The 460,443-nt window shown below is 67.7% G+C and carries 421 protein-coding genes, 5 tRNA genes, 4 pseudogenes and 1 riboswitch (2 of these 431 only partly in view); of the genes and pseudogenes, 254 read left to right on the forward strand and 176 right to left on the reverse strand.

What is annotated here, in order from left to right:
* The 3 genes from htpX to ACXYX3_RS03655 form a co-directional block, all read left to right on the forward strand.
* A protein-coding gene (gene htpX / locus ACXYX3_RS03645) for a zinc metalloprotease HtpX (protein WP_458610183.1) crosses the window boundary here: on the forward strand, positions 1–406 show its 3' end. It extends 473 nt beyond the left edge of the window; 406 of the gene's 879 nt are visible here — the last part of the coding sequence; the start codon falls outside the window, past its left edge; it ends in the stop codon at positions 404–406.
* Between the two features lie 63 nt (positions 407–469).
* Positions 470–928, forward strand: a complete 459-nt coding sequence (locus ACXYX3_RS03650; RefSeq protein WP_241205246.1) for a hypothetical protein — start codon at positions 470–472, stop codon at positions 926–928.
* A gap of 44 nt (positions 929–972) precedes the next feature.
* Positions 973–1,503: a hypothetical protein gene (locus ACXYX3_RS03655; RefSeq protein ID WP_458610184.1), complete on the forward strand. Its 531-nt coding sequence runs from the start codon at positions 973–975 to the stop codon at positions 1,501–1,503.
* Here ACXYX3_RS03655 and ACXYX3_RS03660 read toward each other — a convergent pair.
* Positions 1,500–2,525 (reverse strand): NAD(P)H-dependent glycerol-3-phosphate dehydrogenase, encoded by a 1,026-nt coding sequence (locus ACXYX3_RS03660; protein WP_241205248.1) that lies wholly within the window; start codon positions 2,523–2,525, stop codon positions 1,500–1,502. The genes ACXYX3_RS03655 and ACXYX3_RS03660 overlap by 4 nt on opposite strands.
* A gap of 114 nt (positions 2,526–2,639) precedes the next feature.
* Here ACXYX3_RS03660 and ACXYX3_RS03665 point away from each other — a divergent pair, with 114 nt between their 5' ends.
* On the forward strand, positions 2,640–3,119 hold the full coding sequence (locus tag ACXYX3_RS03665) for a WXG100 family type VII secretion target (RefSeq protein WP_458610185.1): 480 nt from the start codon (positions 2,640–2,642) through the stop codon (positions 3,117–3,119).
* 66 nt (positions 3,120–3,185) lie between these two features.
* Here the strand turns inward: ACXYX3_RS03665 and ACXYX3_RS03670 are convergent, their stop codons facing one another.
* Positions 3,186–3,677, reverse strand: a complete 492-nt coding sequence (locus tag ACXYX3_RS03670; protein WP_458610186.1) for a YajQ family cyclic di-GMP-binding protein — start codon at positions 3,675–3,677, stop codon at positions 3,186–3,188.
* Between the two features lie 136 nt (positions 3,678–3,813).
* On the opposite strand from ACXYX3_RS03670, the gene ACXYX3_RS03675 reads away from it, so the two are divergent.
* A tRNA-Tyr gene (locus tag ACXYX3_RS03675) sits at positions 3,814–3,896 on the forward strand.
* A gap of 84 nt (positions 3,897–3,980) precedes the next feature.
* Here ACXYX3_RS03675 and ACXYX3_RS03680 read toward each other — a convergent pair.
* Positions 3,981–4,274, reverse strand: a complete 294-nt coding sequence (locus ACXYX3_RS03680) for a hypothetical protein (protein WP_458610187.1) — start codon at positions 4,272–4,274, stop codon at positions 3,981–3,983.
* Positions 4,275–4,729: 455 nt separating this feature from the next.
* Between ACXYX3_RS03680 and ACXYX3_RS03685 the strand changes: the two genes are divergently transcribed.
* From ACXYX3_RS03685 to ACXYX3_RS03725, 9 genes are all read left to right on the forward strand, one after another.
* The gene (locus tag ACXYX3_RS03685; RefSeq protein ID WP_458610188.1) at positions 4,730–6,169 is read left to right on the forward strand and encodes a hypothetical protein; all 1,440 of its coding nucleotides are present in this window, start codon (positions 4,730–4,732) and stop codon (positions 6,167–6,169) included.
* 26 nt (positions 6,170–6,195) lie between these two features.
* Positions 6,196–6,387 (forward strand): hypothetical protein, encoded by a 192-nt coding sequence (locus tag ACXYX3_RS03690; protein ID WP_458610189.1) that lies wholly within the window; start codon positions 6,196–6,198, stop codon positions 6,385–6,387.
* A 19-nt stretch (positions 6,388–6,406) separates the two neighbouring features.
* Positions 6,407–7,222 carry a helix-turn-helix transcriptional regulator gene (locus ACXYX3_RS03695; RefSeq protein ID WP_241205253.1) on the forward strand — a complete coding sequence of 272 codons (816 nt, stop codon included), beginning with the start codon at positions 6,407–6,409 and terminating at the stop codon, positions 7,220–7,222.
* A 24-nt stretch (positions 7,223–7,246) separates the two neighbouring features.
* Entirely contained in the window at positions 7,247–7,555 is a 309-nt protein-coding gene (locus ACXYX3_RS03700; RefSeq protein ID WP_458610190.1) for an EthD family reductase, read from the forward strand.
* 85 nt (positions 7,556–7,640) lie between these two features.
* Entirely contained in the window at positions 7,641–8,612 is a 972-nt protein-coding gene (locus tag ACXYX3_RS03705) for an aldo/keto reductase (RefSeq protein WP_458611969.1), read from the forward strand.
* The gene (locus ACXYX3_RS03710) at positions 8,612–9,361 is read left to right on the forward strand and encodes an SDR family NAD(P)-dependent oxidoreductase (RefSeq protein WP_458610191.1); all 750 of its coding nucleotides are present in this window, start codon (positions 8,612–8,614) and stop codon (positions 9,359–9,361) included. Before ACXYX3_RS03705 ends, ACXYX3_RS03710 begins: the two co-directional genes overlap by 1 nt.
* On the forward strand, positions 9,358–9,774 hold the full coding sequence (locus ACXYX3_RS03715) for a nuclear transport factor 2 family protein (RefSeq protein WP_458610192.1): 417 nt from the start codon (positions 9,358–9,360) through the stop codon (positions 9,772–9,774). The genes ACXYX3_RS03710 and ACXYX3_RS03715 overlap by 4 nt, the downstream gene beginning before the upstream one ends.
* An 18-nt stretch (positions 9,775–9,792) precedes the next feature.
* A complete protein-coding gene (locus ACXYX3_RS03720) occupies positions 9,793–10,551 on the forward strand; it encodes an SDR family oxidoreductase (protein ID WP_458610193.1) in 759 nt (252 codons plus the stop codon).
* A 64-nt stretch (positions 10,552–10,615) separates the two neighbouring features.
* On the forward strand, positions 10,616–11,566 hold the full coding sequence (locus ACXYX3_RS03725) for a tripartite tricarboxylate transporter substrate binding protein (RefSeq protein ID WP_458610194.1): 951 nt from the start codon (positions 10,616–10,618) through the stop codon (positions 11,564–11,566).
* Here ACXYX3_RS03725 and ACXYX3_RS03730 read toward each other — a convergent pair.
* Positions 11,551–12,396 (reverse strand): hypothetical protein, encoded by an 846-nt coding sequence (locus ACXYX3_RS03730; RefSeq protein ID WP_458610195.1) that lies wholly within the window; start codon positions 12,394–12,396, stop codon positions 11,551–11,553. The two genes, ACXYX3_RS03725 and ACXYX3_RS03730, sit on opposite strands and share 16 nt — an antisense overlap.
* Positions 12,397–12,538: 142 nt before the next feature.
* Here ACXYX3_RS03730 and ACXYX3_RS03735 point away from each other — a divergent pair, with 142 nt between their 5' ends.
* Together ACXYX3_RS03735 and ACXYX3_RS03740 are read left to right on the forward strand one after the other, a co-directional pair.
* Positions 12,539–14,314 (forward strand): ABC transporter ATP-binding protein, encoded by a 1,776-nt coding sequence (locus tag ACXYX3_RS03735; protein WP_241205261.1) that lies wholly within the window; start codon positions 12,539–12,541, stop codon positions 14,312–14,314.
* On the forward strand, positions 14,311–15,306 hold the full coding sequence (locus ACXYX3_RS03740) for a phospholipase D-like domain-containing protein (protein ID WP_241205262.1): 996 nt from the start codon (positions 14,311–14,313) through the stop codon (positions 15,304–15,306). Before ACXYX3_RS03735 ends, ACXYX3_RS03740 begins: the two co-directional genes overlap by 4 nt.
* A gap of 27 nt (positions 15,307–15,333) precedes the next feature.
* Here the strand turns inward: ACXYX3_RS03740 and ACXYX3_RS03745 are convergent, their stop codons facing one another.
* A complete protein-coding gene (locus tag ACXYX3_RS03745; protein WP_241205263.1) occupies positions 15,334–17,343 on the reverse strand; it encodes an MFS transporter in 2,010 nt (669 codons plus the stop codon).
* 122 nt (positions 17,344–17,465) lie between these two features.
* Positions 17,466–18,980 carry a PQQ-dependent sugar dehydrogenase gene (locus ACXYX3_RS03750; RefSeq protein ID WP_458610196.1) on the reverse strand — a complete coding sequence of 505 codons (1,515 nt, stop codon included), beginning with the start codon at positions 18,978–18,980 and terminating at the stop codon, positions 17,466–17,468.
* Positions 18,981–19,368: 388 nt separating this feature from the next.
* Here ACXYX3_RS03750 and usfY point away from each other — a divergent pair, with 388 nt between their 5' ends.
* Both usfY and ACXYX3_RS03760 read left to right on the forward strand, forming a co-directional pair.
* Positions 19,369–19,677, forward strand: a complete 309-nt coding sequence (usfY, locus tag ACXYX3_RS03755) for a protein UsfY (RefSeq protein ID WP_241205265.1) — start codon at positions 19,369–19,371, stop codon at positions 19,675–19,677.
* 162 nt (positions 19,678–19,839) lie between these two features.
* Positions 19,840–21,177 carry a PE-PPE domain-containing protein gene (locus tag ACXYX3_RS03760; protein ID WP_241205266.1) on the forward strand — a complete coding sequence of 446 codons (1,338 nt, stop codon included), beginning with the start codon at positions 19,840–19,842 and terminating at the stop codon, positions 21,175–21,177.
* Between the two features lie 6 nt (positions 21,178–21,183).
* On the opposite strand, the gene ACXYX3_RS03765 is transcribed toward ACXYX3_RS03760, so the two are convergent.
* A complete protein-coding gene (locus ACXYX3_RS03765; protein ID WP_241205267.1) occupies positions 21,184–21,474 on the reverse strand; it encodes a hypothetical protein in 291 nt (96 codons plus the stop codon).
* Positions 21,475–21,665: 191 nt separating this feature from the next.
* Between ACXYX3_RS03765 and ACXYX3_RS03770 the strand changes: the two genes are divergently transcribed.
* Both ACXYX3_RS03770 and ACXYX3_RS03775 read left to right on the forward strand, forming a co-directional pair.
* Positions 21,666–21,830, forward strand: coding sequence for a hypothetical protein (locus ACXYX3_RS03770; protein WP_241205268.1), 165 nt, complete (start codon positions 21,666–21,668; stop codon positions 21,828–21,830).
* A gap of 73 nt (positions 21,831–21,903) precedes the next feature.
* A complete protein-coding gene (locus ACXYX3_RS03775; RefSeq protein WP_241205269.1) occupies positions 21,904–23,073 on the forward strand; it encodes a DUF7159 family protein in 1,170 nt (389 codons plus the stop codon).
* Here the strand turns inward: ACXYX3_RS03775 and ACXYX3_RS03780 are convergent.
* The 9 genes from ACXYX3_RS03780 to ACXYX3_RS03820 are packed head-to-tail and all read right to left on the reverse strand — an operon-like array spanning position 23,070 to position 32,469.
* Positions 23,070–24,044 carry a 2-hydroxyacid dehydrogenase gene (locus ACXYX3_RS03780; protein WP_458610197.1) on the reverse strand — a complete coding sequence of 325 codons (975 nt, stop codon included), beginning with the start codon at positions 24,042–24,044 and terminating at the stop codon, positions 23,070–23,072. The genes ACXYX3_RS03775 and ACXYX3_RS03780 overlap by 4 nt on opposite strands.
* Before the next feature lies 1 nt (position 24,045).
* Positions 24,046–25,383, reverse strand: a complete 1,338-nt coding sequence (locus tag ACXYX3_RS03785) for an enolase C-terminal domain-like protein (RefSeq protein ID WP_458610198.1) — start codon at positions 25,381–25,383, stop codon at positions 24,046–24,048.
* Positions 25,384–25,400: 17 nt separating this feature from the next.
* Positions 25,401–26,198, reverse strand: a complete 798-nt coding sequence (locus ACXYX3_RS03790) for an IclR family transcriptional regulator (protein ID WP_458610199.1) — start codon at positions 26,196–26,198, stop codon at positions 25,401–25,403.
* Positions 26,199–26,208: 10 nt separating this feature from the next.
* Positions 26,209–26,931 (reverse strand): sulfite exporter TauE/SafE family protein, encoded by a 723-nt coding sequence (locus tag ACXYX3_RS03795; RefSeq protein ID WP_458610200.1) that lies wholly within the window; start codon positions 26,929–26,931, stop codon positions 26,209–26,211.
* Positions 26,928–27,953 (reverse strand): ABC transporter ATP-binding protein, encoded by a 1,026-nt coding sequence (locus ACXYX3_RS03800; protein WP_458610201.1) that lies wholly within the window; start codon positions 27,951–27,953, stop codon positions 26,928–26,930. Before ACXYX3_RS03800 ends, ACXYX3_RS03795 begins: the two co-directional genes overlap by 4 nt.
* Positions 27,946–28,965 (reverse strand): ABC transporter ATP-binding protein, encoded by a 1,020-nt coding sequence (locus tag ACXYX3_RS03805; protein WP_241205275.1) that lies wholly within the window; start codon positions 28,963–28,965, stop codon positions 27,946–27,948. The genes ACXYX3_RS03800 and ACXYX3_RS03805 overlap by 8 nt, the downstream gene beginning before the upstream one ends.
* Positions 28,962–29,951, reverse strand: coding sequence for an ABC transporter permease (locus ACXYX3_RS03810; RefSeq protein WP_458610202.1), 990 nt, complete (start codon positions 29,949–29,951; stop codon positions 28,962–28,964). The genes ACXYX3_RS03805 and ACXYX3_RS03810 overlap by 4 nt, the downstream gene beginning before the upstream one ends.
* Positions 29,952–29,971: 20 nt before the next feature.
* Positions 29,972–30,901: an ABC transporter permease gene (locus ACXYX3_RS03815; protein ID WP_458610203.1), complete on the reverse strand. Its 930-nt coding sequence runs from the start codon at positions 30,899–30,901 to the stop codon at positions 29,972–29,974.
* Positions 30,902–30,921: 20 nt separating this feature from the next.
* The gene (locus tag ACXYX3_RS03820; RefSeq protein ID WP_458610204.1) at positions 30,922–32,469 is read right to left on the reverse strand and encodes an ABC transporter substrate-binding protein; all 1,548 of its coding nucleotides are present in this window, start codon (positions 32,467–32,469) and stop codon (positions 30,922–30,924) included.
* A gap of 304 nt (positions 32,470–32,773) precedes the next feature.
* On the opposite strand from ACXYX3_RS03820, the gene ACXYX3_RS03825 reads away from it, so the two are divergent.
* Positions 32,774–33,721: a 2-hydroxyacid dehydrogenase gene (locus tag ACXYX3_RS03825; RefSeq protein WP_458610205.1), complete on the forward strand. Its 948-nt coding sequence runs from the start codon at positions 32,774–32,776 to the stop codon at positions 33,719–33,721.
* A gap of 9 nt (positions 33,722–33,730) precedes the next feature.
* On the opposite strand, the gene ACXYX3_RS03830 is transcribed toward ACXYX3_RS03825, so the two are convergent.
* Entirely contained in the window at positions 33,731–34,654 is a 924-nt protein-coding gene (locus ACXYX3_RS03830; protein ID WP_241205279.1) for a LysR family transcriptional regulator, read from the reverse strand.
* Between the two features lie 200 nt (positions 34,655–34,854).
* On the opposite strand from ACXYX3_RS03830, the gene ACXYX3_RS03835 reads away from it, so the two are divergent.
* Positions 34,855–36,111 carry an integrase catalytic domain-containing protein gene (locus tag ACXYX3_RS03835; protein WP_176215952.1) on the forward strand — a complete coding sequence of 419 codons (1,257 nt, stop codon included), beginning with the start codon at positions 34,855–34,857 and terminating at the stop codon, positions 36,109–36,111.
* An 80-nt stretch (positions 36,112–36,191) separates the two neighbouring features.
* Here ACXYX3_RS03835 and ACXYX3_RS03840 read toward each other — a convergent pair whose 3' ends face one another.
* From ACXYX3_RS03840 to ACXYX3_RS03850, 3 genes are read right to left on the reverse strand one after another with little or no spacing between them, the layout of a single operon-like run.
* Positions 36,192–37,451, reverse strand: a complete 1,260-nt coding sequence (locus ACXYX3_RS03840; RefSeq protein ID WP_458610206.1) for a glucarate dehydratase family protein — start codon at positions 37,449–37,451, stop codon at positions 36,192–36,194.
* On the reverse strand, positions 37,451–38,392 hold the full coding sequence (locus ACXYX3_RS03845; protein WP_241205281.1) for a 5-dehydro-4-deoxyglucarate dehydratase: 942 nt from the start codon (positions 38,390–38,392) through the stop codon (positions 37,451–37,453). The genes ACXYX3_RS03840 and ACXYX3_RS03845 overlap by 1 nt, the downstream gene beginning before the upstream one ends.
* A gap of 33 nt (positions 38,393–38,425) precedes the next feature.
* Positions 38,426–40,024, reverse strand: a complete 1,599-nt coding sequence (locus ACXYX3_RS03850; protein ID WP_458610207.1) for an aldehyde dehydrogenase (NADP(+)) — start codon at positions 40,022–40,024, stop codon at positions 38,426–38,428.
* 284 nt (positions 40,025–40,308) lie between these two features.
* Here ACXYX3_RS03850 and stpK7 point away from each other — a divergent pair, with 284 nt between their 5' ends.
* The 5 genes from stpK7 (at position 40,309) to ACXYX3_RS03875 (ending at position 44,965) form a co-directional block, all read left to right on the forward strand.
* On the forward strand, positions 40,309–42,069 hold the full coding sequence (gene stpK7 / locus ACXYX3_RS03855) for a serine/threonine protein kinase StpK7 (RefSeq protein ID WP_458610208.1): 1,761 nt from the start codon (positions 40,309–40,311) through the stop codon (positions 42,067–42,069).
* 70 nt (positions 42,070–42,139) lie between these two features.
* On the forward strand, positions 42,140–42,685 hold the full coding sequence (locus ACXYX3_RS03860) for a CsbD family protein (RefSeq protein ID WP_241205284.1): 546 nt from the start codon (positions 42,140–42,142) through the stop codon (positions 42,683–42,685).
* Positions 42,686–42,781: 96 nt separating this feature from the next.
* The gene (locus tag ACXYX3_RS03865) at positions 42,782–43,360 is read left to right on the forward strand and encodes an IF2 family translation initiation factor (protein ID WP_458610209.1); all 579 of its coding nucleotides are present in this window, start codon (positions 42,782–42,784) and stop codon (positions 43,358–43,360) included.
* Positions 43,357–43,590 (forward strand): DUF6480 family protein, encoded by a 234-nt coding sequence (locus ACXYX3_RS03870; protein WP_458610210.1) that lies wholly within the window; start codon positions 43,357–43,359, stop codon positions 43,588–43,590. Before ACXYX3_RS03865 ends, ACXYX3_RS03870 begins: the two co-directional genes overlap by 4 nt.
* A gap of 283 nt (positions 43,591–43,873) precedes the next feature.
* On the forward strand, positions 43,874–44,965 hold the full coding sequence (locus ACXYX3_RS03875) for a PE-PPE domain-containing protein (protein WP_458610211.1): 1,092 nt from the start codon (positions 43,874–43,876) through the stop codon (positions 44,963–44,965).
* A 46-nt stretch (positions 44,966–45,011) separates the two neighbouring features.
* Here the strand turns inward: ACXYX3_RS03875 and ACXYX3_RS03880 are convergent, their stop codons facing one another.
* The gene (locus tag ACXYX3_RS03880) at positions 45,012–47,204 is read right to left on the reverse strand and encodes an MMPL family transporter (RefSeq protein WP_458610212.1); all 2,193 of its coding nucleotides are present in this window, start codon (positions 47,202–47,204) and stop codon (positions 45,012–45,014) included.
* 347 nt (positions 47,205–47,551) lie between these two features.
* Between ACXYX3_RS03880 and ACXYX3_RS03885 the strand changes: the two genes are divergently transcribed.
* Both ACXYX3_RS03885 and ACXYX3_RS03890 read left to right on the forward strand, forming a co-directional pair.
* On the forward strand, positions 47,552–48,037 hold the full coding sequence (locus tag ACXYX3_RS03885; RefSeq protein ID WP_458610213.1) for a DUF5994 family protein: 486 nt from the start codon (positions 47,552–47,554) through the stop codon (positions 48,035–48,037).
* 82 nt (positions 48,038–48,119) lie between these two features.
* Positions 48,120–48,323, forward strand: a complete 204-nt coding sequence (locus ACXYX3_RS03890; protein ID WP_046366004.1) for a cold-shock protein — start codon at positions 48,120–48,122, stop codon at positions 48,321–48,323.
* A 97-nt stretch (positions 48,324–48,420) separates the two neighbouring features.
* Here the strand turns inward: ACXYX3_RS03890 and ACXYX3_RS03895 are convergent, their stop codons facing one another.
* Complete coding sequence (locus tag ACXYX3_RS03895) at positions 48,421–50,055, reverse strand: fatty acyl-AMP ligase (protein WP_458610214.1); 1,635 nt, start codon at positions 50,053–50,055, stop codon at positions 48,421–48,423.
* 264 nt (positions 50,056–50,319) lie between these two features.
* On the opposite strand from ACXYX3_RS03895, the gene ACXYX3_RS03900 reads away from it, so the two are divergent.
* The 4 genes from ACXYX3_RS03900 to ACXYX3_RS03915 all read left to right on the forward strand — a co-directional run bounded on the left by ACXYX3_RS03900 (position 50,320) and on the right by ACXYX3_RS03915 (position 55,674).
* The gene (locus ACXYX3_RS03900; protein ID WP_458610215.1) at positions 50,320–52,719 is read left to right on the forward strand and encodes a CocE/NonD family hydrolase; all 2,400 of its coding nucleotides are present in this window, start codon (positions 50,320–50,322) and stop codon (positions 52,717–52,719) included.
* A gap of 61 nt (positions 52,720–52,780) precedes the next feature.
* Positions 52,781–53,560 carry a maleylpyruvate isomerase family mycothiol-dependent enzyme gene (locus ACXYX3_RS03905; RefSeq protein ID WP_458610216.1) on the forward strand — a complete coding sequence of 260 codons (780 nt, stop codon included), beginning with the start codon at positions 52,781–52,783 and terminating at the stop codon, positions 53,558–53,560.
* 38 nt (positions 53,561–53,598) lie between these two features.
* Positions 53,599–54,258, forward strand: a complete 660-nt coding sequence (locus ACXYX3_RS03910; protein WP_458611970.1) for a mycothiol-dependent nitroreductase Rv2466c family protein — start codon at positions 53,599–53,601, stop codon at positions 54,256–54,258.
* A 30-nt stretch (positions 54,259–54,288) separates the two neighbouring features.
* Positions 54,289–55,674 (forward strand): WS/DGAT/MGAT family O-acyltransferase, encoded by a 1,386-nt coding sequence (locus ACXYX3_RS03915; protein ID WP_458610217.1) that lies wholly within the window; start codon positions 54,289–54,291, stop codon positions 55,672–55,674.
* 5 nt (positions 55,675–55,679) lie between these two features.
* Here the strand turns inward: ACXYX3_RS03915 and ACXYX3_RS03920 are convergent, their stop codons facing one another.
* Together ACXYX3_RS03920 and ACXYX3_RS03925 are read right to left on the reverse strand one after the other, a co-directional pair.
* The gene (locus ACXYX3_RS03920; RefSeq protein WP_458610218.1) at positions 55,680–56,591 is read right to left on the reverse strand and encodes an MBL fold metallo-hydrolase; all 912 of its coding nucleotides are present in this window, start codon (positions 56,589–56,591) and stop codon (positions 55,680–55,682) included.
* Positions 56,592–56,685: 94 nt separating this feature from the next.
* Positions 56,686–57,399, reverse strand: a complete 714-nt coding sequence (locus tag ACXYX3_RS03925; RefSeq protein ID WP_458610219.1) for an SDR family NAD(P)-dependent oxidoreductase — start codon at positions 57,397–57,399, stop codon at positions 56,686–56,688.
* A 145-nt stretch (positions 57,400–57,544) separates the two neighbouring features.
* Here ACXYX3_RS03925 and ACXYX3_RS03930 point away from each other — a divergent pair, with 145 nt between their 5' ends.
* The 7 genes from ACXYX3_RS03930 (at position 57,545) to ACXYX3_RS03960 (ending at position 65,998) form a co-directional block, all read left to right on the forward strand.
* Positions 57,545–58,228 carry a nitroreductase gene (locus tag ACXYX3_RS03930; protein WP_241205297.1) on the forward strand — a complete coding sequence of 228 codons (684 nt, stop codon included), beginning with the start codon at positions 57,545–57,547 and terminating at the stop codon, positions 58,226–58,228.
* A gap of 64 nt (positions 58,229–58,292) precedes the next feature.
* Positions 58,293–59,048, forward strand: a complete 756-nt coding sequence (locus ACXYX3_RS03935) for an SDR family oxidoreductase (RefSeq protein ID WP_458610220.1) — start codon at positions 58,293–58,295, stop codon at positions 59,046–59,048.
* A gap of 58 nt (positions 59,049–59,106) precedes the next feature.
* Positions 59,107–61,896 carry a helix-turn-helix transcriptional regulator gene (locus tag ACXYX3_RS03940; protein WP_458610221.1) on the forward strand — a complete coding sequence of 930 codons (2,790 nt, stop codon included), beginning with the start codon at positions 59,107–59,109 and terminating at the stop codon, positions 61,894–61,896.
* Between the two features lie 123 nt (positions 61,897–62,019).
* Positions 62,020–62,628, forward strand: a complete 609-nt coding sequence (locus ACXYX3_RS03945) for a sigma-70 family RNA polymerase sigma factor (protein ID WP_458610222.1) — start codon at positions 62,020–62,022, stop codon at positions 62,626–62,628.
* 7 nt (positions 62,629–62,635) lie between these two features.
* Positions 62,636–63,046: a cupin domain-containing protein gene (locus ACXYX3_RS03950; protein ID WP_458611971.1), complete on the forward strand. Its 411-nt coding sequence runs from the start codon at positions 62,636–62,638 to the stop codon at positions 63,044–63,046.
* 80 nt (positions 63,047–63,126) lie between these two features.
* Entirely contained in the window at positions 63,127–64,614 is a 1,488-nt protein-coding gene (locus ACXYX3_RS03955) for a serine/threonine-protein kinase (RefSeq protein ID WP_458610223.1), read from the forward strand.
* Between the two features lie 46 nt (positions 64,615–64,660).
* Positions 64,661–65,998, forward strand: a complete 1,338-nt coding sequence (locus ACXYX3_RS03960) for an MFS transporter (protein ID WP_458610224.1) — start codon at positions 64,661–64,663, stop codon at positions 65,996–65,998.
* Positions 65,999–66,002: 4 nt separating this feature from the next.
* Here ACXYX3_RS03960 and ACXYX3_RS03965 read toward each other — a convergent pair whose 3' ends face one another.
* From ACXYX3_RS03965 to ACXYX3_RS03980, 4 genes are all read right to left on the reverse strand, one after another.
* A complete protein-coding gene (locus tag ACXYX3_RS03965; RefSeq protein ID WP_458610225.1) occupies positions 66,003–66,563 on the reverse strand; it encodes a thiaminase II/PqqC family protein in 561 nt (186 codons plus the stop codon).
* A gap of 60 nt (positions 66,564–66,623) precedes the next feature.
* The gene (locus tag ACXYX3_RS03970) at positions 66,624–67,115 is read right to left on the reverse strand and encodes a hypothetical protein (protein WP_458610226.1); all 492 of its coding nucleotides are present in this window, start codon (positions 67,113–67,115) and stop codon (positions 66,624–66,626) included.
* A complete protein-coding gene (locus tag ACXYX3_RS03975) occupies positions 67,112–67,684 on the reverse strand; it encodes a hypothetical protein (protein WP_458610227.1) in 573 nt (190 codons plus the stop codon). Before ACXYX3_RS03975 ends, ACXYX3_RS03970 begins: the two co-directional genes overlap by 4 nt.
* Positions 67,685–67,774: 90 nt before the next feature.
* Entirely contained in the window at positions 67,775–67,930 is a 156-nt protein-coding gene (locus tag ACXYX3_RS03980) for a DUF6131 family protein (protein WP_458610228.1), read from the reverse strand.
* 101 nt (positions 67,931–68,031) lie between these two features.
* Here ACXYX3_RS03980 and ACXYX3_RS03985 point away from each other — a divergent pair, with 101 nt between their 5' ends.
* Entirely contained in the window at positions 68,032–68,688 is a 657-nt protein-coding gene (locus tag ACXYX3_RS03985; protein WP_458610229.1) for a response regulator transcription factor, read from the forward strand.
* Positions 68,689–68,691: 3 nt separating this feature from the next.
* On the opposite strand, the gene ACXYX3_RS03990 is transcribed toward ACXYX3_RS03985, so the two are convergent.
* Positions 68,692–69,861 carry a N(5)-(carboxyethyl)ornithine synthase gene (locus ACXYX3_RS03990; RefSeq protein ID WP_458610230.1) on the reverse strand — a complete coding sequence of 390 codons (1,170 nt, stop codon included), beginning with the start codon at positions 69,859–69,861 and terminating at the stop codon, positions 68,692–68,694.
* Between the two features lie 169 nt (positions 69,862–70,030).
* Here ACXYX3_RS03990 and ACXYX3_RS03995 point away from each other — a divergent pair, with 169 nt between their 5' ends.
* The 4 genes from ACXYX3_RS03995 (at position 70,031) to ACXYX3_RS04010 (ending at position 73,580) form a co-directional block, all read left to right on the forward strand.
* Positions 70,031–71,185, forward strand: a complete 1,155-nt coding sequence (locus tag ACXYX3_RS03995; protein WP_458610231.1) for a serine hydrolase domain-containing protein — start codon at positions 70,031–70,033, stop codon at positions 71,183–71,185.
* Between the two features lie 8 nt (positions 71,186–71,193).
* Positions 71,194–72,054, forward strand: a complete 861-nt coding sequence (locus tag ACXYX3_RS04000) for an oxygenase MpaB family protein (RefSeq protein ID WP_458610232.1) — start codon at positions 71,194–71,196, stop codon at positions 72,052–72,054.
* 66 nt (positions 72,055–72,120) lie between these two features.
* Positions 72,121–72,822: a hypothetical protein gene (locus ACXYX3_RS04005; RefSeq protein ID WP_458610233.1), complete on the forward strand. Its 702-nt coding sequence runs from the start codon at positions 72,121–72,123 to the stop codon at positions 72,820–72,822.
* A gap of 122 nt (positions 72,823–72,944) precedes the next feature.
* Entirely contained in the window at positions 72,945–73,580 is a 636-nt protein-coding gene (locus ACXYX3_RS04010; RefSeq protein WP_458610234.1) for a hypothetical protein, read from the forward strand.
* A gap of 7 nt (positions 73,581–73,587) precedes the next feature.
* Here ACXYX3_RS04010 and ACXYX3_RS04015 read toward each other — a convergent pair whose 3' ends face one another.
* The 9 genes from ACXYX3_RS04015 to ACXYX3_RS04055 are packed head-to-tail and all read right to left on the reverse strand — an operon-like array spanning position 73,588 to position 84,085.
* Positions 73,588–74,598 (reverse strand): zinc-dependent alcohol dehydrogenase, encoded by a 1,011-nt coding sequence (locus ACXYX3_RS04015; RefSeq protein WP_458610235.1) that lies wholly within the window; start codon positions 74,596–74,598, stop codon positions 73,588–73,590.
* A 12-nt stretch (positions 74,599–74,610) separates the two neighbouring features.
* Positions 74,611–76,122, reverse strand: coding sequence for an L-arabinose isomerase (gene araA, locus ACXYX3_RS04020; protein WP_458610236.1), 1,512 nt, complete (start codon positions 76,120–76,122; stop codon positions 74,611–74,613).
* Entirely contained in the window at positions 76,119–76,832 is a 714-nt protein-coding gene (locus tag ACXYX3_RS04025) for an L-ribulose-5-phosphate 4-epimerase (RefSeq protein WP_458610237.1), read from the reverse strand. Before ACXYX3_RS04025 ends, araA begins: the two co-directional genes overlap by 4 nt.
* Positions 76,829–78,496, reverse strand: coding sequence for a ribulokinase (araB, locus tag ACXYX3_RS04030; protein ID WP_458610238.1), 1,668 nt, complete (start codon positions 78,494–78,496; stop codon positions 76,829–76,831). The genes ACXYX3_RS04025 and araB overlap by 4 nt, the downstream gene beginning before the upstream one ends.
* Positions 78,493–79,521, reverse strand: coding sequence for a LacI family DNA-binding transcriptional regulator (locus ACXYX3_RS04035; protein WP_458610239.1), 1,029 nt, complete (start codon positions 79,519–79,521; stop codon positions 78,493–78,495). Before ACXYX3_RS04035 ends, araB begins: the two co-directional genes overlap by 4 nt.
* Positions 79,518–80,513 carry an ABC transporter permease subunit gene (locus ACXYX3_RS04040; protein ID WP_458610240.1) on the reverse strand — a complete coding sequence of 332 codons (996 nt, stop codon included), beginning with the start codon at positions 80,511–80,513 and terminating at the stop codon, positions 79,518–79,520. Before ACXYX3_RS04040 ends, ACXYX3_RS04035 begins: the two co-directional genes overlap by 4 nt.
* The gene (locus ACXYX3_RS04045; protein ID WP_458610241.1) at positions 80,510–81,565 is read right to left on the reverse strand and encodes an ABC transporter permease; all 1,056 of its coding nucleotides are present in this window, start codon (positions 81,563–81,565) and stop codon (positions 80,510–80,512) included. The genes ACXYX3_RS04040 and ACXYX3_RS04045 overlap by 4 nt, the downstream gene beginning before the upstream one ends.
* Complete coding sequence (locus tag ACXYX3_RS04050) at positions 81,562–83,076, reverse strand: sugar ABC transporter ATP-binding protein (protein WP_458610242.1); 1,515 nt, start codon at positions 83,074–83,076, stop codon at positions 81,562–81,564. Before ACXYX3_RS04050 ends, ACXYX3_RS04045 begins: the two co-directional genes overlap by 4 nt.
* A 19-nt stretch (positions 83,077–83,095) precedes the next feature.
* Positions 83,096–84,085 (reverse strand): ABC transporter substrate-binding protein, encoded by a 990-nt coding sequence (locus ACXYX3_RS04055; RefSeq protein ID WP_458610243.1) that lies wholly within the window; start codon positions 84,083–84,085, stop codon positions 83,096–83,098.
* Between the two features lie 274 nt (positions 84,086–84,359).
* Here ACXYX3_RS04055 and chvE point away from each other — a divergent pair, with 274 nt between their 5' ends.
* The 5 genes from chvE (at position 84,360) to ACXYX3_RS04080 (ending at position 90,562) form a co-directional block, all read left to right on the forward strand.
* Complete coding sequence (gene chvE / locus ACXYX3_RS04060; RefSeq protein ID WP_458610244.1) at positions 84,360–85,466, forward strand: multiple monosaccharide ABC transporter substrate-binding protein; 1,107 nt, start codon at positions 84,360–84,362, stop codon at positions 85,464–85,466.
* Positions 85,466–87,004 (forward strand): multiple monosaccharide ABC transporter ATP-binding protein, encoded by a 1,539-nt coding sequence (mmsA, locus tag ACXYX3_RS04065; protein ID WP_458610245.1) that lies wholly within the window; start codon positions 85,466–85,468, stop codon positions 87,002–87,004. The genes chvE and mmsA overlap by 1 nt, the downstream gene beginning before the upstream one ends.
* Complete coding sequence (gene mmsB, locus ACXYX3_RS04070) at positions 87,005–88,237, forward strand: multiple monosaccharide ABC transporter permease (protein ID WP_458610246.1); 1,233 nt, start codon at positions 87,005–87,007, stop codon at positions 88,235–88,237.
* Between the two features lie 190 nt (positions 88,238–88,427).
* Positions 88,428–89,507, forward strand: coding sequence for a galactose-1-phosphate uridylyltransferase (gene galT / locus ACXYX3_RS04075; RefSeq protein WP_458610247.1), 1,080 nt, complete (start codon positions 88,428–88,430; stop codon positions 89,505–89,507).
* Positions 89,504–90,562, forward strand: coding sequence for a galactokinase (locus ACXYX3_RS04080; protein WP_458610248.1), 1,059 nt, complete (start codon positions 89,504–89,506; stop codon positions 90,560–90,562). Before galT ends, ACXYX3_RS04080 begins: the two co-directional genes overlap by 4 nt.
* Here the strand turns inward: ACXYX3_RS04080 and ACXYX3_RS04085 are convergent.
* Positions 90,559–92,076 carry an MFS transporter gene (locus ACXYX3_RS04085; protein ID WP_458610249.1) on the reverse strand — a complete coding sequence of 506 codons (1,518 nt, stop codon included), beginning with the start codon at positions 92,074–92,076 and terminating at the stop codon, positions 90,559–90,561. The two genes, ACXYX3_RS04080 and ACXYX3_RS04085, sit on opposite strands and share 4 nt — an antisense overlap.
* 143 nt (positions 92,077–92,219) lie before the next feature.
* On the opposite strand from ACXYX3_RS04085, the gene ACXYX3_RS04090 reads away from it, so the two are divergent.
* The 4 genes from ACXYX3_RS04090 to ACXYX3_RS04105 all read left to right on the forward strand — a co-directional run bounded on the left by ACXYX3_RS04090 (position 92,220) and on the right by ACXYX3_RS04105 (position 95,324).
* A complete protein-coding gene (locus tag ACXYX3_RS04090; protein WP_458610250.1) occupies positions 92,220–93,038 on the forward strand; it encodes an EspA/EspE family type VII secretion system effector in 819 nt (272 codons plus the stop codon).
* A gap of 52 nt (positions 93,039–93,090) precedes the next feature.
* Complete coding sequence (locus ACXYX3_RS04095; RefSeq protein ID WP_458610251.1) at positions 93,091–93,384, forward strand: type VII secretion target; 294 nt, start codon at positions 93,091–93,093, stop codon at positions 93,382–93,384.
* 30 nt (positions 93,385–93,414) lie between these two features.
* Complete coding sequence (locus ACXYX3_RS04100) at positions 93,415–93,924, forward strand: hypothetical protein (protein ID WP_458610252.1); 510 nt, start codon at positions 93,415–93,417, stop codon at positions 93,922–93,924.
* 65 nt (positions 93,925–93,989) lie between these two features.
* Positions 93,990–95,324: a hypothetical protein gene (locus ACXYX3_RS04105; protein ID WP_458610253.1), complete on the forward strand. Its 1,335-nt coding sequence runs from the start codon at positions 93,990–93,992 to the stop codon at positions 95,322–95,324.
* Between the two features lie 230 nt (positions 95,325–95,554).
* Here ACXYX3_RS04105 and ACXYX3_RS04110 read toward each other — a convergent pair whose 3' ends face one another.
* Positions 95,555–97,840: a DUF262 domain-containing protein gene (locus ACXYX3_RS04110; RefSeq protein WP_458610254.1), complete on the reverse strand. Its 2,286-nt coding sequence runs from the start codon at positions 97,838–97,840 to the stop codon at positions 95,555–95,557.
* Positions 97,841–98,428: 588 nt separating this feature from the next.
* Here ACXYX3_RS04110 and ACXYX3_RS04115 point away from each other — a divergent pair.
* From ACXYX3_RS04115 to ACXYX3_RS04130, 4 genes are read left to right on the forward strand one after another with little or no spacing between them, the layout of a single operon-like run.
* A complete protein-coding gene (locus ACXYX3_RS04115) occupies positions 98,429–101,320 on the forward strand; it encodes a helicase-related protein (protein ID WP_458610255.1) in 2,892 nt (963 codons plus the stop codon).
* 10 nt (positions 101,321–101,330) lie between these two features.
* The gene (locus ACXYX3_RS04120; protein ID WP_458610256.1) at positions 101,331–106,004 is read left to right on the forward strand and encodes a DNA methyltransferase; all 4,674 of its coding nucleotides are present in this window, start codon (positions 101,331–101,333) and stop codon (positions 106,002–106,004) included.
* A gap of 2 nt (positions 106,005–106,006) precedes the next feature.
* Positions 106,007–112,339, forward strand: coding sequence for a DEAD/DEAH box helicase (locus tag ACXYX3_RS04125; RefSeq protein WP_458610257.1), 6,333 nt, complete (start codon positions 106,007–106,009; stop codon positions 112,337–112,339).
* Positions 112,339–114,546 carry a 3'-5' exonuclease gene (locus ACXYX3_RS04130; protein WP_458610258.1) on the forward strand — a complete coding sequence of 736 codons (2,208 nt, stop codon included), beginning with the start codon at positions 112,339–112,341 and terminating at the stop codon, positions 114,544–114,546. Before ACXYX3_RS04125 ends, ACXYX3_RS04130 begins: the two co-directional genes overlap by 1 nt.
* A gap of 108 nt (positions 114,547–114,654) precedes the next feature.
* Here ACXYX3_RS04130 and ACXYX3_RS04135 read toward each other — a convergent pair whose 3' ends face one another.
* The 3 genes from ACXYX3_RS04135 to ACXYX3_RS04145 all read right to left on the reverse strand — a co-directional run bounded on the left by ACXYX3_RS04135 (position 114,655) and on the right by ACXYX3_RS04145 (position 120,617).
* Positions 114,655–116,391: an ATP-binding protein gene (locus tag ACXYX3_RS04135; RefSeq protein ID WP_458610259.1), complete on the reverse strand. Its 1,737-nt coding sequence runs from the start codon at positions 116,389–116,391 to the stop codon at positions 114,655–114,657.
* Entirely contained in the window at positions 116,388–117,437 is a 1,050-nt protein-coding gene (locus ACXYX3_RS04140) for an SIR2 family protein (protein WP_458610260.1), read from the reverse strand. Before ACXYX3_RS04140 ends, ACXYX3_RS04135 begins: the two co-directional genes overlap by 4 nt.
* A 270-nt stretch (positions 117,438–117,707) precedes the next feature.
* The gene (locus ACXYX3_RS04145; protein WP_458610261.1) at positions 117,708–120,617 is read right to left on the reverse strand and encodes a DEAD/DEAH box helicase; all 2,910 of its coding nucleotides are present in this window, start codon (positions 120,615–120,617) and stop codon (positions 117,708–117,710) included.
* 27 nt (positions 120,618–120,644) lie between these two features.
* Between ACXYX3_RS04145 and ACXYX3_RS04150 the strand changes: the two genes are divergently transcribed.
* A complete protein-coding gene (locus ACXYX3_RS04150) occupies positions 120,645–121,667 on the forward strand; it encodes a hypothetical protein (RefSeq protein ID WP_458610262.1) in 1,023 nt (340 codons plus the stop codon).
* 3 nt (positions 121,668–121,670) lie between these two features.
* Entirely contained in the window at positions 121,671–124,427 is a 2,757-nt protein-coding gene (locus tag ACXYX3_RS04155; protein ID WP_458610263.1) for an AAA family ATPase, read from the forward strand.
* A 57-nt stretch (positions 124,428–124,484) separates the two neighbouring features.
* Here ACXYX3_RS04155 and ACXYX3_RS04160 read toward each other — a convergent pair whose 3' ends face one another.
* The gene (locus ACXYX3_RS04160; protein ID WP_458610264.1) at positions 124,485–125,816 is read right to left on the reverse strand and encodes a hypothetical protein; all 1,332 of its coding nucleotides are present in this window, start codon (positions 125,814–125,816) and stop codon (positions 124,485–124,487) included.
* Positions 125,817–126,275: 459 nt separating this feature from the next.
* On the opposite strand from ACXYX3_RS04160, the gene ACXYX3_RS04165 reads away from it, so the two are divergent.
* The 3 genes from ACXYX3_RS04165 to ACXYX3_RS04175 all read left to right on the forward strand — a co-directional run bounded on the left by ACXYX3_RS04165 (position 126,276) and on the right by ACXYX3_RS04175 (position 134,680).
* A complete protein-coding gene (locus ACXYX3_RS04165) occupies positions 126,276–132,605 on the forward strand; it encodes a DUF3320 domain-containing protein (protein ID WP_458610265.1) in 6,330 nt (2,109 codons plus the stop codon).
* A gap of 116 nt (positions 132,606–132,721) precedes the next feature.
* The gene (locus ACXYX3_RS04170; protein WP_458610266.1) at positions 132,722–134,197 is read left to right on the forward strand and encodes an SIMPL domain-containing protein; all 1,476 of its coding nucleotides are present in this window, start codon (positions 132,722–132,724) and stop codon (positions 134,195–134,197) included.
* Positions 134,198–134,212: 15 nt separating this feature from the next.
* Positions 134,213–134,680 (forward strand): hypothetical protein, encoded by a 468-nt coding sequence (locus tag ACXYX3_RS04175; RefSeq protein ID WP_458610267.1) that lies wholly within the window; start codon positions 134,213–134,215, stop codon positions 134,678–134,680.
* A gap of 385 nt (positions 134,681–135,065) precedes the next feature.
* Here the strand turns inward: ACXYX3_RS04175 and ACXYX3_RS04180 are convergent, their stop codons facing one another.
* Together ACXYX3_RS04180 and ACXYX3_RS04185 are read right to left on the reverse strand one after the other, a co-directional pair.
* Entirely contained in the window at positions 135,066–136,070 is a 1,005-nt protein-coding gene (locus tag ACXYX3_RS04180) for a metallophosphoesterase (protein ID WP_458610268.1), read from the reverse strand.
* Positions 136,071–136,095: 25 nt separating this feature from the next.
* Positions 136,096–137,538, reverse strand: a complete 1,443-nt coding sequence (locus ACXYX3_RS04185) for an ADP-ribosylglycohydrolase family protein (protein ID WP_458610269.1) — start codon at positions 137,536–137,538, stop codon at positions 136,096–136,098.
* A gap of 71 nt (positions 137,539–137,609) precedes the next feature.
* Between ACXYX3_RS04185 and ACXYX3_RS04190 the strand changes: the two genes are divergently transcribed.
* A complete protein-coding gene (locus ACXYX3_RS04190) occupies positions 137,610–138,254 on the forward strand; it encodes an NUDIX hydrolase (RefSeq protein WP_458610270.1) in 645 nt (214 codons plus the stop codon).
* Positions 138,255–138,286: 32 nt separating this feature from the next.
* Here ACXYX3_RS04190 and ACXYX3_RS04195 read toward each other — a convergent pair whose 3' ends face one another.
* Together ACXYX3_RS04195 and ACXYX3_RS04200 are read right to left on the reverse strand one after the other, a co-directional pair.
* Positions 138,287–138,694, reverse strand: coding sequence for a hypothetical protein (locus ACXYX3_RS04195; RefSeq protein WP_458610271.1), 408 nt, complete (start codon positions 138,692–138,694; stop codon positions 138,287–138,289).
* Between the two features lie 141 nt (positions 138,695–138,835).
* Positions 138,836–139,417: a hypothetical protein gene (locus ACXYX3_RS04200; protein WP_458610272.1), complete on the reverse strand. Its 582-nt coding sequence runs from the start codon at positions 139,415–139,417 to the stop codon at positions 138,836–138,838.
* Positions 139,418–139,449: 32 nt separating this feature from the next.
* Positions 139,450–139,561, reverse strand: a riboswitch (SAM riboswitch).
* 99 nt (positions 139,562–139,660) lie between these two features.
* Here ACXYX3_RS04200 and ACXYX3_RS04205 point away from each other — a divergent pair.
* From ACXYX3_RS04205 to ACXYX3_RS04220, 4 genes are all read left to right on the forward strand, one after another.
* Positions 139,661–141,316, forward strand: a complete 1,656-nt coding sequence (locus tag ACXYX3_RS04205; RefSeq protein ID WP_458610273.1) for an NERD domain-containing protein — start codon at positions 139,661–139,663, stop codon at positions 141,314–141,316.
* Positions 141,317–141,413: 97 nt separating this feature from the next.
* Positions 141,414–142,274, forward strand: coding sequence for a hypothetical protein (locus ACXYX3_RS04210; RefSeq protein ID WP_458610274.1), 861 nt, complete (start codon positions 141,414–141,416; stop codon positions 142,272–142,274).
* Between the two features lie 413 nt (positions 142,275–142,687).
* Positions 142,688–143,755, forward strand: a complete 1,068-nt coding sequence (locus ACXYX3_RS04215) for an IS110 family RNA-guided transposase (RefSeq protein ID WP_458610275.1) — start codon at positions 142,688–142,690, stop codon at positions 143,753–143,755.
* 98 nt (positions 143,756–143,853) lie between these two features.
* On the forward strand, positions 143,854–144,126 hold the full coding sequence (locus ACXYX3_RS04220; protein ID WP_458610276.1) for a hypothetical protein: 273 nt from the start codon (positions 143,854–143,856) through the stop codon (positions 144,124–144,126).
* Between the two features lie 339 nt (positions 144,127–144,465).
* Here ACXYX3_RS04220 and ACXYX3_RS04225 read toward each other — a convergent pair whose 3' ends face one another.
* From ACXYX3_RS04225 to ACXYX3_RS04260, 8 genes are all read right to left on the reverse strand, one after another.
* The gene (locus tag ACXYX3_RS04225; protein WP_458610277.1) at positions 144,466–144,879 is read right to left on the reverse strand and encodes a hypothetical protein; all 414 of its coding nucleotides are present in this window, start codon (positions 144,877–144,879) and stop codon (positions 144,466–144,468) included.
* A 93-nt stretch (positions 144,880–144,972) separates the two neighbouring features.
* Positions 144,973–146,208, reverse strand: coding sequence for an IS256 family transposase (locus ACXYX3_RS04230; RefSeq protein WP_241207993.1), 1,236 nt, complete (start codon positions 146,206–146,208; stop codon positions 144,973–144,975).
* A 76-nt stretch (positions 146,209–146,284) separates the two neighbouring features.
* Complete coding sequence (locus ACXYX3_RS04235; protein WP_458610278.1) at positions 146,285–146,686, reverse strand: hypothetical protein; 402 nt, start codon at positions 146,684–146,686, stop codon at positions 146,285–146,287.
* 27 nt (positions 146,687–146,713) lie between these two features.
* Positions 146,714–146,989 (reverse strand): hypothetical protein, encoded by a 276-nt coding sequence (locus ACXYX3_RS04240; RefSeq protein WP_458610279.1) that lies wholly within the window; start codon positions 146,987–146,989, stop codon positions 146,714–146,716.
* Positions 146,990–146,996: 7 nt separating this feature from the next.
* Positions 146,997–147,860: a DUF6188 family protein gene (locus ACXYX3_RS04245; RefSeq protein WP_458610280.1), complete on the reverse strand. Its 864-nt coding sequence runs from the start codon at positions 147,858–147,860 to the stop codon at positions 146,997–146,999.
* Complete coding sequence (locus ACXYX3_RS04250) at positions 147,857–148,129, reverse strand: hypothetical protein (protein ID WP_458610281.1); 273 nt, start codon at positions 148,127–148,129, stop codon at positions 147,857–147,859. The genes ACXYX3_RS04245 and ACXYX3_RS04250 overlap by 4 nt, the downstream gene beginning before the upstream one ends.
* A 42-nt stretch (positions 148,130–148,171) precedes the next feature.
* Entirely contained in the window at positions 148,172–148,588 is a 417-nt protein-coding gene (locus ACXYX3_RS04255) for a hypothetical protein (protein ID WP_458610282.1), read from the reverse strand.
* A 35-nt stretch (positions 148,589–148,623) separates the two neighbouring features.
* Positions 148,624–148,884, reverse strand: a complete 261-nt coding sequence (locus ACXYX3_RS04260) for a hypothetical protein (protein WP_458610283.1) — start codon at positions 148,882–148,884, stop codon at positions 148,624–148,626.
* 267 nt (positions 148,885–149,151) lie between these two features.
* On the opposite strand from ACXYX3_RS04260, the gene ACXYX3_RS04265 reads away from it, so the two are divergent.
* Complete coding sequence (locus tag ACXYX3_RS04265; protein ID WP_458610284.1) at positions 149,152–150,945, forward strand: IS481 family transposase; 1,794 nt, start codon at positions 149,152–149,154, stop codon at positions 150,943–150,945.
* A 21-nt stretch (positions 150,946–150,966) separates the two neighbouring features.
* On the opposite strand, the gene ACXYX3_RS04270 is transcribed toward ACXYX3_RS04265, so the two are convergent.
* The 7 genes from ACXYX3_RS04270 to ACXYX3_RS04300 all read right to left on the reverse strand — a co-directional run bounded on the left by ACXYX3_RS04270 (position 150,967) and on the right by ACXYX3_RS04300 (position 156,989).
* Complete coding sequence (locus tag ACXYX3_RS04270) at positions 150,967–151,176, reverse strand: hypothetical protein (RefSeq protein ID WP_458610285.1); 210 nt, start codon at positions 151,174–151,176, stop codon at positions 150,967–150,969.
* 664 nt (positions 151,177–151,840) lie between these two features.
* Positions 151,841–152,326, reverse strand: a complete 486-nt coding sequence (locus ACXYX3_RS04275; RefSeq protein ID WP_458610286.1) for a hypothetical protein — start codon at positions 152,324–152,326, stop codon at positions 151,841–151,843.
* A 10-nt stretch (positions 152,327–152,336) separates the two neighbouring features.
* A complete protein-coding gene (locus ACXYX3_RS04280) occupies positions 152,337–152,987 on the reverse strand; it encodes an Imm61 family immunity protein (protein WP_458610287.1) in 651 nt (216 codons plus the stop codon).
* Positions 152,988–153,451: 464 nt separating this feature from the next.
* Positions 153,452–153,832: a hypothetical protein gene (locus ACXYX3_RS04285; protein ID WP_458610288.1), complete on the reverse strand. Its 381-nt coding sequence runs from the start codon at positions 153,830–153,832 to the stop codon at positions 153,452–153,454.
* 179 nt (positions 153,833–154,011) lie between these two features.
* Positions 154,012–156,396 (reverse strand): ADP-ribosyltransferase, encoded by a 2,385-nt coding sequence (locus ACXYX3_RS04290; RefSeq protein WP_458610289.1) that lies wholly within the window; start codon positions 156,394–156,396, stop codon positions 154,012–154,014.
* Between the two features lie 3 nt (positions 156,397–156,399).
* Positions 156,400–156,687 (reverse strand): WXG100 family type VII secretion target, encoded by a 288-nt coding sequence (locus ACXYX3_RS04295; RefSeq protein WP_458610290.1) that lies wholly within the window; start codon positions 156,685–156,687, stop codon positions 156,400–156,402.
* Positions 156,687–156,989 (reverse strand): WXG100 family type VII secretion target, encoded by a 303-nt coding sequence (locus ACXYX3_RS04300; protein ID WP_458610291.1) that lies wholly within the window; start codon positions 156,987–156,989, stop codon positions 156,687–156,689. The genes ACXYX3_RS04295 and ACXYX3_RS04300 overlap by 1 nt, the downstream gene beginning before the upstream one ends.
* A gap of 223 nt (positions 156,990–157,212) precedes the next feature.
* Between ACXYX3_RS04300 and ACXYX3_RS04305 the strand changes: the two genes are divergently transcribed.
* Positions 157,213–158,361 (forward strand): PE-PPE domain-containing protein, encoded by a 1,149-nt coding sequence (locus ACXYX3_RS04305; protein WP_458610292.1) that lies wholly within the window; start codon positions 157,213–157,215, stop codon positions 158,359–158,361.
* A 9-nt stretch (positions 158,362–158,370) separates the two neighbouring features.
* Here the strand turns inward: ACXYX3_RS04305 and ACXYX3_RS04310 are convergent, their stop codons facing one another.
* Complete coding sequence (locus tag ACXYX3_RS04310; RefSeq protein WP_458610293.1) at positions 158,371–159,306, reverse strand: hypothetical protein; 936 nt, start codon at positions 159,304–159,306, stop codon at positions 158,371–158,373.
* A gap of 175 nt (positions 159,307–159,481) precedes the next feature.
* Here ACXYX3_RS04310 and ACXYX3_RS04315 point away from each other — a divergent pair, with 175 nt between their 5' ends.
* Positions 159,482–160,420, forward strand: coding sequence for a mechanosensitive ion channel family protein (locus tag ACXYX3_RS04315; protein WP_458610294.1), 939 nt, complete (start codon positions 159,482–159,484; stop codon positions 160,418–160,420).
* Positions 160,421–160,423: 3 nt separating this feature from the next.
* Here the strand turns inward: ACXYX3_RS04315 and ACXYX3_RS04320 are convergent, their stop codons facing one another.
* The 4 genes from ACXYX3_RS04320 to ACXYX3_RS04335 are packed head-to-tail and all read right to left on the reverse strand — an operon-like array spanning position 160,424 to position 164,201.
* On the reverse strand, positions 160,424–161,434 hold the full coding sequence (locus ACXYX3_RS04320; protein ID WP_458610295.1) for a TIGR03617 family F420-dependent LLM class oxidoreductase: 1,011 nt from the start codon (positions 161,432–161,434) through the stop codon (positions 160,424–160,426).
* A 27-nt stretch (positions 161,435–161,461) separates the two neighbouring features.
* The gene (locus tag ACXYX3_RS04325; RefSeq protein WP_458611972.1) at positions 161,462–163,048 is read right to left on the reverse strand and encodes an MFS transporter; all 1,587 of its coding nucleotides are present in this window, start codon (positions 163,046–163,048) and stop codon (positions 161,462–161,464) included.
* Positions 163,036–163,611 (reverse strand): TetR family transcriptional regulator, encoded by a 576-nt coding sequence (locus tag ACXYX3_RS04330; protein WP_458610296.1) that lies wholly within the window; start codon positions 163,609–163,611, stop codon positions 163,036–163,038. The genes ACXYX3_RS04325 and ACXYX3_RS04330 overlap by 13 nt, the downstream gene beginning before the upstream one ends.
* Positions 163,608–164,201: a TetR/AcrR family transcriptional regulator gene (locus tag ACXYX3_RS04335; RefSeq protein WP_458610297.1), complete on the reverse strand. Its 594-nt coding sequence runs from the start codon at positions 164,199–164,201 to the stop codon at positions 163,608–163,610. The genes ACXYX3_RS04330 and ACXYX3_RS04335 overlap by 4 nt, the downstream gene beginning before the upstream one ends.
* A gap of 286 nt (positions 164,202–164,487) precedes the next feature.
* Here ACXYX3_RS04335 and ACXYX3_RS04340 point away from each other — a divergent pair, with 286 nt between their 5' ends.
* Positions 164,488–165,216 (forward strand): aspartate/glutamate racemase family protein, encoded by a 729-nt coding sequence (locus ACXYX3_RS04340; protein ID WP_458610298.1) that lies wholly within the window; start codon positions 164,488–164,490, stop codon positions 165,214–165,216.
* On the opposite strand, the gene ACXYX3_RS04345 is transcribed toward ACXYX3_RS04340, so the two are convergent.
* From ACXYX3_RS04345 to ACXYX3_RS04365, 5 genes are all read right to left on the reverse strand, one after another.
* The gene (locus ACXYX3_RS04345; RefSeq protein WP_458610299.1) at positions 165,164–168,523 is read right to left on the reverse strand and encodes an ATP-binding protein; all 3,360 of its coding nucleotides are present in this window, start codon (positions 168,521–168,523) and stop codon (positions 165,164–165,166) included. The two genes, ACXYX3_RS04340 and ACXYX3_RS04345, sit on opposite strands and share 53 nt — an antisense overlap.
* On the reverse strand, positions 168,516–169,199 hold the full coding sequence (locus tag ACXYX3_RS04350; protein ID WP_458610300.1) for a DUF4194 domain-containing protein: 684 nt from the start codon (positions 169,197–169,199) through the stop codon (positions 168,516–168,518). Before ACXYX3_RS04350 ends, ACXYX3_RS04345 begins: the two co-directional genes overlap by 8 nt.
* On the reverse strand, positions 169,196–170,617 hold the full coding sequence (locus ACXYX3_RS04355) for a DUF3375 domain-containing protein (RefSeq protein WP_458610301.1): 1,422 nt from the start codon (positions 170,615–170,617) through the stop codon (positions 169,196–169,198). The genes ACXYX3_RS04350 and ACXYX3_RS04355 overlap by 4 nt, the downstream gene beginning before the upstream one ends.
* Positions 170,618–170,831: 214 nt before the next feature.
* Positions 170,832–171,749 carry an NAD-dependent epimerase/dehydratase family protein gene (locus tag ACXYX3_RS04360; protein WP_458610302.1) on the reverse strand — a complete coding sequence of 306 codons (918 nt, stop codon included), beginning with the start codon at positions 171,747–171,749 and terminating at the stop codon, positions 170,832–170,834.
* Positions 171,746–172,489, reverse strand: coding sequence for an SDR family oxidoreductase (locus ACXYX3_RS04365; RefSeq protein ID WP_458610303.1), 744 nt, complete (start codon positions 172,487–172,489; stop codon positions 171,746–171,748). Before ACXYX3_RS04365 ends, ACXYX3_RS04360 begins: the two co-directional genes overlap by 4 nt.
* Positions 172,490–172,552: 63 nt before the next feature.
* Here ACXYX3_RS04365 and ACXYX3_RS04370 point away from each other — a divergent pair, with 63 nt between their 5' ends.
* The gene (locus ACXYX3_RS04370) at positions 172,553–173,299 is read left to right on the forward strand and encodes an alpha/beta fold hydrolase (RefSeq protein WP_458610304.1); all 747 of its coding nucleotides are present in this window, start codon (positions 172,553–172,555) and stop codon (positions 173,297–173,299) included.
* Here the strand turns inward: ACXYX3_RS04370 and ACXYX3_RS04375 are convergent, their stop codons facing one another.
* The 3 genes from ACXYX3_RS04375 to ACXYX3_RS04385 all read right to left on the reverse strand — a co-directional run bounded on the left by ACXYX3_RS04375 (position 173,300) and on the right by ACXYX3_RS04385 (position 176,666).
* Positions 173,300–174,190, reverse strand: a complete 891-nt coding sequence (locus tag ACXYX3_RS04375) for an NAD(P)H-dependent flavin oxidoreductase (RefSeq protein WP_458610305.1) — start codon at positions 174,188–174,190, stop codon at positions 173,300–173,302.
* Between the two features lie 104 nt (positions 174,191–174,294).
* A complete protein-coding gene (locus tag ACXYX3_RS04380; protein WP_458610306.1) occupies positions 174,295–175,752 on the reverse strand; it encodes an aldehyde dehydrogenase family protein in 1,458 nt (485 codons plus the stop codon).
* Positions 175,752–176,666: a quinone oxidoreductase family protein gene (locus ACXYX3_RS04385; RefSeq protein WP_458610307.1), complete on the reverse strand. Its 915-nt coding sequence runs from the start codon at positions 176,664–176,666 to the stop codon at positions 175,752–175,754. The genes ACXYX3_RS04380 and ACXYX3_RS04385 overlap by 1 nt, the downstream gene beginning before the upstream one ends.
* Positions 176,667–176,780: 114 nt before the next feature.
* Between ACXYX3_RS04385 and ACXYX3_RS04390 the strand changes: the two genes are divergently transcribed.
* From ACXYX3_RS04390 to ACXYX3_RS04400, 3 genes are all read left to right on the forward strand, one after another.
* Positions 176,781–177,158 carry a nuclear transport factor 2 family protein gene (locus ACXYX3_RS04390; RefSeq protein ID WP_458610308.1) on the forward strand — a complete coding sequence of 126 codons (378 nt, stop codon included), beginning with the start codon at positions 176,781–176,783 and terminating at the stop codon, positions 177,156–177,158.
* Positions 177,159–177,220: 62 nt separating this feature from the next.
* The gene (locus ACXYX3_RS04395) at positions 177,221–177,373 is read left to right on the forward strand and encodes an NAD(P)-binding domain-containing protein (RefSeq protein ID WP_458610309.1); all 153 of its coding nucleotides are present in this window, start codon (positions 177,221–177,223) and stop codon (positions 177,371–177,373) included.
* A complete protein-coding gene (locus ACXYX3_RS04400) occupies positions 177,318–177,854 on the forward strand; it encodes an NADPH-dependent F420 reductase (RefSeq protein ID WP_458610310.1) in 537 nt (178 codons plus the stop codon). Before ACXYX3_RS04395 ends, ACXYX3_RS04400 begins: the two co-directional genes overlap by 56 nt.
* A gap of 94 nt (positions 177,855–177,948) precedes the next feature.
* On the opposite strand, the gene selD is transcribed toward ACXYX3_RS04400, so the two are convergent.
* Positions 177,949–178,938, reverse strand: coding sequence for a selenide, water dikinase SelD (gene selD, locus ACXYX3_RS04405; protein ID WP_458610311.1), 990 nt, complete (start codon positions 178,936–178,938; stop codon positions 177,949–177,951).
* Between the two features lie 40 nt (positions 178,939–178,978).
* Here selD and ACXYX3_RS04410 point away from each other — a divergent pair.
* From ACXYX3_RS04410 to ACXYX3_RS04420, 3 genes are all read left to right on the forward strand, one after another.
* Positions 178,979–179,073, forward strand: a tRNA-Sec gene (locus ACXYX3_RS04410).
* A gap of 8 nt (positions 179,074–179,081) precedes the next feature.
* Positions 179,082–180,362: an L-seryl-tRNA(Sec) selenium transferase gene (gene selA / locus ACXYX3_RS04415; RefSeq protein WP_458610312.1), complete on the forward strand. Its 1,281-nt coding sequence runs from the start codon at positions 179,082–179,084 to the stop codon at positions 180,360–180,362.
* Positions 180,350–182,032: a SelB domain-containing protein gene (locus tag ACXYX3_RS04420; RefSeq protein ID WP_458610313.1), complete on the forward strand. Its 1,683-nt coding sequence runs from the start codon at positions 180,350–180,352 to the stop codon at positions 182,030–182,032. The genes selA and ACXYX3_RS04420 overlap by 13 nt, the downstream gene beginning before the upstream one ends.
* On the opposite strand, the gene ACXYX3_RS04425 is transcribed toward ACXYX3_RS04420, so the two are convergent.
* Positions 181,989–183,026, reverse strand: coding sequence for a TerC family protein (locus tag ACXYX3_RS04425; protein ID WP_458610314.1), 1,038 nt, complete (start codon positions 183,024–183,026; stop codon positions 181,989–181,991). The two genes, ACXYX3_RS04420 and ACXYX3_RS04425, sit on opposite strands and share 44 nt — an antisense overlap.
* 102 nt (positions 183,027–183,128) lie before the next feature.
* Between ACXYX3_RS04425 and fdh the strand changes: the two genes are divergently transcribed.
* The 7 genes from fdh (at position 183,129) to ACXYX3_RS04460 (ending at position 191,932) form a co-directional block, all read left to right on the forward strand.
* The gene (gene fdh / locus ACXYX3_RS04430) at positions 183,129–186,392 is read left to right on the forward strand and encodes a formate dehydrogenase (protein ID WP_458610315.1); all 3,264 of its coding nucleotides are present in this window, start codon (positions 183,129–183,131) and stop codon (positions 186,390–186,392) included.
* On the forward strand, positions 186,392–187,282 hold the full coding sequence (locus ACXYX3_RS04435) for a 4Fe-4S dicluster domain-containing protein (RefSeq protein ID WP_241205033.1): 891 nt from the start codon (positions 186,392–186,394) through the stop codon (positions 187,280–187,282). Before fdh ends, ACXYX3_RS04435 begins: the two co-directional genes overlap by 1 nt.
* The gene (gene nrfD, locus ACXYX3_RS04440) at positions 187,282–188,286 is read left to right on the forward strand and encodes an NrfD/PsrC family molybdoenzyme membrane anchor subunit (RefSeq protein ID WP_458610316.1); all 1,005 of its coding nucleotides are present in this window, start codon (positions 187,282–187,284) and stop codon (positions 188,284–188,286) included. The genes ACXYX3_RS04435 and nrfD overlap by 1 nt, the downstream gene beginning before the upstream one ends.
* 105 nt (positions 188,287–188,391) lie before the next feature.
* Positions 188,392–189,324, forward strand: coding sequence for an NAD(P)/FAD-dependent oxidoreductase (locus tag ACXYX3_RS04445; RefSeq protein ID WP_458610317.1), 933 nt, complete (start codon positions 188,392–188,394; stop codon positions 189,322–189,324).
* Between the two features lie 18 nt (positions 189,325–189,342).
* Positions 189,343–189,882: a YceI family protein gene (locus tag ACXYX3_RS04450; protein ID WP_458610318.1), complete on the forward strand. Its 540-nt coding sequence runs from the start codon at positions 189,343–189,345 to the stop codon at positions 189,880–189,882.
* 158 nt (positions 189,883–190,040) lie between these two features.
* A complete protein-coding gene (locus ACXYX3_RS04455) occupies positions 190,041–191,546 on the forward strand; it encodes a SulP family inorganic anion transporter (protein WP_458610319.1) in 1,506 nt (501 codons plus the stop codon).
* On the forward strand, positions 191,546–191,932 hold the full coding sequence (locus ACXYX3_RS04460; protein ID WP_458610320.1) for a MerR family transcriptional regulator: 387 nt from the start codon (positions 191,546–191,548) through the stop codon (positions 191,930–191,932). Before ACXYX3_RS04455 ends, ACXYX3_RS04460 begins: the two co-directional genes overlap by 1 nt.
* A gap of 69 nt (positions 191,933–192,001) precedes the next feature.
* On the opposite strand, the gene ACXYX3_RS04465 is transcribed toward ACXYX3_RS04460, so the two are convergent.
* The 6 genes from ACXYX3_RS04465 to ACXYX3_RS04490 all read right to left on the reverse strand — a co-directional run bounded on the left by ACXYX3_RS04465 (position 192,002) and on the right by ACXYX3_RS04490 (position 200,967).
* Entirely contained in the window at positions 192,002–193,153 is a 1,152-nt protein-coding gene (locus ACXYX3_RS04465) for an NAD(P)/FAD-dependent oxidoreductase (RefSeq protein ID WP_458610321.1), read from the reverse strand.
* Positions 193,154–193,204: 51 nt separating this feature from the next.
* A complete protein-coding gene (locus ACXYX3_RS04470) occupies positions 193,205–194,599 on the reverse strand; it encodes a hypothetical protein (RefSeq protein WP_458610322.1) in 1,395 nt (464 codons plus the stop codon).
* A gap of 11 nt (positions 194,600–194,610) precedes the next feature.
* Entirely contained in the window at positions 194,611–196,770 is a 2,160-nt protein-coding gene (locus ACXYX3_RS04475) for a CHAT domain-containing protein (RefSeq protein WP_458610323.1), read from the reverse strand.
* A gap of 140 nt (positions 196,771–196,910) precedes the next feature.
* The gene (locus ACXYX3_RS04480) at positions 196,911–198,212 is read right to left on the reverse strand and encodes a DEAD/DEAH box helicase (RefSeq protein ID WP_458610324.1); all 1,302 of its coding nucleotides are present in this window, start codon (positions 198,210–198,212) and stop codon (positions 196,911–196,913) included.
* 286 nt (positions 198,213–198,498) lie between these two features.
* A complete protein-coding gene (speB, locus tag ACXYX3_RS04485; RefSeq protein WP_458610325.1) occupies positions 198,499–199,440 on the reverse strand; it encodes an agmatinase in 942 nt (313 codons plus the stop codon).
* A gap of 3 nt (positions 199,441–199,443) precedes the next feature.
* Complete coding sequence (locus ACXYX3_RS04490; RefSeq protein ID WP_458610326.1) at positions 199,444–200,967, reverse strand: purine-cytosine permease family protein; 1,524 nt, start codon at positions 200,965–200,967, stop codon at positions 199,444–199,446.
* A gap of 184 nt (positions 200,968–201,151) precedes the next feature.
* Here ACXYX3_RS04490 and ACXYX3_RS04495 point away from each other — a divergent pair, with 184 nt between their 5' ends.
* The gene (locus ACXYX3_RS04495) at positions 201,152–202,039 is read left to right on the forward strand and encodes an Lrp/AsnC family transcriptional regulator (RefSeq protein WP_458610327.1); all 888 of its coding nucleotides are present in this window, start codon (positions 201,152–201,154) and stop codon (positions 202,037–202,039) included.
* Between the two features lie 102 nt (positions 202,040–202,141).
* Here the strand turns inward: ACXYX3_RS04495 and ACXYX3_RS04500 are convergent, their stop codons facing one another.
* The 3 genes from ACXYX3_RS04500 to ACXYX3_RS04510 are packed head-to-tail and all read right to left on the reverse strand — an operon-like array spanning position 202,142 to position 206,195.
* Positions 202,142–203,164 (reverse strand): threonine aldolase family protein, encoded by a 1,023-nt coding sequence (locus ACXYX3_RS04500; protein WP_458610328.1) that lies wholly within the window; start codon positions 203,162–203,164, stop codon positions 202,142–202,144.
* A gap of 11 nt (positions 203,165–203,175) precedes the next feature.
* Positions 203,176–205,512: an AAA family ATPase gene (locus ACXYX3_RS04505; protein ID WP_458611973.1), complete on the reverse strand. Its 2,337-nt coding sequence runs from the start codon at positions 205,510–205,512 to the stop codon at positions 203,176–203,178.
* Complete coding sequence (locus ACXYX3_RS04510; protein ID WP_458610329.1) at positions 205,512–206,195, reverse strand: TVP38/TMEM64 family protein; 684 nt, start codon at positions 206,193–206,195, stop codon at positions 205,512–205,514. Before ACXYX3_RS04510 ends, ACXYX3_RS04505 begins: the two co-directional genes overlap by 1 nt.
* Positions 206,196–206,234: 39 nt before the next feature.
* Here ACXYX3_RS04510 and ACXYX3_RS04515 point away from each other — a divergent pair, with 39 nt between their 5' ends.
* From ACXYX3_RS04515 to ACXYX3_RS04525, 3 genes are read left to right on the forward strand one after another with little or no spacing between them, the layout of a single operon-like run.
* Positions 206,235–206,861: a hypothetical protein gene (locus ACXYX3_RS04515; protein WP_458610330.1), complete on the forward strand. Its 627-nt coding sequence runs from the start codon at positions 206,235–206,237 to the stop codon at positions 206,859–206,861.
* The gene (locus ACXYX3_RS04520) at positions 206,861–209,989 is read left to right on the forward strand and encodes a helicase HerA domain-containing protein (protein WP_458610331.1); all 3,129 of its coding nucleotides are present in this window, start codon (positions 206,861–206,863) and stop codon (positions 209,987–209,989) included. The genes ACXYX3_RS04515 and ACXYX3_RS04520 overlap by 1 nt, the downstream gene beginning before the upstream one ends.
* Positions 209,986–210,798, forward strand: a complete 813-nt coding sequence (locus ACXYX3_RS04525) for a sulfurtransferase (RefSeq protein ID WP_458610332.1) — start codon at positions 209,986–209,988, stop codon at positions 210,796–210,798. The genes ACXYX3_RS04520 and ACXYX3_RS04525 overlap by 4 nt, the downstream gene beginning before the upstream one ends.
* Here ACXYX3_RS04525 and ACXYX3_RS04530 read toward each other — a convergent pair.
* Both ACXYX3_RS04530 and ACXYX3_RS04535 read right to left on the reverse strand, forming a co-directional pair.
* Positions 210,769–212,151, reverse strand: a complete 1,383-nt coding sequence (locus ACXYX3_RS04530; protein ID WP_458610333.1) for an APC family permease — start codon at positions 212,149–212,151, stop codon at positions 210,769–210,771. The genes ACXYX3_RS04525 and ACXYX3_RS04530 overlap by 30 nt on opposite strands.
* Position 212,152: 1 nt before the next feature.
* A complete protein-coding gene (locus tag ACXYX3_RS04535) occupies positions 212,153–213,787 on the reverse strand; it encodes an amidohydrolase (RefSeq protein ID WP_458610334.1) in 1,635 nt (544 codons plus the stop codon).
* Between the two features lie 93 nt (positions 213,788–213,880).
* Between ACXYX3_RS04535 and ACXYX3_RS04540 the strand changes: the two genes are divergently transcribed.
* Positions 213,881–214,477 carry a TetR/AcrR family transcriptional regulator gene (locus tag ACXYX3_RS04540; protein WP_458610335.1) on the forward strand — a complete coding sequence of 199 codons (597 nt, stop codon included), beginning with the start codon at positions 213,881–213,883 and terminating at the stop codon, positions 214,475–214,477.
* A 7-nt stretch (positions 214,478–214,484) separates the two neighbouring features.
* On the opposite strand, the gene ACXYX3_RS04545 is transcribed toward ACXYX3_RS04540, so the two are convergent.
* Positions 214,485–215,237, reverse strand: a complete 753-nt coding sequence (locus ACXYX3_RS04545) for an SDR family NAD(P)-dependent oxidoreductase (RefSeq protein ID WP_458610336.1) — start codon at positions 215,235–215,237, stop codon at positions 214,485–214,487.
* A 10-nt stretch (positions 215,238–215,247) separates the two neighbouring features.
* Entirely contained in the window at positions 215,248–216,261 is a 1,014-nt protein-coding gene (locus ACXYX3_RS04550) for an acetamidase/formamidase family protein (RefSeq protein ID WP_458610337.1), read from the reverse strand.
* Positions 216,262–216,309: 48 nt separating this feature from the next.
* Between ACXYX3_RS04550 and ACXYX3_RS04555 the strand changes: the two genes are divergently transcribed.
* On the forward strand, positions 216,310–216,741 hold the full coding sequence (locus ACXYX3_RS04555; RefSeq protein ID WP_458610338.1) for a nitroreductase family deazaflavin-dependent oxidoreductase: 432 nt from the start codon (positions 216,310–216,312) through the stop codon (positions 216,739–216,741).
* Positions 216,742–216,795: 54 nt separating this feature from the next.
* Positions 216,796–217,659, forward strand: coding sequence for a DUF4344 domain-containing metallopeptidase (locus tag ACXYX3_RS04560; protein ID WP_458610339.1), 864 nt, complete (start codon positions 216,796–216,798; stop codon positions 217,657–217,659).
* Here the strand turns inward: ACXYX3_RS04560 and ACXYX3_RS04565 are convergent, their stop codons facing one another.
* From ACXYX3_RS04565 to ACXYX3_RS04575, 3 genes are all read right to left on the reverse strand, one after another.
* Entirely contained in the window at positions 217,660–218,673 is a 1,014-nt protein-coding gene (locus ACXYX3_RS04565; protein ID WP_458610340.1) for an esterase family protein, read from the reverse strand. It lies immediately after the preceding gene.
* A gap of 64 nt (positions 218,674–218,737) precedes the next feature.
* Positions 218,738–219,421 carry a phytanoyl-CoA dioxygenase family protein gene (locus tag ACXYX3_RS04570; protein ID WP_458610341.1) on the reverse strand — a complete coding sequence of 228 codons (684 nt, stop codon included), beginning with the start codon at positions 219,419–219,421 and terminating at the stop codon, positions 218,738–218,740.
* 50 nt (positions 219,422–219,471) lie between these two features.
* The gene (locus ACXYX3_RS04575) at positions 219,472–220,683 is read right to left on the reverse strand and encodes a multidrug effflux MFS transporter (RefSeq protein ID WP_458610342.1); all 1,212 of its coding nucleotides are present in this window, start codon (positions 220,681–220,683) and stop codon (positions 219,472–219,474) included.
* A 65-nt stretch (positions 220,684–220,748) separates the two neighbouring features.
* Between ACXYX3_RS04575 and ACXYX3_RS04580 the strand changes: the two genes are divergently transcribed.
* Positions 220,749–221,192, forward strand: coding sequence for a MarR family winged helix-turn-helix transcriptional regulator (locus ACXYX3_RS04580; RefSeq protein ID WP_458610343.1), 444 nt, complete (start codon positions 220,749–220,751; stop codon positions 221,190–221,192).
* Here the strand turns inward: ACXYX3_RS04580 and ACXYX3_RS04585 are convergent.
* Positions 221,189–223,702, reverse strand: coding sequence for a glycogen/starch/alpha-glucan phosphorylase (locus ACXYX3_RS04585; RefSeq protein ID WP_458610344.1), 2,514 nt, complete (start codon positions 223,700–223,702; stop codon positions 221,189–221,191). The two genes, ACXYX3_RS04580 and ACXYX3_RS04585, sit on opposite strands and share 4 nt — an antisense overlap.
* A gap of 115 nt (positions 223,703–223,817) precedes the next feature.
* Here ACXYX3_RS04585 and ACXYX3_RS04590 point away from each other — a divergent pair, with 115 nt between their 5' ends.
* Positions 223,818–225,656: a sensor domain-containing diguanylate cyclase gene (locus ACXYX3_RS04590; protein ID WP_458610345.1), complete on the forward strand. Its 1,839-nt coding sequence runs from the start codon at positions 223,818–223,820 to the stop codon at positions 225,654–225,656.
* Here the strand turns inward: ACXYX3_RS04590 and ACXYX3_RS04595 are convergent.
* From ACXYX3_RS04595 to ACXYX3_RS04615, 5 genes are all read right to left on the reverse strand, one after another.
* Positions 225,642–226,667, reverse strand: coding sequence for an NAD(P)/FAD-dependent oxidoreductase (locus ACXYX3_RS04595; RefSeq protein WP_458610346.1), 1,026 nt, complete (start codon positions 226,665–226,667; stop codon positions 225,642–225,644). The two genes, ACXYX3_RS04590 and ACXYX3_RS04595, sit on opposite strands and share 15 nt — an antisense overlap.
* Positions 226,664–227,167, reverse strand: coding sequence for an isoprenylcysteine carboxyl methyltransferase family protein (locus ACXYX3_RS04600; protein WP_458610347.1), 504 nt, complete (start codon positions 227,165–227,167; stop codon positions 226,664–226,666). Before ACXYX3_RS04600 ends, ACXYX3_RS04595 begins: the two co-directional genes overlap by 4 nt.
* Before the next feature lie 3 nt (positions 227,168–227,170).
* Entirely contained in the window at positions 227,171–228,241 is a 1,071-nt protein-coding gene (locus tag ACXYX3_RS04605) for a type III polyketide synthase (protein WP_458610348.1), read from the reverse strand.
* Positions 228,238–230,484, reverse strand: coding sequence for an MMPL family transporter (locus ACXYX3_RS04610; protein WP_458611974.1), 2,247 nt, complete (start codon positions 230,482–230,484; stop codon positions 228,238–228,240). The genes ACXYX3_RS04605 and ACXYX3_RS04610 overlap by 4 nt, the downstream gene beginning before the upstream one ends.
* 87 nt (positions 230,485–230,571) lie before the next feature.
* Entirely contained in the window at positions 230,572–231,249 is a 678-nt protein-coding gene (locus tag ACXYX3_RS04615; protein WP_458611975.1) for a M15 family metallopeptidase, read from the reverse strand.
* Between the two features lie 171 nt (positions 231,250–231,420).
* On the opposite strand from ACXYX3_RS04615, the gene ACXYX3_RS04620 reads away from it, so the two are divergent.
* The 5 genes from ACXYX3_RS04620 to ACXYX3_RS04640 all read left to right on the forward strand — a co-directional run bounded on the left by ACXYX3_RS04620 (position 231,421) and on the right by ACXYX3_RS04640 (position 235,798).
* The gene (locus ACXYX3_RS04620; RefSeq protein WP_458610349.1) at positions 231,421–231,633 is read left to right on the forward strand and encodes a hypothetical protein; all 213 of its coding nucleotides are present in this window, start codon (positions 231,421–231,423) and stop codon (positions 231,631–231,633) included.
* Between the two features lie 88 nt (positions 231,634–231,721).
* On the forward strand, positions 231,722–233,074 hold the full coding sequence (locus tag ACXYX3_RS04625) for an extracellular solute-binding protein (RefSeq protein WP_458610350.1): 1,353 nt from the start codon (positions 231,722–231,724) through the stop codon (positions 233,072–233,074).
* Positions 233,071–233,940: a carbohydrate ABC transporter permease gene (locus tag ACXYX3_RS04630; RefSeq protein ID WP_458610351.1), complete on the forward strand. Its 870-nt coding sequence runs from the start codon at positions 233,071–233,073 to the stop codon at positions 233,938–233,940. The genes ACXYX3_RS04625 and ACXYX3_RS04630 overlap by 4 nt, the downstream gene beginning before the upstream one ends.
* A complete protein-coding gene (locus tag ACXYX3_RS04635) occupies positions 233,937–234,728 on the forward strand; it encodes a carbohydrate ABC transporter permease (protein ID WP_458610352.1) in 792 nt (263 codons plus the stop codon). Before ACXYX3_RS04630 ends, ACXYX3_RS04635 begins: the two co-directional genes overlap by 4 nt.
* The gene (locus ACXYX3_RS04640) at positions 234,725–235,798 is read left to right on the forward strand and encodes an ABC transporter ATP-binding protein (RefSeq protein ID WP_458610353.1); all 1,074 of its coding nucleotides are present in this window, start codon (positions 234,725–234,727) and stop codon (positions 235,796–235,798) included. The genes ACXYX3_RS04635 and ACXYX3_RS04640 overlap by 4 nt, the downstream gene beginning before the upstream one ends.
* A gap of 158 nt (positions 235,799–235,956) precedes the next feature.
* On the opposite strand, the pseudogene ACXYX3_RS04645 reads toward ACXYX3_RS04640, so the two are convergent.
* The 13 genes and pseudogenes from ACXYX3_RS04645 to ACXYX3_RS04705 all read right to left on the reverse strand — a co-directional run.
* Positions 235,957–237,150: pseudogene (locus tag ACXYX3_RS04645) on the reverse strand (acyl-CoA dehydrogenase family protein); the annotation flags it as partial.
* Positions 237,105–237,530: a PPOX class F420-dependent oxidoreductase gene (locus ACXYX3_RS04650; RefSeq protein WP_458610354.1), complete on the reverse strand. Its 426-nt coding sequence runs from the start codon at positions 237,528–237,530 to the stop codon at positions 237,105–237,107. The pseudogene ACXYX3_RS04645 and the gene ACXYX3_RS04650, both read right to left, overlap by 46 nt.
* 88 nt (positions 237,531–237,618) lie before the next feature.
* A complete protein-coding gene (locus ACXYX3_RS04655) occupies positions 237,619–238,815 on the reverse strand; it encodes an SfnB family sulfur acquisition oxidoreductase (protein WP_458610355.1) in 1,197 nt (398 codons plus the stop codon).
* Positions 238,812–239,981: an LLM class flavin-dependent oxidoreductase gene (locus tag ACXYX3_RS04660; RefSeq protein WP_458610356.1), complete on the reverse strand. Its 1,170-nt coding sequence runs from the start codon at positions 239,979–239,981 to the stop codon at positions 238,812–238,814. Before ACXYX3_RS04660 ends, ACXYX3_RS04655 begins: the two co-directional genes overlap by 4 nt.
* Before the next feature lie 12 nt (positions 239,982–239,993).
* Positions 239,994–241,445, reverse strand: a complete 1,452-nt coding sequence (locus ACXYX3_RS04665) for an LLM class flavin-dependent oxidoreductase (RefSeq protein WP_458610357.1) — start codon at positions 241,443–241,445, stop codon at positions 239,994–239,996.
* 78 nt (positions 241,446–241,523) lie between these two features.
* Entirely contained in the window at positions 241,524–243,920 is a 2,397-nt protein-coding gene (locus tag ACXYX3_RS04670) for a flippase-like domain-containing protein (RefSeq protein ID WP_458610358.1), read from the reverse strand.
* Between the two features lie 27 nt (positions 243,921–243,947).
* Positions 243,948–244,247 carry a hypothetical protein gene (locus ACXYX3_RS04675; protein ID WP_241205072.1) on the reverse strand — a complete coding sequence of 100 codons (300 nt, stop codon included), beginning with the start codon at positions 244,245–244,247 and terminating at the stop codon, positions 243,948–243,950.
* Between the two features lie 96 nt (positions 244,248–244,343).
* Positions 244,344–244,643, reverse strand: coding sequence for a hypothetical protein (locus ACXYX3_RS04680; protein ID WP_241205073.1), 300 nt, complete (start codon positions 244,641–244,643; stop codon positions 244,344–244,346).
* Between the two features lie 191 nt (positions 244,644–244,834).
* Entirely contained in the window at positions 244,835–246,514 is a 1,680-nt protein-coding gene (gene recD, locus ACXYX3_RS04685; RefSeq protein ID WP_458610359.1) for an exodeoxyribonuclease V subunit alpha, read from the reverse strand.
* The gene (locus tag ACXYX3_RS04690) at positions 246,511–247,410 is read right to left on the reverse strand and encodes an NYN domain-containing protein (protein ID WP_458610360.1); all 900 of its coding nucleotides are present in this window, start codon (positions 247,408–247,410) and stop codon (positions 246,511–246,513) included. The genes recD and ACXYX3_RS04690 overlap by 4 nt, the downstream gene beginning before the upstream one ends.
* Positions 247,407–250,712 (reverse strand): exodeoxyribonuclease V subunit beta, encoded by a 3,306-nt coding sequence (gene recB / locus ACXYX3_RS04695; RefSeq protein ID WP_458610361.1) that lies wholly within the window; start codon positions 250,710–250,712, stop codon positions 247,407–247,409. Before recB ends, ACXYX3_RS04690 begins: the two co-directional genes overlap by 4 nt.
* Entirely contained in the window at positions 250,713–253,976 is a 3,264-nt protein-coding gene (recC, locus tag ACXYX3_RS04700; RefSeq protein ID WP_458610362.1) for an exodeoxyribonuclease V subunit gamma, read from the reverse strand.
* Positions 253,977–254,078: 102 nt separating this feature from the next.
* The gene (locus ACXYX3_RS04705; RefSeq protein ID WP_458610363.1) at positions 254,079–254,732 is read right to left on the reverse strand and encodes a DUF3060 domain-containing protein; all 654 of its coding nucleotides are present in this window, start codon (positions 254,730–254,732) and stop codon (positions 254,079–254,081) included.
* 106 nt (positions 254,733–254,838) lie between these two features.
* On the opposite strand from ACXYX3_RS04705, the gene ACXYX3_RS04710 reads away from it, so the two are divergent.
* Positions 254,839–255,942 (forward strand): NAD(P)/FAD-dependent oxidoreductase, encoded by a 1,104-nt coding sequence (locus ACXYX3_RS04710; protein ID WP_458610364.1) that lies wholly within the window; start codon positions 254,839–254,841, stop codon positions 255,940–255,942.
* Here the strand turns inward: ACXYX3_RS04710 and ACXYX3_RS04715 are convergent.
* The 4 genes from ACXYX3_RS04715 to ACXYX3_RS04730 form a co-directional block, all read right to left on the reverse strand.
* The gene (locus ACXYX3_RS04715) at positions 255,920–256,915 is read right to left on the reverse strand and encodes a magnesium transporter CorA family protein (protein WP_458610365.1); all 996 of its coding nucleotides are present in this window, start codon (positions 256,913–256,915) and stop codon (positions 255,920–255,922) included. The genes ACXYX3_RS04710 and ACXYX3_RS04715 overlap by 23 nt on opposite strands.
* 17 nt (positions 256,916–256,932) lie before the next feature.
* Positions 256,933–257,646 (reverse strand): crotonase/enoyl-CoA hydratase family protein, encoded by a 714-nt coding sequence (locus ACXYX3_RS04720; RefSeq protein WP_458610366.1) that lies wholly within the window; start codon positions 257,644–257,646, stop codon positions 256,933–256,935.
* Between the two features lie 358 nt (positions 257,647–258,004).
* On the reverse strand, positions 258,005–259,003 hold the full coding sequence (locus ACXYX3_RS04725; protein ID WP_458610367.1) for a phospholipase effector Tle1 domain-containing protein: 999 nt from the start codon (positions 259,001–259,003) through the stop codon (positions 258,005–258,007).
* 92 nt (positions 259,004–259,095) lie between these two features.
* A complete protein-coding gene (locus ACXYX3_RS04730; protein WP_458610368.1) occupies positions 259,096–259,812 on the reverse strand; it encodes an MBL fold metallo-hydrolase in 717 nt (238 codons plus the stop codon).
* Between the two features lie 123 nt (positions 259,813–259,935).
* On the opposite strand from ACXYX3_RS04730, the gene ACXYX3_RS04735 reads away from it, so the two are divergent.
* The 11 genes from ACXYX3_RS04735 to rplA all read left to right on the forward strand — a co-directional run bounded on the left by ACXYX3_RS04735 (position 259,936) and on the right by rplA (position 264,695).
* Positions 259,936–260,008 (forward strand) — tRNA-Thr (locus ACXYX3_RS04735).
* Positions 260,009–260,036: 28 nt separating this feature from the next.
* Positions 260,037–260,110: transfer RNA gene (locus ACXYX3_RS04740), tRNA-Met, on the forward strand.
* 39 nt (positions 260,111–260,149) lie between these two features.
* On the forward strand, positions 260,150–260,317 hold the full coding sequence (rpmG, locus tag ACXYX3_RS04745) for a 50S ribosomal protein L33 (RefSeq protein ID WP_003929651.1): 168 nt from the start codon (positions 260,150–260,152) through the stop codon (positions 260,315–260,317).
* Positions 260,318–260,331: 14 nt separating this feature from the next.
* The gene (hadA, locus tag ACXYX3_RS04750; RefSeq protein WP_241205084.1) at positions 260,332–260,811 is read left to right on the forward strand and encodes a (3R)-hydroxyacyl-ACP dehydratase subunit HadA; all 480 of its coding nucleotides are present in this window, start codon (positions 260,332–260,334) and stop codon (positions 260,809–260,811) included.
* Complete coding sequence (gene hadB / locus ACXYX3_RS04755) at positions 260,798–261,226, forward strand: (3R)-hydroxyacyl-ACP dehydratase subunit HadB (protein WP_241205085.1); 429 nt, start codon at positions 260,798–260,800, stop codon at positions 261,224–261,226. The genes hadA and hadB overlap by 14 nt, the downstream gene beginning before the upstream one ends.
* Before the next feature lie 11 nt (positions 261,227–261,237).
* The gene (gene hadC / locus ACXYX3_RS04760; RefSeq protein ID WP_458610369.1) at positions 261,238–261,780 is read left to right on the forward strand and encodes a (3R)-hydroxyacyl-ACP dehydratase subunit HadC; all 543 of its coding nucleotides are present in this window, start codon (positions 261,238–261,240) and stop codon (positions 261,778–261,780) included.
* Positions 261,781–261,906: 126 nt separating this feature from the next.
* Positions 261,907–261,979, forward strand: a tRNA-Trp gene (locus ACXYX3_RS04765).
* 101 nt (positions 261,980–262,080) lie between these two features.
* Positions 262,081–262,539, forward strand: coding sequence for a preprotein translocase subunit SecE (gene secE / locus ACXYX3_RS04770; RefSeq protein WP_241205087.1), 459 nt, complete (start codon positions 262,081–262,083; stop codon positions 262,537–262,539).
* Positions 262,540–262,587: 48 nt separating this feature from the next.
* Positions 262,588–263,439, forward strand: coding sequence for a transcription termination/antitermination protein NusG (nusG, locus tag ACXYX3_RS04775; RefSeq protein WP_374238365.1), 852 nt, complete (start codon positions 262,588–262,590; stop codon positions 263,437–263,439).
* Positions 263,440–263,495: 56 nt separating this feature from the next.
* On the forward strand, positions 263,496–263,924 hold the full coding sequence (gene rplK, locus ACXYX3_RS04780) for a 50S ribosomal protein L11 (RefSeq protein WP_046361080.1): 429 nt from the start codon (positions 263,496–263,498) through the stop codon (positions 263,922–263,924).
* 63 nt (positions 263,925–263,987) lie between these two features.
* Entirely contained in the window at positions 263,988–264,695 is a 708-nt protein-coding gene (gene rplA / locus ACXYX3_RS04785; RefSeq protein WP_241205088.1) for a 50S ribosomal protein L1, read from the forward strand.
* 257 nt (positions 264,696–264,952) lie between these two features.
* Here the strand turns inward: rplA and ACXYX3_RS04790 are convergent, their stop codons facing one another.
* The 5 genes from ACXYX3_RS04790 to ACXYX3_RS04810 all read right to left on the reverse strand — a co-directional run bounded on the left by ACXYX3_RS04790 (position 264,953) and on the right by ACXYX3_RS04810 (position 270,282).
* Positions 264,953–265,852 (reverse strand): cyclopropane mycolic acid synthase family methyltransferase, encoded by a 900-nt coding sequence (locus ACXYX3_RS04790; RefSeq protein ID WP_241205089.1) that lies wholly within the window; start codon positions 265,850–265,852, stop codon positions 264,953–264,955.
* A 163-nt stretch (positions 265,853–266,015) separates the two neighbouring features.
* Complete coding sequence (locus ACXYX3_RS04795) at positions 266,016–266,909, reverse strand: cyclopropane mycolic acid synthase family methyltransferase (RefSeq protein WP_241205090.1); 894 nt, start codon at positions 266,907–266,909, stop codon at positions 266,016–266,018.
* A 138-nt stretch (positions 266,910–267,047) separates the two neighbouring features.
* Entirely contained in the window at positions 267,048–267,950 is a 903-nt protein-coding gene (locus ACXYX3_RS04800; protein WP_458610370.1) for an alpha/beta fold hydrolase, read from the reverse strand.
* Entirely contained in the window at positions 267,950–269,305 is a 1,356-nt protein-coding gene (locus ACXYX3_RS04805; protein WP_458610371.1) for an ABC1 kinase family protein, read from the reverse strand. The genes ACXYX3_RS04800 and ACXYX3_RS04805 overlap by 1 nt, the downstream gene beginning before the upstream one ends.
* Positions 269,302–270,282, reverse strand: a complete 981-nt coding sequence (locus ACXYX3_RS04810; protein WP_458610372.1) for an oxygenase MpaB family protein — start codon at positions 270,280–270,282, stop codon at positions 269,302–269,304. The genes ACXYX3_RS04805 and ACXYX3_RS04810 overlap by 4 nt, the downstream gene beginning before the upstream one ends.
* 82 nt (positions 270,283–270,364) lie before the next feature.
* Here ACXYX3_RS04810 and ACXYX3_RS04815 point away from each other — a divergent pair, with 82 nt between their 5' ends.
* Positions 270,365–270,961, forward strand: coding sequence for a TetR/AcrR family transcriptional regulator (locus ACXYX3_RS04815; RefSeq protein WP_458610373.1), 597 nt, complete (start codon positions 270,365–270,367; stop codon positions 270,959–270,961).
* A gap of 3 nt (positions 270,962–270,964) precedes the next feature.
* On the opposite strand, the gene ACXYX3_RS04820 is transcribed toward ACXYX3_RS04815, so the two are convergent.
* Complete coding sequence (locus tag ACXYX3_RS04820; protein ID WP_458610374.1) at positions 270,965–271,561, reverse strand: DinB family protein; 597 nt, start codon at positions 271,559–271,561, stop codon at positions 270,965–270,967.
* A 1-nt stretch (position 271,562) separates the two neighbouring features.
* Complete coding sequence (locus ACXYX3_RS04825) at positions 271,563–272,096, reverse strand: DinB family protein (RefSeq protein WP_241205096.1); 534 nt, start codon at positions 272,094–272,096, stop codon at positions 271,563–271,565.
* A 61-nt stretch (positions 272,097–272,157) separates the two neighbouring features.
* On the opposite strand from ACXYX3_RS04825, the gene ACXYX3_RS04830 reads away from it, so the two are divergent.
* The 8 genes from ACXYX3_RS04830 to ACXYX3_RS04865 all read left to right on the forward strand — a co-directional run bounded on the left by ACXYX3_RS04830 (position 272,158) and on the right by ACXYX3_RS04865 (position 286,226).
* Entirely contained in the window at positions 272,158–273,114 is a 957-nt protein-coding gene (locus ACXYX3_RS04830) for a helix-turn-helix transcriptional regulator (protein WP_458610375.1), read from the forward strand.
* A 4-nt stretch (positions 273,115–273,118) separates the two neighbouring features.
* Positions 273,119–274,021, forward strand: coding sequence for an ROK family protein (locus ACXYX3_RS04835; protein WP_458610376.1), 903 nt, complete (start codon positions 273,119–273,121; stop codon positions 274,019–274,021).
* Positions 274,022–274,257: 236 nt separating this feature from the next.
* Positions 274,258–274,785 carry a 50S ribosomal protein L10 gene (rplJ, locus tag ACXYX3_RS04840; RefSeq protein WP_458610377.1) on the forward strand — a complete coding sequence of 176 codons (528 nt, stop codon included), beginning with the start codon at positions 274,258–274,260 and terminating at the stop codon, positions 274,783–274,785.
* A gap of 54 nt (positions 274,786–274,839) precedes the next feature.
* Positions 274,840–275,229, forward strand: a complete 390-nt coding sequence (rplL, locus tag ACXYX3_RS04845) for a 50S ribosomal protein L7/L12 (protein WP_221358155.1) — start codon at positions 274,840–274,842, stop codon at positions 275,227–275,229.
* A gap of 187 nt (positions 275,230–275,416) precedes the next feature.
* Positions 275,417–276,496: an ABC transporter ATP-binding protein gene (locus ACXYX3_RS04850; protein ID WP_241205098.1), complete on the forward strand. Its 1,080-nt coding sequence runs from the start codon at positions 275,417–275,419 to the stop codon at positions 276,494–276,496.
* A gap of 293 nt (positions 276,497–276,789) precedes the next feature.
* Positions 276,790–278,379 carry an alpha/beta hydrolase gene (locus ACXYX3_RS04855; RefSeq protein WP_458610378.1) on the forward strand — a complete coding sequence of 530 codons (1,590 nt, stop codon included), beginning with the start codon at positions 276,790–276,792 and terminating at the stop codon, positions 278,377–278,379.
* 349 nt (positions 278,380–278,728) lie between these two features.
* On the forward strand, positions 278,729–282,223 hold the full coding sequence (rpoB, locus tag ACXYX3_RS04860) for a DNA-directed RNA polymerase subunit beta (RefSeq protein ID WP_458610379.1): 3,495 nt from the start codon (positions 278,729–278,731) through the stop codon (positions 282,221–282,223).
* Positions 282,224–282,272: 49 nt separating this feature from the next.
* Complete coding sequence (locus ACXYX3_RS04865) at positions 282,273–286,226, forward strand: DNA-directed RNA polymerase subunit beta' (protein WP_241205101.1); 3,954 nt, start codon at positions 282,273–282,275, stop codon at positions 286,224–286,226.
* A gap of 46 nt (positions 286,227–286,272) precedes the next feature.
* Here ACXYX3_RS04865 and sthA read toward each other — a convergent pair whose 3' ends face one another.
* Positions 286,273–287,688, reverse strand: a complete 1,416-nt coding sequence (gene sthA, locus ACXYX3_RS04870; protein ID WP_241205102.1) for a Si-specific NAD(P)(+) transhydrogenase — start codon at positions 287,686–287,688, stop codon at positions 286,273–286,275.
* A 73-nt stretch (positions 287,689–287,761) separates the two neighbouring features.
* On the opposite strand from sthA, the gene ACXYX3_RS04875 reads away from it, so the two are divergent.
* The 6 genes from ACXYX3_RS04875 to ACXYX3_RS04900 all read left to right on the forward strand — a co-directional run bounded on the left by ACXYX3_RS04875 (position 287,762) and on the right by ACXYX3_RS04900 (position 293,793).
* Positions 287,762–288,514, forward strand: a complete 753-nt coding sequence (locus ACXYX3_RS04875; RefSeq protein WP_458610380.1) for a deoxyribonuclease IV — start codon at positions 287,762–287,764, stop codon at positions 288,512–288,514.
* A 103-nt stretch (positions 288,515–288,617) separates the two neighbouring features.
* Positions 288,618–289,688 carry a phosphatase PAP2 family protein gene (locus ACXYX3_RS04880; protein WP_241205104.1) on the forward strand — a complete coding sequence of 357 codons (1,071 nt, stop codon included), beginning with the start codon at positions 288,618–288,620 and terminating at the stop codon, positions 289,686–289,688.
* A gap of 27 nt (positions 289,689–289,715) precedes the next feature.
* Positions 289,716–291,347 carry an acyl-CoA dehydrogenase family protein gene (locus ACXYX3_RS04885; RefSeq protein WP_241205105.1) on the forward strand — a complete coding sequence of 544 codons (1,632 nt, stop codon included), beginning with the start codon at positions 289,716–289,718 and terminating at the stop codon, positions 291,345–291,347.
* Positions 291,344–292,282, forward strand: coding sequence for a crotonase/enoyl-CoA hydratase family protein (locus ACXYX3_RS04890; protein WP_458610381.1), 939 nt, complete (start codon positions 291,344–291,346; stop codon positions 292,280–292,282). The genes ACXYX3_RS04885 and ACXYX3_RS04890 overlap by 4 nt, the downstream gene beginning before the upstream one ends.
* Before the next feature lie 12 nt (positions 292,283–292,294).
* Positions 292,295–293,011 carry a PaaX family transcriptional regulator C-terminal domain-containing protein gene (locus ACXYX3_RS04895; RefSeq protein ID WP_458611976.1) on the forward strand — a complete coding sequence of 239 codons (717 nt, stop codon included), beginning with the start codon at positions 292,295–292,297 and terminating at the stop codon, positions 293,009–293,011.
* Positions 293,011–293,793 carry a crotonase/enoyl-CoA hydratase family protein gene (locus ACXYX3_RS04900; protein WP_241205165.1) on the forward strand — a complete coding sequence of 261 codons (783 nt, stop codon included), beginning with the start codon at positions 293,011–293,013 and terminating at the stop codon, positions 293,791–293,793. Before ACXYX3_RS04895 ends, ACXYX3_RS04900 begins: the two co-directional genes overlap by 1 nt.
* A gap of 8 nt (positions 293,794–293,801) precedes the next feature.
* On the opposite strand, the gene ACXYX3_RS04905 is transcribed toward ACXYX3_RS04900, so the two are convergent.
* Together ACXYX3_RS04905 and ACXYX3_RS04910 are read right to left on the reverse strand one after the other, a co-directional pair.
* Complete coding sequence (locus tag ACXYX3_RS04905; RefSeq protein WP_241205108.1) at positions 293,802–294,203, reverse strand: DUF3060 domain-containing protein; 402 nt, start codon at positions 294,201–294,203, stop codon at positions 293,802–293,804.
* 2 nt (positions 294,204–294,205) lie between these two features.
* On the reverse strand, positions 294,206–294,517 hold the full coding sequence (locus ACXYX3_RS04910) for a DUF3060 domain-containing protein (protein WP_241205166.1): 312 nt from the start codon (positions 294,515–294,517) through the stop codon (positions 294,206–294,208).
* A gap of 132 nt (positions 294,518–294,649) precedes the next feature.
* Here ACXYX3_RS04910 and ACXYX3_RS04915 point away from each other — a divergent pair, with 132 nt between their 5' ends.
* From ACXYX3_RS04915 to ACXYX3_RS04960, 10 genes are all read left to right on the forward strand, one after another.
* Complete coding sequence (locus tag ACXYX3_RS04915) at positions 294,650–295,195, forward strand: DUF3558 domain-containing protein (RefSeq protein WP_458610382.1); 546 nt, start codon at positions 294,650–294,652, stop codon at positions 295,193–295,195.
* Between the two features lies 1 nt (position 295,196).
* Positions 295,197–295,730, forward strand: a complete 534-nt coding sequence (locus ACXYX3_RS04920) for a DUF3558 family protein (protein ID WP_458610383.1) — start codon at positions 295,197–295,199, stop codon at positions 295,728–295,730.
* Between the two features lie 48 nt (positions 295,731–295,778).
* Positions 295,779–296,354 carry a TetR/AcrR family transcriptional regulator gene (locus ACXYX3_RS04925; protein WP_241205111.1) on the forward strand — a complete coding sequence of 192 codons (576 nt, stop codon included), beginning with the start codon at positions 295,779–295,781 and terminating at the stop codon, positions 296,352–296,354.
* Positions 296,355–296,607: 253 nt separating this feature from the next.
* Positions 296,608–296,982, forward strand: a complete 375-nt coding sequence (gene rpsL / locus ACXYX3_RS04930) for a 30S ribosomal protein S12 (RefSeq protein ID WP_046361107.1) — start codon at positions 296,608–296,610, stop codon at positions 296,980–296,982.
* Positions 296,982–297,452 (forward strand): 30S ribosomal protein S7, encoded by a 471-nt coding sequence (gene rpsG, locus ACXYX3_RS04935; RefSeq protein WP_221358132.1) that lies wholly within the window; start codon positions 296,982–296,984, stop codon positions 297,450–297,452. Before rpsL ends, rpsG begins: the two co-directional genes overlap by 1 nt.
* Positions 297,453–297,581: 129 nt before the next feature.
* On the forward strand, positions 297,582–299,633 hold the full coding sequence (fusA, locus tag ACXYX3_RS04940) for an elongation factor G (protein ID WP_241205167.1): 2,052 nt from the start codon (positions 297,582–297,584) through the stop codon (positions 299,631–299,633).
* A 164-nt stretch (positions 299,634–299,797) separates the two neighbouring features.
* Positions 299,798–300,988: an elongation factor Tu gene (gene tuf / locus ACXYX3_RS04945; RefSeq protein WP_221358128.1), complete on the forward strand. Its 1,191-nt coding sequence runs from the start codon at positions 299,798–299,800 to the stop codon at positions 300,986–300,988.
* Positions 300,989–301,202: 214 nt separating this feature from the next.
* The gene (locus ACXYX3_RS04950) at positions 301,203–301,991 is read left to right on the forward strand and encodes a cutinase family protein (RefSeq protein ID WP_458611977.1); all 789 of its coding nucleotides are present in this window, start codon (positions 301,203–301,205) and stop codon (positions 301,989–301,991) included.
* A 23-nt stretch (positions 301,992–302,014) separates the two neighbouring features.
* On the forward strand, positions 302,015–302,842 hold the full coding sequence (locus ACXYX3_RS04955; protein ID WP_458610384.1) for an SHOCT domain-containing protein: 828 nt from the start codon (positions 302,015–302,017) through the stop codon (positions 302,840–302,842).
* Positions 302,843–302,891: 49 nt separating this feature from the next.
* On the forward strand, positions 302,892–303,725 hold the full coding sequence (locus ACXYX3_RS04960; RefSeq protein WP_458611978.1) for a mycofactocin-coupled SDR family oxidoreductase: 834 nt from the start codon (positions 302,892–302,894) through the stop codon (positions 303,723–303,725).
* Here the strand turns inward: ACXYX3_RS04960 and rocD are convergent.
* Positions 303,722–304,939, reverse strand: a complete 1,218-nt coding sequence (rocD, locus tag ACXYX3_RS04965; protein ID WP_458610385.1) for an ornithine--oxo-acid transaminase — start codon at positions 304,937–304,939, stop codon at positions 303,722–303,724. The two genes, ACXYX3_RS04960 and rocD, sit on opposite strands and share 4 nt — an antisense overlap.
* The gene (ddaH, locus tag ACXYX3_RS04970) at positions 304,936–305,790 is read right to left on the reverse strand and encodes a dimethylargininase (protein WP_458610386.1); all 855 of its coding nucleotides are present in this window, start codon (positions 305,788–305,790) and stop codon (positions 304,936–304,938) included. The genes rocD and ddaH overlap by 4 nt, the downstream gene beginning before the upstream one ends.
* A 118-nt stretch (positions 305,791–305,908) precedes the next feature.
* Here ddaH and ACXYX3_RS04975 point away from each other — a divergent pair, with 118 nt between their 5' ends.
* The 3 genes from ACXYX3_RS04975 (at position 305,909) to ACXYX3_RS04985 (ending at position 309,230) form a co-directional block, all read left to right on the forward strand.
* Positions 305,909–306,358, forward strand: coding sequence for an Lrp/AsnC family transcriptional regulator (locus tag ACXYX3_RS04975; RefSeq protein WP_241205115.1), 450 nt, complete (start codon positions 305,909–305,911; stop codon positions 306,356–306,358).
* A gap of 55 nt (positions 306,359–306,413) precedes the next feature.
* Positions 306,414–307,586, forward strand: a complete 1,173-nt coding sequence (locus tag ACXYX3_RS04980; protein WP_458610387.1) for an NAD(P)/FAD-dependent oxidoreductase — start codon at positions 306,414–306,416, stop codon at positions 307,584–307,586.
* Positions 307,587–307,691: 105 nt separating this feature from the next.
* A complete protein-coding gene (locus ACXYX3_RS04985) occupies positions 307,692–309,230 on the forward strand; it encodes an HNH endonuclease signature motif containing protein (RefSeq protein WP_458610388.1) in 1,539 nt (512 codons plus the stop codon).
* On the opposite strand, the gene mftR is transcribed toward ACXYX3_RS04985, so the two are convergent.
* A complete protein-coding gene (gene mftR / locus ACXYX3_RS04990; RefSeq protein ID WP_458611979.1) occupies positions 309,215–309,820 on the reverse strand; it encodes a mycofactocin system transcriptional regulator in 606 nt (201 codons plus the stop codon). The two genes, ACXYX3_RS04985 and mftR, sit on opposite strands and share 16 nt — an antisense overlap.
* A gap of 90 nt (positions 309,821–309,910) precedes the next feature.
* Here mftR and mftA point away from each other — a divergent pair, with 90 nt between their 5' ends.
* The 7 genes from mftA to mftG all read left to right on the forward strand — a co-directional run bounded on the left by mftA (position 309,911) and on the right by mftG (position 316,308).
* Positions 309,911–310,003: a mycofactocin precursor MftA gene (mftA, locus tag ACXYX3_RS04995; RefSeq protein ID WP_073682527.1), complete on the forward strand. Its 93-nt coding sequence runs from the start codon at positions 309,911–309,913 to the stop codon at positions 310,001–310,003.
* A gap of 2 nt (positions 310,004–310,005) precedes the next feature.
* Positions 310,006–310,290, forward strand: a complete 285-nt coding sequence (mftB, locus tag ACXYX3_RS05000) for a mycofactocin biosynthesis chaperone MftB (protein WP_143818615.1) — start codon at positions 310,006–310,008, stop codon at positions 310,288–310,290.
* Complete coding sequence (gene mftC, locus ACXYX3_RS05005; RefSeq protein ID WP_458610389.1) at positions 310,287–311,474, forward strand: mycofactocin radical SAM maturase; 1,188 nt, start codon at positions 310,287–310,289, stop codon at positions 311,472–311,474. Before mftB ends, mftC begins: the two co-directional genes overlap by 4 nt.
* 6 nt (positions 311,475–311,480) lie before the next feature.
* A complete protein-coding gene (gene mftD, locus ACXYX3_RS05010; protein WP_241205119.1) occupies positions 311,481–312,656 on the forward strand; it encodes a pre-mycofactocin synthase MftD in 1,176 nt (391 codons plus the stop codon).
* 79 nt (positions 312,657–312,735) lie between these two features.
* Positions 312,736–313,467, forward strand: coding sequence for a mycofactocin biosynthesis peptidyl-dipeptidase MftE (gene mftE, locus ACXYX3_RS05015; RefSeq protein WP_458610390.1), 732 nt, complete (start codon positions 312,736–312,738; stop codon positions 313,465–313,467).
* On the forward strand, positions 313,464–314,879 hold the full coding sequence (mftF, locus tag ACXYX3_RS05020) for a mycofactocin biosynthesis glycosyltransferase MftF (protein ID WP_458610391.1): 1,416 nt from the start codon (positions 313,464–313,466) through the stop codon (positions 314,877–314,879). The genes mftE and mftF overlap by 4 nt, the downstream gene beginning before the upstream one ends.
* Before the next feature lie 7 nt (positions 314,880–314,886).
* Positions 314,887–316,308, forward strand: a complete 1,422-nt coding sequence (gene mftG, locus ACXYX3_RS05025) for a mycofactocin dehydrogenase MftG (protein ID WP_458610392.1) — start codon at positions 314,887–314,889, stop codon at positions 316,306–316,308.
* Here the strand turns inward: mftG and ACXYX3_RS05030 are convergent.
* The gene (locus ACXYX3_RS05030; RefSeq protein ID WP_458610393.1) at positions 316,298–317,854 is read right to left on the reverse strand and encodes an MFS transporter; all 1,557 of its coding nucleotides are present in this window, start codon (positions 317,852–317,854) and stop codon (positions 316,298–316,300) included. The two genes, mftG and ACXYX3_RS05030, sit on opposite strands and share 11 nt — an antisense overlap.
* An 86-nt stretch (positions 317,855–317,940) precedes the next feature.
* On the opposite strand from ACXYX3_RS05030, the gene ACXYX3_RS05035 reads away from it, so the two are divergent.
* Complete coding sequence (locus ACXYX3_RS05035; RefSeq protein ID WP_458610394.1) at positions 317,941–318,558, forward strand: TetR/AcrR family transcriptional regulator; 618 nt, start codon at positions 317,941–317,943, stop codon at positions 318,556–318,558.
* Here the strand turns inward: ACXYX3_RS05035 and ACXYX3_RS05040 are convergent.
* Positions 318,524–319,777, reverse strand: coding sequence for a cytochrome P450 (locus ACXYX3_RS05040; RefSeq protein WP_458610395.1), 1,254 nt, complete (start codon positions 319,775–319,777; stop codon positions 318,524–318,526). The two genes, ACXYX3_RS05035 and ACXYX3_RS05040, sit on opposite strands and share 35 nt — an antisense overlap.
* Positions 319,778–319,851: 74 nt before the next feature.
* Positions 319,852–321,213: an FAD-dependent oxidoreductase gene (locus ACXYX3_RS05045; RefSeq protein WP_458610396.1), complete on the reverse strand. Its 1,362-nt coding sequence runs from the start codon at positions 321,211–321,213 to the stop codon at positions 319,852–319,854.
* A 101-nt stretch (positions 321,214–321,314) separates the two neighbouring features.
* Here ACXYX3_RS05045 and ACXYX3_RS05050 point away from each other — a divergent pair, with 101 nt between their 5' ends.
* Positions 321,315–322,856: a carboxylesterase/lipase family protein gene (locus ACXYX3_RS05050; protein WP_458611980.1), complete on the forward strand. Its 1,542-nt coding sequence runs from the start codon at positions 321,315–321,317 to the stop codon at positions 322,854–322,856.
* Here ACXYX3_RS05050 and ACXYX3_RS05055 read toward each other — a convergent pair.
* Positions 322,853–323,263 (reverse strand): hotdog fold domain-containing protein, encoded by a 411-nt coding sequence (locus ACXYX3_RS05055; protein ID WP_458610397.1) that lies wholly within the window; start codon positions 323,261–323,263, stop codon positions 322,853–322,855. The genes ACXYX3_RS05050 and ACXYX3_RS05055 overlap by 4 nt on opposite strands.
* Positions 323,264–323,524: 261 nt before the next feature.
* Here ACXYX3_RS05055 and rpsJ point away from each other — a divergent pair, with 261 nt between their 5' ends.
* The 26 genes and pseudogenes from rpsJ to sppA all read left to right on the forward strand — a co-directional run bounded on the left by rpsJ (position 323,525) and on the right by sppA (position 339,505).
* Positions 323,525–323,830: a 30S ribosomal protein S10 gene (gene rpsJ, locus ACXYX3_RS05060; RefSeq protein ID WP_003883485.1), complete on the forward strand. Its 306-nt coding sequence runs from the start codon at positions 323,525–323,527 to the stop codon at positions 323,828–323,830.
* A gap of 15 nt (positions 323,831–323,845) precedes the next feature.
* The gene (gene rplC / locus ACXYX3_RS05065; protein ID WP_241205127.1) at positions 323,846–324,502 is read left to right on the forward strand and encodes a 50S ribosomal protein L3; all 657 of its coding nucleotides are present in this window, start codon (positions 323,846–323,848) and stop codon (positions 324,500–324,502) included.
* Positions 324,499–325,149, forward strand: coding sequence for a 50S ribosomal protein L4 (rplD, locus tag ACXYX3_RS05070; RefSeq protein ID WP_241205128.1), 651 nt, complete (start codon positions 324,499–324,501; stop codon positions 325,147–325,149). The genes rplC and rplD overlap by 4 nt, the downstream gene beginning before the upstream one ends.
* Positions 325,149–325,451, forward strand: a complete 303-nt coding sequence (gene rplW / locus ACXYX3_RS05075; protein WP_143818599.1) for a 50S ribosomal protein L23 — start codon at positions 325,149–325,151, stop codon at positions 325,449–325,451. The genes rplD and rplW overlap by 1 nt, the downstream gene beginning before the upstream one ends.
* A gap of 23 nt (positions 325,452–325,474) precedes the next feature.
* Positions 325,475–326,311 (forward strand): 50S ribosomal protein L2, encoded by an 837-nt coding sequence (gene rplB, locus ACXYX3_RS05080; protein ID WP_221358066.1) that lies wholly within the window; start codon positions 325,475–325,477, stop codon positions 326,309–326,311.
* 11 nt (positions 326,312–326,322) lie between these two features.
* Positions 326,323–326,604, forward strand: a complete 282-nt coding sequence (gene rpsS / locus ACXYX3_RS05085; protein ID WP_011739061.1) for a 30S ribosomal protein S19 — start codon at positions 326,323–326,325, stop codon at positions 326,602–326,604.
* 2 nt (positions 326,605–326,606) lie between these two features.
* Positions 326,607–327,059, forward strand: a complete 453-nt coding sequence (gene rplV / locus ACXYX3_RS05090; RefSeq protein WP_241205129.1) for a 50S ribosomal protein L22 — start codon at positions 326,607–326,609, stop codon at positions 327,057–327,059.
* Positions 327,059–327,895, forward strand: coding sequence for a 30S ribosomal protein S3 (gene rpsC, locus ACXYX3_RS05095; protein WP_221358063.1), 837 nt, complete (start codon positions 327,059–327,061; stop codon positions 327,893–327,895). The genes rplV and rpsC overlap by 1 nt, the downstream gene beginning before the upstream one ends.
* Positions 327,896–327,897: 2 nt before the next feature.
* Complete coding sequence (gene rplP / locus ACXYX3_RS05100; protein WP_221358061.1) at positions 327,898–328,314, forward strand: 50S ribosomal protein L16; 417 nt, start codon at positions 327,898–327,900, stop codon at positions 328,312–328,314.
* Positions 328,314–328,547: a 50S ribosomal protein L29 gene (gene rpmC, locus ACXYX3_RS05105; RefSeq protein WP_046362683.1), complete on the forward strand. Its 234-nt coding sequence runs from the start codon at positions 328,314–328,316 to the stop codon at positions 328,545–328,547. The genes rplP and rpmC overlap by 1 nt, the downstream gene beginning before the upstream one ends.
* Positions 328,547–328,846: a 30S ribosomal protein S17 gene (rpsQ, locus tag ACXYX3_RS05110; RefSeq protein WP_241205130.1), complete on the forward strand. Its 300-nt coding sequence runs from the start codon at positions 328,547–328,549 to the stop codon at positions 328,844–328,846. Before rpmC ends, rpsQ begins: the two co-directional genes overlap by 1 nt.
* Positions 328,847–328,940: 94 nt before the next feature.
* Positions 328,941–331,291, forward strand: a pseudogene (locus ACXYX3_RS05115) (arylsulfatase).
* A 1-nt stretch (position 331,292) separates the two neighbouring features.
* A complete protein-coding gene (locus ACXYX3_RS05120; protein WP_458610398.1) occupies positions 331,293–331,922 on the forward strand; it encodes a hypothetical protein in 630 nt (209 codons plus the stop codon).
* A 5-nt stretch (positions 331,923–331,927) separates the two neighbouring features.
* Complete coding sequence (locus ACXYX3_RS05125) at positions 331,928–332,806, forward strand: formylglycine-generating enzyme family protein (RefSeq protein WP_458610399.1); 879 nt, start codon at positions 331,928–331,930, stop codon at positions 332,804–332,806.
* A gap of 216 nt (positions 332,807–333,022) precedes the next feature.
* Entirely contained in the window at positions 333,023–333,391 is a 369-nt protein-coding gene (gene rplN, locus ACXYX3_RS05130) for a 50S ribosomal protein L14 (RefSeq protein WP_003883432.1), read from the forward strand.
* The gene (gene rplX, locus ACXYX3_RS05135; protein ID WP_241205134.1) at positions 333,392–333,709 is read left to right on the forward strand and encodes a 50S ribosomal protein L24; all 318 of its coding nucleotides are present in this window, start codon (positions 333,392–333,394) and stop codon (positions 333,707–333,709) included. It begins immediately after the preceding gene.
* Position 333,710: 1 nt separating this feature from the next.
* The gene (rplE, locus tag ACXYX3_RS05140; RefSeq protein ID WP_241205135.1) at positions 333,711–334,277 is read left to right on the forward strand and encodes a 50S ribosomal protein L5; all 567 of its coding nucleotides are present in this window, start codon (positions 333,711–333,713) and stop codon (positions 334,275–334,277) included.
* Positions 334,278–334,280: 3 nt separating this feature from the next.
* Positions 334,281–334,466: a type Z 30S ribosomal protein S14 gene (locus ACXYX3_RS05145; RefSeq protein WP_241205136.1), complete on the forward strand. Its 186-nt coding sequence runs from the start codon at positions 334,281–334,283 to the stop codon at positions 334,464–334,466.
* A 77-nt stretch (positions 334,467–334,543) separates the two neighbouring features.
* Entirely contained in the window at positions 334,544–334,942 is a 399-nt protein-coding gene (rpsH, locus tag ACXYX3_RS05150) for a 30S ribosomal protein S8 (RefSeq protein ID WP_011895861.1), read from the forward strand.
* A gap of 22 nt (positions 334,943–334,964) precedes the next feature.
* Positions 334,965–335,504 carry a 50S ribosomal protein L6 gene (gene rplF / locus ACXYX3_RS05155; RefSeq protein WP_241205137.1) on the forward strand — a complete coding sequence of 180 codons (540 nt, stop codon included), beginning with the start codon at positions 334,965–334,967 and terminating at the stop codon, positions 335,502–335,504.
* Between the two features lie 3 nt (positions 335,505–335,507).
* Positions 335,508–335,921: a 50S ribosomal protein L18 gene (gene rplR / locus ACXYX3_RS05160; protein ID WP_241205138.1), complete on the forward strand. Its 414-nt coding sequence runs from the start codon at positions 335,508–335,510 to the stop codon at positions 335,919–335,921.
* Between the two features lie 25 nt (positions 335,922–335,946).
* Positions 335,947–336,612, forward strand: a complete 666-nt coding sequence (rpsE, locus tag ACXYX3_RS05165) for a 30S ribosomal protein S5 (RefSeq protein ID WP_241205139.1) — start codon at positions 335,947–335,949, stop codon at positions 336,610–336,612.
* A 4-nt stretch (positions 336,613–336,616) separates the two neighbouring features.
* Complete coding sequence (gene rpmD, locus ACXYX3_RS05170; protein WP_043405808.1) at positions 336,617–336,796, forward strand: 50S ribosomal protein L30; 180 nt, start codon at positions 336,617–336,619, stop codon at positions 336,794–336,796.
* A 3-nt stretch (positions 336,797–336,799) separates the two neighbouring features.
* Positions 336,800–337,243, forward strand: coding sequence for a 50S ribosomal protein L15 (rplO, locus tag ACXYX3_RS05175; protein ID WP_241205140.1), 444 nt, complete (start codon positions 336,800–336,802; stop codon positions 337,241–337,243).
* A gap of 118 nt (positions 337,244–337,361) precedes the next feature.
* Positions 337,362–337,703 carry a DUF732 domain-containing protein gene (locus ACXYX3_RS05180; RefSeq protein ID WP_458610400.1) on the forward strand — a complete coding sequence of 114 codons (342 nt, stop codon included), beginning with the start codon at positions 337,362–337,364 and terminating at the stop codon, positions 337,701–337,703.
* 32 nt (positions 337,704–337,735) lie between these two features.
* Complete coding sequence (gene sppA / locus ACXYX3_RS05185; RefSeq protein WP_458610401.1) at positions 337,736–339,505, forward strand: signal peptide peptidase SppA; 1,770 nt, start codon at positions 337,736–337,738, stop codon at positions 339,503–339,505.
* Here the strand turns inward: sppA and ACXYX3_RS05190 are convergent.
* Genes ACXYX3_RS05190 through ACXYX3_RS05205 form a run of 4 tightly spaced genes read right to left on the reverse strand, consistent with a single transcriptional unit; the run spans position 339,471 to position 343,170 of the window.
* Positions 339,471–340,424: a class I SAM-dependent methyltransferase gene (locus tag ACXYX3_RS05190; RefSeq protein ID WP_458610402.1), complete on the reverse strand. Its 954-nt coding sequence runs from the start codon at positions 340,422–340,424 to the stop codon at positions 339,471–339,473. The two genes, sppA and ACXYX3_RS05190, sit on opposite strands and share 35 nt — an antisense overlap.
* Before the next feature lie 2 nt (positions 340,425–340,426).
* A complete protein-coding gene (locus ACXYX3_RS05195) occupies positions 340,427–341,329 on the reverse strand; it encodes an SAM-dependent methyltransferase (protein WP_458610403.1) in 903 nt (300 codons plus the stop codon).
* Positions 341,326–342,237, reverse strand: a complete 912-nt coding sequence (locus tag ACXYX3_RS05200) for a class I SAM-dependent methyltransferase (protein WP_458610404.1) — start codon at positions 342,235–342,237, stop codon at positions 341,326–341,328. Before ACXYX3_RS05200 ends, ACXYX3_RS05195 begins: the two co-directional genes overlap by 4 nt.
* A gap of 6 nt (positions 342,238–342,243) precedes the next feature.
* Positions 342,244–343,170, reverse strand: coding sequence for an SAM-dependent methyltransferase (locus ACXYX3_RS05205; protein ID WP_458610405.1), 927 nt, complete (start codon positions 343,168–343,170; stop codon positions 342,244–342,246).
* Between the two features lie 278 nt (positions 343,171–343,448).
* On the opposite strand from ACXYX3_RS05205, the gene secY reads away from it, so the two are divergent.
* The 6 genes from secY to ACXYX3_RS05235 are packed head-to-tail and all read left to right on the forward strand — an operon-like array spanning position 343,449 to position 347,912.
* Entirely contained in the window at positions 343,449–344,786 is a 1,338-nt protein-coding gene (gene secY / locus ACXYX3_RS05210) for a preprotein translocase subunit SecY (RefSeq protein ID WP_221358021.1), read from the forward strand.
* Positions 344,783–345,328: an adenylate kinase gene (locus tag ACXYX3_RS05215; RefSeq protein WP_458610406.1), complete on the forward strand. Its 546-nt coding sequence runs from the start codon at positions 344,783–344,785 to the stop codon at positions 345,326–345,328. Before secY ends, ACXYX3_RS05215 begins: the two co-directional genes overlap by 4 nt.
* A gap of 2 nt (positions 345,329–345,330) precedes the next feature.
* Positions 345,331–346,128: a type I methionyl aminopeptidase gene (gene map, locus ACXYX3_RS05220; RefSeq protein WP_458610407.1), complete on the forward strand. Its 798-nt coding sequence runs from the start codon at positions 345,331–345,333 to the stop codon at positions 346,126–346,128.
* A 59-nt stretch (positions 346,129–346,187) separates the two neighbouring features.
* The gene (locus ACXYX3_RS05225; protein ID WP_241205149.1) at positions 346,188–346,703 is read left to right on the forward strand and encodes a sigma-70 family RNA polymerase sigma factor; all 516 of its coding nucleotides are present in this window, start codon (positions 346,188–346,190) and stop codon (positions 346,701–346,703) included.
* Positions 346,700–347,407, forward strand: coding sequence for a zf-HC2 domain-containing protein (locus tag ACXYX3_RS05230; RefSeq protein WP_458610409.1), 708 nt, complete (start codon positions 346,700–346,702; stop codon positions 347,405–347,407). Before ACXYX3_RS05225 ends, ACXYX3_RS05230 begins: the two co-directional genes overlap by 4 nt.
* Positions 347,408–347,423: 16 nt before the next feature.
* Positions 347,424–347,912, forward strand: coding sequence for a MarR family transcriptional regulator (locus ACXYX3_RS05235; RefSeq protein ID WP_458610411.1), 489 nt, complete (start codon positions 347,424–347,426; stop codon positions 347,910–347,912).
* Here ACXYX3_RS05235 and ACXYX3_RS05240 read toward each other — a convergent pair.
* Both ACXYX3_RS05240 and ACXYX3_RS05245 read right to left on the reverse strand, forming a co-directional pair.
* Positions 347,909–349,105, reverse strand: a complete 1,197-nt coding sequence (locus tag ACXYX3_RS05240; protein ID WP_458610413.1) for a GAF domain-containing sensor histidine kinase — start codon at positions 349,103–349,105, stop codon at positions 347,909–347,911. The genes ACXYX3_RS05235 and ACXYX3_RS05240 overlap by 4 nt on opposite strands.
* Positions 349,102–349,776 carry a response regulator gene (locus ACXYX3_RS05245; RefSeq protein ID WP_458610416.1) on the reverse strand — a complete coding sequence of 225 codons (675 nt, stop codon included), beginning with the start codon at positions 349,774–349,776 and terminating at the stop codon, positions 349,102–349,104. The genes ACXYX3_RS05240 and ACXYX3_RS05245 overlap by 4 nt, the downstream gene beginning before the upstream one ends.
* A 92-nt stretch (positions 349,777–349,868) precedes the next feature.
* Here ACXYX3_RS05245 and ACXYX3_RS05250 point away from each other — a divergent pair, with 92 nt between their 5' ends.
* Complete coding sequence (locus ACXYX3_RS05250; protein WP_458610418.1) at positions 349,869–350,633, forward strand: HAD family hydrolase; 765 nt, start codon at positions 349,869–349,871, stop codon at positions 350,631–350,633.
* Between the two features lie 36 nt (positions 350,634–350,669).
* Positions 350,670–351,227 (forward strand): TetR/AcrR family transcriptional regulator, encoded by a 558-nt coding sequence (locus ACXYX3_RS05255; RefSeq protein WP_458610420.1) that lies wholly within the window; start codon positions 350,670–350,672, stop codon positions 351,225–351,227.
* On the opposite strand, the gene mmsB (ACXYX3_RS05260) is transcribed toward ACXYX3_RS05255, so the two are convergent.
* Genes mmsB (ACXYX3_RS05260) through ACXYX3_RS05270 form a run of 3 tightly spaced genes read right to left on the reverse strand, consistent with a single transcriptional unit; the run spans position 351,224 to position 354,792 of the window.
* Positions 351,224–352,096 (reverse strand): 3-hydroxyisobutyrate dehydrogenase, encoded by an 873-nt coding sequence (mmsB, locus tag ACXYX3_RS05260; protein ID WP_458610422.1) that lies wholly within the window; start codon positions 352,094–352,096, stop codon positions 351,224–351,226. The genes ACXYX3_RS05255 and mmsB (ACXYX3_RS05260) overlap by 4 nt on opposite strands.
* Positions 352,097–352,109: 13 nt before the next feature.
* A complete protein-coding gene (locus tag ACXYX3_RS05265; protein ID WP_458610424.1) occupies positions 352,110–353,267 on the reverse strand; it encodes an acyl-CoA dehydrogenase family protein in 1,158 nt (385 codons plus the stop codon).
* Between the two features lie 4 nt (positions 353,268–353,271).
* Complete coding sequence (locus ACXYX3_RS05270; protein WP_458610426.1) at positions 353,272–354,792, reverse strand: CoA-acylating methylmalonate-semialdehyde dehydrogenase; 1,521 nt, start codon at positions 354,790–354,792, stop codon at positions 353,272–353,274.
* 112 nt (positions 354,793–354,904) lie between these two features.
* On the opposite strand from ACXYX3_RS05270, the pseudogene ACXYX3_RS05275 reads away from it, so the two are divergent.
* Positions 354,905–356,260 (forward strand): annotated as a pseudogene (locus tag ACXYX3_RS05275) (HNH endonuclease signature motif containing protein); the annotation flags it as partial.
* On the opposite strand, the gene ACXYX3_RS05280 reads toward ACXYX3_RS05275, so the two are convergent.
* The 6 genes from ACXYX3_RS05280 to ACXYX3_RS05305 all read right to left on the reverse strand — a co-directional run bounded on the left by ACXYX3_RS05280 (position 356,260) and on the right by ACXYX3_RS05305 (position 362,755).
* Positions 356,260–356,868: a dTDP-4-dehydrorhamnose 3,5-epimerase family protein gene (locus ACXYX3_RS05280; RefSeq protein ID WP_458610428.1), complete on the reverse strand. Its 609-nt coding sequence runs from the start codon at positions 356,866–356,868 to the stop codon at positions 356,260–356,262. The pseudogene ACXYX3_RS05275 and the gene ACXYX3_RS05280 sit on opposite strands and share 1 nt — an antisense overlap.
* Complete coding sequence (gene rfbB, locus ACXYX3_RS05285) at positions 356,865–357,860, reverse strand: dTDP-glucose 4,6-dehydratase (RefSeq protein WP_458610430.1); 996 nt, start codon at positions 357,858–357,860, stop codon at positions 356,865–356,867. The genes ACXYX3_RS05280 and rfbB overlap by 4 nt, the downstream gene beginning before the upstream one ends.
* A 25-nt stretch (positions 357,861–357,885) precedes the next feature.
* Positions 357,886–358,746 carry an LLM class F420-dependent oxidoreductase gene (locus ACXYX3_RS05290; RefSeq protein ID WP_458610432.1) on the reverse strand — a complete coding sequence of 287 codons (861 nt, stop codon included), beginning with the start codon at positions 358,744–358,746 and terminating at the stop codon, positions 357,886–357,888.
* Positions 358,747–358,791: 45 nt separating this feature from the next.
* On the reverse strand, positions 358,792–360,279 hold the full coding sequence (locus ACXYX3_RS05295) for an ATP-binding protein (protein WP_241203171.1): 1,488 nt from the start codon (positions 360,277–360,279) through the stop codon (positions 358,792–358,794).
* A gap of 76 nt (positions 360,280–360,355) precedes the next feature.
* On the reverse strand, positions 360,356–362,020 hold the full coding sequence (locus ACXYX3_RS05300; RefSeq protein ID WP_241203170.1) for an NAD(P)/FAD-dependent oxidoreductase: 1,665 nt from the start codon (positions 362,018–362,020) through the stop codon (positions 360,356–360,358).
* A 57-nt stretch (positions 362,021–362,077) separates the two neighbouring features.
* Positions 362,078–362,755, reverse strand: a complete 678-nt coding sequence (locus ACXYX3_RS05305; RefSeq protein ID WP_458611981.1) for a hypothetical protein — start codon at positions 362,753–362,755, stop codon at positions 362,078–362,080.
* Positions 362,756–362,962: 207 nt separating this feature from the next.
* Here ACXYX3_RS05305 and ACXYX3_RS05310 point away from each other — a divergent pair, with 207 nt between their 5' ends.
* From ACXYX3_RS05310 to ACXYX3_RS05340, 7 genes are all read left to right on the forward strand, one after another.
* Positions 362,963–363,640 carry an SRPBCC family protein gene (locus ACXYX3_RS05310; protein WP_458610435.1) on the forward strand — a complete coding sequence of 226 codons (678 nt, stop codon included), beginning with the start codon at positions 362,963–362,965 and terminating at the stop codon, positions 363,638–363,640.
* 47 nt (positions 363,641–363,687) lie between these two features.
* Positions 363,688–364,530: a universal stress protein gene (locus ACXYX3_RS05315; RefSeq protein ID WP_458610437.1), complete on the forward strand. Its 843-nt coding sequence runs from the start codon at positions 363,688–363,690 to the stop codon at positions 364,528–364,530.
* A 39-nt stretch (positions 364,531–364,569) separates the two neighbouring features.
* Positions 364,570–364,830, forward strand: a complete 261-nt coding sequence (locus tag ACXYX3_RS05320) for a hypothetical protein (protein WP_458610439.1) — start codon at positions 364,570–364,572, stop codon at positions 364,828–364,830.
* 79 nt (positions 364,831–364,909) lie between these two features.
* The gene (locus tag ACXYX3_RS05325) at positions 364,910–365,920 is read left to right on the forward strand and encodes a zinc-binding alcohol dehydrogenase family protein (RefSeq protein ID WP_458610441.1); all 1,011 of its coding nucleotides are present in this window, start codon (positions 364,910–364,912) and stop codon (positions 365,918–365,920) included.
* A 92-nt stretch (positions 365,921–366,012) separates the two neighbouring features.
* Positions 366,013–366,774 (forward strand): sulfite exporter TauE/SafE family protein, encoded by a 762-nt coding sequence (locus tag ACXYX3_RS05330; protein ID WP_458611982.1) that lies wholly within the window; start codon positions 366,013–366,015, stop codon positions 366,772–366,774.
* A gap of 34 nt (positions 366,775–366,808) precedes the next feature.
* Entirely contained in the window at positions 366,809–368,155 is a 1,347-nt protein-coding gene (locus tag ACXYX3_RS05335) for an MBL fold metallo-hydrolase (RefSeq protein WP_458610443.1), read from the forward strand.
* Positions 368,156–368,219: 64 nt separating this feature from the next.
* The gene (locus ACXYX3_RS05340; RefSeq protein WP_458610445.1) at positions 368,220–369,635 is read left to right on the forward strand and encodes a CHASE3 domain-containing protein; all 1,416 of its coding nucleotides are present in this window, start codon (positions 368,220–368,222) and stop codon (positions 369,633–369,635) included.
* Between the two features lie 6 nt (positions 369,636–369,641).
* Here the strand turns inward: ACXYX3_RS05340 and ACXYX3_RS05345 are convergent, their stop codons facing one another.
* Complete coding sequence (locus ACXYX3_RS05345; protein ID WP_458610447.1) at positions 369,642–371,276, reverse strand: cation:proton antiporter; 1,635 nt, start codon at positions 371,274–371,276, stop codon at positions 369,642–369,644.
* A 9-nt stretch (positions 371,277–371,285) separates the two neighbouring features.
* Positions 371,286–372,089, reverse strand: coding sequence for a universal stress protein (locus ACXYX3_RS05350; protein ID WP_458610449.1), 804 nt, complete (start codon positions 372,087–372,089; stop codon positions 371,286–371,288).
* 219 nt (positions 372,090–372,308) lie between these two features.
* Here ACXYX3_RS05350 and dosR point away from each other — a divergent pair, with 219 nt between their 5' ends.
* The 9 genes from dosR (at position 372,309) to truA (ending at position 377,775) form a co-directional block, all read left to right on the forward strand.
* On the forward strand, positions 372,309–372,959 hold the full coding sequence (gene dosR / locus ACXYX3_RS05355) for a hypoxia response regulator transcription factor DosR/DevR (protein WP_458610451.1): 651 nt from the start codon (positions 372,309–372,311) through the stop codon (positions 372,957–372,959).
* Positions 372,960–373,169: 210 nt separating this feature from the next.
* Positions 373,170–373,391 (forward strand): translation initiation factor IF-1, encoded by a 222-nt coding sequence (gene infA, locus ACXYX3_RS05360; protein WP_003418601.1) that lies wholly within the window; start codon positions 373,170–373,172, stop codon positions 373,389–373,391.
* Positions 373,392–373,425: 34 nt separating this feature from the next.
* Positions 373,426–373,539, forward strand: a complete 114-nt coding sequence (gene rpmJ / locus ACXYX3_RS05365) for a 50S ribosomal protein L36 (protein ID WP_003879483.1) — start codon at positions 373,426–373,428, stop codon at positions 373,537–373,539.
* A 155-nt stretch (positions 373,540–373,694) separates the two neighbouring features.
* Positions 373,695–374,069 (forward strand): 30S ribosomal protein S13, encoded by a 375-nt coding sequence (gene rpsM / locus ACXYX3_RS05370; protein WP_046362731.1) that lies wholly within the window; start codon positions 373,695–373,697, stop codon positions 374,067–374,069.
* Positions 374,070–374,075: 6 nt separating this feature from the next.
* A complete protein-coding gene (gene rpsK / locus ACXYX3_RS05375; RefSeq protein WP_043405918.1) occupies positions 374,076–374,489 on the forward strand; it encodes a 30S ribosomal protein S11 in 414 nt (137 codons plus the stop codon).
* A 22-nt stretch (positions 374,490–374,511) separates the two neighbouring features.
* Complete coding sequence (gene rpsD / locus ACXYX3_RS05380) at positions 374,512–375,117, forward strand: 30S ribosomal protein S4 (protein WP_046362732.1); 606 nt, start codon at positions 374,512–374,514, stop codon at positions 375,115–375,117.
* A 77-nt stretch (positions 375,118–375,194) separates the two neighbouring features.
* Positions 375,195–376,259 (forward strand): DNA-directed RNA polymerase subunit alpha, encoded by a 1,065-nt coding sequence (locus tag ACXYX3_RS05385; protein WP_046362733.1) that lies wholly within the window; start codon positions 375,195–375,197, stop codon positions 376,257–376,259.
* Positions 376,260–376,319: 60 nt separating this feature from the next.
* A complete protein-coding gene (gene rplQ, locus ACXYX3_RS05390) occupies positions 376,320–376,889 on the forward strand; it encodes a 50S ribosomal protein L17 (protein WP_458610481.1) in 570 nt (189 codons plus the stop codon).
* Complete coding sequence (gene truA, locus ACXYX3_RS05395) at positions 376,867–377,775, forward strand: tRNA pseudouridine(38-40) synthase TruA (protein ID WP_458610483.1); 909 nt, start codon at positions 376,867–376,869, stop codon at positions 377,773–377,775. Before rplQ ends, truA begins: the two co-directional genes overlap by 23 nt.
* Here the strand turns inward: truA and ACXYX3_RS05400 are convergent.
* Genes ACXYX3_RS05400 through ACXYX3_RS05415 form a run of 4 tightly spaced genes read right to left on the reverse strand, consistent with a single transcriptional unit; the run spans position 377,772 to position 380,817 of the window.
* Entirely contained in the window at positions 377,772–378,401 is a 630-nt protein-coding gene (locus tag ACXYX3_RS05400) for a cutinase family protein (RefSeq protein ID WP_458611983.1), read from the reverse strand. The genes truA and ACXYX3_RS05400 overlap by 4 nt on opposite strands.
* A 41-nt stretch (positions 378,402–378,442) precedes the next feature.
* Positions 378,443–379,108 (reverse strand): cutinase family protein, encoded by a 666-nt coding sequence (locus tag ACXYX3_RS05405; protein WP_241203155.1) that lies wholly within the window; start codon positions 379,106–379,108, stop codon positions 378,443–378,445.
* 24 nt (positions 379,109–379,132) lie between these two features.
* The gene (locus ACXYX3_RS05410; protein WP_458610485.1) at positions 379,133–379,789 is read right to left on the reverse strand and encodes a cutinase family protein; all 657 of its coding nucleotides are present in this window, start codon (positions 379,787–379,789) and stop codon (positions 379,133–379,135) included.
* Entirely contained in the window at positions 379,789–380,817 is a 1,029-nt protein-coding gene (locus ACXYX3_RS05415; protein ID WP_458610487.1) for an EamA family transporter, read from the reverse strand. The genes ACXYX3_RS05410 and ACXYX3_RS05415 overlap by 1 nt, the downstream gene beginning before the upstream one ends.
* Before the next feature lie 88 nt (positions 380,818–380,905).
* Between ACXYX3_RS05415 and ACXYX3_RS05420 the strand changes: the two genes are divergently transcribed.
* Positions 380,906–381,457 carry a CGNR zinc finger domain-containing protein gene (locus ACXYX3_RS05420; protein ID WP_458610489.1) on the forward strand — a complete coding sequence of 184 codons (552 nt, stop codon included), beginning with the start codon at positions 380,906–380,908 and terminating at the stop codon, positions 381,455–381,457.
* Positions 381,458–381,502: 45 nt separating this feature from the next.
* Entirely contained in the window at positions 381,503–382,870 is a 1,368-nt protein-coding gene (gene eccB / locus ACXYX3_RS05425) for a type VII secretion protein EccB (RefSeq protein ID WP_458610491.1), read from the forward strand.
* Here the strand turns inward: eccB and mycP are convergent.
* Positions 382,835–384,139 carry a type VII secretion-associated serine protease mycosin gene (gene mycP / locus ACXYX3_RS05430; protein WP_458610493.1) on the reverse strand — a complete coding sequence of 435 codons (1,305 nt, stop codon included), beginning with the start codon at positions 384,137–384,139 and terminating at the stop codon, positions 382,835–382,837. The two genes, eccB and mycP, sit on opposite strands and share 36 nt — an antisense overlap.
* On the reverse strand, positions 384,139–385,449 hold the full coding sequence (gene eccD / locus ACXYX3_RS05435; protein ID WP_458610495.1) for a type VII secretion integral membrane protein EccD: 1,311 nt from the start codon (positions 385,447–385,449) through the stop codon (positions 384,139–384,141). Before eccD ends, mycP begins: the two co-directional genes overlap by 1 nt.
* 95 nt (positions 385,450–385,544) lie before the next feature.
* On the opposite strand from eccD, the gene eccCa reads away from it, so the two are divergent.
* The 15 genes from eccCa to ACXYX3_RS05510 all read left to right on the forward strand — a co-directional run bounded on the left by eccCa (position 385,545) and on the right by ACXYX3_RS05510 (position 403,011).
* The gene (eccCa, locus tag ACXYX3_RS05440; protein ID WP_458610497.1) at positions 385,545–389,048 is read left to right on the forward strand and encodes a type VII secretion protein EccCa; all 3,504 of its coding nucleotides are present in this window, start codon (positions 385,545–385,547) and stop codon (positions 389,046–389,048) included.
* The gene (locus ACXYX3_RS05445; RefSeq protein WP_458610498.1) at positions 389,045–390,088 is read left to right on the forward strand and encodes a type VII secretion-associated protein; all 1,044 of its coding nucleotides are present in this window, start codon (positions 389,045–389,047) and stop codon (positions 390,086–390,088) included. The genes eccCa and ACXYX3_RS05445 overlap by 4 nt, the downstream gene beginning before the upstream one ends.
* A 77-nt stretch (positions 390,089–390,165) precedes the next feature.
* Positions 390,166–390,498 (forward strand): WXG100 family type VII secretion target, encoded by a 333-nt coding sequence (locus ACXYX3_RS05450; RefSeq protein ID WP_241203146.1) that lies wholly within the window; start codon positions 390,166–390,168, stop codon positions 390,496–390,498.
* Between the two features lie 11 nt (positions 390,499–390,509).
* Entirely contained in the window at positions 390,510–390,806 is a 297-nt protein-coding gene (locus tag ACXYX3_RS05455) for a WXG100 family type VII secretion target (protein ID WP_241203145.1), read from the forward strand.
* Positions 390,807–390,946: 140 nt separating this feature from the next.
* Complete coding sequence (locus ACXYX3_RS05460; protein WP_458611984.1) at positions 390,947–392,245, forward strand: helix-turn-helix domain-containing protein; 1,299 nt, start codon at positions 390,947–390,949, stop codon at positions 392,243–392,245.
* Between the two features lie 104 nt (positions 392,246–392,349).
* The gene (adh, locus tag ACXYX3_RS05465; protein ID WP_241203143.1) at positions 392,350–393,873 is read left to right on the forward strand and encodes an aldehyde dehydrogenase; all 1,524 of its coding nucleotides are present in this window, start codon (positions 392,350–392,352) and stop codon (positions 393,871–393,873) included.
* Between the two features lie 173 nt (positions 393,874–394,046).
* On the forward strand, positions 394,047–395,462 hold the full coding sequence (locus tag ACXYX3_RS05470) for an ethanolamine ammonia-lyase subunit EutB (protein ID WP_458610501.1): 1,416 nt from the start codon (positions 394,047–394,049) through the stop codon (positions 395,460–395,462).
* On the forward strand, positions 395,459–396,223 hold the full coding sequence (gene eutC, locus ACXYX3_RS05475; protein WP_458610503.1) for an ethanolamine ammonia-lyase subunit EutC: 765 nt from the start codon (positions 395,459–395,461) through the stop codon (positions 396,221–396,223). Before ACXYX3_RS05470 ends, eutC begins: the two co-directional genes overlap by 4 nt.
* Before the next feature lie 49 nt (positions 396,224–396,272).
* On the forward strand, positions 396,273–397,301 hold the full coding sequence (adhP, locus tag ACXYX3_RS05480) for an alcohol dehydrogenase AdhP (protein ID WP_458610505.1): 1,029 nt from the start codon (positions 396,273–396,275) through the stop codon (positions 397,299–397,301).
* Between the two features lie 80 nt (positions 397,302–397,381).
* Complete coding sequence (gene eat / locus ACXYX3_RS05485) at positions 397,382–398,776, forward strand: ethanolamine permease (protein ID WP_458610507.1); 1,395 nt, start codon at positions 397,382–397,384, stop codon at positions 398,774–398,776.
* Positions 398,777–398,938: 162 nt separating this feature from the next.
* Positions 398,939–399,382 (forward strand): 50S ribosomal protein L13, encoded by a 444-nt coding sequence (gene rplM, locus ACXYX3_RS05490; RefSeq protein WP_458610509.1) that lies wholly within the window; start codon positions 398,939–398,941, stop codon positions 399,380–399,382.
* 41 nt (positions 399,383–399,423) lie between these two features.
* Positions 399,424–399,852: a 30S ribosomal protein S9 gene (gene rpsI / locus ACXYX3_RS05495; RefSeq protein ID WP_458611985.1), complete on the forward strand. Its 429-nt coding sequence runs from the start codon at positions 399,424–399,426 to the stop codon at positions 399,850–399,852.
* Between the two features lie 115 nt (positions 399,853–399,967).
* Entirely contained in the window at positions 399,968–401,305 is a 1,338-nt protein-coding gene (gene glmM / locus ACXYX3_RS05500) for a phosphoglucosamine mutase (protein ID WP_458610510.1), read from the forward strand.
* 42 nt (positions 401,306–401,347) lie between these two features.
* Positions 401,348–401,644 carry a type VII secretion target gene (locus tag ACXYX3_RS05505; protein WP_458610512.1) on the forward strand — a complete coding sequence of 99 codons (297 nt, stop codon included), beginning with the start codon at positions 401,348–401,350 and terminating at the stop codon, positions 401,642–401,644.
* On the forward strand, positions 401,644–403,011 hold the full coding sequence (locus ACXYX3_RS05510) for a hypothetical protein (RefSeq protein ID WP_458610514.1): 1,368 nt from the start codon (positions 401,644–401,646) through the stop codon (positions 403,009–403,011). Before ACXYX3_RS05505 ends, ACXYX3_RS05510 begins: the two co-directional genes overlap by 1 nt.
* On the opposite strand, the gene ACXYX3_RS05515 is transcribed toward ACXYX3_RS05510, so the two are convergent.
* Positions 402,989–404,128 (reverse strand): acyl-CoA dehydrogenase family protein, encoded by a 1,140-nt coding sequence (locus ACXYX3_RS05515; RefSeq protein WP_458610516.1) that lies wholly within the window; start codon positions 404,126–404,128, stop codon positions 402,989–402,991. The two genes, ACXYX3_RS05510 and ACXYX3_RS05515, sit on opposite strands and share 23 nt — an antisense overlap.
* A 44-nt stretch (positions 404,129–404,172) precedes the next feature.
* Here ACXYX3_RS05515 and ACXYX3_RS05520 point away from each other — a divergent pair, with 44 nt between their 5' ends.
* Positions 404,173–404,748: a TetR/AcrR family transcriptional regulator gene (locus ACXYX3_RS05520; RefSeq protein ID WP_458610518.1), complete on the forward strand. Its 576-nt coding sequence runs from the start codon at positions 404,173–404,175 to the stop codon at positions 404,746–404,748.
* On the opposite strand, the gene ACXYX3_RS05525 is transcribed toward ACXYX3_RS05520, so the two are convergent.
* From ACXYX3_RS05525 to ACXYX3_RS05535, 3 genes are read right to left on the reverse strand one after another with little or no spacing between them, the layout of a single operon-like run.
* Positions 404,749–405,171 (reverse strand): PPOX class F420-dependent oxidoreductase, encoded by a 423-nt coding sequence (locus ACXYX3_RS05525; protein ID WP_241203133.1) that lies wholly within the window; start codon positions 405,169–405,171, stop codon positions 404,749–404,751.
* Positions 405,168–406,205, reverse strand: coding sequence for an LLM class F420-dependent oxidoreductase (locus ACXYX3_RS05530; RefSeq protein WP_241203132.1), 1,038 nt, complete (start codon positions 406,203–406,205; stop codon positions 405,168–405,170). The genes ACXYX3_RS05525 and ACXYX3_RS05530 overlap by 4 nt, the downstream gene beginning before the upstream one ends.
* Before the next feature lie 19 nt (positions 406,206–406,224).
* Positions 406,225–407,079, reverse strand: a complete 855-nt coding sequence (locus ACXYX3_RS05535) for a dienelactone hydrolase family protein (protein WP_458610521.1) — start codon at positions 407,077–407,079, stop codon at positions 406,225–406,227.
* A 67-nt stretch (positions 407,080–407,146) separates the two neighbouring features.
* Here ACXYX3_RS05535 and glmS point away from each other — a divergent pair, with 67 nt between their 5' ends.
* The 11 genes from glmS (at position 407,147) to ACXYX3_RS05590 (ending at position 417,717) form a co-directional block, all read left to right on the forward strand.
* Positions 407,147–409,021 (forward strand): glutamine--fructose-6-phosphate transaminase (isomerizing), encoded by a 1,875-nt coding sequence (gene glmS / locus ACXYX3_RS05540; protein ID WP_458610522.1) that lies wholly within the window; start codon positions 407,147–407,149, stop codon positions 409,019–409,021.
* 247 nt (positions 409,022–409,268) lie between these two features.
* Positions 409,269–409,640, forward strand: coding sequence for an STAS domain-containing protein (locus ACXYX3_RS05545; RefSeq protein ID WP_241203129.1), 372 nt, complete (start codon positions 409,269–409,271; stop codon positions 409,638–409,640).
* A gap of 22 nt (positions 409,641–409,662) precedes the next feature.
* Positions 409,663–411,066: an NAD(P)H-hydrate dehydratase gene (locus ACXYX3_RS05550; protein WP_458610524.1), complete on the forward strand. Its 1,404-nt coding sequence runs from the start codon at positions 409,663–409,665 to the stop codon at positions 411,064–411,066.
* A gap of 10 nt (positions 411,067–411,076) precedes the next feature.
* Positions 411,077–412,462 carry a glutamate decarboxylase gene (locus ACXYX3_RS05555; protein ID WP_458610526.1) on the forward strand — a complete coding sequence of 462 codons (1,386 nt, stop codon included), beginning with the start codon at positions 411,077–411,079 and terminating at the stop codon, positions 412,460–412,462.
* A 36-nt stretch (positions 412,463–412,498) separates the two neighbouring features.
* Positions 412,499–413,650, forward strand: coding sequence for an alanine racemase (gene alr, locus ACXYX3_RS05560; RefSeq protein WP_458610528.1), 1,152 nt, complete (start codon positions 412,499–412,501; stop codon positions 413,648–413,650).
* Entirely contained in the window at positions 413,647–414,735 is a 1,089-nt protein-coding gene (locus ACXYX3_RS05565) for an alpha/beta fold hydrolase (RefSeq protein WP_241203125.1), read from the forward strand. The genes alr and ACXYX3_RS05565 overlap by 4 nt, the downstream gene beginning before the upstream one ends.
* Positions 414,728–415,189 carry a tRNA (adenosine(37)-N6)-threonylcarbamoyltransferase complex ATPase subunit type 1 TsaE gene (tsaE, locus tag ACXYX3_RS05570; protein WP_458610530.1) on the forward strand — a complete coding sequence of 154 codons (462 nt, stop codon included), beginning with the start codon at positions 414,728–414,730 and terminating at the stop codon, positions 415,187–415,189. Before ACXYX3_RS05565 ends, tsaE begins: the two co-directional genes overlap by 8 nt.
* Entirely contained in the window at positions 415,186–415,812 is a 627-nt protein-coding gene (tsaB, locus tag ACXYX3_RS05575; RefSeq protein ID WP_458610532.1) for a tRNA (adenosine(37)-N6)-threonylcarbamoyltransferase complex dimerization subunit type 1 TsaB, read from the forward strand. Before tsaE ends, tsaB begins: the two co-directional genes overlap by 4 nt.
* The gene (gene rimI / locus ACXYX3_RS05580; protein ID WP_458610534.1) at positions 415,809–416,261 is read left to right on the forward strand and encodes a ribosomal protein S18-alanine N-acetyltransferase; all 453 of its coding nucleotides are present in this window, start codon (positions 415,809–415,811) and stop codon (positions 416,259–416,261) included. The genes tsaB and rimI overlap by 4 nt, the downstream gene beginning before the upstream one ends.
* The gene (gene tsaD / locus ACXYX3_RS05585; RefSeq protein ID WP_458610536.1) at positions 416,258–417,280 is read left to right on the forward strand and encodes a tRNA (adenosine(37)-N6)-threonylcarbamoyltransferase complex transferase subunit TsaD; all 1,023 of its coding nucleotides are present in this window, start codon (positions 416,258–416,260) and stop codon (positions 417,278–417,280) included. Before rimI ends, tsaD begins: the two co-directional genes overlap by 4 nt.
* Entirely contained in the window at positions 417,277–417,717 is a 441-nt protein-coding gene (locus tag ACXYX3_RS05590) for a nuclear transport factor 2 family protein (RefSeq protein ID WP_458610538.1), read from the forward strand. The genes tsaD and ACXYX3_RS05590 overlap by 4 nt, the downstream gene beginning before the upstream one ends.
* On the opposite strand, the gene ACXYX3_RS05595 is transcribed toward ACXYX3_RS05590, so the two are convergent.
* Complete coding sequence (locus tag ACXYX3_RS05595; RefSeq protein WP_458610539.1) at positions 417,714–419,291, reverse strand: HNH endonuclease signature motif containing protein; 1,578 nt, start codon at positions 419,289–419,291, stop codon at positions 417,714–417,716. The two genes, ACXYX3_RS05590 and ACXYX3_RS05595, sit on opposite strands and share 4 nt — an antisense overlap.
* Before the next feature lie 264 nt (positions 419,292–419,555).
* On the opposite strand from ACXYX3_RS05595, the gene groES reads away from it, so the two are divergent.
* The 3 genes from groES to ACXYX3_RS05610 all read left to right on the forward strand — a co-directional run bounded on the left by groES (position 419,556) and on the right by ACXYX3_RS05610 (position 423,168).
* Entirely contained in the window at positions 419,556–419,858 is a 303-nt protein-coding gene (gene groES, locus ACXYX3_RS05600; RefSeq protein WP_032668542.1) for a co-chaperone GroES, read from the forward strand.
* Positions 419,859–419,947: 89 nt separating this feature from the next.
* Positions 419,948–421,579, forward strand: coding sequence for a chaperonin GroEL (groL, locus tag ACXYX3_RS05605; protein WP_241203118.1), 1,632 nt, complete (start codon positions 419,948–419,950; stop codon positions 421,577–421,579).
* Between the two features lie 83 nt (positions 421,580–421,662).
* The gene (locus ACXYX3_RS05610) at positions 421,663–423,168 is read left to right on the forward strand and encodes an adenylate/guanylate cyclase domain-containing protein (protein ID WP_458610541.1); all 1,506 of its coding nucleotides are present in this window, start codon (positions 421,663–421,665) and stop codon (positions 423,166–423,168) included.
* 5 nt (positions 423,169–423,173) lie between these two features.
* Here ACXYX3_RS05610 and ACXYX3_RS05615 read toward each other — a convergent pair whose 3' ends face one another.
* Positions 423,174–424,457: a carboxylesterase family protein gene (locus ACXYX3_RS05615; RefSeq protein ID WP_458610543.1), complete on the reverse strand. Its 1,284-nt coding sequence runs from the start codon at positions 424,455–424,457 to the stop codon at positions 423,174–423,176.
* Between the two features lie 133 nt (positions 424,458–424,590).
* Here ACXYX3_RS05615 and ACXYX3_RS05620 point away from each other — a divergent pair, with 133 nt between their 5' ends.
* Positions 424,591–426,018, forward strand: a complete 1,428-nt coding sequence (locus ACXYX3_RS05620; RefSeq protein WP_241203115.1) for a threonine/serine exporter family protein — start codon at positions 424,591–424,593, stop codon at positions 426,016–426,018.
* Here ACXYX3_RS05620 and ACXYX3_RS05625 read toward each other — a convergent pair.
* From ACXYX3_RS05625 to ACXYX3_RS05640, 4 genes are all read right to left on the reverse strand, one after another.
* Positions 426,015–426,329: a thiocyanate hydrolase gene (locus ACXYX3_RS05625; protein ID WP_458611986.1), complete on the reverse strand. Its 315-nt coding sequence runs from the start codon at positions 426,327–426,329 to the stop codon at positions 426,015–426,017. The two genes, ACXYX3_RS05620 and ACXYX3_RS05625, sit on opposite strands and share 4 nt — an antisense overlap.
* 26 nt (positions 426,330–426,355) lie before the next feature.
* Entirely contained in the window at positions 426,356–427,018 is a 663-nt protein-coding gene (gene scnC / locus ACXYX3_RS05630) for a thiocyanate hydrolase subunit gamma (protein WP_241203209.1), read from the reverse strand.
* Positions 427,019–427,097: 79 nt separating this feature from the next.
* Complete coding sequence (locus ACXYX3_RS05635; protein ID WP_458610546.1) at positions 427,098–427,934, reverse strand: SH3-like domain-containing protein; 837 nt, start codon at positions 427,932–427,934, stop codon at positions 427,098–427,100.
* Between the two features lie 84 nt (positions 427,935–428,018).
* Positions 428,019–428,309, reverse strand: coding sequence for a WhiB family transcriptional regulator (locus ACXYX3_RS05640; protein ID WP_046365189.1), 291 nt, complete (start codon positions 428,307–428,309; stop codon positions 428,019–428,021).
* A gap of 392 nt (positions 428,310–428,701) precedes the next feature.
* Here ACXYX3_RS05640 and ACXYX3_RS05645 point away from each other — a divergent pair, with 392 nt between their 5' ends.
* From ACXYX3_RS05645 to ACXYX3_RS05655, 3 genes are all read left to right on the forward strand, one after another.
* Entirely contained in the window at positions 428,702–429,505 is an 804-nt protein-coding gene (locus ACXYX3_RS05645; RefSeq protein WP_458610548.1) for a hypothetical protein, read from the forward strand.
* Positions 429,506–429,603: 98 nt separating this feature from the next.
* Positions 429,604–430,182 carry a sigma-70 family RNA polymerase sigma factor gene (locus ACXYX3_RS05650; protein ID WP_241203112.1) on the forward strand — a complete coding sequence of 193 codons (579 nt, stop codon included), beginning with the start codon at positions 429,604–429,606 and terminating at the stop codon, positions 430,180–430,182.
* Positions 430,175–431,368, forward strand: a complete 1,194-nt coding sequence (locus ACXYX3_RS05655; protein WP_458610550.1) for an anti-sigma-D factor RsdA — start codon at positions 430,175–430,177, stop codon at positions 431,366–431,368. The genes ACXYX3_RS05650 and ACXYX3_RS05655 overlap by 8 nt, the downstream gene beginning before the upstream one ends.
* Positions 431,369–431,387: 19 nt before the next feature.
* Here ACXYX3_RS05655 and ACXYX3_RS05660 read toward each other — a convergent pair whose 3' ends face one another.
* Positions 431,388–431,792 (reverse strand): DUF5319 domain-containing protein, encoded by a 405-nt coding sequence (locus ACXYX3_RS05660; RefSeq protein ID WP_043406106.1) that lies wholly within the window; start codon positions 431,790–431,792, stop codon positions 431,388–431,390.
* A 160-nt stretch (positions 431,793–431,952) separates the two neighbouring features.
* On the opposite strand from ACXYX3_RS05660, the gene guaB reads away from it, so the two are divergent.
* The 4 genes from guaB to guaA all read left to right on the forward strand — a co-directional run bounded on the left by guaB (position 431,953) and on the right by guaA (position 438,108).
* Positions 431,953–433,506: an IMP dehydrogenase gene (gene guaB / locus ACXYX3_RS05665; protein WP_241203110.1), complete on the forward strand. Its 1,554-nt coding sequence runs from the start codon at positions 431,953–431,955 to the stop codon at positions 433,504–433,506.
* Positions 433,507–433,548: 42 nt separating this feature from the next.
* Complete coding sequence (locus ACXYX3_RS05670) at positions 433,549–434,676, forward strand: GuaB3 family IMP dehydrogenase-related protein (protein WP_241203109.1); 1,128 nt, start codon at positions 433,549–433,551, stop codon at positions 434,674–434,676.
* Positions 434,677–434,743: 67 nt separating this feature from the next.
* Positions 434,744–436,510: a GMC family oxidoreductase N-terminal domain-containing protein gene (locus ACXYX3_RS05675; protein ID WP_458610553.1), complete on the forward strand. Its 1,767-nt coding sequence runs from the start codon at positions 434,744–434,746 to the stop codon at positions 436,508–436,510.
* A 29-nt stretch (positions 436,511–436,539) separates the two neighbouring features.
* A complete protein-coding gene (gene guaA / locus ACXYX3_RS05680) occupies positions 436,540–438,108 on the forward strand; it encodes a glutamine-hydrolyzing GMP synthase (RefSeq protein ID WP_458610555.1) in 1,569 nt (522 codons plus the stop codon).
* A gap of 26 nt (positions 438,109–438,134) precedes the next feature.
* Here guaA and ACXYX3_RS05685 read toward each other — a convergent pair whose 3' ends face one another.
* Genes ACXYX3_RS05685 through ACXYX3_RS05705 form a run of 5 tightly spaced genes read right to left on the reverse strand, consistent with a single transcriptional unit; the run spans position 438,135 to position 443,284 of the window.
* A complete protein-coding gene (locus ACXYX3_RS05685) occupies positions 438,135–439,007 on the reverse strand; it encodes a MerR family transcriptional regulator (RefSeq protein WP_241203106.1) in 873 nt (290 codons plus the stop codon).
* An 11-nt stretch (positions 439,008–439,018) separates the two neighbouring features.
* A complete protein-coding gene (locus tag ACXYX3_RS05690) occupies positions 439,019–440,518 on the reverse strand; it encodes a flavin-containing monooxygenase (protein ID WP_458610557.1) in 1,500 nt (499 codons plus the stop codon).
* Between the two features lie 3 nt (positions 440,519–440,521).
* Positions 440,522–441,451, reverse strand: a complete 930-nt coding sequence (locus tag ACXYX3_RS05695) for a ferritin-like domain-containing protein (RefSeq protein ID WP_241203104.1) — start codon at positions 441,449–441,451, stop codon at positions 440,522–440,524.
* 12 nt (positions 441,452–441,463) lie between these two features.
* On the reverse strand, positions 441,464–442,291 hold the full coding sequence (locus ACXYX3_RS05700; RefSeq protein ID WP_458610559.1) for an SDR family NAD(P)-dependent oxidoreductase: 828 nt from the start codon (positions 442,289–442,291) through the stop codon (positions 441,464–441,466).
* The gene (locus tag ACXYX3_RS05705; protein WP_458610561.1) at positions 442,292–443,284 is read right to left on the reverse strand and encodes an alpha/beta hydrolase; all 993 of its coding nucleotides are present in this window, start codon (positions 443,282–443,284) and stop codon (positions 442,292–442,294) included.
* A gap of 139 nt (positions 443,285–443,423) precedes the next feature.
* Between ACXYX3_RS05705 and ACXYX3_RS05710 the strand changes: the two genes are divergently transcribed.
* The 3 genes from ACXYX3_RS05710 (at position 443,424) to ACXYX3_RS05720 (ending at position 446,209) form a co-directional block, all read left to right on the forward strand.
* Complete coding sequence (locus ACXYX3_RS05710) at positions 443,424–444,122, forward strand: hypothetical protein (RefSeq protein ID WP_255729754.1); 699 nt, start codon at positions 443,424–443,426, stop codon at positions 444,120–444,122.
* On the forward strand, positions 444,123–445,709 hold the full coding sequence (locus ACXYX3_RS05715; RefSeq protein ID WP_458610563.1) for a DNA polymerase Y family protein: 1,587 nt from the start codon (positions 444,123–444,125) through the stop codon (positions 445,707–445,709). It abuts the gene before it with no gap.
* A 77-nt stretch (positions 445,710–445,786) separates the two neighbouring features.
* On the forward strand, positions 445,787–446,209 hold the full coding sequence (locus ACXYX3_RS05720) for an organic hydroperoxide resistance protein (protein WP_241203099.1): 423 nt from the start codon (positions 445,787–445,789) through the stop codon (positions 446,207–446,209).
* Here ACXYX3_RS05720 and ACXYX3_RS05725 read toward each other — a convergent pair.
* Entirely contained in the window at positions 446,196–447,173 is a 978-nt protein-coding gene (locus tag ACXYX3_RS05725) for a nucleoside hydrolase (RefSeq protein WP_458611987.1), read from the reverse strand. The genes ACXYX3_RS05720 and ACXYX3_RS05725 overlap by 14 nt on opposite strands.
* Before the next feature lie 53 nt (positions 447,174–447,226).
* Positions 447,227–449,215: an SDR family oxidoreductase gene (locus ACXYX3_RS05730; RefSeq protein WP_458610566.1), complete on the reverse strand. Its 1,989-nt coding sequence runs from the start codon at positions 449,213–449,215 to the stop codon at positions 447,227–447,229.
* A 288-nt stretch (positions 449,216–449,503) separates the two neighbouring features.
* On the opposite strand from ACXYX3_RS05730, the pseudogene ACXYX3_RS05735 reads away from it, so the two are divergent.
* The 11 genes and pseudogenes from ACXYX3_RS05735 to ACXYX3_RS05785 form a co-directional block, all read left to right on the forward strand.
* Positions 449,504–449,643, forward strand: a pseudogene (locus tag ACXYX3_RS05735) (hypothetical protein); the annotation flags it as partial.
* 259 nt (positions 449,644–449,902) lie between these two features.
* Positions 449,903–452,731: an FtsK/SpoIIIE domain-containing protein gene (locus ACXYX3_RS05740; RefSeq protein WP_458610568.1), complete on the forward strand. Its 2,829-nt coding sequence runs from the start codon at positions 449,903–449,905 to the stop codon at positions 452,729–452,731.
* Positions 452,728–453,255 (forward strand): hypothetical protein, encoded by a 528-nt coding sequence (locus ACXYX3_RS05745; RefSeq protein WP_458610570.1) that lies wholly within the window; start codon positions 452,728–452,730, stop codon positions 453,253–453,255. Before ACXYX3_RS05740 ends, ACXYX3_RS05745 begins: the two co-directional genes overlap by 4 nt.
* Before the next feature lie 7 nt (positions 453,256–453,262).
* A complete protein-coding gene (locus ACXYX3_RS05750) occupies positions 453,263–453,733 on the forward strand; it encodes a hypothetical protein (RefSeq protein WP_458610572.1) in 471 nt (156 codons plus the stop codon).
* 31 nt (positions 453,734–453,764) lie between these two features.
* Complete coding sequence (locus ACXYX3_RS05755) at positions 453,765–455,534, forward strand: hypothetical protein (protein WP_458610574.1); 1,770 nt, start codon at positions 453,765–453,767, stop codon at positions 455,532–455,534.
* On the forward strand, positions 455,531–455,899 hold the full coding sequence (locus ACXYX3_RS05760) for a hypothetical protein (protein ID WP_458610576.1): 369 nt from the start codon (positions 455,531–455,533) through the stop codon (positions 455,897–455,899). Before ACXYX3_RS05755 ends, ACXYX3_RS05760 begins: the two co-directional genes overlap by 4 nt.
* A 2-nt stretch (positions 455,900–455,901) precedes the next feature.
* A complete protein-coding gene (locus ACXYX3_RS05765; protein WP_458610578.1) occupies positions 455,902–456,522 on the forward strand; it encodes a hypothetical protein in 621 nt (206 codons plus the stop codon).
* Between the two features lie 43 nt (positions 456,523–456,565).
* Complete coding sequence (locus ACXYX3_RS05770; protein ID WP_458610580.1) at positions 456,566–458,140, forward strand: AAA family ATPase; 1,575 nt, start codon at positions 456,566–456,568, stop codon at positions 458,138–458,140.
* 13 nt (positions 458,141–458,153) lie between these two features.
* Entirely contained in the window at positions 458,154–458,414 is a 261-nt protein-coding gene (locus tag ACXYX3_RS05775; protein WP_458610582.1) for a hypothetical protein, read from the forward strand.
* Between the two features lie 25 nt (positions 458,415–458,439).
* Positions 458,440–458,778: a hypothetical protein gene (locus ACXYX3_RS05780; protein WP_458610584.1), complete on the forward strand. Its 339-nt coding sequence runs from the start codon at positions 458,440–458,442 to the stop codon at positions 458,776–458,778.
* 6 nt (positions 458,779–458,784) lie between these two features.
* Positions 458,785–459,312 carry a hypothetical protein gene (locus ACXYX3_RS05785; protein ID WP_458610586.1) on the forward strand — a complete coding sequence of 176 codons (528 nt, stop codon included), beginning with the start codon at positions 458,785–458,787 and terminating at the stop codon, positions 459,310–459,312.
* Position 459,313: 1 nt separating this feature from the next.
* Here ACXYX3_RS05785 and ACXYX3_RS05790 read toward each other — a convergent pair whose 3' ends face one another.
* Positions 459,314–460,443: the 3' portion of a hypothetical protein gene (locus ACXYX3_RS05790; RefSeq protein WP_458610587.1), read on the reverse strand. Its footprint extends 733 nt past the window's final position; the window shows 1,130 of its 1,863 coding nt (coding positions 734–1,863); its start codon lies off the right edge, out of view; it ends in the stop codon at positions 459,314–459,316.

The following is a 460,443-nucleotide window of genomic DNA, read 5'->3' on the forward strand; positions in this document are numbered from 1 at the left end:
CACCGCGTTGGCCAACCTCGCCTTCTTCGCGAGCATGTTCGGCGGTAACCGGGAGGGCGGCACCAATCCCTTTGCCATTCTTTTGGTTTCGCTGCTGGGCCCGATCGCTGCGACGGTGATCCGGTTGGCGGTGTCGCGTTCGCGTGAGTACCAGGCCGACCAGTCGGGTGCCGAGCTGACGGGCGATCCGCTGGCCCTGGCGAGCGCGCTGCGCAAGATCAGCGCCGGTGTGGAACGCGCCCCGCTGCCGCCCGAGCCGCAGCTGGCCGATCAGGCGCACCTGATGATCGCCAACCCGTTCCGGTCGGGCGAGAAGATCGGCAAGCTGTTCGCCACCCACCCGCCGATCGCGGACCGCATCGCGCGGCTGGAGGCGATGGCCGGCCGGGGGCCGGGTCACTACTGACGGCCCCGTCAGACTTTACCTCTGACGATGCGCCGCCCACGGCCGGGCACTTAAGGTGTGCGCGTGCTCACCCGAATCCTCGTCGGTGTCACGGCCGCGGCGGCGTTGGCCGCACCGGCCGTCGCCTCGGCTGACCCGTCCCCGCTGAACGTCAACGCGCTGCCGCCGGTCAATCCGCAGCCCTTCGCGTCCCCGGACGGCGCGTGGTACTCGTTCGCCGCGCCGATGGGTGTGACGTGTGTGATGGACCGCCAGACGGGCAGTTACGGGTGCAACGGCGCCCTGCCGGGAGCCCCCGGCGGAGCCAACGTGGTGACGGGCTGGGCGGGCGGCCCGCCGGGGTTCGCGAATGCGGCCGGCCCGATGTACGGCGCGACCGCAGACCCGCTGCCGCTGCCGCCGAACACCCGGATGAGCTTTCGCACCGTCAGCTGTGGCACCGACGGCGTCATCACCTCGTGCGTGAACACCGTCGACCAGTCGGGCTTCGTCATCAGCCCCACCGGCACCTACGCGTACTGAGCGCTAACACTGCCTGCGCCTGCGGCGACATCTAGGCTGTGACGGTGTCGAGCACAGTTTTCCTTGCGGCGGCGTGCCTGGCCGCGGCCGGTGTCCTCAACGCATCAGGTGTGGCTGCGGCGCAGCCGCCCACTCCGCCGCCGCCTCCACCGGCGCCCAACGTGAACGCGTGGGCGCCCGCGAACCCGCAGAACTACGCCGTCTTCGACGGTGCGGCGTACGCGTTCAGCTCCAACGGTCTGACCTGCATGCTCCAGCGCTCGGGCGGTTACGGGTGCAACGGCGTGCTGCCCGGCGCCCCCGAGGGCGCCAACCTGATCAGCGGTGCGGCGGGCGGGGTGCCCGGGTTCTCGGTGGCGCCCGCGCCGATCTACGGCGGGCCCGTCAAGGCGCTGCCGGCCAACTCGCGGCTGAGCTTCGGTGATGTCAGCTGCGGCAGCGACGGCACCCTCACCTCATGCGTGGACAGCCGCAATCAGGCGGGCTTCGTGGTCAGCCCGACAGCGTCGTGGGTCGTCAACGAGGTCAACCCGTTGCTGGCCCGGCCCGAAGGCACCAACCCCTACTTCAACTAGAAGCCCGAGCCGTGCACCTCGTGGCCCGGCTTCTCCAACATCAACCCGCGGTAGGCGTCCTCGACGGTCGCGCCGTGGTTGACCACCCCGTCCACTTCGCGGGCGATCGGCATCGAGATGTCCAACTCCTCGGCGAACGACATGATCACGCTCGACGCCTTCACCCCTTCGGCGACCTGGTTCATCGACGCGATGATCTCGTCGATCGGCTTGCCCGCACCCAGCTGCTCGCCGACGTGGCGGTTGCGGCTGCGCTGGCTGGTGCACGTCACGATCAGATCGCCCATGCCGGCGAGCCCGGCGAAGGTGTCGCGGTGCCCGCCGATCGCCTCGCCCATCTTCGACATCTCACGCACCGCGCGCGCCATCACCATCGCGCGCGTGTTCTCGCCGATTCCCAGCGAGTACCCCATGCCGACGGCGATCGCGTAGACGTTCTTGAGCGCACCCGCCATCTCGACGCCCACCACGTCGTCGGTGGTGTACGTGCGAAAACGCTTGGTGCGGAACAGGTTCGCCAGCTGAGCGGCCAGGTGTTGATCGGGCATCGCGAGTACCGCGGCGGCGGCATAACCTTCGGCGACCTCACGAGCGATGTTGGGGCCGGCCAGGATTCCCGCCGGATGTCCCGGTAGCACCTCGTCGACGACCTGGCTCATCCGGTAGTTGGTGCCCTGTTCGAGGCCCTTGACCAGTGACACCACGGGCACCCACGGGCGGAGTGAGGCGGCCAATTCGGTGAGAACGCCGCGGAATCCATGCGAGGGCACACCCATGACGATGACGTCGGCGCACTCGGCGGCTTCGACGAAGTCGGTGGTCGCCTTCAGGTCGTGCGCCAACTCGACTTCGTTACCGAGGTACTTGGTGTTGCGGTGGTGGTTGTTGATGTCGTCGGCGGTCTCCTGCGAGCGCACCCACTGCAGCGTCGGGCCGCGCCGCGCGCAGATCGAGGCCACGGTGGTGCCCCAGGATCCGCCCCCGAGGACGACGACTTTGGGTTCGCGCTGTGCAGGTGCCATGGGAGATCACCCTAGGGGCGGGGGCTGACCGGCGAGGCGGATTTGGTGGCGATCGGTGCGCGGAGGGTGCCGGCCGCGTGGGCATAATGGATGCGACGTTGCTGAGGGGGTCTTGTGTCGGTCACGGTGTCGACAGTCGAAGCGTCTGACCCGCAGGGCGTGACCGCGGCAGCGGGTCGCCTCGGCCGTGACATCGTCGAGCTGGACGCGGTCGCCTCCGAACAGAGGCAGGCGCTGGCGCGCGTCGAGGCGGCCTGGCAGGCGGCCGGTGGTGACGCCGCTGTGGCGTCGGCCGAGCAGAACCTGGCGGTGCAGCTGGAGCTGCGGGGCCGGCTGGAATCCGTTCGAGCCGCGTTGACGGCGGGCGGCGCGCACCTCGACGCGATCCGGGTCGGGCTGCTGGAGCTCGTGTCGGCGCTGCGCGGCATGGGGTGGACGGTCACCGACGACGGGGTCGCCGTCGCACCGTTGTTCCCGCCGGTGTTGGAGCGCTTCGAGCCCGGCTTCACCGCGGTGATCCAGCGGCTGCTGGGCTTGTTCGATCAGATCGACACCGGCACTGCCGAGGCTGTCAGCAGGGCCGTCGAGTCCTGACCCGCCGAGCGTGCAGGTTGTGTACGCGAAACAGGCGTCAGGCGTGCACAACCTCCACGTTCGTGGTCAGCGGTAGTTGACGAACTGCAGCGCAACCTCGAGGTCGGCGCCACGGAGCAGGGCCTGGACGGCCTGCAGGTCGTCACGTTTCTTGGAGCTGACGCGGATCTCGTCGCCCTGGATCTGGGCCTTGACGCCCTTGGGGCCCTCGTCGCGGATCAGCTTGGTGATCTTCTTGGCGTTCTCGCTGTCGATGCCCTGCTTGATGCTGCCGATGACCTTGTAGGTCTTGCCGGAGGGCTGCGGGTCGCCCGCGTCGAACGCCTTCATCGAGATGTCGCGCCGGATGAGCTTCTCCTTGAAGACGTCGACGGCGGCCTTGACGCGCTCCTCGGTGGAAGAGACGAGGATGATGCCGTCCTCGCCCTGCCACTCGATGCTGGTGTCGGTACCGCGGAAGTCGAAGCGGGTGGAGAGCTCCTTGGCCGCCTGGTTGAGCGCGTTGTCGACCTCCTGGCGGTCGGCCTTGCTGACGATGTCGAACGATGAATCCGCCACTGGACCCGTCCCTCCCTCGTGATCGGTACTTGGTTCCATCTTGGCCGTAGGCCGGGGCGGCGGCCAAGCCACCCTGGCGATTTGTCGTCAGGGTATGCCGTCGTTGTATCCTGCTGTGCGCGCTACACGCGAACCCGGCAGGTTGCCCGAGCGGCCAATGGGAGCGGACTGTAAATCCGTCGGCTTACGCCTACAGTGGTTCGAATCCACTACCTGCCACACCAGATCAGGCCCCCTTTCGAGGGGGCCTGACGGCTTTCGAAGGTCCGTTTGCGCCGTGAGCCGGCGAAGGATTAGGTGAGCTCAGTCCGGCCAGACGCCCTCGAGCATCTCCCATTGGTCGCCCTCGACAGCATTGTCGACGCAGACGCTGCGGCCGGTCAGTCTCCAGACCCATCGCCCGTTGGGCGCTTGCAGGGTCACCACGCGGCCATCGAATGTCAGTCCGATGTCAGGATTGCGGCCCAGATTCGCGAGCACGTGGCTGGCGAACCACATCACCGGGGTCGCACGCTCGACATGTAGCTCGTCCCCCTCGCGGCGGAACCGAATTTCGCCCGTCACACACGGTGCGTTCGTTCTCGCCATCGTCGCCATGTGAAGTATTCGGCGCCGGCCTCGCCACGGATGGGAATTCGCGTCGCAAAAGCAAATCTGACAGCGGCCTGTGAATTCCCTTGATCGAATTTGCTATTGATGACCAAATCATGACGATCTGCACGGCGGCTGTCCTCATGCGGAGATCTCGTTGCCATAAGAGTGATCCAGTCCTCGGAATGGAGGGCCACGGAAAATTACCGTCCGCGTTACTAATTAGAGCTCGGTCCGGCAGATGACTATGTGCGATCCTCGCCGGCCCGTGGCGTCACTGATCCTGCTGCGCGACCTCGCATACGGCTGTCCCGTCGCCGTAATTTATTACGTCTACCTTTGCTTCAAGATCATATCGGCGATGCCAACAAAAGCGATCAGCAAATGCGTAGCGTCGGCGCTGCCCTCCTTGATGCACCAGGGTTCGCGCCGAATATCACTTCTCCCCAAGGGGTTCATCCATGTCCAAACACCGCAACCGTGCGCCGCGGACGCCTGTCAGGCATTATCTCGCCGCCGGAGTCTCCGGCGCCGCTCTCGTAGGAGCGGGTGTCCTTCTGGTCTGGCCGTCGGATGTCGCGGCGACGGCCGCAGCCGATATTCAGCTGGCCTCGACCGACGGCCCGCTGCCAGAAGACTCATCGACTCTGCCCTGGTGGCTGGGTCACTCGGGTGGCGACCGGACGGCGTCGGTAGTCGCTGCGGCCACACCCTCGGCGACGATGCGGCCGGTCGTCGGGCCCGGAGGCTGGCTCTACGGCGACGGACTCGATGCCCTGGCGATCAACCCCGACTGCACCGCCGATTGTCGCGGCGGCAACGGCGGTTTGTTGGGTGGCAGTGGCGGTAACGGTGCCTACGGCGGTGCCGGCGGCAACGGCGGCTTGTTCTTCGGCAACGGCGGCGATGGCGCCAACGGAGTCGATGCGTTCACGACCGCGGCAGGTGTCCGGGTCGCGGCCACTGCGGGCGGCGCCGGCGGTAACTCAGGCCTGTTCGGCGACGCCGGCGACGGCGGTAACGGCGGCAACGACTACAACTCGCTCAGTTCCACCGTCGCTGGAGCCAACGACGCTGTCGGGGCGGCTGGCGGTTCCGGCGGGCGTGGCGGCCGGATCAGCGGCAACGGTGGCAACGGTGGCCGCGGAGGATTGGCCGACTCGGTCAACGGCAACGCGAGCGGAGGGCGGGGCGGCGCCGGCGGCGCAGCCACCACCGGTACCGGAGGTGACGGGGGTGACGGTGGGTCCGCGTCAACGGATGCCGACGGAACCCACGTCGCGATCGGTGGCGACGGGGGCAACGGCGGAGCCGGCGCCCCCGGAGGCTCCGGTGGTGACGGCGGGACGGTCAACAACGCCTTCGGCCAGGTTGCCGACGGGGTCGGCGGCAACGGCGGTTCCGGTGGCGCGGCAACGAGCGGAATGGGCGGAGCCGGCGGCAGCGGCGGCTTCGTGGCCACCGACGAGGGTGATGCCACCGGCGGCGTGGGCGGCAGCGGCGGTAAGGGCGCCGCATCTGCGGCAGGCGGCGCCGGCGGTTCCGGCGGCAGCGCGAGTTCGGCCGGGAGCAACCGCTTCGGGACTGACGGCGACGGCGGCACCGCCACCGCTGGCGCAGGTGGGCGCGGCGGTAGCGGCGGGAACATCCGAGGACGGGGTGGTGACGGCGGCGCCGGTGGCGACGCCGACACCGACGGCGGACCCGCCGCCGACGGCGGTGACGGCGGCATGGGCGGTAACGGCGGCACCGTAGCCGGGACCGGTGGTGACGGCGGCCGCGGTGGCAGCACTATCGGCGGCGACACCCGGACCCCCGGCGCCGGCGGCGCGGGCGGCCGAGCTGGTGTGGGCGGAAAGTCCGGTGCCAGCGGTCCTGACGGAACCAGTAGCGACTCGTAGGGACGCCGCACCCAGAAGCCTCGGGCGTGACCATCGCGCCCGAGGCGCGGCGTGCATTCGTCGGTGTGATCGAGGTCCGTGCCGACCTGTTCCGCCGCGTTCACACGGTGCACCCCGTCGCGGTCGTGCACCAATACTCCTTGTGGACAGGGGATGTCGAGCAGGTCGCGTCGATGGCGGCCGGAGGGGGTGCACCACAACCAGGAACGCGACACTGAGGCCTCCTAGAATGCGGTCATGGCCAGCAACGGTCTCGGCGACTACCTCCGTGCACGTCGCGGCCGGGTCACGCCCACAGACATCGGCCTGCCTAGCGACGGGTTGCGCCGGGTCAGTGGACTCCGCCGGGAAGAGGTGGCGCTGCTGGCCGGCATGAGCGTCGACTACTACACCCGACTCGAGCAGGGCCGGGAGCGCAGCCCCTCCCCGCAGGTGATCGACGCCCTGTCAGCGGTCTTGCAACTTCCCGACGACGCCCGTGAGCATCTGTTCCGGCTGGCGGGGCTGAGCCCTCAGGAGCGCGGTAGCGTCAGCACCCGCGTCGATCCGGCGCTGCTCGAACTCCTGGAGATGTGGCCGGTCAACCCCGCGTTCGTCTACAACCGTGCATTCGACGTCCTGGCCAGCAATCCGATCGCCGACGCGATGTTCATGCAGTGGACGCACTCGACGAACCTGATGCAGATCATCTTCACCGAACCCGATGCCAAGACCTTCTACTGCAACTGGTCGGTGGTCGCCGAGGATGCGGTGGCGAGTTTTCGCCACGGGTTCGGTATCGCACCCAACGACGTGCGTCTGTGCACTGTGCGCGACGAACTGTTGGAAGCCAGTCCGGAATTCGCCGACATGTGGACACGCCACGATGCTCGACGTAAATCGCTGCAGAACAAGACATTCCGACATCCGATAGTGGGTGTCATGACGCTGACGATGCAGACCTTCGATGTGCGCTCCAGCCCGGGCCAGGAACTCGTCGTCTACCACGCCGAGCCCGGTTCCCCGAGCGCAGAGGCGCTGTCGGTGCTGTGCTCCTGGGCCGTCACCAGCTGACCGATGACGACGAAAGGATAAACGATGTCCACCTTTATGGTCACCTACGTCGGTGACGGCACCAGCTCCTTCGATCGCAATTACTATGAAAGCAAACATATTCCGTTCGTGTCCAAGACGTGGGAGCCGTTCGGTCTGGAGCGTACCGACGTGTACTACCCCGAGGATTCTGTCGACGGACAGCACGTCGTGGCGGTTGCGCTGTGCCACTTCGCCGACCGGGCGGGCCTGGATCGTGCCCTCGCTGCCGCCGAATCCGGCCTTGTCTCCGACGACATCGCGAACTTCACGGACCTCTCACCGATCATGACAGTGGTCTCCCCGGCGTCGTGACGTCCCTGGGTGCACTGCACCCATTGTGCCGGGGTGGCCGCTGACTAGCGTCGATGGAGCAGTGATCACCTCTGGCGAAAGGACGATCGTGAAGCGCACGACTCTCGGAGGGCTCGACGTGTCAGCTCAAGGTCTGGGCTGCATGGGCATGAGCGAGTACTACGGCGAATCCGATTGGGACACCAGCATTGCCACCATTCGGCACGCCATCGATACCGGGGTGACCCTCCTCGACACCGCGGATCAGTACGGCGCGGGCCACAACGAGGTGCTGGTCGGCCGCGGGATCGCCGGCCGTAGAGACGACGTCCAGATCGCGACGAAGTTCGGTATCGATCGCAGTAGCGGCGACGACAACCGGGTGCACCGTGGTGATCCGCCGTACGTGAAGCGGTCATGCGACGCGTCGTTGCTACGACTCGGTGTCGACCACATCGACCTCTACTACCTGCATCGTCCCCCGGACAACGCCGAGATCGAAGACACCGTCGGCGCGATGGCCGAACTGGTGCAGGAAGGCAAGGTCCGGTACCTGGGTCTGAGTGAGGTCAGCGCCGACCTGCTACGACGTGCCCACGCGGTGCACCCGATCGCTGCGGTCCAGAGCGAATATTCGCTCTGGACAAGGGATGTCGAGGATATCACGCCGGTGATGGCGGAGCTCGGCGTCGGGCTCGTGCCGTACGCGCCCCTGGGGCGCGGTTTTCTCACCGGCTCCGTGCAGACCGAGAATCTGGCGTCGAACGACTTCCGCGCCAAGAACCCGCGCTTCACCGGCGATGCCGGTCAGCAGAATCAGGCCATCGCCGACACGGTGCGCTCGGTCGCCGACCGGCTGGGCGTCCTACCCGCGCAGGTCGCCTTGGCGTGGGTGTACGCCCAAGCCGATCGGCTCGGTGTCTCGGTGGTGCCGATACCCGGGACCCGTCATGCCGAGCGCCTCGACCAGAACGTCGCGTCGCTGGATGTCGTTCTCGACGATGACGCACTGGCGCAGCTCCAGCCGCTCAGCGACAAGGTGCAGGGTGGCCGCTACGCCGATCGCGGTGTGCGCTGATGAGCGGGAGACTCGACGGCAAGGTCGCGGTCGTCACCGGCGCGTCGAAGGGACTCGGCGCCGAGATCGCGCGGCTGTTCGCGACTGAGGGTGCGGCTGTCGTGGTGAATTACTCCCACAGCGAGGATGCCGCCGACACCGTGGTCCGGGAAATCGTTCGAGCAGGTGGCCAGGCCGTTGCGGTTCGGGCAGACATGAGCGACGAGGCGCAGGTGCGTGAGTTGTTCGCCGAGACCGACCGCGCCTTCGGCCGGCTCGACATCCTGGTGAACAACGCCGGCGTGTACGACTTCCAGCCTCTGCAGAATCTGAGCCTGGATCTGTTCCGGCGCCACTTCGAACTCAACGTCTACGGCTATCTGACCGCGATCAAAGAGGCTGTCCACTACATGACGCCCGGCGCGAGCATTGTCAACATGAGCTCCACGGTGACCATCTTCGGTCCGAGCGACGCGTCGGTGTACACCGCCACCAAAGGCGCGATCGATGCGTTGACGCGATCTCTGTCGAACGAACTGGCGCCCAGAGGAATTCGGGTCAACGCGATCAAACCGGGTGTCGTCGACACCGAGGGTGTTCAGGCGGGCGGGTTTCTCACCAGTGACTTCGGCAGGGCGCTGGTCGAGGAGACCCCGCTGGGTCGGCTGGGGCACTCCGAGGATGTCGCCCCGGCAGCCGTGTATCTGGCATCGGATGAAAGCGGATGGATGACAGGGGAGTACATCACGATGGCCGGAGGGCAACGGTGACGGACGCGCAAGGCACCGCGAGCCAGGTCGTGCAGAACTATTTCGACGTCTTCTTCAGCCACGACGTCGACAAGACACTGCAGTGCCTGACCGACGACGTCGTCTGGCGTGTACAGGGCGCAGCCGACGTACCCACGATCGGCACCCGGCACGGCAGACAGCAGGTGCGGGAGTGGCTCGAGCTGTTCCCGAAGCATTTCCAGCCCATGGACTTCGACATCCAGCGGATGTTCGAAAGCGGTGATCAGGTGGTGGTCATCGGTCACTTCACCCATCGGATCCTCGACACAGGAAAAGAATTCAGCAGCGACTTCGCGACCGTCTGCACCGTTCAGGACGGGAAGCTAGCCGCATACAACTTCCTCGAAGACTCCTACGGGCTGTGGGATGCCTTCCAGCCCGTCGACTCCTGATTCCGGGAAAGGACCGTCGTGAACATCACCGGCAATACCATCTTCATCCCCGGTTCCACGAGCGGCATCGGCCTCGCGCTGGCGCTTGCCCTGCACGACGAGGGCAACACCGTCATCGTCGGCGGCCGGCGCACCGAGCTCCTCGACGAGATCGCCGCCCAGCATCCCGGTATCGACACCGTGCAGATCGACACGACCGACGCCGACAGCATCACGGCGGCGGCTGCGTCGGTGCTCGACAAGCATCCCGACCTCAACGTGATCATCGCGATGGCGGGGGTGATGCGGGTGGAGGACTGGCATCAGGCCGAGGGCTTTCTCGATTCGGCCGAAGCGGTCATCACCACGAACCTGCTGGGTCCGATCCGCCTCATCGCCGCGTTCATCGACCATCTGCAGAAGCAGCCCGCAGCCACGATCATCACCGTGTCGTCGGGCCTGGCGTTCACGCCGCTGAAGATCACGCCCAGCTACAACGCCTCCAAGGCGGCCATCCACATGCTCACCGAGTCGCTGCGACTACAGCTCGCCGACACGTCGGTGTCGCTGAAGGAGCTGGTGCCGCCATCGGTGGCCACGGATCTGCTTCCCGGGCAACGGGAGAGCTCGTTCGCGATGCCGCTCGAGGACTTCATCGCCGAGGTCATGCAGATCCTGGAAACCGACCCGGACGGCAAGGAGATCCAGGTGGAGCGGGTCAAGTTCCTCCGCTACTCCGAGGTGCGCGGCGAGTACGACGACGTCGTGCGGACGCTCAACCAGGCCGACCCGAACTGAGTCCTGCGCGGGCGATTTCGCCGAGCGGCCACGCAATCTCTCCCGCAGCCTCTAGTGTCCTGCCGTGAAGACGTTGTCGCGCGTCCTGCTCGCGCTCCTGCTCGCGTTCGCTTTCGCGCCGTCTGCTGTGGCCGCGCCGTATCCCACGGGCCCGGTGACGATGACGGCCGGCGCCGGCCCCGGCAGCGGTTTCGATCTGACGATCCGCTCCGTCGTCGACGCCCTACAGACCGAGCGGATCGTCAATGTGCCTCTGCCGGTGCAGAATCGGCCCGGGAACAGCGGCTCGGACTTCCTCGCCACGATGGTCGAGCAGTATCGCGGTGACGACGATCAGCTGTCGGTCGCCTCACTGGCGACGATGATGAACCAGGTCCGGGGCGTGTCCCGGTACGGCTACGCCGATGTCACGATGATCGCCCGGCTGATGACCGAGTACTTCGTCGTCGTCACCACCCCCGCCTCGCCGTATCAGAACCTCACCGACCTGATGGCGGCAATCAGAGCCGATCCGGCCCGCGTAACGGTCGGCGCGGCGCCCGACGACGAGGCACCCTTCGATCTGTTGGTGAACGCCGTCGGCACGGATCCGAGGGCCACTCGCTACGTCGCGCACGAGGGCGGCGGCGCACAGACCGCGGCGCTGCTCGCCGGTGAGGTCCAGGTGGCGATCGGCGGGGTGAGCGAGTTCGTCGACCAGATCCGCGGTGGGCAGCTGCGCGCCCTCGGGGTGCTGTCAGAGAATCGGTTGCCGGGCCTCGACGTGCCCACCGCGCGCGAGCAGGGTCTCGACGTGACGCTGGCGAACTGGCGCGGGATCTACGGGCCGCCGGCGATGCCGCAGTACGCCGTCGACTACTGGCAGCAGGGGCTCGCAACCATGGTCCAAACGCCCACGTGGCAGGACATCGCCGAACGCAGCGGGTTCGTGACCACGTTCATGGCCGGAGACGAGTTGCAGGCGTTCCTCGCTGAGACCCAGGCCGACGTGGAGGCCGCCTACCGCATCGCCTGACGCAGCCGCAGCCCTCGCCGGCGCACCCACAGCACCGCGGCCGCGGTGGTCAGCGCCCACACTGCCAGCGCGATCCCCAGATGGACGAAGCTCTTGGTGTCGCGGCCGAGGATGGGGCCGATCGCGGCGGGCACCTGGTTCCAGAAGACGTCGTGCTCGACGCCGCCGATGGGATCGGCGATGTAGTACAGCGCATACGGCAGGGCCAGAGCTGTGAGCCACACGGCGACGTGGCGCCGGTCGGAACGATCTCGCCACCGCCGGATCAACGGTGCGGCGGCCACGGGAAGCAGCACCGACACCAGATTGCCGATGCCGAGCCACGACACCACCGGCACCAGCACGTTGGGGACGGTGCGGAGGAGCCGCGACGGCGTGTCGATGCACAGCGTGAACAGCACCGCCGCCGCGAGAGTGGGTAGACCGACCACGCCGAACAGCGCGAGGTTCTTCACCAGCAGTATTCGCCACATGGGCGTGCCGGCCGCGAGCGCGGCCTGGACACGGTGGTGATCGGTGCCCAGCATGTTCGTGGTCGTGACGTCGGCGAGGATGAACGACGCGAAGTAGGTGTCGACGACGACGATCAGGTCGTTGTGCACGTTGTGCCGCGTCAGCGGCTGGACCAGAAGCCACAGCGCGGCGAGCACCGTGTTGATCGCGACGCCGCTCAGGCCTGCGTAGGGCGGGGTGAACATCCAGCGGATCTCGGCGGCGACGGCGCGTGGCAACGGTAGGGACAGTGCCCGCGCCGACCGTCGCGCGCTGTAGGGCCGGCCCGCGCCGGCCCGCACCATCGCGCGGGCGTACCGGAGCACCACCGGTTTCATGGACCCCTCCCGCACAAGGTGTCTGCGACCCTACCGGCGGACACCCCGATTTCATCACCTCGGAGCAACGTCGGCAATGTACTGTGTGTCCGCTCGATCGAGGGTCAGCGATGACCGCAAGAACACTGACAGCGAGGCAGCCGTGAGACTGATCTTGGAACTGCTTCGCCCCTACCGCTGGTCGGTGCTCGGCATCTTCGCGGTGCTGTGCGTTCAGATCGCGATGGGGCTGGCCGCGCCGTGGCCGCTGAAGGTCGTGCTGGACAGTGTGGTCGGCGATCATCCGTTGCCGGCCTGGCTCCATGGGCTGCTGCAACCCATCCTGGGTGGCGAGAGCCGGATGCACATCGCTGGATTGGCCGCGATCATGGTGATCGTCATCGCGGTGATCGCCGCGATCGCCACCTATGCGGCCAACTACCTCACCGAGACCGTCGGTCAGCGCGTCGGCAACGATCTGCGGACCCGGGCCTACCACCATCTGCAGCAGCTCTCGCTCAGCTACTTCGACACCCACCGGGTCGGGCCGATCCTGTCGACCCTGACCGACGACGTGGACACCATCCAGGATTTCGCGTCCGCCTCGACCCTGGGCATCGCGACCGACCTGCTCACCATCGTGGGAATGCTCGGCCTGATGCTGTGGCTGCAATGGGATTTCACCCTCGTGGCGCTCGCGGTCGCACCGCTGCTGCTGTTGTTCGTCTCCCGAATTCGTAAGGCGGTCAAGGCCGCGACGCACGAGGTCCGCCGACGCGAGTCCGACATCGTCGCCGTCGCCGAAGAGGGGCTGCAGTCGATCCGGGTCGTCAAGGCCTTCGACCGGGAAACGCTGCAGGAACAGCAGTTGGCGATCGCCGGGCAGCAGGCCGTCGATGCAGCACTCAACGCGCGCCGGGTGAAATCGGTGGTCTCACCGATCGTCGCGGTCGTGGTCGCGGCGTGCACGGCGCTGGTGCTGTGGCGCGGCTCGGCGCTGATCCTCGCCGGGGCGATGACCGCGGGCACGCTCACCGTGTTCATCAGTTATCTGGCGTCGTTCTTCAAACCCGTGCAGGACCTGGCGAAGCTGACCAACACGATCGCGATGGCCGCGGTCGGGGTCGAACGGGTGGCCGCGCTGCTCGACGCCGAAACCGACATCGAGGAGAAGCCCGACGCCGTCGGTGCCGCAAAGGTCAAGGGCGGCATCCGGTTCGACAAGGTCGCGTTCAGCTACGACGGTGAGAAGCCGGTGCTGCGCGATGTGACGTTCGACGTCGCCCCCGGTCAGCTGGTCGGCATCGTCGGCCACACGGGCAGCGGAAAATCCTCGCTGGTGAGCCTCATTCCCCGGTTCTACGACCCCAGCATGGGGTCGGTGCAGATCGACGGCGTGGACCTGCGCGACTACAAATTGCACGAGATACGCCAGCAGATCGGTTATGTGCTGCAGGACACGGTGCTGTTCCGGGGCACCGTCCGCGACAACATCGCCTTCGGCCGGCCGGATGCCACGCACGAAGAGATCGTGGAAGCCGCGAAACTCGCCAACGCCCACGAGTTCATCTCCGACATGCCGCAGGGTTACGACAGTGCCGTCGGCGAACGCGGGATGACGTTGTCCGGCGGCCAGCGGCAGCGTATCGGCATCGCTCGCGCCCTCATCCGCGACAGCCCGATCCTGATCCTCGACGAACCGACCGCCGCGCTGGACGCCCAGTCCGAGCATCTGGTGATGAGCGCGCTGCAGCGGCTGATGAGCGATCGCACCGTGTTGACCATCGCCCACCGGCTCTCGACGATCCGCGACGCCGACAAGATCGTCGTGCTGGAAGAGGGGCGCGTCGTCGAAGAAGGCACCCACAGCGAGCTGCTCGAGGGCAACGGCAGATACGCTGAGTTGCACCGCATCCAGTACGAGGACGAGACGCCGTGACCCGCTCCCTGATCATCCTGCCCGACGACTCGTCGCGGCCGGTTCTCGACGCCATCCACAACGCCGAGAAGTCGGTGCGCGTCAAGATGTTCGCGTTCAGCCATCAGCCGCTGCTCGACGCGGTCGTCGCGGCGCACCAGCGAGGCGTCCTGGTCAAGGTGATGCTGAACCCGGAGCGTCGCGACGGTGAGACCGACAACGACGGAGCGCGGGACCTGTTGCTGCAGTACGGCATCGACGTCACCGAGAGCAGTCCGTCGTTCGGGTTGACGCACGAGAAGTCGATGGTGATCGACGACGAGTTCGCGTTCGTCGAATCGTTGAACTGGACCGACGAGAACTTCACCGAGACCCGTGACTATGCGGTGGTCACCCCGACTTCGCATGAGGTGCTCGAGATCATCGAGTGTTTCGAAGCCGATTGGGCGCGAGAGGAATTCGATCCCGGTGATGACGCCCGGCTGATCTGGTGCCCGACCAACGGTCGGGCCCGGATCGCTGATTTCATCGATCGCGCCGAGAAGACCCTGTTCGTCCAGAACGAGCGCTACCAGGACCCGGTGATCATCGAGCGATTGGTGCGTGCGGCGCGCCGCGGGGTCAAGGTGCACGTGATGGCCCGCGCGGCCCACCATCTCAAGGCCGACAAGCTACTGGAGGGGGTCAGCGGGCTACGCATCCTCGACGATGTCGGCATCAAGATCCACCGGCTCAAGCACCTCAAGCTGCACGCCAAGATGATGGTCGCCGATCACGAGCGGGCAATCGTGGGCTCGATCAACCTGTCTCCCGGCAGTTTCGATCATCGCCGGGAACTCGCGATCGAGGTGGACGACGACCACCTGATCACCCGGCTCAACAAGGTGGCGCATCACGACTGGAAACATTCCGCGCCATTGGATCTCAGCGACGCGGCACTTCTCGCCGACCTCGCCGGGCGCAATCAGCGAGAAGTCGACCAGTTGGCGCTGCACGATCCCCACGCCGACTGAGGGCGCTGTCCGTCGACGCGGCAGGCGTCAGGTGCGGCTGACGACCGCCGAATCGGCGGGACGGTTGAGCGTCACCGGCGGATCCTCGCCCTCCGGGATGAGCAGGACAGGGACCTCGGTGTGGTCCACCACGGCGGCCGCCACACTGCCCTGCAGACGCCCCAGCAGACCGCTGCGTCGATGGGGGCCCAGCACGATGACGCTGGCGCCGTGCTCTTCGGCGGCGGCGACGATGCCCTTCCACGTCGGCGTCGCCTCGACGGCGATGCCGCACGCCGGCATCCCGGCGGCCTCGGCGAGCGAGGCACCGAGCGCCGCAGTGCGTTCGGCGGCGCGGCGGACGTCACCGGCACGGTCGGCGTAGACGTGTTCGTCGTCGGCCGGGATGAATCCGACGTCGACCGGTTGCCACACGCACACGACCACCGCCTCGCGCCCTGCGCCGAGATGATCGGCGGCGCGAGCGATGGCCCTCGCCGCGAGATCCGAACCGTCGTAAGCGAGCAGCACGGGACCCGGACCCGTGGATACCGGTTCGGGGGCCGCCGCCGAGGGCACGGTGTGTCCACTCGGCGGGGGCTCGATCGGCAGGCCCCGCAGCCGAGCCAGCAGCGGAGGTGAGTACCAGGCCGGTGAGTCACCGTCGAGGAACTCGTCGAGATCCGGGGTCTGCGGGCGTGCACTGCTGAGGACGTAGACCGCCACTCCGAACACCGCACCGCCGACGGCGAGACCGAATCCGACCCAGAGGGCAACGCCGGTTCCGGCGACCAGATCGTCGGAGATCCGGGTGGCCAGGTGCGCGAAGATCGGCGCCACCATGAAGGCCGCGACAGCGCGCAACAACTCGATGATCGCGAACACCCGCTGCAGACTGTTCGACTGCAGCGAGAACCCGGCGACGAACAGTGCGGGCGCGACGGTGGCCCCGAGGGCGAGTCCGGTCAGGGCCGAACCGAGCAGGGCCAGCGAGTGATTCGCCGGCAGCGACAACCGGAACACCAGGATGCCTGCGGCCAGCAGCGCCATGCCGACGAGCGGGAGATAGTGCATCGCGCGCCGGGAGATCACGAAGCCGAACACGACCGCCATCACGATCGCGCCACCGAGTTCCGGCAGGTACAGCAGACCGACCTGCACGGGGCTGAACGACTGCAGGAACACCGCCGCCGTCAGCGCGGTCGCCGCCACCGACGCGGCCGCGGCGAACAGGGCCACACCGACGCCGGCTACCGGGATCGCGCTGGTGAGCATCGTGCGGATGGTCAGCAACGGGCGACGGGCCCGGTACTGGTAGACGATCAGCGCCACGATCAGCACCAACCCGCCGAGCATCGGCGCGGTCACCGCCAGATCGGAGATCTCGTGGCTGGTCAGCTGGGCGGCCCCGACGAACGCCGCCGTGCACCCGACGGTGGCGAGCACGATGGCCGGCAGGTCGCGGGGTGCGTCCCGATCGGCGGGCGGCGCGTCGTCGAAGGTGAGCACGGCCAGGACGAGGGCGGCCAGCGCGACGGCGGCGACGATCCAGAACAGCGGCCGCCACGCGTGCGCTTCGGCTTGCGCACCGCCGATGAACGGGCCGAGCGCGACGGCGCCGAACACGCACATGTTCATGATCATCGCGGTGTTGCGCAGCTTGTCGCGCGGAAAGCCGATGGTCAACGGGGGAGCCGCCGCGATCAGCAGCATGCTGGTCGCCAAACCCTGCAGTACGTGGCCGATCACGAACGTCGGCGCGTTCGGCGCGGCGGCGACGGTCACCGATCCGATGACCAGCACCACGGCGTAGCCGAGCAGCATTCGGCGCTGCGGAAGATGTTGGGCGAACTGCACGGCCAGCACCGTGCCGACCGCGTACGCGGCGTTGCCCAACCCCGAACTGATCGCCATCGTCTGGGCGCTCATGTGCAGCTGTTCGCTGATGATCGGCACCAGCGGATCGAGCGCAGCTGACAGCGCCAGATAGGGGATCAGCGCCAGCGTGACCATGGCGGCCACTGCGGGGTATCGCCCGGCGAGGGGTCCTTGGCGCATCAGCAGCACCCACCGGAAGCACAGTCACGACGCGAGAGCTCAGCCACGTTCGGCGGCAACCGGGCCGCGGCGCCCGGCATTCCCCGATGGGAGGAGTTCCCAGGGACCTCCCAGGAAAAAGGTCAGACCACCGAGGGGGTTCCGATCCGGATGATCTGTCCGGTGTCGTAGCGCAATTGGTAGAGCGCCTGGTCGGGACCTTGTACGAGCACCACCGTTCCGCCGGCCTGCGCATCGAAGTCCCGCACGTTGCCGCAGGAGGAGAAGTCGGCGGTGCAATCCAGTGCTTTGATCCAGCCCTTAACCAGGTCGGCCACCAGCAACGTGTTCTGGAACTCGTCGCCGAGCTGGCCGCCGTCGTAGAACAGCACCGAGGTGATCGCAGCACCACTGTCGCCGTGCCCGTAGGTGTAGATCGGGTCCGACACGCCCGCGCAATCGCTGGTGCACACGCCCTCGGAACCCGGCCAGCCGTAGTTGCCGCCGGCGATGACGTTGTCGACCTCTTCGAAGGAGTTCTCGCCCACATCGGCGACGAGCAGCTCGCCGGTGGGGGTGAACGTCAGCCGGAACGGGTTGCGGAAGCCGTAGGCGTAGATCTGCGGCAGCGCCCCGTCCCCGAGGTCGGGGTTGTCCGACGGGATGGTGCCATCGGGATTGATCCGGATGATCTTGCCGTGGATCGTGCCGAGGTCCTGCGCGTTGCCGGAGTCCTTGTTGTCGCCGACGCCCCAGTAGAGCATGCCGTCAGGACCGAACCCCAGCGCGCCGCCGTGATGGAAGAACGCCGACCGGTCCGTGGACTGCAGCAGGACCTTCTGGGAGCCGAACACCACACGGTCGTTGCGGACCGTCAGCCGCGCCAGCCGGTCGCAAGCGAAGATCGTCGTGTAGGCCACGTAGATGTAGCCGTTGTTCTCGAAGTCGGGGTCGACGGTGAGGCCGCCGAGGCCCCGCTCGCCCTGTGTCAGCGTCGCCACCCGGTAGAGCGGTCGCCGCAGGACGTCACCGTTGTCGTCGACGACGCGGATTCGGCCGTTCTTCTCCGCGACGAGGATGCGTCCATCGGGCAGGAACTGGAAATCCGTGGGCTGGGTGAAGCCGGAGGCGACGACGGTCCGCTCGGGGGCGACCTCGGCAGCCGCGACGGTCTGACGCGTCCCTGCCGCCGTGAGGCCGGCGCCGACGAGGTCCAGCAACCGTGACGGACGGGGGTCGGGCGCGCTGGGAGTGGCCGGTTCCGGGGAGTCGATCGTGACCGTCCGAGCGCGCCGTTCGGCGACGCGGTCGGCGCGCTCGGCGGCGCGCTGCTCGCGGTCGGCGGCGCGCTGCGCGCGGGCTTCTGCCCGGTCGGACTTGGCCTCTGCGCGACGGGTCGCGCGCGCCTCGGCACGTTGGGTCGCGCGCGCCCGCGGACCTGCCTTCGCGGAATCACGATCAGCTGCAGCGCTGTTCGCGGTCGCGCTGGTCGACGACGCACTGCCGCTGTCCGCGGATGCCACGGCCTGACCCGTCAGGACGGCCGCGCCGATCCCGAAGGCCACGGCGAGGCCTCCGACCCGTCCGATGTGGAGTGCGGTGCTGACTCTGCTGTTCGGTCGAGTGGTCTGTGACCCTGCCGACGACGATTCCCCCATGACGCCTCCTCGCGAGCGGGGGTCTCCGCACCGCGCTGTCGGCGGCAACCCGGCAACACCCCGGTGAGGCGACTGTAGGTCGGCGCCGCGGCAGGTATCGCGTTTTCGCTGCGAAATCTGTGACGTCGCTGAACGCGTGAAGCGCAAGGAAGGCAACGCTTTTCGTGCTCCGTCACGCCTCGCGGGCGAAAGGCGCGGGACTGTTCTGATCTGGCGAAGGCCACCGGCCGGGAACATGCATCATTCGTGTGGGTCGATACCCCTGGTCGACAACGTCAGCAAACGTTCGCGTGCGCCGGGACGGAACATGACCGATTGATGACGGAATGGTGTGACCCAGCTCACAGCGGCGTATTCTGGAGTCATCCCTGAGACGAAGGGGGTTGTGATGAAAGGCGCTCATCGCGATCCGGTCGATCACGTCCGCACGACTCTGCCGCACAGTGGCGAGTCTTTCATCGACACGCTGTGGCTGCCCGGGCTGCTCCTCATCGGCATCGGCACGGTGTTGATCGCCGGCACCGTCGCGGCCACGGCCTACGGCAACCGGGACCTGTCGCTGATCCTGGGCCTGGTCGCCGGCGCGCTCGTCACCGCGGGGGCGCTGCTGATCGCGCTGGAACACCAGCGGGTCAAGCGGGTCGAGCGGCAGTGGCAGAAGGACCATCCCGACCATCCCCACCTGCGCGCCGGCTAGCTGAGAGGTCCGGCAGCAACACCCGGACGTGACGGCCGGTGGTCTCGACACCGGCGAATCAACGCGTAGGTCATCGGCAATCTGGAGAAGATCCACGCGAAGTGGACGTGTCAGCAAATATGGCGTCGTACACTGCTGTCGATCACGCGAGGGGGGACTCATATGGGTAATCGGCGGGCTGGCACGCAGGGCAGGCATCGCGCGCAGAAACAGCGGACGGCGGCACGCGGCGGGCGGGCGCGGGCCAAGGCCGCAGTGACCGCGGTCGGGATGGCCGGCGTGGCCGTCGCCGGCGCTGCGGTGCTGGGGACCGCGCCGACGATGTCGGTGAGCCCGCAACTGCTCGCGACCCTGCACTATCTGCGCGGGACCACCAACGGGCACCAGGCGACGCAGCAGGAGTTCGAGGATTTCATCGGCGTGGTCGTCAACGGCACGGCCGCGCCGACGCCCGACGGCCCGTACGAGAAGGTCGACTACAACGCGGGACTGCGGCCCTTCTCTCAAGGCGGCTTCAAGGACCTGACGTTCGACGATTCCGTCGCGGAAGGCGTCGCCAACCTGACGACGGCCGGTCCGGCGTCCGGTGACGTGATCTTCGGGTACTCCCAGGGAGCCGTCGTCGCGTCCCACTACAAGGCGACTCACGAGGGCAACGTGTACGTCCTGGCGGCGAACCCGAATCGGCCCAACGGTGGCATCCTCGAGCGTTTCGAGGGGCTGCACATTCCCTTCCTCGACGTCACGTTCAACGGAGCCACCCCCGACAACGGCGATCCCACGATCGACATCGCTCGCCAGTACGACGGCTGGTCCGATTTCCCCACGTATCTGTGGAATCCCCTGGCGATCGCCAACGCCGTGGCGGGCATGGCGCTGGTACACGGCAACATGCAATTCGAGCTGACCACCGACGACCTGAAGGCGGCCAGAGATTCGGGCGACAGCGACTACTACCAGGTCGACGAGGACACGAACACCACGTACTACCTGGTGCGGACCTACCCGATTCCGCTGCTGATCCCGCTCGATCCGTTCCTGCCCGATCAGGTCATCGCCGCGCTCGACGCCCCACTGCGCAAGATCATCGAAACCGCCTACGACAGAAGTGATTACGGCGCGCCGACACGCGCGACGTTCTTCCCGAAGCGGACTGTGAAGCCAGAGGTTGCGACGGTCGACGCGTCGGCGCCCGTCGAGCAGGAACCCGTCGAGCAGCGCCGGCAGCGGTCGGAACCCGGCGACCAGGTCGAGGAGAACCGGGACGAGGGTGGGGCCGCGGAACGCTCGGCCACGCGCACGTCCTGGTACCCGGGCAAGCATCTTCGTGAAGAGGTGGAGGCCGCCAACGCGACCCGCCACGAGAAGAAGCGCGTCCGCCAGCATGTCGAGGACTCATCCCAAGACGCCGTGAGCAGCGACGATGCCCCGAAGAAGGCCGCTGCCGCGCCGGGTGGCGGTCACGCCGACGGCCCCGCCGCGAACGACGAGGCCGCCTGAGCGCAGTCACCACACGCGGTGGACGTGCCGGTGGTGGCGGTGCCGGTAGGTCGCCGCGGCCGGGGTGTGCACGTGAGTCTTCGGGGACGTCGCGACCGAGGGGCTGAACACCCGCGGCTGAGTGGGCATGTGCGCCCGGGTGTCGCGGGGAGTCGTCGGTGCGTGGCCACTGTGTCCGTTGGTCGAGTGGGTGTTCGCCGGCGACGCGGCGGCAGCGGTACCGGCCAGGCCGAGCGCGCCACCGAGGATGCCGGCGGTCAGCAGGGGCAGGGCGATGATGCGAGCGGTGTTGTTCATGTTCATTTCCTTTGTCTGAGTTGGCTTTTGGAGCCTGTGACCGGCTGTTCCGGCGTTGACACAAGAATGCCCGGAGTCGCGGGTCTGCGTCTGTCCGCCGGGCGGCCGATCGCGGGGACGAAACCGTGGTCCTCCGATCGGGGGATGCCGGTGGATTGGTGGCATCCGATGCGGAGTGCGATGTTGTAGCGATGACGTCTGCGCACTGTGTCCGATGCGGCGCCGAGCGACCGTCGTGGCTGGGGGAGCCGCACCGCTGCATCGGCAACGCCGACGTGTCGTGGCTGAATTTCCACGGGATGACCGCGCACGCGGCGATGGCCTGGCGACGGCGCCTGCTCTACGGTTCGTCGTGAGCGAGATTTGCAGGCAACGGTATGCGCGGTAGGGTCGTCCGTTAGTCGCAAATAGAGATCGGATCGTGACGTCATGGACCTTGTACTCGGCCTGTCGATGACGTCGTCATCGGTGCGCTGGGTGCTGGTCGAAGGCGCCGCCGGTGAGGGCGCCACCATCGATCGGGGATCAGCCGACCGTGCCGGCGTGGACGCCGGCGTCCTGCTCGACTCCCTGATCGGTGACGACACGTCCCGGCGCCTGCACGCGGTGGGTCTGACCTGGTCAGCTGCGGCGGAAGCCACGGCGAGTGCGGTGTGGCAGGAGCTCACCGACCGGGGTGTCGAGAACGTGATCGCGGTGTCTGCTGTCGAGGCAGCCGAGACGCTCGCGCTCGGTATCGCAGACGTCGCCGGATACGAGCGCACGGTGGTCTACGTCACCGAGCCCGGAGAATCGGTGCTGGTCGCGGTCACTCCGGACGGCGTGACCGCAGACCGGATGGACACGGCCGCACTTGCGCAAGCGCAGCTGCCCAGCTCAGACGCGGTGGTCGTGTTGGGTTCCGGTGATGTCGCGGCCGCGATGGCCGCCGCGCAGCAGCGCACGGACGCTCCGGTGGTGTCTGCCGATCAGTCGGAGCTGGCCCTGGCCCGGGGCGCCGCGTTGGCGTCGGCGTCGGCGGTGGCCCTGCTCGACGTGGCCGGTGAAACCGGCGCCCGGCGCCTCTCGAGCACCGCCGTGCTGGCCTCGGTTCTGGGGGCGGCCGTCGTGACGCTGGTCGTGTCGGCGTCGGCCGCGGTCGGTCTGAACTTCACCCCGGATCCCACCCCACAGATGGTCCGCTCCGTGCAGGACGAGGTCCGCGAGGCGGCCCCACCCGCGCCTCCGCTCGTCGCTCCTCCCGCGCCGCCCGCGCCCGCGGCGCCGATCGTCAACACCGCACCCGCGCCCGAGGCCGTGGAGCTGCCCGCTCCACCCGAGGCGGCGCCCGTGGTCGACGAGCCGCCGGCGGCCGCTCCTGCTCCTGCTCCGGAGTACGTCCCGCCGGCGCCCGAATACGTCCCGCCGGCCCCGCCGCCGGACTATCTGGCGCCCGCGCCGGGTGCCCCGGTGCTGGTGCCCCCGGGCGGTCCGCTGCCCGCGGCCGTGCCGCCGCCCGTGGTCGTGGAGAACCCCCAGCCGCGGCTGCGGGACCGCATCATCGAACGCATCCCGATCATCAACCGGTTCCACGAACCGCAGTACGACTACACGCCCTAGCTCGCTCCACCCGCGACCACATTGCGCAGCGGAATGCCCTGGTGCAGCCGCACGATGTTCGCTGTGACATCTCCGACGCGGCCGGCGAAGGTGTCCGAGGTGACACCGGACGAGTGCGGCGTCATCAGCACATTGGGTAGCTGCCCGAAGGGCAGATCGCTGGGGGCGCACCGGCTTTCACCACCCGGATAGCGATACCAGACGTCGATGGCGGCAGCCGCGATCACGCCGTCCGCCAACGCGTCGTAGAGCGCCCGCTCCTGCACGAGGGGACCGCGGCCGACGTTGATGAGGACTCCGTCGTGACCCAGCGCGGCCAGCTGGGCAGCACCGATCATGCCCGTGGTCGCCGAGTTCAGCGGCGCCGACACCACGACGACGTCACTCTCGGACATAAGTCGGTCGAGCTGACTGGTGTTCCCCACCCAGGTGAGCCCCGCGTCCTCGCCGCCGCTGCCCGATCCGGTGACCGCGGCTGCCGTACAACCGAACGCGCGCAGCAGATTCCAGCTGTACCCACCGATGTGGCCGAGCCCGACGAAGCCGATTCGAGCCTCGCTCAGTGTGGGGGCCTGGGCTATCGCACGATCGTAGACCGAGGTCGACCAGATCCCCTCCCGCAGAGCGCGGTCCTGAACGAGGAAGCGGCGGCGCAGCATCACCGCGGCAGCTGCCACGTACTCGGCGATGGACCGTTCGTGGTGGAAAGTGTTGGCGACGAGGATGCCCGCGTCCAACGCGGCGAACTCGATCTTGTCGGTGCCTGCACCGGCGACGTGAATCAGTCGCAATCTCTCGGCGGCGCCGGCCATGTCGGCGGTGAAGCGACTGCCGACGTACACGTCGGCGTCGCGGAGGTCCGGTCCGGTGACACCGTCCGGCACCCAGCGGACGTCCGAGTCGGCAGGCGCCATCGCCTCGAAGCGATCACGGTGCGGTAGGAGGTTGGGGTCGGCGACGACGATCTTCACGTCAATCCCTCTGCAGCGCTGGGCGTTTGCTGTCGAAAGTCCAGCCGGGGATCAGGTACTGCATGGCGATGGAATCGTCGCGCCCACCCAGACCTTCAGCGGAATACAACCTGTGTGCCGCCGCGACGGCGGCGTCGTCGAGCGTCACGCCCAGCCCCGGTGCGTCGGGCACCGCCAGGTGACCGTCGACGATCTCGTACGGGTCGGCGGTGATGGCCTGTCCGTCCTGCCATATCCAATGCGTGTCGATAGCCGTGATGTTCCCGGGCGCGGCAGCAGCGACGTGGGTGAACATCGCCAGCGATACGTCGAAGTGGTTGTTGGAGTGCGATCCCCACGTCAAACCCCACGCGTCGCACAGTTGGGCCACACGCACCGAACCTGCCATGGTCCAGAAGTGAGGATCGGCAAGCGGGATGTCGACTGCCCCGGCCCGGATCGCATGCCCCATCTCCCGCCAGTCCGTCGCGATCATGTTCGTCGCGGTGGGCAGTCCGGTGGCTCGCTTGAACTCCGCCATCACCTCCCGTCCGGAGAACCCGCCCTCCGGGCCGACGGGATCTTCGGCGTAGGCGAGCACATCGCGCAACTCGCGGCAGGTCCGGATCGCGTCATCGAGCAGCCACCCGCCGTTCGGATCGAGGGTGACCCGCGCGTCCGGAAAGCGTTCGGCCAGTGCGATGACGGCTTTGGCCTCGTCCGCCGCGGGCAGGACGCCGCCTTTGAGTTTGAAGTCGGCGAATCCGTAACGCGCGTGCGCAGCCTCGGCGAGCCGGACGATCGCGTCCGGAGTCAGCGCCTCCTCGTGGCGCACCGTCATCCAGTCATCCGCGCCTGCGGGTTCGTCGGCAGCCGAGCGGTAGGCGAGATCGGTCTTGCGGCGATCACCGACGAAGAAGAGATACCCGAGTGCCTGGACGCGGTCGCGTACCTGCCCGTCGCCGAGCAAGGCTGCCACCGGGACCTCGAGATGCTGCCCGAGCAAGTCGAGCAATGCTGACTCGATCGCGGTGACAGCATGCACCGTGACGCGGAGGTCGAACGTCTGCGCGCCGCGGCCGGCGGCATCGCGGTCGCCGAAGGTACGCCGTACCTCGTTGAGCACGGCGTGATAGTCGCCGATGCGGCGTCCGGCGATCAGGTCGCGGGCGTCGGAGAGGGTGCGGCGGATGGGTTCGCCTCCGGGCACTTCGCCGACGCCGATGTTGCCCGCGGAGTCGGAGACGACGACGAGATTGCGGGTGAAGAAGGGCCCGTGCGCACCGGACAGATTGAGCAGCATGCTGTCGTGCCCCGCGATCGGGATGACGGTGACGTCGGTGACGACGGGTGTTCTCATGGGGTTCCTCTCGAGCGTCATGATGCGAACCATCTGTCGCCGTTGGCCAATGGGCGCACGACACGGGAAACCTTGTCGCCGGTGCTCTGCAGCGCCGCGATGATCTCGCGTGCTCGCTGCGGGCTCAGCCGATCAACAGGTATCGAGGCACTGATCGCATCCTGCGCGGGCCGGCAGTAGTGCAGTGGCACCGCGAAACACCGTACCCCGGCGGTGTTCTCCTCGTCGTCTCCGGCGTATCCCCGGATCCGGACCTCGTCGAGCTCGCTGTCGAGAACGGCGCGATCGGTGATGGTCTTCGGTGTCAGCGCTGTCAGGGCCGCCGGGATGTGCCGGTCGCGTTCGGCACCGAACAGTTCGGCCAGCAGGGCCTTTCCGAGTGAGGTGGCATAGGCGGGTAATCGTCTGCCCACCCGGTTGGCGGTGCGCGCGTACTGCTGGGATTCGCGGGTGGCGAGGTAGACGATGTCGGTCCCGTCGAGCCGGCCGAGGTGGAACGTCTCGTCCAGCGCGGCGCGCAGGTCTTCCAGGAAGGGGACGATCAGCGGAAGGTACGGATCGCTGTCGAGGTAACTGGTGCCGACCAAGAGGGCACGGATGCCGATGCCGTACAGCGTTCCGGTGGAGTCCGACCGTACCCAGCCCTGACCGACGAGAGTACGCAGAAGTGCATGGGCGCTGCTGCGCGGCATCTCGAGTGCATCGCTGATCTCGCGCAATCGGGCCGGCTCGTCGTGGCGGCCCGCCAGGTACTCCAGCAACTCGACGGTACGGACCGCCGATTTGACCTTGCGCACCGGAAGATCTTCTGTCACAACAGTTCCCTCACATTGCCAGCAGTTCGCGGCCGATCAGCAGCGCTGCACCCAGGGCGGAGACGATGATCGCCACCCGGCGTAACCGGGCCGGATTGAGATGCCGGTTCATCACCGTGGAGAGCAGATAGCCGGCCACGGCCGCCGGTATCAGCACGGTGAAGCCCCACCAGGTGCGCGTGTCCACCGCGCCGGTGACCGAGAGCACGATCAGGGACATCACCGAACCCACCAGGAAGAACCCGCCCATGGTTCCCCGCAGCCGGGGCCCGGAATTGCGTTGCCACACCAGCGCCATCGGTGGGCCGCCGATGGAGGTCGCGGTTCCCAGCAGCCCGGACGTGGCTCCCGCGATCACCACGTTGCGCCGGCGTGCTGCCGGAATCCAGCCGCTGCTCGTCAGTACCACGCCACCGAGTACCACGGCGGCCAGCATCAACGACAGCGCGCGATGCGGCAGCGCCGCGAGAAGCAGGGCGCCGGCGATCGTGCCGGGCACACGTCCGGCGAGCGCCCAGCCGGTACCCGACAGATCGATCGATTCCCGCTCGCGGATCACGACGATCAGCGTCACCAGGGTCGCCACCATGATCAGCGTGCCGGGGATCAGCGCCGGATCGACCAGGGCGACGATCGGCGCCGCGAACATGCCCATGCCGAACCCGATGGACGCCTGCAGGGCGGAGGCCAGGAAAATCGCCAGGGCCAGAACGCAATATCCACCGACGCTCATGCCGGCACGGTCTCACGGCCACTCCCTTCGAGCAGCAGCGGATGGTGGCACTCCGCGGCGTGGTCGGGTGCGGCAGGGTCGACGGCCGCGGGCGGTGGCGTCGTCGCGCACACGTCTGTCGCCTTCCAGCACCGGGTCCGGAATCGGCAGCCCGACGGCGGATCGATCGGTGACGGCACTTCGCCTTTCAGCAGGATCCGCTGCGCGCGGCGGGAACTGTCCAGTGAGGGTGCAGCCGACATCAACGCGGCGGTGTAGGGGTGGTTCGACCGCTGGTACACCGCCTCGGTGGGCCCGTTCTCGATGATCCGGCCCAGATACATCACGGCCACACGGTCGGCGACGTGCCGCACCACCGACAGGTCGTGAGAGATGAAGATGTAGCTGATCCCGAGTTGATCCTGCAGATCGTTGAGCAGGTTGAGCACCTGCGCCTGTACCGACAGGTCGAGAGCCGACACCGGTTCGTCGCAGATGATCACGTCGGGATTCAATGCCAGGGCGCGAGCGATACCGATGCGTTGCCTCTGTCCGCCGGAGAATTCCTGCGGGTACTTGGCCGCGGACTTGGCGCCGAGGCCGACCAGATCGAGCAGACCGCGCACCCTCATGTCGCGATCCTGGCGGTTCTTCACCACCCCCTTGTGGCTGCGCCATGGTTCGGCGATGATCTCGGCTGCCGACATCCGTGCGTTCAGTGAGGCGTAGGGGTCCTGGAACACCATCTGGACCCGTCGGCGAAAGGCCAGGAGTTCGGAGCCCTTGAGGCTGAACGGGTCGACGCCGTCGAACCGAACGCTGCCCTCGTCGGGCCGCTCGAGCATCATCAATGTTCGCGCCAAAGTGGATTTGCCGCAACCGGATTCCCCGACGAGGCCCAATGTCTGGCCGCGATCGAGGTTCAATGTGACCCCGTCGAGAGCGCGAAGGGCTTTCTTGCCGGCGTGCGGTACCCGGAAGTATTTGCGGATGTCGCGGACTTCGAGCAGGGGGCCGTTGCCGGCCGTCGTGTGATCAGACATGGGTGACCTCTTCCGGGAAGTGGCAGGCTGTCATGCGACCGGTGCCCGACAGAACCGGTCGTGTCGTCGTACAGATCTCGCGAGCCAGCGGACAGCGGGCGTGGTAGACGCATCCCTCGGGAACGGCATGCAGGTCGGGGGGTGAACCGCCGATGGACTTGAGGCTGTCGCCCCGGCGAGCGTTCACCGGCACCGAATTCAGCAACCCCTTGGTGTATGGATGCCGGGGATCGGTGAAAACCTCGGCCACAGTGCCGGTCTCGACGATGTTGCCGGCGTACATCACCGCGACGCGGTCGGCCTCCTCGGCCACCAGCGCGAGGTCATGGGTGATGAGCACGACGGCCATGTTGTATTCGGTGCGCAGGTCCCGCAGCAGTGCCATGATCTGTGCCTGCACGGTGACGTCGAGTGCTGTCGTGGGCTCGTCGGCGATCAACACGCTGGGATTCAGCGCGACGGCCATCGCGATCAGCAGTCGCTGACGCATCCCGCCGGAGAACTGGTGCGGATACGAATCCACCCTCGTCTCGGGCTGCGGGATGCCGACCCGGGTCATCAACTCCACGGCCTTGACCTTGGCCTCCTTCGTGGAGAGGCCGTGATGGATCCGAAAAGGTTCGGCCAGTTGGGTTCCGACGGTGTACAGCGGATTCAATGCGGTCAGCGCATCCTGGAAGACGATCGCCAGTTCCGTGCCCGCCATCGCGCGACGCTTCTTGCGGTCCACGGTGAGCAGATCGACAGTCCCATCCTGGTGCGCGAGCCGCGCGCTGCCACCGACGATGTCGGCGACCGGTTCGAGGAGCCCCACCAGCGCTGTGGCGGTCATCGACTTGCCGCAGCCCGATTCACCGAGCAGCGCCAGGGTTTCGCCGCGTCGAGCGCCGAAGGACACCTCGTTGACGGCGCGCAGTGTTCCTGAGATCGTGCGGACCTCGACGGACAGTCGGTCGACCTCGAGCACGGGCGCAGTGTCCACGTGGAGATCGCGATCGGCGAGTGCAGTCATCGCAGAGCCTTTCCGGTCTTGGTGAATGCGGTCAGCCGCTTCTGTGGGACGGTGAGACGCCACCGCTGGCCGGGGTCGGTGGCGATGCGCGCCCACGCGGCCAGGATCGTCGCCGACACGGTGGTGATCACGATGGCCAGGCCGGGGAAGAAGGACAACCACCAGGCGCTGTGGAGATACGTCCGGCCCTGGGAGACCATCAGACCCCAGCTGACATCCGGCGGTTGGATGCCGATGCCCAAAAAGCTCAGCGAGCTCTCGGCGAGCATGACGTAGCAGAAGTCGAGCGTGGCGACGGTGAGCAGCGTGGGCAGCACGACCGGCAGCACATGCCGGCCGATGATCGAGTTCGCGCTGGCCCCGAAAGTGCGTGCTGCGTCGACGAAGACCCGGCTCTGGAGTTCGGCGGATTCGGCTCGGGCGGTGCGCAGGTACACCGGGATGCGGGTGATGGCCAGCACCGCAACGATGTTGGCGGCACTGGGGGAGAAGACGTAGAGCACGACGACGGCGAGCAGCAGCGAGGGGAAGCTCATGATCACGTCGGCGATGCGCATGGCCAGCGTTTCGCGCCAGCCCCGATGGAAGCCCGCCCACATGCCGATCGCGGAGCCGACGACCGCGGAGATCACCACTGCCGGCACGGCGACCGACAGTGTGGTGCGGCAGGCGACGATGAGCCGGGCCAGCATGCTGCGACCCAAGGGATCAGTGCCCAAGACGTTCGCCCACCCGTGGCTGAGGGTGAACGGTGCCTGGTTGGAGTTGTCCAGGTCGATGCGGGTGGCCAGGTCGCCGACGAGAACCGGGCCGAGCAGTGCGGTCAGGAACACCAGGCCCAGAACGCATGCGGCGGCGAACGCGACGCGGTCGTTGGCCAGCAGCCGGAACCACAGGGCACTGCCGCGGCGGCGGGAGGTCTCGGTGTCGTCCTCGCCGACGATCGCCGTGGTCGGCTTGACCGGGATCTGATCGATCTGCGTCATGATGGTGTCCCTTGTCCGTCTTAGATCCGAGCCGGTTCCCGCACGCGGGCGTCGAGCAGCGCGTAGCAGGCGTCGATGAGGATGTTGAGCAAGAAGATGCTGACCGCCGTGAGCAGAACCGCGGCCTGCAACACGGCGAAGTCCCGCTGCAGGATGGCGTCGATCATCAGTTTGCCGATGCCGGGCCAGCCGAAGATCGCCTCGACCACCACCGCCCCGTTGATGAGGCCGACGGCGAGGTCGCCGGCGACGGTGAGCGCGGGCGCGGCGGCGTTGCGCAGTGCGTGGTGGCTGACGACGCGGAAGTCACTGGCGCCCTTGCTGCGGGCCAGTCGCACATACGGCGCCGACAGCGCTGAGACCATCGCACCGCGGACCACTTGAGTGAGGACGCCGAGCGGTCGGATCATCAGCGTGGCAATCGGCAGAATCCAGCTCAGCATGCCGTCGTCGACCCCGGAGGTGGGCAGCCAGCCGAGCAGCACGGCGAACAGCCACACGCCGGTGATGGCGAACCAGAAGTCGGGAATCGAGGCCGCCGTCATGGACAGCAGGCTGGAGAAGCGATCGGCCAGTAAATTGGGCCGGTACGCGGCCCAGCAGCCGACGATCACAGCGCCGATGATCGCCAGCAGCATCGTGGTGATCGCCAGCTGGAGCGTGGCGGGGAACGCCCGCAGAGCCATGTCTGCGGCCGATTCGCCGGTCCGTAGCGAGGTGCCGAAGTCGAGATGGATGACACCTTTGAAGTAGTCGAGCAACTGGGTGATCAGCGGATCGTTGAAGCCGTTGGCGGCAGCGAACTGGGCGCGCTGCTCGGCGGTGGCGGACTCGGGCAGGTACAGGTTGGTGGGATCACCGGTGAGCCGGGCGAGCAGGAACACGCCGAGCAGCACGATGATCAACGGCAGAGCGCTGGAGTACATCCTGCGTCGAACGAAGGGAAACATGGGCTGAGCCTTCCTGCTTCTCAGGACTGGTCGGTGCGGTCGTCACCGGCAGGAGTCATCGCGGCGAGCCGCATCTCGTCACCGGTGGCCGGATCGGGGGTGTAGTCGACACGCGGCGACTTGCCGAGGATCCCCTTCATGTGGGCGATGTAGGCCATCTGCATGATCTCTTGGGGTTCCTCGGCGAAGAGCTTCGCGAAAGCGTCCTGGCGGGCCTGCCCGGTCAACAGCTCCGCGGCGCGGATCTTGGCATCGAATTCGGTTGTGCCGTAGGCGCTCTGCGGACCATCCGAGAGCATGTACTGGTCCATGGTGAACGCGGCATCACCGGCTTGGTTGCCGTGCATGATCATCAGCAGGTACGGGCCGGTGTTTGGAGGGAACGGCCGCAGCTGATACTCCAACTGATTGGCCGTGTCCATCATCTCGATCTTCACGTTCAGACCGATCTCGGTGAACTCGGCCTGCAGAACCTCGATGGTCTCGCTGATGTTGGGGAACTGCGCGGTACGCCCGATCAACCGGATCTGGGTGTCGACAGGCACACCGTCGGCCTTCGCCTCGGCGATCAGCTGCTTGGCCTTCTCGGTGTCGTGCGGCCACAGCGGGAGCTGGTCGTTGTAGCCGACGACACCGGAGGGAATGAGCTGTGCTGCCGGCTGGCCGAGACCACGGAAGAGTGCCTTGACGATTCCGGTGCGGTTGACCGCGTAGTTGATGGCCTGACGGACCCGCATGTCGTTCAACGGCGGTTCGGTGGCCTGCATGCGCAGGGCCGTGGTCTCGTTGTTCTGGAACGGCACACCCAGATCACCGGCGCCGTCCTCGGGGCCGAGACCGGTGGCGATATCGGCCTCGTCGTTGATGATCATCGCGGCTCGCACGCTTCCCTCACTGCGCCAGCGATATTCGGCGGTGGCGAAGGCCGGCGCGGCGCCCCAGTACGTCGGATTGCGCTTGAGCGTCAGTTTCTGGCCGTAGTCCCACGCCGCGATCGCGTAGGGCCCGGTGCCGATGGGTTCGCGCACCTTCTCGACTGTGCTGGTGGTCCGGGGCACCATCTCGACGAATGAGATACGCAGCGGCAGAATCGGATCCGGTTCGGTGGTGCCGACGACGACCGTGGTCGGATCAGGGGTCTGCAGGCGGAGCTTCTCGTCGCCGAAGACGTAGCCGTCGACGTTGCATTGCAGATCCGAGTTGACCGCCCGGTCGATTGAGAAGGCGGCGTCCTCGGATGTGAAGGGCGCCCCGTCGGAGAACGTCACGTCGTCGCGCAGCTGGAAAGTCCACTGAGTCGGGCTGGTCTGCGTCCACCGCGTGGCCAGCAGCGGGGTCAGGTCACCGGTGGTGGCGTCACGCTCGAGTAGAGGCTCGGTGATGTTGGAGCGGACCACGATGCCGGTGGATGTGAGTGAGCTCTCGCACGGCTCCAGGGTTGGCGGCTCCTGCTGGAGCACGATGCGCAGCGTGCCGGGGTCGTACCCACCGCCGCCGGAATTGGCGACCGAGCAACCGCTCAGGGCGAGCGCCGCGGCAGCGAATGCGGCAAGGGCTGTGGGTTTCATGGATTCTCCCGGGCTGGGCTGTGACGTCCACGTATGTAGATGCGAGCTGTGATGACAACCACACCGTAAGAGCGGGTTTCGAGAGGCGTCAACCCCACTCACAAGGCCCTTTGGCGCCATATCCGCCCGCTGATCGACCCCGTTCGGCGCCCACCAAAACCGCTCTGACGTGCTCGTTCTCGGCCGCGGCGAGGGCTCCGATACGTCAAAGCGGCTCGCAAGAACCCTGTAATGCCGTTTCGCTATGAGTCCATGCCAATTCGGACGTAGACGGGTATTCGCAGGTCGCCGTAGCGTGGGCGTTATGAGTATCAGTGGTGCGGTCTTGCAGGTCGGTCCCCTCAAACCGTCGCTCGAGCAGACGCTGGCCCAGGAATACGGCGCGAGGGTGTTGCCGGAATCGGATGACGAGCGTGCGGCGTTTCTTGCCGAGCACGGCGCCGATTTCACTGCCGCTGTGACGTCCGGCCGCACCGGCGTGGACGCCGGGCTGATGGCTGCCCTGCCCCACCTCGGCGCGGTGATCAATTTCGGCGTCGGCTACGACACCACCGATGTGGGCGCGGCCGCCGCCCGAGGAATCGGCGTGAGCAACACTCCCGACGTGCTGACCGACTGCGTGGCCGACACCGCGGTGGGCCTGCTGATCGACACCTTGCGTCAGTTCTCGGCGTCCGACCGGTATGTGCGCGCCGGCCGGTGGCCGGTCGAGGGGTCCTATCCGTTGACCCGGCAGGTGAGCAACAGCCGGGTCGGCATCATCGGTCTGGGCCGCATCGGCACAGCAATTTCGCATCGGCTCAACGCATTTGGATGCTCGATCAGCTACCACAACCGCCATCAGGTCGCCGATTCGCCCTATGCGTACGTGGCGTCCCCTGTGGATCTCGCGCGGGCGGTCGACGTTCTGGTGGTCGCGGCGGCCGGCGGCGAGGGCACCCGCGGCCTGGTCAGCCGCGAGGTCATCGACGCGCTCGGTCCCGACGGCTATCTGATCAACGTCGCCCGCGGCAGCGTCGTCGACGAGGAGGCACTGGTGTCCGCCCTCCTCCAGCGACGGCTGGCGGGTGCAGGGCTGGACGTGTTCGCTGACGAGCCGAAGGTGCCCGAGGTGCTGTACGGGTTGGACACCGTGGTGTTGCTTCCGCACGTGGCCAGCGGAACGGTGCAGACGCGCGCGGCCATGGAGGAACTGACGCTGCGAAACTTGGCGACCTTCCTCGGCACAGGTGAATTGGTCACCCCCGTCTGACGTTCGCGGTCAGGTGACGGTCTCGACGAGGTCGTCGGTGGTCCATTCCTGCTGCGGCAGCACATCGCGAAGTACCCGCAGGAGAGCGGGATTCGTCGAGTCGCCCCGCCACACCGCGTCGAGCTCGACGGGCCGTTCGCGGAACGCCCCGATCGTTCGGAAAACCACGCCCTCGGGGTGCAGCGTGGCCGCCGACGCCGGAACGAGCGCGATCCCGATGCCCGAGCGCACCAGCACCAGCATCGTGTGTACCTGAGTCACGTATTGCACGTACCTCGGACTGGCCCCAGCGATGGTGAAGGTCGAGATGAGCAGTTCGTTGAAATACCGTGCCTGCACGGGTGAATACATCACGACGTCCTGCCCGTCGAGGTCGGTCAGCGTCAACTGCCGGGGGAGATCGGCCAGGGGATGACCGGCGGGAAGCGCCGCGATCAGCTGCTCGTGCAGGAGTGGCCGTGACACGAGACCGGGCCGCTTCAACGGCGGCCGGGCCATGCCCAGGTCCAGCTCACCGGTCGCCAGCCCCTCGATCTGGGCGGCGGTGACCATTTCGCGCAGATCGAGCGTCACATCGGGTAGCCGTTCACGCGCACGCTCCAGCAGCCGCGGCAGCACCGCGTGCGCCGACGCGGCCGTGAAGCCGATCACCACTGTGCCCAGATCGCCTGCGGGAACACGCTTCACGGTTTGCGCGGCCCCTTCGGCCAGCTGCAGGATGCGACGTGCGTCAGGCAGGAACGCCACGCCCGCCGGTGTCAACGTGACGGCTCGGGTGGTGCGGTCGATGAGCTGCACGCCCAGTTCGCTCTCGAGCTGCTGCACCTGGCGGGACAGCGGTGGCTGCGTCATGTGCAGCCGTTCGGCCGCCCGTCCGAAATGCAACTCCTCGGCGACCGCGACGAAGCACTGCAACCGTGCCAGCGAGAACATCAGCGCCTAGGACTTGTGAGCACGGCATCCGGTGGGTGGACGGCCTCGATCGCTGCCATGCTCCCACCGTAGGGCTCGGGCTCGCACTGCGGAAGTGTCCGGCTTGACTCACGAAAAGTGCCCGCGAAACGCCCTCGGTGCCTCACGTAAGAATGCCCGCGAAATGGTGATAGTCGTGGAGCATGGGAAGTGGGTTGTCGATGGCGTCTCGTGCCGAGGTCACCGCCAGGTACGCCAAGGCGTATGTGAGGGCTTCGAAGAAGGACCGGGGCCGGATTCTGGATCAGGTGGTCGAGGTGACCGGCTGGTCGCGTGATAACGCCCGCCGGCGGCTCACGGTAGCGGCCAGGCGCCCGCCGGGTGCGGGCCGCAGTGTCGCAAAACGGCCGCGCAAACCGCGCTCGCCGAAGTACAGCTATGACACCCGTAAGGTGCTGCAGAAGGTCTGGGCCGCCTCGGGTGGGCAGTGCGGCAAGTACCTGGCTGCTTCGATGGCCCTGCAGCTCGACGGGTTGGAGCGCCACGGCGAGTTGGTCTTTGGCCGTGACCGTTACAGCCCGACGGTGCGCGAGGAGCTGTTGGCGATGAGCGCGGCGTCAATCGACCGCTATCTGGCGCCGGTGAAAGCCAAAGACCAGATCAAGGGCAAGTCCACCACCAAGCCCTCGCCGCTGTTGCGCTCGTCGGTCAAGATTCGCAAGGCCACCGACGAAATCGAAGCTGCGCCAGGCTTTTTCGAAGGAGACACCGTCGCGCACTGCGGGCCGACGTTGAAGGGCGAGTTCGCCCGCACCCTCAACCTCACCGATGTGCACACCGGCTGGACTTTCACGCGGACCGTGCGCAACAACGCCCACACCCACATCCTGGCCGCCCTGAAAGCAGGTGTGCATGAAATACCGTATGAGGTAACTGGTTTGGACTTCGACAACGGCACCGAGTTCCTCAACAAAGCCGTCATCAAATGGGCCGGGCAGATGGAGATCTTCTTCACCCGCTCCCGGCCGTACAAGAAGAACGACCAGGCCACCATCGAGTCCAAGAACAACCATCTCGTCCGCAAGTACGGGTTCTACTACCGCTACGACACCGACGAGGAACGTGCGGTGCTCAACCGGCTCTGGCCTCTGGTCAACGACCGGCTCAACTACCTGACCCCCACCATCAAACCCATCGGCTACGCCAGCAGCGGTGACGGCCGGCGCCGCCGTCTCTACGACCAGCCCAAGACCCCACTGGACCGGCTACTGGCGGCCGGCGTCCTCTCACCAGCCCAAGAATCGGAGCTCCTGACCTACCGCGACAGCCTGAACCCGGCCGCGATGGGACGCCAGATCGCCGACCTGCAGAACCGACTTCTCCAGCTGGCCAAGGAGAAAACCGAACAGCTCTACCTCGCCAGCATCCCCACCGCCCTACCCGACACCCGCAAAGGCATCCGGATCAAGGCCTCCTGACCCAACGCCGTTTCGCGGGCATTCTTACCTGAGGCATGGATCAGATTTCGCGGGCATCTTGATCTGAGGCATCACGGTGTCTACCAGCGGGGGCTCAGCAGTTCGAAGCCCGGCTCCACGGTGCGCATGTAACCGGTGTCGTCCCGGTCGCGGATCCCGCAGCGCAGGTACTGCTCGTGCAGGCTGTCGAGCGCGTCGTCGTCGATCTGCACGCCCAAGCCGGGTCCGCGGGGGACCGGCACGGAGCCGTCGACGAACGTCAGCACGCCCGGCTTCACCACGTCTTCTGTCTTCCAGGGCCAGTGGGTGTCACACGCATACGTCAGGTTGGGGGTCGCGCCGGCGAGGTGCACCATCGCGGCGAGGCTGATGCCCAGATGGGAGTTCGAGTGCATCGACAAGCCGAGCCCGAAGGTGTCGCAGATCCCGGCGAGCAACCGCGAGCGCTGCAGTCCGCCCCAGTAGTGATGATCGGAGAGGACAACGCGGACAGATTGCTTCGCGAGGGCGGGCGCGAGGTGGTCGAAGGCGACGACGCACATGTTGGTCGCCAGGGGCATCGGTGCCTGCGCGGCCACCTCCGCCATGCCGTCGAGGCCCGGTGTGGGATCTTCGAGGTATTCCAGGATTCCGGCCAATCCGGACGCCACCTTGACCGCGGTCTGCGGCGTCCATGCCGCATTGGGGTCGAGCCGCAGCGGCATTCCCGGGAATTCTCGGGACAGCGCCTCGATTGCCGCCATTTCCTCTTCCGGTGGGAAGACACCGCCTTTGAGTTTGACTGCGGTGAAGCCGTATTCGTCGATGATGCGGTGGGCCTGGGCAACGAGGCCGTCCGGATCGAGTGCCTCTCCGAAGCTGTCGGGATCGGTGCCGGGGTGGCCCGCCCACTTGTAGAACAGGTAGGCGCTGAACGGCACAGCCGCACGGACGGCGCCGCCGAGCAGATCGCACACCGGGCGGTCGAGTGCCTGGCCCTGGACGTCGAGGCACGCTACCTCGAACGGTGACAGCACCTGATCGACGGCGCTGGCGGTGGTGATCATTCCCGCCGTACCGACCGCGGCGGTGTCACCTCTGAGCCGATCGGCGATCGCGGCACGAATCGCGTTCAGTGCGAACACATCCAGACCGCTGATCGCGTCGGCGGCGGCATGCAGTCGGCCGAGGTGGCGGGTGTCCGCGTAGGTCTCACCCAGGCCGACCAAGCCTGCGTCGGTGTCCAATTGGATGATCGCCCGCAGCGCATACGGCTGGTGGACGCCCACCGTGTTGAGCAGGGGCGGGTCGGCGAATGCGACCGGGGTGACACGGGCTCCGGTGATCCGGATGGCCGGCATCAGCGTGCCCGGGTCAGGGCATCGGCCACCACGGAGCGACCGGCTTCGACGATCGAGGCCAGCTCGGCGAGGTCGCCCTGTGTCGGCATCACCAGCGGCGGGCGCACAGCTCCTGCGGGGACGCCGGCCATCGTGACACCGGCCTTGACCAACGACACCGCGTAGCCCGGCACGGTGTCGCGCAGGCGCACCAGCGGAATGAAGAACGCGTTAAGCAAGGCGTTGGTGAGTTCTTCGTTTCCGGACTCCAGGGCGTCGTAGAACGCCAGCGCCAGGTCGGGTGCGAAGGCGAAGGTGGCCGACGAGTACAGCGGTACACCGATCGCCCGGAACGCCAACTGCGTCGTCTCGGCGGTGGGCAGGCCGTTGAAGAACAGGAAGTCAGGGTCGACCGTCGTGGTGACGGCCTGCACGATGCGGGCGACCTGGTCGAAATTGCCGGTGCCGTCCTTGAATCCGACGACATTCGGGATACGTGCGACGGCGACGGCGGATTCCTCGGTGAACCGCGCGTTGTTGCGGTTGTAGACGATCACGGGCAACTGTGCCGCTTCAGCGACTGCGCGGGTGTAGTCCACCAGACCTGCCTGTGGCACCTCGACCAGATACGGCGGTAGGAGCAAGAGTCCGTCGGCACCGGCGGACTCCGCGGCAACGGCGAACCGCTTGGCCTGTGCCACGGACCCGCCCGCGCCGGCATAGACCGGCACGCGGCCGCCGACCACGTCGACGGCGGTGCGGACGACGTCGCCGAACTCGAGGTCGTCCAAGGCATGGAATTCGCCGGTACCGCATGCGACGAAGACGCCGCCGGCCCCCGCGTCCACACCGCGTGCGATGTGGGTGGCCAGCGCATCGAGGTCCACGCTGCCTGACGCGGTGAAGGGCGTGACCGGGAAGAACAGAACGCCGCGGAAATCGGGGCGCGAAGTCGGACGCATGGGTGGGGCTCCTAGCTCGTGAGTGGTGGGATGTCAGTCCTGCGTGAGCCGGCCGTCGACGCGCCGCCACAGGTGCTCTGGATTACCGTCGGAAATGGCCTGCGGTAGCAGGGATGTGGGCACATCCTGGTAGCAGACGGGCCGGAGGAACCGCTCGATGGCCCGGGCGCCGACGGATGTGCTGCGCGAGTCCGACGTCGCGGGCGAGGGACCGCCGTGGACCATCGCGTGGCACACCTCGACGCCTGTCGGCCAGCCGTTGAACAGGATGCGGCCCGCTTTGAGCTCGAGCAGCGGCAACAGGTCTGCCGCCGCCGGGTGGTCGCTGTCGTCGGCGTGCACGGTGGCGGTCAGCTGGCCCTCCATGCCGGCCGCCACGGCGTGCATCTCGTCGAGATCGGCGCAGCGTACGACCACGCTCGACGCCCCGAACACCTCGGCCTGCAGGGCTTCGGACGCCAGGAAGGTTGCCGCGTCGGTAGTGAAAAGTGCTGCTTGGCAGGATGTTTCGTTGCTCTGTGCTCGGCCGCGAGCCACCAGTTCTGCGGCCTGCGCCACCGAATCGACGCCTGAGGCGTAGCTTCGCGCGATCGCGGGTGTCAGCATCGGTGTCGCCGGGGTCTCGGCGAGCGCTTCGCCGGCGGCCTCGACGAAGCGCTGCAGGCCGGGGCCGTCGACACCGATGACCAGACCGGGGTTCGTGCAGAACTGTCCTGAGCCCATCGTCAGTGATGCGACGAATGCCCGGCCGAGATCAGCGCCGCGGCCGGCCAATGCCCCGTCGAGCAGGAAGACCGGGTTGATCGAGCTCATCTCGGCGTACACCGGGATCGGTTCGGGGCGCGCGGCGGCGGCGGCGACGAGCGCTTTGCCGCCGGAACGTGACCCCGTGAACCCGACGGCCTTGATCCGCGGATCGGTGACGAGCGCGATGCCGAGGTCCGGTCCCGAGCCGAACAGCAGCGAGAAGGTTCCCGCGGGAAGGCCTGCCGCGGCCACGGCATCGCTGATCGCTCGGCCGACCAGCTCGGAGGTGCCGGGGTGGGCGTCGTGTCCCTTGACGACGACGGGACAGCCGGCGGCCAGAGCGGATGCGGTGTCGCCGCCGGCGACCGAGAACGCCAGGGGGAAGTTCGACGCGCTGAACACCGCCACCGGGCCCAGCGGAACGGACCGCTGTCGGAGGTCGGGGCGCGGCTGGGGGGTTCGGTCGGGCAGGGCGGGGTCGATGCGTGCGCCGTTCCAGCTGCCCTCCCGCAGCACACCGGCGAACAGCCTCAGCTGGCCGGTGGTGCGGCCGACCTCACCGGCGATGCGGGCCTGCGGGAGGCCGGATTCGAGGACGGCGCGCGCGATCAGCGCGTCGCGGACGGCCTCGAGGTTGTCAGCGATGGCCTCCAGGAATCTGGCCCGGTCCTCGGAGCTGATCGAGCGGTACGGGCCGAACGCTGCTGCGGCGGCGGCGCAGGCCGCATCGACATGACCGGCGTCTCCGTGGAAGTACGGCGGTTCGAGCTGTTGGCCGGCGGCGGGATCGTGCGCACGCACCTCGGTTCCCGTCCCGCGGACGGCCTCACCGGCGATGATCATCTGACCGGTGAGACCCGTGGTAGGAGACATCGTCGCTGTCATACGGTCAACGGTAGGAGGACCGTCGATGCCTGTCCAAGACCGTTTGCCACTCGATTGATGCAGGAACGGCATCGATTCACGGTGCGGTGACCTACGCGGTGACACCCGACGTCGGCTTTTCGTCCATCAAAAGCGCACGTTGCGCTGCCGTGGTAAAACTTTTTGACCGCGGTGTCCGGACTGGGCAACCGGTCGTGCGCTCGTGACATGCGCCGGGCCTGCCCCGGCAAACCTGATGTAGCTCGTTCCGACGGACCGTTTGGCCGCAGCCGAGGAGAACACCGGTGAATGCGACACCATTCGGTCACTACCGACTCGAAAAGCTCATCGGTCAGGGCGGCATGGGTGAGGTCTACCGTGCATACGACACGAAGACCGATCGGGTGGTCGCGCTCAAGGTCCTGCCCCACCACATGGCCGCCGACGCGGTGTTCCAGCAACGTTTTCGGCGGGAGTCGCAGGCCGCCGCCGGGTTGAACGATCCCCATGTCGTCCCGATACACGGGTTCGGCGAGGTCGACGGCCGCCTGTATCTGGACATGCGGCTCATCGAGGGGCGCAACCTCGGCACCATGTTGCAGGAGGCCGACGAGCCGCTCGGTGTGGGATTCGCCGTCAGCATCGTCGAACAGGTCGCCGAGGCTCTCGACGCCGCGCACGCGACGGGTTTGATCCACCGCGACATCAAGCCGTCGAACATCCTGATCACCAGCGGTGACTTCGTGTACCTGATCGACTTCGGGCTCGCGCGCACGGCAGGAGAGCACGGTCTGACCACCGCGGGCAGCACCCTGGGCACGCTGGCGTACATGGCGCCCGAGCGTTTCGAGGGCGGCGAGGTCGACCGGCGATCCGACATCTACGCCCTGACGTGCGTGCTCTACGAGTGTCTGACCGGGTCACGGCCCTATCCAGCCGACAGCCTGGAACAGCAGATCGCCGGGCACATGGTCTCGCCGCTGCCGCGCCCGTCGGACACCGACCCTCGGCTCGCTGCGTTCGACGCCGTCATCGCGAAGGGGATGGCCAAGAAGCCGGACAAGCGCTACCAGAGCGCAGGCGAACTGGCGGCCGCCGCGCGCAGAGCGATGACCGCGCCCGTGCCCCGGGCCGGCCGCGGCTCTCGGCATGCGGCCCGACCCCGGCGCCGGGTGCCGGTCAAGGCGCTCTCGGCGGCGGCCGCGGTGGTCGTGCTCGCCGCGGGTGCGGCCGGACTGTGGATGTGGGCGCCGTGGCGGGGCACGTCCACGACACCTGATGATCTGCCGGACGGGGCCGTGGCGTCGATCGCAGCCGCCGTCCCCGCCGACATCCGCGAGACGGGCCGGCTGGTGATCGGCGTCAACGTCCCGTACGCGCCGATGGAGTTCAAGAACGCCGACGGGCAGCTCGCCGGGTTCGACGTGGATCTCATGACCGCGGTCACGCGAGTGCTCGGTCTGGTGCCGGATTTCCGTGACACTCCGTTCGATTCGATCCTGCCGGGGGTGGTCGACGGCACGTTCGACACCGGTTCGTCGTCGGTGACCGACACCGCCGACCGCGAGGAGCTGGTCGACTTCGTCACCTACTTGCGGGCCGGTACCCAGTGGGCGCGCCGTCCCGGTACCTCGTTGGGCCCGACGTCGGCCTGCGGCGTGAAAGTCGGTGTGGCGCAAGGGACTCTGCAGGAGACCGACGAACTCCCCCGGAAGAGCACCGAATGCACGGCGGCGGGTATGGCGCCGGTGGAGATCATCGTGTTCAAGAGTCAGGACGAGGTGACCACGGCGCTGCTCAAGGGCGAGGTGGATGCCATGTCGGCCGACTCGCCCGTCATTGGATTCGCGATCAAGCTCAGCCGCGGTGACCTGGTACCTGCCGGTGACGTGTTCGACTCCGCTCCCTACGGGTGGCCGGTGAAGAAGAACTCTGCCCTCGCCGACGCGTTGCGCCAGGCGCTCGAGCAGCTGATGGACAGCGGCGAATACCGGGCCATCGCCAACATGTGGGGGGTGGAGCGGGGGATGATCGATCGCCCCGCCGTTAACGGCGCGACGAAGTGAGACGTGTTCCGGGCGGTCTCTCGGTGTAGATCGGGTCAGCACGGGTAGCCCCCTCCCCGAAGGAGGCCACATGACCGATGACAACGCCGCCCAGACCCGCAAGAGCTTCGTGGAGTCCGTCAAGGGCAAGGCCAAGGAAGTAGCGGGCGCGGTGACCGGCAACGACTCGTTGACCGCGCAGGGCCAACTCGAGCAGACCGAGGCCACGCAACGGCGCGAGGCGAGCCGTATCGACGCCGAGGCCGACGTCGAAGCCGCCGAGGCGCGCGATATCGCCACGGCCGCCCAGCGCGAAGGCGCCCAGGAGCGGTCGGCGGCCGAAGCGCGTGCGGCTGAAGCGAAGACGTCGGTACGTGCCCAGGAGGCCGCCCAGCAGAGCGCGGCCGAAGAGGCGGGCCGCCGCGACGTCGATCGGGCGCAGGCCCAGTCCGAGGCCGAGGTCCGCAGCGAGGCGCTGCGTGCGTCTGCACAGGAAGACCAGCAGGTCGCGGCCGCCCAGTCCGAATACGACTCGGCGCTGGACGACTATCGCGACGAGGTCGGCGCGGCGGCACAGGCCGAAGCCGAGGCCGACAGGTTGCGCCGCCGAGCCGAGTCCGTCGACCCCGATGCCTAGGAGGCTCCGATGAAACTCACTGACGTACCGTTCGCCATTCTGCGGCTCCAATACCGCATTGCACGAACGCCATTGCAGTTGGTCGAGGATCGGTTGATGCCCCGCATCGACCAGGAGGCGCCGGGTCGGCTGATGTACGAGCGTGCGTTGGGTGCACTCGATGCCGCGGCCGGCAATGCACTCAAGGATGCTGCTCTCGAGGAGAGCGGAATCTCCCGTATTCAGCGGGCCGCGGCGCTGAGCGACGCGATGCGCCTCGACGACCTGGCAGCGGAGAAGAAGGAACACGCGCAGGATCAGTTGGCTCGCAAGCGTGAAAAGGCTGCGTCCGCACCCCAACAGGCGCAGGCAGAGGCCGAAGAGCGGGTCGCTTCTGCTCAGGAACGCGCTGAGCAGAAAACAGCGCAGGCCACTCGTTCGGCCGCCGAAAAGACGGCGGAGGCAAAGCGGAAGATCGAGGAGTCGGCGGATCAGAGCGTTGCTGCGGCCGAGAAAGCCAAGCGCAGCGCTCAGAACCGGAGCAAGGCCGCCGAGAAGGCGGTCACCGACGTCGCCGACGAAGAAATGGACGACGCCGCCGCGAAACGACGTGCGGCCACGGGAGCGCGAGCCCGGGCCGACCGGTTGGGGGATCTGAGCGACAGTGAACGGCAGCGGCAGGGCAACGTGCCGTGACCGCGCTGCCGCCCGATCCCGACCCCATGGACACCCCCAGCGAGGAGCGCGCTGGGGGTGTCCCCCCGGGGGAGATCTCGCCCCAAGCCGCGCAGACGTCCGCGACCAAGAATCCTGATCCGACGGCGGGCAGGAACCTGAATCCGCGCGCCGCCATCGGAATTGCTGCGATCGCGCTCTTCATCGCGATCTTCGCGGTCGTCGCGATCGTTCTGATCATCCAGATCTGACGCGGGCATACCAGAATGTGACTTTGGTCATCGCGCGAAGTGACAAATGCGCTGGCTCCGAATCTTGTATGCCATTTAGATTAGCTGACAGCGGGCGTTCACGGAAACGCAGCGCTGTTTTGCCTGCGAATGCGTGCCTACGTGCCTCGCAGTCACGATTGCTGGATTTCCGATAATGGGAACACTTCGGATTTGCTGATGGCTCCTGCATTTCCCGGCCATACGCTCGTGTGGCGCCGATGGAATGGCGTTTCGACACGACGAGACAGATCCGGGGACACCCATGAACACCACCTTCTGCAAAGCCGCCGTCACGTGCGGGATCGCGTTTGCCTCAGCCTCGCTGGCACTCGCCGGCGCCGTGCCGGCCTCGGCCAGTAGCTCGGCGCTGATCATCGGCGGCATCGGGGCCGGCACCATGGGAGACTCCCTGATGGCCCCGCTGCTGGGTGGCCAGTTCAAGAACGAGACGCGCGTGAACGTCACGTGGCCCGCACAGGCGGGCCCGATCACAGGCAAGAAAGACAAGAACCTCGGCGACTCCATCAACATCGGCGTGACCAACCTGACCGCCGCGATGAACACCGCGCTCAAACAGTTGTCCCGCGACGCCAACGGCAACGTGATCAACGGCGAGAAAGTCACCATCGTCGGGCTGTCGGCGGGTTCGCTGGTGGTCAACGAGGTCATGCGGAACATGGTCAGCAGCGGTCAACTGCCCGATCCCGACGACATCGAGTTCATCGTGGTCGAGGACTCCAGTCGGCAGGAGCTGATCAAGAACTCCACCAAGTACAGCGCCAAGCTGAACTACACCTATCAACCCGCACCGGTGACGCCCTACGACGTGGTCGTCATCACCGGCGAATACGACGGCTTCGCCGATTTCCCCGATCGGCCCTGGAACGCGCTGGCGGTGGCCAACGCGATGGCCGGCGCCATCGTCGTCCACGTGCCGGTGATGTACGGCGGACTCGGATCGGTCCCGGCGAAGAACATCACCGTCGAGACCAACGCGAAGGGCGGTACCACCACCCACTATCTGGTGCCCACTGCCACTTTGCCTCTGGTGCAACTGAATCCGAAGCTGAAGTCGCAGGAGGCCGCGCTGAAGGCGAAGATCGACGCGGGCTACAGCCGCAACGACAAGGTCGCGGCAACGCCGGCCAAGCTGACCGCGCTCGACGCTCCCGTCGTGGACACCCCCGCACCGCAGGCAGAACCCACCCCGAAGTCAGACGCTGCCACCCGCCGCGAGGCGCGCGCGGCGCACCGGGCGGAGGTCAAAGCCGCCAAACGAGACGCACGCGCGGCGGCCAAGGCCACCAGGGCCGCCCAGCGTGAGGAACGCAAGGCAGCACACGCCGACGCGTGACGAACCCGACCGAAGCCCCGACCTGTCAGGTCGGGGCTTCGTCGCGTCAGGACACCGGCACCGGCGGGGAATGTCTGGCCGCCAAGGCCGTGCCTTCGATGTCGAGGTCCGGCACATACTTGTCGAACCACGTCGAGTGCTTCCACATACGGTCGCCGAGCATGGCCATGACCGCAGGGATGAGGGTGAGTCGGACGACGAACGCGTCGAGGAACACGCCGACGGCCAGGGTGAGGCCGACCGACTTGATGATCGGATCGCTGCCGGCCACGAACGCGATGAACACGCCGAACATGATCAGCGCAGCGGCTGTCACCACCCGCGCCGACAGTCCCACGCCGTGCCGCACAGCGGTCAGTGCGTCAGCGCCGTGGCCGACTTCCTCCTTGATCCTCGACACCACGAACACCTCGTAGTCGCTGGACAGGCCGAAGATGATCGCCAGCACGATGATCGGCAGGAAGCTGATCGTCTCTCCGGGCGTGATACCGAGAAGCGATGCACCCCAGCCCCATTGGAAGACGGCGACCTGAACGCCCAGGGCCGCGAACACGGACAGGAGGAACCCCACGATCGAGGTCAGGGGCACCAGCGCGGCGCGGAACGCGATGGTCAGCAAGATGAAGGCCAACCCGACGACCACGATCAAGAAGATCGGCAACGCGGCCGCCAGCTTCTGTGAGGTGTCGATGTTGGACGCCGTGGTCCCGCCCACCAGGAAGGTCGCCCCGGTGTCGGCCTCGATGGCGTCGCGGTCGGCGCGAATCCTGGTGACCAGGTCCGCGGTGGCGGGGTCGTTCGGACCGGTCGTCGGGATGACCTGGATGATCGCGGTGCGGTCGTCGCCGCCGGCGGGTGCCGCCACGGCCACCCCATCCTCTTCGCCGATGTTCTTCGCCAGCGTGGCCACTGCGCGTGGATCGGTCGCCCCCGTCAGATCGGCCACCACCAGGAGCGGTCCGTTGAAGCCCTCGCCCAGGTGTTCAGCGGTCAGGTCGTACGCCTGCCTCGACGTGTTGGATTCCGGCTGCGACGCACCACTGGGCAGGCCGAGTTGCAGGCCGAGGGCCGGAATGCCGATCACGACGAGCGCCGCCGCCCCGCCGGCCAGCAGCGGCTTACGGAATCGCACCACGAATCCTGCCCAGCGGGCTCCGAGCGTGCGGTGCGGGGTGTAGGCCGCGACCTGCGCCACCTGCTTGGGCCGGCCCGGTTGCAGAGGGGGTTCGATGAACGACGCGACCTTCCCGCCCGCGAAGCCGAACAGCGCCGGCAACAGCGTCAACGCGATCAGCATCGCGAGGAGCACCGATACCGCTGCTGCGAGGCCCATATAGGTCAGGAACGGAATGCCGACGATGGCCAGGCCGCACAGCGCGATGATGACCGTCAGGGCGGCGAACACCACCGATCCGCCGGCGGTACCCACGGCCAGGGCGGCGGCTTCCTGGCGCGGCATCAGCAACAGCAGGTTGGTGCGGTAGCGGTTGAGGATGAACAGCGCGTAGTCGATACCGCACGAGAGACCCAGCATCAACGCCAGCGACAGCGATGCCGAGGGCATGTCGACGAACGCGGCGACCACGAAGATGCCGAGCGCGCCGATGCCGACGCCGATGCTCGCGGTGAGGATCGGCAGTCCCGCCGCTATCACTGCGCCGAACGTGACGAGGAGGATCAGGAACGCCGCCGCGATCCCGATGATCTCGGGCAGGTGCGGAACGTCGACTTTGTACCCGGGGAACACGCTGCCGGCGTACTCGACCCGCACGCCCGCCTTCTCGACCGGCGCCATCGCCGACTCGAGATCGCCGAGCGACGCGTCGGTCACCTCGCCGATCGGAGCTCGCCACTGGACGGTCCCCAATCCGACCTGTCCGTCGGGTCCGATCTGGCGGGTCTGGGCCGGCCCCGCCGCGGCTGCCACCTCGGGCATCCGGGCCAGGGAGGCGACGGCCTCCTGGATCGTGGGTGCGACGGCCGGGTCGGTCAGGGTCTGCCCCGCGGGCGCGGCGAACGTGATCTGGGTCTGTGCGCCGGCGAAGGCCGGAAGTCGCTCGTGGAGCTGCTCGACGGCCCGCTGTGATTCGGTTCCCGGGATCGTGAAGTTGTCCGACGGCTCTCCCCGGAAGCCGACGAAGGCAAGAGCCACACCGATGAGGATGGCCAGCCACGTGCCCAGCACCAGGCGGCGACGGCGGAAGCTGAACCCACCGAGGGCGAACAGATAGCGCGACATCGATCTCTCCGTCAGGTAGTGAACAGGAATCGTGATCTGTTCAGTGATGCCCGAATGCGGGCTGGATATTCGCCACGAACCTGTGATGTCGATGACGCCGCGTCGCCTCCACCGGCGGGGTGTATCGTCGATCTCAGGGTTGCTCAGCCGGCGAAGCGATCGAAGCTTCCGCACTCAAGAGGCGGGACCCTCCCAACACTCGAGGACGTGCTCATGGATTCGTCTGAACTGTTTTCTCATCGTCAGACCGCGCAAGAACATGCTCCGGTGTCGTCATCCGACGAACCGGTGGAGGCCCCTGTTTTCTCTGACCTTCTTCCGAGGCATTCTGCTGATTCGCCCCGTCGGTGAACGGCATACCGCGTGCCCGTCGTGCGGCCAAACCGGTTCGGGTCAGTCTTGCGACCGACCGCGGTGGCGTGATCGACGGGGCGTGGTGGCCCCACTCCTCGGCTATCGCAGCTGAACTCCCCGACCTGATCGGCGCTTTGCATCGCGCACTCGGGGAGGTCGTGACGATGCAGATCAACTGGTCACCCACTGAGGGGCAGCTGGACCTGGAGACCATCGCGGCCGGGTCTCGGATGGCGCTGCCCGGTGGGCATCACCGCCGGCCACGGTTGATGTCGATCGTCGGTCGCGACGCGGCGGTGAAATTGCTTGTCGTCCCGAGCATGACGTCGGTGGCGCTCGGATCGATGGTGCTGCGGGCAGCCGCGGGGATGCCGCCCGGGATCGATCCGGCCAACAATCGGATGTACGAAACAGCTTGTCTGGTGGTCGGTCTCGCGCGTACGGAAAGCGTGAAATGGGGCGAGGCCGCCAATTCGTGACTGTTCGGCCGCTCGGCGCGTGCTACCGTAAGGGCGGGACGCCGAATCTGGCGTTTCATCCCATGAGAGAAGTTGAAAAAGTATGGCACAGGGAACTGTGAAGTGGTTCAACGGCGACAAGGGCTTCGGCTTCATCGCCCCCGACGGCGGCGCAGAGGACGTTTTCGTCCACTACTCCGCGATCTCCGGCGGCGGTTACCGCTCGCTCGAGGAGAATCAGCGCGTCGAGTTCGACGTCGAGCAAGGACAGAAGGGTCCGCAGGCCGTCAACGTGACGGCTGTCTAAAGCGGCACGAGCTTTCGATCGTGGGCTGGTGAGTCACACTCACCAGCCCACTTTTCGTTTTCCGGCCCCTGGGGATCACCCCCAGGGCGGCACCTCGCTAGCTGACCAGGGCGAGCGCATGCGCACGGCGTAGCTTGCCCGACGCCGTCTTGGGGATCGTCCCCGGCGCCAGCACCGCGACGTTGCGCGGCCGCACGTTCACCTCCGCGAAGACCTCGTGGGCGACCCGACGCTGCATTCGGCGTACCTGCTCGGCGTCGTGAAAGTCCTTGGACTCCACGGCAACTGCGAACGTCTCTCGTGACATCCCGGCGTCGAGTCGTACCGCCACCGCGCAGCCTGCGCGCACGCCTTCGACGCGGGCGGCGGCGCGCTCGATATCGGTGGGGTAGATGTTGCGCCCCGCCATGATGATCACGTCTTTGAGGCGTCCGCACACCACGATCTCACCGGTCTCGGTGAGGTAGCCCAAATCGCCGGTGTCGTACCAGCCGAGTTCGTCCTGGGCGGAGATGAAGCCGGCGACGGTCGTGTAGCCGCTCGTGACCGCTGCGCCTCGCACCTCGATGACACCGACGCCGCGGGTGGGCACTTCGGCGCCGTCGTCGTCGACGACCCGGATGTCCATCCCTTCCAATGGGCGACCCAGTGAAACAAGTTGTCGCGCAGTACCTTTCGTGACCGGAACGGCGCGGTGCAGCGCCGACAGCAGATGGGCGTCGACATGGTCGACGACCATCCCGCCGCCGCACTGGGAGAACGACACGGCGACCGTCGTCTCGGCCATCCCGTAGGCCGGGATGATGGCCCCGGGATGCAGACCGAACGGTGCCCCGGCATCGCAGAGCTCTGCCACGTCGAGGGGATCCACCTGCTCGGCGCCCGACAACGCCCACCGCAGGGACGACAGATCGAACTCCCCGGGCTCGGCCTGGCGACGCAGTCGCTTGGACAACAGGGTGTAGGCGAAGTTGGGCGCGGCGGTCATCGTCCCGCGGTACTTGGAGATCAGCCGAGGCCACAGAAGTGTGTCACGCAGGAAGTCCATGGGCGTGACCTTGACCAGTTCGGCCCCGAAGTACATCGGCACCGTCAGGTAGCCGGTCATTCCCATGTCGTGGAAGCACGGCAGCCAGCTGACGATCACGTCGGTGTCGAGGTCGAAATCGCACGCTGTCGTCATCGCTGCGGCGTTGGCGACGATGTTGGCGTGCGTGATTCGCACGGCCTTGGGGGATCCGGTCGAGCCGGAGGTCAGCTGCAGCAGCGCGACATCGTCGTCATCGGTGTCGACCGGGCGCACGGGATCGTGAGCCAGCAAGGCATCTACGGTCACCACCGTCACCCCGAGTCCGGCGAGGACGGGGATCGCGGCCAGGAAAGGTTCGGACACGACAACCGCCTTGGCCGCCAGCATGCGGATGACCGTCGTCGTCTCCTCCGCCCAGCGGGCGAGGTCGGTCCGTGGTGTCGGTTGGTGCACCATCGTCGCGCTGGCGCCGCGCATCCAAATGCCTTGTGCGGTGGGCGCGATGTCGACGGGCGCGCCGGCGAGGACGGCAACGGCGTCGCCGGGGCCGATGCCGGCCGCGGCGAGTCCTCCCGCGATGCGGGCGGCTCGGTCGTGCACCTCCAGCCACGATTGGCGCAGGGGCGCGTCGGGTTCGCCGGTGATGAATGCGCGCACGCTTCGGCGGGCGTTGTCGTACATGGTCTCGGTGAATTGGCTCAAGACAGCCCCTCAGGCTTAGGTCTGTGTGGTGGATGAGCCGCTGGAGTACGACCTGCGCGGGGTTGACCTCCCCTGGGGTGCCCAGATGTGTGTGGTCTCCGACTGTACGGACCGCGACGCCCACTTCCGGGGACGCGCGCGATATCCGTCGCGCGTTTCGCGAAACGCCGCGGGTTCCGTCGCCGGAAACCCGGGATCTGACTCATCGGTAAGAAAGCGGCGAAACGCTCCCACCGCGTGCGGACCGCACGGTAAGACTGACGCATGGGTGCCGGGTCGTGTGTGGGTCGTGTCGGGGGATTGGCAGTAGCGCTCGGGATCGGAGTCGCGGTTCTCGCCGGTGCGGGCGTTGCGGCAGCCGACGACGGTGGCGACTCGTCGGGCACGTCCGGCGGATCGGCCGCCAAAACTTCCCAGACCTCCCAGACGTCGAAGCCGTCGCGGACTTTGAAGACGTCGGACGCGTCGCGCCAGAAGCCCACAGTCAACCGTCCTGATGAGTCCATGACTACAGCGCGCGCCACCGACGACGAGAAGCCGGATGCGGACACCAGGCCCGTCCGCACACGGCACAAGCTCGCCACGTCCATCTCCGAGACGCGAGCCGACAAGGCAGGCGCCGACGAGACGCCCGACACCCGGCCGGCAGACACCGTCACCGAACCCGAGGTGGCGCCCGCCGGATCGGCTGTCGCCGACGTGCCTTCGGTGGTGCACAAGCCGTTCTGGGTGAAGAAGCCGGAGCTCGCCCGCGCCGAACCCGAGGTGGCAGAGCCGGCTTCGGACGAGCCGGCCCGCGCGCTGACGCCGCTGCTCGACCGCATCGCCGCCAAGCGCGCCGAGGCGGGTGCCGGTGACAACCCGGCGCCGCCCGCACTGGCATCGCTGGTGATGTCGGTGGTGACCGCCGGTCGCGAGGTCACCGACGACACCTCGCCGACCGTCGCCGGCGCGCAGACCACGAGCCAGGTGGCCGACAGCTACTCGATCCCGGAAGGCGTGACGGTCGAAGAGGTTCACCCCCCGCTGTTCTGGCTGCAGCGCATCCCGGTGCTCGGCACGTTCGTCTTCACACCGATCGTTCGCACGCTGCATGCCCTTCCCCTCGTCGGGGACGCCCTGCAGCCCATCATCGGCTTCCCCCTCAACCGGTTCGACCCGCCCGGGACGCCGCAACCGAAGAGCTATTGGGTCACCTCGTTCGACGGGACCCGGATCTTCGTCAACGTGATGCCGTCGTTGACGTTCGACGAAAACGGCCAAGCTCCTACGGTTCTCGACGGCCCCGGCCTCGGCCTGCCGGGGTCGACGTCACTGGCTCTGCAGAACGACAGCCTGTTGCCGTACGACGTGATCGGTATCGGACGGCTGCGGGAAGCCGGCTACAACGTGGTTACCTGGGATCCTCGCGGCGAGTGGCGGTCCGGCGGCATCATGCATCTGGACTCGCCGGATCTCGAGGGCCGCGACGTCTCCCACATCATCAGCTTCCTGTCGACGCTGCCGTACGTGAAACTGGACACGACGAATGATCCCCGCCTCGGGATGGTCGGCGCGTCCTACGGCGGTGGCATTCAATTGTCAGCAGCCGCAATCGATCACCGTATCGATGCGATCGTGCCCACGATCGCGTGGAACGACCTCGTGGACGTGCTCTTCCCCCGCGGAGCGGTCAACAGCGCATGGGGCACCCTGTTGCCTGCGGTGCTGGTGCTGACGTTGGCCCGCGAACACCCGCGGATCCTGCCCGTCGCCGTCATGGGGGTGTTGTTCGGCAAGGTGCAGCAATCTGACCTCGACCTCGTCGAGAGCTTCGGGTTCGCCGACCAGATCAAAGACATCACCGCGCCGACCTTGCTGATCCAGGGCACCGTGGACACGCTGTTCCCGCTCAGCCAGGCCGACGCCAACGCCAAGGACCTCCTCGCCGCAGGCACCATCACCAAGGTGATCTGGTACTGCGGCGGCCACGGCGCCTGCCTGAGCCAGCCCAAGAGGGGCGAGGTGATCCTCGACCGCACGATGGACTGGCTGGACCGCTACGTGATGGGCGACGCCACCGTCTCCACGGGGCCCGAATTCGAGTGGACCGACCAGAACGGCGTCTGGTACAGCTCCGACAAGTACCCGGTGGACAACGGCACCCCGATCACCGCGACCGAAGACACCCCGAAGACCATCCCGTTCATCCCGTTCCTCGGCGGCTCCGGACCCGACCCGCGGATCCTCTTCCACGGACCGCTGCAGACACTGCTCGGCATCGCCTCAGCAGGTCCCGCTCTGAACGCAGTCAACCTGAAAGTGCCTCCGGCGCAGGAGCTCACGCACATCGTGGGGGCGCCCGAGCTCACGCTGACCTACTCCGGCACGGGCAACGCCAAGCACGTGTACGCCCAGATCGTCGACGACAAGACCGGACTGGTGCTGGGCACCCAGGCGACACCGATCCCGGTCACCCTCGACGGTGACACGCACGAGGTCACGTTCTCCCTCGAGCAGGTGGCCCACACGTTGCAGCCGGGCGAATCGGTGACCGTGCAGCTGGTCACCTCGACCATCAAGTTCCTGAACTTCTACTCGTGGGGTCGGATCACGGTCGATGGCATGACGATCACGCTGCCGACGCTGGCCACCGAAGCCCAGCCGGAGCCAATCTCGGCCTGAGCCGGCGCACAGGTTCGCGAAAAGACTTCCCTCGGAGCGCTCGCCCGGCTAGAGAAGAGGGATGCCCTCACGTACCCCCGACGACATCCGCTCTGCGCTCGAGCAGTGCTACACCGCGATGGAGAAGCTCGCGGCCGATCTGAGTGACGCCGACTGGGAGGTCCAGTCGCTGTGTCCGGACTGGACCGTGCGCGGCGTGTTCGACCACGTCGTCGGCGTCGAAGCGGTTCTGGCCGGGTGGCTGCCCGACAGCGTGGACGAGCTTCCGCCGTTCGAGCGGGCGGCGGAGTTCGTCGCCGACCCGTCGCCCTATGCGGAGAAGATACGCACAGTCGTCGAGCAGCGCCGCCGCGACCTCGCGGCGCTGTCGCCCGAGGACTACGACCGGCCGTCCTGGATGCCCGTCGGCCCCGGCACGTACGGGCGCTTCCTCGCGATCCGCGTCTTCGACATCTGGGTGCACGAACGTGACGTCACCACCGCGCTGGGCCGGTCCACCGACGACGGCGGCATCGCGGCCGAACTGGCGCTCGATCAGGTGGCCAACTCGATCGGCTACATCGTCGGCAAGAAGATCGGCCTGCCGGACGGCACCAGCATCACGTTCGACCTCACCGGCCCGGTCACCCGGACGCTGCACGTGCGCGTCGACGGGAAAGCCACGGCAGTGGACCACCTCGACGATCCCGACGTCGTGGTCACCACCGACTCGACCACCTTCATCCAACTGGCGTCCGGCCGCATCGACCCTCAGGCTCAGATCGACGCCGGCCGGATCCACTGGACCGGGGCTGACGAACTCGGTGATCGGGCCGCCCGCAACCTGAGGTTCACGATGTGACGAATCCTGTTGACACGGTGGACTTCCACTTCGACGTGATGTGCCCGTTCGCCTACCAGACGTCGCGGTGGATCCGGGAGGTGCGCGACCTCGCCGGCATCACCGTCAACTGGCGCTTCTTCAGCCTCGAGGAGGTCAACCGGCGAGAGGGCAAGAAGCACCCGTGGGAACGCGAGTGGTCCTACGGCTGGTCGATGATGCGTATCGGGGCGCTGCTGCGGCGACAGTCGATGTCCGCCGTCGACGCCTGGTACGAACGGGCTGCGCGCGCCCTGCACGTCGAGGGTCACAAGCCCCACGATCCCGCCGTCGCCCGGCACCTCCTCACCGAGCTCGGTTTCGATGCGGGGCTGGTCGACGAGGCCATCGCCGACCCCACGACCAGCGACGAGGTGTTGGCCGACCACCGACGGGTCGTCGACGCCGGCGGCTACGGGGTGCCGACGCTGTTCTTCGCCGACGGGCAGTGCCTGTTCGGGCCGGTGCTGATCGACCCGCCGACGGGGGAGGCTGCGCTTCGGCTCTGGCATGCCGTGGTGGCGTGGACGGAGTTCCCGCACCTCTACGAACTGCAGCGCCCCAAGACGGCCGCCGACCAGGAGGCGATCACCGAGACGTTCCGTCCCTACCTGCAGGCCAGGGACTGGGTGTCGATCAACCGCGGCGAGGTGGTGCAGTTCGACGAGCCCGGCGTTTGACGGGCACACCGCAGCGGGTACGTCGGTCCGGTGGATCGCCTGGGGGGTCTCGATGCGGGCCTGCTGTACAGCGAATCGGCCACGGTGCCGCTCAACGTGTCGTCGGTCGTGCTCGTCGACACGTCGACGGTGCCGGGCGGGTTCACCTACGAGAAGTTTCGTCGCGACGTCGGCGACCGCATCCGGGCGCTGCCCGAACTGCGCGCCAAGCTCGGCGACAGTCAGTTCAACCTGGATCATCCAGTGTGGGTGCAGGACAGGGATTTTGACCTCGACCGCCACCTGAACCGGATCGCGCTTCCGTCACCCGGCGGGCGGGAGGAGCTGGCGCAGGTGTGCGGGCACATCGCCTCCATTCCGCTGGATCGCAGCAAGCCGCTGTGGGAGATGTGGATCATCGAGGGTCTCGATCGGGCCGCGCTCGACGCCGGTGGGCCGCTGGCACTCATGATCAAGGTGCATCATGCCGCGGTCGACGGCGTGTCGGCGGCGAACCTGTTGGAGACGCTGTGCGATCTGGAAGCGGATGCGCCGCCGCCTGCCCCGGTCGAGGGGCCGGGAGACGTGCCGGCGTGGGCGGTCGCGGCCGACGGGTTCGTCCGCTTCGTGACGCGGCCGTGGCAGCTGACGCGAGTGATTCCCGAGACCGCGGCGATGGTGGCCAAGACCGTCAACCGGGCCGTGTCGGGCAACGCGATGGCGGCACCGTTCACCGCGCCGAGGACCCGCTTCAACGCCGAGGTCACCTCGGAACGCTCGATCGCGTTGGTGCAGCTCGACCTGAGCGACGTCAAGAAGGTCAAGAACCACTACGACGTGAAGGTCAACGACGTGGTGATGGCGTTGTGCGCGGGGGCGCTGCGCGGATATCTGGCCGACCGCGACGAGTTGCCGGCCAAACCGCTGATCGCGGTCGTGCCTGCATCGGTTCACGGCCAATCGGACCGGCCCGGCCGCAACCAGCTCTCGGGGATGTTCTGCAACCTGCACACCGACGTCGCCGACTCGCTGGAGCGCCTCGAGACGATCGCCGCATCGAACAGGCGGGCCAAGGAGCACAGCGGCTCCTTGGGTCCGACTCTGCTGGTGGATCTGGCGCAGCTGCTGTCGCGCAACATGTACGGCTGGATGCTGGCGATGCTGTCGCGTACCCCGTTGACCCGCACCGCCATTCACAACGTGGTGATCTCCAACGTCGCCGGCCCGCCGGCGACGTTGTACAGCTGCGGCGCCGAGGTCACCGCGCTCTACCCGCTGGGGCCCATCTTCCACGGCTCCGGGCTCAACATCACCGTGATGTCGGTCGGCGACCGACTCAACGTGGGCATCATCTCCTGCCCCCAGCTCGTGGATGACCTGTGGGACCTGGCTGACCGTTTCGACGTCGAACTGGGTGAGCTGCTGCGCGGCTGCTGAGCGGATCAGTAGTCCCACACCGTCGGCACCGCGCGAAAAGCGTCGTCCGTCGCGGCGACTCGGCACAGTGACGGGAACGGTAGGTGAGTGGCGACGAGGGACTCGCCGGTCGCGGCGAGTTCCCGCAACAGCTCGAAGCGCACGCGTGCGGCCTCGTCCGGGTCGTGTTCGAAACCGTTGTGCCACTCGGGATTGCCGAACCCGGGGGCGAACACCGCGTCCCCGGCGAACGTCAGCCGCGCACCGCCCGACTCCAGTCGCACGATGCTGTGTCCCGGTGTGTGACCCCCCGTGCGGCTGACCACGACGCCGGGTGCCACCTCGGCGTGCTGCTCGAATGTGCGCAGCCGGCCGTGGTACTCGGTGAGGAACCGGGTGGCCGTCGAGCGCAACACCTCCGGCACCGGTTCGGGCATGTCGGTGCGGGAGAAGTCGGGTGCTTCCCAGAACTCGGCTTCGGCGGCTGCGGTGTGGACGCGCAGATTCGGTCGGAGGCGCTCGCGCAGACCGTCACTGAGCAGGCCGCCGACGTGGTCCATGTGGAGATGGGTGAGGACGACGTCCGTGATGGTCGCCGGATCGATGCCGGCGTCGTGCAGCCGGTGGGCAGTCTGACCGGCCCGAGGGAATCCGGGGAATTCCAGTCCGAGGCCCGAGTCGACGAGGATGGTCTGGTCGCCGCTGCGGACGACGACCACGTTGAGCGGCCAGTCGAGCACGTCCGGGGGCAGGAACATGTCCTGCAGCCATCCGCCCAACGCGGCCGGTTCGGCATTCGTGCCGAGCGTCCGCGCGGTGATCGGTAGGACGCCGTCGCTGATGATCACCACCTCGATGTCGCCGACCTGCACCGCGTAGCGCGACGGCACCAGCTCGCTCCCGGCCGATGTGGTGCCTTCCACGTGATCGATGGTCATGCTCGCTCCCTCGTGTTCGATTGCGGCGTCGAGTACGCCTCTGCGACCAGGAACGCGGCGCAGCTCCGCGACTCATCCTGGGAGTAAATGTTTTTCATGTCGCCGATCCGCCGCCATCCACACGCAGGATCGCGCCTGTGATGAAACTGGCCCGGTCGGAGGCGAGGAACAGCACGGCCTGGGCGATCTCCTCGGGCCGACCGGTACGGCCGAGCGGCAGCGCGCGACCCAGTTCCTCGTTGACCTCGCCCCACTCGGCGGCGACACCCTCGGTGCGGGTGGGTCCGGGCGCGACGGCGTTGACGCGTACACCGAAGCGGCCGAATTCGACCGCCCAGGTGCGGGTGAGCGATTCCACGGCTGCCTTGGTCGCGCTGTAGGTCGAGGCGGCGGGCACCCCTTTCGCGGCCACCATCGACGAGATGTTGACGATGCTGCCGTGCCCGCGCTGCACCATGCCGTCCACCACGCCGGCGGTCAGAAAGTACAGCCCCCGGATGTTGACATCGAGCGTGCGCTCGAAGGACGCCACGTCCTGCTCCAGCGTCAGCGCACCGGGAAACGCCGCGGCGTTGTTGATCAGGACATCGACGTCGCCGGCGCCGGCCACCTCGCTCACCGCGGTCAGGTCTGCCATGTCGGCGGACACGAAGCGGATGTTGGGATGCGCTGCGGCCGAACGGCTTCGGTCGACGTCGCGGCCGGTGACAATGACCTCCGCTCCGGCATCGGCCAGTGATCGCGCGCAGGCCAGACCGATCCCGGCTGTACCTCCTGTGACGAGAGCTCTTCTCCCGGACATCTCCATGGACGACTCCTTTCTCGGGGACGACACCGATGAACGGGGCGGGGCCGTGAGATTCATCCCATGCGGTCGAGCGTGCGCGGGGATGAACCGGTGGAGGCTCCGCCGTTCCTGGCGCCGACTCATTCATTCGGACAGGAGGTTTTCGATGGACGTCTACGAGGCGGTGATGACGCGGCGGGCAGTGCGCGGTTTCACCGCGCGACCGGTGCCGCCCGACATCGTGGATCGGGTGCTCACCGCGGCGGCCTGGGCGCCGTCGGGATCGAACCTGCAGCCCTGGCGCATCTACGTGGTGCGAGGACCGGAGCTGACGGCACTCAAAGAGCGTGCGGTGGCACGTGTGGCGGCTGGCGACCCCTGGGATACTCCGCAGTTCGAGATGTATCCGGCGCCGACGCCCGCACCGTATGCGGAGCGGCGCAGCGATTTCGGTCGTCGGCGATACAGCGCGCTGGGGATCGACCGCGACGACTGGGAGGCACGCCGGCGAAGTGCGATCGGCAACTGGTCGTGCTTCGGCGCACCCCTTGCGATGTTCTGCTACATCGACCGCCGGATGGGGCCGCCGCAGTGGGCGGATGTCGGCATGTATCTGCAGACCGTGATGCTGCTCCTTCGCGCCGAGGGCTTGAGCAGCTGCCCTCAGATGGCATGGTCGATGACGCACACCACAGTCGGCGAGACGGTCCATCCTGACGACGATCTAATTCTCTTCTGCGGACTCAGCGTGGGATATGCCGACCCGTCGGTCCACGACGTGCGCACCCGACGAGCTCCTCTTGCCGACACCGTCTCGTTCGTCCGTGACATGAGTGCGGCCCGGGGATGAATCGCGACGCCGTCGCTCGTTCTCCCCGCTGACAGAGTGCCGACCACCACAGAAAGGCCAACTCATGAACATCGTCGTCATCGGCGGAACCGGTCGCATCGGGTCGTCCGTTGTGGGGCTACTCGCCGAACGAGGCCACGATGTCGTTGCCGCGGCACCCTCGACCGGTGTCGACACCTACACCGGCGCCGGACTCGCGGATGTCCTGGCAGGTGCCGATGTGGTTGTCGACGTGTCGAATTCGCCGGAACTCGACGACAGCGCCATCGATTTCTTCCGGGTCGCCACCGGAAATCTGTTGGCTGCCGAGGCAGACGCCGGGGTGGGCTACCGCGTCGCGCTGTCGGTCGTCGGCACGGACAGGCTCGCGCCGCAGAGCGGCTACTTCGAGGGCAAGCTGGAACAGGAACGCATGATCGCCGCCGGACCGGTTCCGTACACGATCGTCCACGCCACGCAGTTCTTCGAGTTCGTTGCCACACTGGCAGATTCGGCGACGGTCGACGGTGAGGTGCGGTTGCCGCCCGCCTACTTCCAGCCGATGGCCGCCGCCGACGTCGCGACCGGTGTCGCTGATGCCGCGACGGGGGCGCCTGCGAACGGGGTGATCGAGATCGCCGGCCCGGTCGCCGTGCTGCTCCCGGACCTGGTCGGGGTCGCGCTGACCGCTCGCGGTGACACCCGCCCCGTCGTCGCGGACTCCGCGGCGCGGTACTGGGGTGTCGCGCTCGAGGAACGCACCCTGTGCCCCGGTGCCGGTGCGCGGACGTTCGACACCCGATTCGAGGACTGGATTCTGCGGTCCGCGATCACGCACTGACGGCCTGACGGTAAGGTCGGTCAGCGCCACCATCTTCCATCACACGCGGCGGAGTTCAATGTCGGGTCGGGACGTGTCTCTACACGGTCGCGGACTCGAATGCGCCGAGCTGGACCGCGTTCTCGCGTCGGTCCGCGGCGGCGCCTGCGAGGTCCTGGTCCTGCGCGGTGAAGCCGGCGCGGGCAAGTCGGCGCTCCTCGGTCATCTGACGTCGGCTGCCACGGGCTTTCGCGTACTGACCGTCGCGGGCGTGCAGGCCGACATCGAACTCGCCTTCGCCGGACTCCACCAGCTCTGCGCGCCGCTGCTGGAGCAGTCCCGCGGTGTGCCTGAACCGCAGCGTCGTGCACTCGACGTGGCGTTCGGTCGCGATGTCGGCGACACCCCCGACCGGTTCCTGGTGGGGCTGGCGGTCTTGAGTCTGCTGTCGACCGCGGCGGCGGATCAACCGCTGCTGATCGTGGTGGACGACGCGCAGTGGCTCGACAAGGTGTCGCTGCAGACGCTGGCCTTCGTCGCCCGCCGGCTGCTGGCCGAGCGGATCGCTCTGGTGTTCGCGGTTCGCGAGCCGACCGCACCGCTGGCGGGACTACCGGAAATGGTCGTCGCCGGACTCTCCGACGCAGCCGCGCGGGACCTGCTGGACTCGGTGATGCCGGGCGGTATCGATCCGCGAGTTCGCGACAGGGTGGTGGCCGAAACCCGGGGACTGCCGCTGGCGATTCTCGAAGTGCCGCACAGCATGTCGGCTGCCGAACTGTCGGGTGGCTTCTGGATTGCCGGCAAACGCTCGTCACCGGCGGCCGTCGAGCAGACCTACGTCCGGCGTATCCGTGCGCTTCCTGCTGCGACCAGGCAATTGCTCCTGCTTGCGGCGGCCGAACCGGTCGGCGACTCTGCGTTGTTCCTGCGCGCTGCCGCACGCCTGGGTGTCGCGATCTCCGAGCTCGGCCCGGCGGAGAGCGAAGGCCTGATCGAGTTCGGTCCCCGGATGCGGTTCGCCCATCCGTTGATGCGGTCGGCGGCCTACCGCGCTGCCGACCTCGCCGACCGCAGAGTCGTCCACGACGCGTTGGCTGAATCCACCGACACCGCAATCGATCCCGATCGGCGCGCCTGGCACCGAGCACAGGCCGCCGCCGGCCCCGATGACGAGGTGGCCGCCGACCTCGAAAAGTCGGCGGCGCGGGCCCGGTCCCGCGGCGGTATCGCCGCTGCGGCAGCCTTTCTCGAGCGCGCGACGGTGTTGACGGCCGACCCGGTCCTGCGAGCGGAGCGGGCGCTGACCGCCGCGGTGGCCAAGCGCGACGCCGCGGACACCGCGGCTGCCTACGATCTGCTCGCCATCGCCGAATCCGAAGGCACGTCGGAGGTGCAGGCCGCCACCGCCACCCGGCTGAGAGCGCAGATGCAGTTCGTACGCAGCCGCACCGGCGACCCGGGGGCACCCCGGGTGGCCGAGACCGCTCCCTTGCTGCTCGAGACGGGCCGCCGGCTGACCCGACTCGATGACTACGGCGCCCGGGAGTGCTTTCTGGAAGCTGTTGCAGCGCTGATCTATGCGGGCCGACTCGCCGAACCTGCGGCTCTGGACCAGGCCGGTGCTCTCGCGCTCGAGGCGACAGCGGACCCGTCGACCGCACAGCGACCCATCGACCTGCTGCTGCGAGGCATCGCCGAGCGACTCACCGGAGGGCCGGGGACCGGGACGGTGACGCTTCGGGCCGCGCTGACCGCCATGTGCGATCAGGTGGAATCGGACGAGTCCTCGGTGGCGCGGTGGCTCAGCGTCCCGGCGTTCCCCGTCCTGCAGGAGTCCGCGGCACACGAGCTCTGGGACGAGGACCTGGTGCGACGGCTGGCGGAGGCGGCGGCGCGATACACCCGCTCTGCCGGATCGCTGGCCGCGATGCCCCGCGCCCTGACCTTCCGGGCCGGGGTGCACGTGGTCAACGGGGACTTCACCGCCGCCGACCATCTGCTGTCCGAGGCGGCGTCGATCATGGCGGCCACCGGTGCCAAGGGATCGGTGCGCTACCACTCGTTGCTGCTGGCCGCGTGGCGTGGCGACGCCGCCACCGCCGAGAGTCTGCTGACCGGGGCCGTGTACGACGCTCAGGTACGGGGCGAGGGTCGCCTTCTCGGCTTGACCGCCTACGCCCGGGCTGTGCTGTTCAACGGCCTCGGGCGCTACGAGGAGGCTCTGGCCGCCGCGCGCGACGGCTGCCGTTACGACGATCTGGGTTTCCGGGGCTGGTCGCTGTTCGAGTTGATCGAGGCGGCCAGCCACGCCGGTGACCGCGCGGCCGCGGAAGAGGCGTTCGAGCTCTTTGCGCGCAGTGCCGGGGCATGCGATACCGATTGGGCCGCCGGCGCGCTGTGCAGCGCCCGCGCGATGTTGACCGACGGCCCCTCCGCCGAGGTCCACTACCAGCGCAGCGTCGAGCACCTGTCCCGCACCTCGATCGTCGTGCACCTGGCCCGGGCCCGGCTCGCGTACGGCGAGTGGTTGCGACGCGCCAACCGGCGCAACGATGCCCGAGAGCAGCTGTCCGCAGCGCATCGCGCCTTCGACGCGATGGGCGCGCAGGGTTTCGCCGAGCGGGCGCGCCGGGAGCTCGCCGTGGCAGGGGAGAAGGTACGCCGACCGCAACCCACGAGTACACCTGCTCTCACCGCGCAAGAGACCCAGATCGCCAAGCTCGCCGCCGAGGGGTTGACCAATCCCGAGATCGGCGCGCAGTTGTTCCTCAGCAGCCACACCGTCGAGTGGCATCTGCGGAAGGTGTTCGCCAAGCTCGGCATCACGTCGCGCCGCCAGCTGCGCTCGTTGCCGATGTTGCGCTGACCTGCGCCCACCACGTGGTTCCAGGGTGAGACCACGGAGTCTCTGGGGCTCGGAACCGGTATCTGCCGACGAAGGTGGAGTCAGGCCCCGGCCGGGGCGATCGATCTCCGAGGAGCGTCCATCATGACCATTGCCGCCATCGTTCCGACCGCGAGACCCGACACAGATGAAGCCGCCCGGTTCGCCCGCGACATCAGCCCTCACCTGGAGGTGTTGGAGCGCGGCGCCCGTCGGCGCACGCTGTGCCGAGCCGACGCCGAAGATCTGGTGCAGGACACGCTGATGCGTGCCTTCATCGGTTTCCACACGTTCGAGCCAGGGACGAACGTCCGGGCGTGGCTGTTTCGCATCATGTACAACCAGTGGGTCACCACGTACCGCGCCAAACAGGCACGGGCGCAAGAAGTGTCGGTCGGCACAGGAGCCGATCACGATCTGTCGGCCGAGATCCAGACGCGCCACGCCGCAACGGCATCGGCGGAGGACGTTTACCTCGACACCGTTCCCGCCGCAGACGTCCGGGCGGCTCTGGCGACACTGCCTGAGGGCTTCGCCGACGTTCTGTACTACGCCGACATCGAGGGCTACACCTACGCGGAAACCGCCGCCCTTCTCGACGTTCCCATGGGCACCGTGATGTCGCGGATCCATCGCGCCCGGCGCCGCCTTCGCCTCGCCCTGGCCGCCGCAACGCAGCGCGAGGCGCTCGACACCGATCGCTTGAGTGCCTGAGGCGGTGATGAGCGACCACTACGACAACGGCTGGGAAGACGCGCTGACGGTGCTGCAGGACGTGACGCCGCCCGTCATCCGCGACGGTGTCCACGCGATGACCGTGCTCGTCGACTATCCCGCGGGTAGCGCCGGCGCCCCGCCGCACCGGCATCCCGGCGGGCCGGCCTTCGGGTACGTGCTCGACGGGGAAATGGTGTTCGAACTCGAGGGCCAGGCACCCCGCATCGTGCGGTCGGGGGAGGCGTTCTGGGAACCCGGTGGTGACGTCATTCACTATTCGGACGCCAACCACCGGACCGATGCGCGGCTGCGTTTCCTGGTCACGATGCTGTGCGCGCCCGATATGCCGATGCTCGTTCTCGTCGAGGAGGACGAATTGCGGGCGCGCAGGCATCTGCGCGTGACCGCTCACTGACACCGCCGGATGCTCACCCGGTAGGTTTTCTTTTCGGTGGAGGGGTCACACGATCAGGCTGCGAGGAAAGGACGCCAACAGTGAGCACCCCACGCGTCGGGACGCGGTTCGGGCCCTATGAGCTGCAATCGGTGATCGGCGTCGGGGGTATGGGCGAGGTGTACCGCGCCTACGACACGGCCCGGGAACGCATGGTGGCGATCAAGCTGCTGCGCCCGGAGATGGCCGCCGACCCGAGCTTCCAGGAGCGTTTCCGCCGCGAGTCACGGGTCGCGGCCCGGCTGCAGGAACCGCACGTCATCCCTGTGCACAACTTCGGGGAGATCGACGGTGTGCTCTACATCGACATGCGCCTCGTCGAGGGCGCCAGCCTCAAAGAGGTGCTGCGCACCCATGGCGCGCTGCAGCCGCGGCGCGCGGTCGCGATCATCCGTCAGGTCGCCGCGGCGCTCGATGACGCGCACGCCAACGGGCTGGTCCATCGCGACATCAAGCCGGAGAACGTGCTGCTGACGCCCGACGACTTCGCTTATCTGGTGGACTTCGGCATCGCCCACGGCGGCGGAGAGGCGACGGTCACCTCCACCGGGTTGGTCGTCGGATCGTGCGCCTACATGGCGCCGGAGAGGTTCAGCGGGGAGCGCGGCGGGCCGGCATCGGATGTGTACTCGTTGGCGTGTCTGCTCCACGAGACGCTGACGGGCCGGGCGCCCTTCGAGGCGGGCGATGTGCGGCAGGTGATGAGCGCACACATGTTCTCGGCGCCGCCGCGGCCCAGCATCATGCGGCGCGGAATCAGCCGGGCGTTCGACGACGTGGTGGCCCGCGGGATGGCGAAGTCACCGGGGGATCGCTACACCTCCGCCGGGGACCTTGCGCGCGCCGCCGGTGCTGCGGCCGAACGCGCGCCGAGTGCGGCGCCGGTCGGCCCGGTCGCGTCGCCCCCGTCGACGCGGCAGTTCTCGGCACCGCATCCGACGACACCGCCGCCGTACGCGCCGGGACCGACGCCCGCTGCGCCGCGTCCGGCGCGGCGGTTCAGCCAGGGGCAGATCGCGCTGATGGTCGCCACGATCGTGCTGCTCACCGCCGCGGTGGTGCTCGCTCTCGTCCTCGTGTTCAGCGGCGGCGGCACCGGGACCGCACCGACCACGCGCCTCGCGCCGCCGGCATCGTCTGCGTCGTCTTCTGAAGAGACCACGACGTCGAAGGAACCGAGCACGACGACCTCGAACAGTCAGCCGATCAGCGGGGTCTCCGGTACGGATTCGCAAGGCTTCATGGGACATTCAGCCCGCTGTGACAGCGGCGACTCGGCCGCGGCCGCGATCCGCACGGCCCAGTCATTGGCGGTGGTGTGCAAGGCCGGTGACAGCTACTACTACCGCGGAGAGCGGTTACGGGACGGCGCGAGTCTGGAGCTGCAGAACGCCCAACGCTCGGGTGCGGGGTTCACGGTCACCAACCCCGCCGACGGCATCCAGTACGCCGTGCAACCGGACGGGTTGACGCTGTCCAGCAGTCGCGGCGTCGATCGGGAGCCGGCAGTGGAATACGGCTCGAGCTGAGCGATCGGGCGTAAGGTACCGGCTACGCGAACAGGGGAGGGCGCCGATGACCACCACAACAGTGCCGAGGTCGAGCGGCGCCGCGACCCGGCGGGCGATCTGGAACACCATCCGGGGGTCGTCGGGAAACCTCGTCGAGTGGTACGACGTCTACGTCTACACCGTGTTCGCAACCTATTTCGAAGGCCAGTTCTTCGATGAATCCGAGAAGAACTCGACGGTGTACGTGTACGCCATCTTCGCGATCACGTTCGTCATGCGGCCGGTGGGATCGTGGTTCTTCGGCCGCTTCGCCGACAGGCGAGGACGACGGGCGGCACTGACGTTCAGTGTGTCGCTGATGGCGTTGTGCTCGTTGGTCATTGCGATCGTGCCGTCGCAGGCCGTGATCGGCAGTGCGGCGCCGATCATCTTGATCCTGTCCAGGCTGGTGCAGGGGTTCGCGACCGGCGGCGAGTACGGTACGTCGGCCACCTACATGTCGGAGGCGGCGACGCGAGAGCGGCGCGGGTTCTTCTCGTCGTTCCAGTACGTGACGCTGGTCGGCGGACACGTGCTCGCCCAGTTCACCCTCCTCGTCCTGCAGACCTTCCTCGACGATGATCAGCTGCGCGAATTCGGTTGGCGCATCGCATTTGCGATCGGCGGTCTGGCCGCGATCGTGGTGTTCTGGCTGCGGCGCACGATGGACGAGTCGCTGTCCGACGAGGTGATCGAGGCGGCCAAAGCCGGCAAGGATCCCGGTGCCGGGTCGATGCGCGCACTGTTCACCGAGTACTGGCGTCCCCTGCTGCTGTGCTTCCTGATCACCCTCGGCGGCACGGTGGCGTTCTACACCTACAGCGTCAACGCGCCGGCCATCGTGAAGACCGCCTACAAGGGCGAAGGCATGACGGCGACGTGGATCAACCTGGCCGGGCTCGTCTTCCTCATGCTGCTGCAACCGGTGGGCGGGATGATCAGCGATCGGATCGGCCGCAAGCCGATGCTGGTGTTCTTCGGGATCGGCGGGGTGATCTACACCTATGTGCTGATCACCTACCTGCCCGAGACGCGTTCGCCGTTGACGTCTTTCGCGCTGGTGGCCGCGGGATACATCATCTTGACCGGTTACACCTCGATCAATGCGCTGGTGAAGTCAGAACTGTTTCCCGCGCACATCCGGGCCCTCGGCGTGGGCGTCGGTTATGCGCTGGCCAACTCGATGTTCGGGGGCACGGCGCCGCTCATCTACCAGGCGCTCAAAGAGCGCGACCAGGTGCCGTTGTTCATCGGCTACGTCACGGTCTGTATCGCGATCTCGTTGATCGTGTACGTGTTCTTCCTGCGCAACAAGGCCGACACCTACCTCGACCGGGAGCGGGGATCGGCGTTTCGGGCGTGACCTGCTAGCGCTCCAATGCCATGTCCCAGAACGCGATCTCGTGGTCGAGGACCTCGCGGACGAGGTCGCCATGCGCGTCGGCGTCGGCCACACTCTCGAGTCCGCTGACGTAGTCGGCGAACTCCGGCACGGTCCAGTGCTCGACGAACTCGGCGAACGGGGAGTCGTCGGACTTCGCGTGGGACCAGGCGAGCAGATAGACCCTCTCGATCACCCACAGCGCGGTCAGCGCGGCGGCCGCCGGCGCGGCGTCCAGGCGGAAGAGCAGATCCCGGTACGCCAGCGTCGCCGGTAGTGCGGTCTGCAGCATGTCCAGCCCGCGTTCACCCGCTTTGTCGTCGAACCAGTCCAACTCCGCGACCAGGGCCACGCATCCGCCGGCGAGCACCCCCTGCGCCGGGCGGGGGGCCCGCGCCAACAGCCGCGCCTGGAACGCCAGCAGATCGGTGACGAACAACGAATCCTGGACCAGCCAACGGTCGAACGCGTCGGCGTCGATGGTGCCGTCTCGCACCGCGTCGAGAAAAGGATGCTGGGTGGCTGCGGTCCACAGCGAATCGTGCATGCGGGCAACACTAGTCATGCCGAAGGCGGCGGGCACGCAGCCCGCCGCCTCGGCGCTCGCTCAGACCGTCAGAAGCCTCTCGAAGAAGCTGCGGTAGCGCTTGAGCGCGACGCGCAGGTCCTCGGTCGAGGCCTGCTCACCGCGGCTCCACTGGTCTTCGAGCCGCGAGCGGGCCTGCCCGAAGCCGGTGGTCAGCTGTTGCACCAGATCGGCCACCAGACTGTCGGCCTTCTGCACGCAGTCCTTGGGATCGTCGACGAAGCTGGCCTGGACCGCGTCCCACCGGGCGCGCAGACCGGCGAGTTCGTCGTGCGCGAAAAGCCCGGCATCGGGGTCGGTTTCGCGCTCGTGGTGGTGCTCTTCTCTGTGATGCTGGTCGGGGTGGTGCTGTGCGCCCGCGACCTGGGGGTCCATCGGCGCCGTGGGCGGGCCGGCGCCCTGGGTGCCGGTGACGTCGTCGCGGGTCGGGGCGACCTGGTCCTCCGGAATGTAGCTGGGATTTTCCGTCGAGAACTGCCGCGACTGGTCGGTGTGTTGATCGTGGGTGGTCATGCGCGCGCCTCCTTCGAGGTGTCGTTGTCGGTGGTGTCGAGAAGTCGCTCGAACAGGGCGCGGTAGTGCACGAAGGCTTCCCGCTGACGTTCGGTGTTGACCTCTCCGCGCTCCTGCGCGGTGTGCACGCTGTGTGCTGCCCGGTAGTTCTCGACGATGTGCGGGTGGTCGACGGAGATGTCGGCGGCGCGGCGCTCGAAGTCGTCGACGGGGTAGCCGCGCTGGCGCATCACCTCGGTGACGAGCAGGTCTGCGGTGCCGACGGCGCGAGCGGGATCGTCGACGAACTCCGTCTGGACCTGTGCCCATCGCACTTCGAAATCGTTGCGCGCCACGGGGGACAGCGCCACGATGTCGAGCTTGTCGCGCTTGCGGGCCCGGTTGGCGAGTTCTTTCTCCGCCGCTTTGGGGTCACCGGCGCGCTGCACGGTCCGGTCGTACTCCGGTCCGAAGTGGGCCTTGAGGTCTTCACTGTTTGTGCGTTTACTGCGGGAACGCACTGCCAGCACCACCAGCACGATCACCACGATGATTGCTGCGGCAATCAAAATCCATTGCCAGGTAGGCATTTCGAACTCCTTTCGTGCACGTCGGGTAACCGTGGCGTGGTCTACGCAAACGTCAGTTTGTGACCGGCGCCACGCGGCCCAGGTCAGAGGTCAGAAGTAGTGACGCCGGCCGCCGACGGCGCGTCCGGTGGAGCCGAGGATCGCGAGGACGGCCCCGACGACGAGCAGGATGACGCCGATCGTGGTGAGGATGGAGATCTTCAGTAGCAGTCCTGCGATGACCGCGATGATGCCGAGAATGATCATGATCGATCCTTCCGTAGAGGGAGTTTCGGCCGTTCGACCACGTTCAGTCGACCACCCTCAAGGGTGTGGCGGTACACCCCTAAGGAGGTAATGTCGGCGCCGTGTCCGAGCCCATCACCGTGGCGCTGATCGACGACTATGACGTCGTCGTCCAGGGTGTGGCCAACATGCTCGAGCCCTACCGGGATCGCGTCGTGGTTGCGGAGCTCGATGCGAGCACGCCACTGAAGGACACGGTCGACATCGCGCTCTATGACAGCTTCGCCCAACCGGAGTCCGACCACGAGGAGATCGGCGTCCTGGTCGCCAACCCGTGTGCGCGTCGAGTTGTGGTGTACACGTGGAACTTTCACCCTGACTTGATATCCAGTGCGCGGGAGCGCGGCGCGCACGGCTATCTGTCGAAGACCCTGCCGGCGCGCGAGCTGGTGGCCGCGCTGGAGGCGGTGCACCGCGGCGAGACGGTGGTCAGCGAATCGCCGCCGCGCAGCCGGCCCGCGCCGGGCAAGGACTGGCCCGGCCGCGGCGAGGGCCTCAGCGATCGGGAGGCCGAGATACTGGCCCTCATCACACAGGGCAAGAGCAACGCCGACGTCGCGCGGTTGACGTACCTGAGCCCGAACACGGTGAAGTCCTACATCCGCTCGCTGTACCGCAAGCTCGACGTCGAGAGCCGAACGCAGGCGGTGCTGTGGGGGACCCGGCATGGCTTCCTGCCGGATCACCACCGCATCGAGCACTGGAAGGGTGGTCCGTAGGACCTAACTCTCCCGCGCGTGCGGGTAGGTGTCGGCGCGGTGCTGAAATGACAGGATCTCGTCGTTGAGCACGACCCCGTCGCGCATCTCGACGGCGCGCTCAATGGTGGCGCTGCCCTCCCACTCCGCCGGCCCGCCCAGGACCGTCTCCAGATGCGGCAGCAGCGCCTCGCTGATCTCCCAAGTCGCGGAGTTGAACAGATAGGACGGGCTGTGGTCGACCGCGTAGTAGTGAATACCGTTGTCCAACAGCCGAAGCGGATCGGCGAACGACGTGGGCTGCGCCCAACTGAAACCCATGCCGGCGTCGCAGGACACGTCGACGATCAGGCTTCCGGGCGTGAAGTCCGACAGGTCGTCGTCGGTGGCGAAGATCAACGGGCTCGTGGGGTTCTGCAGCACGCAGTTGACGGCGATGTCGTGGTCGGCGAGCAGTCTCGCGACGGGGATGACACCGTCATCGCCGGTGTCGACCCACGTCGCCTCCGGCGGGGCGTCGTCGTCGTGTCCCATCTGCAGGATCTCGGTGGACGGGATCGGTGCGGCGACGGCCGCGACATCCCGGTTGGTCAGCACGCGGACCTCGTCGACACCGTGGGCGTTCAACGCGGTGACGGCGCCGCGGGCGGTCGCGCCGAAGCCGATGACTACCGCACTGAGACGCCGGCCGTAGTTCCCGGTGACACCGATCAGGGACAGCGCGTGCAGGACCGAGCAGTACCCCGCGAGTTCGTTGTTCTTGTGGAAGACGTGCAGGGCGAAGCTGCCGTCGGCGTTCCAGTGGTTCATCGACTCGAACGCGATCATCGTCAGCCGTCGGTCGATGGCGGCCTGCGTCACGTCAGGGCTCTGGACCAGATGCGGCCAGCCCCAGACTATTTGCCGCTCCCGGAACTCAGCCAGGTCCTGTGCTTCGACCTTGGGCAGCAGGATGACGTCACAGTCGGCGATCAACTGCTCCCGGGTCCGGATGCCGCCGACCAGAGCAGCGAGGGATTCGTCGGTGGCGCCCAAGTGGGACCCGTAACCGTGTTCGACGAAGATCCGGCTGCGGATCGACGGGTCGATGCGGGCGAAGTGATCGGGGTGGATGGGCAGCCGGCGCTCATCGGGTTTGCGCGAGGTGGCGAGGATGCCGAGCGTCAGTGCGGGGGCGTCAGTGTTCGCGCTCACTCGGCTGCCTTCTGGGGCCGGGCGCCGTCGGCGCGCAGAGCAAGCAGCCGGGATGTGGCGACGGAAAACATGGTGATCTCAGATCTGCTCGAAGGGAGATCAGTACACGCCGCGATCGGGGTGCTGTCAAACAGCTGTCGGGGTCGTCGTCCGTGCCATCATGGCGGCCATGGGATTCGAGAAGATCGACGAGATTCTTGACGGAGTGACGGCGAGCGGTTCGCTGCACGGTGTCGCCGCGACCGTGGTCGGCCGTGACGGCGTCCTCTACGAGCACGCCGCCGGAGATGCCAAGCCCGACACGATGTTTCGCAATGCATCGATGACGAAGGCTGTCGCCACCACCGGCGCACTGCAGCTCGTCGAGCAGGGTCGGCTGGCCCTGGATGCCACGGTGGCGTCGATCCTGCCCGAGTTCGGCGAGCTGCAGGTGCTGGATGGCTTCGACGGCGGGGAGCCGGTGCTGAGGGCGCCCACAACGCAGGCGACCATCCGGCAGTTGATGACGCACACCGCCGGCTGCGGTTACCACTTCACCAACCACAAGCTCTTCACCTATTGCACGGAGCACGACTTCCCCAACGCCCTCGACGGCGTCAAGCGCAGCCTCCGCGCACCGCTGATCAACGATCCCGGAACCGTCTGGGAGTACGGCGTCAACACCGACTGGCTGGGGCTGGTCATCGAGGCCGTCAGCGGTCAGTCGCTGAGCGCCTACCTGACCGAGCACGTCTACGGTCCGCTCGGGATGACGGAGACGACGTTCGACCCGACCGATGAGCAACGTGCGCGGCTGCTGCCGATCCGGTTTCGCGCGGCGGACGGCAACCTGGTCGCCACCGACCTCGATCTGCCGGCGGCGCCGGAGTGGGACGCCGGCGGCCACGGTTCCTACGGCACGATCGCCGACTACGGACGCTTCGTGCGGGCCTGGCTGAACGGCGGTGAACTCGACGGCACGCGCATCCTCGCCGAGGAGACCGTCGAGCTCGCGCTGCGTGATCACCTCGGCGGGGCGCCGCTGCCGAAGGAGTCGATATCGACCGTGCCGGAGCTCAGCAACACGGTCGCGCTGCTGGATGTGCCGCAGGGCTGGGGCCTCGGATTCCACCTGTACCTGACCGATCTGCCGGGCATGCGCAGCGCCGGGTCGGCCGACTGGTCGGGGCTGTTCAACAGCTTCTACTGGATCGACCGCACGGCCGGCGTCGCCGCGGTCATCGCGACACAGGTGCTGCCGTTCTTCGACGACGCGATGGTCAAGACGATCCTCGGGTTCGAGGCCGCGGTGTACGCAGAACTCGGCGCTGCCGCCACCCCGTAGCCTGGGGTATGCCTTTAGACGCCCTGGGGGTTGTCCGCACGCGGATGGGGAGCGCGCTGTTCGGGATGGTGGCCGGCCCGGAAGGGCCCGAGAACCGCGCCCGCATCCACGAGACGCCCGGCCCTCGCTGGTTCGCCGAGGACCGTCCGATCCGGCAGGTGCATGCCGACGCGTCGATGTTCGTCGGCGGGCTGCGGGCGCTGCTGCTGCAGTCGCTGCATCCGCTGGCGATGGCCGGGGTGGCCGAGCACTCCGACTACCGCGGCGACCCGTGGGGCCGGCTGGCCCGCACGAGCACGTTCCTGGCGGTGACGACGTTCGGCCCGGCCGACGACGCGCAGCGCGCGGTCGACAAGGTGCGTGGCATCCACCGCCGGGTGCGTGGCGTCGCGCCGGACGGGCGGGCCTACGAGGCGGGAGATCCGCACCTGCTGGAGTGGGTGCACATCGCCGAGGTCGACAGCTTCCTGCGCGCACATCAGCTGTACGGTTCGGCCCCGCTGGATCAGACGGGCCGTGACGGATACGTCGCAGACACCGCGGAGGTGGCCGCCAGACTGGGTGTCATCGATCCGCCGCGTACGGAAGCCGAAGTGGCCGAGAGACTTTCCTCGTACCGGTCGGAGCTGGCCGGGACCGCCGCCGCCCGCGATGCGGCGCGGTTCCTGCTGCTGACCCCGCCGCTGCCGATCCTTGCGCGCGCCCCGTATGCCGCGCTCGCGGCCGCGGCGGTGTCGATGCTGCCGCGGTGGGCGCGCGGACCGCTGTGGCTGCCGTACTTCCCGCCCGCGGAGGCGACAGTGGTGCGCTCGGCCGGGCATGTGCTCGTCGGCGGCATCCGCTGGGCGATGTCCGCCAACGCGGGATGAGCGGTTCTTACAACCTCTTGATCTGCAGCTATTGCGTCAATACGTCCGATATCGGACTATATATGCATGCCTGAAATGACGGCGGCCGACGCCGCCGAACACCTGCAGGTGTCCCAACGGCAGGTGCGACGCCTGGCCGACGACGGCGTTCTCATCATCAGCCGCGTGGTCGGGCGCTCACTGCTCCTCGACGCTGCATCGGTGCACCGACTCGCGGGGCGCGTCCGTCACAACGGGAGACCGTGGACCCCGGCGACCGCGTGGGCCGCACTTGCACTCTTGTCCGGCGGGAGCGCGCCGTGGATGGATTCCGCGGCCCTGTCCCGTTTGCGCCACCGCCTACGTGCCGCGCATGCATCCGAGGTGGCGTGGTTGGCTCGCGGGCGTGCCCGTGTGCACCAGATGCGGGGCTGGGGTCGGGACGATGGTCTCGTCCTCACCGGCGTAAGTGCGCTGCGCGATCCGGAGGTGGCCGCACGGTTTGGCTTGTCGACTACGGAGCGGGGAGCCGACGGTTACGTCGCGGCAGGCGACTTCACCGACACCGTAACCAAACTCGGTCTTGTCGGGGATCTCCAAGGTGACATGACCGTGCGCGTTGTTCCAGAGGATGCCGGATATCCCGTCGATCGGCCGCTCATGGCAGCTATCGCCGTGGATCTGTCTGAGTCTCTTGACACTCGTGAAGCGTCCGCGGGGGAAAGGGTGCTCGAGGAATTGCTCGACACATTCCGCGCCGGCAACACCCGCGGCGAAAACGTCCGGTGAGCCAGGCTGCGGCCAGCGAGCGTCCCGTGTCGAAGATTGAATCCCCTCCGGGAGGTTGGCCCCCACCGTGGCCACAGCTCTTTGAGATCGCCCGAACCATCCCGCCTACCCAATGGACGCTGGTGGGCGGGCTGATGGTGCAACTCCATGCCGCGAGGGCTGGATTGGCGCTAACCCGCCCAACGGTCGACGTCGACATTATCTTGCATATCCAGACAGGGGCGGTCACCTTCAACAGTGTCCGCGATGACCTGGAAGGGCTTGGGTACACGCTTGTGGAACCGATGGGTGACGGGCCGATCCACCGATACGTTCGGGGACGGACCAGCACAGAGACAATCGACGTGATGGTGCCGGACCGCCTGCCGGAGGGAAAGCGGCCGAAAGCTCTACGGCGACTCGTGTTCGCAGTCCCTGGCGGCACCTCGGCCTTGAAGAAAACTGTGATCTGCGGAGTGGACGATGGCGGCGATCTCTTGACATTAAGCGTCCCAGATGTCCTTGGTGCACTCGTGCTGAAAGGCGCGGCTTACATGGCGGATTCACGAGACCGCGTCCGCCATCTGGACGATGCCGCCAAGCTCGCCTGCGCTGTGACGGACCCAGTTGCCGACCGGGAACGCAGGATTGGCAGCGACCGTAAGCGACTCGAAGCGCTGTGGAAGCAGCTACAGGACGTAAACCACCGCTCGTGGATCGCGACCGGGACTGCTGCCCGTCGTGGGCGCGCAGCGCTTCAGGTGCTGGCCGGCGACTGAGTCAGCCCTACACCGATACGGTGACGACGACCTTGTCGCCGCACCGTTGCGCCGCTGAGGTGAACGCCTCTGCTGCCTCGGCGAGCGGCCGCCGCTGACTGACGATGGCGTCGAGATCGATTCCACCCGTCGCCATTTTGATCGCCCGCGGATAGGTGTCGTTCATCCGCCGCACCATGGCGAACGTCAGCCCTTTGCGCCGGGCCGCGGCCGCCGGGAACGACGACGCATCCTCCGACGGGATGCCGCCGAGTGCGATCCGCGCTCCCGGCCGGGCCGCGGCCACAGCCGTCGCGATCGCGGCATCGGTGCCGGCCATCTCGATCACCGCATCGACGCCACGCCCCTCGGTCGCGTCCAGCACCTCGTCGCTCGCCGCATCGGGCGGGAGGGCGGCGTCGACACCGGCGCGCAGCGCGGTGGCGCGGCGGTGGGCGAGCGGTTCGACGAGGAACACCCGCCGGGCTCCGGTCCGGCGCAGCACCTGCGCGGTGAGTACGCCGATCGGTCCGCCGCCGACGACGAGGACGTCCATGCCTGAACGGATGTGGCCGACGCCGACGGCGTGGATGGCCACACCGAGTGGTTCGAGCAGCGCACCGGCGTCGTCGCTGAGCCCGTCGGGTAGCGGATGCAGCAGATGATCCGGCCATACCAGGTGCTCGCGCAGGGCTCCGTCGAGGGTGCCGTGGCCCGCGAATTCGACGGTGGGGCAGAGGTTGTGGAAGCCGGCGCGGCACATCTCGCAGGTCTGGCAGGGGATCGCGGGGTCGACGGCGACCCGGCGGCCGGTCAGCGGGCCGGTGAGCGCGACGGCGGCGAACTCGTGGCCGGGCACGACGGGCCGCTCGATGCGGTTCTCCCCGATGCCGCCGTCGGTGAACCAGTGCAGGTCCGAACCGCAGATGCCGACGGAGGTGACAGCGAGCAGCGACCAGCCCGGCGGGGGTTCGTCAGGGTCGAGTTCGCGGTACACACGCAGATCACCGACGCCGTGCAGACGGGCGGCGAGCATCATCGCACCGCCGTGTCAGAGCCCGCCGGCGACATGGTGATACACCCCGTTCCACTTCAGCGTGTTCTGGAAGTCGCGGACGGTGGTGCCGGCGTCGATGACCAGCAGCTCGGTGCCGGTGATCTCCGCGAAGTCCTCGAACGTCTCGGTGTCCACCGCGGTGGTCAGCACGGTGTGGTGCGGTGCGCCGGCCATCAGCCACGCCTCTGCGGAGGTGGACCAATTGGGCAGCGGCTCCCACACCGCACACGCGACGGGTAGCTTCGGCAGCTCGGCGGAGGGTTCGACCACGCGAACCTCGTTGGCGACCAACCGGAACCGGTCACCCATGTCGCAGATGCCCAGGATCACGGCGTCGGCCGGTGCGGCGGTGAACCGCAGCCGCACCGGGTCGTCGCGGTCGCCGATCGAGAGCGGATGCACTTCCAGCGTCGGCACGCCGGCCGCGATGCTCGGGCACACCTCGAGCATGTGCGCGCCGAGAATGCGCTCCCGGCCGGGCGTCAGGTCGTAGGTGTAATCCTCCATGAACGAGGTGCCGCCGGGCAGCCCTTCGCCCATCACCTTGACGGTGCGCAGCATCGTCGCGGTCTTCCAGTCGCCCTCGCCGCCGAAGCCGTAGCCGTCGGCCATCAGCCGCTGCACCGCGAGCCCGGGCAGCTGGCGTAGGCCACCCAAATCCTCGAAGTTGGTGGTGAATGCGTGGAAGCCGCCGTGCTGCAGGAACTTCCGCAGACCCAGCTCGATCTGCGCGCCGACCCGCAGCGAGGTGTGCCGATCTCCGCCGGGCAGCAGCTCCGGCGCCACCCGGTAGGTGTGGGCGTACTCGCGGACCAGCTTGTCGACGTCGGCGTCACTGATGTTGTTGACGACCCGCACGAGGTCGTTGACCCCGTAGGTGTCCACCGACACCCCGAAGTGGGCCTCGGCCTCGACCTTGTCGCCCTCGGTGACGGCGACGCCGCGCATGTTGTCGCCGAACCGGGCGACTTTCAGCGTGGACAACTCGGCATGTCCCAGGGCCGCGCGCATCCAGCTGCCGATCCGGCGGCGGGTCCGCGGGTCGCTGACGTGTCCGGCGACGGTCTTTCGAGGGTGCGCCATCCGGGTCTGGATGTAGCCGAATTCGCGATCGCCGTGGGCGGCCTGGTTGAGGTTCATGAAGTCCATGTCGATGGACTCCCAGGGCAATTCGACGCCGAACTGGGTGTGCAGATGCAGCAGCGGCTTGGTGAGTGTCTTGAGCCCGCGGATCCACATCTTGGCGGGCGAGAACGTGTGCATCCAGGCGATCACGCCGATGCACTCCGGTGTGGCGTTCGCCTCGGCCAGCACGCGGGCGATGTGCTCGGTGTCGGTGACGACGGGGAGCCAGCGCACCTCGACGGGGATCTCGGCGCCGGCATCGAGCTGTTCGGCGATCTGCCGGGACTGATCGGCGACCTGGTCGAGGATGGCCTGCCCGTACATCGCCTGGCTGCCGGTCACCAGCCACACCTGGCTGGTGACGAGTCGGGACGCGATCATCGCAGGGTCTCCTCGGAGGTCTCCGGTGTGCGGCCGGGCTGGCCGTACACGTTTTGATAGCGCTCGAACAGCGCGGTGACGTCGTCGTCGTCGATCGTCGGCGGCACGCCGAGCTGGCGGGCGATGTGCACGGTGCGGGCGACGTCTTCGACCATCACGGCGGCCTTGACCGCGTCGCGGGCATCGCGGCCGATCGTGAACGGTCCGTGGTTGCGCATCAGTACCGCGCGAGATCGGCTGTGCTGCAGGGTCTCGACGATGCCGCGGCCGATCGAGTCGTCGCCGATCAGCGCGAACGGACCGACGGGGATGTCGCCGCCGAACTCGTCGGCGATCATCGTCAGCACGCACGGGATCGGTTCGCCGCGCGCGGCCCACGCGGTGGCGTAGGTGGAGTGCGTGTGCACGACGCCGCCGACGTGGGGCATGTGCCGGTACACGTAGGCGTGGGCGGCGGTGTCCGATGACGGGGAGAGCTCTCCGTCGACGAGGGTGCCGTACAGATCGCAGACCACCATGTCCTCGGCGGTCATCGAGTCGTAGTCCGCCCCGGACGGCTTGATGATCATCAGGTCGCGGCCAGGGACTCGGGCCGAGACGTTGCCCGCGGTCCAGATGACCAGTTCGTACTGGGTGAGGTGGCGGTGCAGCTCGCAGACCTGCCGGCGTAGATCTGCGATGGCGGCGTCGACGTCGGAGGTGATCGTCACGATAGAACTCCTACGGGTTCGGGGGTGCCGATGCGGCGAAGCCGCCGCATCATGCCGTTGCCGCGGCCGAACCACTCGTAGGCCGCGACGTATTCGCGGTAGAGCTGTTCGTAGGCAGCGACATTGGCGGGGATCGGGGTGTAGGCATCGCGGATGCGGCGGCCCATCTGCCGGGCGGCGGTGGGCACGTCGGGGAAGGCGCCGGCCGCGGCGGCGGCGTGAATGGCCGAGCCGAGCGCGGGCGCCTGCGGGGACGGCACCACCGACAGCGGCAGCCCGACGGCGTCGGCGTAGATCTGCATCAAGAGGCTGTTCTTCAGCAGACCGCCGGCGACGACGAGTTCGTTGACCGGGACACCGCTGCGCACGAACGTCTCCACGATCATCCGAGTGCCGAACGCGGTGGCCTCCAGCAGCGCCCGGTACATGTCGACGCACGTGGTCGCCAGCGTCTGCCCGACCATCACCCCCGACAGCTCGTGATCGACGAGCACGGAACGGTTTCCGCTGTGCCAGTCCAGCGCGATCAGGCCGTGCTCGCCGACCCGCTGGCGGCCGGCCAGCTCGGACAGGTATTCGTGCAGGGACAGCCCGCGGCGCCGGGCCTCGTTCTGGTAGGTCTCGGGCACGCAGTTTGCGACGAACCAGCCGAAGATGCCGCCGACCCCGGATTGGCCTGCTTCGTATCCCCAACTGCCGGAGCTGATTCCGTCGAGCACGACACCGCACATGCCGGGGACTTCGCGCAACACGTCGGAGTTCATCACGTGGCAGGTCGAGGTTCCCATGATCGCGACCAGCGATCCCGGGTCTAGCGCGTCGGCGGCAGCGACGGTGACGTGGGCGTCGACGTTGCCGACGGCGACCGGAATGCCCTGCGGCAGCCCGGTCCAGGCGGCGGCCTGCGCCGTCAGCGTGCCGGCGCTGTCGCCGAGTCGGCCGATGCGGTGGTCGAGCTTGTCGGTGACGAAGTCGGCGAACTCGGGGCGGACCGCGGCGAGGAAGTCCCGCGACGGGTACTGGCCGTCCTGCCGGATGCCCTTGTAGCCGGCGGTGCACGCGTTGCGGACGTAGGAGCCACACAGCTGCCAGACGATCCAGTCGGCGGCCTCGACGAAGTGGTCCATGGCGTCATACACCTGCGGGTCCTCGTCGAGGATTTCCAAGGCCTTCGCGAATTCCCACTCGCTGGAGATCAGCCCGCCGTAGCGCGGCAGCCAGGCCTCTTCCCGTTGTGCGGCAACGGTATTGATGCGGTCGGCCTGCGGCTGGGGGGAGTGGTGGCGCCACAGCTTGGCGTAGGCGTGCGGCCGGTCGGCGAACTCGGCGAGCTCACAAAGCGGAGTGCCGTCGCCACGCACGGGCACCATCGTGCAGGCGGTGAAGTCGGTGCCGATGCCGATGACGTCACCCGCGTCGATGCCGGCGGCGGCGACCGCCTCCGGAACCGCGGTGCGCAGCACGTCGACGTAGTCGCTGGGCACCTGCAGCGCCCACTGCGGGGGCAGCCGGTCGGTGCCGCCGGGCAGGGTGTCGGTCACCACCGCGTGCCGGTAGACATGCTCGGCGCTGGCCATCTCGTGGCCGTCGCTGACCCGCACCACCAGCGCACGTCCGGACAGGGTGCCGAAATCGACTCCTACCGTGTACTTCTCACTGCTCACGAAGACTCCTTCGGGGATGCGGTGCTGGCGCGGACGATCAGTTCGGTAGGGAGCAGGGGCACATTGGCGCTCGATCCCTCGAGGGTCGCCGTCACCAAATCCATGGCGCGGCGGCCGATCTCGTGGAAGTCCTGGCGGATGGTGGTCAGCGCTGGGATCAGGAAGCCCGCCTCGGGGATGTCGTCGAACCCGACGACGCTGACGTCGCCGGGGACCGACAGGCCGGCTTCGGCGAAGGCATGGAGGACGCCGATCGCCATCTGATCGTTGGCGACGAACACGGCGGTGAAGTCACGGCGGCGGGCGAGTTCCTGGCCGATCTCGTAGCCGCGTGCCGGGGTCCAGTCGCCTTCGAACGACCGACGCGGGGTGAGGCCGGCGTCGCGCATGGTCTGCTCGTAACCGGTCTGCCGGCCTTTGGCTTCCGTGAAATTCAGAGGCCCGGCGAGGTGTTCGATCGCGGTGTGGCCGAGGCCGATCAGGTGCGCGGTGGCCTGGCGGGCGCCGTCGATCTGGTCGACGCCGACGCTGAGTCCGCGCCCGGACAGGTCGCCCTCGACCACGACGAGGGGCAGGTCGGCGTGCGCGGAGTGCACGATCTCGAGCGCGTCCTCCTGGGCGGCGATCATCACGATGGCTTCGACGGACTGCCGGGTCAGGTGGTCGAGGGCGTCGCGCAGCGACTCGCGGGTGACGTCGGCCAGGGGCACCAGGCTGGTGAAGTAGCCGGCCGCGCGGGCGGCTTCCTGCACGGACCGCTGGATGCTCGACGGGCCGTAGAGGGCACTGTTGGTGCCGACGATGCCGATGATGCCCGAGCGGCGGGTCACCAGCGCGCGGGCTGCGGTGTTGGGCCGGTAGCCGAGTTCCTCGATGGCCCGCTCGACGCGCGCCTTGGTGGCGGGCCGGATGCTCGACGAGCCGTTGATCACCCGCGACACGGTCTGGTGGCTGACGCCGGCGAGACGCGCCACGTCGGCCATCACCGGCTTGCCGGCGATCGGGGGAGTGGGCTGGGTGCTCATCCGGGTTTCCTCACCACTAGTCGTTGAACCAGGACGAATATCAGCAGCAGCACCCCGGTCATGATGCGGGTCCAGTAGGAGTCGAGATTCGCTGCGGTGACGAAGGTGCCGATGGTGCCCAGGACCAGCACGCCGATCAGCGAGCCGAGCACGAATCCGACACCGCCGGAGAGCAACACGCCTCCGATCACGGCGGCCGCGATCGCGTCGAGTTCGAGCCCGATGCCGTTGAGGCTGTAGCCGGAGAGTTTCTGCATCGCGAGCAGCAGCCCGGCCAGCGCCGCGCAGAACCCGCTGATCGCGTAGACCCCGACGCGGGCACGAGACGCGTTCAGCCCCATCAGCTGTGCGGACTGCCGATTGCCGCCGACGGCGTAGACGGTCCGGCCGAAGCGGGTCTGGTGCAGCGTGTAGGCGGCGACCACGACGACGACGAGCGCGATGACGACCGTCCAGCGGATGAACTTGTCCTCGTAGAGGTAGACGTAGTTCAGCCCGACGGCGCGCATCACCGGGTCGTCGATCGGCAGGGTGTCGACGCTGATGACGTAGCAGAGGCCGCGCGCCAGGAACATCCCGGCGAGGGTGACGATGAACGGCTGCACGTCGAAGTACTCGATGACCAGACCCATGACGAGCCCGAGCGCCGGGCCCACGACCAGAACGGTGGCCAGCGCCAGCGGAGTGGGCCAGCCGGCCCGCAGCGTCGTCGCGACGATCACGGTGGACAGCGCCACCACCGATCCGACGCTCAGGTCGATGCCGCCGGTCAGCAGCACGAACGTCATGCCGACAGCGAGCACGATCAGATAGCTGTTGTCCACCAACAGGTTCAGGAACACCTGGGTGGGGCTGGCGAAGTCAAAACGGGTGACCACGGCGGTGAACATCACGACGAACAACGCGAGCGAGGCCAGCGGGGACAGATAGCGGCCGCGGGCGTAGCGGACGAGGCCGGTGAGTGCGCCGGGCCGGGTGGCGGTGACCGTCATCGCGTCACCACCGGCTCGGGCAGGAGAACCGCGGCCGGCGTCGCGGGGTGTGGTGTGCGCCTGCGGCGTCGCAGCAGCGCCCGGAACTTCGGGGCCTGCAGCAGGCACACCGCGATCACCACGAGCGCCTTGAACACGAGCGTGGTCTCCGGCGTGATGCCCGCGGTGTAGACCGTGGTGGTCAGTGTCTGGATGATCAACGCGCCCAAAATCGTTCCGGTCAGGCTGAACCGGCCGCCCAGCAGCGACGTGCCGCCGATGACGACGGCCAGGATCGCGTCCATCTCGATCCACAGCCCGGCGTTGTTGGCGTCGGCGGCCGAGATGTTCGAGGCGATCATCAACCCGGCGATGCCGGCGCACAACGCGCTGAACACGTACACCGCGAACACGATCGAGCGGTGCCGCACTCCGGCGAGCCTGCTGGCCTCGGGGTTGACGCCGACCGATTCGAGCAGCATGCCGAGCGCGGTGCGCCGGGTCAGCAGCCCGACGAGGGCGAACACCGCGAGGCTGACGAGGATCGCGACCGGCAGCCCGAGCGCGAACCCGGCGCCGAGGACTTTGAACGGCGCGCTGTCGGTGGTGACGATCTGGCCGTCGGTGATGAACAACGCGATGCCGCGTCCGGCGGTCATCAGCACCAACGTGGCGATGATCGGTTGCACCCCGAACACCGAGACCAGCGCGCCGTTCCACAGTCCCAGTGCCACAGCGACGCCGAGGGCGATACCCATCGCCGACAGCACGGTGCCGACGCTGCCGGGAGTGTCCGATGCGGCGATGTGCGCACAGGCCAGCGCGCCGCTGACAGCGACGACGGCGCCGACGGACAGGTCGATGCCGCGTGACGCGATCACCAGCGTCATCCCGAGCGCGACGAGCATGGTGGGGGCGCCGTTGCGCAGGATGTCGATGAGGCTGCCGAACAGGTGGCCGTCCTGCACGCGGATGCTCAGGAAGCTCGGGGTCAGGATGACGTTGACGACGAGCAGGGCGACGAGCGCCAGCGCGGGCCATAGCAAGGGCGAGGCGGTGAGCTTTTTGATCACGCGGCACCGTGCCCGGCGATGAGTGATGTCAGTTCGTTGACGGTGCAGTCGTTTCCGACCTGGGCGACGCAGCGGCCGTCGCGCAGCACCGCGATCCGGTCGCTGATCCGGGCGACCTCGTCGAGTTCGGCGGAGATGAAGACCACGCCCATGCCGTCGGCAGCGAGGTCGGCTATTAGCTTCTGGATCTGTGCCTTGGCGCCGACGTCGATCCCGCGGGTGGGTTCGTCGAGGATGAACAGCTGCGGTTCGGTGATGAGCCACCGGGCCAGCAGCACCTTCTGCTGGTTGCCGCCGCTGAGATTCTTGACGGGCAGCGAGGCGTTGCGGGGGCGGATGTCGAGCGCTTCCATGTAGCGGTCGACGAGGTCGTCCTTGGTGGCCCGGGAGAGCGGGCGGGCGAAGCCGCGGCGGGCCTGCAGGGCGAGGATGAGGTTGTCGCGGATGGACAGGTCGCCGATGATGCCCTCGCCCTTGCGGTCCTCGGAGGAGAACGCGATCCGATGCGCGATCGCGGCGCGGGGGGAGCGCACGGTGGCGGGCCTGCCGTCGATCGCGATCTGTCCGCTGGTCGCGCGGTCGGCGCCGAACAGCAGGCGCGCCAGCTCCGTTCGGCCCGAACCGAGCAGCCCGGCCAGCCCGACGACCTCACCGCGGTGGATGTCGAGGTCGACCGGCTGCAGCGCTGGTGCGCGGCCGAGCCCGCGGGCGCTGAGCACGACGTCGTCGCTGACCGGCGCGCCGGCGTTGTCGGCGATCTCGTCGAGTGCGGCCAGCTCGTGGCCGAGCATCGCCGAGATCAGGGCGAGCCGGTCCAGCGTCGCGGTTTCGTACTCACCGACCAGGCGGCCGTTGCGCAGCACGGTCATCCGGTCGGAGATCGCATAGACCTGGTCGAGGAAGTGCGACACGAACAGGATCGCGGTGCCGGCGTCGCGCAGGCGCCGCATCACGCGGAACAGTTCGGCCACCTCGTCGGCGTCCAGACTGGAGGTCGGTTCGTCGAGGATCAGCACCCGTGCCGAGACCGCCATCGCGCGGGCGATGGCCACCAGCTGTTGCAGCGCGATCGGGTGCGCGCCCAGCGTGGACCGCGGATCGATCGCCAGGTCGAGCTCGGCGAGCAGCTCGGCGGCCCGGCGGTTCATCGCCCGCGAGTCGATGCGGCCGAAGCGCCGCGGTTCGCGGCCCAGCAGGATGTTCTCTGCCACCGTCAGATTGGGGCAGAGGTTCACCTCCTGGTACACCGTGCTGATGCCGGCGTCCTGCGCCTGCCGCGGCGTGGTGAACCGCTGCGGGACGCCGTCGACGGTGATGGAGCCCGCGTCGATGTCGTAGACCCCGGTGAGGGCCTTGATCAGCGTCGACTTCCCGGCGCCGTTCTCGCCCATCAGCGCGTGGATCTCACCGGGCAGCAGGCGGAACTCCACCCCGTCGAGGGCCTTGACCCCGGGGAAGTCGATCGTGACGTCCCGCATGTGGACGACCGGGTCGACGGTCGGTGCTGTCATGACGGCGTGCACGCGTCGGTCAGTACTTGCGCTCGGGCAGGATGGCTTGGGCCTGCGCCTGATCGAACGTCTGATCCGGGGTCACGACACGCGGCGGAACCGGTTCACCCGCAACCACTTTCTTGGCCAGGTCCATCAGTTGCGGCCCGAGCAGCGGGTTGCACTCGACGATGAAGTTCATCTTGCCGTCGGCCAGTGCCTGCATGCCGTCGTGCGTGGCGTCGATCGCGACGATCTTGATGTCCTGACCAGGCTTCTTGCCCGCGGCCTCGATGGCCTCGATCGCGCCGAGGCCCATGTCGTCGTTCTGCGCGAACACCAGATCGATTTTGGGATTGGCCTTGAGGAAGGCCTCCATCACCTGCTTGCCGCCGGATCGGGTGAAATCGCCTGTTTGCGAGGCGATCACCTTCAGGTTCGGGTTGGTGGCGATGGCCTTGGAGAATCCGGTGCTCCGCTCCAGCGCGGGGTCCGATCCGGTGGTGCCTTCGAGCTGCACGATGTTCACGGGCCCGGTGGCGTTGGCGAATTCCTTGACCACCCAGTCGCCGGCCCACTGACCCTCCTGGACGAAGTCGGCGCCCAGGAACGTCTTGTAGACGTCCTTCTCCTGGGTGTCGACGGCGCGGTCGGTCAGGATCACCGGGATGTTGGCATTCTTGGCTTCCAGCAGGACGGCGTCCCAGCCGGTGCGGACCACCGGGCTGAACGCGATCACGTTGACGCGTTGCTGGATGAAGGACCGGATCGCCGAGATCTGGTTCTCCTGCTTGCCGTTGGCGTCCGAGAACTTCAGGTCGATGTCGGCGGCCTTGGCGGCGTCCTGGATCGAGGTCGTGTTGGCGGTGCGCCAGCCGCTCTCCGCGCCCACCTGGGAGAAGCCCATCGTGATCTGGCCGCCGGCGTCGCCACCGCCGCCGGGGGCGTTTCCGGGGGCGGGTCCACTACCGCAGGCCGCGACGACGCCCGCCGTTGCGACGGCGAGCATCGCAGAGAGGATTTTCTTCACGAGGACTCCTTAGGGGATGCCATCGGACCAGGTCACGTCCGTGTTCGGCGGGGATCGGCGACGTCGGTGACCATGTGACCGGCGTTACACTGCGGCGATGTTAACGCTCACATTCGGACGCTGTCAACGATTTGTTAGCGCTCACATTGATCCGGTGTGAACTCTTGACAGCAGCGTGAGCCGCGTCACAAGATGCTCGATGTTAGCGCTCACATCGTGTTGGCGGCCGACGTGTCGGGCCCGCGGTGAGTGGCAGGACCAACCGGAGGAATCCATGCGAAAGAGCCTTCTTCGAATCGCGGCCGCGCTGGCCGTGACGGCCTCGCTGGCGACTGCTGCGTGCGGCCGCTCGACCGGACCCGAGGCCAGCGGTGGCGGGGGCGGGGGTGACCGCGGCGGCACCATCGGCATCGCGATGCCGACCAAGTCCTCGGAGCGGTGGGTCGCCGACGGCGACAACATGGCCAAGCAGTTCCAGCAGCTGGGGTATGAGACCGACCTGCAGTACGGCGACGACGTGGTGCAGAACCAGGTCTCGCAGATCGAGAACATGATCACCAAGGGCGTCAAGGTGCTCGTCATCGCCCCGATCGACGGATCGTCGCTGATCGACATCCTGCAGCGCGCCGCCGACGCGAAGATCCCGGTGGTCAGCTACGACCGGCTGATCCGCGGCTCGGCCAACGTCGACTACTACGCGACGTTCGACAACTTCAAGGTCGGTGTGCTGCAAGCGCAGTACATCGTCGACAAGCTGGGTGTGGCGCAGGGCAAGGGGCCGTTCAACATCGAGCTGTTCGCCGGCTCGCCCGACGACAACAACGCGACGTTCTTCTTCAAGGGCGCGATGAGCGTGCTGCAGCCCTACCTCGACAGCGGCAAGCTGGTGGTGAAGAGCGGGCAGACCTCTTTCGACCAGGTGGCGACGCTGCGCTGGGACGGTGGCCTGGCGCAGTCCCGGATGGACAACCTGCTGAGCCGCTCGTACACCAGTGGCCGGGTGGACGCGGTGCTCTCGCCGTATGACGGCATGTCGCTCGGCATCATCTCGGCGCTCAAGAGCGCCGGCTACGGCATCCCGGCCAAACCGCTGCCGATCGTCACCGGTCAGGACGCCGAGCTCGCGTCGGTCAAGTCCATCATCGCCGGGGAGCAGACCCAGACCGTGTTCAAGGACACCCGCGAGCTCGCGAAAGCGGCAGTGCAGATGGCCGATTCACTGCTGACCGGCGGCAAGCCGGAGGTCAACGACACGACCACCTATGACAACGGCGTGAAGGTCGTCCCGTCGTACCTGCTGCAGCCGGTCAGTGTGGACAAATCCAACTACCAGAAGGTGCTGGTGGATTCGGGCTACTACACCTCCGCCCAGCTGGCCTGATGGGCGGCGAGGACACCGCTCTGCTCGAGATGCGGGGGATCACCAAGCGCTTCGGCGCGGTGACCGCGCTGTGCGACGTGAACCTCACGGTCCGGCAGGGGGAGATCCACGCGATCTGCGGGGAGAACGGCGCCGGCAAGTCGACCCTGATGAAGGTGCTCAGCGGGATCTACCCGCACGGCTCCTACGAGGGGGAGATCGTCTTCGACGGTGCACCGGGCGATTTCAAGGACATCCGGTCCAGCGAGCGGCGCGGCATCGGAATCATCCACCAGGAGCTCGCGCTGGTGCCGGTGCTCTCGATCGCGGAGAACATCTTCCTGGGCAACGAGCACGCGTCGGCGGGGGTGATCAGCTGGCACGAGACCACCACCCATGCTCAGCAGCTCCTCGACCGGGTCGGGCTGCGGGAGAGTCCGGGCACCCGGATCTCCGACATCGGGGTGGGCAAGCAGCAGCTCGTCGAGATCGCCAAGGCGCTGTCGAAGAAGGTGAAGCTGCTGATCCTCGACGAGCCGACCGCCGCGCTGAACGACGAGGACAGCCGCAACCTGCTCGACCTGATCCTGGATCTGCGGCGCCAGGGTCTGACGTGCATCATCATCTCGCACAAGCTCAACGAGGTGACGCGCGTCGCCGACCGCATCACGGTGCTGCGCGACGGCCGCACGATCGAAACGCTCGACGTGGGACCCGATCTCACCGAGGAGCACATCATCCGCGGCATGGTGGGCCGGCCGCTGGTCGACAGGTTCCCCGAGCGCAGCGCGCACGAGATCGGCGACGTCACGTTCGCGATCGAGGACTGGACGGTCTACCACCCGCTCGATCAGCAGCGCAAGGTCGTCGACGGGGTCTCGCTGAACGTCCGGCGCGGTGAAGTGGTGGGGCTGGCCGGGCTGATGGGCGCCGGGCGCACCGAGCTCGCGATGAGCGTGTTCGGCCGGAGCTATGGCAAGAAAGCCGGCGGTGCGGTGTTCAAGGACGGCAGGGAGATTCGGACCCGGACCGTGCCCGAGGCCATCAGCCACGGCATCGCCTATGCCACCGAGGACCGCAAGCACTTCGGCCTGAACCTGATGGACGACATCGCGCGCAGCATCACGCTGGCGTCGCTGCCGAAGGTGAGCCGACAGTCGGTGATCAACGAGCACGAGGAGACCACCGTCGCCGAGCGGTTCCGCAAGGACATGCGGATCAAGGCCCCGTCGGTCAAGGCGATCACCGGCAACCTGTCGGGCGGCAATCAGCAGAAGGTCGTGCTGAGCAAGTGGGTGTTCGCCGACCCCGACGTGCTGATCCTCGACGAACCCACCCGCGGCATCGATGTCGGCGCCAAGTACGAAATCTACACGATCATCAATTCGCTGGCGGCGCAGGGCAAAGCGGTGATCGTGATCTCCTCGGAGCTGCCGGAGCTCATCGGGCTGTGCGACCGCATCTACACACTCAACGAGGGCCGGCTCACCGGTGAGGTGGCCCGGGCCGACGCGTCGCAGGAGACGCTGATGCGCTACATGATGAAGGGACGAGGATAGATGACCACCACCCCGACGGTGTCGACGCCGCCCAGCGCCCCGGCGCCACCGCCCGCGGACTCGACGGTGTCGCGGCTGAAGGCGTTGCTGCAGGGCAACTTCCGGCAGTACGGCATGGTCGTCGCGCTCGCCCTGATCGTCATCCTGTTCCAGGTGTGGACGGACGGCATCCTGCTCAAGCCACTCAACGTCACCAACATCGTCCAGCAGAACGGCTACATCCTGATCCTCGCGATCGGGATGGTCATCGTGATCGTCTCCGGTCACATCGACCTGTCGGTGGGCTCGATCGCCGGGTTCATCGGGGCGATGTCGGCGGTACTGATGATCCGCAACGACATGCCGTGGCCCGTCGCGGTCGCGCTGTGTCTGTTGCTCGGTGCGCTGATCGGGGCGTGGCAGGGGTTTTGGATCGCGTACGTCGGCATCCCGTCGTTCATCGTGACGCTGGCGGGCATGCTGGTATTCCGCGGTGCGACACAGTACCTGTTGGAAGGGCAGTCGATAGCGCCGTTCCCGACCAGCTTCGGTGACGTCAGCAGTGGGTTCCTGCCCGAGCTCGGCGCGAATGCGGTCTACCACTGGCCCACGGTCATTCTCGGTGTGGTCGTGATGCTGGCGGCGGTGGGGCAGCAGGTACGTCAGCGACGGGCCCAGAGCCAGTACGGGTTCAGCGTGCTGCCGTTGGGCTGGTTCGTCGCGAAGTGCGCCGCGATCGTCGCGGCACTGGCGGCGTTCACGTTGCTGCTGGCGAGCTACCGCGGCGTTCCGGTGGTCGGGATCATCTTGGCCCTGGCGTTCGTGGTCTACGCGTTCATCATGCGCGGCACGGTCGTCGGCCGGCAGGTGTACGCCGTGGGCGGGAACGAGGCCGCGGCGCGGCTCTCGGGCGTCAAGACCAAGCGGGTGACGTTCCTGGTATTCGTCAACATGGGTCTGCTCTCGGCACTGGCCGGTCTGCTGTTCGCCGCGCGGCTGAATTCGGCGACACCGCAGGCGGGTATCGGTATGGAGCTGGAGGCGATCGCCGCGGCATTCATCGGCGGCGCATCGGCCAGCGGTGGTGTCGGCACGGTGTTCGGCGCGATCATCGGCGGTTTCGTGCTCGGTGTGCTCAACAACGGTATGTCGCTGATCGGTATCGGCAGCGACGTGCAGCAGGTGATCAAGGGCCTGGTGCTGCTGGCCGCGGTCGGCTTCGACATCTACAACAAGAAGAAGGGCGGAGCCTGACATGCCCGGCATCGCGGATCGCTACGAACACGACATCGTCACGTTCATGCGGAGCTGGGCTCCGTACGGCGGGCCCGCCCGCCGACGAGGTGCTCCCGGAGTTCGGTCTGACCCGGGAGCAACTCGTCGCGCGTTACCATCAGATTCTGGACGCTGAGGCTCTGCGCCGGGAAGAGGAGTTGCGTCAACCGTGGTTGAGAATCCGTCGCGCACGGACGCAGTGACGGCATGGACCCTCGCCGACGGACGCGATCTGCTGTTCTTCAGCCTTCCCGGTGACGAGCCGGCTCCGGTTCCTGACCTCCGCCCGCTACCCCCGCGGTCAGAGTCGCTGTCGGAGTTGCGATTCGATCAGACCACCGGGCAGTGGGTGATCGTCGCTCCCGCCCGCCAGGACCGCACCTACCTCCCGCCGCGCGGCCAGTGCCCGTTGTGCCCGGGGCCGACCGGCCTCACCAGTGAGATCCCGGCGCCGGACTACGACGTCGTGGTCTTCGAGAACCGGTTCGCTTCTCTCTCGGGGCCGGGCGGTGCGCTTGCTGCTTCCTCCGATTTTGTGGTGCCCGGCCACGGCCGCTGCGAGGTGATCTGCTTCTCCAGCGACCACGACAGCTCGTTCGCTTCTTTGGATGCCGCGCAGGCCCGCCTGGTCGTCGAGGCGTGGCGGCACCGCACCTTTGACCTGCTTGGGCGGCCGGGGATCGCGCAGGTGTTCTGCTTCGAGAACCGCGGCGAAGAGATCGGCGTGACGCTGACCCACCCGCATGGGCAGATCTACGGCTACCCGTTCCTGACACCGCGGACCGAGCAGATGCTGCTTCGCGCCTCTGCGTATCGAGAACGGCACGGCAGCAACCTGTTTGGCGATCTGGTGGCGCGGGAAGTCGAGGACGGTCGACGTATCGTTGGGCGGGATGCGGCGTTCACGGCGTTCGTGCCATTCGCGGCCCGGTGGCCGGTCGAGGTGCACATCTACCCGAACCGGTTCGTGCACTCGCTGCTGGATCTGTCGGCGGATGAACTGGACGCGTTCAGCGTTGTGTATCAAGACGTGTTGCGGCGGCTGGATCGAATGTACGACGCGCCGCTGCCGTACATGGCGGGGTTGCACCAGTACCCGGAGGGGGAGGGCTGCTTCCACGTCGAGATCATCTCGACCCGGCGCACCGCCGACAAGCTCAAGTTCCTGGCGTCGTCGGAGTCGGTGATGGATGCGTTCATCAACGACGTGGTGCCCGAGGCGCTGGCGGAGAGGCTGCGCGGCCTGTGAGCATTCGCTTCTCGGCGCCGGGCCGGATCAACCTGATCGGCGAACACACCGACTACAACGCGGGTTTCGCGTTGCCGATCGCGCTGCCAGGCCGCACCGTGGTGGAGTTCGCACCGGCGGACAGCGGCGAGCTGGTAATAAGCACGGACCTGTCGCCGGACGTGGTGCGCATACGGCTCGACACAGTGCCCGGGGACGTGACCGGGTGGGCCGCGTATGTCGCGGGTGTTGTGTGGTCGCTGCGGGAGGCGGGCTATCCGGTGCCGGGTGGGACGCTGGCGATCAGCAATGGCGTGCAGATCGGCTCGGGTTTGTCGTCGTCGGCGGCGCTGGAATGCGCTGTACTCGGGGCGCTGCTTCAAGGCGCCGCTGTCGACCGGGTGGAGCAGGCCCGGATTGCGCAGCGTGCCGAGAACGAGTACGTCGGTGCACCAACGGGTTTGCTCGATCAGCTGGCGATTCTGTTCGCCGTGCCGCGGTGCGCGCAGCTGATCGACTTCCGCGACGTGACCGTCACACCGGTCCCGTTCGATCCTGACGCGCACGGAGTGACGCTGCTGCTGATCGACTCGCAGGCGCGGCATCAGCATAAGGGCGGTGAGTACGCGGCGCGGCGGGCGTCGTGTGAGCGGGCGGCCGCGGCGTTGGGAGTGGCGTCTCTACGCGAGGCGGCGTCGGTGTCGTCGCTCTCTGGTGAGGATCAGCGCCGGGCTCGGCACATCGTCGCCGAGAACCAGCGGGTGCTGGACACGGTGGAGGCGTTGTCGGCGAACGGCTTCCGGCGGGTCGGGGAATTGTTCACGGCGTCGCACGAGTCGATGCGGGATGACTTCGAGATCACCACGCCGCACCTCGACCTGATCGCTTCGACCGCGGTGTCGGCGGGAGCGCTGGGGGCGCGGATGACCGGCGGCGGATTCGGCGGTTGCGTGATCGCGCTGGTGCCGTCGGGTTCGGTCGATGCGGTGAGCGGCGCGGTGCGGGAGGCGCTGCAGGCGGGCGGTTATCCGGCGCCGACGATCGAGCCGACGGTGGCGGGCGCGGGGCCCGGTTAGCGGTTCGGCTTGATCAGCCAGAGCGCCAGGATGATCGCGATGATCGGCCCGGCGGCCATGATGAGGCTCAGCGTGTGAATGGCGTCGATCGCATTGGAGGGCGCCTGATCGACGATCAGCCGGGCCTGGTCAGGGTTGACCAGCGTCGCGCCGCTGCGGCCGCCGTGTGAGGTGATCAACGCTTCGCGGGTCTCGGCGCGGGTGACGCCGTCTTTCGTCAGGTCGTGGGCGCTGTCGGTGAGGAAGAGGTTGATGCCGACGAGAGCGAATAGTGCTGGGCCGAGGGAGTATCCGCCTTCGTTGACCGCGCTCTTGACGGCGGAGACGGCGCCGCCGAGGTCGGCCGGGGCACTGTTCATCATGATCATGGCCTGCGGGGTGGTGACCAGTGCGCCGCCGACGACCATCAACGCGGCGGTGATGAACACCGTCACGCGAGAGGTGCCGAGGGTGTAGCTGTGCAGCACCACCAGACCGCCGAGCATGAGGACCAGACCGGTGACCATCACGGTGCGGGCGCCGAACTTGTTCGCGACGGGGCCGGCAGACAGCGCGGCGAGCGCGGCCATGGCGGTGGCGGGCATCAGGAGGTAGCCGAACAGCTCGTGGGATTCCTTGCGAATCGTGACGAGGTAGAAGGCCAGCAGGATCATCGAGCCGCCCAGCACGATGTTGAACACCACGCCGGCGGCGACGGCGGCATTGAAGCGGCTGGAGCGGAAGACGCGCATGTCGAGGGCAGGATGGTCGGTGCTGCGCTCGCGGACGACGAAGGCGACACCGGCGGCCAGGCCGCCCGCGATGCAGGTGAGGCCGATGGCGTCGATGCCGGTCTCGATTCGGGACATGCCGTAGATGAACGCGAGCAGCGCGACGGCGAAGAGCGCCATGCCGGGGATGTCGAGGCGGCGGCTGCTGCGCACTGTCTCGGGGACGAAGCGCCAGGTGATGAGCAGCCCGATCGCGGCGATGGCGGGGACGAGGAAAAAGGTTGCGCGCCAACCGATGGCGTGGGCGAGGGTGCCGCCGAGCGCGGGCATGGGGGTGGAGACGGCGTAGCCGACGCCGAAGTAGGCGGCGATGGCGGCGGCGCGGCGTTCGGGGTAGAAGACGGCGTTGGTGAGGGCGAGGGAGAGGCCGATGAGGAAGGCCAGGGCGATGCCGACGCCGGCGCGGGCGATGATGAGGACGGCGGCGACGGGGGCGGCGGCGGCCAGCAGGCTGAAGGCGGCGGCGCCGGTGAGGCCGACCAGGTAGAGGCGGCGCATGCCGTAGAGGTCGCCGAGGGCGCCGGCGGAGAGGACCGCGGCGGCCATGGTCAGGGTGGCGAGGCTGGCGATGAAGGTGGCGGTGCTGCCGGTGATGCCGAGCCCGGCGGAGACGACCTGCAGGTTGGCCGACAAGGTGGTGGGGTCGCCGATGGAGACGGCATAGCCGAGGCCCATCGCGAGCACGGTCATCACGGCGGCGATGCCGGAGACGTGGCGCTGCTCGGTGGCTGTTTCGGGTTGCACGGGGTGATGGTAGGGCCTGAGAGTGCTTCTAGCTGGCTCAATGCACCGTTTCGGTAGCTCTCGTCGACCTCTGATTCGCCGAAAATTGCCGAGATGTGGGGTGCTGATCTTGTCTTAAGGTGGACGACAAGGAGGTGTCCGGCGTGAGCTTGTTGGGTGATGCGCTCGACTTGCTGCGCCGCTACGGCGACGTCATCGGTGTCGACTGGGATGACAAGCCCGGGATCCTGGATCGCGCCACGAACACCGTCACCGCCGTGGCCGGATCACCGATCCTCGCTGCCGCTCAGGTCACGATCCACGGCCTCAAGGCCACCACGGGCTCGGGTGAGCCGCAGGCGGGTGAGGCGTTCACGAAGTCGGCGGATCTTTACGAGGAGGCCGGCGACCTGCTCATCGATGCCACGCCGACGGAAGACCTGTGGGATGGCACGGCGGCGGACACGTACCGAGGCACCAACAACATTCATCGTCACCTCACCTTCGAGGTCGTCGAAGCGGAACGCGAGGTGCGGGCCGCGCTGCGCAGGTTGGCAGCTCAAGTGACGGAGACCCGCACGGATCTGCAGGATGCGATCGACTTCCTCTCCGATTACGACACGTCGACGGCATGGATGAATGCGATTCCCGGCGGCGCGCAGGTCAAGGCCGCCGGTGATCTCGCTGTTGCCGCGACACAGATCGGGTTGGCCGAAGCGTCGATCGCGAAGTTGGTCGCCGAATCAGCGTCGGTGGCGCTTGCCCTGCGCACTCCGCGAGGTCGGTATCAGTCCGCTGCCGACGAGAAAGACCTCGACCCTGACGGCAGCTTCCCGTGCGGGGAGCCCCTGGGCAACGAGCGGACCGAAGGGACACTGCCGTCCCGCACGAATCCGACGGTGCCCTACACACCGCCGGAGCCTGAAGGGCCGCCGGTGGTCTATCCGCCCGCAAGGCCGTACGAGTCTGTACCCCCGCGTTGATTCCTGTGATCGAGGAGGAATGTGCATGACAGGCCAACAAGACAACCTTCGAGTGCTCACCGAGCACGTCGACGAACTCGCGGCCAAGCAGGCCTCAGCCGCGGGCCGATTGAAGATCGCGGGTGAGACGGTGAACGATCTCGCGTCGAGTGTGTGGGCCACCCACGGCGTCGTCTGCGCAGCCAGCAATATGGCGATCGACGCGATCGAAGCCGCCCGGGACGCCGCGGACGCGAAGCTCTGGCGCATGTCACACGACCTCTCCGAGCGGCTGACCGCGGCGTCCGCGAATTACAAGAATGCGGATTGGCTCGCGCGCAGGGACATTGACTCGTGCAGTTTGTGACGCCGGCCTGTCGCGACGGAGGCAGCGTGTATGCCATCTGACGCGAGGTGGAATGACGAGGACATGCCCGCGGCCGCCAGCGAAGAGGGCTTCGCTCCCGCCGGACTGGAGGCTCTCGACCCATACGCGCCGATCGCGCCGAACGATTCGGAAGACAGTTGGATCTCCTGGCAGTCGGCAATCCCCGTCGACCACACCGATGGGCCTCCTACGGTCCTCTTCACCGTCACCAGTCCGACAGGAGCTCTCTCGGCCACCGCAACTCTCGGAGGACGACTGCAGCGCGTCGACGTATTCAACCTCTCCGGCTTTGATGAAGCCCGACTAGGGGAAGAGATCCAAGAACTGGCCACGCTGGCGAAGGAGAAAGCGCGCGCGGCCCAACGTGAAGTGATTGTCGAACTGATGCGCAACCTCGGTCACGATCGCGTCGGTACTGGTGCTTTCCTGCAGCACGTTCTCGGGTGGCCGTCTTCGGAAGCGGCCAATACCCAGCTGGCTGAAGCGTGGGCTGCTCGCCGGGGGATCGGGGACAGTTGAGACCGGCATTGCCCCTTCGTATGAGCAGGCGTCGAGGATTTCTCGTCATTGGTGTAGCAATTTTGGTGATCGTGGTGGTCGCAGCAGTTCTCTTCGTCACCCGGTGGCTACCGGACCTCAGATTGAGTGCCGCGAGAGCATCGTGGGAACCGCCACCGCAGGCGATGCTGTCGTCGTCGATGCGTGAGCAACCGGTCCCAGGATGGCGCGCGGCCGTCAGCGATCTGGGGTTGCCAACCACCGGCGACAGCCGCATCGCGGTCAGCAATGATGCCCGCGGACCGCGGCCGTTCATCGGCAGCATGGACTCCCGCGCCTACTTTTTGGCGAGTAGCGGGGCACCGGATGCGCCGCAGTGGTGGCTGGCTGGGATTGACGTCCAGGACGGTCGGCGACTGTTCGATGCCGTGCCGTTGAGTTCGGCGGCGCGGTATCCGCAGTGTTTTCTTCACGGGCCGAACGACATTCTGTGTCTGGACGGATTGCCGTCGGTGACTGCGCGCGTGATTGACGGCCGGTCCGGTGCGGTGAAGTACGTCGGCCCGTCGGATCTGCGATTGGGATCCGGCAAGCTGGCTGTCAAGCAGGTCGGCATGTACGCGGTGGCGACGACGCAGGATCAGGGTGTGTTCGGCATCGGTCCGCGGGCCGAGACGACGTGGTTCGTCCCCGGGGACGGATTGCTCGAGATGGAGCCGGTCGAGCGTCCGGCCGCACGATCGCAAACCCTTACGGCGCAGAGAGACGCGAACCCCAGGAAGTTCTCACAGACCGTCTTCTCTGTGGCCGATGGTCGCGTCGTCGAACCCGAACTCGACAAGGGTGCGTCCCTTGTTGAAACATATTTCTACACAGGAGGATTCGCCAGCCAGACTTCTGATGCTGACGGAGTGCCCGGCGGCATCTATTTCTTCGATGAGAGCGGTAGGCGTGTCGGTGAGAGCACCGAGACAATACTTCGGGAGGAACCGGCCGATCTGCCGGTCACCACAACAGGACCGGACGAGCTGAACGCCGTGTACTCCGCCCAGGGAAAGAAACTGATCGAAGTTCCCCCCGGCGTGATGCAGCTCGTCGGAACGACGCTGATGGTCAATCTGGCCAAGAGCCAAACGTTTCCGCAGTGGCAGCAGTACGACCTCAAAGACGGTGACAAGGGTCCGGTCTGCGACTACCCCATGCAGAACTTTCTCGGCACTGATGGTTCGACACTGGTGTTCGCAGTCACCAATCCCGATGCCGGCATACTCGCGAAGGCGTACGACCTCCATTCGTGCGAGCGATTGTGGTCGATTCCGGAGCAGGCGGGGGCGGTGGACCGGATCTGGCAGGTAGATGGTCAGCTTGTGAAACTGGGTTCCAAAGCAACGGAGCTCAGTTCGCTTGTGGCGCCGAGCTAATCATGCGAGGAAGGCCAGGGCGATCCCGACGCCCGACGCCGGCGCGGGCGATGATGAGGACGGCGGCCATGAGTGCGGTTGCGGCGATTGCAGCTTAAGCGAGCCTGCGTCAATGATTGATGAGATAAGGATCGTACAAGGTCGGCTCGAGGGCCCTGGGCGGTTTGTAGGGTTCTCTAAGCATTCGACGCTTCGGCCATCATGCCGCTGCGAGACAAGGAGGCGAGCTGTCAGTCCTCCATATCGGGGAACAGACGGCCCTTTCCAGTGTACGAACGCCTGGAAGCACCTTCGCCCTTGGCCCCGTCGTAGAGCCGCTTCACGGCGTCGGTCCGTCTTGCATCTCCGTAGAGTCGGGCGGCGATCCGCTCCCAGCGGAGGTTTCGATCATCGCGGAGCGTCACCGCATCCTGCGAGGTTGGCATCCGTTCCAGCACCTCCCCGGAGAGAACGGCCTCTTCCTCGAGCACATCCAGCCACAGATTGCGACCGCCGCCGAGGCGGTCCGATATCTCGCTCGTACCCATGCCGCTACGCAATAGTTCGCGAATGGCCTCCCGCCCTGGGTGCAATGGTGGTGCATCCGACCGCGACGTCTCGCCCTCAGCGGAATGCGATGGAGGGGGCGGCGGCGCACTTGCTGACTCGACCTGGGGGGGTGACCTGTTTAGAGGCGGATCGGACAGCTTTGATTCCTCGGGGCCTTGCCAAATACTGGTGATCAGGTCGGCGAAGTACGCCCCCCGCTCGTCAACGTCGGCTTCACTAAATGTCTCCGGATACTGCGCCACCAACGTCGAGTTCAACTTCAGCAGGCTGTGCTCAACAAGGCCTCGTCGCTTGTCCTTTGCCTGGTGCGGGGCGTGCCACGGGCCGTTGGACAGACTCGAATTGAGCGGGCCGGTGGTCAGCGTCAAGTTGCCAAGTCTATGAAGATGACTGGACCTCCAAGACTGAGGATCATCCTGAGTCTCGTCGAGCGGCCAATGCGGTTCGGACTTCTGAGGCATGAGGTGTTCAAGGGTCAGACTGCTCGTCGTAGCGAGTCCCTGCTCGGTCTTGTTGTCCATTGCGCGAAGGTGATCTTCGATGCGGCGTAGCACCATCACCAGTCGGTCTTGCCGACGTTGCCCGTACATGTCTCGCGTCTGGATCGTCGCACGGACCTCTTCGTCGCGCGGCCACCGATTGGCTGGAGCTGTCTCAGCCGCGAGCCGTGCCGCGAGCACTTCGTCGGCATGCGCGAGGTCCGCCTTGACGTCGCTGATCAGTGCGGCGAAGAGACGGTTGTAGTTCTTCGTAGTACCGCCGCAGATCATCCGACGGACGAGAAAGCTCTCAAGGATGCGGAACGCGTTTGCGCGGCGCTCGATGCTGACATCTTCGGAGCGAAGCAGCGTAAGGACGATTGGCATCAATGTGGTGGTGTCGAGGAGTTCGAGTAAGTCGTAGAACCGCCTATCGGCGGTCCCAGGTTGAGCATCTTGAAAGCTGCGCAACGCGGCGGCGTCCCGGGTAAGCCTCGGAATGAGATCGGTCATCGGCGGGCAGGCCTGCCTCTGAAGGATTCTGGTGCGGAACACCTCAAAAAGCTCCGTCGCTGGGACGGCCTCAGCGAGCTCACTGACCAGCCAGTACTGCAGAAAGAGATCGCCGTTCTTGTTGAACAACCGACCTGATCGTCTGTCCTCACGCCAGTAGTCCCGGTCGAGCTCAGGCGCCCAATAATGCGCATACAGCTTGTCGGTGTCCGCGCTTTCGCGTTCGGCTCTCAAGAAAACTGCGTTCTTGAGCAAGTCGAGAGCAATCAATGGCGTGCCGCGTCCATTGAGCGTTTCGAAGATGACCTGGGGGTTATCGCCATCGTCGAGACGGATCGACACCAGTTTCAGCAAGTGTCCGAGTGTCACTCTGAGGGCTTCGAAATGTTCGGTGGGGGGCGATTTGGTTGATGACGCCGGATCGTCGTCTGTGGCCCAAGCCTTGATCTGGGTGCTGAAGAAGGAGTAGGCACCTTGAATCTCCTCCTTCGAAGCAACGTCAGGCTCCGACGATGGCCCGTCGGTGCGGATCGTGGCTCGAAACGCCTCGCGATTGGCGTTGGTCGGCCATACCTTGAACCGCTCATCTCCCGCAGCAAGAAGCTCGTCGTTTAAGGTCAGACGACGAAGCAGATCACCTTGCGCTGTACATCCCAATTCGTGCGCGGCACGAGCCGCAGCAGCGACTAGAAGCTGAAGCGTGGTGAGTCTTTGCTGGCCGTCGATAACGAGATACCGCTGCGGCGACCCAGGAGGGTTCTCCTCTTGCTCAATGACGATCGCGCCGAGAAAATGCGCCGGCGATTTGGACGACGGTCCCTCGTTCAGCACGTGGTCGGCGACGGTCGCGATGTCCTGCCACAAAGGGCTCCACTGCCGTTGCTCGCTCCAGACGTATGGGCGCTGATAAAGCGGGATGATGTAGCGAACGTCGGGCTGGAAGAGTTGCGTCAGTGTCCGTGTCTCCGCCTGCACCTCTCCCAGCCTACGGACAGTGGTAGCTCAGCTTCCATATGAGTCGGGTTCCAACGGTTGCTGAGGTGGAAGCCGGTGGGAAATGCGGACATGGTCGCGGAACCCCCGCTACCGTGGGGCTGTGTGGGGGAGACAACGCGCCTGGAAGCTCATCAGTTGTCACCGGCCCAAAGGTCGGGAATTCGCCGAACCGTACAGAATGCGGTCGACACGCATGGCATCGAGTGGGCGGTGCGCAACACCTGCGTCGAACTAGCAGCGAAGTATGGGATCTCCTTCGACACAATTGACTACCTCCTTCACGACGAACTGCCAGACGCGCTACCTGAGGAGTTGCTGACCTCCGGGCAACGGAACCGTATCCGGCGCGACTACCACGCGGCGAGCGTCGTCTCAGATCCCCACGCGAGGAGCCGCGCCGTCGCCGAGATGTTCAGCAAATCCGCCGAGTTCTTCGGTGTCTCTGAGGACACCATTCGGGCTGTCGTTGGAGCCGAGAAAGAGCAAGTCGGTTCCGGAGAGGCTGACCACGAACCACCGCCCAAGCAGCCAACGAGACCAACACCCCCACCCCGTCCCGGAGACCAAGTGACCATCACAGAGCCACCCATCACGAAGCCAGTGACGGGCAGCCCGACCTTCACTGCCGCACCCGGCTCCGTAGTGCTGGTGCGCGACGCAGAATGGCTGGTCAATAAGGTCGAGCAGGCCACCGACGGCTTCTTCGTCAATGTCATCGGGTTGTCAGAGCTAGTGCGCGACACCGAGGCCACCTTCTCCACCGGCATCGACGAGGTCGTCACCGTCGACCCGGCGAACGTGCGGGTGGTCGCAGACAGGTCGTCGAACTTCCGCCGGTCCAGGTTGTGGCTGGAGGCGACGCTGCGCAAGACGCCGGTCGCGGCGACCGATCCGGCCCTGTCGGTGGCGCGCGGTGGGCTAAGTGACCCGCTGGAATACCAATTCAAAGCGGTGCGCAAGGCGCTCGACCCCGACAAGCTGCGCCCACGGGTGCTGCTGGCCGACGCAGTGGGCCTCGGTAAGACCATCGAAATCGGCATGATCCTCGCCGAGCTGGTGCGCCGTGGCCGCGGCGAGCGCATCCTGATCGTCACGCCCAAGCATGTGCTCGAGCAAATGCAGATGGAGTTGTGGACCCGGTTCGCGTTGCCGTTCGTGCGGCTGGACTCCACCGGAATTCAGCGCATCCGGCAGGTCCTGCCCGGCAACCGCAACCCGTTCACCTACTACAAGCGAGTGATCATCTCGATTGACACGCTCAAGAGCGACCGCTACGTCGCTCACCTGCGTAAGCAGTGGTGGGACGCGGTCGTCATCGATGAGTCCCACAACGTCACCAACACCGCGGCGCTGAACAACCGGCTGGCCCGACTGCTGGCCGAACGCACCGACGCGCTGGTCCTGGCGTCGGCCACCCCCCACAATGGCAAGGCGGAGTCGTTCGCGGAGTTGGTGCGGATGCTCGATCCCAGCGCCGTGGACCCGGCGGGTGAGCTGGACCTCGACCAGGTCGCCAAGCTGGTGATCCGTCGCCACCGCCACCACCCCGATGTCGCCGCCGAGGTGGGTTCGGACTGGGCGGAGCGGGAACCACCGCGCAACATCACCGTGGCTGCTTCTGCCGCCGAGGACGCCGTCGCTCGCGAGCTGGAAGACGTGTGGCTGTGGCCTGGGCCGGGTGGCTCGCCGTACTCGGGCAGCACCGCGGCGCTGTTCCCGTGGGTGCTGGCCAAGGCGTTCCTGTCCTCGCCGGCTGCACTCGCCGAGTCGATCCGCGAACGGATGCGTCGGCTTGACGACGACGAACCGAAGGCAGCGACGGAGCGTCAGGCCCTACAGCGTCTCGCCGAGTTGAATGACAAAGTCCTCACGGCCGGGTCGGCCAAGTACGACGCACTCCTGAAATACCTCAGCGACATCGGCGTGGCCCGGACCAGCGACCGCCGCGTGGTGGTGTTCGCCGAACGGGTCGCCACCCTGCACTGGCTGGCCAAGGCCCTGCTGCGTGACCTCAAGCTAGCCGCCGATCAGGTGGCGGTCTTGCACGGCGGGCTCAGCGATGAAGATCAGCAAGACATCGTGGAGTCGTTCAAGCTGGAGTCCTCCCCGATCCGGGTGCTGGTCACCGGCGACGTCGCCTCCGAGGGCGTCAACCTGCACACCCAATGTCACCACCTGGTGCACTACGACATCCCGTGGAGTCTGATCCGCATCGAGCAGCGCAACGGCCGCATCGACCGGTACGGCCAGCGGCACCGGCCGGTGATCACCGCCCTGTTGCTCACCCCGTCCACAGACCGGTTCAGTGGCGACATCCGGGTGTTGACGCGGCTGGTGGAACGCGAACACGAGGCCCACACCGCCCTGGGCGACGCGGCCTCGTTGATCGGCACCTACGACGTCAAGGCGGAGGAGGAGGCGGTGCGCAAGGTGCTCGAGGGCAGCGCCGAACTCGACTCCGTGGTGCGCAGCGTCGATGAGATCGGCACAGCGGGCGGGCTCGACGCCTTCTTCGCCGGGCTGTCCACCGGTGCCATCGGTCAACCGACCGCCGAACCCACGACTCCGACCGCGGCCGGCCGCAACGGCGTCTACGACACCGACTTCGCGTTCCTCGCCGACGCGGTCGAGGAGTTCATCACCACCCCACAGCAGGCTCCACCCAACGGCATCAAATGGCAAGTGCACAAACTGCATTCGATCGCCTCGCTGGTGCCGCCACCCGACCTGCGCCAGCGGCTGCAGGTGTTGCCCCAGTCCTATCTGCGGGACCGCAAAGTCATCGAATCCTTTAAGCTCGCGCTGACCCCGGCGCGGGGCCGCGACGAACTGGTCCAGGCCCGCTCGGGAACCTCACAGTCCACCTGGCCCGAGGCGCACTTCCTCGCACCACTGCACCCGGTGATCGAGTGGGCCGCCGACCGGGCACTGGCCGAACTGAGCCGCGACGAGATCTTCGCCGTACGCGGCGACGTCGCCTCCCCGACGGTGCTGGTGCTCGTCACCCAATCTAACTTGCGCGGACAGGTGGTGGCGGCCACCTACTACACCGTCGAGTTCCCCGACCCGAACCAACCGGCGGTCGGGTTCGCCACCCCGCACGCGAGCGTCCACGACGCCATCGACACGCTGAGTCTGAGCGCAATCAACTCCGGCGACCTCACCGACGTCGCTAGCCTGCAACCCCTGGTGGCCACCGCGGTCAGGGCTGCCGACTCCGCGGCCGAGCAGCACGCCGAGGCCATCCGCGCCGACACCGCCCAGCGCATCCAGGACTGGCTACACCGCACCCAACAGTGGAAACAACAAGCGCAGAGCATGACTCAGCACGTGGGGCTGCGCCAACGCACCCAGCGTATCGACGACGAGCAGGCGCTGGCCCAGGACATGAACCCCGACCGTCGGCTGGTACGGCCGCTAATCGTGGTCGTGCCCACCGACTTCACCGGCGGAAATTAATAGGATCACGATGGCCACCTCCGACGCACTGATCCTCGGCGAGGACTTCCTCAGCGAGCACTACTTCACCACCGATGCGCGCTCACAGTCGTTCCAGGCCAAGGTGATCGAGCGCCGCAAAGGCTGGGACGCCGAACGCGAGCAGGGCCACCCCACGCCGCGGTCGCGCTACACCGAGGCCCGCGGTGACCTCGGCCGCACATTTATCGGCCTGGCAGAGAACGCCGATGCCGACGTCCTCGACGCGCTGTACGGTCGGCTGCGCGACATCCTGGGCTACGACAACCCGGTCCGCTGGGAAACCCACCGCGTCGGCGGCCGCGACGACGAACCCGGCCCTGCACTGTCCGTGCGCACCCGCGGGCTGACCGGCCCGGCGCCGCTCGTGATTATCGAGGCCCGCGGGGCGCTGGCGCTCGAAGATCTGCTCGCCAAGGACGAGAAGACGCTGCTGCGGACGTTTCACGCCGACGACGAGGAGATCGCCTCGGCCGCACGGCTGCTCTCGCACCTGTTCGTCGCCGACGACGGCCCGCAGTTCGCGCTGGTGCTGGCCGGTGAACTCGCACTGATCACCGAACGGGAACGCTGGCCGGAGGGCCGCTATCTGGCGGTCAACCTGCAGCTGGTCGGGGAACGCAACGACGACAAGCGCGGCGGCGAGATCGACCACGCGCTTGCGTGCATGGCCGCGGACTCGCTGGCCCCCGACGCCGAGGGCAACCTGTGGTGGTCGACGGTGATCGACGAGTCGATCAAGCACACGGTGGGTGTCTCGGAGGATCTGCGCGAGGGTGTGCGGCTGTCCATCGAGATCATCGCCAACGAGGTGGTGACCCGGCGCGCCGACCAGTACCTGCCGCCGCTGCCGCCCGAGCAGGCCCAGCCGCTGGCTCGCCAGTCGCTGCGCTTCCTATACCGAATCCTGTTCCTGCTGTACGCCGAAGCCGCCCCCGAACTCGGGGTGCTCCCCGTCGGCGACCCCGCCTACGAGCGCGGCTACAGCCTCGACCGACTCCGTGAACTGACCCTCACCGAACTGGTCACCCCGCGCGGGCGCAGCGGCACCCACCTCTACGAGTCGCTACACGTGCTGTTCGGACTGGTGGACCGAGGTCACGACGGCAGCGGTGACGACGCGGCCGCCGCGGAGGGCCTGACGTTCCGTTCGCTGCGCGCCGACCTGTTCAGACCCGAGGCGACCGCGCTGATCGACGCGACAAAGCTCGGAAACGCCGCCCTGCAGCAGGTGTTCCGCCACCTGCTGCTGAGCAAGGAGGTCAGAGGCCGCGACCGCGGCTTCATCTCCTATGCCCAGTTGGGCATCAACCAGCTCGGCGCGGTGTACGAGGGCTTGATGAGCTACACCGGGTTCTTCGCCACCGAGGACCTCTACGAGGTCGCCAAGAACGGCGACGCGACGAAGGGCTCCTGGGTGGTGCCGTCCACCCGCATCAAAGGCATCTCCGAGAACGACTTCGTGCGCACCGTTGACGAGGACACTAAGGAGAACAAACCCGTCGTACATAGGCGTGGCACATTCGTCTACCGGCTCGCCGGTCGCGAACGCCAGCAGTCGGCGTCGTACTACTCGCCAGAAGTGCTGACCCGCTTCGTCGTCGGTCAGGCGCTGGCCGAACTGCTCGACCAGGACGGCCAGCGCACCTCCGCACGCGACATCCTCGAATTGACGGTGTGTGAACCCGCCCTGGGCTCAGGGGCTTTTGCCGTCGAGGCGGTGCGCCAACTTGCCGAGGAGTACCTGTCACGCCGCCAGGAAGAACTGGGCGAACGCATTGACCCGGACCGCTATCCCACCGAGCTGCAGCGGGTGAAAGCTTACATCGCCCTCCACCAGGTCTACGGGGTCGACCTCAACGCCACAGCGGTCGAATTCGCGGAGATCTCGCTGTGGCTGGCGACCATGGGCGAGGGTCTCGCCGCGCCGTGGTTCGGCCTGCACCTGCGGCGCGGCAACTCGCTGGTCGGAGCGAGGCGCGCCGTCATCACTGCTGCGTCCCTGCGTGAGAAGAGTTGGCTACAGGCCACTCCTGTCGACAAGCCGCTGTCCACCCTCGGCGACGGCCTCGCCGGCGGTGTGCACCATTTCCTGCTCCCGACCGATGGCTGGGGCAGCACCGCCGACGCCAAGGAGGCCAGGGAGCTCGCGCCCGAATCGCTGGAGCGGGTCAAGGAGTGGCGGAAGTCGCTGCGGCCGAAGCTGACGAAGACACAGATCTCCACGCTGGCGGCGCTGGCGCGGCGCACCGACCGGCTCTGGCAGCTTGCGCTGCGGCGGCTGCAGATAGCCGAGTCTCAGATTCGACGGCACATTAACGTGTGGGGTGCCGACGATCTGCCGGTCGGCGGGAAGGTCACGCGCGAGCAGATCGAGAAGTCGCTCGCCGACGAGCGCGGCGCCTACCGGCGGCTGCGCCGCGTGATGGATGCATGGTGTGCGTTGTGGTTCTGGCCGCTGACCGATGAAATCGCCACAGTGGATGGGCAACTCGTAAAGCCGCCCAGCGTCGAGCAGTGGATCGACGCGCTGCAGCAGCTGCTCGGTGTCGAACTGAAGGTGCGTGTTCGCGACGCCGAACAACACAGCCTCACCGACATCGACGACTGGCATGACCTCGACGTCGCGGAATCGAACGACCTCGCGTTCGCGCAAGCTAGAGACGCCGCCGACGTCCTGGCTGCACATCCTTGGCTGGTGGTATGTGAGCGATTGGCCGAGCGACACGGTTTCTTTCACTGGGAGTTGGAATTTGGGTTCGTCTTCTCGCGCGGAGGCTTTGATTTACAGGCGGGCAACCCCCCTTGGGTGCGGCCGATTGCAGACTCGAATGCTTTGTTGGCTGAGGGTGATCCGTGGTTCGAGCTCGCTATAAAGCCCACGCAAGCGGAATGGCACGCCAAGCGTGAGTCCGCCCTGGCCATTCCGGGTGTTAGTGCGCTCTTGGTTGAAGGCACGGGCGAAGTGTCAGCGCTAGCGGCTTTTGTCGGTAATGCGCGGCAGTTTCTTCTCCTAAAGGGGCTGCAGCCTGACTTGTATCGCTGCTTTATGGGGCTTACTTGGCGGCATATGTCACCGAGCGGCGTTGTTTCACTTGTGCATCCCGAAACTCACTTCACCGATGAGAAAGCCGGACCACTTCGCGAGGCCACATACCGCCGGTTGCGTCGGCACTGGCAGTTCATCAACGAGCTTCTTCTATTCGACATCGGCGATCAATTCGTCTTCGGAATCCACGTATATGGTCCGCCGCGCGACCCGCTCTTCCTCTCCTCGGCATCGCTGTATCACCCCGACACCGTTGTCCGGTCCTTGAACCACGACGGGTCGGGACCGGAACCCGGTATAAAAGACCCTGACGGCAACTGGGATCTGCGACCGCACCGTAACCGAATCACTGAGGTTTCCGACGATGTTCTTTCCATCTGGAAGGACTTTGTAGAATCTCCGAACGTACCCAAATACCACACTCGTATGGTTTACACTGTGAACCGGTCTTTGGAGACGGTCTTGAAGAAGCTTTCCGGCTCGAGGCGCATTGGTGAACTAAATCTGCAGTTCTCGCCTGGGTGGCACGAAAAGAACGATCGAACCAAGGGATATTTTGAGGTCAGCTGGGGCGCACCCGAACACTGGGAGGACGCGATCCTCCAAGGACCCCACCTCTTCGTAGCAACACCGTTATATAAATCGCCAAACCCAACAATGCGAAGCAAGGGTGATTGGTCAGCTACTGACTTCGAGGCGCTTGCCGCCAACGCGATCCCCGCAACTGCATATAAGCCGGCCGGCCAACGTGCTCGCTACAACGCTGCCTACACGGTATGGGAAATTAGTAGCGAAAGCGGAGTAATCGAGACAGTCCGTGCTCGTGACTGCTATCGAATCGCGTGGCGGGCAATGGCAGCCAACGTCGGCGAGCGTACGCTGATTCCGGCAATCATCCCACCGGGTGCGGCGCATGTCGACGGCCTATATAGCCTCGCCGTCCGAGATCCTTCCTGGACTGTGAGACTCGCGGGAATTACGAGTTCGCTGATCTCTGATTTCGGCGTACGGTGCGCCCCAAAATCGACGATTCGCTCTGGTGCCATTTCGCGCCTTCCCAGGATCACCGATACGCAGGTCTTAGCACTAGTGGCGCTTCGCGCTTCTCGCCTTAACTGCGTTACTGACGCCTATGCCGACCTCTGGCGCGAATCCTTCGAATACTCGATGCAAACCGATTCCTGGGCAGCCGGGTTCGAGCACGCCCGTCATCGCCCGCTGGGCGACATCGGCCCTGAGTGGACGCGCGACACGCCTCTGCGCATCGCAGCGGACCGCCGCCAAGCTCTGGTGGAGATCGATGCCCTGGTTGCCCTGGGGCTTGGCCTGACCGCCGACCAGTTGTGCACTGTGTACCGCACCCAGTTCCCGGTGCTTTACGGTTACGACCGCAATACCTACCTGTATGACTGCAACGGCCGACTTGTGCCGCAGGAGGTTCTCAAAGTGTGGCGGACCAAGGGTGACAACCTGAGCGTCGAGGAGTGCACCGCCACCAACCAGGCCGGCAACACCTACACCTACGAGGCGCCGTTCCAGTTCCTCGACCGCGAAGCCGACATGCGTGCCGCCTACGCCGAATTCGAACGACGGCTCAGCGCAACAGGTTCGGGCTGACCATGGCCGATCTTCTCCCCCTCGCCCAGGCCAACGCGATCTCCCACAGCCTGCTCGACTATCTGGGCACCACATTCGCCCTCGCCGACCCCGACGCGCGACGTGTGCTAGCCGAGTTCCTGCAGCACCCCGAAACCGGCATGTTCCGCGGACCGTATGTGCGGGTGCGGCTGCCGTTCCGGCCCGCCGCAGAGGGCTGGCGCGAGCATCTCGAGTGGTACGAGGGTTTCCCGCCCTACGGACACCAAGCCGCCGCCTTCGCCCGACTGAGCAGCTACCGGCTGACCCTCGAGCGACCCCGCCCCCAACCCACTCTGGTCACCACCGGCACCGGGTCCGGCAAGACCGAGGCGTTCCTCTACCCGATCCTCGACCACGTCCAGCGCGCCAAACGCGACGGCGTGACCGGCATGAAGGCGCTCATTCTCTACCCGATGAACGCGCTGGCTAACGACCAGGCGTCGCGGCTGACCAGCCTGCTCACCGAACACGCCACACTGGCCGGGGTGACCGCTGCACTCTACACCGGCGAGGCCGGCCCGCAACGCACCAAGGTCACCGCCGACGGACTGATCACCGACCGCGCCGTCATCCGCGACCTCGCCCCCGACATCCTGCTTACCAACTACAAGATGCTCGACCAACTGCTGCTGCGCCCCGCCGACGCCGACCTCTGGCGCCAGAGCGCGCACAGCCTGCAGTATCTGGTGCTCGACGAGTTCCACACCTACGACGGCGCCCAGGGCACCGACGTGTCGATGCTGCTGCGCCGCCTCGGCCTCACCCTGAGAAGCCACTGGGCACCCGGCGATCCCGCCCTCACCGAAGAGGACTGGCAACGCCCGCTGGGCCGCATCACCCCGGTCGCCACCTCGGCCACCCTCGGCGACGGCCGTGACCCGACGGCGATGCTCGACTTCGCCGCAACGGTGTTCGGTGACACCTTCACTCCCGACGCTGTCATCACCGAGTCACGCCTGACCGTCACCGAATGGGCAGGCGATGCCGACGCACGGCTGCGAGCCGCAGGGTGGCAGCCCGCCGAACTCGACGAGAACCGAATCGCCGACCTCGCCGACGCCATTCCCGCGCAAGTAGATCCGTCGGTGCGCGTGCTGGCGGTGCTGCGCGGGCTCTACGACGGCGGCGACGACACCGCGCTGACGTCGGCGATGACCGACGACGGCCCCCTGGTGCTCGATCTGGTCAAGGCCCACCCGGTGTTCGGCCGGCTCGCCGAGGCGGCCTCCGCGGCCACCGGCATCGACGACCTGAGCCGCATGCTCGTCACCCCCGTCCGCGATGAGGACGACACCGCCCGCAGGCATGCGGTCACCGCCGCACTCGTCGACACGCTGAGCCATGTCCGTGCCCGCCACGGCCGGGACGCCCTGTCGGTCGACGTACACCTGTGGATCCGCGAACTGACCCGCATCGCCCGCGCTGCGACCGGCTCACCACACTTCATCTGGGAGGACGACGGCGTCCACATCGGCGAAACCGACCACTCCGTCGCCTATCTGCCCGCGCTGTACTGCCGGCACTGCAACCGCTCCGGCTGGGCCGTCACGCTGGCCCCGACCGGGTGGGACTTCGACGCCGACGACACCACCATCCGGCGGCGGAAACTGCGCAACGACGACCGCTTCCGCGCCCTCATCCACGCCCCGGTCGAGGCCGACAAGTACGACCCTGCCGACGAAGACGCCCAACGCAACGCGCCGTCACGCCTGGGTTGGCTGATGGTGGCCGAACGCAGCATCACCTTCACCATGCCCGCGGAGGACAAACTTGCCGAGGGCGCCGCACTGCCGGTCCTGGTGCACAGTTCCGATACCGCCGGCGACGACTCGGTCAACGACACCTGCCCGTCCTGCCGGCAACGCGACGGCATCCGCTTCCTCGGCTCGGCGATCGCCACCATGCTCTCAGTGTCGCTGTCCACATTGTTCGGGACCCCCGACCTCAACGCCGCCGAGAAACGCGCGCTGGTGTTCACCGACAGCGTGCAGGACGCCGCGCACCGCGCCGGATTCGTGCAGGCCCGCTCCCACGCGCTGACCCTGCGCACCTTGGCCCGCCAGGCACTCGATCGCGGCGAAACCGACCTGGCGTCGCTGGCGCACCGGATGATCGACCTTGCGGGCAACGACCCCGGCGCCCGCTACCGGCTCCTGCCCCCCGAACTGGCCGAACGCGAGGCGTTTTCGGCGTTCTGGCAACCCCGCACCGTGTCGGCCAAGACCCGCAACCTGGTGCGCCGCCGGCTGCTGCTCGACGTCCAGCTTGAGTTCGGCCTGCGCTCTGGGGTGGGCCGCACCCTGGAGACCACCGGCAGCGCCGTCGCGCACGTCGACGTCGCCGCATCGGTGCTCCGCTCCTGCGCCGTCGAAGCACTGCAGGCCGCGCAGATCCAGCTCAGTTTCGACGAGTTCGACGACGCGGTGCTCACCGTCTGGGTGCGCGGCGTGCTGGAACGGATGCGCACCCGCGGCGCGGTGGAGCACGAGTGGTTCGACAAGTTCCGCCGCGAGGACGGCAACCGGTGGTGGGTCACCGGCGGCCGTCGCCGTGACCAGGGCATGCCCGGTTTCGGCAGAGGAAACTCCGCGCCGGGTTTCCCGGTGCTGGGCGGGTCTGTGCGGGACACCGACTTGGAACCGGTAAGTGCCGCCCGCGGTTGGTATCCCGCGTGGACCGCCAAGGTGCTCGGCGTCGGCACCAGTGAGGCGGGAGTGCTGTCGCGGCTGCTGTTCACCCGACTGCGGGCCCGCGACGTTCTCGGCGAGGTCATCACCGCCTCCGGCGGACAGACCTTCCACCTGCCCGCCAGTGCCGTGGTCGCCCGTGTGGTCGACGACGCGGAGATCGAGTCCGACGCGCTCTCGTTGATCTGCGACACCTGCCGCAACACCGTGCACAGCTACCCCGACACCACCGGACAGCTTAACGGTGCGCCATGTCTCGTGGCCCGATGCGTGGGCACCATGCGCCGCCAGCGCGTCGAGAACAACTTCTACCGGCAGATGTACGCGGCCACCGACATCCGCCGCGTCGTCTCCCGGGAGCACACGAGCCTGCTGCCGTCTGAAACTCGGCTGCTTTACGAATCGCAGTTTAAGCAGACCGATCCGCCGCCGGATGCGCCCAACGTGCTGGTGGCCACCCCGACTTTGGAGATGGGCATCGACATCGGCGACCTGTCGGCGGTCATGCTGTCCTCGCTGCCTCGGTCGGTGGCGTCCTACCTTCAGCGCGTCGGCCGGGCCGGCCGGTTGACCGGCAATGCGCTGGCCCTGGCGTTCGTCACCGGCCGCGGCGACCAGCTCCCCCGGTTCAACCATCCCGGCCGCATCATCAACGGCGCGGTCCGGCCGCCGGCCACCTACCTCGACGCCGAGGAAATCCTGTGCCGGCAGTTCACCGCATCGGTCGCCGACGTCCTCGCGCGTCGGCCGGGCGCGCCGCACCCGCGCAACACCCCGGAAGCGTTGCGCGCCACCATCGTCGGAAGCTACCTGGGCGCGCTGATCGCCGAAGCCGAGAACCGCTGCGACGAACTCGTCGACAGCTTTGTGTCCGGGATGCCGCCGCTGGACGACGACGTCCTCGCGCGGCTGCGCCGCTTCCCCCGACCCGGTCCCGACGGCGACGGCACCAGCGAATTCGCCCTGCGCTGCCACATCGCCAGCCAGGTGTGGAACCGGCGCATCGAAACCCTGACCCACCGCAAGGCCGCCGCCGAGAAGGCACTGCCCACCCTCCTTGAACGCGCCACCTCACCGGCGGCCACCGATGACGACAAACGGGAACTGCGCACCGCGCAGGCCTCGGTACGGCTCATCGGCAAGCAATTGGCGAACCTGCGCTCGGAATACTGGATCAGCGCCCTGGAATCGTTCGGCCTGCTGCCCAACTACACCCTGCTCGACGACTCCGTGACGCTGTCGGTGTCGGTGAACTGGCAGAACCCCGAAACCCAGGAATACGAACACTCCGAATTCGAACTCACCCGCGGCTCAGCGCAGGCGCTGCGCGACTTCGCACCCGGATCCACCTTCTATTCCAATGGATTCGCGATCGCCATCGACGCGATCGACCTCGGCCCCGAAGGGGAACAGGTTCGATCCTGGGCGTGCTGCCCGCGCTGCGGGTACGTCCGGGAACTCGAGGCCCACGGCGCCGATACCCCCACCCAGTGCCCGCGCTGCGGGACCCACGGCATCGCCGACATCAGCCAGCGCCTGCCGGTGGCCGAACTGACCAGCGTGTCGGCGATCATCCGCCGCGAAGAAGCCACCATCGACGACGGCTCTGACGAACGCGCGCGCGAACGCTTCACCGTGCAGGCCCTCGCCGACATCGACCACGCCCACGTCACCAAACACTGGTACGTGCAAACCCACGGCTTCGGCGCCAAACATCTGCGCAACGTGACCATCCGCTGGGTCAATCTGGGCCGCAGCGGGATTGGCGGCGCCAAACGGGTCATCAGCGGAGACGAGGTCGACGCGGCCCTGTTTCGAGTGTGCTCGGAGTGCGGCAAGCTCGATACCGCCAGCGGGGTCAACCACCGGCGCGAACACCGTCCCTGGTGTTCGCGACGGTCCTCGCACGAGGAGTCGGCCACCGAGCTGGCGTTGGCCCGACGCCTGACCACTGAGGGGCTGGTGCTGCGCCTGCCGCAGTCGATCACCCTCGGCGACGCGTTCGCAATCCCGTCGCTGTCGGCCGCGGTGCTGCTCGGGTTGCGCGAACAGATCGGCGGCGATCCTGACCACCTGCAGATCATCACGATCGTCGACCCCGCGCCCAGCGGCAACACCGAGCACGCCCTGCTGCTGCACGACGTGGTGCCCGGCGGCACCGGCTACCTCAGCGACTTCACCGATCCGGCCACGGTGTGGGACCTGCTGCACCGCGCCTGGGCGATTCTGCGGGACTGCGAATGCCGCCAGGACGGCCGGCTGGCCTGTGAGCGCTGCCTGCTGCCGTTCGCCGCCCCCGCCGACGTCACCCACACCTCACGCTCGGTGGCCGAACGCCATCTCGCCGGCCTGCTGATCGGCCGCGATCCCAAACCCGGCGAGGACACCGAGGTGCCGGATGCGATGCCGTGGACGCTCACCACCGAGGAACCCGGCGTCAACGACCCGGAATCCAACCTAGAGAAGCGATTCCGCGTCGTGCTCGCCAAACGGCTCAAGGCACTCGGAGCCGCGATCACTGAGAAGCCCACCGACAGCGGCGTCGCCTGGGACATCGCACTGGGCTCCACCCACCGCTGGACGTTGCGGCCCCAGGAGTACGTGCTGGGCTGCCAGCCCGACTTCATCCTCACCTACGCCGGTGGCGGGATCGCGCCGACGGCGATTTTCACCGACGGATGGCTGTATCACGCCTCCCCGGCCCACAACCGCCTCGCCGACGACGCCGAGAAGCGCCGTAATTTGCGCGATGCCGGCTACCAGGTCATCGGCATCACCCATGACGACGTCAACGACACACCCGTGGTGTCGCCGGCGTTGCGCACCGAAGTGCAGGCCACACTGCTCACCACCGCAGGTGACCAATTATCCCGCGGCATGGCCGATCTGGTGTTTGGCACTGCGATCGATCTACTGGTCGCCTGGATTCAGCAGCCGCAGCGTGACGCCCGCCAGCGGCTCGCGAATTGGCTACCGGCCATGGGTCTGATGAGCACGATGCAGACCGGCACCCGCACCACCGACACAGAACCTCTGACCACGCTGGCCGCACAGGCGCTCGACGGCGGGCCCGTCGCTAACCCGTCGGGCAACACGTCGGTGTGGTCGTTCGGCGGCTTTGCCTTCGCGGTCCGGATGACCGGCCAACCGTTTTCCGCCGAGGCCGCGATAATCGTCGACGACAACGACGCCGCACTGCACAGCGACAGCAGAGACGGATGGCGCGAGTGGCTGCGCTGGTCGAACCTGCTGAACTTCCGGTCGGTACCGCCCGTCATCACCACCCGCCGCCACGCCGCGCACGGTGCGCCACAGCCGACCACGCCTGCTCATGCCGAGTTCGTCGAGGACGGCGCACTCACCGGGGCCTGGCGCGACGCCTACGAGCAGGCCGACGCCGCCGGCCAGGAACTGATCATGCAGCTGGCCGAAACGGCCCTGCCCGTCCCCGATGTCGGCGAGGAAGTCGACGGCATCCCGGTCGAGATCTCCTGGCCCACCCGCAGAGTCGTCGTCGATCTCGGCCTCGACGACGACGAGCGTCGCCACTTCACCTCAGCGGGCTGGACGGTGTGTGCGGCAGATGCGGACAACCTGACCGCGGTTCTATCGGACGGAGTTTCCTAGTGCCCCAGATCATCCTCGGCCCCGGACTGAAGAAGCTCGACGGCAGCCTCCAGAAGGCCACCTACAGCTTCCTGACCAAACTGGCCGCCGACGATACGACGCCGGGGCTGCACATCGAACCGATCAACAACTCCGCCGACCCGCGGGCCCGCACCGGACGAGTGGACCTGTCGTTTCGTGCCGTGCTGTTCAAGCTGCAGGGCAGTCAGGATGAGGCTTCGTACGTCTTCGCCGGGACCTACCCGCACGACGAGGCGATCGCTGTCGCGCAGAAGTCACAGATCAGCATCAACCCGCGCAACGGCGTCGCCGAGCTCATTCCCGTCGACGAGTTCATCCCGCCGCCGGCGTCCACAGCCGAGCCGACGATTGCCCCCGCGCCGGCCGAGGTCGCTGAACCCAGCCTGCGCCAACGTGAGTACACCCTCGACGACCTCGTCGATCTCGGTATCGACGCCGTCTTCGCCGAAGGGGCGCTGGACCTCGTCGGCGAGGACACCGTACTCGAGTACGCCGAATCCGCCCCGGCATCGTGGCAGGGCTACGCGATCATCGATCTTTACCTCGGCGGGTCGTTCGCCGACGTTCGCGAGATATACCAACTGTCCGAGCCTGCTTCGGTCGACACCACCAGTGACGATGCGGTGCTCGCCGCGATGCAGCACCCGGCTGCCCGAATGGAGTTCGCGTTCGTCGAGGACAACGCCGACCTGCGGGCCGCGATCGAGAACCCCGACTTCGCGGCGTGGCGCATCTTCTTACACCCCGAGCAGCGCATATGGACCACCAAGGGCACCACCGGCGCGTTTCGCCTGACCGGCGGCGCAGGCACCGGCAAGACCGTTGTGCTATTGCACCGCGCTCGAGAACTCCAACGTCGCAATTCGGACGCACGAATCGTGCTCACGACGTTCAATCAGACTTTGGCGCAGAGCCTCGCCGAACAGCTCAGGATCCTCGACGCCGACATCGCGGTGGCAGACGACCTCGGCAGCCCCGGGGTTTACGTGGCAGGCGTCGACACCATCGCCCGCCGGGTCCTGGTCGCCGCGTCGGGGCTCGGCGGCGGCAACGGACAACCCGGGCCGGTGGCGGAGGTGCTGGGTCCGCGAACCGCCGAGGTGCTAAGGGTGACATCTGCGCAAGCTTGGCAGGCCGCGGCCGAGCAACATGCCGGAGAGCTCCCGGACGCGCTGCGCTCGGTCTCCCTCCTGGAGGCTGAGTATGCGACCGTCGTACTGCCCAACCATGTTGTCACCCGGGAGCAGTATCTGAAAGTGCGGCGGCCCGGCCGCGGCGTCGCGCTGAACCGGTCACGACGCAACGCAGTGTGGGACATCATCGAGACCTACCGCGCGGGCGCGGCCGCCGAGGGCGCGACCGACTTCGACGAGAAGGCGGCGATCGCGGCGCAGGTCCTCGACAGCAGTGCCGACCGGCCGGCCGATCACGTGCTGGTCGACGAGGCTCAGGACCTGAGCCCGTGCCGGTTGTTGTTGATACGGGCGCTGGCCGCGATCGGCCCCGACGACCTTTTCCTCGCCGAGGATTCCCACCAACGCATCTACGGTCAACGAATCACGTTGAAGAGCTACGGGATCAACATCGTGGGCCGGTCGCGGCGGCTGACCCTGAACTACCGCACTACGCAGGAGAACCTCCGCTACGCGCTGGGCATCCTGTCGGGTGAGCAGTACGCCAACCTCGACGAGGATCCCGAGAGCACCACCGGTTACCGGTCAGCGCGGCGCGGGCCGAAACCCACTGTTCTCAAGGCAGAGTCACTGACCGACCAGTACCAGAAGGTTGCGGACCTCGTGCAGTCCTGGATTGATGGCGGCACGGCACCCGAGAGCATCGGTCTGCTGGTGCCCACCCGTAAGGAGGCCGAGAGTTTGCCGCGTGCGCTGGGAGACCGAGACGTGACGGTGGCCTTCGTCGACCGGGACAAGGCCGGGCCGCCAAAGACTCCGGTCGTGATGACGATGCACCGTGCGAAAGGCATGGAATTCGCCAAGGCGGTGCTCGTCGGTGTCGGTGAGAAGTCGCTGCCGCGAAGCTATTTGATCGGTGCGGTCCCTGAGGAGGAGCGCGCGGATCTTCTGCGGCGGGAGCGTTCGCTCCTTTATGTGGCCGCTACCCGGGCCCGCGACGAACTCGTTGTGGTGTACGTCGGCGAGCCGAGTGAATTGCTGCCTGCTGGGTGAGCTCAGCCAGTCCCTAATCTGGGGATCGCGATCGACCTCAATGGGAGCGGGGCGTCCTGCGAGACTCGGCACTACCGAGGAAGAACGATGTCCGAAATCGCCTATCACTCAGCGACGTGACTGTGCACGCATAGCTTCAACGGCGGCGACTAGATCTGCTTCCTCGACTGGCTTCTCGTTCCATTCTGTCCAGAAGTCCTTGGTTGCGCTCGTCGGTTTTATCTTTGGAATGTCGAGCTTGACGCGAGTCGGAAGGATGATGGCGTCGCCGAGGAGGAGTGCCTCACCAACGTCGAGCAAAGGCAATGCCGCGGTGAGTCCGTCCATGCTGTCGGGCATGAGGCGTTTAACGACAGCTTGATCCTGGTCGTTCGTCAACCGGAGGACCAGGAAGTTGTTGCACTGTGACAACACGGTCTTGCTTACGTCTGAGGGGCGTTGGCTGACGACAAGTAGTGAAACACCGTATTTACGGCCTTCTTTTGAAATCCGTTCAAAAACGTCGAGTGCACGCAATTCGGCTGCATCGGCATTCCCGGATGGAAGATAGAGGTGCGCCTCATCGCAGACCAAGGTGACGGGGGTTCGCTTCTCATCGTCGGTCCAGAAGTGGATCTCGTACAGGAGGCGGGCCAGCACACCGACGACGACTGGTAGCACGTCGCTAGGAACCTCGCTGAAGTCAATGATCTTTATGCCCGGATCGGTGCCTAGTAGTTGACAGGCCAGAACATGAAGCGACTCGTAGTTGGTCGCCTTCTCAGGGGGGCTGAACATGAAGCCGTGGCGGCGATCTTCTACCCGGCTCCTCATCCGATTCACGAAACGGGTGAGCCGTCCGAAGAATGGTCCTTGCTTTTCACCTCCCCGTGATCCGGGGACCATTTCCGCGTCATCCGTTTCCAGGCGAGCTAGGAGGTCATCAAGGCTGTAGGGAACGGGCGAATCTACGGTGAACCGTGCGGCTAAATCGGTGTGGTCATCCGCGATGAGCTGCTCATGCTTGAGATTCCGCACATGGTGAGTCAGGCGAGCGGCTTGGTTGGGAGCGTTTTCCTCCGAACGGTCCAACAACAGCGCCTGCATCTCTTCCTGATTCAAGAACCACCAAGGCAGGTAGAGGACAGAGTCGTCCTCAACACCGAGGTCTCCGGGCCCAGCGATGCGAAACTTCCGTGCGATTGACGCGTCACCTTCGGTCAGGGGAGAGTACTCGCCGTGCATGTCGAAGACGATGAGGTTCGGATTAGCCAACTTGTTCGCGCGCTCGAGTATCAAAGCGACAGCCCAACTTTTGCCCGAGCCGGTGCTACCAAGAAGCGCGGCATGACGTTGAAAAAGGCGATCACCGTCCGCGACTGCCGCCGCAGTTGGATCAGCAACGAAATACCCTAGATGAAGCTGCTTTTCGGGTTCCAGTTGCTTCGCGAGAAGTCCCATCAATTTCTGCAAGTTGGGTCCATCGACAACCCAGCAAAGCGATTCCACGAGTGGGTAGCTATCTGCGCCGCGCTTAAAGGTATCGCGCTTAGTGCCATCGACCGTTCGATAAGTACCTAAGAGCACTACTCGAAGCAGGTCGCGCTGTCGTGTTTCGACAGGAATGTCGCCTTCTGGCGTGATCTCGTCGATGAGTGCTTCATCATGTAGGTCGCGCGTCACTCGATCCAGGACGCCGACAAGATACTCCGAAGAACTCGAACCTTGGAAAGCGATCAAGCTGCCGACCCCAATCCGCGTAAGTCGCTCGTGGTCGAGTGCCTCAGCCCAAACACTAGAGGTATCTACACGGAAGGCGCGTCCGAGTGCATCGCTCTCAATGAAGTTCAGGGTTGAATCAGTCATATGGCGAGTACTTCCTTCACGAAGTCGTCGAGATTCCAAAGGGGCAAGTCTATTTCGAGTGATTCCGTGCCCTGCGTCATCTTGCATGCGTTGGCGGTTTTACCGACCTCGATCGAGACGGCCGTGGAGTTGAGCCGCATGTACTCGCGGGCGCTGTCTGTGAGGTTGCGACTGATTACGACACTGGGAATTTCGGAGAAGCGCATCCGTAGGTGTGTCTGGAGATGTTCATCGTTGAATCCGTAGCCGATGAAGAGGAGCGCGGCGGCGTCGTCGATCGCATCATTTGCGCGCTGCCGCTGTGCGTCGAACGGAACTTCGTACCCGAGACGGTACTTGTTCCCCCCGGGAGCGATGATCTGTTGCGTCCCCCGCAGTGCTAGATCGCTGCGGATACACGTGCCGTTGTGGCTGTACCAGTCCAGGCTTCCATGCGGTTTCGATAGACGGATATGAGGACGTTGCCGGACGGACAGCTTCGAGCTTCGGCCGACAACGGTTTGGCGTTCGAGGAGTTCGTCCCGGCTCAGCGACTCACTTAGCCGCCCAATCGTGTGCCCGTAGAACATGCTATCCACGCGTACGTCGGCCTTGGCTGCATGGACTTCTAGTAGACGGTCGTAGTTAGTAGTGATCACGTCAGCTACGTTGTTCGAGCGGAGAACGTACGTGAACAGACGCCCGAATGCGGAAATGGTTTCATCGGCGAGGATCTGCGATATAGCCGCTTCTTCCGCTTGTTTCACGTAGTCAGCGATGGTGGAAGTCACCTGATCGGCGAGGCTCTCGGCCAGGTTGCCGTCACCGAGTGCAGATTCCAGTCCCTTGCCGGCAGCGAGCTCTGCACTGATGCGCTGCCACTGAGATACACCTTGCTGGCACAGTGAACCAGCATCAGCGCGGATGGTCTGCTGGAGATGGTCGGCGAGAGCGCCCATACTCGGCAGCCCATAGTGACACGATGCGCCGGATCCGACGACGATCGTCAGACCACGTCTGAAGACACCCTGGATAAAGCTATACAGCTCATCAGCATTGATTCCCATATCTTAAGCCAGTCCCCCCGCGTACGCGCTACCCGCAGCGGGTGCGATGACCCGACAAGTGCAACTATCCTGCAGTCCAAAGGGGTCTCACATACCCGTCCCCGCTTGTGATCAACGATCAGCGCGCCTGCTGACTTAGTGAGTCGACGCGATCATGCCGATTACCATCGAACCTAGCCCGATTTAGGGTTCGAGTCCGCGCGGACACAGTTCAACCTCGCACCAGACGCAACACTGCACAGTCTTGGATGTGTACTGAGGAATCTGTCTTCACGAGTTGTGCGGTTTTCCTGAGCCAGGGGATTCGACGGCCGCCGCTGCATGGTGGGCCCAACTTTCGTTGCACCAGCGGTATTGGTTGTTAACGTTCGTAGCCACGCACTTCTCGGCTCGCCTTCGTTCTGACTCGCCTGGCGGCGCAGCAGCCCAGAAGGTGATCTCGTCATAGCCCGTGGTGAAATCCCAACCCTGCCCAGGTAGTGCCCCGACCGGATCAAGCCCCCGCGTTTTCAATTCCTCGCGCAGTTGCTCTTGCGCGGTACGCCAGGCGCTGGCGGTCGCTGGACTCGCCGTGCCACGCACGTAGGCGATGGCGGCGATGCTGTGGTCCGAATTGTCGATGAACGAGGCGACCGCTGCCTCGGTAGCGGCGACCGCCCGCGGCAGCGGCGCCGCTTCGACATCGAGGTCGGTGTAGAGGGAAGGGCTCACTTCGTGTCGGTCGCCGCCGGCGGACACCGCGTAGGTCGTGACTGTCGATGGATTAGCTCCGGAGATTGCGACGACGGTCACCAATACGTAGTCTTCGCTGGAACGATTGTCGGACAACACAATCCCGTGTTGTAGCGAAGAGCCGAAATCTTCGCTCATGGCGTCCACGAGCGCCGAGAGAAGTGGATGCCCCGGCGCGATCAACTCGGGTGGGTCCGCCGTGAAAACGACACTGTCGGAGTGCTCGAACGCGACTTTGTCGTAGCGGGCCATTAGAGAGGTGCCGAACTGTTCCCGCAACCGCGTGGGCACGTACGCGACCTGCCATGCGTCACCGCGCATCCCGACCTCGACGTGGAGAAGCGGCGCCGCCCGCAGCACGAAGTCGCGGACTACGTCCGGTTGGAAACTCGACGCCTTCGCGATCTCCATCTCACGACGAAGCGCTGCGAGTTCCTGCGGTGTCAGCGTGCTCACCGATGCGGCACGCTTTTCAACGGCCGTTTTCAAGCGTCCTGAAACCGAGTCGAGGTCTGAAGCGATCTCGTCATGCTGCGCCTCGCCGGCCACCGCGCGGCGCAGCAACTGGCTGAGGCTGATTTCGGTCAGTACCTCGCCGAGAACATCGAACACTTGGTCGCCGAGCGCCTCTCGCTGCACTTCCACCTTTTCGAGCAGCTTCTGAAACACATCACCTTCGCGCGTGTCAGCGGCGATCAGATTCCACAGGTGGCAGGTGTGTCGCTGACCGATCCGATGAATCCGCCCGAAGCGTTGTTCGAGTCGATTCGGATTCCATGGCACGTCGTAATTGACCATCAAATGAGCGACCTGCAGGTTGACTCCCTCACCGGCGGCATCTGTCGCGATGAGCACGGAGCTGCTCGGTTCCTCGATGAACTTGGCCTGTGCTCGGCGGCGGTCGGTCCATGACATCGCTCCATGAATGACCTGAACGTCGACGGTCCTTCCCAGCAGCTCGACGAGGCGGTCCTCGAGGTAATCAAGGGTGTCGCGATTTTCGGAGAAGATAATGATCTTTCGTCGCTGTCCGTCCGCGTCGAACATGGCTTCACTCGTGAGCAGCTCGGCAAGCGCAGCCCACTTGGCGTCAGCGCGGGCAGAAAAGACGGCCTCAGCATGTATGACGAGCCGATCCAGCACCAAGATCTCCGCCTCGAGTTCCGCTGGTGTTCGAGCGTTCGTGGCTGCGCTGGCCACCTCGTCCTGATAGTTCTCCGCCCTTGAGCTGCTCATCTCGTCGGGATCGTCACTGCTCGCTACGAGCGTCGCCGCGAGGGCGTCAGCGAGCTTTCCTTCTGCAGCGCGCGCCTGGTCCGCTTGCGTGCGCAGCCGGTCGCGTCGACGGGTCAGCGACCGCAGAATTGCCTGCGGAGACGACGCCAATCGGCGCTGGAGAACCACGAGCGCGAACCCCACATTGCGCTTGGTGTCGTCGTCGGAGACCTTGTTCATCTCCTCGCGCACGTACTCGCTGACCGCCTCATAGAGGCCGCTCTCAATCGGGCTGAGGTGGTAGGGCACGGTGCTTGCGCGGCGCTCGGGAAACAGCGGCGTCCCGTCCAAATGGACGAGTTGCTCTTTCACCAAGCGGCGCATCAGTCCGCTGCCCGCGGGATCCTCGACGACGGGCTGATCCGCGGACCCGAGCAACGTGAGGAACTGCCTGTAGTCGGCGTCTTTGCCGTTGTGGGGGGTGGCCGTCATCAACAAAGTGCTGGGGACCGCGTCACGAATCGCTTCGGCTAGCTTGAACCTCTTCGTTTTGGTGATGGTGCTACCCCAGGAGCTGACGGAAAGCTTGTGCGCCTCGTCAAAGATGGCGAGGTCGTACCCTCCGTTGACTGCTAGCGCCGTCAGTTCGCTGCTGCGGCTGAACTGATCGAGGCGAACAATGAGGAAGGGAGAATCTTTCAGCGACTTATTGGCCGAGTCGCGCAAGAGCGAGCTTTCGAAGATCCCAAACTGGAACGCGAACTTCTGACTCAGCTCGTTCTGCCACTGCTCGACGAGACTTCCGGGGACCACGATGAGACACCGCCGGATCCACCCCCGCGCGAGCGCTTCTTTGATGAACAGGCCCGCCATGATGGTCTTACCTGCGCCTGGATCGTCGGCGAGCAGGAACCGTTTGGGGTGCCCGGCGAGCATGTAGTCATATACCGCCTGCACCTGATGAGGCAGCGCTTCGATGTTGGAAGCCGACACGGCCAGCAACGGATTAAGCGCGGCCGCATGCCGCAAGCGCAGGGCTTCGATCGCTAACCAGAATTGGTCAGGGTCGGCGGCAAGGGTCGGACCTCGTCCACCCACCAGCTGGATTTTCGCCAATTGTTCCGCGGAGACCAACCGCGAGTCTTCGATGCCGAATTCGTCGCGGTAGCGAACGAAGGCGCCGGAACCGGCTGCGGCGATCTCGACGATCTCGACGACCCCTTCGGAAGCCAATCCTTCGACTCTGCTTCCTGGCGAGAGGTGAGCGAACTCAGCCAGCACCTCGTCTCCAATCTTTCGGTATCAGCTACCCGCATGATAAACAGCAAAGGGGAGGAGTTTGGCGTGGAAATCATGGTTGCGAGCGGGGTGCAACTCGACCACGCGTGGGTCGATCTCAATGCTGAATTCGGAGCTGCGTTACGCCAATGGTCGCGGCACGTGCTGGCACTCGTGGTCGAGGAGGCGAATCGCCTCGATGCGGGGATGCTGCTGATTGCCGGCGGTCTCTTCGACCGCGCGTACGTGTCGCCCACCACGGCCGATTACGCGGCCCAAATCCTGGGCACGTTCAACGGCGACGTTGTAATTGTGCCCGGCAAGTCGGACTGGATCGACGGCACTAGCCTTTACAGCACCCATCACTGGGCTTCGAATACCTCGATCTGTTCGTCCTCCGAATACGAACCCTGCGCGGCCGAACCGACGGTATGGGTGAGTGCCTGGACCTCACCCGGCGGGGCCGCCCCGCGGCTGCCCGTTGTGCCGGAACCTCATGTGCTGATCCGTGCCAGGACGGCCGGCGGCAACGGGAGGGTGCTCGCCGTCCCCACCCTTGTCCGTGATCCGCGGGAGCCAGGAGGGTCCGCTGTGCTGATCAACGGCGCAGAGCCCGAAGCGTCGGCCCGGCCGGTCGATCTGCCCGGCCAACCCGGATCCTTGATCGATCTCGACGTCACGGACATCGAAGACACCGACGCGCTCGCGGATGCCCTTGAGGACGTGCTGGCGCCCGAAGGTCCACTGCTCTTGAGGCTGGTCGGCACTCTCGCACCCGGGGTGCTACTCCCGGGGTTCAACGGACCGCAGCGAAATCTTCCGCCCGAAGTCGTACTGGATCTTGATTCTCTGAGCTTCGCCACGCCGTCGGTGGATCCGACGGACCGCAGCGCTCGCGCCGAATTCCTTCGAGCGATGGCGTACACCAGTACCACTGAATTGCAGCAGCATCAGACCACCGCGCTCGGACTGGCCGCCCTCGGTGCCTCGCTTCAGGGGACGTGAAGCGTGCGTATCGACCAGGTCATCGGAATCGCATTCGGCCCATTCCGTGGCGAAAAGCTGGAATTCGCACCGGGTCTGAACGTCGTGCATGGCCCTAATGAGGCAGGCAAGTCCAGTTGGTTCAACGCTACCTATGCGGCCCTTGCCGGCCGGCGCAAGTACAAAGGCAGGGGCAGCGCCGCCGAGTCCGAGTACAAGAACCGCCACAAGCCGTGGTCCGGCTCCAAATGGGCTGTGGGGCTTGTCGTCACGCTCGACGATAACCGCACACTGACGATCGCCCAGGACCTGGCGAAGGGTGAATGGACTGTTGTCGACGGATTGACTGACCGCGCAGCGCCCGAGAAGGAATTGCTCACGGACGGAAGCTTGGACGGCACCCGCCTGCTGGGCCTCAACCGCCTGTCGGCGCGGTCGACCATCTTCACCGGCCAAGCGGACATCCTTCGAGTTCGCGAGGACGCCGGCGAGCTTCAGGAGCTCCTGGAGAGAGCCGCATCGACGGGAGCCGCGGATGCGACGGCCGATGCGGCGCTCGCATGGCTCAAGGAGCGGCGCACTGAATGGGTGGGAGTGCCGCACGGAAAGAAGCCGCTCGCGACTGCCCGCGCTGCATTGGTTGCGTCACGATCACTAGCGGAGATGCGACGCGATGATCTCGCCGAGCTCCTCGAAGCTATTGCAAACCGGCAGAAGCTGGTCGCGCCGCTTGGAAAGGCGCGGGCAAAGGTCGAACTCTCCGGACGTTTTGCCAAGTGGCAGAGCGTGTATGAGCTGCGAGACCGTGTCGAGAAAGCCGAAGCGCTGTCCATCAGGGTGTCTGAAACAAGCGAAGCGGACCTGGTTGTCGATGAGGACAAAGTCGCAGCCGCTACCAACGCGCTGGTGGTGTTCGACCGCGGGACCGATGTGGTGCCACTAGGGGAGGGGCCTACCGCGGCTGAGCTGCAAGCCCAAATCGACGAATTGCCCCTAGCGCCGGAGGGTGATCGCGAGCCGCGTCAAGACGTTATCGACGCCCATAGTGAACTAGTCAAAGCGCAAACAGCACTCGACACCCACGCGCAGACCGCGCCGCCCTCTGTCGATACTTCTACCTCAACAACACTTTCTCCCGATGAGTTGCGCACTCTCGCTAACGTTCTTGCGCAATCGCCACCTGAGGTGGACATGGCCGCGGTCGCAGCTTTCCAGCAGGATAGGGAACAGCGAACTGCGCAGTTAGCCGCCATGCAGACCGAAGTCGATCAGCTCGATGCTAGGTATCGACAGGCGAAGATCGACTACGACGCGGCCGTCGAAAACAGGGCAATGGCGCTCGAGTTGGCCGCGCTCCACGCTATTGAACGATCGGCAGCTGACGATGTCATCGCTGCCAGCCGCAGACAAGTTGACCTCCTTTCAGGGGCGCTGTCGGCGCAGGAAGCTCAGGCCGGGGTAATGGCTCAGGAGGTCGCGCTTCGCCAGCACCAGGAGCGCGTTGGTGCGGCGCGAGCTCAGGTAGAGGCAGAATCCCTCGACGCTGATCCAGATGCTTTGAAGCGTATCGCTCGCGAGATCGATGCCGCGGGCGTAGCGCAAATAGCGGCGTCGAAGCACGCGGACAAAGCCGGGGAGTTTGAAGCCGCGCGCAACGAGCGCGTCCGGGCGCTCGCGAGCCTGCTCGGTGACGAGAGACTTTTGGAGATCACGAACGAGATTGTCGCCCAGACACTTCAAAAGTTCACCGAGTATGTTGAGGCCTGCAAGCAGCGTGCGGAGATCGCCCAACAAGCCGCTCGTCGCGCAGACCTCGTCGAGGCGCGGAGCCAGCGGCTACAGCTCGAAGCGAATCACCATCAGGCTCTTTCGATCCGCGAAGCTCAGGGACGCGAGGTGGTCGAACTCGCTGCCGCGCTCGGATTGACGGCGGAGCCGCTTGAGACGGCCCTCGAACAGCTGCGTGGGTGGATCAGTGAGCAAGACGCGAAGCGCGCGCGGTTGACCCAGCGGAAGACGGACGTGGCTTTGCTCGAACAGCTGCTTGGAGGTCGCGAAACGCAGGACCTGCAATCGGATCTCGCGGCGCTGACTGCAACAGCTGGTGACGAGCCAGAGGAGCCGATGCCACCGAATCTCAACGCGTTTGTCGAGGACGCAAAAGCTCTCTACGACAGGATGATCGACCTCGACGGACAGCTCAAGGGTAAGATTCAGGCCCTCGGTAGCGCGCTTGGGTCGGTGGCTGAGTCTGTGGAAGAGGAGGCCGACGCGGAGCGGGCGGTGTCTCAGGTTGAGATGCTGGCATCATGTCTCGACGCGGCCGCCGGCGAGCTTGAAAACGCCAAAGAACGAGCGAACGCCTCGATAGCACCCGCTCTCGCAGACCGAATGCGACCCTGGCTCCCGCGAGTGACTAACGGCCGGTACCGTGACGTCACCGTCGATCCCTCCGATCTGACGATTCAGGTGACAGAGACGACCGGCCAAGTGCGGCAGGCGGATCGGCTATCTCTCGGCACGTCCGAACAGATTTACCTCTTGTTGCGGGTGACACTTTCGCAAGTTCTCTCCGGCGGTGTCGAGACTGCACCACTCATCTTCGACGATGTCACTACCCAGTCCGACAACACCCGCACCCTCGCGGTGATGGAACTGCTTCACGAGCTCAGCGCGAAGCATCAGGTGATCCTCTTCTCCCAGGAGGATGAGGTGCTCGCCTGGGCGCAGGAACATCTCGATCCTTTGCGCGACAGGCTCATTCAGCTGCCTGCCCCTTGAGCTTTCACGACCATCTCTTAGCGGAGGGGTTGGCTCCCTGGATGACGGACGCCCGAATCACTCACCTTGGCTATCGCTGTTGTCATCCGACGCCTGCGCATCATCATTCTTCGGCTTCCGTCGCGCGAACATCCCCGCTCGGCTCCTCGTGGACTTCGATAGGAAATCGCTGACTCTCGTGTAGCCCTCCGTCGCAGCTGAGATCGCGATGGTCGCTTTCTCGCTAGCGATATCCGCCGCGGCCTGAACCGCTTGAAGCGGTGTCGGCGCATCGAAATTCGACCACTCCAGCACCTGCGTCTTGCGTGCCTTCGCGAACTCATCGAGATGTTCTCGCAGCTTGGGAAGGTCACGGTTGAGCTCTTGTACAGAGAAGAACCGAAGCCCGTCGATAGCCTCGGTCTTCGACACCGCGTTCAGCACCTCTTGACCGCGCTTGTAGACATCAGAATCGGCCGATAGTTGGTGCGCCAGCAGTTCTTGGGCGTCATCCAACACCTTCCGGAGGTGGTCCGGCTCAACCGACGCGACACGCGCAATGCGAAGCCTCTGCCATTTGAACAGCGTCTCCTCGGCAACGACCAAGAGGCTCAACGTTTCACCAAGCTGTTGATTCTCAACCGCATTCACGACGAAGTCGGCACGATCCTGGATGGGCCGTGATGGGTCGAATGACTTCAGCGTGCCGAGTGCATGCTGGCGAAGCTGCTCAACCGTGCGGTTCAAGCCGGGGCCGATCCCGGAGATCCATTCCCAGTCGGTGTCGGAGAACGAACCGTGCTTCTCCAGATAGGCGACCATCCGTTCGACGGAAGTGCGATCACCGAGGATGTCACCGGAGCGCGTTGCTTGGGCGAGCCTGAGGACTTCATCGACCTTGCCTTCGACTCGTTCGACCGCAGCTTCGACCTCGCTGATCGCACTCTTCAGTGCCATCTGGACAGCCAGCATCTGCATCGACATCATCCGCTGAGGACTGAGGTTGGCTGGCTTCCATTGGAGTTGCTTCGTGAACTTCATGTCCGCACCACGGGTCATCATGCGGTAGAAGCCATCGGTCCCGTTGATGAGGTTCCCGCGCTGAATCGCCGCGACGCTTTCCGGGTGCAGTTGGACAAACTTCGCCGACTGGCTCAGCACCGAGGCCGCGCCCGCAGCAAGACCCGCGGCGCTGTTGATCGAACTCTTGTCAACGCCCAAGACCTGGATCGCGTGTCCGGCCGACTGCTGGATGCGATCGAGGTACAGCGCGACCGCGGCCGGGTCACCGTCGACCAGGATCCCCCCGGGCTGTGCGGCGACCAGAAGCTCATCGTTCGCCGGTTCGGCTGGCTGGAGGGCGCCGCCGCCGTCGGCATCACGCGCGTCCATTTCTGGCCCATCCGCCATGAAGCTCCTCCCCGGGTGGCTGGCCGCAAGTCTAGGACAGCTTCGTTTCTGGACGTCCTGGATTGGACTGCTAGATTTGCTGGGAATCGTAGAGGGCGTGGGGTGACGTCGCTTCTCGATGGTCAAGAGGACTTGAACTTGCAGTGGGGTTAGCGATGAGCGGCGGAGCAAAGGGCAGCATTCAAGGATGTCGCACGCAAGCTAGGCAACGCCTCCGCTCGTGCCTCGGTATCGGCGGCCAAGTCCGGAGCCCAATGGTTGAAAGCACGTCGAGACAGGTGACATAGCTTGGTAGTCAGCCGCCGAAGCTTCTGCGAGGCACCTGCAAATAGGTGGAACCGAAGCCGGTGATCCTCTCGGCTGTGGTTCCATGAGCCGGGCTAACTTGTCGTAGCTGCGCCTTAGCCTCGGGGCGCAATGGGAGTGCAGGGGCTAGCAGCCGCGCGGGAGGGAACTGCCATGGAGAGCGTTGAGTACCAGCCGTTGGTCGGCCAGGTCATCGACCTCCTGATCGACGGCCTCGAGCCGTTCGTTGCCCGGGTGCTGACACCGATGCTGCCCTCGGGCACCCCATGGCCGGAGCTGCTGCGTGCGAAAGACGCCGCCAACGGTCGCCGAGGCGGTGAGTACCGCAGCCGTGACCTGTCGCTCATGCTGCGGGCAATGACCGAAAGGCTGGGCGACCTCGGCTACCCCTTCTCACGGCACCTCTCGCGCCAAGCCGAGAACTACGCCCGCGAGCTGCGGACCGTCCGCAACCAATGGGCCCACAACGAGCGCTTCGACGCTGCCCAGGCCTACCGGGCGATCGACTCCGCCGAATTGCTCCTGCGCGCCATCGACGCCACGGCGCAGGCCGATGCTGCCAGCAAGCTCAAACAGTCTGTCTCGCCCCTCACGCCGCCCGTCGCGAACGACGACGATCGCCTCGAGATCCCGCGGCGACCGCCCGCGAACTCAGCCCCCGTCGGGTCTCTGCGCATCGAGATCTCAGCCGTGTCGGACCTCAGCTACGCAATGGCTCACTGTCGAATACCGGTGATCCACAACATCACCGTTGACCATGTCGGCAGCGACGTGTCTGGCGCGATCATCGAAGTCGACGTGGTGAGCGCCATCGGCAGCCATGGCGGGCCCCGTGAAATCCACCTCGACCTGACCGCCGGCCGACCGACTGTCCTCAGCAACGTCGACCTCCAGCTCGACCCGGCGTCGATGCTCCAGGTCGATGAACAGAGTCCGGGTGACATCCGCGTCGTTCTCCGCGACTCCGGTGGCGATGTTCTCGCGGAGGCGGCCAAGAACGTCGAGATTCTCGCCGCCAAGCAGTGGAAGGCAACTCCGCCGCAACTCGCACTCGAAATGCTCGCCGCGTACGTCCAGCCCAACTCCGCCGCGGTCACGACATTGATGACTGAAGTTTCTGACCGGCTGCTGGGAACGACCGGTAACTCCGCGATTGACGGCTATCAGAGTGAAAGCCCGGAACGAGTGGATGCGATCGTCGGCGCGGTCTTCGACTCCATGCGAGCCCGCGACCTTCGCTACGCCGAACCGCCGGCGAGCTGGGGTGCCAACGGTCAGAAGATCCGGACGCCCGCAGAGGTGTTGGAGGGACGACTGGGCACGTGCCTCGACACCACCTTGACGATGGCCGCTGCGCTCGAACAGGCAGGAATCAACACAACGCTCTGGGTGCTCCGGGGTCATGCCTTCCTGGGTTACTGGAGAGTCGACTCCGCACTCAGCGTCGTGTCCACGACAGAAGTGGTGGACGTGGTCAACCAGGTCGATCTGGGCCATATCGTCCCCATCGAGACGACGATGGTGACCCACGCATCGACTCCACGCACTCTCGCCGAGGCGGCTGAGGCAGCTCGTGCGCATCTGACGGGCGATCTGTCGAGCATCATCGGCATCACCGATGTCCGGCAGGCCCGGGAAGCCCGCATCTACCCTCTGCCGAGTCGTTCCGTCGACGCGGAGGGCAACGTCGTCGTCACGACGTTTCAACCGAACGCCGGGCGGATCTTCCTGCCCTATCAGTCATCCGGTACCCAAGTCCGCTCGAGCAGCGCAGAATCCGTGCCCGCACGCGTCGCCCAATGGAAGAACGCACTTCTGGATTTGAGCTTGCGGAATCGGCTGATCAACTACACCGATCGGGCTGGCTATCGGCTGGAAGTGCCCGGCCGCGCCATTGGCCGGTTCGAAGACGCGATCAATGCAGGCGCTCCGATCGGCCTGCTCCCGTCGGACGACGTGAAGAGTGTCGACATCGCGCGGGGCATCCGCTTCGGACGCGACCTGCCCGAGGATCAGCGTGAGGTGCAACTCGCGGAAAAACGCAGCGTCTTCATCGACATCTCGGACGCTTCATACAAGACCAAACTGAGGTACCTCGCCAATAAGGCCCGAACAATCGCCGAGGAAACGGGCGCCAACAACCTCTATCTGGCATTCGGCACTCTGCACTGGAATTTCAGTGACCGTGATTTGCGCTCGCCACTCATTCTGGTGCCGGTCACAATCTCGACGAAGAATCGAGGAGAGCGCTACCAACTGACAATCGACGAGGCAGGCACGTCCACACCCAATTACTGCTTGGTGGAGAAACTTCGCGTTTCTTTGAACCTCGACATCCCTGAACTTTCCAATCCCGCCGAGGACGAGTCCGGAATCGACCTGCTCGGGACCTTCACCGCGGTACGGCGGGCCATCAATGAAGCTGGTCTGCACTTCCGCGTCGAGGACACTGTGCATCTGGCGATCCTGCAGTTCGCGAAGTTCCCGCTCTGGAAGGACCTCGACGAATCGTGGAAGTCGCTGTCGGGGAACCCTTTGGTCGAGCATCTGATCGAGACGCCGCAGGACGCGTTCAACGATGTTGCAGCGTCTCCGCCGTCCTCGAAGGACCTCGACGAGCTCGGGGCATCGGTTCCGGTACCGGCTGATTCGTCGCAGCTGCACGCGGTCGCCGATGCCGTCGACGGCCGTACCTTCGTCCTCGAAGGGCCACCCGGCACCGGCAAATCTCAGACGATCACCAATTTGTTGGCGCACGCCATGTCGGCAGGCCGCCGGGTACTGTTCGTCGCCGAGAAGAGGGCAGCACTCGAGGTCGTGAAAAAGCGTCTCGAATCGGTCGGCCTCGGCGAGTTGTCGCTCGACCTCCATGACAAGTCAGCGCGCCCCTCTGCTGTCCGCGCTCAGATCAAAGACGCACTGGAGTTGCGTCTACACTTTGACGAGGACTTGCTCCGCACCCAAATGCAGACGGCCGAATCCAGCAGAGGATCGCTCGGGCGCTATGCCGCAAAGCTGCACGAGACCAATGCCGTTCAGCAATCTTTGTACTCGGCGCGGTCCAAGGCTCTCGCTGCTGACCAGCAGGTCGAGGTGCTCGAGGTTCCGAAAACGCTCGTCGCAAACGGCGATGCCGAAACGATCCGAGCCGTGGATCGGGCTCTGCGAACGCTGCCGGACAAGGCCGACCTCGCTCGCCCGCGCCGCGGTCATCCCTGGGGGTTCGTGGACATCCCCCCGCCGGCCGGCCTCAATGCTCAGTCGATCCACGCTGCAGGAGTCGAATTCGATACCGCCCTGGCCGATCTGGAGCGCGTGGGTGTATCGCTGGACGATCTTTCCCAGGCGGAAGAACCTGCCGCAATCACGACGTGGGCGAAACTCGCCGAGCTACCGCGATATCCACTCGAGGCCGTCGACGCCCTGTATGCCAGCTCCGGAGATGCTCGGCTTCGAGCGATCAACGACAAGCTGGCGGCACTTGCCGGAATCGCAGCTGACTGGCAAGCGCTGGTGACACCCGCGGCCATGGATCTCGATATGCCGGCAATCAATCAGGCCGCGGTTGCGGCGGACGAGTCCGGCTTCTTCGGTCGAAAAAAGCGACGCCGGTCGGTTCTGGCCCAACTGACGACCGCGCTCACCGTCGACCCCTCATCGGTCGATCTGAAATCGCTCTCGACGCTGACCGGCCAGATGAGCCAGGCCCATGCCCTGGTGACTGCGCTGCGGGCTGAGGTCGCGGCGCTGCCGCTCCAATTCTTCGACCGTGCATGGAACCCCGTGGCGCCCGCGGACGGCAGCCATCTACATGCCTGCATCTCGACATCGAGCGCCGTCATGTCCATGCTCGCACCCCGTGCCACTGACACGTTCGTGAGCATGCTCAGGCGCTTCTACACCAGAACACGGCAGGGCGAAGCGAGCCCGCAACTGCACAGACTCGCTGCGGCCTGGACCCGACTGCAGCACGAAACAGGCGCCACCCCCGAGCAGCTCCGTATGTGGGCCGGCGATGATTCGTTCGTCCAAAACTGGTCCGCCACACGCGCGGAACGCAAATTGGAGACCTCCGCATCGATTGATCGCTGGGTCGAGCTGGTGCTCCATCTCGAACCACTTCGTCGGGCAGGTATGGATGTCTCGCGCGCTGAGATTTTGACCGGTGCTATCTCCGCTGACGATGCCGCGCTCGCCTTCGAGCGCGGGAAAGCCGAGGCCTCCGTACGTGAACGGCTAGAAGCCAGCGGCCTCCAAGATTTCGACATCGCCGCACACAACAGAGCAATTCAGCGATTCACCTCGAGTACGGGTCGGATCAGAGACGAGCTCACACGTGCCATCCCCGCACAGATCGTCAGCGCGCGGCGTTTCGACTCGGAATCGGTGAGCGGCCAGGTCGGCGGTCTTCGCCGTCAGCTCGACCGTAAGCGCGGTGGAATGAGCGTTCGCGGCTTGATGGAGAACTACGGCGAGCTAATCATCCAGATCCTTCCGTGCATGCTCATGAGCCCCGATTCTGTGGCGCGGTTCTTTCCGGCTAAGGCGGAACTCTTCGACATCGTGGTCTTCGACGAGGCGTCACAGATTCGGGTCGCCGACGCGATCGGCGCCATGGGCCGCGCAAAATCCGTTGTGGTGGTGGGTGACAGCAAGCAGATGCCGCCGACCAGCTTCGCCGAGACCACCGCGGCGGTCGACGATGACGAGGACTACAACCCCGATGTCGTCGCCGACGAAGAGTCGATCCTGACCGAATGCGTCCACGCGCGCGTGCCTCAGCAGTGGCTGTCATGGCACTACCGCAGCCAGGACGAGGCCCTCATCGCTTTCAGCAACTTCCAGTACTACAACGGCAAACTGGCATCCTTCCCGGCGCCTCTGCCGACATCGAGTGGCCACGGGATCTCGCTGGTGCGAGTCAACGGCCATTTCGAGCGGAGTGGTCGAGGCAAGATGCTCCGAACCAACACAGTCGAGGCGACCGCGATCGTCGAGGACATCCGTCGGCGTTTCGACATGTCTCCGGGCGAAGCTCCGTCGCTGGGAGTCATCACTTTCAACGCTCCGCAGCGGAACCTCATCGAGAACATGCTGCGCGACGCGGGCGACGACCGACTGCTCCAGGCGCTCGACGAAGCCGACGGTCTGTTCGTCAAGAATCTGGAGAACGTCCAGGGCGATGAACGGGACACCATCCTGTTCTCCGTCGCTTTCAGCAAGAACGACAAGGGGATTCTCCCCCTGAATTTCGGACCGTTGTCGAGGCCGGGCGGTGAGCGTCGACTGAACGTCGCTGTGACGCGTGCTCGGCGCGAAGTGGTGTTGTATGCCAGCTTCGATCCGTCGGATTTGCGTGCGGAGGAGACGTCGCAGATCGGGACCAAACACCTCAAGGCGTACTTGGAGTTGGCGGCGCGCGGTACTGAGGTGATCACCGAGGGTGGCCGCCGACAACCGGTCGTGGACCGGCACCGCGATGACATCGCGGAGGCTTTGAGAGCAGACGGCTTCGAGGTACGCACCGACGTCGGATTGTCGGATTTCCGCGTCGACATCGTGATCGCTGATCCAGACAACCCGGACAAGCCTTTGGTCGCCGTTCTCCTCGACGGTCAGGAGTGGCACGGTCGTCGGACGGTAGCCGACCGTGACGGCTTGCCGGTTGAAGTCTTGGGCAAGTTGCTGAAATGGCCTGCTGTCGAACGGGTCTGGCTCCCTGAATGGTTGCGAAATCGACAGGGTGTGCTCGTCGAACTGCGTGCCGCGGTGAAAGCCGCAAAGGAACCGCAGCCGACTCCTGCAGGCACAGAGCGGGAAGCTGTTCTGACAAAAGCTGAAACGACGGTGCCGCAACGGAACACTCCCTTCGCCCCGATGCGATCCGCTCGTTTGACGCCGGCTCCGACCACCAAGCCACGCCACTCCGACGTGACGAAGTTTCGGGAGTGGAGCCCACGCGTCGAAGGGGACATCAGCGTCCTGGACTCGCTGCCCAGTCAGTGGGCCAAGGAGGCGGTGGGCCGAGTGGCCGAAGCGGTCATCTCCGCTGAGGCGCCCGTGCAGCGCGCCCGCCTGGCGAAACTGGTCGCCGGCGCTTTTGGTCTGAGCAAGGTGAACGACGACAGGAGGCGCTCGATCCAGCGCGTCGTTCCCGCCGAGTTCACCCGCTCCGGCGATGACGACTTCTACTGGCCATCTGGCCTGCAACCCGAAACATGGCGCACCGTCCGAGTGCCCCGAGACGGCCTCAGCCGCCCCCTGGAGGAAGTCTCTCTCGTCGAGATCGGCAACGCGATGCTCATCGTTGCCGAACAGGCCGGAGGCATCGAGAAAGAGGATCTCGAGCGCGAAGCCCTCGCTCTGTTCGGCGGTAAGCGCCGGACCCAGGGCATCACCGCTCGCCTCGATGCCGCGCTGCAGCAGGCCGTCGACCGGGGGCTCTTGAGCGTCACAGGCAGTGGATTGGTCCGCCGCACGTGAGACTGGCGACTCGGTGCATCGCGACGACAACGCTTCGGCGCGGATGCCGGCGCGCGGGGAAACTCCCTGACCGCAAAGGCGACAGTCGTGTCAGAGGCGCAGGTTAAACTGACGCAATGGCGACGGAAATCACCGTGCGAGGGTCATTTACCGCTTCTCGCCCTCCGCAGCGGGCCACCGTGCACGCGACACTCAGCTATCAGGGTCCGTCGATGAAGCCCGTCTACGACCGGCTGGCCGAAGATCTCGATGTCGTACAGAAGTCTGTGTCAGCGCTTGCGCTCGGAGACGATGCCCCAGTCACCCGATGGTCATCCGACCGGCTCCGCACCTGGTCGCATCGACCTTGGAGCCAGGACGGTGAACAGTTGCCGCTCGTGTACCACGCGAGCGCCAGCCTCCAGGTGAGGTTCCGCGATTTCGCCGCCCTGTCATCGTGGGTCGGTGACCACGTCACGTCCATCGAAGGTTTCGAGGTGGACACCATCAACTGGTCGCTGACAGCGAAAGCAAACGCCAAGATGGCCCGCCGAGTCCGCCGGCAAGCTGTGCGCGACGCCGTCGACCGAGCGCAGTTGTACGCCGACGCTGTAGGACTCGGCGCGGTCACCGCGATTGCGATCGCAGACGTCGGCATGCTCAGCGCCGGAGGTGCCTCCGACGGTCAGCGAGATGCGCTCTTCGTCGGAGCGCCCGACGGGGCCCCAGGAGGGTCAGGTCCCGATGTCGAATTGATGCCAAAGCCCATCCGGATGTCTGCATCGGTCGATGCGCGCTTCGTCGTTCAAGAGCGGGCATCGACCGAATCGCCCAGGGAAATCGTGAAAGAAGCTTCCTCTGCCCCAGACGAAGAAGGCGATGCGGGCGCAGGGTCGGCCGTGGTCGAGTTCCGCGATGATGACACTGGCTATCGCGCATGGCTTCGCGCCCACTCCGAAGGCTTCGTCGTCAACATCCTGCGCAGCTATCACGCCGGCGACGCGAGAGTTCATCACTCGAGCTGCTGGACGATCAATGGTGAAGAGGCGGCGAGCAAGCTGACCAACCGCTACGTGAAAATGTGCGCCGAGGCGATCGAAGAACTCGATCGATGGGCCGCGGCGCAAGTCGGCACGACGATTCGGCGTTGCGGGACGTGTCGTCCGCCGGGTCTCCAGGACGTCTCGGTGTCACGCGAACCGGAGCCGCCCTCGACCGGTCAGGTGCCTGTCCGCCATGACGTCCGCGGGCCTGAGCCCGACGGAATCGTCGAGGCGTTGGCAGACGAGTACATCCGCTTCGAACGGCTCCCCGAGTGGCAGAGGGAGCTTCGCGACCAGATTCGTGTTCGGTGCGAACAGCTACAGCCCGCGGCCGAGCAAGTTCTCCACGCGACGTTTTACGGTCCGAAACATCCCAAGGCGGACGTCGAGAACGTTCTGCTTTATTACATCGGCACGTTCAAGACCGCGGGGCGTCACGGCATTCGTTTCGAGCACGGCATCACACCCGATAACGCGCGACACGGGTTCGGGTACCGGTATGCCTTGGCGGACAGAACCGCGACGTTCGACAGCTGGATTCCGGCCAGGACACTTGCGTCGTTCGAATAGACCGACCTCGGGCCAATGAAGGAAGCAAAGCAACTCGCTCAGGTGTGGCTGGCGCTGGCCCGAGGTCACGTCGATATCCACGCGCGGGCGACCCCCGATGCGCCTTTTGCTGTCAGGCTCGAAGTACGTCCACCATCTGAGGTGCGGCCGGTGTGGGGCGCGCGGCTCAAGGGTTTCTTCGACGGAGTGATCTGCGCCTTACAGGCGAGCACAGACCCCGACGCCACATCGGAGGCCGCGTCGCGGCTCGCTGCCGATCTCCCCGCCGACGCCGACGAGATCGAACTCCTACTGCTCGACCAGCGACGCGATGCGCTCGGCACGGTGTCCCGGCTCGTGTCACCCTACGGCGCGGGCGTGAAGTGGGACCCATGTGACCACCTCTGCGTAGCTGGGGAACTGCTGGCGGCCGAGCACGCGGCAGGCTGCCCCGGCAACTCCTGGGCAATACGCGGCGAGATCATCGAAGTCTCCCGGGCCTAGGACGTCGGCGCCTCTTCTAGGGTCTACTCGGAGGACGGGCGCCCCGGGTCCAAGGGCCGAGATCCCGGGCCTGCCACAGCGACTCGGTGGGCTCGACATCGAGCGGTTCAAGAACATCATCGCGGAACACAGAAACAACCAACGACGACTTGGGGATGAAGCGGAAATAGCCGCGGCTGTCTAGCATTCTGAGAATCGAGCGAGCCGTCCATCGGTCAGCCAAGGGGATGCTTTCGAGGGCTACCGCAGCGGCTCGAGCCGAAACCGAAGAAGCAACCTAGCCATCGCCAGCATCCTTCCCGCTCAGAAATTGAGTGGGTCCGCTCCCGCCCCAACAGGTCGCGCGAACTCCGTTCTTCAATAGAAAATCTGGTACTCGCGGAAATTAACCCGCGAATGCGAGGTAGTTCCCGATTGCTATCCGCTCCTCGCCCGACCACCGGTACGCGACCAGGGTCCCGCCCTTCACCGCGCTGAAGTCCACACACGCGGTGTAGTCGGTCCAGTCGAGACTGCGATCGGGGCGGCCCTGCCGCCAGTAGTGGCCATAGAACACCGGAACTTGACCGGTGTAGGTGTACGTGCGATCTTCGGCCGGGACCTCCAGCTCTGGTAGCGGGGGATACGGCTCGCCGGACATCGTGGTGAAATTGCCACCCATCTCCGCGAGATCACGCAGCGTGTGTCCGCCGCTATTCCACCACTGCATCCGGGCGCTTTTTCTCATGTGACCGTCCTTGTCCCGGTACGGCTCCTGATGGTGCGTGACCAAACTGATCTCCGGGCCCTTCAGCAGTGTCTCGACTGCCTCGTAGAGATCGTCCTTCGGATCGCTGGCCGCGACGAGATGCTCGACGTTCGCGAACGGCGCGCTGGAGCCGCACCGCTGATCGACTACCGCCATCGACTCCTCGTGCCAGCATGCATGCACCACACGGATACCACTCAAGTCGAGCCAGAGTGGCAGCGTCGCAAACCATTCCAGATATTCGTCGCGGTCCGCACCCGTCACCTGCTCGAGAAATGCCTTGTGTTGGCGGGTATTCTTCTCTGACCGCGTGTCGTCGGGGTCGTCGTGCGGACGCAGGAACTTCCCACTGCCCGTCGGCCACTCCGTGTGATAGGCCAGCGCATTGAACTCGTGGTTGCCCATGACGATCTGCGCGCTGCCCGCATCGACCATCTGCTTGACCAGCCGCAGCGTTTCCAACTGCTGCGTGCCGCGGTCGATCAGGTCACCGACGAAGATCGCCTGCCGGCGCTCATGTCGGCACTCACCACCCGTGCCCGATCGCCGATAGTCCATCGCGGCCAGCAGCTCCTCCAGCTGGTCGGCGCAACCGTGGACATCGCCGATGATGTCGTACCCCTCGCGGTCCGAAGCTGTCATCGTTCCCCCTTCTTCATCGTGAACATCAGAACTTCTCAGGCATCATGCGCCGCAACGCTTCCCGGAACTCACGATTCGGTGATGCCGACGGCAACACCTCCTGCACGGCCTGCAGCGCCTCGTCGGCCGAAACACCTTGCAGCCGTGCGCCGTAGAGCGCGCCGACGATGGGTGTGCGGCTGAGCGCTTCGACGCAATGCACCAGCACGGTTCGGCCGTCACCGCGGAATCGCTCGACCGTCTTCACCGCCTCCAGCAGCACGAACTCCAGGTGCGGGTTCTCATCGGCATCCGGCCGGTCGGCCAACCGCACCTCGACGTGCGGGATGTCGCGGCGCACGTCGTCGTCACCGATCCGGCACAGCGACACCGCCGCGTCGACGCCGTCGGGCAGATCCCACAGCGCGCCGATCCCGCCCAGCAGCACCTGACCGTCGAACGGGTGCGCCGCCAACGCGCCAGTCCGATATCCGGGATAGCGCGGATCGAACCGGTCCGGCATACCGCCCCGCGCGATCAACCGCGCCATCGTCGTCAGTTCCCGCGCCGACGCACCCGGCCAGCCGTGCAGCTGCGCGCGCCACTCCAGCGGAACCGCCGACGCCCCATGCGCGGCGCCCAGCAACCCGCCGGCGATCGCGGCGACGGTGTCGGTGTCGAAGCCCGCCCGTACCGCGGCGTCCAGCGCCAGGCGCAGATGATCGGCCCGGAACACACCCGACGGCGGATCGTCGGCGGGTACCGGCGTCGTCGCGATCGCCGACCACGCCGCCTGCAGTGCGGAGACCACCCAGCCGTTGTTCGGGAAGTCCGCCGGTCGCGACGCCTCGGCGATATCGAGCCGCTCCGCCCACACCCCGTGGTTCTTCGGGTCGAGGTGGCGCAGTCCGATGCGGACATCCAGCTCGCCCGTCAGGACAGCATGACGAATCGCGCTGCACCACAACACACATGCGTCACCCACCTCAGGGTCATAGTGTGTCAGCGCGCTGAGAGACCGAGCCGCCTGCACCAACGCGTCCTCATCGTCGAGATAGGCCAGCGCGACCGGCGCGGTCCGCATCAGCGATCCGTTGCCCGCGCTGCGACCGCTCTGACGGTGCAGGTGCTCCGCCGCGGCGCGCGCCCGCTCGGCGGTGATGACGTCACCGATCGTCGCCGACCGCAGCACCGACCCGGTCTGAATCCCGACGTCCTTCGCGCCCCGGGACCACCCGCGCCACCGCGCGACAATCGCGTCCTGGGCGGGCTCATCGCGCAGATCGGCGCCGGTCGCCGCGACCTCGGCGATGGCGAAAGCCATCGCGGTGTCATCGGTCCACTCGCCGGGCTCCCACGGACCCCCGCCGGCCATCACCACGTCGAGCGCCGGGCCGCGCGGCGGCTGGAATTCGTAGGGCGCGCCGAGCGCGTCACCCGCCGCCGTCGCCAGCAGCACGCCTTCGATGCGATCGTCTCGTGATGTCATGTCAGACCACCCCCGTCTCAGAATTAGAGCAATTCTGCGCTAATAAGGTCACTGTACGCTAAGCCCCTGACATGAACGCTTACCGAGACAGCAGCGGCCGGATGCTGACCGAATACCCCCGCCCGTCGGTGGCCGTCGACACCGCGGTGCTGACCCTCGATGAGCGTCTCGGGCTGGTCGTGCTGCAGGTGCGCCGGGAGAACCGCCGGGGGTGGGGCCTGCCGGGAACGTTCCTGCACGAGGGGGAGAGGCTCGCCGACGCGGTCGAGCGGTCACTGCGGGACAAGGCCAACGTGTCCGGCCTGCAACCGCGCCAGCTCCACGTCTTCGACGACCCCAACCGTGATGACCGCGGCTGGGTACTCTCCGTCGCGCACGTCGACGTCGTCCAACCGGACCGGTTGGAGAGCCGGTTCGCCGACGACACCCGCTTGATGCCGGTGAACGCCCCGGGTCGCCTGCCCTACGACCACGTCAGCATCATCGCGCGCGCCGTCGAGCACCTGCAGAGCCGCTACGCCCAGTGGCCCGATCCGGACCACCTCCTCGGCGAGGAGTTCACCATCCGCGACCTGTGGCTGGTGCACCAGCGCGTCGCCGGACGGGAACTGCAACGCGATTCGTTCCGGCGGGCGATGGAACCGCAGTTGGTCGCGACGGGTGCTGTGACCCGCGGCGGCCGAGGCCGACCAGCCGAGCTGTTCCGCCGGATGTAGCTCCCGCACTTCACGATTCGCGGGCGCGCTGCCTAGAAATTGCTCACGTACTGCGATCCGGAGGAGTGCGGGATGGCGTTGCGCGAGAGCCACTTCGGAACATCTTTGACTCCGATGCTTCCGTCCTGCACGCGCTGAGCGAACAGCTCGGCGGGGTCTGCGCCATTGTCTCCACCCAGCGCTTTCAGCAGGACGGCGATGTCGTCCGCCTCCACCCACTGAGCGTGGTGGTACTCGTCGACCGGCCAGTGACCGTCGTCATGTGTGCTCAGTTCGAAGAAGCCGTCATCGGGGCTGTAATAGGCGTAGACGGAGTAGTCGTCGCTCGTCCCCGTCACCGGATTGGACGTCGTTCCCGCGTGTAAGACAATCCCACGACCGAACGTGGGGACCGGACGCTTGCCGCTCGCGGCGTCGGTGGACTCATCGGCCTGCATCACGGCATCTCCTCGTGTTCGCTGCGTACGTCGTCGCGTGCGATCTGATTGACCTGCGCCCCGTCGTCGTTGTCGGTCATGGTCACCCCCGTTGATTGCATTGTCTGTGACAGAACGGTTCGTTCGGCGGATCGTTTTGCGCGGTCAGAGTGGCCTGACCGGGCCGAGCAGTCGGTCGAACGCATCCTGAGAGGCCGCTCGACTGGCGGGATGCTCCTGCGTCCAGACCGCCAGCGGGACATCCGCGAGAGGATTGAAGCGCGCAGCGAGCCTGGGGTACTCGGTGCGGCGCCAGTCGCGCAGGCGCGCATCGCCGCGGGCAAACTCCGTCAGACGCGCGACCTCCTCGCCGCGGATATGAGGCGGCGCGTCGGCGCGCACTCCCACGCCGTGCATCAGGCTGTGCCGACCGAGCCGGAACGGTGCGAACCCCCAGACCTCGGCGATCTCTGCGTTGACGGCCCGGCAGTTCTGGCAGGCCAGCCAGGCCCAGCGCGACGAGCCGCCGGCCGTGGCGCGGAAGCAGACGATGCACAGGTCGTGCTCGCGTGACACGTCGACGTCGTCCCAGCGCACGGGGTGGTCTTCGCAGCGGCAGGACTGCCAGCGCGGCTGCTCGCCTCGTCGTACGGGGCCTCGGATGCCGCCGCACGGGATGTGGACGGAGAGCACGTCGACGCGTCGGCGCACCGCAGCGTCGGTGGGAGTGATGTTGTGGTCGGGCATCTTTCGACCTTCTGGCGACGCCGCGTCCGGGCGTCCACCGCTTGCACGCCGGAGCGTGCCGGCTCTTCCCCTGGGGCACCGTGCGGTGTTGCGCGGTTGCCGGGACGACGGGCCAGGTACCCGAACAGTCGTCCGCTCGTGAGCTCCTTCAGTGTAGAGAAGGGGTGCGACACGAGAGCCGCGTCGCGACGTCGGTGTCTCACGCCCTCGCTACCATCGGAGCAACTCGAGGGGGAGCGACGCATGACCATCACCGTGTCCGAGACGCCACGGCTGGCCAACGGGGCCGAGCGCAAGGTGTGGCAGGCCCTCATCGATCAGCTCGAGCCCGGTGACCTCGTGATCCCGGGCAAGCGCGTCACCGACCACCTCAAGGACCACGAGGTCGACTTCCTCGTCGCGATCGAAGGCGCGGGCATCGTGTGCGTCGAGGTCAAAGGCGGCGAGGTGTGGCACGACGGGGAGACATGGCGGCAGCGGCGCGGCGGTCACGACCACAAGATCAACCCCGTGCGCCAGGCACGCGAGGCGTGCTACGCGCTGCGTGACTTCATCGAGAAGGACCCGCTGTGGACCCAGGAGCGGCTGCGCTGGGATCACGTCGTCGTGCTGCCCAACACTGACCTGCCTGAGGCCTTCGCGCTGCCCGACTGTCCGCGCTGGAAGGTGATCGACCGCACCGACCTGCCCGACATCGGCGCCAAACTGCGCCACATCCTCGTCAGTCAGGAGCTCGATCGGCCTCTGCTCACCCGCGACGGTATAGCCGAACTCGCCGACGCACTCAGCGGCCGCGGCCTGCCACAACGCAGCGTCGTGGCCCGGGCTCTCGAAAACGAGGACGCCGCAGACATTCTCACCGAGCATCAGTCGGTCATCCTCGATGCGATCAAGCTGCTGAATCGGGTGGAGATCCGCGGTGGTGCCGGCAGCGGCAAGACTTTCCTGGCGATGGAGCAGGCGCGCCGGCTCACCCGCAACGGGCAGCGCGTCGCGCTCGTCTGCTACTCCCACGGACTCGCGTCGTATCTGGAGCGCATCACCGGCGCCTGGAACCGGCGCCAACAACCCGCCTACGTGGGTGAGTTCCACGACCTGGGAAAGAAGTGGGGTGCACCGGAAGGCCCCGACGAATCGCTGCGCACCGAGGAGACCGTCCAGTTCTGGGAGCATGACCTGCCGCGCCAGATGGCCGAATTGGCAGCACAACTCGAGCCCGGGCACCGGTTCGACGCGATCGTTGTCGACGAGGCGCAAGACTTCGCCGACGCCTGGTGGGATCCGCTGCTGGCGGCGCTGAAGGACGACGAGACCGGCGGCATCTACGTCTTCACCGACGAGGGGCAGCGCGTCTTCGACCGGCACGGGTCGCCGCCGGTGCCGCTCGTGCCGCTGATCCTCGATCACAACCTGCGCAACACCCGGCAGATCGCCAATGCGTTCCAGCCCCTGGTCGATCACCCGATGCGGTTTCTGGGTGGGGAGGGCCCGGCAGTCAAGTACGTGCCCTGCTCGCGTGATGACGCGATGGACGCCGGCGACGACGAAGTCGACGCACTGCTCGACGAGGGGTGGCGACCCGAGGACGTCGCCCTGCTCACGACCGGCAGCCGCCACCCCGAGCAGCGCGAACGCCAAGCCGCCGGCAGCGCTGCCTACTGGGATAGCTTCTGGGACGCCGATCAGGTCTTCTACGGACACGTCCTCGGGTTCAAAGGTCTGGAGCGGCGCGCCGTCGTGCTCGTCGTCAACGAGGAGTCGGCGTTCGAGCGCTCCCGGGAACGCCTCTACGTCGGATTGTCCCGCGCGCGTGACCAACTCGTCGTGTGCGGCGACCCCGAGTTCCTGCGGGCGGTCGGCGGACCGGATCTGGCGCGGAGGCTGAACATCCCGGCCTAGCGCCGGCATGTGAGTCCGGGCGGTGAGGCTCGATCGTTGGGTGTGCGGCAACCTTCAGCGGTCCGAAAATGTCGGACCCTCAAGGGACAATGGACAGATGCCGCAAACGATTCATCACCGTCTGCACATCCTCGAAGCCGCCGATTGGAAGGCCGGCATCATCACGCTGCTCGCGCCCGGATCGCCCTATCGGCCGTGGCGCTACGCATTCGGTGATGCGCGGCCGGGCGACTACGCCTTGGTGATTCTCGGGACCGACCCTCAGTCGGTGTTGACTGTCCTTGCGCGCGTCGGTGATGACGCCACTATCGGGGGAGCGCTGCTGGACGTCACCCGTTGTCGTGCGGACCTGCTCGAGTTGGCCACGCTGGCATCGACACTCGACCTGGGGAATGAAGCCTTCACCAAGTGGCGTCTGGATGACGACGTCGCCGAACGAGTCATCCTCGCGGTGCACGAGACGCCCGTCTGGGGCGACCCGTACCACCGCTACGGCCACTCCTCGCTGGCGGCGGCACGCAACCTGCTGTTGTTCAACGGATGCTGCGAGATCTGCAACAGGGCAGTCGATCTGGCCGCTGCAGATGCGGCCGACGCGGTCCACATTCACACCGCGGAGGTATCGAGGCGTCCGGATCCCCCGTCGCCCATCAGAAGTTCTGACGAGGACGACTCTCCAAGATCAGGATTCGCTCAATTGCGCACGACCGCCGAGGACTGGCCGACTGTGATGTGTGGCGACTGTCGAGTCGACATGCGCAGCGCGGGATTCACGAGCGCTTTGAATTTCGCATTGTCCAGACATCCACGATGTCCACGTTGCGATGCCCAGCGTAGTCGCGCAATCGTCTACGGGATGCCGGCGAATCCCGAGTCGTGGGCGCCCTGGCTGGCGATGGGAGGGTGCTGTCCGGGTCCGGAGAAGTGGACGTGCGAAATGTGCGATCACCGGTGGTGACGGGCTTGCAGACCTCATGACCATTGCAGTTCGCAAGCACGTCGCAGGTTCGGCAGTCCGGTCGCCCACGGCGTCCGCATAAGTGCCATCAGCACGACTGAGCCAGGGGCTTTGGCCTCTGCGCCGGTTCCTCTGGCCAGGAGTCGCGCAATCGGCGCCTCTTCCGTGACCGCTCGGACTCTCGGGGCGGTCTAGCCTGGTCTCAGTGTCAGGGTGAGGGCACCGCTTCGTGCGGTGGTTGGATCCTTCACATCTGGTGTCTGGCTCATAGCCTGGGTGCCGCCTTCGGGTTGGCGTGCATTCGTTTTGCCGGCATCAGGTGTGAAGGACCGGCCGGCGTGACTTGATAGGAGCGTGGCACCGCCCCCACTGAGGTATGTCCGCCGACCGGCCCAACCGTCACCTCACCGTGAATGGAGGCAACCACCATGGTTGTTGTTGGAGCCGATGTACACAAGCGCACACACACCTTCGTCGCCGTCGACGACGCCGGCCGCAAGCTCGCCGAAAAGACCGTCACCGCGGTCACGGCCGGGCATGCCGAGGCGGTGATGTGGGCCCGCGAACACTTCGGCAGTGATGTCGTGTGGGCGATCGAGGACTGTCGGCACCTGTCGGCGCGCCTGGAACGCGACCTGCTGGGTTTGGGTCAGAAGGTGGTGCGAGTGCCGCCGAAGTTGATGGCCCAGACCCGGGCCTCGGCACGTACCCGGGGTAAGTCCGATCCGATCGACGCGCTCGCGGTCGCTCGTGGTTTTCTTCGCGAGCCGGACCTGCCGGTCGCTTCTCATGACAAGGTCTCCCGCGAACGCAAGCTGTTGGTCGATCGCCGAGAAGTGCTTGTCGCCCAACGCACGGCGACGATCAACCGGTTGTTGTGGCGGGTTCATGAGCTCGACCCCGAGCGCGCCCCGAAGCCGCGGTCGCTGGATCTGGCCAAACATCGTCGCCTCCTCGGCGACTGGCTAGACACCCAGACCGGGATCGTGGCCGAACTGGCCCGCGACGAACTGGCCGACATCACCGGTCTCACCGAGACCATCAACGCCTTGGCCACCCGCATCGGTGCACGCGTGCGCCTCGTGGCGCCGGTGTTGTTGGCGATGCCGGGCTGCGGGGAGCTGACCGCGGCCAAACTCGTCGGTGAGACCGCCGGGGTGACACGATTCAAAAGCGAGGCGGCCTTCGCCAGTCACGCCGGCGTCGCACCGGTACCGGTGTGGTCAGGCAACACCCGCGGCCGCGTCCGGATGACACGGTCGGGCAACCGGCAACTCAACGCCGCACTGCACCGCATCGCGGTCACCCAGATCCGCCTCGATGGACTTGGACAGACCTACTACCGGCACCGACTCGCCGAGGGCGACTCCACCCCCGAAGCCCTGCGCTGCCTCAAACGCCGCCTGGCCCGCGTCGTCTACAACCACCTCCACACCGACCACAACAATCGCCAAACCGCTTGCCAATCAGCAGCGGCTTGACATAGGAGAAACGAATGGGGTTGTTCAGTCACCAGGAAGTTCGAGACCCGGCCGACGACGGTAGTAGTGGCGGTGTCCAAAGGGTCCGGGCTGCTGACGTGGACGCATTCAGCGTCGAAGATCCCGTGGTCGTGGGTCCGGGGCCGCCGCCCGAGGACGGATCGTGTGGGCAGTACGCGGTGCAGTTCCACGTGACGACATCCATGCTCGTCGGTTTAAAACGCATTGCTGATCGGCAGGGGGTTACGGTACCGGAGGTATGCCGTCAGGTGATCGGCGTCTTCGTTGCCCAGCAGGAAGGCGAGTTGTCGGCCTTGATGGCTGCTGAGACCGAAGCCGGTGGTTATCGGCCGAGTTTGGGCGAGGCATAGGCGTACCAAGGCAGTCCATGACAACTTCAGGTGTAGCCGAGGTCCCGCAAAGTCTCGCGCGCGCGAGCAGCGCATAACGTGAGCCCCTCGTCGTCAAGATCCTCCGTTCCTCTTCTCAGTCGAGGTTCGTCGACATAGCGGTCGGCGTCCTCGAACAGTTCCTGGAGTACGGGAAGACACGTTCACCGAGAATCCGCTGCTCGTTCTTCACCATCCGGAGATAGGTGAGCTGGAAGTCGAGCGCGCCGACGGATCGACTCAGGAAACGGTCGATGAGATCCTGTACGAGTTGATCCGGGGTAGGTCCCGCTCGTCCCGCGTCACTGAATAACCCCTCGCTCAATCGCTCAGGATCAAGTCGTGTTCCGTGTGGAGTTTCATCCTGGGTCGCGGATAACCGTTGCTCCGAGATCCCCAAACTCTGACGCGACCCCAATCGCTCTCGAGAAGAAGGGAACTGGCGTCCGCTGTCAGTACATCGATGTTGCCGAGGTCTTTGGCTCCTGTGGCGTCGGTGAAATATCGGTGCGATCGGTGCAGCCATTCGACCTCTGAGCACTCAGAGAACGTAAGGCCGGTGGATCGGTAGCAGTGATGGTCGCCTGGTCGCGGCGGTCGATGTGCGGGATGCTCGGGCGTCAGCACGGCGTCGAGACTGAAAATCAGTGTTGACGGTGTCTCGGTGATGTCCAAGACGAAGCTGTCTTCGAGATAGAACCCGTCGAGACCCGGAAACTGTTCGTAGTCGATCACGCTGGATGCACCTCCAGCGATAGCGTCCCGTGGAGTGGTGGACTTCGGATCTGGCGTGGTTCACGCGTTGTGATCAACGAGTCATGTTGAACGCTAGGTGATTTGGTGTTGTTTGGCAAGTGCTGCCGCAGCGTGTTTGGCGGCAATGACGGCACGTAAATCGTCCATGGAGACATCGGAGAGATAGCGGCGGGTGACCTGCCACTCGTCGTGGGATTCGATGACCACCGCAGTCGCCAGCCGCAGGAACGCCGCCGGATTCGGAAAGATCTCCACGACATCAGCGCGGCGCTTGATCTCCTTGTTCAACCGTTCGATCGGGTTGTTCGACCAGATCTTCTGCCAATGCGCCTTCGGGAACGCGGTGAAGGCCAGCACGTCGGTCTTGGCCTCGGCCATCATCGCGGCCACCTTCGGGAAGCTGGCCGCCAAGGTATCGGCGACGCGGTCCCACTGGTCGGCGACCTCGGCGGGGTCGGTGTGGGCGAAGATGGTCTTGACCGCCGCGGTGACCGCCGGGGCGTGTTTGGCGGACACCGCGGTGTGCAGATTTCGCATGAAGTGCACTCGGCACCGCTGCCACGATGAGTTCGCGAACTGTTGTGCCACAGCCGATTTCAATCCAGCATGCGCATCAGAGATCACCAGGTGCACACCACTGAGCCCGCGGACCCTCAGCGAGGCGAGGAATTCGCGCCAGAACTCGTAGGACTCGCTGTCACCGACGGCGGTGCCCAGCACCTCGCGCGTGCCGTCGATGGACACCCCGGTGGCCACCACGAGCGCCTGAGAGACCACGTGCGCCCCGATGCGCACTTTGCAGAACGTGGCGTCGCAGAACACGTACGGGAACTCGGTGTGGGCCAGGCTGCGGGTACGAAACGCCTCGATCTCCTTGTCCAGGCCGGCGCAGATCCGTGAGACCTCCGACTTGGACACGCCGGTCTGCACACCCATCGCGCTCACCAGGTCATCGACGCTGCGCGTGGACACCCCGTGGACGTAGGCCTCCATGATCACCGCGTGCAGCGCCTTATCGATACGGCGGCGCCGTTCCAGCAGCGACGGGAAGAACGATCCGGCCCGCAGCTTGGGGATCTGCACCTCGACGTCACCGGCGGTGGTCGAGATGGTCTTGGGTCGGTGCCCGTTGCGGTGCACGGTGCGTCCGTCAGTCCGCTGATAGCGGCCGGCGCCGATGGCCGCCGTGGCCTCGGCCTCGATCAGCTGCTGCAACCCGGCGCGGATCAGCTCGGCGAACACCGCGCCGACATCGGCGGACTTGAGCGCATCGAGTTGGGCAAGCAGGGCAGAATGATCCTGGGTCATCGCGTGGTGTGTCTTCCTGTTGAGTCACTTGGTAGGTAACTCACTGACCACTACGCGATGGCCCACCCCAACAGCGTCAACGACACACCCAGCACCGTCGTCCCCGCCCCCCGAAACTCCACCACGCTAGGGGACTTATCCCCTCCAGCTCGTCGGGTCGTGGCCACCGGGTGGGCGGCTCATCGGTCACCCAGGCGTACTCCAGTCCCGAAAGGTGACCGCTCGTGATCCAGATAATGACTTCACCCTGGTAGTCGACGCTGTCGGACACGAACGCCCGCGCTGGGAATGGTCCGTCGGGGCAATCGAAGACCGGCATCGAGTCCGGCACCTGGACGTCGCAGACCCATGTCGTGCCGTGCGAGATCAGCGCCCGTGCGAGCTCGTCCTGTAGTGCGTCGGCGTCGTAATGTCCTGTCGCACTGACGATTGCCATGATCAGCGCACGCTCATCGTCTGTCAGCGCTCGCTCAGTCATGGCCACAGCATTGGTCTCTACGTTGCCTCACGCCCCGTCCAATCTCGCCGCATTGACACGCTGCAGGAGATCGCTGACCGCTGTGCCGTACGCCGTCGGTTCCCAATCTGCATCGAGGTTGTCGATGAACTCATCACACAGGATCGACACGATCAACTCCGCGTCGCTGCGCGACACCGTGTCGGTAACCGCAAGTTTCTCGGAGAGCGCTGGGTCACGACGACTCACGACGTCATGAAGCATCCGCCTCTCGTCGTCGTGGAGGAACTTCAAGCTCACATCCACCGAAGCGGCCTCCCGCACGTCGATTTCATTCCGGGATAACCAATCTGGCGTGTGCGCTCCAGATAGCGAGTTCGCCGCCCGGCATCGAGACGACGAGCGCGCCGCGGGGCCCCGATACGTTCCACGCTTCGTACTCGTCATCAGCCGGTACATGAATGAGGCTGCCGTCTTCGAAAGCCATCCTGAGTGCACCGGAATCATCGACCATTGATTGAACGACGTCCAACCCCAACAACTGGCGGATTGGAGCGAAGGCCTCGGCCGGGTCTTCGTCCGGGGTCAAGGTGAAGGCTTCGCCTTCGCGACTCAGCGTGAGAGGCGACGCCATCAGGGCGAAATAATCATCTGAGAACTTCATGACGAGAGAGTTCTCGATCAGCACAGATAGCAGTTTCTTGCCGTTCAGTCCTAGATCCATCATGACCGCGAACCTTTCGGAATCAGATATGAAGCGTTGGGTTTCGCGGTGTGCGCACACGTGCCGAGTTGCTCGGTATCCGTCGAAAACTGTCGGGTTGATGGTGCTCGTCGGTGAACCCGGCGGGTCCGATAGCTTGTGCGCGATCTGTTCACCGTATGGATTCAAATTGAGCCAGCAGCACCATGGCCACACGGTGGTGTCGTCGAACGCCTTGATGTAATAGCGTTCGATCCGAGAGATCGCTTGATCGATGGGTTCCAGCCAACGGACGAACCCGCGCTCGGCAGTGACGTCGCCGATCTCGAACAAGCCCTGCTCAACCACCTCGCGGATCAACTCTAGTGCGGCTTGTTGAATCTGCGATATCGGAGATCCAATCATGTTTCGGGCCATCTCTCGGTGGACGTGATCAAGCGCGACCCAGTCGTAAGTTCCTAGCAGCAAGAGACTTTGATACGGGTTCGTCATATCGGGGCCCCTCTTCGCCCATCGGGCTGGTAGAGAAGGAGGTCGTCGTGCTCGCGACGGTGACAGGCCTCAGCGAAGGCGATAGTCGAGTCTGAGTCGGTCGCGAAGCTTCGCGCTAGTTCGCCGTTGACGCGGTAGTACTCGTTGTAGTCGACGGCGCCATTGCTCACAGGTATCGCCAGATAGAACCCACCCGTGTGCAGATCACTGCCGAAGGAGAAGCGATGGGCGATCGAGAAAGTCGTCTCCGAGAAGCGATCTTTCGTCATGGCCTTGAACTCTCGCGGGACGCGCGGGCGCTGTTCACGGCGTCAATCCTTGCCGGGCGTCGCGGCGATTCGAGCGTGTGCGGCATCGAAATACTTCACGATGCGATCACGGACCCACAGGAGTGGGTCGCCATAGCTGTGATACTCCTGCCGTGCTCTCTCGATCACTTCGGCGATGGGATCAGCCGGCCGTTCAGTGAACATGGTCAGGAATTGCCAGCCGGGCGCGTTCAAGCCGAACTGATTCGGAGCGTCGCTCGGCGCGATCATGGCGTTGGTTTCGCCCTCGCGCGAGGACTGATAGACCTGGATCTTGCAATCAGGGGAGCGATAGTAGACGACGTGCAGATCACGGCCTCCGCTGTCTGGCTCATCGTGGACCTGGTCGAGAATGAAGCCACGGATCGCTAGGACGGGCTCGACGATGGCCTCGACTGCATCGGCGAACGCTGTCATCATCGCGGAGATCCTTCCTCTGAATTTCGACAATCGACTCAGACCGGTGTGCCACGATTCCACCCCGGCCGTTCGATCAACCGATCGTCCCGCTCACGTTCCCGGCACGATTGCGCGAATTCCGACGCTGCAAGCTGATCTGATGAGAAAACGTTGTACTCGTCGGGGTCCAGTTCGTAGTACTCCTCGTAGTCAAAGACTCCATTGCTCACAGGAATTGACAGATACTTTCGCCCAGAGCCGACCTCGACGCCAAGGGAGTACCGGTGGTGCGGCGAAAAATACGAATCGACATACACCGGCGGGTCCTCCTCAGCAACACTGACCGCTTCTGTAGAGCCTACGGTCCGCTGCGGCAATGACCCTGCATGAATTTCGGGGACCGCGCGGGTGGCTCAACGCGGGCTGCCACGATCCGGTCCCGGTGGGAAAGCAAGGATGTCGTCGCGTTCTCGGCGACGGCAGGAGTCGGCGAACTCGGTTGATCTGTACGGGTTCAGGACATCTTTGACCGTTCGTCATCGGGACATCGTTGACGGGCAACCCGCGCCTGCCACGGTGTCGTCGTGGTCAATTCAAAGGTTCCTGAGACTGATTCCGATGTTGCCGCGCGTGTCACGGTCGAGATCCGTCTGCGCGCTGTCACCGAGGTCAACGACGGCGCACCCGTGGGTGAGGTGGCCCAGCGGTTCGGCGTGACACGTCAGACTGTCGCGGCATGGCGTAAACGCTACGAGGCCGGCGGCCTGGGCGGTTTGGCCGATCAGTCGCGTCGCCCGCATTCCAGCCCGGGCCGGATCTCTCCCGATGTTGAAGCGTTGATCTGCGAAATGCGCCGCCACCATCGACGCTGGGGAGCCCGGCGCATCGCCTACGAATTGACGCTGGAGATTGGCGAACAAGCCCCGTCGCGATCCACGACTCACCGCGTCCTGGTGCGCAATGGTTTGGTGAATAGTCAAGAGCAGCAACATAAACGAGTCTACAAACGGTGGGCACGCGAAGCACCGATGCACCTGTGGCAGCTCGACATCGTCGGCGGGGTGTTCCTGGTCAACGGGCGCGAGCACAAGATGCTGACCGCCATCGACGACCATTCACGCTTCGTCGTGGCTGCCACCGTTTTGCCGGTGCCGTCTGGTCCCGCGGTGTGCGATGCCTTCTTGGCCGCCATCGCCCGCTGGGGTGCACCGTTCGAGGTGCTCACCGACAACGGCAAGCAGTTCACCGGCAAGTTCACCAGGCCATTACCTGTCGAGGTCCTCTTCGAACGGATCTGCCGCGACACCGGCATCACCACCCGATTGACCAAACGCCACTCTCCCACGACCACCGGCAAGGTTGAGCGCTTCCACAAGACCTTGCGACGCGAACTTCTCGACGAGACAGGCGCATTCGAGTCGATCAAAGCCGCCCAGGCAGCCATCGACGAATGGGTCCACGCCTACAACACCGTGCGGCCCCACCAATCGCTGGACATGGCTACGCCAGCGAGCTTGTTCCGCAGCCGACTCGCCGATCCAGAACCTCACCCAGCCGTTGAGATCGGCCGCCCCGACGAGCCGGCGAGCCCCATACGGCGGATGGCACCGCCGAACGTCGCCAGTGGGCCGCTGCCGATCGAAATGGAGGCGCGGGTACCGCCGTCGGGCGTCGTGGTGATCGCGGGTCTGCAGCAGCTCTGGGTCGGAAAGAACTACGCCGGGCTGACGGTGACGCTGTGGATCCACTTGACCAGCATCCACATCCTGCTCGCCGACGAGGTGATCAAGACCGTCCCGTCGCGAGTAACCAACGCCGACCTGGAACGGCTGTCACTGCGCGGAGTACGAGTCGGACGACCTGACCCCGCCGGGTCCACGCCACCCGACAGTCGCTCCAGTGGGGGATCGAGGGCGGTCGAAATCGAGCGAACCGCCGACCGTGACGGCATCGTTGTCGTCCGCGGTCGAGAGCTGGCGTTGGGCACCGGTGTCGCCGGAACTCGGGTGACGTTGCGATTCGACGTCGGGCTCGTCCACGCCTCTGCGGGCAACATGCTACTTAAGACGCTCTCAAACCCATTCTCTGTCAACGAGATGAGAGACATCAGAGGCGCCCGACCAGCGACTACAGCGCTGCCCTCACCGCCACCAGCCGGCCCGCAGAGCGTCCAGCGGCGAGTCCCCAAAGACGGTGTCGTGATGGTCGCCGGACAGCGCCTTCGAGTGGGACGAACACACGCCGGCATGATCGTTACCGTCGTGGTCGAAGACCATCACTTTCGCGTCCTCGACGGCATCAAAGAGCTCTCACTGCACGCGCGGACGTCGACCAAACCCATCCGCAACTTCAACGCTCACCGCCCCCGGAAGCGGTAACCATGTCCCGATGACGATTCGTTACCTATGTCCTGAGACCACACAGGTCACGGTGGCGGTCCTGCTGTCGACCGCAAACCGGTCGTATTGGTCGGCTGTCAGCCAGTAGTACTCGATGTAGTCGATCATGCTGTTCGACAGGGGAACGCCGAGGAAGTGTCGCTGGGTCGTCGTCTCACGGCCCAGCCAGTAGCGGCCGGTCTCCGAAAAATGGGTTTTCTCAAACCGCATGTGAATCATCGCTCCTGCGTTCTAGGTGCAACGTCCGATTGTGCCAGTGAAACGATTCGGCGGCGCAAAACGGTCCGGCGCTTGGATAGGGACCGGCGGTGAGTCCAGCACTTACTCAATCTGCCGCGGGACAAACGCTTTAGCAGATGTCTCTGTGCGGCGGAGAGCTGGTCGGCCTTCAGCGCCGGTAGACCCTGCTTTCACGACTCATCGCATAAGATATGTGTAGTAGTTGCCGATTGCCCTCAGCGCGCTCGTGGAGAGATCTGGATGTCTATGACGCATCTCAGCCTCAACAAAATCGCCTGCCTCATCCAGTGACAGGTTGGTCCAATCAGGTTCTATCGTCATGGCTTCATTCAGGATCTCTTGGACGAACGTTTTCATCAGTGCGGCTCGTGTTGAACCGAAATGTGTCTCGAACTCTGCGTCGTTCTTCCCGGATAGTGCCGCAGATAAATCTCAGTTGCCTCGCTCACGTCTGTTTGCTCGCTCAACGAATGCTCACCTCACCGTGAGAACACGCCTGTAGATAGGCTCGTGTCCGGGTCAAAATCTGAATTTGCTTGGTCACTCTCGGCTCAGGTTGAAACTTGAGAGGTCTCGGCCTCTACTCCACCCGACGCCGCATGCGACATTCAGGAATGCTCGTTTCGTCCGGGGCCTAGGTCGACGGCATGCCGACATTGACCAGCCTCTCGATTTCCTCCACCGGCGTCGCCATCAAGTGGCTGAAGATCGTTGCGCGTGGGGCGGATAGTGCCGCAGCCGCGGCGCTGCCCCGGATCTCAACGAACCCTTCCCGTATCTCGGTGACTTCGACTGACGGCGCAAAGCCCTTCTTGTAGAGATTGGTTCCCAACGCGCCCGACGCAAGATCGCTTCGTATGAGTGTTGCCCAATTCCAGATCAGGTATTTCTCCGCCAGTTCAAAGTTCGAGAATCTCGCAACGGCGGGATAGAGCTTTCTCCGGTCATTGGTCACGTCTATTACCCACCAGTCATCCTCGTGCCTCAGGCGGTACGTCTGGTCATCGGACTTGAAGACGGCGTCTTCCTTTCCCTCGTCGACAATGACCGATAGATTCCACATCCCCGCCCACGCCGTCCATGTGAGCCAATCGATCCGCAATCGCGAAAAGTCGCGCATAGCCAACTCGCTACTTCGACAGCGGGAAGGCGGGGCGACCTTCGGGATCGGAGAAACTCTCTTTCAATACTCTGAGTGGCACTGACATCCAGTGCGAGGTTCGTACGAGATTGGCGACATCGGAGATATCCGAAGTGGCGGCCATGACATTCTCTCCTTCTGGGTCGACGAGCCGTGACTGGCCGGACTCAGGTAGTTCGATGCAGAAGCCCCGGGCAACCTGATCGGCGCGAATGGGAATTCTCAGACGTGGCAGATGCATTCGGCTTCGTCTGTCCGAGCCAAACAAACCCCAGAAGAAACGTTCGGCGACATCCAAGTTCCTCGCGCTCAAAAGGTGCTGCTCGCCCCCCGTACGGCTCGCATTGGTGATATCAATCCAACCTGGTCTAACCACACTGGCTCGAAAGTAGTATCCTTCCTCGCCGCCTTGGTTTAAGAATCGTATGGGCCCTCCGTAACCTCCTGGTTTCCAACTAAATCCGGATTCCGCGGCCCAAGTGATGAGGTCTGGCGATATTTCCATCGGGGTCATTCGAGAATCCAGAGGTCGATGAGTTCGTTGATGGTCCCCTTCTGCACTCGTCCGGTTGGCGTAACAGGAGGCATTCGTGCCCGGACGGTGACGATCCTCGACGTTCGCAGCACACGACTCGTCCATCCGCAACGACCCTCATGAACGCGGTGGCGTGAAGCGGCCCGGGGAATAGATGGGAACCGGCGGCAAAGCGAGCGCGGTCTCAACCTGCCGCGTGACCAACTCTTGGAGTTCGGCCTTGTCCGCTGGTAAGCCAGGTGCTGAGCCCGGCTCCTCCAGGAGTACGACCGGCTCCTCGAGTCCGTCGACTTGGACGAACCCAACCGGCAGAAGCAACGTCCCTGGCAGCAGAACAGTTTCCATCTCATCGGGGTGGCGTGATAGCGGTCCTATGAATCGGCCGCTGGTAGTGGCGATTGCGGCTAGTCGCCCAGCGGTGAAGTTTTCGGTAGCCACTCGCGGGTTCACTGAGGTAGGCAGCAACCCGCTAAGCGTGAGTGCGTTGCTCGGCGGTGCGCCGGTGATACCTCGGTATGTGATCCCCGCACGTGCCGGTAGACGAGAGATCTGCTCAACCAAATCGGCGCTCACGCTGAGGCCTTGACTATGGCTGCAACGGTCGCCGCTGCTGCGCGTTTGATGAAGTCGTCATCGCTTGCCTCGCCGTGCAAATTCCACTGCCAACTCCCCACATAGATCGGGCGTCTACCTTCCATACCTGGAAAGCCGATCTGCAGATCAGCCCGCTCCGCGACGTCCCCTACTGAATCGCCCCACTGGCCGATCATCTCGAGAATCACCTCCGGTGAGTTGCTGACATACGCTGCCGTGGGCTTGCCGATTCGGCCTAACAGGTAATCCTCTGGTGGACCTTCTCCACGAATGCTTCTGTCCACGCCAACCCACAGTCCATCTAAGCCGTCGCCGATCTGAACAGCATTCTCCTTCCAGACCAAGGGCTTTTCCATCAAGACAAGGCCGCTGCTGAGTGTCGCGAGAGCATCGTGCGGATATGTCCATAGTGAGTGCTTCGGTCTGCAGCCCCGCACATCCCATTTCCTGGCGTAGGGGACGGAAAGCCCCTCGCCCGTGCGCATTCGGGCGGTGAACTCCTGGGCTACCCGTGATATTCGTTGTTCTAAAGTTGTCATGGCGCAACCTGTCTCAACACTATTCGCATTATGCCGTCGGCACCTATCTGTCTCGAAACCACCTCAAAGTCCGATCCACGCGGGAACAGGATTTCCGATTCGTCAGCGAAGCGCGACAAGGCTCTGACATCGACGCCGTTGTAGCCGTGCACGGTGAGCACGGTTGGGGTCGTGCCTTCCCCGGTGCCGAACACGAAGTAGTCGGCCACACCGGGGTCTAGCGAGGTACTCAGGTATGCGGGATCGTGGAATACGTCGCCCACATTCAGTTGCGCAAGGAGATCGTCAGAGGCCTCCAAACCTCTCCAAGTGGTGGACATCGTGTCTGAAACGTCTGCGCGGTAGGGAGGAAGCGACGCTAGTCCATCGTCGGCCTGCGATATGCGGGCCTCCAACAATGCGCGCTGCTCGTCGGACATGCCCGCGATCGAATGGGTGTCCATGAGCATCTTCTGTGCCTCGGTCAACGGGTCTATGTTGCGCAAGTACGCGTTCATCGCGTCGTAGCTGTTGGTTGTGTAGTCGTAAACCCCCGCGACTCCGTCCGGACTGATCTCGGGATAGATCTCCGATATCCGCTGCGTCCACTCATCAAATCTCTGCGGGTCTACTACGCCGGAGGGAAGTCTGTACTCCGAGTTGATGGCGCTCAAGTCGGGAAGTTGACCACCAACTGCGCCGTGATTCGGCGGGGGGTCATATAAACCTGTGTGCGGCGGATTGTTCGGATGATCGGGTCCACGAGGGGAGTCCAACGCTTGGTGCGGTGCAGGCAAGTCGGGTTCAGTCGCGGGAGGCGCGTCATGCGCAGTTGGAAGTTCCGGACCAGGTGCATTTCTGCTCTGCACCTGCGTCTCCGCGCGCGGCGCCTCCACCGGCGCCTTCCCGCCAACGCTCGAACCAGCCTGCGCCTCCGGCACTTTGATGCCGTCAAGCTTCGAACCGACCTCGCTGGCCTTGGTGCTGATCCCCTCGGCCGCGGACGCAGCGCGCGTGCCCGCGGCCGCCGCCGCGTCACGGGTGCCCGCGCCGGCGGCACGCGCCTCGGCTCCAGCGACCCGCGCCTCCGCCGAGGCCGCGCTGGCGGCTGGCCCCGCCTCTCCCACACCGGGCAGGAACATCGTCCCCACCTGAGCGGCGTTGTATCCCAAGGCCCGGAACGGGTGGCCGTTCTCGACGTCCTCCCAGTCGGCCATGCTCTTGGCAGCGTCGAGGCTGCCGTGCGGATCCGAGATCACCTTCTCCGCCAACAGCGCCGGATTAGTCAGCATCGCAGTCGAATCCGCGAGCCCCTTCCATGTGTCTAACGCACCCTGCGGGTCATAGGCAAACCGCATGGGGTCAAGTCCCTGCAGCCCCTCAGCCGTGACTCCGGCGAATTTCAGTCCACCCGCCGGCAGGTCGGTCAACGCCTTGAAGTCCTGCGACAGCGCGGTGCCCACGTCTTCGCCGAACACGTCGACGAACTCCCTGGTGGCCCAGCTCTGCAGCGATGTCGTCGCCGTGTCCAGAAGATTCATGCTCTGGCGGAACAGGGTTCGGGAGGCATCGGCCTGCCGCTTCATGTTCGTCAGCACCGTCTTGATCTCGTCGGCGACCTCCTGGACCTTCTGCCAGGGATTCTCCCCGCTGAAGATGTCACCCAACGCGTCCAAGACCCCGCTGATGCTCAGCTGGTGAAGCAGCCCTCGGATCGCGTTCTGCGTCGCTTCCACATTCGCTGCGAAGGCATCGACCTGCGCGGCCAAGTCCTGTGCCTGCGCGGCAATGTCGGCCAGCCCGCCGCTGATTTGAGCTGCTGCGTCGCCCATGTGTCCGGCTTCGGGGATCTGCTGCCCCGCGAGCGCCGTACCTGCGGCCCCGACAGGCTCGGCGACCGCGCCGATCGAGGCGCCGAACGATCGCCACGCCGCCGCAGCCGCGCGCATCTCTGAGGGGTTGCCGTCCGGCCACACGTCCCCGACCAACGACTCGACGACCGTCCATAGAAGCGGTGCCACGACCCCGCTGCCCATCGGCGGGGGCATCGACGGGGCGGTGAACGCATCGGGTGCGGACGGCTGTGGAAGGGATGTCTCTCCACCGCCCACCGTGGATGCGGCATTGGCTCGTTCGTAGTTGACGGCCGACACCTGCACGCCGAAACCGACTTTGCGGCATGCGTTCACGGCCGATGCCGCGGCATCCAGCAATGACTTGCCTGCCTGGGTGTAGCTCTGCCCGAAGAGCGCGCCGGCGGAATCGTGCCCGAACAACGCTCCCGCTCCCGACAGCGCCGTCGACAACGTGTGCGCCGCGGTGGCGACCGTGACGCCGTCAGTCGCGACCGCTGAACCGACGCCCGCCAGGGCGACAGGATCGACGGTGATGGGAGCCGTCACCGATCACTCCCACATACGCAGATTCGTCTGGGCCGCCGAGGAGTAGTTCTCGTGCGCACCCTCGGCGATCGCGCGCAGGCGCGCCAACGCCTCGCGCATCTCGCGCGCGCCCTCGTCCCAGCGAGCTTGCGCAGCACGCTCCGCCTCACCGGCGTCGCCCTGCCACGACGTGCCCAACCGCGCCACACTGCTCGCAATCTGCGCCAAGTGCTTGTCGAGCTCGGAGTCGAACGCCGACATGCGATCCACCGCGGCCAGCAGTGCGGTGGGGTCGACGCTGAACGCGCTCATCACAGACCAGCCCCAGAAATGTCGTCGCCCGACGTGGCATCGGTCGCGGAGTACCGCTCGGCTGCGTCCTGCAGCAGGCTAGACATCCGGGTGAGCCCCTCGATCACCAGGGCCGCGCCCTCGTGCCAGTCCCGCCACACCGCGCCATAGGCCGTCGCCGCGTCCCCGGACCACCCGGCACCCAACGCATCGGAGATGTCGGCGTCGAGGCTGCCAAGCCCTGACTTCAACGACTGCGCCAGAGTGTCGAGCTCGCTCGACACGGCGACGAGCTCCGACGTCGGAACCTGCAGGCGCGACAAATCGACGACTCCTTCGATGCGGATCAGAATTCCCCCGATCAGCCTACGACGACGGCGAGGGGGGTCTGGCCGATGATTTCCGCCGGCCGGATCGGCATCCGCAGCAAAGAAAACAGGCCGACGAACTCGATGACGGGGGGATTCCCCGATTCCCCACCGCCAATACGGCAGTACCGTCAAAATCTCAGATCAGGACTTGTCGCTGCAGAAACCGGGGTGGGTCATGAAGCGTTTTGCCGTGTTGCTCGGAGCTCTGCTCATCACGCCGTCTGCGGGTATGGCGAACGCATCGACGGCCCTGCTTCTCGGCGGTAAGGGCATCTATGCCGAGCTGAGCGACGAGCAGATGGAGAACGCATTCGGCGGGTACTTCGCCGAGTACGACCGCCGCGTCAACGTCCCCTTCCCTGGCAAGGAGTTCTACTCCTCGGTCAAGGTCGGCACCGAGAACCTGTACCACGCCGTCTACGACCCCCAGTACGCCGGACCCAAGACCATCGGCGGCGTCTCCGAAGGCGCGCCCGCTGTCATGGAGGTGCTGCGCCGCCTCGAAGCCGACCGCGCGAACACCACCGACGGCAAGGAACCACCGCCGCCGTCGGAACTGAACGTCGCCATCTACGGATCGCCGAGCGACCATTGGACCGGCAAGCTGGCCGGCCTGCCCGTACCCGTCACGCCTTACAACATCATCATCGTCAGCGCCGAGTACGACGGCATCGCCGACTTCCCGGACAACCCGTGGAACATGCTCGCCGTGTCCAACGCGATCATGGGCGCCGCAATCCTGCACGTGACGCAGTCCGAGTTCGACATCCGCAACAAAGAGACCTACTACACCGTCGAGACCAACGAGGCGGGCGGGACGACCACCACCATCCTGATTCCGACCGAGGTGCTCCCGATCCTGCAGCCGATGGTCGCGTTCAAGTTCGATCCCGACTTCGTCGCCAAGCTCGACGCCAAGCTGCGGCCCAAGATCGACAAGGCCTACGACCGGCCCGAGATGGAGTACGGCATCCCGGACACCCTGACCGGCCCGCCCGGGCCCAAGCCGACGGTTGCGCGGGTCGAGGCCGCCGTCGCCGACGACGAATCGGACCCCGAGCCTGCCTCCACGGCCACCCAACGTTCTGCCACGTCGTGGAAGGACGCCGCCGCCGAACGCCGCGAGGAGCGCAAGCGCCTGCGCGCCGAAGCCCGCGCGGAAAAGCAAGCAGCCAAGGAAGTTTCGGCCGAGAACGAGTCCGTCACGCGGCCCGGTGAATCCGTTGAGAAGAACGACGCGAAAGACGACGACGGCGGCACGCAAAAACGTGTCGAGAGGCCGGAGCGGGCCGCGGCGACGTCGTCGGCCGGCGCCACCGAGTAGCTGCAGCAATCACCGCTGCATCGCCTGCAGCCGTGCGGTGGTCGTGTCGAACAATGCATCGTCGATACGGAGATCGAGCCCGATCGCCGGGATCTCGAGCGGACCCGAACTGTGTTCGAGCAGGCGCGGCAGCGCATCGACCACCTCGAGGTACTCCTTCGTGAACTCGTCGAAACTCTGCACCGGTGTATCGAGAATCCGTGCGCACGAGCCGATCACGTCGGTGTAACCCGACGGCGCGGACAGCGCGCGGCAGCGTTCGGACAGTTCCAGCAGGCGCACCTGATAGTCCATCAGGCGGTGCGCCGTGTGCTCGACGCCGTCGGGGTCGTGTTCGTCGGCGATCGCCACACAGGCGGGGAGGAAGCCGTCGAGCTGATGGGTCGTGGACAGCATCTCGTCGATCAGGCCGAGCAGCACGTCCGCCAGCCGCGGCCCCGACGACACATGCATCCCGTCACCGGTCGTGAAGCCCGAGCGACTGTCGCGCAACCTCGGCATCAACTCGGCGGTGCGCTGCTGCAGCACCGACCCGAACACCGCGAGCTGCCACGCGCGCGGCTTCTCTCTTTTCAGCGTCGCGAGCTCGACGGTCGTGCGCGCACGTCGAGCGACCGGTCCGTACTCAGATGCTGACTCCAGCACCGCACGCGTCGGCGCATCCCCGCCGGCTCCGTAGATGGCGCGGCTGTCGTCGAGCATCGTCCATCGGCGTTGCCGTTCGGCGCGCATCCACAACTCCTGCTCGCGTCGCTCCGTGAGGCGGCGCTGCTCCTCGGCCCGTCTCAGCGCTGCGCGCGACGCGTAGAACACCCCGGCGGCCACCGCGACGACGGCCAGTGCGCCGACGATGAACCAGATGTATTTGACGATCACCCCCACGACCATCAGCACGCCGAAGACACCGGCGATACCGCCGCCGCCTGACTCCCGCCGTGCTGCCATGGGCAGACGATACGAGTGGGCACCGACACGAGATCAGAAGTCGTTAGTGCTGCTCACCGGTCGCCGACTCTGTCGCTGATGCCGGGCCGTCCCCGGACATGGCCCCCCGCGCCAAAGTGGCTCAGCCGCAGCGTGATTTGCGATCGGCGGAGTGGGTAACTGTACGGTCGAGATGATGGACGTATACAACCTCGCCTTCGAGTGGACAGAGACCAACCGGCATTGGCTGGTCGAAGTCCCCATCCGGATCGTTGCCTACATCCTGGTCGTGCTGATCGCGCGCTATGTGCTGCACCGCATGATCGACCGCGCCGCCACCGGTCGACATCCCAAAGCCCGCGCTGACGACGCGATCACCAAGAAGCCCCCGCTGCTGCGCGGTCTTCGTGACCGCGCGCCCTCCAGCGCCCGCAGCGCCGAACGCCGTCAGCAGCGCGCTCAGACCATCGCCTCGGTGCTGAAGTCCAGCGTGTCGATCGTGCTGCTGATCTGGGTGGTGTTGGGCGTCCTCAACGTCCTCGGGGTGAACATCGCCCCGTTCATCGCCTCTGCCGGTGTCGTCGGCCTCGCCATCGGATTCGGCGCGCAGAACCTGGTTCGCGACTTCGTGACCGGTGTGTTCATGCTGCTGGAAGACCAGTACGGCGTCGGCGACACTGTCGACCTGGGTGAAGCGGTCGGCGAGGTGGAGAGCGTCGGCCTGCGCGTCACGACCGTCCGCGACATCGACGGCACCCTCTGGTACGTCCGCAACGGCGAGATCGCCCGCGTCGGCAACATGAGCCAGGACTACGCCGTCGCCCGCATCGAGATCCCCGTGGCGCCGACCGCCGACGTCGAACGTGCCGAAAAGGTGGCCCTCGACGCCGCGCACAGCGCCCTCGAGGACCCGAAGATCGCGGCCAAGGTGCTCGGCGAGCCCGAGATGCTCGGTGTGCAGGAGGTGCGATCGGACCAGGTCACGCTGCGAATGACCGTGAAAACCCGCCCCGGTGTCCAGTGGTCGGTCCAGCGCCGATTGCGCCGCGAAATCCTGCGCGCCTTCGACGGGAACGGCGTCGAGCTGCCGTTCGCCGCCGGACGGCTGCTGGCCGCGGCTTCCGGCAACGAGTAGCCGTCACGCCAGCCGCCGGGCAACCTCCCCGTACCGCTCGAACCAGTCCCGGTCGGCCAGCGCGTTGTAGAGCACCAATCGTGTCGCGACCCCGGCGTACTTCGCGGTCAGAGCCCCGGCCAGACCGTCCCACGTCGATTCCGTCGCGAACGCCGCGATGTGCTCGTCGCTGATCTGCGCGGCCATCCCGGCGTAGTCACCCGCCTTCTGCTTCTCGCGGATACGCGCCGTGGTGCCCTCGAACCCCGCCTCGTCGAAGATGAACGCGTAGTTGGGCGTGCTGCCGTAGAAGCTCAGGCTCGCCCGCACCAGCTCGCGTTCCCGTTGCCGCTGCTCGTCGGTGTCCCCGACGATCGTCAACACCGGAACGATGACGTCGACGTCGTCGGGGGAGCGGCCGGCCGCCTGCGCGCCGCGCGCCCGGTTCGGCAGCACGTGCCGCGCGAGGTAGCCCGGCTCGCCGAGCGGATGCACGTGGATGCCGTCGGCGACCTCGCCGGCCATCCGCAGCATCCACGGATTGACCGCGGCGACGTCGACCTTCGGATCCGGCACGTCGATCGGACCCGGACTCCACTGCGGGGTGATGAAGTCCAGCTCGTAGAACTCGCCGTGGTGGTCCAGCGTCCCAGTTCGGAACGCCGAGAAGCACGCCTTGACGGCCAGCACGTAGTCGCGCAGCCGCGGCCCGGGATGCTCGAACTCGGCGCCGTAGCGCCGGACCACGTGCGTGCGGACCTGCGTGCCGAGCCCCAACCGGAACGCCCCGCCGGCGGCCTCCTGCAGCTCCCACGCCGTCGCCGCGGTGACGAACGGGCTGCGCGGGAACGCCACCGCCACGCCGGTGGACACCTCCAGGCCCGGAGCGGCCTGCACGGCGACCGCGGCATTGAGGTAGGCGGTGCGGCCCGTCTCGGTGAACAGCAGACCCGAGAACCCGGCAGCCTGGGTGCGGGTGGCCAGGTCGGCGACCTGACGCAGCGGCTGCGGCACCGTCATCGCGTCGACCTGCACGGGGCGACCCTACGCCGCGTGGCGCGCTCAGTCTGGGCGGACCGCCAGGTAGTGGTGCGACGACGCCGTGCCCTCGACCAACTGCTCCACGCCGGCCTCGATCAGCTGATCCTGGCTGGTGAGCCGGGTGTAGTGCTGGTGCATGTGCTCGCCCCACGAGCGCACCATGAACGTCTCCACGAACGTCGACTCCTCCTCGACGCTGCGGAACAGCCGCCACTGCGCTGCACCCGTGCGCTGCCGCGAACGACCCAGTACCGCCATCGCGGCGATGAACCGATCCTCGTTCTCGGGAAGCACGCGGTAGGACGTCAGCACCAGCACCGGGCCGTCCAGCGGCTCGGGCTCGAACACCAGCGTGGGTTCCGGCCAATGCGACGACGGCGTGAGATCCAGGTTCCCGGTGTTCGCATGCAGCGGCCACCACAGCGACGACAGCCCGCACACCAGCAGCAGACCCACGCTCACCAGCAGGCTGGTGACGCTGCTGGTGCCACCCGCCAGCACGCCCCAGACCACCGAGCCCAGCGCCTGCCCGCCCATGAAGATCAGCTGGTAGACCGACAGGCCGCGGGCCCGCACCCACGCCGGCAGGCTCAGCTGCATCGACGCGTTCAGCGTCGACAACGACAACAGCCACGACGCGCCGCCCACCACCAGCGCCGCGAGCACGACGCCGAACACCGGCACCAACGCGAGCACCGTCGTCGCCGCCGCGAAGCCGATCGCACCCAACGTCAGCAGCATGTTCGCGCCGAACCGCGACCGCAGCCGGGAGAGCACCAGCGCGCCCAGCAGGGCGCCGACGCCGAGCGCGCCGAGCAGCAGCCCGTAGCCCGATGACGAGAGCCGCAGCTGATCGGCGGCGATCACCGGCAGCAGCCCCCACAGTGCACTCGCGGGGGCGATGAACAGCGCGGTCCGCAGCAGGATCCGCCGCACGATCGGCGAACTGCGGATGAAGCGACCGCCGGCGCTCAACGCCGCCATCGCCCGCTCCTGCGGATAGTCGTGCTGGACCGGGGGCCGACGCCACCACAGCAGCACCGCGACGATCCCGATGAACGACACCGCGTTGAGCGCGAACACCAGCGTCGGTCCGGCCAGCGACACCAACGCGCCCGCGATCGCCGGCCCGATCGCCCTCGCGCCGTTCATGCTCATGCTGCCCAGCGCGGCCGCCGCGGGAATCTGTTGCGGAGGAACAAGGTCGGGCTGGATCGCCTGCCAGGCCGGCGCGGTGAGCGCCTGCCCGCAGCCGATCACGAACAGCACGATCAGCAGCACCGCGGGGGTGGTCAAGCCGAACCCGGTCAACGTCGCCAGGAACGCCACCCCGGCGGCCATCGCGCCTTGCGTCGCGAGCAGCAGCCGGCGCCGGTCCACCAGGTCGGCGAGCACACCCGATGGCAGCGCCAGCAGCATCACCGGCAGAGTCGTCGCGGTCTGCACCAGCGGCACCAGCACGTTGGCGCGTGGATCGTCGACGAGCATCCACTGCGCACCGACCGTCTGCATCCACGTGCCGAGATTGGAGACCAACTGCGCGATCCACAGCGCGCGAAAGACCGGTGAGCGCAGCGGCGCCCACGTCGAACTCGTCACGTCGACAATTTTGCGTCGAGAACCGCCAGCGCGGACGGCACCGCTTTCTCGGGCAGCGGGGTGTTGTGGGCCGCGCCGAAGATGACACCGACCATCGCTCCGGCGATCACGCGCCGTTCGGCTTCGTCGGTCGGCTCGTCGAGCCGCTCATCCAGCGCGTCGGTGATGAGGTCGATCAGCCTGATGAACTCCGCGTAGATCAACCCGTGCGCCTCGGGGATCTGATACAGCAGCCGGTGTCCGGCGATGTCGTTCTCCCTGTCCTCGTCGGACAGTCCGCCGAACACCTCGGAGACGGCGTGCTCGTAGGCGGCGATGGGGGTCAGGTGCCGCGGCGCGGCGAGAAACGCCGCGACGATCGACGGTGAGTGATCGTCGGAGATCAGCACCGCTTCCTTCACCCCGAAGTAGCGGTAGAACGTTCGCGGCGAGACCTGCGCAGCCTCGGCGATCTGCTCGACCGTGGTGGCGGCGAAGCCCTGCACGGTGAACAGCTCGAACGCCGCGCGGCGGATCGCGCGGCGGGTCCGGGTCTTCTTGCGCTCCCTCAGCCCGAGCAGCTCGTCGGTCATTCGCCACCCATGACGCGCGCGGTGTACTCGAGGATCGGCTCACGCAGCGCGGTGACGTCGTCACCGCGGGTCAGCGCATTGGTCACCAGCGTCGACACCGCCGCGACCAGCGCTTGGCAGGCGAACTTCTGTGCGTCGTCGCCGGCGTCGAAGATCTGCGCGACCCCGGCGACGAACTCTTGCTGCAACTCCACGCGACGGCGCATCGCGTCGGGGCCCGCGGCATAGACCTCGAGCAGATACAGCCGGGCGGTGACGGGATCGAGAGCGATGAAGCCCAGGTAGCGGTCGAGCATGACGCCGAAGCGCTCCATCGGGGTGCCGGCGACGGGCAGTACGCGGATCGCCGCGATCATGTGGCCCTGCGCGCGCCCGTAGCCGGACATGAAGAGGTCCTGCTTGGACTCGAAGTGCTCGTAGAACGTGGCGCGGGAGACCTTGGCCTCCTTGATCACGTCGTCGACGGTGGTGTTGGCGTACCCGTTGATCGACATCACCGACGCGAGCGCCTTGAACAGGCGTTGCTTCTGGTGGGCCGCCACCTCTGCTCGGCTGAGGTTGTGGCGGCCGGCGGCGAGCCGCTCGGACACTGGGTCGCTCCCTTGTGGACTGTGCTGCATCGGCATGGGCTCAGCTGATGCGAGGGCTTCCGAAGTATATGCAGGGGTTTTCGAGGCTTTCTCCGAGCGATTCCTTATGTTTCTCAGAAACGGCGATGTTTATGTACGATGCTCATGGTTTCTCTCGTCGGGACTGTCGAGGCGCGCGCAGTGAGGGGTTGAGCGAAGCCTTGCGTAGTGACGCGCCGGTCCTGATGTCTGTTGATGGGGGAGCAGTGGCCACCGGGGCCGGCGCGCTCGCTCGTATTCTGGGGCGGTGCGGACACTCGGTCTGATCGGCGGCATGAGCTGGGTGAGCACGGCGCACTATTACCGGGTGATCAACGAGCTCGTGGCCGACCGCCTCGGCGGACTGCATTCAGCGCGAATCATTCTCGACTCCGTCGACTTCGCCGAGATCGAGGCACTCAAACTCGCGGGGGACTGGGACGGTGTCGCAGAGCGCCTGGCTGAGTCTGGCCGTCGCCTCGAGGCAGCCGGCGCTGATGCGCTCGTGCTGTGCACCAACACCATGCGTTACGTCGCATCGGCCATCGAGGCCGCCGTCACGGTCCCGTTCCTGCACATCGCCGACACCACCGCCCGTGCCGTCGCCGCGGCCGGGTTGACCCGAGTGGGACTGCTGGCGACGGCGTTCACGATGGAGGAGTCGTTCTACGTCTCGCGGTTCGCGCCGTTCGGCGTTTCCGTGGTGGTGCCTGACGCCGACGACCGGGCCGCCGTGAGCCGCATCATCTATGACGAGTTGTGTCACAACATCGTTCGCGATTCGTCGCGGGAGGTGTATCGCGATGTCGTCGGACGGATGGCGGGCGTGCAGGGCGTGATACTGGGCTGCACCGAGGTCGAATTGCTGCTCGGTCCCGATGACGTTGCCGTGCCGGTGTTTCCGACGACGCTGCTGCACGCGCAGGCCGCGGTCGACTTCGCGCTCAGTGCGCCAGCGCCGGCACCTTCTGCTTCATCTGGTGGCGCAGCTCGGTGAACTCCGCGATCGACCGCGTCGCCACCGTGGCCACCGGCCGCGCGTTGCGGCCCGTCGCCTCGGTCTTGCTGACCATCACCACGCTGTCGATGTAGGGCTGGATCGTCGTCGCGTTCTGCACCGTCGCGACGATCACCAGCTGGAAGCCGAACTTGCGGAACGCCTGCAGTGCCTGCTGCGCGAACTGAGGATCGGACTTCGAGAACGCCTCGTCGAGCATCAGCTGGGCGAACACCGGCTTGTTGTCCGCGCTGTCGGGGCTGGCGAGGTTGAAGCTCAGCGCCCCGGCCAGACAGAACGCCATCAGCTTCTCCTGCTCGCCGCCCGAGTTGTCGCCCGCGTTGCTGTGCGTGCGGATCAGCTCGTCTGAGGCCACATCCCACTCCGCGCAGTCGAACGTGAACCGGTTGCGCACATCGAGCGCGTCGCGCGTCCACGCCTTGTCCTCCGGCGCCGTCGACGCCAGCCGGTTGCGCAACCGCAGGATGTCGGCGTACTGGTCCAAGATCGCCTGCTTGTCACCCAGCCCGACCTCGGCGATGCGCCTGCTGATCGCCCGCACGATGTCGGTCAGCTCCGACACCGCGGTCAGGCTGCGCGGCGTGGCCCGCAGCGTAAGGCGGGTGCCGCGGTTGAATTCGACTGCGCCCAAACCGGTGTTGACCCGCTCGATCTGTTCGGCGATGCGGCGGGTTTCTTGTTCGGCAACGCGGTGCAGCGTCAGGATTGCATCCGGCGCCTGCTCGGTGACCAGCCGCATCATCCGCTCGTAGGCCTCAGGCAGCTCACGCTCATCGATGTGCCGGCACAGCGCGACGTAGTCGTGCACGCGCTCATCGAAGTTGTCGCTGTCGTTCGGGATCGCGTCGGGGAACGCTGTGTCGAACGTGTTCAAGATCCGCGCGAGCTCGTCGTAGGACCGCCTGCGGCTCTCCCGCAGTTGCTCGCGTTCCTTCTTGATCGCACCGAACAGCGCGTCGCGGAACGGTTCCGGGTCGAGTAGCTCGAGGCTGACGGGCAGCTGCGCGGAATAGCGGGTCAGCAATTCGGTCAGCGGTTCGCTGACGAACGCCGGCGACAGCCGCTCCTCCAGCTCCAGCAGCCGGGTGCGGCGGGCATCCAGATCGTCGCGACGGGTCTGGATCGCGCCGCGGCGCGTCATCAATTTCTGGATCTGCGACCAACATTCGTCAGCGCGCGCATTGAGTGCCTCGATGTCGGGGTTGTCGGCCAGCAGCAACTCGTACTGTTCGCGCAACCGCTCGGCGTGCCCGTCGGCGGTCTCGGTGTCGATCTGGCTCCACTGCGGGAACTGCTCACAGATCGCCTTGCACGCCGCCGCGCGGTCACGCCACTGCTGACGCTGCGCGGCGATGTCGTCGGCCGTGCGGCGCGCCTTCTGGTAGGCCTCCTCGGCCGCGGCCAGATCGATGGTGAGCGCGTTGATCTTCGCGGTCACGTCACCCTGGTACAGGTACTCCGACTGCTTCAGCGGGCGGCGGTCGTCCTTGATCGCGAGCCGGTCGGAATCCTTGTACAGGCCGGTGTCGGTGACGGCACGGCGGAACCGGGCGAACACTTCGGGAGTGTCCACGCACACGTGATCGCCGGCCGCGCTGACGATGTCGACGGCCTCGGCCGCACACGGGTGGTCGGGGTCGACAGCAAAGAGCTTGCCCGCCAACGTGTTCGGCTCCGGGACGTCGGGTTCCGCGCCCAGCATCTTCGCCCGCACATGGTGCAGCGCGAGCCGGCCCCGCATGTTCGTGTCGTTGACGAACTGCAGCACCGCCGTCCAGTGCTGATCCGGCACCATCAGGCGTAACCCGACGCCGCGCAGCACCTTCTCCACCGCGGTGCGCCACCGGGTCTGGTCGGCACGCAGATCCATCAGCTCGGCGACATACGGCAACTCGGCTGCGTTCACGCCGACGGCCGCGCAGATCTGATCGCGCATCAGCAACGCGAACTCGGGCAGCGCCGAGCCGACGTGCTCGACGCGCTTGAGTTCCTTGGCGGCGTCGTCGCGCGTCATGCGGGCGGCTTTCTGCGCGTACTCGGCGTCGGTGGACGCCTCCCGGTTGCGTTCGACCTTGGCGAGCAGATCGGTGGCCTGCTGCAGCAGCTCCTCGCGCAGGTTCCAGAACTCGTCAGCGGTGTCGGGAACCTCGAGATCCTGCGCGGCGAGCATGTCCTCGTAGGCGGCGCGGCGGCGCTCGATCTGCTCGGCCTCGGTCTCGGCGGCCGTCACCTGGCTCTGCAGCGGCCCGATGTTGGCGCTGGTGCCGCTGATCTGCGCGTTGAGCGAATCCGCCTCGGCCTTGGCCAGATTCAGCGATCGGGTGACGTCCTCGTACTCGTTCTCGAGCTGGTCGATCGTGGTGTCGAGTTGGGCGATCTGCGCCGGGCACTGCGCGAGCCGGACGTGATCGGTGTACGCGCGCACCATCGGCAGGTCGACGAGGTCGATGATGCCGAGATCGGTGGACTCCGACGCGTAGCGCTGCTGGATCTTCTCGATGTCCCCGAGGATCTTGCGCTTGCGCTGCGCCACGGCCAGCAGTTCGCGAGCCTCCACCAGCGGATCGATCTGCTTGAGCGCCTCGGGCAGCCGGGCGAGGCTGTCCGGCTCGTCGAGCATGAATTCCCGCACGAATTGCTCGAGCCCGCCGACGCTCTTGAGCGACTTCGCTTTTCCGAGCAGCTGCTGGGCCGCATCGGAGGCGCGGATGCCGATGGTCGCGTACAGCTGGGCCAGATACTGTGATTCGACCTTGGTGGTGAACCGCCAGCCGTTGTCTTTGAACACGCCGGTGTCGAAACGGCCTGCCGCCCAACGGTTGCAGACGTCCTCGATGCCGAGATCGCCGTCGCCGAGGACGAACCGGCTCGACGAGTCGTTACGGGACTCACCCGTCAGCCACTTGAGCACCAGGCCGGTCACCGTGCGTCCGGAGTCGCTGGCATAGGTCACCGCGACCGCCGACCACGCGGTCCCGTCGCCGCGCAGGTACATCACCCGGCTGGTGCCGCCGTCACTGCGCTGCCCCCACGCGCCGCGCACGTACTTGTCCACGGTGCGCCGGCCCGCGCTCGACCCGGCCGCGGTGTTGTCGCCCGAGGCGTTGAAGTTGCGCCGGTTGAACGGCAGGAAGCCGAGCGAAATGGCGTCCAGCAGAGATGATTTGCCGCTGCCCGAGGCGCCGGCGATCAATGCGCCGCCTTCGCTGAACGGGATCGAGTGGTACCCGTCGAACACGCCCCAGTTGATGACCTGCAGCCGGGACAGGTGGAACTGCTCAGTCAAGATCTGTCTCCTGCGCGCTTGCGGTCCCGCCGGTGGCGAGCAGCTCGAACTGCTGCTGCAGCTCGGTGATCACACTGGCCGTCATCACCGCGGTGATCACCGGGCTGATCGTGTAGCTGTCCTCGTCGTCGCGACTGCGACGCAGGATCTCCAGGCCGGTGAGCCGGGCGATCGCCGCGTCGATGCGGCCGGCGAATGTGACTGCGTCGCGGTCGACGTCGTTGAGCACACCGGAGAACAATCCGTGCATCTCCTCCCGCGAGATCAACACGCTCTGCCCGCCCGCGGCACGCATCATCTGCGCCAGGTGCAGGGCCAAAATCGAGTCGTAGGTGCCGAGCGGCTCGCGGCGCAGAAGCTTGATGCCCTTGGCGGATTCGTAGCGGGCCTGCTCGACGAACGCCACGTCTGTGCCGTCGACGATGCGCAGCAGCAGGTCGAGTTCCGACAGCCGGACCGAGAGCTGATTACGGTACTCGAGCACCCAGGCGTAGATGTCGGCGTCGGACTCTGCGCTGATGTAGCGCCGGGTGAGCAGGTGCTGCAGCGCCCAGCAGGCGCGGTCGGGTAGCTCGGAGACGTCGCCGTCGAAGCGCGGCCGGCGCTGATGGGGCGGCCGGGCGGTCTGGTCGACCTGCGGCAGAGACGAGAAATCGATATCGGCATCGGTGCTCACGGGGCCACTCCCACGGTGATCGGTTCGGTGAAAGTCACGTCAGGAACGGCGATTTCGCGGTCACGGCCGTCCAGGGAACGGAACCGCACCGTGGTGGACTCTTTCACGGCCTCGTGCGGTTGCTTGAGCGCCCAGGACCAGAGCACGATGACGTGACCGAGGTACGCGTTGTCGAGTTTGGCGACCGCGTCGGGCAGCGAGAGCGGTAGCGCGTCGTTGATCATCTCCGCCATCGCGGCCGCGTCGACCTGGGTGGTCAGCGCCGCGAAGCTGGCGAGGTCGACGTCGCCCTCGGCCGGTTTGGCCGGCTGCGGCGTGGACAGGTCGCCGATCTTGAAGCTGAGCGCGCCGACGGAGCTGATCGCATGCCGGGCCAGCGGCAGCTCGAGATCCAGCCGGGAATCGGTGAGCGAGGTCTTGAGCAGCGTGCGCGCGGCGCCGATGGCCTCGTTCAGCTGACGGGCGACGCCGCGGCTCTGCTCCAGCGTGCCGAACGCGGTGAACCGCTTGACCCGCTGCGCGCACCGCTGCTGGATGCGTTCGACCTCGTCGATCTGCTGACCGACCAGCTCGAAGAAGCCGGCCATCACCCGGCGCAGCGCCGGGTCGAGATGCGGCAGCGCCCCGGCGACCGCGGCGACGTCGGCCTCGAACTCGGCGCGCTGGTCGGGATCGTTGATCATGCGCAGGAACGCGCGGTGGCTGTCGCGGCCCTGCGAGTCCCACGCCGCCTGGTAGTCGGCGTACATCTGCCGCTGCCGGTCCCGGTAGGCGAGGTTGCTGTCGATCGGCTCGTCGAGCGCGGCGGTGGCCTGCTCGATCATCGTGCCGTACTGGCCGATGTCGGTGATCAGGCGTTCCATCTGCAGCGCGATCGCGCGCGCCTCGTCGTAGGCGTCGGTGACGTCCGGTTCGGGCCGCTCTCCGGCCTCCAGTTCGTCGAGCTCGCGGCGCAGCGCGTCGATCTCGGCCTCGATGCTCTTGCGGATGCGGGCGGGATCGTTGCCGACCTTGATCGCGACCTGCTTGAGCCGGCCGGCGATTCCGGTGATCGACCCGCCGGTGGCGATCGTGTCCTGCCGTCGCATCCCGCGCAGGAAGTCCAGCGCGCGCCGGGCGTCCTGGGTCAGATAGCAGACGTTCTGGTCGGTGCGTTCGTCGACGATGCGATGCAGCCAGCCCTGGCTGGCCCACGACTTGACCAGCGCGAGGCCGGGCTGATCGTCGCCGAGGTCGGTCAGATCCCGCTCGAGGCGAACCACGAGATCGGTCTCGGCGACCACGCCGCCGCTCAGGTGCCGGTCCATCAACGTCGCGTAGAGGCTCAGGTTGGTGGCCGACAGCAGCCGCAGGGTCGGGGAGGTCTGCAGCTCGCGGTTGCGCTCGAGCAGGTCGGCCGCCGACAGCTGGTCGTCCACGCACCCTCCCTCTCTGTCTCGCTCCGGTGTCTGGCCGGAGGCCCCAACATAGGCCACGGCGGCGACACCGCCGCGGTCCGCGGGGGAGTGTCGCGAGGTTTCCGGCGCGTCGTGTGACGGGTGTGACCAGCGAGATTGTCGGGTCAGGTGGGGGTGCTTCTCGGGCGGCCGGGTGGCACGTCCGTCGTGAATCCGATCGCCGGCTGGGTGTGAGTCAGACCAAGCCGAGGTCGCGCAGCGAGGCGACGGTGTCGCGCATCGTCTCCGTCAGCGGGCGCGGCTGCCAGCCGAGCACGGCCTTCGCCTTGGCGTTGCTGATCTGCGGCCTTGTGCCCGCGGCGTTGTCGTCGTCGTCGGCGTCGACGCCGATGAGCCGAGCCAACTTCGCGAACGTCACCGGCGGCTCGTCGGCGACCACCAGGAACCGTTCGCCCGCAGCATCTTTCGTGGTCATCGCGCGCACGTGCGCGTCGGCGACGTCGCGGACGTCGACCACGCCGAAGTATTGGCCGGCCGGCAGCGGTTCACCGGCGAGCATCGAGCGCACGATCTGCACCGACGTCGACAGGTGCGGACCGAGTATCGGGCCGAAGATTCCGGTCGGCACGATCGTCGTCAACTCGAGCGCGCCGCCCTCGCGGGCCAGGAAGTCCCACGCTGCCCGCTCGGCGATGGCCTTCGACCGGATGTAGGCGGTGTTCTCATCGGCCGGATCGGTCCAGTTCTGCTCCGTCCAGCGCTGATCGGTGCTGGGCGAGTACCCCACCGCGACGAACGACGACGTCATCACGACGCGCCGGCACCCCGCGTCGCGGGCATGGCGCAGCACACGCAGCGCGCCGTCGCGCGCCGGCACGATGACCTCATCGTCGGTCCGCGGATTCTCCGCCGGGAACGGCGACGCGACGTGCATGACGACGTCGGTGTTCGCCACCGCGTCGGCCCAGCCGTCGTCGGACGCCAGGTCGGCGTAGGCGACCTCGACGGCTGCTGCTGCCGTCTGGCGCACATCGTCGGCGCGTTGCGGGGAGCGGACCGCCGCTCTGACCCGGTAGCCCTGTGCGACAAGCTGATTGACCAGATGGCTGCCGACGTAGCCGGCAGCTCCGGTCACCAGAACCAGTTCGCTCACCGAGTGGCCAGCCAGTCACCGAACCGTTGTGTGCCCTGGCGGGCGCCGGGGCCGGTGACCAGGGTGTCGGCGTCGACGCGGGCGCCGAAGTACGTGGCCTGCGGGTCGTCGACGACGGTGTTGTTCTTCCCCTGGTGCGCGAGCACCGCGCGCGCCAGCTCGGCGAACGTCATCTTCTCCGGACCACCCACGTCGACGATGCCCTCGGCCGGCGCGCCCTGGGCAGCATCGGCGACCGCCGCCGCCACGTCCGCCGACGCGATGGGCTGGATGCCGGCCTCCGGTGCGTGGTACTCGTCGCCGACCGCCAGCGACCCCACGATGGCCTCGGCGAACTCGTGGAACTGCGTCGCGCGCACGATCGTGAACGGTACGCCGGATTCGGCGACGGTGCGTTCCTGGATGACCTTGGCCCGCATGTAGCCGCTGTCGGTGATGCGGTCCGCGCCGACGATCGACAGCACGACATGGTGCCCGACGCCAGCGCCCGCGGCGGCCTTGACGAGATTCGCCGAGGCCGTGCTGAAGAAGTCGAGTGCCGGATCATACTCGAGCTGAGGCGAATTCGTGACATCGACCAGCGCCGCTGCCCCGGCGACCGCGCCGTCGAGCCCCTCGCCGGTCAGGACGTTCACCCCGGTGCGCAGGGATGCCGCGACAACGTCGTGCCCGGCCGAGGTCAGAATCTGGACCACCTGGGCGCCGATCATTCCCGTTGCGCCGATCACTGAGATCTTCATGTCGTCACTCTGACATCGAGGGGGAGGACCACGGCCCCCGGAAAGTCCGTAGTCTTGAGCGCCATGACGGCGGTGTTCGTACACGGCAATCCCGAGACCTCCGCGATCTGGGGTCCGCTGCTCGCGGTCCTGGGCCGCGACGACGTGGTGCTTCTCTCGCCGCCGGGCTTCGGGGCGCCGCTTCCAGACGGGTTCGGCGCGACATTCGTGGAGTACCGAGACTGGCTGGAATCCGAGCTGTCGTCGATCGACGGGCCGATCGACCTCGTCGGCCACGACTGGGGCGGCGGGCACGTCGTCAACCTGGTGATGCACCGGCCCGAGCTGGTGCGCAGCTGGGTCAGCGACGTCGTCGGATTGTTCGACCCCGAATACGTGTGGCACGACATGGCGCAGGTGTGGCAGACACCGGGGGCGGGCGAGGAATCGCTCGACGCGATGCTCGGCGGTGATCTGAGCGCGCGCACAGACCTGATGATGTCGCTGGGTATTCCGGCCGACATCGCCGCGCAGATCGCCGAACACCAGAACGCCGACATGGGCCGGGCGATCCTGGCGCTCTACCGGTCAGCCGCGCAGCCCGCGATGGCCGAGGCGGGCCGAGAGTTGGCGCGCGCCGCGGCGCGTCCCGGTCTGTCTCTGCTGGCGACCGACGACGCGTTCATCGGCGCGCACGACAACCGGCGCCGGGCCGCCGAGCGGGCGGGCGCCCGCACCGAAGTGCTGGAGGGGCTGGGGCACTGGTGGATGGTGCAGGACCCGCACCGCGGCGCGCAGGCGCTGAACGACTTCTGGGCGACGCTGGACTGATCAGACCCTGGTGAGTCTGTCGATGACGCTTCGTGCGTCCTCGATCGTGGTGATGTCGCCGACGCCTTGGCCGGCGTTGATCGGCGCGACGCGGTAGTCGTCGTCGGCTACGGCTGCTCGGACGGCGTCTCTGGCGCGGTCGTCGATCTCGCTCTCGCGCCCGTCGTAGCGATCTGTGAAGCTGTTGCGCAGCACCCGTTCTGGCGTGTCTGGCGGCCAGCCGTAACGGAAGGCCACGTCGAACGCGCGGGTGACGATCGTGTCGGTGGCCTGGGCCGAGATCAGCTGAGCACGGGCCGCGTCGGAGAGCAGCGACTCCTGGCACACCGCGAAGGCGGTGCCGATCCAGGCGCCCGCGGCGCCCGCGGCGAGCACTGTCGACAGCGCGCGGGCGGACGCAATCCCGCCTGCGGCCAGCACCGGCGTCGTTGTGTGGTCGAGGATTCGAGCGAGTAGATCGTCGAGCCCCATGCGGGGCTGGCCGTGGCCACCGCCCTCGGCGCCGCGGGCGACCAGCACGTCCACACCGGCGTCTGCCGCGTGTCGGGCCTGCTCGAGATCGGCGACCTGGGTCGCCGTCAGCGCGTCAGCGTCATGGGCGTCGTCGACCCAGTAGAAGTCGTCACCGAAGCTGACCGACAGCAGCGCGGGGCCTGCATCGAGGGCGGTGCGGAGCAGGCGGGGCTCGTCGCGCACCCGCCAGCCGATCAGGCCGATGCCGAACGGGACGCCGTGGACGTGCGGCAGCTCGTCGCGAAGGGTGGATGTGGTTGCGCTGCTACCCATTCCGATCATGCCCAGGCCGCCGGCCCGCGAGACGGCCGCGGCCAGCTTGCCGCCGGCGACACCGCCCATCGGGGCGTTGAGAATCGGGACCGCGAGATCGAGCATGGCGTGATCCTAGGCAGAAATGCTGCGCTCGTCGTGCGGCGAGCGCGCGATGCGGTACGCGACACGCCGGTTGGGGGTGTGCAGACGCGCGCGCTCGCGGAGAATCAGATGGCGTAGTCGCGGGGTTCGTGCTGGATCGAAATCCAGTGATCGCTGGTGAATTCGTCGACCGCCCACTGGCCGCCGAACCGCCCGATGCCCGAGCCCTTGACCCCACCGAACGCGGTGTTGGCGTCGTCGTTGACGGGGGAGTCGTTGACGTGGGTCATGCCCGCCTGGATGCGACGGGCGAAGCGTTCCGCCCGTCCGACATCGCGACTGAACACCGCCGACGACAGCCCGTACTCGGTGTCGTTGGCGATGCGCAGCGCGTCCGCCTCGTCGTCGGCGCGGATCACGGTGATGACCGGACCGAAAACCTCTTCGCGCGCGGTGGCGACGTCGTTGCCCGCCGAGAGCACGTGCGGCGGAAGGCACAGCCCCGTCGGCCCGAACGGGTCGCCTCCCGTCAGCAGCTGCGCACCCTCGTCCTGCGCGCGCTTGAGCTTATCCTGAATGCCTTCCAGCTGAGACGAATTGATCACCGGACCCAGCTGGGTGTCCGGATCGGACGGATCGCCGACGGTGAGTGCTGTGACCCGGCTGACGAATCGGTCGACGAACTCGTCGTGCACGGAGGCGTCGACGATGATCCGGTTGGCGATCATGCAGATCTGTCCCTGATGGAAGAACGACCCGAACACCGCGGCGTTGACCGCGAGCTCGAGATCGGCGTCATCGAGGACGACCAGCGGACCGTTGCCACCCAACTCGAGGGCGAGCTTCTTCAGCCCGGCCTTCTGCGCGATGCCCTTGCCCACCGGCGTCGAACCGGTGAACGACACCACGCGCGGCGCGGGATGTTCGACGATCGCGTCGCCGATGTCGGAGCCCGACCCGACAAGCACCGACAGCAGGCCCGCCGGTAGGCCCGCCTCCTCGAAGATCCTGGCCAGCAGCAGCCCGCCCGTCACCGGAGTGTCACCGGCGGGCTTGAGCACCACGGCATTTCCGGTGGCCAACGCCGGCGCGACCGACCGATTGGACAGCTGCATCGGGAAGTTCCACGGCGAGATCACCGCGACCACGCCGACGGGCTCGCGGTAGACGCGGCTCTCCTTGCCCGGGATGTCCGATGGCATGATGCGGCCCTGCATGTGGTGCGGCATGGACGCGGCCTCCCACATCACCGAGCGCACGAGGTTCCACTCCAGTTCAGCCTTGGCCAGGGTGCCGCCGGTCTCTCGGACCAGCCACTCGGTGATCTCGTCCTTGCGATCGGTCATCACGTCGGCCGCGCGGCGCATCACCCCGGCGCGTTCCAGTGGCGGCGCCGCCGCCCAATCCGGCTGCGCCGCAACGGCTGCGTCGTACGCCTCGTTCAAGTCGTTTTCATCGGCCTGCTCGAGCTCGGTGAGCGTGTCGCCGCGGTAGGGATCGGTGTTGGCGCGGGTCTTGCCGGTCGAGCCCGCCCGCCACGTCGTGCCGATCGGCATGCTGTCGAAAGGCGGATAGGTACTCATCAGGTGGCTACTCCGATCTTGACGTGGGGCCCTTCGGACTGTGCTTGCCACGCTTTCTCCGCCTCGTCGAGCGAATAGCGTGTGGTCTCGATCTGCAGACGACCTCCGGCCGCCAGCGTCGTGAGTTCGTCGTAGGCCTGGCGGAGGACTCGCGACGGCAGGAAATCGTTCAGATGACCGATGTGGGTGCGTCCCATCAGTTTCGAGAACGGTATGGCGGGAGCACTTCCCGCTCCCTGGCCGACCGTGATGAGTGTGGCGCCGGGCGCGGTGGCCTCCAGCGCCGCCACGAAGGGGTCGCCGTACACGAGATCGATCACGACGTCGAACCCGTCACCCGCCTCGTCACGCAGTGCAGCGGAGTCGTCGTCGCCACCGAGGGTGACGACAGCGTCGGCACCCAGGTCGGCGACCTTCGCCAGCGCGTCCGGATTGCGTCCGGCGCCCACCACGTGACCGGCGCCGAGAATCTTCGCGGCTTGCACGGCGATCGTGCCGACGACTCCGGTGGCGCCCAGTACCAGAACCGACTGCCCTGCCGAGACGTCCGCATGTCGGGTCAAGGGCAGCCACGCGGCCAGGCCCGCGACACCGAGCGCGACCGCGACATCGTCGGTGACACCATCGGGCACGGGGTAGGTCTTCTCCGGGTCCACTCGGGTGCGCTCCGCCCACGACCCGTAGGGCGCCGGGGGCGAATCGAAGTACACCCGTGCCCCGTCGGCGGTGACGCCGACGCCCTCCTTGCCGACGACCTTGGGGGTTTCCGGTGTGCCCATCCGTCCCGACGCCAGGGCCAAGTCCACCGGGTTACATCCCGCGAGCGTGACGCTGACGACATCGCCGCCCGTCGGATCGGGGAACTCGGTGACCCTCGGGGATTCTCCGACCGCTTCCAGTACTGCTGCGCGCATGGTCCTCCTTCAGCCTCCCGGCGCGGCTACCCGTGGGGGATCGAGTGAAACGCGCGCTGACTTGACGCCAAATTGCATGGGCACTATAAAACTCGTGACGGGCGAGGAGATCTGATGAGCGACGACATCGTCCGGTTGATGGAAGAGAACCTGCTCGCCGTGTTCAACGAGCGCGATTCCGACGCCCGGTTGTCGGTGGTGCGACGCAACTACGCTGCCGACGTCAGGTGGTCCGATGCCGAGGAGACGGTGGTCGGACAGGACCGATTGCACGCGAAGGCGCAGGCGCTGCTCGACGGGCCGCTGGCCGGACTGTCGTTCACCCAGGCCGGGCCGGTGCACCAGGTGGCGAACATGGGCTACCTGAACTTCGTGGTCTACGCGCCCGGCAGTGACGACGTGCTGATCGCGGGGTTCGACGTCGCCCTAATCGAAGACGGCGTGATCGCACAGCTCTTCACGGTGGTGACCCAGGAGCCGGCCACGCCGTGAGCGATGTAAGGCTCTGCCAGCGTTTGCGTTAACAACCACTACAGAACTTTCGAGGGGCCGCTATGAGCTACGCGATCATCGGTTCGGGCAACATCGGCTCGGCGGTGGCAGGGCACTTCGCCCGCACGGGCATCGACGTTGCCGTCGCCGCCTCCCGCGGTGCCGAGACCGTCGCGCCGCTCGCGCAGCGTCTCGGGTCGCACGTCGTTCCGTGAGATCTCCGACGCCCTGGCCGCCGATGTCGTGGTGCTCGCGGTCCCGTTCGACGCGGTGCAGGCGCTCATCGGCCAGGTATCGGACTGGTCCTGTCGGATCATCGTCGACGCCACGAACGCCATTGACTACAAGGTCTTCTCGCCAGCCGACCTCGGAGGGCGAGCATCGTCGGATCTGGTGGGGGAATGGGCGAGCGGTGCCCGCGTGGTGAAGGCCTTCGGGCACACCTGGGCCAATGTGCTCGCCCGTGAGCCTGAGGACGGCCGGGGCGGGCGGCGGGTGCTGTTCCTGTCCGGCAACGACCCCGCCGCCAATGCCGAGGTGGCAGCGCTCATCGAGCGGTTCGGGTTCGAGCCGATCGATCTGGGCCGCAATGACGCAGGCGGGCTGCTGCAGCAGTTCGGCGGACCGCTGACCACTCGCAGCTTCATCTCCCAGGCGATCGGGGGAGCGTCACCGGCGGAGATGGACCTGGTGTAGCTGTCTGCGCACGCTGGGTGGTTGGCGAGCGCACGCTGCGGCACACGACACGCGGGGTCGGGGTGTACAGACGCGCGCGCTCGCCGAAACGGGGCTACCGGACGTGGATGGTGTGGTCGGTGCGGGGGATCAGCTCGCCGATCACCGGGGCCCCGGGGATCTCGCCCGCGATCAGCAGGCCGCCCGAGGTCTGGGCGTCGGCCAGCAGCAGTGCCTCGTCCTCGCTCACCGACAGCTCGATGTGCGGACGCACCCAGTCCAGGTTGCGCCGGGTGCCGCCGCTGACATAACCGTCGCGCAGCGCCTCCCGGGCCCCGTCGAGATACGGCACCGCCGCCGCGTCGAGCACCGCCGTCACCCCGCTGGCGCGCGCCAGCTTGTGCAGATGTCCGAGCAACCCGAACCCCGTCACATCGGTGGCGCAGCGGACACCGGCTGCGAGGGCTGCCTGAGATGCCTCGGCGTTCAGCGTCGTCATCGCCTCGATCGCCTGCTCGAAGCGTTCGCCGGTGTTCTTGTGCCGGCTGTTGAGCACGCCGACGCCCAGCGGCTTGGTCAGCGACAGCGGCACGCCTGCGACGCCGGCGTCGTTGCGCAGCAACCGGTTCGGATTGGCGATGCCGGTGACCGCGAGACCGTACTTCGGTTCGGGGTCGTCGACGCTGTGCCCGCCGGCGAGGTGACACCCCGCCTGCACGCACACGTCCATGCCCCCGCGCAGCGTCTCGGCGGCCAGGTCGAACGGCAGCACGTCGCGCGGCCAGCCCAGCAGGTTGACCGCCACCACCGGCCGGCCGCCCATCGCGTACACGTCGGAGAGGGCGTTGGCCGCCGCGATGCGGCCCCAGTCGTAGGCGTCGTCGACCACAGGGGTGAAGAAGTCCGTCGTCGCGATCAGCGCGGTGCCGCCCTCGATCCGCACCGCCGCGGCGTCGTCGCCGTCGTCCAAGCCGACCAGCAGCTCGCCGAGCGGGTTCACCGGCGTCTGATGTCGGAGCCCGCGGACCACTTCTTCCAGCTCGCCGGGCGGGATCTTGCAGGCACAACCGCCGCCGTGGGCGTACTGCGTGAGCCGGTGCGTCATGGCCTCCATGCTGCCCTGCCATGATGGACGGGTGGCACAGGGAGGCGTATCCGGTCTGGTGACCGGCCCGATCTTCAAAATCGCTGAGCGGCAGTTCCTGTCGCTGGCGGGTTCGATTCCCGTCCGCCTCCGCCACGGTGACCATGAGTGACCCCCGGCGGCGGGTGCCGCGCACCGATGCCGTGCTCGCCGATCCGCGGCTGGTCGCGGCGGCCGAGCGTGTGGGCCGGGTACTGGTCAAGAGCGTGGTGGCCGACGCGCAGCAGCGGGCCCGCGCCGGGGAGATCGACCCCGAGCAGGTCGCCGACCACGCCGTCGCATCGTTGCCGGCGAGCGCGGCCACATTGCGGCCCGTCATCAACGCGACCGGCGTCGTCGTGCACACCAACCTGGGCCGCGCGCCGCTGTCGCATGCCGCTGTCGACGCCGTGACCACCGCCAGCGGCGCCACCGACGTCGAGTTCGACCTCGCGACCGGCCGCCGGGCCCGCCGCGGAAGGGGCGCGCTGGCAGCGCTGGCTGCTGCGGTGCCCGCCGCCGAGGCCGTGCACGTCGTCAACAACAACGCCGCGGCTTTGCTGCTGACCGCGATGACGCTGGCGTCGGGCAAGGAGATGATCGTCAGCCGCGGCGAGCTGATCGAGATCGGCGACGGCTTCCGGCTGCCCGAGCTGATGACGTCCACCGGTGCCCGCATCCGCGAGGTCGGCACCACCAACCGCACGCATCTGCGCGACTACGCCGACGCGATCGGACCCGACACCGGCTTCATCCTCAAGGTGCACCCGTCGAACTATCACGTCAGCGGTTTCACCTCGACGGTGCCGGTGCGCGACCTCGCGGCACTCGACACGACCCTGGTCGTCGACATCGGCTCGGGCCTGCTGAGCTCGCACCCGCTGCTGCCCGACGAACCCGACGCCGCGACGGTGCTGCGCCACGGCGCCGACCTGGTGACCGCCAGCGGCGACAAACTGCTGGGCGGGCCGCAGGCCGGGCTGCTGCTCGGTGCCGCCGAGCTGATCGAGCGGCTGCGCCGCCACCCCGCGGCCCGCGCGCTGCGGGTGGACAAGCTGACGCTGGCGGCGCTGGAGGCCACGCTGGTCGGGCCGCCGACGCCCGTCGCGCAGGCGCTGACCGCCGACGTGGCCGAGTTGCGTGCCCGGGCCTCGGCTTTGGCTGTCCAGCTGCCGGGAGCCGAGGTCGTCGAGTGCGTGTCCGCGGTGGGTGGCGGCGGCGCGCCGGACGTCGAATTGCCTAGCGCCGCAATCGCTCTGCCCGAGCACTATGCAGCCACGTTGCGGACCGGTGAGCGCGCGGTGGTGGGACGCATCGAGGACGGTCGCTGCCTGCTCGACCTGCGCACGGTCGCGCCCGACGACGACGCGGCGCTGCTCGCGGCGGTCCAGGCATGTACGTCATAGCGACGGCGGGCCACGTCGACCACGGCAAATCCACTCTGGTGGAACGACTCACGGGGATGTGGCCCGACCGGCTCGCCGAGGAGCAGCGCCGCGGCCTGACCATCGACCTCGGTTTCGCGTGGGCCGACATCGACGGCCGGGAGATCGCGTTCGTCGACGTGCCCGGCCACGAGCGCTTCGTCGGCAACATGCTGGCCGGCGTCGGACCCGTCCCGGCGATCATGTTCGTCGTCGCCGCCACCGAGGGCTGGATGCCGCAGTCCGACGAGCATGCCGCCGCGCTGCGCGCGCTCGGCGTGCGGCACCTGCTGGTGGTGATCAGCAAGGCCGACCTGGCCGATCCCGCGCCTGCCATCGCGCAGGTGTGCCAGCAGCTTCCCGGCGCGACCATCGTGGTCGGCACCGACATCGACGCGGTGCGACGGGAACTGGTCGCACTGGTGGATCGGCTGCCAGCGCCGGACACCGACGCCGACGTGCGGTTGTGGGTGGACCGCTCGTTCACGGTGCGCGGTGCCGGCACCGTCGTGACGGGCACGCTCGCGGCCGGCACCATCCGAGTCGGCGACGAGCTGGTGCACGACGGGCGGCGCGTCACCGTCCGCGGGATTCAGTCGTTGGGCCGCGATCGCGCCGACGTGGGCGCGGTGGCGCGCGTCGCGGTCAACCTGCGCGGCGTCGACCACCACGACATCGCCCGGGGTGACACCCTGTGCACGCCGGGTGCGTGGCGGGACACCGGTGAGATCGACGTCGCGCTGCGTGCGGCCGGGAAACTGCAGCAGGAGCTGGTGCTGCACATCGGGTCGGCGGCGGTGCCCGTGCACGTGCGACCGCTCGGCGACGCCGGGGCGCGGCTGCGCCTGTCGAAGCCGCTGCCACTGCGCATCGGCGACATCGGCCTACTGCGCGACCCGGGCGAACACCGCATCGCCGCCGGGATCGAGGTGCTCGACGTCGCGCCGGCGCCGTTGCGACGCCGCGGCGACGCCCGTGCCCGCGCCGCCGAGTTGAGCATCGGCCGAGTGCGCCCCCCGGTGTGTGCTCGCGAGGTCGATCTGCGCGCCATGGGCTTCACGACAGACGGCGAGCGCGTGGGGGAGTGGGTGGTCGACGCGACGTGGTGGACGCGTCAGCGTGAGCACTTGGTGAGCGCCGTCGCGCGCTGGTCAGCCGGACACGACATCGCGGCGGGCATGCCCGCCGAAGAGCTGCGCCGCGCGCTCGACCTGCCGGCCATCGACCTCGTGACCGCGTTGGCCGCAGGCACCGGACTCGAGTTCGCCGACGGCCGGGTCCGGCGACCCGGCGCCGCGCTGCCCGACCGCGTCGAGAAAGCGGTGGGCACCCTCGAGGAGTGGCTGGCCGCCGAACCGTTCCGCGCGCCGGACGCCGACGAGCTCGCCGAGCTGAGGCTCGGGCCGAAGGAGCTGGCCGCAGCGGCGCGGGCGGGCCGGCTGGTCAAAATCGCCGACGGCGTGGTGCTCGGGCCGGACGCCTACGAGCGGGCGGCCCAGATCCTGGCCGGGGTGGCGCAGCCGTTCACCGTCGCCGATGCCAAACGCGCGCTGGACACCACCCGCCGCGTCGCCGTCCCGCTGCTCGAGGCGCTCGACGCGCGCGGGATCACCCGACGCCGTCCTGACGGGACGCGCGATCTGACTCGGTGACCGAGCGGTCCTTGGCCGTGGCACGCAGCGATCCCGGATGGGCCTTGGCGGTCGGGTCCTTGCGGGTCTTGGCCAGGCTGGCGATGGTGGTGACGGCGAGGATCACGACGATGACCACCAGGCTCAGGTAGGTGTTGACCTCGGGGATGTTCGGGTTGATGTCGACGTGGCCCCAGTGCAGCACCAGCTTCACCCCGATGAACGCCAGGATGATCGCCAGGCCCGTCGACAGGTACACCAGCCGATCCAGCAGGCCCTTGACGAGGAAGAACAGCGCCCGCAGGCCCAGTAGCGCGAAGGCGTTGGCCGCGAACACGATGTAGGGCTCGGACGTCACGCCGAACACCGCGGGAATCGAGTCCAGCGCGAACAGCAGGTCGACGCTGCCGATCGCGATCAGCACCGCGAGCATCGGGGTGGCCATCCGGCGGCCCTGGATGCGGGTGAGCAGCTTGCCGCCGTCGTAGTCGTCGCTGAGCGGCAGGAACTTCCGCGTCGCCTTGATCATGATGTTGTTCTCGACGTCGGGGTCCTCGTCGCGGTGCCGGAACAGCTGCACCGCGGTCAGGATCAGCAGGATGCCGAAGATCAGGAACATGAACGAGAACAGCGACAGCAGCGTGGCGCCGATCGCGATGAAGATCGCGCGCATGATGAGCGCCAGGATGATGCCGAACGTCAGCACCTTGTGTTGATGCTCCTCGGGCACCGCGAAGGTCGCCATGATGATGACGAAGACGAAGAGGTTGTCGACCGACAGGCTCTTCTCCACGATGTAGCCGGCGAAGTACTGCGTGCCGAAGTCGGTGCCGTAGGTGGCCATGAACCACACCCCGAACCCGATGGCGACGGCGATGTAGAACACCGACCATGCGGTCGCTTCCCGGAATCCGACGCGGTGGGGTCGGAGCGCGGCCAGGATCAAGTCGACGGCGAGCAGGGTGACGATCAGGCCGATCGTCACTCCCCAGGTCAGCAGGCTGATCTCGAGCATGCACCCTTTGTACCTGAGAGTCAGCGGTTGATCGGCTGTGAAGCGGGTACTCCGGGTTGCCATCGCCCGGCGGCGACGATTGGATGGACGGGGAGGTGACGGGTGGACATCAAGGGCTTGTTCCGATCGTGGCCGGTGTATCGGCAACTCACCGGTGACGACAAGCTCGGCCGCGGCAGCGCCGCCCAGTCCCCGCGCTCCCTGACCCTGACTCCCCGCACCGCCGAAGCCGACCACGTCGCACACTCGGTGTGCCCGTTCTGCGCCGTCGGCTGCGCGCAGAAGGTGTACGTCAAAGACGAGAAGGTCGTGCAGATCGAGGGCAATCCCGACAGCCCGATCTCGCGCGGCCGGCTCTGCCCCAAGGGGTCGGCCAGCAAGCAGCTGGTCACCGGGCCGCAGCGGCTGACCACGGTGCGCTACCGCGCCCCCTACGCCACCGAATGGCAGGACCTCGATCTCGAGACCGCGATGACCATGGTCGCCGACCGGGTGCTCGACGCGCGGGAGAAGGGCTGGCAGCAGTTCGACTCCGACCGCAACACGCTGCGCCGCACGATGGGACTGGCCAGCCTCGGCGGTGCCACGCTGGACAACGAAGAGAACTATCTGATCAAGAAGTTGTTCACCGCGCTGGGCGCACTTCAGATCGAGAACCAAGCGCGTATTTGACACAGCGCCACGGTTCCCGGTCTGGGGGCCTCCTTCGGTCGCGGCGGAGCGACGGACTATCAGCAGGACCTCGTCAACTCGGACTTCATCGTCATCATGGGGTCGAACATGGCCGAGGCGCATCCGGTCGGATTCCAGTGGGTGATGGAGGCCAAGGCGCGCGGGGTCAAAGTCGTGCACATCGATCCGCGGTTCACCCGCACCAGCGCGGTCGCCGATCAGCATGTGCCGCTGCGCGCCGGCAGTGACATCGCGTTCCTGGGCGGAGTGATCAACTACATCCTGTCCAACGAGCTCGACTTCCGCGAGTACGTGACGGCGTACACCAACGCCTCGTTCCTGATCGACGAGAACTTCTGCGACACCGAGGATCTCGACGGGCTGTTCTCCGGGTACGACGACGAAACCGCCTCCTACGACGCGTCGAGTTGGCGCTATGAGGCCACCGGGTACGACGCCGACAACGTCGGCGAGAAGGAGCGCGCGTCGTCGGATCAGCAAGGGTCCGGTGGCGCGCCGCTCGAAGGCGGCGCCGGCGACATCCCGTCCGACCCGACGCTGCAGCACCCGAGGTGCGTGTACCAGATCCTCAAACGGCACTACGCCCGCTACACCCCGGAGATGGTCGAGCGAGTCTGCGGCGTGCCCGCCGATCAGTTCCTGGCGATCGCCAAGGCGTGGACGGAGAACTCGGGCCGCGAGCGGACCGCCGCGCTGATCTACAGCGTGGGCTGGACACAGCACTCGGTGGGCGCGCAGTACATCCGTGCCGGCTCGATCATCCAGTTGCTGCTGGGCAACATCGGCAGGCCCGGGGGCGGCATCATCGCACTGCGAGGTCACGCGAGCATCCAGGGCTCCACCGACGTACCCACGCTGTTCAACCTGCTGCCCGGCTACCTCGCGATGCCCAAAGCCGGCGACGCCACGCTCTCGGACTACCTGGAGCGCATCATGGCGCGCAACCAGAAAGGCTTCTGGCGCAACGCGGATGCGTACATGATCTCGTTGCTCAAGGAGTACTGGGGCGAGCACGCGACGGCCGACAACGACTACTGCTTCGATTACATGCCGCGCATCAACGGCGACCACGGCACCTACCGCACCGTGATGGACATGGTGGACGGCAAGGTGTTCGGCTACTTCCTGCTGGGCCAGAACCCGGCGGTGGGGTCGGCGCACGGACGTCTGCAGCGGCTCGGCATGGCCAACCTCGACTGGCTGGTGGTGCGCGACCTCGTCGAGATCGAGAGTGCATCGTTCTGGAAAGACGGGCCGGAGATCGAGACCGGGGAGATCTCGCCGCAGACGTGCCGCACCGAGGTGTTCTTGTTCCCGGCCGCCTCCCACGTCGAGAAGGCCGGCACGTTCACCCAGACCCAGCGGATGCTGCAGTGGCGCGAGAAGGCGGTCGAACCGCCCGGCGATGCGCGCTCGGAGCTGTGGTTCTTCTACCACCTGGGCCGCATCCTGCGCGAAAAGCTCGCCGGCTCAACCGATGAGCGCGACCGCCCGCTGCTGGACCTGTCGTGGGACTACAAGATGGAGGGCGACGAGCCCGACGGGGCGGACGTGCTGCGCCGCATCAGCGGCGTCGACCTGTCCACCGACCGCGCGGTCAGCGGCTACACCGAGCTCAAGGCCGACGGATCGACGATGTGCGGCTGCTGGATCTACAGCGGCGTGTACGCCGACGAGGCCAACCAGGCCGCGCGCCGCACACCCCACACCGAGCAGGGGCCCTACGACAACGAGTGGGGCTGGACCTGGCCGATGAACCGTCGCATCCTCTACAACCGCGCGTCGGCCGATCCGCAGGGCAGGCCGTGGAGCGAGCGAAAAGCGTTGGTGTGGTGGGACGCTGAGCGCAACGAGTGGACGGGCCACGACGTACCGGACTTCGAGAAGAACAAGGCGCCCGACTACCGGCCGCCCGACGGGGCCGTCGGCGTCGAGGCGCTGCGCGGCGACGATCCGTTCATCATGCAGGCCGACGGCAAGGGGTGGCTGTTCGCGCCCGACGGCGTGCAGGACGGTCCCATGCCGACGCACTACGAGCCCCACGAGTCACCGGTGCGCAACGCGCTGTATGCCCAGCAGGGCAACCCGGCGCGCAAAGTCTATGGGCGAGCAGACAATCCGTCGAACCCGTCGCCGCCGGAGGCGCACGGTGAGGTGTTCCCGTTCGTGTTCACCGCGGCGCGACTGACCGAGCATCACACCGCCGGCGGTATGAGCAGGCAGCTGCCGTATCTGGCTGAGCTGCAGCCCGAGTTGTTCGTCGAGGTGTCCCCGGAGCTCGCCGAGATCCGCGGACTCGCGCACATGGACTGGGCGCACGTGGTGACCAGCCGCGCCGCGGTCGATGCGCGAGTGTTCGTCACCAGCCGGATGCGGCCGCTGCGCGTGGAAGATCACGTGGTGCACCAGATCTGGATGCCGTATCACTGGGGCAACAAGGGCCTGGTCGACGGGGACGTGGTCAACGACCTGCTCGGGGTGGTGGCCGATCCGAACGTGTTCATCCAGGAGAGCAAGGTCTCGACCTGCGACATCCAACCCGGCCGCCGGCCCCGGGGAGCTGCATTGCTGGAGTACCTGCACCAGTACCGGAATCGGGCGCACATCACCGCGGAGACCGGCACCGACCTGGACACGACGCAGCCGTCCCGCGACCACACCGAGGAGAGGTGATGGACGTCAACAGTTTCCACGGCCCGCTGGAAGACCCGGCGGGCAACGCCGGCTACGCCGACGACCACCCGCCGCGGGTGGGCTTCTTCACCGACACGTCGGTGTGTATCGGGTGCAAGGCGTGCGAGGTGGCCTGCAAGGAATGGAACGAGGTCCCCGAAGACGGATACAACCTGCTCGGGATGTCGTTCGACAACACCGGCGCGCTCGGCGCCAGCACCTGGCGGCATGTGGCATTCATCGAACAGCCGGCCACCCCGCCCGTCGAGCTCGGCATGCCGGAGTTCCAGCGCCCGGGCGATGCGACGGGACCCGAAGCGCGACAGGACTTCCGGTGGCTGATGTCCTCTGATGTCTGCAAGCACTGCACGCACGCGGGCTGCCTGGACGTGTGCCCGACCGGGGCGCTGTTCCGCACCGAGTTCGGCACCGTCGTCGTGCAGCAGGACATCTGCAACGGGTGCGGATACTGCGTGTCCGGCTGTCCGTACGGGGTGATCGAGCGGCGCGAAGGCGACGGGCGGGCCTGGAAGTGCACGCTGTGTTACGACCGCCTGCACGACGGGCTCGAACCGGCCTGCGCCAAGGCCTGCCCCACCGACTCGATCCAGTTCGGCCCGCTCGACGAGCTGCGCGAGCGGGCGGCGATGCGCGTCAACGACTTACACGAGCAGGGCATCACCGAGGCGCGACTCTACGGCGAGGATCCCGACGACGGCGTCGGCGGCGACGGGGCGTTCTTCCTGTTGCTCGACGAGCCCGAGGTGTACGGGCTACCGCCTGACCCGGTGGTGCCCACGCGCGACGCCGGGGCGATGTGGCGCTATGCCGGGATGGCGGCGTCGGCGCTCGTCGGCATCGCCGTGTCTGCGTTCGTGGGACGCGCCTGATGCGCGAAAAGCTCAGCGACACAGACGCCTCCGATCGCAACGCGCAATCCCGGCACCGGCGCGGCGGCCGCGACGACATGGCGGTGCCGCCCGCCGACTTCCGGTCCTACTACGGCCACCCGATCCTCAAGCCGCCGGCGTGGAACTGGATGATCGCGGCGTACCTGTTCCTCGGCGGGCTCTCGGCCGGGTCGGCACTGCTGGGTGCCGGTGCCGATCTTCGCGGGCTGACCCGGTTGCGCAGGGTGTCGCGGTTGGGCGCACTGGCCAGCATCCTGGCCAGCCTGTACTCCTTGATCGCCGACCTCGGCCGGCCCGAACGCTTTCACCACATGCTGCGGGTGGCCAAACCCAGCTCGCCGATGAGCATGGGCACCTGGATTCTGTCGGCCTACGGCCCGGGCGCCGGCCTCGCCGCGGCCGCCGAGGTGATGCCGGACCGGCTGCGGCGGTCTCGGCTCGGCAGGATGGTGTCGTGGGCCGCGCGGCCCGCGGGCCTGGAAGCCGCCGCCGTCGCCCCCGGGGTGGCGTCCTACACCGCCGTGCTGCTGTCGCAGACCGCGGTCCCGGCGTGGCGGGAGGCGCACCCGTATCTGCCGTTCGTGTTCGTCGGATCCGCCGCGGCCAGCGGAGCGGGACTCGGCATGCTGGCCGCGCCGCTGTCGGAGGCGGGACCTGCACGCCGGATGGCCGTCGTCGGGGCGGCGTTGGAGGTGGGGGCCTCGCGCACGATGGAACGCGAGCTGGGGCTCGTCGGCGAGGCCTACACCACCGGACGGGCCCACCGGCTGCGGCAGGCCTCGGAGCTCCTGACCGTCGGCGGTGCCGTCGGCGCGGTGATCTCGGGACAGCGCCGCTGGGCGGTCGCCGCGTCGGGCGTCGCTCTGCTGGCGGGCAGCGTCCTGCAACGCTTCGGGGTGTTCGAGGCGGGCGTGGCGTCGACGAAGGACCCGAAATACGTCGTGGTGCCGCAGCGGGAGCGGCTGGCGCAGCGAGAGGCGTAGCGCCGCCGCGAGTGTGCTTCGTGATACGGCCTTCGCGGCGTGTCGCGGATGGCATTGCACAGTCGGGGCAGGCGTAATCGCCTGACGACCGGGCACCAAGGAGTCATGGATTGGGAATGTGCGGTCGTTGGCGGTGGCGCAGCCGGGTTGAGCGGGGCGCTGGTGCTCGGCCGTGCCCGCCGGAAGACGGTCGTCGTCGACGCCGACGATCCGAGCAACCGCGCGGCGGGAGTCATCGGCGGGCTGCTCGGCTTCGACCAACGGCCGCCCGATGAGTTGTACGCGACGGGCAGGGCGGAACTGGACGCGTACCCCAGCGTCGAGTATCGCCGCGGCGAGGTGACGGGGGGCCGAGCCGTCGACAACGGTTATCTGCTCGACCTCGCCGACGGTACGACGATCGCCGCGAAGCGCATCCTGCTCGCATCCGGAATGGTCTACTGTCCACCGCCGCTGCCAGGGCTCGAAGAGCTCTGGGGCCATTCGGTGTTCCAGTGCCCGTTCTGCCACGGCTGGGAGATGCGCGACAAGACCTTGGCAGCGTTGGCATCCGGCACCCAGGGCGTGCACATGGCGTTGATGCTGCGTGGCTGGAGCGACGACGTGGTGCTGCTGACCGATGGGCGATCGGATCTCGGATCTGAAGACGCCCGGCTGCTCGCCGCCGCCGATATCACTGTCGACGAGCGACGGGTCACCGAATTACGCAGCGATAGCGGCGAATTGACTGAGATCGTGTTCGCCGACGGCTCGCGGCTGCCGCGTCAGGGCCTACTCGTCGAGGCCCCGTTGCGGCAACGATCGCGGTTGGTTGCTGAACTGGGTGCGACGTACACGCCGGGCCCGCTGGGTACCGAGCCGCTGACCATCGACGCGATTCACCGCACCAGCGCGCGCGGCGTGTTCGCCGCCGGCGACGTGTGTACCCAACAACCGCACATCGCCGGGGCGATCGCGTCGGGCTCGCAAGCGGCGATGATCGTCGTCCAGACCCTTCTTGCTGACGAATTCGGTTTGCCCTACCCGCCCGGTGGGTGACCTCGGTAGCGTCGACCGATGACCTGGACACTGGACCCCTCGTACGGCGAACTGCTGCTCACCACCGGGGTCACCGGGCCGGCGTCGGCGATGGGACACCGCCTGACGATCGCGATGACGGCCTGGCAGGCGACGGTGACGTGGACCGGCGATCAGCCGACAGCGGTGGAGCTGACCGTCGACGTCGATTCCCTGCAGGTGCTGCGAGGCGACGGCGGGGTGAAAGGCCTCACGGGGGTGGAGAAGTCGCTGGCCCGCTCGAACGCGCTGAAAAGTCTGGACGCCAAGCGTTTCCCGCAGATCCGGTTCTCGAGTTCGGACATCGATGCGATCGACGGCGGCTATCGGCTCTCGGGCACGCTGGAGATTCACGGGCGGACGCGACCACGCTCGGTGGACCTGCATGTGGAGGAACTGTCGCAGGCATGGCGCATGACGTGCACTGAGACGGTCAGCCACGCTGACTTCGGCGTCAAGCCCTACTCGCTGATGATGGGGGCGCTCAAGGTGGCCGACGACGTGGCGGTCTCGTTCACCGCCGAGCACTCCAAGGACTGAGCGCTTCGGGTGATCTGCGCGACATAATTTGCGAGCCAACCCTCCCCCAGGGGTAGAGTTCAGCTCGGCTAGCTTTCTGCTGCGCGGTCGTCATGCCCTCCTGTCCGGCGCGAAAGCCGGCTGCACACAACGTTTTCCGATTCGCGAGAGGATCGTCGATGAGCGCTGCGCTCGACACGCCCACGCCGCAACAACAACAGTCCGTCCTTGCCGCACTGCGCTCGCCGCGCCGACTCCGCACCGAGGTGCTGGCGGGACTGGTCGTCGCGTTGGCGTTGATCCCCGAGGCGATTTCGTTCTCCGTCATCGCCGGCGTCGACCCCAGGGTCGGCCTGTTCGCGTCCTTCACGATGGCCGTCACCATCGCGATCGTCGGCGGCCGACCTGCGATGATCTCAGCCGCCACGGGTGCCGTCGCACTCGTCGTCGCGCCGCTGGTACGGAGCCACGGACTCGATTATCTGATCGCGGCCGTGATCCTGGCCGGCGTCGTGCAGATGGTGTTCGGGGTGCTCGGCGTGGCGCGCCTGATGCGGTTCGTGCCGCGCAGCGTGATGGTCGGCTTCGTCAACGCGCTGGCCATCCTGATCTTCCTTTCGCAGATGCCGCACCTGCTGGGGGTGCCCTGGCTCGTCTACCCGATGGTGGCCGTCGGCATCGCCGTGATCGTCGCGCTGCCGAAGCTGACGACTGCGATACCTGCCCCGCTGGTCGCGATCGTCGCCCTGACCGCGGCCGCCGTCGCCGCCGGGTGGAACGTTCCCACCGTCGGCGACGAAGGTCAGCTGCCGTCGAGCCTGCCGAGCCTGCTGATGCCCGACGTGCCTCTCACGGTGGACACGCTGCGGATCATCGCGCCGTACGCCCTGACCATGGCGCTGGTCGGACTCCTCGAATCGCTGATGACCGCGAAACTCGTCGACGACATCACCGACACGCACTCGGACAAGTCCCGCGAAGCCGTCGGGCAGGGGGTGGCCAACGTCGTGACCGGATTCTTCGGCGGCATGGGCGGGTGCGCGATGATCGGCCAGACCATGATCAACGTGAAGGTCAGCGGTGCACGCACGCGGATATCCACGTCCCTGGCCGGCAGTTTCCTACTCGCCCTGGTGGTGGGCCTCGGCGACGTCGTGGCGCGCATTCCGATGGCGGCTCTGGTCGCCGTCATGGTGATGGTGTCGGTCGCCACGCTGGACTGGCACAGCATTGCGCCGAAGACGTTGCGCCGCATGCCCAAGAGCGAGACCTTCGTGATGCTGGTGACCGTCGCCGTCACCGTCGCCACCGACAACCTGGCCTACGGGGTGGCCGTCGGAACCCTGGCGGCCATGGTGTTGTTCGCCCGCCGGGTGGCCCACTTCACCGAGGTCGACACCGTCGACGGCGCCGCCGATGACACCAAGGTCTACACCGTCACCGGAGAACTGTTCTTCGCATCCAGCAATGACCTGGTGTACCAGTTCGACTATGCCGGCGACCCGGACAACGTCGTCATCGACATGAGCAAGGCGCACATCTGGGACGCGTCGACCGTCGCCACGCTCGACGCCATCACGACCAAGTACGCGGCGAAGGGCAAGACGGTCACCATCGTCGGGATGAACGACAACAGCGCCGAACGCCATGCGCGGCTGTCGGGCCAGCTGTCCGGAGCGCATTGATGCCGGTCGAGGTGTGGCAGATCGGAGAGGTCGCAGCGCGTACCGAGTTGTCCATCAAGACCATTCGGCACTATGACGAGGTCGGGCTGGTGGTTCCGTCGGCGCGCTCTGGCGGTGGGTTCCGGCTCTACACCGCGCACGACATCGACAGGCTGCTCGCGATCCGGCGGATGAAGCCGCTGGGTTTCACCCTCGACGAGATGCGGCACCTGCTCGCGGCGTTGGACACCGTCGCATCGAACGACGCGAGTGCTGCGGATCTGGAGAGCGCCCGGGCCTACCTGGCCGACTGCCATGCGCGAGCCGTACAGGCGTGCGAGATGTTGACACGGCAGCTGAGCTACGCCGCGGAACTCACCGAGCAGCTGGCGGATTTCTCGCGATAGCGCCGCGAGTGTGCGACGCGATACGGCCGCGGCGGCGTGTCGCGGATGGCGTTGCACAGTCGCGGCGAGTCACGATGCCGGCGGCGGCTCTCGCTTGGTGATGAGTTCCTCGCCACGGTCGTAGTCCTCGTCGGCGTTGTAAGTGAGCACCCCGACGGTGGCGCCGTCAGCGGTGTACCAGACGGTGAAGCCGTCATCGTGCTCGACCAACCGACTCTGGTCGTATCCGTCGCCCCAGGCATGGTATTTGACGTCGGCATCGCCGATCGTCGTCCAAAAGCCCGGTACGCCAGACCATGTCGCGTCGTCATCGCCGGCGGCAGATGCGCCGGCCACCTCACCCTGATCGGCGGCATCCTGCCAGTGCTCGATCGGCAACGCCCGCCCGGCACCGGCGTTGACCGCGACGGCGACGTCGCCGGCCGCATACACCCCGGACACACTCGAGCGCATGTGCTCGTCGACCAGCACACGACCGTCCTGCATGGTCAGTCCCGCGGCCTCGGCGAGGGCACTGTTGGGCGTCACACCCGTGGCCGCCAGGACGACGTCGGCGGTCAGCACGTCGCCGTTGTCGAGGCGGACGGACCGGCCCTCGATCGAGTCGACCTTCGCGCCGCCGACATACCGGGCGCCTGCCTGCTCCACCAGCTGACGAAGGCGCTGCCCGGCCTCGTCGCCGAGACGCTTGGCCTGCGGTACCGGATCGGGTGCCACCAGGGTCACCGACAGTCCCCGCATCGCCATCGATGCCGCAGCCTCGCAGCCGATGAAGCCCGCACCGACCACCACGGCCGTCTTCGCCGTGCCCACCGCGGCGCGCAGCGCCTCGGCGTCGTCGAGCGAGCGCAGCTGCAGTGCCTGTTCCCCGCCGGGCACGGGAAGCGGAGACGGGCTCGCGCCACAGGCGAACACCAACGCGTCGTAGGCGTAGCGCTGTCCGTCGGCGACCACGACGCGCTCGTCGACGTCGATGCTCTGCACGTCGGCGTCATGGACCACCTCGACGGCGTGCTCGTCGAACCACTCTCGGGGGTGCATCTCGACGTCGTCGGTCTCACCGCGCAGGAAGTCCTTGCTCAGCGGCGGCCTGCTGTACGGATGCCGACCGTCGGCAGTCAGGATGCGAATGGGACTGTCGGGACGGCGATCGCGGTAGGCCTCGGCGGCGCCGAGACCTGCCGGACCGCTTCCGATGACGAGCAAGCCGGGGTCGGACACCGGCGATGTGTACCCGCCGGCCGGCCGATTACACCTTGCTGCCGCAGAGCGTCACAAAGACGGCAGCACGGTCTGCCAGAACAGGTGTGCCACAGAGTCGTTGACGAAGTTGCTGTGCGCCCCGGACAGTCGATCCCCACCCGTGATGACGACGTCGGCGTCGGCGTTGTAGATCCCGCCGCGGACGAACCCGTACTGGTGGCGGACATCCTCGGCGATTCGCAGGTCCTCCGCCGACCCGGTGCCCTGGATGCCGTAGCTGCCGATCCCGCCCCACTCGGGCAGGTCCCCGGGGCCCAGCGTGTGATCGCGACCGATGCGTGCGCCCAGCGGGTACCAGGTGCCGACCGCCTTGTCGTGGGACGAGCGGGTGGTCGCCACGGCACCCCGGACCGCGGGCGGCTGCGCCCGGACCGCCCGATAGAAGCCGGGACCGAAAGGGGCGTAGGGGATCTGGTCGGCGAAGGACCACAGCGACATCGCGCCCTGTACCAGGAACAGGGTGTCGACGGGCCGGGGCAGCGGATCGGTCCGCACGCCACCGGACACCGGGCCGGCCACCGCAGCGGTCATGACGATGCAGCCGAAGCTGTGGCCCATCAGATGAAGCCGGGCCGACGGCGCTGCGATCTGCAGATCGCGTAGCACCCGGTGGACGTCGCGCTCGCCGACCACGCGGGCCCGCTTCTTCATCGTCCAGAACGACAGCTGACGCACCGGGGCCAGGATGATGTCCCTGGCCGAGGCGAGCAGGCCGTCGCCCAGGATGCCCGGGTTGCCGGTGGCAGGGCCTGCGGTGCGCAACTCGGCGATCCACTGCTGAGCGGTGTCCTGCGGCGAGAACTCGGGCAGGTCGGCGCCGGGCGCGGCCTCCGGGCTCCCGTCGGACAGATCGCCGGCTGCGAACAGCCGGCGGTAGGCCGCCTCGAGTTCCGCAGGCATCTGGCCACTTTGGATCTGCAGCGCGGTGATCTCGTCGTCGGCGACCGCGGTGATGCGCTCCAATGCCGCGAGGGCCTCAGACGAGGTCGCGATCCGGTCGGCATAGCGCTCGACGAGGCCGGAGGTGTCCATCACAGCTTCGTCGGCCAGCGCGTCGTCGTCGACGCCGAGGGTCGCCCTGGCGGGTCCCTCGTCGCCCCAGGGCAGGCTGGGCCAGTGCACCCCGACGATCAGCGGGGTGAACCCGGGCACCTTGGTGGCGACCAGGGCCCGGTCGGCGTCCTGCTGTGCCACCGTCGGAAACCATCTGCCGTACTGCTCCAGCGCGGCGGTGACGTCCCCTTTCCAGCCGTGGCTGGCGATGAAGATGTCGGTCACGCCGGTGCGCGCCGCCTCGACGATCGCGGTGCTGAGCAGCGTGCCGTCGGGCTCTGCCTGCTCCACCCCGTCCTTGCCGATCTCGAGCAGGTAGTAATGCGGGTCGACGGAATCGATGAACGGCATGACCGGTCCTGTCAGGTCTGGGCCGCGGCGACGGGCGGCGTGATCTGGGTGGTGACGTCGCAGTGCGCCGAGTACAGAAGTCCGAGCGGATTGTTGTTGTGCTGCAGGAACTCCAAGCGCACGTCGCGCAGCGCTCGGCCGACCTCGGCCCCGTCGAGCAGCCGGTCGAGGAAGTTCTCCGCCCAGCGGATCGCGAACAGCACCGGCGTCGAGCACTCGGTGCCGATCACGCCGCGCGCTCCCTTCGACAGGAAGTACGGCACGAAGCCGTCGTAGAAGCGGGGCGAGAGATCGGCCGACTCGCACGCGTTCAGCACGATCAGGGGACGACCGGCGAGCGGGATGTCGTCGGGTGCGTCGTTGGTGAGGTCCGCGAGTGTGGCGAACGTCGAGCGGTCGATCTGTGAGCCCATGATGATGGCCGATTGCTGCGGGTCGGCATCATTGGTCTTCGCGTGGCAGTAGAAGTACGTCACCTTGTCGCGCGTGGAGTCCGCGGCCAGCGCGCTGACGACCTCGGCGCGATCAGACCGGGTGATCACCGAGACGCACCGCCGCGACACCGCGAGATCGGCGCACCGCTTCCGATGTTCGGCCACCTGATCGACCGCCGCCTCGCTGACGACGGGATTGATGTTCAGTCCCAGCGTCAGGTCGGGCAGGCTGTCGATCTCCGGATCGTCGTCGGCGGGCATCCGCTGAAAAGGCAAGAGCTCCACGATGTGTCGCATGCCGAGGAACCTGTCCCAAGTCAGCGCGCCGTCGTCGTCGATGTCGCCGAGGTAGAGCATCGACCAGGGGACGGGTACCTGACGGGCCACGATCTGCACCGTCAGCATCACATCGGGCTCTGCGACGTGGCGGGCCAACCAGTCGCCGATCGATCGGAGGTCATCACCGCCCCCGGCGGGCCGGAACAACTGGCGGTAGAGCAGCCGCCCGGCCCGGGCCAGGCGTTTCAGGGCCTGCCGCTGCACCTCCGCGGGGATGTCGATGTGCTCCAAGAACACCTGGCTGCCGCCGTACACGTCCGTGACGACGGCCGCCAGTTCGGCCCGGGCATGGCCGGCCGCCGCAGCGAGTGCGTCGACGGTCAGTGGCATCGGCGCATCGAACGTGAACGGCCCGATGGCACTGCACAGGAATGTGTCGCCGGCCGGGCGGATCACCAGGCCGATGTCACGCGACTTGAGCACCGTCGCCGACGAGGCAGGGCGTCCCTCGGTCGTCGCCGTGAATTCACCCGGAGTCCCTACGGGACAGTGCAATTGCAGCTGCGTGAGGAAGTTGCCATCGCAACTGACCGTTGCGGTGAGCGTGGCGGCGCCCGCTCGACGGGGCGACACGTCGAAGCGTGCCTTGCCGCGCGAGGGACCCGCCTTGGGCAGCTGCAGCGGACGCTGGGCCTGCCCCAGGATCTCGAAGTCCTCCGATGCCACCTGGACGGTGAGCTCGCGGAACGGCTCGTCGGTATCGGCGAACACCGCGACCAATGGGCCGTTGCCGCTCAACGGCTTACGCTCGGTGTCGACGTCGATCGCCACCGAATACGGCACGCCCACCTCGAGCGGCTGGCTCAGATCGTGGTCCTCGATCTCGGCGTTGACGAACCGCTCGCTCGGCGGTGGCGCAGCTGTGGGCGGTGCCGGTAGCGGATCTGCCGCCATGGGTTCCGGAAGGCTCGGTGCGTCGAACCCTTCGCCGATGAGGTCCTGCAATTCCGCATCGATCGTCAGATCGATCGGGGGGTCGGCGAACACGACGGTCGTGGGAACGCCGATTTGCCGCCCCAGCACGATGGGATCCACCGGCGGCGGCCGCAGTGCCATCCGTTCCAGGGTGTCGAGCTGCCGCGCGACCGACTCCGGGAGAGCAGCGCCGGACGGGTACCGCGCCGTCAGCTCGCGGACCTTCTCGCTCGTCGGCACCACCCCCACCGCGGCGATGATGTCGATGAGCGCGCGCAGCCGAGCCGCCTCCGTGGCACCCAGCGGTCCGGACGGCATCCGTGCGAGCACGTCGTCGACGATCCGGCGCGCTTCGTCGGACGACAACCCTCTCAGCGCCTCGATGTCGGCGGCGCGGACGTGCTCTGGCCAGCCGGCCAGGATGCGCTGCGCTGCTGATGTCGCTTCGGTGCCCACCGAGACCCCCTGTTCGACGGTGCGCATACGGGAGTCATCGTGCAGACCGCTGACGTGCACGTCAAGAGGGGTGCGGCATGCCTACGCCGCCGAGTGTGAAAGGGGATACGGCCGGGGCGGCGTGTCGCGGATGACATCGCACACCCGCGCACACGCCCGCCGGGTTGCTAGCGCTGGTGCGACCGGCCCCCGGCACTCGCGGGACGGCGCGAGCGCCGGCGTCCGGAGCCCGGCGAGCGCCGCGGCGCAGCCTGGGTCGCCGGACGGGAGGTCGCGACCACACGCTCGACCGGGGCCCGGTACGGCGCGACCTCACCGGCCACCTTCTGCACCGCCTCGGAGTCGGCCGTCACCTGCTGAGGCGAGACCTGGATACCCGCCCGACGCAGCAAAGCCTGTGTCTCCCTGCGCTGTTCGGGCAACACCACCGTCACCACGTCACCGGCGCTGCCGGCACGCGCGGTCCGGCCGGACCGATGCAGGTACGCCTTGTGCTCGGCGGGCGGATCGATGTGCACCACCAGTTCGATGTCGTCGACGTGCACGCCGCGGGCGGCGATGTCGGTGGCGACCAGCACGCGGACCTCACCGGAGCTGAACGCGGCGAGGTTGCGATCGCGTGCCGGCTGAGACAGGTTGCCGTGCAGGTCTACCGACGGGATACCGGCCTCGGTGAGCTGCTTGGCCATCTTGCGGGCGTGATGCTTGGTGCGCATGAACAGGATTCGACGCCCGGTGCCCGACGCCAGCCGGTGCACCAGGTCCTTCTTGTCCTGCGGACCGGAGACATGGAAGACGTGGTGGGTCATCGCCGGCACGTGCGACTCCGGGCTGTCGACCGAGTGCAACACCTCGTTGCGCAGGAAGCGCTTCACGAGCTTGTCGACGCCGTTGTCCAGCGTCGCGGAGAACAGCAGCCGCTGACCGTCGGCCGGGGTGGCGGCGAGGATGCGGGTGACACCGGGCAGGAAGCCGAGATCGGCCATGTGGTCGGCCTCGTCGATGACCGTGACGGCCACCGCATCGAGGCTCACCAGCTTCTGCTTCATGAGGTCTTCGAGCCGGCCCGGGCAGGCCACGACGATGTCGACGCCGGCCTTGAGCGCCTGCACTTGGCGGTGCTGCGAGACGCCGCCGAAGATCGTGGTGACCGTGAGGTCGTTCACAGCTGCCAGCGGCGCGAGGGTGGCCGAGATCTGGGTGGCCAATTCGCGCGTCGGCGCGAGGACCAGGCCCGTCGGATGCGACGGGCGGCGCTTGCCGCCGGCGAGACGGCTCACCAGGGGCAACGAGAAGGCGAGGGTCTTACCGCTACCGGTCTTGCCGCGGCCGAGCACATCGCGGCCGGCCAGGGTGTCGGGCAGCGTCTCCTGCTGGATGGGGAACGGGGCGGTGATCCCGCGCGCGGTGAGCGCGTCGATGAGGGATCGGGACACGCCGAGATCGGCGAAGGTCTTGTCGCTGGTCAACTTTCGAGTGCCTTTCAGGCATTGGTGTGCCGAGCCGGCGCAGTATCGGGCGCGGTCCTCAACACAGGGTGGCGAGAGTGCCGGTGGGCACAATCGATCGCCGTGACACGAGCTGTGTGGGTCCACGGGCCATCAGGCGGGGCGGCCTGGCAACGGTGCCGGCGCCACTGTCGATGACGAGCGTTTCACGACGCATCGGCCTGGTGAGAACCGGCCGACGTGTCACCACCCTACCGCACGCGACAGGATGGCCACAGAAAGGGGACGGACCGCGCGAGCTGACCGGTCAGCCCTGCGCTCCCAGCGCCAGCAGCGACACCAGGTCGTAGGCCACGTGCGCGGCCGCCACCCCGGTCATCTCGGCGTGGTCATAGGCGGGTGCCACCTCGACCACGTCGGCACCCACCAGGTTCAGCCCGCGGAAGCCGCGCAGGATCTCCAGCAGCTCGCGGCTGGTGATGCCGCCGGCTTCCGGCGTGCCGGTGCCCGGCGCGTGCGCGGGGTCGAGAACGTCGATGTCGATGGACACGTAGACCGGGCGGGTGCCCACCCGGGTGCGCAGTCGGTCGATGATCTCCCGCACCCCCTGGTAGTACACGTCGGCCGACGTGAGGATCCCGAAGCCGAACCGGCGGTCGTCGTCGAGGTCCTTCTTCCCGTACAACGGGCCGCGGGTGCCGACGTGGCAGAGCGCCTCGGTGTCGAGGATGCCCTCCTCGACGGCGCGGCGGAACGGGGTGCCGTGGGTGTAGGCAGCCCCGAAGTAGGTGTCCCAGGTGTCGAGGTGGGCGTCGAAGTGCACGAGCGCGACGGGCCCGTGCTTGGCTGCGGCGGCGCGTAGCAGCGGCAGCGCGATCGTGTGATCGCCGCCGATCGTGACCAATCTCGTCGCGTCGGCCGTCAGCTGGGCGGCCGCCCCCTCGATCGTCTCGATCGCCTCGTCGATGTTGAACGGGTTCACCGAGATGTCTCCGGCGTCGGCGACCTGCACCAGCTCGAACGGGGACACGTCCATCGCCGGGTGGTAGGGCCGCAGCAGGCGCGACGCCTCACGCACGTATGTGGGGCCGAAACGGGCGCCGGGGCGATAGGACACCCCGGAGTCGAACGGCACCCCGGCGACGACGATGTCGGCGCACGTCACCTGATCCAGCCGCGGCACTTTCGCGAATGTCGCCGGTCCGGCATAGCGGGGGGTGACGGACGCGTCGACGGGTCCGACGGGCATGACTCAAACCTCCGAGACGATAGGGGTGTTGGCGGCGGGCCCGGCGGGCACCAGCCGGGGGCCTTCGGGACCGAAGACGTCGGCGGGTTCCGGGAACAGCCGCAGCGCAAGCGGATACAACAGCGCGGCCAGCCCCAGGCCGACGGGGATGCTCAGATCGACTCCGGCGGCGAGATCGCCCAGCGGTCCGACGAATTGGCCGGGTGAATTGACGAAACAGAGCGACAGCGCCGCTGCGACCAGCCAGGCCCCGAGCCCTCGCCAGTTCCAGCCGTGGCGGAACCAATAGCGACCGCCGCGCTGGCGCCGGTTGAACACCTGCAACGCATCCGAGTCGTACCACCCGCGCCGGGTGAACCAGCCCAACATCATCACCACCATCCATGGCGCCGTACACGTGACGATCAGCACCGCGAACGTCGAGATGCTCTGCACCACGTTGAACGCGAAGCGTCCGACGAAGATGAACACGATCGCCAGCGTGCCGATGAACACGGTGGCCTGTACCCGGCTGAAGCGCGGGAACACACTCGAGAAGTCCAGCCCCGTGCCGTAGAGCGCGGTAGTGCCGGTCGACATGCCGCCGATCAACGCGATCAGACACACGGGGACGAAGTACCACCCGGGGGAGACCGTCAGCAGGCCGCCGACATAGTCACCGCCGTCGATGAATTCCGGTGCGGTGGTGGCGACGACGGTCGCGGTGACGAGTCCGAAGAGGAACGGCACCAGGGTGGCGAGTTGCGCACCGAACGCGGCGAGCATCGGCTGCCACGAGGGGGTGTCGCGGGGGATGTAGCGGGCCCAGTCGCCGAGGAAGGCCCCGAAACTCACCGGGTTCGACATCACGATCAACGCCGCGCCGACGAACGACGGCCAGTACAGCGGATCGCCCGCCGACACCGTGCCGGCGTAGCCCGGATCGAAGGTGCCGCCGAAGGCGAAGATGCCCGCCAGGAACAGCACGGTGGCGGCGATGACGGCGATCTTGTTGACCAGCAACATGAATCGGAACCCATAGATGCACACGACCAGCACCAGGAGGGCGAACACGCCGTAGGCGACAGCGACGGCGACGTCGTTGTCCGGCAGTCCGATCGCGCGGTGAGCGCCGCCGACGAGCACGTCTCCCGATGTCCACACCGAGATCGAGAAGAACGCCACCGCTGTCAACAGCGACAGGAAGGAGCCGACGACGCGGCCGTGCACGCCCAGGTGCGCCGACGAGGACACCGCGTTGTTGGTGCCGTTGCGGGGGCCGAACAGCGACATCGGCGCGAGGATCGCGGCGCCCAGCAGCAGACCCGCCAGTGTCGCGAGCAGGGCGTCGCGGAACGAGAGCCCGAAGATGATCGGGAAGGTGCCCAGCACCACGGTGGCGATCGTGTTGGCGCCGCCGAAGACGAGCCGGAACAAGTCGAGGGGACCGGCGGTGCGCTCGTCGTCGGGGATGGGCTCGACGCCGTGGACCTCGACTTCCGTGGCTCTCGGTGGGGCGGCGCGGCCGGTGGCGGGGGTTGAGGTCATGTCTGGCTCCTCATGGTGTGGTGAGGGCCACGCTAAGGCCACCCCTGCAGCGGCGCAATCGCATCGCTCGCCTGCCATCAGCCGTTCGTCGCGATATGCCGAAGAAGGGCGGAAAAAACGACACAGCTGGCAGAATCATCCGCTGATGGCGCACGATGCGTTCAGGCAGTGAGGCGGAAAAATCGTGGACGATGTGGACGGCGCGATCGTCAGCTTGCTCGAACAGGACGGCCGGCTGACCCATCTCGACATCGCCGCGGCGGTCGGGCTGTCCCGCTCCGCAGCGGCGACCAGAGTGCACCGGCTACTAACTAAGGGGCAGGTCGTGATCCGCGGCGTGGTGCATCCCTCGGTACTCGGTCGCGGTGCACTCGCGCATCTCGGCATCGTCGTGTCGGGCCGGGCTGCGCCGATCGCTCGTGCGCTCGCCGAGCGCACCGATGTCGCGTTCCTGTCGTTGACCAGCGGGGCACACGGGATCGTCGCCGAGCTGCGGGCGGGTTCGATGAGCGACATCGATCGAGCCATCGGGGAGGTGCGGGCCGTCGCCGGGGTCGTGAGCGTGGACACGCTCGCGTACGTCGACGTGGTGCGCGATGTGATCGGACCTGTCGGCGAAGTCGGTGTCACCGTCGACGACGTGGACCGCCTGCTGCTGCGCGCGTTGCAGGAGGATGGCCGCGCCTCCTACGTCGATCTCGCTGCTGCCGTGGGTCTTTCGCCCGCAGGCGCGAGGCGGCGCGTGGTGCGGTTGGTGGAGAACAACGTCGTGCGCGTCGGTGCGGTGGTGCGGCACTCAGGGCAGGACCGCCAAAGCGCGCTGGGGCTGGGGATCCGGCTGGCCGGCGCGCCTGATTCCGTGGTCACCGCACTGCGCGCGATGCCCGCGGCGATCTTCGTCGCACGGGTGCTGGGGCGGTGCGACGTGCTCGCCACGGTGCGGGCGTTCTCGGCGGCCCAATTGGTGGATGTCGTCGACGAGGTCAGGAATCTGGCCGGCGTCGCAGCCGTGGAGAGTTGGGTGCACCTCGACGTGGTCAAGGAGAACTACGCGTCGGGATTCCCGGAGTGAGTGCGGAGTCGGCCCATCCTCAGCGACACTGTCGGTGGTTGGTGAGGTGGGCTCGGTATCCGCCGACACTGTCGCTCGGGGTGGGCCGGCGAGAAGGTTGCGTCAGCGCAGCGTCGCCAGCACGTCGTCGACCTCGTCCTGCGTCGTGGCCCAGGAACACACCAGCCGCCACACCGGCTCCCCGAGATCGGGCTGGTGCACCTGATAGTGCGCCGAGAGCCGTGCTGCCGCAGCGGGCGTCAGCCGGACGAACACCTCGTTCGCCTCGACGGGCGAGGCCAGGCTGAGGCCGAGACCCTCGAGCCCGGCGGCGAGTGCGCCGGCCATCGTGTTCGCGTGCGCCGCGGAGCGCAGCCACAGATCGTCGGAGAGCAGCGCCAGGAACTGCGCCGCCACGTAGCGGTGCTTGCTGGCCAGATGGCCGATCTGCTTCTGCACGAAGCTGATTCCCGGGAAGTGCTCGGGCCGGCGTACCAGGATCGCATCGCCGAACAGCAAACCGTTCTTGGTGCCGCCGACGGTCACGATGTCCGCGTCGCCGACCGCGTCGATCGGCGAGACCTGCTGGCTCGCAATGGCGTTGGCCACCCGGGCGCCGTCGACGTGCACCAGCAGCCCGAGGTCATGCGCGTGGTCGACGAAACCCTTGATGGCCGGCGCCGACCACACCCGGCCGTTCTCGGTCGACTGTGTGATGGTCACGATGCGCGGCTGCGAATGGTGCACCGGGCCCCGGCGGGTCACCCGGCGATCCAGCTCATCGGTCGCGACGATGCCATCGGTGCTCGGCAACCGCGTCAACTGCGCACCGGAGAGCCGCACCGGTCCGCCGGCCTCGTCGAGCAGCACGTGCGCGACGTCGCTGCACAGGATCTCGTGCCACGGCTGCACCGCCGCACTCAGCGCGATGATGTTCGCGGCCGTGCCGGTGAACGCGTACAACACCTCGGCGCCGGGGGAGTCGAAGGTCTCCCGCAGCGCAGCGGCGGCCTGCGCGGTCACGTCGTCGTCGCCGTAGGACGGTGCCGGCCCGGTGTTGGCACGCACCAGCGCGTCGAGGACCGTCGGGTGCGCGGGTGCGGCGTTGTCGGACGCGAAGGCAGCAGAGATCGGCACGCTCGCCATTGTGCCCCCGGTCAGCGGGTGGCGAGCCAGGCGAAGAACTCCTCGGCGCAGAACACCGGCTTGCCGTACTCGGCCGCCTTGCGCGCCTTGCCCGACTGCGTGCCCACCTCCGCCGTCACGAGCACGTCGCACCGCGTCTTCGACACCGTCTTCACCGGGACCAGACCGGCGTCGGCGGCCAGCGCCTCCATCTGCGGGCGCTCGACGATGCGCCCCGTCGGATCCTGCGCGGTGCCGGTGAAACAGATGCGTGTTCCCGCGGCGAGCACGGCGCCGATGGCGGGTTCGTCGGCCTCGGTGGCGATGTCCGAGGTCAGGTCGACGCCCAGCAACTCGGAGGCGGACCGCAGCCGGGCCCGCACGTCGTCGGGCACGCGCATCCCGGTGATGGCGCGGCGCAGCTGGTCGGCGATCGTCTGGCGGGCCGCTGGTTCCCACGTGGCGTCCCTTGTCGATTCGGCACCCGACGCCGGCTGCGCACCCAGCAGCACCGCCCCGACGTCGCGGCTGATCCGCAGCAGTGCCGACAACCCCGGCAGATGCTCGGCAGCCGGCGTCGGCACCGACGCATCCCGACTGACCAGCAGCCCGGCCGACTCGACCGCATCGGGCTCGTCGAACGCCGTCGTCCCGTCCGTGTTCGCCGTGTCCCGGTGGGCCTGGATCGCCGCTTGCGCCCGCTGCAGCGCGGTGCGTCCCGTGACGCGCGTCCCCCGGAGTTCGACACCCAACGGCATCGCGGTGACGAAGCCGAGGCGCTTGAGCTCGAAGTCGATCAACCCGAGTTGCTCGTCGATCCCGGGGCCGACCGGGGTGAATCCGGCGAGCATCGGCGCGATCACCGCCCACGCCTGCCGCAGCGTCGGAGCCAGCAGCACGTCCGCCACCGTGATGCCGTAGGCGGCCCGCGCGTCGGCCAGATCGCGCTGCGGGTTGATCAGCGTGGTCACCGCGGTACCGTCGTCGAACGCCACCGCCAGCTCCACCGGCCGCGGCCGCGACATCCGGCCCTCGTCCCCGACCGTCAGCATCCCGAACGCACAGAACCGGCGCGCTGCCGTGCCGTCGCCGCCACCGCGCAGGAACCGGGCGATCCGCCGATCGGTCTTCAAATCCTTCGGCAGCACAGGCCTTTTCAGGACCAGTCCGGCCAGTGAGGTGCATCGGCTCAGCGCCACGTACAACTGCCCGGTGGAAAACATGCCGCCCGTCAGGTCGACGACCACGCGGTCGAGCGTCTGCCCTTGGCTCTTGTGGATCGTGATCGCCCACGCCAGCTTGAACGGCAGCTGCGTGTAGGAGCCGATCACCTCACGGCTCAGCGACCCGCCGTCGAGCACCGGCCTGGTGGCCTCCCAGCTGAACGGTGCCACGTCGGCGCAGGAGCCGTCCGGGAACTCGACCTCGACGACGGCGCCGTAGCGGTCGTAGCCGACTCCGACCACGCGGCCGATGCTGCCGTTGACCCAGCGATCGGACTGGTCGTTGTTGAGCATCATGATCTGGGCGCCGACCTTGAACCGCAGCGTCTCCTCGACCGGGGGGTCGAACAGGCTCAGATCGCCGGATGTGCGCGCCTCATGGACGAATTCGTCCCCGGAGAGCCTCTCGAGCTGTTGCCGGTTGCGAGCCGTCACCAGACGGTTGGTGGGGGCCAGGGTCAGCCAGAACTCGTCATCGGGCGGCACGAAGTCCTTGTCGGCGCGCGCGTTGAGCTGCTCCTGAGCGTGGCCGAGGAGAACACCCTCGCGAATCTCGTTGAGGATGGCGGTCATTCGATCATCACCGAGCTGACGGAACACCGTGGTCAGCGAGACGGTCGGGAAGTCCTGCCGGCGGAACGAGCGTGCCGAGAAGAAGTAGGGCGTCTCGTAGGTGGTTTCGAAGAAGCCGGTCTCGTGCTCGCTGACCACCGGCGGCAGCTGGTACAGATCGCCGACGAGCACGATCTGCACGCCGCCGAACGGGGTGCCTGGCGCGGGACCGAACCGCGACAGCGCCGCGGCGATCATGTCGAAGACGTCGGCGCGCACCATCGACGCCTCGTCGATGATCAGCGTCTGCAGCGACGCCAGCGTCTTGGTGAAGCGGCCGGGCCGGTAGTCGCCGCCGCGCACGTCGGCCAGCGTCGTCGTGGCCCGGAACCCGAACAACCGGTGAATGGTGTAACCGTCGACGTTCAGCGCCGCGATGCCCGTCGGCGCCACCACCACGACGCTGCGATCGGTGTCGGCCAGGAAGCGGCGGATCAGCGTCGACTTGCCGGTACCGGCCTTGCCGGTGAGGAACACGTGCCCGCCGCCGGCGAGCCGGTCGAGCGCGTGGCGGAACTCGTCGGTCAGGACGATCACGGCTTGGACCGCCAGGCCCGCCAGCCGCGGTGCGCGGCATATGCCCCGGCGCCCGCGGTCACACACCACACAGCGATCGCGGCGATGAGCAGAGGCGCCGAAAACGAGCCGAGGGTCGAGCCCAGCGCCGTGTACGCGAACGCCTTCGGCGCCGAGCCGATCAGCGCGCCGGCCGCCATCTGCCACACGGGCACACCGAACGCGCCGAACGTGTAGGACGCCAGCGCATCGTTGATGCCCGGCACGAACCGCTGCCCGACCACCGCCCACAGCCCGCCGCGCCGTATCAGCGCGTCCACCCGTGCCGAACGCTCCGGCCCCAGCAGGGCGTGGGCGCTGTTCCGCCCGGCGCGCCGCCCCGCCACGGACGTCAACACCGCCGAGCCCACGGTGGCACCCAACGTGACGAACGTGCCCAGCACCGGGCCGAACAGGAACCCGCTGCCGCCGGCCAACAGCGGGCCCGGCACCAGCACCGCGCCCAGAACCGAGGACACCGCCACGTACACCAGCGGCGCCAGCGGGCCGGCCGATTCCACCACCGAGCGCACCGTGGCCACGTCGATGACCTGCCGGATCGCGGTCAGGTAGAACAACGCGCCCAGGACAGCGACGAACAGCGCGAGCCGCAGGACATGGCGGCGTCGCGACGTGTCCGGAGTGCCCTCGGTGTCAACCATGCCGAACGCCATCCTGCCGTAGCCCGTTAAGTTGGCAGGGTGACTGCGACGGCGGGGGAGCTGACGGGAACCGAACGCGCGGTGCTGCTGGTCCTGATGGCCCGGGCCCGGCCCGTGCCGAACTCCGAACTGGCGGCTCTGGGCCCCACGCTGGACAAGGCGGGGCGCGAGAAGCTGAACCGGCTGGGACTGATCGAGTCCGAGCGGGCAGGCAACCGCTACATCCACGAGCTGACCGACCGCGGCTGGCGAATGTGCCGCGAACTGCTCGACGCGCCGCCACCAGCACGAGCCACCGGACCGGCGAAGGCGTTGCAGACCATCCTCGCGGGGCTGGGGCGATACCTGGAGACCGCGCAGCTGAGCCTGGCCGATGTGTTCGGCGAGACGGCGGCGTCTAAGGATGCGCCCAGCGTCGAGGACCGCATCCGCGCGGTCTACACCGAGTTGGCCCCGCGACCGGGCGGCTGGGTGCCGCTGCGCCGGCTGCGCGCCGAGCTCGACGCCCCGCGCGATGCCGTCGACGCCGCGCTGGCCGCGCTGCACCGCACGCCGGGGGTGAGCGTGATCCCCGAGGAGAACCAGAAACAGCTGACCGACGAGGACCGCGCCGCCGCCGTGCTGATCGGCGACCGGCCCAAGCATCTGATCGCGATCGAGGGCTGATGGACGCATCGCAGCGGGAGGCGCTGAGCGCGCTGCGCCTGACCTGGGCGCCCACCAGTGACGACCTGTGGCGTCCGCAGGCCGCCACCCACGTCAGCGGGCTTAACGACGCCGCGGTCGACGACGTGATAGCGGCCTTCGGTGACGCCCGGGCCGATCCGGATTCCTCGCCCCTGGGCGTCGTGATCCAAGGGCCCGCCGGCTCGGGCAAGACCCACCTGCTCGGCCAGATCCGGGAGCGCGTGCAGGCCGACGGCGGATTCTTCTTCGTCGTCGAGCTGCTCGACGCGGCCAGTTTCTGGGAGTCGGTGCGCAGCGGTGTCCTGGAGAGCCTCGGCAGGCCAGGCCACCGGCTGGAGACCCAGCTCAAGGATGTGCTGTGGGAGCTGGCGTCGCTGGCCCACGTTTCGCGTGCGGACCGGCGGGCACTGGTCGGCGACGACGACCTCGACGCCGAGACGCTGTACCGCTTCGTGATGGCGCTCGCGAAGCAGCCGTCGGCGAAAGAGACGGTGCGGCAATGTCATCAGGCACTGCGCGCGCTGGTGCTGGTGGCGTCCAACGACTTCATCGCCCACGACATCGGCGAAGGGTTCCTGCAGGGCAGCGAAGAGTTCACCGCCGAGGAACGTGGCCCGTGGGGACTGCGGACCGCGCCCGCCTCGGCGCAGGAGTGCGTGCGCGACATCGCCCGGCTGGTCGCGCTGGCCGGCCCGGCGGTGCTGGCCGTCGATCAGATCGACACGCTGATCGCGCAATCGCTGGCCGCCACAGACGAATCCGCCTCCGACGACCGCCGAGACGATCGGGTGCTCGAGCAGGTCGCCCACGGGTTGATGGCCGTGCGGCAGACCATGCGGCGCACCGTGCCGGTGGTGGCGTGCCTGCCCGCGGTGTGGGAACACATCCGGGACACCGCGACAGCCAGTGTGGCCGACCGGTTCCGGGTCACCGGGGTGCTCCGGCCGCTGCCCACCGCCGACATCGGCCGCGCCATCCTGGAGCGCCGCTTCACCGCCAGCTACCGCGCGGTGGGCTTCACCCCGCCGTACCCCAGCTGGCCGATCGCGCCCGAGGCGTTCGACGAGGCGCCGTCCTACACGCCGCGGCAGCTGCTGATCCGCGCCGACACCCACGTTCGTGAATGCCTCAAGCACGGCGACGCCGTCGAACTACACCACCTGACAGGCGAGGGCGTGGTGTGGGACTCGTTGTCGGACAACGATACCGGGCAGGAAACTGCGCTCCTCGATCGACGGTTCGCCGACTACCGCAGGCGCGCGGTGCCTTCGGCGGCGACCGCCTCCGACGGCGAGGACGTCACGATGCCCGAGCTGCTCGGCGCAGCACTGACCGCGTGGATCGCCGAGCGCGACGGTGAGCAGACCTTCGCCTGCGACCCGCCGCCCGGCACACACGTCACGCTGCACGCGCGGCTGCGCGAGACGCTGGACAGCGCCACCGAGGACGAACGGCACTGGGCGTTCCGCGCCGTGGCGGCCGACAACGCCAGCGCTGCGCTGAGCCGGGTCCGAAAGGCCATCACTGCCGCGGGTTTCGGCCCCGGCGCCGGCCGGCGCCGACTGTTCCTGATCCGCAACACACCCTGGCCGACCGGGAAGAAGACGGCCGAGGAGATCGCGGCATTCCACGCGTGGGGCGGTGCGACGGTGCCGCTGGCGGAGGGCGACGTGCGGACGATGGCCGCGCTGCGTGATCTGTTCGCCGAGGACGACCCCGGCCTGGCGCAGTGGCTGCGGACACGCCGGCCCGCCCACCGGATGGCTCTGCTGGCGGAGACCCTCGGCGACGGTGTGGTCGAGGACGAACTCGAGATCGATTCGGGCAGTGACTCATCGGATGAGCCGGCCGACGATGTTCCCGCCGTCGACGTGCCCGACGACGAGGTGCCGCTGGGCCGCGACCTGCACAGCGACGAACCGGTGTCGATCCCGATGTCAGCGCTGCGCAAACACGTCGCGATCTTCGCGGGGTCGGGATCGGGCAAAACGGTCCTGATCCGCCGGCTGGTCGAGGAATGCGCGCTGCGCGGAGTGTCCGCGATCGTGCTGGACCCAAACAACGATCTCTCGCGGCTCGGGACCGCGTGGCCGCAGAAGCCCGACGGGTGGCACCGCGCCGACGACGCGCGCGCCGAGGACTATCTGCGCTCCACCGAGGTGACGATCTGGACGCCGCGGCGCACCAGCGGCCGCCCGCTGAGCTTCCAGCCGCTGCCCGACTTCGCCAGCGTCGTCGACGACCACGACGAGTTCTACGAAGCCGTCGAAGCGGCGTGCTCGGCGCTGGAACCGCAGGCGCTGATCACCGGCAAGACGCAGAAGGCCACCCGCGCCCGGGCGGTGTTGCGAGAAGCGTTGCAGCACTACGGCAGAACGCCCGAGCCGACGCTGGCCGGATTCGTCCGGCTGCTGGCCGACCTGCCCGACGACGTCAGCAACATGGCCGGCGCGCACGAGATCGCCGGCGACCTCTCGCAGAACCTGCGCGCCGCGATGGTCAACGACCCGCTGTTCGGCGGGGCGGGTACCCCCGTGGATCCGGGTGTTCTGCTGACTCCCTCCGACGGTTACCGCGCACGGGTGTCGGTGATCAGCATGATCGGGCTACCGTCCGACGAGCAGCGGCAGAGCTTCGTCAACCAACTGCAGATGGCGCTGTTCGCCTGGATCAAACGCAACCCGGCGGGCGACCGGCCACTCGGCGGGCTGCTCGTGATGGACGAGGCGCAGAACTTCGCTCCCGCACGGGGTTTCACCGCCTGCACCCGCAGCACGCTGGCGCTGTCGTCGCAGGCCCGCAAGTACGGTCTGGGCTTGGTGTTCGCCACGCAGGCGCCCAAGGGGTTGAACCTGAACATCCCCGGCAACGCGGCCACCCAGTTCTACGGACTGCTCAACGCGCCCGCGCAGATCGACACGGCCCGCGAGATGGCCAGGGCCAAAGGCGGACTCGTCGACGACATCAGCCGGTTGCGGGCGGGCAACTTCTACGTCGCCACCGAGGGGGAGTCCTTCCACCGGGTCGTCGAACCGTGGTGCCTGTCCTACCACCCGTCGAGCCCGCCGTCGGCCGACGAAGTGCTGGCCTTGGCGGCGCAGCGATGAGCCGGGTCTTCATCACCGCCGACGAGCTGGCGGCGATGCTGGAGCGCGGTGAACCCGTCACGCTGCTCGACGTCCGGTGGTCGCTGCCCGAACCCGACGGCAGCGCAGCCTACGACCGCGCCCACCTGCCGGGCGCGGTGTACGTGTCCCTCGACGACGAGCTGTCCGATCACAGCGTCACCGGTCGCGGCAGGCACCCGCTGCCATCGGGTGCCGCGGTCCAGGCGGCCGCCCGGCGGTGGGGCGTCCGCACCGGTGTCCCGGTGGTGGTCTACGACGACTGGAACCGGGCCGGTTCGGCACGCGCGTGGTGGGTGCTGACCGCGGCCGGCATCCCGGACGTCCGCATCCTCGACGGCGGGCTCGCCGCCTGGCATGGCGAACTGCGTTCGGGCACCGAGGCCGTCGAACCCGGTGACATCACGGTGGCCCACGACGACCTGTACGACGGCGCGCTGCCGACGGTGACGGCCGACGAGGCGGCCGCGGCGCCGGTCCTGATCGACGCCCGCGCACCCGAACGGTTCCGCGGAGACACCGAACCCGTCGACCCGGTGGCCGGACACATCCCCGGCGCCCGCAACGTCCCCAGCACCAGCCTGCTCGCCGAGGACGGGACGCTACGCGATGATCTGACCGCGCGGATCGGGTCCGTCGACGAGCGCCCTGCGGTGTATTGCGGTTCCGGGGTCACCGCGTCCGTCGTCGTCGCCGCCCTGGCATCGGTCGGGGTGGACGCCGCACTGTTCCCGGGCTCGTGGTCGCAGTACAGCGGCGAGTCAGCGCGCCCGGTCGCTCTCGGTGAGTGACCCCGTCTCCTCGAGATCGAGCACCGGGGTGGGCCGCCGGAAGCCGCGGGTGACCACGGCCAGCCAGACGACACCGATGGCCAGCCAGATCAGTCCGATCGTCAGCGCCTCACCGGACAGGCTGGTCCACAGCCACGCCGTCAGCAGGAAGCCGATGGCCGGCAGCACCACGTTGAGCACCACGTTGCGCTGCCGCTGATCGACGAAGTAGTGCTTGATCACCGACAGGTTGACCACCGAGAACGCCACCAGCGCACCGAAGCTGACCACCGACGCCAGGATCGCGAGATCGATCACGATCGCCAGCAGCGAGATCACGCTGACCGTGAGGATCGCGTAGACGGGCGTGCTGAATTTGACCGACACGTGCCCGAACACCTTGCGCGGCAGGATGCCGTCGCGGCCCATCGCGAACAGGATGCGCGCGACCGACGCCTGCGAGGTCAGCGCGGAACCGAGCGCGCCGGCCACGTAAGCGGCCGTGAAGAACGTGTTGGCGAACGACCCGCCGGCGGCGAGCATCACGTCCGTCGAGCCGGTGTCCACGTCGGCGAACTGGTTGGACGGGAACACCAGCTGCGAGACGTACGACAGCACGATGAAGATGATGCCCGAGACGATCGTCGCGATCATGATCGCCTGCGGCACGGTGCGTTTGGCGTCGCGCGCCTCCTCCGACAGCGTCGACACGGCGTCGAAGCCCAGGAATGACAGACACAGGATCGCCGCACCGGCCAGGACCGGGCTCATACCGCCGGCGCTGCCGTCACCGGTGAAGGGCGCCAGCAGATCGACGGTGCCGAAGCCGGAGATCTTCGACAGTGCCAGCGCCGCGAACACCACGATGAAGATCGCCTGGATCGCGATGATCAGGAAGTTGGCCCGCGCCACCGACACGATGCCGACGATGTTGAGCACGGTGACGATCGCGATCGACACGAGCACGATCACCCAGGCGGGCAGTGCCGGCAGGGCGGCGTTCAGATAGAGCCCGATCACCAGGTAGTTCAGCATCGGCAGGAACAGGTAGTCCAGCAGTAGCGACCAGCCGGCGAGGAAGCCGACAGGGGCGCCGAACGTCCGCTGTGTGTAGGTGTAGGCAGAGCCGGCCACCGGGATCGCGGCGGCCATCCGCGCGTACGACAGCGCGGTGAACACCATCGTGATGGTGGTGACCACGTAGGACATGGGGACCCGACCGCCCGAGGTCTCGGTGACGATCCCGTAGGTGGTGAACACCGTCAGTGGCACCATGTACACGAGGCCGAACAGCACCAGTGAGGGCAACCCCAGTGCTCGTTTCAGGTGACCCTCGTGCGGGTCGGCGAGAAAAGCGCCCGAATCTGTGCTCATGTCAGCCCCTTCCGTTCTGGGCCCGGTAGGCCGGTGTGCCACGCAGATAGGTGGCGCGGATGCCGACATCCGGAAGATCCAGTGGCGGCACGGTTCGTGGGTCGCGGTCCAGCCATACCAGGTCGGCACTGGCCGCCGGGGCGATAACGCCCCAATCGTTATCGGCGAACGCTTGATTCGCAACGCCGGCGGTATACGCCGACAGGGCACGGTCGACCGGCAGGATCTCGTGCGGAGTCCAGCCACCCTCGGGCTCACCCGTGGCGGTGCGTCGCGAGGTGGCGACGGCGATGCCGTCCAGCGGGGCGCCGGAGGACACCGGCCAGTCCGAGCCGAAGCCCAGCGGAGCGCCGGAGGTGTCCAGCGTGCGGATCGGGTATTGGCGGTTCGCGCGTTCGGTGCCCAGCCGGGGCACGGTGAGCACGGTCATCAGTGCGTCGAGTTGTGCCCACAGCGGCTGCATGTTCGGGATCACCCCGAGGGCGGCGAACCGGGCCAGATCGACCTCGTCGACGAGCTGGCAGTGCGCGATCACGGGCCGGCGATCGCGGGGACCGTTGTGCGCCACAACGTGTTCGATGGCGTCGAGGGCCTGGCGCACCGCCGCGTCGCCGATCGCATGGATGTGGATCTGCAGTCCGAGCTCGTCGACGCGGCGGGCCGCCTCGGCCAGCGAGTCGCCCTCCCAGTTCCGCATTCCCCGGTTCTCGTGGGCGTGCATGCCCGTGCAGTAGGGCGCCAGCAGCGCGCCGGTCTCGTTCTCCACGACCCCGTCGGCGAAGAACTTCACGGTGTTCGCGGTGAGCAAGGGGTTGGCCGCCTCGGCCACCATGCGCTGCTGCTCGGCGAAATGGGTGACCTGGCCGTCGAAGTGGCGTGGATCGCCGTAGAGCGCGAGGTTGAACCGCATCCGCAGGGCCCCGCGACGGGCCGCCTCGACGTAGGTGGCGACGTCGGCCGGCTCGACCCAGGCGTCCTGCACCCACGTCACGCCGCGGGCCAGGTAGTAGTCCGCGGCGGTGCCCAGGGCCCCGATGCGGACGTCCTCGTCGCGCGGCGGCATCACGTTCATCACGAGATCGGTGGCGCCCCACTCGCGGAGCGTGCCGAGCACCGATCCGTCCTCGCGGTGCGGGATCTCGCCGAGCACCGGGTCGGGTGTGTCGGCGGTGATGCCCGCCCGCTGCAATGCCACGCTGTTGCACCACACCGTGTGGTAATCCCACGCGCGCAACACCACCGGCCGATCCGGCACGGCCGCATCGAGCCAGCGCGCGTCGAACAGACCGCCGGGGGCGAGGCTGCCGTCATAGGAGGCGCCGACGATCCAGTCCTCGTCCGGGTGGTCCTCGGCATACCGCTTGACGGCCAGCACGATCTCGTCGACCGAGGTGCACGGCCGCACGGCCGGCCCGACCGCCTCGAGACCGCCGTAGAGCGGATGGGCGTGCCCGTCGCCGAACGACGGCATCAGGAAGCCACCGTCCAGATCGACCGTCTCCGCCTGTCCTGCTTGGGCTTTCGCGTCGTCGCCCAGGGCGGCGACGACGCCGTCGACGACGAGGACGGCGTCGGTCTCCTGAGGGGCATGACCGCCCGTCCACACGGTGCCGCCGGTGAACAGTGTCGCGCTCACGCGAGCACCAGAATGAACATCGAGCTCCTAAAACGAATGAAGTTCGTTTATTGTGAACTGACTCACCCGACCGTGCAAGAGGGGAGCGCGAATGTGGGCCGACCGCGTACACCTCTGCTGTCGTCCGAGCGGATCGCCGAAGCCGCTCTGGAGCTGGTGATCAGCACCGGCGGCTTCACCATCGCGGGGGTGGCGCGCGCACTGCGGGTGCGGCCGTCCTCGCTGTACAACCACGTCAGCGGGCGCGACGACGTCGTCGAACTGCTTCGTGAGCGCGCGATGTCCGACGTGGAACTGCCCGTCGACGACCCCCAGCGACCGTGGCGCGACGTCGTCGCCGACATCGCCCGCTCCTACCGCCGCAGCTTCGCCCGCTACCCGCAGCTGATCCCGCTGCTCACCGAATACGCGGTCAACAGCCCGCACGCCATCACGATGTACAACGCACTTGCGGTCACGCTCACCCGGGCCGGGTTCAGTCCGGCCGACACGCTGCGGACGATCACGCTGGTGGATTCCTACGTGCTCGGCTCGGCGCTCGATGTCGCCGCCCCGCACCAGCCGTGGCGGCACCGCGCCGAAGTCGGGCCGGAGCTGGCCGCCGCCCTGGACACGGGGGCACCCAAGCCGCAGCGCGCCGACGACGCGTTCGAGTTCGGCCTGGCGGTACTGCTGCGCGGGCTCGGCTGATTCGCGATCAGAACTGCACGCCGCGCGTCAGCGCTCCGTCGACCACGAGATTGGTGCCGGTGATGAAGCTGGCGGCCGAACTGCTCAGGAACACCACCGCGTTGGCGACTTCCTGCGGTGTGGCCATCCGGCCGGTCGGGTTCAACGCGAGCGCGTCGGCGAACAACGTGGGATTCTCGGCCTCGATCGTCGACCACACCCCGCCGGGGAAGTAGGTGTTGCCGGGGCTCACGGTGTTGGCGCGCACGCCCTGGGCGGCCAGCTTGTACGCGAGGCCCTGCGTGTAATGGATGATCGCCGCCTTCATCGTCCCGTAGGGTCCCGCCGCGAAATCCACCTCGCGGCCCGAGACGCTGGAAATCGTGACGATGGAACCGGATTCGCTTGCGAGCAGATGAGGCAGCGCGGCCTCGACCAGTCCGATCGTGCCCATGAGATCCACCTCGAACGTCGTCCGCCAGTTCTCCGCGGACTCCGGAATCGCCAGCGCGCTGACATTCGCGACGACCCCGTCGAGCCCGCCGAACGCCTCGGCCGTCGCGTCCACCCACGCGGTCAACGCCGCAGTGTCGCCCACGTGCACCACGGTTCCCAGAGCGGCCTCGCCCAGATCCTTTTGCGTGTCGGCCACCGCCTCGGGGGTCCGTGCGCAATAGGCGACGCGGGCGCCCTCGGCGAGCAGCCCCTCCACCACGGCCCGGCCGATGCCGCGGGTGCCGCCGGTGACAGCGAACCGCTTGCCCGTCAGCCCGAGATCCATGCGCGTCCTCCTAATAGGTGATGGAACCGAAACCACCTGCTGCCGAGCGCATCTCGGCATGGACACCGCCGAACGCGGATGCGGCGGGCAGCAGCCGCTTGTCGATCTTGGTGACCGAACTGTAGTTCGTGTCCACGACGTTGGCGATCGGGGCGAGCGAGATCTGGGTCAGCAGCTGGTAGGCGTCGAGACGATCCAGGCCGTAGAGCTCACCGAGCCACGTAATCATCTCCACCTGGCCGGCTCGCCACGCCTCCTCCAGTGGACGGCCCGAGCCCACGCACATCAGATGCGTGTCGGTCTCGATCCGCGGCCAGGCCGGTCCGCCGCCCTTCACCAACCCGACGATCGCCGTCACGTTCATCGCGCCCTCGACCGCGGTGCCGCAGGACTCGCCTTCACCCTGCCGGTAGTGCCCGTCGCCGAGCGAGAACAGGGCGCCGGGCACGTTGACCCGGAGGTAACAGGTCGCGCCCGCTCTCATCTCCGGGGTGTCCATGTTGCCGCCGAACACATCGGGCACCAGCGAGGTCCGCACCTCGCGGCGGGCGGGTGCGACACCGACGGTGCCGAGCATCGGGTTGGCGGGCAGCGCGAGCTCGAAGTCGCTGCCGTGCGCGGAGAACGCGACAGTGCCGGCCGCGGAGTCGTACTCGTAGATGTACGTGCGCTCGGGCAGTGGGTCCTGCAGTGTCGGGCTGACCGGAACGCTGGTCAGCCCGCCGAAGAACGGAATGAGACTCGACGCACCCCAGGTGCGCGCGGGCGTCAGGTCGACGAGATGAATGACGAGTGTGTCCCCGGGTTCGGCGCCCTCGATCCAGAACGGCCCGGTCTGCGGGTTGAGGTCTTCGGTGTCCAGGGCGGTGGTCGCGACATCCGCGGCGCTCGTGATCCGGCCCCCGTAGGCGTCCTCGGTCCACAACGTCAGCACCGTCGGCGGCGTGATCCTCGCGACGGGCGCCGCGCCGCCGAAGGTGTAGGCCATCTGGTCGGCGGTCGGGATGAAAGTGACGTGATCCATGCTCGCCATCCTCGTCCGGTGCAGCGCGCGCCGCCATACGATCGGGACATGGCCGATGAGATGAGCGGAGAGCGCGACTTCAACCAGCGCAACATCGACGAGTTCCGGGCCAACGGCGGCAAGGTGGGTGGCCAGTTCGAAGGGTTCCCCCTGCTGCTGTTGACCTCGACCGGCGCCAAGAGCGGCGAGCAACGCGTCAATCCGGTGGCGTACTTCGAGTTCGACGACGGCATCTACATCGTCGGGTCGGCGGCGGGTAGGGATTCAGATCCCGCGTGGGCGTTCAACATCCGCGCGCACCCCGAGGCGCAGGTCGAGATCGGCTCCGAGCCGCCGCGACCGGTGCGGGCGCGCGAGCTGCCGCGCGAGGAACGTGACCGTCTCTACCCGCGGGTGGTCGAGCAGGCGCCCGGTTTCGGCGACTACGAGAAGCGGACCGACCGCGTCATCCCGATCTTCGAACTGGTGCCCGCCGACTGACGGGTTTTGCCGCAACCGACTCGGCGCGAGCGCCGGTGTGCGACGGTATGCACCATGCGCGTGTGGGGGATCGTGGTGCTGTCCGTCGGGCTGATCGCGGGCTGCAGCAGTCCGGCACCGGCCCCATCTGCGTCCCCATCGATGTCGCCTCCAGCTGCCAAAGCCTCTGGCGCTCCGCAGGACCCGCAGACCGACGACACCGAAGGCGGGGACGGCACCATGACCGTCACCTACGAGGATGCGACCACACCGGAGGCGATCGCCGGCCGAGCACTGCTCCAGGACAACACCGTGCTCGACGACTTGGCTGCCGACATCAATGAGTCTCTGTATCTGCCGCAGGACATCACGCTGCGGGGCGCGCAATGTGACGAGCCGAATGCGTTCTGGGACGCAGGCGCCAACAGCATCACGCTGTGCTACGAGGACGCGGATTCGGCGAAGGAGGTGTTCACCGCGCTGGGTGATCCCGATCCGAGCGCCGCGGCCATCAACTCCGAGTACGCGACGTTCTATCACGAGGTCGGTCACATGGCGATCAGCATCTACGAGCTGCCGATCACCGGGCGGGAGGAAGACGTCGCCGACCAATTGGCGGCGTTCGTGTTGCTGCAGCCCGGTGACGACGGTAAACCCGACCCCGAATCCGTCAAGGCCGTCAAGGATTTCGCCAGCACCTTCGAGGCGTCGGGCGCCGAACGTCAGGAACTCGGCGCCGCCGACTTCGCCGATGTGCACTCACTCGACGAGACGCGGATGTTCAACCTGCAGTGCTGGATCTACGGCGCGGACCCCGAGGCGGGTGCCGACCTCGTGACGTCCGGCCGGCTGCCGGAAGACCGAGCCGACGGCTGCGCCGACGAATGGAACCAACTGGACAACGCCTGGTCGACGCTGCTGGACCCGCACCTGAAGTGATCAGCCAGGCGCCTGTACCGGCGGGGGCGGCGGCAGCGGAGCGGGCGCCGGTGGCGGAGGAGGCGGGACCAGCAGCCGGACGATGTCGGGCTTCATCTGCTGCAACTGCGCGCCCCAGTACCCCCAGCTGTGGGTGCCGTTCGGTGGGAAGTTGAAGATCGCGTTGCGCCCGCCCGCGGCGATGTACTTGTCGCGGAACTCCTTGTTGGTGGCGATCGTGATCGTCTCCAACGACCCCGCACTGAGGTTGATGCCCACGTCCGTCCCGGTGTCCAGGTCGGAAGCGACGCCGTTGCCGCAGTAGATCCACAGCGCGGTGCGGTTGGCGACGAGCCGGTTGATGTTGAGCATCGGATCGGCCCGCTTCCAGGCCGGTGAGCCCGACGGGCCCCACATGTCGAGTGAGTCGAAACCGCCGGCGTCCTGCATCGCGATGTCGATGAGCGGCGGCCAGAACTTCTGCGACGGAGCCAGATAACCCGACAGCGACGCTGCGAACTTGTACTGACGGGGGTAGTAGGCGGCCATCGTCAACGCAGCGCTGCCCGACATCGACAGCCCGACAACGGCATTGCCGAACGGATCCTGACCGCGGTTGGCGGCGAGCCACGTCGGCAGCTCGTTCGTCAGGAACGTCTCCCACTTGTACGTCAGCACGCCGTTGCGGTTCTTCGCCGGCCGGTACCAGTCGGCGTAGAAGCTGGACTGCCCGCCGACCGGCATGATCACCGACACCCCGGACTCGTGGAACCATTCGAAGGCTGCGGTGTTGATGTCCCAGCCGTTGAAGTCGTCCTGCGCACGCAGGCCGTCGAGCAGCAGCACCGAATGCGGGCCCCCGCCCTGGAATTCGACGCGGATCGTGCGGCCCATCGACGGCGACGGCACGTCGAGCTGTTCGACCGGCAGGCCTTCCCGGGAGAACGCGTGCGCCTGCGGGGTGAGGATCAGCGCGGTGGCGGCGAGCAGCGCCGCGACGGCGACACGACGAACCCGCTGGCCCAAAGAGATCACGCGCGCGAACCTATTCGCGATGCGGCGCCGGCGGCCGGGGACGCGCCCGGCGGTGACCGGGTCGTTACCGAGTTGTGAGCGGGCGCGTCAGCAGCACCGGGCCTTGGGCCATGAACCTTGATGTGACGCCCCGATGTTCGTCTGCGGCGTGCACGGTGAAGGGATGCAGGACGAACATGTCTCCGGGCTCCCCGGTGGCGTACCGGACCGGCCGTGACGCGCTCGCGGCGTCGACGAGGGCGCCGGCCGTCACTGCGTCGAGCGGTTCATCGCCGAGCACGCGTGCCGTGTCGCGGTGGGATCCGACCCGGATGCGCGTCGGCGCGTCGTCGATCGACACCTCGGAGAGCAACGTCAACACCAGCAAGGTGTGCGGCCGCCTCGTCACGTGCCAGGCACCGTCGTCCCCCGGGGTGTTCAGATCGATGTGCCAGCCGCGGTCATCGGCCGGCGGGCGCACCGGGAAGCGAACCGGGATGTTGCCGAGGGCGCCGCGTGGCGTCCACCCGCCCTCGCCGCAGATCGCGTCGAGCGCGTCGGCCAGCTTCGGACTGCGGACCAGTGCGCCGAAGGGACCCTCGCCGGTCAGGTCGGCGGTCCAGACGACCGGCTGGGTCCAACTCGCCGGATCCCGCGCGACGCCGAGCCGTTGCCACAGCAGCTCCCGCGCCGCGTCGGCGGCAGCGCGCGGCGCGGCCTGTTCGAGGGTGAGGTAGCCGTCGGCGGCGAAGGAGTCGAGATCGACCATTCGACGAGCCTGGCACAGCGTCCATACCGGCCATCAACGGTTTTCGCCGCTCAGCGGCGTGCGGCCGCGAAGCCCAGGACGGCCACCGTCGCCGCGCACACCATCGCGATGCCCAGCGGTACCGCGGTGTGCTCTCCGCCGAGGCCGACGAGCGGCGACACCACGGCCGCGAGCCCGAACTGCGTGGCGCCGAGCAGCGCCGACGCAGTGCCGGCGGCCCTCGGAGCAGCGGACAACGCCAGCGCGGTGGTGTTGCCGAAGATCAGGCCCATGCCTGCGACCGAGAAGAACAGCGGCAACGCGAGCCAGCCCGCGGGGACCCCGGTCACCGCCAGCGTCAGCACCGCGATGCCGGCCGCCAGGATGATCACGAGGCCGACGCCGGCCAACCGGCGCGGCTCGACGCGCGCGGCCAGCCGCGCACTCGTCGCGCTCATCAGCAGCAGCCCGCAGGCGTTGACCCCGAACATCGCTCCGTACTGCGCCGAGCTGAGGCCCATCATCGTCTGGTAAACGAACGGCGACGCCGAGATGTAGCCCATCATCACCGCGAACGCGAAGCCGAATGTGACCAGATGACCGAGGTATTCGCGGCGGGCCAGATCCCGCAGCGGCGAGCCCTGGGTCGCTCGGTTCACTCGGAGCTCCCGACGACGTTCCTCGGTGTGGGTTTCGCGGATCACGACCAGCGCGGCGACGAGCATCGCGACGACGAGGGCCAGGATGACCGCGAGCGCGCCACGCCAGCCCAGCGGCTGCACCAGGAAGCCGCCCGCCAGCGGAGCGGCGATCGGAGCGATCCCGCCGACGATCATCATCAGCGAGAACGCGCGCGCCGCGGCACGTCCCGTCGCCAGGTCCGAGATGATCGCCCGGCCGATCACCATGCCCGCCGCGCCGGTGAGCCCCTGCGCCAGCCGGGCCGCGACCAGCACCTCGATCGTGGGGGCGAGGACGGCGACGACGCTGGCGACCACGCACACGGCGGCGCCGGACACCAGTGGCTTGACACGCCCGTAGCGATCCGACAGCGGGCCGAACACCAGCTGGCCCGCCGCCAGGCCCAGGAGGAATGCGGTGAGGGTGAGCTGCACATTCGTCGGAGACGTGTGCAGGTCGTCGACCATCTGCGGGAAGGCGGGCAGGTAGAGGTCGGTCGCGAAGGGCGCGACGGCCGACAGCAGCGCGAGCGTGACGAGCAGCCCGGCAGTGATCTGCGGAGGCGCCTGCCGGCGAGCCGGCGTATCGACGGTCGAGGTCATGGGAACTCCCGTGTTAATTATCAGAACATAATTATCAAACAATAAATATCAGGTATGGTGGTGCCGTGCAAGCCCGACAGCCCCGCGGTGAGCAGCTCGCGGACCTCGCCGACGTCGTCATGGCCGTCGCGCGCGCAATCAAGTCACAGGCCGCGGCGGACCCCGGCATCGTCGAACTCTCGCCGACCGAAGTGACCGTGCTGCGCTACATCGACCACCATCCCGACGTCAGCGCCGGCACCGTCGCCGCGGGAACGGGGCTGCAGCGCAGCAACCTGAGCCGGGCGCTGCGCGACCTCGAGGCCAAAGGGTTGGTGCGCCGATCGGCCGATCCGGCCGACAGCCGTCAGGTCGTGTTGCGCTCGACCCGGCAGGCCGCGGAGAACCTGGCGCGGCTGCGCGTCATCTGGGCGAGGGTGCTCGGCGATGCGCTCGCGGCGTCAGGGGAGAACCACGACCTCGCCTCGACGCTGACGCTGTTGCGTGCGCTCGAGCGCAATCTCTATTAGAGATCGACCGACATCGGGCCCACGCCCCAGATCTCGTCGCAGTACTCGCGAATCGCCCGGTCGGAGGAGAACATTCCGCTGCGGGCGGTGTTGCGGATCGACATCCGCGTCCACACCTCGTCGTCGAGCCACACCCGCGACACCTCGGCCTGCTTGTCCACATACGCCCGGTAGTCGGCGAGCACCAGGAACGGATCGTGGGCGATCAGGTTGTCCACGACGGGGCGCAACACCTCGGTGTCGCCGTGGGTGAACGTGCCCGCCGCGATCAGTTCCAGCACGGCGGCCAGCTCGGGGTCGCGTTCCACATAGCTCTGCGGCCGATACCCCTCGGCTTTGACGGCTTCGACCTGATCCTCGGTGAGCCCGAAGCAGAAGAAGTTCTCCGATCCTGCCTCCTGCCGGATCTCGACGTTGGCACCGTCGAGTGTGCCGATGGTCAGCGCGCCGTTGATCATGAACTTCATGTTGCCGGTGCCCGAGGCCTCCTTGCCCGCGGTCGAGATCTGTTCGGACAGGTTCGCGGCCGGGTAGACGAGGTGGGCGTTCTTGACGTTGAAGTTCGGCAGGAACACGACTTTGAGGAAACGGTTGACGTCGGGATCGTTGTTGATCGTCGCGCCGACCGCGGTGATCAGCTTGATGATCCGCTTGGCCATGACGTAGCCCGGTGCGGCCTTGCCGCCGAACAGGAACACCCGCGGCGGGATCGTCAACCCCGGGTTCGACTTCAGCCGGTGATACAGCGCCACGATGTGCAGCACCATCAGATGCTGACGCTTGTACTCGTGGATGCGCTTGACCTGCACGTCGAACATCCACAGCGGATCCAGCTCGATGCCCGTGGTCGAGTGCACGTACTCGGCCAGTCGAGACTTGTTGGCTCGCTTGACTTCTCGCCACCGAGACCGGAACGAGGAATCCTCGATGAACGACTCCAGGCCGTGTAGCCGCTCCAGATCGGTCAACCACCCGGGCCCGATCGCCTCGTCGAGCAGCCCCCGCAGCCCCGGGTTCGACAGGGCGAGGAAGCGCCTGGGGGTGACGCCGTTGGTGACGTTGCCGAAGCGCTCCGGCCACATCTCGTAGAAATCCTTCAGCACACTGGATTTCAGCAGTTCCGAGTGCAACGCGGCGACACCGTTGACCGCGTGGCTGCCGACGGTGGCCAGATGCGCCATCCGCACCGACTTTCCGCCGTCCTCCCCGATCAGCGACATCCGGCGGACCCGTTCCTCGTCACCTGGGAACGTGTCACGCACCTCGGCGAGAAAGCGGTCGTTGATCTCGTAGATCAGCTGGAGGTGGCGCGGCAGTGCCTCACCGAACAGATGCAGCGGCCAGGTCTCCAACGCCTCGGGCAGCAGGGTGTGGTTGGTGTAGCCGAATGTGCGCACCGTCAGATCCCAGGCGTCCTCCCACGCCAGATGGTGCTCGTCGATCAGCAGGCGCATCAACTCGGCCACCGCGATCGACGGGTGGGTGTCGTTGAGCTGGATCGCCCACTTGTCGGGCAGCGCCGACAACGGCAGACCCGCCCGCTCGAGGTGGATGTTCAGGATGTCCTGCAGCGAACACGTGACGAAGAAGTACTGCTGCAGCAGGCGCAGCCGCTTCCCGGCCTCCGGCTCGTCGTTCGGATAGAGCACTTTGGAGACGGTCTCCGAGACCACCTCCTGGTCGACCGCCTTGTAGAAGTCGCCGCTGTTGAAAGCGTCGAGGGCGAACGACTCGACCGCTCGGGCACTCCACAGCGTCAGCGTGTTGCAGGTGTTGACGCCGTAGCCCTGCACCGGGGTGTCGTAGGAGACGCCTTTGAGCACCCGCTGCGGCACCCACCGCACCCGCAGCCTGCCGGCCAGATCCTCGTACGTCTCGGTGTGCCCGCCCCAGTTGACCAGGTAGTTGGCATCGGGCTTGTCGATCTCCCACGGATTGCCGCGCACGAGCCAGTTGTCGGTCTTCTCGACCTGCCAGCCGTCCTGGATCTCCTGGGTGAAGATGCCGAACTCGTAGCGGATGCCGTACCCGATCGACGGGCGCTCCAGCGTCGCCAGCGAGTCCAGGTAGCACGCGGCCAGCCGCCCCAGGCCGCCGTTGCCCAGCCCCGGTTCGCCCTCGCAGTCAAGGATCTCGTCGAGGTCCTGGCCGAGATCGGCCAAGGCCTGCCGCGCCTCGTTCTCGATGCCCAGATTCAGCAGGTTGTTGCCCAGCTGCGGCCCCATCAGGAACTCCGCCGACAGGTAGCAGGTGACCTTCGCCGACAGGTCCAACCAATCCTGCGTGGTGGCCATCCAGCGCTTCTGCATCCGATCACGCACCGCCAGCGACAGCGCGCGGTAATAGTGCTCGGGTTGCAGCACCGCAGGTGGGCGGGCGATCGAATACACCAGGTGGTCGGTGACCGCGGCGCGCAGCGCATCAGCGGTCATGCCCGTCCTGGTCTGGCCGGTCGGCCCGGGATTGACCTGGGCCGGCTGATCGGCGGGGACGTTCACGAGGTCGGTCACCGCGCCATTGTGGCGGTTCCATGTTTCGGCAATGAATCCTGATCGTGAACGACACCTCTGCCGAGGTTGTGCGCAAACGTTGGCGCGCCGGTTATCCACGCGGTTGACTATTCCGATGACGACCCGCGCACACCCTCAGGTGACGCGTCGGGCTGCCCTCGGCGTTCCCCCGCCGTCCCGGTTGATCGGCTGGACCCTGGCCGTCGGCATCACGTGCTTCGCCGTGCGCGCGCTGGTCCATCTGGACGGCTGGTCGTATGCGATGGTGTGGCCCGCCGTCGCACCGCAGCTGGTCGCCCTGCTCACCTCGCCGCGCCGGCAGTGGCCCGTCTATCTGGCCGCGTTCCTGGCGGTCCAGATCATCCCGGCACGGCTCGTGCTGGGGATCGCCCCGGAGATCGGCGTGGTGTCGACGCTCGCGGCGGTCGTGTTCGCCGCGGCGATGCTGCATCGCGACCAGGACTGGGTGACGGGGCGCACCGACACGCTGCGTAGTTGGCTGCGGTTCCTGCTCTACGGCGTCTACGTCGGGCCGGCCCTGGCCAGCCCGATCGGCGTCGCCGGGCTCGTGATCAACGGCGAGGTCGGCACCGAACCCGGGGAGTTGGTGCACGCGGCCATGGCCTGGTACCTGACCGAAGCCGTCGGTATCGCGTTCCTCGTGCCACTGATGCTGCGGTGGCGGCACTACGTACGCCGGCACCCCTGGCGCGAGACGGTGTGGTTCGCGACGATGATCGCGGTCACGGTGGGGTTGTGCGCCGCGTCGGCGACGATGTCGAGCTTCGTGCTGGTGTTCCTGACCGGGCTGCCCGCGCTGCTGGTGCTGATCAGGTCCGGCATCGCGGCCGCGTTCGCTGCGACGGCCGTCGGTTCGGCGATGGCGTTGGGCGGTACCTTCGCCGGCTACGGTCCCTTCGCGCTGTCGCTTCGCGATTCCGGTCAGGCCCTGATCTCGGTGCAGGTGTTCGTCCTGGGCGCGTTCACGATGCTGGTGCTCGTCGCCGCCGCGCTGGAGGACCGGATGCGGCTGGTCGCCCTCGAGGACGTCAGCCACAAGGCCTATGAGCTGATCTCGGAGTTGACCGGCGACGTGGTGATCCTCGTCGACGCCGACGGCACCGTGCTGCACCGCGCGAGCCAGGGCCACGAGATCCTCGACGACACCGACGGGCCCATCGCCAAATCGGTGTGGTTGAGCCAGATCCACCCCGACGACCGCGCCATCCTCGCCGGCTTTCCGGCCGGGGGTCCTGCCGTTTTCCCAGGCACCTCCGAACCCTTCCGCGTCCGTCGGGCCGATGAATCGTGGGGCTGGTACGTCTTACACAGTCGTCGCACCGAAGACGGCCTCACCGCGGCGATCATGCGCGATGTGACGCTCGAGCGGGAGGTGCAGGAATCGCTGACCGACATGGTGAACACCGATCCGCTGACCGGGCTGGCCAACCGCCGCGGGCTGGACACGCGAGCCGGCGACCTGTGGCTGCGGGCTTGTGTCGCCGGCGAGCAGGTGACCGCGCTGTTCGTCGACATCGACCACTTCAAGTCGTTCAACGATCTCTACGGTCACCAGGCCGGCGACGAGTGCCTGCGCAGCATCAGTGACGTGCTGGCCCACCTCGCCGACCCGAGCGTGTGCGTCGCCGCGCGCTACGGCGGCGAGGAGTTCGCGGTCGTCGTCGCGGGCTGCGACGACCCGGGCGGCTTCGCGACAGGATTGATGAGGGCCATTCGCTCGCTGGCGATACCGCACGCCGGAGCCGCGAAGGGGACCGTGACGATCAGCGTCGGTGTGGCCACGCTGCGGCCGTGGCGGCAGACCTTTGACAACGCCGACCTGGCAGTGCGCGATCTGCTCGACCGTGCCGACAAGGCCCTCTATGCCGCCAAGAGCATGGGCCGCGACAAGGTGTCGACGTATCGCGAGGGCGGGGTGTTACTCGGCGAGTAGATTGACCGCCCGGGCGAACACCTGTGGTACGCCGTGTGCGGCCGGCACGATCGCGCGCCGCAGTGGAGATGCGCTCGCGTGCAGCATCATCGACGTCATCATGCGGTAGCGGCGCGTGGCGCGGCGCCAGAGCCGCTCATAGGTCTCGGGCCGGTCGGCGGCCACGCATCCGGCCAGGGCGCGAGCCGCCGCGAACGAGAGTCCGAGTCCCTCGCCGGTCAACGCATCGACGTACCCGGCGGCGTCGCCGACGAGCATCACCCGGCCCGCCACCCGGCTCACCACCCGCTGCCGCAGGGGTCCGGCGGCGCGATCGGGCCCGTGTGATGATCCCGAGATGCGTTCGTGCAGCGCAGGAAAGGCCGCGAGATGATCGTCGAACGCACCGCGGCGGGAAGTCAGGATCGCGATCCCGACGCAGTCGTGGGCGACCGGTGTCACGTACGCCTCACCGGCATCGGGATCGGCGGCCCAGTGCACCTCGACGTGGTCGGTCCAGGGTGCGATGCCGACGTGGCGGGTCAGGCCCCAGCGGCGCCGCCCGCCGCCGGTGGCACGGTGCAGGCCCAGCTGCGCCCTGATCGGTGAGTGCAACCCGTCCGCGGCGGCCAGGTAGCGCGCGCGAATGCCGTTGACCGACACACTGTCTCGGTGCTGTTCGACCGTCTCGACCGAGCCGCCGACGATTCGTACGCCCGCCGACACGGCCGCGTCCAACATCGCCTGCTGCAGCCCCGTGCGCCGAACTCCGAGCCCCGGCCCGGTGTCGAACGTCGCCGTGACCGTCCGCCGCCCGTCGAGGTAGGCGACGCCGTGAAACGGCACCCCGTCGGGGTGCACACCGAGCGCGGCGAGATGACGCACGGTGTGCGGCATCAATCCTTCGCCGCACGCTTTGTCGATCGGGGCCTGCCGTCGCTCCACCACCACGGTCTCCAGTCCGTGACGGGCCGCCGCGAGCGCCGTGGCCAGGCCCGCGGGCCCGCCGCCGACGACCGCCAGGTCGATCACGTGAGCCGCTCCAGAGCCCGGTTCTCACAGGTGATCCGGGTGTGGAGCAGGACCGCGTTGGCAGCGGTGAACGCCAGCGCGGTGATCCAGGCGGTGTGCACCAGCGGCAGCGCGATGCCTTCGGCGACGACGGCGACGTAGTTGGGGTGGGCGAGGTACCGGTAGGGGCCACCAAAGACCCGGGCCGCACCCGGCACCACGACCACCCGGGTGTTCCACTGGCGGCCCAGGGTGCCGATGCACCACCACCGCAACCCCTGCGCGGCCAGCACGACACCGAACATCGGCCACCCCAGTGCGGGCAGGAACTCCCGGTGCGCGGCCTCGAGCAGGCAGGCGGCCAGCAGGGCGGTGTGCAGCGCCACCATCACCGGATAGTGGCCCGCCCCGTACTCCACGCCGCCGCGCTCCCGGCTGTAGCGCAGATTGCGTTGCGAGACAACCAGTTCAGCGATCCGCTCCAGGGCAATGGCGACGATCAACAGGGTGTAGGCCGGCACAGTTCACCGCCAACCCAGCAGCACGAACTCCGCGCAGAAGCCCGGTCCCATCGCCATCAGCAGGCCGGGCCGGCCGGCCGGCGGCTTCTTCGCGATGGTGTCGCGCAGCACGTGCAGGACCGACGACGAGGACAGGTTGCCCACCTCGGCCAGCGAACGCCACGTCAACTCCAGCGCGTCCGGTGCGAGAGCGAGAGCTGCGGTGATCGCCTCGATCACCTTGGGGCCGCCGGGATGTGACACCCAGGCGGCGATATCGTCGACGTGCAGATCGTGGATGCCCAGAAACGCGGTCACGTCGTCGGCGAGGTACCGGTCGATGAGGTCGGGCAGGTTCGCCGACAGCACGAGCGCCAAGCCGTTGCCCCCCACCCGCCACCCCATGGTGTCCAGCGAGTCGGGGTACAACCGGCTGCGGGAGTCGATCACCTCCGGACCGTGCGGGTCGAGACGACCGGCCCGGTCCTCACCGACCGCGACCACCGCGGCCGCACCGTCGCCGAACAACGCACTGCCCACCAGACTGGCCATCGTCGGTTCGGCGGCCGGGATCGTCAACGAGCACAGCTCGACCGAGACCAGCGCGGCGGCGTGCCCGGGTGCGCCGCGCAGATAGTCGTGCATGCGGGCGATCCCGGCCGCGCCCGCGACACAGCCGAGTCCGAACAACGGCACCCGGCGCACGTCGGTCCGCAACCCCAGTCGTGTCGCGATGCGGGCATCCAGCGAGGGCACCGCGATGCCCGTCACCGTCGTGGTCATGATCATGTCGAGATCGGCACCGCGCAGACCTGCCTCGTCCAGCGCCGCGGTCAGGGCCTCGCAGGCGAGGTCGGCGGCGTGCTCGAGGTAGATGTCGTTGGCCTCGCCGAAGTCCTGCAGCGCCGCATACCTGTCGAGGGGCAGCACGAAATGCCGGCTCGCCACCTTGGCGTGGTCGTGCAGAGCACGCACGATGTCAGCGCAGTCGGCGAACGCGGGCATCGCGAGAAATGCCTCGGTGACCTCCTGCTGGCTGTGGCGATGTGCCGGCAGGGCGCCGGCGACGCCGGCGATGACACTGACAGGGCTCATGGGGCTATCCGTTCCGTGGGTTCTCGACAAGGCTCCGCCGATCCCTCGGAGAAGCCGAGACGGCGATGAATCCGGTTGAGCCACTGCGGGGCCCACCAGTTCCAGCTCCCCATCAAGCGCATGAATGCGGGTACCGCCACCATGCGCACCAGCGTCGCATCGGCCAACACCGCCAGCGTCAGGCCCAGGCCGAACATTCTCATGACCGAGGTGCTGGCGGCGATCAACGCCGCGAACGAAATCGACATGATCAGCGCCGCGGCGGTGATGATGCGCCCCGTGTAGGCGATACCCAATGCCACCGACTCGTCGGAATCTCCCGTGCGCAACCAGATCTCGCGAATGCGGGCGACCAGGAACACCTCGTAGTCCATGGACAGGCCGAATGCGATGCAGAACAGCAGCACGGGCATGTTCGCGATCAGCGTGCCGGTCGGCGTGGTGCCGAGCCCGCCGAGGTGACCGTCCTGGAACACCCAGACCAGCGCCCCGAACGCCGCGCTCAGCGAAAGAACATTCAGCACAAGGGCTTTGACTGGGACGATGACACTGCCGGTCAGCAGGAACAGCAGCACGAACATGATCGCGCCGATCAAGGTGAGCACCAGGGGCAGCGTCGACGTGATCGCGGCGACGCTGTCGCGGTTGGTCGCGGCCGTGCCGGTGAGCTCCACCGCCCGGCCGCCCGGCCCCGGCACCGCCTCCAACCGGTCCAGCTGGGTCTCGGAGGCATCGGAGAACAACGGTGCGCTGCTGGCCACCGTGAGGTAGGCGGCGCCGTCGCGCTCACCGGCCGGCGCGGAGGGTGGACCGGCGGCACGGCCGTCGTCGAAAGTGCCGGTGGGTGCCGACACCGCGACGACGTCGGGCACCAGGGACAGCTCGGTGGCGTAGGTGGACAGTTCCGCCCGACCCAGCCCGCGGGTGTCGGGGAGTACGACAGTGACTGCGGTGTCGGTGTTCTCGGCGAACTCGTCGCGCAGCTGGTCTCCCACCTGATGGGCCGACGAGGATCGGGGGAGTACGCGATCGTCGGGGAAGCCCCACCGCACGCCGAGGAACGGCAGGCCCGCGACGACCAGCAGCAGGACGACCGCCAGGCCGAGAGGCACAGCGCGGCGCATCACGGCTTTCGCGCAGCGGTACCAGAAGCGGTGCTGCACCGGGACGGGCGTGGGCTCGGGCCGGCGCAACACCCGGCGCGCGAGGCGGCGGACGTCCAGTGCAGCGTGCCGATCACCGAGCAGCACCAGCGCCGCCGGGGTGACGATCACCGCCGACGCCGCGGCGAATGCGACCGTCGCCACGCCCGCATAGGCGAACGACTTGAGGAAGTGCATCGGGAACAGCACCATCACCGACATCGAGAGCGCCACCGTCGTGGCCGAGAAGACCACGGTGCGTCCGGCGGTGCTGAGCGTGGTCCGGATGGCCTGTCCCCGATCGGCGCCCGCCGCGAGCTCGTCGCGATACCGGCTCAGGATCAGCAGCGTGTAGTCGATGGCCAGTGCCAGACCCATCGCGGTGGCGAGGTTCAGCGCGAAGATCGACACATCGGTGAACACCGTGACGGCCCGCAGCACGGCGAGCGCGCCGACGATCGCCATCACCCCGATCGCGACGGGCAGAGCTGCGGCCAGCAGACCGCCGAACACCCACACCAGGACCAGGAAGCTGAGCGGGATCGCCAGCCCCTCCATCAGAAGCAGATCGCGCTGCGAGTGCTCGGTGATCTGCACGTTAACCATCGCGGTGCCGCCGGTTCGCACGCTGACGCCGTCGGGGACCTCGCGGGTGACCTGCTCGTCGATCTGCGTGGCATAACTCTGCTGCTCGGCTTCGGTGCCCGTGATGCCGACGACGACGAGCCCGGCGGTGCGGTCCCGGCTGACCAGATCGGTCGCGGCCGAGGGCGGAGCGGTCCAGGCCGACGACACCGTGGCGACATGGGGATCGCGGCTCACCTGCGCGGCGATGCGTTCGCCGGTCCGGCGGGCGGCCGGGCTGTCGATGCCGTCGGGTGAGGAGACCACGATGACCATCGAGACGTCGCCCTGACCGAAGGTGTCGGCGAGGGTGCGCGACGCGCGGGCCGACTCCGAGCCAGGATCGGCGAAGCCGCTGGGTGAGAGCTGCGTCGCGACCGGCACACCGACGATCGCCAGCAACACGGTGAGGACAGCTGCGGTGGCCACGATCCGGCGCGGGGCGGTGAGGGCGAACGAGGCGATACGGGTCAGCAGGTTCGTCTCCTGTCCGATCGAGGGCCTGGACAGGACACGACGGGGCCGCCCGTCCGGTTCACGGTTTCGAAGAATTTGTGACCTAAGTCATCTCGGTAGCTCGAAGTGCTGGTAGTCCAGCGGTGTGCGCCAATGCCCGCCCCAGCTCCAGCCGCTGCTCAGGAAGACCTCCACGGCCAGGTCGCCGTCGTGCAGCATGCCGACGTCGCGACGGGTCCGGTCCAGCCAGGGCGTCCCGGTGGCCGGTTCGACGTGGCCACGCGCGTCGACGTAGGGATTGACGAGCGGATTGATGTCGACGGCGCGGCCGTAGGCGTGCCAGGACCAGCTGGTGGACCCCGGGATGCCACGGCAGTTGAATGCCGAGGTGTTGTTGTCGCGCATCGACAGCTCGTCCTCGGCGCCCGGATAGCGATCGGGGGTGCGCATCTTCTCGATCGGGAATCGCAGCGCCGCGAGACGGCCGAACAGGTCGATGACCGCGTCGGTGATCTCGGCGTCGACCACCAACTCGCCGCGGTGCAGGCGGCCGTCGTAACCCCAGTGGTCCAGGTCGACGCGACGCAACTGATCGGGGGACACCGGGCAGCCCGGTCGCCAGGTCGCTCCGAGGTCGGCCGCCGTGACGGGGCTGACGGTGGCGGGCCTGGGCTCGACCGGGTTCGGTGTAGCTCGGGTCGATGTCGGGCTCGGGCTCGAGGACACCGGCGGGGCTGCCGGAGGTGGGGCGCACTGGACCGAGGCGGCCGTCACGGCGACGGCCATGACGAGGCTCCTCAGTCGCACGTCCGCGAGGTTACCGAGGGTCATGATCTTCGGTTAGGCGGCCTAATCGCTTTTGTTAGTTGGGCTTTCGATCACACTCTTTGTTTGGTCAAACTGTGATTTCAATCATTGTGGCGCTATATTGTGTTCGTCATCACAAGGAGGATGGACATGGCCGGAACCGGCGAAGGCGCGATGGTCCCGCAGGAGTTGAAGCCGGCCCGCGCCGCTCACCCCGTCAACTGGCTGATCGGGTTCGTGATGGCGACGGTGCTGATCGCCGGGATCGCCGGTGTGGTCCTCGCGCTGTCCAGCGGCTTGCCAACCGTGGCGATTCTCGTCGCGCTTGTCACCGGTGCCGTGTTCGCCGGCTCCCTCTGCTGAGGCGCCGCGGTCTCACGTCTGCCCGTGCAAGATTCGGGCTGAGTTTTTTTCTCGGAAGATCCGGTAGCTCTTCCTAGCGTTGCGCGGTGTGACCACCCCCGTCTTCTCGCGCCGTCGTGCGCTGCAACTGCTCGGTATTGCCGGCGGTGCGGCCGCGCTCGCGCCGGCTCTGGCTGCGTGCGGATCGTCGAGCACCAGCTCCGCGCTCTCGTCCACCGCGCCGGTGTCGGGTCGCTTCGACGGTGTCACCCTCAAGTTGCTCGTCAACCAGCCGCACGTGACATCGTTCCGCGACATCCTCGCGCCGAAGTGGGCGGCCGCAACTGGTGGCAAGCTCGAGGTGACCGCGTCGCCGTACGACCAGCTCACCAGCAAGCAGATCCTCGATGTACAAAGCGGCACAGGTGAGTTCGACGTCTTCGACTATTTCTACTTCGGCCTCGGAGACCTGGTCGACGCGGGAGCACTCACCGACCTCACGCCGTGGATCAACGCCAACGCCGCGCAGATCGGTGTCGACGGCTATCTGAAGTCCATCTACGATCCGTACACACTTCTCGACGGAAAACGCTACGGACTGCCCTACGACGGCGACATCCACATCCTCTTCTACAACGCCGAACTGCTCGACCGGTATAAGGTCGCGCCGCCCACCAGCTGGGACGAGTACGACGAGGTCGCTGCGAAAATCACCACCGATGCGCGGGGCGCCGCCTACGGCGCCATCGTCTCCGGCCAACAGGTTCCGATGATCCTGGGCTGCTCCTACATCAACCGGCTAACCGGCTATGGCGGGAACCTGTTCGACAGCACGGGGAAACCGGCATTGACCTCCGATGCCTCGATCGCCGCGCTCAAGCACCTCGTCGACGTGGCACCTGCGGCGCTGCCGACCCCGCTGCAGATCGGCTTCGACCAGGCCAACACCGCGTTCCTTACCGGTCAGGGCGCACTGCTGGACACCTGGACCGACATGGCGCTGCGCGCCGAGGATCCCACCGCGTCGCAGATCGCCGGCAAGTGGGGCGCGGTCTCGCTGCCCGTCGGCGGCACCAACACCACGCCGCGCACCGCGCTGGACGCCGGCTTCGGCCTCGGTATCTCGACCGCGACGAAGAACGCCGACGCGGCTGCGGCTTTCGTCAACTGGGCGACTGCGGGCGCGCAGAACCTCGTGACGTCGTCCACGGCGGGTGCGGGTATCGACCCGGTGCGAGGTGAGGTACTCGACTCCGAGGGGTACGCCAAGGTGGTTACCAAGGCGATCGGACCCATCCGGCAGGGACTCGGCGGCGATCCTCTCGTGTGGCCCAAACAGGCCGGCGCGCCGAAATTGTTGCAGGATCTCGTTGATCAGTTGGCGCTGGCGATCAGCGGCAGTCAGACCGTCGAGCAGTCGCTGGACAACGCCCAGCGCGGGTGGGAGAGCGCCGCTACATGATCCGGCGCGTTCCGCTGTGGCTGGCCGCGCCCGCGATCGCCGGACTCGTTCTGTTCTTGGTCTACCCCACCGTCTACCTCGTCGCGCTGACCCTGACCAAGTCATCTCTGGCACATCCGTTGCGCAGCTTCACCGGTACCCACAACATCGTCACGGCGTTCGCGTCACCGGCGTTCGTCCCGTCCCTGTGGAAGTCGAACCTCTTCGCCATCGTCGTCGCCGCAGCCACCACGGTCCTCGGACTCGCCCTGGCACTGCTGCTGCGCGATCGCGGTGGCGGCTTCGGGTTCGCCGGCGCGCTCCTGCTGCTCCCGCTTGTGACCGCACCGGTATTGGTCGGCGTGGCGTGGAAGTTGTTGCTGGCACCCGTCGGTGGTGGGTTGTCCGGATTGTTCGCCGCGATCGGCCTGGCCGGCGTCAATCCGCTGGGCTCCGGGGGCGGAGCACTGATCGTCCTGATGATCATCCACATCTGGCAATGGACGCCGTTCGCGACGCTCATCGCGTTCGCTGCGCTCGGAGTGGTCCGTCCCGAACTCCTGGAGTCGGCTCGCATCGACGGCGCCGGCCGTTGGCGCACCTTCACCACGGTCACGTGGCCTGCGATCCGGCCGACCCTGTTGGCCGTCGCCGTGCTCGAACTCGTGATCGGCTACAAGGTGTTCGACTCGATCGTCGTCATCACGTCCGGCGGCCCCGGATTCTCCACTGCGCTAACACCATTCGTGATCTACCAGACCGGACTGCGGGGCAGCTTCGACATGGGCACCGCCGCCGCGCAGACCTTGGTGTTCGCGATGGTGGTCGGGGCGGTGGCGACCGTGGTCACCACACTGCGGGCACGCGCGGTGAAGGTCGACGCGTGAGACGTCGGATCGCGCTGGCCGGTGCCGTCGTCATCGCGCTGCTCCCCATCGCGTACCTGGCGTCGCTGGCGGTGCGGCCTGCCTCAGACGTGCTCAACTCCAGCCTGCTTCCGCACTCCTGGACGATCAGCAACATCGTCACGGTGTTCGACACGATCGACCTGGGCACCATGCTGCGCAACTCGTGGCTGACCGCGCTGGGAGCGGCGCTGCTCGCGGTCGTGATCGCTGCTCCGGCAGCCTATGTCACCGCCCGCCACGTCCGCGGTGAGCGCCTGCTCACCGTGCTGCTGGCGAGCTACTGCGCCCCACCGATCGTCGCGATCATCCCGCTGTTCTTCCTGCTGCGGTCGGTGGGGCTGGTCAACAACGTCGTAGGCCTGATCGTGGTGAACGGCATCGCCGGCGTTCCCGTCGCGGCGTGGCTGCTGGACGGATTCGTTCGCCGCATCCCGGTCGAGATCGACGAGGCCGCCGCGATCGACGGGTTGCGGCCCGCGGCGATCTTCGCCAAAGTCGTCGTGCCGCTGCTGCTCCCCGGGGTGATCGCGGCCCTGCTCGTCGTGTTCTTTCTCAGCTACAACGACTTTCTCTTCGCGGTGTACCTCGCCGTGACCAAGGAGAGTCAGACCCTGACCGTCGGGCTGTCGCTGTTCCAGGGCGACCGTAACGTGCAGTTCGGACAACAGGCCGCGGCCGGTCTGCTCGGCATCCTGCCGGTCTACGTGCTCGCCCTCGCCGCACAGCGGTACCTGGTGGGCGGCCTGACGACAGGAGCCACCAAGTGAGTGCCGTCGAACTCCGCGACATCACCAAGACATTCGACTCGTCCTCGGACAGGACCGCCGTCGTCGACCGACTCAGCCTGTCACTGCCCGAAGGATCGATGACTGTTCTCGTCGGGCCGTCGGGCTGCGGTAAGTCGACCACGCTGCGGATCGTCGCCGGCCTCGAATCCGCCGACAGCGGCACCGTGCACATCGGCGGGCGCGACGTCACCGGCGCTACCCCGTCTGAGCGCGACGTGGCGATGGTCTTCCAGAACTACGCGCTCTACCCGCACCTGAGCGTCGAACGCAACATCGCGTTCCCGCTCCGCAACAACGGTGTACTTAAAGATGCTGCTGCACAGCGGGTTCGGCAGGCCGCCGAGCGGGTGGGAATCACCGCGCTGCTGGACCGCAAGCCGCGCCAGCTTTCCGGTGGGCAACAACAGCGGGTTGCGATCGCTCGCGCACTCGTGCGCACCCCGGCGCTGTTCCTGTTCGATGAGCCGTTGAGCAACCTCGACGCCAAGCTGCGGGTCGAGCTGCGATCGGAGATCCGGCGGCTGCAACAAGAATCCGGGATCACGGCGCTCTACGTCACCCACGACCAAGAGGAGGCGATGACGATCGCCGACCAGCTCGTGGTGCTGCGCGCCGGACGCATCTCCCAGATCGGCACCCCGGCCGAGCTGTACCGGCGGCCGGCCAACACATTCGTCGCCGGCTTCATCGGGTCGCCGAGCACCAACCTGATCCCCGGGGCGGTGCGCGACGGCGTCTTCGATTCCGCGGGCCTGCACGTCCGGATCGCCGGCCCCGACCACGCCGCCGTCACACTCGGCGTCCGGCCCGAAGACCTGGCCGTCACCCCCGACGAGACGGGCGACGCGACACTGGAACTCGTCGAACTACTCGGTCCCCGCTACGTTCTGATCGTCCGGGTCGGAGAACACCGGTTGACCGCGGTGGCAGAGGCAGCTGCGGTGGCACAGTGGCCCGGCGCGCCGACGCCCGGCGACACGGTCGCCGTGAACGTTCGCGCAGATCGCGCGCACCTGTTCGACAGTGCCAGCGGCGACCGCCTCGACTGACTGCCGCGCTCGGTGCGACCGATACCCCACGCGTACGGAGGGGGAGTGCCGTTGACCGCGTGGGCACCCAACACCTTCGCCTTGAACAGCCGGGGGTTGTGCGAGGCCACCGTGCGGGCATTGCGCCAGTGCCGATCCAGTCCACGGTCGCGGGACGCGGCGGAGGCGCCGAGCGTGTCGAACAGGTTCGACGCCGCGTCGATCGCCAGCTGCGATGCGGTCAATTGCGCTGCCGCCGCCTCCAGCTCGGTCCGCTCTGCGGCCGCAGGCAGCGCCGCGTCATCGGCGATCGCTGCTGCGTCGATCGCCTCGGCCAGTCGCAGAGCCACGGCCTCGGTGGTGTAGGCCGCTGCCCAGATGTCGCCGACCCGACCCAGTACCTGAGCGTCGTCACGCACCCGGGCTGCGCTGGCGTGCGAGTAGTTGCGGTCTCGCCGCCGCACCTCGCCCGTCACATCGGTCAGGACCGCCCGGGTGATACCCGCCAGCGTGGCGACGAGATTCAGCTGGTAGAGCCCGGTCTGGTAGGGGTGCCTACGCTCGAACGGAATGACGTCGTCGGCCACCGCGTCGGTGAATTCCGTGGTGCCCGTTCCGGTGCCGCGCTGACCGAAACCGTCCCAGTCGTCGTGCACCACTACACCGGGCTGGCGGGTGTCGACCACTGCGGTCGCCCACCCGTCACCGTCTTTGACGTACACATCTGCCCATTCGGCGAAAATCGTCCCCGTCGTGTAGTACTTCCGCCCGTTCACCAGATGACGTCCGTCGGGATGGGTGACGGTCGTCTGCGCATCCCCGATGGCTGTCGAGCCCGTCTCGGTCCATGCGTTGCCCGCGATCTCGCCGGCGACGAACCGGGCAAACCACCGGGACTGATCGTCCCCGCGCCGATGCCGGAACACCGTGTCCTCGACCAAGACGAAATGACCACGCAACGCCTGCGTCAGGTTGGCGTCGGCCGCGGCGAGATCGATCCACAGCGCGGTGATCTCGGTCCAGTCCAACCCCCACCCGCCGAACTCGGCCGGTACCCGCAGCGTCCCGAAACCGGCCTCCTTGAGTGATGAGACGGCCTCGACGGGCAACGATCCGGTCAGTTCTCGATCCAGGGTTCCAGCGGCGATCTGAGCGAAGACGTCGGCGAAGTGGGCGCGGGCCTGTGCAAGTCTGGGGCGGGTGGCGAGATCGGTCACGACAGCACAGTGGATCACACCCGTACGTACATGCACCGATTTGAGTCTGCCAGAACAGAAGTCGGTAGATCGACCGCCGGTGCCCGTACAGTGTCCGCGACGGCGCCGACCTATTGGCTTCCGTCGGGCTGATCGTTGTTCTTCTGCGACCCCCACCCGTGCACCCGGTCGACCTGGATGACGGCACTGACCCGTCGGCGGTCCCGCTGCGGGTACTCCTGACCGCTGTAGTGCCGCGAGAGTGCGTCGATGTCTGCCAGTCCGTCGTCGTCGTACATCCGGGTGACGCGACCGATGACGGTGACGTGGGTGTACCAGTCGTCGGAGTCCAGCACCGTCAGCGAGACCCGGGGATCTTTCCGCAGGTGTTTCAAGCGGACCCGGCCCTCGTCCATGTTGACCAGGATCTCGTCGCCGCGCAGCAGGTACCAGGTGGCCGCCGACACCGGTTGGCCGTCGGAGCGCACGGTACTGATCACCGCGGGATTCGCCTTGGCCAGCATCTCTTTGGCCTGGTCGGACAGGGGCGACGACATGACGGACTCCTTCGCGGGCGCGACGACGACTACCTCGGTCCTGTACCCACACAGTCGCCGGACAACCCTGCCCCGCTCTACACCCGACTCAGATCTGCCCGTGCCTCGGCGGCAGCGTGCCGCTCAGCGTGTAGCGGCCAATGTGCTGCAGCTTCCACCGCGTCGGATCGTGCAGCGTGTGCGTGCGCGCATCGCGCCAGAACCGCGACAGATTGTCCGATGCGGATGCGCTCCGGGTTCCGCCCAATTCGAACAGCCCGTTGGATGCGGCCAGGGCCGCGCGGACCGCGCCCACCTTGGCGGCCGCCACCGCCACCGACGCTTCGGCGGCCGACTCCTCGGTCAGATGCGCTGTCGCCTCGTCGACGCGGCGGGCCGCCTCGACGAGCAACGCTTGGGCGGCGCGGACCGTGACGGCGAGTTCGCCGGCTGCGTTGATCACCGTCGGATCCTCGACGGCTACGGGCACCCGAGCCTCGAAGTGCGCCCTGGCGCGGCCGGCCTGACGGACTCCCGCTTCGAGCGCGCCGGTGGCGATGCCGACGTCGATGGCGCTGTGCCACAACTGCGCCCGTGCGCCGTAGGTGGTCGGCCTCGAGAAGATCGGACTGAACGGCACGACGTGTGCTGCCGGCACGACCACGTCGTCGAGCGTCACGGTCCCCGAGGCCGTGGTGCGCTGCCCCATCCCGTCCCAGTCGTCGACGATGTCGAGCCCTGGGGCGTCGTGCGGCACGAACGCGACCGCCTTCGGTGTCGACGCCACCGGCACCTTGCCGGAGCCGTCGCCGCATGATGCTCGTACCACGACCCAGTCGGCGAACAACGCCCCGGTGCTGTAGAACTTGCGGCCCGACAGCACGTAATCCCCGCCGGGGCGGGGCGTCAGCGTCGTCGCGTCCACATCGATCGGGTGCGGACCCCGTTCGCTCTGCGCGTTGGCGACCAGCGCACCGGCGAGCACCTCGCCGAAGAACAGCTCGTGCTGTGCGACCGTGCCCTGGAGTCTGAGTGCCTCGAGGAACGTGAAGTGCGAGTGCGGGATCTGTGCCAGCGACGGGTCGGCGTGGGCTAGGAGGCGGAACACCTCGGCCACGACAGTCGCCGGGGCGGCGATCCCACCGCACTGCTTCGGCACCGTGATGGCCAGCAGGCCGGATCCTTTCAGCGCCTTGATCTCGGTGTGCGGCAGGACACGGTGGGCATCGCGCTCCGACGCACCGGAGGCGATGTCTTCGGCGACAGATCGAGCAACGGGCAGAACGTCGTCGACGGACGTGATCACCGGTTGGCTCCCACGAACGGGATCGACGGCGCAGCAGTGGTTTTGGGCGTCGCGGTGAACAAGCCGCGGTCGCGCAGGATCGGCACCACACCCTCGCCGAACCAGTAGAGCTCCTCGAGATGCGGGTAGCCGGAGAAGATGAACTCGTCGATACCGACCTCGGCGTACTCGGCGATGCGGTCGGCCACCTCCTGGTGGCTGCCCACCAGTGCGGTGCCCGCGCCGCCGCGTACCAGCCCGACACCGGCCCACAGATTGGGCGCCACTTCCAATGACCGTGCGTCGTGCCAACTTCCGGTGCTGCGATGCTCTTCGTGCAACGCCAGCATGCGCTTCTGGCCCTCGGACTGGCTGCGATGCAGGCCATCCTGCGCTTTACGCACTGTCTCCTCGTCGAGCGCGGCCACCAACCGGTCGGCCTGCTGCCACGCCTCGTCGGCCGTGTCGCGTGAGATGGTGTGCAGGCGGATGCCGAAGCGCACGGGGCGGCCCTCGTCGGCGGCGAGCTTGCGAATCCATCCGATCTTCTCGGCGACCGCAGCCGGCGGCTCGCCCCAGGTGAGATACACATCGGCGTGCTTGGCGGCCACGGGACCCGCGGCTGCGGAGCTGCCGCCGAAGTACAACGGCGGCAATGGGTCCGGCAGCGTCGCCAACGCGGCCTCGTCGACGCGGATGTGCTCGCCCTCGAGCGTCACCGTTTCCCCGCCCCACAGGCGACGGACCACCTCGAGGAACTCGTCACACCGCTGATAGCGGGCGTCCTTGTCCAGGAAGTCGCCGAACGACCGCTGCTCGTGGGCTTCTCCGCCGACGACCACGTTGAGCAGCAGACGCCCCGGCGCGTGGCGGGCGAAGGTCGCGGCCATCTGCGCCGACAATGTGGGGCTCACCAGTCCCGGCCGGAACGCGACCAGGAACGCCAACGACGTCGTCTCCCGGGCCAGTAGGGCCGCGGTGACGAACGCGTCCTCACACCAGGCGCCGGTCGGGATCAACGCGCCGGTGAAGCCGAAGGATTCGGCGGCACGCACGATCGAGGCAAGATAGTCGATCGAGGCGTCGCGGTCGCTGTGCGCGGCGCCGGCCGGCGTGCCGTGGCCACCTCCGACGATCAGACGGCTGTCGCCGTAGGTGGGCAGGAACCAGTGCAGGCTCAATGACATTGGGAGATCCTTTCAGCGGCCGCGGGCAGGTTGGGCCGCGACGGAGGCCGACGACGAGGGAAGGGTGGACGGCCGGTCGATGATCGTCGAGCGGGCACCGCCCACCCGGTAGGAGGCCCCCCGATGCTCGGCGGGCAGCCGGTCACCGGCGCCATTGAGCTTGTGGCGCAGCGTGCCCGGCGTGTAGTGCTCCTGGTAGGCCCCGCGCGCGGTCAACTCGGGCACGACGTGGTCGATGAACTGGGAGAACGATCCGGGGGTGATCGCGTAGGCGAGGTTGAACCCGTCGACGTCGGTCTCCTCCACCCACTCCTGCAGCGAATCCGCCACGCCGGCACCCGATCCCACGAAGCGCGGGCCGAGGCCGCCGATCTTGCCCCACTCGGCGATGTCGCGGATCGCCCACTCGCGGCCGTCGGGGTCGGCGGACTGGAAGGCCTTGACCGCGGAGAGGATCGCATTCGAGTCGACGTTGCCGACCGGCTCGTCGAATCCGTACCGGGCCAGGTCGACGCCCATCCACCCCGACATGAACACGAGCGCGCCTTCCGGGTCCCCGTAGGAGAGGTATTCGGCGTGCCGGGCGTGGGCCTCCTCGTCGGTGGCGGCGGTGACGATGGTCGACAGGTTGAAGATCTTCACCGAATACGGGTCTCGGCCGGCGATCTCGAGTTCGCGGCGGATGGTCGACACCGTGTCGCGCAGGATCGCCTTGGTGGGCGCGGCGGTGAAGATGGCTTCGGCGTTCTCGGCGGCGAACCGGACCCCGCGCGGGGACGACCCGGCCTGATAGATGACCGGCGTGCGCTGCGGAGACGGCTCACTCAGATGAATGCCGGGGACACGGAAATGGGTTCCGTCGTGGCCGATGTGGTGGATCTTGGCCGGATCGGTGAACACCCCGCGGGCGGCGTCGCGCACCACGGCGTCGTCCTCCCAGGACCCCTCCCACAGCTTGTAGAGCACCTCGAGGTATTCGTCGGCATGGTCGTAGCGGGCATCGTGCGCGGGCTGATCGGTCTGCCCCATGTTGCGGGCAGCGGAGGGTAGGTAGCCCGTCACGACGTTCCAGCCGACGCGGCCGCCGGTGAGGTGGTCGAGCGTGGACAGGCGGCGGGCGAACGGATAGGGGTGCTCGAAGCCGGTGCCCGTCGTGATGCCGAACCCGAGGTGCTCGGTGACGTACGCCATCGCGGACACCAGCAGCAGCGGATCGTTGACCGGCACCTGTGCGGCCTGCCGGATCGCCGCCTCGTCGCTCGCGCCGTAGACGTCGTAAGTGCCCAGGACGTCGGCGATGAACAACCCGTCGAAGCGGCCGCGCTCGAGCAGGCGGGCGAGTTCGGTCCAGTAGGTCAGGTCCTTGTACCGAGCCGACTGATCCTTCGGGTGTTTCCACAGGCCGGGGGACTGGTGGGCGACGCAGTTCATGTCGAAGGCGTTGAAGCGGATCACACGGGTCACTGCGAAAGGGTGCCGAGTTTCGGCTCGGCGGGCATGGGTTTGTCTCACCGCGATTCTGATTCGGCGGCGAGTTCCGGCTCAGATCATGTCGCGGCGGGTGAGCCAGCGCATGATCGGCCAGCCGATGAACACCGGCAGCCAGCACGTCAGGATGCGGTACAGCAGCACCGAGGGCACCGCCACCGCGGCGGGCACACCGAACGCGGCCAGCCCGCCGATCAGGGCCGCCTCCACCGCGCCTACGCCGCCGGGGGTCGGCGCCGCCGAGGCGAGCGTGCCGCCGACCATCGTGACGATCGTGACGGTGACGAAGCTGGTGTCGCCGCCGAACGCCTCGATGCTCGCCCACAGGGCCAATGCCGCACCCAGAGTCGTTGCGGCACAACCCAGCACGATCAGTGCCAGCCGCTTGGGTTCGCGCGCGAGCTCGATGAGATCGTCGATGACCTCCTTGAGCCGCGGCCGCACCGCGGTGGCGAGCCAGCGCCGGAGCTTGGGCACGAACAGGAACACGCCGACCGCACCGAGCGCTGCGCCGGCGATCAGGTACAGCACGGTGGCGCTGGGCACGAACCGGGACAGATTCGCCGACGCCCCGGCCGCGGCGCTGAACAGGATCAGCAGGCTGACGTGGGTCAGCACCTGCACCGACTGCTGCAGCGCCACAGCCGTCGTCGCCCGCAGCGCGCCCAACCCGCCCTTCTGCAGGAACCGGGTACTCAGCGCCAGTCCGCCCACCCCGGCCGGTGTCGTCGTCGCCGCGAAGGTGTTCGCGACCTGCATGACGGCCAGATTCCGATAGCTGACCAGACCGTCGGCGCAGGCCCACAGCGCCGCGCCCGCCCCCAGGTACTTCAGCGCCGACACCGCGAGTCCGGCCAGGGCCCACCACCAATTGGCCGAACTCAACTCGGCGAAGAACACCGGCACCGAGCTGATGAACGGATAGGCGACATAGACCAGGGCGACCAACAGCACGGTCTGGATCAGCTGGCTGCGGGTGAAGCGGGTGATCGTCGCCGTCGTGATCTGATCGGCACCGGTCTGGCGCTTGACCTCGTCGCGCGCACTCGCCATCGCCTGCGACGGGTCACTCACCGACTGCCGAACACGTTGGTGCATGGCGGTTTTGGTGAGCCGGCGGGACGCCGCGAGCACGGCGTCGTTGCCGAAGACGGTGATCGCCGCGGCCACCGCCTTGTCGGCGCCGTACAGATCGGTGGTGGTGACCAGAAGCTGCGCGATGTCGTTGTGCAGGTGCGCTTCTGATGCGCCGTACTCGGCGAGACCGAACCCACCGAACAGGGGCGCGCCGTCGGCGACCGTGATTTCCTTGCTGCGCAGATCGCCGTGCGAGATCTGCTGACTGTGCAGAACTGCCAACGCGTCCCACAGCCGGGCGACCGGCGTGTCGGCGGCGCATTCGTCGATCGGGGTGCCCTGCGCAGGCCGGTGGGCGTACAGCGTCCAACCGCGCTCCAGCGCAGACACAGCGATCGGGGCGGTGTTGGCCAGCCCCACATCACCGACCGCGATGGCCATCAGCGCTCGATGCTCGATCGCGCGGCGCATCGAGGTCTGCAACGGGGCGGTTTCGCTGTCGCGCAGCCGCAGCTTCCGCCAGAACTGGCGCAGAAAGCCGCCGCCGCGCTGATGCGGCCCGTAGAGCTCGAGGATCGCCATGCCCTCGTCGGGGTCGGCGCGATCGGTGCCACGGTCCTGGGTGGCGTGCAGCAGCATGGGGCCACGCCCGGCGGGTCGCAACACCTGCAGCGCCGACACCCGGAAACCGCGCCGCGCCATCGCCCGTGCCGCACCGTCGAGCGGAACCTCGAGCGCGGGGGTGCCGACCACCAACACCACGAGGGCGCCGACGAACCAGCCGACAGCCAGCCCGAGCAGCGACCGGGCCGGCACCACTGCGCTCACCACGAGGTGGATCGGGACGAACGCCAGCAGCAGCGTCCACCACCACCGTCGCCACCGGGCCGGCAGCCACGGCCCCGACACCGTCAGCACCGCGGCGAGCATCGCGATCCACCGGGGGTCGTCGAGGAACTGCGACGCCACGGTGTCGAGACGATCGGTGAGGTCGAAATGCCAACGCGGCGCGGCAATGCCGTTGCCGGTGATGGACAACGACAGAATCGCGATGATGCCCGCCGCGGCGTACGCGCCGAGCATCTTCCATTGCCGCGCGAGGACGAGGCCGATCAGGATCATGAACGGCAGCGCGACGATCGCGATGCCATAGACCAGATAGACGGTGTTGGACTGCGTGGGGCTCAGGACGCCGACGATCTCGGAGATCGAGCGTTCCAGCGCTTCCCATTCGTATCGAGTGATCAGCGAGCTGGTCACCACGATCACGAGAAAGGCGCCGGCCGAGACGAGCCGCAGAATGTCGTTGGTGCGCCGGGTCAGCGGTTGGAGCAGATCTCCCGAGACAACGATGTCCCGCCCGTCAACGCGCATGGCCCACCGATCATAGCGGCTGGCCCATCACCTGACGGTGACGTAGACGGTCTGGTTGGCGATCGAGCGGAAGTTGTCACCCTGCGACGTCGCGAACGGAACGCCCTGACGCACGACGGGTCCGTGGGTGATCGACACGATCGAGGCCTCGTCGAGGGGTGCGTCCGACAGCCGGGTGACGACGACGCGGTTGCCCTGATCCTCGAGGGCCATGATGGCCGTGTCGGCGCGGCCTGCGCCGGTCGGTGCGGCAACGGCGGGTGCGGCCAGGCTCAGTGCCGCCGCGAGGGTGACGGTGCCGATGGCCAGGAGCGAAGGTCGGGTCATTGGAGTGCTCTTCTCAGGTGGTGCGGGTATTGCCACCCCGTACACGAGTCAGGGGCGCCTCCGGTTCGAAGGCGCCCCTGATCTGATGTCACGCGGTTACCGGACCGTGACGTAGACGGTCTGGCTGCGGACCGTGCGGCTGTTGTCGCCCTGCGAGGTTGCGAACGGCACGCTCTGCGGAATCGCGGGACCGCGAGTGACGGACACGACCGACGCCTTGTCCAGCGGCGTGCTGGATTGACGGGTCACGACGACGCGCAGGCCCTGGGCCTCCAGCGAGCTGATGGTGTCGGCGGCGTTGCCACCTGTCGGGGCGGCCTGCGCGGGCGCGGCCAGTCCGAGGACGCCGGCGATGAGCGCGGCTGCGGCGGCGGTGGTGATGCTGAACTTCTTCATTTCCGGCCTTCTTCGGTTGGTGATCTTGGTGATCTGACCTGTCAAACCCCTGTGAGTCGGGGTTCATTTCACTTGGCAGGAATTGAGCGATCGCTGGCAGAAAGCGCGCTGTCGAGCGTCGCGAGCGCACGCGAATGCACGTTGTGAGCGGCGCGTCGACGTGCAGACGCGCGCGCTCGCGGGACGGGCGGTCAGATGGCGAGGCGGCGGGCCAGGCCCGAGGCGCGCGCCGCACGCCGGCCGACCGCGGCGCGCACCGACGCCTCCGTACCCACCACCCGCACCCGCTTCTTGGCCCGGGTGACGGCGGTGTAGAACAGCTCCCGGGTCAGCAGCCGCGACTCCTGCGGCGGCAACAGCACCGTGACCTCGTCGGCCTGACTGCCCTGACTCTTGTGGATCGTCATCGCGTGCATGGTGTCCACCTCGGAGAGCCGGCCGGCGGCGAACTCCTGCTCGCCGATCACCACGCGCAGGCCCTCGCCGTGCACGATCGCGACCCCCGTGTCGCCGTTGTACAGCTTGCGGCCGTAGTCGTTGGCCGTCACCAGGACCGGCCGCCCGGCATACCAATCCGCCCAGATCGGCTCACCGGTCGCGTCGGTCAACCACCGCTCGACCTGACGGTTCCAGTAGGCGATGCCGAACGGACCGCGCCGGTGGGCGCACAGCAGGCGATGCTCGTCGAGCGTGTCGAGTGCGGCCCGCGTGTCCCCGAGGATCGCCGCCTCGCGCAGCCGCAACGCCGGGGGAAGCAGCACGTCGCGCAAATGTTCGCCGGGCGCGTCGGCAGCGATCCATTCGACGTGCTCACCGCCGTCGCGCAGCACCTGCACCGTCTGGTCGGCGTCGCCGTCGCGGATCGCCGCAGCCAGCTCGCCGATGCGGGCACCGAACCGATGCGAGGTGTGCAGCGCCGCAATCCGCGCGTCGGTGCGCGCCCCGAGGCCGTCGACCAGATCGGCGAGCACCGCGCCCGCTTCCACCGAGGCGAGCTGATCCGGATCACCGGCGAGCACCAGGCGGCTGTCGGGGCGCACGGCCTCGAGCAGGCGGGCCATCAGCGTCAACGACACCATCGACGTCTCGTCGACGACGATCACGTCGTGGGGCAACCGGTTCTCTCGATGGTGACGGAACCGCGAGCCACTGTCGGGGCGCGGGCGCAGCAGTCGGTGCAGCGTCGATGCGGTCAGCGGCGGCAGCCGGTCGCGGTCCTGGGCATCGAGCTCCGCGAGCTCCGAACGCACCGCCTCGAGAAGGCGCGCCGCCGCCTTACCCGTCGGCGCGGCCAGCGCGATGCGCAACTGTGGCCGCCCGGCGAGGGCGGCCTGTTCTGCGAGCACTGCCAACAGGCGGGCCACCGTCGTGGTCTTGCCGGTGCCCGGCCCGCCCGTCAGTACGGTGAGCGATTGCGCCAGAGCGATATCGGCTGCGCGTCGCTGCTCCTCCCACCCCTCGGGGAACAGCCGCTCCAGACCGGGAGCAGCTGTCGACTGCGGTGCTGCCAGCAGCGCCAGCACGTCGTCGCGAACCTGTTGCTCCTCGCGCCAGTACCGATCGAGGTAGAGCAGATCGGCGTCGGCGTCGGAGCGCACATGCACCACCTGCTGAGCCACCAGCGGGCTGGCCTGCACGGCTTCGAGCCACTCCCGCGTTGCGGGCCAGGGCAATTCGGGTCGACCGATCTGCCGGGGTAGCGACCTCAGATCAACGCACACCGACCCCGCGCGCAGCGCCCGCACCGCGAACGCGAGAGCCAGCGCGACACTCGGATCGGCTTCGCCGGCCAGGACGCACAGGCGCTGCGCCACATGGACATCGGCGGGCTCCAGCAGCTCGCCGAACGTTTCGAGCGTCGGCGCGGTCATGGGGATTCCCCGCGCAGCCGCACGGTGCGAGCCGTCGAGCTCTCGTCGAGTTCGACGAGATCAGAACGCGACCGCAGGAAGTCGCTGAACGACTTGAAGCCCAACGACTTCTCCGAGAACGACGGATCCATTCGCTTCATCTGCGCCTTGACCGCCGAGTTGTGCAGCCAGTCCACGTCGTCCTTCTCCAACCCTATCTTCAGCGCCCGGGTGAGCAGCGCTGTCGCCGAAGCCTGCGGATCGGGCTCATCGTCGGTGTCGCGACCCTTGGACCGCCGGGTGCGCTTCTTCGGCGCCGTGCCGGTGGGCGATTCGTCGGGCTCGAACACCGGTACGCCCGGCAGTGCGTCGTAGGTGACGAATTCATCGCAGGCCGCCGCCAGTGAGCGGCTGGAGGAGCCCGCGACCCCGATGCCGACGACATAGCGGCCGAGCCGTTTGCAGCGCTGCGCCAGCGCGATGTAGTCCGAATCGCCGCCGACGATCACGACGTGGGTCAGATCGGGCAACCGGAACATGTCCTCGACCGCGTCGACGGCCAGCCGGATGTCGGCACCGTTCTTGCCGTACGCGGCGGCGGGGAACAACTGCACCAGATCGACCGCGCGGCCGACCAATTGGCCGCGGTAGTTCGCGTTGACGTCGGCGGACCAGTTCGCGTAGGCCCGGGTGAGGACGAGCGTGCCGAACGACGACGCGAAGTCCACGATGGCGCCGACGTCGACCGTGGCGCGCGCGAGCTTCTCCGCGAAATCACCGGTGCCGGTGTCGCTGGTGGCGTCCCGCGCCCGGTCGCGCTGGAACGAATTGCGGCCGTTGACCTGGTCGTAGCGGCTGATCACGATGTTGTCGAAGTCGAAGTAGACCGCGACGCGGGAGTCCTGGGAGTCCGTCATCGCACCAGTGTCTCCGACGGTGCGTCGCGAGCGAGCAGATCCGAGAGGGCCACGATCAGTTCCGCGGGCGGCTGCCAGCTGAACACCCCGGCCGGGTGGCTGTCCGTCACCGGCGTCTGGGGTCCGCACATTCCGCGCACGTACAGGTACAGCACACCACCGAGATGACGCTGCGGCGAGTAGTCCGTCTGTCGCCAACGCAGAAACCGGTGCAGCACAACGCAGTAGAGCAGCGCCTGCAGTGGATAGTCGGAGTGCAGCATCGCCTCGACCAACCGGGATCGCCCGTAGTCGGCGGCGGTCAGCTCGCCTCCCGGTTCCCCCAGCCAGTTGGTCTTGTAGTCCACCACCAGATAGCGACCGCCGACCCGCAGCACCGCATCGACCGACCCGGTGAGGTAGCCCCGTAGCGACTGGGCGCCCAGCGCACCTCCGGAGAGGCGGCGCGCGTAACCCGCCAGCGGATCGTCCGGCGGCAGCTGGCTGTGCACCAGCGCGACGACGTCGGCGAGGGACAGCGCCGGGCCGGCTGCGCGCAGATCACCGCCGGCCAGTGGGAACTCGAAGTCCAACTCACGCAACCGATCCCGTAATCCGATCTCGCGCAGCGTGGCGCCGGTGGCCAGTGGCCCGAGCGGGGTGTCGTGCATCGGGACCAGCGCCGCGGCCAGCTCGGCCGGGGCCACGTCGACCGGCCACCACTGCGCGTGCCGGACGATCTGTGCTTCCAATTCGGCGGCCAGGTCGGCCGCGAACGGATCGGTCGTCTCGAGCACCGCGTGCACCAGCGTGCCGAACGCCGCACCGGTCGGAAGGTCCGCCATCGGTGAGCGCACCCCCTCACCCGTGTCCACCGGACCGGAGGCCGGGACGTCGGCGACCTCGTCGTCGAGTTCGGTCACCTCCGGCTCGCTGGACACCCCGGGCGCCTCCTCGGCCGAACGGATCAGCCCCGAATAGGACGTCCGCCGCCACGACGTGTCGATGCGGCGATGGAAGTGGCGCACGTCCAGACCCACGGGCACCGGCGGTGTCGCGACGGGTGCCGGCGCGGTGATGAAGGATTCCTCTAGGACCGGCCCGCCGGCGTCGGCCCAGGCGCGCAGCGCGGCCATGGCGTCGGGGTCGTCGATGCGGGGCGGGTCGCAGCGATCGGGCACCATCGCCTCCCCGGGTCTGCGGCCACGCAGCAGGCGGGACAGTCCGCCGTTGGGTTCATCTGCCGACGGCGCCCACCACGCGACGACCTGGGACTGAGCGCGCGTCATCGCGACGTAGGTGAGCCGCACGTCGTCCCCGGCAGCCTCCTCACGGCCCTGCCTCTGCACCGCATCGTGATCGGGGCTGTGCTCGCCGCCGATGTGCAGACAGCGGGTGTCGCCCTCGTGGTAGAGCACGACGTCGCGGCTCTGGATGTTGCGGTTGAACGCGAACGGCAGATACACGACGGGAAACTGCAGACCCTTGCTCACCCACACCGTCATGATCTGCACAGCCGCGGCGTCACTGTCGAGGCGACGGCTCCGTTCCACCGCGCCGCCACGTTCCTCGCGCTGCGTGCGCAGCCAGTCACGCAGCGCGGGCAGGCTGAAGTGCTCCCGGTGCGCGGTCTCCTGCAGCAGCTGGGTCAGATGCGCCAGGTCGGTCATGTGCCGCTCGCCGTCGACCCAGGACAACACCCGCTCGCCCATGCCGGCGCGCTGAGCCGCTTCGAACACCGCGGCCACGCCGCGCTCCCGCGCGTGATCAGCCCAGCTGCGCAACGTCTCGGTGATCCGATCGGTCAGCCGATCGCCCTCGGCGACAAGGCTTTCCGCGGTCTCGCCGAAGAACATCGTGGTGGCTGCCGCCCGCACCAGACCGGACCGCTGCGGTTGGTCGAACGCTTCGAGCAGACACAGCCAGTCATCGGCGGCCGGCGAGGCGAACACATCGGAGTCGCCGGTGTAGACGGCGGGGATGTTCGCCGCGTTGAGCGCCTCGAAGCAGGCACGCCCGTCGCGGTGGCTCTCGACGATCACCGCGACATCGCCGGGTACGACGGGGTTTCCGCAGTAGGTGGCCCCGGCGGCGAGCAGCGCGGCGATGTCGGCGGCCATGTCCTTCGGGATGTGCTCGCGCAGCCGATCGATCGGGATGGTCTTGTCGGGGCGCACCCGCAGCTGCTCGCGGGTGACCACCCGCAACCGGAACGGCGCATTCTGCGGCGCACCAGCCAGCCGATGCTCGGGGTGCGCGGCGGCCACCGGCCGCACCACGATGCGCGGGTCCCCGAGCTGCGCATCCCGCATCACCGCCTGCAGACTCGCCACCAGCGGGCCGTCGCTGCGATAGTTCGTGCCCAGCGTGCGCTGCCGTCCCGCGCTCGACGCGGCGTGCAGATACGTGACGATGTCACCGCCGCGGAACGCGTAGATCGCCTGCTTCGGATCACCGATCAGGATCACCGTGGAGTATCCGCTGAACGCGCGGTCGATGACCTGCCACTGCACCGGATCGGTGTCCTGGAACTCGTCGACCATGACGATCGACCAGCGCCGCCGCATCCGGGTACGCGCGGGGGAGTCGTCGGCCTCGAGCGCGTCGGCGAGCCGGGACAACAGATCGTCGTAGTGCAGGATGCCGAGTCGGCGTTTACGCGTCTCCAGTTCCGCGCAGACCGCGGTCGCGAACTCGACCCGCACCGCCGGGTCCGTGCCGGGCGCGGGATCGGCAGGCCGCAGCTCGGTGTGCGCACCGGCGACGACCTCGCGGGCCAGACGCAGCGCGGCGTCGTAGGACAGCAGTGGTTCCTCGCGCTGCTGACCGAAATGCGCGAGGTACAGGTCGTCGACGATGTCGCGCACCACATCCTCGAGGCTTTCCACCAGCTGCACACCGGAATCGGTGTCCCCGGCCACCCCGAGACTCTTCAACACCAGCTGGCAGAACTGGTGAGTGGTCGCGATCGTGGCGGCGTCGAACCCGGCCAGCGCGTCACGCAGCCGCTGTCGCCGCAGGGCGAGTTCGTCGGCCGGGCCCGACAGCAGGTGGGTGAGCACCGCGTCGTTGCGGGCGCGGGCCGGATCGCCGAGTGCGAGCAGGGCGTCGAGGATCTGGGCGCGTACCCGCTCCCGCAGCTCCTGGCTGGCCGCCCGCCCGAAGGTGATCAGCAGCATCTGGTCGAGCGTCGCAACCCCTTCTGCGACATAGCGGGTCACCAAACCGGCCAGGGTGTAGGTCTTTCCGGTACCCGCACTGGCTTCCAGCACCGTCGTGGTGCGCGGCTCGGGCAGCGGGCCCAGCAGGTCGAACGGTTCCATCTAGTCCGGCATCCTCTCGGCGCGCAGCATCGGAGACCACAACCGGGACGCGTAGGCCGGAAGGCCCGCGGCGACCAGGTCGACCAGCGGACGGCCCGGACCCCACACCGTGACGTGCGCGGGCTCGGCGTCCTCGCCGGGATATCTGCCGGACTTCCACTTCCAGCTGGCCTCCCGCGACGGCGCGCCGCGGTGGTGCTCGGTCTCCGCCCAGGCGTAGGACGTCTTGGGCGGCAACGGAATCGGTGCGCGACGCCCATCGTCGTACATCTCGACGAGATCGGCCAGCACACCGGCGGCGTCGTCGGGCGGCCCCAACAGCCGTTGACGTGGGGTGTCGCCGCGTTTGGCTCGACCGATGCACACCGCCGACCAATCCCTGCCGGGATGGTGAGCGGCCAATGCCACAAGTCGAATCCACGATTCCAGTAGGTGCCTGCCGTCGAGCTTGGAGTAGGTGACCCACACCAGGCGCTCGCCGTAGACGCGCGGCACGGTGCCCGTCACGCGGCGGTCTGTGTCTATGGCGGCGCCGACCGCGACGTCGACGTCGAACGCCTCGGGCGCACGGGTGCGGTGCTGCTGGGCGGCCGCAGCGAGCGCGGCGGTGCGCTGCGCGAGTTCCTGGGCTTGCCGCCAACCGAGCCGGCCCGGCGGAAGCGAACCACGACGCCACTCGGCCTGCTGGGCCTGCGCCGGTGTCATCCCGCGCTGCATGTCCTCGAGCATCCGGGCGCCGATCTTCCACTCCGCCAACGCATCGATCTCGACCGGCATCCCATCCTCGACGGCATCGACGTCCCACGGCAGCGTGTAGTCGAGAGCCCGGAAGAAGCCCTTGACCGGATCCTTGAAGAACGTGATCAGATCGTCGAGGCCGACGTCGTCGAGCGGTGGCGCCGGTAGCGGCGCCCCGACCAGCGCCGGCTTGACCGTCCGCTGAGCCGTCGAGGCCCGGGCCGCGGTCAGCGCGGCGGTGTCGAACGTGAACGGCTCGTCCGGACGCGTTCCCAGCGCCCCCGGTGTGACATTGCGGATGTCGAAGGGCTGCAACGGATGTCGAATGTGTACCTGCTCGCGGACCGGCTGCTGCGCGGTGACGTCGAGCGCGTCGAGGAGCTCGACGAGTGGCACGGCCGGCGGCTTGCGTTGACCCGAGTACTCGTTGGCGCCGGTGTAGGTGATCACCAGGCGCTCGGTCGCCGCACCGATCGCGTCGAGCAGCAACTGGCGATCCTCGGAGCGACTGTCCCGTTCACCGGTCACCGGGTCGCGCGCCAGCGCGTCGTCGCCGTCGGTGACTCCCTGCCGTGGGAAGACCCCGTCGTCGAGACCCACCAGGCACACCACGCGGTGAGGGACCGAGCGCATCGGGACCATCGTGCACACCGTCAGCGTGCCGGTGCGGAAGTTGGCGCGCGTCGGTCGACCGGCGAGGTGGCGGTCCAATAGTGCCTTCACATCGGCGAGGCGCAACAGGGTCTCGGACTGCGCGCCGGCGTCAGCGAGGATGTCGGCGAACTCCCGGTCCACCTGGGCGCCCTGCCACGCATCGGCGTCCGGGGCGGCGGTGAGCCGGTCGAGACCGCTGCGCAGGGCGCTCAGCCACCCGCCCAATGTCTGTGTGCCGCTGAGGTCCTCGACCGCGACGCGGAGCAGCTCGACGTACTCGGCGAGTCGCCCCGCGAGCTCCACCCGGTTGCTGCCGACGTCGTCGAGGGGCAGCGTGGTGTCCAGCCAGGTGTGGGCGTCCTCCGAGACGGCGACGCCGGCCAGTACCCGGTCGATGCCGAACCGCCAGGTGTTCTGCACGAAGTCGACCCCATACGGATGGCGGTGTCCGCGGTCGAAGCCCCAGCGGATGTTGGCCTCCCGCACCCAGTCGCCGATCGTGTCGAGATCATCGTCGCTGAAGCCGAACCGGAAACGCACCGGTGCGGCCTCCGCGAGGTTGAGCACCTCGCTGGCGGTCGCCCGCCCGCCGGCCAAGATGAGCAACTGACTCGCCACTGCGAGCAACGGATTGGTCTGGGTGAGCGCGCGGTCGGCCAACTTGACGCGCAGCCGATGGGCCGGGTGCGCGTCGGACACCACATCCCCGAGACCGAAACCCGCGACGATGAGCGGTGCATAGGTCTCGATGTCGGGGCACATGACGAGGATGTCGCGCGGCTCGAGCGTGGGATCGTCGGCCAGCATGCCGAGCAGCACCTCACGCAGAACGTCGATCTGGCGAGCGGGGCCGTGGCAGCTGTGCACCTGGACCGACCGGTCGGTCGCGTCGAGCCAACGGCCTTGCGGGCGAACGTTGTTGGCGGCGATGTCGGACTGGAGCCAGCCGAGCAGTGTGGGCGGGCGGTCGGCGGCGCCGAGGAACTCGTCGACTGCGGGGTCGGCGGGAAGGGCCCGCTCCAGCTCGCGCAGATCGCGGCCGAGCGTCGCGAGAAGCGGGTGCCCCACCGCGCGGTGCGACGTGTCCGTACGCCGCGGCACCGGTCCATGACTGCCGCGCAGTGCCGCCCACAGTACGTCGCTGGGATGCGGGAGCCACAGGTGCAGATCGTGATGCGTGCTGAGCGCGTGCAGAAGTTCGATCTCGGTGCGCGGCAAGCGGGTGTGACCGAACAGCGACAACCGCGCGGGTAGATCTGAAGGTGAATGCCGAAGACGCGCAACAGCTTCGGCGTGACGTACCGGCGGGGGCTCGGCAGCGACGCGGGCCAGCAGAGCGCGGTAGAGCTCAGGTTGCCAGCTCAGGTCGGCGTCGAGGGCATCGCTGCGGCGATACGCCCAGTCGATCAACAGCTGCGGGCGTTGCCGGGCGTAGGAGGCGAACAGGCCGGCGAGGCGACGGGCGACGGCATAGCGCCGGCCCTGGCGCAGTTCTCGCTCCTCGCCCTGCTCATGATGGCCGAGATGGGCGGCCAGGGTGGCACACCACGGCTGGTCGAGCGAGCTGTCGATGACCTCGAGTAGCGGCCACACCATGGCCTCGGGTGCCCACGGATCGTCATCGGTGGTGCCGGTCAGTTCCGCGACGAGTGAGCGCGGATGGCGGAACGTGATCCCGGCGCACACCCCGTCCTGACCGCCACCGCGCCCCAGGATGTGGGAGAGCCGCTGGCTGAGCCAGCGTTCGGTGCCGCGCGCCGACACCAGCACCAGGTCCTCGGCGAAGGGGTCGGCAGGCGGGTCTGCGAGCATCGCACCCAGGCCGTCGGCGAGCAGGTCGGTGCGATCAGCCCGATGGAGGTGTAGCGCCATCGCAGCTCAGACTACGGGCGCGCGCTCGCAGGCGGTGAGCGCACGCGAAATGCCATGCTCGGCGGCGCGTCGGTGTGCAGACGCGCGCGCTCGCCGAATGGGTCAGCCGCGTTCGATGACGTTGCCGGTGCCGGCCTGCGAGGTCTTCGGGTCGCCGGTCCGGTAGGTCACCGTGTTGTCGAAGCCCGAGACGTTGATGGCGCCCGCCGACTCCACCGTCAGCTCGTTCTCCATGCCGGACACCGAGACCTCGGCGCACGAGCCCTGCACCTCGATCGTGTTGTTCATCCCGCTGATGCTCACGGTCCCCTGATTGCAGATCACGGTCTGCGTGCGATCGACACCGCCGATCGACAGCGACCCGCCCGCTTCGACGGTGAGCACCTGGTCATCACCGCCGATGCCGGGGATCGCCGGAATCGAGGGAATCGCCGGAACGGACGGTTCGGCGACGGAACCGCCCCCGCCGGACGTGCTCGGCCGACCCGGCACCGTGCTCGTTGCGACGTTGTTCCCGACGAAGTAGACGACGACGCCGATCACCCCGCCGATGATCACCAGACCGGCGATCAACGGAATCAGCCACACCGCAGGATTCGAGCGCTTGTGCACGACCTGCTGCGGGGCCGCGAAGTACGGCGAATCCTGGGGTTGCTCGAAGGACGGGGTGGGGTACGGGTACGGAGGCACCGGCACCGCGGAACTGCCCCGCTCCAAGTCCCTGATGCGGGCCTCGGGATCCCCTGTCGGCTCCATGCGCAGATGCTCGCACAACCGCGGCGCGCCTGCGCGGATCTGACCAAACCCTGACCGGCGACCACGCGCGGCGGTTGAGTTCACGGCCCGGTGGTACCCAAGCGCCATGGTGGCACCGGGCTTCCTCGCCATCGGCAGCGGTCCCGCGGGTGTCAGCGCGGCCGAGACCTTCCGCGCCCGGCACCGCCACATCCCCGTGCGCATCCTGTCCGCCGATCCCGCGCTGCCCTATGCCAAGCCGCCCTTGAGCAAGCAGTTCCTGTGCGGCCAGCCCGCAGAACTCGACCTGCACAGCGCCGGCTGGTTCCACCGCAATGCCATCGATCTCGTCCTCGGGGTCACCGTCGAGCGCATCGACACCGCCGCCCAGGAGATCGTCACCGCGGGTGGTGCCCGCTATCCCTACTGGCATCTGGTGCTCGCGTCGGGTGCCACGCCGGTGCCGCTGACCGTGCCGGGCGCGGAGTCGGCGTTACCTCTGCGGTCGTTCGGCGACGCGGTGGCGCTGCGAATGGCGGCGCGCCACGCCGACTCGGCGGTAGTGGTCGGGGCGGGTCTGATCGGGTGCGAGGCGGCGGCCTGCCTGGCGGCCGGTGGTCTGGACACCGTGCTCGTCGCCCCCGAGCCGGTGCCGCTCGCCCGCCGTTTCGGCCTCGACGTGGGTGAGCGCGTGGTCAAGATGCTCTCCGATGCCGGTGTGCGCTTCACCGGTTCCGCCCCGGTCGCCGCGGTCACCGGCACCGGGGTGGTGCTGAACTCCGGCGAGTGCATCGACGCCGACCTGGTGGTCGCCGCCACGGGCGTGCGCCCCGACGCCCGGCTGGCGCAGCAGGCAGGGCTGCAGATGAGCGGAGGGCGCGTCGTGGTCGACGAACACATGCGCACCTCGGTGCAGAACGTCTTCGCCGCCGGCGACATCACGCTGGCCCACAACGTCACCGCGGGCCGGGCGGTGGCCGCCGAGCACTGGCGCGACGCCGCCCAGCAGGGGTTGGTGGCGGGGTCGACCGCGGCCGGCTACCCGGCCGTCTGGGACCGGGTGCCCCGCTTCTCCTGCTCGATCGGGTCGGTGACGATGCGTCACCGTGGCTGGGGTGACGACTGGGATTCCTGTCGGGTCACCGACCGGCGACACGGCTTCACCGCGGCGTACACGCGCCTCGGTCACGAGGTGGCAACCCTGGTGGCTACAACCAATCCCGGCGCTTGAACGCCACGTAGAGAATCGCGACCATCACGACGATGAGCGCGGTGCTGGTGACGAAGCCTGCGACGGTCTCGATTCCGGGATAGTCGACGTTCTGGCCGTAGAACCCCGTGATCGCCGTCGGGACCGCGATGATGGCCGCCCACCCGGTCAGCTTCTTCATCACCACGTTCAGTCGCGCGTCCTGTAGCGAGAGGTTCGTCTCGAACACCGTGGTGACCATGTCGCGCAACGATTCCGTCCACTCCGATGCTCGCAGCACGTGGTCGTACAGATCGGCGTACACCGCGTCGAGTTCCGGGGCGGTCTTCGCGTCGAGGCGACGGTGTTGAATGGCCGAGACCACCTCCCGCATCGGCAGCACCACCCGGCGCAGCGCCACCAGGTCCTTGCGCAGCTGAAATGTCTTGCGCTGCAATCCCTTGGGCGGCGCCTCGTCGGCGAACAGATCGTCCTCGAGGCCCTCGATCGCGTCGTCGAGCGCCTGCACCGCGGCGAAGTGGCCGTCGACCACGACATCGAGCAATCCGTGCACCAGTGAGCCGACCCCGTACTGCTGACCACCGAGCTCGTCGAAGCGGCGGGACACCTCGTCGATGTCGATGTGCGGCGACAACCGCACGGTGATCAGGCCGCGGGGCAGGACGAACCCCGAGATCCGGTGCACCTCGAGCAACGACGACGGGGAATCGTCCTGCGCCGGTGGTGCGGTCACGGTCACCGAGTACACCGTGAAGAAGGTGTGGGTGCGGTACACCACCGCCTTGGTGCGTTCGGATTCGGCGAGCGCGTCCTCCACCGCCCACGAGTTCAGATGCAGCTCGGCGGCAAGGTCTTTGAGGATCGCGTGGTCGGGGTCGTAGATGTCGCACCACACGAGCGTGTCGTCACCGCTGAGACAGTCCGAGATCGCCGAGAAGTCGAAATCGTCCTGAGGTTCACCGTGCCGCCAGATCCGGCCGCGCACATGGGTCATCGCAGTGGGGGCATGCGTCAGCCGAGCGTGAATTCGTCGGCCAGACCGTCGATTCCGGCTTGGATGGCGTCGAGAGCGGGTTTACGCGCCTTCAGTTTGGTGGCCAGGTGGGCGCCGGCGTGCAGCGTGCTCGCCGCCTCCTGGGCCACCTGCTGAGCGCGGCCGAGCACCTGATCGGCCTCGACGATCTCGTCGAGCCAGCCCGCCGCGATCGCGTCGTCACCGACGAACGTCGCGGCGAGTGCGGTGCCGCGCTCGAAGGCCGCCGGCGTGAGCCGCATCCGCATGATCTCGATCGCCGAGATCGGGATGGTCATGCCGATCGCGACCTCGATCGCCTGGCAGCGCGACTTCGGACCACCCACGCGATGGTCGGCCGACAACAGCAGGAATGATCCCATCGCGATCGCAGGACCGGTCGCGGCGATGATCACCGGTACCGGGAACGTCAGCGTGCGCAGCGAGAGCCGGAAGCCGCCCGAGAGCATGCCGAGAGCGGCCGCCGGATCGCCGGACTGGAACACCGCGAGGTCGAAGCCGCCGCTGAAGACGCGGGAGTTGCCTGCCAGCACGACGGCTTTGGCGCTGCCGGCCTCGACGTCGGACTCGGCCCGGTCCAGCGCCTCGTTGATCGCGGCCTGCATGTCCGGGCCCAGGACGTTGACCTTGCCGTCGTCGAGGGTGATGGTGGCCACGGATTCCGCGAGCTCATAGGACACGGTGCTGGTCATCGGGCCTCCTGGGGCGAGGTGTCGGGGCGCCTCGAACCTAACAGCGGCCCAGAAAGCATCGGCGACCCGGGACTACTCACTCGCCGTCGCACGGGGACCGCGTAGTCAGGTACTCGACTACGCACGACCCGGCCCGCGCACGTCCCTAGCGTGATGGTCGAGCGCGGCGGTGACGAGGGGTCGCCGCGCTTCCAGCTACAGGAGGACGACCATGGGTGCACACCGCAAGCCGGCAGAGCCGCAACCCGATCGCCGCAGGCGCCGGGTGAAAGTCCGAAAGGTGCGGCGCGACAGCGGGATTCCCACGCTCGGTCTGTGGGAGTGTGGAATCGGCGCGGGCTGGCGGTGACGGCCGGTTTCAGACCGTGCTTACCAGTGCGGGCTGCGCGGCTGGCGTCTCGATGGTCGCCGGGGAGGCCATCAGACGCTCGCCGCGGGCCACCCAATCGGGGTCGGCCCACTCGACCTGCGCCGGCAACCGCCGCCAGTACGACGGATGAGCTCGCAGGTAGCACTCCACGCTGGCGTGCACGGCGGCGCCGCCGGGTAACCGCCGCGGCGACATGGCATGCGCGCTGCCGGCGAGCGCGTCGATCGGGCTCGGAGCTTGCCGGGCCGCGGGGTCGGCGAGCTCGATGCCCGCATCCACGGCGCCGTCGAGGACCCAGTCGAGCGCGATGTCCGACAGCGCCGCGCACGAGTGCCGGCCGCGGGTGACGTCACCGTGCCCGCCGCGAAACCACACGTCCTGATGCGTGGCCGCATCGCCGCCGAGTGGGATCGCGGCCACGCGGGCGTCGATCGACAGCGCATGCCGGGCCATCTCCACCTGAGCCAAAGCGCCGGCGGTGGCCGCCCGCGGCATGCCGGGGACACCCCGGGTGTCCCACAGCCCGAGGAACCGCACGGCCACCGATGTCTCGCCCTGGCCGCGCAGGTCGGCGACGACTTTGCGCACCCGCTGCCAATCGTCGTGCTCGCGCACGGTTCGGGGCATCGCGTACACGCTCAGCAGGTAGCCGCGCAGCTCCGCCAGCGATTCCGACGTGTCGTCCCCGGGAAGCACCCCCACCGTGCCGATCAACCGGGCCACGGCGCGGGCACACACGCCGTCTCGACCCGCACCCGCGATGAACACGTGGTCTCCCGGTTCCCACGAGTCGGCGAGGAAGTCATAGGCCGCGACGACGTGTCGCCGTGCCGCGTCGACCACATGACGGTGTGGCCGTCGGCCGTCTCGTGGCACGTGCGCAGAGGTCCAGACGAGCTGCCCGGCGGATCGGCGCAGCATCCCGGCGAACGCTGCGGCGTTGCCGGCCGGGTTGAAGTTGTCGAAACACAGCGCGATGTTCTTCACGATGGCCCCCGACGGGATGTGCGGATGCGCTGGTAGGAGAGTTTGCCAGAACGCGGTGCCGCCGGGGCAGGAATCAGCCGAACGAGCGGACCTCAGCCACCCATCAGGGTGCGCCACTGATCGAGACTGCTCGCCCGGTAGACGTAGTTGCTGCGCCGGACGGAGTCCAGCGGCGCGCTCTTCGCCGCCGAATACCAGTGGCCGGGGAACACGGTCGGATCACCGGGCAGAGCGGCCAGCGCCTGCAGGCTACGGAACATGTCGTCGACGTTGCCGCCGGGGAAGTCGGTGCGGCCGCAGCCCTCGAGGAACAGCGTGTCCCCGGCGACCAGCCGGCCGTCGAGCAGGAAGCACTGGCTGCCCGGCGTATGACCGGGGGTGTGCAGTAGCTCGATGTCGATCGCCCCGACCTCGACGGTGTCGCCGTGCTGGTGCGAGGTCAGCTCACTCGATGCGATACCCGTGATCCGGGAGACCCAGTCGGCCTCGTGGGTGTTGACGTGCACCGGCACGCTGACCCGTTCGAGCAGCTCGGCCAACCCCTTGAGCTCGAAGCCCATCATCGATCCGCCGACGTGATCGGGATGGTGATGGGTGACCAGCACGCCGGACAGCCGCATGCCGTCCGATTCCAGGACGTCGACCAGATCCTGCGCGGCGTAGGCAGGGTCGACGATCACCGCGTCGCCGGTCTCGGCGTCGCCGATCAGGTAGGCGAAGTTGCGCATCTGCTGGGCGATCATGTCGCCGGCGGCGAAATCCCGGCCGGCGAGGAGCTGACGGAAGTAGAGACGATCGTCTTCGGCCATGCGGGTCAGCGTAGGCGCACAGGCCGCAACGGCCCTCGGGTGCCCGGCGCGACCAGCGGTTTGGCGCCGCAATCGGTGAGAATGTACCCTCTTTAAGGCCCGTCGCTCTATGACGTGCTGCAGGCCCCCTTAGCTCAGTCGGCAGAGCGTTTCCATGGTAAGGAAAAGGTCAACGGTTCGATTCCGTTAGGGGGCTCGGTGGACCGCTCTGCGGGTCCGTCCGGGGCGGTGTAGCTCAGCTGGTTAGAGCGCACGACTCATAATCGTGAGGTCGGGGGATCGAGCCCCCCCACCGCTACAAGACACTGACGAGACGTAGAAGAGAGAGACGACTGCCGTGGCCTCCAGTACCGACGTACGGCCCAAGATCACCTTGGCCTGCGAGGTGTGCAAGCACCGCAACTACATCACCAAGAAGAACCGCCGCAACGATCCCGACCGGCTCGAGATCAAGAAGTTCTGCCCGAACTGCGGCAAGCACCAGGCGCACAAAGAATCGCGCTAGGCGCACCATCTGCCGTGTCTTTCCTGGACGAGTACGTCGGGCTGCACTATCGCCATCCCGACCACTACGTCGTCGGCCGTGAGAAGATCCGCGAGTACGCGACCGCGGTCAAGAACGACGACGAGGCGTTCTTCACCGAAGAAGCGGTGGCCGAGCTCGGCCACGACGCGCTGCTCGCGCCCCTGACGTTCATCTCGGTGTTCGGCTACCAGGCGCAGCGGGCGATGTTCGATTCCGCCGGCATCGCGATCACCGACGCCCAGATCGTCCAGGTGGACCAGTCCTTGAAGTTCGTCCGTCCGATCAAGGCCGGCGACACGCTCTACTGCGACGTCTGGATCGACTCGGTCCGCACGGCACACGGCACCGACATCATCGTCACCAAGAACATCGTCAGTAACAGCAACGGCGACGTCGTGCAGGAGTCCTACACCACCCTGGCGGGGCGGAGCGAAGAAGACGGAGAGAGTGGCTTTTCAGATGGCACTGCGTGAGTTCAGTTCGGTCAAGGTCGGCGATCAGCTGCCCGAGAAGGTCATCCCGCTGACGCGGGCCGACCTGGTCAACTACGCCGGCGTCTCCGGCGACCTCAACCCCATCCACTGGGACGACGACATCGCCAAGCAGGTCGGCCTGGACACCGCGATCGCCCACGGCATGCTGACCATGGGTCTGGGTGGCGGATACGTCACTTCCTGGGTGGGCGACCCGGCCGCCGTCACCGAGTACAACGTGCGCTTCACCGCCGTCGTCCCCGTCCCCAACGACGGCAAGGGTGCCGAGATCGTGTTCAACGGACGCGTGAAATCCGTTGAGGCGGAATCGAAGTCGGTCACCATCGCGCTGACCGCGACCGCGGGTGGCAAGAAGATCTTCGGCCGCGCCGTTGCCGTGGCCAAGCTGGCGTAGGGAGGTCGACGATGGCTCTGAAAACCGACATCCGGGGCATGGTCTGGCAGTACCCGGAGCCCTTCGTGGTGGGGCGCGAACAGATCCGCCAGTACGCCACCTCGGTCAAGTCGTTCGACCCCGCCAGCCACGACGTGGACGCTGCGGCCGAACTCGGTCACAAAGGGCTGGTCGCAGGCCCGACATTCATGTCGATCCTCGCGGTGATGACACAGCGGCACTTCTTCCAGAACGTCGACGTGGGCTTCGAGACGATGCAGATCGTCCAGGTCGACCAGAAGTTCCTGTTCCACCGGCCCATCGGCGAGGGGGACAAGCTCACCGCCACCATGTACATCGAGTCCGTCGACGAACGCTTCGGCGCCGACATCGTCACCACCCGCAACGTGCTGACCGAGGACGACGGCACGGTCGTCATGGAAGCGTTCACCACGCTGATGGGCCACGAAGGCGACAACTCGATCTCGGCCGGATGGGATCCGGAGACCGGCCAGGTGGTCCGCAAGCCCGTCATCCACGACACGGTGGACGACACCGGGCCGGCGACGGATTAGCAACTCCGCCCCGCGGCGCGCTACACTCGGCACTTGGGTTTTCCCAGTTGAGCGCGCTGTCCGTCGGGGCTTGTGTCACCGCACGGGGAGCGCGCGAATTGTGTGGGCCCTACAGGGAACCCGTCTAGGGGCGTAGCTCAACTGGCAGAGCAGCGGTCTCCAAAACCGCAGGTTGCAGGTTCAAGTCCTGTCGCCCCTGCTCAACTGAATACTCGATACGTAGGGTCGGACTGGTCTGGATACTGGACTGCAGGCCCCACGAACCGGGACCGATTACGACCGATCACGAGGGAGCACGCGGTGAGCGACGAGCGCGACGGTGCCAGCTCGGCAGGCACCGACAGCGGCGCGGAGACCGACGGCGGTGACGCACGAGCGCAGACCGCGGTCGTGACGCGTCCGCTGAGACCCACGGGTAAGCGATCGCGTCGAGCGGCGGATGTCGACGACACCGCGGCCGACGACACCGACGCCGCGCCCGAAACCGACAGTTCGGGCGGCAAGGACAATGGCAACGGTCCGAAGGCGAAGAAGAAGACCGCGCGCAAGCCCAAGGACGGGCCGTCCCGCAATCCCATCGTCTTCGTCATCAACTACCTGAGGGAAGTTGTCGGCGAGCTGCGCAAGGTCATCTGGCCGAACCGCAAGCAGATGGTCAGCTACACCACCGTGGTGCTGGTGTTCCTGGTCTTCATGGTGGCGCTGATCGGCGGAGTCGACCTGGGCCTGGCCAAGCTCGTGACGTTGGTGTTCGGCTGACCGCGCGGTCACCCGACCCGACGCGATACATGTAGAGAGGACTGACACGTGACCAGCTTCGACGGCGAGAGCGCCGCGAACGTGTCCGAGGCACGCATCGCTGCAGCGGACCCGGCGACGGTGATCACCGCCGCGGGGGCCGGCAATCTCGACGAGACCAGCCCGGCCGAGGCCGTGGAGGAGGCACCGCTGGTTGACGCGCCCGACGACGCGCAGCCCGAGGACGCCGAGACCACCGACGCCGAGACCACCGACGAAGCTCCGGTTGCCGACGAGGACGAGGACCCTGCGGTCGCGCTCAAGAAGGAGCTGCGCCTCAAGCCCGGCGACTGGTATGTCATCCACTCCTACGCCGGTTACGAGAACAAGGTGAAGGCCAACCTCGAGACCCGTGTGCAGAACCTCGACGTCGGCGACTACATCTTCCAGGTCGAGGTGCCCACCGAAGAGGTCACCGAGATCAAGAACGGCCAGCGCAAGCAGGTCAACCGCAAGGTGCTGCCCGGCTACATCCTGGTCCGCATGGAGCTCAACGACGAGTCGTGGGGCGCCGTGCGCAACACCCCGGGGGTGACCGGCTTCGTCGGCGCGACGTCGCGGCCCTCGCCGCTCTCGCTCGACGACGTGGTGAAGTTCCTGCTGCCGCCCGCGGCCGCCAAGAAGCCCGGCAAGGCCGCCTCGACGGCCGCGGCGTCCTCCGAGGCGTCGATGGAGCGTCCGGAGATCCTGGTCGACTTCGAGGTCGGCGAGTCGGTCACCGTCATGGACGGACCGTTCGCGACCCTGCCGGCATCGATCAGCGAGGTCAACGCCGAGCAGCAGAAGCTCAAGGTGCTGGTGTCGATCTTCGGCCGCGAGACGCCGGTCGAACTGACCTTCAACCAGGTCGCCAAGATTTAAGCCGGGCTCCTCGGCCGTGAGGACCCCCACGAGATAGAAGAAGGACACGCACAACCATGCCCCCGAAGAAGAAGGTCTCCGGGCTGATCAAGCTGCAGATCCAGGCCGGGCAGGCCAACCCCGCCCCGCCGGTCGGTCCCGCGCTCGGCCAGCACGGCGTCAACATCATGGAGTTCTGCAAGGCGTACAACGCCGCGACCGAGTCGCAGCGCGGCAACGTCATCCCCGTGGAGATCACCGTCTACGAGGACCGCACCTTCACGTTCGCGCTGAAGACGCCGCCCGCAGCGAAGCTGCTGCTCAAGGCCGCCGGCGTGCAGAAGGGCTCCGGTGAGCCGCACAAGACCAAGGTCGCCAAGGTGACCTGGGATCAGGTGCGTGAGATCGCCGAGACCAAGAAAGAAGACCTGAACGCCAACGACATCGATCAGGCCGCCAAGATCATCGCCGGGACCGCCCGGTCGATGGGGATCACCGTCGAGTAAGACGGGGTCTCGTGGAAGGGCTGGCATCGGCCCGCACCACAACTCAGTGACTAGGAGACAACAATGAGCAAGAACAGCAAGGCCTACAAGGAAGCCGCCGAGAAGGTCGACAAGACCCGGCTCTACACGCCGCTGGAGGCCACCAAGCTGGCCAAGGAGACGTCGTCGAAGAAGCAGGACGCCACCGTCGAGGTCGCGATCCGCCTGGGCGTCGATCCCCGCAAAGCCGACCAGATGGTGCGCGGCACCGTCAACCTTCCGCACGGCACCGGTAAGACCGCGCGCGTCGCGGTGTTCGCCGTCGGCGACAAAGCGGAGCAGGCGCTGGCTGCCGGCGCCGACGTGGTCGGCAGCGACGACCTGATCGAGAAGATCCAGGGCGGGTTCCTCGACTTCGACGCCGCGATCGCCACCCCCGACCAGATGGCCAAGGTGGGCCGCATCGCCCGCATCCTCGGCCCCCGCGGCCTGATGCCGAACCCGAAGACGGGCACCGTGACCCCCGACGTCACCAAGGCCGTCAACGACATCAAGGGCGGCAAGATCAACTTCCGCGTGGACAAGCAGGCCAACCTGCACTTCATCATCGGTAAGGCGTCGTTCGACGAGACCAAGCTGGTGGAGAACTACGGCGCCGCGCTGGACGAGATCCTTCGCGCCAAGCCGTCGTCGTCGAAGGGCCGCTACCTGAAGAAGGTCGTCGTGTCGACCACCACCGGTCCCGGAATCCCGGTCGACCCGGCGGTCACCCGCAACTTCACGGAGGAGTAGGCGAGTAGGCGCCAGCCGAAACGCCGCGAGTCCCCTGCGCCACAGGCGCGGGGGACTCGTTGTTTTGTGAGCTCCTCGACCACCGGTGCCCGGGTGCGCCGCAACCATCGTCCCCCACGAACGACAGGCTGACGGCATCACCCGGAGATCCGAGTTGTCCCCCACATCGAACCCTGATGCGGCGGTCGAGGAGCCCCTTCGGCAAACATAACACCGGCGCCGGGCCAGCGCGCCGGCATCGGGAAAAGGGAGCCGGTTCAGGCGGCCGCAGCACCCGGCTTCAGGTACGTGACGAGGCTGACGTCGAGGGCCTCGTCGACGAAGTAGTACTGGCACCCGGTCAGGTAGCGCATGTAGTCGTTGTACGACTGCTCACCTGCCGCGGCGATGGCCTCGTCCTTGTGGGCCTCCAGACGGCCTGCCCAGATGCCGAGCGTCTTGATGTAGTGATTGCGCAGCGACAACGTCTCCGGGACCGTGAAGCCGGCCTTCTCGCCGTGTTCGACCATCATCTGGGTCGTCGGGATGCGGCCGCCGGGGAAGATCACCTCGCCGATGAACTTCGCGAAGCGCGCCAGCTCGAACGTCAGCTTCTTGCCGCGGGCCTGCAGATCGTACGGGTGGTACCCGCAGCTGCTCTGAATCGTCATCCGGCCGTCGTCGGGCAGGATGTCGTAGCAGGTCTTGAAGTAGTCGTCGTACCGCTCGAAGCCGAAGTGCTCGAAGGCCTCGATGGACACGATCCGATCGACGGGGGAGTGGAACTGCTCCCAGCCCTCGAGACGGACATCGAACGTGCGCTCGGTGTCGATCTTCGACAGCAGCTGACTGCAATAGGCCTGCTGGTTCTTGCTCAACGTGAGGCCGATGACGTTGACGTCGTACTTCTCCATCGCACGCTGCAGCGTCAGCCCCCAGCCGCAGCCGACCTCGAGCAGTGTCATCCCCGGCTTCAGATCGAGCCGGTCGAGATGCTGATCGACGTTGGCGATCTGGGCTTCCGACAGCGTCGCGTTGGGGCCGGTGAAGTACGCGCAGCTGTACTTGCGGGTGGGGTCCTGGAACACACCGAAGAAGTCGTCCGACAGGTCGTAGTGCGCCTGGATGTCCTCGAAATGAGGAGTCAGATCCTTCGTGCCGGTGGAGTTGTCAGACATGTCTTTCTACGTCCTCTTGTCGTGGGGCCACTTGTCGAGGGCCCCCGCCCGATGCGACATCGCGATGGTGTTCCGACCGTACCCAAACAGAGCACGGCCTTCCGGTAAACACGCTTCTCGGGCGATCAGCCTAACGGCTGGACGTCTTTCCGGGCCAATCCGCTCAGGGCGCCTTGACCAACGTGAACTGGTTGACGTCGGTGTAGCCCTTGCGGAACGAATCCGCGCACCCGGTGAGGTAGTGCATGTAGCGGTCGTAGACCTCTTCGGACTGCACGGCGATCGCCTCGTCCCTGTGCGCCTCGAGCGCCGCGGACCAGTGGTCGAGGGTGCGCGCGTAGTGCGGCTGAAGCGACTGCTCACGGGTCAGGGTGAAACCCGCCTTGCCGGCATGCTCGCCGACCAGCTCGATCGTCGGCAGATACCCGCCCGGGAAGATCTCGGTGAGGATGAACTTGATGAATCGGGCGACCGAGAACGTCAGCGGGATGCCCCGTTCGATCATCTGCGGGATCGTCAGCGCTGTGATGGTGTGCAGCAGCATCACGCCGTCGTCGGGCAGCACCTTGTAGGCAGTGGTGAAGAAATCGTCCCAGCGGTCCTTGCCGAAGTGCTCGAACGCCCCGATGGAGACGATGCGGTCGACCGGCTGGTCGAAGCTCTCCCAGCCCTCGAGTCGGATCTCCTTGGTGCGGGGGCTGTCCGATGCGGCGAACACACGCTCGACGTGCGCCTTCTGGTTCTCGCTGAGCGTCAGGCCGATCACGTTGACGTCATAGAGTTCGATCGCGCGCATCATCGTGTAACCCCAGCCGCAGCCGACATCGAGCAGCGTCATGCCGGGCTCGAGGCCGAGTTTGCCCAGGGCCAGGTCGACCTTCGCGCGCTGCGCCTCCTCCAGCGTCATGTCGTCGCGCTCGAAATATGCGCAGCTGTACATCTGCGAGGGGTCGAGGAACAGGCGGAAGAACTCGTCGGACAGGTCGTAGTGCGCCTGGACGTCGTCGAAGTGCGGTTTCAAGTTCTTCTTGGCTGTGGCCTTTTTCGTGTCGGCCATGAGGTGGCCTTCCTGAGCAAGCTGCCCGAAGAGGTTCTCCTGAAACGGCGGTCACGCATGCCCGTCAGGAATGGTACGTCGTCTTCCCGGCAGTTCCCTCATCGACCGAATTGACGTTCATGCAGTATCAGTGATCGATCAGCGCGCCTGCGCGAACGTCGTCTTCAGCTCGCCGACGATGTCGTCCCAGAGGGGTTCGGGCAGCTCGTGGCCCATGCCGTCGAACAGCACCAGGCGTGCGCCGGGGATCGCGCGGGCGATTGCGCGACCGCCCGACGGCCGCATCAGCTTGTCGGCCGTGCCATGGATCACGACCGTGGGCACGGTGGTCGATCGGTTGTGATTGCGCAGGCTTCCGCTGCCCAGGATCGCCGAGAACTGCCTGCCGATCCCCGCCGGGTAGTAGGCCCGGTCGTAGCCCTCGATCGCATCGGCGCGCAAGGCGTCGTCGGACCGGGGATAGCCGGGGCTGCCGATGATCTTGCTGACCTTGACCGCGTTGTCGATGATCGCGTCGCGACCGGTGCCGGAGGGCTTGGACAGGATCGCGAGCAACTGCTGTGGGCCCGGCGGTGGGAGAGCGGGTTGATTGTTGCTGGAGAAGATGACACCCAGCGACCGCGTGCGCGCGGGATGCCGCGCGGCGAACACTTGCGCGATCATGCCGCCCATCGACGCTCCGACGACATGCGCGCGGTCGATGTCGAGGTGGTCGGCGAGCGCGGCGGTGTCGTCGGCCATGTCCTCGAGGCGGTAGGGCGCCGGGCTGGCGATCCCGAGGAACGAGCGCGCCATGCTCAGCGGTAGCGAAGCGCTGGACCGCTGTCCGCGCACCTTGCCCGACAGCCCGCAGTCGCGGTTGTCGAAGCGGATCACCCGCAGGCCCTGGTTGACCAGCTTCTCGCAGAACTCGGTCCGCCAGAAGATCATCTGCGCCCCGAGCCCCATGATCAGCAGGACCGCTGGATCGCCGGGGTCACCCATGTCCTCGTAGTGGATGCCGATGTCGCCGGACGGCGCGGTGCCGCTGCGCACCTGCATCAGGCGTCCAGCTGCTGGTCGTGCTCGCGGGACACTTCCACCATGAAGTTGGCGAAGTAGCCCGTCAGCGACGGGTCGCTCATCATCTGCCAGCTCGGCGCCAGCAGCTTCATGTAGCGCTCGACGTAGAGGAACTGCTTGCCGATGAGCACCAGCTCGCGGGGCAGCTTCACGTCGTAGGCCTCGGCCAACGCGGAGAGCTGCTTGCCGATCTCGGCGTAGCTCAGGTCGCCGAGGGAGGTCATCGTCAACGGGGTGGCGAACTTCTCGAGGTCCTTGGCCGCCTGCGCCTCGGGTTTGACGGTGCCGACCGCGCCCATCAGCACGACGATCTTGCCCGCCGCGGCGTGGTCCTTCTTGACCAGCAGCGCATAGACCAGCTCGCGCAGCAGCCAGCGGGTCCGCGGATCGATGCGGCCCATGATGCCGAAATCGAAGAACACGATCTTGCCGTCGTCGTCGACGGAGAGGTTGCCCGCGTGCAGGTCGCCGTGGAACAGCCCGTGCCGCAGACCACCTTCGAAGACGCTGAACAGCAGGGCCTTGACCAGCTCGGTGCCGTCGAACCCCTTCTTGCGGATGGCGGCGACGTCGTCGATACGCACGCCGGAGACCCGTTCCATGGTCAGCACTCGCTCGCTGGTCAGGTCCCAGTAGACCTGTGGCACGCGGATGTTCTTGCCCAGCGGCGAGGCATGCATGTGGGCCACCCAGGCGTCCATCGACTGCGCCTCCAGGCGGAAGTCCAGTTCCTCGGCGAGGTTGTCGGCGAAGTCGGCGACGACGTCCTGGGCGGACAGGCGCTGGCCCAGCTTGGCGAACTCGACCAGGCGGGCGCCCCGCTTGAGGATCTGCAGGTCGGCGGCGACGCGGCGGCGGATGCCCGGTCGCTGGATCTTCACGACGACCTCTTCGCCGCTGTGCAGCGTCGCGTAGTGCACCTGTGCGATCGATGCGGAGGCGAACGGCTTCTCGTCGAACGAGGCGAACAGGTTCGACGGCTCGTCGCCCAGCTCCTCCCGGAACAGTTTGTGCACGGCCTCGGAGTCCGCCGGCGGCACCCGGTCGAGAAGGCTGCGGAATTCCCGGCTCAGCGGCTCACCGAAGGCGCCGGGGCTGGACGCGATGATCTGGCCGAACTTGACGTAGGTGGGGCCCAGGTCGGCGAACGCCTGGGGAATCTGCTTGACGATCTTCTGCTGGAGCGAACCGCGGGAGCGAATGGTGGACACGACCCGGGCGCCGGTGCGAGTGACCTGCCAGCCGGTCGCGCCGATGCGCGCTGCCTCGATGGGCAGCGGTACACGGTCGAGCTTGGCTACCTCGCGGTGCTGTGTGTTCCGCGTAGTACTCATCCCTGCAGTGTCTCAAAAGAGCCTGCACGCTCGAAAATTCGTGTGCCCCGGGTCACACCCGCAGGCGAGTCCGTCCCGCCGGCCACCCGCGCTCTGGCCTGCTGGAACTCCGGCATCGCGCCCGAGGCTGCGGACACGCCGTTGATGACCGACCAGACCAGGGCGCGCCGGGCTGTGCGCTCGATGATGTTGGGGTCGCTGTGCTGGATGAGCCCCTTGGCCCAGGACGGCATCGTGTCACGCACCGCCCAGTTCAACGCCGCCTGAGGCAGGGGCAGGTCGGGGCCGGTCGCCATCGCGGTGCCGTAGGTGACCGCGAGCCTGGGCAGGTAGGACTTCAGGCAGTCGAGGGTGTCGGCTTTGGTCGCGGGCAGGTCGGTGCCGCCCAGCGCGTGACCGACGCGCACGAATTCCCCGTAGTAGCGGTCGATCTTCTTGCCGCGCAAAGGGTTCGGGTGATAGAGCTCGTGGGCGGTGGCGATGCCCCAGACGACGGTCGCGTAGTTCCAGCGCAACCACTCGGGATCGTCGGCGTCGTAGCGGGCGCCGTCGGGCCGGGTCCCCTTGATGGTGTGGTGCATCGATGCCACCGTGGTGGCCAAGCGTTCGGCCGTCTCGGTCGAGCCGTACGCCGTACCGATGAAGAACGCGACGGAGTGTCCGAGTCGGGTGAGCGCGCCCTCGGGGTCGATCTGGGGCATCGCATCGTCGCGGGTGTCATCGCGGACCAGCCGGGAGTGGTGCACGCCCATCCAGTAGATGGACGGATCCAGACGCTCGAGGAACGCCGCGCACTGCAAACCGAAGATCAGCGCGTGGGTGTGCGAGTGCACGTGCCACACGGCGCTGCCGGGGCCGAACCAGCCCGGGTCGCCCGCGGGTGCGGCGAACTGCATCCCCTTGAAGAAGTGCCGTCGCACGTCCTGGTCGAAGCGCCGGTCGAGCACCTGGCCGATGAGCTGGTGCGGCAGGAACATCTCATCCTCCTGGTCACGGGTGTGCCCAGTTTAGCTTCTGGATACGGTTGTGACCAGATTTGCGGCGGCTTACCCTGATCGGGTGTCGACTCCCACGCGATGGGCGGGCGTTCCGCTGGTCGACCGCCGCGCCGAGCGGCGGGAACTCCTCGTCGACGCCGCCTATCGAATCTTCGGGGAGGGCGGCGAGCAGGCACTGTCCGTACGGTCTGCATGCCGGGAGAGCGGCTTGAACTCCCGTTACTTCTACGAGAGTTTCGCCGATGTCGACGCCCTGCTCGGCGCGGTGTACGACCGGGTCAGCGCCGAACTGGCCGCCGCGGTCGAGGCGGCGATGGCGTCGGCCGGCGCATCGTTGGCGGCTCGCACCCGGGCCGGGATGGCCGCCGTGCTCGCCTTCAGCTCCAGTGATCCGCGGCGCGGGCGGGTGCTGTTCACCGACGCCCGGGCCAACCCGGTGCTGGCCGCCCGCCGCGTCGCCACCCAGGATCTGCTGCGTGAGGCGGTGCTGTCCGAAGGCTGGCGGCTTCACCCGGGGTCCGATCCGGTGGGCGCCCAGGTGGCGGCCGCGCTCTACACCGGCGCGATGGCCGAGCTGGCCCAGCAGTGGCTGGCCGGCCGCCTGGGTGACGACCTCGACGCCGTCGTCGACCACGCGCTGGCACTGGTGCTGCGCTGAGAATCAGCTCCGCGGCCGCCACCGCTTGATGAAATCGGTCTCGGGCCATTCCTCGTGAGCGGCCATCAACTCGTACATCGTTGCGCCATCACATGTTTCGCGGATGATGTCGGCGTGGCCGGCGTGCCGGGTCAGCTCCTCGATCAGATGCAACGCCACCCAGCGCACGCTCCAGAAGTCGACGTCGCCGGGGAACCACGGCACCTCGTGGGGCACGGGGACGGGGGTGTCGAGGTCCTTCTCGGCGAACGCCGCCAGCACGTCGTCGTTGACCGCGCACAGGGCGTCGAGCAGCCCGGTGAGTGTCTCGTGCTCGCCCATCACGTACTCGTCGGCGTACTCGGCCATCTGCTCCTCGAGCGGCCGCGGGTCCGGCGGCGGAAAGTCGGGGGCGGCGACGACGCGCGCGAGCCAGCCGCGCTGCACACCGGCAGCGTGCTTGATCAGGCCGCCGATCGACAGCGCGCTCGCCGACGGGGTCGCGCGGGCCTGTTCGTCGGTCAGGCCGTGCGCCACCGCGAAGAAGGCGTTCTGATTGAACCTGAGGAACTCGATCAGCGTCTGTCGTTCGGTGTCGGCGGGCGGGGGCAGTCCGGGCATCTCACTTCTCCTTGTCTCGTGCGTGCAGGGTGTGTGCGTAAAGGTCACGGATGCAGGCGATTTCGGCACCGTGGTGGATCATCTCCCGGTTGATGTGGAGCACCAGCGTCATCATCGAACGCTCGGCATAGGGACCTTCGGCCGGTCCGCAGGGCCGCGCCAGTGCCTCGGCGTCGAGCGTGCGGACACCGCGCAGCCACCGCTCGTACTCCTCGTCGAGTTGAGCGAGTGCCGCTGCGGCGTCGGTGGCATAGGGCCATGACGAGTAGTCGGCAGGCGGTCCGCTGAAGTGGGCATGGCTGCGGGTGGCCAGCACGCCGACGATCAGGTGCGCCATCCGCCACCCGATCGTGGTGAACGGTTCCGGCTGCGGAGGCGGGAACGCGAAGTCGACGCGCCCGTCGCGGTGCACCGTCCAGCAGTCATGGACCGGCTGCCAGAAGTACTCGTCGTCGGTGAGCCCGGCCAGTCGCGGCCGCAGCTGCGACCGCCAATGCAGATCCAGTTGGTCGATCAGTTCGTCGGTGACGTCCATAATGCAAGCGTCGCATCCATTCAGGACAGTTCCGGTCCGCAATCTCTGGCAGGCTGACGGAGTGTCCGAGACGACGAGCCGCGTGCTGGCGCTGCTCGGTCTGTTGCAGTCACGGCGGGTGTGGACGGGGGAGGAGCTCGCCACTCGGCTGGGGGTCACCACCCGCAGCTTGCGTCGCGATGTCGAGCGGCTGCGCGACCTCGGCTATCCCGTCGCCGCCAGCCGGGGACACGGCGGCGGTTACCAGCTGGGCGCAGGGGCGGCGCTTCCGCCGCTGCTTCTGGATCCCGACGAGGCCGTCGCGATGGCGGTCTGCCTTCGGCTCGCGGCCGGGGGCAGCGTCGCGGGCGTGGGCGAATCGGCCCTGCGGGCCCTCAGCAAGCTCGATCAAGTGATGCCGCGGCGGCTGCGGTCCCAGGTCTCGGCCGTCCACGAGGCCACGGTCACGCTGACGTCGGGCGCGCCGGAGTCCGTCGTCGAACCCGATGTGTTGATGACGCTCGCCCGGGCCAGCCGAGACCGCGAACACGTCACCGCCGGCTACGTGGACCGGGACGGCGCCGCGACTCGGCGTCGTCTCGAGCCTTATCAGCTGGTGACCACCGGTCGGCGCTGGTATCTGCTCGCCTACGACCGCGACCGGGAGGATTGGCGGAGCCTGCGGCTGGACCGGATGTCCGACGTCGCGGCGGTCGGCACCACGTTCGTCGGGCGGGAGGCTCCCGACGCGGCCGCCTACGTGCGCCGGTCCATCAGCACGTCGCCCTATCGATACGTGGCCCGCGTCCGCTATCACGCGCCCGTCGGCGCCGTCGCCCCGTACTTCCCGGCCGGCTCGGTGGACATCGAACCCGACGGACCCGACGCGACCATCGTCACCGCAGGCGCCGACGATCCGAGCCACCTTGTTCCGTGGCTCGCGAGGGTCGACGCCGACCTCGAGATCCTGGAGTCTCCGGAGGTGGCCGACGCGATGGTGGCGATGGCGGAGCGGATGCGACGTGCCACGGGAGAATGACGTCATGGTCACGCTCGCCCTCGATGTCGGTGGCACGAAGCTGGCGGTCGGCCTGGTCGACGACTCCGGCGCGCTGCGGCACCGCGCCGAGGCGCCGACCCCGCGCGCCGATGCCGAGACCATCTGGGCCGTCGCCCAGGCCCTGCTCGTCGATGCGCTGGCCGCCGCCGGCGGCACGGTGGACGCGGTCGGCATCTCGTCGGCCGGCCCGATCGACGTCCCCGCCGGCACGGTGAGTCCGATCAACATCGTTGGCTGGCAAGGCTTTCCGATCGTGGCTCGTGTTCACGAGCTCACCGGCGCGCCCGCGCGTCTCGGCGGCGACGGGTTGTGCATGGCGCTGGGGGAGCAGTGGCGCGGTGCGGCCACAGGGGCACGGTTCCTGCTCGGCATGGTCGTCTCGACCGGAGTGGGCGGCGGACTCGTCCTCGACGGCGCCCCGTTCCACGGACGGACGGGTAATGCCGGCCACGTCGGCCACGTCGTGGTGGAACCCGACGGGGCGCCGTGCACGTGCGGCGGGCACGGGTGTGTGGAGACGGTCGCCGCCGGACCGTGGCTGGCGCGGTGGGCCCGCGAGCACGGCTGGCAGGCCCCGCCCGAGGCCGGCGCCCGGGAACTCGCCGAGGACGCGCGGCGGGGCGACCCGCTGGCGCTGCAGACGTTCGGCCGCGGCGCCGACGCGCTGGCCCGCATGATCGCGTCTGTCGGGGCGACCTGCGACCTGGACCGTGTGGTCATCGGTGGTGGCGTGGCCGGCGCCGGAGACCTGCTCTTCGACCCGCTGCGGGCGGTGCTGAGGCGCTATGCGGGCTTGAGTTTCCTGCGCGGCCTGCAGGTGACGCCGGCCCTCCTCGGTGGTGACGCCGGGCTGATCGGTGCGGCGGCCCTCGGCCGTTTTGGCTGATCGGGAGGCGGCAGGCTATTCTGGCTGGCGTTCCACCGAAGACCGTCGGTCACCAGTCACATGGTTGAAGGTCCGGGTTCCACCCGGCGGCCCACGCAGGAGGACGAGGCACGTACCTCAGTTGTGTGCGCCCCGACCTGTCTGTGTCGGGGCGTTCGTCGTTTCACGACCTTCCTCCTGCGCCCGGCCCGCGCTCCTCGATGGGACATCCGTACACCCACCACGAGGAGGCATGCATGGCCAAGGCTGAAAAGGCCACCGCGGTCGCCGACATCGCCGAGCAGTTCAAGGAGGCGACGGCGACGCTCGTCAGCGAATACCGCGGACTGACGGTCGCCAACCTCGCGCAGCTGCGCCGTTCGCTCGGCGACTCCGCCACCTACACCGTTGCCAAGAACACCTTGGTCAAGCGTGCGGCGGCAGAGGCCGGCATCGAAGGTCTCGACGAACTGTTCGCCGGTCCCACCGCGATCGCGTTCGTCAAAGGTGAGGCCGTCGACGCCGCCAAAGCGATCAAGACCTTCGCCAAGGACAACAAGGCGCTGGTCATCAAGGGCGGCTACATGGACGGCCGCGCGCTGTCCGTCGACGAGGTCAACCGCATCGCGGACCTCGAGTCGCGCGAGGTGCTGCTGGCCAAGCTGGCCGGCGCGATGAAGGGCAACCTGACCAAGGCCGCCGGGCTGTTCAACGCCCCGGCGTCGCAGGTCGCACGTCTGGCTGCCGCACTGCAGGAAAAGAAGGCCGCCGAGGAAGCTGCGTAGCAGCGCTCCGGCACACCCCCACCGACATCAAGAAGTAACGAAGGAAGGACCATCATGGCCAAGCTGTCCACTGAAGAGCTGCTCGACGCGTTCAAGGAGCTCACCCTGCTCGAGCTGAGCGAGTTCGTGAAGGCGTTCGAGGAGACCTTCGAGGTCACCGCTGCGGCGCCCGTCGCCGTCGCCGCTGCCGGCCCCGCCGGCGGTGCGCCCGCCGAGGCCGCCGAGGAGCAGTCGGAGTTCGACGTCATCCTCGAGGGTGCCGGCGACAAGAAGATCGGCGTCATCAAGGTCGTCCGCGAGATCGTCTCCGGCCTGGGCCTGAAGGAAGCCAAGGATCTCGTCGACAGCGCGCCCAAGCCGCTGCTCGAGAAGGTCACCAAGGAGGCCGCCGAGGACGCCAAGGCCAAGCTCGAGGCCGCCGGCGCGTCGGTGTCCGTCAAGTAAGACACATCACGGAGCCGTCGCAACTGACGGTGACGTCAGTCGTGGGGCTGGTCTGGCAAACAGACCAGCCCCACGCTGCGTTCAGGCCCGGTCCGGCTTCGTGGCGTGGGCGGGTAGGTTACAGTGACTCAAGCCACAGGCGGGGAATCAGTGGCGAGCAGATGCTGAATTGGCGAGAGGAATTCGCGTGGGTATCGGTATCCAGATCGAGGGATTGACGAAGTCCTTCGGGTCTCAGCGAATCTGGGAAGACGTCACGTTCGATCTGCCCGCCGGCGAGGTGAGCGTGCTGCTGGGCCCGTCGGGTACCGGCAAGTCGGTGTTCTTGAAGTCGCTGATCGGGCTGCTGCGGCCCGAGCGCGGCAAGATCATCGTCGACGGCACGAACATCATCGAGTGCTCGGCCAAGGAGCTCTACGAGATCCGCACGCTGTTCGGCGTGATGTTCCAGGACGGCGCGCTGTTCGGCTCGATGAGCCTCTACGACAACACGGCGTTCCCGCTTCGTGAGCACACGAAGAAGAAGGAATCCGAGATCCGTCAGATCGTGATGGAGAAGTTGGACCTCGTGGGTCTGGGCGGGGACGAGAACAAGTTCCCGGGGGAGATCTCCGGTGGTATGCGCAAGCGCGCCGGTTTGGCGCGCTCGTTGGTGCTGGACCCGCAGATCATTCTCTGCGACGAGCCGGACTCGGGTCTGGACCCGGTGCGTACGGCGTACCTGTCGCAGTTGCTCATCGACATCAACGCGCAGATCGACTGCACGATCCTGATCGTGACCCACAACATCAACATCGCTCGTACCGTGCCCGACAACATGGGCATGTTGTTCCGCAAGCACCTGGTGATGTTCGGTCCGCGTGAGGTGCTGCTGACCAGTGACGAGCCGGTGGTCAAGCAATTCCTCAACGGTCGCCGCATCGGTCCGATCGGTATGTCCGAGGAAAAGGACGAGTCGACGATGGCCGAGGAGCAGGCCATGATCGACGCCGGTCACCACGATGGTGGTGTCGAGGAGATCGAGGGCGTGCCGCCGCAGGTGATGGCGACCCCGGGTATGCCCGAGCGCAAGGCGGTGGGACGTCGTCAGGCGCGGGTTCGCGAGATCATGCACACCCTGCCCCCGGCCGCCCAGGAAGCGATCCGCGACGACCTCGAAGGCACGCACAAGTACCCCGTTCGTGATTACGACGGCGACCGTTCGTCGCGTCGTGACGAGGACGATGCGCCGACCGGTCGCATCCCTGTCGGCGGCGAGAACCGCTGAGTCCGCGCCCGCGCTGCGGGCGCCCCTTTCTCCTGGTGTGAGCTGCTTCGTCGTGCCCTGAACCAGGCCTACGCGGCGCCGTGGTTGGCGCATGTCCACATTTCACCCGTCGTTCTCTTGCGGGGTCGTCACTGTGGCTATACAGTTTGCCAAAATCACGTTTGCGTGCGGAAAACCGCACTTGAGGCATGAAAACGTGGTTTCTCAGTGCTTTCTGAAACAGGAGAATAATGGTCGACCGCTATCGGGTCTGGGTTGGGGCAGGCGTATTAGCGGGGGGAATGTCAGCTGCAATGCTGACGACTGCAGGTGTTGCGGTGGCCGACGACGGGACGTCGTCCGGCACCGGCACCCAGGCATCATCGAACGCCGGCGGTGATGCGAAGCCGGCGAACACCGCGCGGGATCGCAAGCTGGGTGGCACGCCGCGCCACGCCGGCACGTCGGAGTCCAAGAAAACGGAGTCCGCGGAAACCGAGTCCAAGGAATCCGAGTCCACGGAAACCGAATCCAAGGAAACGGAGTCCGACAAGTCCGCACCGGACAAGCCCGAGAAGACCACCGCCCCCGAGGTGACGAGCCCGGAGGCCACCGACCCGGCGGCCGAGGAAGCGGAGACCGGCAAGCCGGAACGCAAGCCCCTGCGGGCCCTGTTCGGCGGTGGGAAGCACCGCGCGCCGGAGCCCGACGCGGCGCCCGAGGCGGAGGTGGCCGTCGACCCCGCCGTCGAGTCCGCCGTCGAGCCAGTGGTGGCGCCTGCCCCGGCCGAGGCCGTTGCTGAGCCGCAGGGTCGCGTCCGACCCAGCACGTTCGCCACCGGCGTCGAGACCGATCTGGGAGCGCCGGACGGCGCCATGGTGATGCGCCTCGCCGCCGCCGACGCGCCGCCGGTGCAGACGCAGCCGACACTGCTGGACGTCCTCAACACCATCGGCAAGAAGTTCTACGACTTCTACACCGACACCATGCAGTTCTTCGCCGGTCCGGTCCGCGCACCCTTCGGCAGCAGCGTGCGGGTGGAATCCTCGACGCTGACCATCGGCGGTCACAAGGACGTCCCCGCCGACTGGTACTTCCCCGACACCGACACCCCCGCCGGACTCATCTACCTGCAGCACGGTTTCCTGGCCAACGCCTCGTTCTACAGTGCGACCGCGGCCTACCTGGCAGAGAAGACCGACAGCATCGTCGTGGTGCCGTCGCTGACGTGGAACCCGTTCGACATCGAGAACTACCCGCTCGAATACCCGAGCACCGGTCGCGCGATCGCGGCCCTGTTCGCCGGCGACCGTGCAGCGCTGACCGCCAGCGCCCGCGCCGCCGGGTACGACGGCGTGTTGCCGACCAAGGTGGTCCTCGCCGGACACTCTGCCGGCGGCGGCCTGGTGGCCATGGTCGGCAGATACATGGTCGAGACCGGCAACGCCGACGATCTGGCCGGGCTGATCATGTTCGACGGCGTCGGCACACTCAGCTTCCTGGGTCAGGACATCGCCGCGATCCCGACGTCGATCCCGGTGTACAACATCGCGGCCGGACCGAGCTCGTGGAACTGGTACGGCGACACGAACCGCAAGCTCGGCGCCGTCCGTCCGGGCATGTTCACCGGTGTCACGTTCCGGGACGGCAAGCATGCCGACGGGATGCAGACCACCGCGCCGATCGTGCAGTACTTCGCCTACATGGCGATGGGGCACTCCTCGCCACTCGACGTGCTCGCGAACAAGGTGCTCGCCGCGGGCTGGATCAACGACATGCTCGACGGCACCCACACCGACCGGCTCTACGACAGCGACGCCTCGGCGTGGAGCGTCGTGACCGGCTGGTGGTGGGATCAGCTGACCTCGTCGTCGACCCGGCGCGTCCGCACGGTCACGCTCTGAGGCGGAATTACCCCCAAACACCGCGTTGTCTCTTGACGGAAGGGCGAAACCGGGCCAATCTATTGCCCAGCATGTTTGCACGGGATGAGGACGCCAGCCAGCGACCGCGCCTCCATAGCATGCGGTCTGTGGTGCGATGTTGAGGAATAGCCCGTCCTGCGCTATCGTTGGACGTTGCGCTGGCTGCATCCTGCCCACCTCATCCGCACCGCCCACGTAGTCGAAGCCTGAGCCCTGCTCAGCGATCTAGACGTGTGCCGTGCGCCGGAGGCGGCTCGTGGAGCCAGCCGAACCGACGCAGAATCGCGGCACGACGGTCCGGTGTCCACCGGTACTACGGTCGCATGAGGTGCTGGAAGGATGCATCTTGGCAGGGTCCCGCCAGATCGAGTCAGTAACCAACAACTCCGTTCCCGGAGCACCAAACAGGATTTCTTTCGCGAAACTCCGTGAGCCCCTCGAGGTTCCCGGGCTTCTCGACGTCCAAACCGAGTCGTTCGAATGGCTGGTCGGCGCCGAGGACTGGTTCCAGCGCGCCGTCGATCGCGGCGACGTAGACCCCAAGGGTGGTCTGCAGGAGGTCCTCGAGGAGCTGTCCCCGATCGAGGACTTCTCGGGTTCGATGTCGCTGTCCTTCTCCGATCCGCGCTTCGACGAGGTCAAGGCACCCGTCGACGAGTGCAAAGACAAAGACATGACGTACGCGGCGCCGCTGTTCGTCACCGCCGAGTTCATCAACAACAACACCGGCGAGATCAAGAGCCAGACGGTGTTCATGGGTGACTTCCCGATGATGACGGAGAAGGGCACCTTCATCATCAACGGCACCGAGCGTGTCGTGGTGAGCCAGCTGGTCCGCTCGCCGGGTGTGTACTTCGACGAGACGATCGACAAGTCCACCGAGAAGACGCTGCACAGCGTCAAGGTGATCCCCGGCCGCGGCGCGTGGCTGGAGTTCGACGTCGACAAGCGCGACACCGTCGGCGTCCGCATCGACCGCAAGCGCCGCCAGCCCGTCACCGTGCTCCTCAAGGCACTGGGCTGGACCAACGAGCAGATCACCGAGCGCTTCGGCTTCTCCGAGATCATGATGGGCACGCTGGAGAAGGACAACACCGCAGGCACCGACGAGGCGCTGCTCGACATCTACCGCAAGTTGCGGCCGGGCGAGCCCCCGACCAAGGAGTCGGCGCAGACCCTGCTGGAGAACCTGTTCTTCAAGGAGAAGCGCTACGACCTGGCCCGCGTGGGTCGCTACAAGGTGAACAAGAAGCTGGGGCTCAACGCCGGCCAGCCGATCACCAGCTCGACGCTGACCGAAGAGGACGTCGTCGCCACCATCGAGTACCTGGTCCGTCTGCACGACGGCCAGACCACGATGACGGTGCCCGGCGGTGTCGAGGTGCCGGTCGAGGTCGACGACATCGACCACTTCGGCAACCGTCGCCTGCGCACCGTCGGCGAGCTGATCCAGAACCAGATCCGGGTCGGCCTCTCGCGGATGGAGCGTGTCGTGCGCGAGCGCATGACCACCCAGGACGTCGAGGCGATCACGCCGCAGACCCTGATCAACATCCGTCCCGTCGTGGCGGCGATCAAGGAGTTCTTCGGCACGTCGCAGCTGAGCCAGTTCATGGACCAGAACAACCCGCTGTCGGGTCTGACCCACAAGCGCCGCCTGTCGGCGCTGGGCCCCGGCGGTCTGTCCCGTGAGCGCGCCGGCCTCGAGGTCCGCGACGTGCACTCCAGCCACTACGGCCGTATGTGCCCGATCGAGACCCCGGAAGGCCCGAACATCGGCCTGATCGGTTCGCTGTCGGTGTACGCGCGGGTCAACCCGTTCGGTTTCATCGAGACCCCGTACCGCAAGGTCATCGACGGCAGGGTCTCCGACCAGATCGACTACCTGACCGCCGACGAGGAGGACCGCCACGTCGTGGCGCAGGCCAACTCGCCGCTCGATGGTGAGGGGCGCTTCGAAGAGGAGCGCGTGCTCGTCCGACGTAAGGGCGGCGAGGTCGAGTTCGTCTCGGCCGCCGAGGTCGACTACATGGACGTCTCGCCGCGCCAGATGGTGTCGGTCGCGACCGCGATGATCCCGTTCCTCGAGCACGACGACGCCAACCGTGCCCTGATGGGTGCCAACATGCAGCGCCAGGCCGTTCCGCTGGTCCGCAGCGAGGCCCCGCTGGTCGGCACCGGTATGGAGCTGCGCGCCGCGATCGATGCCGGCGACGTCATCGTCGCCGACAAGGCGGGCGTCATCGAAGAGGTCTCGGCGGACTACATCACCGTGATGGCCGACGACGGCTCCCGGCACACCTACCGGATGCGCAAGTTCGCCCGCTCCAACCACGGCACGTGCGCCAATCAGCGCCCGATCGTGGACGCCGGACAGCGAGTCGAGGCGGGCCAGGTGCTCGCCGACGGTCCGTGCACCGAGAACGGTGAGATGGCGCTGGGCAAGAACCTGCTCGTCGCCGTCATGCCGTGGGAGGGGCACAACTACGAGGACGCGATCATCCTCTCCAACCGTCTGGTCGAAGAGGACGTGCTGACCTCGATCCACATCGAGGAGCACGAGATCGATGCCCGCGACACCAAGCTGGGCGCCGAGGAGATCACCCGGGACATCCCGAACGTCTCCGATGAGGTGCTGGCCGATCTCGACGAGCGCGGCATCATCCGCATCGGCGCCGAGGTCCGCGACGGCGACATCCTGGTCGGCAAGGTCACCCCGAAGGGCGAGACCGAGCTGACCCCCGAGGAGCGCCTGCTGCGTGCCATCTTCGGTGAGAAGGCCCGCGAGGTCCGCGACACGTCGCTCAAGGTGCCCCACGGTGAGTCCGGCAAGGTCATCGGCATCCGCGTGTTCTCCCGTGAGGACGACGACGAGCTGCCGGCCGGTGTCAACGAGCTGGTCCGCGTCTACGTGGCCCAGAAGCGCAAGATCTCCGACGGCGACAAGCTCGCCGGACGCCACGGCAACAAGGGCGTCATCGGCAAGATCCTGCCCGTCGAGGACATGCCGTTCCTTCCGGACGGCACCCCGGTCGACATCATCCTGAACACCCACGGTGTGCCGCGTCGTATGAACATCGGTCAGATCCTGGAGACCCACCTCGGGTGGGTCGCCAAGGCCGGCTGGAACATCGAGGGCAGCCCCGAGTGGGCCGCGAACCTGCCGGAGGACCTGAAGTCGGCCCCCGCCGACAGCATCGTCGCCACCCCGGTGTTCGACGGTGCCCGCGAGGGTGAGCTGGAGGGTCTGCTCGGTGCGACGCTGCCCAACCGCGACGGTGACGTCATGGTCAACGCCGAGGGCAAGGCGACGTTGTTCGACGGCCGCAGTGGTGAACCGTTCCCGTACCCGGTGACGGTCGGCTACATGTACATCCTGAAGCTGCACCACCTGGTCGACGACAAGATCCACGCCCGCTCGACCGGTCCGTACTCGATGATCACCCAGCAGCCGCTCGGTGGTAAGGCGCAGTTCGGTGGTCAGCGCTTCGGTGAGATGGAGTGCTGGGCCATGCAGGCCTACGGTGCGGCGTACACGCTGCAGGAGCTGCTCACCATCAAGTCCGACGACACGGTGGGCCGCGTCAAGGTCTACGAGGCGATCGTCAAGGGCGAGAACATCCCGGAGCCCGGTATCCCGGAATCCTTCAAGGTGCTTCTCAAGGAGCTGCAGTCGCTCTGCCTCAACGTCGAGGTCCTGTCTTCGGACGGGGCGGCGATCGAAATGCGCGACGGCGACGACGAGGATCTGGAACGCGCTGCGGCCAACCTCGGAATCAACCTGTCCCGCAACGAATCCGCTTCAGTCGAAGACCTCGCCTGATCTCGCCCAGTAGTCACGTTTCTAATCCCGAAAGGGGAAAGGGAGTTACGTGTTAGACGTCAACTTCTTCGATGAACTCCGCATCGGTCTGGCCACCGCGGACGACATCCGTAACTGGTCCTACGGTGAGGTCAAGAAGCCGGAGACCATCAACTACCGCACGCTCAAGCCGGAAAAGGACGGCCTGTTCTGCGAGAAGATCTTCGGACCGACTCGCGACTGGGAGTGCTACTGCGGTAAGTACAAGCGCGTCCGCTTCAAGGGCATCATCTGTGAGCGCTGCGGCGTCGAGGTGACCCGCGCCAAGGTGCGCCGTGAGCGGATGGGCCACATCGAGCTGGCCGCGCCCGTCACGCACATCTGGTACTTCAAGGGTGTGCCGTCGCGGTTGGGCTACTTGCTCGACCTGGCTCCGAAGGATCTCGAGAAGATCATCTACTTCGCGGCCTACGTGATCACCGCGGTCGACGACGAGATGCGGCACAACGAGCTGTCCACGCTCGAGGCCGAGATGGCTGTCGAGCGCAAGGCTCTCGAGGATCAGCGCGACGCCGACCTCGAGGCCCGGGCGCAGAAGCTCGAAGCCGACATGAAGGAGCTCGAGGATGAGGGCGCCAAGTCCGACGTCAAGCGCAAGGTCCGCGACGGCGGTGAGCGCGAGATGCGTCAGCTGCGCGACCGGGCCCAGCGTGAGCTGGACCGGCTCGAGGAGATCTGGACGACCTTCACCAAGCTGGCCCCCAAGCAGCTGATCGTCGACGAGCAGCTCTACCGCGAGCTGCAGGACCGCTACGGCGAGTACTTCGAGGGCGCCATGGGTGCCGAGTCGATCAAGAAGCTCATCGAGAACTTCGACATCGACGCCGAAGCCGAGTCCCTACGCGACACCATCCGCAACGGCAAGGGTCAGAAGAAGCTGCGTGCGCTCAAGCGGCTCAAGGTCGTCGCGGCGTTCCAGAGCAACGCGAACTCGCCGATGGGCATGGTGCTCGACGCCGTTCCGGTGATCCCGCCGGAGCTGCGCCCGATGGTCCAGCTCGACGGTGGCCGCTTCGCGACCTCCGACCTCAACGACCTGTACCGCCGCGTCATCAACCGCAACAACCGCCTCAAGCGACTGATCGACCTCGGCGCGCCCGAGATCATCGTCAACAACGAGAAGCGGATGCTGCAGGAGTCCGTCGACGCGCTGTTTGACAACGGCCGCCGCGGCCGCCCGGTCACCGGGCCGGGCAACCGCCCGCTCAAGTCGCTGTCCGACCTGCTCAAGGGCAAGCAGGGCCGGTTCCGTCAGAACCTGCTCGGCAAGCGTGTCGACTACTCGGGCCGTTCGGTCATCGTGGTCGGTCCGCAGCTCAAGCTGCACCAGTGCGGTCTGCCGAAGCTGATGGCTCTCGAGCTGTTCAAGCCGTTCGTGATGAAGCGTCTGGTCGACCTGAACCATGCGCAGAACATCAAGAGCGCCAAGCGGATGGTGGAGCGTCAGCGCCCGCAGGTGTGGGATGTCCTCGAAGAGGTCATCGGCGAGCACCCCGTGCTGCTGAACCGCGCACCCACGCTGCACCGCCTGGGCATCCAGGCCTTCGAGCCGCAGCTGGTCGAGGGCAAGGCCATCCAGCTGCACCCGCTGGTGTGTGAGGCCTTCAACGCCGACTTCGACGGTGACCAGATGGCTGTGCACCTCCCGCTCAGCGCGGAGGCGCAGGCCGAGGCCCGCATCCTGATGCTGTCGTCGAACAACATCCTGTCTCCCGCGTCGGGCCGCCCGCTGGCCATGCCGCGTCTGGACATGGTGACCGGCTTGTACTACCTGACCACCGAGATCGAGGGCGACACCGGCGCGTACGCGCCTGCCGCCAAGGATCAGCCGGAGACGGGTGTGTACAGCAGCCCGGCCGAGGCCATCATGGCGCTCGATCGTGGCGCGCTGTCGGTACGGGCGAAGATCCGCGTCCGGTTGACGCAGCAGCGTCCGCCGGCCGACCTGGAAGCCCAGCTGTTCGAGAACGGCTGGACCCCGGGCGACGCCTGGACCGCGGACACGACGCTGGGTCGGGTCCTGTTCAACGAGCTGCTGCCCAAGGGCTACGCGTTCGTCAACGAGCAGATGCACAAGAAGGTGCAGGCCCGGATCATCAACGACCTGGCCGAGCGCTACCCGATGATCGTGGTCGCGCAGACCGTCGACAAGCTCAAGGACGCCGGCTTCTACTGGGCCACGCGTTCCGGGGTGACGGTCTCGATGGCCGACGTTCTGGTGCCGCCGCAGAAGCAGGAGATCCTCGACCGGTACGAGAAGGAAGCCGACGGGATCGAGAAGAAGTACCAGCGCGGTGCGCTCAACCACGACGAGCGCAACGAGGCCCTGGTCAAGATCTGGCAGGACGCGACCGAAGAGGTCGGTAAGGCGCTGGAGGACTACTACCCCGAGGACAACCCGATCATCACGATCGTGAAGTCCGGTGCGACGGGTAACCTCACGCAGACCCGCACCCTGGCCGGCATGAAGGGCCTGGTGACGAACCCGAAGGGTGAGTTCATCCCGCGTCCGATCAAGTCCTCGTTCCGCGAGGGCCTGACGGTGCTGGAGTACTTCATCAACACCCACGGCGCTCGTAAGGGTCTGGCCGACACCGCGCTGCGTACCGCCGACTCGGGTTACCTGACCCGTCGTCTGGTGGACGTGTCGCAGGACGTCATCGTCCGCGAGAACGACTGCGAGACCGAGCGCGGCATCAACGTCACGCTGGCCGAGCGGCAGGACGACGGCACCTTGGTGCGCGATCAGCACATCGAGACGTCGGCCTACGCCCGCACCCTGGCGACCGACGCGGTCGACGCCGACGGCAACGTCGTCGTCGAGCGCGGTCACGACCTGGGCGACCCGGCGATCGACGCACTGCTGGCCGCCGGCATCACCGAGGTCAAGGTCCGGTCGGTGCTGACCTGCACGACGGGCACCGGCGTGTGCGCGATGTGCTACGGCCGTTCGATGGCGACCGGCAAGCTGGTCGACATCGGCGAGGCCGTCGGCATCGTGGCCGCGCAGTCCATCGGTGAGCCCGGCACGCAGCTGACGATGCGTACCTTCCACCAGGGTGGCGTCACCGGCGGGCAGGACATCGTCGGTGGTCTGCCCCGCGTGCAGGAGCTGTTCGAGGCCCGCGTGCCCCGTAACCGCGCACCGATCGCCGACGTCTCCGGGCGGATTCGCCTGGAGGAGAGCGACAAGTTCTACAAGATCACCATCGTTCCCGATGACGGGGGCGAAGAGGTCGTGTACGACAAGCTCTCGCGGCGTCAGCGTCTGAAGGTGTTCAAGCACGACGACGGTTCCGAGCGTCTGCTGACCGACGGCGACCACGTCGAGGTGGGCCAGCAGCTGATGGAAGGCTCGGCCGACCCGCACGAGGTGTTGCGCGTCCAGGGTCCCCGCGAGGTGCAGATCCACCTCGTCAAGGAGGTCCAGGAGGTGTACCGCGCGCAGGGTGTGTCGATCCACGACAAGCACATCGAGGTCATCGTCCGGCAGATGCTGCGTCGCGTCACGATCATCGATTCGGGTGCGACGGAGTTCCTGCCCGGCTCGCTGACCGAGCGTGGCGAGTTCGAGACCGAGAACCGTCGGGTCGTCGCCGAGGGTGGCGAGCCCGCGGCGGGTCGTCCGGTGCTGATGGGTATCACGAAGGCATCGCTGGCCACGGATTCGTGGCTGTCGGCGGCGTCGTTCCAGGAGACCACGCGCGTGCTGACCGATGCGGCGATCAACTGCCGCAGCGACAAGCTGCAGGGTCTGAAGGAGAACGTGATCATCGGCAAGCTGATCCCGGCCGGCACCGGCATCAACCGGTACCGCAACATCCAGGTCCAGCCGACCGAAGAGGCCCGCGCTGCGGCGTACACGATCCCGTCCTACGAGGATCAGTACTACAGCCCGGACTTCGGCCAGGCCACCGGCGCCGCGGTGCCGCTGGACGATTACGGCTACAGCGATTACCGCTAGGTAGTCACACAGGAAGAACCCCCACTCGCACGAGTGGGGGTTCTTTCTATTTCTGGAACTCTTCGACGGCGCGCAGCTTGTTCGTGACGTCGAGGGCGGCGATCTTGTACGCCTCGGAGAACGTCGGGTAGTTCAGCACCGCGTCGACGAGATAGTCGACGGTGCCGCCGCAGCCCATCACGGCCTGCCCGATGTGGATCAGCTCGGTGGCGTTGCTGCCGAAGATGTGGACTCCCAGCAGCTTTCGGTCCTCGGTGGACACCAGCAGTTTGAGCATGCCGTGGGAGTCGCCGGCGATCTGCCCGCGGGCCAGTTCGCGGTAGCGGGCCACGCCGAACTCGTAGGGCACGGATTGCTCGGTCAGCTCGGCTTCGGTGGCACCGACGAACGACACCTCCGGGATCGTGTAGATCCCTATCGGCTGCAGTGCGGTCATGTCGTTGGCCGGCTCGTCGAACGCGTGGTAGGCCGCCAGCCGCCCCTGGTCCATCGAGGTGGCGGCCAGGGCAGGGAAACCGATGACGTCGCCGACTGCGTAGATGTGGTCGACCGAGGTGCGGAAGTCGTCGTCGACCTGTAGCCGCCCCCGCTTGTCCGCCTCGAGCCCCGCCGCCTCCAGGTCCAGCGTCTCGGTCAGGCCTTGGCGCCCGGCCGAGTACATCACGGTGTCTGCGGCGATCCGCTTGCCCGAGGCGAGGGTCGTCAGTGTGGTGTCCTCGCCGATCTCCACGCCGGTCACCTCCTCGCCGAACCGGAACGTCACCGCGAGATCGCGTAGGTGGAACGTCAACGCCTCGACGATCTCGGAGTCGACGAAGTCCAGCATCGACGGCCGCTTCTCGATGACGGTCACCTTGGTGCCCAGCGCGGCGAAGATCGAGGCGTATTCGATACCGATGACCCCGGCTCCGACCACCACCATCGACAACGGCACCTTCTTCAGGCCGAGGATCCCGTCGGAATCGAGCACGTGCTCGTCGTCGAACTCGATGTCGTCCGGTCGGGCCGGTTTGGTGCCGGTCGCGATCACGATGTTCTCGGCGCTGACGGTAACGTGCTCGCTGTCGTTGTCGTTCTCGACGAGGACGGTGTGGGGGTCGACGAATCGGCCGTGCCCGGTGAACAGGTCGATCCGGTTGCGGATCAGCTGGGAGCGGACCACGTCGATCTCCCGGGTGATGACGTGCTGGGTGCGCTGATGCAGATCGTCGGTGGTGATGTGTTCCTTGACCCGGTAGCTGGTGCCGTAGAGCTCGCGCTGGTTCATGCCGGTCAGGTAGATGACCGCCTCGCGCAACGTCTTCGACGGAATCGTGCCCGTGTTGACGCACACCCCGCCCAGCATCCAGCCCCGCTCGATCACCGCGACCGACTTGCCGAGTTTTGCCGCGGCCACCGCCGCCTTCTGCCCGCCCGGGCCCGAGCCGATGACCACCAGGTCGTATTCCGTCTGCGACGCCATGCCCCTACCTTTCCCCATTTCGGCCGGCTACACCCCACACTCGTCGCGGGAGCGCCCGCCTAAACTGGGCCGGGTGCTGATCGGATCCCATGTCCACGGTGACGACCCCCTGTCGGCGGCAGCCGCTGACGGCGCCGACGTCGTCCAGTTCTTCCTCGGCAACCCGCAGAGCTGGAAGAAGCCGAAACCGCGGGAGGACGCCGACACGCTGCGCGCCGCGAGCACGCCCATCTACGTCCACGCGCCGTATCTGATCAATGTGGCGTCGGCGAACAACCGGGTGCGCATTCCGTCGCGCAAGATCCTGCAGGACACGTGCGACGCGGCCGCCGACGTCGGCGCCACCGCGGTGATCGTGCACGGCGGCCATGCCGACGACAACGACATGGATGCCGGGTTCGAGCGCTGGGTGAAGGCCCTGGACTACCTCGAAACCGAGGTGCCCGTCTATCTCGAGAACACCGCCGGCGGTGACCACGCGATGGCCCGTCATTTCGACACCATCGCCCGGCTGTGGGATCACATCGGGGACAAGGGCATCGGTTTCTGTCTGGACACCTGCCACGCCTGGGCGGCCGGTGAGGCGCTGGTCGACGCGGTGGAGCGCATCAAGGCGATCACCGGCCGCATCGACCTGGTGCACTGCAACGACTCCCGCGACGCCGCCGGGTCGGGCGCGGACCGGCACGCGAACTTCGGGACCGGGCAGATCGATCCCCAGCTGCTGGTCGCGGTGGTGTCCGCGGCCGGCGCACCGGTGATCTGCGAGACCGCCGACGAAGGCCGCAAGGACGACATCGCCTTTCTGCGCGAGAACCTGACCTGACGGTCACAACTTCATAGCTGACCCGCTGTTGAACGGCAGCTGGCCGTGAGGTTAATTAGTCTGACGCCGGGAATCCTCGCCCTTCCCGTGTCGAAAGGCTCACGTGTCCGCAATCGAACAGACGTCGATTGCTCCTGTGTGCGCGCCCGACACCCCGCCGCGCCGCATCAGCCGCCTACGCATCCTGCGGTGGATCGCCGTCGTGGTGTGGGCCGCCGTCGTGGCCTACCGGACGGTGACCGACGGTCTGGCGTTCAACCGCGAGCTGCTGCTGCTCTACATCTGCACCGGATTGCTGGCCGCCAGCATCGGACAGGCCCGCCGGATGATCGCGGTGATCCGCGACTGGCTGCCCTTCGCTCTGGTGCTCATCGCGTACGACCTGAGCAGGGGAGCCGCCACGCTGGTCGGCCGCCCGACGCTGTGGCACTGGCAGGCCGACGCCGACCGCGCGATGTTCAACGGCGAAATGCCCACGGTGTGGCTACAGGAGCGCTTGAAGATGCCCACGCCGCCCTGGTGGGAGGTGGTGATCAGCGCGGTCTACATGTCGTTCTTCATCCTGCCGTATGTGATCGCGGCGGTGCTGTGGCTGCGGGACCGGGAGGAATGGAAGGCGTTCGTCCGGCTGTTCGTCGGCCTGAACCTGATCGCGCTGCTGATCTATGCGCTGGTGCCCGCGGCCCCGCCGTGGGCTGCCGCGCGCTGCACACCCGGTGACGTCGCGGGCGGACCGTCCGGTCCGCGCTGCATGTTCCGCTCGGCCCGCGGTGTGCCCGACGGTGGTCTGCTCGGCTCGTTGCAGTTCAGCCAGGACGGCGCCCACCAATGGGTCGAGCGCATCGTCGGCCGGGGTTGGGGCAAGCTCAACCTCCATTCCGCCACCGCGTTGCTGGACCAGGGTCAGGCGAGCGTGAACCTGGTGGCCGCGATCCCGTCACTGCACGCCGGCATGTCGGCGGCGCTGGCCGCCTTCCTGTGGACCCGGGTGCAGCGTCGCTGGCGCCCCCTGCTGGTGGCCTATCCACTGGTCATGGCGTTCACGCTGGTCTACAGCGCCGAGCATTACGTCACCGACCTGCTGCTGGGGTGGGCGCTGGCGGCGGTGGTCATGATCGGGCTGCATCGCTACGACATGTGGCGACGCCGTCCGGTTGTTACAGATCTTGTATGACCGTCGAAAAGATGTAACAGTGTGGGCATGGACACGCACGTCGTCACCAATCAGGTCCCGCCCCTGGAGGACTTCAACCCCGCCGCCTCGCCCGTCCTCGCCGAGGCGCTGATACGGGAAGGCGGCGAGTGGGGCGTCGACGAGGTGCACGACCTCGGTGCGCTCGGCGGCTCCACGGCAGCGCAGCGCTGGGGTGAGCTGGCGGACCGCAATCGGCCCGTGCTGCACACCCACGACCGCGTCGGGCACCGCATCGACGAGATCGAGTTCGACCCGGCCTACCACCAGCTGATGACCGTGGCGATCAGCCACGGCCTGCACGCCGCGCCGTGGGCCGACGAGCGGCCGGGCGCACACGTCGTGCGGGCCGCCAAGACCTCGGTCTGGACTCCCGAGCCCGGCCACATCTGCCCGATCTCGATGACCTATGCCGTGGTCCCCGCGCTGCGGCACAACCCGGACCTGGCGGCGATCTACGAGCCGCTGCTCACCAGCCGCAGCTACGACCCCGAGCTGAAGGTGCCGACCACCAAGGCCGGTATCACCGCCGGCATGTCGATGACGGAGAAGCAGGGCGGGTCCGACGTCCGCGCGGGAACCACCCAGGCCACCCCCAACGGCGACGGCACCTACTCGCTGCGCGGGCACAAATGGTTCACCTCCGCGCCGATGTGCGACATCTTCTTGGTGCTCGCGCAGGCGCCTGCGGGGCTGAGCTGCTTCCTGCTGCCCCGGGTGCTGCCCGACGGCAGCCGCAACCGGATGTTCCTGCAGCGGCTCAAGGACAAGCTCGGCAACCACGCGAACGCCTCCAGCGAGGTCGAGTACGACGGAGCGACGGCGTGGCTGGTGGGGGAGGAAGGCCGCGGCGTACCGACCATCATCGAGATGGTCAACCTCACCCGCCTGGACTGCACGCTGGGCAGCGCCACCAGCATGCGCACCGGGCTGATGCGCGCCATCCACCACGCCCAGCACCGCTCGGCATTCGGCGCCTACCTGATTGATCAGCCGCTGATGCGCAACGTGCTGGCCGATCTCGCGGTGGAGGCCGAGGCGGCGACGATGCTGGCGATGCGGATGGCCGGGGCCACCGACCATGCGGTCCGCGGGGACGAGCGCGAGACCCTGCTGCGCAGGATCGGGTTGGCCGCCGCCAAGTACTGGGTGTGCAAGCGCGCGACACCGCACGCCGCCGAGGCGATGGAGTGCCTGGGCGGCAACGGCTACGTCGAGGACTCGGGCATGCCGCGCCTGTACCGGGAAGCGCCACTGATGGGCATCTGGGAGGGCTCGGGCAATGTGAGCGCGCTGGACACGTTGCGCGCCATGGCGACCCGGCCCGAGTGCATCGACGTGCTGTTCGACGAACTGGGCGCGACGGCGGGACACGATCCGCGGCTGGACGCGCACGTCGCCGGGCTCCGGCAGTCGCTGGCCGACTTCGATCCGGCGACGATCCAGTACCGGGCCCGCCAGGTCGCCGAGGACATCGCCCTGGCCCTGCAGGGCGCCCTGCTGGTGCGCCACGGCCACCCCGCTGTCGCGGAAGCGTTCCTCGCCACGCGGATGGGTGGACAGTGGGGCGGTGCGTTCGGCACGCTGCCCACCGGGCTGGATCTCGCGCCGATCCTCGAGCGGGCGATGGTCAAGGCATGACGCACGCGATTCGGAAGGTCGACTTCGACGACCTGAAGACGATGACCTACGAGGTCACCGACCGCGTCGCCCGGATCACGTTCAACCGACCGGAGAAGGGCAACGCGATCGTCGCCGACACTCCGCTGGAGTTGTCGGCGCTCGTCGAGCGCGCCGATCTCGACCCGGACGTGCACGTCATCCTGGTCTCCGGACGCGGCGAAGGGTTCTGCGCCGGGTTCGACCTGTCGGCCTATGCGGAGGGCTCGTCGTCGGCCGGTGGTGGCAACCCGTACCGGGACACCGTGCTGTCGGGCAAGACACAGGCCATCAACCATCTGCCCGATCAGCCGTGGGATCCGATGATCGACTACCAGATGATGAGCCGCTTCGTGCGGGGCTTCGCGAGCCTCATGCACGCCGACAAGCCGACGGTGGTGAAGATCCATGGCTACTGCGTGGCCGGCGGCACCGACATCGCGCTGCACGCCGACCAGGTGATCGCCGCAGCGGACGCCAAGATCGGATATCCGCCCACGCGGGTGTGGGGTGTGCCGGCTGCGGGCCTGTGGGCGCACCGCCTCGGTGACCAGCGCGCGAAAAGGCTTCTGCTGACCGGCGATTGCATCACCGGAGCGCAGGCCGCCGAATGGGGCCTTGCGGTGGAGGCGCCTGCGCCGGAAGACCTCGACGAGCGCACCGAACGTCTCGTCGAGCGCATCGCCGCAATGCCGGTCAACCAGCTCATCATGGTCAAGCTCGCGATGAACAGCGCGCTGTCCAGCCAGGGCATCGCCACCAGCGCGATGGTGTCCACCGTGTTCGACGGCATCGCGCGGCACACGCCGGAGGGGCATGCATTCGTCGCCCAGGCCCGCGAGCACGGGTTCCGGGAAGCGGTACGTCGCCGCGACGAACCGTTCGGCGACTACGGGCGCGCCGCGTCGGGGGTGTGAATGCCCCAGCCGGTGAGGCGGATGACCGCACGCTCGGTGGTGCTCAGCGTGCTGTTGGGGGCGCACCCGGCCTGGGCGACGGCAAGTGAATTGCTGCGTCTCACAGCCGATTTCGACCTGAGAGAACCGACGGTGCGGGTCGCGTTGACCAGGATGGTCAGTGCGGGTGACCTGGTGCGCTCCGATGACGGTTATCGCCTGTCCGACCGGCTGTTGGCCCGTCAGCGTCGGCAGGACGATGCGATCGACCCACGCACGCGACCCTGGGACGGCTCCTGGATCGCCGTGGTGGTGACCAGCGTCGGCAACGACGCACGCACCCGTTCGGCGATGCGAACGGCTCTACACGACAGCAGGTTCGGCGAGCTGCGCGAAGGGGTGTGGCTGCGCCCGGCCAACCTCGACGTGGTGCTGCCCGACGACGTTCACGCGCACACCCGGGTACTGCGCGTACACGACGACGATCCGGCCGGTCTGGCCGCCGCGCTGTGGGATCTTCCGGGATGGGCGGACGCCGGTCACGAGCTGCTCGCCGAGATGGCCGCCGCCCCTGACGTTCCCGGTCGCTTCATTGCCGCCGCGGGCATCGTGCGGCATCTGCGCACCGACCCGGTGCTGCCCGGCGACATGCTCCCGGCGCACTGGCCCGGCGCAGCGTTGCGGGCGGCGTATCAGGACTTCGCCGCGGAACTGGCCGCGCGGCGTCACGACGAGATCATGGAGGCATGATGACGGGCACGGTGAGCGAGCACGGAGTGCGGGTCGAGAAGAACGGCCCGGTGACCACGGTGATCATGAACCGGCCGCACGCCCGCAACGCGGTCAACGGTCCGGCGGCGGCCGCGCTGCACGCCGCCTTCGACGAGTTCGACCGCGACGAGACCGCAGCGGTGGCCGTGCTGTGGGGCGACAACGGAACCTTCTGCGCCGGAGCCGATCTCAAGGCTTTCGGCACCCCCGAGGTCAATGCGGTGCATCGCAGCGGCCCTGGCCCGATGGGGCCGAGCCGCATGGTGCTGTCCAAACCGGTGATCGCGGCCGTGAGCGGCTACGCCGTCGCCGGCGGACTCGAATTGGCCGTGTGGTGCGATCTGCGCGTGGTCGAACAGGACGCCGTGATGGGGGTGTTCTGCCGGCGGTGGGGTGTACCGCTCATCGACGGCGGCACGGTGCGTCTGCCCCGGCTCATCGGGCAGAGCCGCGCGATGGACATGATCCTGACGGGGCGGGCCGTCGAGGCCGACGAAGCGCTCGCGATCGGGTTGGCCAACCGCGTCGTGCCGACGGGGCAGGCCCGCGCCGCCGCCGAGGAGCTCGCCGCGGAGCTGGCTCGGCTACCGCAGGCCTGCATGCGCAGTGACCGGCTCTCGGCGCTCCATCAGTGGGGGCACTCGGAGGCCGAGGCGATGGACTTCGAGTTCGCCAGCATGTCGCGCGTCTCAGCGGAATCCATGAGGGGCGCACAGCGTTTCGCGGCCGGCGAGGGCAGGCACGGCGCGAGCGCGACCTGAGCCGGGGTTCAGCCCTTGCTGATGGTGTTGTTGCTGCCGGTGTCGTTGACTTTCGGATCGCCATCGCGGTAGGTGACCGTGTTGTTGATCCCCACCACCGACAGTTCCTTGTCCACGCGGTCGAAGGTGATCTTGTTGTCGGCGCCGCCGATGTTCACGTTCGCGCAGGTGCCCCTCACCGTGAGCGTGTTGTTCGACCCGCCGACGTTCAGCGACTTGCCGTCGGCGCAGTCGAGGTCGGCCGTCGTACCGAGCGAGCCGTAGTTGATCGTGTTGCCGATCTCGATCTGCGCGCCCGAGGAACCGGCCGTCGCGGTGGGCTGATCGGTGTCAGAACTGGTGGAGCCGCACGCCGAGAGGCCGAGAACCGCCGCGCACAGCGCCGTGCCGCCGAGGAGAAGTCGTTTCACGGCTACGCGGGTACCCGGTCCACCCGGTTTGTCATCCCCAGTTCGCGGCCGCGGTCCCACACGATCGGTGAGCCGTTCTTGTAGAACACCGCCTGGTCGTAGCCGTACACCGTGACGTCGTTGATGACGTTGTCGGCGACGATCACGTTGCTCGAGCCCTGCACCGTCACCGCCCAGCACGTTCCGAGCGCGTTGATTTGATTACCGGTGCCCACCACGATCAGCGTCGCGTTGTTGCAGTCGATGGTTCTGCTGATGCCCTGCCCGGTGATGTGCGTGTCGCCGTTCTTGGCCTGCGCGAGCGGGGAGGCCATCAGCACGGCAGACGCCGTCAGCACGACCGCGGCCAGCACTCGTCCCGAAGTGGTCACCCCGGCAGCCTACGACGTCGAGCGAGTCGCCACAGCGAGTTGCGCTGGGTACCGTGAGCTGCGATGTGCCAGCCTGTGAGCCAACGTGTGGTGGATGCCCTCACCGTTGCTGTCGCCGCTGTCCTCGTGACGGCGACGGCGGGTGGGTGCGCGCACACGGTGGGCGGCACAGCGCAACGGGCGGAGGGCTCCGTGCCCGACCCCGACCGGTCCTACGGATACGTCGACGATCGGTGCGGTCTGCTCGACGACAGCACCGTACAGGCGACGCTGGAGGCGAACAACGTGATCCGGCCCTACAGCGGCGCGGTGTGTCAGTACATTCTGTCCCGGCCGGGCGCGGCGACCGTGGATGTGACGTTTGCATGGTTCGCCGACGGTTCGCTGCGGCGCGAGCGCGACGTGGCCGCGGGTCGCGGAGCCGACGTGAGGGACACGGTGATCGAGCGGCACCAGGCGTTCTCGGCGCGCCGCGACATCACCGGTGCGGCCTGTTCGGCGACCGCCGCAGCCGGCACCGGCGTGCTGAGCTGGTGGGTGCAGTTCCGCGGCCAGAAATCCGGCGATCCGTGCGTCGACGCCGTGAAACTCCTGACGGCGACCCTGCGCTCGGACATGTGACATGAGAAGTCTGCGCATGGCCGCCGCGGGCCTGGCTCTCGGCGCGTCGACGATCCTGGTCGCCTGTGGCGGACCGGCCGGTCCCGCGGCGCCGTCGGCCGACGCCGGCGCCGCCACCGGTGGCGGCTTCCGCAGCGTCGACTGCAACGGCATCTCCGACTCCGACGTCGCCGCGGCGGCCGGCCCGAGCCTGTTCACCCGTGCCGTCGTCAGCGACACCGGGTGCTTCTGGCAGGAGAACACGATGATCGGCGACGTCGGCGCCGGCATGGGCATCTCGACCTGGTGGTACCGCGGCAGCGACATGGACACCGAGCGTGAACTCGAGCAGCAGGCCGGCCGCACCGTGACCGAGCTGTCGCTGGACGGCAACAAGGGTTTCAAGGCCTTCGACGATTCGGCGTGCAGCATCTACGTGGCCAAGGGCAGCGACGTCATTACCTGGTCGATCCAGACCCTGAACTCGCAGACCCTGCCCGACCTCTGCACGATCGTCGGACAGCTTGCCCAGCTCAGCCAGGAGCGCGTGAACTAGAGTCTCTCGTCGACCCGCATGGACGGGCCGTGAAGGGGGAACGACGAGATGGCTACTCGGCCGCCGCGTACGGCGAGGCTGAGCCGTGAGGCCATCGTCAACGCCGCGCTGACGTTCCTCGACCGCGAAGGCTGGGACGCGCTGACCATCAACGCGCTGGCCAACCAACTCGGCACCAAGGGTCCGTCGCTGTACAACCACGTCCACAGCCTCGACGACCTGCGCCGGTCGGTGCGGATGCGGGTGGTGGGCGACATCATCGACATGCTCAACACGGTGGGGCAGGGGCGGACGCCCGACGACGCGGTGATGGTGATGGCCGGCGCCTACCGCAGCTACGCCCACCACCACCCGGGCCGCTATTCGGCGTTCACGCGGATGCCGTTGGGGGGTGACGACCCGGAGTTCACCGAGGCCACCCACGCCGCCGCAGCGCCGGTCATCTCGGTGCTCTCCACCTACGGGCTGACCGAGGAGTCGGCGTTCTACGCCGCCCTGGAGTTCTGGTCGGCGATGCACGGGTTCGTGCTGCTGGAGATGACCGGGGTGATGAGCGGTATCGACACCGATGCGGTGTTCAGCGATATGGTGATGCGACTCGCCGCCGGCATGCGCCATCGATGACCGCGCAGGTCAGCGGGTTTTGTCGAGGTCGCGAGCCCTGGTATCGTGGACCGTCGTGCCTGGCAGACTAGGCGCTTGAGGCTTGTTCGAGTCACAAGCACGCCTGCACGCCGGGCAGCTTCGCATGTCTAGCGCCGCGGCGCCTTGGAAAATACTCCGAGAACGCGCGGTGTCCGCATGCGACACGCCCGGATGCGGGGTAGCCCGCAACACGAAACTTGTAGAAGACGAAAGCAACACAGGAAGCCGGTACATGCCAACGATCAACCAGCTGGTCCGCAAGGGTCGCCACGACAAGGTCGCCAAGGTGAAGACCGCGGCGCTGAAGGGGAGCCCCCAGCGTCGCGGCGTGTGCACCCGCGTGTACACCACGACCCCCAAGAAGCCGAACTCCGCGCTGCGCAAGGTCGCGCGCGTCCGGCTGACCAGCTCGGTCGAGGTCACCGCCTACATCCCCGGTGAGGGCCACAACCTGCAGGAGCACTCGATGGTGCTGGTGCGCGGTGGTCGTGTGAAGGACCTCCCCGGTGTGCGTTACAAGATCATCCGTGGGTCGCTCGACACCCAGGGCGTGAAGAACCGCAAGCAGGCCCGCAGCCGCTACGGCGCGAAGAAGGAGAAGAGCTGATGCCGCGCAAGGGACCCGCGCCCAAGCGTCCGTTGGTCAACGACCCCGTCTACGGGTCGCAGCTGGTCACCCAGCTGGTCAACAAAGTCCTGCTGGACGGGAAGAAATCGCTGGCCGAACGCATTGTTTATGGTGCGCTCGAACAGGCCCGCGACAAGACCGGCACCGATCCGGTGGTCACGCTCAAGCGGGCCATGGACAACGTCAAGCCCTCGCTCGAGGTGCGTAGCCGCCGCGTCGGCGGTGCCACCTACCAGGTGCCCGTCGAGGTCCGCCCGGACCGCTCGGTGACGCTGGCGCTGCGCTGGCTGGTCAGCTTCTCCAAGGCTCGCCGCGAGAAGACCATGATCGAGCGTCTGGCCAACGAGATCCTCGATGCCAGTAACGGCCTGGGTGCCGCGGTCAAGCGCCGCGAGGACACCCACAAGATGGCCGAGGCGAACCGCGCCTTCGCGCACTACCGCTGGTGATTTAGCACCCCCGGCAGTGTTGCCGAGGGTGGTGCAAGACGACAGCAAACAAGCAAGCGAAAGAGTGGGAATCTAGCCGTGGCACAGGACGTGCTGACCGACCTCACGAAGGTCCGCAACATCGGCATCATGGCGCACATCGATGCCGGCAAGACGACGACGACCGAACGCATCCTCTACTACACCGGTATCAGCTACAAGATCGGTGAGGTGCACGACGGTGCCGCCACGATGGACTGGATGGAGCAGGAGCAGGAGCGGGGTATCACCATCACCTCGGCTGCCACCACCTGCTTCTGGAACGGCAACCAGATCAACATCATCGACACCCCGGGCCACGTGGACTTCACCGTCGAGGTGGAGCGCAGCCTGCGCGTGCTCGACGGTGCCGTTGCCGTCTTCGACGGCAAGGAAGGCGTCGAGCCGCAGTCCGAGCAGGTGTGGCGCCAGGCCGACAAGTACGACGTGCCGCGCATCTGCTTCGTCAACAAGATGGACAAGCTGGGTGCCGACTTCTACTTCTCGGTGCGCACGATGGAAGAGCGCCTGGGCGCCAACGTCATCCCGATTCAGCTGCCCATCGGCTCCGAAGGTGATTTCGCCGGCATCGTCGACCTGGTCGAGATGAACGCCAAGGTGTGGAGCGCCGAGGCCAAGCTCGGCGAGAAGTACGACACCGTCGAGATCCCGGCCGATCTGGCCGAGAAGGCCGACGAGTACCGCACCAAGCTGCTCGAGGCCGTCGCCGAGACCGACGACGCGCTGATGGAGAAGTACTTCGGCGGCGAGGAGCTCACCGTCGAGGAGATCAAGGCTGCGCTGCGCAAGCTGACGATCAACTCCGAGGCCTACCTGGTGCTGTGCGGCAGCGCGTTCAAGAACAAGGGCGTGCAGCCCATGCTCGACGCGGTCATCGACTACCTGCCGTCGCCGCTGGACGTGCCGCCCGCCGAGGGCCACGTCCCCGGCAAGGAAGACGAGCTGATCACGCGTAACCCGTCGGTCGACGAGCCGTTCTCGGGTCTGGCGTTCAAGGTCGCCACGCACCCGTTCTTCGGCAAGCTGACCTACGTCCGCGTGTACTCCGGCAAGGTCGACTCCGGCTCGCAGGTCGTCAACGCGACCAAGGGCAAGAAGGAGCGCCTGGGCAAGCTGTTCCAGATGCACTCCAATAAGGAGAACCCGGTCGAGACGGCCAGCGCCGGTCACATCTACGCGGTCATCGGCCTCAAGGACACCACCACCGGTGACACGCTGAGCGACGCGAACCAGCAGATCGTGCTGGAGTCCATGACCTTCCCGGATCCGGTCATCGAGGTCGCCATCGAGCCCAAGACCAAGAGCGACCAAGAGAAGCTGGGCACCGCGATCCAGAAGCTCGCCGAAGAGGACCCCACCTTCAAGGTGCACCTCGACCAGGAGACCGGCCAGACCGTCATCGGCGGTATGGGCGAGCTTCACCTCGACATCCTCGTCGACCGCATGCGTCGCGAGTTCAAGGTCGAGGCCAACGTCGGCAAGCCGCAGGTGGCCTACCGCGAGACCATCCGCCGCAAGGTGGAGAAGGTCGAGTTCACCCACAAGAAGCAGACGGGTGGCTCGGGCCAGTTCGCGAAGGTGCTCATCGACCTCGAGCCGTTCAGCGGCGAGGACGGTGCGACCTACGAATTCGAGAACAAGGTCACCGGTGGCCGTATCCCGCGCGAGTACATTCCGTCGGTCGACGCCGGTGCGCAGGACGCCATGCAGTACGGCGTGCTGGCCGGCTACCCGCTGGTGAACATCAAGGTCACCCTGCTCGACGGCGCGTTCCACGAGGTCGACTCGTCGGAAATGGCGTTCAAGGTGGCCGGCTCGCAGGTGCTCAAGAAGGCCGCGCAGGCTGCGCAGCCCGTCATTCTCGAGCCCATCATGGCCGTCGAGGTCACCACCCCCGAGGACTACATGGGTGACGTGATCGGCGACCTGAACTCCCGCCGTGGTCAGATCCAGGCCATGGAGGAGCGCAGCGGTGCGCGTGTCGTCAAGGCGCAGGTGCCGCTGTCGGAGATGTTCGGCTACGTCGGAGACCTTCGGTCGAAGACCCAGGGCCGGGCCAACTACTCCATGGTGTTCGACTCGTACGCCGAAGTTCCGGCGAACGTGTCGAAGGAGATCATCGCGAAGGCGACGGGTCAGTGAGCATCGAGGCGCGCCAGCGCCGAGGAGCGGAGCTGATCCGGAGCCGAGCCATGTCTGGCGCGAAGGCCACCGGGCAGTAGCCCGGTTGCCTCGCGGCGAACCACAACTGCAAAGATCAACCCTGCTTAAGTAAGAGCACCAACACAGTCCAGGAGGACAACACAGTGGCGAAGGCGAAGTTCGAGCGGACGAAGCCGCACGTCAACATCGGGACCATCGGTCACGTTGACCACGGCAAGACCACGCTGACTGCAGCAATCACCAAGGTTCTGCACGACAAGTACCCCGATTTGAACGAGTCGCGCGCATTCGACCAGATCGACAATGCGCCCGAGGAGCGTCAGCGCGGTATCACGATCAACATCTCCCACGTGGAGTACCAGACCGACAAGCGTCACTACGCACACGTCGACGCCCCCGGTCACGCTGACTACATCAAGAACATGATCACCGGTGCCGCCCAGATGGACGGCGCGATCCTGGTGGTCGCCGCCACCGACGGCCCGATGCCGCAGACCCGTGAGCACGTGCTGCTCGCCCGCCAGGTCGGCGTGCCCTACATCCTTGTCGCGCTGAACAAGTCGGACATGGTCGACGACGAGGAGCTCCTCGAGCTCGTCGAGATGGAGGTCCGCGAACTGCTGGCCGCCCAGGACTTCGACGAGGACGCCCCGGTCGTGCGCGTGTCGGCGCTCAAGGCTCTCGAAGGCGACGCCCAGTGGGTGAAGTCGGTCGAGGACCTGATGGAGGCTGTCGACGAGTCGATCCCGGACCCGGTCCGCGAGACCGACAAGCCGTTCCTGATGCCCGTCGAGGACGTCTTCACCATCACCGGCCGCGGCACCGTGGTCACCGGTCGTGTGGAGCGCGGCGTGATCAACGTGAACGAGGAAGTCGAGATCGTCGGCATCCGTCCGGGCGTCACCAAGACCACCGTCACCGGTGTCGAGATGTTCCGCAAGCTGCTCGATCAGGGCCAGGCCGGTGACAACGTCGGTCTGCTGGTCCGTGGCATCAAGCGCGAGGACGTCGAGCGCGGCCAGGTCATCGTCAAGCCCGGCACCACCACCCCGCACACCGAGTTCGAGGGCAGCGTCTACATCCTGTCCAAGGACGAGGGTGGCCGCCACACGCCGTTCTTCAACAACTATCGTCCGCAGTTCTACTTCCGGACCACGGACGTGACCGGCGTGGTGACCCTGCCCGAGGGCACCGAGATGGTGATGCCCGGTGACAACACCGACATCTCCGTCAAGCTGATCCAGCCCGTCGCCATGGACGAGGGCCTGCGCTTCGCGATCCGCGAGGGCGGCCGTACCGTCGGCGCCGGCCGCGTGTCGAAGATCATCAAGTAGGTTCCGCCTGCAGGAGTGGCGCTCACCCGCGAGGGTGGGCGCCACTTTTGTGTGTCCACCTGCTGTAACGCCACCGAGGCCGACGGCGATGTACATCAAGGCGGCGGTCGAGGGGTCCGCCGCCTTCATCTTTGTGTCGAAGGTTGGGATCAGGTTCTTGAGTATTCGTTCCGTCGCTGCAACCGCGGCCGCTGCCCTCATCGCCGGCGCCGCGATGATGGGTCTGTCCGCCGGTACCGCTGCCGCCCAACCGGGCTGCCCCGACGTGCACTGGATCGGTGCGGCCGGCTCCGGTGAGCGCACCCCCGCCGACATCGCCGCCGATGACGGGATGGGTCGGGTGGTCAACACCTCCTATCGCGACTTCGCGCAGTTGGTCCAGCAGAGCGGTCGCACGATCACCGCCGAAGCGGTGAACTATCCCGCCGTTCCCGTGCCGCCCGACGGTGGCGCGATGGCGTGGCTCGGTTTCATGGGTAGCGTCGACACCGGCGCGGCCGCGCTGGGCGCGCAGTACGCCGCGTTCGTCGCACAGTGTCCGACGACGCAGGTGGTGCTCGCCGGCTACTCGCAGGGCGCCATGGTGGTGCACCGCAACCTGGCCGCACTGGAGACCAGCCCCAGCCTCGCCGCCGCGCTGCTCGTCGCCGACGGCGACCGTCTCCCGGCCGATCCGACGCTGAACCTGGGCTCGGTCACGGCCGTTCCCGGACGCGGCAAGGGTGTCGCGCAGGACTGGCCGATCCTGGCGCACACGCCCGCCCCGCTGACCCCCACCATGGGTGCCCGCACGATCAGCGTGTGCGATCTCGGGGATGCGGTCTGCGACTACGACCCGGACGCCGAGGACGACATGAACCCGGCCGCGGTGGCCGTCCACACCAGCTATGCGCGGACCCCGTCGTCGGCCGACGCGTGGGTGGCGCCGTTGTACCAGCTCGTCCAGCAGCATCCGGTCCCGGTTCCCGACGCCAATCCCGTTCAGGTACCTCCCGGTTCCTGACCTGCCGGGTCATAATCTGACCCGTGTCGACATTCTGGCGCTACGTCAAGGTGCAGCTGTTCGTCCTGCTGTGCGGCATCGTCGGGCCGATCTTCCTGGTGATCTACTTCGCCAGTGGCCGCGACCCGATGATGAGCTGGCTGTTCTGGGGCGGTCTGATCATCACGGCGGTCGACATCCTGATCGCGTTGGCCATCACCGGCTTCGGAGCCCGGTCGGCCGCCAAGACTCAGGAACTCGAGGCCGGCGGGGTGTTGGCGCTGGCACAGGTCGTCGGGATTCACGAGACCAACACGCGGATCAACGAACAACCGCTGGTGAAGCTGGATCTGAGGGTCTCCGGTCCCGGCATCACGCCGTTCGCCACCCAGGACAAGGTGGTGGCATCGATGAGCCGCCAGCCGATGATCATGAGTCGCAGGCTGGCGGTCCTGGTCGATCCGGTCACCCAGGACTACCAGATCGACTGGGAGCGCAGCGCGCTGATCAGTGGGTTGATGCCGGCGACATTCACCATCGCCGAGGACAACCGGACCTACGACCTCACCGGCCAGACCGAGCCGCTGATGGAGATCCTGGCTGTCCTCAAAGCCCATGGGATCGGGATCGACAGCATGGTCGACCTGCGGTCCAATCCCGCCGCGCGCCAGCAGGTGCAGGCGATCGTGCGGCGGGCCGCCGCGCAGCAGGTGCCGCCGCCCGTTCCGGCCACCCCGTCGGCGCCGCCGATGGCAGCCCCCGCCCCGACCGTCGCGCAGCGACTCCAGGAGTTGGAAACCCTGCGCGCGACCGGCACCATCAGCGAGGCCGAGTACACCGCCAAGCGGCAGCAGATCATCGCCGAGATCTAGGGACTAGAACGCGTTCTAGTTCTGCTGTTAGCCTGACCCGGTGACATCACTGGAAGGGCGCGTCGCGCTGATCACCGGGGCCGCGCGTGGGCAGGGCCGTGCACACGCCGTCAGGTTGGCTGCCGAGGGTGCCGACATCATCGCGATCGACGTCTGCAAACCGGTCACCGACACCGTCACCTATCCGATGCCCACCGCCGAGGATCTCGCCGAGACCGCACGGCTGGTGGAAGAGGCCGGCCGCAAGGTGCTGACCCGCGAGGTCGACATCCGTGATCTCGCCGCGCAGCAGCAGCTCGTCGCCGACGGCGTCGAGCAGTTCGGCAGGCTCGACATCGTGGTGGCCAACGCCGGGATCCTGAGCTGGGGCCGGATCTGGGAGATGTCGGAAGAGCAGTGGGACACCGTCATCGACGTCAACCTCAACGGGACGTGGCGCACCATCAGGGCGGCGGTCCCCGCGATGATCGAGGCGCGCAACGGCGGCTCGATCATCATCGTCAGTTCCTCGGCGGGGACGAAGGCGACCCCGGGCAATGCCCACTATTCGGCGTCCAAGCACGGGCTGGTGGCGCTGACGAACGCGCTCGCGATCGAGGCCGGTGAGTTCGGCATCCGGGTGAACTCGATCCATCCGTACTCGATCGACACACCGATGGTGCAGCCCGAGGCGATGATGGAGATCTTCGGCAAGTATCCGGCGTTCCTGCACAGCTTCTCACCGATGCCGTATCAGCCGGTGCACCACGCGGGCAAGAAGGGTCTCAAGGAGTTCATGACTCCCGAGGAGGTGTCCGACGTGGTCGCGTGGCTGGCCGGTGACGGTTCGGCGACCATCTCCGGCTCGCAGACCGCCGTCGACCGGGGCACGGCCAAGTACTAAGCCAGAACGTCGGCCAATTGACCGACAGCCCATACGATCTCGTCCTCGGTGACGACGATCGGGGGTGCGAAGCGCAGTGTCGACCCGTGGGTGTCCTTGACCAGCACGCCGCGCTCGGCCAGCCGCAGGCTGATCTGCTTGCCGGTGCCGTGCACCGGGTCGATGTCCACCCCGGCCCACAGCCCCTTGCCGCGCACGCTCAGCACGCCGCGGCCGACGAGCTCACTCAGCCGGTCGTGCAGGACGGCGCCGAGTTCGGCTGCGCGGCGCTGAAAGTCACCGGTCGCGAGCATCTCGACCACGGTGTGGCCGATCGCGGCGGCCAACGGGTTGCCGCCGAACGTCGACCCGTGCTCGCCCGGATGCAAGACGCCGAGCACCTCACGGTCGGCGACCACGGCCGACAGCGGTACCACCCCGCCGCCGAGCGCCTTACCCAGCAGATAGATGTCAGGGACGACGTTCCAGTGGTCGCAGGCGAACGTCGCGCCGGTGCGGGCGAGACCGGACTGGATCTCGTCGGCGATCAGCAGAACGCCGCGCTCGGTGCACAGCGCGCGCACCTGTGGCAGGTAGCCGTCCGGCGGCACGATGATGCCGGCCTCGCCTTGGATGGGTTCGAGCAACACAGCGACGGTGTGGTCGTCGATCGCGGCGGCCAGCGCGTCGGCGTCACCGAACGGGACGGACCGGAAGCCGGGGGTGTACGGGCCGAACCCGCGCCGCGCCGTCTCGTCGTCGGAAAAACTGATGATGGTCGTGGTTCGGCCGTGGAAGTTGTTGCGCGCCACGATGATGTTCGAGGTGCCTGCGGGCACTCCCTTGACGTCGTGGCCCCACTTGCGGGCCACCTTGATGCCGCTCTCGACAGCCTCGGCGCCGCTGTTCATCGGCAGCACCATCTCCTTGCCGCACAGTGCGGCCAGTGCGGCGCAGAACGGCGCGAGCGGCTCGGCGTGGAAGGCGCGGCTCACCAGCGTCACCCGGTCCAGCTGAGCGTGGGCGGCGGCGACGATCGTCGGATGGCGATGGCCGAAGTTGACCGCGGAGTACGCAGCCAGGCAGTCCAGATAGCGCCTGCCCTCGACATCGGTGATCCAGGCACCGTCAGCGTGTGCGGCGACGACCGGTAGCGGAGCGTAATTGTGTGCCACACAACGGTTGTCGAGGTCGATCGCGTCCTCGGTTCGGGTGGGGGCATGCATCGCGGTCATGAATGAACCTCCAGGGTGCAGCATTTCACCGAGCCGCCGCCCTTGAGCAACTCGGACAGATCGACGCCCACCGGCCGGAATCCGTGGTGGCGCAACTGCTCGGCGAAGCCGGCGGCTGCGGCGGGCATCACGACGTTGAGTCCGTCGGAGACGACGTTGAGGCCCAGCGCGTAGGCGTCGGCGCTGGCGACTTCGATGGCCTGCGGGTACAGCTGCCGCAGCGTGGCCAGTGAGTGGTCGGCGAACGCGGGCGGGTAGTAGGCGATGGTCGTGTCGTCGAGAACGGCCAGCGCCGTGTCGAGGTGGTAGAACCGCGGGTCGACCAGTTCCAGGCTGACGAGCGGCATCTGGAGATGGTCGGCGATCTCCTGGTGGGCGCGTCGGTCAGTGCGAAACCCGTAGCCGGCGAGGATCGTCGAGCCGACGAGCAGGAGATCGCCCTGCCCTTCGTTGGTGTGGCGGGTCTGCATGCTCACGAAACCGTTGTCGAGCAACCAGGCTGCGTGCACCGGCGCCTCGCCGGCGCGTTCAGGATGAGCGAATCGCGCCACCACCGCGCGACCGTTGACCACCATCCCGCCGTTGGCCGCGTACACCATGTCGGGCAGGCCGGGCAGTGGGTGGACCTCCTCGACGGTGTGGCCGAGGTCGAGGTAGGCCTGCCGCAGTGCTTCCCACTGGGCGATCGCATGTGCGGTGTGGACGGGTGTGGACAGGTCCATCCAGGGGTTGATCACGTAGTCGACGGTGAAGTGGGTGGGGCGGACCATCACGAAGCGGCGCGGCCGCTGGGCACGCGCGGTCGCCGACTCGGGGCGGGGGAGCGCAGCGGCGGCGATGTCGATCGGCATGACTGAACGATATTTTGGCGGGGGCGGCGCAATCAATCTTCAGCTGTTGCGTGTCTATGCGTGGTTTGTTGTGCCAAAATCGCTTTGGTGGCGATTTGTTGTTCTGAGGACGTGCGCGGTGGCTGATCGGCTGGACCAGACCGACGAACTCATACTCGCGGAGTTGGCGGACAACGCCCGGGCGACGTTCGCCGAGATCGGGCAGCGGGTGAATCTCTCGGCGCCGGCGGTCAAACGGCGGGTCGATCGGATGCTCGACGACGGGGTGATCCGCACCTTCACCACCGTCATCGATCGCACCGCGCTGGGCTGGACCACGGAGGCCTACGTACAGGTGTTCTGCCACGGGACGATCGCGCCGGATCAGCTGCGTGCCGCGTGGCAGGACATCCCCGAGGTGGTTAGTGCCGCCACCGTGACCGGCACGGCCGATGCGATGCTGCATGTGCTGGCCCGCGACATGCGCCATCTAGAAGAGGCGCTCGAACGTATCCGGTCGAGCGCCGACATCGAACGCAGCGAGAGCATCGTGGTGTTGTCGAACATCATCGAGCGGGCGCGTCGATGAGTGTGCGACGCGGGGTGGCGCTCACCGAACAGCGCTGATGAGGTAGAAAACCCAGATGAGCACTTCTGGTGTCGTGATCGTCGGGGGCGGCTTGGCGGCGGCGCGCACTGCTGAGCAGTTGCGTCGCGCCGAGTATGCGGGGCCGGTGACCATCGTCAGCGACGAGGAGCATCTGCCCTACGACCGGCCACCGCTGTCCAAGGAGGTGTTGCGGGCAGAGCTCGACGAGACGACGCTCAAGCCGGCCGACTTCTACGCCGAGAAGGACATCACCCTCGTCCTCGGCACGGCGGCGCGCACCGTGGACACCGCGGCGCACACGGTCACGCTGGCCGACGGGTCGCAGCTCGGCTACGACGAGCTCGTGATCGCGACGGGGCTGGTGCCCAAGCGGATTCGATCGTTCCCCGACCTGGCCGGAATTCACGTGCTGCGCAATGTCGACGAGAGCCTGGCGCTGCGCCGCGAGTCGGCCGATGCGCGTCGCGCCGTGGTGATCGGAGCGGGTTTCATCGGCTGCGAGGTGGCGGCCAGCCTGCGTGCACGAGGTGTCGAGGTGGTGCTGGTCGAGCCGCAGCCCGCGCCTCTGGCGTCGGTGTTGGGGGAGCAGATCGGCGCCTTGGTGACGCGATTGCATCAGGCCGAGGGAGTGGACGTGCGCTGCGGGGTCGGGGTGGACACCGTCAGCGGGGATTCCCGGGTGCGCTCGGTGACCCTGTCCGACGGTGCGCAGATCGACGCCGACCTCGTCGTCGTCGGCATCGGATCCCATCCGGCCACCGAGTGGCTCGAGGGCAGCGGTATCGCCGTGGACAACGGCGTCGTGTGCGACCATGTCGGCCGCGCCAGTGCGCCGCACGTGTGGGCCATCGGCGACGTCGCCTCCTGGCGTGATCATACGAAAGGCCAAGTGCGAGTAGAGCATTGGAGTAACGTCGCCGATCAGGCGCGGGCGCTGGTGCCGGCGCTATTGGGTCAGGACGCGCCTGCGACGGCAACGGTGCCGTACTTCTGGAGCGATCAGTACGACGTCAAGATCCAGGCCCTGGGTGAACCGGAAGCCACCGACACCGTGCACCTCGTCGAGGACGACGGGCGCAAGTTCCTGGCCTACTACGAGCGCGACGGTGTCGTGGTCGGCGTGGTGGGCGGCGGCATGCCCGGCAAGGTCATGAAAGTGCGGGCCAAGATCGCCGCGGGCGCGCCGATCACCGACGTCCTGGGCTGAGCCTTCACCGCGACACTTATCCCCAATCCGGTTTCCATCCACAGCCGGCGGGCCGGGGCCGTGCCGGCGCGTCGATTCGTCGGCGTGCGGCGGCATACTCGAGACATGTTCGAACACATGTTCGCCGACCTTGCCGATGAGGCGCTGGTGGGCGCGATCGAACAGGCGGCGGTCGAGGAGGGTCGAGCCTGCGCGCGGCGGCTGGCCGCCATCGCCGAACTGACCCGTCGCAGCGTCGACGACGACGATGACCGCGCGCGCTGGGCCTTCGACCTGTGGGCCGTGACCGCAGCGCGGATCGGCGCGGCGCTCACCATCGGGCAACGGCGCGCATCGGCGCAGATGCGTATCGCGATGGCGCTGCGTGACCGGCTGCCCCGGGTCGCGGCGCTGTTCTGCGAGGGTCGGATCAGCATTCGGGTGATCAGCGAGCTGACGTGGCGCACCCATCTGGTCGACGACGACCGGGTGCTGGCCGAGATCGATGCGGCGCTGGCCGGCCATGCGGTGTCGTGGGGCGCCCTATCCGACGAGAAGCTGACCGCGGCGGTCAACGCTCTGATCGAACGCTATGACCCCGATGCGGTGCGGTTGGCGAAAAATGCATTGAGCGACCGCGACTTTCGGATCGGTGCCCACGAGGACGGCGCGGAGACCACCTCGGCGTGGGGCAGGCTGATGGCTGCCGATGGCGTTGCGGCCGAACGGCGCATCCTCGCCATGATCAACGGAGTGTGCGAAAACGATCCGCGCAGCGTGGGGGAGCGTCGCTCGGATGCCGCGGGGGCACTGCTCAACGGCCGCCAGGATCTGCCGTGTCGCTGCGGGTCAACCGACTGCCCGAAGGCCGATGTCGGATCTCCTGCGTCGCACATTGTCGTCCACGTGATCGCCGACCAGGCTGCAGTCGACGCTGTCGAGCAGCAGGCTCCTGAGAAGCCCGCTGTCACCCGACCCGAAGAAACAGCAGATTGCGTAGCCGAAGACGAAAGCGAGTGCACGCCGCCGCCGTTGGCCAACACCGGAGTGGCGATTCTGCCCGGGCTGAAGGTCATGCCGGCTGTTGCGCTGGCCGACGCCATCGCCGGCGGCGCGAAGGTCCGGCCGCTGTGGCTACCCGGGCCAGATCCGGAACCGCACTACCGCCCCTCGTCGCGGCTCGCGCATTTCGTTCGGCTGCGCGACATGTTCTGCCGATTTCCCGGTTGCGATGTGCCTGCCGATCGCTGCGACATCGATCATTGTGTGCCGTGGCCGAACGGACCAACACATCCCTCGAATCTGAATTGCAAGTGCCGAACGCATCACCTCATGAAGACCTTCTGCTTCGGTCTCGACGGCTGGACCGAGGTCCAATCAGCCGACGGCTCAGTCACATTCACCGACCCCGACGGCCGCAGCCGCACCACCAAACCGGGAAGTGCGCTGTTCTTCCCGCAGTTCCCGGTGCACACAGCCGAGCTCGCGCCGCCACCGCCCCTGCCACCCGATCCGATGCGGACCGCGAAGATTCCGAAGCGCCGCCGCCTGCGCAGCGCCGAGGTTGCCGCACGCGTGAAAGCCGAACGCGCGCAGAACCGTGAAGTGCGCGCAGCGGTGATGGCGAATCCGCGGTATGGGCCCGAGGGTCACCCCCCGTTCTGAGCTTCCAGGCCGGCCAACCCGCCGGCCAGCAGATCGAAGGCGCCGCCGAGTGCGGCGGCCAGGGAGACCGACTCGTCGGCGAGCCACTGCTCATATGCCGTCAGCGCCACCGCCAGCATGGTCCAGGCCACCGTCTGTGGAATCAGGTCACCGGGGGAGATCTCGAGGCGGCGCGCGACGTAAGCGGCGACGACGGCGCGCCAGCCTGCGTACATCGTCATCGAATAGGCTTGCAGGGCTTCTGTTTCGAGGATCAGGCGCATCCGTTGCCGGTGCCGGTCGGCATCGTCGAAATTGTTGAACGCCAACAGGGCGGCGCGCAGGGCTTCGTGAATCGGAGCGGCGGGGTCGGTGGCCGCCAGCAGCCCCTTCATCCGGTCCAGATGGGCATCGAAATCGCCCCACGGCAGCGCGTTCTTCGAGGGGTAGTACCGGAACAGGGTGCGGCGGGCGATCCCCGCGGCCGTGGCGACGTCATCGACGCTGACGTCGTCGAAGCCGCGCTCGGTGAACAGATCGATCGCGACCGCGCTGATGTGTTCCCAGCTGGTCGATCGGCGACGGCCGACACGTGCCTTGGCGGTTGGCATCGGCATCCCTCTTCCATTTCGGCACCCGGTGCCTTATTGTTGCGATCTGCGTCACAAATGTCGAGCCCCACCGAACAGAAAGGCAGTGCCATGGAGCCGAGTCAGCACACCGAGAACGACGAGCTCGTCACCGAGAGCCTGGTCGAAGAGGTGTCCATCGACGGGATGTGCGGGGTCTACTGATCATGACCGCGCCGACCTTCGATCCGGACCAGCGCTGGCGGCTGCATCCGCAGGTGGCCGTCCGGCCCGAGCCGTTCGGCGCGCTGTTGTACCACTTCGGGACCCGCAAACTGTCGTTCCTGAAGAACCGGACGATCGTCGAGGTGATCAACTCGCTGTCCGATCACCCCGACGCTCGCTCCGCCTGTCGCGCAGCAGGACTCGAAGACGATCAACTGACGCCGTACCTGCACGCAATGGGTGTGCTGGTCTCGTCGAACATGCTCATCGCAGGAGAGGACCGATGACCGTCACTGCACCCGTGCCCCGGCTGGTCGACCAGTTCGAACGCGGCCTCGACGCCCCGATCTGCCTGACGTGGGAACTCACCTACGCCTGCAACCTGTCCTGTGTGCACTGCCTGTCCTCGTCGGGCAAGCGTGACCCTCGCGAGCTGACCACCCAGCAGTGCAAGGACATCATCGACGAGCTCGAGCGTATGCAGGTCTTCTACGTCAACATCGGCGGCGGCGAGCCGACGGTGCGCTCCGATTTCTGGGAGCTCGTCGATTACGCGACCGCCCACCACGTCGGGGTCAAGTTCTCCACCAACGGCGTGCGCATCACCGAAGAGGTCGCCGCGAAGCTGGCCGCCAGCGACTACGTCGACGTGCAGATCTCCCTCGACGGCGCCACCGCCGAGGTCAACGACGCGGTCCGAGGCCCGGGCAGCTTCGCGATGGCCACGCGCGCGCTGGAGAACCTGCGAGCCGCTGGCTTCGAAGACGCCAAGATCTCCGTCGTCGTGACGCGGTACAACGTCGACCAGCTCGACGACTTCAAGGCCCTTGCCGACTCGTACGGCGCCACGCTGCGCATCACCCGGCTGCGCCCCTCGGGCCGCGGCGCCGACGTCTGGGACGAACTGCACCCCACCGCCGCGCAGCAGGTCCAGCTCTACGACTGGCTCGTCGCCCACGGCGAGGGCGTGCTCACCGGCGACTCGTTCTTCCACCTGTCCGGTCTCGGTGAGCCCGGCGCCTTGGCAGGTCTGAACTTGTGCGGCGCGGGCCGGGTGGTCTGCCTGATCGACCCGGTCGGCGACGTCTACGCCTGCCCGTTCGCTATCCATGACCAGTTCCTGGCCGGGAACATCCTGTCCGACAACGGCTTCCAGAGCGTGTGGCAGAACTCCGAGCTCTTCCGTGAGCTTCGGGAGCCGCAGTCGGCCGGCGCGTGCGGCAGCTGCGGACACTACGACGCCTGCCGCGGCGGCTGCATGGCGGCGAAGTTCTTCACCGGCCTGCCCCTCGACGGCCCCGACCCCGAGTGCGTGCAGGGCTACGGCGAGCCCGCCCTCGCGTTGGACAGGAACAAGCCCAAGCCCAGCGTCGACCACTCCCGCAGCGGCGGCCGCACGCCCAAGGGACCCATTCCGCTCACCCTGCTGAGCGCCCCTCCCAAGAAATTCTGTAACGAAAGTCCGGTCTAGCCCATCATGGCTCGTGATACCTGGTTCGAAACCGTCGCCATCGCCCAGCAGAGGGCCAAGAAGCGCTTGCCGAAATCGGCATACTCGTCGCTGATCTCCGCCAGCGAAAAGGGGGTGACGGTCGGCGCCAACGTCGAGTCGTTCTCCGAACTCGGTTTCGCGCCGCACGTCATCGGTGCCACCGAGAAGCGCGATATGGCGACAACGGTGATGGGACAGGACATTTCGCTGCCCGTCATCATCTCTCCGACCGGTGTGCAGGCGATCGATCCGGACGGCGAGGTGGCTGTCGCGCGCGCCGCGGCCGCTCGGGGCACCGCGATGGGTCTGTCCTCGTTCGCGAGCAAGCCGATGGAGGAGGTCACCGCGGTCAACGACAAGATCTTCTTCCAGATCTACTGGCTCGGCAGCCGCGACGACATCCTCGCGCGCATGGAGCGGGCTCGCGCCGCCGGGGCCAAGGGCCTGATCTTGACCACCGACTGGAGTTTCGCGCACGGCCGCGATTGGGGCAGCCCGAAGATCCCCGAGCAGATGGATCTGAAGACCATGATCCGGATGTCTCCGGAGGTCATCACCAAGCCGCGTTGGTTCTTCAGCTTCGCCAAGCATCTCCGGCCGCCCGATCTGCGGGTTCCCAACCAGGGCCGGCGTGGAGAGCCGGGGCCGACGTTCTTCGAGGCCTACGGGCAGTGGATGGGCACCCCGCCTCCCACCTGGGAGGATGTCGCCTGGCTGCGCGAGCAGTGGGGCGGTCCGTTCCTGCTCAAAGGCACCGTGCGCGTCGACGACGCCAAACGGGCTGTGGATGCCGGTGTTTCGGCGATCACGGTGTCGAATCACGGCGGCAACAACCTCGACGGCACTCCCGCGGCGATCCGCTGCCTGCCCGCCATCGCCGACGCCGTCGGCGACCAGGTCGAAGTTTTGCTGGACGGCGGTATCCGGCGGGGCAGCGACGTCGTCAAGGCGGTAGCTCTGGGGGCCCGGGCCGTCATGATCGGGCGCGCCTACCTGTGGGGCCTGGCGGCCAACGGGCAGGCCGGGGTCGAGAACGTCCTCGACATCATGCGTGGCGGGATCGATTCCGCGCTGATGGGGCTGGGGAAGTCCTCGATCCATGATCTGACCCGCGACGACGTCCTGATCCCCGACGGGTTCACCCGTACGTTGGGGGTGTGACGGACGGGGCACGAGGTGATGCCCTGACCGGCCGCGGAAATCTCGTGCTGCGCATGCGCCAACAACTGGCGCACAACAGGTGAATTCGGCCTACCATGCTCGCGTGGCTTCACCCCACGAGCTCGGGAACTCGACGTCGAGACAGCTGCAGGATTCTGCGTCCGCGCTCATCGTTCCCGTGGGGTCCACCGAGCAGCACGGCCCTCATCTGCCGCTGGACACCGATACGCGGATCGCGACCGCCGTCGCTGACGTCGTGGTCAATCGGCTGGCGGGCCCATGGTTGGTTGCTCCCGCGATCGCCTACGGCGCCAGCGGCGAGCACGAGGGATTCGCCGGGACCGTCTCGATCGGCACAGCGGCATTGACACAACTCCTCGTCGAATTCGCCCGGTCGGCCTGTCGGTGGGCGTCGCGGCTGGTGTTCGTCAACGGGCACGGCGGCAATGTCAGCGCGTTGCGCGAGGCGGTGTCGCTGCTGCGCTACGAGGGCCGCGAGGTCGCCTGGTGCTCCTGCGTGGCGGTCGGCGGCGACGCCCACGCGGGGCACACCGAAACCTCTGTATTACTACATATTTCGCCCGGTGTGGTCCGCGTGGATCTGCGAGTGCCGGGTAACAGGGGGGCGCTGGCGGAGTTGATGCCGCAGATGCGCCGAGGGGGAGTTGCCGCCGTCAGTTCGCTGGGTATTCTCGGTGATCCGACGACGGCGACGGCTGAAGAGGGGGGCAGGATCTTTGCTGGCATGGTCGACGCCGGGGTTGACCGGATCACACGCTGGGCGCCGGACGGCCAGGGGATGTTGAGGTGACGGGACAGCGGCTGCCCGATGGTTTCGCCGTTCAAGTGGATCGCCGCGTGCGCGTCTTGGGGGAGGGGGCAGCGCTGCTCGGCGGTTCGCCGACGCGCCTGCTGCGGCTGGCGCCCGCCGCGCAGACCATGCTCAACGGCGGCCGGCTCGAGGTGCACGACGCGGTCAGTGCGCAGTTGGCGCGCACCCTGCTCGACGCCACGGTCGCACATCCGCGGCCGCTGAGCGGGCCGTCGCACCGGGACGTCACCGTGGTGATCCCGGTGCGCGACAACCCATCGGGGCTGTACCGCCTTCTCGGCGCCCTGCGTGGGTTGAGGGTGGTGATCGTCGACGACGGTTCAGCGATTCCCGTGCAGCAGAACGACTTCGTCGACACCCACTGTGACGTCCGGGTGCTCCGGTTCGAACGCAACCGCGGCCCGGCGGCCGCGCGCAACGCCGGGCTGATGGCGTGCGACACCGACTTCGTCGCATTCCTGGACTCCGATGTGGTGCCGCGACGAGGCTGGCTCGAGGCGCTGCTCGGGCACTTCTGCGATCCCGCAGTAGCGCTTGTGGCACCGCGCATCGTCGCTCTCGCGCCGTCGGACAACGTGGTCGCGCGGTACGAGGCGGTCCGGTCGTCACTGGACCTGGGATTGCGTGAGGCGCCGGTGGTTCCGTTCGGCACGGTCTCCTATGTGCCCAGTGCGGCGATCATCTGTCGGCGGCGCGCCTTGCTGGAGGTGGGTGGCTTCGACGAGACGTTGACCTCGGGTGAGGACGTCGATCTGTGCTGGCGGCTGAACGAGGCCGGTGCCCGGCTGCGCTACGAACCGATCGCGTTGGTGGCCCACGATCATCGGGTCGAGCTGCGAAAATGGTTCGCGCGCAAGTCCTTCTACGGCGGATCGGCGGCGCCGCTGTCCATCCGTCACCCCGGGAAGACCGCTCCGCTGGTGATCTCGGGGTGGACCCTGGTGGTGTGGCTGCTCGTCGCGCTGGGATCGCGGCTCGGCTACCTGGGGTCGATCGCGGTGGCGGTGTTCACGGGCCGCCGGCTCGCACGGTCGCTGGCCAGTGTGCGCACCGAACCGATGGAAGTGGCTGTGGTCGCGGCCCACGGGTTGTGGGCTGCAGCGTTGCAGTTGGCCTCGGCGATCTGTCGGCACTACTGGCCGGTGGCCCTGGTGGCCGCGGTGTGCTCCCGGCGCTGCCGACAGGTGGTGCTGGTGGCCGCGGTCCTCGACGGGGTCTTCGACTGGGCGACCCGCGGCCACAGCGGTGTCGACGACGACACCAAGCGGGTCGGCATCATCACCTTCCTGCTGCTCAAGCGGCTCGACGACATCGCCTACGGTCTCGGCCTGTGGGCCGGAGTCATTCGCGAACGTCACGCGGGGGCGCTCAAGCCGCAGATCAGAACCTGACGCGGCGTTGGATGTCCTGATCGTCGGAGCCGGCAGCGCCGGTTCCGTTCTGGCGGAGCGACTCTCCGCCGACGAACGCTGCACCGTCACCGTCGTCGAGGCGGGTCCGTCGCCGAGCGATCCACGGGTGCGACGGCAGATCACCGATGCGCTACGCCTGCCGCTCGGCGAGGCGAGCGGTGTGGTGCGGCGTTACACGGCCGAGCTGACCGGGGCGCCGCGCCGCACCGCCCAGATCATGCGGGGTGCCGTGGTGGGCGGGTCGGGCGCGGTCAACGGCGGGTATTTCTGTCGGGCGCTGCCGTCCGACATCGACGGTTGGGCGCTGCCGGGATGGACGTGGCGCGACGCCCTGGATCACTTCATCGCGATCGAGCGGGACCTGGACTTCTCGGGGGAGCTGCACGGTGACCGCGGACCGATCACCGTTCGTCGTGTCTCCGAGTTCGACGGGTGCACAGCGTCTTTCGTCCGGTCGGCACTCGACGCGGGATTCGCCCGAGTGGACGATCTGAACGGGTCGACCCCGCAGGCGCCGGTGCCGCCCGGGGTGGGCGCGGTGCCCCTGAACATCGACCGGGGTACCCGCGTGGGGCCGGGCGGCGCGTTCCTCGAGCCGGCGATGAACCGGTCCAATCTGACGGTGCTCACCGACACCCGGGTGCTGCGGCTACGGGTCGACGGCCGACGGGTGGTCGGTGCCGAGTGCGTCGGGCCGAACGGTCCGACGGTGCTCGAGGCTGACCGGGTCGTCCTCAGTGCGGGCGCGATCGGCTCGGCGCACCTGTTGATGCTCTCGGGCATCGGACCCGCGTCGTCGCTGAGCGAGGTCGGGGTGCCGGTGGTGGCCGACCTGCCGGTGGGCGTCGACACGGTCGACCATCCCGAATGGGTGCTCCCCGTCAGCTGGTCCGCCACCCACGGGGTGCCGCCGCTCGAGGCGGTGTTGACCACCGAGGACGGTATCGAGATCCGGCCCTACACAGCGGGATTCGGTGCGATGACGAGTGACCAACGCGACGATCCCACCGACCGGCCCCACCTGGGGGTGACGCTCATGAGGCCCGCCTCGCGGGGACGGGTCACGCTGGTATCGGCCGACCCGCACGTCGACCCCCTGATCGAGCAGCGGTACGACACGGCGCCCGGCGATGTCGAACTGCTGCGCCGAGGGGCCGACCTCGCGATCGAGATCGCTTCCGGCACCGTGCAATCGGGGCCCACATGGGCAACGTCGCAACATCTGTGCGGTACCGCGAGAATGGGCCGCGACGGCGATCCGGCCGCGGTTGTGGACCCCCGCTGCCGGGTGGTCGGTGTCGACGGCCTGTGGGTGGTCGACGGGTCCATCCTGCCGTCCATCCCGAGTCGGGGGCCGCACGCGACGATCGTCATGGCCGCACACCGAGCCGCGGAATTCATTTCCTGAACAGCTGCCTGCCGTCGCGGCCCGGCGCCCACGCCGCGACGAAAAGGGCTGCCGCCACGATGATCCCGGCGAGTGCGAGCATCGCATGGTCGGACGCCTGCACGAACGCCGAGCGGGCCGCGTCACTCAGCGCCTGACCCTGGGGGCCCATCCGTTCCGACAGGGACAGGGCGTAGGCCAGCGAGTCGGTCGCGGTATCGCGTACCTGCGGCGGGAATGCGGAGAGGTGCGGGGCCAACGAGGTCCGGTAGGACGCGGCGAGGATGGATCCGGCCACGGCGATGCCGACCGCGGCGCCGACCTCGCGAGTCGCATCGTTGACCGCTGATGCCACGCCTTGCTTCTCGTCGGGCACGGCGTTCATGATCGCCGACGTCGTCGGCGCGGTGCAGAGTCCGACGCCGGCGGCGATGATCAGCATCGGCCACATGACGTCCAGGTACACCGCGTCCGCATCGGCGAACCGCATGCAGTACAACCCGGTCGCGATCAGCAGCAGGCCGACGGTGACCGTCCACCGGAAGCCGACCCTGGGCAGGATGAGGTGCACCGTGACGCTGAGCACCATCACGGGAACCACCAACGGAGCCAGCGCGAACGCGGTGCCCAGCGCCGAGTACCCCATCACCAGTTGCAGGAATTGCATGCCGAGGTAGAAGAACCCGAAGTTGGCCAGGAAGAGCATGGTGACGCCGATGGCGCCGGTGGCGAAATCGGGCCTGCCGAACAGTCGTACGTCGAGCAGCGGGTGGCGGCGGCGAAGCGCAACGGCGCCGAAGGCCACCGCCAGCAGGATGCCGCCCACGAGGCCGCCGAGCACCAGCGGATCGGTCCAGCCGCGCATGGGTGCCTCCACCACCGACACGACGAACACCGCGAGAGCACTGCCGATCAGTGCGGCGCCCAGCCAGTCGATGGGCGTCGCCTCGGGATCGCGCGAGCTGCCGATGGTGCAGGCGAGCACGAAGACCAGCACCGCCTCGGCGGCCAGCGCGATGAACACCGACTGCCATGGGTGGTACTGCAGCAGCAGGCCGGTGCCGAGGAAGCCGACGATGGCACCGGAGCCCGCCACTCCCGCCCAGATTCCGATGGCTTTGTGCCGCTGCGATTTCGGGAACGCCGCGGTGAGCAGAGAGAGCGTCGCGGGCATGACGAACGCCGCGCCGACGCCGGTCAGCGCCCGAGCGGCGATCAGCTGGGTGGGGGTGTCGAGCGCGATGGGCGCCGCGGAGGCCACACCGAAGACCACCAGACCCACCAGCAGCGCGCCCCGGCGGCCATAGCGGTCGCCGAGGGCGCCGGCGGGCAGCAACAGGCAGGCCATGGCCAGCGTGTACGCGTCGACGATCCAGGTCAGCTGGGCCTGCGTCGCCGAGGTCTCGCGGGCGATGTCGGGCAGCGCGGCGTTGAGGGCCACCATCGAGGAGATCACCAGCAGCAGCGCCAGGCTGGCCACGGTGAGCAGCCAGCGCCGCGCGCGCGGCGACAGGGCGGCGATCTCGGCGTCGATATCCTGATCGGACGGCGTGCTCGTGTCTGTCATGGACTCTCTCTCGCCGGGGTTTCGAGACTAACAGTCTCGGTACAAGACCGATAGTCTCTATACCCGTCGACGAGAAAGGACACACCATGACGGCCGGCGGTGGCGATCCCAGGCCGGCCCGTTCGCGCGCGCGATTGCTCGAGGCCGCGACCGCGTTGCTGCGCACGGGTGGCCCGGGTGCGGTGACGATCGACGCGGTGACCCGGCACGCCAACGTCGCCCGCGCGACCCTCTACCGCCACTTCCCGAGCTCGAACGACCTTGTCGCAGCGGCGTTCATGAGCTTGATCCCGCCGGCGCCCATGCCGCCGACGGACGGCACCCTGCGCGAGCGTCTCATCGCCGTGGTGGGCGGTTGGGCAGAGGCGATCGCCGAGGCGCCGACGCTGCTGACGGCCATGGCGTGGCTGTCCCTGGGGCCCGACATCGCCGAGGTGCCCACCGCCGGCGGGGCGGTGGGGTCACTGCGGGAGCGCATCGCCGAGCAGTACTCGGCGCCGTTCGACGCCATCTTCGACAGCCTCGACGCGCCCGAGCGCCTCGGCCGCGTCGACAGAACCACGGCGTTCGCGCTGCTGATCGGCCCCCTGGTGTTCGGCCGGATCAGCACGCTGTCCGAATTCGATTACCGCGCAACGGCTGTCGCGGCCGTCGACGGCTTCCTCGCGGTCAGCGCACGGAGTAGCGGATCGGAAGGTGCTTGAGCCCGCCGACGAACGTCGTCGCGGCAAGTTCGGGCTCGCCGGCCAGCTCGATCGACTCGAGCCGGGGTACCAGCTCGGTGAACAGGCTGTTCATCTCCATCCGCGCCAGGGCGGCGCCCAGGCAGAAGTGCACGCCGTAGCCGAAGGACACATGCCGGTTGGGGTCGCGGGCGATGTCGAAGCGGAACGGTTCGTCGAAGATCTCCTCGTCCCGGTTGCCCGAGACGTAGGCCAGGTACACCGATTCGCCCTGTGCGATGGGCACGCCGCGCACCGTGGTGTCCTCGGCGGCGGTCCGCATGAACTCCTTGACCGGCGTGGTCCAGCGGATCATCTCCTCGACCGCCGTCGGCATCAGATCCATGTTCGTCCGCAACCGCGCCAGCTCACCGGGGTTCTCGATCAGCGCGAGCAGTCCGCCGGAGATGGCGTCCTTGGTGGTGTCGTGACCGGCGCTGGCGACGATCACGTAGTACGACGCGGTGTCGATGTCGGAGAGGGGCTCACCGTCGATGCGACCGTTGGCGATCGCCGACGCCAGGTCGTCGGTCGGGGTCTCCCGGCGTGAGGCGGTCAGCGTGGAGAAGTAGGCGAAGAAGTCGAGCAGCACGGCCATCTGCTCCTCGGGGCTGACGCCGCGCTTGTACTCGTCGTCGTCGCCGCCGAACATCTCCTGCGTCAGTGCGTGCATCCGGCCGTAATCCTCCTCGGGCAGCCCGAGCAGCGACATGATCACGTAGAGCGGGAACTGCACCGCGATGTCGGTGACGAAATCGCACTCGGGCCCGATGTCGCGCATCCGGTCGACATATCGCTTGGCCAGCTCGTCGACCCGCACCTTCAGGTCGCGCATCGCCTTCGGGCGGAACCAGTCGGCGCCGATGGAGCGCACCTTGCGGTGGTGCGGATCGTCCATGTGGATCAGCGTGCGCAGCCCCATGCCGGCTTCCATCTGCTGGGCCATGTAGTCGTCGGCGGCCGCCGTGGCCAGCAGCGGGCGCGGTTCGGAGAGCCACAGGTCGTTGGCCCGCTCGATGGCCATGATGTCCGCGTGCTTGGTGATCGCCCAGAACGGCCGATACGGACCGTTGTCGACCCACGCCACCGGCTCGTTGGCGCGCAGGTGCGCCAACGCGGCGTGCAGCCGGGCCTCATCGGCGTACGCCGTCGGGTCGGCCAGGACTTTCGCGGCATCGTCCATCGTGCGGGGGTCGCTCATTCGCATCTCCTCGGGGCTACTTGACGCCTGTCAACTTACCATTCTATGTGACGCGCGCCACCCTGGACGGCACATTAGGCGAGCGCGCCGAGGAGCTGATTGAAGGCCTCCGTCATCGAGGGGTGCGTGTAGATCTCGTCGCGCAACCGGGTCGCCGAGATGCCGTGGCGCATGGCGAGCGCGACGACGTTGATGACCTCATGTGAATCGTGGCTGAGCAGCGCGGCGCCCAGGATCTGATCGGTGTCGGCGTCGACGACGACCTTCATCATTCCGTCGGGTTGTCCGACGATCCGCGCGCGCGGCACCGTGGCCATCTTGGCCACCGGCAGAGCCGCGACCTTCAGCCGGCGGCCGTCAACGCGGGCGGCGCGTTCGGTCAGGCCCACCCGTGCCAGCGGCGGCGTCATGAACAGGACGTAGGGCACGGCCACCCGGTCGGCGGTGCTGCGCCGGCCCGTCCCGGAGAGCTGATCGAGGACCACCCGGTAGTCGTCGAGGGAGACGTAGGTGAACTGCGGTCCGCCGTTGACGTCGCCGACGGCGAAGATGTGGGGCTGGTTCGTGCGCAAGTGGTCGTCGACGACGACGGAGCCGTCGGCGCGGGTGTCGACCCCGGCCCGGTCCAACCCGAGGTCTGCGGTGACGGGCCGGCGGCCCAGTGCCACCAGGATGCGTTCACCCGTGGCAGAGGCCGATATCCCCTCGACGTCGTAGTGCACGGTTGCCCCGTCGACGGACGTCACCGCCGCCGAGGTGACGACCTTGACTCCGGCGGCGGCCAGCAGGTCGGCGGCCATCGCGGCGACGTCGTCGTCCTCCTGGCCGAGGATCGCCGAATGCCGTTCCAGGACAGTCACTTCCGCACCGTAGCGGGCGTACATCGCGGCGAACTCCAGCCCGACGTAGCCGCCGCCCAGCACCACCAGCTGACGCGGCAGGTCCTCGGTCGTGAGCAGGTCGGTGCTCGTCACCACGCGATCGTTGCCGCGCAGCCCGGGGATGTCCGGCACCACGGGTTCCGACCCGGTGCTGATGACGATGTGCTCACCGGTCACCGTGAGCTCGCCGTCGGCTGTCTGCACCGAGACGGTGTGGGCGTCGGTGAAGGTGGCGGATCCGGTGATCACGTCGACGCTCGCCAGACTGTCCAGCATCGCGAAGTTCTTGGCGCGCAGATCGGCGGTCAGGTCGGCGGTCGCATGCACGGCACGGGTATAGCTGGTGGGGTCTGGGCGGCTGAGGTGCTCGGCCGCGAACACCATCGATTTGGTGGGCACGCAGCCGATGTTGATGCACGTGCCGCCGTACATCTGCGCCGAGCGCTCGATCATCACGACCCGTCGGCCCTGGGCGCCCAGCGCCGCGGCGAGGGTCTTCGCCCCCTTGCCGAAACCGATGGTCACCAGGTCCGCGTCCAGGTGCCGTTGCGCCATGGGTGTTCCTTTCGTCGAGTTGTCGATCATCATGACCATCTAGGCTCGCCTCTGTGCGATGGACGCGGCTGCCGGCCTGCCTGACAGCCTTCCTGGCGGCGATGGTGCTCGTGGCCGGTTGCGTCCGCAGCGACGGACAGAGCGCGCCGGCGGCCTCCCCACCGGCCGATCCGGCGGTGGTGCAGACCGCGTCGGGCACTCTCCGCGGTGTCGTCACACCGGACCACCGCCTGTTCGCCGATGTGCCGTACGCCGCTCCGCCCGTCGGCCCGCTGCGCTTCGCCGATCCGCAGCCACCGGCACCGTGGCCGGGCGTTCGCGACGCCACCACCTTCGGTCCCCGGTGCATGCAGAGTCTCGGCGGAGACATCGAGTTGGGCCGCCAGACCGACGAGGACTGCCTGAGCCTCAATGTGTGGACCCCGCCGGCCTCCGGGCAGAAGCGCCCGGTGATGGTGTGGATTCACGGCGGGGCGTTCGTCAACGGCAGCGGACGCATCTACGACGCCCACCGGCTGGCCGCGCGCGGCGACATCGTCGTCGTCACCCTCAATTACCGCCTGGGCGCGCTCGGGTTCCTGGCCCACCCTGCACTCGGCCCGCCCGGACAGACCGGCAACTACGGGCTGGCCGATCAGCAGGCAGCGCTGCGGTGGGTCCGGGACAACATCGGCGCCTTCGGGGGTGACCCCGACCGCGTCACCGTCGCGGGGGAGTCCGCCGGCGGGATGTCGGTGTGCGATCACCTCGTCGCACCCGGCTCGCGGGACCTTTTTTCCGCGGCCATCATCCAGAGCGGGCCGTGCCAGGCCCAGGCGGCCCTGCCGGACGCACAGCAACGCTCGTTGGCCTACGCCGCCGAGCGCGGATGCGGCGATCCGGCCGCGGCCGCGCGGTGTCTGAGGTCGCTGCCCGCCGACAAGCTCCGGGAGCCGGTGTGGCTCTACGGCATCGGCGACGACCAGCTCAGCGGGCCGGTCACCGGCTCCGCCGCGCTTCCGGTGGACCCCGTGCGGGCGATCGGCGGTCCCGACGCGCAGCGCGTTCCGGTGTTGATGGGTACCACCCGCGACGAGTTCACCCTGTTCGTCGGCATGCAGTATCTGCGCGACGGCGTGCGCTACGGCCCGCAGGATTACCCCCGCCTGCTGGCCGGCGCGTTCGGTCGCAACGCCGCAGCGGTCGAGGAGCACTATCCGCTCTCGGCCTACCCGGACGTGCCGCTCGCGTACTCCGCGGCCGTCACCGACGGCGTCTTCTCCTGCCTCGGCGATCGGATGGCCCGCCAGATCCGCGACGAACCCGTCTACTTCTACGAGTTCGACGACCGCGCCGCCCCGGCACCAGAACCGTTGAAGACCCTGCCGTTCCCCGTCGGCGCGAGCCACTCCCTGGAACTGCGGTACCTGTTCGACGTGGGGCCCGCGCTGCCGCTGAACCCCGCGCAGCAGAAGTTGGCCGACCAGATGATCGACTACTGGGCGTCGTTCGTGAAGACCCAGACACCGAACACCGACGGCCAGCCGCAGTGGGACGCGTTCTCCGACGGCAACCGGGCGATTTCGCTGCGGCCCGACGGCAGCCGCATGACCGGCGAGTTCCGCGCAACCCACCAGTGCGACTTCTGGGACGGCATCTCCTAGCTCAGGCGGGAGTCACCCAGCAGGTGATGTCGGCGTGTACGGGTGAAGTCCGGCGGGTCCAGCCGCGCCGTCGCGCGCAAGGACGTCGTCGCCTTCTGCAGGTAGGCGACGGTCATCGACTTCGGGATCCAGCGGTGCGTCGTCGGCACCGTCGCCTCCATCAGCATACCCATCGCCGCCTCCGCCGCGTTGCACGATGCGATGGCGTGCACCGTGCCGAGATGGTTGTAGAGGAAGAACCACTTGGGAACCGACACCTCGGCCACGCCGGGCTCCATCCGCCGGACATGAGGAAGGATCGACGCGAAGTACGGCACCCTGGCCATGGCGGCCAGTGAGAAGGCCCGGGATCCGCCGGGGACGCGAGTGAGGCGCTGCCATGCGCGGTAGGTGGGAGAACTGGTCATCATCGGGACCTTACTCGCCGGTAAGTTCCGTCTGACCAGGGATTTGGAGCACGCGCAGATCTGAGGCATACTGTTCGGGTTGCCTTGAGCCGGGTTCGCCTGGCCTCGGCATGCGACTGTCGCCCCTTGCGGGGCGCGTCCGGTCTCCTCTCGTGTGCGGGCGACACACCCGACCGCGGGGACCGGTGAACCACAGACAGGTAAACAGCGGCGGCACAGCCAGGCCCTTCGTGGGCCCGTTAGTAGTGAGGTAGGAGAAGCGTGGCGGGACAAAAGATCCGCATCAGGCTCAAGGCCTACGACCATGAGGCCATCGATGCCTCAGCGCGCAAGATCGTCGAGACGGTCACCCGGACGGGTGCGAGTGTGGTCGGCCCGGTGCCGCTGCCGACCGAGAAGAACGTGTACTGCGTCATTCGGTCCCCGCACAAGTACAAGGACTCGCGGGAGCACTTCGAGATGCGCACCCACAAGCGGTTGATCGACATCCTCGACCCCACGCCGAAGACGGTCGATGCGTTGATGCGCATCGACCTGCCGGCCAGCGTCGACGTCAACATCCAGTAGGAGAACCCGAAAAAAATGGCTAGACAAGGCATTTTGGGCACCAAGCTGGGCATGACGCAGGTGTTCGACGAGAACAACAAGGTCGTGCCGGTGACGGTCGTCAAGGCCGGGCCCAACGTCGTGACGCGCATCCGCACCCCGGAGCGTGACGGCTACAGCGCCGTGCAGCTCGCCTACGGCGAGATCAGCCCCCGCAAGGTCACCAAGCCGGTGACCGGTCAGTTCGCCGCCGCCGGGATCAACCCGCGCCGGCACCTCGCCGAGCTGCGGCTCGACGACGAGGCCGCGGCCGCCGAGTACGAGGTGGGCCAGGAACTGACCGCCGAGATCTTCGCCGACGGTGCGTACGTCGACGTGACCGGCACCAGCAAGGGCAAGGGCTTCGCGGGCACCATGAAGCGCCACGGCTTCCGTGGCCAGGGCGCCAGCCACGGCGCGCAGGCCGTGCACCGTCGGCCGGGCTCGATCGGTGGCTGCGCCACCCCGGGCCGCGTCTTCAAGGGCACGCGCATGTCGGGCCGCATGGGTAGCGACCGCGTGACCACGCAGAACCTGAAGGTGCACAAGGTGGACGCCGAGAACGGCGTGCTGCTGATCAAAGGTGCGGTCCCCGGGCGTAACGGTGGACTGGTCGTTGTCCGCAGCGCAATCAAGCGAGGCGAGAAGGCATGACACTCAACATTGATGTTCAGACCCCGGCCGGCACGAAGGACGGCTCGATCGAGCTGCCCGCCGAGCTGTTCGACGTCGAGCCCAACATCGCGCTGATGCACCAGGTGGTGACGGCGCAGCTCGCCGCCAAGCGCCAGGGCACGCACGCGACCAAGACCCGCGGCGACGTCTCCGGCGGCGGCAAGAAGCCGTACCGCCAGAAGGGCACCGGTCGCGCCCGTCAGGGTTCGACGCGCGCCCCGCAGTTCACCGGCGGCGGCGTCGTGCACGGCCCGCAGCCGCGCGACTACAGCCAGCGCACCCCCAAGAAGATGATCGCCGCTGCCCTGCGCAGCGCGCTGTCGGACCGGGCGCGCAACGACCGCATCCACGCGGTCACCGAGATCGTCGAGGGTCAGGCGCCGTCGACCAAGAGCGCGAAGTCGTTCCTGGCGACCCTGACCGATCGCAAGCAGGTTCTGGTCGTCATCGGCCGAGCCGACGAGACCAGCGCGCTGAGCGTGCGCAATCTGCCTGGCGTGCATGTGATCTCGCCGGACCAGCTGAACACCTACGACGTGCTCAAGGCCGACGACGTGGTCTTCAGCGTCGAGGCGCTCAACGCGTACATCGAGAGCGCGAGCAAGAAGAGTGAGGTGTCGGCCTGATGGCTACCGTGACCGATCCCCGCGACATCATCCTGTCCCCGGTGATCTCGGAGAAGTCCTACGGGCTCATCGAGGACAACGTGTACACGTTCGTCGTGCACCCCGACTCGAACAAGACGCAGATCAAGATCGCCATCGAGAAGATCTTCAACGTCAAGGTCGCCTCGGTGAACACGGCCAACCGGCAGGGCAAGCGCAAGCGCACCCGCACCGGTTTCGGCAAGCGCAAGGACACCAAGCGCGCGATCGTGACGCTCGCCGCGGGCAGCAAGCCCATCGACCTGTTCGGAGCGCCGGCCTAGCCGGCAGGGAGAACTAGAGAATCATGGCAATTCGCAAGTACAAGCCGACGACCCCCGGTCGCCGCGGTTCGAGCGTCTCCGATTTCGCCGAGATCACGCGTGACCATCCGGAGAAGTCGCTGGTTCGTCCGCTGCACGGCAAGGGCGGTCGCAACGCGCACGGGCGCATCACCACCCGCCACAAGGGTGGCGGCCACAAGCGCGCCTACCGGGTGATCGACTTCCGTCGCCACGACAAGGACGGCGTCAACGCCAAGGTCGCGCACATCGAGTACGACCCCAACCGCACCGCGAACATCGCGCTGCTGCACTACCTGGACGGCGAGAAGCGCTACATCATCGCGCCGCAGGGACTCAAGCAGGGTGCTGTCGTCGAGTCGGGCGCCAATGCCGACATCAAGCCCGGCAACAACCTGCCGCTGCGCAACATCCCCGCCGGCACCGTGATCCACGCGGTGGAGCTGCGGCCCGGCGGCGGCGCGAAGCTCGCCCGTTCGGCCGGTGTCAGCATCCAGCTGCTCGGCAAGGAGGGCACCTACGCCTCGCTGCGTATGCCCAGCGGTGAGATCCGCCGCGTCGACGTGCGCTGCCGCGCCACCGTCGGCGAGGTCGGCAACGCCGAGCAGGCCAACATCAACTGGGGTAAGGCCGGCCGCATGCGGTGGAAGGGCAAGCGCCCCACCGTCCGTGGTGTCGTGATGAACCCCGTCGACCACCCGCACGGCGGTGGCGAGGGCAAGACCTCCGGCGGCCGCCACCCGGTCAGCCCGTGGGGTAAGCCCGAGGGCCGCACCCGCAAGCCGAACAAGGCGAGCGACAAGCTCATCGTCCGTCGCCGGCGCACCGGCAAGAAGCGCTAGGGAGTAAAGCGATGCCACGCAGCCTCAAGAAGGGCCCGTTCGTCGACGACCATCTGCTCAAGAAGGTCGACGTGCAGAACGAGAAGAACACCAAGCAGGTCATCAAGACCTGGTCGCGCCGGTCCACCATCATCCCGGACTTCATCGGCCACACCTTCGCCGTCCACGACGGTCGCAAGCACGTGCCGGTGTTCGTCACCGAGTCGATGGTCGGGCACAAGCTGGGCGAGTTCGCCCCCACCCGCACCTTCAAGGGTCACATCAAGGACGACCGGAAGTCGAAGAGGCGCTAGTAATGACGACAGCCATCGAATATCCGTCCGCGAGCGCCAAGGCGCGCTTCGTGCGCGTCTCGGCCACCAAGGCCCGCCGCGTCATCGACCTGGTCCGCGGCAAGAGTGTCGAGGAAGCCCTCGACATCCTCCGCTGGGCGCCGCAGGCCGCCAGCGAGCCGGTCGCCAAGGTGATCGCGAGCGCTGCCGCCAACGCGCAGAACAACGAGGGGCTCGATCCCTCCACGCTGGTGGTCGCCACCGTCTACGCCGACGAGGGCCCGACGGCCAAGCGCATCCGGCCGCGCGCGCAGGGTCGCGCCTACCGGATTCGCAAGCGCACCAGCCACATCACCGTGATCGTGGAGAGCCGACCGGCCAAGAACGCAGGCAGGCAGGGTGCGTCCGCGTCCGCAGCACGCGCCCGCCGCGCGCAGGCCAGCAAGGCCGCCAGCAACAAGGGAGGCTCGGAGTAGTGGGTCAGAAGATCAATCCGCACGGTTTCCGTCTCGGCATCACCACCGAGTGGAAGTCGCGGTGGTTCGCCGACAAGCAGTACGCGGACTACATCAAGGAAGATGTGGCGATCCGCAAGCTGCTGGCCACGGGCCTGGAGCGCGCCGGCATCGCCGACGTGGAGATCGAGCGCACGCGTGATCGCGTGCGGGTCGACATCCACACCGCGCGTCCCGGCATCGTGATCGGTCGCCGCGGCACCGAGGCCGACCGCATCCGCGCCGACCTGGAGAAGCTCACCAAGAAGCAGGTGCAGCTGAACATCCTCGAGGTGAAGAACCCCGAGTCGGTGGCTCAGCTGGTGGCCCAGGGTGTGGCCGAGCAGCTGAGCAACCGTGTGGCGTTCCGCCGCGCGATGCGGAAGGCGATCCAGTCGGCGATGCGCCAGCCCAACGTCAAGGGCATCCGGGTGCAGTGCTCGGGCCGCCTGGGCGGCGCCGAGATGAGCCGCTCGGAGTTCTACCGCGAAGGTCGCGTGCCGCTGCACACGCTGCGCGCCGACATCGACTACGGCCTCTACGAGGCCAAGACCACCTTCGGCCGGATCGGCGTGAAGGTCTGGATCTACAAGGGCGACATCGTCGGAGGCAAGCGTGAGCTCGCCGCCGCCGCACCCGCCGCGGACCGCCCGCGTCGTGAGCGTCCGTCGGGCACCCGGCCGCGTCGCAGTGGCGCGTCGGGCACCACGGCGACCAGCACCGACGCCGGCCGGGCCGCTACCGAGAGCCCGGCAGAAGCGCCCGCCGAGGCCACCGCTGCTGCGGGCGCACCCGCCCCGGAAAACACGGAGAGCTAGTCATGCTGATTCCCCGCAAGGTCAAGCACCGCAAGCAGCACCACCCGCGGCAGCGCGGCGTCGCCAGCGGCGGCACCACGGTCAGCTTCGGTGACTACGGCATCCAGGCCCTGGAGCACGCCTACATCACCAACCGGCAGATCGAGTCCGCTCGTATCGCGATCAACCGACACATCAAGCGTGGCGGCAAGGTGTGGATCAACATCTTCCCCGACCGTCCGCTGACCAAGAAGCCCGCCGAGACACGCATGGGTTCCGGTAAGGGTTCGCCGGAATGGTGGGTGGCCAACGTCAAGCCCGGTCGCGTGCTGTTCGAGCTGAGCTACCCCGACGAGGCGACCGCACGGGCCGCCCTGACCCGCGCCATCCACAAGCTGCCGATCAAGGCTCGCATCGTCACCAGAGAGGAGACCTTCTGATGGCAGTAGGAGTATCGACGGGAGAGCTCCGTGAGCTCACCGACGACGAACTGACCGACAAGCTTCGCGAGTCCAAGGAAGAGCTGTTCAACCTGCGCTTCCAGATGGCGACGGGCCAGCTTGCCAACAACCGCCGGCTGCGTGTCGTCCGGCAGGAGATCGCACGGGTGTACACCGTGCTGCGCGAACGTGAGTTGGGTCTGGCCGCCGGACCCGGAGGTGAGGATTCGTAATGGCAGAGACCACAAAGGGTGACAAGCACACCCCTCGGACCGAGCAGCCGCGCGGCCGTCGCAAGACCGCCATCGGCTACGTCGTGTCGGACAAGATGCAGAAGACCATCGTTGTCGAGCTCGAGTCCCGTAAGTCGCACCCGTTGTACGGCAAGATCATTCGGACCACGACGAAGGTGAAGGCGCACGACGAGAACGGCGATGCCGGTGTCGGCGACCGCGTCTCGCTGATGGAGACCCGGCCGACGTCGGCGACCAAGCGTTGGCGCCTGGTCGAGGTCCTCGAAAAGGCCAAGTAGCCACACGGCACGACCTGTCAAAACCCCCGCACGCCACCCGGCGGCGGGGGTTTTTGCCTGCTGGTCTACTTCGCTGGGTGTACTGTGCGGCGCTATGGCCACGGAATTCAACGGCAAGATCGAGCTCGACATCCGGGATTCCGAACCCGACTGGGGGCCGTACGCGGCCCCGGTCGCCCAGCCGGATGCGCCGAACGTGTTGTACCTGGTGTGGGACGACACCGGCATCGCGACGTGGGATTGTTTCGGCGGGCTGGTGAACATGCCCGCGATGAGCCGCATCGCCGAACGGGGCGTGCGCCTGTCGCAGTTCCACACCACCGCGCTGTGCAGCCCGACGCGTGCCTCGCTGTTGACCGGCCGCAACGCCACGACCGTGGGAATGGCGACCATCGAGGAATTCACCGACGGTTTCCCCAACTGTAACGGCCGGATTCCGTTCGACACCGCGCTGCTCTCCGAGGTGTTGGCGGAAAACGGTTACAACACCTACTGCGTGGGCAAGTGGCATCTCACCCCGCTCGAGGAGTCGAATCTCGCGGCGACCAAACGTCATTGGCCGCTGGGCCGGGGCTTCGAACGGTTCTACGGGTTCATGGGCGGGGAGACCGACCAGTGGTATCCCGAGCTGGTGTACGACAACCATCCGGTGCCGCCGCCGGCAACGCCGGAAGAGGGGTACCACCTGTCGAAAGACTTGGCCGACAAGACGATCGAGTTCATCAGGGACGCGAAGGTGATCGCGCCGGACAAACCGTGGTTCACCTACCTGTGCCCGGGCGCCGGGCATGCACCGCACCACGTGTTCGCCGAATGGGCCGACCGCTATGCCGGCGCATTCGACATGGGCTACGAGCGCTACCGCGAGATCGTGCTGGAGAACCAGAAGCGGCTCGGCATCGTGCCGCCCGACACCGAACTCTCACCGATGAATCCCTACTCGGACGTGACGGGCCCGAACGGGGAGCCGTGGCCTGCGCAGGACACGGTGCGACCGTGGGATTCGCTCAGCGAGGACGAGAAGCGGCTGTTCAGTCGCATGGCCGAGGTGTTCGCGGGCTTCCTGTCCTACACCGACGACCAGATCGGCAGGGTCCTCGACTATCTCGAGGAATCGGGTCAGCTGGACAACACGATCATCGTGGTGATCTCCGACAACGGCGCCAGCGGTGAAGGCGGGCCGAACGGGTCGGTCAACGAGGTCAAGTTCTTCAACGGCTACATCGACTCGGCCGAGGAAAGCCTCAAGCATTTCGACGATCTGGGCGGGCCGCAGACCTACAACCATTACCCGATCGGCTGGGCGATGGCGTTCAACACCCCCTACAAGCTCTACAAGCGCTATGCCTCCCACGAGGGTGGCATCGCCGACACCGCGATCGTGTCCTGGCCCAGGGGATTGCCGCGCACGGCGAGGTCAGGGACAACTACGTCAACGTCTCCGACATCACGCCCACCGTCTACGATCTGCTCGACATCACCCCGCCCGCGATCGTTCGCGGGGTGCCGCAGAAGCCCCTCGACGGCGTCAGTTTCAAGGTGGCTCTTGAGAATCCGCTCGCGCCGACGGGGAAGGAAACCCAGTTCTACACCATGCTGGGCACGCGCGGTGTCTGGCACAAGGGTTGGTTCGCCAACACGGTGCACGCCGCATCGCCGGCGGGCTGGTCGCACTTCGACACCGACCGATGGGAGCTGTTCCACATCGAGGCCGACCGCAGTCAGTGCCACGATCTGGCCGCCGAGCACCCCGAGAAACTCTCGGAGATGGTCGATCTGTGGTTCGCCGAGGCGGCCAAGTACAACGGACTGCCGCTCAGCGATCTCAACATCTTCGAGACGATGTCGCGGTGGCGGCCCTACATCGCCGGGGAACGGCAGTCCTACACCTACTATCCCGGGACCGCCGACGTCGGCATCGGCGCCGTGGTGGAACTGCGCGGACGGTCGTTCGCCGTGCTGGCCGAGGTCACCGTCGACTCCGACGATGTCGACGGTGTCGTCGTCAAACACGGTGGTGCACACGGCGGTTACGTGATGTACGTGCAGGGTCACCGATTGCACTTCTGCTACAACTTCCTCGGTGAGCAGGAACAGACCCTGTCCTCGGCCGATCCGCTGGGCGTCGGCCGGCACACCCTCGGGTTCGCGTTCACGCTGACCGGCACGGCACCGGGGTCGCACACCCCGATCGGCGACGCCGCGCTGTACGTCGGCGACACCCAGGTGGCCGACTACCGCGAGATGCGGGTGCATCCGGGCACATTCGGCCTGGCCGCGGCGAGTCTGAGCGTCGGAGCCAACAACGGTTCCCCGGTGTCGCGCGCGTTCGCCGCGCCGTTCCCGTTCACCGGCGGCACCATCGCCCAGGTGCGCATCGACGTCTCCGGCGCGCCCTACAGCGATCTGGAGCGCGACTTCGCGCGCGCGTTCGCCAAGGACTGACATGGTTCGCGGGGTGCTGCTCCTGCTGTGGGCGAGCATGGTGCTGCTGCTCCCGTCGTGCGCCCGCAGCAGTGACGGCACCCCGACCGCGCAGTTCGTCGAATCCAGCACGGCAGCAACGTCGTCGGAGGCCCCGGCTGCGGTGGCGCTCGACGATGTGCCGGGGGTGGTGCCCACACCGGCCTCCGCACCCGGTGAGGACTGTGCGCCGTCAGGCGTCCCGGTCGATGTGCGCATCGACGATCCGAACGCCCCCACGGTGGTGGTCGGGCTGCCCGACGGCTGGACTGCGACGCCCTCGCCGGCCGGCGCGACGATGCAGGGTCCCGGGATGTCGGGCACCGCGACCATCACGGCGACGCCGCTCGATCCCGCTGCGGCGTTCCGGCGCTACGCCGACGAGCTGACCGCCGAGAGCGAGCTGAGCACGCTGAGCCTCCTGCCGGCCGAGACCTGCGGCTTCAGCGGACAGAAGCTGATGGGGCAACTGGACGACGTCGTGTACCAGGCCCGCATCGTGCACGTGCCGGGCTACCTGATCACGGTGTACGCCGAAGCGCCGACCGGCAGACCGGACTTCGACGCGGCTGCGTCGGTGCTGACCGCGGGCTTGCAGATCGGCCTACCCTGAACCCCATGTTGACCGAGCTCGTCGCACTCGACGGTGGGCGGTTCCGGATGGGGTCGACGCAGTTCTATCCCGAAGAGGCGCCGGCACACACGGTCACCGTCGACGCGTTCGCGATCGAACGGCACCCTGTCACCAACGCACAGTTCGCCGCGTTCGTCGCCGACACCGGCTACCGCACGGTCGCAGAGCTCGCCCCCGATCCGGCGGCCTACCCCGGCGCGTCACCCGACGACCTCGTGCCCGGCGCGCTGGTGTTCCGGCCCACCGGAGGTCCGGTCGACCTGCGCGACTGGCGGCAGTGGTGGGAGTGGGTGCCCGGCGCGAACTGGCGGCAGCCCCACGGGCCGGGCAGCTCCGCCGATGCCGATCACCCTGTGGTGCAGGTCTGTTACGCCGACGCGCTGGCCTACGCCCGCTGGGCCGACCGACGGTTACCCACCGAGGCGGAGTGGGAATTCGCCGCCCGCGGCGGTGCGAGCACCATCTATCCCTGGGGCGACGAGGCGGCCCCCGGCGGGGAGCAGATGGCCAACATCTGGCAGGGCGATTTCCCGTACCGGCACACCGGCCGCATCGGCACGACCCCGGTGGGAACGTTCCCCCCGAACGCCCACGGCCTGGTCGACATGATCGGCAACGTCTGGGAATGGACCACCACCCGGTTCGCCGGGCACCACCAGCTGGCCGAACGCGTCGAGTCGTGTTGCGGGCCGAGCGCACCGGATGCTGTGCCCAACCCGGCGGTGAACCAAGCGCTCAAGGGCGGTTCGCACCTGTGCGCCCCGGAGTACTGTCACCGCTACCGGCCGACCGCACGCTCCCCGCAGTCCCAGGACAGCGCGACGACGCACATCGGCTTCCGGTGCGTGGCGGGGGCCCGCTGACCAGCGATTTGGTGCATTCGCCGAGCTCACCTAGTATGTAGGGGTTGCCTAGGGCAGACCTCGGTTATCTCTGGTTCATTCTGACGGAGAAAACCCTGCGTGCTCTTTAGGCGACGAAGACCGCGCACGTCAGGTCGGCATCTGCCGTGCACACGAAAACCCAGGTCATCCGGCGGGCACGAGCGAAGCGAGCCGGGGCTGTAGACAGGAGATCTAGTGATTCAGCAGGAATCGCGGCTCAAGGTCGCCGACAACACGGGCGCCAAGGAGATCTTGTGCATCCGCGTTCTCGGTGGCTCGTCGCGGCGCTACGCCGGCATCGGTGATGTCATCGTGGCCACCGTCAAAGACGCCATCCCCGGCGGCAACGTCAAGCGCGGCGACGTCGTCAAGGCCGTCGTCGTGCGCACCGTCAAGGAGCGCCGCCGCGCCGACGGCAGCTACATCAAGTTCGACGAGAACGCCGCCGTCATCATCAAGGCCGACAACGACCCGCGCGGAACGCGCATCTTCGGGCCCGTCGGTCGCGAATTGCGCGAGAAGCGCTTCATGAAGATCGTCTCGCTCGCCCCGGAGGTGTTGTAGATGAAGGTCCGCAAGGGCGACACCGTGCTCGTCATCTCGGGCAAGGACAAGGGTGCCAAGGGCAAGGTCCTGGTGGCCTACCCCGAACGCAACAAGGTCCTGGTCGAGGGCGTGAACCGGATCAAGAAGCACACCGCGCAGTCCGCCAACGAGCGGGGCGCCTCCTCGGGCGGCATCGTGACGCAGGAAGCCGCGATCGCGGTCTCCAACGTGATGCTGCTCGATTCCGACGGCAAGCCGACCCGCGTCGGTTACCGCATCGATGACGAGACCGGCAAGAAGGTCCGTGTCGCCAAGACCAACGGCAAGGACATCTGAGATGACAACTGCTGAAACCAAGACCCTGCCCCGCCTGAAGCAGCGCTACCGCGACGAGATCCGCGAGTCGCTGCAGAAGGAATTCGGCTACGCCAACGTCATGCAGATCCCGGGCGTGGTGAAGGTCGTCGTCAACATGGGCGTCGGTGACGCCGCCCGCGACGCCAAGCTGATCAACGGCGCGGTCAACGACCTCGCGCTGATCACCGGCCAGAAGCCCGAGATCCGCCGGGCCCGCAAGTCCATCGCCCAGTTCAAGCTGCGCGAGGGCATGCCCATCGGCGCCCGCGTCACACTGCGCGGCGACCGCATGTGGGAGTTCCTGGACCGGCTGATCTCGATCTCGCTGCCCCGTATCCGCGACTTCCGCGGCCTCAACAGCAAGCAGTTCGACGGCACCGGCAACTACACCTTCGGGCTGACCGAGCAGTCGGTGTTCCACGAGATCGACGTGGACAGCATCGACCGCCCGCGCGGCATGGACATCACCGTCGTCACCACGGCGACCAACGACGACGAAGGTCGGGCGCTGCTGCGGGCGCTGGGCTTCCCGTTCAAGGAGAACTGAGCAATGGCAAAGAAGGCTCTGGTCAACAAGGCCAACAAGAAGCCCAAGTTCAAGGTGCGGGCCTACACGCGCTGCAACCGGTGCGGCCGCCCGCACGCGGTGTTCCGCAAGTTCGGCCTGTGCCGTATCTGCCTTCGCGAGATGGCGCACGCCGGCGAACTGCCCGGCGTCCAGAAGTCCAGCTGGTAAGCCAGCCCAACCCACGAAACATGTTGCGGTAGGCCCGAATAACCGGGAACCGCCGCGAGAAAGGTGAACCGGCTGTCATGACCATGACGGATCCGATCGCAGACTTCCTGACACGTCTGCGCAACGCCAACTCGGCGTACCACGATGAAGTGACCCTTCCGCACAGCAAGATCAAGGCCAACATCGCCGAGATCCTGAAGTCCGAGGGGTACATCAGCGACTACCGCACCGAGGATGCCCGCGTGGGCAAGTCCCTTGTCGTGCAGCTCAAGTACGGGCCCAGCCGCGAGCGGAGCATCGCCGGCCTGCGCCGCGTGAGCAAGCCCGGTCTGCGGGTCTACGCCAAGTCCACCAACCTGCCCCGAGTGCTCGGCGGGCTGGGTGTGGCCATCATTTCCACGTCGTCCGGACTGCGGACCGACCGCCAGGCATCCCGCGAGGGTGTCGGCGGCGAGGTCCTCGCGTACGTGTGGTAACGGGAACGGAGGAGCAGGACTAATGTCTCGCATTGGAAAGCAGCCGGTCCCGGTTCCCGCCGGCGTCGACGTCACCATCAACGGGCGCAACGTCGAGGTCAAGGGCCCCAAGGGCACGCTGACCCTGGATGTGGCCGAGCCGATCGAGGTGTCGCGCGACGACGACGGCGCCATCGTGGTGACCCGGCCGAACGACGAGCGCCGCAACCGCTCGCTGCACGGACTGTCCCGCACGCTGATCGCCAACCTGGTGACCGGCGTGACGCAGGGCTACACCACCAAGATGGAGATCTTCGGCGTCGGTTACCGCGTGGTGGCCAAGGGCAGCGACCTCGAGTTCGCCCTGGGCTACAGCCACCCGGTGCTGATCAACGCCCCCGAGGGCGTGACCTTCGCGGTCGAGACGCCCACGAAGTTCTCGATCTCCGGCATCGACAAGCAGGCCGTCGGCCAGATCGCGGCGAACATCCGCCGCCTCCGCAAGAGCGATCCCTACAAGGGCAAGGGCATTCGCTACGAAGGCGAGCAGATCCGCCGCAAGGTCGGAAAGACAGGTAAGTAGTAGATGGCTACCAACACCAAAACCCCAGCAGCCGCCGGGCACACCCCGGTCGGCAAGAACGTTTCCCAGGTCCGCCGGACGGCACGGACTCGCCGGCATGCGCGGCTGCGCAAGAAGGTGGCGGGCACGGCCGAGCGGCCGCGCCTCGTCGTCAACCGCTCGTCGCGGCACATCCACGTGCAGCTGGTCGACGACGCCCAGGGCGTCACGCTGGCGGCGGCCTCCTCCATCGAGGCCGACGTGCGTGCGGTCGAGGGTGACAAGAAGGCCGCCGCCACACGGGTGGGCCAGCTGATCGCCGAGCGCGCGAAGGCCGCCGGTATCGACCAGGTCGTCTTCGACCGCGGTGGCAACACCTACGGCGGTCGGATCGCGGCGCTGGCCGACGCGGCGCGCGAAGGCGGGTTGAAGTTCTGATGACGTACAACGAGAGGACTGCATGATGGCCGACCAGGCTGGCGCCGGTTCGGCGCAGGACAATCGCGGCGGCCGCGACGACCGCGGCGGGCGAGGCCGCCGGGACGATCGCGGCGGCCGGGGCGGTCGTGACGATCGCGAGAAGAGCAACTACCTGGAGCGCGTGGTTGCGATCAACCGCGTCTCCAAGGTCGTCAAGGGTGGTCGCCGGTTCAGCTTCACCGCGCTGGTGATCGTCGGTGACGGCCACGGCATGGTGGGCGTCGGCTACGGCAAGGCCAAAGAGGTCCCGGCCGCGATCGCCAAGGGCGTCGAGGAAGCTCGCAAGAACTTCTTCCGCGTCCCGCTGATCGGCGGCACCGTGACCCATCCCGTGCAGGGTGAGGCCGCGGCCGGCGTCGTGATGCTGCGCCCGGCCAGCCCCGGTACCGGTGTCATCGCCGGTGGCGCGTGCCGCGCGGTGCTGGAATGCGCCGGCGTGCACGACGTGCTGGCCAAGTCGCTGGGCAGCGACAACGCGATCAACGTGGTGCACGCGACCGTCGCCGCGCTGAAGCTGTTGCAGCGCCCCGAAGAGGTCGCGGCGCGCCGCGGCCTGCCGATCGAAGATGTGGCGCCCGCGGGCATGCTGCGGGCTCGCCGCGAGGCCGAGGCTGCGGCCGCAGGCGCCGCGCGTGAGGGAACGGCGTAAGAACATGGCAGAGCTCAAGATCACCCAGGTGCGCAGCACCATCGGTGCGCGCTGGAAGCAGCGGGAGACCCTGCGCACCCTCGGGTTGCGCAAGATCCGCCAGTCCGTGGTGCGCGAGGACAACGCGCAGACGCGCGGACTGATCAAGACCGTGCACCACCTCGTCACGGTGGAGGAGGTTTAACCCATGGCTCCGATCAAGCTTCACGACCTGAAGCCGGCTCCCGGAGAGAAGACGCCGAAGACCCGCGTGGGTCGCGGTGAAGGCTCGAAGGGCAAGACCGCGGGCCGTGGCACCAAGGGCACCGGCGCCCGCAAGAACGTCCCGGTGGGCTTCGAGGGCGGCCAGATGCCGATCCACATGCGCCTGCCCAAGCTCAAGGGCTTCCGTAACCGGTTCCGTACCGAGTACGGCGTGGTCAACGTCGGCGACATCGCCAAGGCGTTCCCCGAGGGCGGCACCATCGGTGTCGACGAGCTGGTGGCCAAGGGACTGGTCCGCAAGAACGTTCTGGTGAAGGTCCTCGGCGACGGCAAGCTGTCGGCCAAGGTCGACGTCACCGCCCACAAGTTCAGCGGTAGCGCCCGCGAGGCGATCACCGCCGCCGGCGGCAGCGCCACCGAACTGTAAGGCGATACACAGCCATTGACCCCCGCTCCGGCGGGGGTTTTTGGTTGGTGGACGGTAACGTCATGGCCGCCAGGGGCGATGGAGTCACCGACGGGGAGACCAAAGGAGCAGCTCGACAATGAAGCACCGGCGCGCAGTGGCGGCGATCATCGCCGGCGGGATCGCCCTCGGTATGGCGGCACCCGCTGCGGCGCAGACCACCGACGAGGCATTCACCGCAGCCGTGACCAAGCTGGGCATCCCGTTCGCGCCGAACACCGACCTGCCCGCGGTCGGTAAGCAGGTCTGCGAGCTGCTGACCGACAGCCTGGCCGCCAACAGCGTCAACCCGGTGCCCGCGGTGCGCGGCGTGGTCAGCACGTTGTCCAGCCGGGGGCTCGACCGCGCCCAGGCCGGCAGTCTGCTGAAGTTGTCGGTGCAGGCATATTGCCCGCAGCAGGCTCGCTTCGTCGGGCGCTGAGCGTCTCCTCCGGCGTCGGTACGCTCGGAGCCATGGTTTCTGTGCTGTCCGGTGTTCCCGGGATGGACGACGTCCGCGAATTGGTTCGTAAGGTCGACACCGCCCGGCATCAGGGGGTGCCCGACGGCGCCATCCTCGAAATCGATCTGCAGCAGGCGCCGCCGGAGACGGCCGGTTTCGACCCGATCGCGGTGGTGTCCGGCATCCTCGGCTCGAGCCGGCCCCTTCTGCTGCGCGAAACCGTCGCCGCGATCCACCGCGCCGCCGAGGATCCCCGCGTCGCGGGACTGATCGCCCGCGTTCAGATCGATGCGGCCCCACCGGGACCCGTGCAGGAACTGCGCGCCGCGATCGCGGCGTTCACCGAGCGCAAGCCGTCACTGGCGTGGGCCGAAACTTACCCGGGCACTCTGTCGTACTACCTGGCCTCGGCGTTCGGCGAGGTGTGGATGCAGCCGTCGGGCACCGTCGGGCTGGTCGGTTTCGCGACGAGTGCACTGTTCCTGCGCGACGCGCTGGACAAGCTCGGCGTCGAGGCCCAGTTCACCGCGCGCGGCGAATACAAGTCCGCGGCAAACCTTTTCACCCAGGACGGCTACACCGAGGCCCATCGTGAGGCTGACACGGCTCTGGTCAACAGCCTGCGCGCGCAGGTGTGGGAGGCGGTGGCGGCATCGCGGGGCATCGACCTCGACGCCCTCGACGGCCTGGCCGACCGGGCGCCGCTGCTGCGCGACGACGCCGTGACGGCGAAGCTGGTGGACCGCATCGGATTCCGCGACGAGGCGTACCTCCGCATCGCGGAGATGGCCGGGGCGCCTGCCGAGGACAGCGAGGCCGCGCCGCGACTGTTCCTGTCCCGCTACGCGCGCACCAACCGGCCGTCGATGCCGACCCCGCAGCTGCCGGGACGCAGCCGGCGCGGGATCGCCGTGGTGACTCTGGCCGGGCCGATCGTCAGCGGTAAGGGGCGGCCGGTCTCACCGCTGGGCGGTGCGAGCGCCGGCGGCGACACCATCGCCGCGGCCCTGCGGCAGGCCGGTGCCGACGACGACGTCGCCGCGGTCGTGCTGCGTGTCGACAGCCCCGGCGGTTCGGTCACCGGGTCGGAGACCATCTGGCGCGAGGTGGTGCGCCTGCGGGAACAGGGCAAGCCGGTGGTGGCGTCGATGGGCGCGGTCGCCGCCTCGGGCGGCTACTACGTGTCGATGGCCGCCGACGCGATCGTCGCCAACGCCGCGACGATCACCGGCTCGATCGGCGTCGTGACCGGCAAGCTGGTGACCCGCGAGCTCAAGGACCGGATCGGCGTCGGATCGGGCACGGTCCGCACCAATGCCAACGCCGACGCGTGGTCGGCCAACGCACCGTTCACCGACGAGCAGCAGGCTCACGTGGAAGCCGAGGCCGATCTCTTCTACACCGATTTCGTCCATCGCGTCGCCGAGGGGCGGGGCATGACCCCCGAGGCGGTGGACGCGGTGGCCCGCGGCCGGGTGTGGACAGGAGCAGACGCGCTCGAGCGTGGCCTCGTCGACGAACTCGGCGGTCTGCGCACGGCGATCTCCCGGGCCAAGGCCCTGGCCGGTATCGCCGAGGACACCAAGGTGGCCGTCACCCAGCTACCCGGCTCGTCCTTGCGAGACATGTTGCGGCCCAAGGCGTCGTCTCAGCCCGCGGCGGCGTCGCTGTCCGAGCTGTTCAGCACGGTGGCCGTGCGGTCGCTGACCGAGGTGGTCGAGCAGTCTCAGCGATCGCTGACCGGTGTCAACGTGCTGTGGCTGGGGGCGTCTCGCTACTGAGTTCGGCATCGAAACCGGCACTGATGTAGATGATCTCGCCGAGCGGATCGCCGTCGTCACGATCTGCGGGTAGCGGTCTGCCGTACCGGGTGAACAGTTCGTCGCGCGCCGCCGCGGTGACGTGCCAGCCCGCCGACGTCAAATAGTCGGGAACCGGGGTCCGCGGGCCGGTATACACCAGTGAGGGCATGTCGATGTCGAGGCCGTGTTCGCGCAGCGGCGCCGACGCCGCACGTGCCTTGTCCTCGTCGAGGTCGACGATGCCGGGCACATATTCGGTGGTGATCGTGCTGCCCGGTGCCGACAGCGCGGTGATGCGATCGAACAGCTGGTCCTGCGCCTGCGGCGGCAGGTAGATCAGCAGGCCCTCGGCCAACCACGCGGTGCCCGCCGCCGGGTCGAAGCCGTTGTCGCGCAACGTGTTCGGCCAGTCATCGCGGAGGTCGACGGCGATCGCGCGCCGGTCCGCGGTGGGATCGGCGCCGAGCGCGGCAAGCGTCGAGGACTTGAACGCGATCACCTCGGATTGGTCGAGTTCGAAGACGACCGTGTCCTCGGGCCAGGCGAGCCGGTAGGCCCGGGCGTCGAGGCCGGAGGCCAGGATCACCACCTGCCGGATGCCGGCGGCCGTCGCGGCCAGCACGCAGTCGTCGAAGAACCGGGTGCGGACGGCCATGCCGTCGATCATCGCCTCGGCACGTGCCGGGTCCAGCGCGGTCATCGCCGCCACGTCGAGCCGGCCGTCGACCATCGCGGTGAAGAAGTCGACGCCCACCGCACGGACCAGGGGAGCGGCGAACGGGTCGTCGATGAGCGCGTCGGGCACGGCGCTGGCCATCGCCCGGCCGGCGGCGACCAGCGTCGCCGTCGTCCCGACGCTGGACGCCAAGTCCCACGAATCCCGGTCTTGTCTGCCCACCGCTACGCCTCGCGTCGTGCCGTCAGGTACCCGGAATCGCCGAGCATCGTGAGCGCTCCGTCGGTGGGCGGTGTGAAGCCGTTGCGGGCATAGGCGTCGGCGTTCGGCAGCACGGAGACATGCCAGCCCGCGTGGGTCAGATGGTCACCGGCCGGGGTGCGCTCCCCGGCGTAGAACAGGGCGGAGAGGTCGATGTCACTGCCCTGGCGGCGGCTCCGTTCCGTCATCTCCTTCGCCCAGTCCTCCGTCATCGCACCGGGGTCCATGTGCTCGGTGGCCAGCACGCTTCCGGGCGCGGACAGCTCGGTGATGTGGTCCAGCAACCGGTCCTGGGCATCGGGCGGCAGATAGATCAGCAGGCCCTCGGCGATCCACGCGCTCGGCTGCGACGAATCGAAACCGTTGTCCCGCAACGCCTGTGGCCAGTCGTCGCGCAGGTCGATGCTGATGGCGACCCGGCGCGCACCGGGGGTCGCCCCGGCATCGGCGAGCGCGCGGGTCTTGAACTCGATGACCTGGGGTTGGTCCAGTTCGAAGACGGTGGTGCCGGCCGGCCAGGCCAGCCGGTAGGCGCGGGTGTCCAGTCCGGAGGCCAGGATCACGATCTGGCGCACACCGGCCGCTGCTGCGGTGGTCAGAGCATCGTCGAAGAAGCGGGTCCGCACGGCCATGTACTCGCGGGCCTCGCGCGTCTCGCTGTGGGCGCTGCCGTTCTCGCCGATCTCGCCCCGGGCCATCGTGGTGAAGTGGTCGATGCCGACGGCTTCGACCAGCAGCGCCGCGTATGGATCGTCGATCAGTGGATCGGGCCCACGGGAGGCGAGTGCACGCGAGGCGGCCACCGCCGTCGCGGTCACCCCGACACTCGTCGCCAGATCCCAGGTGTCCCCATCGGTGCGGCTCATGACTTCACCGCCGTCAGCGACAACGAGTTCTTCAGCATGTCGAGGGCTCCAGGGTCGAAGTGGCGCCCGTAGGCGGCGAACTCCTCGGGCCGGGTTCGGGTGCTGACCGACCACCCCAGGCCGGCCAGGTAGTCGGTCGGGGGAGTGCGTTCCCCGGGATAGAAAAGATCGCCGAGATCGGGGATCGCGCCATCGGGATCGTGGGCGCTCCACTGCTCGCGCAGCGCCCGGGAGCGTTCACCCAGCGACGCGCCGGCGTCGGGGTGGTACTCGGTGGCCAGTCGGCTGCCGGGCGCGGACAACTCGGTGATCGCGTCGAACAGCCGGTCCTGCGCCTCGGGCGGCAGATAGATCAGCAGTCCCTCCGCGCTCCACGCTGTCGGCGCGGCCGGGTCGAAACCGTGCGCCCGCAGCGCGGCGGGCCAGTCGTCGCGCAGGTCGACGGCCACCGCGCGCCGGTCCGCGGACGGACGGGCGCCGATCGCGTCGAGCGTGGCGTCCTTGAACGCGAGCACCTGCGCCTGGTCGATCTCGAACACCACGGTGCCGTCGGCCCAGTCCAGGCGGTAGGCGCGCGCGTCGAGGCCGGACGCCAAGATCACCGCCTGCCGGATGCCCGCGGCGGCCGCGTCGGTGAAGAAGTCGTCGAAGAACCGGGTCCGCACCGCCATCACGTCGGTCATGACCCGAGCGGCGCCGGAAGCGTCCGCCACGTCCAACGAGACCTCTCCATCGACGACCTTGGTGAAGAAGTCGATGCCCACCGCCCGCACGAGCGGGGCGGCGAACGGGTCGTCGATCAGCGGATCGGGTTCCCGGCTGGCCACCGCCCGGGCGGCCGCGACCATCGTCGCGGTGGCGCCGACGCTCGACGCGAGGTCCCATCGGTCACCGTCGATGCGCGCCACGGTCGGCTACTTCTCGGCGCTGACGTAGGAGACGTCGGCGAAACCCTGGTCCGCGTCGATCGGGGTCAAGCCATAGCGGCGGAGTAGGTCGTTGGCCGGCGTGGCCTGCGCGGTCCAGCCGCGCCCGGTCAGGTACTCGGCGACATCGGCGCGCTCCCCGAAGAACACCAGATCGGAGAACTCCAGGTCGAAGCCGTGTTCACGCCATTGATCGGTGGAGGCCTGCATGCGCTCGCGCATCTCCTCCTGATCGGCCTGCTGCTGCGTCGGCACGGCCTCGACGGCCACCCGGCTGCCCGGTGCGCTCAGCTCGCTGATCTGATCCAGCAGCCGGTCCTGCGCCTCCGGCGGCAGGTAGCCCATCAGGCCCTCGGCGATCCACGCCGTCGGCCGGTTCGCGTCGAAGCCGGCCTCGGCCAGCGCCCGCGGCCAGTCCTGCCGCAGATCGATCGCGACGGTCCTCAGGTCGGCGGTCGGCTCCGCGCCCAGACCGGCCAGTGTCTGCCGCTTGAACGCGATCACGTCGGGCTGGTCGATCTCGAAGACCGCCATGTCGGCCGGCCAGTCCAGGCGGTATCCGCGCGCGTCGAGGCCCGAGGCCAGGATGACGGCCTGGCGGATTCCGCCGGCCGCGGCGTCGGCGAAGAAGTCGTCGAAGAACTTGGTCCGGCCGGCCATCATGTCGGCGAAGTTGGTGACGCCGACGGGGTTCTGACCGTCTTCGTTGACGTCGAGATCCTCGGCGCTCAGCTCACCGGTGGCGAGCTTGGTGAAGAAGTCGACGCCGACGGCCCGCACCAGAGGCTCGGCGAACGGATCGTTGATGACGCGCTTCTCGGCCCGGCTGGCCACGGCCCGCGCGGCGGCGACCATCGTCGCGGTCGCTCCCACGCTGGATGCCAGGTCCCAGGTGTCGTTGTCGGTGCGTGCCATGACGACCTCCTCGTTCAGTGGGGGAATTAGATAGCTCGATTAACGAAGTTTTCTTCGAACTGTATTCCCCCAAACTGAGAGAATCCGCCGAGTCCACGAGCGTCCGTCAGATTCGGGGCAACGAAGATGCAACTGTTAGTCTCGTAGACTGTTCCAACGCGTGACCTGCGCAGGCCGTTCGTCTGCCCGGGACCGTCGCGCACAAGACTTAACCGACGCTGGTCACGCCAGCCACATGAGCACGCCGCGAACGACAGCTGGCCGTGCAGGAGGAAAGAGTGCTCTCGGCTTTCATCTCATCACTGCGGACAGCTGATCTGAGGCGAAAGATCCTGTTCACCCTCGGCGTCGTGATCCTCTACCGGGTGGGTGCCACGGTCCCGTCTCCCGGGGTGAACTACCCGAACGTGCAGCAGTGCATCGCGCAGGTCAGCGGTGGCGATTCCGCACAGATCTACTCGCTGATCAACCTGTTCTCCGGCGGCGCGCTGCTGCAGCTGTCGGTGTTCGCCGTCGGCGTCATGCCGTACATCACGGCGAGCATCATCGTGCAGCTGCTCGGCGTCGTGATCCCGCGCTTCGAACAGCTGCGTAAAGAAGGACAGGCCGGCCAGGCCAAACTCACGCAGTACACCCGCTACCTCGCGATCGCGCTGGCGATCCTGCAGTCCACCTCGATCGTCGCGCTGGCGGCCAACGGCGGTCTGCTGCAGGGCTGCACGCTCGACATCATCGAGGGCCAGAGCGAGGGCATGAACCTGTTCCGCCTGATCATCATCGTGCTGGTGATGACGGCCGGTTCGGCGCTGGTCATGTGGATGGGTGAGCTGGTCACCGAGCGCGGCGTCGGCAACGGCATGTCGCTGCTGATCTTCGCCGGTATCGCCGCCCGCATCCCCAGCGAGGGCAAGACCATCCTCGACAGCCGCGGCGGCATGGTGTTCACGCTGGTCTGCGTGGCCGCGCTGATCATCATCGTCGGCGTCGTGTTCGTCGAGCAGGGCCAGCGCCGTATCCCGGTGCAGTACGCCAAGCGCATGGTCGGGCGCAAGATGTACGGCGGCACGTCGACGTACCTTCCGTTGAAGGTGAACCAGGCCGGCGTCATCCCGGTGATCTTCGCGTCGTCGCTGATCTACATCCCGCACCTGATCACGCAGCTGATCCAGAGCGCCAGTGACAACCCGAGCAACGGCTGGTGGCAGACGTTCGTCGCCGACTACCTGACGAACCCGGCCGACCCGGTCTACATCGCGCTGTATTTCGGCTTGATCGTGTTCTTCACCTACTTCTACGTCTCGGTCACGTTCAACCCCGACGAACGTGCCGACGAGATGAAGAAGTACGGCGGCTTCATCCCGGGCATCCGGCCGGGCAAGCCGACCGCGGACTACCTGCGGTTCGTGCTCTCGCGCATCACACTGCCCGGCTCGATCTACCTGGGTGTCATCGCCGTGCTGCCGAACCTGTTCCTGGAGATCGGCAACACCGGGTCGGTGCAGAACCTGCCGTTCGGCGGTACCGCCGTGCTGATCGCGATCGGCGTCGCCCTCGACACCATCAAGCAAATCGAAAGCCAGCTCATGCAGCGCAACTACGAAGGGTTCCTGAAGTGAGAATCGTGTTGTTGGGCCCGCCCGGCGCGGGCAAGGGAACCCAGGCCCAGAAGCTGGCCGACAAGCTCGGCGTCCCGCACGTCTCCACCGGCGACCTGTTCCGGTACAACATCAGCAACAACACCGAGCTCGGTATGGAGGCCAAGAAGTACCTCGACGCCGGCGACCTGGTCCCGGCTTCGCTGACCAACGCGCTGGTCGACGACCGGCTCGACGACGAGGACGCTGCGGCCGGCTTCATCCTCGACGGCTATCCGCGCTCGGTGGAGCAGGCCGAGGCACTCGATGAGATGCTCGCCAAGCGCAATCTCTCCCTGGACGCCGTCCTGGAGTTCAAGGTGCCCGAAGAGGAGCTGGTGTCGCGCCTGCAGGGCCGCGGCCGCGCCGACGACACCGAGGACGTCATCCGGAACCGCTTCAAGGTGTACCGGGACGAGACCGCGCCGCTGCTCGATCACTACCGCGACTCCCTGACCACCGTCGACGCCGTCGGCGACCTCGACGAGGTGTTCGCCCGCGCGCTGAAGGCGCTCGGCCGCTAGACATGGTGTCGCTACCCGGACTGCGCAGCCGCAAAGTCGTTCCCCAGCGGACCGCCGGGGAACTCGACGCGATGGCCGCCGCCGGTGCGCTGGTGGCCGCCGCGCTGCGTGCGGTCCGGGAGGCTGCTGCCCCCGGGGTGTCCACCCTCGACCTGGACCGGATCGCCGAGGCGGTGATCCGCGACGGCGGCGGGGTGCCGTCCTTCCTGGGCTACCACGGTTTCCCGGCCACGATCTGCTCGTCGGTCAACGACCGCGTCGTGCACGGCATCCCCTCGGCGGCCGAGACGCTGGCCGCCGGCGACCTGGTGTCGATCGACTGCGGCGCGATCCTCGACGGCTGGCACGGCGACTCGGCGTTCACGTTCGGCGTCGGCGAGCTGATCGAGGCCGACGCCAACCTCTCGGCGGCCACCCGCGAATCGATGGAGGCCGGGATCGCGGCGATGGTCCCCGGAAACCGGCTCACCGATGTCAGCCATGCCATCGAGTCCGGCACCCGCGCCGCCGAAAAGCGCTACGACCGCGCATTCGGCATCGTCGCCGGCTACGGCGGGCACGGGATCGGCCGCGAGATGCACATGGACCCGTTCCTGCCCAACGAGGGTTCCCCCGGCCGCGGGCCGCACCTGGTGGCGGGCTCCGTGCTCGCGATCGAACCGATGCTGACGCTGGGAACGGCCAAGACGCGCATCCTCGACGACGACTGGACTGTGGTCACCACGGACGGCTCGCGGGCCGCACACTGGGAGCACACCGTTGCGGTCACCGACGACGGGCCGAGAATTCTCACCCAGTAGATTTCCTGGGTTGGTGAACCGGAACGCCGCCGCCACCGTGTCCTACACGGAGGTTGGGAATGGACGATCCGGAGGCCGCCATGATGCGCGTGCTCTACGACGAACACGGCGCCGCGCTGTGGCGCTACGCATTGCGATTGACCGGTGACCGGGCGCGTGCCGAGGACGTCGTCCAGGAGACGCTGCTGAAGGCGTGGCGACACCCAGCGGTCACCGCCGATGCGGACCGCTCCGCGCGGGCGTGGCTGTTCACGGTGGCCCGCAACATGATCATCGATGAGCGGCGCAGCGCGCGGTTCCGCAACGAGGCCGCCGAACCGGTGCCCGACGACGTCGCAGACCGCGCATCGTCCGACGAGGTCGACAGCGCGCTGAACCGAATCCTGCTCAGCACCGCGCTGGCCCAGCTGACCGAGGAACACCGCGCCGTCGTGCGCCGCGCCTACTACCAGGGCTGGACGACCGCGCAGATCGCCGCCGACCTCGGCATCGCCGAGGGAACCGTGAAGTCGCGGCTGCACTACGCCATGCGGGCCCTGAGGTTGGGACTCCAGGAGATGGGAGTGACCCGATGATCGACCACGACGACCGCTACCTGACCTGGGACGCCGCCTACGTGCTGGGCTCGCTCAGCAGCGACGAGCGCCTCGAGTACGAGACCCACCTCGCCCGCTGCGCCGAATGCCGCGACGCCGTTGCCGAACTGTCCGGCATGCCGGGATTGTTGGGCCTGCTCGACCTCGACGACGTGACCGCTCTGGAGGACGAGCAGCCGGACCCGCCGCTACGTCCCGAGGTACTCGACAACGTGCTGGCCAAGGTGCGCTGGCGCCGGCGGCGCAGCCGATGGGTGACCTCCGCGGTCGTGGGCATGGCCGCCGCGGTGCTGGCCGTCGGCATCCTGCTGGTGGCGCGACCGGCGATCATGGGGTTCGAGGACAGCACCAGCACGCAGAACACCGCGCAGATGGTCGACATGGTGAAGATGGCCCCGACGCCGATCAACGCCAGCATCGCGCTGACCGACTTCGGCTGGGGCACCCGCATCGACATGTCGTGCTCCTACGGCACGTGGGGTGAGGCCGCCGCGACGCCCAAGGATCTCGGCATGGTCGTCATCGCCCGCGACGGCACCCGCTCGCAGATCGCGACGTGGCTGGGGATTCCCGGGGCGACCGCGCTGCCCAGCGGGATGACCCCGATGCAGCAGGGTGACATCGCGGCGGTGCAGATGGTCTCGGTCGACGACGGAAAGGTGCTGCTGGAGAAGCAGCTGTGATGCGGTAAGAAGAGGCGTGCCCAGTGACCCCATCGCCGCCGCCCGCGCCAATTGGGAGGCCTCGGGGTGGGGCGAGGTGGCCGACGGCATGGTCGCCGTGACGTCGGTGATGCGGGCCCATCAGATCCTGCTCGCCCGCGTCGAGGCCGCGCTCCGGCCCTACGACCTGAGTTTTTCGCGGTTCGAGCTGCTGCGGCTGCTGGCGTTCAGCCGGTCCGGCGCGCTGCCGATCACCAAGGCCTCGGATCGGCTGCAGGTCCACGTCACCAGCGTCACGCACGCGATCCGCCGGCTGGAGGCCGACGGCTTGGTCGAGCGAATCCCGCACCCCACCGACGGGCGCACGACGCTGGTTCGGCTCACCGATCTCGGCCGGTCCACGGTCGAGGACGCGACGGTCACGCTCAACACCGAGGTGTTCGCCGATCTGGGGATCACGGGAGAGCAGTCGCGCGCGCTGGCGTCGGCCATCGAGACGCTGCGCCGCGGTGCCGGAGATTTCTAGCGGGCCGGCAGGGGGATGGTCGCGGTGACGGTGGTGCCCGCGCCGGGTCGGGACCGTATGTTGAGCCGGCCGCCGACGATCTCGGCGCGTTCGGCCATCGACAGCAGGCCGTAACCGCCCATCTCGTCGCTGCCCAGCGGCCGTTCCAGGGTGTCGAAACCGACGCCGTCGTCGGCGATCTCGAGCCGGGCCGTCTGGTCGTCGGCGTGGAACGCCAGCCGGGCCACGGTCGCGTGCGCGTGCTTGACGACGTTCTGCAGACACTCCTGGGCGATCCGGTAGAGCGCAAGCTCGATGTGGTCGGGCAGTCGGGTGTCGGCCAGGTCGGTGTCTATCTTGACCTGCGGGATCGACCGGGCCAGGCTGGCCAGCCCACCGGAGAGGCCGAGGTCGTCGAGCACGGGCGGGCGCAGACCGCTGATCGCGGCGCGGGCCTCCTGCAGAGTCAGATCGGCCAGTTCACGGGCACGGTCGAGTTGCTCGGTGAGCGCCGCGCGGTCGTCGGGGGAGCGAGCTGCCTGGGCCGCGGCGTCGAGCCGGTAGGACAGCGTCACCAGCCGCTGCGAGATGCCGTCGTGGATGTCGCCGGCTAGTCGGCGTCGCTCGATCTCCTGCGCCTCGATGACCTGCTCGACGAAGTTCTCGTGGGCGCGTTCCCGGGCCACCAGCTGACGGTGCAGCCGGGCCTGGTGCATGGCCCCGGCGATGAGCCGGCCGATCACCAGGAGCAGCTCCACGTCGCCGTCGCCGAACTCGCGCTCGGCCACGGTGTGCACGTTCAGCACGCCGACGAGCCCGCCGGGGGTGGACTCCATCGGCACCGACACCATCGAGGTGAAGTCGCGCCCGCGCAGCGACTCGAAGGGCAGGTAGCGCGGGTCGGACTCCTTGTCCCGGCGGATCACCACCGGTTCGAGGTGGCTGGCCACCCAGCCCGAGATCCCTTGTCCCAGGGGCAATCTGATCTTGCCTACCTCGGCGTCGAACGGTGGGGTGGCGCCGGCGAGCGTCAACGATCGCTCGGTGTCGTCGAGGACGTGCACGAAGCAGACGTCGCTGTCGGTGGCCGCGGTGATCATCCGGGCCGCGGCGGCAGCCAGCGGTTCGACACCGGGGCCGCGCGAGGCGGCCTGGATCAATTCGCGCAGCAGAGCCAGCTCGCGGTCAGCGGTCAGGATCGGCCGTGCGCTCATTGGTAGATGCCTTCGCGCAGCGCCATGGCCACCGCGCCCGTGCGGTCGTTGACCCCGAGCTTGCGGTACAGCGAGCTCAGGTGGGTTTTCACGGTCTCGTCGCCGATCACCAGCTTGGCCGCGATCGCGCGGTTGGAGAGACCGTTGACCACCAGGGCCAGGATCTCGCTCTCGCGCTGGGTGAGGCCCTGGCGCGCACCGGGCCAGAATTCGTCGCGTTGCAGCCGGGCGGCGGTGTCCACCGCCCGGGCGGCCATCACGGGATCGATCGCCGTCGCCCCGGTGTGCACGAACTCGAGCTGTCGCACCAGCTCCTCGCTGCTGATGCTCTTGAGCAGGTAGCCCGCCGCCCCGACGCGCAACGCCTGGAAGAGGTACTGCTCGTCGTCGTAGACCGAGAGCATCACGACGCGCCGGCCCGGGTCCCGCTCGCGCAACCGCTGACACAGATCGAGCCCGCTGGAACCCTGCATGCGCACATCGCAGAGCACGATGTCGGGATCGAGCTCGGCGACCACCCCCATCGCCTTCTCTGCCCCGACCGCCTGACCCACCACGGTGACCCTGCTGGCGAACGCCGCAAGCATCGCCTTGAGGCCCTCGATGACCATCTCGTGGTCGTCGACCAGCACGATCCGCACCGGGGCACTGCGCTCGGAGGGGCTGGTCATGGCCCTCACCTTAGAGGCGCTCCCGCGAATCCCCGTGGAATCCCCCTAATGGGGGAGGCGCCCACAGTGTGACGTGGGCCACCATTGCGTTCATGGAGCCCTCACACCAGAAAGCATGGCGAGCCGGTCGGTTCTGGTGGGACTCGGCCGGCCCCGGCGACAGCACAGCACCCACGCTGCGGCCCTCGCTGCAGGCGATGATCTTCGACCTCGACACGATCGCCGACATCGATTGCGCCGGCCACCGACTCGCGTTCAACGCGGCGTTCGCCGAGCTCGGCCTGGGCATCGTCTGGACCGAGGCGCGTTACCGGCAGCTGCTGGTGCTGACCGACGAGCGCCGACGGGTGGCGGCCGAACTGCGCAAACGAGGGATCAGTTCCGAGTGTGATGTGCTCGCCGAGCTCCTCGTCGACGACATCTGCGCACGGAAGAACCGCATCCTCGCCGAGACGATCCTCGACGCCGACATCACGGCGCGCGCCGGCCTGACGGATCTGATCACCGAGGCGTTCGCCGCGGGGATCAGCGTGGCCGTGGTCAGCTCCGGTAGTCACTCCTGGGTGGCGCCGCTGGTGCGGCAGCTCGTGGGGGACGGCGTGGTGAGCGCGATCGTCACCGCGGAGGACGCGCCGGGCGCGGATCTGTTCCGGGTGGCACTGTCCGAACTGGGCGTGACGGCCCGATGTTCGCTCGCGTTCGCGGCGTCGCCGGCGAGCCGCACCGCCGCGATGGCCACCGGGATGGCGACGATCCCGGTCAGCCCCGAGGGTGCCGGCACGCTGCAGCGGATCGCCGACTGCAGGCAGGCTCACGATTCCTGGCGCGACACCCATCCCACCCCGACCGCTGCCTAGCGTCCCGGGCGCACACCGCGCCCTATCCTTGCGCGGGTGAGCTCGACCCGGTCCCGCGATGCGTCGAAGACGCGCGCCGACATCCTGGCCGCGGCCCGCGCACGGTTCGGCTCCGAGGGCTATCAGGCCACCACGATGCGCGCGGTGGCGGCCGACGTGGGCGTCGACCCGGCGTTGATCAACCGCTATTTCGGCAGCAAGCAGGAACTGTTCGCCGAGGCCGCCGATTTCACCCTCGATCTGCCCGATCTCACGGCTGTCGCGCCTGACGATGTCGCCGACGTGCTGCTGTCCCGGTTCTTCGCGGTCTGGGAGCAGGACAGTACTTTCATTGCGCTGCTGCGGGCGGCGATGACCAGTGAGTCCGCCGTCGAGACGATGCGACGGGTGTTCGCCACCCAGGTGGGGCCGGCGCTGGCGGTCATCACCCCCGATCACGCGGCCCAGCGTGCCGGCCTGATGGGGGCGTTCGTCATCGGCTTGGCCGTCACCCGCTACGTGATGGTGAATCCCGCCGTCGCCGACCTGAGCCGTGACGAGCTGATCCGCTTCGCCCGCCCGGTGATCCGGCAGATCCTGCTCGGGCCCGTCTAGCCGCGCAGCATTTCGATCACGGCGCTGAAGTCCTTGTCGGCGTGTGCCTCGGCGAAGCGCGCGTAGATCTCGGCGGCATGGCTGCCCAACGGGGCCTGTGATCCCGTCGACTCCACCGCGGCCATCGCCAGACCGAGGTCCTTGTTCATCAGCGCAGTCGCGAAACCCGGGGTGAAGTCGTTGTTGGCGGGCGATGTCGGAACCGGCCCGGGCACAGGGCAATTGGTGTGTACCGCCCAGCAGTTGCCGGTGGCTCCGGTGATCACGTCGAACAGCGACTGGGCGGGCAGGCCGAGCTTCTCGGCGAGCACGAACGCCTCACCGATCGCGATCTGCTGCACCGCGAGCACCATGTTGTTGCAGAGCTTGGCGGCCTGCCCGGCACCCGAGTCGCCGCAGTGGATGATCTTGCCCGCCATCGGCTCCAGCACCGGGCGCGCTCGTTCGACGGCCGCGGTCTCACCGCCGAGCATGAAGGCCAGCGTCCCCGCGGTCGCGCCCTTGATGCCACCTGAGACCGGTGCATCGATCTGGGCGAGGCCGTGTTCTCCTGCCCGGGTGTGGATGGCGCGGGCGTCGTCGACCGAGATCGTCGACGTGTCGATCAGCAGTGCCCCGCTCGCCGCGGCCGGTAGCACCTCGTCGTAGACGGCCTTGACGATGTCGCCATTGGGCAGCGACGTGATCACGACCTCGGCTCCGCTGACCGCCTCGGCGCCGCTGTGGAACACCGCCGCGCCCTTCTCCTCGGCGGCGTCACGCAGGCCCAGCACGGGGTCGAAACCGCGCACGGTGTGCCCGGCGGCCACCAGGTTCGCCGCCATCGGCCCGCCCATGTGGCCCAGTCCCAGGAACGCGATCGTCGTCATGACAGCTCTCTCCTCACGAGGCGCGAGCCCGGGCGGCGGCTGCCCGCCCGACCACCACGCGCATGATTTCGTTGGTGCCCTCCAGGATGCGATGCACCCGCAGATCGCGGACGATCTTCTCCAGGCCGTACTCGCGCAGATAACCGTAGCCACCGTGTAGTTGCAGAGCGGAGTCCGCGACGTCGAAGCAGGCGTCGGTGACGTAGCGCTTGGCCATCGCGCACAGTTCCACCCGGTCGGGATGGTCCTCGTCGAGAGCAGTTGCCGCCCGCCACAGCATCATTCGCGACGTCTCCAGGGCGGTTGCCATGTCGGCGAGGGTGAACCGGATCGTGGGCTCGTCGATCAGCGCCCCGCCGAAGGCCTGCCGGTCCGCCAGATAGGAGCTGGCCTTGTCGTAGGCGGCTTGCGCGCCACCCAGCGAGCAGGCCGCGATGTTGATGCGGCCGCCGTTGAGTCCCTTCATCGCGATGCCGAAGCCGGTGCCCTCCTCCCCGCCGAGGAGTGCGTCGGCAGGCACCCGGGCGCCGTCGAGGACGACCTGGCGGGTGGGCTGGGCATGCCAGCCCATCTTCTGTTCGTCGGCACCGAAACTCAGCCCGGGCGTGTCCTTCTCGACGATGAAGGCGGAGATGCCCTTGGGTCCCTCGGCGCCGGTACGTGCCATCACGACGTAGACGTCGGAACTGCCCGCTCCGGAGATGAACTGTTTGACACCGTCGAGCACCCAGCCGTCACCGTCGCGAACAGCCTTGGTGCGCAGGGCGCTTGCATCGGAGCCGGCCCCCGGCTCGGTCAGACAGTAGCTGGCGATCGCGTCCATCGACGCGAGCCGCGGCACCCATGCTTTGCGCTGTTCGTCGGCGCCGAAGGTGTCGATCATCCACGCGCACATGTTGTGGATCGACAGGAACGCAGCGACGGTCGGGTCGGCGGTGGCGAGCTGCTCGAAGATCCGCACGGCGTCGATGCGCCGCAACCCGCTGCCGCCGACGTCCTCGCGACAGTAGATCGCGGCCATGCCGAGATCCGCCGCCTCCCGCAACACGTCGATGGGGAAGTGATGGGTTTCGTCCCACTCCAAAGCGTGAGGGGCCATGCGCTTTTCGGCGAACGCCGCGGCCGTCTCGGCGATCACACGGTCGTCATCGCCGAGGCTGAAGAAGTCCATGTCGCTACTTCATGGTCGGGATGACGAACTCCGCGCCATCCTTGATACCCGAGGGCCAGCGCTCGGTCACGGTCTTGACCTTGGTGTAGAACTGGATCGACGCCGGACCGTGCTGATTCAGGTCGCCGAAGCCGGAGCGCTTCCAGCCGCCGAAGGTGTGGTAGGCCACCGGAACCGGGATCGGCACGTTGACGCCGACCATGCCGACCTGCACGCGTGAGACGAAGTCGCGCGCCGCGTCACCGTCGCGGGTGAAGATCGCGACGCCGTTGCCGTATTCGTGCTTGCTCGGAAGGCTCAGTGCCTCTTCGTAATCGTGGGCGCGCACGATGCACAGCACGGGGCCGAAGATCTCGTCGGTGTAGATGCTCATGTCGGTGGTGACGTGGTCGAACAGGGTGGGCCCGATGAAGTAGCCGTTCTCCAGACTCTGGTCGTCGAAGGAGAGTTCGTCGGTGGTCCGTTCGCGGCCGTCGACCACCAGCTCGGCGCCGGCGTCGACACCCTGGCCGATGTAACTCTTCACCCTCTCGAGCGCGGCAGCGGTGACCAGCGGGCCGTAATCGGCCTTCGGGTCCAGGCTGTGCCCGACGCGAAGCTGATTGACCCTCTCCACCAAGCGATTACGCAGTCGGTTCGCCGTCTCTTCGCCGACCGGGACGGCGACGCTGATCGCCATGCATCGCTCACCGGCGCTGCCGTAGCCGGCCCCGATCAATGCGTCGACGGCCTGGTCGAGATCGGCGTCGGGCATGACGATCATGTGGTTCTTGGCGCCGCCGAAGCACTGGGAGCGCTTACCGTTGGCGGCGGCGGTGGAGTAGATGTACTGCGCGATGTCGGAGCTGCCGACGAAGCCGACAGCCTGGATGTCGGGGTGGGTGAGGATCGCGTCGACGGCTTCCTTGTCGCCGTGGACGACCTGGAAGACACCGGCGGGCAAACCGGCCTCGAGGAAGAGCTCGGCCAGGCGCACCGGCACCGACGGGTCCCGCTCGGAAGGCTTGAGAATGAACGCGTTTCCGCATGCCAGCGCGGGACCGGCCTTCCACAGCGGGATCATCGCGGGGAAGTTGAACGGGGTGATGCCGGCGACGACGCCGAGGGGCTGACGGATCGAGTAGACGTCGATGCCGCCGCCGGCGCCCTCGGTGAACTCGCCCTTGAGTAGGTGGGGGATGCCGATCGCGAACTCGATGACCTCGATGCCGCGCTGGATGTCGCCTTTGGCGTCGGGGACGGTCTTGCCGTGCTCGATGCTCAGCAGCTCGGCGAGCTCCTCGGTGTTGGCGTTGACGAGCTCGATGAACTTCATCATGACCCGCGCCCGCCGCTGCGGGTTCCACGCCGCCCATTCCTTCTGCGCCTCGACGGCCGAGGCGACCGCGGTGTCGACGTCGGCCTTGCTGGCGAGCAGCACCTGAGCCTGGACCTCACCGGTGCTGGGGTTCATCACGTCCGCGGTACGCGTGGACGCGAGCTCGCTGCGCTTGCCGTCGATGAAGTGGGGGATTCGCTTGGTCATGAGTCGGCCTTCCAGGAGCGACTGAGTGTCGATACTTGGACATCCTAGTAATCGTCGCGGGGAGCTGGCAAGGGCGAGAATGATGTCGGTCGTTCGAACTAGTGTTCGATACATGGACGTGGTCGCGGAGGCAGTGGAGGGGATGCGGGCTCGGCTCGCGATCCTGCACGACGCCTGCGACGGGCTCTCGCATCGGGAGCTGGTGGCGCTGATGGCGGAGCTCACGTCGGTGGTGCGGTCGGTGCCGGCGTTGGAACACCAGATCCTGGCCCGGCTGACCAGCGAGACGGAGCCGCGCCGCCTCGGGGAGGCATCGTGGAAGAAGGTACTCACCACGACGCTGCGGGTCTCCGAGCGCGACGCCAAGCGCCGCCTGGCTGACGCGGCCGCGTTGGGGCCGCGGCAAGCCCTGACCGGGGAACCCTTGGCCCCGGTCTGGGAGGCGACCGCGGCCGCGCAAGCGGCCGGATCGTTGGATGCCGAGCATGTCGCGGTGATCGCGAAGTTCCACGACGGGCTGCCGGTGTGGGTTGATACAGACACCCGCGCCGCCGCCGATCGGCAGCTCGCCTCGCTGGGGGCGGGGCTGACGCCGGAGGATCTGCGCAAGGCTGCGGATCGGTTGGCGGCGATGATCGACCAAGACGGGCCCGAACCCACCGACGCCGATCGCGCCCGCAAGCGGGGCCTGTGCCTGGGTGAGCAGCAGGCTGACGGGATGAGTCGGCTGACGGGCTGGGTCACCCCGGAGTTCCGTGCGCACTACGAGGCCATTCAGGCGAAGTTGGCCGCGTCGGGCATGTGCAACCCCGATGACGAGACACCCTGCGTCGACGGGGAACCGGAGGAGCGCCAGCGCCGCGATGACACCCGCAGCCCGGCGCAACGCACTCATGACGCGTGGCTGGCCGTGGGGCGGATGGCGTTGACGTCGGGAGAGCTCGGTCAGCACAACGGGTTACCGGTCACGGTGATCGTCTCCACAACACTGCAGGAACTGGAGACGTCAGCTGGGGCGGCGGTCACCGGTGGCGGCTCGCTGCTGCCGGTGACAGATCTGATCCGGATGGCCGCCCACGCTCATCATTACTTGGCGGTGTTCGACGCCCACACCAGCCAACCGCTCTACCTCGGCCGCAGCAAGCGGCTCGCGAGCCCGGCGCAAAGGATCGTGCTGCACTCCTCAGCGCGCGGCTGCACCCGGCCCGGATGCTCGGTGCCCGGGTACTGGGCGCAGGTGCATCACGTCCGGGACTGGAAAGGCGGCGGGGCCACCGACATCACGAACCTGACCCTGGCCTGCGGTCCGGACAACCGGATGGTCGAGCAGACCGGCTGGACCACGAAGGTCAACCACCGCGGCCAGACCGAATGGCTCCCCCCACCCGACCTGGACACCGGAGGGCGCCGAACCAACGGCTACCACCACCCCGAACGCCACCTCCTGCCCGAAGACGACCAGGGGCCTCAGGTGCGCAGGGATTCGGCGAATGCGACGCACTCGTCCCATGTCGGCAGGACGCCGCTGGATTGCGCGTCCGCCAGGCTCGGCGCCGCGCGATCGCGGTCGGACAGGATCAGCTTCTCCGCCGGCAACCAATCGGTCCAGGTGATGCCGATCGCCGGATCCAGGGGATCGACGGTGTGCTCGCGGGCAGGGTCGTAGCCGGCCGAGCACAGATAGGTGACAATCGAATTGTTCTGCAGCGCAAGGAAAGCGTGGCCCAGACCCTCAGACAGGTACACCGCGCGATGGGTTTGGTCGTCCAGCGTCACCGCATCCCACGTCCCAAAGCTGGCCGAACCGACCCTGATGTCCACGACGACGTCGACGACAGCGCCGCTCATGCAGGTCACGTACTTGGCCTGGCTCGGCGGCAGTTGCGCGAAGTGCACGCCGCGCAACACCCCGGCCGAGGACACCGAGCAGTTCGCCTGCCGCAGATCGAGCGAATGCCCCGTCATCGCAGTGAACGAGGTGTCAGTGAACCATTCGAAGAACGCGCCGCGGGAGTCACCGTGCACCGTCGGCGTCAGCTCCCACGCGCCGGGAACCGAGAGCTCGCGCACCTTCATCCTTCGCGCACCAGGTAACGCGCTTCGACCGCATCTTTCAACGGCGCCCACCACGACTCGTTGTCGCGGTACCACGCGATCGTCTCGCGCAGCCCCGCCTCGAAGTCCGTGTGCCTTGGCGCCCAACCCAATTCGTCACGCAGCGGCCCGGGGTCGATCGCGTACCGCAGGTCGTGGCCCGCCCGATCGGTGACATGGTCGAAATCGTCGTCGGCGCGGTCCATGAGCCGAAGGATCGTGCGCAACACCGTGAGGTTGTCGCGTTCGCCGTTCGCGCCGATCAAATAGGTGCGGCCGATGTCACCGTCGGTGAGGATGCGCCACACCGCGCTGTTGTGGTCCTCGACGTGAATCCAGTCCCGGACATTGGCCCCGGCGCCGTACAGCCGTGGCCGCCGCCCGGTCAGGATGTTGGTGATCTGCCGCGGGATGAACTTCTCGACGTGCTGATACGGCCCGTAGTTGTTCGAGCAGTTCGACAGCGTCGCGGCCACGTCGTACGACCGCACCCAGGCACGTACCAGCATGTCGGACGCTGCCTTGGTCGACGAGTACGGGCTCGACGGGTTGTACGGCGTGGACTCGGTGAACCGGACCGGATCGCCCAGCGGCAGGTCGCCGTACACCTCGTCGGTCGAGATGTGGTGCAGCCGAACATTGTTGGCGCGCACGGCCTCGAGCACCGTGAACGTGCCCAACACGTTGGTGTGTACGAACGGCGCCGGATCGGCGAGCGCGTTGTCGACGTGGGTCTCGGCGGCGAAGTGCACCACCGCGTCGGACTCGGCCACCAGGCGGCCGACCAGGTCCGCGTCGGTGATGTCGCCCTCGACCAGGCGGACGTCGCCCGCCACGGATGCGAGCGACTCGCGGCTCCCGGCGTAGGTCAACGCATCGAGCACGGTGACGTGTACGTCGTCGCGCTCACGCACCGTGGCATGGACGAAATTCGCACCGATGAAGCCGGCGCCCCCCGTGACCAGCAATCGCATGGTCGTCGACTCTATCGGGCGGGGTTCAGCCTTGCTGAAGACCCAGGGGGCGGGCCAGCTCTTCGAGCGTCGACATCAACTCGTCACCGCCGCCGAGCACCTGAATCGCCACGTGGTCCGCCCCGGCCTGCAGGTGCTCGTCGAGGCGCGCCGCGATCTCATCGGGGGAGCCGTAGGCGACCACCGCGTCGATGAAGCGGTCGCTGCCCGGACGCTCCAGGTCCTCGTCGGTGAAGCCCAACCGCTTCCAGTTGTTGACGTAGTTGCTCAACCCGAGATAGAAGTCCACGGTCTGGCGCCCGACCTCCCGGGCGGTGGCGGGGTCATCGGTGAGCACGACCTTGTGCTCGGGCGCCAGGAGCACCGTCGGGCCGAGCAACTCGCGGGACTGACCGGTGTGCACCGGGGTGGTCAGGTACGGGTGCGCGCCGGCGCTGCGCTGCGCGGACAGTTTCAGCACCTTCGGGCCGAGCGCGGCGAGCACGCGGCGGCTGGTGGGCACCTTCGCGGCGTCGAGCACGTCGAGGTAGTCCACGAGCGCCTGGTACGGCTTGGTGTATTGCTGCTGATGCTCGGGATGTCCCACGCCGACGCCGAGCAGGAACCGGCCGGGGAACGCCTCCTCGATGCGGTGGTAGGACGTGGCCACCTCGTTGGCGTCGGCCGTCCAGATGTTCACGATGCCGGTGGCGACCTGCAACGTCTCGGTCTTCTCGAGGATCGGCTCGACGAATTCGAGGTCCGCGGCGGGCGACGCCCCCACCCACACGGTGCCGTAGCCGAGTTTCTCGATGTCGACGGCCTGCTCCGGGCTGACCGGCTGGCCGGTCCACACCCCGTATCGACCCAGCGCGGGCTTCAGTGACGGGCCTTCGGATTCGGGCACTCGGTTCCCCTTCAAGTCGGTCGTGGCACGTTCTCGCTCAGGTCACTACCCGGTCGCGGGCTCGGTCATGCCGGTGGCAGCCGTTTCGGCAGGCGCCGGCGCCTCCAGCGGCAGGCAGACGATGAACCGGGTGTCGCCGGGCCGTGACTGCACCGACAGATTGCCGTGGTGCTTCTCGACGACGATCCGCCAGGCCAGGTCCAGCCCGAGCCCGGTGCCCTCGCCGAACGGCTTGGTGGTGAAGAACGGGGTGAAGATGCGGTCCACGATGTCCTCGGGGATGCCGGGCCCGTCGTCGCAGATCTCCACGCGCACCGTCGACTCGTTCTCGCGCATCGTCCGGATCGTCAGGTTGCCGTGGCCGTTCATCGCCTGGATCGCGTTGTCAATGATGTTGGTCCACACCTGGTTCAGGTCGCCCGGGTAGCAGAGCAGCTCGGGCAGCGTCTTGTCCTTGTCCCAGTGCAGCTCGACCGGCTTGTCCTTGCCCAGCTTGTCGCCGAAGATCGTCTTGACCGTGCTGAACAGGAGCTCGTGGATGTTCGCGCTCTGGTATTCCGCACGATCCATCTGTGAGTACTGCTTGGCGCCGGCCAGCAGCGCCGAGATGCGCTTGCTCGCCTCGGCGATCTGGTTCATCAGCAGCTCGGTGTCGATCGTGTACTTCAGCCAGCCGATCGCGCCCGGGAGCGTCGCCGAGCAGTCGACGTCGTCGATGGTGGCCTCGACACGCTCGAGCCAGTCGACGTCCAGACCGGCCTCCACGAACGTCGGCGCGTAATCCCAGGCGCTCCCGATGCCGTGCTCCTCGAGCCAGTCGCCGATCTGGTCCTCGCGGTCGGAGGTCTCCAGCGCCGTCAGCTCCTGGGACTTCGACTTGGCCACCTGCTCGGCCACCTCATCCTGGATGCTGATCAGCACTTTGAGTGCGGCCGGGGTGAACTTGCCGTCGGCGAGCATCGCGAGCTTGTGCCGCATCTTGCCGACACCTTCGCGCAGGTCGGCGACCGCGCGGGCGGTGGCCCCCGCCGGGTTGTTGAGCTGATGGGTCAACCCCGCCGACAACTGACCCAGCGCCAGCAGCTTCTCCCGCTGCCCCAGGATCTGGCGTTGCCGTAGGCCACCGACCATGTGCCCTTCCAGCAGATGCACGGCCATCGGGAATTCTTTCTGCATGAACTCCGCGAACGCGTTGGCGTCGAGGACGAAGAACTTCGACGGGCGGGTCACCCGTACCGACGCCTGATAGACGTGTTCCTCACCGGGGATGTAGGCCGACCACGCGCCGCAGTACACGCCGCGCTGCGACGTGCGGTTGGTCTCGATGTCCACCCCACCCGAGCGCTTCGACATCACCAGTTCGCCCTCGATCAGGACGTAGAAGCACGTCGCGGGGTCGCCTTCGGTGTGGATGGGGCCCGGTTCGAAGGTCGCGATGTGGCCGTTGGCGCACAGCGTCGACAGCTGCTCGTCGTTCAGGTGCTCGAACAGGAACAGCGTGCGCAACTCGTCGGGAAGGCACTTCTCGCCCATGTCAGGTTCCTCCTGGTGTCCCGATCGGCAGTGACCATATGAAACGCCTGCTGCCCGGAGTTGATTCCACGAACGCCTATGTTTCGGCCAGATACCGGTGCACCAGCATGACCGCCATCGACCCTTCCCCGACCGCCGCGGCGACCCGTTTGGCCGACTCCGAACGCACGTCTCCGGCGACGAACACCCCCGGCACGCTGGTTTCCAGGTGATGCGGCGGGCGGTCCAGTGTCCAGCCGCTGATGTCGCGCAGGTCCGGGCCGGCCACGATGAAGCCGTGGTCGTCGCGCACGACGACACCGTCGAGCCAGTCGGTGCGGGGCTCGGCGCCGATGAAGATGAACATGCGGCCGCAGGCGAACTCCTCACGTTCGCCGGTCTCGCGATGCTCGAGGCAGATGCCCTCCAGATGCCCGTCGCCCTTGACCGCGTGGACGACGGTGTTCGGCATCTCCTTGATGTTGTCCTGTGCCCTGATCTGCTGGATCAGGTAGTGCGACATGGAATCCTCGAGGGTGCGGCGGCTGACGATGGTCACCGACTTCGCGGTCCGCGACAGATACATCGCCGCCTGACCCGCCGAGTTCGCACCGCCGATGACGTACACCTCGTCGTCGTCACACTCCGAGGCCACCGAGGTCGTCGCGCCGTAGTACACACCGGCCCCGGTCAACGTCTCGCACCCGTCGGCGGGCAACTGCCGGTACTCGACACCCATCGCGAGGATGACCGCGCGGGTGCCGATGGCCCGGCCGTCGGACAGGTGCACGGTGCGGGCGTTGCCGTCCACCTCGAGGGCGACGACCTCGGCGGCGGTGATCAGCTCGGCGTCGAACTTCTCGGCCTGACGGCGGGCACGTTCGGCGAGTTGGGCACCGGACAGACCGTCGGGGAATCCGAGGTAGTTCTCGATGCGTGAGCTCTGCCCGGCCTGCCCTCCGGTGGCGGTGCGTTCGATCAGCACGGTCTTGAGTCCTTCGGACGCGCCGTAGACCGCGGCCGCCAGCCCGGCCGGGCCGCCGCCGATCACCACCAGGTCGTAGAAGTCGCCGGACGGCGTGGTCGTCAGCCCCAACGTCGCGGCCAGCTCGGCATCGGTCGGATCGACCAGCGTCTCGCCCTGCTCGGTGATCACCACCGGCAGCGTCAACCCGTCCTGGCCGGCCGCGTCGAGCAGCGCGGCACCCTTGGGCTCGTCGGAGCGGAACCAGGTGTAGAAGAGCCGATTGCGGGCCAGGAATTCGCGCACCTCGGAGGACCGGGCGCTCCACGGGTGCCCGATGATCTTGGTGTGGGGGATGGCCCGTTCGCCGGTGGCACGCCACGCGTCGATCAGCGCGTCGATCACCGGGTAGAGCTTCTCCTCTGGCGGGTCCCAGGGCTTGAGCAAGTAGTGGTCCAGGTCGACGACGTTGATCGCGTCGATCGCGGCGTGCGTGTCGGCGTACGCGGTGAGCAGCACGCGTCGCGCCATCGGGAAGATGTCCATCGCCGCTTCGAGGAACTCGATGCCGCTCATCTGCGGCATCCGGTAGTCGGCGACGAACACCGCGACGGTCTCGCCGCGCAGCTTCAGTTCGTTGAGGGTCTCCAGCGCGTCGGGGCCTGATTCGGCTCGCACGATGCGGAACTTCTCGCCGTAGTGGCGGCGCAGGTCGCGCGCGACCGCGCGGGAGACCGCGGGGTCGTCGTCGACTGTCAGAATCACGGGTTTACGGGGCGCAGTGGCCGGGCCTGTCATCGCCTCCAATTATGCGCGGGCTGTCCAGCCGATATGCGCTCAGTCCGGTGCGTCCACCTACGGCACGGGATGCGCGGTGCGTATCCCCTCGACGATCTGTGCGCGGCGAGTGCGCTCGGCGCGTGCGGCGATACCGCGCATCATCTTCTGCTCCATCACGAAGTGGGGGATGTCGAACCAGAAGTGGCCGACCGCCTCGCCGCTGCCGCGCACCAGGAGTCGCGTCCAGGTCTGCTCGGGCCGCAGTACGAAAGACCAACTGCCCAAGGCTTTCTCGCCGCGCTCGAGCCGTTGGTTGTCGGCAGGGGAAACCAGCACCAAATATGATTGCGGTTCGACCGCCGCGACGATCATGGATGCCCGGCGCCCGTAGCGCCGCGCCAGCCAGACGGTGTCACCGACGTCGAGCCGTTGCCACTCCGGATGGATCGTGTCGGCGTTGTGGACGTCGGCGCCGACCGCGCGTTCGAGCAGTGAGTAGCTGTAGAAGCCGCCCCGGTCCTCGCCGAGTTGCACCAGCCACGCCCACACATCGGCCGGCCGGGCGTCGACGGTCACCGCTCGCGTGGTCCGCAGCGCATCAGGTTCGACGAGCTCGTCACCGGGCAGCACCGCCGTCATCTCCTCCCGGCGCGCGCCCCAGGTGTGTATCCAGGGGGCCACGTGGTGGCGATAGAGGGCGGCCACCCCGATCACGGCCATCACGTCGGCGAGGAGAGGTCGCCGCTTGCCCATCGTCGGTGTCCTCGGCTGTGCAGTCATGGCGCCCCCTTCCGGACGTGAACTTCCTGCGTGACTCCAGCGGATCACCGAGCAGCAGCCACACACCAGGGTCCGAAGTCCCGGACACGGAGGTCGATGTGCCGATCGGTCGGTCGAGGGACTCGCGCGAAAGGACCACCGGCCCTAGTGGATTGCCTGACGGTCAAGCACGCTGAAGCCATGACGCACAGACTGGTGCCGATGCTCGCCGCGGCGGGAGTGCTGTACGCGGCCCGCCGCTATTTCCGTGACTGGGGCACGACCAAGGCCGAGTCCCAGGACGTCCTGCCCGGTGACGAACGGGTGCGGCCGCCGATGCTGCGGACCACCGAGGCGGTCTTGATCGACGCCCCCGCCGAGCAGGTGTGGCCCTGGCTCGTGCAGATGGGTCAGGACCGTGGCGGCTTGTACGGCTTCGAAGCGATCGAGAAAGTCCTCGGGCTGCGGTACCGCAACGCCGATCGAATCCATCCGGAATGGCAGCACATCGCCGCCGACGACGAGATCCGACTGGCGCCGAAGCGGTGGATGAACCTGCCCGACGGTGTCACCGCTCGCGTCGTCACCGTCATCGACGGCCGCGCCCTTGTCCTGCGCATCGATGCGCTGCGCAGCGTCTGGGATGTGGTGTGGTCGTTCCACCTCGTGCCGCGCGGCGACGACCAGTGCCGTCTGCTGTTGAGAACGCGGCTCGCCCTGCGCCATCCGGGCGAGGTGGCTGTTGCGGAGCTGATGGGACCGGCGCGCGCGGTGCTGACGCGCGGCATGCTAGTGGGGATCAAGCGGCGGGTCGAACGCCAGCGTCAAGCCGAGGCGGCTGCTGCGGCGGCCAGTGCGAGCCTGCACCACACCGGCTGATCAGGCCGACGTAGCCATCGCAGCAGACCACCCCACAGGAGACGACGATGTCCGCACGCCCCTCTTCGCGTGGTGTGGTCGTGGGTGTCGACGGCTCGGCGTCAGCCACCGCGGCACTGCGCTGGGCTGTCGCCGAAGCACGGTTGCGCGCAACGACTCTGTGCGTCGTCCATGTCGCAGCGGACACCGACGACGTTCTCGACGAGGCGCTGGCGATCGCAGCGACTCAGACCGGCGGCGAGGCACCGCCCGTCACCGGTGTCCGGCTGGCCGGGTCACCGGCGCCGGTCCTCGCTCGGCAGTCGCAGGATGCGGACATGGTGGTGGTGGGTCGGCACGGGGACGGTGCGCGGTTTCGCCGTCTGCTCGGTTCGGTCACCACCGCAGTGCTGCATCATGCGCATTGCCCGGTGGCGGTGGTACACGCCGACACGACGCGAAGCGCTGCGTCGATCCACAGGAACCGTCAACCGGTGCTGGTCGGTGTCGACGGTTCGCGGTGGTCGGCTGCTGCCGCCGAGGTCGCCTTCGCCGAGGCGTTTGCGCGGGGCGTGGGCGTTCTGGCGCTCTATGTGTGCGACGAGGCGGAGCAGACGCCGGAGTCGGGGCGCCGATCGTCGTTCTGGATCGAGGAGGGACAGGAGATCCTCGCCCAGGCATTGGCGCCACTGCGGCAACGTCATTCCACGGTGCCGGTGCACACGCTGATCCGGTTCGAGGATCCGGCCCGTCAATTGTTGACCCAGGGCGAGAGGGCGCAGCTGATCGTCGTGGGTAGCCACGGCCGCGGTGCGGTGACCGGCTTGCTGCTGGGCTCGGTCAGCACCGCCGTGGCCAGTGAGATGCGCAACCCGGTGATCGTGGTGCGGTGCGGGCAACGCGCGACGTGACAAACGATGGCCCGATCGCACCCCCGAGAGGAGTCGAGCATGACATCGACCCGACGCGCAGATACGTCTGCGGCTGCGATGGAGAAGATCGCGTGGCAGTTCCTGTCGTCCGAGTTCGCGGGCTCTAGCTACGCGGACCTGTCGCTGGATCGGCGACTCGACATCTTCCTGCGTCACAACGGATACCGAGCTCTACACGACAACGGGACGGCTTATCAGGATCTGCTCGACCACGTCATGGACAACATCTCGGTCGCCGTGCGCAGCGGCGCACTACCGCTGAGGGGAGGCCGGTCATGAGGTTCGCCGTCTCGCTGGGGACACTGGACGACATGGTCCCCTTCGTCGCGGTGCGCGGTGGTCGTTCATCTTGTCGGCGATGACGACCATGCGCGCGTGGCGGGTCGGTACGCCCGGGCCGGTGCAGACCCGACCGCTCGAATTCGTGACCGCCGAGGTGCCCGAGCCGGGTGCCGGCGAGCTGCTGATCGCCGTCCATTCCTGCGGCGTGTGCCGGACAGACCTGCACGTCGCGGAGGGTGACCTGCCGGTGCACCGAGCGCACGTCACGCCGGGGCACGAGGTGGTGGGCGAGGTGATGGCCCTGGGGCCCGGTGCCGGTGGGGTCTTCGCCACGGGCGATCGAGTGGGGGTGGCGTGGTTGCGGCACACGTGTGGCCGCTGCCGCTTCTGTCTACGCGGCCGGGAGAACCTCTGCCCCGAGTCTCGATACACCGGCTGGGATGCCGACGGTGGCTACGCCGAATTCGTCACCGCGCCTGAGGCGTTCGTGCATCGGCTGCCTGAGGGGTACTCGAACAGTGAACTCGCCCCGCTGCTGTGTGCCGGCATCATCGGTTACCGCTCGCTCCTGCGCGCTGAGCTCCCGGCCGGCGGCCGGCTGGGTATCTACGGTTTCGGCGGCAGTGCCCACATCACCGCACAGGTGGCCCTGGCGCAGGGGGCAGAGGTACACGTGATGACGCGTGGCGCCGAGGCGCGGGAGCTCGCAGTGGCACTCGGGGCGGCGTCGGCGCAGGGAGCGGCCGAGCCGCCGCCGGTGAAGCTCGATGCCGCAATACTGTTCGCCCCTGTCGGTGACCTCGTCCCGCCGGCACTGGAGGCTCTCGATCGAGGCGGCACGCTGGCGATCGCCGGGATACACCTGACCGACATCCCGTCGCTCGACTATCAGTCCCACCTGTTCCAGGAGCGCCAGGTGCGCTCGGTCACCTCCAACACCCGGACCGACGCGCGCGAGTTCCTCGAGTTCGCCGGACGTCACCACATCGAGGTGACCACTCCCGAGTACGGGCTCGATCAGGCCGCCGGCGCGCTGGCCGACCTGAGCGCCGGACGTGTCGCCGGTGCGGCCGTGCTGATCGTCTAGGGGGTCGTAACTCGAGACCGGCACGTGTACGGTCGATCCTGTCGGGTATACCCACCAGGGTATCGAGAGAGAGGATCGTCGTGACCGTCGCGATGACACTGGGCATGGGTGCCGTCATCGGTGTCCTGCTGGGAGTCCTCGGTGGTGGCGGCTCCATTCTCGCCGTTCCCGCGCTGGTGTATGGCCTCGGTCTGACCATCGACCAGGCCATTCCGGTGTCGCTGATCGTCATCGGGGTGGCCTCGGCGGTCGGCGCGCTCCCCAGGATCCGAGCCCGCCAGGTTCAGTGGCGACTGGCCGCGATCTTCGCGGTGGCCGGCGTACCGGGCGCCCTGCTCGGCACGGTCATCGGGCGACACCTGCCGCAGGCGGCGTTGATGGTCGGCTTCGCGGTCGTGATGATCGTCGCCGGGGTACGGATGCTGCGCGACGCGTCGTCGACCGGGACTGCCTGCGAGGTCGGTGACGACGGGATCAACTGGCGCCGGTGCGCCCCGCGATCCATCCCGACCGGGTTCGTCGTCGGACTGCTGACGGGTCTGTTCGGCGTCGGCGGCGGCTTCCTGATCATCCCGGCGCTCGTCGTGCTGCTCGGCGTCGAGATGTCCACGGCGATCGGCACCTCGTTGTTGATCATCGTCTCGAACTCGGTGGCGGGGATCGCGTCCCATGTGAACAGCGTGGCGATCGACTGGCGCGCCACGGCGGCGTTCGTCGGTGCCGCGACACTGAGTTCGCTGGCCGCAGGTCATTTCGGGGCGCGTGCGGACACCAGCCGGCTGCAGCGCTGGTTTGCCGTCCTGGTCTTCGCGGTCGCCGCATACGTCCTCATCGACACGCTCGTCATCCGATGAATCGACACCCACACCAAGGAGGAAGGCACGGAGTATGGACATCTCGATCATCGAGACATCGTCACTGGGCGACCGCAGCTATCTGGTGAGTCACTCAGGCACCGCCGTGGTCATCGACCCGCAGCGCGACATCGACAGAATCCTCGGTCTCGCAGACCATCTCGGCGTACGCATCACTCATGTCCTCGAGACGCACCTGCACAACGACTACGTCTCGGGTGGGCTCGAGCTGGCCCGTGTGGTCGGAGCGGACTACCTGCTGCCGGCAGGCGACCGGGTGGACTTCGAGCATCGGGCAGTGTCCGATGGTGATCGGATAGACGCCGGGGCATTCCGGTTCACCGCGATGCACACGCCCGGCCACACCCACCACCACATCAGCTACGTCCTGCACGATCCCGCCGACAGGGTGGTCGCCGTCTTCACCGGCGGCTCGATGTTGCACGGCACCACCGGGCGGACCGACCTGCTCGGTGCCGATCACACCGATGAGCTGACCCGGGCTCAGTACCATTCGATCCGCCGGCTGGCCGCCGAGTTGCCCGCCGACGCCCAGGTCTATCCCACCCACGGCTTCGGGAGCTTCTGTTCGGCGACGCCTGCCAGCGGTGACTCGTCGACGATCGGCGACGAGCAGCGCACCAATCCTGCGCTGACCCGCGACGAGCGGACCTATGTCGAGGAACTCCTCGCGGGCCTGTCGGACTATCCGGCCTACTACGCACACATGGGAGTCATCAACGCAGCGGGCCCTGCGCCGGTGGATCTGTCGATGCCGCAGCCGTGCGATCCACATGAGGTCGCGCGTCGCGTCGAGGCGGGGGAATGGGTCGTCGATCTGCGGAACCGTCGCGCCTTTGCCGCCGGACACCTCTGTGGCACGGTCGGCTTCGAGTTGTCGAACTCCTTCGTGACATATCTGGGCTGGTTGCACACGTGGGGTTCGCCTTTGACACTGATCGGAGAGAGTCACGATCAGATCGCCGAGGCCAGGCGGGAGTTGGTTCGCATCGGCATCGACGAGATCGCCGGTGCGACGGTCGGTGCTCTCCAGGACGGGTCCATGGGCGAGGTGCGGTCCTATCCCGTCGTCACGTTCGAGGACCTTGCGGCGGTCATGCCGACCGATCGGATCACGGTGCTCGACGTTCGGCAGCGCTCGGAATTCGCCGACGGTCACGTGCGCGGCGCGGTCAACATCCCGTTGCACGAACTCACCGAGCGTCTCGACGAGGTGCCCTCCGGTGAGGTGTGGGTGCACTGCGGATCGGGTTATCGGGCCTCGATCGCCGCGTCCCTCCTCGATCGGCGAGGTGACCGGGCCGTCACACTCGTCGACGACGGCTACGACCGCGCCGATGCCTTGGGACTGACCACGTGACGTCCCCGGCACGGAACCGGCGACCGCGAGGACTAGAGCCGTCGCCTGCGGGAACTCCCCAATTGTGGGGACGGGGAACCGGCAGCTCTCGCTGCGTCAGCTGATCGGCATCTGCCTGGCAGTCGTCAGTGTTGTGTTCCTCGCCGTGTCGGCGGCCTCTATCGTCGGCCGGGCCACCGTGACCCGCGCGGTCGACGAGCTGGTCGGCCGCGTGGCCCCCCTGCAGGACGAGGTGGAGGCACTGCGACGCGCGTACACCGATCAGGAGACGGGGCAGCGCGGATACCTCCTGACCGGAAATCCGGTGTCGCTGCAGCCGTATGACGCCGGCACCGAGGCTGCCGCGTCTCTGACCGAGACGCTGGCGGCGCGGCTCGCCGGCAACGAGCGGGGTCGCGAACTCCTGGCCGAGGTGACGGCAGCGGCGGCGCACTGGCGGACGCAGGTGGCGCAGCCGCAGATCGCTGCCCGCCGTTCCGGTCCGATCGCGCCCGAGCAGCAGACCACCATGACGCTGGAGGGCAAGCAGCAGTTCGACGACCTGCGCGCGCCGCTGCGGGATCTGGCCGGATACAGCAGCGAAATGGCTCAGGCCCAAGTGCGCAGGATCGAGGACGCCCAGCGGGTGGCCAATGTGATCCAAGGCGTCGGCGTGGTGGTGCTGGCCATCGTCGTCATCGGTGGCTTGACGCTCGTGCATCGCCGCCTCACCCGACCGGTGGAGGACCTGCTGGTCGAGGTCGAAGCCGTCGCCGCCGGCGACTACGACCAACCGATCCACCCCACCGGTCCCCGGGAGACCGCCGAACTCGCCCGTGCCGTCGAACAGATGAGACTGAGCCTGCGGGCCAGCACCAACGTGCTCATCGACGGCGAACTGCGCGACGAGCAGGCACGCATCGCGGCGGATCTGCACGACCGGGTGATCCAGCGGGTGTTCGGTCTGGGGCTGGGCCTGACCTCGGCAGCGGCCCGGCGCAGCCCGGACCTCGAGGGCTTCATCGACGAGACCGATGCGATCATCCGCGACCTGCGAGAGGTCGTGTTCAATCTGCATCAATCCATCTCCGCGCCTGTGCGGTCCAGCCGCCTGCGGTCGGCGATCATCGACGTCGTCGAGGGCAGTGTGGGGGCGCTGGGTTTCACCCCCGCATTGCAGTTCGAGGGGCCGGTCGACGACGCGCACGTACGTCCCCCGGCTCACGCGGCCGCCTTGGCCGTGGTGCGCGAGGCGCTGAGCAACGTGGCGCGCCACGCCCGAGCCAGCACCGCGTCGGTCACCGTCGCGGTGACAGGTCTGGATCTACGGATCATCGTGCGGGACAACGGTATCGGTATCTCCGACAGCGACACGATGGGCCACGGCAGAGCCAATATCAAGAGCCGGGCTGTGAATCTGGGCGGTAGCGCCAAGATCTACGACGCCAGTCCTGGCCCTGGGGCCGTGGTCGAATGGGCGGTGCCGCTCGATCTCCCGTGAGTGCCGTCAGTCCCCGGCGGTCAGTATGCGGTGCAGAGCATCGGAGGTGGTGTCGGCCGCGGAGGAGAACGGCTCGAGTACGACCTCGACGCCGGCGGCGCGCAACTGTTGGGCGTCGTGGCCGGTGTGCGCGGTGAGCGCGACAGTGCCGGAATAGCCGTGGTGGCGCAGACCGTGCAGCAACGCGAGGTTGGTCCTGAGCACTGGAATGGCGCTGATGACGTACTTCGCCTGCATCAGGGGCAGTGCGTCGAGTAACGCTGCGTCCTCGGCGCTGCCGAATGTGGCGACGACGCCCCGCTCCCGATGCCTCGCCACCTCATGGGGATCGAAATCGACACCGAGGACACGGTGTCCGGCACCGATCAGCCGCTCGGCGAGATGAGACCCGAACCGGCCCAATCCGAACACGACGACGTCGACGTCCTCGCCGGACGCGTGGTCCTGCACGCGGATCTCGTCCCGACGCTCCAGCTTCGACAGCCACCGCTGCAGCCAGGCGTAGAGCTGCTGGTCATACGTCGTCAGGTAGGTCGACGCTGCGATCGTGATCAGACCGACGAGGGTGATCAGGCTGACGGTGGCACCGCTGATGTGCCCCAGCGTCGATCCCAGCGCCGCCAGGATCAGCGAGAACTCGGAGATCTGTGCCGCGGGCACGCCCACCTGGAAGCCGACCTTCACCGGATAGCGCATCACCGCCATGATCGCGATGATGATCAGGGGTTTGACCAGCAACACGAACGCCGACAGCACGAGTGCTGAGGTCAGTTGCGCTGCCACGTCGGTGAATTGGAGGCCCGATCCCAGCGTGATGAAGAAGAACAGCAACAGGAAGTCCCGCAGGCTCACCAGCCGGGCACCCAGAGCGTCCCGAAACGGGGTGCCGGCCAGAGACACTCCCGCCAGAAATGCTCCGACCTCGGCGCTGAACCCCAGCCACTCGCTGCCCGCGGCGACCGACACCGCATACGAGACCCCGAAGAGCACCAACAGCTCCTGGGAGCGCGCGATCTGAGGCATCAACCGTGGCAGCACGAAACGCGTGAGGAGCCACAACATGAGCAGCAGCGCAGCGCCTTTGCCGATGACCGCAGCGATGCCCGCACCGATGCCCGCCGGCTGCCCTTGCCCGGACGCGGTCAACCCGATCATCACCAGCACCACGACCATGTCCTGCACGATCAGCAGGCCCACCACGATCCGCCCGTGCAACTGGTCGAGTTCGTGCTTGTCCGACAGCAGCTTCACGATGATGATCGTCGACGAAAAGGACAGTGCAACAGCAACATACAGAGCTGACACCGGGTTGATGCCGAGGGCGTGCGCAGTCAGGAAACCCAGGACGGTCGTGATCGCGACCTGTCCGAGGCCGATCGCCACCGCCACCGAACCTGTGCTGCGGATCATGTGCAGGTCCAAGCGGAGCCCGACGAGGAACAGCAGGACCGCCAAGCCGAGTTCGGCCAGCAATTCCAGCGTGTCGGCGGTGGACACCCACCCCAAGCCGACCGGGCCGACCGCGACGCCGACCAGGATGAAGGCGACGATCAGAGGTTGGCGCAATCGCGTCGCGACGAGGCCGGCGACCGTCGCGATCAGCAGGATGAGCGCCAGGGTCGGAAACTGGGGCAGATCCACGTCGCGCCGTCAGTCCGGGCGGGCGACGATCACCGGGACGCGAGCTGCCTGCACGACCGCGCTGCTCACCGAACCGAGCAGGGTGCTGGCGATGGCTCCCTCCCCGCGGCTGCCGACCACGACGAGCTGTGCTGTGTCCCCGCGTTCGGCGAGCCGGCGCGCCGGCTGATCAGGGACCGCCACCGGCTCGACCCGCACCTCGGGGAATTTCTGCTGCCAGGTGGTGAGGTGCTCGCCGAGTTGGCGTTCCACCCCCGGACGCATCTCCTCCCAGTCGAAGCCGGGAAATTCGAATGCCCCGGGCGACCACCAGGCATACATCACCGTGAGCGTGACGCCCCGTCGGGCGGCTTCGGCGAACGCGATCTCCACGGCCGCTCGCGAGTCGGCCGAGCCGTCGAATCCCACGAGGACAGGCGCATCTGCTGCGGGTCGCGGACCATCGTGGACCACCGCGACCGGGCCGTGCGCGCGGTGCACGAGTCCGGTGCTGACGCTGCCGAGCATGGTGCGGGCCAGCGCTCCGCGTCCCCGCGACCCCACCACGACGAGCTTCGCCGTCCGGGACGCCTCGACCAGTCCCGCCGTCGGGGTCGCCGCGGTGAACTCCGACTTCACCGGCACCGAGCCTCCGGTGATGCCCTTCGCGATCTGCTCCGCGTCGGCGAGGATGTCCTTCCCGACCTGCAGCTGCCATTCCAGCAACCCGGCGGGTACGGAGGCCGCCGGCCACACGGACACCGGTGGCGGCGCGGCGTAGAGCAGGGTCAGAGGTGCGCCGTGCAGCGTCGCCTCCTCGGCAGCCCATTCCAATGCGGGTTGCGAGGACGGTGAATCATCAACTCCGACAAAGATTTCAGATCCTCGCGCAGGATGGCTCATCGCGGTTCCTCCCCGTCGTGTGGACAAGACGAAACCTTACGGCCGGCCGGTGGGCGAGCCAAGAGGCCTTCGACTCTTTCCGCCGACCTCGTGAGCGCCGCGCCGCCGAATCCTGCCTGTCCATGGCCGCGATGTCGCCATACTGATGAGATGGTCCGTGTCTTCCTGGTCGACGATCACGAGGTGGTGCGACGCGGGTTGATCGACCTGCTCAGCGCCGACGAGGAGCTCGAAGTCATCGGTGAGGCCGGTACGGTGGCCGAGGCGCTCGCCCGCATCCCCGCCCTGCAGCCCGATGTGGCCGTGCTCGACGTGCGGCTCCCGGACGGCAACGGCATCGAACTGTGCCGCGAACTGCTGTCCCGGCTGCCTGAGCTGCGCTGCCTCATGCTGACGTCGTTCACCTCCGACGAGGCCATGCTCGACGCGATCCTCGCCGGCGCCAGCGGCTACGTCATCAAGGACATCAAAGGCATGGAGCTGGCCAAAGCCGTCAAGGAGGTCGGTGCGGGGCGCTCACTACTGGACAACCGGGCGGCCGCGGCGTTGATGGCCAAGCTGCGCAGCGCCGCCGACCGCTCCGATCCGCTGTCCGGGCTCAGCGACCAGGAGAAGGTGCTGTTGGACCTCTTGGGAGAGGGACTGACGAACAAGCAGATCGCGGCGCGGATGTTCCTCGCCGAGAAGACGGTGAAGAATTACGTGTCGCGGCTGCTGGCGAAACTGGGTATGGAGCGGCGCAGTCAGGCCGCGGCGTTCGTGTCCCGGCTCGACCGCCCTCACCGGCCGGAATCCGATTGACCGGTAGGGTCCGCACGCTGGGCGATTCGGCGATTTTGGGGCTGCTCACCGAGCGAGTAGTATGGATCGGCGGTGCGGTTTGCGCGCCGACTTCTCGCGTGTCCTGTCGGGAATTCCCGAGCTCCGGCCCACGTTGCTAGTCGGACCTGAGCTGTACCAAACCAGGCCAGCACTCCCATACGAAACGAAAAGCAAGGATCGCTAACCAGTATGGCCAAGAAAGACGGTGCCATCGAGGTCGAAGGCCGCGTTGTCGAACCTCTGCCCAATGCGATGTTCCGCATTGAGTTGGAGAACGGACACAAGGTCCTCGCCCACATCAGCGGCAAGATGCGGCAGCACTACATCCGCATCCTCCCCGAGGACCGCGTCGTGGTGGAGCTCTCTCCCTACGACCTGTCCCGTGGCCGCATCGTGTACCGCTACAAGTAAACGCAACCGACGAGAAGAAGGATCGACGACAGCCGTGAAGGTGAACCCGAGCGTCAAGCCGATCTGCGACAAGTGCAGGGTGATCCGCCGGCATGGGCGGGTCATGGTGATCTGCTCCGATCCCCGCCACAAGCAGCGGCAGGGCTAGTTCGCAGTAACAGCCCGCACCACAACTGAATGACGAACTCCCAGCACCACTGAAGGCATACGGCCTTCGATCGCGTCCGGCACGGAGGCCGGACCCCGCTAAGAGCGCGGGAACGGGCTGGGACCAGACCTCCGCATAGAGAAGGAAACACCCCTGTGGCACGTCTCATGGGCGTCGATCTGCCGCGCGACAAGCGCATGGAGATCGCGCTGACCTACATCTACGGCATCGGCCGTACCCGCAGCCAGGAGATCCTGGAAGCGACCGGTATCAGCCGGGACCAGCGCACCAAGGACCTCACCGACGATCAGGTGAGCCAGCTGCGCGACTACATCGAGGGCAACCTCAAGGTGGAGGGTGATCTGCGCCGTGAGGTGCAGGCCGACATCCGCCGCAAGATCGAGATCGGCTGCTACCAGGGCCTGCGGCACCGTCGCGGCCTGCCGGTGCGCGGCCAGCGGACCAAGACCAACGCGCGCACCCGCAAGGGCCCGAAGCGCACCATCGCCGGCAAGAAGAAGGCCAGGTAACCCGAGATGGCACAAGCCAAGAAGGGCGCGCCCAAGAAGGGTGCCGCCAAGACCCGCCGCCGGGAGAAGAAGAACGTCCCGCACGGCGCCGCGCACATCAAGAGCACGTTCAACAACACGATCGTGTCGATCACCGATCCGCAGGGCAACGTCATCGCGTGGGCCAGCTCGGGTCACGTGGGCTTCAAGGGCTCGCGCAAGTCGACGCCGTTCGCCGCCCAGCTCGCCGCCGAGAACGCTGCCCGCAAGGCGCAGGAGCACGGCGTCAAGAAGGTCGACGTGTTCGTCAAGGGCCCGGGTTCGGGTCGCGAAACCGCCATCCGCTCACTGCAGGCCGCCGGCCTCGAGGTGGGCGCGATTTCCGACGTCACCCCTCAGCCGCACAACGGTTGCCGTCCGCCCAAGCGGCGCCGGGTCTAAGGGATAGGGAGAACTAGAACTCATGGCTCGTTACACCGGACCCGTCACCCGCAAGTCGCGCCGCCTCGGCGTCGACCTCGTCGGTGGAGATCAGTCGTTCGAGAAGCGCCCCTACCCGCCCGGCCAGCACGGCCGCGCGCGGATCAAGGAGAGCGAATACCGCACCCAGCTCCAGGAGAAGCAGAAGGCTCGCTTCACCTACGGCGTGATGGAGAAGCAGTTCCGTCGCTACTACGAAGAGGCCAACCGCCTCCCGGGCAAGACAGGTGACAACCTGTTGCGCATCCTGGAGAGCCGGCTGGACAACGTCGTGTACCGCGCCGGCCTGGCCCGCACCCGTCGCATGGCGCGTCAGCTGGTCAGCCACGGCCACTTCACCGTCAACGGCGTGAAGGTCGACGTGCCCAGCTACCGGGTGTCGCAGTACGACATCGTCGACATCAAGGACAAGTCGATCAACACCCTGCCCTTCGAGGTGGCCCGGCAGACCGCCGGCGAGCGCCCGATCCCGGGCTGGCTGCAGGTCGTCGGCGAGCGTCAGCGCATCCTCGTGCACCAGCTGCCCGAGCGCGCGCAGATCGACGTCCCGCTCACCGAGCAGCTGATCGTCGAGCTCTACTCGAAGTAAGACACCCGGGGGACCGACCGGTCCCACGGGTCACTTAACGGCATCAAATAGCGGTTGCCGAGAAGGAGAACAACACCATGCTGATTTCTCAGCGCCCCACTCTCAGCGAAGAGGTCATCGCCGAGAACCGGTCCCAGTTCGTCATCGAACCGCTGGAGCCCGGATTCGGTTACACCCTCGGCAATTCGCTGCGTCGCACGCTGCTGTCGTCCATCCCGGGCGCAGCCGTCACCAGCATCCGCATCGACGGTGTGCTGCACGAGTTCACCACCGTCCCCGGGGTCAAGGAAGACGTCACCGACATCATCCTGAACCTCAAGGGCCTGGTCGTGTCCTCGGAGGAGGACGAGCCGGTCACCATGTACCTGCGTAAGCAGGGCCCGGGTGCCGTCACCGCCGGCGACATCGTGCCGCCGGCCGGGGTCACCGTGCACAACCCGGACATGCACATCGCGACGCTGAACGAGAAGGGCAAGCTCGAGGTCGAGCTCGTCGTCGAGCGCGGCCGCGGCTACGTGCCCGCCGTGCAGAACAAGGCCTCGGGTGCCGAGATCGGCCGTATCCCGGTCGATTCCATCTACTCGCCGGTGTTGAAGGTCACCTACAAGGTGGAGGCCACCCGCGTCGAGCAGCGCACCGACTTCGACAAGCTGATCCTCGACGTCGAGACCAAGAGCTCGATCACCGCGCGTGACGCGCTCGCTTCGGCGGGTAAGACGCTGGTCGAATTGTTCGGCCTGGCACGGGAACTCAACGTCGAAGCCGAGGGCATCGAGATCGGGCCGTCACCGGCCGAGGCCGACCACATCGCCAGCTTCGCGCTGCCGATCGACGACCTGGACCTGACGGTGCGCTCGTACAACTGCCTCAAGCGCGAAGGTGTGCACACCGTCGGCGAGCTGGTGGCCCGCACGGAGTCCGATCTGCTGGACATCCGCAACTTCGGCCAGAAGTCCATCGACGAGGTGAAGATCAAGCTGCACCAGCTCGGCCTGTCGCTCAAGGACAGCCCGGCCAGCTTCGATCCGTCCGAGGTCGCCGGCTACGACGTCGCCACCGGCACCTGGAACAGCGACGCCGGTTACGAGTCGTCCTACGAGGCCGACGACAACACCGACTACGCGGAAACCGAACAACTCTAAAGAAGAACCGTCCCGGCCCTACCTGATACGGGGGTCGGCCCCACATAGGAGACAGTCGCAATGCCCAAGCCCACCAAGGGACCCCGCCTCGGCGGATCGTCGTCGCACCAGAAGGCGATCCTGGCCAACCTGGCCACCTCGCTCTTCGAGCACGGCCGAATCAAGACGACGGAGCCCAAGGCTCGGGCATTGCGTCCGTACGCCGAGAAGCTCATCACCCACGCCAAGAAGGGCTCGCTGCACAACCGGCGTGAGGTGATGAAGAAGATCCGCGACAAGGACGTCGTGCACATCCTGTTCGCGGAGATCGGGCCGTTCTTCGCCGATCGCGCCGGCGGCTACACCCGCATCATCAAGGTCGAGAACCGCAAGGGCGACAACGCGCCCATGGCGGTCATCGAGCTGGTGCGGGAGAAGACGGTGACGTCTGAGGCGAACCGTGCGCGCCGTGCCGACGCCGCCCAGAAGGTCGCGGCCGCGCCGCAGGCAGCGGTGGAGCCGGAGGCCGCCGAAGGCCCCAGCGCCGAAGAGGCCGAGGCCGTCGACGAGACCCCGATCGCCGACGAGGCCGACGTCGAGGTCGAGGCGAAGGCTGACGAGTCCGCCGATGGGGAAACCGACGCCAAGTAGCAGTTTCATGAACGAGCCCGTCATCGAATCCGATGGCGGGCTCGTTCGTCTGCGTCTCGACATCGCCTACGACGGAACGGAATTCGCCGGCTGGGCGACGCAGACCGGGCAGCGCACGGTGGCCGGCGTCATCGACGGGGCGTTGACGACGGTGTTCCGCACCCCGGTGCTGACCCGCGCCGCCGGCCGCACCGACTCCGGCGTACACGCCACCGGTCAGGTCGCGCACGTCGACGTGCCCGCGCCGGCGCTCTCCCATGCTTACCCCCGCACCTCGCGAGCCGGTGAGCCCGAGTTCGGTCCGCTGGTCCGCCGTCTCGGCCGGCTCCTTCCGGAGGATGTCCGTGTGCTGCAGATCGCCCGCGCCGCAGCAGGATTCGACGCTCGATTCGCGGCACTGCGTCGCCACTACACCTACCGGTTGTCGACGGCGCCCTACGGTGCACTGCCGGCCGAGGCGCGCTTCGTCACCGCGTGGCCTCGTCCGCTGGACGTCGCGGCGATGTCGGCCGCGGCCCGGCACCTACTGGGGCTGAAGAACTTCGCGGCGTTCTGCCGACACCGCGACGGCGCGACGACGATCCGGGACCTGCAGCGGCTCGACGTCGTGCGCACCGGAGACGAGATCGCGATCCACGTCAGCGCCGATGCGTTCTGCTGGAACATGGTGCGCTCGCTGGTCGGCGCCCTGCTCGCGGTCGGTGAGCATCGGCGCGACGCGGCATGGTGTTCAGCGCTGCTGACCGAGACCCGGCGGTCCAGTGATTTCGCTGCGGCACCGGCGCGGGGACTGACGCTCGTGGGTGTGGATTATCCGCCCGACGAGGAACTGGCGGCGCGCACCGAGATCACCCGGGACGTGCGCAGCGCCGACGAGATCAGCTAGAGCCTGCCCGCGACGAAGTCGGCAGCCTGGTTCACCATGCCGGCCTTGATGTAAGCGGGAGCAAGGTGGTCGGGCCAGTAGTCCTGCCAGTTGTTGGGGTCGGTCGGATTGCAAATCGGGTCATCCCCGTGGCACAGCTCGATGATCTTGTCGCGCAGCGCCGGGTTGGTGAAGTTGGCGATCGGGCCCACCCACTGGCTGCCGTTGCCGAACAGGGTGATGGCGGCGATGTGCTGATCCGCGCCGTCGGGCATCGGTCGTTTGAATCCGAACGCGGCGATCGGCACCGCCACCACCACGTCGGTGACGGCAGCACCGAGTGAGTAGCCGCCCAGCACCAGCCGGGTGTGGGGGCAGGTGTCCGTCATGTAGGAGATGCGCCCGCTCATGTCGTTGGCGCCGATGTCGACCTCGGTGTCGGCGGGGTAGTTCACCGCGTAGAGACGGATGTTCTTGCCGGTCTTGCTCCGCAGCGCCGAGGCGAGCGCGTTACCGATCTGTCCGGCACCCGGTGACTCGAGGCGTCCACGCGCGAAGATCAGCTCGGCCTGCGGGCACGACTCGGCCGACGCGGCGGGGGCCACTGGCCCCACGAGCCCCGCCACCAGGGCAGCCGCCGCCGAGATGGCGGCGCGGCGGAGCGAGACGGTCACCTTGCGATGATAGGTCAGACCCGGGCTGCGGCGAACCCTGCAGCTTGGCCGATGAACGGTGAGGTCTCGTAGTGGGTGTGTGCGAATGGGTTCCGGCCGTCCGAGCAGATCGGGTCACCGTCAGCGCAGAGGTCGATCGCCTTGCCGGCGAAGGCCCCGGCGCCCGAGACCGGGTTGCCGAACTTCGCGGCGGGGTTGCCGAACACCGCGACGGCGTCGACGTTGCCGACGAGGCCGGACGCCAGCGGAGGGGCCGAACCGATCTCCCCGATCTTGTTGCCCAGCGGTGGAACCCCGGCGAGCATGTCGACCACTGCGGCGCCCTGCGAATACCCGCCGAGAACGATCCGGGTGTTCGGGCACTGCGCCGCCAACGAGGCGATGCGGCCCGCCGCGTCGGTGGCGCCCACCGCGGTGTTCAGGAAGTCGTAGCTGGCGGGGTAGTTGACCGCATACGTGCTGACCGAACGACCGCCCAGCTGGGTGTTCAGCGCATCGGTCAGCGCCTGCCCCACACGCCCGATTCCGGGCGGCTCACTGGTACCCCGGGCGAAGATCACCTCGACGTCCGAGCAGGGTTGGGCCGAGGCGGCGGGGACGGGCAGGACAGCGGAGCCGGCCAGTGGCAGGGCTGCCGCGGCGGCGGCCACGACGAGGCGGCGCAGTCGATCGGATCGCACAATGCACCGTAACGTATAGCTGGTCTACAAAAGTCCCGCGACGAAGGCGGCGGCCTGATCTGTCAGTCCGGACGGTCCGTAGTTGCTGTGCGCGGGGACGTCGTTGCCGCCCGAGCACACCGGGTCGTTGGGCGTGCACAGGTCGATGGACCGGCCACCCCAGACGGGGCTCGAGGTCAGCGGGAGCCCGATCTTCGTCGATGGATTGCCGAACACCGCTATCGCGGCCACATGGTCGGGGGCGTTCGGGGGCAGCGGCGCGGTGAAGCCGGCACCCGGCACCGGGACCGCGGCGATGACGTCGATCACCGCAGCGCCTTGTGAGTAGCCGCCCAGCACGAGCCGGGTGCCGGGGCAGTTGGCGATCATGTACTGGATGTGCCCGCTCGCGTCGTTGGCGCCCGCGGCGACCTGCAGGAAGTCGAACGATGCCGGATAGTTGACCGCGTAGGTGCCGACGGAACGGCCCCCGACGCGATCCCTCAGCGAATCGACGAATGCGCCGCCGACACGGCCGAGTCCCGGCGGCTCGTCCGTGCCTCGGGCGAAGACCACTTCGATGTCGGGACAGCCCTGGGCGGCCGCGATCGGCGCGGTGAGGGCCGGTGCCGCGACCATGGCCGCCCCGGCGACGGCGGTGGCGACGAGCCCCGCCACCCGGCGCACATCAAGATCGATCATCACCTCGACGATGTTAGTTCACCGAGCGGGGCGTCCGGCCAGGTCGCGGCATTCGCCGTCGCGAGCTCACCGCGGTCACCCTGACGGGCCAGCGCCAGTCCGGCGAGCACGATCGCACCGCCCACGGCCTGTGTGACGGTCACCGCTTCCCCGACCAGCACCCACGCCGCCAGCACGGCGAACATGACCTCGGACAGGCCCACCAGCGACGCGAATCGCGGCTTGAGCCGGGAGATGCTGACGATGCCCAGGGTGTAGGCGATCGCGGTCGGGAAGAGGGCCAGCGCGATCACTGGGAGCACCCAGGACATGGTCATGCCGGCCACGACGGTGTCGTTGGCGGTGAACCTCATCGGCATCACACCGGTGACGCCGATGAGGGCGACCGCGGCTGCGCCGACGAACAGGCCCGCAGTTGCCAGCGTGATCGGGTGCAGCGGGGTGTCGGTGTCACCGTCGGTGTCCGTTCCGGACACCCTTTCCGACATCACGAAGTAGCAGGCCGCGCACACGGCGGCGGCCAGGCCGAACGCGACGCCGACGACATCGAAGTGCACCGGGGAGAAGCCGTGGGGGCCGACCAGCCCCAGCACAGCGGTGATGCCGGCGATCGCCAGCACCACGCCGGAGAACGTCAGTACGCTGGGCCGCCGCCGAGTGGTCGCCCACAGCCAGCCCACGACCAGGATCGGCGCCGTGTACTCGAGCAGCAGCGCGACGCCGACCGTCAGGTGCGCGACGGCGTTGTAGTAGAACAGCTGCGCACCCGCGATGGGGATGAGGCCGTAGGCGACGATCGTGCGCACATGGTGAAGCGCGTCGCGCAACCACCCGGGATGTGCAACGGTGGCGAACACGGCCATCGCGAGCGCACCGCCGGCGAGCCGGGCGGTGACCGCGGCCGTCGGGCTCCAGCCTGCGGTCATCAAGGCTTTGCCGAATGGACCCGAGCAGCCGAAGGCGAACGCCGAGGCGACGGCGAAGAGGAGGCCGCTACGGAACCGCGAGCTCGGCGTCAGCACGGCCATGAGTGCACCTCCGCAATTCTGATCTGCGATGACATGAGTAAACTGAACTTTGGTCGTGACGCTACCGCCGGAAGGAGTCACGAGTCAAATGCTTTTCAGTCATGACACCGAGCTGACGCTGCGGGCGGCGGCCGTGCTGATCAACTCCGGCAGGGTCGACGGCGAGCAGCTCGCCGACCTGCACGCGCTCGACGAGTACCTGGACAGTTTCGGCTGGACCGGACGGCGGGACCGGGATGTGGCCGAGCTGGAGTCGGTACACCGCCTGCGCGCGCGGCTGCGCCTGATCTGGGAGACCGCCGACGACGAGGCCCGGGCCGTGGGCCAGGTCAACGCGCTGCTCGCCGACACGCGGGCGGCGCCGTGGCTGACCCGCCACCCCGAGATGCCCGAGTGGCACCTGCACCTGGCCTCGGTGCACGATCCGCTGTGGCAGCGCATGGGCGCGGAGATGGCCATGGCGCTGGCGGATCTGATCCGCGCCGGCGATCTGCGGCGGCTCAAGATCTGCGCCGCACCGGATTGTGAGGCGGTGCTCATCGACCTCTCGCGCAACCGGTCGGGAAAGTTCTGCGACACCGGTAACTGTGGCAACCGCCAGCACGTCGCGGCCTACCGGGAACGGCGCTCCAACAAGTGATCTGACCCCCGTCGGCGGCTCGCTAGGCTGGCCGACGGGGGTGTCATGCGTCAACCGACGACACGGCTGCAGGTCAGCGGCCACCGCTTCACGATGCGCCGCATGGCCCACGCGCTGGTTCGGGGCGATGCCAGGATGCTCGACGATCCGCTTCGCGCACAATCGCTTTCCCTCACCGCCGGAGCGGTGCTGGCGGTCGCCGGAGTGGCGGTGTCCGCCGTCATCGGGCTGATCCAGCCGGCCGCGGATATCGGGGACGCGCCCGTCGTCATGGTCCGCGACACCGGGGCGCTCTACGTGCGCATCGACGACGCTCTGCACCCGGTGTTCAATCTGGCGTCGGCGCGACTGATCACGGGCCGGTCGGAACCGCCGCGGGTGGTGTCGCAGTCCGCGGTCGATGCCCAGGCCCGGGGTGCTGTCGTGGGCATCCCCGGAGCGCCGCAGGACATGTCGCCGGCACCGCCCGCGGACTCGGCGCTGCTGTGCGACGACGGCGGCCGAACCACGGTGATCGTCGGGGCGCCGACCCCTGCCGTCGCGGTGCCGGAGCGGGCTCTGCTCGTCACGCCCCGCGGCGCGAGCCCCGCGCTGACCTATTTGCTCTACGGCGGTCACAAGGCGCGGGTGGACCTGCGCCACCCCGCCGTCGTTCGCGCACTGCACCTCGATGGTGTTGCGCCGCTGCCCATTTCCGAGGCGGTGCTCGCCGCGCTGCCCGAGGCACCCGCTGTCGTCGCCCCGCACATTCCGGATCGCGGTGCGCCGGGGCCGCGCCCGTTGAGCGACCGCCCGGTCGGAACGGTCGTCACCGTGTCCGGAACGGATGCGCAGTACGTGGTGCTGCGCGACGGCCTGCAGCGCATCGGCGCGGTCACCGCCGATCTGATCCGCTACACCGACGGTCGGGTGGGCTCCGCGGCGTCGGTGGTGACTCCTGATGTTCTCGGCACGCTCGCCGTCGTGGACTCGCTACCGGTCACGACATATCCCGATCATGCCGGGGTGCGGTCCGCTCGGGTGGTGTGCGCGCAGTGGCGGTTCCGTGCCGACGAATTCGGTGACCACAGCGCCGTCGTGATCGCCGACGCCGCACCCGCATCCGGTGCCGACCTGGCCCAGGCCGACGCCGCCGGACCCGCCGTCGACGCGGTCGCCCTGTCCGGCGGTGGCGCGCTGCTGGTGCGATCGGCTCCGCTGGGTGGCGGCACCGGGGACGCCGGACCGCTGTTCCTGCTGGCCGACTCGGGGGCATTGTTCGGCATCGAGACCGTAGACGCGGCAAAGCGATTGGGTCTGACCCCGCCGGGTTCGCCGATTCCTTGGGCCTTCCTGGCGGGCCTGCCGCGGGGTCCCGAGCTGAGCGTGCGGGCCGCGTCAGTTGCTCGCGACGTCCTGGCCGCAGGGCCGTGACCGGCGCAGTGCCGAACCGATGACAGCCACCGCGCCGATGAGACCCGCGCACAGCAGCACGGCGCGCACCGGCGAAGCAGACTCGTGCCGACGCGGCTCGGTCGGCGTGTCCGAGATCGCCGTGGTCGCCAGAGGTGCTGGAGACGCCGCACCGTCGCCCACCGCGGCCAGGACGTCGACGACCCCACGCCCGACAGCGGGGGACCAGCCGCCCGCCGTCGGGCGCGCGGTGTCCTCGATGCGGGCCATCACCTGCCGGGCCGTCAGCTCGGGATGCCGGGACCGCACCAGCGCGGCGATGCCCGAGACCAACGGCGCCGCGTAGCTGGTGCCGGACAGCGGAGCGCCGCTGACCGAGGAGTCCACCAGGCCGTCGGCCGCAGACGCCAGGGACACCACGTTCTCGCCGGGTGCGGCGACGTCGACCCACGGCCCGGCGAGGCTGAACTCGGAGGCGGACCCGTCGGCGCGCGACGAGCCGACCGTGAGCACGTAATCGTCGTACCAGGCGGGGCTGGCCACCACCGTCACGTCGCCGCTGTTCTGGTGAGGGCACTGCCCGGTGCCACCCACGTTGCCCGCCGCACTGACGACGACGGCGTTGGCGACATCGACGGCATAGGCCAAGGCCGCGCCGAGGGCGCGATCGTCGAGGTCTGCGGTGGCGGGCAGGCAGGCCACCGACGAGATGTTGATGACCGTGGCGCCCTGGTCCGCGGCGAGGCGGACCGCCGCGGCCAGGGTCTCGACATCGCCCACGCCCGATCCCGCAGAACCGCCGACTCGGGCGCCGGAGACGTCGAACTTGTTGCTGGACTGGCGAATCGACAGCAGGGACGCATCGGGTGCCACGCCGGCGAAGCCGTCCGACGGATCTCGGCTCGCGCCGATGAGGCCGGCGACGATCGTGCCGTGGCCGTCACAGTCCGCGGTCCCGTCACCGGTGCTGACGAAGTCACCGCCGGGAACGAGGTGGGGCAGGCGGCGATGGCGGGCCACCCCGGTGTCGATGACCGCCACCGTCTGACCGGCGCCGCGCGTGAGCGGCCACACCAACGAGACGTCCTCCAGGACGCGGCCTTTCGCCGTCGCCGCTCGCACGGCCACGCAGTCGACCCGCTGCTCGGTCGGTTGCCGCGGACGTGCGGACCCCGCAGGCGGGAGCCGGTGGTCATCGATCGGAGGAGGGGAGACCGATGCGCCGGCGGGCGCGATCGGGGTCATCCCGACGGCAAGCGCGGCCACTGCCAGCAGTCGACCGACACGCATCACGGCAGATCCACCGCAGAAATCGCGTCGTACGCACCGACGAGCCAGGCGCACAGCGGGACGAGGGCGACCGTGGCGACGTACTCGAGTCCGCGAACTGCGCTCCGCGCCAGTGGATTCCATTCGCGTCGGGGCAGCGACAGCAGGGCGGCGCCGGTCACCGCCACACCGCAGCACCACCACGGCGCCGTGGGCGGGTCCGTGGTCACCGCGACGACCAACGCGATCACCAGGGTCGCGGCACCCGCCCCGCTCAGCGTCCTTCGCCGGACGGGATCGGTGTGCACCCTCTGCCGCAGGATCAGTAGTACTCCCAGCACCACCGCGAAGACGCCTGCCACTGCGCGGGTTTCGTTCGCAGCGGCAGCGACGAGCGCGCAGCCGGCGACCGCGGTCCCGGACCAGCCCGCCGTCAGGCCCGTGAGCGCTCGGTGCGCCGCCCGGGCGCGGCGCGGGCCGACGGCTCGTCGCGTCGGCCCGATCCCGGTCACCGTCATCGCCACCGGAGCGGCAGCCCCGAGGGCGGCCACCGAGACACCGGTCAGCAGGGCGCCGATCACCCCGGCGTCGTCGGCGGCCCACACCCCGACGGCGCCGGCGAGCACAGTCGCGCCACCTGCCGCCGCGCATCCGGCGAGCACGGAATCCAGCCCGGAACCGTTGTGCCCCTGCAATATGCACAGGCACACCGCCATGGCCGTGGCAGCAGCGGCAGCGAAGGTGACCACGACCGCCCCGGCGGAACCTGCTGCGGCGAGAGCTCCCGCGACGGCCGAGTGGCTCACCGCTCCGACTCCGAGGGCACTCGAGAGCGGAACTGCGACCCGGCCCCCGACGGCCGCCACCGCCGCGGCCACCGCGATCGCCGCACCCACCCACAGGGCCGATTCCTGACCCTCGGCGCATCCCGTCCACCCGAGAAGCGCTGCGAGCACGAGGAGTGCGATGGCCGCGACCGCCGCCTCCCATCCACCGTCGCCCGGGACGGGCTCGCGGCAGGCGGTGATGATCGCAGCGGTGGTGCCGCCGGCGCGTACCCGCGGCGACGGCATCGGATGGTCGGTCAGGAGCATCAGGTCACCGTCGCGAACACCGTTGTCGTTCAGACTCTTTGCCGGATCGAGCGGCGGCCCTGCGGCGGGAGCCAGGTACCACCGCGCCGCGTCCGTCTCGTGCGCGGCTTCGCCCACGACGCTGTCCACCAGGGCGGGCAGGAGCAGCGCGACCGGGCACGCGGCCGGCAGCACGAGATCTGCGCTGAGCTGTTGCCGGGGCAGGTGGACGGCCACCCGGCGCACCGTATCGGTCACCACAGCAACGTAACTGGCATGCGCGGGGTGGTGACGCACCGATAATTCCGGTCACCGGAGGGAACCGCGCAGCGTGGTGATGCGTCTGTTCCTACATGGAAGCTCTGCGCCGGCCGGGCGGTCGGATCGCCCTCGACGCGCCTCCGCCGCTGCCCGAGGCGACACCGGTCAGCCCGCTGGCCCGGTTGATGCCGATCGCGATGGTCGTCGCCGTGGTCGGCATGAGCGCATTGTACCTGCGGTCGGGCGCATCGTCGTCACGCAGTCCGATGTTCCTCGTGCTTCCCGCGATGATGCTGGTCTCGGTGATCGGGATGCTGACCCACGGCGGTCGTGGCGGTGCCCGCACCGCCGAGATCAACTCCCAGCGGGCCGAGTATCTGCGTTACCTCGACACCATCGATGCCGCCCTGCAGGCCGGCGCCGCTGACCAGCACTCGTGGTCGCACCGCCACCACCCTGACCCCGCGGCGCTCTGGCCGCTCGCCGGCACGCAGCAGATGTGGCAGCGCGACGACACCCACCCCGAATTCCTCCATGTGCGGCTGGGAATCGGTCACGTCGCTGCGACGACGTCGGTGGTCCTCCCCGATCTCGGGCCCGACGACGGCGCCGACCCGGTGACAGCCACGGCGGTGCGTGAACTCGCCACCCGACGGTCGTCAGTGCACGACGTGCCGGTGCTGGTGTCGTTGTTGCAGGCCAGAACGGTGACCGTCACCGGTGAGCCCAGCGCATGCCGTGCGGTGGTCCGGGCGCTCGTCTGCCAGGCTGCCATCGCCCATTCGCCCGCGGTCCTCAGCATCGCGATCGCTTCGGGGGACAGCGCCGACTGGGACTGGCTGACATGGCTTCCGCACACTCGCTCGACCGACGCGGTGCGGCACCGGCTGGTCGTCGCCGACGGCGGTGCGCCACCGGTCGCGGACGGGGTGACCATCGTCTGCGTCCGTGCCGCACGCTCACCGGTCGTCGTGGACTCCGATGGCGTCGTGATACCCGCCCGTCACGACCTGCTCTCGCGACCGGAGGCACTCGCCTGCGCCCGCCGCGTGGCCCGCTGGTCACCGCAGCGCGCATCGTCGCGCCGGGACGGTTGGCCGGCCCTGATGGGCATCGGTGATCCGGGCATTTTCGACCCGATCGCCCGGTGGTCGCAGCCCACCGGTGCGTCGCTGCGTGTGCCGATCGGGGTGGGCGAGGACGGATCGGTGGTCGAGCTCGACATCAAGGAGGCCGCCGCCGGCGGCATGGGGCCGCACGGATTGTGCGTCGGGGCGACGGGCTCGGGAAAGTCGGAGTTCCTGCGCACCCTGGTGCTCGGCATGATCACCGCGCACCCGCCGGACGAGCTGAACCTCGTCCTGGTCGACTTCAAGGGCGGCGCAACGTTTCTCGGCCTCGAGACCGTCAACCACGTCTCGGCGGTCATCACCAACCTGGCGGACGAGGCGCCGCTGGTGGCGAGGATGCGCGACGCGTTGTCCGGGGAGATCACCCGCAGACAGGAGCTGCTGCGCGCGGCGGGCAACCTCGCCGACCTCACCGCCTACCGCAATGCCCGCACCCGCGACCCCCGGCTGGCGCCGCTGCCGTCGCTGTTCGTCGTCGTCGACGAGTTCTCCGAGCTGCTCAGCCAGCATCCCGATTTCGCCGATCTGTTCGTCGCAGTGGGCCGGCTCGGTCGCTCCCTCGGTGTGCATCTGCTGCTGGCCAGTCAACGCCTCGACGAGGGCCGGCTGCGGGGGCTCGAGGCGCACCTGTCCTACCGTGTCTGCCTGAAGACGTTCTCGGCGGCCGACTCTCGCGCCGTCCTCGGCGTGCCCGACGCTCACCAGCTTCCCGCCCGACCCGGCGCCGCGTTCCTCAAGACCGCCGCCGGGCAGCTGACCCGCTTCCAGGCGGCCTTCGTCTCCGGACAGGTGCCCGTCGCCGCGCCGATGTCGGAGAGCAGGCGCATCGTGGTCCGCCCTCTGACATCGGGGTGGGCGAATCCCGCGGAGCGGACGGAGCAGTCGCGGCCATTGCTGACGACCATGCTGGCTGCGCTGCGGGGATGCGGCCCCGCGGCGCACCGCGTGTGGTTGCCGCCGCTGCGCCGCTCCCCGCTCCTCGACGACCTGCTCGACGGGTTCGAGCCGAGTGCACTGCAAGTGCCCATCGGTCTCATCGACCGCCCGTTCGAGCAGCGATACGAGCCGCTCGTCGTCGACCTGTCGGCAGCCGCGGGCAACGCCGCGATCGTCGGTGCGCCCCAGTCCGGCAAATCGACCGCGCTGCGGACGCTGGTGACCGCACTCGCCACCCATCACGATGCTGCGGCCGTGCAGTTCTACTGCCTGGACTTCGGCGGCGGAGCGCTGACCACGCTGCGGGACCTCCCACATGTCGGGTGCGTGGCCGGCCGGCACGAGGCTGATCTGTGCCGTCGCACCGTCGCCCACCTCCAAGCCGTCCTGCGCGCCCGGGAAAGTGGCTCCCGGGCCGGCGACGATCCGGACGTGTTCCTCGTGGTCGACGGATGGTCCACGGTGCGCAGTGAATTCGAGGCGCTCGACGCCGCGATCACCGGACTCGCGACACGCGGGCTGTCCTACGGTGTGCACGTCGTGCTGGCTGCCTCTCGGTGGGCGGATCTCCGCCCCGCGCTCAAAGACCAGATCGGCACGCGGATAGAGCTGCGCCTCGGGGAACCCGCCGAGTCGGAGATGGATCGCCGCCGAGCTCGCGAGTTGAGCACCGCCCCCGCCGGGCGCGGCCTGACCCGCAGCGGTCACCAGATGGCGATCGCGCTGCCGGGCGCCGCCCACGTCCGCACCCACGCCGGTGGGCAGCGTGCCCCGCGCGTCGAATTGCTGCCCACCACAGTGCATCACGACACGATCACCGCCCCGCCGCGTCCTCGTGGCCACGTGCTCGTCGGCCTCGGCGAACGTGAGCTCGGCGCCGTGACCCTCGATCTCGCCGAGCACCCGCATCTGCTGATCCTCGGCGACGGCGAATCCGGCAAGTCGGCCCTGCTGCGCACCCTGTGCACCGATCTGGTCCGATCGCACTCGCCGGCGGACGTGTCACTGGAGCTCGTCGACTATCGCCGGACACTGCTCGGCGTCGTCGAAAGCGGCCATCTCGCCGGCTATTCGGCGTCTCCGGTGGCGCTGGAAGCCCGACTGGGCGCACTGACCTCCCGGCTGACCGCACGTATGCCCGATGAACACGTCACCCAGCGCGAGCTGCGCACGCGGTCATGGTGGTCCGGGCCCGACATCTACGTCGTCGTCGACGACTACGACCTGGTGGCCGGAGCCACCGGCAATCCGCTCACTGCACTGGCCGATTTCCTGCCCCATGCCAAGGACCTCGGCCTGCACGTCGTGGTCGCCCGTCGATCCGGCGGTGCGGCCCGTGCGATGTTCGACCCGGTGCTGACGCGTCTGCGCGAGATGGGTTGCAGCGGCTTCCTGATGAGCGCCTCGCCGGAGGAGGGAACGCTACTGGGCAGCACCCGGCCTGCACCGCTGCCGCCCGGGCGGGGAGTGCTGTCGGTGCGCGGCCGCAGCGACGAGCTGGTCCAGGTGGGGTGGCTCGACCCGCCGTGACACCGGTTGTCGTCGAGGTCGGACCGGTGACGGTGCGGGGGCCGGGCAGTCTGCCGGCGGGGTGGGCCGAGGCGGCCGTCGCGGGGCTGGGTGACCGGCTCACCGTGGTGGACGACCGCGTGGTCGAGGTGGCCCACGTGCTGCGTGACGTCCTCGTCACGGCGGCAGGCGGGCGGACGCGATCGCTGGCCGTGGTGGTGCCCAGCTGGTGGTCGGCCCGGTGGAGGGCCACCGTCGCCGCTGCTGCCCGAACGGTTGCCGACGACGTCCGGCTGTATCGGCGAGGGCCGCTGCTCAGTGCTGCTCTGCAGGTGACAGTCGCGGAGATCGGCATCGACATCGTCGCGATCGCAGAACCGGGCCGGCCGGTGCGCGTGCACGGCCGCGACGCTGTTGCGCTGCCGGATTCGGCCCTGATCGATGTACCGCCCGGGGTCGTCATCCCGTCCTCCACCACCACCGACCGGTGCACTCGGCGAGACGACGTGGAGGCCGCGGTCAGCGAGACGCTGGCGAGGGCGCGGCGGCGAATCCGCCGACCTGCGACCGTCGCCCTGGCTGCTGCCGTGGCGACCGCGTGCCTGCTGCCGTGGGTGCCGCGGGACCGGGCACCGGGGCAGTGGAGGGTCCTCACCGAGGGCCGTGCCGCGATCGAGGTGCCTGCTGACTGGGCCGCGGAGCGCATCACATCTGGGCCGGGTTCGGCCAGGGTGCGGATCTCCGCCCACGGCGGGCTCCCGGCGCTGCACCTCACGCAGTCTCTCGGGCCGCCCTCGCTCGGCGCCATCGCCGAATCTCTGCGCCGGGCAATGACGTCCGCTCCGGCGGAAGTGTTCGTCGACTTCCGCGCCGACGGTGCGGTCGGCGATCGCACCGCGGTGACCTACCGCGAAGTGCGCGACGGCAGCCAGACACAGTGGGCTGTGATCGGCGACGGCGAGGTCCGCATCGCGATCGGGTGCCAGAGCGCGCCCGGAGACGCCGACGCGCTCGCCACGGTGTGTGCCCGCGCGGTACACAGCGCCCACGCCGTGCGCTGAGACGGAACCGATCGGCGGTCTGATGCGTCCAATCCTGTAGAGAGCCAATCGAACCGAACACCAAAGGAGGGTCTGCCATGCCGATCCCGTCAGGAGCCACCGGTGGGGCGCTCGCCACCGACTTCGACCTCATGGCCGCGGTGGCCGGCACAACCGATGCCCGTAACGAGGAGATCCGCGCCATGCTGGCCTCGTTCATCGGTCAGATGAGCAGTGTGCCCGCCTCGGTGTGGGGCGGCGTCGCGGCCGCCCGCTTCCGCGACGTGGTCGACCGCTGGAACGCCGAATCGCTACGGCTGCACGCGGCGCTCCAGCGCATCGCCGAGACCATCCGCGACAACGAGCGCACCCTGCGCCACGTCACCGACAGCCACGCCCAGGCCATCGGTTCGGCGACCGCCCACCTCTAGGAGACTCCGACATGGACCCGATGCTGTCCTACGATTTCGCCGCGATCGAACACACGATCCGCCAGCAGATCCACGCGACCTCGGCTCGCTTCAACGCCGCGCTCGACGATCTGCGAACGCAGATCGCTCCGCTGCAACAGGTCTGGACCCGCGACGCCGCCGAGGCCTACCGGGTGGAACAGGCCAGATGGGAGCAGTCGGCGGCCGCGCTCAACGACATCTTGTTCCGGCTGGGCAATGCGGTGCGCGACGGCGCCGATGACGTGGCGGCCACCGATCGCAGCGCCGCCGCGGCCTGGGGTGCATGACGCACCCCACCACACGCTGTGCGACCCCCGCGAGGAGGGGAGCCGACCGGGGGTCGCACAGTTCTGGACCCTGCCGTCATGCCTGGTGGGATAAGGTGGTGGACAGTGTGATGGCGGACACAAAGGATCGCCGCGTGGCAATGTCGAAGGCAACGAACGGTCGGGCGGGCTCGCGCCCGTCTTCGGCGACCCTGCGTACCGTCCACGAGCTGTTCATCGCCGGCGAGGTCGACGCTCGCGACCTGGATTCCTCGGTGCGGCCGGTTGTCGCGCAGAGCTGGGAGCGCAGTCTGGCCGTCGGCGTCGACCCTGATCTGAACGGCGCCCGGCCCGCTGAAGCCGTCGCCGCGATCGCGCGACTACGCGACACGCACCCTCTGGCGCCGGCGCTGCCGGTCATCCGTCGGCTACTGGTCAACGACGCGATCGATTCCGGTGTGGTGGTCGCGGTCAGCGCAGCCGATGGCACGTTGCTCTGGGTCGAGGGTGACCCGAATGCCTGCCGCCGCGCCGAGGCGATGAACTTCGTGCCCGGCGCCGACTGGAGCGAACGCGGCGCCGGCACCAACGCCCCGGGAACGGCACTGGCCCTGGACCGGGAACTGCAGATCCACGGCTCCGAGCATTTCTCCCGCATCGTGCAGCCGTGGAGCTGTACCGCAGCCCCCGTGCACGACCCGACCACCGGTGCTCTGCTCGGCGCGATCGACCTGACCGGTGACGCCCAGGTCGCGTCGTCGCAGACCCTGGCGCTGGTGCGGGCCACCGCCGTCGCGGTGGAGAACCATCTCGCACTGCTGCGGGTCGCCGGCATCGGCCCCGAACCCGCAGCGCGCAAACCGCACCTGGTGGTCCTGGGAGGGGATCGACCGCGCTGGGTGACCTCGGATGCGTACGGGCACCTGCAGGCCACCTACCTGACGGGCCGGCACGCCGACATCCTCGTGCTGCTGAGCAGGCATCCGGAAGGGTTGTCCGCCGACCACCTCGCGGTCCTGCTCGACGACAAGGACCTCGACGTCGTCACCGTGCGCGCGGAGATGTCGCGGCTGCGCAAGGTGATCGGCGCCGAGAACCTGGGCTCGCGGCCCTACCGGCTGCTGGCGCCGATCACCAGCGACGTCGGCGAGGTGTTCGACGCGCTCGATGCCGGCGACGTCGCGACCGCGCTGGACAGATATTCGGGACCGCTGCTACGGCAGTCGGTGTCCCCGGCGGTGGCCCGCCTTCGCACCGCACTGTCGACCACACTGCGCGAGGCGGTGCTGGCCGAGAGTCGCCGGGGTCGCGCCGACCTGCTGCGGCGCTGGCTCGATCTGCCCGAGGGCCGCGACGACCGCGACGGCTGGCAGGCGCTGCGGGACTGCGCGGGGCTGAACGCCGTCGCGCGGGCGCAGGCGCGCGGCCATCTCGCCGGTATCGACTACGAACTCGGCTGACGTTCCGGCCGAGGTGCCGGTCGATGCAACCGTGCTGCAACGGTGATGCGCGTAGGTTGCGGTCAGGTCCAGTGACGCACACCACACGAGCAGGAGTTACCACCATGACTGTGTACGCCCGACCGGGGACCGACGGCTCGCTGATGTCGTTCAAACCCCGCTACGAGAACTTCATCGGCGGCCAGTGGGTGCCGCCGAAGGCGGGTCGCTACTTCGAGAACCCCACGCCGGTCACCGGTGAGGCGTTCACCGAGGTGCCGCGCTCGGACGAATCGGACATCGAGGCCGCCCTCGACGCCGCGCACGCCGCCGCCCCCGCATGGGGCAAGACCTCGGCCGCCGAGCGCGCGGTGATCCTGAACAAGATCGCCGACCGCATCGAGGAGAACCTCGAGTCGATCGCGCTGGCCGAGTCGTGGGACAACGGCAAGCCGATCCGCGAGACGCTCAACGCCGACATCCCGCTGGCCGTCGACCACTTCCGGTACTTCGCCGGATGCATTCGCGCGCAGGAGGGTTCGCTCTCGGAGGTGGACGACGACACCGTCGCCTACCACTTCCACGAGCCGCTCGGCGTCGTCGGCCAGATCATCCCGTGGAACTTCCCGATCCTGATGGCCACCTGGAAGCTCGCCCCGGCCCTGGCGGCGGGCAACGCGGTGGTGCTCAAGCCCGCCGAGCAGACTCCGGCGTCGATCCTCTACCTGTTCGAGGTCATCGGCGACCTGCTGCCCGCCGGTGTGGTCAACATCGTCAATGGGTTCGGCGTCGAGGCCGGTAAGCCGCTGGCGTCGAGCAACCGGATCTCCAAGATCGCGTTCACCGGCGAGACCACCACGGGCCGGCTGATCATGCAGTACGCCTCGCAGAACCTGATCCCCGTCACGCTCGAGCTCGGCGGCAAGAGCCCGAACATCTTCTTCAACGACGTGATGGCCGCGGCCGACAACTATCAGGACAAGGCGCTCGAGGGCTTCACGATGTTCGCCCTCAACCAGGGCGAGGTGTGCACCTGCCCGTCGCGTTCGCTGATCCAGGCCGACATCTACGACGAGTTCCTGGCGCTGGCCGCGATCCGTACGAAGGCCGTGCGCCAGGGAGATCCGCTCGACACCGAGACGATGATCGGCGCGCAGGCGTCCAATGATCAGCTCGAGAAGATCCTGTCGTACATCGAGATCGGCAAGAGCGAGGGCGCGCAGCTGGTCACCGGCGGTGAGCGCGCACAGCTCGGTGGCGATCTCAACGGCGGCTACTACGTGGCGCCGACGATCTTCACCGGCCACAACAAGATGCGGCTGTTCCAGGAGGAGATCTTCGGGCCCGTCGTCGCCGTCACCTCGTTCAACGATTACGACGAGGCGATCAGCATCGCCAACGACACGCTGTACGGCCTGGGTGCCGGGGTGTGGAGCCGCGACGGCAACACCGCCTACCGCGCCGGCCGCGACATCAAGGCGGGCCGCGTCTGGACGAACTGCTACCACCAGTACCCGGCGCATGCTGCGTTCGGCGGCTACAAGCAGTCCGGCATCGGCCGCGAGAACCACAAGATGATGCTCGACCACTACCAGCAGACCAAGAACTTGCTGGTCAGCTACAGCGATAAGGCGCTCGGCTTCTTCTAGACCGGCATCCGCCGGTAGGTCAGACCCCGGCGCGGAGAAATCCGTGCCGGGGTTTTTCCGGCTATCTTTTATGGTCGGATAACCGACCTTTAAAGCTCCCGAAACACGAGACGGATAGAGGTAAACGTCATGCCGCAGAGTGCGATGTTCGACCCGGCCGAAGGCCGACTGACGTGAAATTCCACCAACAGGTTTCGGGAACGACCTACAGCTTCGACGGTCTGGTCGACCTGCTGGCCAAAGCGACCCCGCTGCGGTCGGGCGATCAGCTGGCCGGGTGTGCCGCCGGAAGCGACGCCGAGCGTGCCGCAGCGGCCTGGGCGTTGGCCGATCTCTCGCTGGACGTGTTCCTCACCGAACTCGTCGTACCCTACGACACCGATGAGGTCACCCGGCTGATCATCGACAGCCATGAGCGACAGGCTTTTTCGGCGATCTCCCACCTCACCGTGGGCGGCCTGCGGGACTGGCTGCTCGACGCCGCGGCGCGTGACGACGGTGCGGCGCGGATCGCGGCGATCTCGCCCGGGCTCACCCCCGAGATGGTGGCGGCGGTCAGCAAGATCATGCGGAACCAGGATCTGATCGCGGTCGCCGCTGCGACCGAGGTCAGTTCCGCGTTCCGCACCACCGTCGGCGGCGCCGGCACGCTGGCCACCCGGCTGCAGCCCAACCATCCGACCGACGATCCGCGCGGCATCGCCGCCGCGGTCCTGGACGGGCTGCTGATGGGCTGTGGCGACGCCGTCATCGGCATCAACCCGGCGACCGACTCGCCCCACGCCACCGCCGACCTGCTCCACCTGCTCGACGCGATCCGCGCCCGCTACGACATCCCGGTGCAGTCGTGCGTGCTCTCGCACGTCACCACGACGATCGGTCTGATCGAGCAGGGTGTGCCCGTCGACCTGGTGTTCCAGTCCATCGCGGGCACCGAGGGCGCGAACACCGCATTCGGTGTCGACCTCGCGGTGCTGCGCGAAGGCAACGAGGCGGCCCGCTCACTCGGGCGCGGCACCGTCGGCGACAACGTGATGTACCTCGAGACCGGACAGGGTTCGGCGTTGAGCTCCGGTACCCATCTGGGCACCGGTGGCCGGCCCGTCGACCAGCAGACTCTGGAGGCGCGGGCCTACGCGGTGGCGCGGGATCTGCAACCGCTGCTGGTCAACACCGTGGTGGGGTTCATCGGTCCGGAGTACCTCTACGACGGCAAGCAGATCGTGCGTGCCGGTCTGGAAGACCACTTCTGCGGCAAGCTGCTCGGGCTCCCGATGGGTGTCGACGTCTGCTACACCAATCACGCCGAGGCCGACCAGAACGACATGGACACGCTCCTCATGCTGCTCGCCGCGGCCGGGGTGGCTTTCGTCATCACCGTGCCGGGCGCCGATGACGTGATGCTCGGCTACCAGAGCCTGTCGTTCCACGACGTCCTGGTGACCCGACGCACGCTGGGGCTGCGGCCGGCGCCGGAGTTCGAGCACTGGTTGCAGTCGGTGGGCATGATGGACGACGCGGGCCGGGTCCTGCCGCTCGACGTCACCCGGTCGCCGCTGCGCGCCCTGGCCGCCGCGGAGGCCTCATGAATTCGGTTGCCGCTCAGGCATTCTGGGATGAGCTACGCGCCACGACCCAGGCCCGGATCGGCTTGGGACGCGCGGGTGACGCCATGCCCAGCCGCGAGGTCCTCCAACTCGCTGCGGCGCATGCCGCGGCCCGCGATGCCGTGCACCATCCGCTGGACGTGGACGCGGTCGCAGCCCAGGTGCGTGCCGTCGGTATCGGAGAGCCCGCGGTGGTGTCGAGCCGCGCCAGCTCCCGCGCCGAGTACCTGCGCCGGCCGGACCTCGGCCGCCTGCCCGCCGACGTGTCGCACGTGCGGCGCACCGGCGCCGACATCGGCATCGTTCTCGCCGACGGCCTCTCACCCACCGCGTTGACTCTGCACGGCCCAGCGCTGCTCGGCGCGCTGGTCACTGCGCTCGCGCCACGCCACACGCTGGCACCGCCGGTCATCGCGACCCAAGCCCGGGTGGCGCTCGGCGACCACATCGCCGTCGCGGCCGGCGTCCGGACGGTACTGGTCGTCATCGGGGAGCGCCCCGGCCTGAGTGTGGTGGACAGCCTGGGCATCTACCTGACGCACCTGCCGCGTCTGGGACGCACTGACGCCGAACGCAATTGCATCTCCAACATCCACCCGCCGGGCGGACTGGGCTACGTCGAGGCCGCACGTATCGCGGCCGGCCTGGTCGACGGCGCGGTGGCGTTGGGGCGTTCGGGCGTCGACCTCAAGGACACCTCGCGCGGGGTCGCGGTCGAGGGGGGCCGGACGGCGCTCGGGTGAGGGCCAAAGTCCCCTGTCGCACAGTGCTTTCCTCCCGTGGGATGAAGGCATGACCGAGAACACGATGCGTGCCGCCGTTGTCCACCAGCTGGGTTCGCCGCTGACGATCGACGAGCTCGACCTGCCCAAGCCAGACGACGGCGAGGCCCTGGTCAAGCTCGAGACCTCCGGGGTGTGCCACACCGATCTGCATGCCGCACACGGTGATTGGCCGGTGAAGCCGACCCCGCCGTTCGTTCCCGGGCACGAGGGCTACGGCACCGTCGTGGCCGTCGGGAACGGAGTGGACGACCTCGAGGTCGGGGACAAGGTCGGCAACGCGTGGCTGTGGTCGGCATGCGGCCGATGCGAGTACTGCCGCACAGGCTGGGAGACGCTGTGCGAGCACCAACGCAACGGCGGCTACACCGTCAACGGCAGCTTCGGGTCCTACATGCTCGTCAACGCCGCGTACGCGGCACGCATCCCCGACGGAGTCGATCCGATCGAGGTGGCGCCGATCCTGTGCGCGGGCGTCACCGTCTACAAGGGGCTGAAGGTGACCGACACCCGGCCCGGACAGTGGGTGGCGATCTCGGGCATCGGCGGGCTCGGCCACGTGGCCGTGCAGTACGCGATCGCGATGGGTCTGCGTGTCGTCGCGATCGACGTCGACGATGCCAAGCTCGAACTGGCCACCCGGCTCGGCGCGGAGGTCGCCGTCAACGCCCGCACCGCCGACGTCGTCGCCGAGGTGCAGAAGGCCACCGGAGGAGCACACGGTGTTCTGGTCACCGCCGTGCACCCGGAGGCGTTCGGTCAGGCCATCGGGTTGGCGCGCCGCGGCGGCACGATCGTGTTCGTCGGATTGCCGCCCGGGGACTTTCCCGCGTCGATCTTCGACATCGTGCTCAAGGGCCTCACCATCCGCGGATCGATCGTCGGAACGCGCCAGGACATGGTCGAGGCCATCGACTTCTTCGCCCGCGGCCTCATCCACCCGACCGTGCACACCGCCACGCTGGACGAGATCAACGACGTCTTCGCGCGGATGGAGCAGGGGCGCATCGACGGCCGGGTGGTCATCGACTACCGCTGATCTCGTCGGGGGGTTTAGCCGCAGACGGTTTTGAGCAATCTCACAGCGGAGACTCAGAGACCGAGGCGGGGAGCGCACCCATGTCCGAGCAATCCGAGGATTATCTGGCCCAACGGCAGCTGAAGACCGGGAGCGCGGGATGGCTGCTGCTCGCCGGTCTCGGTGTCGGCTACGTCGTCTCGGGGGACTACTCCGGCTGGAACTTCGGACTCGCCCAGGGCGGCTTCGGTGGCCTGGCGATCGCGGCGGTGATCATCGCCGCGATGTACCTGGCCCTGGTGCTCGGTATGGCGGAACTGTCGTCGGCGCTGCCCGCCGCAGGCGGCGGCTACACGTTCGCCCGCCGCGCACTCGGACCGTGGGGCGGGTTCGCCACCGGCACCGCCATTCTCATCGAGTACTCGATCGCCCCCGCCGCCATCGCCACGTTCATCGGCGCCTACGTGGAATCGCTGAACCTGTTCGGGATCAGCAACGGCTGGTGGGTCTACCTGGCGGTCTACGCCATCTTCATCGGTATCCATCTGGCCGGGGTGGGCGAAGCCCTGAAGGTGATGTTCGTGATCACGGCCGTGGCGCTGGTCGGTCTGGTGGTGTTCGCGATCGCGGCCGTGGGGCGCTTCGATGCCGCCAACCTCACCGACATCGCGGTCACCGACGCCGCCGGAGCGTCGTCGGTGTTGCCGTTCGGCTACCTCGGCGTCTGGGCGGCGCTGCCGTTCGCGATCTGGTTCTTCCTGGCCATCGAAGGTGTGCCGCTGGCGGCCGAGGAGGCGACCCGGCCGGAGCGCAACGTGCCGCGCGGGATCATCGCGGCGATGGGCGTGCTGCTGGTCACCTGCGTGACCGTGCTGGTACTGGTTCCCGGCGTCGGGGGCGCCGAGGCGATGTCGCAATCGGGCAACCCGCTGGTCGAGGCTCTCGGCAGCACGACCGCGGCCACAGTCGTGAACTACATCGGCCTCGCCGGTCTGATCGCGAGCTTCTTCTCGATCATCTACGCGTACTCGCGGCAGCTGTTCGCGCTGTCGCGGGCCGGCTACCTGCCGACCGCACTGTCGGTGACCAACCGGCGCAAGGCGCCGACGTTGGCGCTGATCGTGCCCGGGCTCATCGGTTTCGCGCTGTCGCTGACCGGGCAGGGCGATCTCCTGCTCAACATGGCGGTGTTCGGGGCCGCGCTGAGCTACGTGCTGATGATGGTCAGCCACATCGTGCTGCGGCGGCGCGAACCCGACATGGCCCGTCCCTACCGGACGCCCGGGGGCACGGTCACGACGGGTTTCGCACTGGTCATCGCCTCGCTCGCGGTGATCGCCACGTTCCTGGTCAACGTCGTCGCCGCGCTGTGCTGCCTGGGCGTGGTCGCCCTGTTCATGCTGTACTTCGCGGTCTACAGCCGGAAGCGGCTGGTGTCGAACTCTCCCGACGAGGAGTTCGCGATGGTCGCCGCGGCCGAGGACACCCTGTCCTGACCGTTTTGACCTGCGACGACGGCCGCGGGTAAGCTGCGTCGTTGGCGTGCGCTGCGCTTGCCGGAACCTCGGGTCTCCGTCGGTCGCCGAGGCAACGAGAGCGTACGCCTGACCGGCACCCGGAACCCCGGGATCCACCCGAGAAGAAACAGAGGTAGCGCTGTGCCCACGTACACGCCGAAGGCGGGTGACACCACGCGTTCGTGGTACGTCATCGACGCCACCGACGTGGTCCTCGGCCGGCTCGCCGTCGAAGCAGCCAAGCTGCTGCGCGGCAAGCACAAGCCGACGTTCACGCCGAATGTCGACGGCGGTGACTTCGTCATCGTCATCAACGCCGACAAGGTCGCCATCAGCGGCGACAAACTGACCAAGAAGTTCGCCTACCGCCACTCGGGTTATCCCGGCGGTCTGCGCAAGCGCTCCATCGGCGAACTGCTGCTCAAGCACCCGACCCGGGTCGTGGAGAACGCGATCGTCGGCATGCTGCCTCACACCAAGCTCAGCCGTCAGGTGCAGAAGAAGCTGAAGGTGTACGCCGGCCCGAACCATCCGCACGCCGCGCAGCAGCCGATTCCGTTCGAGATCAAGCAGGTGGCCCAGTGACCGAACCCGAGTACACGACCGAGAGCGTCGAAGCGGACGTCATGACCGAGGCGCAAGAGGCGCCGCGTGAGCCCGTGATCATCGACCGTCCGATCCAGACCGTCGGCCGCCGCAAGGAGGCCGTCGTCCGCGTCCGCCTGGTGCCCGGCACCGGCCAGTTCCATCTGGACGGCCGCACGCTGGAGAACTACTTCCCGAACAAGGTGCACCAGCAGCTCATCAAGGCGCCGCTGGTGACCGTCGACCGGCTGGAGCAGTTCGACGTCTACGCCCACCTCGACGGTGGCGGCCCGTCGGGTCAGGCCGGCGCGCTGCGCCTGGCCATCGCCAGGGCGCTCATCCTGGTCCAGCCCGAGGATCGTCCCGCGCTCAAGCGTGCCGGCTTCCTCACGCGTGACCCGCGCGCCATCGAGCGCAAGAAGTACGGTCTGAAGAAGGCCCGCAAGGCGCCTCAGTACAGCAAGCGCTGATCAGTCCGCTCGCAGGCGCCCGGTTGCTCTTCGGAGCGGCCGGGCGCCTGTCTTTGCCGTGTGAGCGTCCGCGGGGCATTAGGGTGCTCGCAGAATCGTGTGAGAGGTTGTCACCATGGCTCGACTGTTCGGCACCGACGGAGTGCGCGGCGTCGCCAACCAGGACCTGACCGCCGAGCTGGCGCTGGCACTGGGCGCGGCGGCGGCGCGCCGGTTGACCAGGTCCCATTCCGCGGGGCGGCGGTTGGCCGTCGTGGGGCGCGATCCCCGGGCCAGCGGCGAGATGCTCGAGGCGGCGGTGATCGCGGGCGTGACCAGCGAGGGCGTGGACGCGCTGCGCGTCGGTGTGCTGCCCACCCCGGCGGTGGCCTTCCTGACCGCTGCCTATGACGCCGAGTTCGGCGTGATGATCTCCGCCTCCCACAATCCGATGCCCGACAACGGCATCAAGATCTTCGGCCCCGGTGGGCACAAGCTCGATGACGACACCGAGGACCGCATCGAGGAGCTGGTGCGCCAGGGTCCCGGCGAGCGACCGACCGGCTCCGGGGTGGGCCGCGTGATCGACGCCGAGGATGCGCTGGAGCGCTACATCACTCACGTCGAAACGGCCGCGCGCGCACGACTCGACGGGCTGACCGTCGTCGTGGACTGTGCACACGGGGCGGCCTCGGCCGCGGCTCCGCTGGCCTACCGGGCCGCGGGGGCCAACGTGATCCCGATCAACGCCGATCCCGACGGGTTGAACATCAACGACGGCTGCGGCTCCACCCACATGGATTCGCTGCGCTCGGCCGTCGTGTCCTACGGGGCGGATCTCGGCCTGGCCCACGACGGCGACGCGGATCGCTGCCTGGCCGTCGACGCGCACGGGCGCATCATCGACGGGGACGCCATCATGGTCGTGCTTGCGCTGGCCATGCGGGACTCCGCCGAGCTGACGCGCAACACGCTGGTCACCACGGTCATGAGCAACATGGGATTGCACCTGGCCATGCGGGAGGCCGGAATCGAGGTCCGCACCACCGGGGTGGGGGACCGCTATGTCCTCGAGGAACTGCGCGCCGGAGCGTACGCACTGGGCGGGGAACAGTCCGGCCACGTCGTGCTGCCGGCGTTCGGCACCACCGGCGACGGCATCGTGACCGGGCTCCTGCTGATGGCCCGGATGGCGCAGACCGGCCGCTCCCTGGCCGACCTCGCGGCGCCGATGCAGACGCTGCCGCAGGTGTTGATCAATGTCGCCGTGGCCGACAAGGCGACGGTCGCCGATGCCCCCTCGGTGCGTGACACCGTCGCCGAGGTCGAGGCGCAGCTGGGTGACACCGGCCGAATCCTGGTGCGTCCCTCCGGAACCGAGCAGGTGGTGCGGGTGATGGTGGAAGCCGCCGACGAGGACACCGCACGCCAGCTCGCGGCGCGGGTCGCGCAGTCGGTCAGTGCCGAGTCCTGAGGGCAGGGAACCGCTGCGTCTTCCCGTGCGTCGAAATGAAGTATGGGGAGCACAGGTGTCGACGTCGCCGCGCTGCGCGCGGCCGCGCGGGAGTACGAGCGGGCCGCCGAGATGGTCGATCGATCGGTGCGAGACCATCTGTGCCAGATGGCCTTCGGTGCCTCGACGGCCGGACGGGCGTACGTCGCCCACGGTGAAGCGCTGCAGGCCGCGCTGCGGAGCCTGACGAGTTCGGTGTCGGAGTGGTCCCGCGCGGCCGGTGAGATCGCGACGGCCCTCGACGTCTCGGTCGACCGGTATGTCGACGCCGACGAGCGTGTCGCCGAGCGGGTGGGGTAGTGGCCGACACGTCCGACGTGCCCGGCCGGTTGGCGCAGGGCCGCCCGGCGGTGGAGGCGATGTCGGAGTATGTGTGGTCGGCTCATCAGATGGGTTTCACCGACCCCGATCTGACGTTGCATCCGGGGCAGATGCGTGACTGGTACGGCACCGAGTACGGCATGGATCTGGTTGTGCTGCAGCGTGATTGTGCAGCCCTCGATGCCGCGGTGCGCGCGACGCGGGAGGCGCTGGCCATCCAGGAAGATCAGGCCGGGGTGGTGTCGGGCGCCTGGTACGGCTCAGGCGCGCAGGCGGCGCGGCAGTTCCTGCACCGCCACGGCGTGGCGTCGGCGTCCGTCGCCGAGGCCCTCGCCGGCGCGGCCGCGACTCTGCGCCGCACCGTCGAGCAGTTGTGGCGCGCGGTGGATGCCAAGGTCGAGACGACCGTCGCCATCGAGTCCGAAGTCGGTGCGGCTCGCGAGCAATGGTTGACGGCCGCCACCACGGTCACCTCGGGGGTGGGTGATCGCGTCGCGGCGGCCGAACTGGTGGACACCTCGGTGAAACCGTTCGTGCAGAACAGGATCGGCGCGGAATGGCTGACCGCCGTGCAGTCCACCGGCGCGAGCGTGGCGGAGGCCTACCGTGCTGCCACCGCCGAGATCGGCGGCCGCACGCCGGCGGTGTTCGAGATCCCCGGCGCGCTCGGTCCGACTCCATCCACCATGCCGATCGCGCCGGCGCCGCCGGCCCCACCCGCTGTGCCGGCGCCTGCCGTTGCGGCTCCCGCAGCAACGGCGCCCGCGGCATGGACAGCACCCGTTCCGTCGCCCGCCCCGCCGCCTGCGACCCCGCTGCCGCCTGACCCGCCGCCTGCGACCCCGCTGCCGGCCGCTGCGCCGCCGCTCGTACCGCCGGCGGCGCCGCTGTCGGATCTCGGCGGCGGTGGCGCCGGAGGGGCGATACCGGCTGTGGGACAACGGTTCGCCGACGCCCTGAGTGGATTGCTGGGCGGTGGTACCGGAGGAGAGGCCGTGGGTGGTGCGATCGACCCGCCGGTCGACATCGACCCACCTGAGCCGCCCGACCCCGACGACGAGGAAGTGGGGGACGACTCCGAGGACGGCGAAGCAGAGGACGAACCCGAAGACGAGGAAACGGACGACGAGCCGGACGACGAGCCGGCAGAGGAACCCGAGGCCGAGCCGGGCGCGGAGGAGCCAGAACTCGAGGCTGCCACGCCACCGGCGCCCACGCCCCCGCCGCCGCCTGCCGAAGCACTGCCGCCCCCACCGCCGGCCGATGAGCGCACACCCTGTGACATCGCCGCCGACGAGGTGCCGCAGGTCGGCCCGCCGCCGGCTACCGGGCCAGGTGGCGGCTGATCACCAGGCGTTGAATCTGGTTGGTGCCCTCGAAGATCTGCGTGATCTTCGCCTCGCGCATGAACCGCTCGACCCGGTAGTCACGGGTGTAGCCCGCGCCGCCGAGCACCTGCACGGCATCGGTGGTGACTTTCATCGCGGCGTCGGTGGCGATCAGCTTCGCGACCGACGCCTGCCGCGAGTAGGTCAGCCCGGCGTCGCGGCGTCGGGCCGCGTCGAGGTAGGTGGCCCGCGCCGAGTCGACCGCGGCGGCCATGTCGGCCAACACGAACGCCAGCCCCTGATGGTCGATGATCTTGCGGCCGAACGTCGTTCGCTCCTGGCTGTAGGCGACCGCCGCATCGAGTGCCGCCTGCGCCAGCCCGACGGCGACGGCCGCGATGCCGAGCCGTCCGGCATCGAGCGCGCTGAACGCGATCTGCAGACCCTGACCCTCGGCGCCGATCCGCCGATCAGCGTCGAGAAATGCGCCTTCGTAGTGGGCGGCGGTGGTGGGCACGGCATGCAGGCCCATCTTCTCCTCGGGCCTGCCGAAGGTCAGGCCGTCGAGGTCGCCCGGCACCAGGAAGCACGAGATGCCTTGTGAGCCTTCGCCGGTGCGGGCGAACAGCATGTAGAAGTCGGCGACTCCGCCGTGGGTGATCCACGCCTTCTCGCCGGTGATGCGGTAGCCGCCGTCCGCGGCGGTCGCCCGGCAGGTGAGCGCGGCCGCGTCCGAGCCCGCCTGGGGTTCGGAGAGGCTGTAGGCGCCGATCGTCGACCCGCCCAGCATGTCGGGCAGCCAGCGCGAACGCTGCTCGTCGGTGCCGAAGGTCATCAGCGGATGGCAGGAGAGGCCGTGCACGCTCACGGCGACTGCGACGGCCGCCCATCGCGCAGCGAGTTCCTCGAGCACCTGCAGGTAGACCTCGTAGGGCTGACCGCCGCCGCCCCATTCCTCGGGATACGGGAGGCTGAGCAACCCCGCCTCCCCGAGCGTGGCGAACACGCCGTCGGGGTAGCTCTCGTCCTTCTCGTGCTGGTCGACGACGGGGTCCAGCACTTTGTCCGCGATCGTGCACGCGAGATCGATGAGGTCGCGGGCCTCGTCGGTGGGCAGCAGCCGATCCACTGGCATACGTCAGACAGTACTACAGGACCAAGTGCAGTACTATCGGCTCGATGAGCACGCCGACATTCGCCACTGCGCGGCGCTCCGAGCTCTTCGATGCCCTGGTCTCGCTGTTGCTGGCCGAGGGCTTCGCACATCTGACGCTCGACGACATCGCCGCACGATTGCGCTGCTCGAAATCGACCCTCTACACGCTGGCCGCCAGCAAGGAACAGCTGGTCACAGCCGCCACGAAGCACTTCTTCCGCACGGCGACCGAATCCGTGGAAGAACGTGTCGCCACCGCCGACGGAGCTCGCGAGCGTGTCACCGCCTATCTGCACGCGGTGGGCGAGGCACTCGATCCGGCGTCAGATCAATTCATGGCCGATCTGGACGCCTTCGCCCCGGCGCGCGACATCTACGAGCGGAACACCCGCATCGCGGCGCGGCGGGTGCAGGAGCTGATCGCGGCGGGGGTGGCAGCCGGCGAATTCCGGGATGTGCACGCCGCGTTCGCTGGGGAGCTCGTCGCGACGATGATGGTGCGCATCCAACAGCGCGCGGTCCGCGACCAGGCCGGACTCGACGACGCGGCGGCCTACCGCGAACTCGCCGCGATCCTCACCGGCGGGATCCAGGCGTGATCAGTTCGCCAGGTCGAACGCCTTGAGAACCTTCGTCGGGGTGACGCGGACCAGCAGTTCACCCGGCACGCCGTTGCGTCGGCCGAACTCCTCGGCGCGCTCGGCTCCCATGTACCGCCCGCCGATGCGGGTGGCGAAGGCACGCACCTCGTCGACATCCTCGCTCGTCGTCGCGGTGCCCTGCACCTGGACGAAGGAGAACGGGGGCCGGTCGTCGTCGCAGCACAGCACCACCCGCGGATCGCGCGCCAGCGCGCGGCCCTTGGCGGTGTCCTTGCCGGTGTTGAAGACGAGCTGCCCGTCGTCGACCACGAACCACACCGGGGCGACGAGCGGCCGGCCGTCGGCGGCGACGTATCCCAGCTTCGCCGTTCGCGTGCCGTGGGACAGAAACGCGATCACGTCGTCGGTCAGCTCGGTCATAGCAGCGACTGCAATTCCTCCACGAAGGCGACGGACTCGCGTCGGTCACCGGTCAACGGATGTACCAGCAGTGTCGTGACGCCGGCCTCGGCGAACGCCGCCACTCGCTCGGCGACGAAGCCGCGCGGCCCCACCAGTGACACCTTGCGCACCAGGTCGTCGGGCACCGCGTCGATCGCCTCGGCCTTCTTGCCGGCCAGGTAGAGATCCTGGATGTGATCGGCCACCTCGCCGAAGCCGTAGCGCGTCGCGAGGTTGTGGTAGAAATTGCGGCCGCGGGCGCCCATCCCGCCGATGTAGAGCGCCAATTGTGGTTTCGCCCAAGCCAATCGATCCTCGACGGCATCGCCGATCGCCAGGCTCGCGCTGACCATCACGTCGAGCGGGCCCAGTTCCGGATCGCGTCGGGCCGCACCGGCGCGCAGCGCTGCACCCCACACGTCGTCGGCTTTCTCCGGATAGAAGAAGACCGGCTGCCAGCCCTCGGCGATCTCGGCCGTCAGCTCCACGTTCTTCGGGCCGAGGGCCGCGATGGTGATCGGAATACGTTCGCGGACAGGCTGATTGATGATCTTCAGCGGCTTGCCCAACCCGGTGCCGCGGTCGGGCGGCAACGGCACCTGATAGTGCTTGCCCTCATGGGTGAGGCGCTCGCGCCGCCACACCTGCCGGCAGATCTCGACGACCTCGCGGGTGCGTCCGAGCGGCGCGTCGAACGGCACGCCGTGGAAGCCTTCGACCACCTGCGGTCCCGAGGTGCCCAGTCCGAGGCGGAACCGGCCGTCGGAGACGTAGTCCAGTCCGGCGGCCGTCATCGCCATCAGCGCCGGGGTGCGGGTGTAGATCGGCACCACGCCGGTGCCGAGCTCGATGCGCGAGGTGCGCGCGGCCAGGAACCCGAGCTGGCTGATCGCGTCGTAGGAGTAGGCCTCGGGCACCAGCGCGATGCCGATGCCGATCTTCTCGAGTTCGACGACCTCGTCGACCGCCTCGAGGAACCCACCCGCGTAGTTGAGGAAGATGCCCGTGCGCATGCCCTAGATACTCACACGATCACGGTTTGAGGAGCGCAACCACCTTGTTCTCGAGGTCCACCGGATCGTCGGCGAAGGGGTCCATGATCTGCGTCTTCGGCAGCGCCCCGTCGGGGTCGGCAAAGGCGCGGTAGGGCCCCTTGTCCTTCTCGCTGGCCAGCATGTGCAGCAAGTAGCCCGTCATCAGGGCCCGCACGATCCGCTGGGTGCCCTTGTCGGCCCCGGGAAGCCCGACGGCCGTCGCGAGGCGTCTGCCCTCGACCAGCCCGCCGGCTTTCGTCTTCGACGTGGACCGCAGCGTGGCCGGCTTCCAGGCGCGGGCCAGCTCCACGGCGTTGGAGCGCAGCGTCATGGGGTCGCCCGGATCGGCGAGGATCAGCCCCGGCACCGTCAGTCCCGCGGCCGGCTTCTCGGCGGGCGGGCTGCTGACCAGGGGATACGCGGCGACGACGGCCTTGACCTTGCTCGGCATCCCGGCGGCCGCGAACACCGCTGCCGACGCGCCGAACCCGTGGCCGGCGAGGCCGAGCTTGCCCGGATGCACGCTGATGTCACCGCCGCCCAGTCGCACGCCGGCGATGATGTCCAGCGCGGTGCCCAGGTCGTATGCCAGTGACAGCACCGACGGCGCGAGTGACGTCTCGGTGTCGGGCGCCGCCGCGACGATGCCCCACGACGCCAGGTGCTCCAGCGTCCCGCGGTAGCGCCCGGCGGATGTGATCCAGTCGTGGCCGAACGCCACACCCGGCAGGTTCTTCCCGCTCGCCGGGGTGTAGACGATGCCGGGCAACCCGGCGAAGGCCAGGTCACCGCACAAAACCTTGTGCGGCCCGCGGCGGGTCAACGCGCGGAAGAGCTTCTTCGTGCTGGCCACCCGACGACCGTATCCCACCCGGCATCCCGACCGGCAGACGACGTCGTCTGCCGTACCCTGGTTGGCTATGTGCGGAATCGTCGGCTACGTGGGGCAGCGCCCCGCCTGCGACATCGTCGTCGACGCGCTGCGGCGGATGGAGTACCGCGGCTACGACTCCTCGGGAGTGGCGCTGCTCGACGGGCGTGGTGGGCTGACGGTGCAGCGCAAGGCGGGCCGGTTGGCGAACCTGGAGGCGGCGCTGGCCGAGCAGGGTCGCGAGAATCTGGTCGGGTCGACGGGGGTTGGGCACACCCGCTGGGCCACCCACGGTCGGCCGACCGACCGCAACGCCCACCCGCACCGCGACGCCACCGGCAAGGTCGCCGTCGTGCACAACGGCATCATCGAGAACTTCACGGCGCTGCGCGCGGAGCTGGAAACCGCCGGTGTCGAGTTCGCCAGCGACACCGACACCGAGGTGGCAGTGCACCTGGTGGCCCGCGAGTACGACGCGGGCGAGCACGCCGGTGATTTCCCGGCGGCAGTGCTGGCGGTGCTGCGCCGGTTGGAAGGCCACTTCACGCTCGTGTTCGCCCACGCCGACGATCCCGGCACGATCGTGGCAGCCCGGCGGTCCACGCCGCTGGTGGTCGGGGTCGGCGAGGGCGAGATGTTCGTCGGCTCCGACGTCGCGGCGTTCATCGAGCACACTCGCGAGGCGGTCGAGCTGGGGCAGGACCAGGCCGTCGTGGTCACCGCCGACGGGTACCGGATCACCGACTTCGACGGCCGCGACGCGGACCCTTCGCGGGACTACCGGCGTTTCCACATCGACTGGGACACCTCGGCCGCCGAGAAGGGCGGCTACGACTACTTCATGCTCAAGGAGATCGCCGAGCAGCCCTCGGCGGTGGCGGACACCCTGCTGGGTCATTTCGCCGACAACCGCATCGTCCTCGACGAGCAGCGCCTCTCGGATCAGGAACTGCGCGACGTCGACAAGGTGTTCGTGGTCGCCTGTGGCACCGCGTATCACTCGGGGCTGCTGGCCAAGTACGCGATCGAACACTGGACCCGGCTGCCCGTCGAGGTCGAACTGGCCAGCGAATTCCGCTACCGCGATCCCGTACTGGACAGCCACACCCTGGTCGTGGCCATCTCGCAGTCCGGGGAGACCGCGGACACGCTCGAGGCGGTGCGCCACGCCAAGGAACAGAAGGCCAAGGTGCTCGCGGTGTGCAACACCAACGGCAGCCAGATTCCGCGCGAATGCGACGCGGTGCTCTACACCCGCGCCGGCCCGGAGGTCGGGGTGGCCTCGACCAAGACATTCCTGGCGCAGATCGCGGCGAACTATCTGGTCGGCCTCGCGTTGGCGCAGGCGCGCGGCACCAAGTACCCCGACGAGGTGGCTCGTGAGTATCGCGATCTGGAGGCCATGCCCGAGCTGATCTCCCGGGTGCTGGCCTCCAGCGAGCCGGTCAGGGCGCTGGCCACCCGGTTCGCGGCCGCGCAGACGGTGCTTTTCCTGGGCCGCCACGTCGGCTACCCGGTGGCGCTCGAAGGTGCGCTCAAGCTCAAGGAGCTGGCCTACATGCACGCCGAAGGGTTCGCCGCCGGTGAGCTCAAGCACGGTCCGATCGCGTTGATCGAAGACGATCTGCCGGTCATCGTGGTCATGCCGTCGCCGAAGAACTCGGCGACCCTGCATGCCAAGCTGCTGTCGAACATCCGGGAGATCCAGGCCCGCGGCGCGGTCACGATCGTGATCGCCGAAGAGGGCGACGACACCGTCGCGCCGTATGCCGACCATCTGATCGAGATCCCGGCCGTCTCCACGCTGATGCAGCCGCTGCTCTCGACCATCCCCATGCAGCTGTTCTCCGCCGGTGTCGCCCAGGCCCGCGGCTACGACGTCGACAAGCCCCGCAACCTCGCGAAGTCGGTTACCGTCGAGTAACCTTCTGACCAGCGCGATTATGACTCTCCTGTCAATTTAAGGAAGAATTAAGGGCGCTCTGTTAACGCCGTCCTCCCCGGGACCGATAAACCGAGTAACAACCGTTCTGCAAGCAGCGGTCGCCGGAGCCACGCGCCCGGCGCACGACGGAATTCCCCGTCACTGCGGCCCACTGCCGCATGAAATACAGGCACGCACGGTCTTCACGGCTGTGCGCTGGTGCCTGTCCGACCCTCGGGGGCACAGGATGAACGTGCAAGAACATCACCGCGGCCGCTTCGTGGTCCGCCCGCAGCGCGACGGCACGACGGTCGTCCTGCAGGTCGAGGGCGACCTCGACGTGCTCACCGCACCCACCCTGGGCACGCACCTCGACGTCGCTCTCTCCGATTCCCTGACGTTGTTGATCGTCGACATCACCGGTGTCGGCTTCCTGTCCTCAGCCGGTATCAGCATGCTGGTCGAGACCCACCGCCTCACCGAGAAGGCGGGTATCTCACTGCGCGTCGTCGCTGAAGGACCCGCGACCGCCCGCCCACTGCGGATGATGAAGATCGACGAGATCATCGACCTCTACCCGACGCTGTCGGACGCCCGCAGCGGCACGAAAGCGCAGTAGCCGCACGACGTACCGTGGGGCGATGCGGCACTACTACTCCGCCCAGCAGATCCGCGACGCCGAGGCACCGCTGCTCGACGCATTGCCCGACGGCGTGCTCATGCGCAGGGCCGCCTTCGGGCTCGCCACCGCGATCGTCCGCGAGCTCGGTGCGGTGTCCGGCAAGACGGTCTGCGCCGTGGTCGGTTCCGGGGACAACGGCGGTGACGCGCTGTGGGCCGCCACGTTCCTGCGACGCCGCGGTGCGGGCGCGTCAGCGGTGCTGTTGAACCCCGACCGAGCGCACGCCGCGGCGCTGGCCGCCTTTCGCAGAGCCGGCGGTCGCATCGTCGAAAAGGTGCCGCCGGCAACCGATCTCGTGATCGACGGGGTGGTGGGTATCGGTGCCACCGGACCGCTGCGCCCCGCCGCGGCGGAGGTGTTCGCCGGCACCGACGCGCCGGTGGTGGCGGTCGACATCCCCAGCGGGGTCGACGTCGCGACCGGCGCCGCCGACGGTCCGCATGTCAGCGCTGCCGTCACGGTCACGTTCGGTGGCCTCAAACCAGTGCACGCGCTGGGGCCATGCGGCCGTGTGGAACTCGTCGACATCGGCCTCGATCTGCCCGCCGCCGACATCCGGGGATTCGAGGCCGCGGACGTGGCCGCCCGCTGGCCGGTGCCGGGCCGCAGCGACGACAAGTACACCCAGGGCGTGACCGGTGTGATGGCCGGTTCCGCGACGTATCCGGGCGCGGCGATCCTGTGCACCGGGGCAGCCGTGGCCGCTCACTCCGGCATGGTTCGCTACGCGGGAACTGCTGCGGCCGAGGTGGTTTCGCACTGGCCCGAGGTGATCGCGACGAAGGACTTCACCAGCGCCGGACGTGTGCAGGCGTGGGTCGTCGGCCCCGGCCTGGGTACCGACGCAGCCGGTGAGGCCGCGCTGGCCTTCGCACTCGGCACCGACCTGCCCGTGCTCGTCGACGCCGATGGTCTGACGATCCTGTCGACCCATCCCGATCTCGTCGCCGGCCGGGACGCCCCGACCGTGCTGACCCCGCACGCCGGCGAGTTCGCGCGCCTGGCGGGCCACCCGCCGGGCGATGATCGCGTCGCCGCCGCCCGCGGGCTGGCCGACCGGCTCGGTGTCACCGTTCTGCTCAAGGGCAACGTGACCGTCATCGCCGAACCGGACGGCCCGACCTATCTCAACGTCGCAGGACAGGCGTGGGCGGCGACCGCGGGTTCCGGTGACGTGCTCTCCGGGGTCATCGGGGCGCTCCTGGCCGCGGGTCTGCCGCCCGGTGAGGCCGCCGCCGCAGCCGCGTTCGTGCACGCGCGCGCCGCCGACCTCGCCGCCCGCGATCCCGGGCCCGCACCCGCGCCGACGTCGTCCTCGCGCATCCTCGCTCATCTGCGAACGGCGCTCGGCTCGATCCTCTAGAAAGGACCACATGCCCAACGTCTCGCGCCACTCCTCGCTGACCCCCGCGTATTGCGGCCGCCTGTCGACCTCCCCGATCCCGGCGCTGCGCCTGCCCGACGAGTCGATGGATCCCGAGCAGACCTACCGCTTCATCCACGACGAACTGATGCTCGACGGCAGCTCCCGGCTGAACCTGGCGACCTTCGTCACCACGTGGATGGACCCCGAGGCCGGGCAGCTGATGTCGGAGACGTTCGACAAGAACATGATCGACAAGGACGAGTACCCGGTCACGGCCGCGATCGAGCAGCGCTGCGTGTGCATGGTGGCCGACCTGTTCCACGCCAAGAACCTGCGCGACGACGATCCGTCCAGCGCCATCGGCGTGTCGACGGTCGGCTCCAGCGAGGCGGTGATGCTCGCCGGCCTGGCGCTCAAGTGGCGGTGGCGGCAGAAGCTCGAGGCGGCCGGGCAGGACTGGAAGGGCCGCACGCCGAATCTGGTGATGGGCTCCAACGTCCAGGTGGTGTGGGAGAAGTTCTGCCGCTACTTCGACGTCGAGGCGCGGTACCTACCGATGGACCACGGCCGCTACGTGATCACCCCGGAGCAGGTGCTCGACGCGGTCGACGAGAACACGATCGGCGTGGTGGCGATCCTGGGCACCACGTTCACCGGCGAGCTGGAACCCGTCGGCGACATCTGCGCCGCACTCGACGGGTTGGCCGCCGACAAGGGCCTCGACATCCCGGTGCACGTCGACGCGGCCAGCGGCGGCTTCGTGGTGCCGTTCGTGCATCCGGACCTGGTGTGGGACTTCCGGTTGCCGCGGGTGGTGTCGATCAACGTCAGCGGGCACAAGTACGGGCTGACCTATCCCGGCATCGGCTTCGTCGTGTGGCGCAACGCCGACCACCTGCCCGAAGAACTGGTGTTCCGCGTGAACTACCTCGGCGGGGACATGCCGACGTTCACGCTGAACTTCTCCCGGCCCGGCAACCAGGTCGTCGGGCAGTACTACAACTTCCTGCGGCTGGGCCGCGACGGCTACGCCACCGTGATGCACTGCCTGTCCGACACCGCGCAGTGGCTGGCGCGGGAGCTGGCCGCGATGGATGTCTTCGAGGTGATCTCCGACGGGTCGGCCATCCCGGTGGTGGCGTTCACGCTGGTCGAGGACACGCAATTCACGGTGTTCGACGTGTCGGCGCTGCTGCGCAGCTACGGCTGGCAGGTGCCGGCCTACACCATGCCCGACAACGCCACCGACGTCGCGGTACTGCGCATCGTGGTGCGGGAAGGGTTCTCGGCGAACCTGGCCCGCGCGCTGCGCGACGACATCGTCGAGGTGCTCGAGAAGCTCAACCGCACCGGCGTGGGCGGGTTCTCCGACGAGGCTCACTTCGCCCACTGACCCACCGCCGGCAACGGCCTGGGAGAATCGGCGACGGTGATCAACGCTCCGAACACGACCCAGCATGTGCCGACGGCGATCGTCGATCTCGACGCCATCGCGCACAACATCTCCGTGCTGCGCGAACGCGCCGGCTCGGCCGCAGTCATGGCCGTCGTCAAGGCCGACGGCTACGGCCACGGCGCGACCGCCGTCGGGCGGGCAGCGCTGGCCGCGGGCGCAGCCCAGCTGGGCGTCGCGACCGTCGACGAAGCGCTGGCGCTGCGCCGCGACGGCATCACGGCGCCGGTGCTCGCCTGGCTGCACCCGCCGGGGATGGACTTCGCGTCCGCGGTGTCGGCCGACGTCGAGCTCGCGGTCTCGTCGGCGCGACAGGTCAGCGAGGTGCTGTCGGCGGTCGAGCGGACCGGACGTACGGCCACCGTGACCATCAAGGCCGATACCGGTCTGAGCCGCAACGGAGTGTCACCGGAGGATTTCCCGGCCGTCGTCACCGCGCTGCGCAACGCCGCATCCGACGGTGCCGTGCGCATCCGCGGCCTGATGAGCCACCTCGCGCACGGGGACGCGCCCGAGCACCCGTTCAACAGCGTGCAGGGCCAGCGGCTCGGCGAGCTGGCCACAGTCGCGCGCTCGGCGGGGGTGGGCTTCGAGGTCGTGCACCTGAGCAACTCCCCGGCGGCGCTGACGCGGCCCGACCTGGCGTTCGACATGGTGCGGCCGGGCATCGCGGTCTACGGGCAGACGCCGATCCCTGAGCGTGGCGACATGGGGCTGCGGCCGGCGATGACGGTGACGTGCCCGGTGGCGATGGTGCGCTCGATCCGTGCCGGCGACGGCGTCTCCTACGGGCACACATGGGTCGCGACGGCGGACACCACGGTCGCGCTGATCCCCGCGGGGTACGCCGACGGGGTCTTCCGCTCGCTGAGCAACAAGATGACGGTGCAGATCAACGGCCGCCGCTACCCCAACGTCGGACGCGTCTGCATGGACCAGTTCGTCGTCGACCTCGGACCGGGTCCGGTCGAGGTCAGCGAGGGCGACGAGGCCATCCTGTTCGGCCCGGGCACCCGGGGCGAGCCGACGGCGCAGGAGTGGGCGGATCTGCTGGGCACGATCAACTACGAGGTGGTGTGCAGCCCGCGGGGCCGGATCACCCGCGCGTACCGAGGGGGCGTGCGATGAGCCCGCGGGCGGGCTGGCTGGCGGGTGCGGCGGGAGTCGCCGCCGTCGGCTCGGCCGCCGGGGTCACGGCGGCGCGGTCGTTGCGCCGCCGCGTGACGGACGTCGATCCGCACCGCGACGAGGATTTCGAGCTCCTCGACGCCGATCGCAGCACGGTCGTCACGACACCGGACGGGGTGCCGCTGGCGGTGCGCGAGGTCGGCCCCACCGACGCGCCGCTGACGGTGGTGTTCGCGCACGGCTTCTGTCTTCGCATGGGCTCCTTCCATTTTCAGCGAGCCCGGCTGTCCGAGCAGTGGGGCGCGCAGGTGCGCATGGTGTTCTACGACCAGCGGGGCCACGGCCAGTCCGGGGAGGCGCCGCCGGACACCTACACCGTCGAACAGCTGGGCCGAGACCTCGAGAGCGTGCTCGCGGTCATGGCCCCGCGCGGACCCGTGGTGCTCGTCGGACACTCGATGGGCGGGATGACGGTCCTGTCCCACGCGCGCCAGTATCCGCAGCGCTATCCGACGCGCATCGTCGGCGCCGCAATCATCGCCTCTGCTGCCGAAGGGGTTTCGCGATCACCGTTGGGGGAGATCCTGAAGAACCCCGCGCTGGAGGCGGTGCAGTTCACCGCTCGCTACGCACCGAAGACGGTGCACAGGTTCCGGGGTGCCGCCCGGTCGATCATCGGGCCCATTCTGCGGGCAGCGTCCTACGGCGACGAGAAGATCAGCCCGAGCGTGGTGGCGTTCTCCGAGCGGATGATGCACGACACGTCGGTGACCACGCTCGTCGAATTCCTGCACGCGTTGGAGGTGCACGACGAGACCGCGGGTTTGGTCACATTGCAGAAGGTGCAGACTCTGATCGCCTGCGGTGACCGAGATCTGCTGACTCCTGCCGAGTATTCACGGGAGATGGCGGCGGCACTGCCGAAGTCGGAACTGGTGATCGTCGGTGGCGCAGGACATCTCGTGCAGTTGGAACAGCCGGAGATCATCGACGAGGCGCTGGTGCGGCTGGTCGAGCGGTCGATGCCGTCGAAGCTTGTCGCCTTGACCCGGCGGGTGCGGGAGCGGGTGCGCAACAATGGCTGACTCGGGGGTGCAGCAGCTGGCCGGCGCCGAGGACACCTTGGCGTTCGGGGCGGAGCTGGGCCGCGGGTTGCGCGCGGGCGACCTGGTGGTGCTGTCGGGTCCGCTCGGGGCGGGAAAGACCGTGCTGGCCAAGGGAATCGCGCAGGGCATGGACGTCGAAGGTCCGGTGCTGTCACCCACGTTCGTCCTGGCGCGGGTGCACCGGGCGCGTCGGGCCGGAGCGGCGGCGATGGTGCACGTCGATCTCTACCGTCTGCTGGACGAGAGCTCGGTGGACCTACTCGCCGAGCTCGACTCTTTGGACCTCGACGCCGATCTCGACGAAGCGGTGGTCGTCGTGGAATGGGGCGAGGGGATCGCCGAGCGGCTGTCGGAGCGTCACCTCGACATTCGGCTGGAGCGCACGGCCGGCAGTGACGTGCGCACGGCGATGTGGCAGTGGAGCAAGCCGTGAGCAGGCTCGTGCTGGCCGTCGACACCGCCACCCCGGCGGTGACCGCTGGTGTGGTGCGGCTCGACTCCGGGATCGAGGTGCTGGCCGAACGGGTGACGGTCGATCCGCGCGCGCACGCAGAGACGTTGACGCCCAACGTCGTCGGAGCTCTGGCCGACGCAGATGTCGAGGTGAGCGCACTGACTGCCGTGGTGGTCGGGTGCGGGCCGGGACCGTTCACCGGGTTGCGGGTGGGCATGGCGACCGCGGCGGCGTTCGGGCATGCGCTGGGGATACCGGTGCACGGCGTGTGCAGCCTGGATGCGATCGCTGCGGGGACGACGGGAGAGCTGCTCGTGGTCACCGATGCGCGCCGGCGCGAGGTGTACTGGGCGCGGTATCGCGACGGGGTCCGGGTGGATGGGCCCGCGGTCAACTCCGCGGCTGACGTGCCTGCCGGTGCGGCCGCGGTGGCAGGCTCGCCCGAGCACGCGGCACTCTTCGAGCTGCCGCGGCTGGCGCCGGTGTCTCCTTCTGTGGCGGGACTCGTTGCCGCCGTGGCGGATTGGGATGCCGAACCGGAGCCCCTGTTGCCTCTGTATCTGCGCAGGCCTGATGCGAAGCCGTCGGCGGTCCCGCGGTGAACGTGGAATACGCGACGTTGGTGGCCGCCGATGCAGCGCGGTGCGCCGAACTCGAGGCGCAGGTGTTCGACGGGGACGATCCCTGGCCGGAGCGTGCCTTTCTGGCCGAGATCGCGGCCAAGCACAACCACTACGTGGCGGCGCGCGCCGACGACAAGCTCGTGGGGTATGCCGGCATCGCGCGACTCGGGCGGAGCAAGCCATTCGAGTACGAGGTGCACACCATCGCGGTCGATCCCGCCTATCAGGGCCACGGCATCGGCCGGGAGATGTTGCGCAGGCTGCTCGCCTACGCCGACGGCGGCGCGATCTTCCTGGAGGTGCGCACCGACAACGAGGCCGCGATCGCGCTGTACGAGAGCGAGGGTTTCACGAGGATCGGGCTGCGCAAGCGGTACTACCGCGTCAGCGGTGCCGACGCCTATTCGATGAAGCGGGAGCCGCGATGATCATCTTGGCGATCGAGAGTTCGTGCGACGAGACCGGAGTCGGTATCGCGGACCTGAGCGACGACGGAATGGTCACGCTGCTGGCCGACGAGGTCGCCTCAAGCGTCGACGAGCATGCCCGATTCGGCGGTGTGGTGCCGGAGATCGCGTCGCGGGCGCATCTGGAGGCGTTGGGTCCGACGATGAGACGTGCGCTGCAGACGGCGGGAATCGACCGGCCGGACGTGGTGGCGGCGACGATCGGGCCCGGACTCGCCGGTGCGCTGCTCGTGGGTGTGGCCGCGGCGAAGGCGTATGCGGCGGCCTGGCAGGTGCCCTTCTACGCGGTGAACCACCTCGGCGGTCACTTGGCTGCCGATGTCTACGATCACGGCCCCCTGCCGGAGAGCATCGGGCTGCTGGTCTCGGGTGGGCACACGAACCTGCTGCACGTGCGCTCGCTCGGGGAGCCGATCGTGGAGCTGGGCTCGACGGTCGACGACGCGGCGGGGGAGGCCTACGACAAGGTGGCGCGACTGCTGGGCCTCGGCTACCCGGGTGGCAGGGTGCTCGACGACTTGGCCCGCGACGGTGACCCTGCTGCCATCACATTTCCCCGCGGGATGACGGGTCCGCGGGATGACCGGTATGCGTTCAGTTTCTCGGGGCTCAAGACCGCGGTCGCGCGCTACGTGGAGAGTCATCCGGAGGCCTCGCAGGCCGACATCGCGGCGGGCTTCCAGGAGGCGGTCGCCGATGTGCTGACAGCGAAGGCGGTGCGCGCGGCCGAGGAGCTGGGTGTGTCGACGCTGCTGATCGCCGGCGGTGTGGCGGCGAATTCGCGTCTGCGGGAGCTGGCCGAGGAGCGCTGCGCGGCAGGGGGATTGACGCTGCGGGTGCCGCGTCCGCGGTTGTGTACCGACAACGGGGCGATGATCGCGTCGTTCGCGGCGCATCTGATTGCGGCGGGCGCGGAGCCATCGCCGCTCGATGTGGCCAGCGATCCGGGGCTGCCGGTGGTGCGGGGGCAGGTCGCGTGAACGGCTGGGCCGACACCCTGGCCATCACCGAATTGCTGTATCGCTATGCGGAGTTGATCGATGCGGGCGACTTCGACGGCGTGGGTCAGCTGTTGGGACGGGGCGACTTCATGGGTGTCGCGGGCGGTGAGGCGATTGCGTCCTTGTTCGCCGCGACGACTCGGCGCTTCCCTGAGCACGGCAACACCCCGCGGACCCGTCATCTCGTCCTCAATCCTGTCGTCGATGTCACCGGCGACACCGCTACCGCTCGGTCCACCTTCTGCGTTGTGCAGCAGACGGATACCGTTGCGCTGCAGCCGATCGTTGTAGGCCGGTACTCGGACTCGTTCGCCCGTGACGAGCGCGGGTGGTACTTCACCCAGCGGAGCGTTGACGTCGAGATGGTCGGCGATGTGTCCGACCACCTGCTGATGGACCCGACCCAACTCCGTTAGAACGGTGGGGGGTCGGCGCCGGTGGGTGGGGTTCGGTAGGTGGTCCGGTTCTGTTGTGGTGGACCGGTTTCGCCGTGTTGTCGGGTGAGTTCGCGGTGGTTGAGTGCGCGTTCTCTTCGGATGTAGGCGGTGTGGTTCTGGGTGCGGCTGCGGTGGCGGGTGGGCATCTTGAGGTGACGGCCCGGGGTGGGACGCTGCGCCGTGGTGGGGGTTGGTGGGGGTTCGGTGCGGGTGTTCCAGGACGGGAACAGCAGCGCTGATAGCGGGGTGGTGGTGTAGGTGTGGCCGGTGGGGCTGATCAGGTGTAGGCGCCCGTCGGGGGTTTGGCGTTCGGCCCAGCCCTCCCAAAAGGTTTTCAGTAAATGATGTTGGCGGCAATAGCATTTCGTGTTCGCCGGATGCGTCGCGCCGGCCGGGTAGGGCACGGTGTGGTCGATGTCGGCGTGGGTGGCGGGGCGGTCGCAGCCGGGGAAGCGGCATGTCAGATCTCGGGAGCGCACGAACCGGTCCAGCGCCGTCGACGGGCGGTAGCCCGCGGTGGCCAGACCGTCGGTTGCCCCGACGACGCGGACTGTGGCGCCGTGGGCGATGAGTTCGGCCAGCAGCGGTGCGGGCACGATGCCCCCTCCGGGGCCCACGATCAGCGCCGCACGACGGGGTTGTGTGGTGATGGGCTTGGTCGGCTGCGCAGGTTCGGCGGCCTCGGCGGGTGTGGTGTTTCGTGGCGTGTAGGTGGGTGGGGGTGCTTCGCCATGCAGCTCCGGGTCGGGTTGAGCGTCGAGGGAAGCTTGGTCGGCGATCACGGTGACCGTGATGGACGTGGCGCGCCCGTCATCCACCTGCGCGGCGGCGCAGTCGGGGCGTGCGCAGCGGCACGTCAACGCTGTGGCTCCGGCGGCGATGGCGCCGATCGAGTCGGCGCGTTTCTGATCCCGTGTGCGGGGATCGTGTTCGCAGACCGAGGCGATCATCATCGCCAACCGGGTCGCCAGCAGCGCCGCATCCGGGGTGGCCAGCCGCCCGTACACCTCGGTGATGCCCGAGCCGTCGTGACGATCGCCGATGGTGAACGACCGATCCCGCGACCGGTCGCGAACCCGCCGCACCGCGTCGGGGTCGTAGGTTTCGATCCACACGTCGATGGCAGCGTCGAGCTTCTTCTGCGACAACACCCCCCACCCCGCCACCGCATCGGCGAAATGGTTGTCGAGCAGCCGCAGGGTGGACGGGTCGAGCACCAGCGCGGTACGCGAGACGACCGCCCTGACCACGTCGAGGCTGACCTGCCCGTCGGCCAGCAGTGCCCCCAGCCGGGGGAAGCGGTCGCGCAGCGCCACCGCCAGGTCCATCTGCACCGACGCCCGCCCGGCGCTGATTCCCAACGCGGCGCCGATCTCGGCGGCCGCAGCGTCCCAGTCGGCGCAGACCCAGCGTTCCCGTTCGGGGCGGCGGCGCCGCCGCCACAGTTCGGCGATCGCGGCCAGCCGCATCGCCTCAGCCCGCGCGGCGGCGGCTGCGGAGCTGGTCATCACCTCGACCAGATCCGCCTCCACCACCCGCGTCAACTCGAACATATGTACGACGATAATCCGCGTCCACGCCACCCGGCAGCACCGAAATCCCACGCCTGGGGATAACCCGGCGGCTGGGGATGAATCCGTCGGCGTTCGCCCGAGGCGTACACGTGAACCCCGACCTTGAGCACCTAGCACTCTCATGTATAGAGTGCTAGGCGGCAGTCGGTTCAACCCTGTGTCGGCACCCGCGACGACGGCGCGAGGGCGGTCACCGACCGCCGTGTACGCACACCCACATCAATACTGAGTGAAGGGGCTCCAATCGTGGCAGTCAACATCAAGCCACTCGAGGACAAGATCCTCGTTCAGGCCAACGAGGCCGAGACCACGACCGCTTCCGGTCTGGTCATCCCCGACACCGCCAAGGAAAAGCCGCAGGAAGGCACCGTCGTCGCAGTTGGCCCCGGCCGCTGGGATGAGGATGGCGAGAAGCGGATTCCTCTGGACGTGTCTGAGGGCGACGTGGTCATCTACAGCAAGTACGGCGGCACCGAGATCAAGTACAACGGCGAGGAGTACCTGATCCTGTCGGCCCGCGACGTGCTGGCTGTCGTCTCCAAGTAAGCGAATCGTGTTCCGCCCCGGACGTTCCCGCATAGACGGGTGATGTCCGGGGCGGTGCGCGTCATACCCGCCTTGAGGGAAAGAAACTTATGAGCAAGCAAATCGAATTCAACGAGACCGCGCGTCGCGCCATGGAAGTCGGCGTCGACAAGCTCGCCGACGCGGTGAAGGTGACGTTGGGCCCGCGCGGCCGCCACGTCGTGCTCGCCAAGGCTTTCGGTGGCCCGACGGTCACCAACGACGGCGTCACGATCGCCCGTGACATCGACCTCGAGGATCCGTTCGAGAACCTCGGCGCCCAGCTCGTCAAGTCGGTCGCCACCAAGACCAACGACATCGCCGGGGACGGCACCACGACTGCCACTGTGTTGGCCCAGGCCATGGTGAAGGCCGGTCTGCGCAACGTGGCGGCGGGCGCCAACCCCATCGCCCTCGGCTCGGGCATCAGCAAGGCCGCCGACGCCGTGTCCGAGGCGCTGCTGGCCGCCGCCACCCCCGTTAAGGACAAGAAGTCCATCGCTCAGGTCGCCACCGTCTCCTCGCGTGACGAACTGGTCGGCGAGCTGGTCGGCGAGGCCATGACCAAGGTGGGGACCGACGGCGTCGTCACCGTCGAGGAGTCCTCGACGCTGAACACCGAGCTCGAGGTCACCGAAGGCGTCGGCTTCGACAAGGGCTTCATCTCAGCCTACTTCGTCACCGACTTCGACAGCCAGGAAGCGGTTCTCGAAGACGCACTGGTGCTGCTGCACCGCGAGAAGATCAGCTCGCTCCCCGACCTGCTGCCGCTGCTGGAGAAGGTCGCAGAGGCCGGCAAGCCGCTCCTGATCGTCGCCGAAGACGTCGAGGGTGAAGCGCTGTCGACGCTGGTCGTGAACGCGATCCGCAAGACGCTCAAGGCCGTCGCCGTCAAGGCGCCGTTCTTCGGGGACCGTCGGAAGGCCTTCCTCGATGATCTCGCGGTCGTGACCGGCGGCCAGGTCGTCAACCCCGACGTGGGTCTGGTGCTGCGCGACGTCGGCCTCGAGGTGCTCGGCACCGCGCGCCGTGTCGTCGTCAGCAAGGACAGCACCGTGATCGTCGACGGTGGCGGCACCCAGGACGCCATCGAGGGCCGCAAGGCGCAGTTGCGTTCGGAGATCGAGGCTTCCGATTCCGACTGGGATCGGGAGAAGCTCGAGGAGCGCCTGGCGAAGCTCGCCGGTGGCGTCGCGGTCATCAAGGTCGGTGCGGCCACCGAGACCGACCTCAAGAAGCGCAAGGAAGCCGTCGAGGACGCCGTGGCAGCTGCCAAGGCAGCCGTCGAAGAGGGCATCGTCGTCGGTGGCGGAGCCGCGCTGGTCCAGGCTCGTAGCGCCCTCGACTCGCTGCGTACGGAACTGAGCGGTGACGAGGCGCTCGGCGTCGGCGTGTTCGCGGCCGCGCTCTCCTCGCCGCTGTACTGGATCGCCACCAACGCCGGTCTGGACGGTTCGGTCGTCGTCAACAAAGTGGCGGAACTGCCTGCGGGACAGGGCTTCAACGCCGCGACACTGGAGTACGGCGATCTGATCGCCCAGGGTGTCGTCGACCCGGTCAAGGTGACCCGGTCCGCCGTCGTCAACGCGGCGTCGGTGGCGCGCATGGTGCTCACCACCGAGACCGCCGTCGTCGACAAGCCGGCGGAGCCTCAGGACGACGGTCATGGCCACAGCCACGGCCACGGTCATCACCACCACTAGGACGTAGCGCCAGAAACACCCCCGGTCCGTTGGGTCGGGGGTGTTTTGGTACCACGGTGGCTGCGCCAGCCTTAATCTCGGTCATGGACCGCATCTGGCAGTGGGCCTGGGACCGATTCGGGGCGAGACACCGCTGGGCGGGGCTTGCCGTGGTCGTGCCGGCGGGACTGCCGATCTACCTCTTCTTTTCGTTTCTCATCGTCGGTCTCGAACACTCCCGCCACTATGTCGAGGCCGTCGTCGTGACCCTGGCCGTTCTGCTGGGGATCAATGCATACGCCGGGGTCGCCGATCGCAAGAGCTACCGCCCTGTCGAGCGATGGGCGGATGGCCACGACGTCGATCGGGCGACAGCGTTGGAGGCCACCTACACCTTCGCCCGGAGCGCGGCTCTGCGCGCCGTGTGGCTGGGTGCGGTCGGGTTCGCCGTGATGTCGGTGGTCGTCGGTGTGTTCGTGGGAGCGGATGGACCACGCCTGGCGCAGTACGGACTGCTCGGCGCCGCGGTCGGAACCGCCACGTACCTCATCAGCGTGCACAGCATGTTGGAGGCGACGGCTCGACCGGCGCGGCTCGCGATTGCCGGAAACACGAACATCGGTGACTCCCTACCCCGCGCCCGACCGACGATCGCCTGGTGGTCGAGCATGACGGTGCTGGGGACTGCGTTCATCTTCTCCGTCGAGGGCGCGATGTTGGGAGCCGCGATCATCGGGGCCAGTCCAGCGCCGTTGCTGTTCCTCGGTGTCGGCGCTGCGATGACCGTCGGGTTCGGAATCCCGATGGTCGTGGGCGTCGGTTTCTCGCCGTCGATGCGGCCGATCCGCGATCTCACCGAGGGAACCGAACGGGTCACTGCCGGCGACTACGGCATGCGGGTACCGGTGGTGCAGGATGACGATCTCGGAGTGCTGGCGGCGTCGTTCAACCGCATGCAGGCGGGACTGGCTGAGCGGCAACGACTTCAGGCCGCTTTCGGGGCGTACGTCGACCCGGTTCTCGCCGCGCGGTTGCTCGAGCAGGGTGATGACGTGTTCACGGGCGAACGGCGCGAGGTCACCATGATGTTCGTCGACATCCGGGACTTCACGCCGTTCGCCGAGCAGAACACCGCCGAAGACACCGTCGCTCGACTCAACGCCCTGTTCGAGATCGTGGTGCCGGCAGTCGTCGATGCCGGTGGGCACGTGAACAAGTTTCTCGGTGACGGTGCGATGGCCGTCTTCGGCGCGCCCAACGATCTCGCTCACCATGCCGACGCCGCGGTCAGCGCCGCTGTGCAGATCCACCGCCTCGTCGCCCGTCGCTTCGACGGTGAGCTGCGGATCGGAATCGGGATCAACACCGGCACGGTGATCGCCGGCACCATCGGCGGTGGCCACCATCTCGAATTCACGCTGATCGGCGACACGACGAACGTCGCTGCCCGCGTCGAACAACTCACCAAGACAACCGGCGACCCCATCCTCCTCACCGAGCGGACCGTCCAAGCGATGGCCTCTCGCCCAGCCCACTTGATCGATCGTGGATCGCATGCCCTCAAGGGCAAGTCGGCCCCCACTGCGGTATTCGGTCTGGACCCTACATAGGGCGGTCAGCGGCGGTCCGAGAGCTGATCACGATCTTCACGCACTCGGCCGTGGGCGAACGCGCTCCACTGCGCGCGAACACGCACAGCCAACTCCTCGTCGACGCCGTCATCGCCCAACATCGGTGCGTCCGACCAGGTTTCGGGAGAACCGAACAGCAGCGGCAGCTCGATGCAGTGGCACGCGCCCAGCGGGCCGGGTGTCCAGTCGACGCGGTACGTCTGTGCACGACCGCCGGCTGCGCGCCACGAGTGGGCGAGCGCGATCGCGGGCGCGCCGAACGCCCGCCGGGTGAGCGCCCGTCCCGCCGCCGACGCGACCGCACCGCCGACCGGACCCAGCCGGCGCAGCCGAGCGCCGCGCGGATCGAGCAGCACGAATGGCAGCGCGTCGTCGCGGGTGTATCCGACAAGGATGTCGATGCGCGGGGCCGCCGACGTCGTCGCCGCAGCCACCGGCGCGATGCCCATCGTCGGTCCAAACGGCATCTTGCCGACCATGCCGAACGGTGCGGCCGCATGGAGCGCTGCCACCTGAGCCTCCAGCAGCAGGTCGATGTCGGCACCGCCCGGCGTGACGCCCCTCAACCGTGCCACGGCGGCCTCGCGCATGGCCGTGACCATCGCGGTGCGATCGACACCGTGAATACCCAGCGGCGCGCTCTGCAGGATGGCCCGCGAGAACAGCGTCTCGGTCTCCGGGCACATCATCAGCGCCAGCGCCGAATAGCCGCCCGCGGACTGGCCGAACACCGTGACGCGGCGGGGGTCGCCGCCGAACGCGGCGATGTTGTCCTGCACCCACCGCAGTGCGGCGATCTGATCCCGCAACCCGAGGTTGTCGCAGTCGGAGTCGGCGAGGTCGAGGAAGCCCAGGATGCCGAGCCGGTAGCTCACCCGCACGACGACCACGCCGCCATCACGCACCAGATCGTCAGGGTCGTAGATGGCGGCCTCGCCACTTCCCGACACGTAGGCCCCGCCGTGGAACCACACCATCACCGGCAGGCCCGCTGCGTCGGCCGGCGCGGTGACGCTCAGGACCTGGCACCGCTCGCTCATCGGGAGTCCGTCGACCACCGGCCCGGTGACGAAGGCGAGCCGCGAGGGGAGTTGCGGGCAGGCGGGACCCCGCGTTGTGGCGTCGACGACGTCAGGACATGCCGGCACGGGGATGGGTGGCGCGAACCGTTCGGCAGTCGCGTACGGCACTCCGCGGGCCTGGATCAGACCGTCGACCTCTTCGACCAGCAGCCGGCCGCCCGTCGCGGAGATCAGACGCGTGGCCACATCTCCACCCTAGGGCGGTGTGCCCACGCTCACCCTGACAGCCCCTGGTCAACGGGCGTGCCATGAGTAAAATGAATTTTGCTCATGACCTTTCGACGGCTGAGCGAATCCGACGAAGCAGGAGGGTACGGCCGTGGGCGCGCAGTCACGTCAGCGCGGGCTTCTGAGCCGAATGGTGCGGGAGACCGACCCGCCGACCGGCGCCATGCCGCGGCTCCCGGCCGCGCACGCGGATATCGACGAGGCCTACTACGCCCGCGTCGGCGAGGTGCTCGACCTGGCGGGCAACATCGGCGCCATCCTGATGGCGTCCGGCACCCCCGCCACCGCCACCATGGATCAGGTCACCGCGATCACGTCGGCCTACGGCGTCGAACGCTGTGAGGTCGATGTCATCAACACCACGATCCACATCGCCGCCTACCGCGGACCGTCGTCGCCGGTCAGCACGCTGCACATCGTGCAGTCCCGGTCCATCGACTTCAGCCGGCTGGCGGCCGTGGACCGATTGATCGCCAAGATCCGCGCCGGCGAGATCTCGCCGACCGATGCCCGCGCCGAACTCGACGAGATCATCATCGCTCCGCACCCGTACCGCCGGTGGATCGCCACCCTGGCGTGGGGCGCGCTGGCCTTCGCGACCGCGGGCACGCTCGGCGCGGGCTGGCTCGGCTGTGTGATCAGTGCGCTGAGCACCATGACGATCGACCGGGTGAACCGCCGGCTCAACCGGCACGGGCTGCCGTTCTTCTTCCAGTACGCGGTGGGCGGGATGATCGCCGCCGCGCCGCCGATCATCCTGTACTGGCTCACCCCCCGACTGGGTCTGCACTTCGAGCCGAGCATCGCCATCGCCGCCGGCCTGGTCGTGCTGCTCGCCGGGCTGTCACTGGTGGGGTCGGTCGGCGACGTGATCAGCGGAGCGCCGGTCACCGCGGCCGGACGCTTCTTCGAGCTGGTGATGATGACGGGAGCGACGATCGCCGGTGTGGCGCTGGTGCTGCATCTCGCCAACCGCTTCGGTGCGCCGTTCGTGGCCATCGACGCGCACGCGCCGCCGGCACTGGCCGAGTTCCCCGCCCGCGTCGCGTTCGGTGCTGCGAGCGCGGCGGCCTACGCGCTGGCCTGCTACGCCGAACGGTCGGCTGCCATCGCGGCCGCGTTCGGTGGGGCGGCCGGCACCATCGCGTTCCTGCTCGCCCAGGGTGCGGGCCTGGGAGCCGTGGTGGCCTCGTTCGTGGCAGCCGTGCCGATCGGACTGGTCGGACGGCTGATGGAACGTCGCAACCTGGCGCCGCCCATGGTCGTCTCGATCGCGGGCATCGTGCCCCTGCTGCCGGGTCTGTCCCTGCTGCACGGCATCTACGCGATCCTCAACGACCAGAGCGCCGTCGGTTTCGCGTCGGTGCTGGGTGCTTTCGCCATCGGCACCGCGCTGGCCGCGGGTGTGACGCTCGGCGAGTGGAGCTCGTGGAAGGTCCGCCGCCGGCGGCTTCAGGCCCGGCGCACGAACAGGAGCTTGAAGCTGCCGGGACGCTCGCCGCTGAGCTCCGCGGACTAGGTGGCCTCCAGGCGGGCCCGCACGGCGGCCATCCGCTGCTGCAGGTCCGCCTCCGAGATCACCCCACGCGCCACCAGCGAATGCGCGAGAGCGACGAGCTGGTTCTCCGGGTAGGGCAGATCGGAGTAGGTGCTCGCCACCAACGCGTCCTCCTCGTCCCGGCGTTCCTGGAACGTCGGCACGTCGGCCTCACCCGCCGCGTGGTCCAGCGCGTCGCACAACCCGTCGAGGCTGGTCTTCCACGGCGGCACCGGGTTGTCCACGCCGTACTTGGCCGCCACCCGCGGCCACACGTGGTCGCTGTCCACCATCTGGCGCAGTACCGAACCGTCCACCGTCACTCCGCGATCGGGTGCAGCGCGGGCCGGGTAGCGGTGACGACGTTGGTGGTCACGCCCGGTTTGGGCAGCGCGACACCGATCAGGCAGTCGCGGGTGACGATCTCGGCGAGCTGATCTTCGGTCCACCCGTCGGTGCCTGCCGGACGCATCGGCATCACCATGAAGCGGTGCTTCTGGTTGGAATCCTGCACGCGGACCTCGACGTCGTCGGGGAGGTACAACCCGAACTCGGCGAGGACCTGACGGGGCCAGCGCACCAGCCGACGGCGATAGTTGGGGGTGCGATACCACTCGGGCGAGTTCCCCAGGATCGGCCGGGGATAGCACGAACACAGCGCGCACACGATGACGTGGTGCACCCCGGGAGAATCCGCCAGGATCTCGAAAGCGGTGAAATCGCTGGGTGTTCCGAAGCCGGTCGGTTCCATCCAGTCGACCCCGACCGCCTTGCTGGCCGACATGGGTTCGGTCAGCGCGAGCTCCCTGAAATCCGGATCCAGCCATGCCCGGGCCACCAGCCGCGCGGCCGGTGTCGGACCGATCTGCTCGGCGAACTCGGTGAACCGCCGGTGGTCCTCCGCGGTGAAGATGCCCTTTTCGATGCAGAGCTCGCGCAGCGCGATCTCGAGCACCTCGAAATCGGTGATCTCGTCGACCATCGGCTTGACGGTCCGGTCGTGATCGTGATCATGCGAGTGGTCATGCGGCACGGTCGATTCCCCTCTCGGACAGAGCAACTTAGCGCGGCGCCAGCCAACGCTCGGGCAACTCGGTGCGCAACGTGTCCGAGGCGGTGCCGGTGTAGCCGTCCCAGAGCTCGCTCTGGATGAACTCGACGACGTAGAACCACTCGGGGCGGGCGTCGGGGCGGTCCCAGGTCTCGTCCTCGGCCGCCGGACTCTCGTAGGCCACGGTGGCGATGCGCCCGGATGCGCCGCGCACGTACTCGGGCGTGCGGGTGTAGAAGATCACCGGCAGGTCGCGCACCACGACCTGATCGCCGACGGCGAAGCGCGGCGGTCCGGCCTGTCCGGCGTAGACCTGAGGGTCACCCTTGCCGACGGCATGCCGGTGGTGGGCGTTGCGGGCGACTCCGGCGCCGTCGCCGTGCGATTTCGGTTGTGCCTCCGGCGTGCGTCCCGCCAATCCACCGGCGTAGCGCTGCGCGACCTCGGCCATGCGCTCGCTGAGCTCCCCGAGGCTGATGTGGTGCTTCTCGACGAGCACCCGGGCCACCGCGAGCAGCCACCGACCGTAGTAGGGCAGCCCCAGATACTCGGCGCGGCCCACGTCGACGTTGCCGATGCGGCGCCGTTCCTCGGACAGCCAGATACCCCGCGCGGCGAGCACCTCGCACATGACGTAGGTGAGCTCTTCCCACTGCTCGTACTGCTTGTTCTCGTACTTCATCGGCGCGTCGGGTTCACCACCGACGTCGTGAACTGGCTTGAGGTAGGCCTTGATTCGCGCCGCATCGAGCAGATCGGGCGGGGGAGCGTCGGGCAGTTCAGAAAATGCGGACTTCAGCCGCGCCACCAACTCGAGCTGCGCGGCGCGCTCGGCGGCAGTACTCATCCCTTGCGACCCCCAGGGTGGCGACGTTGCCTGGCGGTCCGAGCCTAACCTCGGCTCACCCGGCCCCGGGTGGTTTCGGGTCGATCAGGCCGAGCGGCGAATGCCCCGCTTCAGCAGGAGCTCGCGCTCGGATTCACTCAAACCGCCCCAGATGCCGTAGGGCTCACCCACAGCAAGCGCGTGCGATCGGCACTGCGTGATCACCGGGCAACTGCGGCACATCTCCTTGGCGCGCATCTCGCGCTGTGCGCGGGCGCGACCACGCTCCCCGTCGGGATGGAAGAACATCGCGGAATCGACACCCCGGCAAAGACCCTGCATCTGCCAATCCCAGATGTCGGCGTTCGGACCGGGAAGCTGCTGCGGCTGTGGCACTGCGAAACCCCTCTCTGCACATCCCTTTTCTCACTCGTGGATGCGTCAGTCGTGGAACGAATCCGAGCACAGTCGCCGATGACCACTCGTGCACACAACGTAGAAGGGCTTCGGATTTTCCGTCAATAGCCGCCCCTGTGCGAAAGCGCATAGGGCCAGGCCCAGAATTAACATCACGTTCATCGGTGGGAATCCTTCGCAACGACTGAGGTGATAGGCGCTTCGGGCCCACCGCCCATTTCGGCGTCATTTGGCCCGGTCAGTTAATGTCACGTTGCGAGAACGGAACTCGACACCCGTCGACCAGTTTTCCTGTTCGTAACAAGACGAGCATGAACTGTTAACTGACGGCCGTATCAGATTCGCCGGAGTTGATAACGTCGGCTCTCGACATGGGCTCCGACACGGACACCGGATGGGACACCGGACTGAATTCGGCGGCGTTCGGCAGCAATCCCGGCGCGTGGCCGCTGCCGGCTGCGACCACCCCCGAGGAGCGGTGGCTGCGTGCCGTCGCTGCCGGCGGACAAGGCCGCTACGCCGCCGCGGTGGCCGACCTCGATCAGCTACTGCGCGCCGTGGACCGCGGGCCGCTCGCCTCACTCGCGCTGAGCACCCGAGGTTCGTTTCTGCGTCAGCTCGGCTGGCACGAACGGGCCCGCTCGCTCGACGGTGCGGCATGGGGACGGTCGGACGGAACCGGTGATGCGGGGGCGGACGCACTGATCGGGCTGGCCGCCGACGCTCTGGGCGTCGGCCGGTTCGCAGCATCCGAACGGGCGCTCGTGCGAGCGGCCGAGGTCCTACCGACCGCGCCGTCTGCGCGCCTACCGATCCGGCTGGCATGGGTGTCGGCCGAGCTCGCGATGGCACGGGGTGACGCCGCCGCCCTCGACCACGCGCAACAAGCAGTCGAGCTGGCAGGCCGGACCCCGTCGGTGCGGCACCGCATCAAGTCGCTCCTCGTGCGGGCCGCGGCGCACTGCGCGACCGGCGACACCGACGCGGCCCGCCGAGACGGCGATCGCGTCCTGTCGCACACCGCCGAGCACGGGCTGGTCCCGCTGCGCTGGGCGGCTGCGTCGCTGCTGGCGGGCATCGGAAGCGTGGACTTCCCCGAACGCGAGATCACAGACGTTCGCTCCAGTTGCGCCGAAACCGTGATCAGACGTGGCGGCGTGTGGCGCTCGCGCTAACGGGGTTGCGCCCCGAGCGGTCGTTATTGTTTAGCTGAGCCACACAACCGACACCTGAATCCGGTGTCCCCGACGTAACGCTGGAGAGCCTGCTCACGATGACAATTTCGGGAGAACGTCTCGATGCTGTCGTGGCAGAAGCCATCGCCGGCAACCGGGATGCACTCCGGGAGGTGCTGGAGACCATCCGCCCCCTCGTCGTCCGGTACTGCCGGGCACGGGTGGGAACCGCGGAACGCAGCGGTCTGTCAGCTGATGACGTTGCTCAGGAGGTGTGCTTGGCTGCCATCACGGCGCTGCCGCGGTACAAGGATCAGGGACGACCGTTTCTGGCCTTCGTGTACGGCATCGCAGCGCACAAGGTTGCCGACGCACATCGGGCCGCCGGACGAAACCGGGCCGACCCGATGGAGGTGGTGCCGGAACGCTTCGCCGGTGAGGCCGGTCCCGAGCAGATGGCCATCGACTCCGAGTCGTCGGCCAGGATGAACGCCCTCCTGCAGATCCTTCCCGAGAAGCAGCGCGAGATCCTCATCCTGCGCGTCGTCGTCGGCATGAGTGCCGAAGAGACCGCCGAGGCGGTCGGCAGCACGGCGGGTGCGGTCCGGGTGGCCCAGCACCGTGCGCTGTCTCGACTCAAGACGGAGATCATGGCGACGGGACGTGACCATGCCTGACTTCGGACGCTGGAACAACAGTGGTGGGGATCCGTCGCTGAACGAGATCAACCGCACCGACCAGTTCCTCGACGCATTGGCCGGTCAGCAACCGACCTACGCGACCGACCGCGGCGAGGCCGAACTCGCCCGCTTGCTGGCCGGCTGGCGCGACGACGTGCGCGAGACACCGATGAACGACGTGCTGACGATGCAGGACGCCGTCGCAGCCCTCGATCGGGTGAATTCGCCCGGTCGCCGGCGTCGTCTGTCGCTGGCCATGGTCGGTTCGGCCGCGGCCGCGGTGCTGTGCCTCGGTGGGTTCGGCGCCGTGATCGCGGGCTCCGGCCCGGGTGATGCGCTCTACGGTCTGCGCACCGTGCTGTTCGGCGGACAAGAACAGACGCGCGACGACGCGGTCGCCCTGGCCGCGCAGACCGAGATGCAGCAGGTACAGAAGCTGATCGAGCAGGGCGACTGGCAGGGTGCCCAGGCCAAGCTCGAGGCGGTCACCACGACGGTCGCGACGGTCGGCGACGATCAGCGCAAAGCCGAGCTGGTGTCCCAGTGGCAGGAGTTGACGGTCAAGGTCGAGGCACAGGATCCCGCCGCGACCGTGGCGCCGGGTGTGCCGCTGCCCACCTTCCCCGCCGTCAGTGTCGATCCGAATGCCGTCCTGCCGGCCTCGCCGACGGAGACGTCGTCGGTGACCTCTCCGTCGGACACGACCTCGGTGACCTCCCCGTCGAACACGACCTCGGTGACGACCTCGGGAGAGGCCCCGTCGTCGAGCACTGATGCGACGCAGCCCTCGGCCACCCCGTCGGCCACCCCGTCGGCCACCCCGTCGGCCACGCCGTCGTCGCCGCTGGAGGCGACCCCGTCGAGCACGGCCGTCCCGGCCCCGTCGTCGACGACCCCGCGTACGACTGCCGCCCCGTCCTCGACGACCTCGCCGTCGACCACAGCGGCGGTCACGCCCACCACGACGACATCGGTCGTGGTTGCGCAGTCAACGACGACGGCAGCCCCGCGGGCGACCACGGCGGCTCCGACGTCAGTAGCTCCGACGCCAGTGGCTCCGACGTCAGTTGCTCCGGCGAGCACGACCGCACCGGCAGTCGCGGTCCCGTCGAGCGCACCCGTCACGGTAGAGCCGGCGGTTCCGACCACGACACTGCCGGTCGAGCCGCAGGAGCCCAACTGACGACGGGCAGATTCAGCCCTCAGCGATAGCCGTCGGACTCCGAGGCCGCCTCGTTCAGCGACGCATCGGCGTAACCGCGGCAGTAGTCCCAGGTGACATACGAATCCGGCTCGGGGTCGTAGGCCGGTTCGTGCGGGCGGACGGTGCCGTCGACGAGCAGCTGGAGCAGGTTGGCCCGCAGCATGTCCCAATCGTGGTAGTGGTCCTGCTGGCATTCGTCACAGCAGACGACGAGGCCGCGAATTCCCTTGTGCGCCAACAGCGCCTCATACACGGCCAGGTCGGCCAGGTCGGCCTCCACGGCGGTACGTTCCTGCGGATCCAGCGGCTGCCCCGGCTCGAGCGCATCGAGGGCTGCCGACGGATCGCTCGGGTCGTCGGCGAACGGGTCAGGCGGCAATCCTGGCGGCAGGTGGTCTCGCACGCCACAAGACTACGCAGCCCTGCGGGTATCGCGCCAGCACTCTCGCGGCACGTCATGGCGAACACAAATGCCGAGCTTGATGCCGATAAGATGGGCTTTTCAGGTCGCGTTCGTTTCTCGATCGCATGGCCTGTCCCGCGTTGTGTTGATGGAGGCTCCCATGTCGATCGCCGAGAGCAGCATTCCCCTGGCCGTGCCCGTGCCCACCGGCGGTGATGACCCGACCAAGGTGGCCATGGTGGGTCTCACGTTCGACGATGTCCTGCTGCTGCCCGCCGCCTCCGATGTGATTCCCGCCACGGCGGACACGTCCAGCCAGCTGACCCGCAAGATCCGGTTGAAGGTGCCGCTGGTCAGCTCGGCGATGGACACCGTGACCGAGTCGAGGATGGCGATCGCGATGGCGCGTGCCGGCGGGATGGGGGTGCTGCACCGCAACCTTCCGGTCGCCGAGCAGGCCTCGGCCGTGGAGACCGTCAAACGATCCGAGGCCGGCATGGTGACCGACCCCGTCACCTGCTCCCCGGACAACACGCTCGCCGAGGTCGACGCGATGTGCGCGCGCTTCCGCATCTCGGGCCTGCCGGTGGTCGACACCGCCGGCGCCCTCGTCGGGATCATCACCAATCGCGACATGCGTTTCGAGGTCGACCAGTCCAAGCCCGTCCGGGAAGTGATGACCAAGGCCCCGCTGATCACCGCGCAGGAGGGCGTCTCGGCCGAGGCGGCGCTGGGATTGTTGCGCCGCAACAAGATCGAGAAGCTGCCGATCGTCGACGGCAACGGCAAGCTGACCGGTCTGATCACGGTGAAGGACTTCGTCAAGACCGAGCAGTTCCCGCTGGCCACCAAGGACAGCGACGGCCGGCTGCTCGTCGGTGCAGCCGTCGGCGTCGGCGAGGACGCGTGGACCCGAGCGATGACGCTGGCCGACGCCGGAGTGGACGTGCTGATCGTCGACACCGCCCACGCACACAACCGCGGGGTGCTCGACATGGTGCACCGGCTCAAGGCCGCCATCGGTGACCGCGTCGAGATCGTCGGCGGCAACGTCGCGACGCGGGCGGCCGCCGCAGCGCTGGTCGAGGCGGGGGCCGACGCGGTCAAGGTCGGCGTCGGGCCCGGTTCGATCTGCACCACGCGTGTGGTCGCCGGCGTCGGCGCCCCGCAGATCACCGCGATCCTCGAAGCCGTGGCCGCGTGTGCGCCGCACGGCGTGCCGGTGATCGCCGACGGGGGACTGCAGTACTCCGGCGACATCGCCAAGGCGCTCGCGGCGGGGGCATCGACGGCGATGCTCGGCTCGCTGCTCGCCGGCACCTCGGAGTCGCCCGGTGAGCTGATCTTCGTCAACGGCAAGCAGTTCAAGAGCTACCGCGGCATGGGCTCGCTGGGTGCGATGCAGGGCCGCGGCGCGGGCGGCAACCTGCGTGGCTCCTATTCCAAGGACCGCTACTTCCAGGACGACGTGCTGTCGGAGGACAAGCTGGTGCCCGAGGGGATCGAGGGCCGGGTACCGTTCCGCGGTCCGTTGTCTACGGTGATCCATCAGCTCGTCGGCGGCCTGCGCGCGGCGATGGGGTACACCGGCTCGGCCACCATCGAGGCTCTGCAGCAGGCGCAATTCGTGCAGATCACCGCGGCCGGTCTCAAGGAGAGCCACCCCCACGACATCACGATGACGGTGGAAGCCCCCAACTACACCACCCGCTAGGGTCGTCGCGGGATCAACAGGGGAGTGGACAACATGCGAGACATGGTCGAGATCGGTATGGGCCGAACCGCGCGCCGTACCTACGAGCTCGGCGACATCAACATCGTGCCGTCGCGGCGCACCCGGTCGTCCAAGGACGTCTCGACGGCATGGCAGCTCGACGCCTACCGGTTCGAGATCCCGGTGCTGGCCCACCCGACCGATGCGCTGGTGTCCCCTGAGTTCGCGATAGAGCTGGGCCGCCTCGGTGGTCTGGGCATCCTCAACGGCGAGGGTCTGATCGGCAGGCACGCCGACGTCGAGGCACGCATCGTCGAGGTGATCGAGGCCGCTTCCAAGGAGTTCGATCCGTCGGCGTCGGTTCGCCTGCTGCAGCAGTTGCATTCTGCGCCAATCGATCTCGATCTTCTCGGCGCCGCGGTTGCGCGGATTCGGGAGGCCGGCGTCACCACCGCGGTGCGCGTCTCGCCGCAGAACGCGCAGGCGTTGACGCCGACGTTGGTGGCGGCCGGGATCGACCTGCTGGTCATTCAGGGCACGATCATCTCCGCCGAGCGCGTCGCTTCGGACGGCGAGCCGCTGAACCTGAAGACCTTCATCTCCGAGCTCGACGTGCCGGTGGTCGCGGGCGGTGTGCTGGACCACCGCACCGCACTGCACCTGATGCGCACCGGCGCCGCCGGTGTGATCGTCGGATACGGATCCACCGCCGGGGTCACGACGTCCGATGAGGTGCTCGGCATCAGCGTGCCGATGGCCACCGCGATCGCCGACGCGGCGGCCGCTCGGCGGGAGTACCTCGACGAGACCGGCGGCCGGTATGTGCACGTGCTCGCCGACGGTGACATCCACACCTCGGGAGAGCTGGCCAAGGCCATCGCCTGCGGCGCCGACGCCGTCGTGCTCGGCACCCCGCTCGCATCAGCGGCCGAAGCGCTGGGCGGCGGCTGGTTCTGGCCGGCTGCGGCCGCCCACCCGTCACTGCCGCGGGGCGCGCTCCTGCAGGTGGAGTCCGGGGAGCGGCCCGCCCTCGAGCAGGTGTTGAACGGCCCGTCGGACGACCCGTTCGGTGCGTTGAACCTGGTCGGCGGCCTGCGGCGGTCGATGGCCAAGGCGGGCTACTGCGATCTCAAGGAGTTCCAGAAGGTCGGTCTGACCGTCGGCGTCTGACCACCGTTGTGTCGCGGGCCACTTTACAAAGTTGGCCGTCATGTCGAGAGGCCGCATAATGGACGGCATGAAGCCTGACTACGACGTCGTGATCATCGGTTCGGGGTTCGGCGGCAGCGTGAGCGCGCTGCGACTCACCGAGAAGGGCTACAAGGTCCTGGTCCTCGAGGCGGGCAAGCGCTACGAGGATCCCGACTTCGCCAAGACGTCGTGGAACCTGCGCCGATTCCTGTGGGCTCCGCGCTTCGGAATGTTCGGTATCCAGCGCATCCACCTGCTCAACAACGTGATGATCCTCGCGGGTGCGGGGGTCGGCGGCGGCTCGCTGAACTACGCCAACACGCTGTACGTGCCGAGGGAGCCGTTCTTCAACGACCCGCAGTGGCGCGACATCACCGACTGGCGTTCCGAACTGCTGCCCCACTACGACCAGGCGCAGCGGATGCTCGGCGTCGTCACGAACCCGACGGTGACCGACGCCGACCGCATCATGCAGGAGGTCGCCGAGGACATGGGCTGCCGAGACACGTGGGTGCCGACGCCGGTCGGAGTCTTCTTCGGCCCCGACGGTGAGAAGCGGCCCGGTCAGCTCCTGCCCGATCCGTACTTCGGCGGCGCCGGGCCGGCGCGCACCGGCTGCATCGAGTGCGGGTCGTGCATGACGGGCTGCCGCTTCGGCGCCAAGAACACGCTGATCAAGAACTACCTCGGGCTGGCCGAGAAGGCCGGCGCACACATCGAGCCGATGACCACGGTCACCGACTTCAGCGAGCGCCCCGACGGCACATGGCAGGTCCGCACGGTGCGCACCGGCAGTTGGGTGCGGCGCACCCGTCGCACGTTCACCGCGAACCAGGTGATCGTCGCCGCCGGCACGTACGGCACGCAGCGACTGCTGTTCAAGATGCGTGACACCGGCCGTCTGCCGAAGCTCTCGGATCGCCTCGGCATGCTCACCCGCACCAACTCCGAGTCGATCGTCGGGGCCGGGCGGTTGCGGGTCGCCGACGACTTGAATCTGACCCACGGGGTGGCGATCACGTCGTCGATCCACCCGACCTCCGACACGCACGTCGAGCCGTGCCGGTACGGCAAGGGGTCCAACGCCATGGGTCTGCTGCAGACCCTGATGACCGACGGGGCCGGACCGGAGGGCACCGACGTGCCGCGCTGGAAGCAGCTGGTCCGCACCGCCCGCGAGGATCCGAGGGGCACGCTGCGGCTGCTCAATCCCCGCCGCTGGAGCGAGCGCACCATGATCGCGCTGGTCATGCAGAACCTCGACAACTCGATCACGACGTTCACCAAGCGCACCCGATTCGGCTTCCACCGCTACCTCAGCAAGCAGGGCCACGGCGAGCCCAACCCGTCGTGGATTCCCGTCGGCAACGAGGTGACGCGGCGCATCGCCAAGAAGATCGACGGTGTCGCCGGCGGCACGTGGGGCGAGCTGTTCAACATTCCCCTCACCGCGCACTTCCTCGGCGGTGCGGTGATCGGGGACAGCCCCGAGCACGGGGTCATCGACCCCTACCACCGGGTGTGGAACTACCCGACGCTGTCGGTGGTCGACGGTGCGGCGATCTCGGCGAATCTCGGTGTGAACCCGTCGCTGTCGATCACCGCGCAGGCCGAACGCGCGGCCTCGCTGTGGCCAAACAAGGGCGAGCAGGATCTGCGGCCCGCCCAGGGTGAGCCGTACCGGCAGCTGGCTCCGATCGAGCCCGCGCATCCGGTGGTCCCCGCAGGCGCACCCGCCGCTCTGGACTGGGGCGTGAGTGCCGAGACCGTCAATCGGCGCGACCCCACCACCGCGGAAGCGCAGGGCGCCTGACCCTGGAACCACCCCACTAGACTGTTCGGGTGGATTCTGCTGCTCCCCGCCCGGTACTGGTCGTCGACTTCGGCGCCCAGTACGCCCAGCTCATCGCACGGCGGGTGCGGGAGGCGCGGGTGTTCTCCGAAGTCATCCCGCACACCACGACCGTCGACGAGATCAAAGCGCGCAACCCGCGCGCAGTCGTGCTCTCCGGCGGACCGGCCAGCGTCTACTCCGACGGTGCACCGCAGCTCGACCCGGCGCTGTTCGACCTCGACATCCCGGTGTTCGGCATCTGCTACGGCTTCCAGGCGATGGCGCAAGCGCTCGGTGGCACGGTCGCGCACACCGGGACCAGTGAATTCGGCCGCACCGAGCTCAATGTGGTGGGCGGAGAACTGCATTCGGATCTGCCCGCGAGGCAGCCGGTCTGGATGAGCCACGGTGACGCGGTCACTGAGGCTCCGGCCGGGTTCGACGTCGTGGCCACCAGTTCGGGCGCCCCGGTCGCGGCGTTCGAGAACCGGGCGCGTGGATTGGCGGGCGTGCAGTACCACCCGGAGGTCATGCACAGTCCGCACGGCCAGCAGGTACTCAGCCGGTTCCTGCACGAGTTCGCCGGCATCGACGCGACGTGGACGCCGGCCAACATCGCCGACGCGCTCGTCGAGCAGGTCCGCACCCAGATCGGCGACGGACGGGCCATCTGCGGGCTGTCCGGCGGAGTGGATTCCGCGGTCGCGGCGGCCCTCGTGCAACGCGCCATCGGCGACCGGCTGACGTGTGTGTTCGTCGATCACGGATTGCTGCGCGCCGGCGAGCGCGCCCAGGTGCAACGCGACTTCGTCGCCGCCACCGGCGCGAACCTCGTCACCGTCGACGTGGCCGACCGATTCCTGGAAGCGCTGTCGGGAGTGACGAACCCCGAGGGCAAGCGCAAGATCATCGGCCGTGAGTTCATCCGGGCGTTCGAAGGCGCTGTGCGCGACGCTCTCGGGGCGGCGGAGGGCTCGGATGTCACTGTCGAATTTCTGGTCCAGGGCACGCTGTATCCCGACGTCGTCGAATCGGGCGGCGGCACCGGCACCGCGAACATCAAGAGCCATCACAATGTCGGCGGCCTGCCGGGAGATCTCAAGTTCAAGCTCGTCGAACCGCTGCGGTTGCTGTTCAAGGACGAGGTCCGCGCGGTCGGCCGCGAACTCGGCTTACCCGAGGACATCGTTGCGCGGCAACCCTTTCCGGGGCCCGGGCTGGGTATCCGGATCGTCGGTGAGGTCACCGCGGACCGGCTGGACACGTTGCGCCGCGCCGATGCGATCGCCCGCGAGGAGTTGACCTCGGCCGGCCTGGATCACCAGATCTGGCAGTGCCCGGTGGTGCTGCTCGCCGACGTGCGCTCGGTCGGCGTGCAAGGCGACTGCCGCACCTACGGGCACCCGATCGTGCTGCGCCCGGTGTCGAGCGAGGACGCGATGACCGCGGATTGGACCCGCGTGCCCTACGAGGTGCTGGAACGGATCTCGACCCGCATCACCAACGAAGTTCGCGAAGTGAATCGGGTCGTCCTGGACATCACCAGCAAGCCGCCGGGCACCATCGAGTGGGAGTGACGGTCGGTCCGGCTTCCGACACTTGATCAGTCGCCGGAGGCACTTTTCTCGATGAGATCGCCGAGCATCGTCGCGACCGTGGTCTCCACCGCGGACTCGATCGAAAACGCCAGGGTCGCACTGACGGCACCCACGGCCTGGGTGCGGAACCGCACCAGCGTGGTGATGAGTTCGGCGACCTTGACGTCGTCGGGCATCGCGGCGCCCGGGTTGATCTTGTCGACGACCTCCTCGAGGCCGGCCTGCACGAGGATCGCGCTGATCTGGTCCAGCAGCGGGCTCACCTGTTCGTGGATGTCGACGAGCTTGTCGTACGCCACGCCGTAGCGGTGGATCTCGGTGAACGCCGCGACCAGCGTGGGCCGCACCACCGTGGCGTGCTCACCGTCGACGCGGATGATGTCGAGCGAGACCATGCGATCGAACGCGGCATCGTCGCCGATGGTCTCCCGAGCCTCGGCGAGTGCCATCCGCTGCGGCTTCTCGGTGGCCCAGCTGCCCGCGATCGCCGACTCCAACCCGAGCATGTCGCCGATGTCCTTGCCCTGCTCCCATGTCGAGAGCATCTCGTTGACGTGGGCCAGGTTGTAGCCGCGGTCGAGCAGAGACGTGATCAGCCGCAGCCGGGTGAGGTGGGTGTCGTTGTACAGCGCGATCCGGCCGACCCGCAACGGCGGGTGCAGCAGTCCGCGATCCCGATAGACACGGACGTTGCGGGTCGTCGTCCCACCCAGGCGGGCCAATTCGTCGATGCGGTATTCACCGGATTCCGTGACACCGTGCGGTTGCACTGCGGCGTCGAACAACTGGGACACCGCGGCCTCGACGACGTCGCGGGAACCGCGGCGGATCCGTCGCAGGATCGTCGGGATCGGTCCACCGGACCTGGGCTGGGACATCGCGGTCGCGGTCAGGCGGTGGAGGGCACGGCGCGTACTCGCGCGCCGTGTGCCACCGCGGCGTAGTCGTCGAACCGGAATTGGCGCATCTGTCGAAGATACTGTGTCGCCAGTCCCGGGTACATCGACGCGTTGAAGCCGTCGGCGGTCAGATACCAGCTGCGGCATCCCGACATCCACGTCGTGCCGGCCAACCGCCGCTGGATGCCGGCGTTGTACCGGCGCTGCACATCGGCGCGCACGTCGAGGTAGCGCAGGTTCTGCTTCAGGATCGTGGTGATGCCGGCGACCGCGTAGTCGATCTGCCCTTCGATGTAGACGAGTAGAGAGTTGTGGCCGGGCCCGGAGTTCGGGCCGGTCATCAGGAACAGGTTGGGATAGCCGTGCACGCTGGCGCTCTTGTGCGCCTCGGCGTGTGCAGCCCACTCCTGCTGAAGTGATCGACCTCCCAGGCCGGTGACGGGAAAGGGCGGTCCGGACAGGTGGACGTCGTAACCGGTGGCGAACACGATCGCGTCGAGGTGGTGTTCGATGCCGTCGCTGGTGCGGATCCCGACCGGGCTCAACGTCGCGATCGGCCAGTCGATGAGCTTGCAGTTCTCCCGTTGCAATGCGGTGTAGTAGTCGTTGGAGATCAGCATCCGCTTGCACCCGGGGGTGAAGTCCGGCGTGAGCTGGCGGCGCAGCCACGCATCCTTGACCCGCAGGCGCAGGTGTGCGCGACCCAGTACCGACACCAACCCGGTCAGCGGGGTGTTCCACACCAGCGCGGCGGCGCACGCCTCGTGCCCCCAGAACAATGCTTGGCGCGTCAGCTCCTGTGCGGCAGGCACTTTGGCGAACAGCTGTTGGATCGAATCGGGGATGCCGACATCGGGGCGGGGCAGTACCCAGCCGGGAGTGCGCTGGAACACCTTGACGAAGGCGGCGTCCTTGACCAGTTCGGGAACGAGCTGCACGGCGCTGGCGCCCGTGCCGATCACGCCGATCCGCTTACCGGTGACCTCGAAACCGTGATCCCACGAGGCGCTGTGGATCTTGGTGCCCGTGTACGTCTCGATCCCCCGGATGTCGGGCAGGCTGTGATCGGCCAGCGGGCCCGAGGCCAGCACGACGGTTCGCGCGCGGATCTTTCTGCGGCCGTTGACCGTTGCCGTCCACACCCCGGTGTCCTCGGCGAAGCTCAGGCCGGTCACCTCGGTGCCGAATCGGATCAACCGGCGCAGACCGTGCTGATCGGTGAGAGCTTCGATGTGATCGCGGATCTCGCCGCCGGAGGGGTACATGCGTGACCAGGCCGGGTTACGGGCGAACGAGAACGAATACAACATGGTGGGGATGTCGCAGGCCACCCCGGGGTAGGTGTTGTCCCGCCAGGTCCCGCCGACCTCGTCGGCGCGTTCGACGATGGCGATGTCCTCGACACCTGCCTGCCGGAGTTTGATGGCCGCGCCCAGCCCCGTGAAGCCGGCGCCGACGATCAGGGTGTCGTGTATGCGTGTCAGGGCCATGGGTCAGGCCGCCGGCTCGTGGGTGAGCTCTTTGAACCAGGAGGGGATGGGCCGCAGCAGCATCTTGGGGTAGTAGTCGGATGCCCACACCATGGGGTTGGCGAGCCAGTGGTAGGGATTGCGCGGATTGATGACGGCGCGCCCGTGATACTTGAGCAACTGGTATGTCGGTACCCGCCAGGTCTTTTCGCCGCGTTCGCCGAGGGTCTGGAAGCGCTTCATGGCGTTGTAGAGCTTCTCGGGCTGCAGACCCATCTCGATGATGTTGTTACGCATCCGGTTGAGCAGCGGGACGTACAGCATCATGCCCATGATGAGGCCAGGCGAGGCGATGTTGCCGACGAACTGTACGAGCAAATGACGCAGATCACCGTGGCCGATCATGTCGAGAACTGCGAAATCAACGGCGATGTGCCGGGATTCGTCGTTGTTGATCTTCTCGAACACCTGGTGGCAGACGGGGTCGTGCACTTCTTCGAGGAGGAACTTGAGCAGCGCCCCGTCGAGGGCCACCTCGAGCATCGGGATGACGGTGCCCAGGATCGACAGCGACATGTCGTCGGAGTAGGTGTCGAGCCAGTCGATGGCCAGCCGGATGTTGACGTTTGGTTCCGGCATCTCCCCGTCGTCGAGCATGCCCCACCGCTTCATCAGCGCCAGTTCGGCATTGGCGTGGCGCTGCTCCTCGGCGTGGAAGTACCGGTAGATCTCGGCGATGGTCGGGGTGGGAGCCTTTTTGGCCAGCGCGGCGAACCCGCGGGCTCCGACGTTCTCGATCCAGCACAGGTCGGCCATGAAGGCCTTGAGCTTGGGCCGCATCTCGTCGGTGATCGTCTCGGCGCCCGGTGCGTCCCAGTCGATGTCGGCCAGTGCCCACTGCCGGTCCTTGATCTTGGCCAGCATGGCGTCCATGTCCATCGTGGCTTGTGCCATCGGTGTCTCCTCCTAGGTGGTGACGCGGGTGATCAGACCGGCGGCGCGGGTGTACACCGTCGGGGTGAAACGCTTGATGCCCCAGCCGATCCGGGCCTCTGGTTGGGGCATGCAGTACAGGCCGCCGCGGTCGAGGGTGTCCAGGCACATGCGGGCGACACGGTCGGGCGAGAAGCCGATCCAGCGCATGAGGTTGTCGGCGAGATGGGTGGATGTCTCGGATATCCGGCCCGCGCTGACGATATTGGTCTTGACGAACGTGGGGCACAGTGCCGTCACGGTGATGCCGGTTCCGGCGAGTTCGGCCGACAGCGTCTCCGACAGCGACAGTGTGCCCGCCTTGCTCACGTTGTAGGCCGCCATCCCCGGCGCGGCACCGAAAGCGGCTGCGGAGGCGACGTTGACGATGCCTGCCGGGCGGCCGGCGTCGCGCAGGATCGGCGCGAACACGTGGCAGCCGTGGATCGGACCCCACAGGTTCACGCCGAGCACCCACCTCCAGTCGGCGAGGTCGATCTCGCCGATCGGGGCGCCGCCGGCACCGACGCCGGCGTTGTTGATGACGACGGTGGGTGCGCCGCCGAAGAACGAGCGCGCCGCGTCGGCGAGGCGGTGCACGTCGTCGACGTCGGTCACGTCGCACCGGAGCGCGGATGCCTCGGTTCCGGTGCTGCGCAGCAACTCGGCCGTGGCGGTGGCGGCGTCGAGATCGATGTCGCTGCACAGCACCCGGCCGCCGCGACGAGCCAGCTCGGTGGCGAACGCGGCGCCGATGCCGCTGCCCGCGCCGGTGATCACCGCGTCGGCGCGATGACTGCGTTTGGTGCCAAAGAAGCCCATCTACCCGGCCTGTTCGATCACGGGCTCGGCGAGGACGTCTGCGATGAAGCCGGCCACGTCGCGCATCGCGGGCACCGCTTCGGGAGTCAGCCGTGGCAGGGCCTGGAAGACGTGGACCTGGTCGGGCCAGATCTGCAGATGCGCCTCGCCGCCGGCGGCCCGCAGCCCGTCGGCGAGCGCGATGGCATCGGCGGCAAGCATTTCGGCGCCGCCGGTCTGGATCAGGGCAGGTGGCAGCGTTCGTCCCCCGGCGACATCGAGTGTCAGCCGGGGATGGGTGGGTTCGATTCCCCGGCAGTACAACTCGACCAGTCGAGCGGCGTCACGGGAGCGGATCGCGGGGTCGGGGCGGCTGCGCTCCCGCGACCGGGCCAACGCGAACGTGAGATCCAGCAGCGGCGACATCAACACCATGCCCGCGGGGTGGCGGATGTCGGACTGGAGCAGGAGGTCGGTGATGAGGTGGCCGCCGGCGGAATCGCCGGCGATCACCATGCCTTCGGGCGCGATGCCCTCCTCACCGGTGAGCCATTCCCAGCCCCGGCGGACATCGTCTGCGGCGGTGGGGAATCGGTGCCGCGGCGCCAGCCGGTAGTCGATGCTGAAGACGCCCATTCCGGTCAGCCGTGAGAGCCAGGACACCAGTCGGCGGTGGGTGCGGGTGGAGCAGAGCGCGAAACCGCTGCCGTGGACGAAGTAGATCGCCCGGGTGGTGTCGCGCGGAACGCCTCGGCCCCAGACCCATTCGCCGACCACACGTTCGCCGTCGGAGGTGCGGACGTCGACGGGTTCTGTCCGGGTGCCGGCCAGTGAGGGCCCGAACGTGTCCATCAGGCGGGCGACGATCTGCCGGGAGGTCCACAGCCCCCATGGCTGATCGGGCGGGAGGACCAGGCTGAGCTGACGCAGGGTGAGGCCGGCGAGTGCGGCGGCCCGGCGGGAACGGTGGGAGCCGCGGTGGGGTAGTTCGGCGGTGAGCACGGTTGGATACAACGCCCAATGCTGACATTTGTCAATGACACTATTTTGCGATGGCACGGTCGCGGTGCGGATGACTGGTTGACGATGTCGGAGGGCGGGTGTTTACTGGCGGAGTCGAACAAACATTCGAACATCGGGTGAGGCGGATGATATGCACGGTGCAGTTGTGACAGGGGTGAAGGCGGTGAGTCGATGCCCTGTCACCCGTGCTGAGCAGCTGGAACAGCTCCGTCGGCAGATGGCGTCGGTGTCGGGGAAGGTGGGAGGCAGTCGTCGGCCCGCGCCCGTGGCGGCAGTCCCGGTGGAGACATCGCAGCCCACAGATTCTTTGCTGGAAGTGTCGGATTTGGGGTCACTGCCACGCGGAACCGTGGCAGTGATGTCGGGGGCGCGGTCGCTGGAGTTGAAGATCGTCGCTGCCGTGACGGCCGAGGGGGGTCATGTCGCGATCATCGGCCAACCGGACGTGGGGCTGCTTGCGGCGGTGGAGATGGGGGCGGATCTGAGCCGGATCGCCGTGATCCCGGAACCGGGGGCGGATCCGGTCGAGGTGGCCGCGGTCCTGATGGACGGGATGGATCTGGTGGTGCTCGGCCTGGGCGGTCGGTCGGTGCCGCCGTCCCGGGCCAGGGCAGTGGTGGCTCGTGCACGCCAGCGGGGATGCACGCTGCTCGTCACCGACGGCACCTGGCAGGGCGCCTCCACTCGGCTGGAGGCCACGGTGAGCGGGTTTGACATCGCCGGTCCAGGCGGTGGGGCCCCCATGCCGGGCTGCGGGCGGATCAGCCGGGTGCATCTGGCGATGCGTGCCCGGGGGCGGTTGGCCGGGCCGCGTGTGGTGAACGGTTAGATGACCGCCTCCCGATCGTCGGGCAGGGTGCTGGCGCTCTGGTGCATGGACTGGCCGGCGGTCGCGGCTGCGACGGCGGCCGGTCTCCCACCGACGGTGCCGGTCGCGGTCACTCTCGCCAACCGGGTGGTGGCGTGCTCGGCGGCGGCGCGGGCTGCGGGGGTGCGCCGCGGGATACGACGACGGGAATCGCAGGCCCGGTGCCCGGATCTGCATGTCGTCACTGCCGATCCGGCGCGCGATGCCCGGCATTTCGAACGGGTGACCGTGGCCGTCGACGAGCTCGTGCCCCGTGCTGAGGTGTTGCGGCCGGGCCTGCTGGCGCTGTCGGTGCGCGGGGCCGCCCGGTATTTCGGGTCGGAGCAGGTGACGGCCGAACGGCTGGTCGACGCAGTGGCGGCGGTCGGTGCCGAGTGCCAGGTCGGCATCGCCGATCAGCTGCCCACTGCCGTCTTCGCGGCCAGAGCGGGACGGATCATCGACCCGGGGGCGGATGCGGAGTTCCTGTCGGGGTTGTCCGTCAAGGCGCTGGCCACCGAACCCAGCCTGGCCTCCGGCACGCGAGCAGAACTCGTGGATCTTCTGTGGCGCATGGGAATTCGGACGATAGGACAATTCGCCGAGGTGTCCCGCAGCGATGTGGCGTCCCGCTTCGGAGCCGACGCGGTGGTCGCCCACCAGCTGGCGCGCGGTGAGCCCGGCCGGGGGCCATCGGGGCGCGAGCCCGATCGGGAACTCGACGTCGAGATGGACTGCGATCCGCCCATCGAGCGGGTGGATGCAGCGGCCTTCGCCGGGCGGGCGCTGGCCGGCCGGCTGCATCGCAGCCTCGAGGCGGCGGGAGTGGGCTGTACCCGACTGGCCATCCATGCGGTGACCGCGAACGGTGGCGAGCTCGAACGGGTCTGGCGATGCGCCGAGCCGCTCACCGAAGACGCCACCGCCGACCGGGTGCGGTGGCAGCTCGACGGGTGGCTGAACCGCCGGCGGGAGCAGGACCGTCCCGGGGCGCCGATCACGATGCTGCGGCTGCGCCCGGTGGAGGTGGTCTCGGCCGAGGCGCTGCAGCTCCCGCTGTGGGGTGGGATCGGGGAGGAGGATCGGCTCCGTGCGCGTCGGGCGCTGGTGCGGGTGCAGGGGTTGCTCGGGCCCGATGCGGTGAAGGTCCCGGTCCTCAGCGGCGGACGGGGCCCCGCCGAGCGGATCACCCTCACCCCGCTCGGCGACGAGCTCGTCCCCCGGGCCGATCCCCGGCAGCCGTGGCCCGGGCAGCTTCCCGAGCCCTCGCCGTCGGTGCTGCTCGACGACCCGGTGGAATTGCTCGACGAGCACGGCGATCCGGTCCGGGTCACCTCGCGGGGATTGTTCTCCACCGATCCGGCCCGCCTGGCCGCGCCCGGCCGGTCCGGTCGGCTGTCCTGGTGGACCGGACCGTGGCCGGTCGACGAACGGTGGTGGGACACCGCGGCGGCCGGCGGCGGCCGCACCGCGCGCGCCCAGGTCCTGCTCAACGGTGGTGATCGGCAGGAGGCGCTGCTTCTCTGCTACCGGCAGCGCAGGTGGTACCTGGAAGGGAGATACGAGTAACACAATATTGATTGCACACAACTCAATTGCGTCCTATTGTTCAGGTGCATGCCCTATTCACTCTGAAAGGACGACACGTGAAGACGCTCTACACCGCAGAGGCCCTCGCCACCGGGGAAGGCCGCGACGGCCACGGCCGGTCCTCCGATGGTCGGCTCGACTTCGATTTGGCCATTCCCACGGAGATGGGCGGCAGCGGCAACGGCACCAACCCCGAGCAGCTCTTCGCCGTCGGCTACGCGGCGTGCTTCCACTCCGCGCTGCGCCTGGTTGCCCGCCAGGACAAGGTCGACGTCTCGGATTCGGCAGTGGGCGCCCGGGTGTCGATCGGTCAGCTCGACAACGGCGGATTCGGCCTGGCGGTCGAACTCGAAGTCACGCTGCCCAACGTCGACGCCGAGACCGCCCGCCAGGTGACCGAGAAGGCCCACCAGGTGTGCCCGTACTCCAATGCCACGCGTGGCAACATCGACGTGAAGCTCACCGTCACCGACGACTGAGCGTCCGCGCGAACGCCCCCACCCGCTCGATGAAGTGGTCGAAGAACGCCGCCGGATCGACGTCGATGCCGATCAGGGCGTTGGGTTCGCGGCCCCAGTGGCCGCTCCAGTCGGCGATCGTCATACCGCGCGTCAGAGTTCCGGCGAGCTCGACATCGACGGGGGCAGCTCGGTAGGTCACCAGACCGGGGTCCAACGCCACCGCCGCGGCCAGCGGATCGTGCAGGTGGGCCAGGTACCCCTCGCCCTGATCGTGGTGGAATTCGAAGTAGAACCGCATCGCGTCTTCGAGCACCCGGATCACGGGGTTCTCGGCCGTCGAGGCGGTGCCGCGCGGGTCGTGCACCGACATCGCTCGCGACGGCGCGCCCGCGGCCTCGGCGAGCCGGCTGAGCAACTCCGGGGTCATCGCAATGTTCTCGGTGACGTTGAGCCCCAACACGATCGGCAGATTGTCCGCACCGTCCCAGGCTGCGAACACCTCGGCCGCCGACTCCGGGTCGACGCTGGTGTTCCACTCCGCGACCGGGGTGGTGTTCCCGCGATAGTCGAACGAACCGCCCATGATGACCAGTCGGCGCAGCAGTTTCGGCAGCTCCGGCTCCGCGCGTACGGCCAGCGCGAGATTGGTGAGCGGTCCGGTGGCCAACCCGATCAGCTCACCCGGACGGGCGTGCGCGGCCCGCACCCAGGCCTGCGCGGCGTCGTGGTCGGTGAGGCTCGCCGTGGGGGCAGGTAGCTGCGCATAGCCCAGTCCTTGCGGGCCGTGGGTGTCCTCGGCGGTGCGCAACGGCGTCGCCAGCGGCGCATCCGCACCCTTGGACACCGGAACACCTGTGATGCCGCACAATTCGAGAAGGCCGAGGTTGTTCTGGCACACCTGTTGCACACCGACGTTCCCCGCGGTCGAAGCGATACCCACCACCTCTGCCTCGGCACTGCCGAACAGGTACACCAGCGCCATCGCGTCGTCGACGCCGGTGTCGACGTCGCAGAAGACCGGCAGACGTGCTGCCTTCACCAGTGCACGCCGGGCACCAGTCGCACCGCCTGCTTGACCGGACGCGGCACGCGCACCGACGGCACCGTGCGCCGCGGCCGCCGGGAACGAGGGGCCACGGCAGGCCGGTGCTCGGCGACACCGCGGGCGGCAGGCGAATCCGGATAGCCCAGATACAGCTGGTGCAACACCCGCCGCGAGAGCCGAGGCGTGAAATACGTACCGATATCGGAGAGCGTGCCGACCGGCGTGTCGATACGCGGCGGCTTGTCGACCAGCCCGCGGATGACCATGGCGGCCGCGTGTTCGGCGGTGATCGGAGGCATCGGGTTGAGCCTACGCGACGGCGCGATCATCGGGGTGGCGACAAGGGGCATGTGGATGTTGGTGAACGTGATGTGATCCGAAAGGGTCTCGGTGCCAACGACTTCGGAGAACGCATCCAACGCCGCCTTGCTGGGGATGTAGGCGCTGTACTTCGGGTTGCCCGCCTGCACGCCGGCGCTGGAGACGTTGACGACGTGACCGAATTGCCGCTCGCGCCAGTGGGGGAGAAGGGCGAGCACCATCCGCACCGGGCCGAAGTAGTTGACCGCCATCACGCGTTCGTAGTCGTGGAGGCGGTCGGTGGAGGCGATCACCGATCGCCGGATCGATCGCCCGGCGTTGTTGACCAGGTAGTCGACGTGCCCGAACCGCTCGAGGATGTCGGCGACGGTGTGCTCGACGGCTGCCGAGTCGGTGACGTCGCAGCAGAACGCGTGGGCAGCTCCGCCGGCGGCGCGGATCTCGGCGACCACCTCGTCGAGTGCGTCGGCGTTGCGGCCCAACGCGAACACGCATGCGCCCCGGGCGGCCACCGCGATCGCCGAGGCTCGGCCGATCCCGCTCGAGGCGCCGGTGATGATGACGTGCCGGCCGACCAACGGATCGTCGCGTCGCGCCCGGTTCGGATCCAGATGCTGCGCCCAGTAGCGCCACAGCCGCGGCGCGTAGTCAGCGAAGTCGGGCACGGTGATTCCGGTGTCGCGCAACGCCTCGTCGGTGTGCGCACGGGTGAAGGTCGGTTCCAGTTCGACCACGTCCAGGACCTCGGCGGGCACACCGACCTGGGTGGCGGCCATGTCCCGCACCACTTTTGCGCGACCGCGGACATGGAGGACCGGGTTGGCCACACTCCGCGGCAGCGACCCCACGAGCCGGGGCAGACCGGCCGCCGGCGCGACACCCCGGTAGATGCCGCGCAGCCCGGTCGTCGTCGGGGCGGTCAGGTGGAAGGTCTGGCCGTCCCGGCCGTCGAGGTGGCTCAGCGCCGTGATCGCGTCGACCACGTAGTCGACGGGGACGAGGTTCGTGCGGCCGGCGGCGGGCAGCATCATCGGGGTGAACCGGGGCAACGCGGCCAGGGCAGCCAGGATCGGGAAGAAGTAGTACGGACCGTCGACCTTGTCCATCTCACCCGTCCGCGAATCGCCGACGACCACCGCGGGCCGGTAGATCCGGTGGCGCAGTCCGGTGGCCGACCGAACCAGCACTTCGGCCTCGAACTTGGTCTGGTGATACGGCGTCGGCAGCCGCTGGCCGACGTCGAGATCGTCCTCGGTGAACTCGCCCCGGAACGTGCCCGCGACGGCGATGGAGGAGACATGGTGCAGCGTCGCGTCGAGGCGGCGGGCCAGCGCGATGACCGACCGGGTGCCCTCGACGTTGGCGGGGCGCTGTCGGTCCTCCGGTGCGGTGATGTCGTAGAGCGCAGCACAGTGCATGACGTGGTCGATGCGGCCCAGCCGCGCGAGTTCCGCGTCGCCGAGACCGAGCGCCGGTGCGGTCAGGTCGCCGACCAGTGGCGACACGCGCTGGTCCCAACCTTCGGCCAGGTGCGCGAACCTGTTCAGGGATTGACCGCGCACCAAAACGTGCACCGCCTCGGTGCCGGGGCGGGCCAGCAGCCGGTCCACGAGATGACGTCCCAAGAACCCGGTACCGCCGGTAACGACATAGCGCATGGGGGACATGCTCACCTGCCCGCCGAGAAACGTCAATGTAGATTCTGACAGCGGCGCCGTCATCTAGTCTGTCACCATCAGCCGCGGCGCCCACCGCTGGTGCGCCAGCATCCTCGCTAAGGCCCCCGCAGCGATTTCTGGTGCGCCTGTACGGAAGAGATCTGCACGCAGGCGCCGCGCCGCGGCAGTCGTCTTCGCCGGCACCACGAAGTCGCCGATCAACGCGCCACCACCTTGCACACCGCTCACCAAACAGCTGACCACCGGCTCGGCAATCGTGGCCGCACCGCCCGCAAGTTCTGGTCTGCGCTGCACGGTTTCGAGCTCCTGGAGATGACGGGCGTGATGGACGCGATCGATCCCGCGCCGTGTTCACGGACATGGTGCCGCGGCTGGCGGCCGGCATGGAGGCGTCATGGGCGGTTTAAACGGGGGCATCCGTGCAGGTGACGCGTGTTCTCGGCTTTGCGTAGGGGAAACCGGTTGCCGCAAACTCTTGGTGGCGTTACTTTTGTTCGACCGCTCCGTGCCAACACCACCCAAAATGCGCTGGCCAAGCGGTGAAGGGGAGTCGGCGTCGGCCGAATCAAGATCTGGGGGAGCTGCCTGGTGGCAACCGATGGTAGTGGTCGCCGGCGTATCTACATCGATGGCCAGCCCTCCGAACCCATTCGCAGGTCACCCGCTTTGCAGCCGCCCGCGAGCCCGCCGGTCCAACCGTCGTACCAGCCGCAGCAGCCGTCCGACGCCGATGCCGATACCGCGGCCCGTCTGCAATCCGAGCTGCTTGAGCGGCTGACCCGCCTGCGCGGCGAGTCGCAGCGGATTGCGGTTAGCATCGCCCGGCACGGCGACGAGGATCAGCGGCGTCAGGACGCGGACATCGCGTCGCGTCAGCGCGACCTCGTCGACAGGAAGAACGCCGAGCTGACGGCGGCGCGCGCGTCCTTCGGCGAACGGCTGAGGTCCGCTGCGAGTGCCGTCACGGACGCTGCGACGCTGATCGCGCCGGGCGCGGCGGGTGAAACCTGGTCGGATTCGATGCCCGGCGTCCCGCCGCGGCCCGCGACCCACGTCCGATTCGGTGTCACACAGAGCGGTGCTCCCGCTGTGGCGCCGTTCCTCGAGCACGCCGGTTGGGCCCTGCGCGGCGAGGAATCCGCTGTCATCGACTTGATCCGGCAGGTCGCGCTCCGCACCACTGCCCAGATTCCTCTGCGCTTCCTGCGCATTCGCGTCTACGACCCTCGCATCGAAGGTGCACTGGGCTGGTTGTCCGAACTTCGCGACGCGAATCCCGCGAGCTACCCGCCGCCCGCGCACTCCACGGACGATCTCCGCGCCGCCATCGCCGACGTGACGGGTCTGGCGTCGGCCGCCGCGGAGCAGATCAACGCAAGGCACGTGCGGACCCTCGGCGAGCTCTGGCTCGACGAGGGCAGGCCGACCCACCCGTACACGCTGGTGGTGTTGTTCGCGTACCCGCTTGGAGTCGATGAGGCAGCGCAGGCCGCGCTCATCCGGCTGGCCGAGTCCGGCTCACCGCGTGGCATCTCCCTTCTCGTGCACGTGGACGAGACCGTGCGACCGGAGCGCGACGTTCGTCCCGACGATCTGCTGCGCCATCTGACGCTGTTCGCTGCTACCGGCGACACGTGGCGATCCCCGTTGCTCCCCGACGAGGTCGTGGTGACCGCCGATCCGCCACCGGCGCGCGACATCGTCAAGGCGGTGCTGACGCGCGCGGTGCGCGAGGTCAGCTCCGACTCGGGTCCGACGGTTCCGCTGTCCGATCTCCTCGCGGCGTTCGCCGAGGACCCGTGGCGAGACTCCGTGACCGACGGGATTGAGGCGGTGATCGGGCTGCGGGGACGCGATCCGGTGACTCTGGCGCTCCGGTCGGAGAACCCACCGCACCCGAATCTGCTGATCGGTGGCGCTGTCGGGCAGGGCAAGTCGAACCTGCTGCTGACGATCATCTATGCGCTGGCCGCCCGCTACGCACCCGAGGAACTCGAGATGCTGCTCCTCGACTTCAAGCAGGGCTTGGAGTTCAAGCGATTCGACAAGGACGACGACGGACGGAACTGGCTGCCGCACGCGAGGATCCTGAGCCTCGAGAGCAGTAAGCCGTTCGGTCTCGCCGTGCTTGAATTCGTCTCGCTGGAGATGGAGCGTCGTGCTCAGCTATTCAACGCCGCGCGCTGCAACGGTTTTCGCGAGTATCGGAGCTCGGGCCAGCCCATGGCCCGGATGCTTCTCATCATCGACGAGTTCCAAGTGCTCTTCGACGGCACCGACGACGTTACACGCGAGGCGGTGCAGTTGTTCGAGCGGCTGGCCCGGCAGGGTCGCGCATTCGGTATCCACATCCTGCTGTCGTCGCAGACGCTGTCCGGCATCTCGGGGCTGCAGGTCAAGGGCGACTCGATCTTCGCGCAGTTCCCGCTCAGGGTGTCGCTCAAGAACACAGCCGACGAGTCGCAGGCGATTCTGTCCAGAGGTAACACCGCCGCGGCGGAGCTGACCTACCGCGGCGAGGTCGTCGTCAACCGAAACTACGGGCAGGCCGTGTCCAACGAGATCGCGATCGCGGGGTACGCCGACCCGGTGTGGATCGGCGGGCTGCAGAAGTCGCTGTGGGAGAAGGCATCCAGCCCCCGTGAACCCTGGGTGTTCCTCGGCAACGACTTCGCGCAGTGGCCGCGTGAGCTGCCGGTGGCGGATGTACCGACGGCGCGGATCGGCCGCCCCATCGCGGTGACCGACGACATCGTCGGTATCCCGTTGGCCAACGACGTCGACCAGACGGTCGCGATCATCGGTAGCGGCGACAGCGAGGCCGCGGCAGTGCTCGCGGCCGCCGTGGACACCGCCACGATGAACTGGGGACGGGGGTCGCGCATCGTGCTACTCGACGGTCGGCAGAGCGGCAGCGGGCCGGACCAGACCGTGCGTGCGGTGCTGGATCGCGCGCGCTCACGCGGCATCGACGTCGCATTGGTATCAAGCAGTGACGTGCCGGGCTTCCTGATCGGCGAGCTGCGAACCCGCCTGCGCGACGGCGGGGTACCGACGCTGGTCATAGCGCTCCAGCTGCAGCGGATCGCCGGGATGGGCGAGGAAGTGCCCGTGCCCACCGTGGCGGAAGACGTCGATGCAGCCGCCGACGAATCATCCACGAATGACGACGAATTCGCGTTCGTCGGCGACTTCGGGGAAATGACCTCCGGTGCCGCGGTGCTGCGGGACATCGCGGTGCAGGGTGGCACGTCGGATCTGCACCTGATCGGCTGGTGGCCGAGCCTGCGTGCGCTCGTGGCGAACCTCGAATACGACCACAAGGGGGTGACGCGCTACGTCTTCGCGCGGGCCGGCCTCGAGGACGTCCGTGAGGTTGCGGGCACACTGGTGGAACCCGTCGAGGGCTCGCCGCGTGTCCAGGTGTACGACAGAAGTTCGGCCGCCGGGCTACTCGTCGTGGTTCCGTTCGAGCCGTTGGAGAATGTCGGATGAAGCTCGATCCGGAATATCAGGCCTACGTCGCCGCGCTCACTGCCGCACACGACCTACCGCGCGCGCTAACCGCCGAGCTGGACGCGATCGAACAGCGCGCTCGCAACGAGATCGACGCGCTCGATCGTTCCCGTCGGGAAGCCGCCGACCGCTGGGTTGGGCTGCGTGACAGCAGCGCTCGACTCACACGCCGTGCCGACGAGCTGGCGTATCGCGTCGGTGCGCCACCCCCGTTCGGTGCTGCTGGCGATCTGCTGCCACCCGCTGCGCTGCGCGGCGCGCTCGACACCCTCAGCTCCGAACTCGACCGCGCCGACCAGTCGTGGCAGTGGCTGCTCCGCCATCGGGAGCGAGTGGCGACGGCACCACCGCCGCCGCCGGTTGCGCCGACACCGGTGTACACGCCGCCCCCGCAGCCTGCGCCCACACCGTCGCCGGCGAAGTCGAACACCACACTGCTCCTCGTCTTCGGCGGGGCCGTGATCCTCGTCCTCATCGTCGTGATCATCGCGATGGCCGTCTAGGAGAACCATGAGTTTCAGTCGGCGGCTCCGGCCCACCACCACGTTCGGCACGAACAACCTCGATGCTCGGTCGATCGTGCAGCGCAACGTGATTCCCGACACCGACCGGTCGGTGTTGGCCGCACGCATGCGCGTTCGCGACCAGGAGATCATGCAAACGCTGACACGGGTCGACGTCCAGGTCGACCAGGTGGCCAAGGTGAACGTCATGCAGTGGATCCGCGAGGAGTACGACCACAAGTACGGTGGCATGCTGCTCGGCATGTTCTCCAGGTGCTACCTCGGTCCGCCGTTCGTCGATCACAAGCTCGACATCCAGGGCCACATCCTGGAGCACTACTCGCCGGACGACGACCCCGGCTACCCCTATTCGAAGGCGCGAGGACTCGCCCGCAGTGGCTCGTACGCCTTCATCGAGATCTATTCGGATGGGCAGATCGTGCCCATCCTGCCCGACGGCACAGCGGTGTCGATGTGAACTTCATGCAGTCAGAAAGGAACGGTGAAGGATGACCGAACTCGACGTCGCTGCGCTCGAGCGGAAGCTCAACGCGATGCATCGCGACCAGATCGAGTTGCAGCAGGAGACGATCGGTCGGCTGGACGAGGTGCGCGGTGAAGTCGGTCGTGTATCAAGCGATCTGCAGACCACCCGCACCGAACTCCTCGCGCTCCGCGAGGAATTCCAGGCATTCGTCGGACAGGCCCAGCGGACGGCGGCGATCCAGCGTTCCGAGACGGTGCTTGGCAACATCGAGGCAGCGCTCGAACGCGATTACGGTCACTACAACCAGGTGCGCCGCACCACCATCGGCACTCTGCAGGCGTTCGACATCGGCAACGTCACCAACTTCACCGTGCAGCAGATCTCCGAGGAGCTGATGATCCAGACTCCGCGGTACTGGCTGGCCCCGGCGCTCGTCGGTCTCGCGGCGTGGTCGCGCGACAACGAGGATCTCGCGACGAAGTCCATCGAGGCGGCATTTGAACGCGACCCCAAGAAGACCAGCCTGTTCTTCGCGCTGGTGCTGCGGCGGCAGGCCCGCATGGAGGGCGCGACCCGGTGGTTGCGGCACTATCTGCAGGCGCTAGATCCCCGTGGTCTCACAAGGGAATTCGTGGTGATCCTCGAAGCGGCATCGCAGGAGGCCTTCGGTCCGGCCGGCCGCGCGCTCATCGGCGAGCAGCTGCGTAAGTGGAACACGCAACTCCGCGACGACCGATCGATCGTCGAAGCTCAAATCGGGGCGTGGCATAAGGAACTCGACATTCATCGTGCCACCATCAGTGACGTGGAGTTCCCCCATATCTCGCGCACCAGTCCGCAGTGGCCTCAGTTCAAGGATCTGCTTTCGCGGGCCTCGTCGCACGGTTTCACCGCCGAGAAGTACCTGTCGATCCGGGAGGAGCCGGTGTTGTCGGCGGCCACGATCCAGGACCGCCTCGACGACATCCTCGAACTGCTGGTTACCGAGTTCGACGACGAGGAGTTGCCGTATCGGAGGGACCTGGTGTTCCACCAGGCTGTGATCGACAGTCAGGGTGACGTGGACCGGGCGCAGGAGAAAGCCGATGCCGAGAACGTCGCACACGAGGCAGTGGCCGACGCCGTCTCGCTGCAGACGCAAACCGCCATGCGACGGGAGATGTACGGCGTTTCTGTTGCGGCACAAAGGGTCGCGATCGGTGGTAGCCGGGACGACTTCCGCGGCGCGGTGCACCGCTACTCAGCAGACTACCGGTCGCGCTACCTAGACAACGTCGACATCGACATGCCGAACAACCACTCCGAGTACGCGATGACGATGGGCTTCCCCGGCTGGAAGACCAACACCGCTGTTCCCCAGCAGCAGGCGGAGGCCTCGCTCGCCGAGACGTGGCAGGCGACCGTCGCCAATTACCTGGAGAGCGTGCGGTTCAAGGACCAGTACTACTACATCGCGGGCGGAATCGCCGCCGCCGCACTTCTCTTCATGGTCCTGCTGATGAGCGGAGGAGCGGTGGTGTTCGGTCTGCTGATCTTCCTGGCCGCCGCCGGTGGCGCCGGGTTCTGGGTGTGGAAGAAGAAGCAGGACTGCGACCAGAAATACGCCGACGCGCAACGGAACGCGCAAGCGGCACTCGAGTTCTCGATCGACATCTACCGAGCTTCAGTCGCCGAGTTCGTCGACGCCAAGCGCGAATACGCCGAAGAGGACGCCAAGGAGGGGCAGCTGCTCAAACTCATCGACACCTGGCCGACCTCCGTTCACACTCAGTCACAGGAGCGCGTCTCGTGAACCAGCACAACCCCTGGGCGGGGCCCCCGCCCGGTAATCCGCAGTACTCGAGCGATGCCGCCACCACGGCCTTCCCCGCCGCGGGAGCGCCCGCCACCGACCGCTTCCAGTCCGGTCCGGTGGGGATGCCGGAAGCACCACCCCCGCCGATCATGCTGCGGCGGGCGCGCCCTTCGGTATTCATCGCACCGGAGCCCGTCGACGAGGGGCAGGTGCTGGCACGTGAATTCAGCTTGCGGCGCAACACCGACAAGCCCAAGGAGTTGACCCGCAACCGCAAGATCGCGGGGAACCTACCGGACTGGGATCCCACGCCTCCCGGTGAAATCAAGGTCGTTCCGCGCCGACCGAATGGAGGTTCGTAGCGGTGGTCTCCAGCGCCTACGAGGCCTGGGTTGAAGCGATCTACGCGTGGCGCGAGAACCCGCGTCACGACCTCACAAAACTGCCGACGCTGCTGGTCGAATCCCTGCCGCCGACTGCCTTCGATCGATTGTTCACCCACATCGCGAAGGCCCAGCAGCACGTGATGGACCGGTGGTCCGAGACCTTCTTCCGGGACTGGGCGAGCGCGCGCGACGAGTACGCGGCCGTCCGCGTACTGATGGCGTCGCGCGTCGTCATGGCCCGGCGGCTGCAACTGGCCGGCCATCCGGGACTGCCCGAGGAGGTCCGCCGAGAGTTCACCGAGGGCGTGGCGCGCGACGTCCGCAAGCTGCAGCAGGACCTCGAGGAGATCGCGACGCGGCAGTCCGGACATCGGATCGACCGGACGGCGACGGAACGCACCCTGAACCTGCTGCGCGCCAACAGGCTGACGGCGATCCTCGAACCGGGGTTTCCACTGCAGGCGCTGATCGAGGGTCGGCTGGACGCGCCGCCCCCGCCACCTGTGCCGTCCCCTGCAGCCGCAGCCGATCCGCGTCCAGCCGATGACCAGCCGCCTCCAGCGCGACGCAAGTACCGCGCGATCATCATCGACAGCTGAGCCACCACCGACTGACCATCCCCGAAGCACCGAAAGGGCGTCGATGCCAAATCAGGCCGACACCGTCAAGGAACTGCGGCAATTCCTCAACGCGCGTATCCCACTCATCGTGTTGCGCAGCACGGAATCCCGCCGAGCGCTCGAACTGGTGCGCCAGGTTGCGGGTGGGATGAAGGGAATGTCGTTCTACGGTTTCACCCGCACCGGCGGACTGAACGACCTCCTGAGCCAGAAGCAGATCGTCGACGATCGCTCCCTCGGCGGCGCGCTGGATTACGCGGCATCGACGTTCCGGTCACGCGACTATGTCAACTTCGTGCTCGTCGACGTGGAGGACATCGGCGACGACAGTGGCACCACCCGCTATCTGGCGGAGGTCGCCGACCTTGCCGAGGGCCGGTCCGGATCGGTCATCCTCGTGACGTCGAGTCCGGTGGCGACGTCGCTGATGCGGCTGGGGCTGTCCGTCGAACTGGACCTGCCGGATCTCGAGGAGCTCTTCCACACCGTCACCGACTACATCGACAACTACCGTGGCACACCAAATCTGGCGATCGAGTGGAACCACGACGACATCCGCCGTGCCTCCGAGGTTCTCGTCGGGTTGAGCGAGTCGCAAGCGCTGAACGCGGTCAGTACGCAGCTGGCAACGGGCAGCCTTCGCCGTGACGACATCGCCGAGTTGTCGAAGTTCAAGGACCGTATGTTCGGTGCTATCAGCGGTATCGAGCGTCTGGAAATCAGGCCCGAGGACCGGCAAGTGGGCGGGCTCGAAACGCTACGCGGCTGGCTGCGAGACCGCGGCAAGCTCATGCGCATGGACCTGTCGCACGCGACCCTGCGACCGCCACGCGGTGTGCTGCTGGTCGGGGTGCCGGGGTGTGGGAAGTCTCTGTCCGCCAAAGCGATCGCCACGGAGTGGGAACTCCCGCTCTACCGTCTGGACATGGCCGGTGTCCTCGGCATGTACGTGGGGCAGTCCGAAGGCAGATTGCGCGAAGCCCTCGACATGGCCGCCAGGGTGGCGCCGTGCGTGCTGTGGATTGACGAGATCGAGAAGGCGCTCGCGGGCGGCGGTCCGGGTGGTGATTCGACGGGTACCAGCCGGCGCCTGGTCGGACAGTTCCTGTACTGGCTGCAGGAGTCGAGGGCGAAGGTCTTCGTGGTCGCGACCGCCAACGACGTCAGCTCTCTTCCCCCTGAGCTGCTGCGCAAGGGAAGGTTCGACGAGATCTTCTTCGTCGACCTGCCCGACGCCGAGGACCGCGCCGAGATCATTCGTATCCACTACCGCACGTACGTGGAGTCGGATGTCTCGCCGTACCTGCTCGACGAGCTCGTGCGGCTCTCCGAGGGTTTCGCCGGATCGGATCTCGCCGCGGTCGTGCAGGAGATCGCCAGCTACCGCGTGCTCCAGGGCATCGACTCCGCGGCCATTCCGGAGGACTACGTCAAAGGCAGGTTTCGCGATCTGATGCCGTTCAGTCAGACGAATCCCGAAGAAGTGGAAGCCATTCGGGCGTGGGGCCGCGAGCGTGCGGTGCCCGCGGGACGTGCCCGCACTGAATCCTTCGACGACGGCGTGCGCACAGGCCGCCGGATCGTCACCCCGACCTAGCGAAGGAGAACCGATGTCCGAACTACAGAAGCTGAAAGGCACCCTGGAGCAGATCTCCAGTTCCGCCAAGCAGACCGGCGGCAACCTCGGTCAGTTCAAGGCCAAGTTCTCGCAGCACCAGGGCCAGGTGCGTTCCGCCATCGGCGGGAGTGCGCAGCGTAAGGACCAGGAGGTGCTGCACGCGCTCGACGCGGCCGCCAAGCAGGTGGACGCGGCGGTACAGGCGCTCGCTCAGGCCGCAAAGGTGGCGTCGAACTACGGTCGTTCGCTGTGATTCCGACGTCTGCGAGAGGATCGCAGTGACCTCGTCCGGCCCGGGTGACGACCCGGCGTCGCTCGAACGCGCTGCCAAGCAACTGCATGACATCGGCAGGAAGGCGCGACGACAGGCCGGTGTGCTCAGTTCCAATGCGAAACGCGTGGCACCTGTTGCGGCGGGCGTGAAATCGGTCATCGGCGGCACTGCCAGCGGGTCGGACAAGAAGATGATCGGCACGCTCGAACGCGGTGTGAGCGACCTGAACGCGGCCGCGCAGTCCCTCGCGGAGGCGGCGCGCACAGCCGAGCAGTTGGCGCAGGAGGCCGGTGCCCGCGCCTTGCGTGCCCGCGAAGAACGCGCCGCCCGCGGACGGCGGTAGCGGACCGTGGGATCCGAGATTCAGAAGGTCGCGTCGGACCTGCGGGCGTTGGCGAAGCGCGCGAAGGACGGGGGCGGCGAAGTCGGCGCGGCCGCGCGGGAAGCGGGGCAGCTCGCCGAGGTCGCGCACGCACAGGGGGCGAGCGGACTTTCGGTCGCGCGGCTGGTTGGGCAGCTTCAGACGGCGGCGACGAAAGCTGCTCGGGCGGAGCGCTACATCGAACTCGTCGGTGCGAACGGCGAGGCTTTCGCTGATCGCCTGGCGTATGCCGCGGGGGGACAGGGCCACTCGCTCAGCCTCGTCGAAAGTGTGGCGCTATCGGTCGGGACGATCTTTAACATCGCGAGCGCCACGGCTCCGCAGCAAGCGGCTAGCGACGTCCCGAGTAATACCGGCACCCACCAGATGCGCGACGCCGAGCACAACATCGACGGCGCGGCGACCCTGCACGACGCGTCGGAGGCGGCCACTCAGTTGGGCACGCCCAGCTCCGCCGCCATTCGTCCCGCTGATGCGAAGAGGAAACGCCCCTAGCTCACTTGCGGCTCAGCGTTGTGCCCTCTTCAGCCATCCCGTGGCTGAGCATCTTCGCAAAGCAGTGATCCGCGTCGTAGCCCTCGCGCGCGCACCACCCATTGGCGGACGGGCCGTCGGGCATCGATACGCCGGACACCGTGATCCACCAGTTCTCGGAGCTGTAGACGGGCCAATCGCCGGACCACACCAGCCTCGCGTTCGGATAGCGTTGCCGGAGCTGCATGTGCTCACGCACGATGTCATTGGCCTGCCAGATGATTCCGTCGTAGTACAGGCCGGGACGTTTTGAACTCAGCTGTGGTTGCCACACCTCGAGGAGGTGGGCGTCGATGAACGAGCGATCGGCGGCGACGATGTCGTTGAGTGCCGAGAACGCCGCCGCGTCCAGGCTGCCGTGCTCGGGCGTGCCTACGTCGAACGCCGTCACCGACGTCGCACTCGACGAGCCCGAGTCGCGCGCCAAGTCGCTGCCGTCGCGGTGCGCGGTCAGTGAGACACCGCCGGTGGTGGCTTCCGGTACGCGCCAGTACGTGCCCGCCGGAAACACGAACGTCGCCGTCGAGCTGCCGTTCTCGGTGATGCCGATGGAGTCTTTCGAGAGATCGAACACGCCGGACGCGACGTCCCTGCCCGCCGCGTCGAAGGCGGTCAGACGGAAGCGGTCGTTGCTGACTAAATCGCCCGCCGCACAGCGTGACGTCAACGTGGTCGTGACGATCAAGCCGTCCGTGTCCATCTTCATCGACTCGGGTCGAGCGATAGGGGCCGACGAGCACGGGGTTAAGCCATTCAACGGCACGGGCGGCCGCTGGCCTCCGCCGTTGTCGCCCTGACCCGATTCGTTCGGCGATCCGGCAACGGCGTCGTCCGATGCGCCTCCGGTCGCGAAATGGATTAGGGCGAACACCACCGTGACAACGGCCACCAGGCAGATCGCGATCGCGGCGTATTTGAGCCGGGAATCGCTGGGGGCGTCCGCATTTCCGCTGGGCCCACGCGGTGCGGGGCCGGGTGTCAGCGGACCGACGCTCGGGTAGTGCCGGCCCTGGAAGTCGGCCTGAGGGGATGTGAACATCGGCCTCGGTGCGCCCCCTGCGGGCGCAGAGGCCGGAGGCGGGACGGGCTGTG

Source organism: Mycobacterium sp. Panama NTM2 (assembly GCF_054355555.1).

Excerpts from the sequence above, each read along its gene's own strand:
- ACXYX3_RS03660 (WP_241205248.1), bottom strand. The coding sequence starts at position 2,525 with ATGGCACCTGCACAGCGCGAACCCAAAGTCGTCGTCCTCGGGGGCGGA.
- ACXYX3_RS03680 (WP_458610187.1), bottom strand. The coding sequence starts at position 4,274 with ATGGCGACGATGGCGAGAACGAACGCACCGTGTGTGACGGGCGAAATT.
- ACXYX3_RS03685 (WP_458610188.1), top strand. The coding sequence starts at position 4,730 with ATGTCCAAACACCGCAACCGTGCGCCGCGGACGCCTGTCAGGCATTAT.
- ACXYX3_RS03695 (WP_241205253.1), top strand. The coding sequence starts at position 6,407 with ATGGCCAGCAACGGTCTCGGCGACTACCTCCGTGCACGTCGCGGCCGG.
- ACXYX3_RS03700 (WP_458610190.1), top strand. The coding sequence starts at position 7,247 with ATGTCCACCTTTATGGTCACCTACGTCGGTGACGGCACCAGCTCCTTC.
- ACXYX3_RS03710 (WP_458610191.1), top strand. The coding sequence starts at position 8,612 with ATGAGCGGGAGACTCGACGGCAAGGTCGCGGTCGTCACCGGCGCGTCG.
- ACXYX3_RS03730 (WP_458610195.1), bottom strand. The coding sequence starts at position 12,396 with ATGAAACCGGTGGTGCTCCGGTACGCCCGCGCGATGGTGCGGGCCGGC.
- ACXYX3_RS03745 (WP_241205263.1), bottom strand. The coding sequence starts at position 17,343 with ATGCGCCAAGGACCCCTCGCCGGGCGATACCCCGCAGTGGCCGCCATG.
- ACXYX3_RS03750 (WP_458610196.1), bottom strand. The coding sequence starts at position 18,980 with ATGGGGGAATCGTCGTCGGCAGGGTCACAGACCACTCGACCGAACAGC.
- usfY (WP_241205265.1), top strand. The coding sequence starts at position 19,369 with ATGAAAGGCGCTCATCGCGATCCGGTCGATCACGTCCGCACGACTCTG.
- ACXYX3_RS03760 (WP_241205266.1), top strand. The coding sequence starts at position 19,840 with ATGGGTAATCGGCGGGCTGGCACGCAGGGCAGGCATCGCGCGCAGAAA.
- ACXYX3_RS03765 (WP_241205267.1), bottom strand. The coding sequence starts at position 21,474 with ATGAACAACACCGCTCGCATCATCGCCCTGCCCCTGCTGACCGCCGGC.
- ACXYX3_RS03770 (WP_241205268.1), top strand. The coding sequence starts at position 21,666 with ATGACGTCTGCGCACTGTGTCCGATGCGGCGCCGAGCGACCGTCGTGG.
- ACXYX3_RS03775 (WP_241205269.1), top strand. The coding sequence starts at position 21,904 with ATGGACCTTGTACTCGGCCTGTCGATGACGTCGTCATCGGTGCGCTGG.
- ACXYX3_RS03785 (WP_458610198.1), bottom strand. The coding sequence starts at position 25,383 with ATGAGAACACCCGTCGTCACCGACGTCACCGTCATCCCGATCGCGGGG.
- ACXYX3_RS03795 (WP_458610200.1), bottom strand. The coding sequence starts at position 26,931 with ATGAGCGTCGGTGGATATTGCGTTCTGGCCCTGGCGATTTTCCTGGCC.
- ACXYX3_RS03800 (WP_458610201.1), bottom strand. The coding sequence starts at position 27,953 with ATGTCTGATCACACGACGGCCGGCAACGGCCCCCTGCTCGAAGTCCGC.
- ACXYX3_RS03805 (WP_241205275.1), bottom strand. The coding sequence starts at position 28,965 with ATGACTGCACTCGCCGATCGCGATCTCCACGTGGACACTGCGCCCGTG.
- ACXYX3_RS03810 (WP_458610202.1), bottom strand. The coding sequence starts at position 29,951 with ATGACGCAGATCGATCAGATCCCGGTCAAGCCGACCACGGCGATCGTC.
- ACXYX3_RS03815 (WP_458610203.1), bottom strand. The coding sequence starts at position 30,901 with ATGTTTCCCTTCGTTCGACGCAGGATGTACTCCAGCGCTCTGCCGTTG.
- ACXYX3_RS03820 (WP_458610204.1), bottom strand. The coding sequence starts at position 32,469 with ATGAAACCCACAGCCCTTGCCGCATTCGCTGCCGCGGCGCTCGCCCTG.
- ACXYX3_RS03825 (WP_458610205.1), top strand. The coding sequence starts at position 32,774 with ATGAGTATCAGTGGTGCGGTCTTGCAGGTCGGTCCCCTCAAACCGTCG.
- ACXYX3_RS03830 (WP_241205279.1), bottom strand. The coding sequence starts at position 34,654 with ATGTTCTCGCTGGCACGGTTGCAGTGCTTCGTCGCGGTCGCCGAGGAG.
- ACXYX3_RS03835 (WP_176215952.1), top strand. The coding sequence starts at position 34,855 with ATGGCGTCTCGTGCCGAGGTCACCGCCAGGTACGCCAAGGCGTATGTG.
- ACXYX3_RS03840 (WP_458610206.1), bottom strand. The coding sequence starts at position 37,451 with ATGCCGGCCATCCGGATCACCGGAGCCCGTGTCACCCCGGTCGCATTC.
- ACXYX3_RS03845 (WP_241205281.1), bottom strand. The coding sequence starts at position 38,392 with ATGCGTCCGACTTCGCGCCCCGATTTCCGCGGCGTTCTGTTCTTCCCG.
- ACXYX3_RS03850 (WP_458610207.1), bottom strand. The coding sequence starts at position 40,024 with ATGACAGCGACGATGTCTCCTACCACGGGTCTCACCGGTCAGATGATC.
- ACXYX3_RS03860 (WP_241205284.1), top strand. The coding sequence starts at position 42,140 with ATGACCGATGACAACGCCGCCCAGACCCGCAAGAGCTTCGTGGAGTCC.
- ACXYX3_RS03865 (WP_458610209.1), top strand. The coding sequence starts at position 42,782 with ATGCCCCGCATCGACCAGGAGGCGCCGGGTCGGCTGATGTACGAGCGT.
- ACXYX3_RS03875 (WP_458610211.1), top strand. The coding sequence starts at position 43,874 with ATGAACACCACCTTCTGCAAAGCCGCCGTCACGTGCGGGATCGCGTTT.
- ACXYX3_RS03880 (WP_458610212.1), bottom strand. The coding sequence starts at position 47,204 with ATGTCGCGCTATCTGTTCGCCCTCGGTGGGTTCAGCTTCCGCCGTCGC.
- ACXYX3_RS03890 (WP_046366004.1), top strand. The coding sequence starts at position 48,120 with ATGGCACAGGGAACTGTGAAGTGGTTCAACGGCGACAAGGGCTTCGGC.
- ACXYX3_RS03900 (WP_458610215.1), top strand. The coding sequence starts at position 50,320 with ATGGGTGCCGGGTCGTGTGTGGGTCGTGTCGGGGGATTGGCAGTAGCG.
- ACXYX3_RS03905 (WP_458610216.1), top strand. The coding sequence starts at position 52,781 with ATGCCCTCACGTACCCCCGACGACATCCGCTCTGCGCTCGAGCAGTGC.
- ACXYX3_RS03910 (WP_458611970.1), top strand. The coding sequence starts at position 53,599 with ATGTGCCCGTTCGCCTACCAGACGTCGCGGTGGATCCGGGAGGTGCGC.
- ACXYX3_RS03920 (WP_458610218.1), bottom strand. The coding sequence starts at position 56,591 with ATGACCATCGATCACGTGGAAGGCACCACATCGGCCGGGAGCGAGCTG.
- ACXYX3_RS03925 (WP_458610219.1), bottom strand. The coding sequence starts at position 57,399 with ATGGAGATGTCCGGGAGAAGAGCTCTCGTCACAGGAGGTACAGCCGGG.
- ACXYX3_RS03930 (WP_241205297.1), top strand. The coding sequence starts at position 57,545 with ATGGACGTCTACGAGGCGGTGATGACGCGGCGGGCAGTGCGCGGTTTC.
- ACXYX3_RS03935 (WP_458610220.1), top strand. The coding sequence starts at position 58,293 with ATGAACATCGTCGTCATCGGCGGAACCGGTCGCATCGGGTCGTCCGTT.
- ACXYX3_RS03940 (WP_458610221.1), top strand. The coding sequence starts at position 59,107 with ATGTCGGGTCGGGACGTGTCTCTACACGGTCGCGGACTCGAATGCGCC.
- ACXYX3_RS03945 (WP_458610222.1), top strand. The coding sequence starts at position 62,020 with ATGACCATTGCCGCCATCGTTCCGACCGCGAGACCCGACACAGATGAA.
- ACXYX3_RS03950 (WP_458611971.1), top strand. The coding sequence starts at position 62,636 with ATGAGCGACCACTACGACAACGGCTGGGAAGACGCGCTGACGGTGCTG.
- ACXYX3_RS03960 (WP_458610224.1), top strand. The coding sequence starts at position 64,661 with ATGACCACCACAACAGTGCCGAGGTCGAGCGGCGCCGCGACCCGGCGG.
- ACXYX3_RS03965 (WP_458610225.1), bottom strand. The coding sequence starts at position 66,563 with ATGCACGATTCGCTGTGGACCGCAGCCACCCAGCATCCTTTTCTCGAC.
- ACXYX3_RS03970 (WP_458610226.1), bottom strand. The coding sequence starts at position 67,115 with ATGACCACCCACGATCAACACACCGACCAGTCGCGGCAGTTCTCGACG.
- ACXYX3_RS03975 (WP_458610227.1), bottom strand. The coding sequence starts at position 67,684 with ATGCCTACCTGGCAATGGATTTTGATTGCCGCAGCAATCATCGTGGTG.
- ACXYX3_RS03980 (WP_458610228.1), bottom strand. The coding sequence starts at position 67,930 with ATGATCATTCTCGGCATCATCGCGGTCATCGCAGGACTGCTACTGAAG.
- ACXYX3_RS03995 (WP_458610231.1), top strand. The coding sequence starts at position 70,031 with ATGGGATTCGAGAAGATCGACGAGATTCTTGACGGAGTGACGGCGAGC.
- ACXYX3_RS04000 (WP_458610232.1), top strand. The coding sequence starts at position 71,194 with ATGCCTTTAGACGCCCTGGGGGTTGTCCGCACGCGGATGGGGAGCGCG.
- ACXYX3_RS04005 (WP_458610233.1), top strand. The coding sequence starts at position 72,121 with ATGCCTGAAATGACGGCGGCCGACGCCGCCGAACACCTGCAGGTGTCC.
- ACXYX3_RS04015 (WP_458610235.1), bottom strand. The coding sequence starts at position 74,598 with ATGATGCTCGCCGCCCGTCTGCACGGCGTCGGTGATCTGCGTGTGTAC.
- araA (WP_458610236.1), bottom strand. The coding sequence starts at position 76,122 with ATGATCGCGTCCCGACTCGTCACCAGCCAGGTGTGGCTGGTGACCGGC.
- ACXYX3_RS04035 (WP_458610239.1), bottom strand. The coding sequence starts at position 79,521 with ATGAGCACCCAGCCCACTCCCCCGATCGCCGGCAAGCCGGTGATGGCC.
- ACXYX3_RS04040 (WP_458610240.1), bottom strand. The coding sequence starts at position 80,513 with ATGACGGTCACCGCCACCCGGCCCGGCGCACTCACCGGCCTCGTCCGC.
- ACXYX3_RS04050 (WP_458610242.1), bottom strand. The coding sequence starts at position 83,076 with ATGACAGCACCGACCGTCGACCCGGTCGTCCACATGCGGGACGTCACG.
- chvE (WP_458610244.1), top strand. The coding sequence starts at position 84,360 with ATGCGAAAGAGCCTTCTTCGAATCGCGGCCGCGCTGGCCGTGACGGCC.
- mmsA (WP_458610245.1), top strand. The coding sequence starts at position 85,466 with ATGGGCGGCGAGGACACCGCTCTGCTCGAGATGCGGGGGATCACCAAG.
- mmsB (WP_458610246.1), top strand. The coding sequence starts at position 87,005 with ATGACCACCACCCCGACGGTGTCGACGCCGCCCAGCGCCCCGGCGCCA.
- ACXYX3_RS04100 (WP_458610252.1), top strand. The coding sequence starts at position 93,415 with ATGCCATCTGACGCGAGGTGGAATGACGAGGACATGCCCGCGGCCGCC.
- ACXYX3_RS04120 (WP_458610256.1), top strand. The coding sequence starts at position 101,331 with ATGGCCACCTCCGACGCACTGATCCTCGGCGAGGACTTCCTCAGCGAG.
- ACXYX3_RS04125 (WP_458610257.1), top strand. The coding sequence starts at position 106,007 with ATGGCCGATCTTCTCCCCCTCGCCCAGGCCAACGCGATCTCCCACAGC.
- ACXYX3_RS04135 (WP_458610259.1), bottom strand. The coding sequence starts at position 116,391 with ATGACTGATTCAACCCTGAACTTCATTGAGAGCGATGCACTCGGACGC.
- ACXYX3_RS04140 (WP_458610260.1), bottom strand. The coding sequence starts at position 117,437 with ATGGGAATCAATGCTGATGAGCTGTATAGCTTTATCCAGGGTGTCTTC.
- ACXYX3_RS04160 (WP_458610264.1), bottom strand. The coding sequence starts at position 125,816 with ATGGCGGATGGGCCAGAAATGGACGCGCGTGATGCCGACGGCGGCGGC.
- ACXYX3_RS04165 (WP_458610265.1), top strand. The coding sequence starts at position 126,276 with ATGGAGAGCGTTGAGTACCAGCCGTTGGTCGGCCAGGTCATCGACCTC.
- ACXYX3_RS04170 (WP_458610266.1), top strand. The coding sequence starts at position 132,722 with ATGGCGACGGAAATCACCGTGCGAGGGTCATTTACCGCTTCTCGCCCT.
- ACXYX3_RS04175 (WP_458610267.1), top strand. The coding sequence starts at position 134,213 with ATGAAGGAAGCAAAGCAACTCGCTCAGGTGTGGCTGGCGCTGGCCCGA.
- ACXYX3_RS04180 (WP_458610268.1), bottom strand. The coding sequence starts at position 136,070 with ATGACAGCTTCGGACCGCGAGGGGTACGACATCATCGGCGATGTCCAC.
- ACXYX3_RS04185 (WP_458610269.1), bottom strand. The coding sequence starts at position 137,538 with ATGACATCACGAGACGATCGCATCGAAGGCGTGCTGCTGGCGACGGCG.
- ACXYX3_RS04190 (WP_458610270.1), top strand. The coding sequence starts at position 137,610 with ATGAACGCTTACCGAGACAGCAGCGGCCGGATGCTGACCGAATACCCC.
- ACXYX3_RS04200 (WP_458610272.1), bottom strand. The coding sequence starts at position 139,417 with ATGCCCGACCACAACATCACTCCCACCGACGCTGCGGTGCGCCGACGC.
- ACXYX3_RS04205 (WP_458610273.1), top strand. The coding sequence starts at position 139,661 with ATGACCATCACCGTGTCCGAGACGCCACGGCTGGCCAACGGGGCCGAG.
- ACXYX3_RS04210 (WP_458610274.1), top strand. The coding sequence starts at position 141,414 with ATGCCGCAAACGATTCATCACCGTCTGCACATCCTCGAAGCCGCCGAT.
- ACXYX3_RS04215 (WP_458610275.1), top strand. The coding sequence starts at position 142,688 with ATGGAGGCAACCACCATGGTTGTTGTTGGAGCCGATGTACACAAGCGC.
- ACXYX3_RS04230 (WP_241207993.1), bottom strand. The coding sequence starts at position 146,208 with ATGACCCAGGATCATTCTGCCCTGCTTGCCCAACTCGATGCGCTCAAG.
- ACXYX3_RS04235 (WP_458610278.1), bottom strand. The coding sequence starts at position 146,686 with ATGACTGAGCGAGCGCTGACAGACGATGAGCGTGCGCTGATCATGGCA.
- ACXYX3_RS04245 (WP_458610280.1), bottom strand. The coding sequence starts at position 147,860 with ATGACGAACCCGTATCAAAGTCTCTTGCTGCTAGGAACTTACGACTGG.
- ACXYX3_RS04250 (WP_458610281.1), bottom strand. The coding sequence starts at position 148,129 with ATGACGAAAGATCGCTTCTCGGAGACGACTTTCTCGATCGCCCATCGC.
- ACXYX3_RS04255 (WP_458610282.1), bottom strand. The coding sequence starts at position 148,588 with ATGATGACAGCGTTCGCCGATGCAGTCGAGGCCATCGTCGAGCCCGTC.
- ACXYX3_RS04270 (WP_458610285.1), bottom strand. The coding sequence starts at position 151,176 with ATGCGGTTTGAGAAAACCCATTTTTCGGAGACCGGCCGCTACTGGCTG.
- ACXYX3_RS04275 (WP_458610286.1), bottom strand. The coding sequence starts at position 152,326 with ATGCGCGACTTTTCGCGATTGCGGATCGATTGGCTCACATGGACGGCG.
- ACXYX3_RS04280 (WP_458610287.1), bottom strand. The coding sequence starts at position 152,987 with ATGGACGAGTCGTGTGCTGCGAACGTCGAGGATCGTCACCGTCCGGGC.
- ACXYX3_RS04285 (WP_458610288.1), bottom strand. The coding sequence starts at position 153,832 with ATGGAAAAGCCCTTGGTCTGGAAGGAGAATGCTGTTCAGATCGGCGAC.
- ACXYX3_RS04295 (WP_458610290.1), bottom strand. The coding sequence starts at position 156,687 with ATGAGCGCGTTCAGCGTCGACCCCACCGCACTGCTGGCCGCGGTGGAT.
- ACXYX3_RS04305 (WP_458610292.1), top strand. The coding sequence starts at position 157,213 with ATGAAGCGTTTTGCCGTGTTGCTCGGAGCTCTGCTCATCACGCCGTCT.
- ACXYX3_RS04310 (WP_458610293.1), bottom strand. The coding sequence starts at position 159,306 with ATGGCAGCACGGCGGGAGTCAGGCGGCGGCGGTATCGCCGGTGTCTTC.
- ACXYX3_RS04315 (WP_458610294.1), top strand. The coding sequence starts at position 159,482 with ATGGACGTATACAACCTCGCCTTCGAGTGGACAGAGACCAACCGGCAT.
- ACXYX3_RS04330 (WP_458610296.1), bottom strand. The coding sequence starts at position 163,611 with ATGACCGACGAGCTGCTCGGGCTGAGGGAGCGCAAGAAGACCCGGACC.
- ACXYX3_RS04365 (WP_458610303.1), bottom strand. The coding sequence starts at position 172,489 with ATGAAGATCTCAGTGATCGGCGCAACGGGAATGATCGGCGCCCAGGTG.
- ACXYX3_RS04370 (WP_458610304.1), top strand. The coding sequence starts at position 172,553 with ATGACGGCGGTGTTCGTACACGGCAATCCCGAGACCTCCGCGATCTGG.
- ACXYX3_RS04375 (WP_458610305.1), bottom strand. The coding sequence starts at position 174,190 with ATGCTCGATCTCGCGGTCCCGATTCTCAACGCCCCGATGGGCGGTGTC.
- ACXYX3_RS04380 (WP_458610306.1), bottom strand. The coding sequence starts at position 175,752 with ATGAGTACCTATCCGCCTTTCGACAGCATGCCGATCGGCACGACGTGG.
- ACXYX3_RS04385 (WP_458610307.1), bottom strand. The coding sequence starts at position 176,666 with ATGCGCGCAGCAGTACTGGAAGCGGTCGGAGAATCCCCGAGGGTCACC.
- ACXYX3_RS04390 (WP_458610308.1), top strand. The coding sequence starts at position 176,781 with ATGAGCGACGACATCGTCCGGTTGATGGAAGAGAACCTGCTCGCCGTG.
- ACXYX3_RS04395 (WP_458610309.1), top strand. The coding sequence starts at position 177,221 with ATGAGCTACGCGATCATCGGTTCGGGCAACATCGGCTCGGCGGTGGCA.
- selD (WP_458610311.1), bottom strand. The coding sequence starts at position 178,938 with ATGACGCACCGGCTCACGCAGTACGCCCACGGCGGCGGTTGTGCCTGC.
- selA (WP_458610312.1), top strand. The coding sequence starts at position 179,082 with ATGAGTGACCCCCGGCGGCGGGTGCCGCGCACCGATGCCGTGCTCGCC.
- ACXYX3_RS04420 (WP_458610313.1), top strand. The coding sequence starts at position 180,350 with ATGTACGTCATAGCGACGGCGGGCCACGTCGACCACGGCAAATCCACT.
- ACXYX3_RS04425 (WP_458610314.1), bottom strand. The coding sequence starts at position 183,026 with ATGCTCGAGATCAGCCTGCTGACCTGGGGAGTGACGATCGGCCTGATC.
- ACXYX3_RS04435 (WP_241205033.1), top strand. The coding sequence starts at position 186,392 with ATGGACGTCAACAGTTTCCACGGCCCGCTGGAAGACCCGGCGGGCAAC.
- nrfD (WP_458610316.1), top strand. The coding sequence starts at position 187,282 with ATGCGCGAAAAGCTCAGCGACACAGACGCCTCCGATCGCAACGCGCAA.
- ACXYX3_RS04445 (WP_458610317.1), top strand. The coding sequence starts at position 188,392 with ATGGATTGGGAATGTGCGGTCGTTGGCGGTGGCGCAGCCGGGTTGAGC.
- ACXYX3_RS04450 (WP_458610318.1), top strand. The coding sequence starts at position 189,343 with ATGACCTGGACACTGGACCCCTCGTACGGCGAACTGCTGCTCACCACC.
- ACXYX3_RS04455 (WP_458610319.1), top strand. The coding sequence starts at position 190,041 with ATGAGCGCTGCGCTCGACACGCCCACGCCGCAACAACAACAGTCCGTC.
- ACXYX3_RS04460 (WP_458610320.1), top strand. The coding sequence starts at position 191,546 with ATGCCGGTCGAGGTGTGGCAGATCGGAGAGGTCGCAGCGCGTACCGAG.
- ACXYX3_RS04470 (WP_458610322.1), bottom strand. The coding sequence starts at position 194,599 with ATGCCGTTCATCGATTCCGTCGACCCGCATTACTACCTGCTCGAGATC.
- ACXYX3_RS04475 (WP_458610323.1), bottom strand. The coding sequence starts at position 196,770 with ATGCGCACCGTCGAACAGGGGGTCTCGGTGGGCACCGAAGCGACATCA.
- speB (WP_458610325.1), bottom strand. The coding sequence starts at position 199,440 with ATGCCCGTCGGACCCGTCGACGCGTCCGTCACCCCCCGCTATGCCGGA.
- ACXYX3_RS04490 (WP_458610326.1), bottom strand. The coding sequence starts at position 200,967 with ATGACCTCAACCCCCGCCACCGGCCGCGCCGCCCCACCGAGAGCCACG.
- ACXYX3_RS04500 (WP_458610328.1), bottom strand. The coding sequence starts at position 203,164 with ATGGCGAGCGTGCCGATCTCTGCTGCCTTCGCGTCCGACAACGCCGCA.
- ACXYX3_RS04510 (WP_458610329.1), bottom strand. The coding sequence starts at position 206,195 with ATGGTTGACACCGAGGGCACTCCGGACACGTCGCGACGCCGCCATGTC.
- ACXYX3_RS04520 (WP_458610331.1), top strand. The coding sequence starts at position 206,861 with ATGGACGCATCGCAGCGGGAGGCGCTGAGCGCGCTGCGCCTGACCTGG.
- ACXYX3_RS04525 (WP_458610332.1), top strand. The coding sequence starts at position 209,986 with ATGAGCCGGGTCTTCATCACCGCCGACGAGCTGGCGGCGATGCTGGAG.
- ACXYX3_RS04530 (WP_458610333.1), bottom strand. The coding sequence starts at position 212,151 with ATGAGCACAGATTCGGGCGCTTTTCTCGCCGACCCGCACGAGGGTCAC.
- ACXYX3_RS04545 (WP_458610336.1), bottom strand. The coding sequence starts at position 215,237 with ATGGATCTCGGGCTGACGGGCAAGCGGTTCGCTGTCACCGGCGGCACC.
- ACXYX3_RS04550 (WP_458610337.1), bottom strand. The coding sequence starts at position 216,261 with ATGGATCACGTCACTTTCATCCCGACCGCCGACCAGATGGCCTACACC.
- ACXYX3_RS04555 (WP_458610338.1), top strand. The coding sequence starts at position 216,310 with ATGGCCGATGAGATGAGCGGAGAGCGCGACTTCAACCAGCGCAACATC.
- ACXYX3_RS04560 (WP_458610339.1), top strand. The coding sequence starts at position 216,796 with ATGCGCGTGTGGGGGATCGTGGTGCTGTCCGTCGGGCTGATCGCGGGC.
- ACXYX3_RS04570 (WP_458610341.1), bottom strand. The coding sequence starts at position 219,421 with ATGGTCGATCTCGACTCCTTCGCCGCCGACGGCTACCTCACCCTCGAA.
- ACXYX3_RS04575 (WP_458610342.1), bottom strand. The coding sequence starts at position 220,683 with ATGACCTCGACCGTCGATACGCCGGCTCGCCGGCAGGCGCCTCCGCAG.
- ACXYX3_RS04590 (WP_458610345.1), top strand. The coding sequence starts at position 223,818 with ATGACGACCCGCGCACACCCTCAGGTGACGCGTCGGGCTGCCCTCGGC.
- ACXYX3_RS04605 (WP_458610348.1), bottom strand. The coding sequence starts at position 228,241 with ATGAGCCCTGTCAGTGTCATCGCCGGCGTCGCCGGCGCCCTGCCGGCA.
- ACXYX3_RS04615 (WP_458611975.1), bottom strand. The coding sequence starts at position 231,249 with ATGGCCGTCGCCGTGACGGCCGCCTCGGTCCAGTGCGCCCCACCTCCG.
- ACXYX3_RS04620 (WP_458610349.1), top strand. The coding sequence starts at position 231,421 with ATGGCCGGAACCGGCGAAGGCGCGATGGTCCCGCAGGAGTTGAAGCCG.
- ACXYX3_RS04630 (WP_458610351.1), top strand. The coding sequence starts at position 233,071 with ATGATCCGGCGCGTTCCGCTGTGGCTGGCCGCGCCCGCGATCGCCGGA.
- ACXYX3_RS04650 (WP_458610354.1), bottom strand. The coding sequence starts at position 237,530 with ATGTCGTCGCCCCTGTCCGACCAGGCCAAAGAGATGCTGGCCAAGGCG.
- ACXYX3_RS04660 (WP_458610356.1), bottom strand. The coding sequence starts at position 239,981 with ATGTCATTGAGCCTGCACTGGTTCCTGCCCACCTACGGCGACAGCCGT.
- ACXYX3_RS04670 (WP_458610358.1), bottom strand. The coding sequence starts at position 243,920 with ATGCGCGTTGACGGGCGGGACATCGTTGTCTCGGGAGATCTGCTCCAA.
- ACXYX3_RS04675 (WP_241205072.1), bottom strand. The coding sequence starts at position 244,247 with ATGACCCGACCTTCGCTCCTGGCCATCGGCACCGTCACCCTCGCGGCG.
- ACXYX3_RS04680 (WP_241205073.1), bottom strand. The coding sequence starts at position 244,643 with ATGAAGAAGTTCAGCATCACCACCGCCGCCGCAGCCGCGCTCATCGCC.
- recD (WP_458610359.1), bottom strand. The coding sequence starts at position 246,514 with ATGACCGCGCCGACGCTCGAAACGTTCGGCGAGCTGCTGGAGCCCGCC.
- ACXYX3_RS04690 (WP_458610360.1), bottom strand. The coding sequence starts at position 247,410 with ATGACGGACTCCCAGGACTCCCGCGTCGCGGTCTACTTCGACTTCGAC.
- recB (WP_458610361.1), bottom strand. The coding sequence starts at position 250,712 with ATGGAACCGTTCGACCTGCTGGGCCCGCTGCCCGAGCCGCGCACCACG.
- recC (WP_458610362.1), bottom strand. The coding sequence starts at position 253,976 with ATGGCGCTACACCTCCATCGGGCTGATCGCACCGACCTGCTCGCCGAC.
- ACXYX3_RS04705 (WP_458610363.1), bottom strand. The coding sequence starts at position 254,732 with ATGGAGCCGACAGGGGATCCCGAGGCCCGCATCAGGGACTTGGAGCGG.
- ACXYX3_RS04710 (WP_458610364.1), top strand. The coding sequence starts at position 254,839 with ATGGTGGCACCGGGCTTCCTCGCCATCGGCAGCGGTCCCGCGGGTGTC.
- ACXYX3_RS04715 (WP_458610365.1), bottom strand. The coding sequence starts at position 256,915 with ATGACCCATGTGCGCGGCCGGATCTGGCGGCACGGTGAACCTCAGGAC.
- ACXYX3_RS04720 (WP_458610366.1), bottom strand. The coding sequence starts at position 257,646 with ATGACCAGCACCGTGTCCTATGAGCTCGCGGAATCCGTGGCCACCATC.
- ACXYX3_RS04730 (WP_458610368.1), bottom strand. The coding sequence starts at position 259,812 with ATGGCCGAAGACGATCGTCTCTACTTCCGTCAGCTCCTCGCCGGCCGG.
- hadB (WP_241205085.1), top strand. The coding sequence starts at position 260,798 with ATGGCACTGCGTGAGTTCAGTTCGGTCAAGGTCGGCGATCAGCTGCCC.
- hadC (WP_458610369.1), top strand. The coding sequence starts at position 261,238 with ATGGCTCTGAAAACCGACATCCGGGGCATGGTCTGGCAGTACCCGGAG.
- rplK (WP_046361080.1), top strand. The coding sequence starts at position 263,496 with ATGCCCCCGAAGAAGAAGGTCTCCGGGCTGATCAAGCTGCAGATCCAG.
- rplA (WP_241205088.1), top strand. The coding sequence starts at position 263,988 with ATGAGCAAGAACAGCAAGGCCTACAAGGAAGCCGCCGAGAAGGTCGAC.
- ACXYX3_RS04790 (WP_241205089.1), bottom strand. The coding sequence starts at position 265,852 with ATGTCTGACAACTCCACCGGCACGAAGGATCTGACTCCTCATTTCGAG.
- ACXYX3_RS04795 (WP_241205090.1), bottom strand. The coding sequence starts at position 266,909 with ATGGCCGACACGAAAAAGGCCACAGCCAAGAAGAACTTGAAACCGCAC.
- ACXYX3_RS04800 (WP_458610370.1), bottom strand. The coding sequence starts at position 267,950 with ATGCAGGTGCGCAGCGGCACCGCGCCGTCCGGCGACATCGGCATCCAC.
- ACXYX3_RS04805 (WP_458610371.1), bottom strand. The coding sequence starts at position 269,305 with ATGAGTACTACGCGGAACACACAGCACCGCGAGGTAGCCAAGCTCGAC.
- ACXYX3_RS04810 (WP_458610372.1), bottom strand. The coding sequence starts at position 270,282 with ATGTTCCTGCCGCACCAGCTCATCGGCCAGGTGCTCGACCGGCGCTTC.
- ACXYX3_RS04820 (WP_458610374.1), bottom strand. The coding sequence starts at position 271,561 with ATGCCCGGACTGCCCCCGCCCGCCGACACCGAACGACAGACGCTGATC.
- ACXYX3_RS04825 (WP_241205096.1), bottom strand. The coding sequence starts at position 272,096 with ATGGACGTCACCGACGAACTGATCGACCAACTGGATCTGCATTGGCGG.
- ACXYX3_RS04835 (WP_458610376.1), top strand. The coding sequence starts at position 273,119 with ATGGTCACGCTCGCCCTCGATGTCGGTGGCACGAAGCTGGCGGTCGGC.
- rplJ (WP_458610377.1), top strand. The coding sequence starts at position 274,258 with ATGGCCAAGGCTGAAAAGGCCACCGCGGTCGCCGACATCGCCGAGCAG.
- rplL (WP_221358155.1), top strand. The coding sequence starts at position 274,840 with ATGGCCAAGCTGTCCACTGAAGAGCTGCTCGACGCGTTCAAGGAGCTC.
- ACXYX3_RS04855 (WP_458610378.1), top strand. The coding sequence starts at position 276,790 with ATGCTGACGACTGCAGGTGTTGCGGTGGCCGACGACGGGACGTCGTCC.
- sthA (WP_241205102.1), bottom strand. The coding sequence starts at position 287,688 with ATGGCGTCGCAGACGGAATACGACCTGGTGGTCATCGGCTCGGGCCCG.
- ACXYX3_RS04885 (WP_241205105.1), top strand. The coding sequence starts at position 289,716 with ATGGACACGCACGTCGTCACCAATCAGGTCCCGCCCCTGGAGGACTTC.
- ACXYX3_RS04890 (WP_458610381.1), top strand. The coding sequence starts at position 291,344 with ATGACGCACGCGATTCGGAAGGTCGACTTCGACGACCTGAAGACGATG.
- ACXYX3_RS04900 (WP_241205165.1), top strand. The coding sequence starts at position 293,011 with ATGACGGGCACGGTGAGCGAGCACGGAGTGCGGGTCGAGAAGAACGGC.
- ACXYX3_RS04910 (WP_241205166.1), bottom strand. The coding sequence starts at position 294,517 with ATGGCCTCCCCGCTCGCGCAGGCCAAGAACGGCGACACGCACATCACC.
- ACXYX3_RS04920 (WP_458610383.1), top strand. The coding sequence starts at position 295,197 with ATGAGAAGTCTGCGCATGGCCGCCGCGGGCCTGGCTCTCGGCGCGTCG.
- ACXYX3_RS04925 (WP_241205111.1), top strand. The coding sequence starts at position 295,779 with ATGGCTACTCGGCCGCCGCGTACGGCGAGGCTGAGCCGTGAGGCCATC.
- rpsL (WP_046361107.1), top strand. The coding sequence starts at position 296,608 with ATGCCAACGATCAACCAGCTGGTCCGCAAGGGTCGCCACGACAAGGTC.
- rpsG (WP_221358132.1), top strand. The coding sequence starts at position 296,982 with ATGCCGCGCAAGGGACCCGCGCCCAAGCGTCCGTTGGTCAACGACCCC.
- fusA (WP_241205167.1), top strand. The coding sequence starts at position 297,582 with ATGGCGCACATCGATGCCGGCAAGACGACGACGACCGAACGCATCCTC.
- ACXYX3_RS04950 (WP_458611977.1), top strand. The coding sequence starts at position 301,203 with ATGATGGGTCTGTCCGCCGGTACCGCTGCCGCCCAACCGGGCTGCCCC.
- rocD (WP_458610385.1), bottom strand. The coding sequence starts at position 304,939 with ATGACCGCGATGCATGCCCCCACCCGAACCGAGGACGCGATCGACCTC.
- ddaH (WP_458610386.1), bottom strand. The coding sequence starts at position 305,790 with ATGCCGATCGACATCGCCGCCGCTGCGCTCCCCCGCCCCGAGTCGGCG.
- ACXYX3_RS04980 (WP_458610387.1), top strand. The coding sequence starts at position 306,414 with ATGAGCACTTCTGGTGTCGTGATCGTCGGGGGCGGCTTGGCGGCGGCG.
- ACXYX3_RS04985 (WP_458610388.1), top strand. The coding sequence starts at position 307,692 with ATGTTCGAACACATGTTCGCCGACCTTGCCGATGAGGCGCTGGTGGGC.
- mftR (WP_458611979.1), bottom strand. The coding sequence starts at position 309,820 with ATGCCAACCGCCAAGGCACGTGTCGGCCGTCGCCGATCGACCAGCTGG.
- mftA (WP_073682527.1), top strand. The coding sequence starts at position 309,911 with ATGGAGCCGAGTCAGCACACCGAGAACGACGAGCTCGTCACCGAGAGC.
- mftB (WP_143818615.1), top strand. The coding sequence starts at position 310,006 with ATGACCGCGCCGACCTTCGATCCGGACCAGCGCTGGCGGCTGCATCCG.
- mftC (WP_458610389.1), top strand. The coding sequence starts at position 310,287 with ATGACCGTCACTGCACCCGTGCCCCGGCTGGTCGACCAGTTCGAACGC.
- mftD (WP_241205119.1), top strand. The coding sequence starts at position 311,481 with ATGGCTCGTGATACCTGGTTCGAAACCGTCGCCATCGCCCAGCAGAGG.
- ACXYX3_RS05030 (WP_458610393.1), bottom strand. The coding sequence starts at position 317,854 with ATGACAGACACGAGCACGCCGTCCGATCAGGATATCGACGCCGAGATC.
- ACXYX3_RS05035 (WP_458610394.1), top strand. The coding sequence starts at position 317,941 with ATGACGGCCGGCGGTGGCGATCCCAGGCCGGCCCGTTCGCGCGCGCGA.
- ACXYX3_RS05040 (WP_458610395.1), bottom strand. The coding sequence starts at position 319,777 with ATGAGCGACCCCCGCACGATGGACGATGCCGCGAAAGTCCTGGCCGAC.
- ACXYX3_RS05045 (WP_458610396.1), bottom strand. The coding sequence starts at position 321,213 with ATGGCGCAACGGCACCTGGACGCGGACCTGGTGACCATCGGTTTCGGC.
- ACXYX3_RS05050 (WP_458611980.1), top strand. The coding sequence starts at position 321,315 with ATGGTGCTCGTGGCCGGTTGCGTCCGCAGCGACGGACAGAGCGCGCCG.
- ACXYX3_RS05055 (WP_458610397.1), bottom strand. The coding sequence starts at position 323,263 with ATGACCAGTTCTCCCACCTACCGCGCATGGCAGCGCCTCACTCGCGTC.
- rplC (WP_241205127.1), top strand. The coding sequence starts at position 323,846 with ATGGCTAGACAAGGCATTTTGGGCACCAAGCTGGGCATGACGCAGGTG.
- rplD (WP_241205128.1), top strand. The coding sequence starts at position 324,499 with ATGACACTCAACATTGATGTTCAGACCCCGGCCGGCACGAAGGACGGC.
- rplW (WP_143818599.1), top strand. The coding sequence starts at position 325,149 with ATGGCTACCGTGACCGATCCCCGCGACATCATCCTGTCCCCGGTGATC.
- rplB (WP_221358066.1), top strand. The coding sequence starts at position 325,475 with ATGGCAATTCGCAAGTACAAGCCGACGACCCCCGGTCGCCGCGGTTCG.
- rpsS (WP_011739061.1), top strand. The coding sequence starts at position 326,323 with ATGCCACGCAGCCTCAAGAAGGGCCCGTTCGTCGACGACCATCTGCTC.
- rplV (WP_241205129.1), top strand. The coding sequence starts at position 326,607 with ATGACGACAGCCATCGAATATCCGTCCGCGAGCGCCAAGGCGCGCTTC.
- rplP (WP_221358061.1), top strand. The coding sequence starts at position 327,898 with ATGCTGATTCCCCGCAAGGTCAAGCACCGCAAGCAGCACCACCCGCGG.
- rpmC (WP_046362683.1), top strand. The coding sequence starts at position 328,314 with ATGGCAGTAGGAGTATCGACGGGAGAGCTCCGTGAGCTCACCGACGAC.
- rpsQ (WP_241205130.1), top strand. The coding sequence starts at position 328,547 with ATGGCAGAGACCACAAAGGGTGACAAGCACACCCCTCGGACCGAGCAG.
- ACXYX3_RS05120 (WP_458610398.1), top strand. The coding sequence starts at position 331,293 with ATGGTTCGCGGGGTGCTGCTCCTGCTGTGGGCGAGCATGGTGCTGCTG.
- ACXYX3_RS05125 (WP_458610399.1), top strand. The coding sequence starts at position 331,928 with ATGTTGACCGAGCTCGTCGCACTCGACGGTGGGCGGTTCCGGATGGGG.
- rplX (WP_241205134.1), top strand. The coding sequence starts at position 333,392 with ATGAAGGTCCGCAAGGGCGACACCGTGCTCGTCATCTCGGGCAAGGAC.
- rplE (WP_241205135.1), top strand. The coding sequence starts at position 333,711 with ATGACAACTGCTGAAACCAAGACCCTGCCCCGCCTGAAGCAGCGCTAC.
- ACXYX3_RS05145 (WP_241205136.1), top strand. The coding sequence starts at position 334,281 with ATGGCAAAGAAGGCTCTGGTCAACAAGGCCAACAAGAAGCCCAAGTTC.
- rpsH (WP_011895861.1), top strand. The coding sequence starts at position 334,544 with ATGACCATGACGGATCCGATCGCAGACTTCCTGACACGTCTGCGCAAC.
- rplF (WP_241205137.1), top strand. The coding sequence starts at position 334,965 with ATGTCTCGCATTGGAAAGCAGCCGGTCCCGGTTCCCGCCGGCGTCGAC.
- rplR (WP_241205138.1), top strand. The coding sequence starts at position 335,508 with ATGGCTACCAACACCAAAACCCCAGCAGCCGCCGGGCACACCCCGGTC.
- rpsE (WP_241205139.1), top strand. The coding sequence starts at position 335,947 with ATGGCCGACCAGGCTGGCGCCGGTTCGGCGCAGGACAATCGCGGCGGC.
- rpmD (WP_043405808.1), top strand. The coding sequence starts at position 336,617 with ATGGCAGAGCTCAAGATCACCCAGGTGCGCAGCACCATCGGTGCGCGC.
- rplO (WP_241205140.1), top strand. The coding sequence starts at position 336,800 with ATGGCTCCGATCAAGCTTCACGACCTGAAGCCGGCTCCCGGAGAGAAG.
- ACXYX3_RS05180 (WP_458610400.1), top strand. The coding sequence starts at position 337,362 with ATGAAGCACCGGCGCGCAGTGGCGGCGATCATCGCCGGCGGGATCGCC.
- sppA (WP_458610401.1), top strand. The coding sequence starts at position 337,736 with ATGGTTTCTGTGCTGTCCGGTGTTCCCGGGATGGACGACGTCCGCGAA.
- ACXYX3_RS05195 (WP_458610403.1), bottom strand. The coding sequence starts at position 341,329 with ATGAGCCGCACCGATGGGGACACCTGGGATCTGGCGACGAGTGTCGGG.
- ACXYX3_RS05205 (WP_458610405.1), bottom strand. The coding sequence starts at position 343,170 with ATGGCACGCACCGACAACGACACCTGGGACCTGGCATCCAGCGTGGGA.
- map (WP_458610407.1), top strand. The coding sequence starts at position 345,331 with ATGGTGTCGCTACCCGGACTGCGCAGCCGCAAAGTCGTTCCCCAGCGG.
- ACXYX3_RS05225 (WP_241205149.1), top strand. The coding sequence starts at position 346,188 with ATGGACGATCCGGAGGCCGCCATGATGCGCGTGCTCTACGACGAACAC.
- ACXYX3_RS05230 (WP_458610409.1), top strand. The coding sequence starts at position 346,700 with ATGATCGACCACGACGACCGCTACCTGACCTGGGACGCCGCCTACGTG.
- ACXYX3_RS05240 (WP_458610413.1), bottom strand. The coding sequence starts at position 349,105 with ATGAGCGCACGGCCGATCCTGACCGCTGACCGCGAGCTGGCTCTGCTG.
- ACXYX3_RS05245 (WP_458610416.1), bottom strand. The coding sequence starts at position 349,776 with ATGACCAGCCCCTCCGAGCGCAGTGCCCCGGTGCGGATCGTGCTGGTC.
- ACXYX3_RS05250 (WP_458610418.1), top strand. The coding sequence starts at position 349,869 with ATGGAGCCCTCACACCAGAAAGCATGGCGAGCCGGTCGGTTCTGGTGG.
- mmsB (WP_458610422.1), bottom strand. The coding sequence starts at position 352,096 with ATGACGACGATCGCGTTCCTGGGACTGGGCCACATGGGCGGGCCGATG.
- ACXYX3_RS05265 (WP_458610424.1), bottom strand. The coding sequence starts at position 353,267 with ATGGACTTCTTCAGCCTCGGCGATGACGACCGTGTGATCGCCGAGACG.
- ACXYX3_RS05270 (WP_458610426.1), bottom strand. The coding sequence starts at position 354,792 with ATGACCAAGCGAATCCCCCACTTCATCGACGGCAAGCGCAGCGAGCTC.
- ACXYX3_RS05280 (WP_458610428.1), bottom strand. The coding sequence starts at position 356,868 with ATGAAGGTGCGCGAGCTCTCGGTTCCCGGCGCGTGGGAGCTGACGCCG.
- rfbB (WP_458610430.1), bottom strand. The coding sequence starts at position 357,860 with ATGCGATTGCTGGTCACGGGGGGCGCCGGCTTCATCGGTGCGAATTTC.
- ACXYX3_RS05295 (WP_241203171.1), bottom strand. The coding sequence starts at position 360,279 with ATGGGCGAGAAGTGCCTTCCCGACGAGTTGCGCACGCTGTTCCTGTTC.
- ACXYX3_RS05300 (WP_241203170.1), bottom strand. The coding sequence starts at position 362,020 with ATGACAGGCCCGGCCACTGCGCCCCGTAAACCCGTGATTCTGACAGTC.
- ACXYX3_RS05305 (WP_458611981.1), bottom strand. The coding sequence starts at position 362,755 with ATGGGCAAGCGGCGACCTCTCCTCGCCGACGTGATGGCCGTGATCGGG.
- ACXYX3_RS05310 (WP_458610435.1), top strand. The coding sequence starts at position 362,963 with ATGACGCACAGACTGGTGCCGATGCTCGCCGCGGCGGGAGTGCTGTAC.
- ACXYX3_RS05315 (WP_458610437.1), top strand. The coding sequence starts at position 363,688 with ATGTCCGCACGCCCCTCTTCGCGTGGTGTGGTCGTGGGTGTCGACGGC.
- ACXYX3_RS05320 (WP_458610439.1), top strand. The coding sequence starts at position 364,570 with ATGACATCGACCCGACGCGCAGATACGTCTGCGGCTGCGATGGAGAAG.
- ACXYX3_RS05325 (WP_458610441.1), top strand. The coding sequence starts at position 364,910 with ATGACGACCATGCGCGCGTGGCGGGTCGGTACGCCCGGGCCGGTGCAG.
- ACXYX3_RS05330 (WP_458611982.1), top strand. The coding sequence starts at position 366,013 with ATGACACTGGGCATGGGTGCCGTCATCGGTGTCCTGCTGGGAGTCCTC.
- ACXYX3_RS05335 (WP_458610443.1), top strand. The coding sequence starts at position 366,809 with ATGGACATCTCGATCATCGAGACATCGTCACTGGGCGACCGCAGCTAT.
- dosR (WP_458610451.1), top strand. The coding sequence starts at position 372,309 with ATGGTCCGTGTCTTCCTGGTCGACGATCACGAGGTGGTGCGACGCGGG.
- infA (WP_003418601.1), top strand. The coding sequence starts at position 373,170 with ATGGCCAAGAAAGACGGTGCCATCGAGGTCGAAGGCCGCGTTGTCGAA.
- rpsK (WP_043405918.1), top strand. The coding sequence starts at position 374,076 with ATGGCACAAGCCAAGAAGGGCGCGCCCAAGAAGGGTGCCGCCAAGACC.
- rpsD (WP_046362732.1), top strand. The coding sequence starts at position 374,512 with ATGGCTCGTTACACCGGACCCGTCACCCGCAAGTCGCGCCGCCTCGGC.
- ACXYX3_RS05385 (WP_046362733.1), top strand. The coding sequence starts at position 375,195 with ATGCTGATTTCTCAGCGCCCCACTCTCAGCGAAGAGGTCATCGCCGAG.
- rplQ (WP_458610481.1), top strand. The coding sequence starts at position 376,320 with ATGCCCAAGCCCACCAAGGGACCCCGCCTCGGCGGATCGTCGTCGCAC.
- truA (WP_458610483.1), top strand. The coding sequence starts at position 376,867 with ATGGGGAAACCGACGCCAAGTAGCAGTTTCATGAACGAGCCCGTCATC.
- ACXYX3_RS05410 (WP_458610485.1), bottom strand. The coding sequence starts at position 379,789 with ATGATCGATCTTGATGTGCGCCGGGTGGCGGGGCTCGTCGCCACCGCC.
- ACXYX3_RS05415 (WP_458610487.1), bottom strand. The coding sequence starts at position 380,817 with ATGGCCGTGCTGACGCCGAGCTCGCGGTTCCGTAGCGGCCTCCTCTTC.
- ACXYX3_RS05420 (WP_458610489.1), top strand. The coding sequence starts at position 380,906 with ATGCTTTTCAGTCATGACACCGAGCTGACGCTGCGGGCGGCGGCCGTG.
- eccB (WP_458610491.1), top strand. The coding sequence starts at position 381,503 with ATGCGTCAACCGACGACACGGCTGCAGGTCAGCGGCCACCGCTTCACG.
- mycP (WP_458610493.1), bottom strand. The coding sequence starts at position 384,139 with ATGCGTGTCGGTCGACTGCTGGCAGTGGCCGCGCTTGCCGTCGGGATG.
- eccCa (WP_458610497.1), top strand. The coding sequence starts at position 385,545 with ATGGAAGCTCTGCGCCGGCCGGGCGGTCGGATCGCCCTCGACGCGCCT.
- ACXYX3_RS05450 (WP_241203146.1), top strand. The coding sequence starts at position 390,166 with ATGCCGATCCCGTCAGGAGCCACCGGTGGGGCGCTCGCCACCGACTTC.
- ACXYX3_RS05455 (WP_241203145.1), top strand. The coding sequence starts at position 390,510 with ATGGACCCGATGCTGTCCTACGATTTCGCCGCGATCGAACACACGATC.
- ACXYX3_RS05460 (WP_458611984.1), top strand. The coding sequence starts at position 390,947 with ATGTCGAAGGCAACGAACGGTCGGGCGGGCTCGCGCCCGTCTTCGGCG.
- adh (WP_241203143.1), top strand. The coding sequence starts at position 392,350 with ATGACTGTGTACGCCCGACCGGGGACCGACGGCTCGCTGATGTCGTTC.
- eutC (WP_458610503.1), top strand. The coding sequence starts at position 395,459 with ATGAATTCGGTTGCCGCTCAGGCATTCTGGGATGAGCTACGCGCCACG.
- adhP (WP_458610505.1), top strand. The coding sequence starts at position 396,273 with ATGACCGAGAACACGATGCGTGCCGCCGTTGTCCACCAGCTGGGTTCG.
- eat (WP_458610507.1), top strand. The coding sequence starts at position 397,382 with ATGTCCGAGCAATCCGAGGATTATCTGGCCCAACGGCAGCTGAAGACC.
- rpsI (WP_458611985.1), top strand. The coding sequence starts at position 399,424 with ATGACCGAGGCGCAAGAGGCGCCGCGTGAGCCCGTGATCATCGACCGT.
- glmM (WP_458610510.1), top strand. The coding sequence starts at position 399,968 with ATGGCTCGACTGTTCGGCACCGACGGAGTGCGCGGCGTCGCCAACCAG.
- ACXYX3_RS05505 (WP_458610512.1), top strand. The coding sequence starts at position 401,348 with ATGGGGAGCACAGGTGTCGACGTCGCCGCGCTGCGCGCGGCCGCGCGG.
- ACXYX3_RS05515 (WP_458610516.1), bottom strand. The coding sequence starts at position 404,128 with ATGCCAGTGGATCGGCTGCTGCCCACCGACGAGGCCCGCGACCTCATC.
- ACXYX3_RS05520 (WP_458610518.1), top strand. The coding sequence starts at position 404,173 with ATGAGCACGCCGACATTCGCCACTGCGCGGCGCTCCGAGCTCTTCGAT.
- ACXYX3_RS05525 (WP_241203133.1), bottom strand. The coding sequence starts at position 405,171 with ATGACCGAGCTGACCGACGACGTGATCGCGTTTCTGTCCCACGGCACG.
- ACXYX3_RS05530 (WP_241203132.1), bottom strand. The coding sequence starts at position 406,205 with ATGCGCACGGGCATCTTCCTCAACTACGCGGGTGGGTTCCTCGAGGCG.
- glmS (WP_458610522.1), top strand. The coding sequence starts at position 407,147 with ATGTGCGGAATCGTCGGCTACGTGGGGCAGCGCCCCGCCTGCGACATC.
- ACXYX3_RS05545 (WP_241203129.1), top strand. The coding sequence starts at position 409,269 with ATGAACGTGCAAGAACATCACCGCGGCCGCTTCGTGGTCCGCCCGCAG.
- ACXYX3_RS05550 (WP_458610524.1), top strand. The coding sequence starts at position 409,663 with ATGCGGCACTACTACTCCGCCCAGCAGATCCGCGACGCCGAGGCACCG.
- ACXYX3_RS05555 (WP_458610526.1), top strand. The coding sequence starts at position 411,077 with ATGCCCAACGTCTCGCGCCACTCCTCGCTGACCCCCGCGTATTGCGGC.
- ACXYX3_RS05565 (WP_241203125.1), top strand. The coding sequence starts at position 413,647 with ATGAGCCCGCGGGCGGGCTGGCTGGCGGGTGCGGCGGGAGTCGCCGCC.
- tsaE (WP_458610530.1), top strand. The coding sequence starts at position 414,728 with ATGGCTGACTCGGGGGTGCAGCAGCTGGCCGGCGCCGAGGACACCTTG.
- tsaD (WP_458610536.1), top strand. The coding sequence starts at position 416,258 with ATGATCATCTTGGCGATCGAGAGTTCGTGCGACGAGACCGGAGTCGGT.
- ACXYX3_RS05595 (WP_458610539.1), bottom strand. The coding sequence starts at position 419,291 with ATGTTCGAGTTGACGCGGGTGGTGGAGGCGGATCTGGTCGAGGTGATG.
- groL (WP_241203118.1), top strand. The coding sequence starts at position 419,948 with ATGAGCAAGCAAATCGAATTCAACGAGACCGCGCGTCGCGCCATGGAA.
- ACXYX3_RS05610 (WP_458610541.1), top strand. The coding sequence starts at position 421,663 with ATGGACCGCATCTGGCAGTGGGCCTGGGACCGATTCGGGGCGAGACAC.
- ACXYX3_RS05625 (WP_458611986.1), bottom strand. The coding sequence starts at position 426,329 with ATGGTGGACAGCGACCACGTGTGGCCGCGGGTGGCGGCCAAGTACGGC.
- scnC (WP_241203209.1), bottom strand. The coding sequence starts at position 427,018 with ATGGTCGACGAGATCACCGATTTCGAGGTGCTCGAGATCGCGCTGCGC.
- ACXYX3_RS05635 (WP_458610546.1), bottom strand. The coding sequence starts at position 427,934 with ATGAGTACTGCCGCCGAGCGCGCCGCGCAGCTCGAGTTGGTGGCGCGG.
- ACXYX3_RS05645 (WP_458610548.1), top strand. The coding sequence starts at position 428,702 with ATGGGCTCCGACACGGACACCGGATGGGACACCGGACTGAATTCGGCG.
- ACXYX3_RS05650 (WP_241203112.1), top strand. The coding sequence starts at position 429,604 with ATGACAATTTCGGGAGAACGTCTCGATGCTGTCGTGGCAGAAGCCATC.
- ACXYX3_RS05655 (WP_458610550.1), top strand. The coding sequence starts at position 430,175 with ATGCCTGACTTCGGACGCTGGAACAACAGTGGTGGGGATCCGTCGCTG.
- guaB (WP_241203110.1), top strand. The coding sequence starts at position 431,953 with ATGTCGATCGCCGAGAGCAGCATTCCCCTGGCCGTGCCCGTGCCCACC.
- ACXYX3_RS05670 (WP_241203109.1), top strand. The coding sequence starts at position 433,549 with ATGGTCGAGATCGGTATGGGCCGAACCGCGCGCCGTACCTACGAGCTC.
- ACXYX3_RS05675 (WP_458610553.1), top strand. The coding sequence starts at position 434,744 with ATGAAGCCTGACTACGACGTCGTGATCATCGGTTCGGGGTTCGGCGGC.
- ACXYX3_RS05685 (WP_241203106.1), bottom strand. The coding sequence starts at position 439,007 with ATGTCCCAGCCCAGGTCCGGTGGACCGATCCCGACGATCCTGCGACGG.
- ACXYX3_RS05690 (WP_458610557.1), bottom strand. The coding sequence starts at position 440,518 with ATGGCCCTGACACGCATACACGACACCCTGATCGTCGGCGCCGGCTTC.
- ACXYX3_RS05695 (WP_241203104.1), bottom strand. The coding sequence starts at position 441,451 with ATGGCACAAGCCACGATGGACATGGACGCCATGCTGGCCAAGATCAAG.
- ACXYX3_RS05700 (WP_458610559.1), bottom strand. The coding sequence starts at position 442,291 with ATGGGCTTCTTTGGCACCAAACGCAGTCATCGCGCCGACGCGGTGATC.
- ACXYX3_RS05710 (WP_255729754.1), top strand. The coding sequence starts at position 443,424 with ATGCACGGTGCAGTTGTGACAGGGGTGAAGGCGGTGAGTCGATGCCCT.
- ACXYX3_RS05715 (WP_458610563.1), top strand. The coding sequence starts at position 444,123 with ATGACCGCCTCCCGATCGTCGGGCAGGGTGCTGGCGCTCTGGTGCATG.
- ACXYX3_RS05725 (WP_458611987.1), bottom strand. The coding sequence starts at position 447,173 with ATGGCGCTGGTGTACCTGTTCGGCAGTGCCGAGGCAGAGGTGGTGGGT.
- ACXYX3_RS05730 (WP_458610566.1), bottom strand. The coding sequence starts at position 449,215 with ATGCGCTATGTCGTTACCGGCGGTACCGGGTTCTTGGGACGTCATCTC.
- ACXYX3_RS05745 (WP_458610570.1), top strand. The coding sequence starts at position 452,728 with ATGAAGCTCGATCCGGAATATCAGGCCTACGTCGCCGCGCTCACTGCC.
- ACXYX3_RS05750 (WP_458610572.1), top strand. The coding sequence starts at position 453,263 with ATGAGTTTCAGTCGGCGGCTCCGGCCCACCACCACGTTCGGCACGAAC.
- ACXYX3_RS05755 (WP_458610574.1), top strand. The coding sequence starts at position 453,765 with ATGACCGAACTCGACGTCGCTGCGCTCGAGCGGAAGCTCAACGCGATG.
- ACXYX3_RS05770 (WP_458610580.1), top strand. The coding sequence starts at position 456,566 with ATGCCAAATCAGGCCGACACCGTCAAGGAACTGCGGCAATTCCTCAAC.
- ACXYX3_RS05775 (WP_458610582.1), top strand. The coding sequence starts at position 458,154 with ATGTCCGAACTACAGAAGCTGAAAGGCACCCTGGAGCAGATCTCCAGT.